Origin of the sequence: Burkholderia pyrrocinia, from assembly GCF_001028665.1 — a bacterium.
GTDB classification, from domain to species: Bacteria; Pseudomonadota; Gammaproteobacteria; order Burkholderiales; family Burkholderiaceae; genus Burkholderia; species Burkholderia pyrrocinia.
This window is the reverse complement of record NZ_CP011503.1, coordinates 1,356,901-1,809,319: the sequence shown is the minus strand read 5'-3', so window position 1 is coordinate 1,809,319 and position 452,419 is coordinate 1,356,901. Positions and strand designations below refer to the sequence as shown.

Sequence of the window (452,419 nt, the reverse complement as noted above, 5' to 3'; positions counted from 1 at the left end):
CGCGACGAACAGGTCGCCCGGGCCGACCGTGCGGCTGTCCGTCGACACGCGGTCGAAGGTGACGGCCGCATCGCCGTGAACGGTTGCACCGGGAATCAGGCGGGCGGCTTCACCGAGACTGAGCATCGTCATTCGCCGCCTCCCTTGCCGTGCGTCGCGCGCGCTGCCAGCGCGAGCCGCGCGTGATCCTGGTCGGAGAACGTACGCTTCTTGCCCATGATTTCCTGCGTTGCTTCGTGGCCCTTGCCGGCCAGCACGACGACATCTTCGCGTGCGGCGCCGCGCACGGCCTGCAGGATCGCGCTCGCGCGATCCTCGATCCGGCGTGCGCGATCGGGCGCGATCATGCCCGCGACGATCTGGTCGATGATGCGCTGCGGATCTTCGCTGCGCGGGTTGTCGCTCGTGACGACGATCTCGTCGGCGAGCCGCTCCGCGATCGCGCCCATCAGCGGCCGCTTCGTCGCATCGCGATCGCCGCCGCAGCCGAACATGCAGACGAGCCGGCCACCACGCGCCGCGGCGATCGGGCGCAGCGCGTCGAGCGTCTTCTCGAGCGCGTCGGGCGTGTGCGCGTAGTCGATCACGACGAGCGGTTCGTCGTTCTGCAGCCGGCCGCCGAGCCGCTGCATCCGGCCGTTGACGGACTCGAGCCGTTCGATCTCGGCAAGCGCCGCGTCGAACGGCACGTCGGCCGCGAGCAGCGAGCCGAGCACGGCGAGCAGGTTGCTGACGTTGAACGTGCCGAGCGTGCCGACTTCGACGTCCGCGTCGCCCCACGACGAATGCAGCCGGAATGCCGTGCCGGTCGCGGTGGCGCGCACGTCGAGCGCGACCAGTTCGCGATCGGCGTCGGGCGTCTGCGCGTCGCCGATCCCGTACGCGATCGTGCGTACGCGGCCGGCCAGTTTTTCGAGCAGGCGCTGGCCGGCTGCGTCGTCGCGGTTGACGACCGCCGCGCGCAGGCCGCGCCATGCGAACAGCTTCGCCTTCGCGGTCTCGTACGCGTCGAACGTGCCGTGATAGTCGAGGTGATCCTGCGTGAGATTCGTAAATACCGCGATGTCGAACGCGGTACCGTTCACGCGCCCCTGATGCAGCGCGTGCGACGACACCTCCATCGCCACGGCCTTCGCACCCGCGTCGCGCAACTGCGCCAGGCTGCGCTGCAGTTGCGGCGCGTCGGGTGTCGTGAAGCCCGTCGGCACGAGCTGGCCCGGCATCCCGCTGCCGAGCGTGCCGATCACGGCGCACGGCTGGTGCAGCGCCGTCAGCGCGGCGGCAATCCATTGCGTGCACGAGGTCTTGCCGTTCGTACCCGTTACACCCACCGCGAGCAGGCTGTCGCTCGGATCGCCGTACCAGCCGCTGGCGATCTCGCCGGCGAGCTGGTCGAGCGCCGGCACCGCGAGCGCGACGGGCACGGCCGGCGCGGCGGCCAGCCCTTCCGGCTGATACAGCACGGCGGCCGCACCACGTGCGACGGCGTCGACAATGAAGGCGCGGTTGTCTGCCCCGTCGACCGCATACGCGACAAACACGTCGCCAGCCTTGAGGCTGCGCGTGTCGGCATGCAGTTGCGCGGCGGGGGCCACATGCTGACGCAGCCACGCAAGCGCGGCTGCGATCTGCTGATGCGCCGGATGGGAACTGCGGGCGGCGCTCATCGAACAACTCCTGGTGAATTACGCGTCGTGCTGGACACGATCATATGCTTCGCACCGCCACCCGCGGCCAGCTTTTGCGGCCCCGGTGCGGCAGGTGCTGCCGGCGAATCGTCAGACACGACGAGCTGCTTGATCGGCATGTTCGGCGGCACGTTCAGCGCACGCATCGTGTCGCCGGCGATCGCCGAGAATACGGGGCCGGACACCTGGCCGCCGAAGTGGCTGCCGGCGGTCGGCTCGTCGACCGACACCGCGACGACGATACGCGGATTCGGCATCGGCGCCATGCCGACGAACGATGCGCGGTACTTGCGCGTATAACCATGGCCTTCATGCTTGTACGCGGTACCGCTCTTGCCGCCGACGCGATAGCCCGGCACGGCCGCATCCGGCGACGTGCCGCCCGGCGCGACCACCGTCTCGAGCATCGCGCGCACTTCGCGCGCGGTGGTCGGGTTGAACACCTGCGTGCCCACGACCTGCTGGTTGGGGTCGGTCTTGAAAATGGTCACGGGCATCAGCTCGCCGTCGTGCGCGATCGCCGTGTACGCCCGAGCGAGCTGGAACAGCGACACCGACAGGCCGTAGCCGTACGACATCGTCGCCTGCTCGATGCGCCGCCAGCTCTTCCACGGCCGCAGGCGGCCGGCCACCGCGCCCGGGAAGCCGACCTTCGGCGCCTGACCGAGGCCGATGCCGGTATACATATTCCACATTTCCTCGGGCCGCATCGTCATCGCGATCTTCGTCGCGCCGATGTTGCTCGACTTCTGGATCACGCCGCCGACCGTCAGCGTGCCGAAACCCGCGTCGTCGGTAATTGGTGCGCCGTCGAGCACGAAATGCCCGTTGCCCGTCTCGACGAGCGTGTTCGGCGTCACGCGATGCAGGTCGAGCGCGAGCGACACCGTGAACGGCTTCATGATCGAACCCGGTTCGAACACGTCGGTCATGATCCGGTTGCGCAACTGCTCGCCCGTCATGCGCGAGCGGTCGTTCGGGTTGTAAGTCGGGTAGTTGACGAGCGCGAGCACCTCGCCGGTGCGCACGTCGACGACCATCGCCGCGCCGGCCTTCGCCTTGAATTTCTCGACGGCGGCCTTCAGGTTCGCGTACGCGATGTACTGGATCTTGCTGTCGATCGACAGGTCGACGTCGGTCCCGTTGTGCGGCGGGATCTGCTCGGCGACGTCCTCGACGATGTGCCCCATCCGGTCCTTGATCACGCGGCGCACGCCCGACGTGCCGGACAGCATCTTCTGGTCGCCGAGCTCGACGCCCTCCTGCCCTTCGTCCTCGACGTTCGTGAAGCCGATCAGGTGCGCGGTGATCTCGCCTTCCGGATAGAAGCGCTTGTATTCGTTGCGCTGGTAGATGCCCGGAATGTCGAGCGCGGCGACCTTGTCCGCGATGTCGATCGGCACCTGGCGCTTTACGTAGACGAAACCCTTGTCTTGCGAAAGCTTCACGCGCAGTTCCTTCGGCGTCATGCCGAGGAGCTTGCCGAGCTGGTTGACCTTGTCGGCGTCGAGATCGTCCGGCACCGCGTCGGGAATCGCCCAGATCGCGCGTACGGGGAGGCTCGTCGCGAGCACGAGCCCGTTACGGTCGAGGATCTTGCCGCGCGTCGCGGGCAGCTCGAGCGTGCGCTGGTAGCGGCTTTCGCCCTGCTTCTGGTAGAACGCGTTGCCGGGCCCCTGGATCCAGAACGCCCGTGCGGCCAGCGCGACGAACGCCATGAACAGCATGAACACGACGAGCTTCGAGCGCCACATCGGCAGATGCACGCCCAGCACGGGGCTCGACGTGAATTTCACGTTCTGGCGCTTTTGCGACGGCTTCATCGCGCGGCCCCCTTGCCCTTGCCGGCCGTGTCGGCCGAAGCAGGGATCGGCGCGTCGATCGCCTTCGCGGCGCCCGGCGGCAGCGTCAGGTATTGCGTGCGGCCGGTCGTGATCGGCTGCATCTTCAGCGAGTCGTTCGCGAGCTGCTCGATGCGCGACGTCTTCGACAGCGCGCTCTGCTGATATTGAAGCTGCGCGTAGTCCTGCTGGAGCTGACGCTCCTGCGACTGCGCGCGCTGCAACTGGATGAAGATCTGCCGCTGCTGGTTCGTCGAGTTGACGACCGACAGCGCGCAGCCCATCACGATGATCAGCAGGAAGATATTGAAGCGGCTCATGGCGTGACGCGCTCCGCAATGCGCATCACGGCGGACCGGGCGCGCGGATTCGCGGCGACCTCCGCTTCACTCGGAAACTGGCGGCTGATGATCTTGAGCGGCGGGCTCGGGAGGTCGACGGCACGGATCGGCAGGCGACGATCGACCGCGGGCGCACTGGCGTGTGCCTGCATGAATCGCTTGACGATCCGGTCCTCGAGTGAATGAAAGCTGATGACCACCAGCCGCCCCCCTTGCTCCAGCAACGACAGTGCCGCGTCTAGTACGACTTGCAGGTCCGCAAGCTCTTGATTGACGTGAATCCGTATAGCCTGAAAGGTGCGGGTTGCCGGATCCTTGCCCTTCTCACGGGTTTTGACGACGTGACCCACGATTTGGGCAAGCTCGCCCGTGGTGTCGAGAGGCCCAAGACGGTCGGACTCTGCCCGGCGAGCAACAAGCGCCTTTGCAATCTGAAAAGCAAACCGTTCTTCCCCATAATCTCGTATCACCTCCGTCAATTCCTGCACCGAAGCCCGCGCGAGCCATTCGGCCGCCGACTCGCCACGCGTCGGATCCATTCGCATGTCCAGCGGACCATCGGCGCGGAAGCTGAAGCCGCGCGCCGGATCGTCCACCTGCGGCGAGGACACGCCCAGATCCAGCAACACACCCGACACCTTCTCGACGCCGCGCGCCGCAAGCGCGTCGCGCATCGATGCAAAGCTGTCATGCACGATCGAGAAGCGCGCATCCTCGATGCCCTGCGCCGTCTCGATCGCCCTCGGATCCTTGTCGAACGCGATCAGCCGCCCGGTCGGCGCCAGCCGCTCAAGCACCGCGCGGCTGTGACCGCCGCGCCCGAACGTGCCGTCGACATAAACGCCATCCGGCCGCGTCACGAGCGACTCGACCGCTTCATCCAACAACACTGTCCGATGCTGCAATTCGTTTCCCATCGCGGGCGTCTCCGTCACCGCAATCAGAACGTGAAATTCTTCAGCGCGTCGGGCATGCCCTGCGCCATCGCTGCCTGCTCCTTCGCGTTGTAGGTCTGCGAATCCCACAGCTCGAAGTGACTACCCATTCCCAACAACATGACTTCCTTTTCCAGTCCGGCTGCCATGCGCAGCTCGGGCGATACAAGAATCCGGCCCGCGCTGTCGAGATCGACGTCCATCGCATTGCCGAGAAAAATTCGCCGCCACCAGTGCGCGTCCATCGGCAGCGCGGCGATCTTGGCGCGGAACACTTCCCATTCAGGGCGCGGAAACAGCAACAGGCAGCCGTCCGGGTGCTTGGTCACAGTCACCCGTCCTTCTGCCTGTCCTTGCAGCGCTTCGCGATAGCGAGCCGGCACCGACATCCGCCCTTTCGCATCGAGCGTCAGCGCCGACGCCCCTTGGAACACTTTCCGCTCTCCCGTTCAGGGCACCGAAGTACCCGACCAATGCTGAGAATTTAGCCGGAATAGCCCGCCAAATCACACAAAAATACACTTTCTCACACTGTCTCCCACTTTAGAGGAAGGGTGTGGCACGGTCAAGGGAGCGGCCCGCTTTTTTGACGAATTTTGTTAGTTAGAACAAGGACTTACGCGCACATGCTCATGCGGCCCCTCATTCCAAAAACCGTTATAAATGAATGAGCTAGTGCAACATGTGAAGGTGATACATGAGAAAGACGAGCCAGACGGGTGTGCGGACGGGGCTTTCGGGGGCGGGAAAACGTGGAATAAACGGGCGGTATCGGGGGCGGTGAACCGGGGCGGCGTCACGCGTCGCCCCGGCGCAAATCTCACAGATAGTACGCAGTGCTCGTCATGACTTTCGACGCGGCGCGCATCAGCATCCGCGCGGGCAGCGGCAGTTCGATCCCGCCTGCGTCGGTCGCGGCCTTGCCGTGCTTCACTTCGTCGATACGCATCTGGTCGACGATCGCGCGCGACGCGGTGTCGGCCGCCGGCAGCTCCGACATATGGCCTTCCAGGTGATTTTCGACCTGCCGCTCCGTCTCGGCCATGAAACCGAGGCTGACCTTGTCGCCGAGCGTGCCGGCCGCCACGCCGATCGCAAGCGCGCCGGCATACCACAGCGGGTTCAGCAGGCTCGGGCGCGAATCGAGTTCTTTCAGGCGGTGCGCGGTCCACGCGAGGTGGTCCTCCTCCTCACGCGCGGCCTCCTCGAACATCGCCTTCGCCGACGCCGTGCGCGCGGTGAGTTTCTGCGCCTGGTAGAGCGCCTGCGCGCAGACTTCGCCGACGTGGTTCACGCGCATCAGCCCGGCGGCATGCGTCCGCTCCGCGGGCGTCAGCTCGACGTCCGGCGCGTCGGCCGGCGCGGGCACCGGCCGGCTCATCCGGCTGATGCCGGTCAGCGATCGCAGGCCGCGATCGAATTCGTTGATCAGTTCATCCAACACCATCCTGTTCTCCTGGCTGCATGTGCCGCCGCGAGCGGCACGGGCACGAGTCCGCTGCGTAACCGACTTGATTATTCAGCGGAAATTGCGGTTAACCCGTGATTTTAACCATTGTTGCATAAAGGAAACATGGCGACCTTGAGCTGCGGCATTTCGCTTTGTGGCAAAAAACGGTTTTGCTACATTACGTGCGACTTCTTGTGAAGTTGATGGGGCCCGTCAACAGAACATAACTATCCGCCCCGCCAAAAAAATTCAGTGATTCTTGGAGATCCGTTAATGAAAAAGTCGCTTCTCGCGCTCGTCGCGCTGGGCGCGTTTGCTGGCGCTGCCCATGCGCAAAGCAGCGTGACGCTTTACGGCATCATCGATGAAGGCCTGCTCTTCAACAACAACGCGGGCGGCAAGCACCTGTACAGCATGGCAAGCGGCGTGATGCAAGGCAGCCGCTTCGGCCTGCGCGGCACCGAAGACCTCGGTGGCGGCCTGAAGGCGATCTTCACCCTCGAAAACGGTTTCGACGTGAACAGCGGCAAGCTCGGTCAGGGCGGCCTGATGTTCGGCCGTCAGGCTTACGTCGGCCTGTCGAGCCAGTACGGTACGGTCACGCTGGGTCGTCAGTACGACTCCGTCGTCGACTTCGTCGGCCCGCTCGAGGCAGGCGACCAGTGGGGCGGCTACATCGCGGCTCACCCGGGCGACCTCGACAACTTCAACAACGCCTATCGTGTGAACAACGCGGTCAAGTTCACGAGCCAGTCGTTTGGCGGCTTCACGTTCGGCGGCTTGTACAGCTTCGGCGGCCAGGCAGGCCAGTTCTCGAAGAACCAGGTCTGGTCGCTCGGCGCAGGCTACAACAACGGCCCGTTGGTCTTGGGTGTCGGCTACTTGAACGCACGTACGCCGGGCAACTTCGGCGGCATGTTCAACAACGGCTCGACGGCTGCGACGACGGCAGTGTCGTCGCCGGTCTACGGCGCATACGCGAACAACGCGAACACGTACCAGGTCATCGGCGCGGGCGGCGCTTACACGTTCGGCGCAGCGACCATCGGCGCAACGTACTCGAACACGAAGTTCAAGGGCTTCTCGGTCGGTCCGTTCGTGAACCAGACCGCGACGTTCAACAACGGCGAAATCAACTTCAAGTATCAGCTGACCCCGGCGCTGATTCTCGGCGCAGCGTACGACTACACGCAAGGCAGCAAGATCGACGGCAACTCGGCAGCCAAGTACCACCAGGGCTCGCTGGGCGTCGACTACTTCCTGTCGAAGCGCACCGACGTCTACGTGATCGGCGTGTACCAGCACGCATCGGGCAACGCGCTCGACGCGAACGGCAACGTCGTTCAGGCAAAGGCAGCGATCAACGGTCTCGCAGGGTCGAGCACCAGCAACCAGGTCGCAGCACGCGTCGGCATCCGTCACAAGTTCTAATCAGCTTGCCTGACAAGCCGCAGCATATTGAAGGCGCCTTCGGGCGCCTTTTTCTTTTGCGGTGCGGCGGCAAAGCGGGAGTGCGGCGGATCGACTGGTCGCGCATCATGCGTCGCCGGGGCTCCGCGTCCGTCCGCTGCGTAGAAACTCCCGATCCGCCCGCGAAACCACCTCTTCCAACCCACACTCGCTCTGCAAACAAAAAAGCCCGACACAAGCCGGGCTCTTCCGTTCAACCGCGCCGCTACGCGCGTCCGTCGCGCAACTCGCGCCGCAGGATCTTGCCGACGTTCGTTTTCGGCAGCTCGGTGCGGAACTCGACCAGTTTCGGCCGCTTGTAACCGGTGAGCCGCTCCTTGCAGTAGGCAAGGATGTCCTTGTCGGTGAGCGCCGGGTCCTTCTTGACGATGAACAGCTTCACGGCTTCGCCGGAATGCTCGTCCGGCACGCCGACCGCCGCCACCTCGAACACGCCCGGATGCGACGCCACCACGTCCTCGACTTCGTTCGGATACACGTTGAAGCCGGACACGAGAATCATGTCCTTCTTCCGGTCGACGATCTTCACGTAACCGCGCGCATCCATCACGCCGACGTCGCCCGTCTTGAAGAAGCCGTCCGGGAACATGACCTTCTCGGTCTCGTCCGGCCGGTTCCAGTAGCCGGCCATCACCTGCGGCCCGCGGATGCAGATCTCGCCGGGCTCGCCGAGCGCAACGTCATTGCCGGCGTCGTCGCGAATCGCCACTTCGGTCGACGGCAGCGGCAGGCCGATCGTCCCGCTGTACTCGGTCGCCGTCACCGGGTTGCAGGTCGCCACCGGCGACGTCTCGGACAGCCCGTATCCTTCGATGATCGCCGTATGGGTCTTCTCATACCAGCGCTTCGCGACGCCCTCCTGGATCGCCATGCCGCCGCCGTTGGCGATCACGAGCTTGGACAGGTCGAGCTGATCGAATTCGGGATGGTTCAGCAGTGCGTTGTACAGCGTATTGACGGCCGGAATCGTCGAGATCTGATAGCCCTTCAGCTCCTTGATCATGCCGGCGATGTCGCGCGGGTTCGGGATCAGGATGCCCATGCCCCCCGTGCGCATCGTCAGGAAACCGCAGACGGTCAGCGCGAACACGTGATACAGCGGCAGCGCGACAACCGTCACGAACTGTTTCACCTCCGGGAACTTCTCATGAGCCGGATGATGCCAGGCGCCGGCCTGCAGCACGTTCGACACGATATTCCGGTGCAGCAGCGTCGCGCCCTTCGCGACGCCGGTCGTGCCCCCCGTGTATTGCAGGAACGCGACGTCGTCGGGGCCGATCTTCTGCGGCTTGAACGCCTGCCGCGCACCTTCCGACAGCGCGGCCTTGAAGCGCGTAAACGATGGCAACTGCCACGCAGGCACCATCTTCTTCACGTTGCGCACGACGTAATTGACGAGCCATCCCTTGATGCCCAGCAAGTCGCCCATCGATGCGACGACGACATGCTTGACGGCCGTATTGGCGATGACGGCTTGCAGCGTCGATGCGAAATTCTCGAGGATGACGATCGCCTCGGCGCCGCTGTCCTTCAACTGATGTTCGAGCTCGCGCGGCGTGTAGAGCGGATTGACGTTGACGACGGTATAGCCGGCGCGCAGTACCGCGGCAATCGTCACCGGGTACTGCAGCACGTTCGGCATCATGATTGCGACGCGCGCACCGCGCACGAGACCACGGGATTGCAGCCACGCGCCGAACTGACGCGACAGCTTGTCGAGTTCGCCGTACGTGATGCCCTTGCCCATGCAGACGAACGCCGTACGGTCGCGATACTGCCGGAAGCTTTCGTCGAGGAGGTCCGGGACAGATGGATAAGGAGACGCGTCAATTTCGGCTGGAACGCCGGGTGGGTACGATTTCAGCCAAATTTTTTCCATACTGCGCGTCTCCTCACAGATTTTCGAATGGTCGTGCTAAAACGCATCGTAACGGCTCGCCCGCCCCGATACAACAGGGTTAGATGTCCACTTCGAACTTCCGCGTAAATTTGTCTGATCATACGGGGGTATTCGATCAAATTCGCTCAACTTCCACAAGGCAATCGTAAAACGTCGCCGAATTGCCGAGATCGGTCAACGCCTGGCTCGTCACCTCGTTTGCGTTCCGGCCGTCCGGCGACAGCTTCTTCCACCAGATCGACAGCCCGACAACGAGCCCTGCACGTGCGCGATCGGTAACTCTCGCGAGCGCCTGCATGGATCCGCGGTCGTTGAAGATACGTACGACATCCCCCTCCGCGATGCCGCGCGCCTCGGCGTCGGACGGGTGCATGTCGAGGTGCGGCTCGCCCTCCGTGGTGCGCAGGCTATCGACGTTCACGAACGTGCTGTTCAGGAAGTGGCGCGCCGGCGGCGAAATCATCGCGAGCGGATAACGTGCGGCAAGTTCGGGCGCGGACTCTGCCGATTCGAATGGCGGCAGGTAATCGGGAACGGGATCCATGCCCATCTGCTCGAGCCGCGGGCTATAGAACTCGCACTTGCCCGACGGCGTACGGAAACCGCCATTCGCGAACGGCGCGTCCGGCAGCTTGAGCTTCAGCCAGCCTTCCCGCTTCAACGTCTCCCAGTCGCTGTCGAGCGTTGGATCGTCCCATCGGAGCGCCGCGCGCGCGACCTCTTCGTCGCTATGATAAAGCGCGGGCTCGTCGAGCCCCATGCTGTGCGCGATGCCGCGAAAAATCTCCGTGTTCGGCCGTGCGTCTCCGACCGGCGGAATCGACGGCAGGTTCGCCATCACGTAGGTGTGGCCGTACGATTTGTGGACGTCCAGATGCTCCAACTGCGTGGTCGCCGGCAGCACGATATCGGCAAAATCAACGGTATCTGTCTTGAAATGCTCGAGAACGACCGTGAACAGGTCGTCGCGCGAAAACCCCGCGGCGACCTTCGAAGAATCCGGCGCGACTGCCACCGGATTCGAGTTGTACACGATCACCGCTTCGACCTTCGGCCCGAACGTTGCATCGCCAGCGTGCAACAGCGCATCGCCGATCGCGTTCATGTTGATGATGCGCGGCAGTTTGTGCGGCCAACCCGGCATCAAATCCGGGCGCAGCAGCGCTGCCTGGTTGACCGGCGCGGATTCCGACGACGATAGCAACAGCCCGCCAGCCCGATCCCGCCAGGCCCCCGTCAGCGCAGGCAGGCTCGCAATCGCGCGCACGGCGTTGCCGCCGCCGCGTACGCGCTGCATGCCGTAGTTGAGGCGAATCGACGCCTTGCGGGTGGTGCCGTAGCGACGCGCAAGGTCGATCAGTTCCGACGCGTCGATATCGCAGATCTGCGCAACGCGTTCCGGCGGGTAGGACATCGCCCGCGCCTTGAGCGCATCGAAGCCGAGCGTATGGCTGGCGATGTAGTCGTGATCGAGCAGGTCTTCGGTAATCAGCACGTGCATCATGCCCAGCGCAAATGCGCCGTCGGTACCTGGCTTCAACGCAATGTGCTGATGACATTTCTCCGCTGTCAGCGAGCGATACGGGTCGATCGCGACAAGACGCGCGCCGCGGCGCTTCGCTTCCTGCGCACGCGTCCAGAAGTGCAGGCTCGACGCGATCGGGTTCGCGCCCCAGATCAGAATCAGTTCACTTTCCTCGAAATGCTCGAGGTGCATGCCGAGCCTGCCGCCATACGTGTAATCCAGCCCCGCTGCACCGGCTGCCGCGCAGATCGTGCGGTCGAGCTGCGACGCGCCGATCTTGTGAAAGAACCGCTGGGCGATGCCCTCGCCCTGCACGAGCCCCATCGTCCCCGCGTAGCTGTACGGCACGATCGCTTCCGGCGCGCGCGCAGCGATTTCGCCGAGGCGACGGCCGATCTCGTCGAACGCTTCGCTCCAGCTAATCGGCACGAAGCGCCCTTCCCCCTTCGCGCCGACACGCTTGAGTGGAACCGTCAGGCGATCGGGATGATGAACCCGGTCGGCATACCGGCTGACCTTCGTGCACAACACACCCTGCGTCGGCGGGTGGTCGGGATCGCCCGTGACCTTGATCGCCTTGCCGTTCTCGACGGTCACACGCATGGCGCACGTGTCCGGACAATCGTGTGGGCAAACGGCCCGGACTACCTGTGTGGCAGCGTTCATCGTTTTGAATGCAGAGATGGGGATTCGCAAATTTTACGTGGACGCGCGGAATAAAGCGTTCCTTTCGTACGGATCTTGGGTTATTTGACCGGAGAGCGATGCGGGAGCGTGGGAGTTCGCTTTAGCGGCGATGCGCGTCTCTTGCAGAGGGAGAACTGTGCCGCCAACCCAGTACTCGTCGTGGACGATGGGAAATTGAACACGACAGACCGCGCCCGCGATGCATGAAGCGGAGGGAATTGCGACCATGACCGACGATGTAATCAATTAGTCGATGAATCGCTAAAGATAGCGACTATTGAGGAAATGCAGCACTGCAATTGGGCGTTTGGGGAGGGTGACTTGGACACCATCGGCACCCCAACTCCGAGCGCGTTGCCCGTTGCCCGGCCGGCCTGCATTTTGTCCGCGCCAATGCAAAAACCCCCGCCTTTCGGGCGGGGGTTCTTGGCTTAGGGAGCCTGACGATTACCTACTTTCACACGGGAATCCGCACTATCATCGGCGTAGAGTCGTTTCACGGTCCTGTTCGGGATGGGAAGGGGTGGGACCGACTCGCTATGGTCATCAGGCAAAGAGGGATGTCGCGCTGCTTCGCAACGCGACCAATCGGGAAGAAGCAGTAATTTTGAGTTGTGTGTATCACACACGAGAATCCAACTAGTCCTGGCTCACATCACTGGAGCCGAAACAGACTTGTTATAGGATCAAGCCTTACGGGCAATTAGTATCAGTTAGCTGAACGCATTACTGCGCTTACACACCTGACCTATCAACGTCCTGGTCTCGAACGACCCTTCAAGGGGATCTAGTCCCCAGGGATATCTCATCTTAAGGCGAGTTTCCCGCTTAGATGCTTTCAGCGGTTATCTCTTCCGAACATAGCTACCCGGCGATGCCACTGGCGTGACAACCGGTACACCAGAGGTTCGTCCACTCCGGTCCTCTCGTACTAGGAGCAGCCCCCTTCAAATATCCAACGCCCACGGCAGATAGGGACCAAACTGTCTCACGACGTTTTAAACCCAGCTCACGTACCTCTTTAAATGGCGAACAGCCATACCCTTGGGACCGGCTACAGCCCCAGGATGAGATGAGCCGACATCGAGGTGCCAAACACCGCCGTCGATATGAACTCTTGGGCGGTATCAGCCTGTTATCCCCAGAGTACCTTTTATCCGTTGAGCGATGGCCCTTCCATACAGAACCACCGGATCACTATGACCTGCTTTCGCACCTGCTCGACTTGTCGGTCTCGCAGTTAAGCACGCTTATGCCATTGCACTATCAGCACGATTTCCGACCGTACCTAGCGTACCTTCGTACTCCTCCGTTACGCTTTGGGAGGAGACCGCCCCAGTCAAACTGCCTACCATGCACTGTCCCCGACCCGGATCACGGGCCAAGGTTAGAACCTCAAACAAACCAGGGTGGTATTTCAAGGACGGCTCCACCGAAACTAGCGTTCCGGTTTCATAGCCTCCCACCTATCCTACACAGATCGGTTCAAAGTCCAATGCAAAGCTACAGTAAAGGTTCATGGGGTCTTTCCGTCTAGCCGCGGGTAGATTGCATCATCACAAACACTTCAACTTCGCTGAGTCTCGGGAGGAGACAGTGTGGCCATCGTTACGCCATTCGTGCAGGTCGGAACTTACCCGACAAGGAATTTCGCTACCTTAGGACCGTTATAGTTACGGCCGCCGTTTACCGGGACTTCAATCAAGAGCTTGCACCCCATCATTTAATCTTCCGGCACCGGGCAGGCGTCACACCCTATACGTCCACTTTCGTGTTTGCAGAGTGCTGTGTTTTTATTAAACAGTCGCAGCCACCAGTTTATTGCAACCCCTTCACCCTTTGCGCGCAGGCGCATCAAGCTACAAGGGCGTACCTTATCCCGAAGTTACGGTACCAATTTGCCGAGTTCCTTCTCCCGAGTTCTCTCAAGCGCCTTAGAATACTCATCTCGCCCACCTGTGTCGGTTTGCGGTACGGTCATCGTTAGACTGAAGCTTAGAGGCTTTTCTTGGAACCACTTCCAATTGCTTCGCTCCCTAAGGAGCTCGCGCCACACCCTTGAATTCCGCGCCCGGATTTGCCTAAGCGCCTTCTCCAATGCAGCGACCGGGACTTCCAACACCCGGACAACCTTCCGCGATCCGTCCCCCCATCGCATCTAACAATGGTGCAGGAATATTGACCTGCTTCCCATCAGCTACGCATTTCTGCCTCGCCTTAGGGGCCGACTCACCCTACGCCGATGAACGTTGCGTAGGAAACCTTGGGCTTACGGCGAGGGGGCCTTTCACCCCCTTTATCGCTACTCATGTCAGCATTCGCACTTCCGATACCTCCAGCACGCTTTTCAACGCACCTTCGCAGGCTTACGGAACGCTCTCCTACCATGCGTGCAAAGCACGCATCCGCAGCTTCGGTATATAGCTTAGCCCCGTTACATCTTCCGCGCAGGACGACTCGATCAGTGAGCTATTACGCTTTCTTTAAAGGGTGGCTGCTTCTAAGCCAACCTCCTGACTGTTTTAGCCTTCCCACTTCGTTTCCCACTTAGCTATATTTGGGGACCTTAGCTGGCGGTCTGGGTTGTTTCCCTCTTGACACCGGACGTTAGCACCCGATGTCTGTCTCCCGTGATTGCACTCTTCGGTATTCGGAGTTTGCTATGGCGGGGTAATCTGCAATAGACCCCCCAACCATGACAGTGCTCTACCCCCGAAGGTGAGACACGAGGCACTACCTAAATAGTTTTCGGAGAGAACCAGCTATTTCCAAGTTTGTTTAGCCTTTCACCCCTATCCACAGCTCATCCCCTAACTTTTCAACGTTAGTGGGTTCGGACCTCCAGTACGTGTTACCGCACCTTCATCCTGGCCATGGATAGATCACTTGGTTTCGGGTCTACGCCCAGCAACTGAACGCCCTATTCGGACTCGCTTTCGCTACGCCTGCCCTATACGGTTAAGCTTGCTACTGAACGTAAGTCGCTGACCCATTATACAAAAGGTACGCCGTCACCCCTTACGAGGCTCCGACTGTTTGTATGCATGCGGTTTCAGGATCTATTTCACTCCCCTCCCGGGGTTCTTTTCGCCTTTCCCTCACGGTACTGGTTCACTATCGGTCGATCACGAGTATTTAGCCTTGGAGGATGGTCCCCCCATCTTCAGACAGGATTTCACGTGTCCCGCCCTACTTGTCGCACACCTAGTTCTTTCATACTGTTTTCGCCTACAGGGCTATCACCTGCTATGGCCGCACTTTCCAGAGCGTTCGGCTAACAATACAAATAAAGAGTGCAAGGCTCATCCCATTTCGCTCGCCACTACTTTGGGAATCTCGGTTGATTTCTTTTCCTGCGGTTACTTAGATGTTTCAGTTCACCGCGTTCGCTTCACTAGACCTATGTATTCAGTCTAGGATGACCCAAAAGGGCCGGGTTTCCCCATTCGGACATCTACGGATCAAAGCTCGTTTGCCAGCTCCCCGTAGCTTTTCGCAGGCTACCGCGTCCTTCATCGCCTGTGATCGCCAAGGCATCCACCACATGCACTTGTTCGCTTGACCCTATAACGAGTCTGTCTCGTCGACAGTCGCTACAGGTTGAGTTCTCGCGTTGTGCCGTATTCCAATTGAGTCAAACTTAGAGTTCGAATCATCTTGAGATACATCGATACAATCACAACCCGGATAGTTTTCACGTCCATCTCAAGACGCTTCCGCTATCCAAATTACTTACTTCTTCCAGATTGTTAAAGAACGACAGCCGATACATACTACGTATCACTCTGACTGGCTCAATCGCCAATGGCAAATGCTCGTCTCACACGTCACTTTCGTGCGATCCAAACGCTTCCCATTGAAGATTGGTGGAGGCAGACGGGATCGAACCGACGACCCCCTGCTTGCAAAGCAGGTGCTCTCCCAGCTGAGCTATGCCCCCATGAGTACAGATATCCTCAGGTACTACCGCCAGACAAGACATTGGTGGGTCTGGTTGGATTCGAACCAACGACCCCCGCCTTATCAAGACGGTGCTCTAACCGACTGAGCTACAGACCCCTGAGTCTGTCTTTAATTTACAGCCGATAAGCGTGAGCGCTCAATTTTGCGAGAAGCTCTGGAAAGGAGGTGATCCAGCCGCACCTTCCGATACGGCTACCTTGTTACGACTTCACCCCAGTCATGAATCCTACCGTGGTGACCGTCCTCCTTGCGGTTAGACTAGCCACTTCTGGTAAAACCCACTCCCATGGTGTGACGGGCGGTGTGTACAAGACCCGGGAACGTATTCACCGCGGCATGCTGATCCGCGATTACTAGCGATTCCAGCTTCATGCACTCGAGTTGCAGAGTGCAATCCGGACTACGATCGGTTTTCTGGGATTAGCTCCCCCTCGCGGGTTGGCAACCCTCTGTTCCGACCATTGTATGACGTGTGAAGCCCTACCCATAAGGGCCATGAGGACTTGACGTCATCCCCACCTTCCTCCGGTTTGTCACCGGCAGTCTCCTTAGAGTGCTCTTGCGTAGCAACTAAGGACAAGGGTTGCGCTCGTTGCGGGACTTAACCCAACATCTCACGACACGAGCTGACGACAGCCATGCAGCACCTGTGTATCGGTTCTCTTTCGAGCACTCCCACCTCTCAGCAGGATTCCGACCATGTCAAGGGTAGGTAAGGTTTTTCGCGTTGCATCGAATTAATCCACATCATCCACCGCTTGTGCGGGTCCCCGTCAATTCCTTTGAGTTTTAATCTTGCGACCGTACTCCCCAGGCGGTCAACTTCACGCGTTAGCTACGTTACTAAGGAAATGAATCCCCAACAACTAGTTGACATCGTTTAGGGCGTGGACTACCAGGGTATCTAATCCTGTTTGCTCCCCACGCTTTCGTGCATGAGCGTCAGTATTGGCCCAGGGGGCTGCCTTCGCCATCGGTATTCCTCCACATCTCTACGCATTTCACTGCTACACGTGGAATTCTACCCCCCTCTGCCATACTCTAGCCTGCCAGTCACCAATGCAGTTCCCAGGTTGAGCCCGGGGATTTCACATCGGTCTTAGCAAACCGCCTGCGCACGCTTTACGCCCAGTAATTCCGATTAACGCTCGCACCCTACGTATTACCGCGGCTGCTGGCACGTAGTTAGCCGGTGCTTATTCTTCCGGTACCGTCATCCCCCGGCTATATTAGAACCAAGGATTTCTTTCCGGACAAAAGTGCTTTACAACCCGAAGGCCTTCTTCACACACGCGGCATTGCTGGATCAGGCTTTCGCCCATTGTCCAAAATTCCCCACTGCTGCCTCCCGTAGGAGTCTGGGCCGTGTCTCAGTCCCAGTGTGGCTGGTCGTCCTCTCAGACCAGCTACTGATCGTCGCCTTGGTAGGCCTTTACCCCACCAACTAGCTAATCAGCCATCGGCCAACCCTATAGCGCGAGGCCCGAAGGTCCCCCGCTTTCATCCGTAGATCGTATGCGGTATTAATCCGGCTTTCGCCGGGCTATCCCCCACTACAGGACATGTTCCGATGTATTACTCACCCGTTCGCCACTCGCCACCAGGTGCAAGCACCCGTGCTGCCGTTCGACTTGCATGTGTAAGGCATGCCGCCAGCGTTCAATCTGAGCCAGGATCAAACTCTTCAGTTTAAACCTGTTACTGTTTTCGGTTCTTTCGAACCGGTCGCTCACTCAAAGCTGACAGGAATATGAATTGCTTCATAAACCTGACTTACTTTAGTGTGAGACTCTTGATACTTTCGCTATCTGATCCGAGGATCAGCTCGCCTCCATCAAGCGCCCACACTTATCGGCTGTTAATTTTTAAAGAGCATTTCTGCGAGAAACATCGTGTTTCTCAGCAGCGCTGCGTTTTCAGCAGCAGAGAAGCGAGATTATGAACCGTGTTTCGCAGATCGTCAACAACTTTTTAACTGCTTCGTTGCGACTGCGGGGTTCATCTTCCTTCGCCAGCCGTGCGCCCAACCTGCTGCACACCACCGACTTCGCTTCCCCTCTCCCGCGCCGCGTTTCCGTTAGCGCGAAAGAGGCGTGATTCTAAGCACCCGCCTCCATCTCCGCAAGCCCCTTTGTGAAATTATTTTGAAAAGCCTCCGTGCGCTGGCGCGCACGGAGGCTTGGGGCCCGGCGACCGTGCCGACAATCGGTGCAAACCAGGCGCCAAACACCGGCCGCGGCGCAGCCCAATCAGCGGTTCTTGAACTCAGGCTTCCGTTTCTCGACGAATGCCGCCATCCCTTCCTTCTGGTCCTCAGTCGCAAACAGCGAATGGAACAGCCGGCGCTCGAAGTGGACACCTTCCGCCAGCGTCGTCTCATATGCGCGGTTCACCGACTCCTTGACCATCATGACCGCCGGCAGCGAGAACTCGGCGATCGTCGCCGCAGCGGCAATCGCCTCGTCGAGCAGCTTGTCGGCCGGCAACACGCGCGACACCAGCCCGGCGCGCTCCGCTTCCGCGGCGTCCATGAAGCGCGCGGTCAGGCACATGTCCATCGCCTTCGCCTTCGACACCGCGCGCGGCAGGCGCTGCGTGCCGCCCGCACCCGGCATGACGCCCAGCTTGATCTCCGGCTGGCCGAACTTCGCCGTGTCCGCCGCGAAGATGATGTCGCACATCATCGCGAGCTCGCAGCCGCCGCCCAGCGCAAAACCCGAAACCGCAGCAATGATCGGCTTGCGGATCTGGCGGACCGTCTCCCAGTTGCGCGTGATGTAGTCGCCCCGGTAAACATCCATATAGGAATAGGTCGCCATCATGCCGATGTCCGCGCCGGCCGCGAACGCCTTCTCGCTCCCCGTCACGACGATCGCGCCGATGTCGTCGTCCGCGTCGAACGCCTTCAGTGCGTCGCCCAACTCATCCATCAGCGCATCGTTCAGCGCATTCAGCGCCTTCGGACGGTTCAGCGTAACCAGCCCGACACGCCCCCGGGTCTCCACCAGGATGTTCTCGTAAGCCATCTATTTCTCCTCGATCAATGAAATGAGAAACGCCTCGCACATGCGAATAGTTTGATGCTAACATTCTCCGACCAACCGGTCGGTTAATTAATCGATCCAACCCCTCTCAACGTCCACCAGGCTGCCGCCATGACCCATGCACTGTTCACGAAGCACGAAGACACGCTGAAGCACGCACTCGCCGCCATCGAGAGCCGCGGGTACTGGAGCCCGTTCGCCGAATTGCCGAGTCCCAAAGTGTACGGGGAAAGCGCAAGCGCAGACGGCGAAGCCGCGTTCAAGTCGCACCTCGACAAGACGTTCGCGCTCGACCAGCCGGCGTCCGGCGACACGGTCGGCGCGGAGCGGTCGCCGTACGGCATCGCACTGGGCATCCGGTATCCGAAGTCGACGCCCGACACGCTGATCGCCGCCGCAGCCGCCGCGCAACGCACGTGGCGCGAAGCCGGCCCGAGCGCCTGGATCGGCGTCAGCCTCGAAATCCTCACGCGCCTGAATCGCGCGAGCTTCGAGATCGCCTACAGCGTGATGCACACCACGGGGCAGGCATTCATGATGGCGTTCCAGGCCGGCGGCCCGCACGCACAGGATCGTGCGCTCGAGGCTGTCGCCTATGCATGGGACGAACTGCGCCGCATCCCGGCCGATGCGCACTGGGAAAAGCCGCAAGGCAAGAACCCGCCGCTCGCGATGCACAAGCGCTACACGATCGTCCCGCGCGGCACGGGGCTCGTGCTCGGCTGCTGCACGTTCCCGACCTGGAACGGCTACCCGGGCCTGTTCGCCGATCTGGCAACCGGTAACACCGCGATCGTCAAACCGCATCCGGGCGCGATCCTGCCGCTCGCGATCACGGTCCGGATCGCCCGCGACGTGCTGCGCGAAGCCGGGTTCGATCCGAACGTCGTCACGCTCCTCGCGACCGAGCCCAACGACGGCGCCCTCGTTCAGGATCTCGCGCTGCGCCCCGAAATCAAGCTGATCGACTTCACGGGCAGCACTCAGAACGGTACGTGGCTCGAACGCCATGCCCACCAGGCACAGGTCTACACCGAGAAGGCCGGCGTCAACCAGATCGTGATCGACTCGACCGACGACCTGAAAGCCGCAGCCAAGAACATCGCGTTCTCGCTGGCGCTGTACTCCGGTCAGATGTGCACCGCGCCGCAGAACATCTACGTGCCGCGCGACGGCATCCGAACGGCGGACGGCCATGCGAGCTTCGATGAAGTCGCGCAAGCCATCGCAGTGGCCGTGCAAAAACTCACTGGCGACCCGGCACGCTCGGTCGAACTGATCGGCGCAATCCAGAACGATGGCGTGACTGCGCGCATCGACGACGCTCGCCAGCTTGGCCGCGTACTCGCCGACAGCCTGACCCTGCAGCACCCCGCGTTCCCAGATGCCCGCGTGCGCACGCCGCTCGTGCTGCAACTCGACGTGGCCGATCGTGAGAAATTCACGCGGGAGTGGTTCGGCCCGATCTCGTTCGTGATCGCAACCGACTCGACCGCGCAGTCGCTCGATCTCGCCGGTGAAATCGCGGCGGAACATGGTGCGCTGACCCTCTCCGTCTACAGCACCGACGACGCGATCGTCGACGCCGCACACGATGCAGCGGTGCGCGGCGGTGTCGCGCTGTCGATCAACCTGACGGGCGGCGTGTTCGTCAACCAGTCGGCCGCGTTCTCCGATTTCCACGGTACGGGGGCGAACCCGGCAGCCAACGCGGCGCTGGCCGACCCGGCGTTCGTCGCCAACCGGTTCCGTGTGGTGCAAAGCCGCGTCCATGTTGCCCCGAAGGCGGTACCTGCGGAAGCTGGCCAAACGGCATAACCCGAATGGCCGACGTGCAAACGCCGCCACGTTCTCTACCATGAACGAATCCGCCACCCGGCGGGTTCGTTGCTCATCGATACGCCCATGACAGACGCCTACATCTGCGACGCGATTCGCACCCCCATCGGCCGCTACGGCGGCGCCCTGAAGGATGTCCGTGCCGACGATCTCGGCGCAGTGCCGCTCAAGGCGCTCGTCGAGCGCAACCGCAACGTCGACTGGACGGCGATCGACGACGTGATCTACGGCTGCGCGAACCAGGCCGGCGAAGACAACCGCAACGTCGCGCGCATGTCGGCGCTGCTCGCGGGCCTTCCGACCGCCGTGCCGGGCACGACGCTGAACCGGCTGTGCGGCTCCGGGATGGACGCGGTCGGCACGGCCGCGCGCGCGATCAAGTCGGGCGAAGCGCGCCTGATGGTCGCGGGCGGCGTCGAGACCATGACGCGCGCGCCGTTCGTGATGGGCAAGGCCGCGAGCGCGTTCGCACGCCAGGCCGACATCTTCGACACGACGATCGGCTGGCGCTTCGTCAATCCGCTGATGAAACAGCTTCACGGCGTCGATTCGATGCCGGAGACGGCCGAGAACGTCGCGGTCGACTACAACATCAGCCGCGCCGACCAGGACCTGTTCGCGCTGCGCAGCCAGCAGAAAGCCGCGCGCGCGCAGCAGGACGGCACGCTCGCCGAGGAAATCGTGTCGGTCACGATTCCGCAGAAGAAGGGCGATCCGGTCGTGGTATCGCGCGACGAACATCCGCGCGAGACGTCGCTCGAAGCGCTCGCGAAGCTGAAGGGCGTCGTGCGCCCGGATGGTTCGGTGACGGCCGGCAACGCATCGGGCGTCAACGATGGCGCGTGCGCGCTGCTGCTCGCCAATGCGCAGGCAGCCGACCAGTACGGCCTGCGCCGCCGTGCGCGCGTCGTCGGCATGGCGACGGCCGGCGTCGAGCCGCGCGTAATGGGCATCGGCCCCGCGCCGGCCACACAGAAACTGCTGCGCCAGCTCGGCATGACGATCGACCAGTTCGACGTGATCGAACTGAACGAGGCGTTTGCGGCGCAGGGTCTCGCGGTGCTGCGCATGCTCGGCGTCGCCGACGACGATCCGCGCGTGAACCCGAACGGCGGTGCGATCGCACTCGGCCACCCGCTCGGCGCATCGGGTGCCCGGCTCGTGACCACGGCGCTCCATCAACTCGAGCGTACGGGCGGCCGCTTTGCGCTCTGTACGATGTGCATCGGCGTCGGCCAGGGCATCGCACTCGCGATCGAACGCGTGTAACCGACGCACCGCGCGCCTATAACGAAGTCAGGAAGGAGACTCTGCATGTCCTATCAGGCGATTCAGCTGGATATCGATCAGGCCGCGCGTGTGGCCACGATCACCCTCAACCGCCCCGACAAGCTGAACAGCTTCACGCGGGCGATGCATCGCGAACTGCAGTCGGCACTCGATGAAGTCGAGGCGGCCGGCGCACGCGCGCTGATTCTGACGGGTGCGGGGCGCGGCTTCTGCGCGGGCCAGGACCTGGCCGACCTCGACTTCACGCCGGGCGCGTCCACCGACCTCGGCACACTGATCGACGAGCATTTCAACCCGCTGATCCGCCGCCTGCAGCGTCTGCCGATCCCGGTGATCGCCGCCGTCAACGGCACGGCGGCCGGCGCCGGAGCGAATCTCGCGCTCGCATGCGACCTCGTGCTCGCCGCCCGTTCGAGCAGTTTCATCCAGGCCTTCGTCAAGATCGGGCTCGTGCCCGATTCGGGCGGCACGTGGTTCCTGCCGCAACGCGTCGGCATGGCACGCGCGCTGGGGCTCGCACTGACCGGCGACAAGCTCGGCGCCGAACAGGCTGAACAATGGGGCCTGATCTGGCGTGCGGTCGACGACGACACACTCACCGCGTCAGCCCGCCAGCTCGCGACCCAGCTCGCACAGCAGCCGACGCTCGCGATCGCGTCGATCAAGCAATCGATGCGCGACAGCGTCACGAACACGCTCGACCAGCAGCTCGACCTGGAGCGCGACCTGCAGCGCAAGCTGGGCCAGTCGCACGACTATGCGGAAGGTGTGCAGGCATTCATCGAGAAGCGCGCACCGTGCTTCGAGGGGCGTTGACATGACGAACGCCAGCGCCACGCTCGATCCCGATTCGCTCGCTCGCGCCACCGCGCGGGCCATGTACGACGCCGACGCATGCAGCCGCGCGTTCGGCATGGAGATCGCGGAAGTACGCGCGGGCTACGCACGCCTGCAGATGCGCGTACGGCCCGAATTCCTGAACGGGCATCAGACCTGCCATGGCGGGATCATCTTCACGCTCGCCGATTCGACGTTCGCGTTCGCGTGCAACTCGTACAACCTGAATACGGTCGCCGCCGGCTGCTCGATCGAGTTCCTGCGCCCCGTGCATGGCGACGACGTGCTGACGGCCGAGGCGATCGAACAGGCGCGCGCCGGCCGCCAGGGCATCTACGACATCCGCGTCACGAACCAGACCGGCGAAACGGTCGCGATGTTTCGCGGCAAATCCGCCCAGATCAAGGGCACGGTCATCCCGGAAGACCGCTGACGTCGACGGCTCGCACATAACAAACACTGGAGACTTGCATGACTACCCCGCTACCGCTCGAGCCGATCGAGACCGCCTCACGCGACGAGCTGACCGCGCTGCAGCTCGAACGCCTCAAGTGGTCGCTCCGGCATACGTATGAGCACTCCCCCGTCTATCGTCGCAAGTTCGACGAAGCGGGCGTGCATCCCGACGACCTGAAGACGCTCGCGGACCTGTCGCGCTTCCCGTTCACGACCAAGGGTGACCTGCGCGACAGTTATCCGTTCGGGATGTTCGCGGTGCCGCAGGACCAGATCTCGCGCATCCACGCGTCATCGGGCACGACCGGCAAGCCGACGGTCGTCGGCTATACGGCAGGCGACATCGACACGTGGGCGAATCTCGTCGCGCGCTCGATTCGCGCCGCCGGTGCGCGCCGCGGCGACAAGGTGCACATCAGCTACGGCTACGGCTTGTTCACGGGCGGGCTCGGTGCACACTACGGCGCCGAACGCGCAGGACTGACCGTGATCCCGTTCGGCGGCGGCCAGACGGAGAAGCAGGTACAACTGATCCAGGATTTCCGGCCGGACATCATCATGGTCACGCCGAGCTACATGCTGTCGATTGCCGACGAAATCGAGCGCCAGGGCCTCGATCCCGCGCAGAGCTCGCTGCGCATCGGCATCTTCGGCGCGGAGCCGTGGACCAACGACATGCGCGTCGCGATCGAGCAGCGGATGGGCATCGACGCAGTCGACATCTACGGGCTGTCCGAAGTGATGGGCCCCGGCGTCGCGTCCGAATGCGTCGAGACCAAGGACGGCCCGACCATCTGGGAAGATCACTTCTATCCGGAAATCATCGATCCTGAAACCGGCGAAGTGCTTCCGGACGGCGAGCTCGGCGAACTCGTGTTCACGTCGCTGACGAAGGAGGCGCTGCCGATCGTCCGCTACCGGACACGCGACCTCACGCGCCTGTTGCCCGGCACCGCTCGCACGATGCGCCGGATGGAAAAGATCACCGGCCGCTCGGACGACATGATGATCGTGCGCGGCGTCAACGTGTTCCCGACGCAAATCGAGGAGCAGTTGCTCAAGCAGCGCGTGCTCGCACCGCACTATCAGATCGTGCTGACGAAGGAAGGCCCGCTCGACGTGCTGACGCTCAACGTCGAGCCCTGCCCCGACACCGCGCCGGACACGGCGGCGATCCACGCGGCGAAACAGGCGCTCGCGCACGACATCAAGTCGCTGATCGGCGTGACCGCCGTGATCAACGTGCTGCCCGTGAACGGGATCGAGCGCTCGGTCGGCAAGGCGCGCCGCGTCGTCGACAAGCGCAAGGGCTGACGGCTGACGCTACGCGCCGGCCGCGCGGAGCGGCAATCCCGTTGCGCAAAAAGACAAACAGCCCGATCGGCCAACACCGATCGGGCTGTGTTCTTCTGCCACGTCGTTCAACGCGACCGGCGCATTACACGAACCGAAACCACACGGGTGCACCGCGATCAGACCGACGCACCCCGGGCGCACCATCGCGCCCACGAATGCCGCGCCTCATGCGTGAGCGCCCCCCCGGCAGCCCACGCCGCCTCACGTCACGAATTCGGGAACAGCAGCCACATCCGGCCGACCTGTTTCATCCGGCCGGCCTGATCGCCTGCGTCGTCGCCGAGCCCCCAGAAATAGTCGGCCCGCACGCCGCCCTTGATCGCGGAGCCCGTATCCTGCGCGAATACGAGCCGGTTCATTGGCGTATTCGTCAGCGGACGCGTTGTCTGCAGGAACACGGGCGTGCCGAGCGGGATCGACGACGGATCGACCGCGATCGAACGCTCCGGCGTCAGCGGCACGCCAAGCGCGCCGATCGGACCGTCCGCGCCGCCGTGCGGTGCATCTTCCTTGGTCGGCATGTCGCGGAAGAACACGAACCGCGGATTCGTGTCGAGCAACGCGTCAACGCGGTTCGGGTTCGCCTTCGCCCACGCCTTGATGCCCTGCATCGTCGCCTGCGCGGGCGTCAGCTCGCCGCGGTCGAGCAGCCACTTGCCGATCGAGCGGTACGGCTGGTTGTTGGTGCCGCCGAAGCCGACCCGCATCACCGAACCGTCGTCGAGCAACACGCGCCCCGAGCCCTGCACCTGCAGGAAGAACGCCTCGATCGGATCGTCGACCCACACGAGTTCGTTGCCGCTCAGGAGACCCGCGCGCTCGAGTTGCGCGCGTGCCGGCAGTGCGGCGCCTGCGCGATAACCGGCCGGCCAGCGATAGAGCGCGTACTGATACGGGCCGCGGCGCACGCGCGAGCCATGCAGCAGCGGCTCGTAATAGCCGGTCACGAGCCCGTCGAGCGTACCGTCGGTGTTCGCAAACTGGAACGGCGTGAAATACGTTTCGAAGAAGGTGCGTGCGCTGCTGACGTCGAGCTCGTCGAGCCGGTCGGCGGCTGCGCAAGCGCGCTGCCAGGCCGGCTGGCGCGCGAGCCGCACGCAGTTCTGCCGCAACGCGGCCGTCGCGCCGAGCAACGAATCGTCCTGCCAGCCCGGCACCTGCTGCCACGCAACCGGCGTGAGCCGCTTCGCGGCAACCTGCCCCGGCACGATCGCCGCGCCGGTCGGCGGCTTGAGCGTTGACGTTCGCGTCGGCGCGCCGCCGCACGCGGCAAGCAGCGCCGCGGCTGCGGCCGCCGCAACCCAGCCGACCAACCGGGGCCCAAACCACATACAATGTTCGTTCTTGATGGAAACCGCCATGTCAGATTTTCTCGACCAATATCCGATGCTCATCTTCGCGCTCGAAGCCTTCGTAGCGCTTGCCCTGCTGATCTTCATCGTCGTGTGGACGTCGTCGGGCAGAAAGAAGCACGCCCGCAACAACGATCGCCAGCCGCGCTGACGCGCTTCGCACGCTCAATGCAGCGTGCGCGGCATGTGCAGTGCAAACTCCTCGACCGGCGCCTCGAAACGCTCGCCGTCCTCCGCCACGCAGAAGTACGCGCCACGCATCGTACCGACCGGCGTCGCGATCACGGCCCAGCTCGTGTATTCGAACTGCTCGCCCGGCTGCAGCAGCGGCTGGTGCCCGACGACGCCGAGCCCCTTCACTTCCTGCACGTGGCTCTCGCTGTCCGTGATGATCCAGTGACGCGCGATCAACTGCGCCGCGACCTGTCCCGTGTTGCGGATCGTCAGCGTGTACGCGAATGCGTATTGACGGCGATCGGGGTCGGATTGTTCCGGCAAGTAGCTGGTTTTCACCGAAACGGTGAACTGATACTGACTCATGGTGTTTCCACTGGAGGGTGACTGTCCGTGCCGGCGTGGGCGACGGGGCCGCGGACGCGCCGCTTTGGTTCGGCATTCTGCTTGATGCGGATTCGGGCCGCAACCGCGCGGCCCGCCGCCGCGCGCCGGCCGCCGGGCGGTAGAATGTCGGTTTTGCGCCGCAACGTCCCCCGCTCCCCTGCCATGACCCAATTCCGCATCGCTCCCAGCATCCTGTCGGCCGATTTCGCACGGCTCGGCGAAGAAGTCCGTAACGTGGTCGCCGCCGGCGCCGACTGGATTCACTTCGACGTGATGGACAACCATTATGTGCCGAACCTGACGATCGGCCCGCTCGTGTGCGAAGCGATCCGCCCGCACGTGCAGGTGCCGATCGACGTGCACCTGATGGTGCGCCCGGTCGACCGGATCGTGCCCGATTTTGCGAAGGCCGGTGCGAACCTGATCAGCTTCCACCCGGAAGGCTCGGATCACATCGACCGCACGCTGTCGCTGATCCGCGACCACGGCTGCAAGGCCGGCCTCGTATTCAACCCGGCCACGCCGCTGAACTACCTCGACCACGTGATGGACCGCCTCGACTTCGTGCTGCTGATGTCGGTCAACCCCGGCTTCGGCGGCCAGTCGTTCATTCCGGAAACGCTGAACAAGCTGCGCGAAGCACGCGCGCGCATCGACACATACACCGAGCGCACGGGCCGCGAGATCCTGCTCGAGGTCGACGGCGGCGTGAAAACCGACAACATCGCGGAAATCGCCGCGGCCGGTGCCGACACCTTCGTCGCGGGTTCGGCGATCTTCGGCAAGCCCGACTACCGGAAGGTGATCGACGAGATGCGCGCCGCGCTCGCCACCGTCGAGCGGAGCTGACGCCGTGGCCGAATCGTCGCTCGCCGGCCATGCGCCGGCCGGGGCCGCAACGGACGCCGCCCCGATCCGCTTCGCCGCGCCGCGCATCGACGCGGCGCTGATCGATCTTGACGGCACGATGGTCGACACGGCCGACGATTTCACGGCCGGCCTGAACGGGATGCTCGCGCAGCTCGATGTGCCGGCCACGTCGCGCGACGAGGTGATCGGCTACGTCGGCAAAGGCTCCGAACACCTGATCCAGAGCGTGCTGAAGCCGCGCTTCTCGGCCGCCGAGGCGCACGCGCGCTTCGACGACGCACTGGCGATCTACCAGACTGAATACGCGAAGATCAACGGCCGCCATACGCGCCTCTATCCGGACGTGGCCGCCGGTCTCGACGCGCTGCGCGCGGCCGGCATCCGGCTCGCATGCGTGACGAACAAGCCGCACCGCTTTGCGGTCGAGCTGCTCGAGCAATACGGGCTGGCCGATCGCTTCGGCATCGTGCTCGGCGGCGACAGCGTCGCGCGCAAGAAACCCGACCCGCTGCCGATGCTGACGGCTTGCGACGCGCTCGGTGTCGCGCCGGACGCAGCGGTCGCGATCGGCGACTCGGAAAACGACGCACTGGCGGGCCGCGCGGCCGGGATGGCGACGCTGACGGTGCCGTACGGCTACAACCACGGCAAAGCTATACAAACGATAAATTCGGATGGTATAGTCGATTCGTTGCTGGTCGCAGCCCGCGCGATCACCGCGCACAACGCCGGCCGGCCAACCCTCTGATTATTTCTTCCATCCGCATGTTTCTGAATAAAAAACGGAGTCTGAGCAGCATCGACCGGGGAGCCTGGCCCTGGCGTCGCTGGTCGCGCTAACCTCTTCGATGAGGTACGCTGAAGCACGTCTTCAGCGCCGTTTTTTATCTCGCTGCGCATCCGCGCGCCGATCGTCGCACCACCTCGAGTTCCACCGCGTCCGAACGCTTGCGTTCAGGATCGGCCGCAGGCTCGCGACGTTCACGCCCGGAGTGCCGGCCGGCAACAGGCACTTCTCGATCGACCGCCCTTTCGCCGACGGCAACCCGCGCAGCGTCAAGTGATCCCTGGCGCACGCCGCCGCTCGTCCCGAACAGGACCGGAACATGACCGAACTCGAATTCCAATCGCTCGCGAACGAAGGCTACAACCGTATCCCGCTGATCGCGGAAGCCCTCGCCGATCTCGAAACGCCGCTGTCCCTCTACCTGAAGCTGGCCCAGCCCGAACGTGCGGGCGCCAACTCGTTCCTGCTCGAATCGGTGGTCGGCGGCGAACGCTTCGGCCGCTACTCGTTCATCGGCCTGCCCGCCCGCACGCTCGTGCGCACCCGCAACGGCGTGTCGGAAGTCGTGCGCGACGGCCAGGTCGTCGAGACGCATGACGGCGACCCGTTCCAGTTCATCGAATCGTTCCAGGCGCGCTTCAAGGTGGCGCAGCGCCCGGGCCTGCCGCGCTTCTGCGGCGGCCTCGCCGGCTATTTCGGCTACGACGCGGTGCGCTATATCGAGAAGAAGCTCGCGAACACCGCGCCGCGCGACGATCTCGGCCTGCCCGACATCCAGTTGCTGCTGACCGAGGAAGTCGCGGTGATCGACAACCTCGCCGGCAAGCTGTACCTGATCATCTACGCGGACCCGGGCCAGCCGGAAGCCTACGCGAAGGCGAAACACCGCCTGCGCGAACTGAAGCAGCGCCTGCGCACGACCGTGCAGCCGCCCGTCACGTCGGCGAGCGTGCGCACCGAGACGTTCCGCGAGTTCAAGAAGGAAGACTATCTGGCCGCCGTGCGCCAGGCGAAGGAATACATCGCGGCCGGCGAACTGATGCAGATCCAGGTCGGCCAGCGGCTGACGAAGCCGTACCGCGACAATCCGCTGTCGCTGTATCGCGCGCTGCGTTCACTGAATCCGTCGCCGTACATGTACTACTACAACTTCGGCGATTTCCACGTGGTCGGCGCGTCGCCTGAAATCCTCGTACGCCAGGAAAAGCGAGGCGAGGACCAGATCGTCACGATTCGCCCGCTCGCCGGCACGCGCCCGCGCGGCAACACGCCCGAGCGCGACGCGGAACTCGCGACCGAGCTGCTCAACGATCCGAAGGAGATCGCCGAGCACGTGATGCTGATCGACCTCGCGCGCAACGACGTCGGCCGCATCGCCGAAATCGGCTCGGTGCAGGTGACCGACAAGATGGTCATCGAGAAGTACTCGCACGTGCAGCACATCGTCAGCTCGGTCGAAGGCAAGCTGAAGCCCGGCATGACGAACTACGACGTGCTGCGCGCGACGTTCCCGGCCGGCACGCTGTCCGGCGCGCCGAAGGTGCGCGCGATGGAGCTGATCGACGAGCTCGAGCCGATCAAGCGCGGGCTGTACGGCGGTGCGGTGGGCTACCTGTCGTTCTCGGGCGAGATGGATCTCGCGATCGCGATCCGCACGGGCCTGATCCACAACGGCAACTTGTATGTGCAAGCGGCGGCCGGCGTCGTCGCGGATTCGGTGCCCGAATCCGAATGGCAAGAGACCGAAAACAAGGCGCGCGCGGTGCTGCGTGCGGCCGAACAGGTCCAGGACGGCCTCGATAGCGACTTCTGACCGGAGACTGACCATGCTGCTCATGATCGACAACTACGACTCGTTCACCTACAACCTGGTCCAGTACTTCGGCGAACTGGGCGAGGACGTGCACACGTACCGCAACGACGAAATCACGCTCGACGACATCGCGCGCCTGAATCCCGCCGCGATCTGCCTGTCGCCGGGCCCGAGCAACCCGCAGCACGCAGGCATCACGCTCGACGTGCTGCGCGAATTTTCGGGCAAGAAGCCGATCCTCGGCGTCTGCCTCGGCCACCAGGCGATCGGCGAAGCATTCGGCGGCCGCGTCGTGCGCGCGAAGACCATCATGCACGGCAAGGTGAGCCGGATCGAAACGGACTGCCGCGGCGTGTTCGCCGACTTGCCGAAGCATTTCGACGTCACGCGCTACCACTCGCTCGCGATCGAGCGCGAATCGCTGCCCGACTGCCTCGAGGTGTCCGCCTGGACCGACGACGGCGAAATCATGGGCGTACGCCACAAGACGCTGCCGATCGAAGGCGTGCAGTTCCACCCGGAATCGATCCTGTCCGAGCACGGCCATGCGCTGCTCGAAAATTTCCTGAAGCAGGCGCACGCCGCAGCCGCGCAAGCCGCCTGACTGGAGCCTCACGATGACGATTACCCCGCAGGAAGCGCTGCAGCGCACGATCGAGCACCGCGAGATCTTCCACGACGAGATGCTGCACCTGATGCGGCTCATCATGCGCGGCGACATGTCGCCCGTGATGGCCGCCGCGATCATCACCGGGCTGCGCGTGAAGAAGGAGACGATCGGCGAGATCGCCGCCGCCGCGACCGTGATGCGCGAATTCGCGAACCACGTCGACGTGCAGGACAACTCGAACTTCGTCGACATCGTCGGCACCGGCGGCGACGGCTCGCACACGTTCAACATCTCGACCGCGTCGATGTTCGTCACGGCAGCGGCCGGCGCGAAAGTCGCGAAACACGGCAACCGCGGCGTGTCGAGCAAGTCCGGCAGCGCCGACGTGCTCGAGGCGCTCGGCGTGAACATCGACCTGCAGTCGGACCAGGTTGCCGCGTCGATCGCCGAAACGGGCATGGGCTTCATGTTCGCGCCGAACCATCACCCGGCGATGAAGAACATCGCGGCCGTGCGCCGCGAGCTCGGCGTGCGCACGATCTTCAACATCCTCGGCCCGCTGACCAATCCGGCCGGCGCGCCGAACCAGTTGATGGGCGTGTTCCACCCCGACCTCGTCGGCATCCAGGTGCGCGTGATGCAGCGCCTCGGCGCGCAGCACGTGCTCGTCGTGTACGGCAAGGACGGGATGGACGAGGTCTCGCTCGGCGCCGCGACGCTCGTCGGCGAATTGCGCGACGGCAAGGTGCACGAATACGAGATCCATCCGGAGGACTTCGGCCTGCAGATGGTGTCGAACCGCACGCTGAAGGTGGAAAATGCCGAAGAATCGCGCACGATGCTGCTCGGCGCGCTGGACAACCAGCCGGGCGTCGCCCGCGAGATCGTCACGCTGAACGCGGGCACCGCGCTTTATGCGGCGAACGTCGCCGAATCGATCGCGGACGGCATCCAGCTCGCCCGCGAAGCGATCGCGAGCGGCAAGGCCCGCGCGAAAGTCGACGAACTCGTGCGCTTCACGCAGCAGTTCAAGCGCTGACTCCCCTTACGACTCAAGCAGGAATCCACATGAGCGACATTCTCGACCGAATCATCGCCGTCAAGCGCGAAGAAGTCGCGGCGGCCATCCGCAGCACGCCGCTCGAGGCACTGAAGCTGGACGCATCCGCGCGCGACCTGCGCGACTTCGTCGGTGCGCTGCGTGCGAAGCATGCGGCCGGCGACGCCGCGGTGATCGCCGAAATCAAGAAGGCAAGCCCGTCGAAGGGCGTGCTGCGCGAGCATTTCGTACCGGCCGACATCGCGCGCTCGTATGCAGCGCACGGCGCCGCGTGCCTGTCGGTGCTGACCGACGAACAGTTCTTCCAGGGCAGCGTCCGCTACCTCGAAGAGGCACGTGCGGCCTGCACGCTGCCGGTGCTGCGCAAGGACTTCATCGTCGACGCGTACCAGATCCTCGAAGCACGCGCGATGGGCGCCGACGCGATCCTGCTGATCGCCGCCGCGCTCGATACGCCGCTGATGCAGGATCTCGAAGCGTATGCGCACTCGCTCGGACTCGCCGTGTTGGTCGAAGTGCACGACCGCAACGAGATGGAACAGGCGTTGACGCTCAAGACGCCGCTGCTCGGCATCAACAACCGCAACCTGCGCACGTTCGAGACGTCGATCCAGACCTCGCTCGACATGCTCGACATGATTCCGCAGGACCGGATCGTCGTGACCGAATCGGGCATCCTGTCGCGTACCGACGTCGACACGATGCGCGCGGCGAACGTGAACACGTTCCTCGTCGGCGAAGCGTTCATGCGCGCCGAGCAGCCGGGCGAGGAACTCGCGCGGATGTTCTTCTGATGGCGATCGAAAAGGAAATCAAGCTCGCGCTGCCGGCCGGCCAGGCCGAGGCCGCGCGGCGCTTCTTCGAGACGCTGACCGGCGAACCCGGCCACGACATCACGCTCGCGAACGTCTATTACGACACGCCCGATCTCGCGCTGGCGCGCTCGAAGAGCGCGGTGCGCGTGCGCCGTGCGCCGCAAGGCTGGCTGCAGACGTTCAAGACGGTCGGCAGCGCGGAAGGCGGCCTGCATCGCCGCCACGAATGGGAACTGCCTGTCGCCGGCGACGCGCTCGAGATCGATGCGCTCGTCGCGGCCTGCGACGTGCCGGAAGCCGCCGCCGCACTGAATGACGCGGCGGGCGCGCTGCACGCGCTGTTCCGCACGGATTTTTCGCGTACGCTGTGGCGCATCGCAATCGGCGGCGCAACCGTCGAAGCCGCGGTGGACCTCGGCGAGATCGTCGTCCAGGCGGAACACGAAACGCGCCGCGAACCGATCAGCGAAATCGAACTCGAACTGATCGACGGCCCGGAAGCGGCGCTCGCGACGCTCGCCGCCGAACTGCAGCAGGCGCTGCCGGGCCTCGCTCCCGAAAACATCAGCAAGGCGCAACGCGGCTACCGGCTGCGCGCGCAATAAACACGCATCACGCATGGCAACCCGCAAGACTCCCCGCGCGCCGCAACAGGCGTCGCTGTTCGATGATCCCGCGCCGGAAACGGCACCGGCCGATCTTCCGTCCCCGGCTTCCGCGTCGCCCGCGGCCGGGCGCAAGCCCACAAGGAAAGCCGCTGCGCCGGCCCCGGCCTCTACGGCTCCTCAGCCCGTTGCCGCCGACGTCCCGCACCTCGCCGCGCAATTCGACGCGCTGCCGGCCGTCTGGCGCGACGTGCTGAAACCCTTTACCGACAGTGACGCGTACGCGCCGCTGTGCCGCTTCGTCGATGACGAGCGTGCGGCCGGCAAGTCGGTCTACCCGACCGACGTGTTCCGCGCGCTGCGCCTCACGAGCCCGGACGACGTAAAGGTCGTGATCCTCGGCCAGGACCCGTACCACGGCGACGATCGCGGCACGCCGCAGGCGCACGGTCTCGCGTTCTCGGTGCCGCCGGCCGTCCGCACGCCGCCGTCGCTGCGCAACATCTTCAAGGAAATCGCCGCGAACTTCGGTCACGACACGCCGCGCCACGGCTGCCTCGACACGTGGGCGCGCCAGGGCGTGCTGCTGCTCAACACCGTGCTGACGGTCGAGCGCGGCGCGGCCGCGAGCCACGCGAAGCGCGGCTGGGAGCAATGCACGGACACGCTGATCCGCGAACTCGCCGGCCGCCATCGCGGGCTCGTCTTCATGCTGTGGGGTGCGCACGCGCAGGCGAAGCGCGCACTGTTCGACGCGAGCGCGCATTGCGTGCTCGAGGCGCCGCATCCGTCGCCGCTGTCCGCGCACCGCGGCTTCCTCGGCTGCCGCCATTTCGCGCTCGCGAACGACTATCTGGTCGAAGCAGGCCGCGAACCGATCGACTGGCGCCTGCCGGAAGTGGCCGAGACGCTCGCGTAACGGCCGTGCCGGTTCTTTCACCGGCAGGAATGCAAAAACGCCGCGCCCTTTCCGGGACGCGGCGTTTTTTTCGGACGATGCAGCGGGTGCGTCGCACCCGCATCGACCTTACGCGGCAGCGATCGCTTCGCGTGCGCTGGCGAGCGCGGCGCTCTGCGCATCCGGCCCGAGGTTCAGGCCTTCCGCGAAGATGAAGCTCACGTCGGTCATGCCGACGAAGCCGAGGAACGTACGCAGGTACGGCGTCTGGCTGTCGTTCGGCGTACCGGCGTACTTGCCGCCGCGGGCCGTCACGACGTGGACCTTCTTGCCCTTGATCAGGCCTTCCGGACCGTTCTCGGTGTAGCGGAACGTGACGCCTGCACGTGCGATCCAGTCGAAGTACGTCTTCAGTTGCGACGAGATGCCGAAGTTGTACATCGGCGCGCCGATCACGATGATGTCGGCGGCTTGCAGTTCGGCGATCAGCGCATCGCTCTTCGCGACGATCGCATTCTGTTCCGCGGTGCGGTTCTCGGCCGGCGTGAAGAACGCGCCGAGCACCGATTCGTCGAGGTGCGGCAGCGCATCGGCGAGCAGATCGCGAACCACGACCTCTGCGCCGGGGTTCGATTGTTGCAGCTTTGCCGTCAGTTCGTTGGCCAGCAGCGTGGATTGCGCACCTTGCGAACGCGCAGCGGAATTGATTTGCAGAATGGTCGTCATGTCAGGCTCCGGTTGGGCTGCGCTTCGGTAGCGCGAGTGACGCCATTGTGCGTGGCCGCATTGGCCGGAAAAAGCGGGTTCAGGGCGACGGATTGTTGCAGCAGTAGAACAATTACGACTCGCGCCCCGATTCCCGCTACCGTGCACTCAGCCCTTCAGCCAGGCTTCCCGGGCCTTCGATGCCGCGGCCGGCTTCGCTGCCGCCGTCAGCCGGTAGCGCGTGACTTCCGGGCCGTCGAGCTTCAGTTTCGCGGTGCGCAGCTCGTCGCGGCGGAACGCGTGAACCTCGACCTTGTCGCCCGGCCGGTAGCGTGCGAGCAGCGCGTCAAGGTTGGTGCCGGTGACGCGCAACCCGTCGACCGCGATCAGCGTATCGCCGGCCGACAGCCCTGCGCGATGCGCTGCGCCGCCTTCATAGACAGCCGCGAACGTGCAGTCCGCGCCGCCGCGCAGGCGCGCGCCGATCGTCGGCTTCGCGGCCGCGCCGTTCGCGACATCGGGCGCGAGCGTCACGCCGAACGGCGCGAGCAGCTCGCCGAGCGGCAGGTCGCGCGTGCCGTGCACGGCGTCGGCGAACAGGCGGCCGAGCGCGACGCCCGTCGCCTCTTCGATCAGCGCCTCGACTTCGTTTTCCTCGACGCCCGCCTGCTTGCCGCGATAGAAATCGCGACCGTAGCGTTGCCACAACAGGCGCATCACGTCATCGAGCGACTTGCGATTGCGCGTCTGCGCGCGGATCGCGAGATCGAACGCGAGCGCGACGAGCGAACCCTTCGTGTAGTAGCTGACGATCGCGTTGGTCGCGTTCTCGTCCTGACGGTAGTACTTGATCCACGCATCGAACGAGCTTTCCGCGACGCTCTGCTTGAGCCGGCCCGTGCCGCGCAGCACGCCGCCGACCGTGCGGCCGAGCGCCGCGAAATATTCGTCCTGCGACATCAGCCCGCTGCGCACCAGCATCAGGTCGTCGTAATACGACGTGAAGCCTTCGAACAGCCACAGCAGCGACGTGTAGTTCTCGCGCGTCAGGTCGTACGGTACGAACGCCGCCGGCTTGATGCGCTTCACGTTCCACGTGTGGAAGTACTCGTGACTGCAGAGGCCGAGATACGTGCGATAGCCTTCCGACGTCTCGGGCCGCCCCTTCACCGGCAGGTCGGTGCGGTTGCAGATCAGCGCGGTCGATGCGCGATGCTCGAGGCCGCCGTAGCCGTCGCTGACCGCGAGCGTCATGAACACGTAGCGGTCCATCGGCGCCTTCTTCGATTTCGGCTCGAACAGCGCGATCTGCGCTTCGCACACGCGTTTCAGGTCGGTCTTCAGCCGCTCCAGGTCGAGCTGCGTCACGCGCCCCGCGATCACGATGTCGTGCGGCACGCCGTGCGCGTCGAATGTCGCGAGCGCGAATTCGCCGATCGTCACCGGATGGTCGGAAAGCTCGTCGTAGTTCGCTGCACCATACGCGCCGAAGCCGTAGCGCTTCGTGCCGCGCGCCTCGGGCAGCGCGGTGCCGACGCGCCACGCGCGGAATGCCGCGCCGGCCGGCTTCGCGATGTCGACCTCGCACGGCGCATCCTCGCGACCGGCGACGCTCAGGAACACGGCCGTCGCGTTGAAGAAGCCGCCCGATTCGTCGAGATACGCGGAGCGCACCGACAGGTCCCACGCATACACGTCGTAGCGCAGCGTCAGTGCGCCGGTCACGGGCGCGGCCTGCCACGTGTGCTTGTCGGTCTTCGCGATCCGCACCTTGCGGCCCGCGTCGTTGAACGCGCCGAGCGTCACGATGTTGCGCGCGAACTCGCGCACGAGGTAGCTGCCCGGAATCCACACCGGCAGCGAGAAGCGCTGGCCTTCGGGATCGGGATCGGCGACCGTCACCGACACTTCGAACAGGTGCGCGGCGAGATCTTTCGGGACAATCGAATAGCGGATCGGCTGGGTCATCGTGGCAATCGGTCGGGGCGGCGAAAACGAAGAGAGGCGCCGGCAGATCATGCGGGCGCCCCTCGCTGGCCGGGCCTGCGGCCCGGCGTGTCGGTCGGTTACTTGCTCGAGGCGAGCGCCTGGTTGAGCTGGTCGGCCGATACCGCGCCCGGCAGGCGGCGGCCGTCCGGCAGGAAGATCGTCGGCGTGCCCGTGACGTTCATCCCGCGGCCAAGCGCGAGGTTCTTGTCGAGCGCGGTGGTATCGCAGGTACCGGCGCCGGACGGCGCACGGTGGTCGAGCATCCAGCCCTCCCACGTCTTCGCGCGGTCGGTCGCGCACCAGATCGCCTTCGACTTCACGGTCGAATCCGGCGACAGCACCGGGTACAGGAACGTGTAGACGGTGACGTTGTCGACCGACTGCAGCGTCGTCTCGAGCTTCTTGCAATACGGGCAGTTCGGATCGGAGAACACCGCGATCTTGCGTGCGCCGTTGCCCTTGACGACCTTGATCGCATTCGCGAACGGCAGGCTCGCGAAGTCGATCTTGTTGACTTCGGACAGGCGTGCGTCGGTCAGGTTCTTGTGCGTCTTGGTGTCGACGAGATCGCCGAGCAGCACGTAGTCGCCGGCCGCGTCGCTATAGATGATCTGCGAGCCGAGGTTGACTTCGTAAAGGCCCGCGACCGGCGATTTCGACACGCTCTTGATCGGCGCGTCGCTGCCGAGACGGGCCTGCAGCGTGGCTTTCAGCTTGTCGGTGGTCTGGTCGGCCTGCGCGGTGCAGCCCAGCGTCGCCATCGTGACGGCCAGCGCCAGCGACGCGATCCGGATCGTTTTTTTCATCGAAATCTTCCTTCAGCTCAATCGGTATGCACGGCACAGTGTACGCCGTAACGGAACCGAGTCCGACCGGCGAAGCGGCCGAAGGTTCGATCAGCCGAGCGCGGCCGACACGAGCCAGCGCTTCACAAGCGGCTGCGCCCCGACGAAGGCCATGCCCGCATTGCGCACGGCCTTCGCGAGCGAGCCCGGCACCGCGAACAGCCGCTGCAGCCCGTCGGTCGCGACCATCAGCGCACGGATGTCCTCGCGGCGCGAACGCTCGTAGCGGCGCAGCAGCACCGTATCGCCGAGGTTGCGGAAACTTTCCTTGCCCGCGATCGCGTCGGCGAGCGCCGCGACGTCGCGCAGCCCGAGGTTCATCCCCTGCCCCGCGAGCGGGTGGATCAGGTGCGCGGCATCGCCGACGAGCGCGACGCGCGGCGCGATCAGCTTGTCGACCGTCTGCAGCGCCAGCGGGAAGCCGGCGGCCGGCGTCACGCATTCGAGCGTGCCGACCTGGCCGTGCGACACGCGCTCGACCTCGGCCGCAAGCTGCGCCGGATCGAGTGCGAGCAGTTTGTCCGCATGCGCGGTGTGCGCGGACCACACGAGCGACACGTGGCCGTCCGGCAGCGGCAGCAGCGCGACGATCTCGCCTTCGTGGAACCATTGCCAGGCCGTCTCGCGGTGCGGCAGCGACGCCTTGAAGTTCGCGACGACGCCCGTCTGCCGGTAGTCGCGCCGTTCGACCCTGGCCCCCATTTGGGAGCGTACCCATGAATGCGCGCCGTCTGCGCCGACGACGAGGTCCGCTTCCAGCACCTGCCCCGACGACAGCGTGAGCACGGCCGCATCGTCGCGCACGTCGAAGCCCTGCGCGCGCGCATCGAACCACGTCAGGTTCGGCTGGAACCGCAGCGCGGCGTCGAGCGAGGTTTCGACCAGCGACGATTCGGCGATCCACGCAAGCTGCGGCACGGAGGCCTGGTACGCGGAGAAATGCAGTTCGGCATGCGCATCGCCGTACACGCGCATGTCGTAGACGGGCGCGAGCCGGCTGTGGTCGAGCGCCTGCCAGACCCGCAGCCGCTCGAGCAAGGCCTGCGAGCTGGACGACAGCGCGTAGACGCGTGTGTCGAACGCGAGATCGGCGGGGCGCGGCGTGGCCGGCTGGGCGAGCAAGGCAGTCTTGTAGCCGGACTGGGTCAGCGCGAGCGCGGCCGTCTTGCCGACGAGCCCGCCGCCGACCACGGCGACGTCGAAGGAGTGGTGGGCAGTCATGGCGGGCATTATAGCCGCGGGGCCAAACCCTTACGCGGCCGGACTTTGCGGGAAATCAGCAGAATCGCAGGCCGATGCGGCCGCGCGGCGGCCCGCCGCATCGGCCGTTCGGCGCAACCCCGGAATCCGGGGCGTCGGCACGGTACAATAGCGCCTTTGACCGTCGGCCTGCCGCGCCCCAGGCGCCGGCCGCCCTTTTTTCCCGCGCCGCCGTGCCCTGTCCGGCCGCGCCGCCTTACCCGTCCGAAGGATTCCATGAGTCTCAAATGCGGCATCGTCGGCTTGCCCAACGTCGGCAAGTCCACCCTGTTCAATGCGCTGACCAAGGCCGGCATCGCCGCCGAGAACTACCCGTTCTGCACGATCGAGCCGAACGTCGGCATCGTCGAAGTGCCCGATACGCGCCTGAAGGGGCTCTCCGAGATCGTCAAGCCCGAGCGCGTCGTGCCGGCCGTCGTCGAATTCGTCGACATCGCGGGCCTCGTCGCGGGCGCAAGCAAGGGTGAAGGCCTCGGCAACCAGTTCCTCGCGAACATCCGCGAAACCGATGCGATCACGCACGTCGTGCGCTGCTTCGAGGACGAGAACGTCATTCACGTGGCCGGCAAGGTCAGCCCGATCGACGACATCGAGGTGATCAACACCGAACTCGCGCTCGCCGATCTCAGCACCGTCGAGAAGGCGCTCACGCGGTATTCGAAGGCCTCGAAGTCGGGCAACGACAAAGAAGCGGCCAAGCTCGTCGCGGTGCTCGACAAGGTGCGCGCGCAGCTCGACCAGGGCAAGGCCGTGCGCGGCCTCGCGCTGTCGGACGACGAAGAGGCGCTGCTCAAGCCGTTCTGCCTGATCACCGCGAAGCCTGCGATGTACGTCGCCAACGTGAAGGACGACGGCTTCGAGAACAATCCGCACCTCGATGCGGTGCGCAAGTACGCTGAAAGCGAGAATGCGCCGGTGGTCGCCGTGTGCGCGGCAATCGAGGCGGAAATCGCCGATCTCGACGACGCGGACAAGGAAGCGTTCCTCGCCGACATGGGCATGGCAGAGCCGGGCCTCGACCGCGTGATCCGCGCGGGCTTCAAGCTGCTCGGCCTGCAGACCTACTTCACCGCGGGCGTGAAGGAAGTGCGCGCGTGGACGATCCATATCGGCGACACGGCGCCGCAGGCGGCCGGCGTGATCCACACCGACTTCGAGCGCGGCTTCATCCGCGCGCAGACGATCGCGTTCGACGACTTCATCGCGTACAAGGGTGAACAGGGCGCGAAGGAAGCCGGCAAGATGCGCGCGGAAGGGAAGGAATATGTCGTGCACGACGGGGATGTGATGAACTTCCTGTTCAACGTCTGACACCTGCATCGGCACGATGCCGTGCGATTCGCATGGCATCGCGCAGCACGTGCTCCGGCACGGCAAACAAATGGCCCGACCGGCAAGCGCCGATCGGGCCATTTTTCATCGCGGAATTTCCCCGCCAGCCGACGGCGAACGCTTGCGCCCGCCGCCGCTTCGCCGCTGCCTCACATCGCCGACACCCGCCGCCCCGCGTTCGCCTGCGCATCGCGACCGCGTTTGTTCAGCCACGACGCGAGCAGCACGATCAACGCCAGCACGGCCGTCGCACCGACTTCCATCCGGTGATCCTCGCTGACGAACATCACGGTCAGCGTGCCGCAGATGAACAGGATCACCGCCCACGTGAGCCACGGGAACATCCACATCCGCAGCGTCAGGTCGGCGCCGCTCGATTCGAGCGTCTTGCGCATCCGCAGCTGCGAGATCGCGATCACGAGATACACGAGCAGCGCGATTGCGCCCGACGTCGCGAGCAGGAAGCCGAACACCTGCTCCGGCATCAGGTAGTTCGCGATCACGGTCACGAAGCCGAATGCGGTCGACGCGAGCACTGCCGCACGCGGCGTGCCGGTCGAATCGGTGCGGTGCAGGAACGCAGGCGCGTCCTTGCGCTTCGACAGCGAGAACAGCATCCGCGACGCCGTGTACAGCGCCGAATTCAGGCAGCTCGCGACCGATACGAGCACGATCACGTCGATGATCGCTTTCGCGTTCGGGATGCCGATCAGCTCCATCGCGCGCTGATACGAGCCGTGCTTCGGGAGCAGCGGGTCGTTCCACGGCACGATGGCCGCGACGACGAGGATCGAGCCGAGATAGAACAGCGTGATGCGCCAGATCACCGAGTTCGTCGCACGCACGATCTGGCGTTGCGGGTTGTCCGATTCGGCGGCCGCGATCGTCACGATCTCGGTGCCGAGGAACGAGAACATCGTCGTCAGCATCGCCGCCAGCACCGCACCGGCGCCGTTCGGCATGAAACCTTGATGCGCGAACAGGTTCGACACGCCCGATACCGCCGGCGCGGGGATGATCCCGACGATCGCCGCACCGCCGATGCACAGGAACACGACGATCGCGACAACCTTGATCAGCGCGAACCAGAATTCGAATTCGCCGTAGTTTTTGACGGAAAAGAGGTTGGTGACGGTGAGCAGCAGCGTGATGCCGAGCGCGAAGATCCAGGTCGCGATGCCCGGGAACCAGGCATTGAGGATGGTCGCGGCGGCCGTTGCCTCGATCGGGATCACGAGCACCCAGAACCACCAGTACAGCCAGCCGATCGAGAAGCCGGCCCAGTGGCCGATCGCGCGATCGGCATAGGTCGAGAACGAGCCGCTGTCCGGATGCGCGACGGCCATCTCGCCGAGCATGCGCATCACCAGGACGACCAGCACGCCCGCGATCGCATACGCGAGTATCGACGCCGGGCCAGCTTCCGCGATCGCGTGGCCGGAGCCGACGAACAAGCCCGCGCCGATCACGCCGGCAATCGACATCATCGTCACGTGACGCTGCTTCAGGCCCGTGCCGAGGCCTGTGTTGCTTCCACTCATCTGTCTCTCTCCAAAAAACGGTTCCGATACGACCGGGTGTCGCGTGAAGGCGGCGCGGGGAGTTGTCGTTCTTGAATCCGGCTGCGACCGTGCATGCATCGCACACGGGCATGAGGCCGGATGGGGCCGTTCGGGTCGGTGCGCCGCGCAGTCTGCGAAGCTGCGGGTGCGATGCGGCGCGCAGGGCGCCGGCGCATCGCGTACGCCCTTTCCATCGGCTTTCGTCAGCCGCCTTCGAAGCGAAGGAGTGTAAGCATCAAACGGTTCTTCACTAAGAACCAATTGAAGAATTTCGATGGAACCACTTGTTGCATCGACGCGAACCGATGCAACGCTTGGTCCGGTCGGCGCCGGCTCGCGCGCCGTCAGGGCGCTTGCGTCGAAGGCAATCCGGCCGCGTGGCGCGCCGGACGCTCAGTTCCCGCCGCGCGCCGCTTCATCCCGCCATTTGGCAGGCACGATCGCGTGCCATTCTCGCAGAAGCAGGTTTTTCACGGCGTCGGGATGCGCAGCCGACAGGCGTACCAGCACGATCGGCCAGCCCACGTAGTGATCGGTCACGTAATACACGTCGGGCTCCGACTCGATCAGCCACGCGCGTTCGTCGGGGCCGACGCCCTTCACGACGAGCGTGTCGCCGTCCTCGCGCAGCCGCGCGAGCATCTTGCCCTTCACCTTGAGTGCGGGCGTGCCGTACGACGTACCTTCCTCGACGCCGCGCCACGCCAGCGCGATCTGCCGGACTTCGTCGAATGTCACGATGCCTCCCCGACCGCTGGTCGATGGTTGTGGTCCGGCCACCCTATCGGAAATCGCGCGGCACGCCCAGCGGCACGTGCCTATCCGCCGGCCGCACGTGCGGCCACCGGCGCGCGTCCGGTGGTCGCGACGATGGCGAATGCGATCGCGTTCGCGACGGCGCTCGCGAGGATCGGCACGAGATAGCCGCCTCCCGCGTCGTAGATGAAGCCGGCGGCGGCCGGCCCGATCAGCGTGCCGAACGCGACGCTCGTGTACAGGATGCCGATGATCGCGCTCACGTTGCGGCCGCCGAAGTAGTCCATCACGACTGCCGGCAGCACGGCGACCCAGCCGCCGTAGAACACGCCGAACACGAGTGCGAACGCGGCAAGCGTCGCGACGGTGCCGGCGCCCGCCCACGCGACGAGCGCAACGGCCATGCCCGCGAACATCGCGAGCAGCGATGCGCGGCGGCCGAAGCGGTCGGCAAGGCCGCCGAGGAAAAAGCGGCCGGCCGTGCTGCCGACGCCGATCGCACCGAGCAGCAGCACGGCCGTCGACGGCGCGACACCATGATCGAGCGCGTACGGCACGAGGTGAACGAACGGGACGAACACGCCGAACGAGCACACGAGACATGCGGCGTAGAGGCTCGCGAACGGCCGCGACGTCACGGCCTCGCGCACTGTCGCACCAGCGTGCACGGCCGCGGCAGCCGCGCCGGCTACGGAAGCGCCGGCATTCCGGCCGCCGTCGCCGGCGGCATCGCCGTCCGGCAGCAACCTGCGCCCGCGTGGATCGTTCTCGATCAGCAGCGACATGCCTGCCCCCAGGACCACCGCGATCACTGCCAGCGTGAAATACGCGCCGCGCCAGCCGACATGCGCGATCAGCGCGGACGCGAGCGGCGGCATCACGAGCGTGCCGACGCCGATCCCCGCGACCGCGAGCCCCGACGCGAAACCGCGCCGCCGCACGAACCAGCGCTGCACCGCGCCGACCGCCGGCACGTACGCACAGCCGACGCCGAGACCGACGCCAAGCCCGTACGCGACATAAACCTGCACCAGCGTATGCGCGGCGCCGGCGGCCGCGAGCCCGGCGCCCGTCAGCAGCATGCCGGCGACGGCGAGCCGCCGCGAACCGAAGCGATCCGCAAGCGGCCCGCTGACGATGCCGAAGCCGAAATACAGGAAGCCGGCGAGCGAGAACACGAGCGAGATCTGCCCGCGCGATGCGGCGAAATCGCGCTGCAGCGACTCGACGAACGCGCTGAACGTATACGCGCTGCCGAACCCGACGAACGTGACGGCGAACGCGGCCGCGACCACGTACCAGCCGTAGAAGAGGCGCGATGCGCCCGGGCGGTTCATGACGATGCTCCTCTCAGGTCCCACCGAACGCCGCGCGGCATCCGGATTGCCTCATGGATATAGTTGAACTATGTTGATCGCATCGGCCACCGCAAGGCAGCCCTGAAGAACGTGATCCGATGCGACAACGGTACTCGCGCGTACGCGTCGCCTCAAACGATATTTCGTCGGCCTTTCGCTTTAGAAAAACTAATGAATCGTTCCCGCCTGCCGCCGCTCAACGCGCTGCGTGCATTCGAAGCGGCCGCCCGCCACCTGTCGGTGAAATCGGCGGCCGAGGAGCTGTCGGTCACGCCCGGCGCGGTGAGCCAGATGATCCGCGCGCTCGAGACGCATCTCGGCGTGCAACTGTTCGAGCGCGTCAACCGCGGCATCCTGCTGACGGCCGCCGGTCGCGACTACCTGCCGCCGGTGCGCAACGCGTTCCGGCAGATCGCCGATGCGTCGCAGCGTGTGTCGGGCGCCGCCGACAGCGGCGTGCTGACGGTGAGCGTCACGCCGTTCTTCGCATCCGCGTGGCTCGTACCGCGCCTCGCGCAGTTCCGGCACGCGTGCCCGGACGTCGACCTGCAGATCGTCACGAGCCATGCACTCGCGGATTTCGCGCGCGATGGCGTGGACGTCGCGATCCGTCACGGCCTCGGTCGCTACATCGGGCTGTGCAGCGAGCGCCTGCTGACGGTGGAGATCGTCGCGCTCGCGTCGCCCGAACTCGTCGCGCGGCTCGGCATGCCGGCGACCCCGGCCGATCTCGTCGGCTGGCCGCACCTGCACGACGCCGAACGAAAGGGCTGGCACATCTGGTTCGGCGCGCAGCGAATCGACGATTTCGGCCCGCCGCGCGGCCCCGCATTCGACGACGCGGGCCTGTTGATGCAGGCGATCGTCGCCGGCCAGGGCGCCGGGCTGCTGCCGGCCGCAATGGTGCGCAGCGAGCTCGAAAGCGGCCGGCTCGTGCAGCTCGCCGACCTCGCGTGGCTCGACGATTTCGCGTACTACCTCGTCTATCCGCCGCATCACGCGGAACGGCCGAAGGTCGCCGCGTTCCGCCGGTGGATTCTCGACGCCGCGCAGGCCGACGGCGCGGCATCGATGTCCGGCGCGGCGTAACGCCGCTTCACCGCGAGGCGCCAGCGCCGCCCGCTGGCCGATCGGCTAACATGCGGCGCGGGCCACCGGCCCGACATCGATAACAACAGACCGAGAGAGACCATGCCTGCCCTGCTCCGCCGCGCGACGCGCGTTGCGACACTGTCGATCGCGCTCTTCGTCGCCTGCGCCGACCTGCCTCCTTCCGCATATGCGTACCGCGCGCCGCCCGGTTACGGCAACGAAGCCGATCTCGACCGTCACGACACGTATCGCAACCGCGACGGCGAAACCGTGCATGCGCCCGCGCGTTCGAAATCGGGCCGCGTGCCCGACGGCGCAAGCGCGCGCTGCCGCGACGGCACGTACAGCTTCAGCCGCCACCGGCGCGGCACGTGCTCGGGGCACGGTGGCGTGGCCGCGTGGCTGTGACCGCCGCGCGCCCGAATGCCTGCGTCGTGCCAGCGACGCCCGGCGGCGAAGTACAATAGCCGCTCGCGCCGCCGACACACGGCGACGCCGCCGCGCCTCGCGCGGCACGCTCCGTACCGAATCACCCGACGCCGCCATGCCAGCGCGCTGCGCGGCCGTCTCAACTTCTGACTTTCACACCCAAATGGCCCAATACGTTTTCACGATGAACCGGGTCGGCAAGATCGTGCCGCCCAAGCGCCAGATCCTGAAGGACATCTCGCTGTCGTTCTTTCCCGGTGCGAAGATCGGCGTGCTCGGCCTGAACGGCTCGGGCAAGTCGACGCTGATCCGCATCATGGCGGGCGTCGACAAGGACATCGAAGGCGAAGCGACGCCGATGCCGAACCTGAACATCGGCTACCTGCCGCAGGAACCGCAGCTCGACCCGACGAAGACCGTGCGCGAAGCCGTCGAGGAAGGGCTCGGCGACCTGTTCCAGGCCAACAAGAAGCTTGAAGAAATCTACGCGGCGTATGCCGAGCCGGACGCCGACTTCGACGCGCTCGCGGCCGAACAGGCGAAGTACGAGGCGATCCTCGCATCGAGCGACGGCGGCAGCCCCGAGCAACAGCTCGAAGTGGCCGCCGACGCGCTGCGCCTGCCGGCGTGGGACGCGAAGGTCGAGCACCTGTCGGGCGGCGAAAAGCGCCGCGTCGCACTGTGCAAGCTGCTGCTCGAAAAGCCCGACATGCTGCTGCTCGACGAACCCACCAACCACCTCGACGCCGAATCGGTCGACTGGCTCGAGCAGTTCCTGGTGCGCTTCCCGGGCACCGTCGTCGCCGTCACGCACGATCGCTACTTCCTCGACAACGCAGCCGAGTGGATTCTCGAACTCGACCGCGGCCACGGCATTCCGTGGAAGGGTAACTACAGCAGCTGGCTCGACCAGAAGGAAGAGCGCCTGAAGCAGGAAGAAGCGTCGGAATCGGCGCGCCAGAAGGCGATCAAGAAGGAACTGGAGTGGGTGCGCCAGAACCCGAAGGGCCGGCAGGCGAAGTCGAAGGCGCGTATCGCGCGCTTCGAGGAGCTGAACAGCCAGGAATACCAGAAGCGCAACGAGACGCAGGAAATCTTCATTCCGGTCGGCGACCGCCTCGGCAATGAAGTGATCGAGTTCAAGAACGTCAGCAAGGCGTTCGGCGACCGCCTGCTGATCGACAACCTGAACCTGAAGATCCCGGCCGGCGCGATCGTCGGCATCATCGGCCCGAACGGCGCCGGCAAGTCGACGCTGTTCCGGATGCTGACGGGCAAGGAGCAGCCGGATTCGGGCGAGGTCGTGATGGGCCCGACGGTGAAGCTCGCGTACGTCGACCAGAGTCGCGATGCGCTCGACGGCACGAAGACTGTGTTCGAGGAAATCTCGGGCGGCGCCGACGTGCTGACGGTCGGCAAGTACGAGACGCCGTCGCGCGCGTACATCGGCCGCTTCAACTTCAAGGGCGGCGACCAGCAGAAGATCGTCGGCAACCTGTCCGGCGGTGAACGCGGCCGCCTGCATCTCGCGAAGACGCTGATCTCGGGCGGCAACGTGCTGCTGCTCGACGAACCGTCGAACGACCTCGACGTCGAAACGCTGCGTGCGCTGGAAGACGCGCTGCTCGAATTCGCGGGCTCGGTGATGGTGATCTCGCACGATCGCTGGTTCCTCGACCGGATCGCGACGCACATCCTCGCGTTCGAAGGCGATTCGCAGGTCACGTTCTTCGACGGCAACTACCAGGAGTACGAAGCCGACAAGCGTGCGCGCCTCGGCGAGGAAGCCGCGAAGCCGCACCGACTGCGCTACAAGCCGATCAGCCGCTGACCGGCGCGGCCCGGGCGCCCGGCACTGCGGCAACGCGGGGGCCGGATGCCGAAGGTGGCCGCATCCGGATCGGCACAAAGACAAAGCGGGCCCGTGGCCCGCTTTTTTTTATCTGCTGAACGCTCGCCCGCTGCTTGTTATGCGAGCGCGCCCAGCTCGCGCAGCCGCGCCTCGGTCGCCGCCGCGCTCGTGTGATGAATGCCGTGCCAGCCGAGCGCCGTCGCGGCCGCCGCGTTGTTCGCGTTGTCGTCGATGAACACGAGCTCGTGCGGCGCAATACCCGGCAGGTGCGGTTCGATCCGCTCATGCATCTCGCGGTAGATCGCCGGATCGGGTTTCACGAGCTTCACGCGACCCGACACGACGATGTCCTTGAACCGCCGCAGCACCGGGAAGTTGTCCCACGCATACGGAAACGTCTGCGCGGACCAGTTCGTCAGCCCGAACAGCGGCATCCCCTGCGCGTCGAGCCGGTCGACGAGCGCGGCGCCTTCGTCCAGCACGCCGCCGATCATCTCGTGCCAGCGTGCATAGAACGCACGGATCAGCGCCTCGTGCTCCGGAAACTTCGCGACGAGCTCGGCCGTGCCTTCCTCGATCGTCTGCCCGCCGTCCTGGCGAATCACCCAGTCCATCGCGCAGACATGCGTGAGGAACCAGCGACGCTCGGCGTCGTCGGGAATCAGTTGCCGGTAAAGGTAGTCGGGGCTCCAGTCGATCAGCACGCCGCCGAAATCGAACACCACGGCCTTGATCGTCATGCGAACTCCGTCGCAAGCACGTCGGCGAGCGGACGCGGCGTGACCGCGTTGCCCGACAGCGAATTGTTTGTCCAGATGAAGTGGTGATGCGCGACGATCTGCGCGGCCGACAGGTGCGCGCGCTCGTTCGTCGTATGCAGGTCGGACACGACGGTCGTCCGGTAGCCGAGCAGCGCCGCACGGCGTGCGGCCGAATCGACGCAGAACTCGGTCGCATAGCCGCAGATCAGCACCGAACGGATACCGTGGCGGTCGAGCTGAGCCGCGAGCGGCGTGTCGTGGAACGAGTCGCTCACCTGCTTGCGCACGCGCCAGTCGTCGCTTTCGACGACCAGCCCCGCATGCAGCTCCCAGCCCGCCGTGCCGGGCACGATATCGTCGTCCGCATCGCCGTCGTGCTGCACGAAGCACACGGGCGCGTTCGCCGCGCGCGCGGCCGCCGTCAACCGGTTGATGCCCGACACGACGTCGTCGAGCCGGTACGCGGGCTGCGCCCGCTCCACCAGCCCGCGCTGCATGTCGACCACGATCACTGCGGTGTCCGCCATTTGTTGCCCTCGCTGTTGTGGTTCGGCCGTCGTCCGGCCGTTATCGCACGTCGCATCAGATCGGCTGCGTGCGCGCGTCGAGCCACGCCTTCGCGTCGCCGCTCAGATGCCGGCCGACGCGCTCGCGCACCGTCGCGTGATACGTGTTCAGCCACGCGCGCTCTTCGTCATGCAGCATCGCGATCAGCACGCAGCGCGTGTCGATCGGGCACAGCGTCAGCGTCTCGAACGCAAGGAAATCGCCGAACTCGGTCTTCCCGGCCGCACGGTTCACGACCAGGTTCTCGATCCGGATGCCCCACTGGCCGGGCCGGTACACGCCCGGCTCGATCGACGTGATCATCCCCTCTTCCATCGCCGTGTACGGCTCGGCCGGCGCGTAGTGCGAAATGACCTGCGGGCCTTCGTGCACGTTCAGGAAGTAGCCGACGCCATGCCCCGTGCCGTGGCCGTAGTCGAGCCCGGCCGCCCACATCGGCGCACGCGCGATCGCGTCGAGCATCGGCGAGCGGATGCCGCGCGGGAAGCGTGCGCGCGACAGCGCCATCATCGATTTCAGCACGATCGTGAAATCGCGCCGCTGCAGGTCGCTGACAGTGCCGACCGGCACGACGCGCGTGACGTCGGTCGTGCCCGTCACGTACTGGCCGCCCGAATCGATCAGCAGCAGGCCGTTGCCGGCGATCGTCGCGTGCGACTCGGGCGTCGCGTGGTAATGCGGCATCGCGCCGTTCGCGTTGAAGCCGGCGATCGTCGCGAAGCTCGGCGACACATAGCCGGGGCGCCGCGCGCGTGCGGCCGTGAGTTTCTCCTCGATCGTCAGCTCGGTGATCGTCTCGCGGTTCACCACCTGCTCGAACCATGTGAAGAATTCCGCGAGCGCGGCGCCGTCGTGCTCCATCGTCACGCGCACGTGCTCGATCTCGGCGGACGTCTTGCGCGACTTCGCGAACGTCGACGGATTCACGGCCTCGACGAGCTTCACGCCGGCCGGCACGGCCTCGAGCGTGCCGAATGTCACGCGGCGCGGGTCGACCAGCAGCGTCGCGCCGTCGGGCAACGCAGCGAGCGATGCGCGTGCGGCATCGTATGCACGGACGTCGACGCCGTCCTGCGCGAGCGACGCGGCCAGCGCCGGCGACACCTTGCCGTCGGCGACGAACAGCGTCGCGCGATCGGCGCCGATCATTGCGTGCGCAACGAACACGGGATTGAAGCTGACGTCGGCGCCGCGCAGGTTGAACAGCCAGGCGAGGTCGTCGAGCGTCGACACGAAATGCCACTGCGCGCCCTGCGCGAGCATCGCGCGGCGCACTTCGGCCAGCTTGCTCGCGCGCGTCGTGTCGGCCTGCGGCGCCGCGTGCTCGAACACCGCGTCGCCGGGCAGCCCCGGCCGCTCGGGCCAGATCGCGTCGAGCAGGTCGAGATCGGTGCGCAGCGCGATGCCGCGCGCGCTCAGCGCGGCCGTCAGCCCGCGTGCAGCCGCGACACCGAGCACGGCGCCGTCGACGCCGACCGTCGTGCCCGCCGCCACGTTCTGCGCGAGCCAGTCGACGTGCGGCGCGCTCTGCTGCCCGCCCGTCATCTTCATCAACTGCACGCCCGTGCCGGCCAGTTCGGCATCGGCCTGCACCCAGTAGCGGCTGTCGACCCACAGCCCCGCGAAATCCGCGGTCACGACCAGCGTGCCGACCGAGCCCGTGAAGCCGGACAGCCAGCGGCGGGCCTGCCAGCGCTCGGGCAGGTATTCGGACAGATGGGGATCGGCGGACGGCACGAGATAGGCGGCCAGGTCCTCGCGGGCCATGGCGCCGCGCAGCAGCGCGAGGCGGGCCGGCACCGACGAGACTTCGGGAAGACGGGCATTCATGATTTCACCTGAGAGCATTCAGCGACGGGCCGACAGCGCGACCGTCACGGCTACGGCAAGGAACGCGACGCCGGTGCAGACCGGCCATTCGAGCGTCTCGCCATCGTAAAACAGTCCAGAGAGATTGCCGACCATGCGGGCGGCAGCCGCGCCCACGATGCCGACGAGCACCGCGATCCACCAGGCCGGCCGGCCCGTGCGCCGCATCGGGTGCAGCCATCGGCCGAACAGCCCGACGGCCGCTCCCAGGACAAGGATTCCAAACCAGTTCATTCGACGCCTTCTATAAATTCGGATTCGTCCAATAGGCGTGAACGTTGCCAGCGGCTAGCATCGATTCATCCATCGAACCCGAGACCAGCCGGGCGCCGCGAACATTCGAGTGTAGGGGCCGACTCGACGTTATGGCAAGCGCGCACCGGCTGCCGTATTGAAGAAACTCTCATGCGAATCGCTCTGATCGATCCGGAGGCGCGTCATGCCGCACTCCTGAACCGCCTGCTCTTTGCGGGCGGTCATGTGTGCCACGCGTTTTCGTCCAGCACGGCGTTCTTCGAATGGCTCGCCACCGACACCTGCGACATGCTGATCACCGGCAACTGGGCCGGCGACCAGCCTGCCGAGGAAGTCATTCCGCGCGCGCAGGCGATCCTGCCCGGGCTGCCGGCCATCGCCGTGATGCAGCTGCCGCGCGAAAGCGAAATCGTATCGTGCCTGCACGCAGGCGCCGACGATTGCCTCGTGCGCCCCGTGAGCGGGCCCGAGCTGCTCGCGCGCGTCAACGCGCTGAGCCGGCGCGCCGGCGTGCGCCGACCACCGACCCGCTCGCGCGAAATGTATGGAGAATATGCATTCGACGCGACGCACTGCCTTGTGCGCTTCGGCAACGCAATCGTTTCACTCACGCCCAAGGAGTTCCGCTTCGCGCAGTTGCTGTTCGCGAACCTGTCGCGGCCCGTGTCGCGTGCCCATATCCTCGAAACGGTGTGGGCGCGCCGCCGCGACATGAAGTCGCGCACGCTCGACACGCACGCATCCCGGCTGCGCAGCAAGTTGCAGTTGCTTCCGGAGCGTGGTTACCGCCTGTTGCCGCTCTACGGCTACGGCTATCAGCTCGACCGCGTACCGATCGAGCCCCCAAATTCCCGGCCCCGGCACGCTGATGCTCGGTACACGGCGAGTGAGGAAATCGCTGAAACGCTATAATATGGGGCTAAACGATAGCCCTCGATATGCAACTCCTCACGATCGGAATCAATCACCACACTGCGCCTGTCGCCTTGCGCGAACGCGTGGCGTTTCCGCTCGAGCAAATCAAGCCGGCTCTCGTCACGTTCAAGAACGTGCTTCTCGGGCCCCAGGCGCCCAATACGCCCGAAGCAGCGATCCTCTCCACCTGCAACCGCACCGAACTGTATTGCGCGACCGATGATCGCGCGGCACGTGAAGGCGCGGTCCGCTGGCTGTCGGAGTATCACCGGATTCCGGTCGACGAGCTCGCGCCGCACGTGTATGCGCTGCCGCAGTCGGAAGCGGTCCGTCACGCATTCCGCGTGGCATCCGGCCTCGATTCGATGGTGCTCGGCGAAACGCAGATTCTGGGCCAGATGAAGGACGCCGTGCGCACCGCGACGGAAGCCGGCGCGCTCGGTACCTATCTGAACCAGTTGTTCCAGCGCACGTTCGCGGTGGCGAAGGAAGTGCGCGGCACGACCGAGATCGGCACGCAGTCGGTGTCGATGGCTGCCGCCGCCGTTCGCCTCGCGCAGCGGATCTTCGAAAAGGTGTCCGACCAGCGCGTGCTGTTCATCGGCGCCGGCGAGATGATCGAACTGTGCGCGACGCACTTCGCCGCGCAAGGCCCGCGCGAACTCGTGGTCGCGAACCGCACGGCCGAACGCGGCCAGCGGCTCGCCGAACGCTTCAACGGCCGCGCGATGCCGCTCGCGGATTTGCCGGCCCGCATGCAGGAATTCGACATCATCGTGTCGTGCACGGCGTCGACGCTGCCGATCATCGGCCTCGGCGCAGTCGAGCGTGCGGTGAAGGCGCGCCGCCACCGGCCGATCTTCATGGTCGACCTCGCGGTGCCGCGCGATATCGAGCCGGAAGTCGGCAAGCTGAAGGACGTGTTCCTCTACACCGTCGACGATCTCGGCGCGATCGTGCGCGAAGGCAACGCATCGCGCCAGGCCGCGGTCGCGCAGGCGGAGGCGATCATCGAGACGCGCGTGCAGAATTTCATGCAGTGGCTCGACACGCGCAGCGTCGTGCCGGTGATCCGTCACATGCATACGCAGGCCGACGCGCTGCGCCGTGCCGAAGTCGACAAGGCGCAGAAGCTGCTCGCGCGCGGCGACGATCCGGCCGCCGTGCTCGAAGCGCTGTCGCAAGCGCTGACCAACAAGCTGATCCACGGCCCGACGAGCGCGCTCAACCGCGTGAACGGCGCCGATCGCGATTCGCTGATCGACCTGATGCGCGGCTTCTACCAGCACGCGCCGCGCTCGAACGACCAGTCCGGCCACTAGCGCCGGCCGCGAGCCCTGCCGCCAGCCGCGCGGCCTATCCTTTCCGAATACCCTTGCCCGGGAGCGCCGCTCCACACCATGAAGACGAGCATGCAACGCAAGCTCGACCAGCTGTCCACACGGCTGGCCGAACTGAACGACCTGCTGAGCCGCGAAAACGTCACGGCCGATCTCGACCAGTACCGCAAGCTGACGCGCGAACATGCGGAACTCGGCCCGGTCGTCGAGCAGTACGCGCTGTGGCGCCAGTCGCGCAGCGATGAAATCGCCGCGCAGGAGCTGCTTGCCGATCCGTCGATGCGCGATTTCGCCGAGGACGAGATCCGCAGCGCGCGCGAAGGCATGGCCCGCCTCGAGGTCGAGCTGCAGAAGATGCTGCTGCCCAAGGATCCGAACGACGACCGCAACATCTTCCTCGAAATCCGCGCGGGCGCGGGCGGCGACGAATCGGCGCTGTTCGCGGGCGACCTGCTGCGGATGTACCTGCGCTTCGCGGAACGCCAACGCTGGCAGGTCGAGATGATGTCGGAGAGCGCGTCGGATCTCGGCGGCTACAAGGAAGTGATCGTGCGGATCGCGGGCCAGGGCGCATATTCGCGCCTGAAGTTCGAATCGGGCGGCCATCGCGTGCAGCGCGTGCCGGCGACCGAGACGCAGGGGCGCATCCATACGTCCGCGTGCACGGTCGCGGTGATGCCGGAAGCCGATGAGATCGGCGAGGTCGAAATCAATCCGGCCGACCTGCGGATCGACACGTTCCGCGCATCCGGCGCGGGCGGCCAGCACATCAACAAGACCGATTCGGCGGTGCGGGTTACGCACATCCCGACCGGGATCGTCGTCGAGTGCCAGGACGACCGTTCGCAGCACAAGAACAAGGATCGCGCGCTGAAGGTGCTCGCCGCGCGCATCAAGGACAAGCAGTATCACGAGCAGCACGCGAAGGAAGCCGCGACGCGCAAGAGCCTGATCGGCTCCGGCGACCGCTCGGAACGGATCCGCACGTACAACTTCCCGCAAGGCCGGATGACCGACCACCGGATCAACCTGACGCTGTACCGGCTCGAGGCGATCATGGACGGTGATCTCGACGAACTGATCGGCGTGCTCGTCACCGAGCACCAGGCCGAACTGCTCGCGTCGCTCGGCGACGCCGACTGAGGCCGCGATGCCCGACACCACCGCCGACGATCTGCTGCGCACGTCGCCGCTCGACGCAGTCGATGCGCGCGTGCTGCTCGCGCACGCGCTCGGCTGGACCCGCACGCAACTGATCACGCGCGGCGACGCGCCGCTCGACGCTGCCGCGGTCGAACGCTATCGCGCGCTCGAAGCGCGCCGCGTGGCCGGCGAACCGGTCGCGCAGCTCGTCGGGATGCGCGAATTCTTCGGCCGGCCGTTCGACGTGACGCCCGACGTGCTGATCCCGCGCCCCGAAACCGAACTGCTCGTCGAAGCCGCACTCGATGCGATCGACGGGCTGCCGTATCCGGCCGTGCTCGATCTCGGCACCGGCAGCGGCGCGATCGCCGTGTCGATTGCGGCCGAGCGTCCCGATGCGCGCGTGTGGGCGCTCGATCGTTCGCCGGCCGCGCTCGCGGTCGCGCAACGCAACGCGGACAAGCTGCTCGACGCGCACCGCCCCGGCGGCCCGCTGCACTGGCTGCAGAGCGACTGGTACGCGGCGCTCGATCCGGCGCTCGCATTCGACACGATCGTCAGCAACCCGCCGTACATCGCGCAGCACGATCCGCACCTCGCGCAGGGCGACCTGCGTTTCGAGCCGCGCGGCGCACTCACCGACGACGCCGACGGCCTCAGCGCGATCCGCATGATCGTCGCGGGCGCCGGCGCCCACCTGAAACCGGGCGGCACGCTCTGGATCGAGCACGGCTACGACCAGGCCGAAGCCGTCCGTGCGATGCTGTCGTCGCACGGCTTCGCCGCGGTCGAATCGCTCGCCGATCTGGCTGCGATCGAACGCACGACCGGCGGCCGCCTGCCGGGCTGATGCCCGGCCCGACCGGTTGAAATCCGCTATCATTTCGATCTAACGCCCCGCAAACGCAAGGTCAGTCATGGACACCCAACAACGTATCAAGCAAATCGTCGACGAAAACCAGGTCGTGCTCTTCATGAAGGGCAACGCGCAATTCCCGATGTGCGGCTTCTCGGGCCGCGCCGTGCAGGTGCTGAAGGCCTGCGGCGTCGACCAGTTCAAGACGGTCAACGTGCTGGAGGACGACGAAATCCGCCAGGGCATCAAGGAATTCTCGAACTGGCCGACCATCCCGCAGCTCTACTTCAAGGGCGAATTCATCGGCGGCTCGGACATCATGATGGAGATGTACCAGTCGGGCGAGCTGCAGCAACTGTTCGCCGCCGCTTAACACGCCCGACCCGCTCCCCCTTTCGATGGCATCTCCCAGCGCGCCGCCACGCCGGCTGATCGTCGCGATCACCGGCGCCACCGGCGCGATCTACGGCGTGCGGCTGCTCGACCTGCTGCGCGCCGCCGGCGGCGTCGAAACGCATCTGCTGATTTCGAACGCCGGCTGGCTCAACATCCAGCATGAACTGAAGCTGCCGAAGGCCGATGTCGAAAGCCGGGCGGACGTCGTGCACTCGGTGCGCGACGTCGGCGCGACGATCGCGTCGGGCTCGTTCGCGACCGACGGGATGGTGATCGCGCCATGCTCGATGAAGACGCTCGCGAGCATCGCGCACGGGCTGTCCGACAACCTGATCACGCGCGCGGCCGACGTCACGCTGAAGGAACGCCGCCGTCTCGTGCTGATGGTGCGCGAAACGCCGTTCAACCTCGCGCATCTGCGCAACATGACCGCCGTCACCGAAATGGGCGGCATCGTCTTTCCGCCGTTGCCCGCGTTCTACGCGATGCCGAAGACGATCGAGGAACTCGTCGACCAGACCGTCACGCGCGTGCTCGACCTGTTCGCGCTCAGCGCGCCGCTGACGACGCCGTGGGCCGGCATCCGGCACGCGCAGTAAGCCGACCACCGCAACTCCGTTCTTCGCGCATCTTCGCCGATTCCGCCGGCAATTCATTCGATTTCACGCGCACTGACACCCACCCGCGCCAGCACGCATTGCATCGCGCCGATTATCAACAAACAAGCGTCAATCAAATTCCTGAACGCGGATTTATCAATGCTCGGTGCGCACCTATAGTCACAGGCAAACCCTTTTGCAGGCCACCACCATGAACCGCTTGCCTTCGCTGTACCTGTCCCACGGCGCCCCGACGCTGCCGATCGACCCGACGCTGCCGTCCGGTGCGTTCACGCACCTCGGCGCCGAATTGCCGCGCCCGCGCGCGGTGCTGATGCTGTCCGCGCACTGGGGCACGCAACAACCGGTCGCGAGCATCGCCGCACACCCGGAAACGATCCACGACTTCTACGGCTTTCCGCGCGCGCTGTATGAGATCCGCTATCCGGCACCCGGCGCACCCGACGTCGCCGAGCGCGCGGCCGCGCTGCTGAACGCGGCCGGCATCGCGACCGCGACGACCGAGCATGGCCTCGACCACGGCGCATGGGTGCCGATGCTGCTGATGTTCCCGGAGGCCGACGTGCCCGTCGCGCAGTTGTCGATCCAGCCGCGCGCGGATGCGGCCCACCACTTCGCGCTCGGCCGCGCGCTGCGGCCGCTGCGCGACGAAGGCGTGATGGTGATCGGCTCGGGCCAGATCACGCACAACCTGCGTGCCGCCGATTTCGGCGCGGCGCCCGAGGATGCGGACCCGCGCGTCGCGGAATTCACCGACTGGTTCGAGGCAAAGCTCGCCGCGCGCGACGTCGACGCGCTGCTCGACTACCGCCGGCAGGCGCCACATGCGGCGCTGATGCACCCGACCGACGAGCATCTGCTGCCGGTGTTCACGGCGCTCGGCGCGGCGGACGACGACTACCAGCTCGGCATCCAGTCGCTCGGCACCTACCAGCGCGTGCTCGCGATGACGAACTACGTGTTCGCGAGCGCGGCCGCCTGAATTCCGCGAGACAACCGGCGACAACAAACAAAAAGCCCGCCCGAGCATGGCTCGGGCGGGCTTTTTTTCGCTGCTTCCTGCCGCCGCCGAATCCGGCGGCAGGTCACGCGTCAGGCACCGACCCCTTCGAGGATCTCGTCGTGCGACTCGCGCTCGTCGAGATACTGGGTCCGGTAACCGGTATTCACGCCCCAGAAGTAGAACACGAGCGAAATCGCGGCAACGATCAGCATGTCCCAGCCATACGGCAGGTAGCCGTGACCGCCGAATTCCTTGCTGCCGATCAGCGACAGCACGGCCATCGTCGGCAGGTACGCGACCAGCCACCATGCGGCTTTCAGGTCGGCACCCCAGCCGGTCCAGCCCGACTTCGCCTGGAAGAAGAAGTACACCGGCAACGCGACGACCATCAGCAGGATGATTTCGCCCGTCAGCGGCCACTTCGCCCAGTACAGGATCAGCGATGCGCAGACGAACGCGAACGGTGCGATCAGTTTCATCAGCGGAATCGACAGCGGACGCTCGATGTCGGTCGCCGCGCGGCGCAGCGCCATCAGGCTGATCGGGCCGGTCAGGTACGAGATCACCGTCGCAACCGAGATCACTGCCGCGAGCGAGCTCCAGCCGCGGAAGAAGAACAGGAAGATGAACGACACGAGCAGGTTGAACCACATCGCCTGGCGCGGCACACCGTAGATCGGGTGCACGTTGCCGAACATCTTCGGCATCGTGTTGTTGCGCTCCATCGCGTAGATCATGCGGGTGGTCGTCGCCATGTAGGTCGTGCCGGTGCCGCTCGGGCTGATGAACGCGTCGACGTACAGCAGGATCGCGAGCCAGTTCAGGTTCAGCGCGATCGCGAGTTCCGCGAACGGCGACGAGAAGTTGAAGTGCGACCAGCCCTTCGCGACGTCGGCCGGATTCACCGAGCCGATGTAGGCCATCTGCAGCAGCACATAGATCACGAGCGCGAGCAGGATCGACGTGATCACCGCGAACGGCACGCTGCGCGACGGATTGCGCGCTTCTCCCGCGAGGTTCACCGGGCTCTGGAAGCCGTTGAACGCGAACACGATACCGCTCGTCGCAACCGCGGTCAGCACCGCCGACCAGCCGTACGGCGCAAAGCTTGCATTGGATGCGGTGCCGAGGTTCTCCGGATGGTAGCTCGTCAGCATCAGGCCGAGAATCGTGAGGCCGGGGATCAGGAACTTGAAGATCGTGATCGCGGTGTTCGCACGCGCGAAGGCCTTCACACCCCAGTAGTTCAGCATGAAATAGATGACGACCAGCACGGCCGACAGCAGCAGCCCGGGTGTCGTCAACTCGCCGTTCACGAACAGCGCGTGCGCCCACGGATACGGCCACGTGCTCATGTACTGGATCGACGCTTCAGCCTCGATCGGGATCACGGAAACGATCGCGATCCAGTTGGCCCATGCGCTGATGAAGCCCACCAGCGAACCGTGCGAGTAGCGCGCGTAGCGCACCATGCCGCCCGACTCGGGGAACATCGCGCCGAGTTCGGCATACGTCAGTGCAATCGCGAGAATCACGACCGCGCCGATGATCCATGCGCAAATCGCCGCCGGACCGGCGATCTTCGCGGCCTTCCAGGCACCGAACAGCCAGCCCGAGCCGATAATCGAACCCAGCCCCGTCAGCATCAATGCAAACGGGCCGATGTTCCGTTGAATAGAACTCTTCACATCCTCTCCTGTGTCTCAAAAAGCATGGTCGGCCCGCGGTCCGGGATCGGCTCGGACAGCACCGCGCACGCATTCTTGGGGGGGACGAGTTATCCGATCGGGGCAACCCGTCCGCGCGGCGCGTAGTTTAACGGTTGCACCTCAAACGTGCCGCCAAAATCGTTCAGCCCCTACAAAAAATTCGCATCGCCTGCAAGCTTTGTAAACCTGATCTACGCAATAACCCTGAGACCATGGAAATACGGTTGACCACGCGGGTGATTAGCCGTATAAAGGACTTCGCAGGATTTCAAGTGGCGAGTGAATTGGTTCTTTCGTAGTTCGCCCATCAACGGTACTCCGGTTGGTCCTATTACCCCTTCCTTGATTTTCCGCACCCCATGGGCCTCGGCCCCGTTTTATCTTTTTAGGAACAAGTAACATGGCAACCGGTACCGTCAAGTGGTTCAATGACGCAAAGGGCTTCGGCTTCATCACCCCGGAAGGCGGCGGCGACGATCTGTTCGCGCACTTCTCGGAAATCCGCGTCGAAGGCTTCAAGACGCTGCAAGAAAACCAGAAGGTTGAATTCGAAGTGAAGACGGGCCCGAAGGGTCTGCAAGCTGCGAACATCCGTCCGGTCTAAGCTTGGCGCGATAATTCGTGAAAAAAAGCCCCGCTTCGGCGGGGCTTTTTGTTTTTCTGCGCCAAGTCCGGCATGGCGGCCATGCAGCCGCCCGCGGTTCAGCCAAAGAGGCGCTGCGCGTGAATGCCGAGCCCCGTCGCGACACTCGCGAGGCGGTCGCCGAACACCGGCTGCGCATCCGGGAACGCGCCCGCGAGCGCGCCCGACAGGAACGCGAGCCCCGTCGAGCCGCCGGTGAAATACAGCGCGCCGACGTCGCGCGGCGCGACGCCCGCGAGCCGCACCGTCTCGCGCGCGGCGTCGACGATGCGCGCGGTGTCGTCGCGACTCGCATCGACGAGACGATCGGAATCGAACGCGATCAGCAGGTCCTCCTCCACGTCGTTCAGGTCGATCATCGTCTCCCCGCCCGCCGCGACGCCGATCTTCGCTTCTTCCGCGCGCGCCATCAGCGCATGCCCGAGCCGCTGCTCGACCACGCTCGTGAGCCGGTCGTACTGCCGCACATCCTGGTACAGGTGCTTCATCAGCTTCAACTCGCCGAGCCGCTTCGGCGTGTAGACCGTGTTGATCAGGTGCCAGGTCGCGAGATCGAAGTAGATCTTGTTCGGCAGTTCGCGCCCTTCGGGGTCGAGCGAGCGGTAGCCGAACGCGGGCAGGATCGCCGCCAGCTCGACACGCCGGTCGTAGTCGGTGCCCGCGACGTGCACGCCGTGGTGGGCCAGCACGTCGTCCTTGCGCTCGAGCCGCGCCATCCGCTCGGGCCCGACGCGCACCAGCGAGAAGTCGGACGTACCGCCGCCGATGTCGGCGACGAGCACGAGGCGCTCGGCCTGCTGGCGCGATTCGTAGTCGAACGCGGCGGCGATCGGTTCGTACTGGAAGTGAACGTCCTCGAAGCCGACCGACCGCGCGGCCGCCTCGAGCTGGTCCTGCGCGAGGCGGTCGGCGCGCGGATCGTCGTCGACGAAGAACACGGGCCGGCCGAGCACCGCGCGGCCGATCGGCGCGCCCGCGCGCGCTTCGGCCTTGCGCTTCAGGTGCGTCAGGAAGCGCGCGATGATTTCGGTGTACGCGATCGCACTGCCGTCGCCGAGATCGGTCGTCGTTTCCGCGAGCGGCGAGCCGAGGATGCTTTTCATCGAACGCATCAGCCGGCCGTCGAAACCGTCGATATAGGAGGCCAGCGCCGCGCGGCCGTACTCGACCGTCTCCTCGTCGTTGTTGAAGAAGATCGCGGTGGGCAGCGTCAGGTGGTCGCCCTCGACGGGCGCGAGGCGCATGCCGTCGCCGTCGGGCAGCGCCACGGCGGAATTGGACGTGCCGAAATCGATCGCGCAGTAAGTCATGGGAAGTTGCCGCAGCGGGGCCGGCGCGAAAACGGAAAGGACGGGCTTTTTAACATGAAGCCCGCGGGATCACAACCGGGGCCGGCCACCAGTGCCGCGGGACGGGCGTCGGCGGCGACGGCGCGCGGCCTGGCGCGCCGGGGAGACGCGCGGACGGGATGCGCGACGCATGCCGCCCGCTTCGCAGGTCAGGCTGCCGCGTCGAAGCTCTTCTTCCACGCGCCCGCATACACGACCTCGCCGATCGCATGGCGCGTACGCGGCGCCTTCTCGCGATCGCGCAGCACCGGATCGAGCTTGTCGACGTTGCCGTAGTGGCCGAGCGAGATGATCGACAGGATCGCGACGTCGGCCGGAATCGCGAACGCATCGCGGAACGCCTTCGCGTCGAAACCGCTCATCTGGTGCGCGGCGAGGCCCAGCGCATGCGCCTGCAGCACCAGCGACATCGCAGCTGCGCCCGCGTCGTACAGCGCGGTCGGCGCCGGTTCGCCCTTCGGCGTGAGCGTGTGCGAGGTGACCGCGATCAGCACGGGCGCCGGCGCATTCCAGCCCTGGTTGAACGGCACCAGCGTCGCGAACGCGCGCTTGAATGCGTCTTCGTCCTGCGTGCGATCGAATACGACGAAGCGCCACGGCTGCGCGTTGTATGCGGACGGCGCCCAGCGCGCGGCTTCGAGCACCGCGTGCAGATCGCCGGCGCTGACGGACTCGTCCGAATACGCACGCGGGCTCCAGCGGCCTGCGATCAGATCGTGAATCGAAACAGTGGTGGGAGCAGGTTTGACGGACATGCGGTTCCTCGCTGACATCGATGAAGGGGCGCGAACGCCCGGCGAACCGCAAGCATACCCGCTTGGGCGGTTGCGCGCCCGATCCTGCCGCGCTATGCAAATCATCGATCCTGCATAGGCCGGCCGCATGCGGTGCGGCCGGCCGAGCCAATGCCGTCAGGCCGCCTGCGCCGTTGCGTGCGACGGGCCGCGGTTGATCCGCAACACGATCAGCGCGCCGATGATACACAGTCCGCCCGAGATCATCGACGCGATCGTGTAGGTGCCGAGGCTCGCGCGCAGCAGCCCCGCGCCGAGCGCCGCGAACGCCGCGCCGAGCTGGTGGCCGGCGACGATCCAGCCGAACACGACCGGCGCCGCAGCCTTGCCGAACACGTCGGTCGCGAGGCGCACGGTCGGCGGCACGGTCGCGATCCAGTCGAGCCCGTAGAACATCGCGAACAGCGGCAGCCCGAAGAAATCGATCCCGAACGCATGCGGCAGGTAGATCAGCGACAGCCCGCGCAGCCCGTAGTACCAGAACAGCAGCACGCGGTTGTCGTAACGGTCGGACAGCCAGCCCGACAGCGTCGTGCCGAACAGGTCGAACACGCCCATCGCCGCGAGCAGCGACGCACCCTGCACTTCGGTCATTCCGTAGTCGCTGCACATCGCGATCAGGTGCGTGCCGACATAACCGTTGGTGCTCGCACCGCAGATGAAGAAGCTGAAGAACAGCAGCCAGAAATCGCGCGAACGGCTCGCCATCAGCAGCGTGCGGAACGCGACCGCGAGCGGGTTCTCCTTCGTCGCTTCGGGCGCGGGCGGCGCATCGGCCGGCTCGCCGTACGGGCGCAACTGCACGTCGGCCGGCCGTTCGGGCAGCAGGAACGCGACGAGCGGAATCACGATCGCCGCGGCCACCGCGACGACCAGCACGACCGGCCGCCAGCCATGGCGCTGCGCGATCGCCGCGAGCATCGGCAGGAACACGAGCTGGCCGGTGGCCGTGCTCGCGGTCAGGATGCCCATGATCAGCCCGCGCCGCGCATGGAACCAGCGCGTGACGAAGGTCGCGGACAGCGTCAGCGCGACGACACCCGTCGAGCAGCCGACCATCAGGCCCCAGATCACCACCATCTGCCAGCTCTGCGTCATCATCGACGACAGCGCGACGCCCGCGCTCATCGTCACGAGTGCGGTAAGAATCGTCGGGCGCAGCCCGAAGCGCTGCATCGCGGCGGCCGCGAACGGCCCCGTCAACCCGTACAACGCGATGTTCACCGAAATCGCCAGCGAAATCGCCGCGCGGCTCCAGCCGAGTTCGCGTTCGAGCGGCACCATCAGCACGCTCGGCGTCGCGCGTGTGCCGGCTGCCGCCAGCAGGATCAGGAATACCACCGCCGCCGCGAGCCATCCGTAGTGGAAGCGCCCGCCGATTCGTGTCACTGCCCAGTTCATCTTCATGCTCTCCAGTTGGCGGCTCCGGCGCCATCGCACCTGCTCCGCCCCACCCAGCCAGGCCACCTCCGCCGCACGCTGCATCGGCTGACCCGGGCCGACGCTTGGCATTTGTCTGTCGATCCGGCCAGCATTGTTACCGACCGGTCACAAGTGTGTTGCGATCGTAGTTACCAGTCGGTAACATGTCAAGCAATTCCATCACGCAGTCGAGGGTCATCATGTCCGGCATCGAAGCCGCCAAACCGCTGGCGCGTCGCACGCGCCGGCCGATCGACGGGGCCACCGCGCACGAGCACCTGCTGCGCGCCGCCGAGGAGCTGTTTTACAAGGAAGGCGTTCGCACGGTCGGCGTCGAGGCGGTCGTCGAGCGCGCGGGCGTCAACAAGATGAGCCTGTATCGCCAGTTCTCGTCGAAGGACGAGCTGATCCTCGCATACCTGGAGCGGATGGACGCGTGCTTCTTCGAGCGCCTCGACACGAGCGTCGCCAAGCATCCGGGCCAGCCGAAGGCGCAATTGATCCAGTATTTCGTCGATCTTGCCGAGCGCGCAACGCAGAAGGACTATCGCGGCTGCCCGTTCGTCAACGTCGCCGCGGAATTCCCGGATGCGTCGCACCCGGCGCGCGAGCGCGTCGCGCAGAACAAGGAACAGTTGATGAAGCGGCTCGTCGCGCTGTGCGAAGGCGCCGGCGCGCGGCAGCCGCAGGCGCTCGCCGATGCGCTCGCGCTGGTGATCGAAGGCATCTACGCGGCGAGCCAGACCTACCGGCATGGCGAAACGCCGATCGGCACCGCACCCGCGCTCGTCATGCAGTTGATCGAAGCCGCATGCGCATGACGGGCGGCGCACGCCCGAGCCCGGCGTGCCCGCTACAATGCGGCCCTCTCCGCCCTACCGCCCGACTGGTTTGACGATGATCGACACCCGCCCCGAATCGCATGACGATATCCTCGCCGCCACGCGGCACTGGCTCGCGCGCGCGGTGATCGGGCTCAATCTGTGCCCGTTCGCGAAAAGCGTCTATGTGAAGGAACAGGTGCGCTACGCGATCAGCGAAGCGACGACGCTGGAAGACGCGCTCGCCGAGCTCGAAACCGAGCTGCGCGCGCTCGACGCGGCGGATCCGCAGCAGGTCGACACGACGCTCGTGATCTTCCCGCATGCGTTCGCCGATTTCGTCGACTACAACGATGCGCTGTTCTTCGCCGACCGGCTCGTGCGGCAGCTGCGGCTGGACGGCGTGCTGCAGATCGCGAGCTTCCATCCGCAATACCGGTTCGAAGGCAGCGAACCCGACGACATCGAGAACTACACGAACCGCGCGCCGTATCCGATCCTGCACCTGCTGCGCGAAGACAGCATCGCGCGCGCGGTCGACGCGTTCCCGGACGCGTCCGCGATCTACGAAAAGAACCAGGAAACGCTGCGCCGCCTCGGCCACGACGGCTGGCGCGAATGGATGCGCCGGCCGGGCGACGACGTCTGATGCACCACGCGGGCGCGCCGGCCGCTACGCGGTTCGGCCCGCCCGCGCGTCAGCCTTCGGCCGGCTCGACGGCCTCGCCGCCCGCCGCCGCGGCCTCCGGCACGAAGAAGCGCTCGTTGAGTTCGGCGAGCCCGAACATGCCGAGGATCTCGCTCAGCCGCTCGCCGGGCCGCCGGCGCGGCAGGTTCTTGTACTGCGCGATGATCAGCTCGTTCTTCATCGAATGCTCCCAGCCGACCAGCTCGGTCACGCTGACCTGATAGCCGTGCGCTTCGAGCTGCAGGCAGCGCAGCACGTTGGTGATCTGGCTGCCGAATTCGCGCGTATGCAGCGGATGCCGCCACACCTCGGTCAGCGCGTTCGCAAGCGACTTGCCCTTGTTCCTGCGCAGCACGCCCGCGACTTCCGCCTGGCAGCACGGCACCAGCACGATGTGCTGCGCGCGCTTCGCGAGCGCGAAGCGGATCGCGTCGTCGGTCGCCGTGTCGCACGCGTGCAGCGCGGTGACGACGTCGACCGTTTCGGGCAGCTGCGGCGACGTGATCGAATCGGCAACCGACAGGTTCAGGAACGACATGCCGCCGAACCCGAGCCGCGCGGCCAGCTCGGCCGAGCGCGTGACGAGCTCCTCGCGCGTCTCGATCCCGTACACGTGCGACGCGAACGCCGGCGTGCCGTGCCCCGGCTGCTGCTTGAAGAACAGGTCGTACAGGATGAAGCCGAGATACGACTTGCCGGCGCCGTGATCGACGAGCGTCACGCTGCCCTGGTCGGCCTGCACGCCGGCAAGCAACGGCTCGATGAACTGGAACAGGTGATAGACCTGCTTCAGCTTGCGGCGGCTGTCCTGGTTCAGCTTTCCGTCGCGGGTGAGGATGTGCAGTTCCTTCAGCAGCTCGACGGACTGCTCCGGGCGGATTTCGTGGGTCTTGTTGGACATCGTGATGCGGCGCCGGGCCACGGTCGGTCGACCACGGCCCGGCGACGGGAATTCGTGAGGAATGGCGACAGTTTACCGAAAATGCGCGGTCAGGCTCGTGCGCCGAGCCGCCACAGCGACGTGACCTCGGCGCGGCGCGCCGCATGCAGCGGATCGTCGGCGTCGGTCGACTTCGGGTGCGCGGGGCGGATGTCGTCGCGGCCGAGCACGACGAGGCCCGCCTCGTCGATCCATTGCAGCAGCGTGTCGCGCGGCCGCAGGCCGAGGTGCTCGGCGAAATCGGACAGGATCAGCCAGCCCTCGCCGCCCGGCTCGAGATGCGCGGCAAGCCCGGCGAGGAAACCGCGCAGCATGCGGCTGTCGGGATCGTAGACCGCGTATTCGATCGGCGCGCTCGGCCGGGCCGGCACCCACGGCGGGTTGCAGACCACGAGCGGCGCACGGCCGGCCGGAAACAGGTCGGCCTCGACGATGTCGACGCGATCCGCATGACCGAGCCGCGCGACGTTCTCGCGCGCACAGGCAAGTGCACGCGGATCCTGGTCGGTCGCGACGACGCGCTCGACGCCGCGCGATGCGAGCACGGCCGCGAGCACGCCGGTGCCCGTGCCGATATCGAATGCAAGCGAAGTCGCGGGCAGCGGCGCGCGCGCGACGAGTTCGACGTATTCGCCGCGCACCGGCGAGAACACGCCGTAATAAGGATGGATCGGCGCGCCGCCGAGCGCCGGAATCGGCACGCCCTTCTTGCGCCATTCATGCGCGCCGACGAGGCCGAGCAGTTCGCGCAGCGATACGACCGACGGTGCGCCGCCCGGCCCGTACGCCTCCTCGCATGCGGCGCGCACGTCGGGCGCGCGGCGCAGCGGGATCGTGTAGTCGGCGTCGAGCGGGATCAGCAGCATCCCGAGCGTGCGGGCGCGCTGCGACTGCGCGAGACGATGCAGGTTGAACGCGTCGACGCCGGCCGCGGCCTTTGCCTTCTTCGGCTTGCGCTCGACGCGGCGCGCCATCGCCTGCACGAGCTGGCGCGCATTCTGGAAGTCGCCCTGCCAGACGAGCGCGGTGCCCTCGCATGCAAGGCGGTAGGCGGCGTCGGCAGTGACGCGGTCGTCGGCGGGCACCGCGCGCTTCGGCGGCTGCACACCGGCTTCGGAACGCCAGCGCACGGCATGATCGGCGCCGTCGGCGTCGGTCCAGTGGAAAACGGGGAAATCGGTCACGCGAACTCGGTTACGGTTGGCTTCAACGGGCGGCGGCATCGCGCCGCGCGGCTCACACCATACCGCGCTTTGCCCGCGCGGCAAAGCGCGGGCGGCGGCACGCACCGCCGCCCGGGACGCGCGCGCGTCAGGTCTCGTCGTGGAGCGCCGCGTCGGGCGCGTTCTGCTTCACCGACGCGATGCCGTTCTCGCGGCCCGCTTCGGCCTTGTACAGCTCGCTCGTGCCGATGATCTCGTGATTACCGGCCTTCAGGTTGAACATGAACTGGCCGTTGCTCGCGGTCTTGCGCTCGTAGCGCGCGTCGTCCAGCGCATTCTTGCGCACCGACGCGACGCCGTTCTCCGCCGACGCCTTGGTCTTGTAGAGCTCGCTGCGCAGGATGATCTCGCCGTTGCCGGCCTTCAGGTGGAACAGGAACTGACCGTCGCTCGCTTTCTTGATGACGAATTTCGCTGCCATTGGGATCCCCCTCGGGTGAAAGTTCGTCCGGCCCTCCGGACCCGGCCAGTTTAAGCGCGATCCCGCCAGGAAAATGCAAGGCAAGCGCAATTCAATCGTCAGAAATCGTCAGGGCCGGCGTGCGCCGCCTGGTCAGGCATGACGCCGGCATCCGCGCGGCGCGCGGGCTATCCGCCCCATCCCGGCATCGCGGGCAGGCGCAGCGTCCCCGCGTCGTTGAAATGCACGGTGCCGAGCACGCCGCCGGCGAGCCGGCCGCGCAGCGCATACGGCAGCTCGCCGTTCGCGGCCGCGCCGGGCAGGTTCCACGCCTGCCGCGCGGCGGCGAATGCGGACACCGACACCGGCACGTCGAGCACGGCCTCGCCGAAACGCGGCACGGTGCCCGAGCGATCGCTGACGCCGCTCGCGAACGGCGTGCCGTTCAGGTCGAGCGCGACCGAGATGCCGTCGTACTCGATCGGCGCATCGTTCGGGTTCTGCACGCGCAGCTTCAGGCTGAAACGCATCTCTAGCCCCTGCCCGACGAGCGGGTCGAGCCCGGCAACCGACACGCGCACGGGGTCGCGCGTCAGCCCCGCGCAACCGCCGAGCAGGAACACGGCGGCGAACAGCAGCAGCACGGCGCGCAGCGGCGCGATACGGAACAGGGCTCGTGGCATGGGAAGGCCTCCTCGCGGCAATCGGTGAGCGGGTCGTCGATGCATTGTACCGAGCATGCCGCGACTCACCGGATTTCGTAGTTTTCGCAGCCGCGCCAGATCGTTAATAGATTAAAACTACGAAGGCATCAGCTAAACGGACAGCGCATTAATGACTTCCAGCATTCAATGAAGCGCGAAAAAATCAATAGGCGCACTTTCTAAATTTTTCGTTTCCTTTACCTAAAACCATCAAGTATATTTACGCATCCTTCGAGCTAGCCGACAAACCTTGAAGCCGCATGACGGCGCATTTACGGAACGGCGACACGCCTTCCTTCCGTCCTGCGGACTGGCCCGGCCAGCCCCGTAGGTCGTCGGTTCAAAGGGAAAGCGCGCCCGTGCAGGGCGTGCGGCCCCGTGTCGTGCGCGCGAAATCAATTCAGTACAACACGCGCCCGTCCATTTTGAACCGGCAAGTTAACCGACATCCGGAAATCCAGAGGGGGCAGTAAACCATGATTACCTTCACGTAGTCGGCCGCCGTCTTTTCGAATAATCCGTCATTAGCATTTTCATCGCCGTTGATTAACGGCGAGGGGATTGCTTTTGCCGGCGTTTTCGCAGCACTGAACGATTCTTTCCACAATCGAGGTTTCAGTCATGTCGATCAACATTCGCAAGATGCGTTATCTGCCGCTCGTCGCCGCACTCGCGCTCGCCGGGTGCGGCGGCGACGACGGCGGCGTGGGCTCGGCTTCCGCGCTCAGCTCCGCCGGCGCGCCGCACTCGGGCTCGTCGCCTGCCGTCACCGCGCCGCCGAGCGCATCCAATGTCGACAAGAGCGTATCGCCTGTCGAGCTGCCGGACACCGTCGTACCCGTGAACTACCGGCTGTGGTTCCGCCCGAACGAAGCGCTGAACGCGTTCGACGGCCGCGCCGACGTCGAGATCAAGGTGCTGAAGCCGGTCAACAACATCGTGATCGCCGGCCACCGGATCAAGTTCACGAACGGCCGCATCACGCTGCAGCCGGGCAACATCCAGCTGATCGCGACGCCGCAGGACAAGGGCGACTTCTACCAGCTGCGCCCCGTGAGCGGCTCGATCTCGCCGGGCAACTATTCGCTGCACATGGAGTGGTCGGGCATCATCAACTTCAAGTCTTATGACGATCCCGTCAAGAAGACGGGCGGCAGTTGCGGCGACGATCCGTATCCGGGTTGCTCGGCCGCGGAAGGCATCTTCCGCGTCGACCTGAAGAGCACCGACGGCACGACGAGCGGCGCGATCCTCACCCAGGGCGAAACCAACCTGGCGCGTCAATGGTTCCCCGGCTGGGACGAGCCGGCGTTCCGCCCGACCTATGAAGTGACGGCCGAAGTGCCGCAGAGCTGGCGCGTCGTGTCGAACGCGGCCGAGAAGCCGTCGACCAGCATCGGCGGCGGCTACAAGCTCGTGCAGTTCGAGAAGACCCCGCCGATGCCGTCGTACCTGCTGTTCTTCGGCGGCGGCCTGTTCGACACCTACGAGGACGACTTCACGAGCCCGCTGCCGGGCGGCAAGGGCGGCCTGCACCTGCGCGTGTTCACGCCGCCGGGCATGAGAGACTGGGCGAAGCCGGCGATGGACCGCACCAAGCAGGCGCTCGACTTCTACTACCGCTACACGGGCATCGCGCTGCCGCTCACGAAATTCGACACGGTGGCCGCGAACGACGCGTTCAAGGAGCAGAAGGACCTGAACTTCGGCGGGATGGAGAACTGGGGGTCGATCCTCGAGTTCGCCGACGACATCCTGCCGCAGCCGGGCCAGCCGATGTCGCACTACGGCAACGAGGTGCTGACGCACGAAGTCGCGCACCAGTGGTTCGGCGATCTCGTCACGACCGACTGGTGGGACAACGTGTGGCTCAACGAGTCGTTCGCGACGTTCTTCGAGACGAAGACGACGATCCAGTTCTTCCCCAACGAGTTCAGCTGGCTCGACCAGGTGAAGAACAAGTACCGCGTGATCAATCGTGATATCGGCCCGAACGCGTTCCCGGTCGCGCCGAACTTCAACGGCTGGGCGTCGAACGACTTCGTGCTGAGCGCCAGCGCGTTCACGTACGACAAGGGCGGCCACGTGCTGAAGACGCTCGAGAACTATCTCGGCGAACAGACGCTGCGCAAGGGTCTGCAGCAGTACCTGGTCGACTACTCGTTCGGCAACGGCACGCCGAAGCGCCTGTGGGATGCGCTGTCGAAGGAGAGCGGCCAGTCGATCGGCGCGATCGGCGACAGCTACGTGCGCCAGACCGGCGTGCCGCTGATCTCGCTCGACACGCAGTGCGACCTGACGAAGAACCAGACGATCGTCACGCTGAAGCAGCAGCCGTTCCCGAACAAGAACGCGTATCCGGGCCTGCAGTGGACGGTGCCGATCACGCTCGCGTACGGCCAGGGTCTCGCGCAACGCACGACGCTCGCGCTGAAGGATACGCAGACGCAAACGCGGATCGACGGTTGCACGGGCGTGGTCGCGGACCCGAGCGGGCTGGACTACTACGTCGTGAACTACAGCGACGCGGCCTGGAGCGGGTTGCTCACGCAGGTCAACGGCTCGTCCGATCCGGTGCTGCTGTCGAACCTGAAGAGCGAGGCCGCGCTGCTCGTCGCGAACAACCTCGCGCCGGCTTCGCGCTCGACGTCGATCGGTTCGGTCGCTTCGCCGGCCGCGATGAAGCTGCGCCAGACGCCGACCTTCGACGGCATCGCGCCGACGACGAAGGAACGCCCGGCACTGCAATACCAGGGCATCTTCAAGCCGCGCAAGGTAGTGACGCAGTAACGGTGCAAGCTCGGCCGGTGCCGCGCAGCCTGCGGCGCCGGCCGGCGTACCGGTCTTCCCGACCTTTGACGGGCCTCGCGAGCGAGGCCTTTTTTATTTCCGCACGGCCCCGCGGCGCCCCTTCGCCGTCACACCCACGCGGCATCCCACGCCGGCTGCGCGAACCATGTCGCGAGGAACGCGACGAGCCGTGACGCACGCGCGCTGCCGCGAGCCTGCTGGCGCAACACGTGGATCGTCGCCTGCTCGGGCGCCGCCGCGACGCCCAGCCGGCGCGCGGCCGCCGAGAAGCTCTGCTGGTCGACCACGTCGACGACCAGCGCCAGTTGCGGGGAAAGGAAATCGTCCATTCAGGGGTCTCGGGTTTTGCTATGCGCGGATCCCAAAACAATCATCCGCCTTTGCACATTTCCGCGTCCATTCGGCCCGACTAGACTGCATTCATCCTTTCCACCCGTTGCACGCGCCGGCCTCCGGGCAGCGCGGCAACCATCCGACCCGGAGATCATCATGCGCAGCATCCGCTTCGACGCGCCCGCCGCCGACATCGAGTCGCTCGACGCGCGCGTCAGGGAAATCGACCCACCCGTGCCGGCCGACGGCCAGATGCTGATCGAGGTACGCGCGGCCGGCGTCAACCCGAGCGACGTGAAGGCCGCGCTCGGCCGCATGCCGCACGCAGTGTGGCCGCGCACGCCCGGGCGCGACTGGGCCGGCATCGTGCGCAGCGGCCCTGCCGAATGGATCGGCGCGCCCGTATGGGGATCGGGCGGCGATCTCGGCGTAGGGCGCGACGGCTCGCACGCGGAATGGCTCGTGCTCGACGCGGCACTGGTGCGCCGCAAGCCGGCCGTGCTGACGCTCGACGAAGCGGCCGGCGTCGGTGTGCCGTTCGTCACCGCGTACGAGGGCTTGCGCCGGGCCGGCATGCCGACGGCCGACGACGTCGTGCTGGTGTTCGGCGCGAACGGCAAGGTCGGCCAGGCCGCGATCCAGCTCGCGACCGCGCGCGGCGCGACCGTGATCGGCGTCGAGCGCGGCCCCGGCGGCTATCGCGGCCACGCATCGGGGGACGTGCACATGATCGACGCGTCGCGCTGGCCCGTCGCCGACGCCGTGCACGCGGCGACCGGCGGCCACGGCGCGGACATCGTCTACAACACGGTCGGCAGCCCGTATTTCGAAGCCGCGAACGCATCGATGGCGATCGGGGCGCGGCAGATCTTCATCTCGACGATCGACCGCAGCGTGCCGTTCGACATCTTCGCGTTCTATCGCGGCCAGCATACGTACGTGGGTGTCGACTCGATCCAGCTCGGCGGCGCCGCGGTCGCGCAGATCCTCGATACGCTCGCGCCCGGCTTCGGTAATGGCACGCTGCGCCCGTTTCCGATCGGCGACGACTACGTATACCCGCTCGAACGCGCGCACGACGCATATCGCGCGGTGCTGGCCGGTGCGCGCGAGCGCGTCATCCTCAAGCCCTGACGCCGGACCGCACGGGAGAACGCCATGATGGAATACGTGACTTCGCTCGCGGCGGGCCTCGGCGTCGGCGTGCTGCACGCGCTGCTGCACGTGCGCTCGCCGGCCCCGCCGCTCGTCGCACTCGTCGGCCTGCTCCGGATGGTGATCGGCGAACGCGCGATCGCGCTGCTGCGTTGATGCAGCACCCGCGCTAGCGATCGTCGCGACGGCGGAACGCCCACCATGCGGCGAGCGCCGTGAAGCCCGCGACGAGCAGCACCATCAGCCAGAAGCCATGCTTGTTCTCCGAGAACGGCACGCCGCCGACGTTCATCCCGAAGAAGCCGGCGACGATGTTGATCGGCAGCGCGATGACGGTCACGAGCGTCAGCGTGAACAGTGTCCGGTTGTTCTGCTCGTCGAGACGCGACCCGATCTCTTCCTGCAACAGCTTGATCCGCTCGTTGAGCCCGGACAGATCGCCAAGCACCAGCGAGAACTCTTCGGTCGATTCACGCAGCTCCTGCACGTCTTCCACGTGCAGCCACGCGGGCGGCTTCGCGAGCAGCCGGAAGATCGACCCGGGCTCGGGCGCGAGCATGCGTTGCAGGCGCGTCAGCGTGCGGCGCATCGCGCCGAGCTCGATGCGGCTCGACGTGAGCCGCTGCGACAGGAAGCGATCCTCGATGCGATCGACGTCGACGCTCGTGCGCCGCATGATCTGGATCAGCAGGTCGGCCTGGTCGCGCAGCAGGTGCACGAGCAGTTCCGCGGGCGACCGGAACCGCTCGCCGTCGCGCACGCACGCGCGCAGCGTGTCGACCGAGCGCAGCGGCTTGAGCCGCGCGGTGACCATGATGCGCTGCTCGACGTGGACGAACAGCGTCGCGATCTCCGATGGCGTCAGCTCGAGGTTGAACATCACGTCGTTGACGATCGCGCGCAGCGCGCCGTCTTCCTGCTCGATGCGCGTCGAGCGCGAACCTTCGTGGAGAAATTCGAAGAAGCTGTCGGGCAGCTCGAGATGCGTGCGCATCCAGCGCTCGCTCGCGCCGTGCGCGAGATTGAAGTGCAGCCAGACGAAATCGTCCGACGCGGCCGCATCGCGCGCGCGGCACGTGCGCAGCCACGCGGCGGCTGCGTCGGCGTCGAGCGTCGCGCCGGATCCGCCCGGAACGAAGCGGAAGCCGCACACCATGCCGGACGTATCGGCGCCGTAAGTCTGTACGATCAGGTCCATCGTGTCGAAAGTCGTGCGGCGCGCGGCGCGCCGCGCAAAGCGGGTCGCGGGCCCGCGCCGGGAAAGGAAAGGAGACGTATGCCCGACGGGCGTGACGCACGCGTGACAGCGTCACACGGCATGATACCGGCGGCTTCCGTGCCCCCAAAGCAACGCGCCGCCCAACGGGCGGCGCAGATACGGCATCGCGGCATGCGCGGGACGCGTTACTGCCGCGTCTCCGACTGTGCGGCGTTCGGGCACGCCGGGTCCTTGCCCCAGTGGCCGTCGCAGACGCGCCAGCGGCACAACTGATCCTCGAAGAAGCCGCGCTCCGAACACTCCTTCACGCGCGCCCCAAGCGAGCCGGTCGTCGCGGCCGCCTTGGTCGGCACGGCCTGCGCCTTCTGCGCGGCGAGCTTCTTGTCGGCCGGCTTCGTGCGCGCGACGAGCGCCGCGAGCAGATCGGCATCCGGATCGTCCTTCCCGGCCGCCTTCGCATTCGCGGTACGCGTCGACGCCGCGTCACGGCGCTTCTTCGCCTGCGCGAGCTCGGCTTCCTGTTCCTTGCGATGCTTGCGGGCTTCGGCCTTCGTCTCGGCCTTCGTGTCGGCCTTGCCGTGTGCCGCGACCTTCGCGTTCTTCGCGGCGTCGGCTTTCGCGGTTTTGGTCGTCGCTGCCGCGGCGGCCGTGGCGGCCGCGGCTGCACCGGCCGTCGCCGCGCCCGATGCGTCGTCGGCGCCATTGGCGAGCGCGCGCGACAGGCGGCTGCCGTCCGCGCCGGACGCGGACGATGCGGATGCAACGGTCTGGGAAGCCGAATCGTCGTTGACGATCGTCGCCGGTTGCGCGGCGGATGCGCCATTCTGCGCGACCTGCACGGTGGCCCCGCTGGCCGGTGCGGCCTTGGCCGGCGCAGCCGCTGCGGGCGCGGCCGCAGCCGTGACGGCGGCGGCCTGCTCGCCCGAAGGCTGCTGCATGCGCCACGCGCCCCAGCCGCCGACGGCAACCACCAATGCCACGACGGCCGCGATCGGTGCCTTCAGCGAACGGCGCGCCGGTTCGGCGGGCGGCGTGACACGCCCTTCCAGATTCGCGAGAATGCGAGACTGCTGAGCTCCTCCGTTGCCTTCCGGTTTAGTATCGGACAGCAGGCTGGGTGGAGTTTTCGAATTTGAATTTTCCGGCGCACTCATTCAGCGTCTCATTGAATCCTGGTTTAATTCACCGCGATAATATAGCCCGGCCTCTCAAAGCAGCCTGATTCTAAGAGCAAGCATTGCAAAACACAATCAATTCCAATTTCCGGGGATTTCGTTGATTGCCGTCGCACTCGTCGCCTATTTCGCCCTTGCCGTCGCGGTTGCGGCACTGTTGCTTTTACCGGGTATCCGCGCGGCCGTTTTCGAATCCGTCGCCCAGTTTCACGGCCGTCTTACGCGCCGTGCGAACGATCGCGCCGCGCGTACGCGGAGTCAGATTGTTAAATCGGCAAGCGCTACGCGCGGTGCATTAAACGATGTGCAAAATTTACTGGTTCGGCGGCGCTTGATGATTATGGTATCGGCAGGTATTCTTGCGACGCCGCCATTGGTCGCCATCGCGTTACGCGGCCGGCAATTGTTCCAGTACGACGACACGACGCGCGTGCCCGACGAGAAGATCGCCGCGCTGCTGCAGGGCGAACAGCTCGTGCCGCCGCCGCCGCTGCCGCCGGAAGTCTTCGCCACCAAGGAAGTCGAACAGGTGCGCCCGGCGCTGAAGGATGCGAGCCGCGACTGGAACATGCTGGACCCGGATTTCCGTACGCGTTTGCTGCTGGTCTACAAGATCATGCACGAACAATACGGTTATGAAATGGCGCTGCTGGAAGGTTACCGGAGCCCGGAACGGCAAAACCGGCTGGCACAGATGGGCAGCAACGTGACCAATGCGGCGGCCTTCCAGAGTTATCACCAATTCGGGCTGGCGGCCGACAACGCATTCCTGCGCGACGGCAAGCTGGTCATTTCCGAGAAAGATCCGTGGGCGATGCGCGGCTACCAGTTGTACGGCCAGGTCGCCGAGCAGGTCGGCCTGACCTGGGGGGGCCGATGGAAAATGATGGATCTCGGTCACGTGGAATACCATAAACCCGGTTTTAAACTGGGACGCGGCAGCTAGCCAGGGCTGCCGGACAGGAAATAATGAGGGCGGCATGGGGCTTTTTAATATCCCGGCAGGAAACGATACGGGCGACGCAAAAAATCGGGCATTCCGGTGCGCGATTTTTTCCGGTCGCCGCTTCCGTTTTAAATCTCACAGCGTCCTTTCATTAATGCGCGCGCCTTCTCCGATGCCGCGGGCGCATTGATGCCAGCCCCCTTCATCCCGTTTGACAGCATGGCGACACATCGCGGCGCCACCCTTGCCGCTCGGCGCGCCTGCGTCGCCTCACCGAATCGCACCGGAACCTGAACGTCCTATGCAACGCATCCTCAACGTGCTGACTCATCCGCGTACGCTCTCGATCGTCGGGATCGTCGCGCTAGCGGCCATCCTCTTCATCGTCGCCGACATGCTGCAGCTCCCGCTGCTGTGGGCGGCGATCGCCTTTGCGGCGATCCTCGCGCTGTGGCTCGTCGTCGCGCTGTGGCGCCGCTGGCGCGTGAAGCGCGCGAACCAGCAGCTCGGCCAGGTGCTCGAAGAGCAGGCGGAAACCGGCAAGATCGCGGCACCCGCCGCCGCCGCGCTCGCGCCCGACGCGAAGACGGCCGACCTCGACGTGCTGCGCACGCGCCTGTCGGACGCGGTGAAGACGATCAAGACGTCGAAGATCGGCCAGGTCTCGGGCGGCTCCGCGCTGTACGAACTGCCGTGGTACATCGTGATCGGCAACCCGGCCGCGGGCAAGAGCAGCGCGGTGCTCAATTCCGGGCTGCAGTTCCCGTTCGCGGACAAGAACAGCGCCGTCATCCACGGCATCGGCGGTACGCGCAACTGCGACTGGTTCTTCACGACCGAAGGGATCCTGCTCGACACGGCCGGCCGCTATTCGGTGCACGAGGAAGACCGCAGCGAGTGGCTCGGCTTCCTCGGCCTGCTCAAGCGCTATCGCCCGAAGGCACCGATCAACGGCATCATCGTCACCGCCAGCATCGCCGAACTCACCGGCAACCGCCCCGAATTTGCGATCAACCTCGCGAAAAACCTCCGCCAGCGCGTTCAGGAGCTGACGGAAAAGCTCGAGGTGTTCGCGCCGGTCTACGTGATGTTCACGAAGGCCGACCTGATCACCGGCTTCACCGAATTCTTCAGCAGCAGCGACAAGCACGAGTACGACCGCGTGTGGGGCGCCACCCTGCCCTACGAGCCCGACGACAAGCGCGACGTGGTCGCGCAGTTCGACACGCACTTCGAGGAACTCTACGAAGGGCTGAAGGAGATCAGCGTCGCGCAGCTGTCGCTGTCGCGCGGCAACCAGCTTTCGCCGGGCCAGTTGAGCTTCCCGCTCGAATTCTCGACGATCAAGCCGTCGCTGCGCGCGTTCCTCGCGACGCTGTTCGAGAACAACCCGTTCCAGTACAAGCCGATCTTCCGCGGCTTCTACTTCACCAGCGCGCTGCAGGAAGGCGAAACCAGCAGCACGGCCGCGCAGCGCATCGCGCACCGCTTCGGCCTCGACGCGAGCGCGCTGCCGAAGCCGCACAGCGCGTTCTCGAAGAACGGCTTCTTCCTGCGCGACCTGTTCTCGAAGGTGATCTTCGCGGACCGCCAGACGGTGCGCCAGTTCGCCAGCCCGACCAAGACGCGGCTGCGCTACGCGACCTTCTTCGGCTTCGTCGCGGCGCTCGCGATCGCGCTCGGCGGCTGGACCTGGTCGACGATCGGCAACCAGCAGCTCGTCTCGAACGTGCAGGCCGACCTCGACAACGTCACGCGCCTGCAGCAGGGCCGCAACGACCTGCAGTCGCGCCTGCAGGCGATGGACATCCTGGAAGACCGGATCGAGCAGCTCGAGCAGTTCCGCCGCGACAAGCCGCTGTCGGTGTCGCTCGGCCTGTACCAGGGCGACCGTCTCGAACAGCACCTGCTGACCGAGTACTACAACGGCGTGCGCCAGATCCTGCTGGCCCCCGTGTCGCAGAACCTCGCGTCGTTCATGAAGGACGTGAACGCGCACCCCGAACAGCTCGTGCCGATGACCCGCCCGCCCGAATCGGGTGCCGTTCAGGGCGGCGCGATGCCGGTCTCGACGAACGCGGCGGGCGCCGCGCCGCTGGCCGGCGCCGCACTGGCCGCGTCCGGTACCGCGCCGGCCGCCGCGCCGCAACAGCCGGCCGCACCGCAGGGCGGCCTCTACAGCGACGCGTCGCCGACCAACGTGCAGGACGCGTACAACGCGCTCAAGACGTACCTGATGCTGTCCGACAAGCGCCACGTCGAGCAGGCGCACCTGACCGACCAGCTCGCCCGCTTCTGGCGCGGCTGGCTCGAGACGAATCGCGGCAACATGCCGCGTGACGAGATGATCAAGAGCGCGGAGCGCATGATCTCGTTCTACCTCGCCCGCGTGAACGACAACGACTGGCCGATGATCGACGCGAACCTCGCGCTCGTCGACCAGACCCGCGAGAACCTGCGCCGCGTCGTGCGCGGGATGCCGGCCCGCCAGCGCGTCTACGAGGAAATCAAGGCGCGCGCGTCGACCCGCTTCGCGCCGATGACCATCGCGCGCATCGTCGGCGACGGCAACCAGGGGCTGGTGGCCGGCAGCTACGCGATTCCGGGCACGTTCACGCGCGAAGCGTGGTTCGACTACGTGCAGCCGGCGATCCGCGACGCGGCGACCAAGGAACTGCAGGCGAAGGACTGGGTGCTGAATACGTCGACGCAGGACGACCTGACGCTCGAGGGCAGCCCCGAGCAGATCCAGAAGACGCTGGTCGGCATGTACAAGACCGAGTACGCGCAGCACTGGCAGAAGTTCATGCAGGGCATCGCGGTGCAGGGCTTCAGCAGCTTCGGCCAGGCCGTCGACGGGATGAACCGCCTCGGCGACCCGCAGGATTCGCCGATCCGCAAGATCCTCGAGACGGCGTACGACCAGACGTCGTGGGACAACCCGTCGCTCGCGAACGTCGCGATCAAGAAGGCGCAGACGGGCGTCGTGAACTGGGTCAAGCAACTGTTCTCGCGCTCGCAGGCCGGCCAGGTGGCGGCCGCCAACATCGACATCAACGGCAATCCGGCCGAGGTGCCGATGGGTCCGATCGGCCAGGAGTTCATCGGGCTCGCGCGGATCGTCGCGACGCATGACGGCACGTCGATGCTCAAGGGCTACATGGAATCGCTGTCGAAGGTCCGGACCCGCTTCAACGTGATCAAGAACCAGGGCGACCCGGGCCCCGGCGCGCGCCAGCTGATGCAGCAGACGCTCGACGGCAACGGTTCGGAACTCGCCGATTCGCTGAAGCTCGTCGACGAGCAGATGCTGACGGGCCTCACCGATTCGCAACGCAAGTCGCTGCGGCCGCTGCTCGTGCGGCCGCTGATGCAGGCGTTCGCGGTCGTGATCCAGCCGGCCAGCACCGAAGTCAACAAGGTGTGGAACGCGCAGGTCTACCAGCCGTTCCAGAGCTCGCTCGCGACGAAGTACCCGTTCGCGGCCAACGCGAAGGTCGAGGCCGGCGCCGGCGAGATCGCGCAGGTGTTCGGTCCGGACGGCTCGATCGCGAAGTTCGTCGGCACGACGCTCGGGCCGCTCGCGGTGCGCCGCGGCGACACGCTCGCCGCCCGCACGTGGGGCGACATGGGCATCGGGCTCACGCCGGACTTCACGAACGGCTTCGCGCGCTGGGTCGCACCGCTCGCGGGCGGCGCGGCAGGCAGCGCGGCCGCGGCGTCCGAGCCGCAGACCGTGTTCCAGATCCTGCCGCAGCCGAGCACGGGCACGACGGAATACACGATCGCGATCGACGGCCAGCAACTGCGCTACCGCAACACGCCGCCGCAGTGGACCAACTTCGTGTGGCCGAACCCGCAGGGCTCGGCGGGCGCGACGCTGTCCGCGACGACCTTCGACGGCCGCACGGTGCAGCTCGTCAACGAGCCGGGCCGCTACGGTCTCGAGAAGCTGATCAACTCGGCGCAGCGCAAGCGCCGTCCGGACGGCACCTTCGACCTGACGTGGGCGCAGGGCAGCGTGAACGTGTCGGTGACGATGCGCATCATCAGCACGTCGCAACCGTCGGGCGGTGGCGGCGACCAGCCGCAGCAGCAGAGCCTGCGCGGCCTGCAACTGCCGTCGTCGGTCGCCGACGCGAGCGCGGCTGCCGCGCAGAACGCGACCCAGTCCGGCCCGGGCACGCCGGGCGCAGCGCCGGCCGTCGCGGCCGCCAACGCAACGAATGCACAGGGGGCGCAATGACGCAAACCGTACAGGCGCAAATCGCCTACTTCGGCAAGATTCCGTCGCGCGGCGACTTCGTGAAGAGCCAGCACAATCCGCAGTTGCTGCAGACGCTCGATCGCTGGATCGCGCAGGCGCTCGAACTGCTTGCGGAAGATCCGCGCTGGAAGCTCGTCTACGAGGATGCGAAGCCGATGCATTTCGCGTTCCTCGGCTCGCGCAGCAAGCTCGCGATCGCGGGCCACATGGTCGCGAGCCACGACGTGTCGATGCGCCGCTTCCCGTTCCTCGGCGCAACCGCGCTCGAGGTCGACCGGCCGCTCGCGTTCCTCGCGCGCAGCCCGCTGGCGTTCGCGCGGCTGTGGTCGCGCGTCGCCACGCAGATCCCGCCGCTGCTCGGCAAGGACGAGCCGCCCGGCGCGCTGCAGGCGCTCGGCGACACGCAGGTGCCGATCGACGTCGGCGGCCCGGGCACGTCGCATGACGGCACCTTCAACGATTTCGTCGAACACCAGTCGCTGTACGGCCTGCAGCAGATGCTGCTCGAGAGCGGCCACCCCGTGCGGCTGCGCGGCGCGATGCTCGCGCTCGGCTCGCTGCTCCGGCCGGTGATGCAGAGCGGCTCGTCGCACATCGAGCGCGGCCTGACGCTGCCGCTGCCGGTCGATCCGTTCTACCGCAGCCTCGTCGCCGCGTTCTGGCTCGAACTGATCGCGCCGTTCGTCGCGCAGGCCGACTTCGAGCTCGCGATCTTCATCGGCTCGATCGCCGAGCGCGAACGGCTCATCATCGGCTTCAACGGCGCGTCGGCGAAGACGCTGCTGAGCGTTGTCGATCCGCAAACCTATGCCGCCCACAACATCGACATCGACGATCCCGAGTGGATCGACGCCCATGCGCAAAACGATCACCAGATCAGCAAGCTCGTCAGCTACCTCGACCAACCGCAACTCTCGCTGCGCGTCGCCATCGACGCGTTCCGCGAAGCGTTCATCGGAGGCTGACGGGATGCATCGCTCGATTCACGCCTGGCGCCCGCGCTGCTCGCCCGCTCTCGCCGCCCTCCTCGCCGCCGGCCTCGTTGCCAGCGGTGCAGCCTTCGCGCAGAACACGGGCGCGACCGTCACGCCGGTCGGCAACGGCACGGTCGCGACGACCGCGCTGCCGTCGTCGAACCCGAACCCCGGCGCCGCGCCGGCGACCGCGTCCGGCACGGTGATGCACGGCACGGCCGGCACGATCACGCCGCCGCCCGCGAACGCGGCGCCCGGCCAGGTGGTCGCCGGCGGCAAGGTGCCCGACGAGGCGACCAAGGCCGCCGTGCTGCAGAAGCTGCGCGATACCTACGGCGCGGCGAACGTCGTCGACCAGATCGAGGTCGGCGACGTCGCGACGCCGCCGAACTGGAGCGCGAACGTGCAGAAGCTGCTCGGCGCGCAGCTCAAGCAGATCAGCAAGGGGCAGTTGAAGATCAACGGCACGCAGATCGAGATGAAGGGCGAGGTGCACAACGAGGCGCAACGCCAGCAGCTCGCGAGCGACATGGCGAACACGCTGAACCCGACCTACACGATCAAGAACGGGCTGCGCGTGTCGGCGTCCGAGCAGGGTGTGCTCGACCAGACGCTCGCGAACCGGACGATCGAGTTCGAGACCGGCAGCGCGACGCTGACGCCGCAGGGCAAGCTGATCCTCGACCAGATGGCGGCCGCGCTCTCGAAGATGCAGAACCGCACGGTCGACATCATCGGCCACACCGACAACTCGGGGAACCGGACCTCGAACATCGCGCTGAGCCAGGCGCGCGCGGATGCGGTGAAGGGTTACCTGATCACGAAGAGCATCCCGCCGCAGCAGATGACGACGACGGGCGTCGGGCCGGATCAGCCGATCGCGCCGAACGATACGGCGGACGGGCGGGCAAGGAATCGAAGGATCGAGTTCCGGGTGGGACAGTAACGGAGGATCGGCCGGCCGCGCCTTTGCGGAGCGGCACGGCACTCGACGGGCGGCCGCAGCGATGCGCCGCCCGTTTTGCGTTTTACGACTGCTCGTCCGGCCGCACGCCCAGCAGCTCGCGAATATGCGACAGCGAGCCGTCGTCCTTCACGACGCTCTCGAGCCACTTGTGCAGCGGCATGTCGGCCCATTCGGCCGCCTTGTCGGCGAGGTACGCGACCGGGCTGTGCGGCTCGGTCTGGCGGAAATAACGCGCGACCGCACGCAACTGGTCGACGGCCTGCGCGCGGTTCTGGATGCCGGCGATCATCTGCGTCACCGGAGGACGCGGAGCGGTCTGCGACTGCACGTGGGTCTCCTCGGTCTGGATCGAATTGCCGAAGCTCGGCTCGATGCGCTCGGGCTGCGCCTGCGGCGCCGCTTGCGTGTGCGGCGCACTGCCCGTATAGCCCTGCTCGCGCGCAAAGCGCTCCGCGAGCCGGTACACGGTCTCGAACGCGTCGCGCGCCTGCCGGAAGCTCGGCGCCGAATCGCCCGCACGCTCGACGAGCCGCTCCTCGAACGCGTCGAGCGCGAATTCGAAGGCCTTCAGGTTCGCCAGCAGCGCCGTGTAGAACGCGATCGACGTCACGCGCCGCGACGCATCGATCTGGTCGATCGACGGCTTGCCGCGCGCGATGTCGTCCGCGTGTTCGGGGGCGCGCTTGATCGACTGCGCGACGTGCTGCGCCACTTCCCAGTCGAGCGTGCTGAACGCGTTCGACGCGCCGTCGGTCAACGGCACCGCGCGCAGCAGCTCGGCCGTGCGGCCGGCCAGCCACGCGACGTTGCCGAGCCGGTACTCGGTGTCGTCGCCTTCGGGCAGCGGGTGCACGCTGTCCCAGAACTCGCGGCACAGGCCCTCGAGCAGCGCGTAGCCTTCGGTGAGGCCGGTGATGCCGTCCTCGAGCGCGAGCGCCTCGGTCAGCCACACGGCGAGCCGCAGGTCCTTCGTGCGCGCGCGCAGCAGCTCGCCCGCATGGTCGACGACGAAGCCCCAGTCGGCCTCCTTGATCTCGGTCACCCATTCGCCCTGGTCGAGCGTCGGATCGTCGTAGCGCCGCGCGTCCTGGATCGCGTCGAATTCGTTCGAAAACAGCAGGTCGTCGCCGCTGGGCGACGCGTCGCTGATCGGCGTCAGCAGCTCGGGGAGATTGATCGGCATGGTTCAGTGAATCCGTTGATGCATCAGATGTCGCGCGCGGGGCTTATTCGACGGTGTACGCGAATTCGCCGGCCTCGTCCGCGCGCACCGCGATGCGCGCGATGGCCGCGCCGTCGGCGATCCGGCCGAGCACGTGGCCCGCGATCTCCGGCAGCAGCGTGCCGTTCAGGATATGGTCGACGTTGCGGGCGCCCGAATCGACCTCGGTGCAGCGCGCCAGCACCGCCTCGACGAGCGACTCGTCCCATTCGAACGCGGCCTTGTGGTTCGCCTCGATCCGGCGGCGGATCCGCTCGAGCTTCAGCTCGATGATCTCGGCCAGCACGTCGTCGGAAATCGGATAGTACGGGACGACCTTCATCCGGCCGAGGAACGCGGGCTTGAACGTCTTGTACAACTGCGGGCGCAGCGTCTCGGCGAGCGCGTCCGGATCGGGCAGCTCCTCGGCCGGCTTGTTCAGGCACGCCGCCATCACCGCGGTCGAGCCGACGTTCGACGTCAGGATGATCAGCGTGTTGCGGAAGTCGATCTCGCGCCCTTCCGCGTCGTCCATCGTGCCCTTGTCGAACACCTGGAAGAACATCTCGAGCACGTCCGGGTGCGCCTTCTCGACCTCGTCGAGCAGCACGACGGAATACGGGTTGCGGCGCACGGCCTCGGTCAGCACGCCGCCTTCGCCATAACCGACATAGCCGGGCGGCGAGCCCTTCAGGCCCGACACGCTGTGCGCTTCCTGGTACTCGCTCATGTTGATCGTGACCATCTTGCGCTCGCCGCCGTACAGGATGTCGGCCAGCGCGAGCGCCGTCTCGGTCTTGCCGACGCCCGACGGCCCGACGAACATGAACACGCCGCGCGGCTTGTTCGGATCCTCGAGATTCGCGGTCGCGGTGCGCACGCGCTGCGCGATCGCGTCGAGCGCGTGGTCCTGGCCGATCACGCGCGCGGTCAGCAGCGGCTGCAGGTTCAGCACGGTGTCGATCTCGTCCTTCACCATCCGGCCAAGCGGAATGCCCGTCCACGCGGCGACGATCTCGGCGACGACGTGGCCGTCGACCTGCAGCGGCACCATCGGCTCGCCGCCCTGCAGCGCGTGCAGCGCCGCGACGCGTTCGCCGAGCTTGTCGCGCGTCGCCTGCACGTCGACCGGCTGGCCGTCTTCGGACGGGCCGCGCGCGTTGTCGAGCGTGTCGCGCAATTCGGTGATCTCGGCGACGATCGCGCGCTCGGTTTCGTAGCGTGCTTCGTCCTTCGCGAGTTGCTCCAGCGCCGTGTCGCGCGCGCCGCGCAGCTCGCCGAGCCGCTCGTCGTGCGACGCGCCGCCCGCTGCCTCGCGCTCCAGCGATGCGATTTCCGCGTCGATCCGCTCGATGCGCTTCTTCGTGTCGTCGATCGCGGCCGGCGTCGCGCTGTGCGCGAGCGCGACCTTCGCGCACGCGGTGTCGAGCACGCTGATCGCCTTGTCGGGAAGCTGGCGGCCGCTGATGTAGCGGTGCGACAGGCGCACGGCCTCGGTGATCGCATCGTCGAGGATCCGCACGTTGAAGTGCGTCTCCATCAGGCCCGACATCCCGCGCAGCATCGCGGCCGCGAGCGGCTCGCTCGGCTCCTCGACCTTCACGACCTGGAAGCGCCGCGCGAGCGCCGCGTCCTTCTCGAAGTACTTCTTGTATTCGCTCCACGTCGTCGCGGCGATCGTGCGCAGCTCGCCGCGCGCAAGCGCCGGCTTCAGCAGGTTCGCCGCATCGTTCTGGCCGGCCTGGCCGCCGGCGCCGATGATCGTGTGCGCCTCGTCGATGAACAGGATGATCGGATGCGCGCTCTTCTTCACCTCGTCGATCACGCTCTTCAGCCGGTTCTCGAACTCGCCCTTCACGCTCGCGCCGGCCTGCAGCAGCCCCATGTCGAGCACGTGCAGCGCGACGCCACGCAGCGGCGGCGGCACGTCGTCGGCCGCGATCCGCAGCGCGAGCCCTTCGACGACGGCGGTTTTGCCGACGCCGGCCTCGCCGGTCATGATCGGGTTGTTCTGGCGGCGGCGCATCAGGATGTCGATCGCCTGGCGGATCTCGGCTTCGCGGCCGATCACCGGATCGATCTTGCCGTCGCGCGCGCGCTGCGTGAGGTTGGTCGTGTACGTGTCGAGCGCGGGCGTCTTCGACGGGCCGGCCGCGGGCGCGGCACCGTCGGCGGCCGGCGCCACGCCGCCGTCGTCGGTATCGGCCTGGCGCGGCTCGGCTTCGCTCGACCCGGCCACGATCTCGTCGAACTTGTGCTTCAGGTCCGTCACATTCACTTCCGCGAACTGCGACGACATCCGCTGCGCGAACTGCGCGAGATCCGGCGCGGTCAGCAGCGCGAGCAGCAGGTGCCCCGAACGGATGCGGCCGAGCTGCGAATCGAGCGATGCGATCAGCCACGCCTGTTCGAACAGCGCGATCAGGTGCACCGAAAACACCGGCGTACGCGTGTTGCCGGTTCTCAGGCGCGTCAACTCGCGCTCCAGATCGGCGCGCAGCGCATGCGGATCGACGCGGCTCGCGCGCAGCGCGAGCGGCAGGTCGCCCGCCGGCTCCTCGAGCAGCGCGAGGAACAGGTGCTCCAGATCGACCTCGTAGTGGCCGCGCGCCAGGCACGCGCTCGCCGCGCGCTCGGCCGCGTGCCGGCACAGCGGGTTCAGTTTCGTGATCAGGGTCTTCAGAGGCGTGCTCATGGCGTCGATCTCAGGTTCGATTGCGTGTTGTTGTCGTTCGGAATCAGTGAATCACGTGCAGTTCGTAGCGGGCGTCCGAACGGTCGTCGATCGCGTCGCGCGTGCAGAGGAACGCGTCCCAGCCGAGCCGCGAGCCCGCGCCGAGCACGCTCGCGCCGACCTCGGTGCGCTTCAGCACCAGCTTCACCTCGTATTCGAGCGTGACACCGGCGAGCAGCGTCAGCATCCGTTCGAGCGCGACCGCGTGCGCGCCGCCGGGCAGGAACGCCTCATAGTCGCGCTTGGACAGCGGGCCGACGACGATCCGCGCGCGCATGTCGCGCTGCCATACGCGCTCGCCGACCAGCGCCGTCGCGCCGAGCACCGCGTTGACTTCGCCGAGCACGCTCAACTGGTCGGGCGGCACGTCGTACCACTTGCCGACGAACTGGTCGATCTTCACCGGCACGCGGAAGTAATCGGACAGCGTGCGCTGCAGGTACGCGGCCGACATCGGCCGGTGCCGCGCGGCCAGCGCGTAGCCGGCAACGGCTTCGTCGAGCACGCCGCCCGCGCCGGCCGCGAGGCTGTCGCGCACCTCGTCGCTCGGCACGCCCGCGATCGCGAGCAGCAGCGGCAGGTAGCGCTCGTCGCGATCGAGCTCGTAATGGAACGGCAGCCGGTATTTCTTCCACGCCGCATAGAACAGCGCGGTCGCGCGGTTCGAGAACACGTCGAAGAACGCGCGTGCCGCGTGGTCGCGCTTCAGGTGCTCGCGCGCGACGATCTGCTCGGTGTAGTGCAGCGGCAGCGCGCCCTGCCCGCCCAGCAGCCCGAAGAACGCGGGCGTCAGCTCGACGTGGCCGAGTTCGCCGGCCGCGAGCGCGGCGCCGCGCTGTTCGCCCGAGTCGAGCAGCGTACCGTCGTCGTCAAACGAGCGCGCGCCCTCGATCTCGCTCGGCGGAAAACCGAGCGACAGCGTGTTGCGGAATTCGATGCGCTGCGCGACGACGTCGCCCTGCCGCCATGCGCCGGGCGCATCCGACGCCTGCCGCGCGAACAGCCCTTCGAGCACGCGCACCGCCTGGAAGAACTCGAAGCGGTGCGGCTCGTCGAGCAGCGCGTCGACTACGCCAGGATCGATTCGCCGGTCCGGGGCTTGCATCGGATGATCTCCTCGCCGGTGCGCTTCGACACGACGACTAGTTGAACGAAACTGTTGAGGTGGACGTAAAGCCCGAAGAAGCTGTCGAGCACACGCACGAACGACGCGAGGCTCGCGCCGACGAAGTGCTCCTCGTCGATCGTCAGGCGGATCTCGATGCCGCGCACGAAGGTCGCGAACGGCTTGCCGGGCAGCCACTGCACGGCGCCGCGCTGCTCGACGCCGGCCAGGCCGTCGATCTGGCGCATCGACACCGCGGTGCGCCGCAGGTCGTACAGCGTCAGCATTTCCTTCAGCGGTGCGAGGCCGTGCGCGACCAGCGACACGTGATTGAGCGCGAGGTGCGACACGAGCCGCCAGTGCGCGGCGCGGCCGCGCTCGAAGCGCACGCTCTGCGTCGGGCGGCGCAGCATCGAGATGCCGCTGGTCTGCGCGCCGCCTTCCTGGAACAGGTCGCCGCCCTCGAGGCCGAACGCGAGCATCGCCGGCAGGTCGCGGTTCGTGCAGGAGAGGTCGAGGCTCAGCGTGTCGGTTTGCGGCGACGTCGGCTCGAAATCGATGTCGACGATCGAGATCTCGGTTTCGTAGCCGGGGCTCTTCTGCGCGACCCAGTCGTTGCGGCGCGCGAACCAGTAGTGACCGATCCGCGCCGATTCGCCGTGATGCAGCGAGTAGAACGGCCGGAACTCGATCACCGATTCCTCATGCGCCTGCTGCCTGACGAGCTTCACCGAATCGATCGAGTACACCTCGTACGCGAACGCGCGGCGCGCCTCGGCGATCACCGGGTACGACACCGCGCGGTGCGTGATGCGGATCGGTTCGCCGTGCTGGCGGAACAGGTTGACGATCGGCGTGCAGAACAGCCGGAAATGGCTCGCCGTCAGCAGTTCGAGCAGCCGCGCGACGTGCGAATCGTTGCGCACGTCCTGCAACACGAGATGCAGCGTCGCGCGCTGGCAGCGCCCCGACGCACGCGCGATCGCCGCGAGGTCGAAATCGACGAAATCGAACTTGTCGGGGAACGCGAAGTATTCGGTGAGCAGGCGATACGCGGGATGCGATTTCGCCGGGTAGTCGATCAGCGCGTCGTCTTCGCCGAAGCCGGCCTGCTCGATCGGCAGCTTGCGCAGCGCAGTCCAGCGGCCGTTGCGTTCGGGCTCGACATACGCGCCGAGCACGTTGACGAACAGGCAGTCGGTCAGCGCGGCGACGAACGACTGCTCGCCGTGCAGGTGCGCGCGCAGCGTCGGCACCTTCAGCGCGCCGAGATCGAGCTGCGCGGCGAGCGATTCGAACGTGATCGAGATCACGCCCGTCGCGTTGGACGGCAGCACCGTCGCGCTCGGCGCGAGCGCGACCGGCGTGTAGCGCGCTTCCGAGATGCGGATCGGCGCGAGCGTCACGTCGTACGCGGTGCGGAACCGGCACTGCACGCCGCGGATCGGGCGGCTCTTCAGCTCGGTGCCGCGGTCGATCACGACCGGTTCGGTCTGCTGGCCGGGCGACGCCGGCGTGAACTGCGCGATCGAGCACGACGGGAACGGCCGCAGGTAGTGCGGATACAGCACTTCCAGCAGCGCTTCGGTGAATTCGGGGTAGTCGTCGTCGAGCTTCTTGTTGATGCGCGCGCCGAGCAGCGCGAACGACTCGATCATCCGCTCGACGTGCGGATCCTCGCAATGCTCGCCGGACAGCGCGAGCCGCGCCGCGATTTTCGGATAGCGTTCGGCGAAATCTCGCGAATAGCGCCGCAAAAACGATAATTCGCGCTCGTAATACGGCAGCAATTCTTCCATCGACGACCCCGAACCTCAATATTTCCTGCCGGACCTGATCCACCACCGGGCGGTCCGGCCCGCTCGGCAGCTTGATTTACTGCATTCTCGCGGCGCGTGCGCGCGTGACCGAATACTGCAGCGTCGACGGCTGCAGCATCGCGTCGAAACTCACCGGCTCCTCGGCCGGGTGCACGACGAGCAGCGCCTGGATCGCGAAGTAGAGCGCGTTGGTCGCCTGCTCGTTCAGCTCGAACGTCACCTGAACCTGCTGCAGGCGCGGCTCATGGCGCGCGATGGCCTGCTGGATCGACTTGCAGATGAACGCGCGGTCGTAGTGACTCGCGAGGCTCAGCCCCGCGAAATCGTTCAGTCCGTAGGTCAGCACCGATTTCTGGCATTCCGGCAGCGCGGCCAGCTCGTTCTCGGTGTGCGCGATACGGGTGTTGAGGATCGCCTCGACGTCGCGGGCGACCGTGCTCTTGAGCTCGTCCAGCGACAATTGCCGCATCGCTGCCGAGGCCGGCAGGTGCGGTTCGTCGTCGAACAGCTTGTCGAGAAAACTGGGTTCGAATCGTTTCATCGGCCGGCGAAAACTGCGAAAACGGCAACGGGACGCCGTGCGCCCCGTTGCCGCAACCGACCTTAGACCGCGTAGGTCTTGTCGTTCTTCGTCAGACTCCAGGCGCCCTGCGTGTTGCCGCCCTGGTTGCCGCCGATCTTCTGCTGGGTTTGCTTCCACTGCACGGCCGCGTACTTCAGCGAGAACGTCTCGAGCGGCAGACCTTCTTCGCGAACGCTCGGGGCGATGCTCGAGATGATCACGTACTTGAGCTTGACTTCCAGATACTGCACGCGCTTGCCTTCACCGTCTGCGCGCGAGAAATGGACCGTCACCTCGTCGAACGTGGTGCCGCCCGAAGCGTGCTGGTACAGCAGCGGGCTCGACGAATCGATTTCCTTCGTGAAAATCATGTCGCCGTGCTCGCAACGCGTCATCGTGTGACCGCCAGCGGTCGATGCGGTTGCCGAACGCGGCTGAACGATCGAGTGATCCCACGATTTCAGTTCGATCCAGCCCTGATGGTCTTTGTCCGCGGATTCGCCCTTCACCGCCGGACTACCAAACTGCAAGTGCATATGTAACATGGCCCTTCGACTCCCCAAAGAGGTGGTTTTAACGTCCTACCCAGGCGGCCCGCCCGGGCGATTTACTCGCTTATGAATTTGCCGGTTTGGGCAGATCAGCGACAAGTCGCAGAGAAATCGAGAGTTCGTCGAGCTGAAAGTGCGGGCGCAGGAACGCGACCGAACGATACGAGCCCGGCTTGCCCGGAATCTCCGACACTTGTATGGATGCCTCGCGCAGCGGGAATTGCGCTTTCTGTTCCTGCGAGGCGTTATCGTCGAGCAGGACGTACTGCGAAATCCACCGGTTGAGGAAAGTCTCCACGTTCTGCGCCGATGCGAAGCTGCCGATCTTGTCCCGCATCATCGCCTTCAGGTAGTGCGCGACGCGCGATACCGAGAAGATGTACTGAAGCTGGGCGGACAGGACGGCGTTCGCATTCGCGCTGTCGGTGCTGTATTTCTTCGGCTTCTGCACCGACTGCGCAGCGAAGAACGCGGCGTAATCTGAATTCTTGCAATGGACGAGCGGGATGAAGCCGAGGTCGCTCAGCTCCTTCTCGCGGCGATCGGTGATCGCGATCTCGGTCGGGCACTTCAGCGCGACTTCGCCGTCGTCGGTCTTGAACGTGTGGGTCGGCAGGTCCTCGACGAGGCCGCCGCCTTCGACGCCGCGAATCGCCGCGCACCAGCCGAAGTCGTCGAACGCGGCCGTCAGGCGTGCAGCGAATGCCCACGCGGCGTTGCACCACAGGTACTTGTCGTGATCGGTGCCGTCGACGTCCTCGACGAAATTGAAGTTCTCCGCGGTCTGGCCGTCCTTCGGATTGAACGGCAGGCGGCCGAGGAAGCGCGGCAGCGTCAGGCCGACGTAGCGCGAATCTTCGGCGTCGCGGAACGACTTCCACTTCGCGTATTCGACGGTATCGAACACCTTGCCGAGATCGCGCGGCTTGCCGAGGTCCGAGAACGACTCGAGGCCGAGCAGCTCCGGCGACGCCGACGCGACGAACGGCGCATGCGCAGCCGCCGCGACGTGCGACATCTGCTCGATGAAGTACATGTCTTCCGGCTGGCGCGAGATCTCGTAGTCGCCGATCAGCGCACCGAACGGCGAGCCGCCGAACGTGCCGAACTCTTCTTCGTAGACCTTCTTGAACAGCGCGCTCTGGTCGAACTCGCTCGCGCCCTTGAAATCGCGCACGAGGTCGCGCTTCGGTGCGTGCAGCGCCTTGATCTTGATCGTCTGGCCCGTATTGCTTTCCTTGACCAGGTAATCCATCCCGCGCCACGTGCTTTCGAGGCGCTGGAATTCCGGCGCGTGCATCACCGCGGAAAGCTGCGTCGAGATCAGGCGGTCGAGTTCCGCGACGCGCGCGTCGATCGTCGCCGACAGGTTGTCCGACACGATCACCGTGCCGTCGAGCACCTGGTGCACGAGTTCGCCGATCAGGTCCTTCGCACGCGCATGCTCGGAATCGGATTTCGCGACCTTGCTCTTCTCGACGATGTCGTCGAGCAGCGAGGTCCCGGCGGCGTATTCCGCGCCGCTGGCTTGGGCCGCAGCCGTTTGCTGGTTCATCTCAACACTCCGTCGTCATTCGCCGTCTTTGTCGCCGCCGGTGCCCTTCGCGAGCTCCTGCAGCTGCTGCGTGTTCTTCAGCACCTCGGACAACAGATCCTCGAGCTTGTCGTTGCCGGCGAGCTTGTTGCGCAGGTCGGCGAGCTTCGAGCGTGCCTCGAGCAGGCGGCGCAGCGGCTCGACCTGTTCGACGACTTCGTCCGGGCTGAAATCCGACAGCGAGCGGAACTTCAGGTCGACCGCGAACTTGCCGCCTTCCGGGCTCAGGCGGTTTTCCACCTGGAACGCGGCACGCGGCTCGATCGCCTTCATCACGTCGTCGAAGTTGTCGCGGTCGATATTGACGAACTTGCGGTCGCGCAGCTTCGGCTGCTCGATTTCGGACTGGCCCGCCAGATCGCCGACAACCCCGACGACGAACGGCAGTTCCTTCACCTCGATCGCGTCGCCCTTCTCGACCTCGTAGGTCAGTTGGACGCGCGGCGGCCGTATTTTCTGCAAGCTTTTCTGAATGCTTTCTTTCTTGGCCATCGACGGCTCCCAGGTTAGTTGTGGTTTTCGCGTCAGTTGCGCAGTGCGCCGAACGGATCGCCGCCGCTCTTTTGCGGTGTGGCGGGCGGCGTCGGCGTGGTGGCCGCGGTGGCCGCGGCGGTGGCGGCCTCGGCTGCCGGTGCGGCGCCCCCCTTCGGACGATGGACGATCCGGCGCGGCGGGCGCGGCTTCACGGACTTCGTTTCAGGCGGGAACAGCGCCGATTCGCCCAGCGTGTCGCGCAACTGCTTCGCGAGCGCCTGCGCATCGGACTTCGCGTCGCCTGCCAGCGACGAATCCTGGCGCAGCTCGCCGAGCGACTGCGTCGCGATCCGCAGGCCGGCGACGGCCAGCACGCTCTTTGCCTGACGGTCGGTTGCATCGCGCTGCAGTGCTTCCTGCGCGGCGACGATCGCCTGCCCGTAGTGGTTCTGTGCGAACTGGATTTGCGCGATGCGCGACCACGGTTCCTCGCGCGTCGGGTCCGACTTCGCGAGCTGCTGGTACAGGCCGAGCGCCTTGTCCTGGTCACCCGCCTTCGCAACCGCGTCCGCATCGGCCAGCGACTTGTTGAACACCTCGGCAGTCGGCGGCGCGGGAGGCTGGCTCGCACAGCCGGCGATCACGCCGCAAGCCACCACTACCCCAGACAGTTTTGCGAAGAGACGGTCTTTCATCGTTATATCCACCGGCGCGTGAGTTTTAAAATCGTTGAGAATCTGGTTCTTTTGCTTTGCAAGAAGCGCGCGGGTATAGTACCGATCAATTTTTCATAATTCAATCGTCGTGTGAAGAGTAATTCCTTTTAAAACCGGGCGCTACCCCCTCGAATGGCCTCTCGCGGCAGGCTCGCGGCGGTTTTTCTTGCGGCTGGAATGCGCAAGTTTTACTGGTTGCGCGACGCGCCGCCCGGGCGGCGGAAAAAATTTCCGGGCGCTTGCCGCGACGCAGGCGTGCTTAATAGTTGAACGGTGCAATGTCGGGCATACGCGTCGAACGCGGAAATACCCGGCAGTTTTGACAGGGATAAAGGCGGCACGCCGGAAACACGATGAGATCGTCCATGATTCGCTATGCGCTGCTGCTGGTTGCCTGCGCGCTCCTGGCCGGATGCGCGGCCGCCCCGCTGCTCGGCTCGGCCGCAAGCGCCGTGATGTCGGCCGCCGGCATCGGCAAGCCCGAAGTGCCCGATGCGCAGAAGCCGCCGCGCAATATCGGGCTCACGCTCGCTGCCGCGCCGAACCTGAATGCCGCGACCGACCACAAGCCGCTCGCGCTTGTCGTGCGGCTCTACGCGCTGAAGGATCCGACGTCGTTCCAGCAGGCGCCGTTCGACGCGTTCACCGATCCGACCAAGGAAAAGGCCGCGCTCGGCGCCGACCTGCTGAATGTGCGCGAAATCACGCTGATTCCGGGCCAGCGCTATACGGCGACCGAGAAAGTCTCGCGCGAAGCGCAGGCATTCGGCATCGTCGCGCTGTTCCGCGATCCCGCACTACAACGATGGAAACTGACGTTCGATCCGGTGAAGTCGGAGAAATCCGGCATAATCATCGGCCTGCATAATTGCGCGATGACGGTCACCGATGGCACCGTCATTGCACCGCAACAGGGTGCGCCTTCGCAACCGCTGAATATGCTTTCTTCGGTCTCCTGCGGTTAAACATGACGCACGAATGTCAATTAACAAGAGTTAACAATTGGCGAGTTAATTCGGGCTCGAACAAATCGATTACATCGCAACGCCACATTAACCGGATTTGACATGAGTTATTCGGCCAAGGTGCTGTGGGGGGAAGGGCTGTTCCTCCGGCCTCAACACTTTCAACGACAGGACGCGTACCACGAGGCGCGCCTGTTCGAATCCATCCAGGCGATCCAGCCGTACAACTGGGGCGTGCGCTCCGTGCGCATCGACCGCGACGCACTCGGCAGCAACGTGCTGCGGGTTGCCGAACTCGCGCTCGTGTTCCCGGACGGCGCGCTGTATGCCGCGCCGCAGGCCGACGACCTGCCGCCGCCGATCGCGCTGGACACGCTGCCTGACGGCATCAGTGAATTCGTGTTCTATCTCGCGCTGCACCCGCTGCGCGAGAACGGCACCAACTACAGCGACGAGCCGGCCGCCGGCTTCATGACGCGCTTCGTCAGCGAGCAGACGAGCGTCGCCGACAACTTCACCGACGCGGCCGAAGCCGACATCACGTTCCTGAAGACGCAGGTCAAGCTGATCGCGCACAGCGAACCGCGCGACCAGTTGCTGTCGGTGCCGCTCGTGCGCGTGCGCCGCACCGCGACGTCCGGTTTCGAGATCGACGACAGCTTCGTGCCGCCGTGCCTCGCGATCGACGCGTCGCCGATCCTGCACCAGCGGCTGCGCCAGCTGGTCGACGCGCTGCAGGCCAAGGTGAATGCGCTGTACGGCTTCCACCGCGAGCCGTCGAAGAACATCATCGAATTCCGCTCGGGCGACATCGCGTCGTTCTGGCTGCTGCATACCGCGAACGCCGCGTTCGCGACGCTCGCGCACCTGCACCAGCACGCGGCGCTGCATCCGGAGCGGCTGTTCCAGGAGCTGCTGCGCCTCGCGGGCCAGCTGATGACGTTCTCGAAGGGCTATACGCTCGCCGACCTGCCCGTGTACCGCCACGACGATCCGGGCCCGAGTTTTGCGCGTCTCGACCTGATGCTGCGCGAGCTGCTCGATACCGTGATCTCGACGCGCTACTTCGCGATCACGCTCGACGAGGTGCGTCCGTCGTTCCACCTCGGCCGCCTCGATTCGGGCAAGATCGACGACAAGACCGAGTTCTACCTGGCGGTGTCCGCGGACATGCCGAGCGTCGAGCTCGTCGATGCGGTGCCGGCCCGCTTCAAGGTCGGCGCGCCCGACGACGTCGACAAGCTCGTGCTGTCGGCGATGCCCGGCGTGCGGCTGTCGTACACGCCGCAGGTGCCGCCCGCGATTCCGGTCCGGCCCGGCGCGTGCTACTTCTCGCTCGATTCGCGCGGCGCGCTGTACGAGCGCATGCTGCAGGCCCAGTCCGCGATGATCTACGCGCCGACTGGCATCAATGACCTGAAATTCGAACTGATCGCGGTCACATCATGAGCTACGCGCCTTCCCTGTTCGGCGACAACGCGCCGGCACCCATGCATACCCCGGCGTCGACGGACTCCGCGTTCCAGGCCCGTTCGCTGCTCGACCTGCTGTACGACGGCTTCTTCATGCTGTTCCTGCTCAAGAACGGCCGCGAGCCGGACAGCGCGAGCGAGTTCAGCACGCGGATCCAGGAATTCCTGTCGGATTTCGAGCGCGGCGCGAAGAAGCTGAATATCGCGGCCGAGGATGTGTACAGCGCGAAGTTCGCGTTCTGTGCGGCCATCGACGAGATGGTGCTGTCGTCGCAGTTCAAGATCCGCACGGACTGGGAGCGCCGGCCGCTGCAGCTCGTGCTGTTCGGCGAGCAGCTCGCGGGCGAGAAGTTCTTCCAGTATCTCGAGGAATGTCGTGCGCAAGGTGCGGCGCGGCTGCAGTCGCTCGAGGTGTTTCATATGTGCCTGCTGCTCGGGTTCCAGGGGAAGTATCTGCTCGAAGGGCCGGAGAAGCTGGCTTATCTGACGGCGCGACTGGGCGATGAGATCGCGCATATGAAGGGCAAGCGGGCGCCGTTCGCGCCGCATTGGCCGTTGCCGGATCAGATTGCGCACCGGTTGAAGCGCGAGGTGCCGGTTTGGGCGATCGGGACCGTGTTCACGCTGGTGGCGCTGCTCGGGTTCCTCGGGCTCAACACGTATCTGAAGGACAAGACACTGCAGGCGCTCGCACCTTATTCGCAGGTGATCAAGGTGGGCCCGGAGTCGGCCAATTTGACGATTTCGTTGCCCTAAGCAGCGCGGGTTGCTCGATATGGAAAAGGACCGCCAGGCGGTCCTTTTTCGTTGTGGATCGTCACTTTCGGTCGTGCGGGTTCGCTGCGCGCTCACGGCGCTCCCTCATCGGCGGGCCAATCCATCCAGACGTCTTCGTAGCCCGCATCGTCGATGATGAAACGCGCGCCGGGCGGCAACCCCAGATACGGTTGCACCGACGGCAGGTAGGTCGACAGATGCGCGGCATGCAGCGGCTGATAGAAATCTGCTGCGCCGGAATACTCGCCGCAATGGAAAAACCAGCCGATGTTGTCGCCTTCGGACAGGGCGGTGCGCGTGCCGTAGACCGGCATCCGGCCAAGCGTCGACATGGCCACGGCGACCATGTCTTCCGGTTCGACGGCGGGCAGGCCGTACCGCGCGCAAACGGCGTCCTGACGCGTACGTAGCGCCGCCTGATCGTCCGTCGTGTTCATTTCATGCACGTCCTGTTGCGTGGCCTGCGTGTCGTCAGAACAGAATGAAGGCGTCGTTTTCGATGTAGAACACGAACGCGTCGAACAACTGGGCCATGCTCGGCTCGTCGATCTGGTCGTGCGCGTTGATCACGATGTCCTCGATCGTCGCGCTGTCCAGCGTGACCTGCCAGCCGGATTGCCGGGCGATGTCGGGCACCGCGATCTCTTCGTCGCCTCCGGTGTCGTCGGAGAATACGCCCTCCGTATCGAGCGTCCAGGGCATCGGCGGCAGGTAGAGCCATCCGGAGAAATCGCCGGGGCGTTCGAGAATTTGTTGCAGCGACACTTCGGTTGTGGAGTCGGTCGACATGGGTATTGCTGTGGTATCCGGGATGATTACGTTGCATCGGCCGCGAGATCCTCGCGGCAGGCCGTGATTATGCCAATTCCGCATCCGCCCGCTTCCCGGTGCGCGTCAATCGATGCGCAGCCTCGTCGATGTTCCCGCGAAGATCGCCGTCAGCCCCTGCTTCACATGGTCGAGCCTGTCGGTCGCGCGAACCACGATCGTAACCAGCCCCAACCCTTGCGCCCACGCCGCGTCCGGCGCCAGTTCGATATTCAGCATCTCGCCGCGCAGCGACACGGATTCGACGCCGCCATAGCCGGCGACACCGTTCTCGCAGACTTCCATGTAATACGTGTCGAGGCCGAGTGCCTCATCCTGCTCGTCGTCTTCCGTTCCACGCTGAAGGATGACGTAATGCGTCGGCGGATCGCGATCGGCGAGGCCGACGACGTGAACGCCGTCCTCGAACGTGTAGGTCGCGACGTCGGCGAAGAACCTGAAATCCATGTCGATCTGCTCCTGGCCCGACGGCTTCGATGCCCCGAACCGGCGGCTTTCGTCAGATTATTCCGCATACGCCGTCACGTCACCGGGCTCCGATGAAATCGATCGCAATCAGGGCCAATTCGACTTTCGGCGCGGCTCGGTTGCGAGTAGTGTCTACGTGTCCGTATTGCGGCCCGCCGGGCCCGGCCGGCGCGCGGCCCTCACGACAACACCATATTGAACACTGGAGATCTGCGATGAAACGTTCGAAGTTCCTGCTGTCGGGCCTGCTGCTCGCGTCGGCCCTCGGCTTCACGGCCGTCGCCGCGCACGCGGACGACCTGTTCGATTCCGTGAAAAAAGCCGGCGTGCTGCGCGTCGGCCTCGAAGGCACGTATCCGCCGTTCAACTCGCGCGGCACGTCGGGCCAGCTCGAGGGTTTCGACGTCGACGTCGCGAACGCGGTCGCCGGCAAGCTCGGCGTGAAGACGCAGTTCATCCCGACCGAATGGAGCGGCATCATCGCGGGCCTGCAGGCCGGCAAGTTCGACGTGATCGTCAACCAGGTCACGATCACGCCGCAGCGCAAGGAAGTGCTCGACTTCAGCCAGCCGTACACGTACTCGGCCGCGCAGCTGATCCAGCGCAAGGACGACGCGCGCAACTTCAAGTCGCTCGACGACTTCAAGGGCAAGAAGCTCGGCGTGACGCTCGGCACCAACTACGACCAGATGGCGCGCACCGTGCCGGGCATCGAGGTGCAGACCTATCCGGGCGCGCCGGAGAAGCTGCGCGACCTCGCCGCGGGCCGGATCGAGGCGACGCTCGACGATCGCCTGATGCTGCCGTACATGATCAAGACGTCGAACCTGCCGCTGCGCGCGGGCGCGGTGCTGAACGGCGGCAAGCAGGAAATGGCGATCCCGTTCCGCAAGGGCAACCCGAAGTTCGAGAAGGCGATCAACGACGCACTGGAATCGCTGCAAAAGGACGGCACGCTGAAGAAGATCTCGATGCACTGGTTCGGCAGCGACGTGACGGTGCCGGTCGCGCAGTAAGCGGCCCGGCGTTTCAACGCGTCACGCCCTTCGTCTCGATGAAGGCGTGACGCTTCCTCTCAGGCCGCTTCGTCGAAGCGCGCCAGCAGCATCTGGCCGATCGGCGTCAGCGCCGGGCGCGCCGCCACCGCGTTCATGCGCACCTGCGTATCGACGACCAGCCGCTTTTCGACCAGCACGGCGAAGGCCGGATTCGATTGATCGACGCTGTCGGGCGTACGCGCAATGCGCAGCAGCATCGAGAATTCATGCGGACTCAACATGGTCCCTGTCTCCTGATCGTCCGCGATCCGGCGTCGATCCTGTTTTCGAATGAAATGGTGGAATGCATGAACGGTGCGCGGCCGGGAGCGAGATCCCGGTTGCCCGCCTGCGACGCGGGCACGTCGTCGGAAGCAGGTTGCGCACGTCCCGGTTCCGGCGATGCCGCCGCGACGGGAACGTGCAACCTTATGGGCGCATCGTGACGCGACCGTGACAGCAAAACAGGGGCGCAACGACGCACGTCACACGCGCGTTCGGCTCGATGCCGATCCGGTTGCCGATGACGAACGGTATCGCGTTCGTGGCCGACAGCTGCGCGCTTTCCCGCTTACCCGCCTTCCGTTTCGCGCCCGTCAGCGCGGATCGACCGAATACGGGATGCCGCTACGCGCCGATTCGCCCGCATGGCGCATGCAGCGCACGACCACGTTCCCCGCACGCCCGAGCGGCATCCCGACGAGTACGCCCCACACCGCGAACGACAGCATCACGAAGCCGCGCGCTGCCGCCCACGGCTCGCGTGCGGCAACCGCGTAATGCATGCATGTTTCGGCGACGAAGGTCAGCATCAGCGTGACGAGCAGGCTCGCATCGCCGGGCAGGCGCACGCGCAAGCCCGACGGCGTCGCACGGTACGCGAGCCGCCAGCGGCCCGCATGCAGCCAGCCCAGCGCGGCGCCGGCCAGGACAGTGGTCAGTGCGATCGCATTCGCGTCGACGCCGGCGCGCGGAAAGAGACCGTTCAGGCTGACGATGCCGAGCATCCCGAACGCGACGGGCGAGATCAGCGGCCGTGCCGCCGGCACCTCGCGCGGGAAACAGCGTTTGATGCCGATGTAGAGCAGCACGCAGAACATCACGTACACGTATGGCTTCAGGTGAAAGAGCGCGGACATGGTCGGAGTCGCCTGATCGGAGTGGACACGGCGACACCGTACTGCCCGGTCCCTTCCGGCGGCACGACTTGCGACGGGAGGCCGGAATTCGCGGACGAATTGCGTGCCGTGGCGACGGTCGTTCGGCTGGTCGGGAAGATTGGCGCGCCATCGAACGATGGCAGCCGGCACCGTCCGAAAGAACCCGCTTCACCGCCTGGTCGACGCTTAGTGTGCGGCGCGAAACCGGCATCGCCCGGTGTCCTTCCGCCACCCGTTCCACTACACTCGTGACCGAAGGCGGCCAACCGTCGGCAGCCGATGCGCTTCGTCGAGGCCGCGCGCCGCTCGTCGCAACCCGCGCGCTGCCGGCACGTCCGGCGGTAAGGTCAGGCCATATACGCATCGCGCCCCCCATTCACCCGACACCATGCGAGCCACGCCCGACACTTCGCCGATTCCGCAGCCGCCCGCCGGAAGCGCGCCGCGATGGCTGCGCGATCCGATGGCGCTGCTCGGGTTTGCATGCTTCAACTCGGTCGTCGGTCTGGGCTTCTGGGTCATCCATTTCCACGAACCCGTCGTCTCCTACCTCGTCGTCGCCAACGCAGTCGGCTTCTGCGCGCTGCTGTTGAGTGCTGCCGCCAACCGGCTGCTGCCGCGCGTATCGGGGCTCGCGCTGAAGGCCGTCGTGATCGCGCCGGTCAGCGTCTTTGCCGGATTCGAGATTGCGGCGGCGATCGTCGGCGGGACGGTGCCGCATGTGTTCGGTTCGGCACGCATCGTCACGTGGGACAACTACGGGCCGTCGCTTCTGGTCTCGGCCGTCCTGTTCGTGTGCGTGTCGCTGTTCCTGCAGTCCATGCGCATGCGTGCCACGCTCGAAACCGAACGCCGCGAAGCCGCCGAAGCGCGCCAAGCCGAGACCGCAGCACACCTTGCGCTGCTGCAGGCGCAGATCGAGCCGCACTTCCTGTTCAATACGCTCGCGAACGTGCAAAGCCTGATCGAGCGCGATCCGGCGCGCGCATCGACGATGCTCGACAGCCTGAACCGCTACCTGCGTGCGAGCCTCCGACGCACGCGCAATGCGACGTCGACGCTAGGCGAGGAACTCGAACTCGTCGAGGCATTGCTGAAGATCGCGTCGATCCGGCTCGGCGAGCGGCTGTCGTATGCGATCGACGTCCCGGCGGATCTGCACACGTTGCCGTTCTCGCCGCTACTGCTGCAACCGCTCGTCGAGAATGCGCTGCTGCACGGGATCGAGCCGTCGATCGACGGCGGCGTGATCGCCATTCGCGGAAGGATGCGACGCGACATGCTCGAATTGAACGTGATCGACACGGGCGTCGGCCTCGGCAAAGGCGACACGCGCCTGCATGGCGGCGTCGGGCTCGCCAACGTCGCCGCGCGCATCAGGACGCTGCACGGCGAGCGCGGCCGCGTCGCTGTCGAGACGAATGCCGGCGCCGCGCATGGCGTCACCGCCACGCTGCTGATTCCGATCGACTGACATGCCGACCGCCCTCATCGCCGATGACGAACCGAACCTGTCCGCATCGCTCGCACAGCGGCTGCGGCAACTCTGGCCCGAACTGGAGATCGTCGCGATGCCGCGCAACGGCGTCGAAACGCTGGCCGCTCTGAACGCGTCGCCGCGCCCGGACATCGCGTTTCTCGACATCCGGATGCCCGGCATCGACGGGTTGAAGCTGGCTGCGCTGGCACCCGACGTGCATGTCGTGTTCGTCACGGCCTACGACGAATATGCGGTCGACGCGTTCGATCGCGCGGCGGTCGACTATCTGCTGAAACCGGTGACGGACGAACGGCTGTTGCGCTGTATCGCGAAGCTTCAGCGCGGCGGGCCGGCCGTCGCACATGCCGACGCGCTCGCGCAGGCGGCGCAATCGCGCGACACGGCGCCGATCCGCTGGCTGACCGTGGGCGTGAAGGACGCGACGCGGCTCGTATCGGTCGACGACGTGCTGTATTTCCAGGCATCGGACAAGTACACGGAAGTCGTCACGGCCGGCGAACGGCTCGTGATTCGCACGCCGCTGAAGGAGTTGATGCAGCGGCTCGATCCGGAGCGGTTCGCGCAGGTGCATCGCGGCGTGATCGTCGCGTACGCGGCGATCGATCGCGTCGAGCGCGACCTGCTGGGACGGTTGCGGATTCGCGTGCGCGGGCAGCGGGAGATGCTGCCGGTCAGTCGTGCGTATGCGGGGCTGTTCAGGCAGATGTGATGCTATCTGCCTCTATGCGCAGGACTGTCGCAACTTGCCGCCGCCATGCCGCTTACCCGACAGAAGCCTCAGGGCGTCAATCCGTGCAGCGGCGCGCAGTTCAGTTGCAGGAGTCGAGTCCGAGCACGCCCGTTCGCAACATCACGCGCCCCTTGTCCTTGATGAACGACAGACTGTATGCCCGGATACGCTGCCCGGCGACGCACTGGGCATGACTCAGATCGGTCGAGTAATTGAATTCGGAAACGCACTGCCCGACAGGGAACGTCGACGAAGTACGCACGGCATCCGGACTGTGATCGTGTCCGGGATAGTAGAGGTATGCCGAGTCGTGCGCGGTCTTGAACGATCCGAACACGTCCGGATGCTGGGCAAGGAATGCGGCGACGGCACGCGCCCGCGCAGGACCGTTCGCAGTCGCTGCAAGCGACTGCGAAAGCTCTGTGATATTGGTACCCAGCGAAAACTTCGGCGCTGCGTAGGCGGCGAAACCGTCCGGCGACGGGAAAGTCACCCAGAAGTCGCGGTCCATCTGCTTGACCTCGGCCTGCGTCAGGCAGTCTCGCGCCAGCGGTCGGGAAAATGCGACGGTACTGCCGCCGGCCAGCACCGAAACCAGGACGGTGATGCACCACGTCTTAACGATCTGCATTTTTCTTTTTCTGAGCAAAGGTAATGTGAAACTCGTTGTTGAGGTCTTTCGGCGTGCTCTTTTCGAGCTCGATGCCCTTGGCCAGACGATCCTGCGCAAACTTCAGGTAACTGGCAGGCACGAAGAACCCCTTCAGTTCTGAGGCCTTCTGCATGCCGAAGTTGATCGCATCGCTCTGGTTTCCGCCAAGCAGGATCGGTGCGCCCGTGCTCGTCTGCGCATAGACGAAAGCCGCATGTCCGCCCTTCGGATGCTTGTAGATGGCAACGGCGCCGAACACGGGTTTGTCGATCTTCACGAAGTTCTTGCTGTGCCGGAACGATTGCGAATCCGCGGGTGCGGACGTCATCGGATACCCGGCCTGATGCAGGCACCAGTTTGCAAACGACGCGCACCATGGATTGCTGTTGCCGACCAGCGTCTTGAGATTGACGCCGACTTCCTCATGATAGTTGATCGTCTGCGTAATCACGTCCTCTTTCTGCCCGTGCCATAACTTGGCCTGTTCGATTGCATGCGCCATCCACGGCGCCTCGCCTGAATCCGTGTTCAGCGTCGCAATCGGATGCCCTTGCCCTTGCTTGCTGCGATCGAGCGTGGCGTCGGGCTTCCCCGGCTTGTTTGCAGTCGCGGGCGCTGACGCCACGGCACCCGCATCCGAACCCGTAACAGGTGCCGCAGCGCGGGCCGGCTCCGCGTGCGCAGCACCTGCCCCCGTGCTCGCTGCAGCGGGCACGCCCGCCTTCGGATGATTCGTCGTGCCAGCCGGTGCCGCCGCGCCCGGAGCCGGTTTCGCGATCTGGCTCAGGTCGACCTTCTGTCCGGCGCCGTCGCCGGCCGGTTTGCCCGTGCCGCCGTTGCTGCCGTCCGTGTTCGCCGGCGCGGCGTCCGGCTTCGAATGGCCTGGCGAACGCGGTGCGTGCTCGCCCCCCGGCTTCGTCATGTTGATATACAGATAATCGCCGGCGAAGATTCGCGTCGAATGCAGATGATTGTCCTTTTGCAACTGCTCGACGCTCACCTTGAATTTTGCGGCGATCTTGCCAAGCGTGTCGTGGGACACGATCTTGTAACGAAAGCCCGCAGGCTTGTCGTGACGGACGGGATCCTTCGCAAAGTGCGCGCCGGTCGGGGCCGAAACCGCAAGCAGATCGTGGAAGAACACATAGGCCGACGATTTCGCCTGCGTCACGATCGTGCCGATTTCCTTCAGCCCTTCGGATCGCTCGATGAACAGCTTGAACTGCTCACCTGCCGCTTCGAACGGCAACAGCGGAAGCTGCCCCGTCCGGTCGGTCTTCGCCGACAGGGTCTTGCCCTTGCTCTGCACGACGACCTTCTGGTCGGGAATCGGCTTTGCGCCATCCGAGAGCGTCACCGTTGCCGTACGGATCCACTGCTCGTGCCGTGACTTGATAAACGCGTGTACCCTTCGTACCGCTCCATCGTCTTCATCATCGAATCGAGCTCGGCATCGCTCATCGAATCGATCCTGCGCGTGCGGTCGAACCCGGTCCCGTCGCAGATGAACGCGATGTACTTCTCCGTATTATTCTCTTTCGGTGGCGCATAGACATACATCGCATCGGAGATCGACATCGGATTGTATTTCCGACGCAGCATCGCCTTCTTTTCATTCAGGCCGGTCTCGTAGTCGGGAAAGATCAAGAACTCGCCGCTCTTGGAGTCTCCGATACCGATGTGCGTCTTGATAATCCCGCCGTTCGGGTGCTTCTTGTGATCGCTCGGCGGGCGGATGTTGCCAGGGTTGTTGAATCGCCATGCGATCGCCCCGCCGCTGCGCAGCAGAATATCCCCGTTGTCGGCAACGTACTGGACGGTCAGCGTCGCCTTGTCATGTGTCGCGCAGCGACTAGATTTCGCGAACGAAACTTCCCGCATGATGAGCGGCAAGCCAACGGAATACTTGCCTGAAGTCACCTATGACTTGAGGCAGGAACCGCCCACCCCGATCATGTCAGACGACGATTCGCTGATACCTCACGACAACCTGCTGGACTGGATTCGCGATAAATGGCCGGGAAGGATGGGTGGCTATCGCAGGGACAAACGGGCAGGCGGCCCCGGCGTTCGCCGCCCCGACGTTGTGATCGTGAATGATCCGTCTCAACCGCCCGTACAATCGAATATCAAGAAGGTGGTTGAGATGAAATTCGATGACACGTTCGGGTCGGGTCAGAAAGATGCGTACATTCGTATTGCTGGCAGCAGAAGCAAATATGCTCCGCTGGATCGAGCCTCCTGTGGATGTTCCGACAAACAATCTGAGACGCAATCGGCGCGATCAACCCAGAGCCATACTGCAACTGATGACGTGTTCGGGAACGATGCAGGAAGCCATAGCAGCATGGGGCCATCAGGTCTGCCAGTTCCTCCGCCAGGCCCCGGAAACCCCGGCGTTGCTTTCCCTTTCTAAAGATCATGACGCGTGACGAACTGGTAGCGTGGGCCAACGATCCACGACGACAAGACACTCTCCCGTTCGGGTTATACGAGCCTGCGCATCAAAAGGCGATCGTAGGTGCTGCGCTGGTCGTGCGCGGCGCGCTGTACTTCAAGGGCGGCTACACGAAGGCCGTTCGGGAGGCGCTTGTGCGCTGCTACGATCGTTACGTAACGGCAATCGCAGACTACGAACTGGCGCTTGCCAAGGCAGCAGGGCTCGAACCACCCAATGTAGGGCCGATGCGCTGGTTCTACGAAGAAGGCAAGAGCCCGGCGGCATTCGACAAGGCTCGCGGCTTCGCGCGACTGGCAACAGAATTGCAGAGCAGCGAAATGCTTGTGTCCGTGACGACGAGTGCAGACCACAAGCTCGCAACGGGTTTTTACGAGTTCTCAGTGTTCTGCCTTGAAGACTGGCAAGCCGAAATGGGAACCCGCGGCCTCGATGTAATGGTGTTCACCGTTCCGCGACGTTTCCTGCAAATTTGCCCCGGTGCATTTGAGGCGATGTTTGCCGAGTTCGCCGCAACGGTTCCAACCATTTGGGGACACGGCGGGTTCGGTGTGAATCTTCCCCCGCTCAACACTGAGGCGAATGAAGCGAGCGAGTATTTTTGGTGTCGGCGGTACGGGCCGGGTATCGACGTCGGAGAGCCCGCGAGCACGTCCATTCGCGACCTAACGGGCAAGATCAAGACAGTTGACTGGTTGACCGCGCTCGATGCTGATCTCGTTCGCAGCGTCGGCGGGGCCGACAGCTTGATGCTTCCCCCTGATTGGTTCCGCAAAACACCGCTTGGCGACGGCGGCCTCGTCATTCAGGCGGGCACGGAGCCGGTTGCAGGCGTTCCGGTGGGAAAGGGGATCCCCCCTCGTCCGCCTGCCGCGTATGTGCTGCTGAATCATGCGCTGCGCCTGATCGTGGCGGAATCGTCCGATATCCTGCAAGGCGGAACAGTAGATAGCACCGCGCCATTGCTCAATACTCGCGTGGCAACAGAGGCATGGTTGCAGCGCTTCAACGTGCCCGATGACGAACTCAACGGCTACTGGGTCGAGTTGCACAAGACATCGAAACTGCGTAGCGGGATGGCGTGAAGCGACGGCCCGTGAGCGGCTTGTGATCGATCATACGCAACACCGGGCCGCCGACTCGCACGCCGGCCCCGCTCGGAATCAAAAACTCTTGAGGTAATCTCGATAGCGATTCAGCAACGTGCCGATTTCCGTCAGCTCGGGACGCGGACGATTGCCGACCTTATGTGCAACGTAGTCGATCGTAGGCAGGTTAATGGATCGCTGACGTTGATTGAAAACGCAGAGGGAGTATTGGAAACGCGAAGGGGCTACGCAAACATCGCGTAACCCCTTGCTGGATATGGTGCCGGCTGCAGGACTCGAACCCGCCACCTGATGATTACAAATCAACTGCTCTACCAGATGAGCTAAGCCGGCGTAAGCGCGAGATTCTACCTCATTTCACGATCTTGAGGCGAGGTCTGCTGCCACCTTTCGAGCCGTCGCCATCGCCGTCGGTTTTCGGCGGTTCGTCGGCGCCTTCGGAGGGCTCCTCGTTCGCACCGCTGTCTGCCACCGACGTCAGCGTAGCCGGCGACTCGTCACGCTGCACATCATCCGCCTGCGCAGCTTCATCGTCGAACGTGCCCGAATCCTCGCCTTCGCCCGCGACCGCATCGACCTGGAACGCCATCCCCTGCCCGTTCTCGCGCGCATAGATCGCGAGTACGTTGGCAACCGGAATCTCGATCTTGTGCGCCTTCCCGGAGAACCGGGCAGTGAACTCGATCCACTCGTTGCCCATCTGCAACTGGCTCGTCGCCTCGAAGCTGATGTTGAGCACGATCTCGCCGTCACGCACGAACTGACGCGGCACGCGCGTCGAGTTGTCGACCCTCACCGCGATATGCGGCGTGTAACCGTTATCGGTGCACCACTCGTACAACGCGCGCAGCAGATAAGGCTTCGTTGAAATCTCTTGCATCACAATCCTCGAACCCGGAGCGGGCGCGCGGCACGCCGCGCCGCCCTCTCCGTCTTGCCTTCATTGCATCATCAACGACGCATGACCTTTTCGGACGGCGTCAGTGCTTCGATATAGGCCGGACGGCTGAAGATCCGCTCCGCGTACTTCATCAGCGGCGCAGCATTCTTCGACAGCTCGATGCCGTAATGATCCAGACGCCACAGCAGCGGCGCGATCGCGACGTCGAGCATCGAGAACTCCTCGCCGAGCATGTACTTGTTCTTCACGAAGATCGGCGCGAGCTGCGTCAGGCGATCGCGGATCGCGAGGCGTGCCTTCTCGTGATTCTTCTCCGCTGCCTTGCCCTTCTCGTTCTCGAGCGTGCTGACGTGAACGAACAGTTCCTTCTCGAAGTTGAGCAGGAACAGGCGCGCGCGTGCGCGTTGCACGGGGTCGGCCGGCATCAGTTGCGGATGCGGGAAGCGCTCGTCGATGTACTCGTTGATGATGTTCGATTCGTACAGGATCAGGTCGCGCTCGACCAGGATCGGCACCTGACCGTACGGGTTCATCACCGAAATGTCTTCCGGCTTGTTGAACAGGTCGACGTCACGGATTTCGAAGTCCATGCCCTTCTCGAACAGCACCAGCCGGCAACGCTGGGAGAACGGGCAAGTTGTGCCGGAATACAGAACCATCATATTTGCGTTTCCTCAAAAAAGCCGAGGGCCGGCACGCGGCGAAACCCCTTTCACGGGTTCCGCGTTGCGCCGGCCCCACGCCGGTCAGGCGTGTTTACTTGATATCTTTCCAGTACGCGGCATTGAGCCGCCAGGCCAGGAAAGTCAGGACACCGAGAAAGACCAGCACCCACACGCCGAGGCGCTTGCGGGTATGTTGTGCCGGCTCGGACATCCATGTCATATAGGCCACCAGATCGGCAACCGCAGCGTCATAGTCCGGCGACGACAGCGTCCCCGGCGTAACCTGCTGGAAGCCGACGAGCGTGTGGACCTTCTCGCCCGTCTCCTCGTCCGTCTTGTCTTCGAATTTGGCAATGCGCTGCCCCTGCAGTTGCCACAATACATGGGGCATGCCGACGTTCTCGAACACCGCGTTGTTCCAGCCGGACGGCCGCGTATCGTCGCGGTAGAAACCCCGCAGATACGTATACAGCCAGTCGCGGCCGCGCGCGCGCTCCTCGACCGACAGGTCGGGCGGCGAGGTGCCGAGCCAGTTCTGCGCGTCTTCGGGCCGCATCGCGACGGACATCGTGCTCCCGACCTTGTCGGTCGTGAACAGGAGATTCGTTTCGATCTCCTTCGGGGATATGCCCAGATCCGTCAGACGGTTGTAGCGCATCAGGTTCGCGCTGTGGCAGTTCAGGCAATAGTTTACAAACAATTGCGCGCCGTGCTGAAGCGAAACGAGATTTTCCGTGTTATCGGGCGCCCGGTCGAGCGGAAAATTACCTTCCGCCCGCACGCCCGGCGCCACCAGCAGCGCACACGCGGTCGCCCCGATCAGTGCGAGTGTCGAAAGCAGTTTCTTCATGTCGTTCTCTCCTCGCTCACATTAATGGGGCTTGAAGCGCACCCGCTCCGGCGGCTGCTTGAACGTGCCAAGCTGCGTCCAGACGGGCATGCCGAGGAAGAACGCGAAGTAGATCAGCGCACAGCCCTGCGCGATCAGCGTCGCAACCGGCGATGGCGGCCGCGTGCCGAGGAACGCGAGGGTCAGGAACGCGGCGACGAAGATCCCGAGGAACACCTTGTGGAACAGCGGCCGATAGCGGATCGACTTCACCGGGCTGCGGTCGAGCCACGGGAGGAAGAACAGCGTGATCACCGCCGAGCCCATCACGACGACGCCCCAGAACTTCGACTCCGTCAGATACATGAACACGACGATCGCCGCGGCCAGCACCGGCAGCCCGGCCTTCCACTTGCCGCGCGCGCGGATCAGCGCGAACACGCCGAGCGCCGCGATCACGATCATCAGCACGATCTTGAACGGGTCGGTGGTCGCGCGCAGCATCGCGTAGAACGCGGTGAAGTACCAGACCGGCGCGATCTCGGGCGGTGTCTGCAGCGGGTTCGCCGGGACGAAGTTGTTCGCCTCGAGGAAGTAGCCGCCCATTTCCGGCGCGAAGAACACGATCATCGCGAAGACCATCAGGAACACGCACACGCCGAGGAAATCGTGCACCGAGTAGTACGGATGGAACGGGATGCCGTCGAGCGGAATGCCGTTCTCGTCCTTCTTCGCCTTGATCTCGATGCCGTCCGGGTTATTTGACCCCACTTCGTGCAGCGCGACGAGGTGAGCGATCACGAGGCCGACCAGCACGAGCGGAATCGCGATCACGTGGAACGCGAAGAAACGGTTCAACGTGACGTCGGACACGACGTAGTCGCCGCGAATCCACAGCGACAGGTCCGGGCCGACGAACGGGATCGCCGAGAACAGGTTCACGATTACCTGCGCGCCCCAGAACGACATCTGGCCCCACGGCAGCAGGTAGCCGAAGAACGCCTCGGCCATCAGGCACAGGAAGATCGCGCAGCCGAAGATCCACACGAGCTCGCGCGGCTTGCGGTACGACCCGTACAGCAGCCCGCGGAACATGTGCAGGTAGACGACCACGAAGAACATCGATGCACCGGTCGAGTGCAGGTAGCGGATCAGCCAGCCCCACGGCACCTCGCGCATGATGTACTCGACCGACGCGAACGCGAGCGTCGAGTCGGGCTTGTAGTTCATCGTCAGGAAGATGCCCGTGACGATCTGGTTGACGAGCACGAGCAGCGCGAGGGAGCCGAAGAAGTACCAGAAATTGAAGTTCTTCGGCGCGTAGTACTCGGAAACGTGCTTCTTCCAGGTGGACGTGAGCGGGAAGCGCTGGTCGATCCAGCCGGTGAGACCTGTCGTGGAGACTTCTTTGTTGTCGGCAGCCATCACGCTTCTCCTTTCTCGTCCTTGCCGATCACGAGGGTCGTCGCCGACGTGAACATGTAGGGCGGGATGTCGAGATTCTGAGGCGCCGGTTTGTTCTTGAACACACGGCCGGCGAGGTCGTAGGTCGAACCGTGGCACGGGCACAGGAAACCGCCCGGCCAGTCGTCCGGCAGGTTCGGCTGCGGACCCGGCGTGAAGCGTTGGCTAGGCGTGCAGCCGAGGTGCGTACACACGGCCATCACGACGAGAATGTTCTTGCGATCGGTCCGCGAGCGATATTCGTTGGCGCAATACGCGGGCAACGGCATCGAATACGGGGTCTTCGAGGTCGGATCGGCCACCTCCTTGTCGGCCTTGACCACGTCGGCCAGCATCGATTCGGTGCGATTCAGGATCCAGACGGGTTTGCCGCGCCACGGCACGGTGACCATCTCGCCGGGTTTCAGGCCGCTGATGTCGACCTCGACCGGTGCACCGGCCGCTTTCGCTTTCGCGGACGGCGCAAGCGACGCCGCGAAAGGTATGACAGTGGCTACGCCTCCCACGCCACCTGCTACGGATGTCGCAATCAGCCAGGTACGGCGGCCGCTGTCGACGCGTTTCTCTTCCTTGTCTCGCATCACACGCCCCACTTCTGAGTTGGATTTTCCGTCACGACTTTCCATTCCGCCGCTAGTTTGCTCGAATGGAGTCGCCATTTACAAGGCCCGGAGATGAAAATCCCTTCGAAGTGATTGATAGTTAAGGGTTATCCCCCACTATCGGAGCGATTAAATCATTTCTCTTTTAAGCGTTCACTACATTGAGGAATTTCGATGCGCTGCCGCAAATCCGGCGTTCAGACCGGATTATGGATATCGATAAAAAGGTGTTCGAGATCGAATTCCTCGGACAAGTGGGCGCCAAGTGCCTGGATTCCGTAACGTTCGGTCGCATGGTGCCCTGCCGCAACGAACGCGACACCGCTTTCGGCGGCCGTGTGCGTCACGTATTCGGACACCTCGCCCGTCAGGAACACGTCCGCGCCGGCGTCGATCGCCGCGTCGAAATAGCTCTGCGCGGCGCCCGTGCACCACGCGATGCGGCGCAGCTGCATGTCCGGATCGCCGAGCACGAGCGGCGTGCGGCCGAGCGTGCGCCCGACCTTCGCGACGAAGTGTTCGAGCGTGACAGGCATCGGCAGCGTCGCCATCCAGCCGAGGTCGCCGTCGCCGAAACGCTGCTCGCCGATCAGCCCGAGCTTCTCGCCGAGCTGCGCGTTGTTGCCGAATTCGGGATGCGCGTCGAGCGGCAGGTGGAACGCGAACAGGTTCAGGTCGTTCGCGAGCAGCAGCTTCAGGCGCTGGTACTTGCGGCCGGTGATCTGCGGGGCCTCGTTGCGCCAGAAATAGCCGTGATGGACGAGCACGGCATCTGCCCCCCATTCGAGCGCCGCTTCGAGGAACGCGAGCGACGCCGTCACGCCGGTGGCGATCTTCTCGATCTTGCGGCGCCCCTCGACCTGCAGGCCGTTCGGGCAATAGTCCTTGAAGCGCGCGGTTTCAAGGGTATTGTTCAAGTACAATTCGAGTTCGATCCGATCCATATAAACCTCTAATCCATTCAGATGCTTAGACGCTTCTGGCTGTTCTTCGCGCAGGCGGTTACCGTGCTGCTCGCGCTGATGTTCATTGTCGTGACGCTCAAGCCGCAATGGCTGCAACGGCAAGGACAGCTCGGCAAGCAGCTCGCCACGCCGATCGTTGCGCTGCGGGAAGTCGCGCCTGGCATCGGCGGCGCGCCGGCGACCACGTCGTACGCCGAAGCCGCGCAGAAGGCAATGCCGGCCGTCGTCAACGTATTCTCCAGCAAGGACGGCTCGCTGCCGCCCGACCCGCGTGCGAAAGATCCGCTGTTCCGCTACTTCTTCGGCGACCGCAACGCCCGCAAGCAGCAGGACGAGCCGGCAGCCAACCTTGGCTCGGGCGTTATCGTGAGCCCTGAAGGTTACATTCTAACGAACCAGCACGTCGTGGACGGCGCCGACCAGATCGAGGTCGCGCTCGCCGACGGGCGCACGGCCACCGCGAAGGTGATCGGCAGCGATCCCGAGACCGACCTCGCCGTGCTGAAGATCAACATGACGAACCTGCCGACGATCACGCTCGGCCGCTCCGACCAGTCGCGGGTCGGCGACGTCGTGCTCGCGATCGGCAACCCGTTCGGCGTCGGCCAGACGGTCACGATGGGGATCATCAGCGCGCTCGGCCGCAACCACCTCGGCATCAACACGTTCGAGAACTTCATCCAGACCGACGCGCCGATCAACCCCGGCAACTCGGGCGGCGCGCTGGTCGACGTGAACGGCAACCTGCTCGGCATCAACACGGCGATCTACTCGCGCTCGGGCGGCTCGCTCGGCATCGGCTTCGCGATTCCGGTATCGACCGCGCGCACCGTGCTCGAAAGCATCATCACGACGGGCTCGGTCACGCGCGGCTGGATCGGCGTCGAGCCGCAGGACGTCACGCCGGAAATCGCCGAGTCGTTCGGGCTCCAGCAGAAATCCGGCGCGATCGTCGCGGGCGTGCTGCAGGGCGGCCCGGCCGACAAGGCCGGCATCAAGCCGGGCGACATCCTGGTCACCGTCAACGGCGAGGACATCACCGATACGACGAAGCTGCTGAACGTCGTCGCGCAGATCAAGCCGGGCACGCCGACCAAGGTGCACGTCGTGCGCAAGGGCAAGGAGTTCGACGTGAACGTCGTGATCGGCAAGCGCCCGCCGCCGCCGAAGCAGACGCTCGACGAACAGGACAGCGATACCGAATGACGTTCGGAGGGCGGCGCGCCGACGCGTGCCGGTCACGGAAACGAAAAAGGGCAGCCGGTGGCTGCCCTTTTGCTTTGCGTCGAAATTCGTTGTTGCCGGTAACGTGGCCTCGGCCCGCTTTCCGGCTCCCAACGCCACCGGGCCGCATCAGGCGGCCGGAAGAAGGCGGCCCGGCGCACCGTCGTCACCTCGCGGCTTCGCCGTTCCCCGCCTCGCCCTCTTCGGCCGGCTTCTTCGGTACGACGAACCGCGCGGCCAGGATCCCGGCCTCGTACAGCACGATCAGCGGCAGCGCGAGCATCAGTTGCGAGAACACGTCCGGCGGCGTGACGACCGCCGCGACGACGAACGCGCCGACGATCACGTACGGCCGGATCTCCTTCAGCTTCTTCACCGTCAGCACGCCCATCCGGACGAGCAGCACGACGACGATCGGCACCTCGAACGTGACCCCGAACGCGATGAACATCCCGAGCACGAAGCTCAGGTAGTTGTCGATGTCGGTCGTCATCTCGGCGCCGAGCGGCGCGTTGTAGTGCGCCATCACGCGGAAGATCGTCGGGAACACGAGGAAATACGCGAACGCCATCCCGCACAGGAACAGGAAGTAGCTGCTGCCGACGAGCGGCACGACGAGCTTCTTCTCGTGCTGGTACAGCCCCGGCGCGACGAACGCCCAGATCTGGTACAGCACGATCGGCAGCGCGATCACGAGCGCGACGAGCATCGTGACCTTCATCGGCACGAAGAACGAGCCCGTGACGTCCGTGACGATCATCTTGCCGTCCTTCGGCAGGTTCTCCATCAGCGGCCGCGCGAGCAGCTTGAAGATGTCCGGCGCCCAGTAGACGAGCCCGAGGAACACGACGATCACGGCCAGCCCCGCGCGAATGATGCGATCGCGGAGCTCGACGAGATGGGAAATGAAGGTTTCTTCCGGGGCGTCGCCCGGGTTCTGCTGGGGGTCGCTCACACCGGCCCTCGGTAGGATAAACGAGCGAGCATGCGCTCGACTCAGAAGAAGCGCGTCGGCCGGCGCAGGCTGGCCGGCTGGTGGCGCGCGACACGCGCGGCGCCCGACTGCACATGCGTGCGGCGGGTGGTCGCGCGCTTGTACCAGACAGGCGTCGCCGCCTGCTTGACACGCCAGTTGCGGCGCTTCGGCGCGAGTGCGGCCGTACTGCCGCGCCACGACGGCGCCGCGGGCGTGTCGGAACCGTACGACCCGGTGTCGCCGGAAGCCCCGTCAATACCACCGACCGCGGAATGCCACGTGTCGTTCAGTTCCTTCTCGTGCTCGCGCAGGTTGTCGTGAATGGTCGTCTCGACATTGCGCGCGGCCGACTCGAAATCGGTCTTCATCGTCCGCAGCGCGTCGAGTTCGATTTCGCGCGAGACCTCGGCCTTCACGTCGTTGATGTACCGCTGCGCGCGGCCGAACAATGCGCCTGCCGTACGCGCGACGCGCGGCAGGCGCTCGGGGCCGAGCACCACGAGCGCGACGACGCCGATCAGCGCCATCTTCGTAAGACCGAGATCCAGCATCGCGAATGCCTGTCAGCGTGCCGGCGTTACGCCTTGTTCGAATCGGAACGCGTCGTTTCCTTCGCGTTGACGTCGACCGAGCCCGAGCGCGGCAGTTGCTGCGCGTCCGCCGGCGTTTCGCCTTCCTTCATGCCGTCCTTGAAACCCTTCACCGCGCTGCCGAGATCGTTGCCGATGTTGCGCAGCTTCTTCGTACCGAAAACCAGCGCGACGATCAGCAGCACGATCAGCCAGTGCCAAATGCTCAATCCACCCATGATGAAACCTCTCCTCAACCACGCCGCTATGCGGCGCAAATCGCCGGCGACGCGCCGGCTTCGACTATCGATGCGGGGAAACGCCCCGCGCCGTCAACCCATCCGCTGCCAGGGGCGCGGGCCGGCCAGGATATGCGCGTGCAGGTGGTAAACCTCCTGCCCGCCGCCGGGGCCCGTATTGATCACCGTGCGAAAACCGGTTCCGCCGCCCGTATACGCGACGCCGAGCTGATCGGCGAGGCGCGCGACGAGCAGCATCAGCCGGCCGAGCATCGGCGCATCGCCGTCGCTCGCCGCCGACAGCGTCGGCAGGTGCTGGCGCGGAATCACGAGCACGTGCGTCTCGGCCGCCGGGCGGATGTCGCGGAACGCGACGAATTCGTCGTCCTCGTGCACCTTCGTGCTCGGGATCTCGCCTGCGGCGATCTTGCAGAACAGGCAATTCGGATCGTGACTCATGTTGCTCCTGCAGACGCCCGTGCGCGGCCGGTCAGAACCACGCCTGCGGATCGAGCGTCTTGTTGTCGTTCAGGTACAGCCAACCCTTGATGATACGGTACAGCGTCCAGATCCATGTGACAAACATCACTGCAAATCCGATCACCACGAACGCCAGCGCGAACCCGATCACATACGCGATCAGCGCGCGCCAGAACGTGCGGATCTGCCACTCGAAGTGATCGGCGTACGGCGTGCCGGCCACATCGCCGCGCTTCACGTAGTTGATGATGATCGCGATGATGCCCGTGACACCGCCCGTCAGCCAATGAAACGCGTAGAGGCCATAGAGCACGTGAGTCAGCGTGCGCAGCCCGTTCAGGCGTTCGGCGTCCGCTGCCCCCGGCACCGACGGCGGCGGAAACTGGCTTGGCGTATCGGTCATGATGCTACCCCCGTTAGATGACAATTCTTACAGCTTACCGCAGTCGCCACCGCGGCGGGCCGAGCGTGTCACCCGCCGTTTTCCTCGCGCTCGCGGCGCTTGCGCAGCGCCTTCTCCTCGATGCCCGACAGTCCTTCGCGACGCTCGAGCTCGGCGATCACGTCGGCCGGGCTCAGGTCGAAGTGCGACAGCATCACGAGGCAGTGGAACCACAGGTCGGCCACCTCGCCGACGAGCGCGGTCGGCGCGCCGCCCTGGCGCACGTCCTTCGCGGCCAGCACGACTTCCGTCGCCTCTTCGCCGATTTTCTTCAGCACCGCGTCGTCGCCCTTGTGGAACAGGCGCGATACGTACGATTGATCGGGATCGCCGCCCTTGCGGCTATCGATCACGGCCGCGAGGCGCAGCAGCGTGTCTTCGGTCGATTGCGTCATTTGTAGATGTGTTCGGGATCTTTCAGCACCGGTTCGACCGCGACCCAGTCGCCGTCGTCGACGGTGCCCTCGAATTTCTGGAAGAAGCACGAATGCCGGCCGGTGTGGCACGCGATGCCCGACACCTGCTCGACCTTCAGCAGCACGACGTCCTCGTCGCAGTCGAGCCGCACCTCGTGCACGTGCTGCACGTGGCCCGACTCCTCGCCCTTGAACCACAGCCGCTTGCGCGAGCGCGAATAGTAGACCGCGCGCTGCGTCTCGATCGTCTTCGCCAGCGCCTCGCGGTTCATCCACGCGAACATCAGCACGTCGTTCGTCGATGCTTCCTGCGCGATCACCGGCACGAGGCCGTTGTCGTCCCAGCGGACCTTGTCGAGCCACGCGGGCAGGGATTTCGTTTCCGTATTCATCACAGCCTCACCGGAATGCCCTGGTCGGCCATGAAGCGCTTCGCCTCGCCGACCGTGTGCTCGCCGTAGTGGAAGATGCTCGCGGCCAGCACAGCGTCGGCGCGGCCGTCCTTGATGCCGTCCGCGAGGTGCTGCAGCGAGCCGACGCCGCCCGACGCGATCACCGGCACCGGCACCGCGTCCGATACGCCGCGCGTGAGCGCGAGGTCGAAACCCGACTTCGTGCCGTCGCGGTCCATGCTCGTGAGCAGGATCTCGCCCGCGCCGAGCTCGGCCATCTTGCGCGCCCATTCGATCGCGTCGAGGCCCGTGCCCTTGCGGCCGCCGTGCGTGAACACTTCCCAGCGCGGCGTCTCGCCGTCGGCCGACACGCGCTTCGCGTCGATCGCGACGACGATGCACTGCGAGCCGTACTTGTCGGCCGCGTCGCGCACGAGCTGCGGGTTCGCTACCGCCGACGAATTCATGCTGACCTTGTCCGCGCCCGCGTTCAGCAGGCGCCGCACGTCCTCGACGGCGCGCACGCCGCCGCCGACGGTCAGCGGAATGAACACCTGCGACGCGACCGCTTCGATGATCGGCAGGATCAGGTCGCGCTGGTCCGACGTCGCGGTGATGTCGAGGAACGTCAGTTCGTCGGCGCCCTGGTCGTCGTAGCGGCGGGCGATTTCGACGGGGTCGCCCGCGTCGCGCAGCTCGACGAAATTGACGCCCTTGACGACACGCCCGGCGGTCACGTCCAGGCAGGGGATGATGCGTTTAGCTAGAGCCATGATGTTGCGCCAAATGCCGCGATGGGACGGCCGGTTGCGGAAGCCTCGCGCGAGGCCTCCGGTCGGGGCCGCCCTGCGGGCAGCCCCGGCGAACGTGACAACCGCGCTTACGCGTTGTCGAGTTCGCCGTTCAGTTCGTCCGCGCGCTTTTGCGCGGCCGCGAAATCGAGATCGCCGGAGTAGATCGCACGGCCGCAGATCACGCCTTCGACGCCGTGCTCTTCCACTTCGCACAGATTCTCGATGTCCGTGAGGTTCGACAGGCCGCCGCTCGCGATCACCGGAATGCCGACCGCCTGCGCAAGCTTCACGGTTGCCTCGATGTTGATGCCCTGCAGCATCCCGTCGCGGCCGATATCCGTGTAGACGATCGATTCGACGCCGTAGTCCTCGAACTTCTGCGCGAGATCGATCACCTCGTGGCCCGTCAGCTTGCTCCAGCCGTCGGTCGCGACCTTGCCGTCCTTCGCGTCCAGCCCGACGATGATGCTGCCGGCGAACGCGGTGCACGCGTCCTGCAGGAAGCCCGGGTCCTTCACGGCCGCCGTGCCGATGATCACGTAGGACAGGCCCGCGTCGAGGTACTTCTCGATCGTCTCGAGGCTGCGGATGCCGCCGCCGAGCTGTACGGGGATTTCATCGCCGACTTCGTCGAGGATCGCTTCGATCGCCTCGAGATTCTTCGGCTTGCCGGCGAATGCGCCGTTCAGGTCGACCAGATGCAGCCGCCGGGCGCCGAGATCGACCCACTTGCGGGCCATCGCCGCCGGGTCCTCGGAGAAAATCGTGGCCTGGTCCATATCGCCCTGTTTGAGGCGCACACACTGACCGTCTTTGAGGTCGATGGCCGGAATCAGCAACATAGCAATCGGGTATCGTCGTGGAAGAAGAAAAGAATCCGGCGCGTACCGGCCAATCCGGTACCGCGCCGTCTCGCTAGTTTAGTACAACTCTTTCGGCGCTTTGGCGCGCGAGCCCCGTAAGACGGGCCTCTCCGGCCCGCCGACTGTGGCACGCACGCGACGTTCACGGTTTCCAGTGTACGAAGTTGCGATACAGACGCAACCCGACCTCCGCGCTTTTCTCGGGGTGGAATTGGGTCGCGAAGAGATTATCCCGCGCGACCGCGGACGTAAACGGCGCGCCGTAGGCCGTTTCGCCGACCGTATGGGCCGGGTTGTCCGGCGTCACGTAATAGCTGTGCACGAAGTAGAAATATGCGTCGTCGGGCACGCCGTCCCACAGCGGGTGCGGCTGCGACTGGCGCACGCGGTTCCAGCCCATCTGCGGCACCTTGAAGCGCGAGCCGTCGTCCTGCAGCCGGCCGTCGAGCTCGAAACGCACGACCTTGCCGGGCAACAGGCCGAGGCCCTTCGTGTCGCCTTCCGCGCTCCAGTCGAACAGCATCTGCTCGCCGACGCACACGCCGAGCAGCGGCTTCGTGCGCGACGCCTCGATCACGGCCTCCTGCAGGCCCGATTCGCCGAGGCAGCGCATGCAGTCGGGCATCGCGCCCTGGCCGGGCAGCACGACGCGGTCGGCCGCGCGAATCGCGGCCGGCGTGTCGACGATCGCCACGTCGGCGGCCGGTTCGGCCTTCTTGAGCGCCTGCGCGACCGAGCGCAGGTTGCCCATCCCATAATCCACAATCGCAATCGAAGTTTTCATCTCAGTGCAGGCAGTAGCGCCCTCAGTCCATTGACGATGAATTCCACCGCCAGCGCCGACAGCATCAGACCCATCAGCCGCGTGGCGATGTTGATGCCCGTGCGGCCGATCCAGTTCGCGATCGGCTCGGCGAGCCGCATCGCGACGAAACACAGCAAGGCCAGGACCGCGCCGATCGCGACCAGCCCGACCCGGTCATACCAGTGACGCGAGTTGGCCGCATAGATGATCACCGTGCTGATCGAGCCGGGGCCCGTGAGCAGCGGAATCGCCAGCGGCACGACCGCGATGTTGTCCTTCAGCTCCGCCTCGTGGCGCTCCTCCGGCGTCGATCGCGTGTTGCCGATCTGCGCGTTCAGCATGTTGATCGCCATCAGCAGCATGATGATCCCGCCGCCCACTTCGAGCGAGCCGACCGAAATGCCGAAGAAGTCGATGATCTGCTGCCCGAGCAGCGTCGTCACCGTCATCACGCAGAACACCGACACCGACGCGATCCGGATCGTGCGGCGCCGCTCGATGTCCGTCTGCTGCGCCGTCAGGCTCAGGAAGAACGGCACCGCGCCGATCGGGTTGATCAGCGCAAGCAGCGAAATGAACGATTTGAGCAGATCCATCGCAAGCCGGCGCCGCGCACCGAAGCCGTGAGGTTGTCCTTAGCGTCCGTCCGTTCGGAAGTTCAGAGGCTGCCTTTCGTCGACGGGATCTGCCCCGCCGCACGCTCGTCCAGCTCCACCGCCGCGCGCAGCGCACGGCCGAAGGCCTTGAACACCGTCTCGAGCTGATGGTGCGCGTTGATCCCGCGCAGGTTGTCGATGTGCAGCGTGACGCCCGCGTGGTTCACGAAACCGCGGAAGAACTCGATCGACAGGTCGACGTCGAACGTGCCGATCCGCGCCCGCGTGAACGGCACGTGGAATTCGAGGCCCGGCCGGCCCGAGAAATCGATCACGACGCGCGACAGCGCCTCGTCGAGCGGCACATACGAATGGCCGTAGCGGCGGATGCCCTTGCGGTCGCCGATCGCCTTCGCGACGGCCTGCCCGAGCGTGATGCCGACATCCTCGACCGTGTGGTGGTCGTCGATATGCGTGTCGCCATGCGCTTCGACCTCGAGATCGACCAGACCGTGTCGCGCGATCTGGTCGAGCATATGGTCGAGAAACGGCACGCCGGTGGCCAGCTTCTGCCGGCCGGTGCCGTCGAGATCGAGCTTCACACGGATCTGCGTTTCGCTGGTATTGCGAACGACTTCCGCCACACGCATGGCAATTCCTTGATTGAGTCTGATGTAAATGGGGATTGATCGTCGCGCGCCGCCGCGCCCTGGGCTCAACCGGGCAGCGCGAGTTTCAAAGCGGCCAGCAGGCGGGCGTTTTCGTCGGGAGAACCGACGGTCAGCCGCACGCATTCGGCCAGTAACGGATGCATTTTACTCACGTTTTTGACCAGCACCCGCTCGGTGAGCAGCGCGTCGAACACGGCAGCCGCATCCGGCACGCGCACCAGCAGGAAATTGCCGGCGCTCGGGAACACCGTCGCGCCCGGCAGCGCGGCCACGGCCCGCGCGAGGCGTGTGCGTTCCGCGCGCAGTTCGGCCGCCTGCGCATCGAGCACGTCGAGGTGGTCGAGCAGGAAATCGGCGGTCGCCTGGGTCAGCACGTTGATGTTGTACGGCGGGCGCACCTTGTCGAATTCGGTCAGCCACGCGTGCCGCCCGACGAGATAGCCGAGGCGGATGCCCGCGAGGCCGAGCTTCGACACCGTGCGCATCACGACGACGTTGTCGAACTCGGCGGCGCGCGGCAGCCACGAGCGCTCCGCGAACGGCTGGTACGCCTCGTCGATCACGATCAGGCTGTGCCGCGCGGCCGCGATGATCCGCTCGACGTCGGCATCGTCGTACAGCGTGCCGGTCGGGTTGTTCGGGTACGCGAGATAGACGATCGCCGGCCGGTGCTCGGCGATCGCCGCGAGCATCGCGTCGACGTCGAGCGTCAGGTCGGCCTTCAGCGGCACGCCGACGAATTCGAGCTGCGCAAGCTTCGCGGACAATTCATACATCACGAAGCCCGGCACCGGCGCGAGCACCTTCGCGCCCGGCTGCGCGCACGCGACCGAGATCATGCTGATGATTTCGTCCGACCCGTTGCCGAGCAGCACGTCGCAGGCGGCCGGCACGCCCATCGCGTGGCGCAGCTTGTCGAGCAGCGCGGCCGGGCGCGGCGCCGGGTAGCGGTTCAGCGCAACCTGCGCGAGACGCTCGCCGAGCGCCGCGGCGAGCGGTTCGGGCAGCGGATACGGGTTCTCCATCGCGTCGAGCTTCACGAACCCGCTCGCGTCCGGCACCGGGTAGCTCGTCATCGCGAGCACGTCGCGGCGGATGATGTCTTGTGGCGTCGTCATGGTCTCAAGCCGGCGTGCGTCGCGCCGGCATCAAATTGGTCGGCAAGGCGGCGGCTGCCGCCCTGCGCTGCGTCTCCCCGGCCGGCGCCGGCGCCGCAGCGCCCGCCCCCGCGCGGAACGCGCGGGTTACCCCTTCATCCGGAACTCGGCGCTCTTCGCGTGCGCCTGCAGCCCCTCGCCGTACGCGAGCTCGGACGCGATCTCGCCGAGCGTCTGCGCGCCTTCGGCGCTGACTTCGATCAGGCTCGAGCGCTTGATGAAGTCGTACACGCCGAGCGGCGACGAAAAACGCGCGGTGCGCGACGTCGGCAGCACGTGGTTCGGGCCCGCGCAGTAGTCGCCGAGGCTCTCGCTCGTGTAGCGGCCGAGGAAGATCGCGCCCGCGTGGCGGATCTGCTGGCCCCATTGCTGCGGCTCCAGCGCCGAGATTTCCAGGTGCTCGGGCGCGATGTCGTTCGCGATCCGGCATGCTTCGGCCATGTCGCGCACCTTGATCAGCGCGCCGCGGCCTTCGAGCGACGCGCGGATCACGTCCTGGCGCGACATCGACGGCAGCAGCTCGTTGATGGCCTTCTCGACGCGCTCGAGGAACGCGGCGTCCGGGCACAGCAGGATCGACTGCGCGAGTTCGTCGTGCTCGGCCTGCGAGAACAGGTCCATCGCGACCCAGTTCGGATCGGTCGTGCCGTCGCACAGTACGAGGATTTCCGACGGCCCGGCGATCATGTCGATGCCGACCGTGCCGAACACGCGGCGCTTCGCCGACGCGACGTACGCATTGCCGGGCCCGCAGATCTTGTCGACGGGCGGCACCGTTGCCGTGCCGTACGCGAGCGCAGCGACCGCCTGCGCGCCGCCGATCGTGAACACGCGATCGACGCCGCCGAGCAGCGCCGCGGCGAGCACGAGGTCGTTCTTCACGCCGTCCGGTGTCGGCACGACCATCACGATCTCGCCGACACCCGCGACGCGCGCGGGAATCGCGTTCATCAGCACCGACGACGGATACGCGGCCTTGCCGCCCGGCACGTACAGGCCGACGCGGTCGATCGGCGTGACCTTCTGGCCGAGCACCGTGCCGTCGCTTTCCGTGTACTGCCAGCTATGCGTGCCGCACTCGATCTTCTGCTTCTCGTGGTACGCGCGCACGCGCGCCGCGGCCGCTTCCAGCGCCGCGCGCGCCTTCGGCGCGAGGCCGTCGAGCGCCGTCTGCAGCGCGTCCTGCGGCAGTTCCAGCGCGGCGACGCTGTCCGCGTTCAGCCGGTCGAAACGGTTCGTGTACTCGAGCACCGCGGCGTCGCCGCGCGACTTCACGTCGGCGAGGATCTGCGCGACCGATTGCTCGATCGCCGCGTCTTCGCTCGCTTCGAATGCGAGCACCGCACGCAGCGTGGCGTCGAAGCCTTCGCTCGTCGAATCGAGTTTGCGGATGGTGATGGCCATGGGAGTTCCGTTACGGTGATGCGCTCAACCGCCATTCTGCGACGCTCGTTCGAACGCGTCGAGGATCGGCTTGAGCGCCGCGCGCTTCAACTTCAGCGCAGCCTGGTTCACGACGAGGCGCGACGAGATCGCCATGATCTCCTCGACCTCGACCAGATTGTTCGCCTTCAGCGTGCCGCCCGAGCTGACGAGGTCGACGATCGCGTCGGCCAGGCCGACCAGCGGCGCAAGTTCCATCGAGCCGTACAGCTTGATCAGGTCGACGTGCACGCCCTTCGCCGCGAAGTGCTCGCGCGCCGTTTCGACGTACTTCGTCGCGACCCGCAGGCGCGCGCCCTGGCGCACCGCGTTCGCGTAGTCGAAGCCGGCCGGCACGGCCACCGACATCCGGCAGCGCGCAATGTTCAGGTCGATCGGCTGGTACAGGCCCGAGCCGCCGTGCTCGACCAGCACGTCCTTGCCGGCCACGCCGAAGTCGGCCGCGCCGTATTCGACATAGGTCGGCACGTCGCTCGCGCGCACGATGATCACGCGCAGGTTCGGGTCGGTCGTCGGCAGGATCAGCTTGCGCGACGTTTCCGGATCCTCGGCCACCTGGATGCCGGCCGCGGCGAGCAGCGGCAGGGTTTCCTCGAAAATCCGGCCCTTCGACAGGGCGAGGGTCAGCGGCACGCTCATGCTTGGCTCCCGGAGAGGCGGCGCACGTTCGCGCCGACGGCGGTCAGTTTGGCTTCCATGCGGTCGTAACCGCGGTCCAGGTGGTAGATGCGATCGACGAGCGTTTCGCCGTCGGCACGCAGCCCGGCGATCACGAGGCTCGCCGACGCACGCAGGTCGGTCGCCATCACGTTCGCGCCCGACAGTTTCTCGACGCCCGTCACGAGCGCCGTGTTGCCGTCGATCGTGATGTTCGCGCCGAGCCGGTTCAGCTCCTGCACGTGCATGAAGCGGTTTTCGAAAATCGTTTCGACGACCTGCGCGGTGCCCGTCGCGACCGTATTGAGGGCCATGAACTGCGCCTGCATGTCGGTCGGGAACGCCGGGTATTCCGACGTGCGGATCGTCACCGCCGACGGCCGGCGGTCCATCTTCACGCGCAGCCAGCTGTCGCCTTCCTCGATCGACACGCCGGCTTCGCGCAGCTTGTCGATCACCGCGTCGAGGATGTGCGGGCGTACGCCCGTCAGCATCACGTCGCCGCCCGCCGCCGCGACCGCGCACAGGAACGTGCCGGCCTCGATGCGGTCGGGGATCACCGAATGGCGCGCGCCGTGCAGCCGCTCGACACCCTGGATCACGAGGCGATCGGTGCCGATGCCGTCGATTTTCGCGCCCATCTCGACCAGCAAGTGCGCGAGATCGCTCACCTCGGGTTCGCGGGCCGCGTTCTCGATCACCGTCTCGCCGTCCGCGAGCGTCGCGGCCATCAGCAGGTTTTCCGTCCCCGTCACCGTGATCATGTCGGTCACGATGCGCGCGCCCTTCAGGCGCTTCGCGCGCGCTTCGATGAAGCCGTGCTCAATGCTGATCTCGGCGCCCATCGCCTGCAGGCCCTTGATGTGCTGGTCGACCGGGCGCGCGCCGATCGCGCAGCCGCCCGGCAGCGACACCTTCGCCTCGCCGAAGCGCGCGAGCAGCGGCCCGAGCACGAGGATCGACGCGCGCATCGTCTTCACGAGCTCGTACGGCGCCACGAGGTTGTCGACGCGCGACGCGTCGAGCTGCACGCGGCAGCCGTCGGTCTCGCTCTTTACGCCCATCTGGTTCAGCACCTTCAGCGTGGTGCGCACGTCCTTGAGGTTCGGCACGTTGTCGAGCTCGACCGGATCGGCGGTGAGCAACCCCGCGCACAGGATCGGCAACGCGGCGTTCTTCGCGCCCGACACGACGATCTCGCCGGACAGGCGGCGGCCGCCTTCGATCGCGAGCTTGTCCATCCCATGTCCCTGCAATTCCCCGTTGGCGGCCGGGTGTGCCGTGGCGACGCTCTGGACGGCGTCGCGCTCGTTGACGGTGACTTGCACTCAGTGATTTCCGGTTATGCGTTCTGCCATTCGGCGGGCGTCAGCGTCTTCATGCTGAGCGCGTGAATTTCCTGTTTCATGCGATCGCCGAGCGCCGCATAGACGAGCTGGTGCCGCTGGATCGGCCGCTTGCCCTCGAAGGCCGCCGACACGATCGTCGCGAAGAAATGCTGGCCGTCGCCTTCGACTTCCAGATGCGTGCAGGCGAGACCGCCGGCGATGTATTGCTTGACCTGTTCGGGAGTCGGCAACATGGTGTAAGGCTCCTGTCGGCATGCGCCGCCCCGGGGCGGCCGCTGCCTGTCGATATCAATGACGCAGTTTGTAGCCGGTCGCGAGCAGCCGCATCGCGACCATCGCGAGCAGCACGAAGAAACCGGCGACGATCGCGAGGCTCGCGAACGGGTTGATGTCGGACGCGCCGAAGAACCCGAAACGGAAGCCGTCGATCATGTAGAAAAACGGATTGAGACGCGAGATCTCGCGCCACACGGGCGGCAGCGAGTGCGTCGAATAGAACACGCCGGACAGGAACGTCAGCGGCATGATCAGGAAGTTCTGGAACGCGGCGAGCTGGTCGAATTTCTCGGCCCAGATCCCGGCGATCAGGCCGAGCGTGCCGAGGATCGCCGAGCCGAGCAGCGCGAACGCAATGATGAAGAGCGGCGCCGCGAAGTGCATCGGGATAAACCAGATCGTCACGACGAACACGCCCGCGCCGACCGCGAGCCCGCGCACGACGGACGCAAGCACGTATGCGCCGAAGATGTCGCGGTACGACAGCGGCGGCAGCAGCATGAACACCAGGTTGCCGGTGATCTTCGACTGGATCAGCGACGACGAGCTGTTCGCGAACGCGTTCTGCAGCACGCTCATCATCACGAGGCCCGGCACGAGAAAGCTCACGTACTCGACGCCCGGATACACCTCGACGCGGCCCGACAGCGCGTGGCCGAAGATCGTCAGATACAGCAGCGCCGTCACGATCGGCGCGCATACCGTCTGGAACGACACCTTCCAGAAGCGCAGCAGTTCCTTGTAGAACAGCGTTCGAAAACCGCTTCCCGGCACTCGCCGGGCCGCCCCAAGAGTGCCGGGCGCCCCCTCGGGGGGCAGCGAACGCAGAGAGCGTGGGGGTTCTTGTTTCATGCCAGACCCTCGATCACCTCGGCCCCGTTCATCACCTGGACGAACACATCCTCGAGGTCGGCCTTGCGGACCTCGATCTCGTCGAACGTGCAGCCCGCCGCGCGGCACTGCGCGAGGATGCGTTCGACATCGTCATAGCTCGTGAGGCGCAGCAGGTGCTCGCCCGGCGCGCGCGCGGCCGGGTCGGTTTCCAGCCCGCGCAGTTCGGCCGGCAGCGCGCCGGTCGCCAGGCGCAGGTAGAGCTGCAGCCCCGCGAAGCGGCGCAGCAGCGCGTCGGTGCGGTCGAGCGCGACCACTTCGCCACGGCGCAGCATCGCGATGCGGTCGCACAGCGACTCGGCTTCCTCGAGGTAATGGGTGGTCAGCACGATCGTGTGGCCCTCGCGGTTCAGGCGCGAGATGAATTTCCACAGCGTCTGGCGCAATTCGACGTCGACGCCGGCGGTCGGCTCGTCGAGCACGATCACCGGCGGCCGGTGCACGAGCGCCTGCGCGACCAGCACGCGGCGCTTCATCCCGCCCGACAGCGCGCGCATGTTCGCGTCGGCCTTCTCGGTAAGGTCGAGATTGGCCATCACTTCATCGATCCAGTCGTCGTTGCGGCGCAGCCCGAAATAGCCGGACTGGATCCGCAGCGTCTCGCGAACGGTGAAGAACGGGTCGAACACGAGTTCCTGCGGCACGACACCGAGTGCGCGGCGCGCACCACGGAAGTCCTTGACCACGTCGTGGCCGCGCACCGAGATACTGCCTTCGTCGGCCCGGGCCAACCCGGCGAGGATACTGATGAGCGTGGTCTTGCCTGCGCCGTTGGGGCCGAGCAGACCGAAAAACTCGCCTTCCTCGACCGACAGGCTGACGCCCTTGAGCGCCTGAAGCGACTTGTAGCGCTTCTTGACGTGACGGATTTCTATGGCTGACATGACTGTGCGCGACGCAACGGCCGCGACGCCTATTCTGTGCTTGCTGCGAAAGAAAATGGGGGCCGGACGCCGATTGGCTGCCCCGCAAAACGCTTGATTATAGGGCAAACCGGCTGGTGGAGCCGGCGCAGAAAGCGCACGGCCTGAAGCTCGCGCGCGCCGGCTGGCGCGGCGGGCTCCGGTCGGACAGGGTCAATGTCGCCCGGTGCCGTCGATGAGCGCGTCGACGCCATAGGCGCGCGCGAGGCTGGCGAGCTTCGGGGGGAGATTGAGGATGTCGAGGGTCGCGCCGCGCGATTTGGCGGCACGTTGCCATGCGAGCAGCACGGCGAGCGCGGACGAGTCGAACTGCGTCAGCGCCGCGCAATCGACGGCGGTCGCACCCGCGTCGACGCGCGCAAGACCGTCCGCGAGCGCGGACTTCGCGCTCGCGACGGTCAGCGAGGAGCCGGCTTCGAAGCCGCTCACGACGCTTGCTTGCCGGCGGCAAGTTGCTGGTTGCGCTGCGTCAGGAACTGGATCAGGCCGTCCACGCCGCTTTGCTGGATCTTCTCGTTGAACTGCTGCTGGTACGTCTGGATCAGCCACGCGCCGAGCACGTTCAGGTCATACACCTTCCAGCCGCTCGCCGACTTGTACAGGCGGTAATCGATCTGGACCGGCTGGCCGTTGTTCATCGCGACCGTCTTGACCACGACATCGGTATCGGCCGGATCCGCGCGGAACGGCGGGTACTGGATCTGCTGGTCCGGCTTCAGTTGCGCGAGCGCACCCGAATACGTGCGGATCAGCAGCAGCTTGAACTGCTCCTGAATCTGCTGCTGCTGCTCGGCCGTCGCCGTGCGCCAGTTGCGGCCCATCGCGAGCTGCGTGGTGCGGCGGAAATCGGTGTACGGCAGGATGTCCTTGTTGACGATCGTAATGATGCGGTTGGTGTCGCCCTGCTTGATCGTCTGCGCCTTGACTTCGTCGAGCACCTGCTGCGTCGCCGTCTTGATCAGCGCCTGCGGGTTCGACTGGTCGACTTGCGCGTGAGCTGCGCTGCCGAACGAGAACAGCGCCGCGAAAACGGGGATCAGGAACAGTTTTTTCATCATAGTGGCCTGCATGAATGAGTCGATGCGAAGGTTGGAGACGGTAGCTTACGCGCAAGTTCGCGTGCGCTACCGACTGAATCGTTTCCGGCTGTAACGAATGTAAATCCGTCAGTGCAGCCGGATGCTCGGGAAGCGGAACCCGCCCGGCGACGGCGGCGCCACCTGCATCGGCGGCACGTTCGTTTCGCTGGCCGGGTTCGGCGAAACGGCCGTGCCCGACGCCGGCGCAGCCACTGCCGCGCCCGATGCGCCCGCCGGTGCTGCCGCGCCCGCTGCCGCCGGTGCCGCGCCGTCGTCCGGCAGGTCGTACTTCGGCAGCGCATCGTTGCTCGCCGTCGAGCCTGCCTCGCCGCGCGCGTTGTCGATCAGCATCTGGCGGCGCTGCAGGTACGCGTTGCGCACGAACGAATACTTGTCGAGCGCCGCGGCATCCAGCACGTCGCCCGCGCCGAGCAGGTTCGAGCGCGTGTTGACGAGATTCACGCCGAACAGGCCCCAGCTCAGGCCGTCCGGCTTCACATAGGTCAGCGGGTTGCCGACGTAGTCGACACCGAGGCCGGCCGTGTCGCGCACCGTGCTCGGGCCGAGCAGCGGCAGCACGAGATACGGGCCCGACGGCACGCCGTAGCGGCCCATCGTGACCCCGAAGTCGGCCGTGTGTTTCGGCAGCTTCGCGATCGTCGCGACGTCGAACAGGCCGCCGACGCCGAACACCGTGTTGATCACGACGCGCATGATGTCGCCGACGCCGTCCGCGATCCGCAACTGCACGAGGTTGTTCGCCGCGACGTAGACGTCGCCGATGTTCGAGAAGAAGTTCGTCACGCTGTCGCGCACCGGCTGCGGCACGACCTTCTGGTAACCCTGCGCGACCGGTTTCAGCGCGTACGTGTCGACCGTGTCGTTGAACTTGTACATCGTCCGGTTGAAGCCTTCGAGCGGATCGCCCTTGGTCGGCGTCTGCACGGTCGCGCAGCCGCTCAACGCGGCGACTGCCGCCACCGCGAGCGCGGCGTGCCTGATGCGGATCGTCTGCATGGTCATTCCCCTCTTGTATTCTCTCGTGTGGTTATTGGGCAGCCGAACCGGACGCGGTGGACACGGCGGACGCCGGCACCGCCACCGGTGCGGGCGCGGCCGACGCGCCGGATGCCGGCTTCGCGCCGCCCGCATCGGCGGCCTTGCTGTACAGGAACTGGCCGATCAGGTTCTCGAGCACGATCGCCGACTGCGTCATCGTGATCGTGTCGCCTGCCTTCAGCATTTCGGTGTCGCCGCCCGGATCGAGGCCGATATATTGCTCGCCCAGCAGGCCCGACGTCAGGATCTTCGCCGACGAATCCTTCGGAAACTGATACTGGCCGTCGACATCGATCGTCACGAGCGCCTGGTAGGTGTTCGTGTCGAAGCCGATCGACTTCACGCGGCCGACCACGACGCCGGCGCTCTTCACGGCCGCGCGCGGCTTCAGCCCGCCGATATTGTCGAATTTCATCCTCACCGCATAGGTCGGCTGAAACGACAGCGAGCTCATGTTGCCGACCTTCAGCGCCAGGAACAGCACCGCAAGGAAGCCCACCACCACGAACAGGCCGACCCAGAAGTCGAGAGCAGTCTTTTTCATCGTCATCCCAAAATATGGCTTGGCTGAGGCTTAGCTGAACATCAGCGCAGTCAGCAGGAAATCGAGGCCGAGTACGGCGAGCGACGCGAACACGACCGTCTTGGTGGTCGCGCGCGACACGCCCTCGGGCGTGGGCTTCGCTTCATACCCCTGAAACAGCGCAATGAAGGTCACGGCGAACCCGAACACGATGCTCTTCAGCACGCCGTTGCCGACGTCGGCCCAGACCTGGACCCCGCCCTGCATCTGCGACCAGAACGCGCCCGGATCGACGCCGATCAGTATGACGCCGACGATATAGCCGCCGAGCACGCCGACCGCGCTGAAGATCGCGGCCAGCAGCGGCATCGCGATGATGCCGGCCCACATGCGCGGCGCGATCACCGTCTTGATCGGGTCGACCGCCATCATCTCGAGCGCGGTGAGCTGCTCGCCGGCCTTCATCAGGCCGATCTCGGCCGTGAGCGACGTGCCCGCACGTCCCGCGAACAGCAGCGCGGTGACAACAGGCCCAAGTTCGCGCACGAGCGACAACGCGACCAGCAGGCCGAGCGCCTGCTCGGACCCGTAGCGGTTCAGCGTGTAATACCCCTGCAGGCCGAGCACGAAACCGACGAACAGCCCCGACACGGCAATGATCACGAACGAATAGTTGCCGAGGAAGTGGATCTGCTTCGTGACAAGCCGCGGCCGGCGCAGCAGCGGGAAGAATTCCAGCACGAGGCGCACGAACAGGCGCGTGCCGTAGCCCGTGCGCTCGAGGCCGCCGATGACGTAACGTCCGATCGCGCTGATCATGCGCGCCCTCCGCCGAGCCCGAAATCCGCTGCGAGCGGCGGGCTCGTGTAATGAAATTTGAACGGGCCGTCCGGCGCGCCGTCGATGAACTGCCGCACGCTCGGGTCGGTCGACGCGCGCAGCTCGTCGGGCGTGCCCTGCGCGAGCACGCCGCCGTTGGCCAGAAAGTACACGTAGTCGGCGATCGCGAACGATTCCGGCACGTCGTGCGTGACGAGAATCGACGTCGCGCCAAGCGCCTGGTTCAGCGTGCGGATCAGGTTCGCGGTAATGCCGAGCGAGATCGGATCGAGGCCCGCGAACGGCTCGTCGTACATGATGAGCTGCGGATCGAGCGCGATCGCGCGCGCCAGCGCGATGCGGCGTGCCATCCCGCCCGACACCTCGGACGGCATCAGGTCGCGCGCGCCGCGCAGGCCGACCGCGTTGAGCTTCATCAGCACGAGGTCGCGGATCAGGTCTTCGGGCAGGTCGGTGTGCTCGCGCAGCGCGAACGCAACGTTCTCGAACACCGACATGTCGGTGAACAACGCGCCGAACTGGAACAGCATGCCCATCTTGCGGCGCAGCGCATACAGGCCGTCGCGCGTTTGCGCGCCGACATCGGCGCCGTCGAACAGCACCTGGCCGCGGCGCGCACGCACGAGGCCGCCGATCAGGCGCAGCACGGTCGTCTTGCCGCAACCCGAGCCGCCCATGACCGCGACGACCTGCCCGCGCCCGAAGCGCAGGTTCAGGTTGGACAGGACGAGGCGGTCGCCGTAGCCAAAGTCGACGTCGCGAAGTTCCAGCAGGGTCTCGGTAGGAGTGGGGCTCACGGAGCTGGCAGTCCTTTTACGCAGAACGCCGAATTATAGGGCCTGCATTGGAATGATGTCGTGACGCCGTTCCGGGCCCTGCGGTCAATGATTGTCAAATTGTCCGGGAAAACATTGCTGCAGCGCAATAAGCGCAGTCCGATAGTCGGCTGCGCCTGTGACAGCACTGACCACCGCGACGCTGCCGACGCCCGTCGCCAGCACGTCCGGCAGCGTGTCGAGCCCCACCCCGCCGATCGCGACGAGCGGCGCCCGCGCGCCCGCAAAGCGCGCGTAGCGGGCAATCCGTGCAAGGCCCTGCGGCGGTGCGGCGACGGCCTTGGTCGCGGTCGCGTACACGGGGCCGAGCGCGAGATAGCTCGGGCGCTCGTGCAGCGCCCGCAACATTTCGTAATAACCATGGCTCGACAGTCCGAGCCGCAGGCCCGCGCGCGCGATCGCGGCCAGATCGGCCGTTCCGAGATCCTCCTGGCCCAGATGAACGCCGTACGCGCCTTCATCTGCAGCGATCTGCCAGTGATCGTTGATGAACACGCGTACATCGGGATAACGGCGCCCGGCCGCGACCGCACGGGCGATGTCCCGGCGCAACGCGTCCGGCGTCGCGCCTTTCACGCGCAATTGCACGGTCCGCACGCCGCAATCGAGCACGCGTTCGACCCATTCGGCATCCGGCACGACCGGATAAAGGCCGAGTTGCGCGGGGCATGGCGCGAACGCGGGCTCGGGCGCGGCCGGCAGCCCGGCGACGCGCGGGAACCGTGCGGCGTCGACCGGCCACGCGTCCGCCGCGCGCGTTTCGTCGCCGTCACGCCACGCCAGCGCGAGCACCAGCGCGTCGACCGGCGCGAAACCGCAATCGAGAAATGCGGCAAGCGCCGCGATCCAGTCGTCCGCGAGCGGATGCGCGGCGTCGAGCGCGTAGCGCGCACCCGCCGCGTGCAGCACCGCGCCCTGCTCGTCGAATTCGATCGCGACCGCATCCGGCGACGCCGGCCGCGATGCGGCCGACGCGCGCGCCTGCGCGGTGCGGTCGCCGGTCGACACGATCAGCACGTCGCCGACGGCCGGCGCGTCGGGCGCCACCATGCAGAGCCGCCACGGCGTCGCAGCGCCCGGCCAGTCGCCGAGCCGTGCGCGGATCCGTTCGGCCGCTTCGGCCAGTTCGTCGGCCGGCGGCCAGAATGTATCGGCGAAGCGCGCGCTCATGCGCCGCCCCCGTCCTGGTGCCAGAACGGCATCCCGACGACCGGCGTGCTCGCGTGCGCGGTCTCGCGCGCGTCCATCGGCCCGGCGAGATACGCGGCGCGGCCGGCCTCGACGCCCTGCGCAAAGGCGCGCGCCATGATCTCGGGGTGCGTGGCCTGCGACACGGCCGTGTTCAGCAGCACGCCGTCGAAGCCCCACTCCATCACCTGGCACGCGTGCGACGGCACGCCGAGCCCCGCGTCGACGATCAGCGGCACGTCGGGCAGCCGCTCGCGCAGTACGCGCAAGCCGTACGGGTTCACGACGCCCTTGCCCGTGCCGATCGGCGCGCCCCACGGCATCAGCGCCTCGCAGCCGACGTCGAGCAGGCGCCGGCCGATCACGAGATCCTCGGTGCAGTACGGCAGCACCTTGAAACCGTCCTTCACCAGTTGCGCGGCGGCCTCGATCAGCCCGACCGGGTCGGGCTGCAGCGTGTAGTCGTCGCCGATCAGCTCGAGCTTGATCCAGTCGGTGCCGAACACCTCGCGCGCCATGTGCGCGGTCGTCACGGCCTCGGCGACGGTCTGGCAGCCGGCCGTGTTCGGCAGCAGCGGCACCGCGTGGCGCTTGAGCAGGTCGAAGAAGCCGGCTTCGGCCGTGCCGCCCGTCATCTGGCGGCGCAGCGCGACCGTCACCATCCCCGGCCGCGACGCGGCGATCGAATCGGACAGCGACTGCAGCGACGGATAGCGCGACGTGCCGAGCAGCACGCGGCTCGCGAAGGTTTCGCCATACAGCGTCAGCGCGTCGGCGGATGTGAGGGACGTCATGTCGTTTTCCTGGAAGTGCGGGGACGAACCGGCGGCGCTCAGCCGCCCGCGACGGGGTGCACGACGTCGAGCTTGTCGCCCGCCGCGAGCGCGCGCGCCGCATGCTGCGTGCGCGCGACGAAGTTGCCGTTCAGCGCGACCGCGTACGGCGGACGCGCGCCGTACGCGGCGAGCGCGTCGGCCACCGTCGCGCCGTCGGGCAGCGTCAGGGTCTGTTGGTTGATCTGGATATCCATGAGGCTTGGTCGGATTCGGTCGGCGGCGCGCGTCAGGCCGGCTGGCGCGCGTCGTTGCGGTGATGAAGGAGCGTCGGCCAGCGCGCGGCGTCGCGCCACGCGGCGAACGCGTCGGCATCGCCGAACGCGCCGCCGAGCGCGGCTTCGGCGAGCGCGACCGCCGCGTGCGCGACTTCCGGCGCGATCATGAAGCCGTGCCGGTACAGGCCGTTGACGGCGAGCGTCGACGCGCCGTCCCAGATCACCGCCGGGCGATGATCGGGCAGCGTCGGCCGGCACTGCGCATTGAGTTCGAGGATGCGCGCCTCGCCGAACGCCGGATGCACGGAGAACGCCGCGCTCAGCAGTTCGAGCGCGGAGCGCACGCTGACGGGCGACATGTCCTCGCCCTCCACCTCGGTCGCGCCGATCACGTAAAGATCGTCCTGCTTCGGCGCGATGTACAGCGGATAGCGCGGATGCAGCAGCCGCACGGGCCGCGTGAGCCCGATGCCGGGCGCATGCACGCGCGCGACTTCGCCGCGGATGCCGCGCAGCGTGGGCAGCGCGGATTTCGCGCCGAGCCCTCGGCAATCGATCGTGAAATGGGCGTCGGGCAGGTTCGCATCGTCGATCGCGACGTGCCAGTGCAGGTCGACGCTGCGTTCGGCGAGGCCCGCCGCGAGCGCGCGCAGCGCCTGGCGGTTGTCGAGCTGGCCTTCGCGCGGCAGCAGCAGCCCGCGCGCGAAGCGGCCCGCGAGCGCGGGCTCGGCCGCATCGACCTGCGCGCCGGCGAGCGTGACGAAACCGCCGTCGAACAGGTCGGCCGGCGCGTTCGCGCGCACCCGCCGCTCGAACAGCGGCGCCTCCGCACGGTCCGCGTGATGCCAGACGACGAGCGTGCCGTGATGCTGGAAGAACACGGGTTCGGGCAGTTCGGCGAGCCATTGCGGCCAGCGCGCGAGCGACGCGGCGCCGAGCTCGGTGATCAGCAGCTCCGCGCTCGCCGCTTCCGCGAGCGGCGCGAGCATCGCGGCCGCCACCCACGCAGCCGACTGCTCGCCGTCCGGGCCGCCGCGCTCATAGAGTGCGACGCGATGCCCGTCGCCCGCGAGCCGCCATGCGATCAGGCGGCCGACGAGGCCGCCGCCGAGCACCGCGAAATCCGGCCGTGAATCCTGAACGTTCATCGCGCACCCTCCTCGCGAACCGCGCGGGCGCGCACGACGAACGTCGACGCGCACCCGCCGTCCCGTGCGAACGCACGCGACCTCGGGCCGGGGGCCATGCAAAAGACTGAAGATTGTGCGGTCATCATTCCTTCCGTAACGCGCAATGCGCGTACCCAAAAGGACGAAACCGGCAGCAAAGGCCGGCCGGGCGGGACTCGGGCGCTGACCATGTGGGATGGCAGCCAGCGCGGCCCGGCGGGATCAGAAACTTCCCTCGCCGGTATTACCCGGATCGGGTGCGAAGGGTCTTTCTCAGCCTCGCCGCGCCGCCTGGAACATCTGCCGGCCACGCACGAAGCACCCCTGTTTCGTCGTCGGCCATTAGACCATAAAAGCGGAAAGCGCCGCAAACTGTCCCCCTTGCGGCAAATTCGCCGTCGCGCTGCGCCGCTCTGGCACAATGCCCGCAGGCCGGCCGCACGAGCGGCCGGTTGCCGCGTCACCGCCGGCCCTTAAGTGCCGTTTAAGACGCGCGGGCGACCATCCGGACACCCGCCGTCAGTCGGCGCCGCGCCCCGGCATGCCGTATCGCGGCGCGCGCCCGGTTTCGCCCGGCCCGCGCGCCGGCTACTCATCAGGAAGCACATGACCCAATCGATCGATCCCGTCCGCTCCGCCGCCTCCGACGCGCCGCAGGACGAGCGCCCGGTATCCGCATGGAGCCTCATCAAGCCCTACTGGGTATCGTCCGAATGGAAATTCGCGTGGGGCCTGCTGGTCACGATCATCGCGATCAACCTCTGCGTGGTCTGGATCAACGTCCGGCTGAACAAGTGGAACGCCGAGTTCTACAACGCGCTGCAGTCGAAGGACGTCCACGACTTCCCGAACCTGCTGATGCAGTTCTCCGCGCTCGCGTTCGGCTTCATCATCCTCGCCGTGTACGGCCGCTACCTGCGGCAGATGCTCGGCTTCCGCTGGCGCCAGTGGCTGACCGACCGTTTTCTCGGCCAGTGGCTCGGCGATCGCGCGTTCTACCGGATCGAACGTGACCGCCTCGCGGACAACCCCGACCAGCGGATCACCGACGACCTCCAGTCGTTCGCGACCACGACGCTCGCGCTGTCGCTCGACCTGCTGTCGACGGTCGTCACGCTCGTGTCGTTCATCACGATCCTGTGGTCGCTCGCCGGTGCGCTGACGTTCACGCTCGGCGCCACGCCGATCTCGATTCCCGGCTACATGGTGTGGGCGGCCGCCCTGTACGCGGTGATCGGCTCGCTGATCATCCAGAAGGTCGGCCATCCGCTCGTGTCGATCAACTACCAGCAGCAGCGCGTCGAGGCCGACTTCCGCTTCGGGCTGATCCGCGTGCGCGAGAACGCCGAGCAGATCGCGTTCTACGACGGCGAGAAAACCGAGACCGGCAACGCGCAAACCCTCTTCATGCGCATCCGCGACAACTGGTGGCGCGTGATGAAGTACACGAAGCGGCTCACGTTCGTGCTGAGCTTCTACGGGCAGATCGCGATCATCTTCCCGCTCGTCGTCGCCGCGCCGCGCTATTTCGCGGGCGCGTTCTCGTTCGGCGTGCTGATGCAGATCTCGTCCGCGTTCGGCACCGTCAGCGATTCGTTCTCGTGGTTCATCAACAGCTACTCGACCCTCGTCGAATGGCGCGCCACCGTCAACCGTCTGCGCGAGTTCAAGCGCGTGATGGGCACGTCGCACCTGAAGGAAAGCCTGTCGCCCGCGACCGAGCACGGCGGCATCAACCTGCACTACGTCGATGCGGCGAAGCTGTCGACGTCGTCGCTCAAGCTCGCGCTGCCGAACGGCAATGCGCTCGCGAACATCGGCAACGTCACGATCGAGCCGGGTTCGCGCTGGCTCGTGATCGGCAAGTCGGGTTCCGGCAAGAGCACGTTCATGCGTGCGCTCGCGGGGCTGTGGCCGTTCGGCGACGGCGCGATCGACGCGCCGGTCGGCGCGCGGATGATGTTCGTGCCGCAGACGAGCTATTTGCCGATCGGCACGCTGAAGGCCGCGCTCACCTATCCGGCGACGCCCGACACGTTCAGCGACGACGCGTGCCGCGACGCGCTGCGCGCATGCCGCCTCGAGGATTACGTCGAGCGCCTCGGCGAAACCGCGCACTGGACGCGCGTGCTGTCGCCGGGCGAGCAGCAGCGTCTGGCCGGCGCACGCGTGCTGCTGCACAAGCCCGACTTCCTGTTCCTCGACGAAGCCACCAGCGCGCTCGACACCGACAACGAGGCACGCCTCTACCACCTGTTCGCCGAACGGCTGCCGAAGGCCGCGATCGTCAGCATCGCGCACCGCGAGTCGCTGGCCGCGTTCCACGTCGGCACGATCAACGTCGAGCGCGTATACGACAGCGACAAGGTCGCCGCGTGAACGCACGCGCCGCGCACATCGTGCGGATCGCGCTGATCACCGGCGCAGGCTCGGGGATCGGCGCGGCGCTCGCGCGGCGGCTCGCGGCGCCCGGCATCGCGCTGGCGCTGCACGCGCGCGGCGCGGACGACGCGGCGCGGGCCCGGCTCGCCGACGTCGAGCACGCCTGCGCGGCGGCCGGCGCGGAGTGCATCACGCTCACCGGCGATCTCGCCGAGCCGGGCGTCGCCGCCGCGCTCGTCGATGCAACCGCCACGCGCTTCGGCGGGCTCGACCAGCTCGTCGCGAATGCCGGCTTCGCCGCGCGGCAGGCCTTTTCCGACCTTTCCGCGGATGCGCTCGCGTCCGCCTTCGCGGCGATGCCCGGCGCGTTCTCCGCACTCGCGGGCCGCGCGCGACCACTGCTCGAAGCGTCGGCCGCGCCGCGGATCGTCGCGGTCAGTTCGTTCGTCGCGCATCGTTACCGCGCCGACGCGCCGTTCGCGGCCACCGCCGCCGCGAAAGCCGCGCTCGAATCGTTGATGCGCACCGCGGCCGCCGAATTCGCCGCGCGCGGCATCACCGTCAACGCGGTCGCGCCCGGCTTCACGCGCAAGGATCACGGGCCGAGCGCCGGCAACGCCGCCGCATGGGCGCAGGCCGAACAGGCGACACCGCTCGGCCGGATCGCCGAACCCGACGACGTCGCCGCATTGATCGCCTTCCTGCTGTCGGACGCGGCGCGGCAGATCACCGGCCAGGTCATCCATGTCGACGGCGGCCTGACGCTCTGACGCGGCATCGCCCGCTCCTTCCCGCGTACCCGTTTTCCCGCACGAACCTGCATCGGCCTTTTTGGCCGGCCGCGTCGCGACCGTAAAATAACCGCCACGCGGCAGCGCGATACGAGACAACAGGGGGCGGCACGCATGCAGGCATTCCAGTGGTTCAACGAATTGTCGTCGCGCGAGCGCAAGACGCTCTACGCCGGATTCGGCGGCTACGCGGTCGATGCGTTCGACTTCATGATCTACTCGTTCCTGATCCCGACGCTGATCGCCACGTGGGGGATGACGAAGAGCGAGGCCGGGATGATCGCGACGAGTTCGCTGATCTCGTCGGCAGTCGGCGGCTGGGTCGCCGGCATCCTCGCCGACCGCTACGGCCGCGTGCGCGTGCTGCAGTGGACGATCGCGACGTTCGCGCTGTTCACGTGCCTGTCCGGTTTCACGCATTCGTTCTGGCAGTTGCTCGCGACGCGCACGCTGCAGGGCTTCGGTTTCGGCGGCGAATGGTCGGTCGTGACGATCATGATGGCCGAGACGATCCGCTCGCCCGAGCATCGCGCGAAGGCCGTCGGCACCGTGCAAAGCAGCTGGTCGTTCGGCTGGGCCGCGGCCGCGATCCTGTACTGGGCGTTCTTCGCGCTGCTGCCCGAGCAGGTCGCGTGGCGCGCGTGCTTCTGGATCGGCATCGTGCCCGCGCTGTGGATCCTGTACATCCGCCGCAACGTCAGCGATCCCGACATCTACACGGCCACGCGCCGCGCGCGCGACGACGGCCGCATATCGGGCCACTTCCTCGAGATCTTCTCGCCGCCGCACCTGCGCGCGACGCTGTTCGGCAGCGCGCTGTGCACCGGGATGCTCGGCGGCTACTACGCGATCACGACGTGGCTGCCCACCTACCTGAAAACCGTCCGCCACCTGTCCGTGTTCAACACGAGCGGTTATCTCGTCGTGCTGATCGTCGGCTCGTTCGTCGGCTACGTGGTCGGTGCGATCCTGTCCGACCGGCTCGGCCGCCGCGCGTCGTTCATCCTGTTCGCGATCGGCTCGTTCTCGCTCGGCATGGCATACACGATGCTGCCGATCACCGATACCGCGATGCTGCTGCTCGGCTTCCCGCTCGGCATCGTCGTGCAGGGGATCTTCGCGGGCGTCGGCGCGTATCTGTCGGAGCTGTATCCGGGCGCGATCCGCGGCTCGGGCCAGGGCTTCTGCTACAACCTCGGCCGCGGGATCGGATCGTTCTTCCCGATACTCGTCGGCTCGCTGTCGCAGTCGATGTCGCTCGTGAAGGCGATCGGCCTCGTCGCGGGCGGCGGCTACCTGCTCGTGATCGTCGCCGCGCTCGTGCTGCCGGAAACGCGCGGCAAGTCGCTCGTCGACGATCCGGCCGTCGCGTCGTGAGCGCCCTCTTCGTTCCGGACACCGCATGCACGTGATCGTTCTCGGCGCCGGCGTGATCGGCGTCACCACCGCGTGGCACCTGCGCGAAGCAGGCTGCGACGTCACCGTGATCGAACGCGAGGCCGATGTCGCGCAGGCGACGAGCCTCGGCAACGCGGGCGTGATCGCGCCCGGCTACGTGACGCCGTGGGCCGCGCCGGGGATGCCCGGCAAGATCCTCAAGTACCTGTTCAAGCCCGCATCGCCGCTGATCTTCCGGCCGACGCTCGACGCCGCGCAGTGGCGCTGGATCGCGCGCTGGCTGCGCGAATGCGAGTTCGAGCGGTTCCGCGTGAACAAGCAGCGGATGCAGCGCATCGCGTATTACAGCCGCGCGTGCCTGCATGCGTTTCGCGACCGTTATCCGTTCGACTACGGCGCGAGCCGCGGCTACCTGCAACTGTTGCGCGGCACATTCGACGTCGAGATGGTGCAGCCCGCGCTGAAGGTGCTGCGCGACGCCGGCATCGCGTTTCGCGAACTCGATGCGGCCGGCTGCACGGCGATCGAGCCGGGCCTGCGCTGGGCACGGCAGGCGCCCGTCGGCGGCATCTACCTGCCCGACGACGAAGCCGGCGACTGCGCACGCTTCACGCGCGAACTGCGTGCACTGTGCGAAGCGAACGGCGTGACGTTCCGTTTTCGCACCGCGATCCGCGCGCTCGACGTCGCGGGCGGCAAGGTACGCGGCGTGCGGGTCGAATCGGTCGAAGAAGGCGCCGCCGCACGAAGCGACGCACCGCTCGCCGCCGACGCGATCGTCGTCGCGCTCGGCGTCGACAGCGCCGGCCTGCTGCGGCCGCACGGCATCGACGTGCCGCTGTATCCGGTGAAAGGCTACTCGGCGACGCTCGCGGTCGTCGACGATGAAAAGGCGCCGCGCGCCGCGCTGATGGACGAATCGCTGAAGACGGCGATCACGCGCTTCGGCCCGTCGCTGCGCGTCGCGGGCACCGCGGAGCTCGGCAACCGGCACGCGGCGCTGCGGCAGCAGGCGCTCGATACACTGATGAAGGTGCTCGACGACTGGTTCCCGCACGCGGCCGATCGCGCATCGGCACGCTTCTGGATCGGCCGCCGGCCAATGACGCCCGATGGGCCGCCGCTGCTCGGCGCGAGCGGGATCGACGGGCTCTGGCTCAACGTCGGCCACGGCTCGACCGGCTGGGCAATGTCGATGGGTTCGGGAAAGGTGGTCGCCGATCTCGTTACCGGACGCGAGCCGGAGATCGACCTGTCGGGCCTGACGCTCGCACGCTACGGCCGGTAGGCTCGGCGCCGCCGGGCAACACCGTCGACGGGATGCGCTGGCGCGATACGCGCAGCGCGCGGCCATCGCCATGCATCGCGAGCGCCGCTCACCGCGCCGCCCGGCCTTCCGTCCATGCGATCGGCGCCGATACGATCGGTCGGTGCGACACGCCCTCGTGCGACAGCCGGCTTTCGAACAGCGTCAGCGCCTCGATGCGCAGCACGACCGGCCGCCCGGGCGCGCCGCCGTGCGCGGGCTGTCCGACCGCGTCGCGCGGCAGCCGCGCGAGCGTCACGTGCGGCCGGAACGGCCGCCGGTCGATCGGCACGCCGAGTCCGCGCAGCAGCGTTGCCAGCCCGGCATTCAGCGCGACGCAGGCGGGATCTGCCTCGAGTTCCGCGACGATCAGCCTCGCGCGCGGCAGGCTCGGCCACCACGCGATCCGCTCGACCGGCAGCAACGGCAGCGCATGCGCGGCTGCGAGCGCGGGCAGGTGCGCGGCCAGCGCGTCGCAACGCTCCCGTTCGATCGCCCCGATGAACGCGAGCGTCATGTGCAGGTGCGCGGGCTGCGTGCGCCGCGCACCGCGGGTGACCGGCAACGCGTGCAGCGCGTCGCGCGAAGCCGCATCGGGCACCAGCGCGACGAAGGCACGGAGCCGGTCGCCGTTCATGATCCGCTCACCGCGGCACGCGGCGCGCTCGCCGTGTCGGCCGAAGCGGGACGCTGCGGCAGCGGGCCGTGCTCGCCCCACACGTCGGCCGGCAGCACGCGCGCGAGTTCCGGAATCGTGTTGCGCGTGAACACCGGATCGGCGATGCCTGCCGCGCGCTGGCGGCGATAGTCGGCCCATGCGGCGTGCGCATACTTGCCGAGCGCGAGGATCGCGATCAGGTTGATGATCGCCATCAGCCCCATGCTCGTATCGGCCATCGCCCACACGAGCGGCAGTTGCCCGACGCTGCCGAACATCACCATCCCGAGCACCGCGACGCGGAACAGCGGCAGCACGCCGCGCCGCTTCGTGATGAATTCGACGTTGCCTTCCGCATATGCGTAGTTGCCGATCACCGACGAGAACGCGAGGAAGAAGATCGCGACGGCCATGTAGATACCGCCCCAGTCGCCGACATGGCTCGAGATCGCGCGCTGCGTGAGCGCCGCGCCTTCCATGCCGGTGCCGAGTTCGTACTGGCCCGACAGCAGGATCACGAACGCGGTCGCGCTGCAGATCACGATCGTGTCGACGAACACGCCGAGCATCTGGATCAGCCCCTGCGTGACGGGATGCCGCGTGCTCGCGGTCGCGGCCGCGTTCGGCGCGCTGCCCATCCCGGCCTCGTTCGAGAACAGTCCGCGCTTCACGCCGATCGCGATCGCCTGGCTGACCGCATAGCCCGTCAGGCCGCCCGCCGCCTGCTCGAGGCCGAACGCGCTCTTCACGATCAGTGCGATCACGCCCGGCACCAATGCGATGTGCGTCGCGACTGCGTAGACCGCGAGCGCGAGATAGCCGATCGCCATCAGCGGCACGATCACCTGCGCGACCGTCGCGATGCGGCGGATGCCGCCGAAGATGATCGGCGCGCTCAGCAGCACGAGACCGAGGCCGACCGTCTCGCGGCTCCAGCCGAACGACGTATGGAACGCGTCGGCGATCGCGTTGGCCTGCACCGCGTTGAACACGAAGCCGAACGCGAGGATCAGCGACAGCGAAAACAGCACGCCGAAGGCGCGCGAACGCAGGCCCGTCTGGATGTAGTACGCGGGGCCGCCGCGATAGCTGCCGTCCGGGTGCGAGACCTTGAAGATCTGTGCGAGTGTCGCCTCGACGAACGCCGACGACATCCCGACGAGCGCCGTCATCCACATCCAGAAGATCGCGCCCGGCCCGCCGACCGTCAGCGCGACCGCGACGCCCGCAATGTTGCCGGTGCCGACACGGCTCGCGAGCCCGGTCGCGAACGCCTGGAACGACGAGATGCTGCCCGGCTCGCCCTTGCTGCCGACCAGTTTCATGCTGAGGAACAGCGCCTTCAACTGGATCATCCGGAACCGCAACGTGAACCACGCACCGGCGCCGAGCAGCAGCGCAATCAGCACGTAGTTCCACAACACGCCGTTGACGGTGTCGATCAGCCCATGCAGGAGTGCTTCCATCCAGAGTCCTTGTAAATAGGGTCGGTCACATGCAGCCACCGCAAATGCGGCCCGAGGGGCGACATGATATGACAGTTTTCAACGATTATTACAAAACGAAAGGAAACGAAATGACGGAAAATCACTGGCGAATGTGATCAGATTAGGCGACGCTTCGTGCAAATGGCGAGAGCCAGCGCAGCGACGCGGCCGGATCGACGGCGTCGCGGAACGCGCAGTACCGGCTGGCTGAAGGGCATCGGCGCGCGCCAGCCACAAAAAAAACCGGGCGCCCTTTCGGACGCCCGGCTCTCACCGAAACCCGCTCGCGCTATTCAGCTCAGCGCGGCAGTTCCGTATGCCCCATCAGGTACGCATCGACCGAGCGTGCGCACTGGCGGCCTTCGCGGATCGCCCACACCACCAGCGACTGGCCACGGCGCATGTCGCCCGCCGCAAACACCTTGTCGACCGACGTGTAGTACGAACGATCGCCTTCGGTCGCCGCGCGCGCATTACCGCGCGCATCCTTCGCGACGCCGAACGCGTCGAGCACGGGCGCTGCCGGCTGCGTGAAGCCCATCGCGAGCAGCACGAGATCGGCCTTCATCTCGAATTCGGAGCCCGGCACTTCCTGCATCTTGCCGTCCTTCCACTCGACGCGCACCGCGATCAGCTTCTCGACCTTGCCGTTCTTGCCTTCGAGACGCTTCGTCGCGACCGCCCAGTCGCGCTCGCAACCTTCCTCATGCGACGACGACGTGCGCAGCTTGATCGGCCAGTACGGCCACACGAGCGGCTTGTGTTCCTCTTCCGGCGGCTGCGGCAGCAGCTCGAACTGCGTGACCTGCTTCGCGCCGTGACGGTTCGACGTGCCGACGCAGTCCGAACCCGTATCGCCGCCGCCGATCACGATCACGTGCTTGCCCTTCGCGAGCAACTGGTCGACGAGCTTGTCGCCCGCGTTCACGCGGTTCTGCTGCGGCAGGAAGTCCATCGCGAAATGGACGCCCGCGAGCTCGCGGCCCGGCACCGGCAAATCGCGCGGCGTTTCCGAGCCACCGGCGATCACGACCGCGTCGAATTCTTCCTTCAGCGTGTCCGGCGAGATGATTTCCTTCGCGAGGCTGCCGATCGACTCGGGCAGCGGATCCTTGCCGATGAACACGCTGGTGCGGAACGTCACGCCCTCCGCTTCCATCTGGCGCATGCGGCGGTCGATCAGCCACTTCTCGAGCTTGAAGTCGGGGATCCCGTAACGCAGCAGGCCGCCGACCCGGTCGTTCTTCTCGAACACCGTCACGTCGTGGCCCGCGCGCGCGAGCTGCTGCGCGGCGGCGAGGCCCGCGGGGCCCGAACCGACGACCGCGACCTTCTTGCCCGTCTTGTGCTCGGCCGGCAGCGGCTTCACCCAGCCCTCCGCCCAGGCCTTGTCGATGATCGCGTGCTCGATCGACTTGATGCCGACCGGGTCGTCGTTGATCCCGAGCGTGCACGCGGCCTCGCACGGCGCCGGGCAGATGCGGCCCGTGAATTCCGGGAAGTTGTTGGTCGAGTGCAGGACTTCGATCGCCTGCTGCCAGTCCTGGCGGTAAACGAGATCGTTGAAGTCCGGGATGATGTTGTTGACCGGGCAGCCGTTGTTGCAGAACGGGATGCCGCAATCCATGCAGCGCGCGCCCTGGACCTTCGCGTCCGCGTCGGTCAGCGCCGCGACGAATTCCTTGTAGTGCTTCACGCGCGTGAGCGGTGCTTCGTACGCCTCGTGGCGGCGTTCGAACTCCAGAAAACCGGTTGCCTTGCCCATAAGGTGCTCTTCTGTTCCGTGTATCGGGTGGGGGAGCCGCGCGCGGCAATCATGCGCGCGCGGCATTCGCTATGTCGTTCGTCGCTCAGGCGGCCAGCACTTCCTTCGCCGCCTTCTTCGCACCGATCTCGCCCAGCGCGCGCTTGTATTCGTGCGGGAACACCTTCACGAACTGGCGGCGCGCCGCGTCCCAGTTTTCCAGCAGCGACTTCGCGCGCGGCGAACCCGTGAACTGGAAATGACGCTCAATGAGCCCCTTGAGCAGCGCTTCGTCCGTCGTGTTCGCGTGCCAGAGTGCGCGATCGACCGTGCGCTCCTGCTCGGCCTGCTGCAGCACCGGCTCGAGCGCGACCATCGACTTGTTGCACTTCGCCGCGAACGTGCCTTCCGGATCGTAGATGTACGCGAGGCCGCCCGACATGCCGGCCGCGAAGTTGCGCCCCGTCTCGCCGAGCACGACGACCGTGCCGCCCGTCATGTATTCGCAGCCGTGGTCGCCCGTGCCTTCGACGACCGCCGTCGCGCCCGAGTTGCGCACGCAGAAGCGCTCGCCCGCGACGCCGCGGAAGAACGATTCGCCTTCGATCGCGCCGTACATCACCGTGTTGCCGCAGATGATGTTTTCCTCGGACTTGCCGCGGAAGTCGTTGGTCGGTCGGATGATGATCCGGCCGCCCGACAGGCCCTTGCCGACGTAGTCGTTGCCGTCGCCGACGAGGTCGAGCGTCACGCCCTTCGCGAGGAACGCGCCGAAGCTCTGGCCGGCCGTGCCCTTCAGCTGGATGTGCACCGCGTCGTCCGCCAGGCCGTCATGGCCGTGCTTCTTCGCGATCACGCCCGACAGCATCGCGCCGACCGTACGGTTCACGTTGCGCACCGGCTGGATGAACGACACATGCTCGCCGTTCTCGATCGCGGCCTTCGCCTTCTCGATCAGCACGTGGTCGAGCGCGCGCTCGAGGCCGTGATCCTGCACGTCGACGTGGCGCGGCGCGACGTCCTCGCACTCTTCCGGCTGGTAGAACACACGCGAGAAGTCGAGGCCCTTCGCCTTCCAGTGCTCGATGCCCTTGCGCGTATCGAGCAGGTCGGCGCGGCCGATCAGGTCGTCGAACTTCGCGACGCCGAGCTGCGCCATGATCTCGCGCACTTCCTCGGCGACGAAGAAGAAGTAGTTCACGACGTGCTCGGGCTGGCCCTGGAACTTCGCACGCAGCACCGGATCCTGCGTCGCGACGCCGACCGGGCACGTGTTCAGGTGGCACTTGCGCATCATGATGCAGCCTTCGACGACGAGCGGCGCCGTTGCGAAGCCGAATTCGTCCGCGCCGAGCAGCGCGCCGATCACGACGTCGCGGCCCGTCTTCATCTGGCCGTCGGCCTGCACGCGGATACGGCCGCGCAGGCGGTTCAGCACCAGCGTCTGCTGCGTTTCGGCAAGGCCGAGTTCCCACGGCGTGCCTGCGTGCTTGACCGACGACAGCGGCGATGCGCCCGTGCCGCCGTCATGGCCGGCGATCACGACGTGATCGGCCTTCGCCTTCGCGACACCGGCCGCGACCGTGCCGACGCCCACTTCCGACACCAGCTTCACCGAGATGCTCGAGCTCGGGTTCACGTTCTTCAGGTCGTGGATCAGCTGCGCCAGATCCTCGATCGAGTAGATGTCGTGGTGCGGCGGCGGCGAGATCAGGCCGACGCCCGGCACCGAATAACGCAGCTTGCCGATGTACTCGGACACCTTGTGGCCCGGCAACTGGCCGCCTTCGCCCGGCTTCGCACCCTGCGCCATCTTGATCTGGATCTGGTCGGCCGAAGCGAGGTACTCGGCGGTGACGCCGAAGCGGCCCGACGCGACCTGCTTGATCTTCGAGCGCAGCGAATCGCCGTCCTTCAGCGCAATGTCGCTGACGATTTCGTCGCCGATCACCGACTTCAGCGTCTCGCCGGCCTTGATCGGAATGCCGCGCAGCTCGTTGCGATAGCGCTTTTCGTCCTCGCCGCCTTCGCCGGTGTTCGACTTGCCGCCGATCCGGTTCATCGCGATCGCGAGCGTCGCGTGCGCTTCGGTGCTGATCGAACCGAGCGACATCGCGCCCGTCGCGAAGCGCTTGACGATGTCCTTCGCCGATTCGACGTCGTCGATCGGGATCGCCTTGGTCGGCTCGACCTTGAACTCGAACAGGCCGCGGAACGTCATGTGACGCTTGGTCTGGTCGTTGATCAGGTGCGCGTATTCCTTGTACGTCTGGTACGAGTTGCTGCGCGTCGCGTGCTGCAGCTTCGCGATCGAATCCGGCGTCCACATGTGGTCTTCGCCGCGCACGCGGTACGCGTACTCGCCGCCCGCGTCGAGCATGTCGCGCAGGACCGGGCTGTCGCCGAACGCGTCGCGGTGCAGGCGGATCGCCTCTTCCGCGACTTCGAACAGGCCGATGCCGCCGACCTTCGACGCCGTGCCCTTGAAGTACTTCTCGACGAGGTCGCTCGACAGGCCGAGCGCTTCGAAGATCTGCGCACCCGTGTACGACATGTACGTCGAGATGCCCATCTTCGACATCACCTTCTGCAGGCCCTTGCCGACCGCCTTCGTGAAGTTGTAGACGGCCTTCTCCGGCGACAGGTCGCCCGGCAGGCCTTCGGCCATCTTCGCGAGCGTTTCCATCGCGAGGTACGGGTGCACGGCTTCCGCGCCGTAGCCCGCGAGCAGCGCGAAGTGGTGCGTTTCACGCGCGGAGCCCGTCTCGACGACGAGGCCTGTGCTCGTGCGCAGCCCTTGCTGGACGAGGTGCGTGTGGATCGCCGACGTGGCGAGCAGCGCCGGAATCGCGACGTGCTCGGCATCCGTCTTGCGGTCCGACACGATCAGCATGTTGTAGCCCGACTTCACCGCGTCGACGGCTTCCGCGCACAGCGACGCGAGGCGCGCCTCGATGCCTTCCTTGCCCCACGCGACCGGGTAGCAGATGTTCAGTTCGTACGCGCTGAACTTGCCGCCCGTGTACTGGTCGATCGCGCGGATCTTCGCGATGTCCTTGAAGTCGAGCACCGGCTGCGACACTTCGAGACGCATCGGCGGGTTGATGTTGTTCGTGTCGAGCAGGTTCGGCTTCGGGCCGATGAACGACACGAGCGACATGACCATGTTCTCGCGGATCGGGTCGATCGGCGGGTTCGTGACCTGCGCGAACAGCTGCTTGAAGTAGTGATAGAGCGTCTTGTTCTTGTTCGACATCACCGCGAGCGGCGAGTCGTTGCCCATCGAACCGACGGCCTCTTCGCCCTGCTGCGCCATCGGCGCCATCAGGAACTTCAGGTCTTCCTGCGTATAGCCGAACGCCTGCTGGCGGTCGAGCAGCGCGGCGCCCTGCGTGCGGCCGGCCGCGACGTCCTCGGCCTTCGGCTCGATCTCGTCGAGCTTGATGCGCACCGCGTCGATCCAGCTCTTGTACGGCTTCGCGTTCGCGAGGTTGTCCTTCAGTTCCTTGTCGTCGATGATGCGGCCGTGTTCCATGTCGATCAGGAACATCTTGCCCGGCTGCAGGCGCCACTTCTTGACGATCTTCGATTCGGGAATCGGCAGCGTGCCGGCTTCCGACGCCATGATGACGAGGTCGTCGTCCGTGACGATGTAGCGCGCCGGGCGCAGGCCGTTACGGTCGAGCGTCGCGCCGATCTGGCGGCCGTCGGTGAACGCGATTGCCGCGGGGCCGTCCCACGGCTCCATCATCGCGGCGTGGTATTCGTAGAACGCGCGGCGGTTCTCGTCCATCAGCGTGTGCTGCTCCCACGCTTCCGGGATCATCATCATCACCGCGTGCACGAGCGGGTAGCCGGCCATCACCAGCAGCTCGAGACAGTTGTCGAACGATGCGGTGTCCGACTGGCCCGGGTAGATCAGCGGCCACAGCTTCGGCAGGTCGTCGGCGAGCACGTGCGACGCGATCGCGCCGGTACGCGCGTTCAGCCAGTTCACGTTGCCCTTCACGGTGTTGATCTCGCCGTTGTGCGCGATCATCCGGTACGGGTGAGCCAGTTCCCACGCCGGGAACGTGTTGGTCGAGAAGCGCTGGTGCACGAGCGCGAGCGCCGACACGACGCGCGCGTCCTGCAGGTCGCGGTAATACACGCCGACCTGGCCCGCGAGCAGCAGCCCCTTGTAGACGACCGTGCGCGCCGACATCGACGGCACGAAGTATTCCTTGCCGTGCTTGAGCTTCAGCGCCTGGATGCGGTGGCTCGCCGTCTTGCGGATCACGTACAGCTTCCGCTCGAGCGCGTCCGTCACCATGATGTCCTTGCCGCGGCCGATGAAGATCTGGCGGATCAGCGGCTCGCTCGCCTTCACGGTCGGCGAAATCGGCATCGCATGATCGACCGGCACGTCGCGCCAGCCGAGCACGACCTGGCCTTCGGCCTTCACCGTGCGTTCGAGCTCCTGCTCGCACGCGAGACGCGATGCGTTTTCCTTCGGCAGAAAGATCATCCCGACCCCGTATTCGCCGGCGGGCGGCAGCATCACGCCCTGCTTCGACATTTCCTCGCGATAGAACGCGTCCGGAATCTGGATCAGGATGCCCGCGCCGTCGCCCATCAGCGGATCGGCACCGACTGCGCCGCGGTGATCGAGGTTCTCGAGGATCTTCAGACCCTGCTGGATGATCTCGTGGCTCTTCTTGCCCTTGATGTGAGCGACGAAGCCGACGCCGCAGGCGTCGTGTTCGTTTTGCGGGTCGTACAGACCTTGTGCGGCGGGCACCGCGGTGAGCGGCTGCTGGTGGTCGTTCATGGGGACACCGTCGTAAAGGGGGCCTGGAGGGCCGTTGAACCGTTTTTTGTTGCCGTCGATCCCGCTCCCGACGGGAGACGGCACGGCCGACAGTGGGCGGGCATGCTTCGCCCGGGCCACCGGAATTCGGAATATACGCGACGAATCAAAGGAATAGCAACAAAAACCGCTTGATAGAACCCCAATTAAATGAATGCTTCGATCTGGTGCCGTTTTATTGGGGCCGCATCGTTTTGGTGCAAAAAGAAGCGGCGCCCGCAGCGCCGCCTCTCGGCTGCCGTTCCCGCGTTATTGCTGGATCGGCGGCGTGTTCTCGCGCACCTTTCTGGGGCGTCCGCGCGGCAGCGGCGATACGCGCCGGTTCGCGGTACGCGCCGCCCACTCGCGGTAGTTCTCGCCGCCGAGCACCCAGCCCTTGAGCGTCGCCTGCTGCAACTGGTCGGCCTGCCGCTCGTCGAGCGGCTGCTCGCACAGCTCCTTGTACGCACGCTGGCGGTCGAACGGCGTGTTGCCGAGCGCCCAGTAGAGCGGATGGTCGGTGATCAGGCTGTCGACGGTGAGCCCGACGTGATGCCGGTAGCTCGACCAGCGATAGGCTTCGGGCGTCGCGACGAGCTGCGCGCGCACCGGGCTCATCTCGACCACGCGGCTCGCGAGCAGGAAATAGCGCTCGCCTTCGATCACGGTCGCGCGGTAGCGGCCTTCCCACAGGGTGCCGCGCCGCGAATAGCGCCGGTTGAAATGCGCGACGTAGCGACGGCCGACTGCCTGCATCGCCTTCGGCAGGCTCGCCTCGTCGCTCGGGGTCACGAGGAGTTGCACCTGGCGCGGCAGCAGCACATAGGCATGCACCGACAGGTGGTGATCGCGCGCGGCGGCCTTCAGGCAGTCGATGAAGAGTTCGTAGTCCTGGTCGTCGACGAACGCGGGTTGCTGATCCAGGCCGCGCAGTATCACGTGCTGCGGCTGGTCGGGAACGTAGAGTCGTGCTAACCGTGCCATGCTGAATGTCCGTTTGAACGCGTTAGGAAATACCCGGAGGTCCGAAAGTGCGCACCTGCGTAGAATGCCCGTCCTGTCGGTGCGCGGATACGTACGGTCGTACTAATCCTAGGGTGAAAACTCTAACTTACGAGCTTGTTTGGTTTTAAACGCAGTCGTCATAATGAGCACGCCTTTGATCGGAGGAGACACAATGAAACGAAAACTGGCCATTACGGGGGCCGCAGCGCTCGCATTCACGTTCGCGGGCGGTACGGCACATGCACAATCCGCAGGTGATTTCTACGTCAGCACCGGCTGGCTGCACCTGTCGCCGCAAGACAGCAGCGATCCGCTGTTCCTGTATCGCGTCGGCGGCACGCCCATCAACCAATCGATTCCCAACACGGGCGCCGGCATCAACGACGCCGATACGCTCGGGCTCGCCGCTGGCTACTTCGTCACCGACCACATCTCCACCGAGCTCGTGATGGGGATACCGCCGAAGTTCGACATTACCGGCAAGGGTCAGTTCGAAAAGTTCGGCGTACTCGGCCGTGCGTACCAGTGGAGCCCCGCCGTATTGCTTCGCTACCACTTCAACGACGCCAACGCGAAGTTCCGTCCGTATGTCGGCGTCGGCGCGACGTATGTCTGGTTCACCGGCGCAAAGATCACGAACGGCACGTTCGAGAACGGCGTGCTCGGCGGTCCGACCAGCGCGACGACCAGCAACCAGTGGGCGCCCGTGTTCAACGCCGGCTTCACGTACAACTTCACGAAACACTGGTTCGCAGGCCTGTCGCTCTCGTACATCCCGGTCAGCGTGACCGCGACCTTCACGACGGCCCGCCGGACGCCGGTCGGCACCCTGACCGAAACGTCGAAAGCGAAGATCTCGCTCAATCCGATCGTCACGTACCTGAACGTCGGTTACCGCTTCTAAGCGTAGTCGAATATTTGGGGAATGGTTAATCCTGCTGCAATTTGTAGCGGAATTTTCGTGACGTAACGTCTCCACGATGCAAAACGCCCCGGCGAAATCCCGCCGGGGCGTCGTTTTTTTGTCTCAGGGTCTTCCCTTGCCCGCCATCGCGCGGGACCGGGCGCTACGCGATGTCGTCCAGCGCATCGGGGCCAATGAGGTCGATGCGGTCCGTGCAGACCGCGTCGACACCCCAGCGCGCGAGTTCGCGCGCCCGTTCGAGGTCGTTCACCGTGTACGCCAGAATGCGCAGCCCGGCCGCCTTGATCGCCCGCACGAGCGGCTCGTCGAGCCGTTTGTGGTCTGCATGCAACGATACGCAGCCGAGCGCGCCGACGACCTGCGCATGCCAGTCGTCCGGCACGGCCTCGTAGAGCATCCCGCGCGGCAGCGCCAGCACGGTCTCGCGCGCCTGTTGCAGCGCATCGAACGAGAACGACGACAGCAGCGGCGGGACCGCGGCATCGCGCCAGTACGCGGCCGCGTCGGCCGCCACGCGCTGCCCCGTCTCGCGCTCGCGCCCCGGGCACGGCTTGATCTCGACATTCGCGGCCAGGCCGTGGGCGATGCAGCGCGCCGCCGCCGCCTCGAGCGTCGGCATCCGCTCGCCCGCGAAGCGCGCGTCGAGCCAGGCACCCGCGTCGAGCGCGGCCAGCGCCGCATAACGCATGTCCGCCGCCGCCCCCTGGCCGTTCGACGTCCGGTCGACCGTGTCGTCGTGCAGCAGGAACGTCACGTCGTCGGCCGACAGCTTCGCGTCGAACTCGACCATCCGGTGACCGCGTCGTGCGCCCTCGTCGAGCGCGGCGAGCGTGTTCTCCGGCGCGAGCGTGCCGCCGCCGCGATGGGCGACGACGCGCGGGTAGGGCCAGTCGGTACGGGAAATCATCGTCGGTCTCTCTGCAAGGTCGGCCGGTTCAGCCGGCACGCTTGCCGGTCTCGGGGTCGAAGAAATGCAGCCGGTGCGCGGGCAGCGCGGCCGCCAGCGCCGTGCCGCGCGCGGGACGGTCCGCGTGCGGCAGGCGCACTGCGACATCGTGATTGCCCCAGCGGCCGTGCGCGAGATTGTCTGCGCCGAGCAGCTCGCACGAGTCGACGGGCAGCGTCGCCTGCGCGACGCCCGGCTGCGGCGTCATGTGCTCGGGACGCACGCCGAGCACCCAGTCGCGCCCGGTGGCGATCTCTGCGCCGATACCGGGCGCGCCGGCGACCGGCAGCGCGGGGCCGCCGCCCGCGACGGTGAAAGTCGCGCCGTCGTCCGACAGCCGGCCGTGCATCAGGTTCATCGCGGGCGAGCCGATGAAGCCCGCGACGAACACCGTCGCCGGCTTCTCGTACACGTCGACCGGCGCGCCGATCTGCTCCGCGTAGCCGCGATTCATCACGATCACGCGCTGCGCGAGCGTCATCGCCTCGATCTGGTCGTGCGTCACGTAGACGCTCGTCGTCGCGAGCCGCGCATGCAGCCGCTGGATCTCGAGCCGCATCTGCACGCGCAGCTTCGCGTCGAGGTTCGACAACGGTTCGTCGAACAGGAACACCGACGGCTCGCGCACGATCGCGCGCCCCATCGCGACGCGCTGCCGCTGGCCGCCCGACAGTTCGCGCGGCCGCCGCGCGAGCAGCAGCTCGAGCTCGAGGATTTTCGCGGCCGCAGCCACTCGCGAGTCGATCGTCGCACGCTCGATCCCGCGGATCTTCAACCCGTAGCCCATGTTCTGCGCGACCGTCATGTGCGGGTACAGCGCATAGTTCTGGAACACCATCGCGATGTCGCGATCCTTCGGCTCCAGCGTGTTGACGACGCGCTCGCCGATCGCGATCTCGCCGTCCGTCACGCTCTCGAGCCCCGCGATCATCCGCAGCAACGTCGACTTGCCGCAGCCCGACGGGCCGACCAGCACGATGAATTCGCCGTCCGCGATCTCCACGTCGATACCATGCAGCACGTGCTGCTTGCCGTCATAGGATTTCCTGACGCCCTTCAAGCTCAGCGCAGCCATACTTGGTCTTTCTCCCGGTTGCCGTCAGTCATTTATTTCTCGGAATCGACGAGGCCGCGCACGAACCAGCGCTGCATCGCCAGCACGACGACGAGCGGCGGAATCATCGCCATCAACGTCGCCGCCATCACGTATTGCCATTCGGTCGCGGCGTCGCCGCTCGCGATCATCGTCTTGATGCCCACCACCGCCGTCGACAACGACGCCTCCGTCGTGATCAGGATCGGCCACAGATACTGGTTCCAGCCGTAGATGAACGTGATCACGAACAGCGACGCGATGCTCGTCTTCGACAGCGGCAGCACGACGTCCCAGAAGAAGCGCAGCGCCCCCGCACCGTCGATGCGCGCGGCGTCCATCAGCTCGTCGGGCAGCGTCATGAAGAACTGGCGGAACAGGAACGTCGCGGTCGCCGACGCGATCAGCGGCAGCGTGAGCCCCGCATACGTGTTCGTCAGGTGCAGCGTCGACACGACCTGCACGGTCGGGAAGATCCGCACCTCGACCGGCAGCATCAGCGTGACGAAGATCAGCCAGAACGCCGTGTTGCGGAACGGGAAGCGGAAGTAGACGATCGCGTACGCGGACAGGATCGACATCGCGATCTTGCCGACCGCGATGCCGAGCGCCATCACGAAGCTGTTCACGAGCAGGCGGCCGAACGGCGCCGTCGTGCCGCCGCTGCCGTGCCCCCAGATGTACGCGATGTTCTCGAACAGGTGCGTGCTCGGCACGAGCGACAGCGGCACCGTGAACACTTCCTGCGCGTTCATCGTCGCCGCGCAGAACGCGACGTAGACGGGGAACACGATCAGCACGACGCCCGCGATCAGCACCGCGTGGCAGAACAGGTCGAAGCCCTTGCGATTTTCGATCATGCGTATTGCACCCTGCGTTCGACGAAGCGGAACTGGATCACCGTGAGCCCGACGACAATGATCATCAGCACGACCGACTGCGCGCCCGAGCTGCCGATATCGAGCCCCTGGAAGCCCTCCGCGAAGATCTTGTAGATCAGCGTCTTCGTGCTCTGCGCCGGGCCGCCCCCGGTGGCCGCATCGATCACCGGGAACGTGTCGAAGAACGCGTAGACGAGGTTCACGACCAGCAGGAAGAAGCTCGTCGGCGACAGCAGCGGCAGCACGATGTTGAAGAAGCGCCGTACCGGCCCTGCGCCGTCGATCGCCGCCGCCTCGATCAGCGAGCGCGGGATCGCCTGCAGGCCCGCGTAGAAGAACAGGAAGTTGTAGCTCACCTGCTTCCACACCGACGCGAGCACGACGAGAAACATCGCCTGCCCGCCATTCAGCGCGTGGTTCCACACGATGCCGCCCTTCGCGAGCGCATACGTGATCAGGCCGATGCTCGGGTTGAACAGGAACGCCCACAGCACGGCCGCGATCGTCGGTGCGACCGCGTACGGCCAGATCAGCAGCGTGCGGTACGCGCGCGCGCCGCGGGTCACGCGGTCGGCGCACGCGGCGAGCAGCAGCGACACGACGAGCCCGCTCACCGTGACGAGCGAGCTGAACACGAGCGTCGTGCGGAACGAATCGAGATACAGCGGATCGGCGAACAGGTGCGTGAAGTTCGCGAAGCCGACGAATTCGCTCGACGTGCCGAACGCGTCCTGCATCTGCGTCGACTGCCACAGCGCGACGCCGGCCGGCCACAGGAAGAACACGGCGGTGATCGCGAGCTGCGGCGCGATCAGCAGGTACGGCACCAGGCTCGTACCGAAGCGGGAACGGGATTGCATCGCGGATATCCGGTCAGGCGAAACGGAAAGGAAACCGCGCCGCCGGACCGCGCGCGCATGCGCGGCGCGGCCGGCGGCACGAAGCGATGCGTGCTCAGCCGCCCGACTTCTCGAAGCGGCGCAGCAACTCGTCGCCGCGCGAGGCCGCCGAGTCGAGCGCGTCCTTCGGCGACTTCTTCTGCGCCCACACCTGTTCGAACTCTTCGTCGACGATCGTGCGGATCTGCGGCATGTTGCCGAGGCGCAGCCCCTTCGTGTAAGGCAGCGGCGGCTTGTTCAGCATCTGCTTGATCGCGGTTTCGGCGCTCGGGTTCTTCGCGTAGAAGCCCTGCTCGCGCGTGAGGTCGTACGCGGCGGTCGTCACCGGCAGGTAGCCCGTGTCCTGGTGCCACTTCGCGGCGACGGGCGGCGATGCCAGGTACGCGAGGAATTTCGCGACGCCCTTGTAGGTCGCCGGATCCTTGCCGGCCAGCACCCACAGGCTCGCGCCGCCGATGATCGCGTTCTGCGGCGCGCCCTTCACGTTCGCGTCGTACGGCATCATGCCCGTGCCGTAGCTGAACTTCGCGAACTTCTGCACGTTCGCGAGCGCGCCCGACGACGTCGTCATGATCCCGCAGTCGCCGCTGTAGAACTTCGCCGACGCTTCATCCTTGCGGCCCGCGTACGTGAACGTGCCGTCCTTCGCCATCTGCTGCAGGAACGAGACGTGCGCGATCTGCTGCGGCTTGTTGAAATCGAGCACGGCGTCGGCGCCGTCGAAGCCGTTATTGCGACTCGCGAACGGCAGCCCGTGCCATGCGCTGTAGTTTTCGAGCTGGATCCAGCCCTGCCAGCCGGTCGTGAAGCCGCACGCCATCCCCGACTTGCGCAGCTTCTCGGCATCGGCCTTCACGTCGGCCCACGTCTTCGGCGGCTGGTTCGGGTCGAGCCCGGCCTTCTTGAACGCGTCCTTGTTGTAGTACAGCACCGGCGTCGAGCTGTTGAACGGCATCGACACGAGATGGCCCGTCTTCGCGTCGCTGTAGTAGCTCGAGATGGTCGGCACGAACGCCTTTTCGTCGAGCGGCACGCCGGCCTGCTTGAACACGTCGTAGACCGGCACGACGGCCTTCTTCGCCTGCATCATCGTGGCCGTGCCGACTTCATAGACCTGGAGGATCGCCGGCGCGTTGCCGCTACGATAGGCGGCGATGCCGGCCGCGAGCGCCTGGTCGTAAGTGCCCTTGAAGACCGGCACGATCTTGTAGTCGCTCTGCGACGCGTTGAACTGCTCGGCAATCGCGTTGACCCGCTCGCCGAGCGCGGCCTCCATCGCATGCCAGAACTGGATCTCCGTCGCAGCCAACGCCGCGTGCTGCACACCGAACATCAGCGCGCCGCCCAGCGCGATCGAACGAACCATGGTCCCCGCAGGCTTCTTCTTCATCGACCTCTCTCCTATGAAAACGTTACCAACAGCGTATGCAACATTCCCGTCGCCATTGAACCGGCGAAGTCTAGTGATCGTTTGTGACAGTCAGTTGTCGTTGATGACGAACAGGCGCTGATATTCCTTCAGCGCGAAGCGGTCGGTCATTCCGGCGATGTAGTGCGCGACGAGACGCGGCTGCTGCGCTGCGTCGTCCGACTGGTACGGCGGCGGCAGCAGGCGCGGATCGTCGATGAACGCGTCGAACAGCCCCGTGACGACGCGCTGCGCCTTGCTCGCCATGCGCATCACCTTGTAGTGGCGATACAGGTTCTTGAAGAGGAAACGCTTGAGGGCGGCCGCCTGCGCGGCGACCGTCGCGCTGTGCGACACGAGCGGCGGCGCGGCACGCACGTCGTCGAGCGACGCGGGCGCGACGCGCGCGAGATTGCGCGTCGTCTCGTCGATCAGGTCGACGATCAGCGTGTTGATGATGCGGCGCACCGTCTCGTGCACGAGGCGGCGGCCTTCGAGGTGCGGGAATTCGGCGAGCGCCGCCTCGTAGTGGCGCTGCCACAGCTCGACTTCCGCGAGCTGCTCGATCGTGATCAGACCGGAACGCAGGCCGTCGTCGACGTCGTGGTTGTTGTAGGCAATTTCGTCCGCGATGTTCGCGAGCTGCGCTTCGAGCGACGGCTGGCGGCCCTGCAGGAAGCGCTCGCCGAGCGCGCCGAGCTTGCGCGCATTCTCGCGCGAGCAATGCTTCAGAATGCCTTCGCGCGTCTCGAAGCACAGGTTCAGCCCGTTGAACGCGCCGTAGTGCTCCTCCAGCTCGTCAACGACCGCGAGGCTCTGCAGGTTGTGCTCGAAGCCGCCGTGGTCACGCATGCACGCATTCAGCGCGTCCTGGCCGGCATGGCCGAACGGCGTATGGCCGAGATCGTGCGCGAGCGAGATCGCCTCGACGAGATCCTCGTTCAGGCGCAGGTTGCGCGCGACCGAGCGCGCGATCTGCGCGACTTCGAGGCTGTGCGTGAGGCGCGTGCGGAACAGGTCGCCTTCGTGATTGACGAAGACCTGCGTCTTGTATTCGAGCCGGCGAAACGCGGTCGAATGGACGATGCGATCGCGGTCGCGCTGGAATTCGGTGCGCGCCGCCGGCGGCGTTTCCGGATGGCGGCGGCCGCGCGACTGCAACGCGTGCGCGGCATACGGAGCAAGATGGGCTTCCAGCGCCGCCAGCGTCGGCGGCTCGGCCAACGGCGCAACGGATGCGCGGCCGGCTTCGGGCAGTGTGCTGCTGGATGTCTCGCTCACGTCTCCTCCATGTCAGGGGCGCCGGGGCATCCGGACCGCCGTTACCGGGTCGTCTGCGCCAGTGTAGCGAACACGGCTTCGTCCGGCGCCTGCGTGATCAGCGTATCGCCGAATCGCTTCAGCAGGATGAACTTGATCGCGCCGGCTTCAGCCTTCTTGTCGACGCGCATCAAATCCATGTAGCGCGCGTCGCCGAGCGCGGGCCCGCGGGTCGGCAGATGCGCGGCCGCGATCACCGCGTCGAGGCGCTGCCGCGACGCTTCGTCGAGCAGGCCGAGCCGCACCGACAGGTCGCCCGCCATCACCATCCCGCAGCCGACCGCCTCGCCGTGCAGCCACTCGCCGTAGCCGAGCCCGGCCTCGATTGCATGACCGAACGTGTGACCGAAGTTCAGGATCGCGCGCAGGCCGCCTTCGCGTTCGTCGGCCGCGACCACGCTCGCCTTGATCTCGCACGAGCGCTTCACGGCGTGCGCGAGCGCTGCCGGCTCGCGACGGTTCAGTGCGTCGACGTTCGCCTCGATCCAGTCGAAGAATTCCGCATCGGCGATCGCGCCGGTCTTGATGACCTCGGCGACGCCGGCCGCCAGTTCGCGCTCGGGCAGCGTCGTCAGCGCGCCGATGTCTGCAATCACGGCCTGCGGCTGGTAGAACGCGCCGATCATGTTCTTGCCGAGCGGGTGGTTGATGCCCGTCTTGCCGCCGACCGACGAATCGACCTGCGACAGCAGCGTCGTCGGCACCTGGATGAACGGCACGCCGCGCATGTAGCACGCGGCGGCAAAGCCCGTCATGTCGCCGACCACGCCGCCGCCGAGCGCGACGAGCGTCGTCTTGCGGTCCGCGCGCTCGGTCAGCAGGCCGTCGAAGATCAGGTTCAGCGTTTCCCAGTTCTTGTACGCCTCGCCGTCCGGCAGCACGACCGTCGACACATGCTTGCCGAGCGGCGCGAGCGCCGCGCGCAGCGTGTCGCCGTAAAGCGGATCGACCGTCGTGTTCGTGACGATCGTGACGGACGAACCCTTGATGTGAGGCGCGAACAGCTCGGCGCGGCCGATCAGGCCGGCGCCAATGTGAATCGGATAGGCGCGGTCGCCCAGATCGACGTTGACAGTAATCATGCTTGTAGCGGCTTGGCGATGACGCCCGCCAGTTCGAGTTGCATCAGCACCATGTTGACGAGGCCGTTGACCGACGGGCGGCCGGTCTCGATGACGAAATCCGCGCATTCGCGGTACAGCGGGTCGCGCACTTCGTAGAGCGCTTCGAGGCGCCCCTTCGGATCTTCGGTCTGCAGCAGCGGGCGGTTCTTGTCCTTGCGCGTGCGCAGCCACAGATCGTGCGGATTGGCACGCAGATAAACGACGATGCCATTGCTTTTCAGGCAATCGCGATTTTCCGGGCGCAGCACCGCGCCGCCGCCCGTCGCGAGCACGATGTTCTCGCGCTGCGTCAGATCGGCGATCACCTGCGTTTCGCGATCGCGAAACCCGGCCTCGCCCTCCAGCTCGAAGATCACCGGAATGCGCGCGCCCGTGCGGGCCTCGATTTCGTGGTCGGAGTCGAAGAACGTCCTGTCGAGACGACGCGCGACCGCACGGCCCACGGTGGTCTTACCCGCTCCCATAAGGCCGACGAAAAATACGTTTGCATGTGGGTCCCGCGCTTGCAACGGCTTCCTCTGCTTCAATCTTGCTGGTGTGTGGCGCAGCTTACTGGCAAAGCGGCTGCCTTGTCGAGCCTGCGCCGGCGGCTTCCGGCCCCGTTTTCACGGGATCCGCGTCGCCCGCGCCTCGCGCATCGCAACGCGCATCGACGACGGTCGGCGTGATGAAGACGACCAGTTCGTTACGCTGGTCGCGCTGCGCGCGGTGCCGGAAAAGCGCGCCCAGAAACGGTATTTTGCCCAAGAGCGGCACGCGCGTCACATCGTTCCGGCGCAGTTGCTCGTAGATCCCGCCGATCGCGACCGTCCCGCCATCCTCGACCTCGACGCGCGTCTGCACGTGCTTCGTATGGATCGCCGGCCCGGCCGCCGTCGGCTCGCCGACGCTGTCCTTCGTCACGTCCAGGTCGAGCACCACGCGCCCGTCGGGCGTGATCTGCGGCTCGACCTCGAGCTTGAGCGTCGCGCGGCGGAACTGCACGCCGCTCACGCCGTTGCCGACCTTCGCCTGGTACGGCAGCTCCGAACCCTGTTCGACGATGGCCTTGACGCGATCGGCGGTCACCACGCGCGGACGCGAAACGATCTGACCCCGCCCCTGCGCCTCGAGCGCGCTCAGTTCGACGTCGAGTACGCGGCTGAGCGGCGCGGCGAACAGCGTGAAGCCGGCGGTTGCTGCCTCGAAGCCGCCGAGCGGCCGCGCGGCAAGGTCGAGCGCGTTGCGCGCGTCCGTCGTGAACGTGGTGCCGTCGCCCGACGGCGGGCGCCCCTGTGCACGCAGCGCGACGCGTGCGCCGAGATTGCGCGAGAAACCCTGTTCGCCCTCGACGATGCGCGCCTCGATCCGGACCTGCCGTGACGGCCGGTCGATCGCGTCGATCAGGCCCGCGATCTGCGCGATGCGCGGTTCGAGATCGGTGACGAACAGCAGGTTCGTGCGCGGATCGGCCGCCGCGGCGCCGCGCTTCGACAGCAGGCGCTGGCCGGTCGCGCCGGCCAGCAGCCGTTGCACGTCCTGCGCGCGCGGGTAGTGCAGCGCGAACGTACGGCTCGCGAGCGGCTCCAGATCCGCGGCCCGCGCGTGCATCTCGAAGCGCTCGCGTTCGCGCGCGGCCTGCTCTGCCGCCGGCGTGACCCATATCACGTTGCCGCGCCGCGACATCACGAGCCCGTGCGTATCGAGCAACGTGTCGAATGCATCGCGCCAGCGGACATTGTTCAGACGTAACGTGACGGTGCCGCGCACCTGCTCGCCGACGACGATATTGAGTCCCGTGAACCGCGCGAACGCGTCGAACGCGGCCGCGAGACCGACGCCCTGCAGATTCAGCGAGATCCGCCGTGCGTCGTCGGCACCGCCCGGTTGCCGGGACGCGCCGTCGCTCATCCGGGCCGGCGGCGCCAACGGGATCGGCGGCCCCTCCAGCCGGGGAGCCGGAGCGGCGGTTTCCGCCTGACGCGCCGCGTGAACCGCCGGATCGAACGGCTGCGGGCCGACCTCCGCCGACACGGCGTCATCCACACCATCGGCCCGGCCTCCGGGCAACGGCAGACCCGGCACCTGCGCATCCATCGACGTTGCCGGCCAGACGGCCGGCAGCGGCGGCAACGACGCACTCGCGCTGGCCGCCGTCAATCCAGCCCAGACGATGACGAGTGCCCAACGCCCGTACTTGGTCATGGCCGACCTCCGTCGTCAAGGACAAGCCGGTGCGCCCCGTCCGCCGTCGCGAGCGTCACGGCCGCGGGCTCGACACGCACCACGCGTGCGGCGCCGAGCGCCTCGCCGGGCGCCATGGCGATGAACGTGCCATCGCCGCCGTCGAACAGCGCGAGACCAGCACGCGCGTCGCGAATCGTGCCGGCCAGGCGCGCCGCCTGTCCTTCCGCTACAGACGGGCCAGCCGCGCGGAACAGATCATCGGCGAGCGCCGCTGCCGGAACCGGCACCGTGCCGCCAGCGACCGGTGCAGCCGGCAACCCCGGAAACACGTCAACGGACAGTTCCACGCGCGCTGCCTGCGATCCCCGCTCGACGCGCAGCGCCGACGGCACCGCCAGTACCGGGTAGCCCGCCAGTCCGCCGACCATGTGCAACAACGCGCGAAAGTCGCCGTCAGCGACGATCCGCACCGTGCGCCGGCCGTTCGGCGCCGCACCGTCAGCGTGCTGCGGTTCGATCGATACGCCACGCAGCCCGCTCGACGCCGCGAGATCGGCCAGTTCCAGCTTCAGTGCGGCCCATTCGGGCGCAGGCAACACGCGGCCATCGTGCGCGGGTGCCGGACGTGCGTCGCGCCGTTGCCCCGCGGCTGCAAGCACGCGCTGCGCGTCGGCCTCACGCACCTGTGCCGCTGCCAGCAACGTGCGACTGTGCGCAAGCCCGCTCCAGTCGGCGGCATTCGCCAGATGAATGCCGCCCGCCAGCACGGCCGCGAACGCCAGCACGCAGCCGGCGGCATGTACGGCCTCGGGCGACACGCGCCGCATGCCGCCCAGCCACGCTTCGCCACGCGGCGCAGGTCGATGCACGATCGCCGTCACGCGTCACCTCCCGACGCTTTCCGCGATGGCATCGCATCGTGCCAGCGCAGTTGGACCGAGAACCGAAACGGCGTCCCCGCCGAGGCGACCGGTGCCTCCGAAGCAGGCTTCAACGCGTCGATATCGATTCGCCAGTCGCGCTGCTCGCGTGCCATCCCGGCGAGCCATCGCGCGGCCGCCCGGTAGCTCGCGGCGTGCGCGTCGAGCACGGCGCCGGTCGGCGTCGTGCGCAGCATGTCGAGCCGGACCGTGTCGCCGCGCACCAGCGCCAGTGTCGCCAGCAGCGCGGCGACACGCCGGTAAGGCGCGGCAAGCTCGGCTACCCGCGCGCCGCGCTGAGTGGCGGCGGCGGCTGCACCGGCAGCGCGCGTCGCGGCGCTCACCTGCGGCTGCAACTGTCGCAGCCGCGCCTCCACGCTTGTGCGCTCGGCGTCCGCACGCCACCGCAACCACGTGGCAGCGCCCGTCCACAGGCCGACGCCGAGGACGCCGAGCAGGATTGCCGCCCCGCACTGCGCGGCCCGGCGGCGTCGCAACGCCTGCGCCAGCCGCTCGCGGTACGGCAGCAGGTTGAAGCCGTCGAGCCACGCACGATCGACCGGAGCAGGCCCGGACACGCTTGCCGGCATGCGACCGCCCATCATTCCCACACCCCGCGCAACGCCAGCCCGAGCGCGACGGCGAATGCCGGGCCGCCCGGCATGCCGGCGGGCGGGGACGGCTGCCCGTCCCAACCCGTGCAGTCGAACGGCACCGCAACCGCGCCGAGCACGTCGCCGATATCGGCGACGGACGTTCCGAAGCGGGCGATGCACCGCTCGTCCCCGGCCACGAGTACGCAACGCACGGCCCCGAGCGCGCGCTGGCGCAATGCATCGGAGAACGCCTCCGGCACCGCGCCTGACAGCGCGAGTACCTGCGCGGCCAATGCACCGTCGACACGCCACGCTCGCACGCCCGACTCGCTGAACCAGAGCGCGGCATAGGGACCGTGCGCGTCGAGCTCGAACTGCGCCGCATAACGCAACGCGCGCAGCGCGGCCGCCGACTCGCCGTCGACCACCGTCAGGTCGACACCGGCCTGGGCGGCTACGTCGATCCGCCGTTCGAGCAGCGCCAGCGGGGTCACCGCGACCTCGATCTCGCCAGACTGCGCGCCGCCCTCCTGCCGCCAGTCGAACGCGAGGCTGTCCGGCGCCAGCCCCGAAATACGCTCGGCCGCCTGCCGCGCCGCATCCTCGACGTCGTCACGCCCGGCGAGGTCGAGCGTCGCGGTGCGTATCTCGTCGTCGCTCAGCGCCATCACGCCGCACGCCTCGCACCGCACACCGGCCGCCGACAGCCGCGACACGGCCGCCGACAGCGAGCGCGCGACCGCCGCCCAGCGCGCGTCTTCCGGCCCGCCCGCCAACCCGACCGGCTCCCGCTCGAGCCCCTCGACGCGCACATCGGCAGCACGGGCGCGCCGGCTCAGCACGACCACCCTCACCTCGTCCGCCCCGACGTCGATTCCCGTCGCCCCGTGCCTGCCCTGCGCAAACCGCGCCATCCATCGTCCCGCCATCCCGGCCTCCCGCGATCGTCGCGGCCCACGCCGCGTTTCCGAGACCCGATTCTGCAAAGCGGCGCGTTCGGCCGACAGTCGGCCGAACGGCCAGCATCGGCTCGGAACGGCCGCGCGCGGGCTATGCTGAAGACACGGCAACCCGCGGCTTTCCGGCGGGCAGCCCCCGCGTCAGGACCGGTCTTACCGGGCAGCTATAATCGCGAGACTGTTTTCCGGTATGCCTATGCAATCCACGACTCCTACGTCCCCGCCTCCCGCCCCGGAGCCGAAAAAGCGGCCCTGGTGGCAAAAAGTCCTGCTCGGCTTCGCCGCGATGTGCGTGGCCCTCGTCGTGGCCGGCGGCCTCGTGCTCGGCTACGCGCTCGTCGTCGCCTGGCCGAACATGCCGTCGCTCGACGCGCTGACCGACTATCGCCCGAAGGTGCCGCTGCGCATCTATACGTCCGATCACGTGCTGATCGGCGAATTCGGCGAGGAGCGCCGCGACGTCGTCCATTTCAAGGACGTGCCCGACTCGCTGAAGAAGGCGATTCTCGCGATCGAGGACGCACGCTTCTACGATCACGGCGGCGTCGACCTCACCGGCATCGTCCGCGCCGGCTTCGTCGCGCTGACGAACGGCCATGCATCGCAGGGCGCGAGCACGATCACGATGCAGGTCGCGCGCAACTTCTTCCTGTCGAGCGAGAAGACCTACACGCGCAAGATCTACGAGATGCTGCTCGCGTACCGGATCGAGCGCGCGCTGACGAAGGATCAGATTCTCGAGGTCTACATGAATCAGATCTATCTCGGCCAGCGTGCATACGGCTTCGCGAGCGCCGCGCGGGTCTATTTCGGCAAGGACCTGAAGGACATCACGCTCGCGGAAGCGGCGATGCTTGCGGGGCTGCCGAAGGCGCCGTCCGCGTATAACCCGGTCGTGAATCCGAAGCGCGCGAAGGTGCGCCAGGAATACATCCTGCAGCGGATGCTCGAGCTGAACTTCATCACGCGCGGGCAGTACGACGAGGCCGTCGCGCAACCGCTCGTCGTCAAGGGCCCGGGCCGCGATTTCAGCGTGCACGCCGAGTACGTCGCGGAAATGGTCAGACAGATGATGTACGCGCAGTACCGCGAGGAAACCTACACGCGCGGCTTCAACGTCGTCACGACGATCGATTCCGCGGACCAGCAGGTCGCGTACACCGCGCTGCGCAAGGGCATCATGGATTACGAGCGCCGGCACGGGTATCGAGGGCCGGAAGGCTTCATCGAGCTGCCGGCCGGTGCGGATGACCGCGAACAGGCGATCGACGACGCGCTGCTCGAGCACCCCGACAACGGCGAGCTGATTGCCGCGGTCGTCACGGCCGCGAGCCCGCGCCAGATCACGATTGCATTCATCGACGGCGGCACTGCGACGGTCGAAGGCGACAACCTGCGGTTTGCGTCGGGCGCGCTGTCGACCAACGCACAGCCGAACCGCCGCATCCGCCCCGGTGCGATCGTCCGCGTCGTGAAGAACGACACCGGCAAATGGTCGATCACGCAGTTACCGCAGGTCGAAGGCGCGTTCCTGTCGATCATCCCGCAGGACGGCGCGATCCGCTCGCTCGTCGGCGGCTTCGACTACAACAAGAACAAGTTCAACCACGTCACGCAGGCGTGGCGGCAGCCGGGTTCGTCGTTCAAGCCGTTCATCTACTCGGCGTCGCTCGACAAGGGCCTCGGGCCGGCAACCGTGATCAACGACGGCCCGCTGTATTTCAGCGCCGCCGAAACGGGCGGCCAGCCGTGGGAGCCGAAGAACTACGGCGGCGGCTTCGAAGGCCCGATGTCGATGCGCACCGCGCTGCAGCGCTCGCGCAACCTCGTGTCGATCCGGATCCTGAACAACATCGGCACGAAGTACGCGCAGCAGTACATCACGCGCTTCGGCTTCGACGCCGAGCGCCATCCGGCCTACCTGCCGATGGCGCTCGGTGCGGGCCAGGTCACGCCGCTGCAGATGGCCGGCGCGTACTCGGTCTTCGCGAACGGCGGCTACCGCGTCAATCCGTACCTGATCGCTGAAGTCACCGATCCGAACGGCGCGATCGTCGCGCGCGCGCAGCCGCTCGTCGCCGAGCAGAACGCGCCGCGTGCGATCGACGCGCGCAACGCATACGTGATGAACAGCCTGCTGCAGAGCGTCGCGCAGCGCGGCACGGGCGCCCGGACCAACATCCTGAAGCGCACCGACCTCGCGGGCAAGACCGGCACGACGAACGATTCGCACGACGCGTGGTTCGCCGGCTACCAGCACACGCTCGCCGCGATCGCGTGGATCGGCTACGACAATCCGCGCAGCCTCGGCGATCGCGAAACCGGTGGCGGCCTGTCGCTGCCCGTCTGGATCGACTACATGGGCGCCGCGCTGAAGGGCGTGCCGGAGTTCAAGCCGACGGTGCCGGACGGCGTCGAGTCTCTCGGCAGCGAACTGTACTTCACCGAGTTCACGCCGGGTCACGGCTTCGTGTCGACGGTCGGCGTGCCGCAGGCACCGGCCGCGCAGAACGTCGACGAGGCGGTGCCCCATGTCGACGAGCAGGAAAAGCAGGACATCATGAACCTGTTCCGCGGCCACTGACACGCGGCCCCGGACATGAAAAAAGCGCCCCGCGGGGCGCTTTTCTTTTGGTTCGACGTTCGGGGCCCGGCGCCCCGGCCGTCACGCGCTGAACGTGATCGGCAGGCCGGCCTGCTGCGTCGCGTATTCGGTGAGTGCCGCGTAGAACTCGGTGCCGGTGCGCGTATCGCGCCATTCGCCGTCGACGAAACGGTAGTGGAATCCGCCCGCCTTCGCGGCGATCCACACTTCCTTCATCGGCGGCTGCAGGTTGACGATGATCTTCGAGCCGTTCTCGAACGTCAGCGTCAGGACGCTGCCGTTGCGCTCCAGATCGATGTCGTGGTCACCGTCGTTGGCGGTGTCGACGGTACGCTCGACGGCCGTCAGCACGGCCTCGGCACGGGTCAGGTATTCGGTATCGGACATGCTAAACTCTATCGGTTCAATTGTTCAGGGACGATCATGCGAGTCGTTTTCCGGATGAGCGCGATTGTAGCGGCTTTGGCGATTCTTGCCGGCTGCGGTCAAAGCGGCGCGCTCTATCTGCCCACCGTGCCTCCGCTGCCCAAGCCGATCCAGCAACAGGACACGCCGCCGTCGGACGTGAAGCCGACCGATGAAAACGCGTCATCCGACAGTGTGCCCGATTCGTCCGGCACGCCGCTCACGCTGTCGCCCGAGCTGTCGAGCGACGCATCGAAAATGCCCGCACCGGCGTCGGGCCCGGCCGTCGCGCAGTAACGACGCGCCGCCACCCGCGCGGCTCGCGAAACGAGGCGATGACTTCCCGGTCATCGCCTTTTGTCTTTTCAGGCCCGGCCATTACGCGCGCACGCGCCGCCATCCCCATGCGACCAGCCGCCAGCCGAGCAGCGCGGCGACGATCGCCGCGTAAAGCTTCGGCTGCGCGAGATTGTGCTTGCCGGCCCTCATCCACCAGAAGTGCAGCACGCCGAACAGCGCGATCGCGTAGATCGTGCTGTGCAGCGTCGCCCAGTGGCGGCCGAGCCGGCGCACCATCGCGCGCGGCGACGTCGCGGCGAGCGGGATCAGCAGCACGAACGCGGCAAAGCCGACCGTGATGAACGGGCGCTTGCCGACGTCCTTCAGGATCGCGACGACGTCGAACCACTTGTCGAACCACAGGTAGGTCGTGAAGTGCAGCGTCGCGTAAAAGAACGCGAACAGCCCGATCATCCGGCGAAAGCGCAGCAGCTGCGCGAAGCCCGTCATGCGCCGGAGCGGCGTGACGGCAAGCGTGATGCATAGCAGCACGAGCGTCCACAGGCCGGTCGAACGCGTGATGAATTCGATCGGGTTCGCGCCGAGCCGATCGGTCAGCCCGAACAGCACGAGACGCGCAAGCGGATAGAGGCCGGCCGCAAAAACCAGCACCTTGGCCGGCACGAGCCAGCGCGGCGCGCCGGTACGGACAGCACCGGTGCGGGTCGCGCGTGCGGTCGACCCGGCGCCGTCTGCGCGCGCGGGCGTGAGCGTCGAAGGAGGCATATCGTTTCTCACCGTCGCGCTCAGAAGTTCTTTTTCAGGTCCATGCCCTGGTACATCGACGCGACCAGATCGCCGTAGCCGTTGAACATCAGCGTCTTGCGCTTCGGCGTGAAGAAGCCGTCCTCGCCGATGCGCCGCTCGGTCGCCTGGCTCCAGCGCGGATGATCGACGTTCGGGTTCACGTTCGAATAAAAGCCGTATTCGTTCGATGCGTACGTGTTCCAGCTCGTCTTCGGCTGCTTGTCGACGAAGCGGATCTTCACGAGCGACTTCGCGCTCTTGAAGCCGTACTTCCACGGCACGACGATGCGCACCGGCGCGCCGTTCTGGTTCGGCAGCACCTGCCCGTAGACGCCCATCGCCAGCAGCGTCAGCGGATTCATCGCCTCGTCCATCCGCAACCCTTCCGAGTATGGCCAGTCGAGCACGGGCGTCGAGAGGCCCGGCATCTGCGACGGATCGGCCAGCGTGATGAACTGCACGTATTTTGCGTTGCCAGTCGGCTGCACGCGCTTGATCAGCTCGGACAGCGGCACGCCGATCCACGGGATCACCATCGACCACCCTTCGACGCAGCGCAGCCGGTACACGCGCTCCTCGAGCGGTGCGAGCTTCAGCAGTTCGTCGAGATCGAACACCTTCGGGTGCTGCACCTCACCCTCGACGCTCACGCGCCACGGGCGCGGCCGCAGCGTGCCGGCGTTCTGCGCCGGGTCGCTCTTGTCGGTGCCGAATTCGTAGAAGTTGTTGTAGGACGTGATGTCCTTGAACGGCGTCACCTTGTCGGCCGCGACGAACTTCGGGTTCGTTCTCGCCGCGAGCTTCGCCGCCCGCGCATCGGGCGACGCATATGCGGCAAATGCCGCGCCGCTGCCGCCGAGCAGCCCGCCCGCCGCCGCGAGGCCGGCCGCCTGCAAGACGCGCCGCCGGTTCTCGAACACCGCGCGCGGCGTGATCTCGCTGTGCGCGATATCACCGCCGGTCAGTACGTTCCGCAAAGGGCGTTTGATCCACATCGTGCTGGTCCTCCTGCATGCGCCGCGCGCACGCTTCATGAGCGTTCGACCCGACCCGCCATGCGCCGTTCGACGCCCGGATCGCCCGCCCGTTACAAAAGAAAACCGCCGGGCACGCAGTGCGCCGGCGGTCTTATAGTCGGACGAGCGGCCGAAATCTTACAGCTTGCCGTAGCTGTGCAGCCCGGACAGGAACATGTTGACGCCGAGGAACGCGAACGTCGTCACGAGCAGGCCCGTGAGTGCCCACCAGGCCGCAACCGCGCCGCGCAGGCCCTTCATCAGCCGCATGTGCAGCCACGCCGCGTAGTTCAGCCACACGATCAGCGCCCAGGTTTCCTTCGGATCCCAGCTCCAGTAGCCGCCCCATGCCTCGGCCGCCCACAGCGCGCCGAGGATCGTCGCGATCGTGAAGAACGCGAAACCGACCGCGATCGACTTGTACATCACGTCGTCGAGCACCTCCAGCGTCGGCAGGCGATCGGCGAGCACGCCGCGCTCCTTCATCAGGTACGCGAGCGACACCATCGCCGACAGCGCGAAGCTGCCGTAGCCGATGAAGTTCGCCGGCACGTGGATCTTCATCCACCAGCTCTGCAGCGCAGGCACGAGCGGCTGGATCTGCTGCGCATCGCGCGCGACCGAGTACCACATCAGGAAGCCGACCGCCGCGCTGATGACCAGCAGAACGAACGCGCCGAGCGAGCGCGTGCCGTAATGGCCCTCGTAATACAGATAGAGCAGCGCGGTGATCAGGCTGAACAGGACGAACACCTCGTAGAGGTTCGATACGGGGATATGCCCGACGTCGGCGCCGATCAGGTAGGACTCGTACCAGCGCACCATCAGCCCCGTGAAGCCCATCAGCACGGCGACCCACGTGAGCTTCTGGCCGATCGCGGCGCCGGTTTCCGAGCGCGCGAGCAAGCCGATCCAGTAGAAGACCGTCGCGAGCACGAACAGCGCGCTCATCCACAGGATCGCCGACTGGCTCGACAGGAAGTACTTGAGGAAGAACGCCGCATCGGCGCGCGCGAGATCGCCCTGGTAGATCTGGATCGACAGCAGCGACAGCACGGCGATCGACGCCATCATCAGCCGCGCCGGCTTCCAGCGCCAGCCGAGCGCGATGAGCGCCGGCACGGTGCCGATCATCACCGCCTTGTCGTAGTAATCCATGTGCGCGTTGTAGTGCACGAGCGCGTAGCCCGCGCCCACCACGAGCGCCAGTGCGAACAGCCAGTCGATCAGCGACAGGCGCGCGAGGAACGGACGATCGTCGAACAGCGGCGCCGAAACCGGGGCCTGGGCCGACGCCCGGGGGGAAGAGGAAACTTGCGTGAGATCCATGATGTTACCGGGTGGAATTCTCGGAATCGGAACCGCCGCCGGCAGGCGGGCGGACCGTCGATGCCGCACCGGCGGGCGCGGCGTCGCGAGGTGCGGCGCGCAAGGCGGCGCCGGCCGCGTCGCGCGTCTGCACGAATTCTTTCTCGAAATCGAAGGTCTTGCGGGCCGTGGACATCGCCATCACCACGTCGACACCCGAACCGGCATCCTTGAGCCAGAACCAGAGGCGCCGTTCGCGCACGTAGAACATCGAGAAGATGCCGGCGACCAGCAGCAGGCTGCCAAGATACACCAGATTCTTGCCAGGTGCGCGCGTCAACTGAAATACCGAAGCTTGCACCTGCTTGAATGAGTCAAGCTGCAGATAGACGGGCGATCCATACAGAAAGCTGTCGGATAGCGCATTGATCGCGTTCTGCACGAAGCGGATCGTGTCGGTGCCCTGCTGGGCGGCCGGCTGGCCGGCGCGCTCGCGCGAGATCTGCCAGACCTCCCACATCGAGCCCTCGAGCATCCGCAGCAGCAGGCTCGCAGCCTTCTCCTGCTCGGCCTTCGGCACCGAGCGGTCGATGAACGTCGCCACGGCCTGGAAGCCGCCGATCGGTTGGCCGTCCGCGCCGCGGCCGCCACTGTCGTCGCTCGCAGCAAACAGGGTCAGCACCTTGGATGCGCTGTCCTGCAGGCGGGCGCGCAGCGATGCGTCGGCGCCCGGCAGCGAACGCTGCGCGAAGCGCGCAGCGGCTTCGGTGCGCACGGCCGGATCCTCGAGCGCGGCGCGCAGGTGCATCCATTCGCCGATCGAATCCTGGCTGTCGGCCGGAATCCGCATGTAGCGGAACGGATCGTTCGGGCTCGCGCGCACGCCGGCGAGGAACACGCGCTCGCCGTTCATGTCGACGGGCAGCATGTAGTTGTTGAATTCGCGCGCCTGGCCGTCCTTGCCGCGGATCTTGTACTGCACGGACGGGCCGATGTTGTGGAGCTGCATCGGCTTCGACGTCTTCGCGCCGGAGCCGAGCCGTTCGTCGAACGCTTCTTTGAGCGACGCCGTCTTCGCGACGCCGCGCACGTCCAGCTTGCCGTTCGCGTCGGCCATGTTCTCGACGTTGATCGCGCGGAAATCGGCGAACTCGATCGTGTCGCCGTCGGCGCCCGGCATCTGCAGCGGCGCCGAACTGCCGATCGTGCCCTGCACGGCGAAGGCCTTCGCGTTGCCGCCCGTCATCGGGTAAGCCGTCATCTGCATCTGCGAGCCGCCGTCCTGGAAGCTCGACTGGTAGATCGACACGCCCTTGTACGTGAACGGCTTGTTGACCTCGACGCGCGCCGGGATCTTCTGGCCGGTCTCGCGATCGATCACGACGATATCGCTCGCGAACAGCTTCGGCATGCCCGTCGTGTAGTAGTCGACGATGAACTTGTTGAGCTGGATCGAGAACGGCAGGTCCTGGATCAGCGAGCCGCTCGGCTGGTTCAGGATCGCGGTCGACACGAACTGGCCCTCGGGCACCCACGCATAGCCGCGGAAGGTCGGGTTCGACGCGGACAGGCGATGGTCGGGCGAGATCTCGCTGATCGTCGCGCTCGTGTTGACCGGGCTCTTGCCGAACATCCACATCTGGAATTTGATCGGCAGGTTGCTGTCGAGCAGGCCGCCGATACAGATCACGACGATCGCGAGGTGGGCGGAGATGTAACCCCACTTGGTCATCGCACCGCGCTTCGCGGAGATCAGCGTCGCGCCGTCGGTTTCACGCACGACGTGCTTGTAGCCGGCCTTGGTGACGAACGTGGCGAGCGTCGCCGCAACGGTCGCGCGCGTGCCGGAAGCCGAGTATTCGGCCTTGTGGTGGAACGCGCGCAGGCTGCCTTCGCGGACCTTGTCCTTCCAGCTCTTCGCATCGGCGAGCATCTTCGGCGCGTTGCGGATCACGCACAGCGAGACCGACACGACGAGGAAGATCAGGATCAGCATGAACCACCACGCGCTGTACACGTTGTACAGGCCGAGCGAGCGGAAGATGTCCGCCCAGAACGGCCCGAACTGGTTCACGTAGTTCGGATACGGATCGTCCTGGGTCAGGACCGTGCCGATGATGCTCGCGATCGACAGCACCACCAGCAGCGCAATCGCGAAGCGCATCGAGCTCAGCAGCTCGACCGCGCGCTTCGGCGCACCCTGACCCGACTTCGACTGCAACCCCGACGTGGTAACGCTCATTCAAACTCCGACTAAGGGGAAACAGCCCCCACGCTCACTATGTTCGCTGCCCCCCAAGGGGGCGGTCAGCACTCTTGGGGCGGCCCGGCGAGTGCTGACAAAAAAGGGCGAGGCAACCGCAATGGCGCGGCGCCCCACCCTTTTCTTGTTCTGACTCCGGCCGCCCTTCGGGCGCCCGGTCATTCCATTCGCGACTGGCCGCTCAACGCAGGCCCGCGATGTAATCCGCGACGGCCTTGATCTCGTTGTCCGACAGGCGCGTCGCGATCTGCTGCATCGCCTCGTTGTTGCTGCGCGCGCCGGCACCCTGCTGGAACGCGGTCAACTGCGCGACCGTGTAATCGGCCCACTGCCCCGACAGACGCGGGTACTGGACCGGGATCCCCTGGCCTGTCGGCCCGTGGCAGCTCGCGCAGGCGGGCACGCCCTTCTCCGCGATGCCGCCGCGATAGATCTTCTGGCCGATCGGCACGGTCGCCGCATCGCGTGCGGTACCGAGCTTCGTCGTCTGCGACCCGTAGTACGCGGCGACGTTGCGCATGTCGTCCGCGCTCAGCGCGCTCGCGAATCCGACCATCACCGCGTTGGTACGCACCGGCCCCTTCGCGCCCGGCTGCGTCTTGAAGTCGTTCAACTGCTTGACCAGATATTCGGGATGCTGGCCGGCAAGCTTCGGGAAACTGCCCGACGCGCTATTGCCGTCGGCACCGTGACACGACGCGCAGACTTGCCCGGCAATCGCCTTGCCGCGGTCGAGATCCGGCTTTGCCGCATCCGCCGCGTTTGCCTCCGCTACGAAACCTACGAACCCTGCTGCAACCTGAAGCACCATCAGAGACTTGCACAGTCGATTCATTCGCACACCCTGTTTCGTCTTGTGGGAATTTGAGGTTCTGCAAAAAACGACGGCGACCAGTCTACCGCAGAAGCCACATAAAAGCGCGAGGCAGGCGCCCGGTGGCCTTCGGTAAAACCGTCGTATTGTACAATATCGTGTTGAAAGCTCCCGCGCCTATCGGGGCTACCCCGCCTCCACCAAGCGGCTCGCGCCGCCCGTCCTTCCGGTTCCCATGGCCTTTCTGCTCCATCAAGCCCGCTTCTACACGACCGTCAACCATCTGCGCGACCTGCCGCCGACGGTACAGCCGGAAATCGCGTTCGCGGGCCGCTCGAATGCCGGCAAGTCGACGGCGATCAACGTGCTGTGCAACCAGAAGCGGCTGGCCTTCGCATCGAAGACGCCCGGCCGCACGCAGCATATCAACTACTTCTCCGTCGGCCCGGCCGCCGAGCCCGTCGCGAACCTCGTCGACCTGCCCGGCTACGGCTACGCGGAAGTGCCGGGCGCCGCGAAGGCGCACTGGGAAATGCTGCTGTCGTCCTACCTCGCGACCCGCTCGCAGCTCTGCGGCCTGATCCTGATGATGGATTCGCGCCGCCCGCTGACCGACCTCGATCGCCGCATGATCGAGTGGTTCACGCCGACCGGCAAGCCGATCCACACGCTGCTGACGAAGTGCGACAAATTGACGCGGCAGGAAAGCATCAACGCGCTGCGGACCACGCAAAAGGGGCTGGATGCGTATCGCGACCAGGGCGTCCAGGGCAAGCTGACGGTCCAGTTGTTCTCCGCGCTGAAGCGCACGGGGCTCGACGACGCGCATGAGCTGATCGAGAGCTGGTTGCGACCGTCCGTCGCCGACGAAAAAAGCGAGCCTGTAGCACAATGATCGGGCAACGCGCGGCCGGGATCGGCGGCGCGCACCTGACGGCGCCTGCGGATTCGGCCGGCTCATAAAAAAACCCGCCGTTTAACGGCGGGTCAAACAGCCTAATCGAAAAACGACAGGCACCCGCTCAGGGAGGAGAAGCGGGGAGCTGCACGCGACGCGTGCCGCTCGATCGCTATCATATACCAACGCTCCCGAAAATGACCTAAGGGTTCCGTAAGGTCCTTACTACCCTGATTTCTGCCCAATCGCCATGAGCTTCCATCCGCTTCATCGTCCGCGCCGGATGCGCCGCGACGACTTCTCCCGGCGCCTGATGCGCGAAAACCGCCTGACCACCGACGATCTGATCTATCCGGTGTTCGTCGTCGAAGGCACCAACGAACGGCAGCCGGTGCCGTCGATGCCCGGCGTCGAGCGCGTGTCCGTCGATCTGCTGATGCATGTCGCCGAGCAATGCGTCGAACTCGGCGTGCCCGTGCTGTCGCTGTTCCCGGCCATCGAACCGTCGCTGAAAACGCCTGACGGCCGCGAGGCAGCCAATCCGGAAGGCCTGATCCCGCGGGCGGTGCGCGAGCTGAAGAAGCGCTTCCCCGAACTCGGCGTGCTGACCGACGTCGCACTCGATCCGTACACGAGCCATGGCCAGGACGGCGTGCTCGACGAGAACGGCTACGTGATCAACGACGACACGATCGAGATCCTGGTCGATCAGGCACGCGCCCAAGCCGAAGCCGGTGTCGACATCGTCGCGCCGTCGGACATGATGGACGGGCGCATCGGCGCAGTCCGCGAGATGCTGGAAAGCGACGGCCACATCCATACGCGCATCATGGCCTACTCAGCGAAGTTCGCGTCGGCGTTCTACGGCCCGTTCCGCGACGCGGTCGGCTCGGCGTCCAATCTGGGCAAGGGCAACAAGATGACCTACCAGATGGATCCGGCGAACAGCGATGAAGCGCTGCGCGAAGTGCGCCTCGACATCGACGAAGGCGCCGACATGGTGATGGTCAAGCCCGGCATGCCGTACCTCGACATCGTGCGCCGCGTGAAAGACGAGTTCCGCTTCCCGACCTACGTGTACCAGGTGAGCGGCGAATACGCGATGCTGAAGGCCGCCGCGATGAACGGCTGGCTCGACCACGACAAGGTCGTGCTCGAATCGCTGCTCGCGTTCAAACGTGCGGGCGCCGACGGCGTGCTCACGTACTTCGCACTCGATGCCGCGCGTCTGCTGAAAGCGCAACGCTGATCGCGCGCCGGCGGGCGAAAAGAAAAACGGCGGGACACCTCGGTGTTCCGCCGTTTTTTGTTTGCCGCCGATCGAGGCCGCGTATCGACGTCGAGTCGTCAGTTCATGCCGCGCGAGCGCTCCGGTACGCCACCGGCACGCACGCGGCAGACACCGTCATACCGTCGGGACAGCGGCCCGATCGAGGCTGCGCAGGAACGTCTCGGCCGACTGATAACCGACCACGCGCCCGATTTCGTTGCCGCTTCGATCGAAGAAGATGATGCCCGGCGGCCCGAACAGGTTGAAGCGCTTGAGCAGCGCCTGGTCGTCCGGGTTGTTCGCGGTGACGTCCGCGCGCACGAGGTGAAGCTGCGCGAGCCGCGCCTGCACGCGCGGGTCGGTAAACGTCAGATGCTCCATCTCCTTGCAGCTCACGCACCAGTCCGCATAGAAGTCGAGCATCACGGGCTGGCCCGACGTCTTCAGCAGCGTGTCGAGTTCCGCACTGGAGCGCACCGATGCGAACGCGGGCCCGTCCTGCGCGGCAGCCGTGCCGGCCGCCGCCGCGGCACCGCCCGACGCAACCGTGCGCGCCGCTAGCACGGCCAGCGGCTTGACGGGATCGTTCGATCCCGCAGCCAGGCCGACGAGCAGCGTTGCCGCCCAGATTGCGAGCGCGGCGCCCACACCGCGGCCCAGGCGGCGCCAGATCGACGCGGCGCCAGCGTTCGGCGTGAACAACCCGAGCGCCGCGGCCGCGATGAGCAGCCACAACGCGGCGAGCACCATCTTCAGACCGCCCGCGAGCACCGGCCACACGATCCATAGCGCGGCCGCGAGCAGCACGATGCCGAAGAACACCTTCACGCCATCCATCCATGCGCCCGCACGCGGCAGCACCGTTCCGGCGCCGACGCCGACGACGAGCAGCGGCACGCCGAGCCCCAGCCCCATCGCGAACAGCGCCGCACCGCCGAGCAGCGCATTGCCGGTATGTGCGATGAAGGCGAGCACCGCGAACAGCGGCGCCGTCATGCATGCGCCGACGACCAGCGCCGACAATGCGCCCATCGCCGCGACCGCGATGAAGTGGCCGCCCTGGCGCGCGCTCGATTGCTCGGCCGCGCCGTTCTGCCAGCGCTCGGGAAGCGCAATGTCCTTGCCCGAAATCAGCGATACGGCGAATGCGGTAAGCAGCACGCCGAACGCACCGAGCACCCATGGGTTCTGCAGCCACGCGCCGAGACTCTGGCCGACCAGCGCCGCGACGATGCCGAGCACCGTATAGACCAGCGCCATGCCGACCACGTAGGTCAGCGACAGCGCGAAGCCGCGTGCATGCGTCGCGCGCGTGCCCTGGCCAATGATGATCGCGGACACGATCGGAATCATCGGATACGAACAGGGCAGGAGGCTCAGCACGACGCCCGCGACGAAGTACAACGCGACGATCGTGAAGAACCCGTGCCCTTCGAGCAGCGACTGCGCGAAATCGGCGCTCGTGACCTTGTCGAACCAACTGCCCTCGGCAGCCGCTTGGCCGGACGACGATCCGGCAGCGCCGAGCGCGGCGCCGCCGACTTTCACGACGTGCTCCGCCGGCGGATAGCAGATCCCTTCGTCCGCGCACCCCTGCGACGTCACTGCGAGCTCGAACGGCCCCGACGCCTGCTTGACCGGCACGTGCACCACGACTTCATCACGATAGGTCTCGACGTTCTTCTGGAACGTCTGGTCGAACTTCACGTGGCCGGCCGGCAATTGCGGCTCGCCGAGCGTCGCCTGCCCGCTCTTCACCGCGAACGCGAACCGCTCGCGATACAGGTAATAGCCATTGGCGACCTTGAAGCGGACGTCCACCTGCCCCGGCGATTCGCTCGCGCTGAACTTGAACGCAACCGACGGATCGAGGAAATCGTCGGCCGCGCGCGCGACGGACAGGCCGCCCAGCACGAGCACGAACGACAACAAGACTGCAAGAAACCGCAGCGCGCGCACGCGCACGGGAAGCGCCATACCGTTAAACATGAAATAGACGTTGAGTTTCGCTGGTCACCCACTGACCGTACGCGGCCGACGCCGTCGCCTGCCACGAGACGATTTCGGGCGTCTCGTAAGGATGATGCGCGAGAATAAATCGCTCCAGTTCGAGCGCCCGCATGGGGCTCGTCTTGAACAGCAACTGGATCTCGTCGGCCGTTTCGACCTTGCCCTGCCAGTGATAGCGCGACCTGATCGTACCGAGCTCCGACACGCACGCGGCAAGCCGCGCGTCGAGCACGCCGTCGGCGAGCGCGGTGGCCGTCGCCGCATCGGGCACCGTCGTCAGCATCAGCACCACGATCATCTGCGCCTCCTGGCTGGTCTACCGGCTCCTGCCGACGTGCATTTTGCCCCCCAGGGCCCGCGCCGGATTGCTAATATCGTAACGCAGCCCGCGCAACGCTGCCCGCGCCCGCCTGCGACAATCGATCGCAGCCGGCATCTCAAAAACAAAAAGGGCCAAGCTATCGCTCGGCCCCTTTCAGATACTGCTGCGTACCGGAAGCTTATTCAGCTTCTTGCACGTTTTCCGTTTCGTCGACTTCCGGACGGTCGAGCAGCTCGACCAGTGCCATCGGCGCGTTGTCGCCAACGCGGAAGCCGAACTTCAGCACGCGCAGGTAGCCGCCCGGACGGTTCGCGAAACGCGGACCGAGCACGTCGAACAGCTTCGCCACCGAGTCACGATCGCGCAGGCGGTTGAACGCCAGGCGACGGTTTGCCAGCGACGGCTTCTTGCCGAGCGTGATCAGCGGCTCGACGACTTTACGGAGTTCCTTCGCCTTCGGCAGCGTCGTCTTGATGACTTCGTGCTCGATCAGCGAGTTGGACATGTTACGGAGCATAGCCAGACGGTGGCTGCTCGTGCGGTTCAGTTTCCGCAGACCATGACGATGGCGCATTTCAGTTTCCTTGATTCAAAGTTTTGATCCAGCTCTTCTATCGCACCTCGAAGGGTGCACGGGCCGGTAGCGAAAAAAGCAAGATGCGGATTTTAAAGGAAAATCCGCATCTTTGCCAACTGCAGCAACAACCGGGCTTACTTGTCGAGACCAGCCGGCGGCCAGTTCTCGAGCTTCATGCCCAGCGTGAGACCGCGCGAAGCGAGCACTTCCTTGATCTCGTTGAGCGACTTGCGACCGAGGTTCGGCGTCTTCAGCAGCTCGTTTTCCGTGCGCTGAATCAGGTCGCCGATGTAGTAGATGTTCTCGGCCTTCAGGCAGTTCGCCGAACGAACCGTCAGCTCGAGATCGTCCACCGGACGCAGCAGGATCGGATCGATCTGCGGCGCACGCGACGGTGCCTCGGCAGCCGTTTCCGTGCCTTCCAGCGCCGCGAACACGGACAACTGGTCGACCAGGATGCGGGCCGATTGACGGATCGCTTCTTCCGGCGTGATCACACCGCTCGTCTCGATGTTCATCACGAGCTTGTCGAGGTCGGTACGCTGCTCGACACGTGCGCTTTCGACCGCGTAGCTCACGCGGCGAACCGGCGAGAACGATGCGTCGAGGACGATGCGGCCGATGATCTTGGCCGTGTCTTCGCCGTAGCGACGGACGTTACCGGGCACGTAGCCGCGACCCTTCTCGATCTTGATCTGAACGTCGAGCTTGCCGCCCTTCGACAGGTGCGCGATCACGTGATTCGGGTTGATGACTTCGCAATCGTGAGCCAGCTCGATATCACCGGCCGTGACGACGCCTTCGCCTTCCTTACGCAGCGTAACCGTCACTTCGTCACGGTTATGCAGCTTGAACACCACACCCTTCAGGTTCAGCAGCAGGTTGACGACGTCTTCCTGCACGCCATCAAGCGTCGAGTACTCGTGCACCACGCCCGCGATCGTGACTTCGGTCGGCGCGTAGCCAACCATCGACGACAGCAGCACGCGGCGAAGCGCATTGCCCAAGGTATGGCCGTAACCGCGCTCGAACGGTTCCATGACCACCCGCGCGTGGTTCTCGCCCAGCGATTCCACGGCGATGATCTTGGGTTTCAGCAAACTGGTTTGCATGGGTTTTCCTTTTCAATACCCTCGGCTCGTTACACCGATAAGGCTGACCGGTAACAACCAGAAAATAAACAGCCGAGGCCCCTCCTTGCGTAACGCAATCGGGGTACCTCGGCCGTCAATCGGATTAACGCGAATACAATTCGACGATCAGGCTTTCGTTGATGTCGCCTGCGATCTCAACGCGTTCCGGCATTTGCTTGAACGTGCCTTCGAACTTCTTCGCATCGACTGCAACCCAGCTCGGCATGCCGCCTTGCTCGGCCAGCGACAGCGCTTCGACGATACGCGCCTGCTTCTTCGCCTTTTCGCGGATCGCAACGACGTCACCCGCCTTCACTTGCTGCGACGGGACGTTCGCGACGACGCCGTTCACCGTGATCGACTTGTGGCTCACGAGCTGACGCGCTTCAGCGCGGGTCGAGCCGAAGCCCATGCGATACACGACGTTGTCGAGGCGCGACTCGAGCAGTTGCAGCAGGTTTTCACCGGTGTTGCCCTTGCGGCGATCGGCTTCGGCGAAGTAGCGGCGGAACTGACGCTCCAGCACGCCGTAGATACGCTTGACCTTCTGCTTTTCGCGCAGCTGCGTACCGTAGTCGGACGTACGTGCGCCCGAGGTACGACCGTGCTGACCCGGCTTGCTGTCGAGCTTGCACTTGTCAGCAAGCGAGCGGCGCGCGCTCTTCAGGAACAGGTCGGTGCCTTCACGGCGGGACAGCTTGGCTTTGGGGCCGATATAACGTGCCACTTTGCATTCCTTTATCAATCAGTCACGCGGATCGAAATCCGCGCTAGTCCGCTCCCTTTGGGGCGAACGGTGGGCTTAGTCAATCAAAAAAGCAACGCCCGTCGACGCTACGCGGCGACAGGCAATGCGCCAGCACGAACGTGCCAGCACATTCTTAGATACGACGACGCTTCGGCGGGCGGCAGCCGTTGTGCGGAATCGGGGTGACGTCCGAAATCGCGGTGATCTTGATGCCGAGGCCGTGCAGTGCGCGCACTGCCGACTCACGACCCGGGCCCGGGCCCTTGATCCGCACTTCCAGATTCTTCACGCCGTATTCCATCGCGACGCGGCCAGCCGACTCGGCTGCGACCTGGGCAGCGAACGGCGTCGATTTGCGCGAGCCCTTGAAGCCCTGGCCGCCCGACGTCGCCCATGCCAGTGCGTTGCCTTGGCGATCGGTGATCGTGATGATCGTGTTGTTGAACGACGCGTGGACGTGAACCACACCTTCAGCGACGTTCTTCTTAACCTTCTTGCGAACGCGTTGCGCCGCGGTGTTCGAAGCCTTAGCCATTACGTTTTCCTGTAACTGTCAGTTCCGCTTACTTCTTCAGCGCTTGCGCTGCACGACGCGGACCCTTGCGGGTACGTGCGTTCGTACGCGTACGCTGACCGCGCATCGGCAGGCCCTTGCGATGACGGACGCCACGGTAGCAACCGAGGTCCATCAGGCGCTTGATGTTCATCGTCACTTCACGGCGCAGATCGCCTTCGACGACAAACTTGCCCACTTCTTCACGCAGCTTTTCGAGATCTGCGTCGGTCAGGTCCTTGACCTTCTTCGAGAATTCCACGCCAGCTGCCGCGCAGATGCTGCGCGAGCGCGTGCGGCCGACACCGAAGATTGCCGTCAGGCCAATCTCGGTATGCTGGTGATTCGGGATGTTAACCCCTGCGATACGAGCCATTGTTTTTCCTCAAACAAAAAGCGCAAACAAACGCGCGGTCAGCCTTGGCGCTGCTTGTGGCGCGGATCCGAGCTGCAGATCACGCGAACGACGCCCTTGCGCTTGATGATCTTGCAATTGCGGCAAATGCGCTTAACCGATGCCATCACTTTCATGATAATACCCTTTTTTCAAATCACTTCGCCCGGAACACGATCCGCGCACGAGACAGATCGTAAGGCGTCAATTCAACCGTCACCTTGTCGCCGGGCAGAATGCGGATGTAGTGCATCCGCATCTTTCCGGAAATATGCCCCAACACGACATGGCCGTTTTCCAGCTTCACACGGAAGGTCGCATTCGGGAGGTTTTCGATCACCTCACCTTGCATCTGGATTACATCGTCTTTGGCCATAGTCCTTATTAACGCATTGGGATGTTGCCGCCCTTGAAGTTAGCCTTCTTGAGCAGCGACTCATACTGTTGCGACATAACGTACGACTGCACCTGCGCCATAAAGTCCATCGTGACGACGACAATGATCAGCAGCGACGTTCCACCAAAATAAAACGGCACGTTCCAGCGCAGCACCAGGAATTCCGGCAGCAGACACACGAAGACGATGTAGATCGCACCGGCCAGCGTCAGACGCGTGAGGATGCGGTCGATATATCGTGCGGTCTGATCGCCCGGACGGATGCCCGGAACAAACGCGCCGCTCTTCTTCAGGTTATCCGCGGTTTCCCTGCTGTTGAACACCAGTGCGGTGTAGAAGAAGCAGAAAAACACGATTGCCAGCGTGTACAGCAGCACATAGACCGGCTGGCCCGGCTTCAGCGCTTCCGCAACGTTATGCAACGTATTGGAAATCCAGCTTCCCGTCGGCTGACCGGTACTGAACCAGCCGAGAATCGTTGCCGGGAACAGGATGATCGACGATGCGAAGATCGGCGGAATCACGCCCGACATGTTCAACTTCAGCGGCAAGTGCGACGACTGCCCGCCGTAGATCTTGTTGCCGACCTGGCGCTTCGCGTAGTTCACGAGGATCTTGCGCTGACCGCGTTCGATGAACACGACCAGGTAAGTCACCGCGGCAATCAGAACGACGATGATGATCGCCGAAATGATGCTCATCGAACCCGTACGCACCAGCTCGAACAGCCCACCGACGGCATTCGGGAACCCTGCTGCGATCCCGCCGAAGATGATGATCGAGATACCGTTGCCCAGACCACGCTCGGTAATCTGCTCGCCGAGCCACATCAGGAACATCGTGCCGGTAACCAGCGTCACGACCGTCGTCAGACGGAACAGCATGCCGGGATCGGTGACGAGGCCCGGCTGGTTTTCCAGCGCAGCCGCGATACCGAACGCCTGGAAGGTCGCGAGCACCACGGTGAAATACCGCGTGTACTGCGTGATCTTCCGTTGCCCAGCCTGCCCTTCCTTCTTCAGCGCCTCGAGTTGCGGCGATACGATCGCCAGCAACTGCATGATGATCGACGCCGAAATGTACGGCATGATCCCCAGCGCAAAGATCGTGAAGCGGGAAAGTGCGCCACCCGAGAACATGTTGAACATGCCCAGGATGCCACCCGCCTGGCTCTGGAACAGCTTAGCCAGTTGATCCGGATCGATGCCCGGCACGGGAATGTGCGCGCCGATGCGATAGACGATCAGCGCCAGGAGCAGGAACATCGCTCGCCGACGCAGATCGCCGAATTTCGCCGTGCTTCGACCGGGTTTTGCAAGACTCGGGCTGTTAGCCAAGTACCTTCTCCGATGAATGCAAGTGACGACGCGCTACGCGTGTCACTCGGCGAACGAACCGCCAGCCGCTTCGATCGCAGCGCGCGCACCCTTGGTGGCACCGAGACCCTTCACGACGATCTTGCGCTTCAGTTCGCCCGTCGCGATGATCTTTGCGCTCTTCGTCAGCTCGCCGACCAGGCCGGCTTGCTTCAGTGCGAGCAGATCGATCTCGTCGACCGGCAGCTTCTCGAGGTCGCCCAGACGCACTTCACCGACGAATTCCTTCGTCAGCGACGTGAAGCCGCGCTTCGGCAGACGACGTTGCAGCGGCATCTGACCGCCTTCGAAACCGACTTTGTGGAAGCCGCCCGAACGCGATTTCTGACCCTTGTGACCACGGCCAGCCGTCTTGCCGAGGCCCGAACCGATGCCACGGCCGACGCGACGCTTGGCGTGCTTGGCACCAGCTGCCGGCTTCAGGTTATTCAATTCCATATCAACTCCTTGATCCGTAGGGCCGCTTACGCGATGACCTTAACGAGGTACGAGACCTTGTTGATCATGCCGCGGACCGCCGGCGTGTCCTGCAGCTCGCTGACCGAGTTGAGTCGGCGCAGGCCCAGGCCACGCACGGTCGCGCGGTGCGATTCGCGGGTCCCGATCAGGCTCTTAACGAGCTGAACCTTGACAGTTTTTTCAGACATGGTGACCACCCGGGCTTAGCCCAAAATTTCTTCGACGGACTTGCCGCGCTTCGCCGCGATGTCTGCCGGGGTGGACTGCTTGCGCAGGCCGTCCAGCGTGGCGCGAACGAGGTTGTACGGGTTCGTCGAACCGTGGCTCTTCGCCACAACGTTCTGAACGCCCATCACGTCGAACACTGCGCGCATCGGGCCGCCGGCGATCACGCCCGTACCTGCCTTCGCCGGAGCGAGGAGGACGGCCGAGGCGCCGTGCTTGCCGTGCACTTCGTGCTGCAGCGTGCCGTTCTTGAGCGGCACCTTGAACATGTTGCGGCGAGCTTGTTCCATTGCCTTCTGGACAGCGACCGGCACTTCCTTCGCCTTGCCCTTGCCCATACCGATGCGGCCATCACCGTCGCCAACCACGGTCAGTGCGGCGAAGCCGAGAATACGGCCACCCTTCACGACCTTGGTCACGCGATTGACCGAAATCATCTTTTCACGAAGGCCGTCGTCGCGCTCGTCAGCCTGAACTTTCGCTTGCATCTTTGCCATGACGAATTCCTTCCTTAGAACTTGAGCCCAGCTTCGCGAGCTGCCTCAGCCAGCGCTTTCACGCGGCCGTGGTAGCGGAAGCCCGAGCGGTCGAAGGCGACGGATTCGATGCCGGCGGCCTTTGCCTTCTCGGCAATACGCTTGCCGATCAGCGTCGCGGCGTTAACGTTGCCGCCCTTGCCCGACTTGTCGGCGAGCTCGGCGCGCACTTCTGCCTCGAGCGTCGACGCGCTGGCGAGCACCTTGGTGCCGCAGGGCGAGAACACTTGAGCGTAGATGTGCGTGTTCGTGCGATGCACGGCGAGACGCGCGACCTGCAGCTCAGCGATCTTGATACGCGTCTGGCGAGCGCGGCGCAGGCGAGATTGAGTCTTATCCATGATTGCGCACCCTTACTTCTTCTTCGTTTCTTTGAGGATCACAACCTCGTCGGAATAGCGCACGCCCTTGCCCTTGTAGGGCTCCGGCGGACGGTAACCGCGGACTTCCGCAGCCACTTGACCGACTTGTTGCTTGTTGATCCCCTTGATCACGATTTCGGTTTGCGTCGGGGTTTCAGCCTTGATGCCTTCCGGCATCTGGTGCACCACCGGGTGCGAGAAACCCAGCGACAGGTTCAGCTTGTCGCCTTGCGCTTGTGCACGGTAACCGACGCCAACCAGCGTCAGCTTGCGCTCGAAACCCTTGGTCACGCCGTGCACGGCATTCGCGATGATCGCGCGCATCGTGCCCGACAGTGCATTTGCTTCGCGGCTTTCGTCGACCGGCGACAGATTCAGCGTGCCGTCGTTGTTCGCCACGTTCACGAGCGGATTGATCGCTTGCGTGATGGTGCCCAGCGGGCCCTTGACGGTGATTGCACCGTCGGCCAGCTTGACTTCCGCGCCTTGCAGCGCGATCGGGCTCTTACCTACTCGAGACATGTTTCTCTCTCCTCGGCTTTAAGCGACGTAGCAGATGACTTCGCCGCCGACGCCGGTAGCGCGCGCCTTGCGGTCGGTCATCACGCCCTTCGGCGTCGACACGATTGCCACGCCGAGGCCATTCATGACCTGCGGAATGTCGTTACGGCCGCGGTAGACGCGCAGGCCAGGCTTCGACACGCGCTCGAGGCGTTCGATGACCGGACGGCCAGCGTAGTACTTCAGCGCGATGTTCAGTTCTGCCTTCGCGCCTTCAGCCTTCACCGCGAAATCGTCGATATAACCTTCGTCCTTCAGGACTTGCGCGATTGCAACCTTGACCTTCGACGAGGGCATCGCGACCGATACCTTCTCGACCATCTGCGCGTTGCGGATGCGAGTCAGCATATCGGCGATAGGATCACTCATGCTCATTTACGTTTCTCCTATTACCAGCTCGCCTTGGTCAGGCCAGGAATCTCGCCACGGAATGCGATTTCACGAATCTTGTTACGCGCGAGGCCGAATTTACGGAACGTGCCACGCGGACGGCCCGTGATCGCGCAGCGATTACGCTGGCGGGTCGGGTTTGCGTTGCGGGGCAGTTGCTGCAGCTCCAGGCGTGCTTCGTAGCGCTCTTCTTCCGACTTGCTTTGGTCTTCGACGATCGCCTTCAGCGCTTCGCGCTTTGCTGCGAACTTCGCGACCAGGCGGGCGCGCTTCTTTTCACGTTCGATCAGTGCCAGTTTAGCCACGGTAACCTCAGTTTCTGAACGGGAACTTGAAGCTGGCGAGCAGAGCCTTTGCTTCGTCGTCGGTCTTCGCAGTCGTCGTGATGCTGATGTTCAGCCCACGCAGTGCGTCGATCTTGTCGTAATCGATTTCGGGGAAAATGATCTGCTCTTTCACACCGATGTTGTAGTTGCCACGGCCATCGAAAGCACGACCCGACACGCCGCGGAAGTCGCGCACGCGGGGCAGCGCGACGGTCACGAAACGGTCGAGGAATTCGTACATCGCCTGGCCGCGCAGCGTCACCATCGCGCCGATCGGATAACCCTGGCGGATCTTGAAGCCTGCGATTGCCTTGCGTGCCTTCGTCACGACCGGCTTCTGACCAGCGATCTTCGTGAGGTCGCCAACGGCGTTCTCGATGATCTTCTTGTCAGCGATCGCTTCGCCAAGACCCATGTTCAGCGTGATCTTGGTGATGCGCGGCACTTCCATGACCGACTTGTAACCGAACTTCTCGATCAGGCCGGGCACAACCTTTTCTTTGTAAAACTCTTGAAAACGAGCCATTTTTTACTCCGCTGCGTCAGGCGCTCAGTACGGCACCGGTCGTCTTCAGGAAGCGAACCTTCTTGCCTTCCTCGACCTTGATGCCAACACGCGACGCCTTGCCATTCGCGTCGACCAGTGCGACGTTCGAAATATGCAGGGGCATCGTCTTCGCTTCCACGCCGCCCGTCGTACCCTTCATCGGGTTCGGCTTCACATGCTTCTTGACGAGGTTGATACCTTCAACCGTCACATGCTCAGCACCGACAGCCAGCACGACGCCGCGCTTGCCCTTGTCCTTGCCGGTAACGACGATAACCTCGTCACCCTTGCGAATCTTGTTCATCGCGACTCCTTACAGCACTTCCGGCGCCAGCGAAACGATCTTCATGAATCGTTCGCTACGCAGCTCACGCGTCACCGGCCCGAAGATACGGGTGCCGATCGGCTCGAGCTTGTTATTCAAAAGCACAGCGGCGTTGCCGTCGAACTTGATCAGCGAGCCGTCTTGACGGCGCACGCCCTTGGCGGTGCGGACCACCACGGCGTTGTAAATTTCGCCTTTCTTCACGCGCCCGCGCGGCGTTGCCTCTTTGACGCTCACCTTGATGATGTCGCCAATGCCGGCATAACGACGCTTCGAGCCGCCGAGCACCTTGATGCACAGGACTTCACGTGCACCCGTGTTGTCGGCTACTTCGAGCCGAGATTCGGTCTGGATCATGGTTTGTCTTTCCCAACTTAATCCGGATGCACCACCATGATGCATTCGGTCAGTCTTGGTCCCGTCAGCCAATCGGCTGCTTGGGTTGGAACAGCAGCGACGGCAAACGAAACCCGCCATCGCAATTCGGTGAATCTTTCGGACAGGCTGGCGCCAGTCCGCTTCCCCCACCAACTTCGCCCGCGACGGGGCTCCCATAAAGAGGGAAGACCAGGATTATAACAAATAACCCTGGTCACGCAAGCAAAAACTTTGCGATTTCAAGCACTTCGTGGAGAAGTGCTTGTTACTGCCTACTGCACGGCCCGCTTAGATGACGCGAGCTGCTTCGACGAGGCGCGACACCGCCCAGGCCTTCGTCTTCGAAACAGGACGAGTTTCCTGGATTTCGACGAGATCGCCTTCGTTGCAGGTGTTCGCTTCATCATGCGCGTGGTACTTCTTCGAGCGCACGACATACTTGCCGTAGATCGGGTGCTTGACGCGGTGCTCGATCAGCACGGTGACGGTCTTGTCCATCTTGTTGCTGACGACCCGACCGACCAGCGTCCGCTTCAGCGAGGTTTTCACGCTATCGTTCATTTCTGGTTCGCCTTCTGAGTCATGACGGTCCGCACACGTGCGATGTCGCGACGAACCTTCTTCAGCTGGCTCGTGTTCGTGAGCTGCTGGGTCGCGAGTTGCATGCGCAGGCCGAATTGCGCCTTCAGCAGGTCCGCCAGCTCCTTGTTGAGCGCGGCCTGGTCTTTCTGGAGAAGTTCGGAAGCCTTCATGTTTTCTCCTTAGGCGCCGAGCTGGCGCACGATGAATGCCGTCTTCAGCGGCAGCTTGGCTGCAGCCAGACGGAACGCTTCGCGTGCCAGTTCTTCGGTTACGCCGTCCATTTCATAGAGCATCTTGCCCGGCTGAATCTCGGCGACGTAGTACTCCGGGTTACCCTTACCGTTACCCATACGTACTTCGGCCGGCTTCTGCGAAATCGGCTTGTCCGGGAAGATCCGGATCCAGATGCGGCCGCCACGCTTGATGTGACGCGTCATTGCACGACGCGCCGCTTCAATTTGACGTGCGGTCAGACGACCGCGACCGATCGCCTTCAGGCCGAATTCACCGAACGACACTGCGTTGCCGCGCGTCGCCTTGCCGGTGTTACGACCCTTCTGCTCTTTACGATACTTCCTGCGTTTCGGTTGCAGCATCGTTATTCTCCAGTCTTGCCGTCTTCGGGCTTGCCGGCGCCACGGCGCGGTGCGCCACGGCGAGCACCCGGAGCGCCGCCTTCGCCGTCACGGCGCGGACGACGGTCGCCCGGACGCGCATTGCGACGCGGACGCTTGTCTTCGGCTACTTCTTCCACCACCGGTGCGTCATTGCGGCCGAGCGTGTCGCCCTTGTACACCCACACCTTGACGCCGATGATCCCGTAGGTCGTCTTCGCTTCCGAAGTCGCGTAGTCGATGTCGGCACGCAGCGTGTGAAGCGGAACGCGACCTTCGCGATACCACTCCGTACGTGCGATTTCGATACCGTTCAGACGGCCTGCGCTCATGATCTTGATGCCCTGGGCACCCAGACGCATCGCGTTCTGCATCGCACGCTTCATCGCGCGGCGGAACATGATCCGGCGCTCGAGCTGTTGCGTGATCGAGTCAGCGATCAGTTGAGCATCGGTTTCCGGCTTGCGGATCTCTTCGATGTTGACGTGAACCGGCACGCCCATGCGGCGTTGCAGTTCCGTCTTCAGCTGTTCGATATCCTCGCCCTTCTTGCCGATGACCACACCCGGACGCGAGCTGTAAATCGTGATGCGCGCGTTCTTCGCCGGACGCTCGATGACAACCCGACCGACCGAAGCGTTCTTCAGCTTCTTCTTCAGGTACTCACGAACACCGATGTCTTCCTGAAGCATCGCCGCGAAATTGTTGTTGTTCGCGTACCAACGCGAAGCCCAATTGCGGCTGACAGCCAGGCGGAAGCCAGTCGGATGAATTTTCTGTCCCATCGTATGGCTCCTTAATTCCCGACCGTCACAGTGATGTGACAGGATTGCTTCTCGATGCGGTTACCGCGGCCCTTGGCGCGCGCGGTGAAACGCTTGAGCGATGCAGCCTTATCGACGTAGATGCTCTTGATCTTGAGCTCGTCGATATCGGCGCCTTCGTTGTGCTCCGCATTCGCGATTGCCGACAGCACAACCTTCTTCACGATGCCAGCCGCCTTCTTCGGCGAGAACGTCAGAACGTTCAGCGCCTTGTCGACCGGCAAACCGCGGATCTGGTCAGCCACAAGGCGCGTTTTTTGCGCCGAGATGCGGGCACCGCGATGAATTGCTTTCACTTCCATCTTGATTGCCCCTTATTTCTTGGCCTTCTTGTCGGCTGCGTGACCCTTGAACGTACGGGTCAGTGCGAACTCGCCAAGCTTGTGGCCGACCATGTTTTCCGAGATGTACACCGGAACGTGTTGACGGCCGTTGTGAACAGCGATCGTCAGGCCGATGAAATCCGGCAGAATCGTCGAGCGACGCGACCAGGTCTTGATCGGCTTTTTGTCGCGCGAAGCTGCAGCCGCCTCAACTTTCTTCAGCAAATGGGCGTCGCAGAACGGACCTTTTTTAACAGAACGTGCCATTGCCTACTCCTTAACGCTTGTGACGGCGCTGGACGATCATCGTCGTCGTGCGCTTGTTGCTGCGGGTGCGATAACCCTTAGCCGGCGTACCCCACGGGCTCACCGGGTCGCGACCTGCAGCCGTCTTGCCCTCACCACCACCGTGCGGGTGATCAACCGGGTTCATCGCAACGCCACGCACCGTCGGGCGGATACCGCGCCAGCGGTTCGCGCCAGCCTTGCCGATCTGGCGCAGGCTATGCTCTTCGTTGCCGACTTCACCGATCGTTGCACGGCACTCGATGTGCACGCGACGGATTTCGCCCGAACGCAGACGAACCTGCGCGTAGACGCCTTCACGTGCCAGCAGCATGGCCGACGTGCCAGCCGAACGCGCCATTTGCGCGCCCTTGCCCGGCAGCATCTCGATGCAGTGGATCGTCGTACCGACCGGAATGTTGCGGATCGGCAGCGTGTTGCCTGCACGGATCGGCGCTTCCGAACCCGACATCAGCTGTTGGCCGACGGTCAGGCCCTTCGGGGCGATGATGTAGCGACGCTCGCCGTCTGCGTAGAGCACCAGCGCGATGTTCGCGCTACGGTTCGGGTCGTACTCGAGACGCTCGACCTTTGCCGGGATGCCATCCTTCGTGCGACGGAAATCGACGATACGATAGTGCTGCTTGTGACCACCGCCCTTATGGCGCGTGGTGATGCGGCCGTTGTTGTTACGGCCGGCGGTCGAGCTCTGCGAGTCGAGCAGTGCCGCGAACGGCTTGCCCTGGTGCAGATTCTTGTTGACCACCTTGACCATCGCGCGGCGACCCGGCGAAGTCGGCTTAACTTTAACGATTGCCATGATTACTTGGCCTCCGCTTCAAAGTTGATTTCCTGGCCGGGCTTCAGGCAAACGTACGCCTTCTTCACGTCCTTGCGGCGGCCCATCGAACGGCCAAAGCGCTTCTGCTTGCCCTTCTGAACCAGCACGTTGACGGAGTCAACCTCAACCTTGAACAGCAGCTCGACAGCCGCCTTCACTTCCTGCTTCGTGGCATCCGGCGCGACTTCGAACACGACTTGCTCGTTCTTGTCGGCAACCAGCGTCGCCTTTTCCGAGATCACCGGTGCGAGCAGGACCTGCATCAAACGATGATCGTTCTTGCGAATCTCGCTCATGACAGCAACTCCTCGATCTGGGCGACCGCAGCCTTCGTGACCAGGACTTTCTTGAAGTAGATCAGCGACAGCGGGTCAGCGTAGCGCGGCTCGACAATTGCCACGTGCGGCAGGTTGCGCGAAGCCAGGTACAGGTTTTCGTCGACCGTGTCGGTAATGATCAGCACGGAGTCGAGACCCATGGTCTTGAATTTTTCGGCCAGCAGCTTGGTCTTCGGCGCTTCGAGGATGATGTCCTCGACAACCGACAGACGGCCTTCACGGGCCAGCTGCGAGAAGATCGAGCAGAGACCTGCGCGATGCATCTTCTTGTTGACCTTGTGCGAGAAGTTTTCTTCCGGCGAGTTCGGGAAGATACGACCACCGCCACGCCACAGCGGGCTCGACGACATACCGGCACGAGCACGGCCCGTACCCTTCTGGCGCCACGGCTTCTTGGTCGTGTGCTTGACCTGCTCGCGGTCCTTCTGCGCGCGGTTACCCTGGCGAGCATTCGCCTGGTAAGCGACGACGACCTGGTGGATCAGCGCTTCGTTGTAGTCACGACCGAACACGACGTCCGATGCGTTGACCACTGCACCTTCCTGACCATTTTCGTTCAGGAGCTTGAGTTCCATTATTTCGCCCCCTTGGTCTTGACGGCCGGCGTGACAAAAACCTTGCCACCCTTCGCGCCCGGAATCGCACCCTTGACGAGCAGCAGCTTGCGCTCTGCATCGATACGAGCGATTTCGAGGTTCTGCACCGTCACCGTCACATCACCCATGTGACCCGTCATGCGTTTACCCGGGAACACGCGACCCGGATCCTGCGCCATACCGATCGAGCCCGGCACGTTGTGCGAGCGCGAGTTACCGTGCGTGGCACGGCCGGAGGAGAAGTTGTAACGCTTGATCGTACCGGCGTAGCCCTTACCGATCGACACGCCTTGCACGTCGACCTTCTGGCCCACTTCGAAAAGATCTGCACCGACCACGGCGCCATTCGACAGCTCGGCTGCCTTGGCCGCGTCAATGCGGAATTCCTTGAGGATTTCACCGGCTTCGACACCGGCTTTGGCGAGATGACCTGCCAGCGGCTTCGTCACGCGCGATGCGCGGCGGGAGCCGAATGCAACCTGCACGGCCGTGTAGCCGTCGGTTTCAACAGTCTTGATCTGCGTCACGCGGTTGTCCGACACGTCCAGCACGGTGACGGGAATCGAATCCCCTTCAGCCGTGAAGATACGGGTCATGCCAACCTTGCGACCTACGAGTCCAAGGCTCATCATTTTCTCCATTCCCGACTGCGATTGGTCGGGGCTGATTTACAAAATGCCGGGCACGCAAGGCCCAACTTTTTTACGCGAATACGCGAAAAGCCAAGCAGTATAGCCCGATTCTTCGTTTTCCGCAAGCAATCAAAGACTTAGCGCCGCCCGACAAGCCGGTCGGCGCTGGAAGCCTTACTGCAGCTTGATTTCCACGTCGACGCCAGCCGGCAGATCGAGCTTCATCAGCGCGTCAACCGTCTTGTCGGTCGGATCGACGATGTCCATCAGGCGCTGGTGGGTGCGGATTTCGAGCTGATCGCGCGACGTCTTGTTGACGTGCGGCGAACGCAGGATGTCAAAACGCTGAATGCGCGTCGGCAGCGGCACCGGGCCACGGACGATTGCGCCAGTCCGCTTCGCGGTATCGACGATCTCGGCAGCCGATTGATCGATCAGACGATAGTCGAAAGCCTTCAGGCGAATGCGGATTTTCTGTTGCTGCATGACGATTCCTTGAAAAGAGCGAGGCGATGTTGCATCGCCGGACACTAAAAGAACGTGAAACATGACGCCTGCGGAGAGCGAGACATCAGGTTCCGGACAGTACTTCCACTGCTAAGCCCGCGATTCTACACGAAATTGTGGAGCGGTGGTGCGGGTTTCTCGACCCATGCAACGGAGCACCGGAAAAACAAAACCGGGTGCCAGCGCAGGCTGGACACCCGGTTTCGACGGTACAACTGCATACCGCGGAATCGCGGACCCCGTCGGGATCCGCGGATCGTCGATATTACTCGATGATCTTGGCGACGACGCCGGCGCCGACGGTACGGCCACCTTCGCGGATTGCGAAGCGCAGACCTTCTTCCATCGCGATCGGAGCGATCAGCTTCACCGTGATCGACACGTTGTCGCCCGGCATCACCATTTCCTTGTCCTTCGGCAGCTCGATCGAGCCCGTCACGTCCGTCGTACGGAAGTAGAACTGCGGACGGTAGTTGTTGAAGAACGGCGTGTGACGGCCGCCTTCGTCCTTGCTCAGCACGTACACTTCAGCCGTGAAGTGCGTGTGCGGCGTGATCGAACCCGGCTTCGCCAGAACCTGGCCACGCTCCACGTCTTCACGCTTCGTGCCGCGCAGCAGGATACCAACGTTGTCGCCTGCCTGACCTTGGTCCAGCAGCTTGCGGAACATTTCAACGCCGGTGCAGGTCGTCTTCACCGTCGGCTTGATACCGACGATTTCGATTTCTTCGCCGACCTTCACGATGCCGCGCTCGACACGACCCGTCACCACCGTACCACGGCCCGAGATCGAGAACACGTCTTCCACCGGCATCAGGAACGCGCCGTCAACTGCACGCTCCGGCGTCGGGATGTACGTGTCCAGCGCGTCGGCCAGGTTCATGATCGCCACTTCGCCCAGCTCGCCCGTGTCGCCTTCCAGCGCCAGCTTCGCCGAACCCTTCACGATCGGCGTGTCGTCGCCCGGGAAGTCGTACTTCGACAGGAGTTCGCGAACTTCCATCTCGACCAGCTCGAGCAGTTCAGCGTCGTCCACCATGTCGCACTTGTTCAGGAACACGATGATGTACGGAACGCCAACCTGACGCGCCAGCAGGATGTGCTCACGCGTTTGCGGCATCGGGCCGTCTGCTGCCGAGCAAACCAGGATCGCGCCGTCCATCTGTGCCGCGCCCGTGATCATGTTCTTCACGTAGTCAGCGTGGCCCGGGCAGTCGACGTGTGCGTAGTGGCGGTTAGCCGTTTCGTACTCGACGTGTGCCGTGTTGATCGTGATGCCGCGCGCCTTTTCTTCCGGTGCCGCGTCGATCTGGTCGTATGCCTTCGCTTCGCCGCCGAACTTCTTCGTCAGAACCGTCGTGATCGCTGCCGTCAGCGTCGTCTTGCCGTGGTCAACGTGACCAATCGTACCAACGTTCACGTGCGGCTTGGTCCGCTCGAATTTACCTTTTGCCATGATTCTCTTCTTTCAAAAATAATCGATTGTGATAGCGAATTACTTCGACTTCGCGCTGATGATCGCTTCTGCAACGTTCTTCGGAGCTTCAGCGTAGTGCTTGAACTCCATCGTGTACGTTGCGCGACCCTGCGTCAGCGAACGCAGCGACGTGGAATAGCCGAACATTTCCGACAGCGGCACTTCGGCGCGCACGATCTTGCCGCCGCCCACCATGTCGTCCATGCCCTGGATAATGCCGCGACGACCCGACAGGTCGCCCATCACGTTACCCATGAAGTCTTCCGGCGTTTCCACTTCCACGGCCATCATCGGTTCGAGCAGAACCGGATCAGCGCGGCGCATCGCTTCCTTGAACGCCATCGAACCAGCCATGCGGAACGCATTTTCGTTCGAGTCGACGTCGTGGTACGAACCGAACGTCAGCGTGACCTTCACGTCGACGACCGGGAAGCCTGCCAGCACGCCGCTCTTCAGCGTTTCCTGGATACCCTTGTCAACCGACGGAATGTATTCGCGCGGGATCACGCCGCCCTTGATCGCGTCGATGAACTCGTAGCCCTTGCCCAGTTCGCTGCGCTCGAGCGTAATGACCGCATGGCCATACTGACCACGGCCGCCCGACTGCTTGACGAACTTGCCTTCGACGTCCGCGGCCGACTTGCGAATGGTTTCGCGGTACGCCACCTGCGGCTTGCCGACGGTCGCTTCCACGCCGAATTCACGCTTCATCCGGTCGACGAGAATTTCGAGGTGGAGCTCGCCCATGCCCGAAATGATCGTTTGACCCGATTCTTCATCGGTCTGCACGCGGAACGACGGATCTTCCTGAGCGAGACGGTTGAGCGCCAGGCCCATCTTTTCCTGGTCAGCCTTCGTCTTCGGCTCGACTGCCTGCGAAATCACCGGCTCCGGGAAAATCATGCGCTCGAGCACGATCGGATGTGCCGGATCGCACAGCGTGTCGCCCGTGGTCGCTTCCTTCAGGCCGACCGCAGCTGCGATGTCGCCTGCGCGAACTTCCTTGATTTCTTCGCGCTGGTTCGCGTGCATCTGCAGAATACGGCCGAGACGTTCCTTCTTGTCCTTGGTCGCATTGAGCAGCGTGTCGCCCGAATTCACGACGCCCGAGTAGACGCGGAAGAAGATCAGCTGGCCAACGAACGGGTCGGTCATGATCTTGAACGCGAGTGCTGCGAACTTCTCGTCGTCGGCAGCACGGCGCTCAGTCTTCTCGCCGTTTTCGAGCTCGCCCGTAACCGGCGGAATATCGACCGGCGACGGCAGGAAATCGATCACGGCGTCGAGCATACGCTGCACGCCCTTGTTCTTGAACGCGGTACCGCACAGCATCGGCTGGATTTCGCACGCGATCGTACGGTCACGCAGACCCTTCACGATTTCGGCTTCGGACAGCTCGCCCGCTTCCAGGTACTTGTTCATCAGGTCTTCGTTCGACTCTGCAGCCGCCTCGACCATCTTTTCGCGCCATTCGTTGCACGTGTCGGCGAGTTCCGCCGGGATGTCCACGTAGTCGAACTTGGTGCCTTGCGACGCCTCGTCCCAAATGATCGCCTTCATCTTGATCAGGTCGACGACGCCCTTGAAGCCTTCTTCCGCACCGATCGGCACCACGACCGGAACCGGGTTTGCCTTCAGGCGCAGACGGAGCTGGTCATAGACCTTGAAGAAGTTCGCGCCGGTACGGTCCATCTTGTTGACGAACGCGAGGCGCGGCACCTTGTACTTGTTCGCCTGGCGCCACACCGTTTCCGACTGCGGCTGCACGCCGCCCACTGCGCAGTACACCATGCACGCGCCGTCGAGCACGCGCATCGAACGTTCCACTTCGATCGTGAAGTCGACGTGGCCCGGGGTGTCGATGATGTTGATGCGGTGTTCCGGATAGTTGCCGCCCATGCCCTTCCAGAAGGCCGTGGTAGCAGCGGACGTGATCGTGATGCCACGCTCCTGTTCCTGCTCCATCCAGTCCATCGTGGCTGCGCCGTCGTGGACTTCACCGATCTTGTGGTTCACACCGGTGTAAAACAGAATGCGCTCGGTCGTCGTCGTCTTGCCGGCGTCGATGTGAGCGCTAATACCGATATTGCGGTAGCGCTCGATAGGAGTCTTGCGAGCCACTTTGATCCTCTACTGGGATGACGCGACGCAGCCTTGCTGCATCGCGCTTCAACACAAACGGGCGAGGCGCCTGAAAAGCGCACCCGCCCGGAATTTATTTCCGCTAACAGCCCAGCCAGGCGCTTAGAAACGGAAATGCGAGAACGCGCGGTTGGCTTCTGCCATGCGGTGAACTTCGTCGCGCTTCTTCATCGCGCCGCCACGGCCTTCGGCCGCTTCGGAGAGCTCACCTGCCAGGCGCAGAGCCATCGACTTCTCGCTGCGCTTCTTCGCAGCCTCACGCAGCCAGCGCATCGCCAATGCCATACGACGCGACGGGCGCACTTCGACCGGAACTTGATAGTTGGCACCACCAACGCGACGGCTCTTCACTTCGACCACCGGCTTCACGTTGTTGAGCGCAACCGTGAACACTTCCAGCGGGTCCTTGCCACCCTTGGTCTGGATCTGTTCGAATGCGCCATAAACGATGCGTTCAGCGACCGACTTCTTGCCGGACAGCATCAGCATGTTCATGAACTTGGCTACATCAACGTTGCCGAACTTCGGATCCGGCAACACTTCCCGCTTGGGGACTTCGCGACGACGCGGCATGATTCTTCCTTTACTTGTTCAGTTGGAACTGGATCCAGCCCCGCGGCCACCAACAAACCCGATCACATCTTCACGACTAACCAGCTTGGCCGGGTGACCACTTACTCGACAGCACCGGCAATCCGGCACTCCCGCCTTGACCGCCCAGAGGCGATCCCTGATCAAAAACTGCTTACTTGGCAGCCTTTGCACGCTTCGCGCCGTACTTCGAGCGCGCTTGCTTACGGTCCTTGACGCCCTGGGTATCCAGCGAGCCGCGAACCATGTGGTAACGCACACCCGGCAAGTCCTTCACACGGCCGCCGCGGATCAGCACAACCGAGTGTTCCTGCAGGTTGTGGCCTTCACCGCCGATGTACGAAATCACTTCGAAGCCGTTCGTCAGACGAACCTTGGCGACCTTACGGAGTGCCGAGTTCGGCTTCTTCGGCGTCGTCGTGTACACACGGGTGCACACGCCGCGACGCTGGGGGCAGTCCTGCAGGGCCGGGCTCTTGCTCTTCGTCGTTTCCGACTGACGGCCTTTGCGAACCAGTTGGTTGATGGTTGGCATTGTTTATTCCTGAAATTGAACAAAATCTGCACACCGATTTCGGGCAAAGCGAGAATCGGCGCACAGTTGACTTCCGAACCGGCGAAACGGACGCGAACCTTCGTACGCGACTCGGCCCACCGAATACCGGAACCCAACATAATATTCCGGAAATGCCAACTAAGTCAACGGCTTGCGTGATTTGCCGGCGGGCCGCGTGGTTTACAGGAAGGGTCTGAACACCTGTGTCAGGCCGATTCGACGACGTCGATGATCTCGTCGCCGAAACGCTCGAGCTTGCGCACGCCCATGCCGGGGATATGGCGCAGGTCGTCGATCGACTCCGGTGCGTTGCGCGCGATTTCCGCGAGCGTCGCGTCGTGGAAGATCACGTAGGCAGGCACGCCGTCCGTCTTCGCGGTTTCCGCGCGCCACGCGCGCAGCGCATCCCACCGTGCGCGCTCACGCGTGCCCATGCCGGCCGTCGGATCGACGCGCGTGCCGCTGCGGCTCGACGACTGGCGCGTGCGCTGCGGCTTCACGTAGCGGCGCAGCGTGACCTTCTCCTCGTTCTTCAGCACGGGCTTCGCGGCCTCGGTCAGCATGAGCGCGCCGAAGCCGCCATGGTCGACCGCCAGGTAGCCGTACGCGACGAGCTGTCGGAAAATCGCGCGCCACTCGGGTTCCGACAGCGACGCGCCGATCCCGAACGTCGTGAGCTGGTCGTGGCCGCGTTGCAACACTTTCTCGGTACGCCCGCCGCGCAGGATCTCGATCAGGTGGCTCGAACCGAAATTGAAGCCGCTCGCACGCTGCGCGCGGAACACGCACGACAGCGCCATCTGCGCCTCGCGCGTCGCGTCCCACGAATCGGGTGGCTCGAGGCATGTGTCGCAGTTGCCGCACGGCTGGCTCGCCTCGCCGAAGTAGTTCAGCAGCCGCACGCGGCGGCACGAGATCGTTTCGCACAGCCCGAGCAGCGCGTCGAGCTTCGACGTCTGCACGCGCTTGTGCGCGTCGTCCGCGTCGGACTCGTCGATCATCTTGCGCTGCTGGACGACATCGCCGAGGCCGTACGCCATCCACGCATTCGCGGGCATCCCGTCACGGCCCGCGCGGCCCGTTTCCTGGTAATAGCCTTCGACGCTCTTCGGCAGGTCCAGGTGCGCGACGAAGCGCACGTCGGGCTTGTCGATGCCCATGCCGAACGCGATCGTCGCGCACATCACGATGCCTTCCTCGCGCTGGAACATTTCCTGGTGCTTCTGCCGCACCTCGAACTCCATCCCCGCGTGATACGGCAGCGCGCGCACGCCCTGCGCCTTCAGCCACTCGGCCGTCTCCTCGACCTTGCGGCGCGACAGGCAATAGACGACGCCTGCGTCGGTCGTGCCGTCGGCATTCGTGTGTTCGGCGCGGATGAAGTCGAGCAGTTGCGAACGCGCGTTGTCCTTTTCGACGATCCGGTAGCGGATGTTCGGGCGATCGAAGCTCGATATGAACACACGCGCGTCGTCGAGCGCGAGACGATGGATGATCTCGTCGCGCGTGATCGCGTCGGCCGTGGCGGTCAGCGCGATGCGCGGCACCGACGGGAATCGCTCGTGCAGCACCGACAGCTGGATGTATTCCGGGCGGAAATCGTGCCCCCATTGCGACACGCAATGCGCTTCGTCGATCGCGAACAGGCCGATCTTCGCGCGTTCGAGCAACTCGAGGAAACGCCCCGTCATCAGCCGTTCGGGCGCGACGTACAGCAGGTCGATCTCGCCTTCGCGCAGCGCGCGCTCGGTCGCCGCGGCCTCGGCGCCCGACAGCGTCGAATTCAGGTAGGCCGCGCGCACGCCGACTTCGCGCAGCGCGGCGACCTGGTCCTGCATCAGCGCGATCAGCGGCGACACGACGATGCCGGCGCCCTGCCCGGTCTCGCGGCGCAGCAGCGCCGGGATCTGGTAGCACAGCGACTTGCCGCCACCGGTCGGCATCAGCACGAGACAATCGCCGCCGCCGGCGACGTGGTCGACGATCTCGCCCTGCTGGCCGCGAAATGCGGAATAACCAAAGACTTCGTCGAGGATTTCGAGGGCGCGGGACATGAATGATGAGAACGAGGACGGCAGGACGATGACCGCAAGTTTAACAACCCGCTCGCGCGACGCGTGGCGAATCGTGCAATGTTGGCCAATCGGACAGGGTTCGTTCGCGTGCATGACGGGCCTGCCGCGGCCGCGCCGCAAGCGATCGCGGTGCACGGCGATGTGGCACGCCGCTCGCAAACAGCCGGGGCCGGCGATGCGCAGGCGCGTCATGCGCGTGAACGACGGATAAAAAAAACCGCCCGGCAAAACCGGGCGGTTTCGATGACAGCGAGGCGAGGCGGCTCGCGCCGCCCGCGCTTACTCGGCTGCCGGGTGCTGTTGCGGCTCTTCGGCTGCCGGCGCGCTCGGCGTGCCGAAGTCGAACGCTTCTTCCGCTGCGATCTGGTCGAAACGCTCGCGATCCGACGATTCCTTCGCCTTGCGTGCCTTGTGGAACGCGAGACCCGTACCGGCCGGAATCAGACGGCCGACGATCACGTTTTCCTTCAGACCGCGCAGATCGTCGCGCTTGCCCATGATCGCCGCTTCGGTCAGCACGCGGGTCGTTTCCTGGAACGATGCCGCGGAGATGAACGAGTCGGTCGACAGCGATGCCTTCGTGATACCGAGCAGCACGTTGTCGTACGAAGCCGGACGCTTGTCCTCGGCGATCATGCGATCGTTCTCGTCCAGCATGTCGGAACGTTCGACCTGCTCGCCCGGGATGAAGCGCGTATCGCCGTTGTCGGTGATCTGCACACGACGCAGCATCTGGCGAACGATCACCTCGATGTGCTTGTCGTTGATCTTCACGCCCTGCAGACGATACACGTCCTGCACTTCGTCGACGATGTAGCGCGACAGCGCCTCGATACCCTGCAGACGCAGGATGTCGTGCGGATCGGCCGGACCGTCCACGATCATTTCGCCCTTGTTGACGACCTGAGCATCGTGGACCAGCACCTGCTTTTCCTTCGCGATCAGGAACTCGTGCTGGTTGCCCTCGAGATCCGTGATGACGAGACGCTGCTTGCCCTTCGTGTCCTTACCGAACGACGTCGTACCGGTGACTTCCGCGAGAATGCCGGCATCCTTCGGCGAACGCGCTTCGAACAGTTCCGCCACCCGCGGCAGACCGCCGGTAATGTCACGCGTCTTCTGCGCTTCGGTCGGGATACGTGCGAGCACTTCACCGACCTGCACCTGCTGGCCATCCTTCACGGTAATCAGTGCGCCGACCTGGAAGCCGATCTGCACTGCGTGTTCCGTGCCCGGAATCTTCACTTCTTCGCCGTTTGCGTCGAGCAGCTTCACCTGCGGACGCACGCTCTTCGAAGCCTGCGAACCGCGACGCTTCACGTCGATCACGACCAGCGTCGACAGGCCGGTCACATCGTCGATCTGCTTCGCGACCGTCACGCCTTCCTCGACGTTCTCGAACTTCACCGTACCACCGTACTCGGTGATGATCGGACGCGTCAGCGGATCCCACGTGGCGAGCTGCGTGCCTGCCTTGATGGTCGCACCGTCGAGCTGCAGCAGCGTCGCGCCGTACGGCACTTTGTGACGCTCGCGCTCGCGACCGAAGTCGTCGGTGATCATCGCTTCGCCCGAACGGGAAATGACGATCTGCTCGCCCTTCGCGTTCGTGACGTAGCGCATCGTGGCCGTGAAGCGCACGATACCGTTGCTCTTCGCTTCGACCGACGAAGCCACTGCCGCACGCGATGCCGCACCACCGATGTGGAACGTACGCATCGTCAGCTGCGTGCCCGGTTCACCGATCGACTGTGCCGCGATCACGCCGACTGCTTCGCCGACGTTCACGAGCGAGCCGCGGCCGAGGTCACGGCCGTAGCAGGCCGCGCACAGGCCGTAACGCGTTTCGCAGGTCAGCGGCGTGCGCACGCGCACTTCGTCGATGCCGAGGCGTTCGATTTCCTCGACCGCCGTTTCGTCGAGCAGCGTGCCCGATTCGTACAGCGTTTCCTGCGTTTCCGGGTTCACGACGTCCGCGACCGCGACGCGGCCGAGGATACGGTCACGCAGCGCTTCGACGACTTCACCGCCTTCGACCAGCGCCTTCATCGCGACGCCGTTCGACGTGCCGCAATCGTCTTCCACCACGACCAGATCCTGCGTGACGTCGACGAGACGACGCGTCAGGTAACCCGAGTTCGCGGTCTTCAGTGCCGTATCAGCCAGACCCTTACGTGCACCGTGGGTCGAGATGAAGTACTGCAACACGTTCAGGCCTTCGCGGAAGTTCGCGGTAATCGGCGTCTCGATAATCGAGCCGTCCGGCTTCGCCATCAGGCCACGCATACCGGCCAGCTGACGAATCTGCACCGCCGAACCCCGGGCGCCCGAGTCGGCCATCATGTAGATCGAGTTGAACGACTCCTGGCGCGTCTCGTTGCCGTCGCGGTCCGTCACCGGCTCCGTCGACAGCTGCTCCATCATCGCCTTGCCGACCGCTTCCGACGTTGCCGACCAGATGTCGACCACGTTGTTGTAGCGTTCCTGCGCGGTGACGAGACCCGACATGTACTGGCGGTCGTATTCCTTCACCTTCTTCGCGGCGTCGCCGACGATCGTTTCCTTCTGCGGCGGCACGAGCATGTCGTCCACGCAGATCGAAATGCCGGCGCGCGTCGCGAGACGGAAACCCGACTGCATCAGCTGGTCGGCGAACACCACCGTCGCGCGCAGACCGCACTTGCGGAACGCCGTGTTGATCAGGCGCGAGATTTCCTTCTTCTTCAGCGGCTTGTTCAGCACCGAGAACGGCAGGCCGTGCGGCAGGATCTCCGACAGGATCGCGCGACCGACGGTCGTCGCGTACAGCGAGATCTTCGGCACGAATGCCGGTGCGCCTTCCGACTTGTCTTCGTTGTGGACCATTTCGGTGATCCGCACGTTGACGCGCGATGCCAGCTCGACTTCCTTGTTCTCGTACGCGCGGATCACTTCCGACACGCCGGTGAACGACAGGCCTTCGCCCTTGCCGTTGATCGCTTCGCGGGTCGCGTAGTACAGACCCAGCACGATATCCTGCGACGGCACGATCGACGGATCGCCGTTGGCCGGGAACAGCACGTTGTTCGACGCCAGCATCAGCGTGCGCGCTTCCATCTGCGCTTCGAGCGACAGCGGCACGTGAACGGCCATCTGGTCACCGTCGAAGTCGGCGTTGAACGCCGCGCAGACGAGCGGGTGCAGCTGGATCGCCTTGCCTTCGATCAGCACGGGCTCGAACGCCTGGATACCGAGACGGTGCAGCGTCGGCGCACGGTTCAGCATCACCGGGTGCTCGCGGATCACCTCTTCGAGGATGTCCCACACCACAGGCGTCTGGTTCTCGACTTCCTTCTTCGCAGCCTTGATGGTCGTCGCGACGCCCATCACTTCCAGCTTGTTGAAGATGAACGGCTTGAACAGCTCGAGCGCCATCAGCTTCGGCAGACCGCACTGGTGCAGCTTCAGCGTCGGGCCGACCACGATGACCGAACGGCCCGAGTAGTCGACGCGCTTGCCCAGCAGGTTCTGACGGAAACGACCGCCCTTGCCCTTGATCATGTCGGCGAGCGACTTCAGCGGACGCTTGTTCGCGCCCGTCATCGCCTTGCCGCGACGACCGTTGTCGAGCAGCGAGTCGACGGCTTCCTGCAGCATCCGCTTTTCGTTGCGGACGATGATTTCAGGCGCCTTCAGCTCGAGCAGACGCTTCAACCGGTTGTTACGGTTGATCACGCGGCGATACAGGTCGTTCAGGTCCGACGTCGCGAAACGGCCGCCGTCCAGCGGCACGAGCGGACGCAGTTCCGGCGGCAGCACCGGCAGCACTTCGAGGATCATCCACTCGGGCTTGATGCCCGAGCGCTGGAATGCCTCGAGGACCTTCAGGCGCTTCGCGTACTTCTTGATCTTCGCTTCCGAGCCGGTGTTCTTCAGCTCGGTGCGCAGCGTCTCGACCTGCTCGTCGATGTTGATCGCGCGCAGCAGCTCACGCACGCCTTCCGCGCCCATCTCGGCACGGAATTCGTCGCCGTATTCCTCGACCTTGTTGTAGTAATCCTCTTCGGTCATGATCTGCCGCGCCTTCAGCGGCGTCATGCCCGGTTCGATCACCACGTACGCTTCGAAGTACAGCACGCGTTCGATGTCGCGCAGCGTCATGTCGAGCACCATGCCCAGACGCGACGGCAGCGACTTCAGGAACCAGATGTGCGCGACCGGCGAGGCCAGCTCGATGTGGCCCATGCGCTCGCGACGCACCTTCGCCAGCGTCACTTCGACGCCGCACTTCTCGCAGATCACGCCGCGGTGCTTCAGACGCTTGTACTTGCCGCACAGGCACTCGTAGTCCTTGATCGGCCCGAAGATCTTCGCGCAGAAGAGACCATCGCGTTCCGGCTTGAACGTACGGTAGTTGATGGTCTCCGGCTTCTTCACTTCGCCGAACGACCACGAACGGATCTTGTCAGGCGAAGCCAGACCGATCTTGATCGCGTCGAAAACTTCTTCCTGTTGGACTTGCTTGAATAGATCGAGCAGAGCTTTCATTGCTTTCTCTCCGTAGTCCGATTAATTGCGGTCGAGATCGATATCGATACCGAGCGAGCGGATTTCCTTCACGAGCACGTTGAAGGATTCCGGCATGCCTGCATCGATCACGTGATCACCCTTGACCAGGTTTTCGTACACCTTGGTCCGGCCGGTCACGTCATCCGACTTCACCGTCAGCATTTCCTGCAGCACGTAGGACGCGCCGTACGCTTCGAGTGCCCACACTTCCATTTCACCGAAACGCTGGCCACCGAACTGCGCCTTACCACCCAGCGGCTGCTGCGTGACGAGCGAGTACGGGCCCGTCGAACGCGCGTGCATCTTGTCGTCGACCAAGTGGTGCAGCTTCAGGTAGTGCATGTAGCCAAGCGTCACGCGACGTTCGAACATTTCACCCGTGCGGCCGTCGTACAGACGGACCTGGTTCTTCGACGGGTTCATGCCGAGCTGTTCAGCGATGTCGTCCGGGAACGCGAGGTTGAGCATCTTGCCCATTTCTTCCTCGGTCGCACCGTCGAACACCGGCGTTGCGAACGGCACGCCTTCGCGCAGGTTCTTCGCGAGTTCGAGGATCTCGTCGTCGGTGAAGCTTTCCAGATCTTCCTGGCGGCCCGAGTCGTTGTAGATCTTCGTCAGGAACACGCGCATTTCCTCGATCTTCGCCTGACGCTGCAGCATTTCGCCGATACGCCAGCCGAGGCCCTTCGCGGCCCAGCCGAGGTGCACTTCGAGAACCTGACCCACGTTCATCCGCGACGGCACGCCGAGCGGGTTCAGCACGACGTCTGCCGGACGGCCGTCGGCCATGTACGGCATGTCTTCGATCGGGACGATCTTCGACACGACACCCTTGTTACCGTGGCGGCCTGCCATCTTGTCGCCAGGCTGCAGGCGGCGCTTCACCGCGAGGTACACCTTGACCATCTTCAGCACGCCCGGCGGCAGTTCGTCGCCTTGCGTGAGCTTCTTGCGCTTCTCTTCGAACGCGAGGTCGAACTGGTGACGCTTTTCTTCGATCGAGTTCTTGATCGCTTCGAGCTGCGCCGCTGCTTCGTCGTCCGCGAGGCGGATGTCGAACCAGTGGTAATGGTCGAGGTCTTCCAGGTATGCCTGGTCGATCTTCGTGCCCTTCGCGAGCTTCTTCGGACCGCCGTTCGCGACCTTGCCCACGAGCATGCGCGCGAGACGCTGGAACGCGTCGCCTTCCACGATGCGCAGCTGGTCGTTCAGGTCGAGACGGTAGCGCTTCAGTTCGTCGTCGATGATCTGTTGCGCACGCTTGTCGCGCTGGATGCCTTCACGCGTGAACACCTGGACGTCGATCACGGTACCGCTCATGCCCGACGGCACGCGCAGCGACGTGTCCTTCACGTCCGAGGCCTTCTCGCCGAAGATCGCGCGCAGCAGCTTCTCTTCCGGCGTCAGCTGGGTCTCGCCCTTCGGCGTGACCTTGCCGACCAGCACGTCGCCCGCTTCGACTTCCGCACCGATGTACACGATGCCCGATTCGTCGAGACGGCCGAGCTGGACTTCCGCCAGGTTCGAGATGTCGCGCGTGATTTCTTCCGGCCCGAGCTTCGTGTCGCGTGCAACGACGTTCAGCTCTTCGATGTGGATCGACGTGTAGCGATCGTCGGCCACGACCTTCTCCGAGATCAGGATCGAATCCTCGAAGTTGTAGCCGTTCCACGGCATGAACGCGATCAGCATGTTCTGGCCGAGCGCGAGCTCGCCCAGGTCGGTCGAGGCGCCGTCGGCCAGCACGTCGCCGCGCGAGACCTTGTCGCCCATCTTCACGATCGGACGCTGGTTGATGTTCGTGTTCTGGTTCGAACGCGTGTACTTGATCAGGTTGTAGATGTCGACACCGACTTCACCTGCGACCGCTTCGTCGTCGTTCACGCGAATCACGATACGGCCTGCGTCGACATAGTCGACGACGCCACCGCGGAACGCCTGAACCGTCGTACCCGAGTCGACCGCGCAGGTGCGCTCGATGCCCGTACCGACGACCGGCTTTTCCGGACGCAGACACGGCACGGCCTGACGCTGCATGTTCGAGCCCATCAGCGCACGGTTCGCATCGTCGTGCTCGAGGAACGGGATCAGCGAGGCTGCAACCGACACGATCTGCGACGGCGCGACGTCCATGTACTGGATACGGTCCGGGGTGACCATCATCGTTTCGCCGGCTTCACGCGACGACACGAGTTCGTCGATCAGCGTACCGTTCTCGTCGATCGCGGCGTTCGCCTGCGCGATCATGTAGCGGCCTTCTTCGATCGCCGACAGGTAGTCGATCTGGTCGGTCACCTTGCTGTCCACGACCTTGCGGTACGGCGTCTCGAGGAAGCCGTACTCGTTCAGGTGCGCGTACAGTGCGAGCGAATTGATCAGGCCGATGTTCGGACCTTCCGGCGTTTCGATCGGGCACACGCGGCCATAGTGGGTCGGGTGCACGTCGCGGACTTCGAAGCCTGCGCGCTCGCGCGTCAGACCGCCCGGGCCCAGTGCGGAAACACGGCGCTTGTGCGTGATTTCCGACAGCGGGTTGGTCTGGTCCATGAACTGCGACAGCTGCGACGAACCGAAGAACTCGCGGATCGCCGACGAAATCGGCTTCGAGTTGATCAGGTCGTGCGGCATCAGGTTTTCGCTTTCGGCCTGGCCGAGGCGTTCCTTGACCGCGCGCTCGACACGCACGAGACCGGCGCGGAACTGGTTCTCCGCCAGTTCGCCGACGCAACGCACGCGACGGTTGCCGAGGTGGTCGATGTCGTCCACTTCGCCCTTGCCGTTGCGCAGCTCGACGAGGATCTTGATCGTCGCGAGGATGTCGTCGTCCTGCAGCGTCATCGGGCCGGTGATCTCGTCACGGCTGACGCGGCGGTTGAACTTCATGCGGCCGACCTTCGACAGGTCGTACGCTTCTTCGCTGTAGAACAGGCGGTTGAACAGTGCCTCGACCGCTTCTTCGGTCGGCGGCTCGCCCGGACGCATCATGCGGTAGATCGCGATGCGCGCGGCCGTCTTGTCGGTCGTTTCGTCGACACGCAGCGTCGACGAGATGTACGGGCCCTGGTCCAGATCGTTCGTGTAGAGCGTCTGGATGTCCTTGATGCCCGCTTCGCGCAGCTTCTCGAGCACGCTTTCCGTGACTTCGTCGTTCGCGCTCGCGATCACTTCGCCGGTGTCGCCGTCGACGACGTTCTTCGCCAGCACGCGGCCGAGCAGATAGTCTTCCGGCACCGAGATGAACTTGGTCTTCGCGGCTTCGAGGTCGCGAATGTGCTTCGCGTTGATCCGCTTGTCCTTCTGGACGATGACCTTGCCATCACGATCCGTGATGTCGAAACGCGCGACTTCGCCACGCAGGCGCTCGGGCACGAACTCGAGTTGCGCGCCTTCGTCCATCAGCGTGAAGTTGTCGAACACGAAGAAGTTCGCGAGGATCTGTTCCGGCGTCAGGCCGATGGCCTTCAGCAGGATCGTGACCGGCATCTTGCGGCGACGGTCGACGCGGAAGTACAGGATGTCCTTCGGATCGAATTCGAAGTCGAGCCACGAGCCGCGGTACGGAATGATCCGTGCCGAGAACAGCAGCTTGCCCGAGCTGTGCGTCTTGCCCTTGTCGTGTTCGAAGAACACGCCCGGCGAACGGTGCAGCTGCGAGACGATGACACGCTCGGTGCCGTTGATGACGAACGAGCCCGTCGGCGTCATGAGCGGAATTTCGCCCATGTACACTTCCTGCTCCTTCACTTCCTTGACGACCGGCTTGTTCGGCGATTCCTTGTCGAGGATGACGAGGCGGACCTTCGCGCGCAGCGCGGAGCAGTACGTCAGGCCGCGCTGCTGGCATTCCTTGATGTTGAATGCCGGCGCGGACAGCGCATAGCTCACGAACTCGAGGCGCGCGAAGCCGTTGTGCGAAACAATGGGAAATACCGATGTGAACGCAGCCTGCAAACCTTCAGGCTTGCGTTGCGTCGCGAGCACATCGGCTTGCAGAAACGTGCTGAATGATTCAAGCTGGGTAGCCAGCAAGAAAGGAACTTGGTGAACGATGGGGCGCTTCGCGAAACTCTTGCGAATGCGCTTCTTCTCGGTGAAGGAATATTGCATACGATCTCCGAATCACGGCGGGTGCTATCGAGGCGGAATACCTGGACGTTTCAAACCCGAGTGTTCACCGACTGAGACCCGATGGCCGTCCAACGGCTTGAACGAGCCGAGAAGCTTGGTGGTTGGCCGCTACCAACCGCTGGCTGACGGCAGCGGATGCCTGTGTTGCCCGCTACCCGACCAAACTTGCCTTCTGCAGTCGCTTCAGAAGACAAAGAGAAACGCCAATCGTGACCAATGACAACGATTAGGCGGTTTTCTTTGGCTTCTGGGGCCAATTATTCGGGCTCCCGAATGAGTGCCAGAATAACGTCCCCACAAAGCACAAAAAGGCCGGCGGTGAAAATACCGCCAGCCTTCGCACAGCGCGCCGAAACTTACTTGATTTCGGCCTTCGCGCCTGCGTCTTCCAGCTTCTTCTTGGCTTCTTCAGCAGCAGCCTTGGCGACGCCTTCCTTGACAGCCTTCGGTGCGCCGTCAACCAGGTCCTTCGCTTCCTTCAGGCCCAGGCCCGTCAGTTCGCGAACGGCCTTGATGACCGAAACCTTGTTCGCGCCTGCTTCAGCCAGAACGACCGTGAATTCGGTCTGTTCTTCGGCAGCAGCAGCAGCGCCGCCGCCTGCCGGGCCAGCGACTGCCACTGCAGCTGCCGACACGCCAAACTTCTCTTCGAACGCCTTGACCAGTTCGTTCAGTTCCAGAACGGTCATCCCTTCGACTGCTGCCAGGATGTCTTCTTTTGCGATTGCCATTTGAAATACTCCTAAATTGAATTCGGATACAGCCAGCGATCAATGACGCTGATGCACGTTCGATTACGCAGCTTCTGCTTGCTTCTTCTCGGCCAGCGCGGCCAGAGCGCGCGCGAAGCCCGAAACAGGCGATTGCATAACGAACAGCAGCTTCGAGAGCAGTTCTTCGCGGCTCGGGATGCTTGCCAGCGCTTGCACGCCGGCCTTGTCCATCACCTTGCCATCGAACGAACCAGCCTTGATGACCAACTTGTCATTGCTCTTGCTGAAGTCGTTGACGACCTTAGCAGCAGCAATTGCATCTTCCGAGATGCCGTAGATCAACGGGCCAGTCATCTGCTCTGCCAGCGGAGCAAACGGCGTACCTTCAACAGCGCGACGCGCCAGCGTGTTCTTCAACACGCGCAGGTAAACCTGTTGCTCACGCGCTTGCGCGCGCAGCTTGGTCAGATCGCCAACCGCAATTCCACGATACTCAGCCAGCACAACGGTCTGGGCCTTCGCGACTTGCGCGGAAACCTCAGCTACGACGGCTTGCTTGTCTTCTCTATTAAGCGGCACGGTTAGCCTCCAGAAACGATACGTTCGGCACGAAACCTCACGTACCTCGTTCAACAACGGCGTCCGACCTCGTTAGGAGTATTTCCACCTCACACCGCGAATCGCTTCACGGCCTGCGGCTTCACCACTGCAAAACTTTTTCGGGTTCGCCATCTGCGTTGGCTTGAATTAAGGGATCGCCTGACTGCTGCGCCCCACCAACGGTCTTTGATAACCGGTTGCCCGCCTTGCTGCACGAACAACCGCCCAAAGCCCATGAAGGCCGCTTCGCGAACGATGCGGCCCGAATACTTGCTTACTGTGCTGCCAGCGTAGCCTGGTCGACACGCACGCCGACGCCCATCGTGCTCGACAGTGCGATCTTGCGCAGGTACACGCCCTTGCTCGTTGCCGGCTTTGCCTTCTGCAGCGCTTCGATCAGCGCCGACAGGTTCGAACGCAGCGCGGTCGGCTCGAACGATGCACGGCCGATGGTCGCGTGGATGATACCGGCCTTGTCGACACGGAATTGCACCTGACCAGCCTTCGCGTTCTTGACGGCGGTTGCGACGTCCGGCGTGACCGTACCGACCTTCGGGTTCGGCATCAAGCCGCGCGGGCCGAGGATCTGACCGAGCGTACCGACGATACGCATCGTGTCCGGCGAAGCGATCACGATGTCGAAGTCCATCTGGCCAGCCTTGATCTGCTCAGCCAGGTCTTCCATACCGACGATTTCCGCGCCTGCTGCACGAGCCTGCTCGGCCTTTTCACCTTGCGCGAACACTGCAACGCGAACCGACTTGCCCGTACCGGCCGGCAGAACGACCGAACCACGAACGACCTGGTCCGACTTCTTTGCATCGATGCCGAGCTGGACTGCGACGTCGATCGATTCGTCGAACTTCGCGCTCGCGCATTCCTTCACGAGGCTCAGTGCGTCTTCGATCGCGTACAGCTTCTGACGATCAACCTTGGCGGCAAATGCCTGACGGCGCTTGGAGATCTTAGCCATTTACACGCCCTCCACAGTGATGCCCATCGAGCGTGCGCTACCAGCGATGGTGCGAACGGCTGCGTCCAGATCAGCTGCCGTAAGGTCCGGCATCTTGGTCTTCGCGATTTCTTCAGCTTGAGCGCGCGTGATCGAACCGACCTTGTCGGTATGCGGCTTGCTCGAGCCCTTGTCCACCTTCGCCGCCTTCTTGATCAGGACGGTCGCCGGCGGCGTCTTCATCACGAACGTGAAGCTCTTGTCAGCGAATGCCGTGATGACCACCGGCACCGGCAGACCCGGTTCCATGCCTTGAGTCTGCGCGTTGAACGCCTTGCAGAACTCCATGATGTTCAGGCCGCGCTGGCCCAGTGCCGGACCGACCGGCGGCGACGGGTTGGCTTTACCTGCAGGGATCTGCAGCTTGATAAAGCCGACAATCTTCTTTGCCATTTGTAAACCTCGTTGGAACGCCAGGCGGCGTTCGGTGAGTGATAACGCGCGTTCGCCGCTGGCTACTGACGCTCCTCAACGGCCATGACGCGGGCCGTAAGCGCGAAGGTGGGCAGCCGAGGCTGCCCACCGAATCGGGATCAAACTTTTTCGACCTGGCCGAACTCGAGTTCGACCGGGGTTGATCGGCCAAAGATGGTGACCGACACACGCACGCGCGATTTTTCGTAGTTGACTTCTTCGACGGTGCCGTTGAAGTCCGTGAACGGGCCTTCCTTGACACGAACCATCTCGCCAACTTCGAACAGGGTCTTCGGGCGCGGCTTTTCGACGCCTTCCTGCATCTGCGACATGATCTTCTCGACTTCCTTCGGGGAAATCGGGGTCGGGCGGTTACGCGCACCGCCGACGAAACCGGTGACCTTCGCGGTGTTCTTCACGAGGTGCCACGTTTCGTCCGTCATTTCCATTTCCACCAGCACGTAGCCGGGGAAGAAACGACGCTCGGTCACAGCCTTGTGGCCGCCTTTGACTTCGACCACTTCTTCGGTCGGAACCAGGATCTGACCGAATTTGTCCTGCATGCCAGCACGTTCAATGCGCTCCTGAAGCGCACGTTGCACGCTCTTCTCCATACCGGAGTAGGCGTGCACGACGTACCAACGTTTTCCGCTCGGGGATGCCGGAGTATCGCTCATATCATTTCCAACCCAGAATCGCCGAGAAAATTACCCACTCGATCGATTTGTCACTCAACCAGAGGAAAATCGCCATCACGAGCACGAAACCGAACACGACGAGTGTTGTTTGCGTTGCTTCCTTGCGGGTGGGCCAAACGACCTTCCGGACTTCCTTGTACGAATCCTTGGCAAAGGCGATGAGGCTCTTGCCAGGTGCGGACATCAGCCCGACGGCCACGCCGGCGATGATACCTACCGCCAACGCGGCACCGCGGACATACCACTGCTGATTGGCCAGCCAGAAGAAGCCCACGAATCCGGCCAACACCAGCAATACGCCCAGGGCCAGCATCAGCTTATCGCCGGAGGTATTTACAGTTTCGACGGATGGATTCGCCATAACACCTTAAAACAAATGCCACGTAGAACACGTGGCTATTTTTTGGCAGGGGCAGAGGGAATCGAACCCCCAACCTTCGGTTTTGGAGACCGACGCTCTGCCAGTTGAGCTATACCCCTAAACCATGCTGGGGCCGGCTGTTGCCAGCCCCAAAACTTGTCGATCAACGAATAACTGGCTTACTCGATGATCTTGGCGACGACGCCGGCGCCGACGGTACGGCCACCTTCGCGGATTGCGAAGCGCAGACCTTCTTCCATCGCGATCGGAGCGATCAGCTTCACCGTGATCGACACGTTGTCGCCCGGCATCACCATTTCCTTGTCCTTCGGCAGCTCGATCGAGCCCGTCACGTCCGTCGTACGGAAGTAGAACTGCGGACGGTAGTTGTTGAAGAACGGCGTGTGACGGCCGCCTTCGTCCTTGCTCAGCACGTACACTTCAGCCGTGAAGTGCGTGTGCGGCGTGATCGAACCCGGCTTCGCCAGAACCTGGCCACGCTCCACGTCTTCACGCTTCGTGCCGCGCAGCAGGATACCAACGTTGTCGCCTGCCTGACCTTGGTCCAGCAGCTTGCGGAACATTTCAACGCCGGTGCAGGTCGTCTTCACCGTCGGCTTGATACCGACGATTTCGATTTCTTCGCCGACCTTCACGATGCCGCGCTCGACACGACCCGTCACCACCGTACCACGGCCCGAGATCGAGAACACGTCTTCCACCGGCATCAGGAACGCGCCGTCAACTGCACGCTCCGGCGTCGGGATGTACGTGTCCAGCGCGTCGGCCAGGTTCATGATCGCCACTTCGCCCAGCTCGCCCGTGTCGCCTTCCAGCGCCAGCTTCGCCGAACCCTTCACGATCGGCGTGTCGTCGCCCGGGAAGTCGTACTTCGACAGGAGTTCGCGAACTTCCATCTCGACCAGCTCGAGCAGTTCAGCGTCGTCCACCATGTCGCACTTGTTCAGGAACACGATGATGTACGGAACGCCAACCTGACGCGCCAGCAGGATGTGCTCACGCGTTTGCGGCATCGGGCCGTCTGCTGCCGAGCAAACCAGGATCGCGCCGTCCATCTGTGCCGCGCCCGTGATCATGTTCTTCACGTAGTCAGCGTGGCCCGGGCAGTCGACGTGTGCGTAGTGGCGGTTAGCCGTTTCGTACTCGACGTGTGCCGTGTTGATCGTGATGCCGCGCGCCTTTTCTTCCGGTGCCGCGTCGATCTGGTCGTATGCCTTCGCTTCGCCGCCGAACTTCTTCGTCAGAACCGTCGTGATCGCTGCCGTCAGCGTCGTCTTGCCGTGGTCAACGTGACCAATCGTACCAACGTTCACGTGCGGCTTGGTCCGCTCAAATTTACCCTTGGCCATTTTCGACTCCCAAAAGGAATTTCACAGGTTGCGCCGCGCGCAAACAGACACTGACTTGTACTGCTGGTGCCCATGGGCAGGATCGAACTGCCGACCTCTCCCTTACCAAGGGAGTGCTCTACCACTGAGCCACATGGGCGCTTTTACGCTTCAACTTCACGGTCTGGAGCGGGTGAAGGGAATCGAACCCTCGTCGTAAGCTTGGAAGGCTTCTGCTCTACCATTGAGCTACACCCGCACGGGCTACTAACGATTCCCTACCGCTCTTTCAGCTGATGTTCTTGGTGGAGGAGGTTGGATTCGAACCAACGTAGGCGTAAGCCAACAGATTTACAGTCTGCCCCCTTTAGCCACTCGGGCACCCCTCCGTAGAGAACTGACGATTATGGGGGTGCATCGCACTCCTGTCAAGCACATCCGGAAGATTATTTTCACTCTCTTCCCGACCCTTGCCCTACCACCGATCCTCCGCCCTTGCCCGGCTAAGGCAAGCACGAGATATTGCCGATCGGCGCCGCATCTTCGTCAGACTCCGCCTTCAGCGCCGATCTGCATCTGCGCTAAAAACGAAAGACCGCCATGATACGACCTCTCGCGCACAATGCCAAGCGGGTAGACGCAAAATTTCCGCAAATTTCGTGCCGGGCAGCTTCGACGATCCCACGCCTGGTGTTCGCGGCGGCTTTCAGCCTCGTTATCGACAGGAAACAGGGTCTTCGTATCCGGCACTGCGAGTTGCCTGGTCGCGACCAGTGGGCGGTAAACACGGCAGGGATTTCACGCGTTTCCCGGCAGTCGCATCTGAAACCTGGCTCGCGCTTCCAGCAAGGAATCGCGGTTCTTCCCCTCCCCGGCTTAGCCGACTTCGTCGGAAGGCGCGATACCGTCCCGAGTCGCGTGCCCGCTCCCGAGACAAATCCTCGTGCGCCTGCTCGCTCTTGTGATGGTCTTCATGGTCCTGACCGCACATGCCGCCGGCCCGGCAGATGGCTGGTGTTGCTCGAGCACGATCGCGAGGATCCGCCAATAGGCATTGGCCGGCGGCCACGCTCCCGGGCGTCCGAAGGAGGTCGCCGCACTTGCTGCCTATGAGCGGCTGAAACTTGTCGTCGACGCCGGCCGCCTTGGCGCGACAAACGTAGCGGCGCCGCAGGCGCGCCCCATGAGCAAGAATGCAATCGCGTACGCGTGGCTGCTCAACGATGCCGGTGTACCGCGTCGCCGCAGGCGCCAGCAATGACAGGCCACAAGATGTGTCCGGCAGCCCAGCCCGCCTCGACATGCTGCAGCTGCTACCTAGCGACGTTATGCGTCCACGCACCGGATTGCCTCGCAACTTCGGCGATGCAGTCACGGCGAACGTTCAGCAATGCGGCGCCCCGCCGTGCAAACCGGCCAAGATCGGCATCTGCTCATGCCTATCGCAGCGATTCCACGGGGTACACACGGCATCCCGCCTGTCCGTACGATGCCCGTCTCGTTCAACGGAACGCGGATGCCTGCGTTGGCTGCGACGCAGGAGCTTTCGCCGCGCCTCATGCATCCGAGGACACCGGATAGCTGACCTGCGACGCGCAGTCGCCGACGGCCGCCACTCGCTGCCCCGCGATGTTCGTGCTGTTTCAGGATCAAGGCTGGAACACGATCCGGCGGTTTCCACCGGCGAGCACTCTGCGCTCGGCGATTCGACAACCGCATGCACGATGCGGTCGACCGCATCGACGCCGGCGGTACGCACTTCGCGTTGACGGGTGAAGGTCGGGACCGCTTCGGCGGCGCTGCCTCGCTACCTATTCGCCCGCCGAGGAGATCAACGTGTTGCGAGACTGTCGGCCTTTGCCGATCAAGAGCAACAGAGTGCGGATTTCTGAGGGCAGCCGCCTCACGAGCTCACACGTGCCACTGCGATGGCGTCGCTACCCGACTTCTTGCCGCCGGCCACGCAGCTTCTTTCGCGCCCAATAAGTCAATTTTCGAGAAGAAGCAGCGATTTTGATCGTGAAATGACGCTCGATAGCGACACGACGCTGAACTTGATGCTGCACAGCCGCGCAACTTCACTGGCACCGGTTGTTCAAGACTTTCCGCAAGAACACCCCTGAAAATCGGTCATGCGGCAGTTATTGACTCACGCGAACGACGCGGTCCGATCAGTGATCGCTGGATGATTCTTCATGTTGGCTGTCGGTGCGATAGATATGGTGACAGGGGACACATGGGGCACCCTGAAACTGCTGGATGATCATTGCGATTTTGGCCGAGGATGCATTCAATATACCCGCGATTACGATGAGATGACTGATCGTTCGAAGGTAAGACGGCGCTACGCCGGACCGCCCCCCGGCGATGGGCGGATCCGCGAAGGAGGTTACAGCGAAGAATATGCCGGCTGTTTGATCGACCAGATTGCCGGTCTTATCGCCGTCGCGGCGAGAGTAGATGGACCGATGCTGGTCACAGCATCTCGAGCCGCCATCGTGTGGGCCGACCTGATGATTGGCCTGAACGTGTCCTGTCCGATCGTGTGGGCGGACTGCAATGCTCGGATCAACGCCTTCGGCGCCCCGGCTCCGAGCGCACAGCCCGTTGCCCGGCCGGCCTGCATTTTGTCCGCGCCAATGCAAAAACCCCCGCCTGTTCGGGCGGGGGTTCTTGGCTTAGGGAGCCTGACGATTACCTACTTTCACACGGGAATCCGCACTATCATCGGCGTAGAGTCGTTTCACGGTCCTGTTCGGGATGGGAAGGGGTGGGACCGACTCGCTATGGTCATCAGGCAAAGAGGGTTGTCACGTTGCTTCGCAACGCGACCAATCGGGAAGAAGCAGTAATTTTGAGTTGTGTGTATCACACACGAGAATCCAACTAGTCCTGGCTCACATCACTGGAGCCGAAACAGACTTGTTATAGGATCAAGCCTTACGGGCAATTAGTATCAGTTAGCTGAACGCATTACTGCGCTTACACACCTGACCTATCAACGTCCTGGTCTCGAACGACCCTTCAAGGGGATCTAGTCCCCAGGGATATCTCATCTTAAGGCGAGTTTCCCGCTTAGATGCTTTCAGCGGTTATCTCTTCCGAACATAGCTACCCGGCGATGCCACTGGCGTGACAACCGGTACACCAGAGGTTCGTCCACTCCGGTCCTCTCGTACTAGGAGCAGCCCCCTTCAAATATCCAACGCCCACGGCAGATAGGGACCAAACTGTCTCACGACGTTTTAAACCCAGCTCACGTACCTCTTTAAATGGCGAACAGCCATACCCTTGGGACCGGCTACAGCCCCAGGATGAGATGAGCCGACATCGAGGTGCCAAACACCGCCGTCGATATGAACTCTTGGGCGGTATCAGCCTGTTATCCCCAGAGTACCTTTTATCCGTTGAGCGATGGCCCTTCCATACAGAACCACCGGATCACTATGACCTGCTTTCGCACCTGCTCGACTTGTCGGTCTCGCAGTTAAGCACGCTTATGCCATTGCACTATCAGCACGATTTCCGACCGTACCTAGCGTACCTTCGTACTCCTCCGTTACGCTTTGGGAGGAGACCGCCCCAGTCAAACTGCCTACCATGCACTGTCCCCGACCCGGATCACGGGCCAAGGTTAGAACCTCAAACAAACCAGGGTGGTATTTCAAGGACGGCTCCACCGAAACTAGCGTTCCGGTTTCATAGCCTCCCACCTATCCTACACAGATCGGTTCAAAGTCCAATGCAAAGCTACAGTAAAGGTTCATGGGGTCTTTCCGTCTAGCCGCGGGTAGATTGCATCATCACAAACACTTCAACTTCGCTGAGTCTCGGGAGGAGACAGTGTGGCCATCGTTACGCCATTCGTGCAGGTCGGAACTTACCCGACAAGGAATTTCGCTACCTTAGGACCGTTATAGTTACGGCCGCCGTTTACCGGGACTTCAATCAAGAGCTTGCACCCCATCATTTAATCTTCCGGCACCGGGCAGGCGTCACACCCTATACGTCCACTTTCGTGTTTGCAGAGTGCTGTGTTTTTATTAAACAGTCGCAGCCACCAGTTTATTGCAACCCCTTCACCCTTTGCGCGCAGGCGCATCAAGCTACAAGGGCGTACCTTATCCCGAAGTTACGGTACCAATTTGCCGAGTTCCTTCTCCCGAGTTCTCTCAAGCGCCTTAGAATACTCATCTCGCCCACCTGTGTCGGTTTGCGGTACGGTCATCGTTAGACTGAAGCTTAGAGGCTTTTCTTGGAACCACTTCCAATTGCTTCGCTCCCTAAGGAGCTCGCGCCACACCCTTGAATTCCGCGCCCGGATTTGCCTAAGCGCCTTCTCCAATGCAGCGACCGGGACTTCCAACACCCGGACAACCTTCCGCGATCCGTCCCCCCATCGCATCTAACAATGGTGCAGGAATATTGACCTGCTTCCCATCAGCTACGCATTTCTGCCTCGCCTTAGGGGCCGACTCACCCTACGCCGATGAACGTTGCGTAGGAAACCTTGGGCTTACGGCGAGGGGGCCTTTCACCCCCTTTATCGCTACTCATGTCAGCATTCGCACTTCCGATACCTCCAGCACGCTTTTCAACGCACCTTCGCAGGCTTACGGAACGCTCTCCTACCATGCGTGCAAAGCACGCATCCGCAGCTTCGGTATATAGCTTAGCCCCGTTACATCTTCCGCGCAGGACGACTCGATCAGTGAGCTATTACGCTTTCTTTAAAGGGTGGCTGCTTCTAAGCCAACCTCCTGACTGTTTTAGCCTTCCCACTTCGTTTCCCACTTAGCTATATTTGGGGACCTTAGCTGGCGGTCTGGGTTGTTTCCCTCTTGACACCGGACGTTAGCACCCGATGTCTGTCTCCCGTGATTGCACTCTTCGGTATTCGGAGTTTGCTATGGCGGGGTAATCTGCAATAGACCCCCCAACCATGACAGTGCTCTACCCCCGAAGGTGAGACACGAGGCACTACCTAAATAGTTTTCGGAGAGAACCAGCTATTTCCAAGTTTGTTTAGCCTTTCACCCCTATCCACAGCTCATCCCCTAACTTTTCAACGTTAGTGGGTTCGGACCTCCAGTACGTGTTACCGCACCTTCATCCTGGCCATGGATAGATCACTTGGTTTCGGGTCTACGCCCAGCAACTGAACGCCCTATTCGGACTCGCTTTCGCTACGCCTGCCCTATACGGTTAAGCTTGCTACTGAACGTAAGTCGCTGACCCATTATACAAAAGGTACGCCGTCACCCCTTACGAGGCTCCGACTGTTTGTATGCATGCGGTTTCAGGATCTATTTCACTCCCCTCCCGGGGTTCTTTTCGCCTTTCCCTCACGGTACTGGTTCACTATCGGTCGATCACGAGTATTTAGCCTTGGAGGATGGTCCCCCCATCTTCAGACAGGATTTCACGTGTCCCGCCCTACTTGTCGCACACCTAGTTCTTTCATACTGTTTTCGCCTACAGGGCTATCACCTGCTATGGCCGCACTTTCCAGAGCGTTCGGCTAACAATACAAATAAAGAGTGCAAGGCTCATCCCATTTCGCTCGCCACTACTTTGGGAATCTCGGTTGATTTCTTTTCCTGCGGTTACTTAGATGTTTCAGTTCACCGCGTTCGCTTCACTAGACCTATGTATTCAGTCTAGGATGACCCAAAAGGGCCGGGTTTCCCCATTCGGACATCTACGGATCAAAGCTCGTTTGCCAGCTCCCCGTAGCTTTTCGCAGGCTACCGCGTCCTTCATCGCCTGTGATCGCCAAGGCATCCACCACATGCACTTGTTCGCTTGACCCTATAACGAGTCTGTCTCATCGACAGTCGCTACAGGTTGAGTTCTCGCGTTGTGCCGTATTCCAAAATTGAGTCAAACATAGAGTTCGAATCATCTTGAGATACATCGATACAATCACAACCCGGATAGTTTTCACGTCCATCTCAAGACGCTTCCGCTATCCAAATTACTTACTTCTTCCAGATTGTTAAAGAACGACAGCCGATACATACTACGTATCACTCTGACTGGCTCAATCGCCAATGGCAAATGCTCGTCTCACACGTCACTTTCGTGCGATCCAAACGCTTCCCATTGAAGATTGGTGGAGGCAGACGGGATCGAACCGACGACCCCCTGCTTGCAAAGCAGGTGCTCTCCCAGCTGAGCTATGCCCCCATGAGTACAGATATCCTCAGGTACTACCGCCAGACAAGACATTGGTGGGTCTGGTTGGATTCGAACCAACGACCCCCGCCTTATCAAGACGGTGCTCTAACCGACTGAGCTACAGACCCCTGAGTCTGTCTTTAATTTACAGCCGATAAGCGTGAGCGCTCAATTTTGCGAGAAGCTCTGGAAAGGAGGTGATCCAGCCGCACCTTCCGATACGGCTACCTTGTTACGACTTCACCCCAGTCATGAATCCTACCGTGGTGACCGTCCTCCTTGCGGTTAGACTAGCCACTTCTGGTAAAACCCACTCCCATGGTGTGACGGGCGGTGTGTACAAGACCCGGGAACGTATTCACCGCGGCATGCTGATCCGCGATTACTAGCGATTCCAGCTTCATGCACTCGAGTTGCAGAGTGCAATCCGGACTACGATCGGTTTTCTGGGATTAGCTCCCCCTCGCGGGTTGGCAACCCTCTGTTCCGACCATTGTATGACGTGTGAAGCCCTACCCATAAGGGCCATGAGGACTTGACGTCATCCCCACCTTCCTCCGGTTTGTCACCGGCAGTCTCCTTAGAGTGCTCTTGCGTAGCAACTAAGGACAAGGGTTGCGCTCGTTGCGGGACTTAACCCAACATCTCACGACACGAGCTGACGACAGCCATGCAGCACCTGTGTATCGGTTCTCTTTCGAGCACTCCCACCTCTCAGCAGGATTCCGACCATGTCAAGGGTAGGTAAGGTTTTTCGCGTTGCATCGAATTAATCCACATCATCCACCGCTTGTGCGGGTCCCCGTCAATTCCTTTGAGTTTTAATCTTGCGACCGTACTCCCCAGGCGGTCAACTTCACGCGTTAGCTACGTTACTAAGGAAATGAATCCCCAACAACTAGTTGACATCGTTTAGGGCGTGGACTACCAGGGTATCTAATCCTGTTTGCTCCCCACGCTTTCGTGCATGAGCGTCAGTATTGGCCCAGGGGGCTGCCTTCGCCATCGGTATTCCTCCACATCTCTACGCATTTCACTGCTACACGTGGAATTCTACCCCCCTCTGCCATACTCTAGCCTGCCAGTCACCAATGCAGTTCCCAGGTTGAGCCCGGGGATTTCACATCGGTCTTAGCAAACCGCCTGCGCACGCTTTACGCCCAGTAATTCCGATTAACGCTCGCACCCTACGTATTACCGCGGCTGCTGGCACGTAGTTAGCCGGTGCTTATTCTTCCGGTACCGTCATCCCCCGGCTATATTAGAACCAAGGATTTCTTTCCGGACAAAAGTGCTTTACAACCCGAAGGCCTTCTTCACACACGCGGCATTGCTGGATCAGGCTTTCGCCCATTGTCCAAAATTCCCCACTGCTGCCTCCCGTAGGAGTCTGGGCCGTGTCTCAGTCCCAGTGTGGCTGGTCGTCCTCTCAGACCAGCTACTGATCGTCGCCTTGGTAGGCCTTTACCCCACCAACTAGCTAATCAGCCATCGGCCAACCCTATAGCGCGAGGCCCGAAGGTCCCCCGCTTTCATCCGTAGATCGTATGCGGTATTAATCCGGCTTTCGCCGGGCTATCCCCCACTACAGGACATGTTCCGATGTATTACTCACCCGTTCGCCACTCGCCACCAGGTGCAAGCACCCGTGCTGCCGTTCGACTTGCATGTGTAAGGCATGCCGCCAGCGTTCAATCTGAGCCAGGATCAAACTCTTCAGTTTAAACCTGTTACTGTTTTCGGTTCGGTTAAGAACCGGTCGCTCACTCAAAGCTGACAGGTATATGAATTGCTTCATAAACCTGACTTACTTTAGTGTGAGACTCTTGATACTTTTGCTATCTGATCCGAGGATCAGCTCGCTTCCATCAAGCGCCCACACTTATCGGCTGTTAATTTTTAAAGAGCATTTCTGCGAGGAACATCGTGTTTCTCAGCAGCGCTGCGTTTTCAGCAGCAGAGAAGCGAGATTATGAACCGTGTTTCGCAGATCGTCAACAACTTTTTAAACTGCTTCGTTGCGACTGCGAGGTTCATCTTCCTTCGCCAGCCGTGCGCCCAACCTGCTGCACACCACCGACTTCGCTTCCCCTCTCCCGCGCCGCGTTTCCGTTAGCGCGAAAGAGGCGTGATTCTAAGCACCCGCCTCCATCTCCGCAAGCCCTTTGTGAAATTATTTTGAAAAGCCTCCGTGCGCTGGCGCGCACGGAGGCTTGGGGCCCGACGGGCCGGGCGCCACCGTTGACCTCCAGGCCGCCGGCAACGCTTCACCCTCTATATATAGTAGGAGCGAGCGCGTCACTTGCCGCCCACGGCAGCCTGCAACTGTTCGACCGGCACTGCGTCGGCCATCGCCGTGTAACCGGCGTCGCTCGGATGAATGCCGTCGCCGCTGTCATATCGGCGCTGCAGCACGCTCGGGCGCGCCGGATCGCGCAGCACCGCATCGAAGTCGACCACGCCGTCGAACCCGCCGCCGCTCCGGATCCACCGGTTCACCTCGAGCCGGATCGCCTCGCGTCCGGCCGGCAGCCCGGCCGGTGTAAGCGTCGCACCGAAGACCTTCACGCCCTGGCGGTGTGCCGCCTCGATCAGCCGGCGATAGCCGTCGATCAGCGACGCGGCCGTGACCTGCGTATGCGGATGGTCGCAATCGAGCCCCGCGCGCGGCGGCATCGCCGCGAAGTTGATGTCGTTGATCCCGATCAGCACGACCGCGGCCTTCACGCCCGCGCGCGACAGCGCATCGTGCTCGAACCGCGACGCCAGCGACGTGCCGTAGCACGCGGAATCGCTGAGCAGCCGGTTCCCGCTGATGCCCAGATTCACGACACCGATCGAATCGGCGCCCGACACCGTCAGCCGACGCGCCAACGCGTCCGGCCAGCGGCGGTTCCGGTTCACGCTCGAACGCAGTCCGTCGGTGATCGAATCGCCGATCGCGGCTACGCTGGCACGCGCGGAACCGGCCTCGACGGCCAGCTCGGTCACCCATGCATATTGGGTAAAACGGGTGCGGAACGTAGCGGCGCCGGGATCGTTCACGTGATCGCCCGGCGCAGAGACATAGTTGAACTGGTTCGACACGCGGTGCCAGACCGTCATCCGTTGATTCGGTCCCATCTGCAGACTGATTGCATACGGCTGCCCCGCCGTCACGTCGATCGCAGCCGGATCGCTTTCGAGTTCCTGGCCCGGTGCGAGCGTGACTGCCGCCTTGCCGCCGAACCGGACCGGCACGGCCGCGCCGCCGGCGAGCGCAGCGCCGTCGCCGGCGCGCGCGAGGCTCGCAGCCTCGACGACCAGCGGTGCGTGACCGTATGCATTGCTCACGCGAATCCGTGCTGCCCGCCCCGACACCGTCGGGTAGACGATCTGGCGCACGGCCCGCCCGGCGATATCGGGTGCGCGATAGAGCGGCGGCGGCGCGGCAAGGTCGGGAATCGGCTGCAGCGCGGTCGCCCACGCGGCGACCCATCCTGCCGGCGCGGCCGAAGCCGCGAGCGGCGACACGAAAACGGCCGCGCCCAGCACGGCCGCGACGAAACTGCTTCGGAATGACATCGGCAAAATCCTCATCGGAAAGCGGGCATTGTGCCGCAGAAGACGCGGGGCTCCCGCACCGGACTGCGCTTGTGCCGCCTGATCGCGCCCCGACGCCCCTCGTTTACCCGAGTCTCACCGCAATTCCACAAGAAATTTATTAACCGACCGGTCGGTTGGTTTATACTTCGCACACATTCAACCGGACGAGAACCTCGCCATGTACACGCAATCCCTCGACATCCCCGGCAACGTCGCGCCACTCGACGCCGCAGCCGAGTCGCCCGAGCAGGCGCGGTTCGATGCAGTGATGGCCGCGGACGGGAAGATCGAACCGCAAGACTGGATGCCCGACGCCTATCGCAAGACGCTGGTTCGCCAGATCTCGCAGCACGCGCATTCGGAAGTCGTCGGCATGCTGCCGGAAGGCAACTGGATCTCGCGCGCGCCGAGCCTGAAGCGCAAGGCGATCCTGCTCGCGAAGGTCCAGGACGAAGCCGGCCACGGCCTCTATCTTTATAGCGCGGCCGAAACGCTCGGCGTATCGCGCGATTCGCTGATCGACGCGCTGCACGCAGGCAAGGCGAAATACTCGAGCATCTTCAACTACCCGACGCCGACCTGGGCCGACGTCGGCGTGATCGGCTGGCTCGTCGACGGCGCCGCGATCATGAACCAGATCCCGCTGTGCCGCTGCACGTACGGCCCGTACGCACGCGCGATGATCCGCGTGTGCAAGGAAGAGTCGTTCCACCAGCGCCAGGGTTTCGACGCGCTGCTGTCGATGATGAAGGGCAGCGACGCGCAGCGCGCGATGGTCCAGCAGGCCGTGAACCGCTGGTGGTGGCCGGTGCTGATGATGTTCGGCCCGAGCGACGCCGACTCGGTCCACAGCAGCCAGTCTGCGAAATGGGGCATCAAGCGGATCTCGAACGACGACCTGCGGCAAAAGTTCGTCGATGCGACGGTCGACCAGGCGAAGGTGCTCGGCGTGACGCTGCCCGATCCCGACCTGAAGTGGAACGACGCGCGCGGCCACCATGACTACGGCACGATCGACTGGGACGAATTCTGGCGCGTGGTCAACGGCGACGGCCCATGCAACAAGGAACGCCTCGCGACCCGCGTGAAAGCGCACGAGGACGGCGCATGGGTGCGCGAAGCCGCGCTCGCGCACGAAGCGAAGCGCCGCGCCCGCGCCGAACAGCACGCCGCCTGAGCGGCAACCATCGAATTCAGGAATCAGGGAATCAGGAGAAAGTGATGAACAAGGAATGGCCGATCTGGGAAGTGTTCGTGCGCAGCAAGCAGGGCCTCGACCACAAGCATTGCGGCAGCCTGCACGCCGCCGACGCGACGATGGCGCTGCGCATGGCGCGCGACGTCTACACGCGCCGCCAGGAAGGCGTGAGCATCTGGGTGGTGCCGTCGTCGGCGATCACCGCATCGGATCCGAACGAGAAGGCCGAACTGTTCGAGCCGGCGGGCGACAAGATCTACCGTCACCCGACGTTCTACACGCTGCCCGACGAAGTCAACCACATGTAACGCCCGCGCCATGACGATCACGCCCGAACACCTCTCCTACGTGCTGCGCCTCGCGGACAACGCGCTGATCCTCGGTCAGCGCAACGCCGAATGGTGCGGCCACGGCCCGATCCTCGAGGAAGACATCGCGCTCACCAACATGAGCCTCGACCTCGTCGGCCAGGCGCGCATGCTGTATACGCATGCGGCCGAACTCGAGCGCCAGCTCACCGGCGCGACGAAGACGGAGGACGACTACGCGTACTTCCGGTCCGAGCGCGAGTTCGCGAACTTCACGCTCGCCGAGCTGCCGCACTACGGCCCGGTCTCCGGCACCGCGCACGCCGACAAGGACTACGCGGTGACGATCGTGCGCAACTTCCTCTACGCGGCGCTGATGCTGCACGTGTGGACCGCGCTGGAAACGTCGACCGACACGCAGCTCGCCGCGATCGCCGCGAAATCCGTGAAGGAAACCCGCTATCACGTGCAGCACGCACGCGAGTGGCTCGTTCGCCTCGGCGACGGCACCGACGAATCGCACCGTCGCGCGCAGGATGCGCTCGACTACCTGACCCCGTACACGCGCGAATTCTTCGCGGCCGATTCAATCGACGACGCGATCGCCGCACCGGGCATCGGCCCGGCACCTGCCACGCTCGAAGCCGCATGGCGCGCGGACGTCGACGATGCGCTCGCCGAGGCGACGCTCACGCTGCCGGCGCCCGTGATGCATGTGACGACCGGCAAGCAGGGCGAGCACTCGGAGCACATGGGTTATCTGCTCGCAGAAATGCAGAGCCTCGCGCGCCAGCACCCCGGCGCGACCTGGTAACCGGCCAACGCCACGGAGCCCAACGATGTCCGTCCAGACCGCCGCCCCCGCCGACGCCGCGCCCGCCGCGCGTCACGACGATCCGCTGCTCGCCCGCGCATGGGACGTGCTGGAAGCCGTGCCCGATCCGGAGATCCCGGTCGTGTCGATCCGCGAGCTCGGCATCCTGCGCGACGTCCGCCGCGCGGACGACGGCCTGCTCGAAGTCGTGATCACGCCGACCTACTCGGGCTGCCCGGCCATGTCGCAGATCGCGGAGGACGTCGCTGCCGCCCTGCAGGCGGCCGACCTCCCGCCGCACCGGATCGAAACGGTGCTCGCGCCCGCATGGACGACCGACTGGATCACGCAGGAAGCGCGCGACAAGCTGCGCGCGTACGGCATCGCGCCGCCGGTCGGCCAGTGCGGCAGCGCCGCGCCGCGGGAAAACGTCGTGCGTTTCGTGCCGCGGCCCGTCGCGGCGCCCGCGTGCCCGCGCTGCGGCTCCGCCCGCACCGAGCGTCTCGCGCAATTCGCGTCCACGGCCTGCAAGGCGCTGTATCGCTGCGTCGACTGCCGCGAACCCTTCGACTACTTCAAACCTTATTGAGATGAAACAGCCCCCACGCTCTCTTCGTTCGCTGCCCCCCGAGGGGGCGGACGCCCCCCTTGGGGCGGCCCGACGGGGGTCGTCGTCGACCCCGCAATTTCATCCGCTGCGTATCCGCGACGTGCGGCCCGAGACCGCCGACGCCGTTACCGTCTCCTTCGACGTGCCGCCGGAGCTGCGCGACGCGTACCGCTTCACGCAGGGCCAGTTCGTCACGCTGAAGACCCACATCGACGGCGAGGAAACGCGCCGCTCGTATTCGATCTGCGTCGGTACGACGGACTACGACCGCGACGGCGAACTGCGCATCGGCATCAAGCGCGTGCGCGGCGGCCGCTTCTCGAACTTCGCATTCGATACGCTGAAGCCGGGCCACACGATCGACGTGATGACGCCGGACGGCCGCTTCTTCACGCACCTGAATGCCGACCATGGCAAGCAGTACATCGCGTTTTCCGGCGGCTCGGGCATCACACCCGTGCTCGCGATCGTGAAGACGACCCTCGAACTCGAGCCGCGCAGCACGTTCACGCTGATCTACGGCAACCGCAGCGTCGACGCGATCATGTTCGCGGAGGAGCTCGAGGACCTGAAGAACCGCTACATGAACCGCTTCGTCCTCTATCACGTGCTGTCGGACGACCAGCAGGACGTCGAGCTGTTCAACGGCGTGCTCGACCAGGCGAAATGCGCGGAATTCCTCGCTACGCTGATGCCGGCCGACGCGATCGACGAGGCGTTCATCTGCGGCCCCGCGCCGATGATGGACGCGGCCGAAGCGGCGCTGAAGGAAGCTGGCGTGCCGCAGGCGAAGGTGCATGTCGAGCGCTTCGGCACGCCGCTGCCGCAGGCTGGCGCACCGGTCGTCGAGATCACCGACCAGACGCCGGCCGCCGACCTGGAAATCGTGCTCGACGGCAAGAAGCGCAAGCTGCGCCTGCCGTACGAAGGCGTGAGCCTGCTCGATGTCGGCCTGCGTGCGGGCCTCGCGCTGCCTTACGCGTGCAAGGGCGGCGTGTGCTGCACGTGCCGCGCGAAGGTGATCGAAGGCGAAGTGCGGATGGAGAAGAACTACACGCTCGAGGAGCACGAAGTGAAGGACGGTTTCGTGCTGACGTGCCAGTGCCACCCGGTCAGCGACAAGGTCGTCGTGAGCTACGACGAACGTTGAGCGGCATCGCGTCGCGGCGCCGGACGGTTTCTCGCCGTCACACATCTCGCTTACACTAGGGGCCGCCGGCCGGCTGGACATCGCAACGTCCGCCCGGCCGGCGGTTTTCTTTTGTTGACGACAGGCCGATGAGTACCATTCATGTGATTCAGGGCGGCACCGCCGCCGCGTCGCTGTGCGAGGCACTCGCGCAAGCCGGACGCGACGAGCGCGTCGTCGGATTGCTCGACGATCTCGGCGTCGGGCCGCTCAAGGGCGCCGACGAGACGCCCGACACGCGTGCCGCCTTCTGGCAGCGCGTGCTCGGCGACCAGATTCCCGACTGGAACGCGGAAATCGAAGACGAATTCGCGCGCCTCGACCAGCTCGCGATGGAGTCGGGCCAGGTGGTCGTCTGGCATGCGCCGAGCGTCGGCGACAAGCTGCTGCTGCGCCGCGTCGCCTATCACCTGCGCAATGTCCCGCAGCGCCTGAACGAGGTGCGGCTGTCGGCCGCCGATCTCGACTCGGCGCAGCGCGCGTCGCTGTCGCGCACCGACCAGGCGTGCTCGACCGGGATGTTCTCGCCCGCGGAACTCGCGCGGAAACGGCCGGTGGCCGCGCCGATCTCGGTGCTGCGCATCGGCCGCCTCGCGCTCGAGTGGCAGGAGGCGAAGCACCTGAACGCCGAACTTCGCTATTGGGTCAGCAACACGATCAAGAGCGGCTACTACGCCGATCTCGACGCGCTGATCGTCGCGCGCGCGGAAACCGACTGGCTGCCCGCGCGGCGCCTCGTCGGCGGCATCATGGCCGACGCCGACCGCGGCGGCCTGTTCGTCAGCGACTCGATCGCCTGGTGGCGCTGCCGCGAACTCGCGGCAGCCGGCAGGCTCGAGCTGCAGGACGACGCGCCTGACGCCCTCTCCTCCACGCAGGTGCGCGCGGCCCGCGCGGCCACCACGCACCGCTAATCTTCCGCATTCGACCATGGCCCGTACCCGAGCGCCCGACCACGAATCCCAGCGCGAGCAGATCCTCGATCTCGCCGCCGAGAAATTCGCGCAGACGAGCTACCCGAGCACGTCGATGTCCGATCTCGCAACCGCGAGCGGCACGTCGAAGGCACGCCTCTATCACTATTACGAGAGCAAGGAAGCGATCCTGTTCGACCTGCTCGACCGCTACACGAAGCGGCTGATGCTGATCATCGCCGAGGTGGAAGGGGCGAGCCAGCGGCGCGGCCTCACCGAGCGCGACGCGTTCGCCGAGCTCGTGCGCGCGTTCCTCGCCGAATACGAGACGTCGCACAGCCGTCATGTCGCACTGCTCAACGACGTGAAGTATCTCGAGGACGCGCAGCGCGAGATCGTGCTCGACCGCCAGCGCGATATCGTCGCCGCGTTCACGCGGCAGCTCGCGCGTGCGTACCCGGACCGCATCTCGAAGGAAAACCAGACATCCGTGACGATGATGGTGTTCGGGATGATCAACTGGACGTTCACGTGGCTGAAGCCGGGCGGCCGTCTCGGCTACCGCGACTTCGCCGAGCAGGTGATCGACCTGATCGAACGCGGACTGTCGACGGCGCCCTGATTGCCGCACAGCAGCAAGCGTTGCACGACGGGCACACTGCGACCGCCCGCCGCGCATTTCATATGATGAATTTTAAATTCGTTAAAAATCAAATAGCTACAAGATTAACTAAGCGGATTTAGAATTCATCCTCCAGCATAAATAAGGTTAAATACGGGTTTTCCCCAATCCGAGGGCCGACGGTCGGGTAAAATGCTGTTGCGTTGCACAACCCGCTGTACGGTCACACATTGAGGAACCCACGATGAACACGCAATTGAACGGCCCTGCCGATGTCGTCGGCACCGCCGGTAGTGCGCCGGTTCTCGTCAGGGAACTGGCTTCCAAAGACCGTGAGCAGATGCTCACCCACTTTCTCTCGCTCGACGAAGAGGACCGCCTGCTGCGCTTCGGCCAGATGGTGCCCGACCACGTGATCGAGAACTATGTCCGCACGATCGACTTCGGTCGCGACACCGTGTTCGGCGTGTTCGACCACGAACTCGAACTGATCGGCGTCGGCCACCTGGCCTACCTGCCGGCCGAGGGCGACAAGCGCACGGCCGAATTCGGCGTGTCGGTGCTCGAAAGCGCACGCGGCCGCGGCGTCGGCTCGAAGCTGTTCGAGCGCGCGGCGATCCGCAGCCGCAACACGCACGTGACGATGCTGTACATGCACTGCCTGTCGCGTAACGCGACGATGATGCACATCGCGAAGAAGTCCGGGATGCGGATCGAGTACGCGTACGGCGAAGCCGATGCGTACCTGTCGCTGCCGCCGGCCGACCACTCGACGATCATCGCCGAGATGCTGCAGGAACAGGCGGCGGTGTTCGACTACGCGCTCAAGCGCCAGGCGCACCGTACGTCGAAGTTCATCGAATCGCTGATGCCCGCCGCGCTGACGGCGTAATATCGGCCGACCGGGCCGCGCCTGCCGCGCGCCCGGCCCCCTTTTCCCCTCTCCCCGCCGCGGGGTGCACAGCTAGCGCACCGAACGAATCGGCAACGCCGTCGTCTCCTTGAAGCATTCGAGCGAAAAGCTCGTCTTCACGTCGATGACCGACGGGTGATGCAGCAAATGCTCCTGCACGAAGCGGGAGAAATGCGCCATGTCCTCGACCTGCACGCGCAGCAGGTAATCCATGTCTCCCGTCATCGCGTGGCACGCGACCACTTCCGGCCACGTCTGCACGGCCGCGCGAAACAGCTCTGCATGGGTCGCGCCCGCGCGCGCCGACGTCTCGTCGACCCGGACCGGCGCCAGGCCGCCGCGCTTCTCGAGCCGCACGCTCACGTAAGCGAGCAGGTCGAGCCCGAGCTTCTGCGGATCCAGCAGCGCGACATAGCCGGTGATCACGCCAATCTCCTCGAGCCGCCGGATCCGCCGCAGACACGGGCTCGGCGACAGGTTCACGCGCTCGGCGATCTCCTGGTTCGACAGGCGCCCGTTCTCCTGAAGAATCGCGAGAATCCGCCGGTCGATGGCATCCAATTCGACTTGCGCCATCTTCTGCCCTCCAATGATTATTTAGAGACTGGAAATTGCGTCATCGTAGGCATGGACGATTAAGTTCGCAAGTTTCCGCTCGCGACCGCCCGCTACACTCTGTCGCATGTACCGATTCGTTGCGCACGCCGACGCGTGCGCCGCCTTCGACATCGAACCAGGCCGGGCACGCGCACGTCGCCCCGGCCGATCGCCCCGCACAGGAGACACGACATGCAGATCCCCAACTGGGACAACCCCGTCGGCACCGACGGCTTCGAATTCATCGAATACACGGCACCGGACCCGAAAGCGCTCGGACAACTGTTCGAACGGATGGGTTTCACCGCGATCGCGCGCCATCGCCACAAGGACGTGACGGTCTACCGCCAGGGCGACATCAACTTCATCATCAACGCCGAACCCGATTCGTTCGCGCAACGCTTCGCGCGCCTGCACGGCCCGTCGATCTGCGCGATCGCGTTTCGCGTAGAGGACGCCGCGAAGGCGTACAAGCACGCGCTCGAACTCGGCGCATGGGGCTTCGACAACAAGACGGGCCCGATGGAGCTGAACATCCCGGCGATCAAGGGCATCGGCGATTCGCTGATCTACTTCGTCGACCGCTGGCGCGGCAAGAACGGCGCGCAGCCGGGCTCGATCGGCGACATCAGCATCTACGACGTCGACTTCGAGCCGATCGCCGGCGCGAACCCGAACCCGGTCGGCCACGGCCTCACCTACATCGACCACCTGACGCACAACGTGCATCGCGGCCGCATGCAGGAGTGGGCTGAGTTCTACGAACGCCTGTTCAACTTCCGCGAAGTGCGCTACTTCGACATCGAAGGCAAGGTAACGGGCGTGAAGTCGAAGGCGATGACGTCGCCGTGCGGCAAGATCCGCATCCCGATCAACGAGGAAGGCTCGGACACGGCCGGCCAGATCCAGGAATACCTCGACGCGTACCACGGCGAAGGGATCCAGCACATCGCGCTCGGCACGAACGACATCTACGGCGCGGTCGACGGGCTGCGCGGCAAGGAAGTGAAGCTGCTCGACACGATCGACACGTATTACGAGCTGGTCGACCGCCGCGTGCCGGACCACGGCGAATCGCTGGACGAACTGAAGAAGCGCAAGATCCTGATCGACGGCGCGCGCGACGACCTGCTGCTGCAGATCTTCACCGAGAACCAGATCGGGCCGATCTTCTTCGAGATCATCCAGCGCAAGGGCAACCAGGGCTTCGGCGAAGGCAACTTCAAGGCGCTGTTCGAATCGATCGAGCTCGACCAGATCCGCCGCGGCGTCGTGCAGGACAAGGCCTGACGCGTCCGGCGCGCCGGCCCGGGGCAACCCGGGCCGGCTGCATAAAGAAAAAGGGCGGGAATCCTCGGATTCCCGCCCTTTTCGCATTTAGCGGCGCGGCCAGCAGGCCGCGCGACCGGATCAACGCGCGTTCGCCTTCGACTTGACGACGCGCTCGGCCGCCGGCTGCGCGACGGCATCCTGGGCCGGCACGATCTGGCGCATCTGCGCGCCGGCTGCCGCCAGTACGCTCGCGCCTTGCGCGCGCACCGGGCCGGTCATCGCGAAAAACGCGGCGGACACGATCAGGAAACTCTGGATATGACGTGTGTTCATTGCACCTCCTGTAAGACTGCCGGCGCCTCCCCGATTGCGTCGAAACGAACCAACGCGGCCGGGCACCTCCGGCAGGCCGACAAGATTAACGGCATTTGCCCGCAAATGGCGCCGGCTTTACATGCATTTACATGATGTAACGCATCATCGCGCCCTTTTTCCCCTGGTGCGCCGCCACATTTTGGCCGACGGGCGGCGGGTTTGCCCCAGTGCTACCATCGCTTAAAACCGGCCAATATGCCGGCCACTGCCGACGCGTTCACAAGACGCCGGAGCAGTCGAGTTTTGGTGATCCCAAACTGGGTGGAGGAGACTGTTAATGAATGCCCCGCTAGACGCAGACCAACGCGCGTCGCTAGAAGCCGCGCTGAAGTCCGTCACGCTTGATGACAAATACACACTGGAACGCGGTCGCGCGTACATGAGCGGCATCCAGGCCCTCGTGCGCCTGCCGATGCTCCAGCAGGAACGCGACCGCGCCGCCGGTCTCAATACGGCCGGCTTCATCTCCGGCTATCGCGGCTCGCCGCTCGGCGGCCTCGATCTGTCGCTATGGAAAGCCAAGCAGTACCTGGCGGCCCACCAGATCGTCTTCCAGCCCGGCATCAACGAAGATCTGGCCGCCACCGCCGTGTGGGGCTCGCAGCAGGTGAACCTGTACCCCGGCGCGAAGCACGACGGCGTGTTCGGCATGTGGTACGGCAAGGGCCCGGGCGTCGACCGTACCGGCGACGTCTTCAAGCACGCGAACTCGGCCGGCTCGTCGCAGCACGGCGGCGTGCTGGTGCTCGCCGGCGACGACCACGCGGCGAAATCGTCGACGCTCGCGCACCAGTCCGAACACATCTTCAAGGCCTGCGGGCTGCCCGTGCTGTTCCCGTCCAACGTGCAGGAATATCTCGATTTCGGCCTGCACGGCTGGGCGATGAGCCGTTATTCGGGCCTGTGGGTCGCGCTCAAGTGCGTGACGGACGTCGTCGAATCGTCGGCGTCGGTCGACATCGACCCGCATCGCACCGAGATCGTGCTGCCGACCGACTTCATCATGCCGGACGGCGGCCTGAACATCCGCTGGCCCGACCCGCCGCTCGTGCAGGAAGCGCGGCTGCTCGACTACAAGTGGTACGCGGCGCTCGCGTATGTGCGCGCGAACAAGCTCGACCGGATCGAGATCGACTCGCCGAGCGCGCGCTTCGGGATCATGACCGGCGGCAAGGCCTACCTCGACGTGCGCCAGGCGCTGACCGACCTCGGCCTCGACGACGAAACCTGCGCGCGGATCGGCATCCGGCTCTACAAGGTCGGCTGCGTGTGGCCGCTCGAAGCGCAGGGCGCGCAGGCATTCGCGCGCGGCCTCGACGAAATCCTCGTCGTCGAGGAAAAGCGCCAGATCCTCGAATACGCGATCAAGGAAGAGCTGTACAACTGGCCCGACGGGCAACGGCCGCGCGTGTTCGGCAAGTTCGACGAGAAGGACGGCGCCGGCGGCGAATGGTCGGTGCCGATGGGCAACTGGCTGCTGCCCGCGCACTACGAGCTGTCGCCCGCGATCATCGCGAAGGCGATCGCGACGCGCCTCGAGAAGTTCGAGCTGCCGTCCGACGTGCGCGCGCGCATCGCCGCGCGGCTCGCGGTGATCAACGCGAAGGAAATGGCGCTCGCGAAGCCGCACGTGCAGACCGAGCGCAAGCCGTGGTTCTGCTCGGGCTGCCCGCACAACACGTCGACCAACGTGCCGGAAGGCTCGCGCGCGATCGCCGGCATCGGCTGCCACTACATGACCGTGTGGATGGACCGCAGCACGAGCACCTTCAGCCAGATGGGCGGCGAAGGCGTGCCGTGGATCGGCCAGGCGCCGTTCACGGACGAGAAGCACGTGTTCGCGAACCTCGGCGACGGCACCTATTTCCACTCGGGCCTGCTGGCGGTGCGCGCGGCGATCTCGTCGAAGGCGAACATCACCTACAAGATCCTCTACAACGACGCGGTCGCGATGACGGGCGGCCAGCCGGTCGACGGCGTGCTGACGGTACCGCAGATCACGCACCAGCTCGCATCCGAAGGCGCGAAGAAGATCGTGATCGTCACCGACGAGCCGGAGAAGTACGACAGCCAGAAGGCGCTGCTCGCGCCGGGCGTGACGATCCATCACCGCGACCGGCTCGATGACATTCAGCGCGAGCTGCGCGAGATCGCCGGCACGACGATCCTGATCTACGACCAGACCTGCGCGACCGAGAAGCGCCGCCGCCGCAAGCGCGGCACCTATCCGGACCCGGCCAAGCGCGTCGTGATCAACGAAGCGGTGTGCGAAGGCTGCGGCGACTGCTCGGTGCAGTCGAACTGCCTGTCGGTCGAGCCGCTGGAAACCGAATTCGGCACGAAGCGCCAGATCAACCAGTCGAGCTGCAACAAGGACTTCTCGTGCGTGAAGGGCTTCTGCCCGAGCTTCGTCACGGTCGAGGGCGGCCAGTTGAAGAAGCCGAAGGCGGTTTCGGTCGACGGCGCCGCACTGCCGCCGATCCCGGAACCGACGCTGCCGGACATCGACCGCGCGTACGGCGTGCTCGTCACGGGCGTCGGCGGCACGGGCGTCGTCACGATCGGCGCGCTGCTCGGGATGGCCGCGCACCTCGAGAACAAGGGCGTGACCGTGCTCGACGTCACGGGCCTCGCGCAGAAAGGCGGCGCCGTGATGAGCCACGTGCAGATCTCGCACGCGCCGACCGATATCCACGCGACGCGGATCGCGATGGGTGAAGCCGACCTCGTGATCGGCTGCGACGCGATCGTCACGGCCGGCGACGAGTGCACGTCGCGGATGCGGCACGACACGACGCGCGTGGTCGTCAACAGCGCGCAGACGCCGACCGCCGAGTTCATCAAGAACCCGAACTGGGCGTTCCCCGGCGTGTCCGCGGAGAATGACATCCGCGCGGCAGCAGGTGAAGCCGTCGATTTCATCGACGCGAACCGTTTCGCGGTCGCGCTGCTCGGCGACGCGATCTATACGAACCCGTTCGTGCTCGGCTACGCGTGGCAGAAGGGCTGGCTGCCGCTCACGCTCGCGTCGCTCGAACGCGCGATCGAGCTGAACGCCGTGTCGGTCGAGAAGAACCGCGCGGCCTTCGACTGGGGCCGGCGCGCCGCGTACGACCTGGCCAGCGTGAAGCACGCCGCGGCCGGCGATGCTCGCCCCGCGCAAGGCGCCACGGTAATCGCGCTGCACACGAAGAAGGCGGTCGACGCGCTGATCGCGAAGCGCGTGGAATTCCTCACCGCGTACCAGAACGCCGCGTACGCATCGCGCTATGCGGCGTTCGTCGACAAGGTGCGCGCGGCCGAGCGCGCGCTGGCGGACGGCGACACGGTGCAGGAGCAACTGACCGAAGCGGTCGCGCGCAACCTGTTCAAGCTGATGGCGTACAAGGACGAATACGAGGTCGCGCGGCTGCAGTCCGATCCCGCGTTCCTCGCACGCCTGTCCGCGCAGTTCGAAGGCGACTGGAAGCTGAAATTCCACCTCGCGCCGCCGCTGTTCGCGAAGACGGACGCGCACGGCCATCTCGTGAAGAAGGCGTACGGCCCGTGGATGATGTCGGCGTTCCGGTGGCTCGCGAAGGCGAAGTTCCTGCGCGGCACGGGGCTCGACCCGTTCGGCCGTACCGAGGAGCGCCGCACCGAGCGTGCGCTGATCGGCGAGTACGAAGCGCTGATCGACGAGGTGACGGCCAAGCTGAACGCGGCCAACCGCCCGCTCGCACTCGAGCTCGCGGCGCTGCCGGACGGCATTCGCGGCTACGGCCACGTGAAGGAGAACAACCTGCGCGCGGTACGCCAGAAGTGGGACACGCTGCTCGCGAAGTGGCGTTCGCCGACGGGCGGCCAGTCGCACCAGCAGGTCGCGTAACGGCGCGCGGCGGGCGTTCGCGGTTCGGACGCCCGCCCGCGCCGGCAGCGGTTCACGATAAAAAAAAGCCACGGAACGCAGGTTCCGTGGCGTTTTTCATTGCGCCGCGCCTGAAGCGCGGCACACGCGGGCGAGAACTTACTTCGTGTTCACGTTCGCGGCGGCAACGGCCGTCATGTTGATGATCCGGCGCACGGTCGCGGCCGGCGTCAGGATGTGGACCGGCTGCGCGGCGCCGAGCAGGAACGGGCCGACCGTCACGCCTTCGCCGCCGACCATCTTCAGCAGGTTGTACGCGATGTTCGCGGCTTCGACGTTCGGCATGATCAGCAGGTTCGCTTCGCCGGACAGCGTCGTGCCCGGGAATGCCTGCTTGCGAATCACTTCCGACAGCGCCGCATCGCCGTGCATTTCGCCGTCGACTTCCAGGTTCGGCGCACGTTCGGCGATCAGCTTGCGAGCCTCTGCCATCCGGCGCGACGACGCCGACGGCGCGCTGCCGAAGTTCGAGTTCGACAGCAGCGCGGCCTTCGGCGCGATGCCGAAACGCTCGATCTCGGCCGCGGCCTGGATCGTCATGTCGGCGAGCTGTTCGGCGCTCGGCAGCTCGTTCACGTACGTGTCGCACAGGAACAGGTTGCGGCCCGGCAGCATCAGCAGGTTCATCGCCGCGAAGTGCTCCGCGCCCTTCGCACGGCCCAGCACCTGCTCGATGAACTTCAGGTGGCTGTGGAACGTGTCGATCATCCCGCAGATCATCCCGTCCGCGTCGCCCAGGTGCACGAGCATCGCGCCGATCAGCGTGTTGAACTTGCGCATCGCGGCCTTCGCGACTTCCGGCGTCACGCCGTCGCGCGCGGCGATGTCGTGGTACGCCTGCCAGTAGCGGTGGTAACGCGTGTCGTCTTCCGGATTGACGATTTCGAAGTCGACGCCGGCTTTCAGCTTCGAGCCGATCTTCGCGAGGCGCATCTCGACGACCGACGGACGGCCGACGATGATCGGCTGCGCGATCTTTTCCTGCAGCACGAACTGCGCGGCGCGCAGCACGCGCTCGTCCTCGCCCTCGGCGAACACGATGCGGGCCTGCTTCTTCTTCGCGGTCGCGAACACCGGGCGCATCACCATGCCGGTGCGGTAGACGGTCGCACCGAGCTGCTCGCGGTACGCGTCCATGTCCTGGATCGGACGCGTCGCGACGCCCGAATCCATCGCGGCCTGTGCGACGGCCGGCGCGATCTTGATGATCAGGCGCGGGTCGAACGGCTTCGGGATCAGGTAGTCGGGCCCGAATTCGAGCGAGTGGCCTTCATACGCCTTCGCGACTTCCTCGCTCTGGTCGGTTTCCTGGGCCAGCTCGGCGATCGCGCGCACGCACGCGAGCTTCATTTCTTCCGTGATCGTCGTCGCGCCGACGTCGAGCGCGCCGCGGAAGATGAACGGGAAGCACAGCACGTTGTTGACCTGGTTCGGGTAGTCCGAACGGCCGGTCGCGACGATCGCGTCCGGGCGCACGGCCTTCGCGTCTTCCGGGCGGATCTCCGGCTCCGGGTTCGCGAGCGCCAGGATCAGCGGCCGGTCGCCCATCGTCTTGACCATGTCCTGCTTCAGCACGCCCGCGCTCGAGCAGCCGAGGAACACGTCCGCGCCGACGATCGCGTCGGCGAGCGTGCGCGCGTCGGTGGTCGCCGCATAACGCTGCTTCGACGGATCGAGATTGCCGCGCCCTTCGTAGATCACGCCCTTCGAATCGGCGACGAGGATGTTCGACTTCGTCAGGCCGAGGTTCACCAGCAGGTCCAGACACGCGATGGCCGCGGCGCCGGCGCCCGAGCACACGAGCTTCACTTCGGACAGCTTCTTGCCGACGACCTTCAGGCCGTTCAGGATCGCGGCCGACGCGATGATCGCGGTGCCGTGCTGGTCATCGTGGAAAACGGGGATCTTCATGCGCTCGCGCAGCTTCTGCTCGATGTAGAAGCATTCCGGCGCCTTGATGTCCTCGAGGTTGATGCCGCCGAGCGTCGGCTCGAGCATCGCGATCGCCTCGACGAGCTTGTCGGGGTCGGACTCCGACAGTTCGATGTCGAACACGTCGATGCCCGCGAATTTCTTGAAGAGGCAGCCCTTGCCTTCCATCACCGGCTTCGCGGCAAGCGGGCCGATGTTGCCGAGGCCGAGCACGGCCGTGCCGTTCGTGATGACGCCGACGAGGTTGCCGCGCGACGTGTACTTCTGCGCGTCGAGCGGATCGGCGTGGATCGCCTCGCACGCCGCGGCGACGCCCGGCGAATACGCGAGCGACAGATCGAGCTGGTTCGACAGCGGCTTGGTCGGGGTGACCGAAATCTTGCCGGGTTTCGGGTTCAGGTGATAAGCGAGAGCGGCCTGCTTCAGTTGTTCGTCCATGATTGACCTGCGAGAGACATGCGAAATTTTGACGGTTCAGTACACAGCACCTTCGGCCGCGTCTGCTTGAATCGAGGGGATGGTCGACTGAGAGACGGCACGCGACGCGCCGGGTCGGCGCGCCATCGAACCTTGGCGGGTGGCAAGAGGAAAGTACAAAGTACTGAACGATTTCTAAGGGTCGCCTAGTGTACACCCCGCGCATGACGCGCGTTGGTGCAGCGCCGCATCCCCGGCATCGGGGTGCAAGCGGTCGGTCCCCGTTTGTTTCGCCGGTGGTGAGCCGCACCGCGAACCTGCGCGAATTCCGCCGAAAAGCGGCCTGAATCGGGTAAAATAGCGGGCTACGCGCGCAGCGATGCGATTGGCCCTCCGATCGCGCCCCGGCCCCCTGGGCAGGTTCCCCTTGCTGCGCCACCGGGCCCGCGCCCGATCCTCGCTCAACACCCAAGGAATGCCCATGACAGGCTACGATCGTCAGTCGATCTCGGATACGACCGCCAAAATCCTGCTCGAAGTGCAGGCGGTGCACTTCAACGCCGAAAAACCGTTCATCTTCACGTCCGGCTGGGCAAGCCCCGTCTATATCGACTGCCGCAAGCTGATCTCGTATCCGCGCGTGCGCCGTGCGCTGATGGAAATGGCGGAAACGACGATCACGCGCGACATCGGCTTCGAGCAGATCGACGCGGTGGCGGGCGGCGAGACGGCCGGCATCCCGTTCGCGGCGTGGATCGCGGACCGGATGATGGTGCCGATGCAGTACGTGCGCAAGAAGCCGAAGGGTTTCGGCCGCAACGCGCAGATCGAGGGCCATCTGGAAGAAGGCTCGCGCGTGCTGCTGGTGGAAGACCTGACGACCGACAGCCGCAGCAAGATCAACTTCGTCAACGCGCTGCGCACCGCGGGCGCGACGGTGAACCACTGCTTCGTGCTGTTCCACTACGACATCTTCAAGGAAAGCATGTCGGTCCTGAAGGACATCGACGTCGACCTGCACGCGCTGGCGACGTGGTGGGACGTGCTGCGCGTCGCGAAGGCATCGGGCTACTTCGAGACGAAGACGCTCGACGAAGTCGAGAAGTTCCTGCACGCGCCGGCCGAGTGGTCGGCTGCGCACGGCGGCGCGACGGGCGCCCAGGAGTGACGCCGCGCCGGCACGCATGCCGGCGCCCTGGCTAAAAAAGCCGCCTGCTTCATCGCAGGCGGCTTTTTTTCGTCCATCGACTCGCGCAACAACCGGTCGCGACCTCGGGTCGCGGTGTGCATCGCTCATCGAACCCTAATGCTAGACTTGATCCATCGCCGCCATCAGCGACGCAGGCAACGCACAACGCCAACAACGCCGGGAGCATCGTTCCGGCCCACGTGACGGGAGAAGCGCCATATGCGTGTGGATCGCCGGATCACTCCGCCTGCGCCATCGGGTCGCCCGTCTCCGTTCCTCGCCCTCCTCCTTTGTTGCGCCGTCTTCGCTGCGCTGCCCGTGCATGCGGAAGCCCCGTTCACCGTGTCGAGCGACGACCTGACGCCCGGCGGGCGCGTCCGCGCCGCGAACGTGTTCGACCGCGGCGACTGCAAGGGTGCGAACCGTTCGCCGCAGCTCACCTGGCACAACCCGCCGCCCGGCACGCGCGGCTACGCGGTCACGATCTTCGATCCCGACGCGCCCGGGCACGGCTGGTGGCACTGGGCCGTGGCGGGCATCCCGGCCACGGTCACGAGCCTGCCCGCCGACGCGAGCGCATCCGGCTTCCTGCGACGCATCGGCGCGAGCGAGGCGCGCAACGATTTCGGGATCGACGGCTACGGCGGCCCGTGCCCGCCGCCCGGCAAGCCGCACCGCTACGTGATCACCGTCTACGCGCTGAAGGGCAGCGACCTGCGCGTCGCGCAGGGCCGCCCCGCGCCGATGTTCGAGCACGAGATCGGCACGCTCGCGATCGGTACCGCGCAATTCACGGTCAACTACGGGCAGTGACGACAGTAGCGGGCACCACGCGCCGCCGCGCCGCGATTGCCGGCCGCCGCGAAGTTCAGTGCGCCGCACGCACACGTTTTCCCGTCATTTCGGCTTGCTAGACTCGACGTCACCGGTCGCGGCACACACGTCGCGCATCGGTCGCGCCGCCCGCCAGCGACGCGCGACGCGGCAGGCCGCTGCGGCCGCCGTTCCCGCCCCTTTCCGGAGAACGCTTCATGTCGAACATCGTCATCGTCTATCACAGCGGCTACGGTCACACGCAGAAACTGGCCGAGGCCGTTCACGCGGGCGCGCAGGACGCCGGCGCAACCGTACGCCTGATCGCCGTCGGCGACCTCGACGACGCGGGCTGGGCCGCCCTCGACGCGGCCGACGCGATCGTCTTCGGCGCGCCGACCTACATGGGCGGCCCGTCGGCGCAGTTCAAGCAGTTTGCCGACGCGACGTCGAAAGCGTGGTTCACGCAGAAATGGAAGGACAAGATCGCCGCGGGCTTCACGAACTCCGCGACGATGAACGGCGACAAGTTCTCGACGATTCAATATTTCGTCACGCTGTCGATGCAACATGGGATGGTGTGGGTCGGCACGAGCCTGATGCCGGCCAACTCGAAGGCGGCCACGCGCAACGACATCAACTACCTCGGCGGCTCCACGGGCCTGCTCGCGCAGTCGCCGGCGGATTCGACGCCCGACGAAGGCCCGCTGCCGGGCGACCTCGAGACCGGGAAGGCATTTGGCCGGCGCGTCGCCGAAGCGACCGCACGCTGGGTTGCCGGCAGCCGCTGAGCCCGCACCGCCGCCCGCGCCGGCGGGCGTCAAAGGGACACAAGACGGCCCGCCGGCCGTCTTTTTTTCGCCCCGCGCGGTACAGGCCCGCCGGATGACGTCTTAAAATGGCGGTTTCCGGGCGCGGGCCCCCGTTTCATTCAGTGAGAGCGAAATGAGCACCAAAGTTTTTGTCGACGGCCAGGAAGGCACGACCGGCCTCAAGATCTTCGAATACCTGTCGGCACGCAACGACATCGAGATCCTGCGTATCGATGAAGCGAAGCGCAAGGACGTCGACGAGCGCCGCCGCCTGATCAACGCGTCGGACGTCACGTTCCTGTGCCTGCCGGACGTCGCATCGCGCGAATCGGCGTCGCTCGTCGAGAACCCGAACACGACGCTGATCGACGCGAGCACCGCGTTCCGCACGAGCGCCGACTGGGCCTACGGCCTGCCCGAACTGACCCGCGCGCAGCGCGAAAAGATTCGCACGTCGAAGCGTATCGCGGTGCCGGGCTGCCACGCGTCGGCCTTCGTGCTCGCGATGCGTCCGCTCGTCGATGCGGGCATCGTCGCGCCGACGTTCGCCGCGCACAGCTACTCGATCACCGGCTACAGCGGCGGCGGCAAGTCGATGATCGCCGACTACGAGAACGCGGCGCCGGGCGGCAAGCTCGCGAGCCCGCGCCCGTACGCGCTCGGCCTCACGCACAAGCACCTGCCGGAAATGGCCGCGCACACGGGCCTCGCGAACCCGCCGATCTTCACGCCGATCGTCGGCCCGTTCCTGAAGGGTCTCGCGGTGACGACCTACTTCACGCCCGAACAGCTCGCGAAGCGCGCGACGCCGCAGGACGTGCAGCGCGTGTTCGCCGAGTACTACGCGGACGAAGCGTTCGTGCGCGTCGCGCCGTTCAACGCGGACGCGAACCTCGACGGCGGCTTCTTCGACGTGCAGGCGAACAACGACACGAACCGCGTCGACCTGTTCGTGTTCGGCAACGAAGAGCGCTTCGTCACGGTCGCGCGCCTCGACAACCTCGGCAAGGGCGCGTCGGGCGCCGCGATCCAGTGCATGAACCTCAGCATCGGCGCAGCCGAGGATGCGGGCCTCGCGCGCTGATCATCCTCTCCTGCGATGCAAAGCCGGCCGCTGGCCGGCTTTTTATTTACCCATATCAGGCAATAAATAAAATCCTGTTCGCGCATTTACAAATATTTACAAGCTTTCAATTGCGCGATTACCAGTGAATTAACTCCCCGCCTCTTTCTCCAGTCAATCCCGAATAGGGATAAACCGGATACCGTTGCTTTAAACGCTGCCGTTATACGCGGGAAGGCCCTTCGACAGCCTGCCGGGCGTGGCACATCCCCCACTCCGGAAGCTTTCGGCAGCCCCTCGCCCGTTTTAATTCTTACCGAATTCCATGTCGGACAAGGATTCAAAACACGACGCCCGTTTCAATCGCCTTTTTTAGACGGGTTCATCAATTGACAGCAAAAATCCAGGCAGCGACATTAGCTCGCACAATTAAACGATTGGAGACAGCGGCATGTCGCACGCCTTATCGAAGGGGGTGGCAACGGCCTTTGCCATTGCCCCTTTCCTGGTTGCATGTGGTGGGGGGGATTCCGGCGGCGCGCCCGCGCCGATCAACGCGCCCCAATGTTCCGGATCGAGCTGCGGCACGCAAGGGCCGCCGCCGTCACAACCCGTCAACGGTTCACTGTGTCCGGCCAACGCCGACATCGTGAAGAGCACGTATCTCGGCGGTGCAGGTAGCGGCGAGATCGTCAGCGTCAACATCGACGCGGTCGCGATGACGTACACGCTCAAGTGGCTCGAATCGCCGATTCCGCTGAAGACGGGCACCGTCACGCCCAGCCGCGTCGGCACGACGATCGCCGGCAAGGTCATCCACCCGCCGACCGGCACGCTGCCGACCGCCGAGCAGACGCGCTGCGCGTTCGTCCTCACGCCGGGCACGGGCCCCGCGCCGGACGGCTCGACCTATTCGACGGCCGCCGACTTCAACCAGGCGAACCCGCCGATGCTGCTCGTCGGCATGGGCGTCGCGGGCGGCGGCATCCCCGGCGCGACGATCCAGTACGACGGGCTGACGATCATCCCGGGCATCGTGCAGAACGTCGGCCAGGTGCCGAACCGCCACTTCGATTTCTATCCGTTCCTCGGTTTCGCGAACACGACGACCGACCTGTCGAAGCTGCCGGGCACGTACAACGCGCTGATCTACCACCTCGTGCCGTCGGGCAACTACGCGACGAAGGGATCGAACTCGAGCGAGACGTTCGACGCGAACGGCGCATGCACGTCGACCGGTTCGGGCGGCTGCCAGACGACCGGCGACCCGTGGAAAACCAGCGCGAACGGCGGCTACTTCGACAGCACGAAGGCACCGCAGACGCTGCCGCAGACGCAACTGCCGATCGTCGGCGCGACCGGCAAGTCGGCGACCGCGCACATGGTGATCGGCCAGCTCAACGGCGCGACGGTGCCGGTGATCGTGCGCACGGGCAACGTGAAGCTCGGTACGCCGCCGTTGCACACCGACGCGCAGGTCGACGACGAATCGGGCATCGCGGTGCTCGGCGCGGCGACGGCGATCACGTCGGGCGCAATCGACGGTGGCTACGCGGGCGCGGACTCGAACTTCAAGTACACGGCTGCGCTGATCCGCGGCAGCAACGCGTCGTTCATCAACCCGACCACGCAGGCCGAGGAAGACGGCTTCACGCTCGACTACGGCCAGGCGACGCCGGGTCTGCTGAACGCGACGACGACGCCGCCGAGCGGCGCGACCTACCCGTCCACTTCGGGCGTGGTGATCGCGACGGGCGGGCTGTACGCGGCACTCGTGCAGGGCACGGTGAACGGCGGCGTCACGGCGACGTCGGCGAACTCGACGACTTCGTCGACACCGTACTTCGGCGTGGGCGCGCAGATCAGCAAGTAGCGATCGGGAACGCGGCGGCGGCACGCCCGCCGCCGCGCGACGGACGAAGCGCATGGCACAGCGCACGCAGCACGAGCACAAGTAACAGAAGCGGCCGACAGGGAGCTGGCCGCCGCACAAGACAAATCTGGAGGAGCAACATGAAGCGCAACCTCATTCTGGCGGCGGCCCTTGCCGCCCCCCTTCTTTCCGCATGCGGCGGCGGCAGCGACAACCCGCCCCCGCTCGTCGAAGACCGGCTCTGCCCTGCGTCGCTCGACTACAGCACCGTGTTTACGGGCGGCGCGGGCAGCGGCGAACTCGCCAAGGTCCAGCTCGACACGACCAAGATGACCTGGCAGGTTACGTACGTCGAATCGGCCGTTCCGCAAACGACCGGCACCGTCGTGCCGACCCGCGCGGGCACCGTCGACAGCGGCACGCTCACGCAGGAAACTTTGCTGCCGACCAACAAGCTGAACCAGTGCGCGTTCCGCCTGAACGGCGCGAGCCTCGACGCGACGCGCCCGGCGCGGATCTTCGTCGGCTTCGGCGTCGCCGGCGGCACGATTCCAGGCAAGGAAATCCAGTTCGGCGGCGTGCTCGGCCAGGCCGCGGTGCCCGACACGAAATTCCCGTACTACCCGTTCATCGGCTTCTCGTCGATCGAGACCAACATCGCGAACGTCGCGGGCACCTACAGCCATGTCGGCTTCGGCGAAGTGCCGTCGCAGAACTTCGCGCCCGCGTCGATCGACGCGAAGGTGACGATCAACGCGGACGGCTCGTGGACCAAGTGTGACACGACCGGCCAGTTCGCCGGCGGCGCGTGCACGCAGCAGGGCACGAACTTCGTGCAGTCCGCGGACGGCAGCGGCGCGTTCCAGTCCAACAACTACCAGAGCCAGTTGAAGCCGACGCTGTCGGCAACGCCGCAGGGCAAGGGCTTCATGATCGTCGGCAAGCTGCGCAACCAGCTCGTGCCGATCCTCGTGCGCACCGGCGTCGCGAACCCGAACCCGACGCCCAACAGCAACGGCGTGCCGGGGCTCACCGCCGACGACGAATCGAGCATCTCGATCCTCGCGCCGCAGACGGCGATCGCGACCGGCTCGCAGAACGGCGAGTACATCGGCGTCGACAGCGAGTTCAACTACCGGACCACCGCGCTGATCAACACCCAGGCGACGCTGCTCGATCCGTTCCAGCCGTCCCAGGCGTCGCTCACGCGAGTGCTCGACCTCGACTACACGCAGAAGGTGCCGGGCACGGTCACGACGATCCACACGGGTTCGGGCAGCACATCGCCGACCGGCAAGTTCATCTTCTCGGGTGGCGTGTTCGGTTTCCTCGATAACGCGGGATCGACGCCGTATTTCACGATCGGCGCGTTCGTCCAGTAAGCGGAGGGGAAAGCCGTGATGAAGAAAACCCTTCTCTGCGCGGCGGCCGGCGCCGCCGCGCTGGCGCCGCTCGCGGCGCACGCGCAGAGCGCCGGCAGCAACGTCGTCACGCTGGGCTGGTTCCACGTGATGCCGCAGCAGAGCAGCACGCCGATGACGACCAACGTCGCGCCGACGCCGATCAACACACCGCTGCGGCTGCCGCCGTCGTTCACGTCGCCGGGCACCGGGTTGCGCACGAGCGGCGCCGACACCGTCGGCCTGACGATCAGCCACTTCCTGACCGACCATATCGCGGTCACGTCGGTGGCCGGCGTGCCGCCGGTGTTCAAGGTGTCGGGCCAGGGCACGATCAAGCCGCCCGGCCCGGCCGGCGCGCTCGGCACGCAGAACATCGGGCTGGCGTCGGTCAACCCGATCGTGAAGAGCGTGCGGCAGTGGAGCCCGGCGGTGCTGCTGCAGTACTACTTCGGGCAGGCAACCGCGAAGTTCCGGCCGTTCCTCGGCCTCGGCGTGTCGTACAACTGGTTCAGCGACCTGCAGCTCAACACGAACTTCATCAAGCAGACGCAGGACAACCTGGGCGCGATTCTCGCGGCGGGCGCGGGCAAGCCGGGTACGACATCGGTGGAGGCGAAGGCGTCGTCGTCATGGCAGCCGGTGTTCAACGCGGGCCTGCAGTACAACATGACGGAGCATTTCGGGCTGGTCGCGTCGGTGACGTACATCCCGCTGAAGACGACGTCGACGGTGACGATCAAGGCGGCCGACGGTTCGGTGCTCGCCGAGTCGAAATCGGACCTGAAGGCCGACCCGATCATCAGCTACGTCGGGATGTCATACAAATTCTGAGCCCGGCGACGGACGACGAATGGAAAGCCGCGGCAAAATCGCAGGCAAAAAAAAGCCCGCCTAAGAGGCGGGCTGAATCCATATCAGAGGAGACATGGAGGAGACAGGTACAACTATAGCGAATCGGTTTCCGCAATGCAACATTTCCGTAGAGAAAATAAGGATTTTCCCTCGAATGCTGCCTCTAGTTCGCGTCCACTGCATCTGACCCCCTCCCGTTCTCCCGGTCGAGCACCTCGGCCAGCGCGTCGCGCAGCAGCGCGACGGGCCGCACCAGCCGGCCCGGCAGCGCGCCGTGCACGATCCACACGTTGATCCGCGTCTCCAGCCCCGCCGTTTCCACCACCCTCAGCGCATCGCGATGCGCGCTGCGCGCCAGCGCGTTCGGCGGAGCGATTCCGATGCCGGCGCCGCGCGCGACGAGCGACAGTTGCAGCTCCGAGCCGAACGCCTCGACCGCGACGTCGAACGGCAGTCCGGCCGCACCGAGCGCGCGGCTCAGTGCCGAGCGCATCCCGCAGCCGTCCTGGCTCAGCACCCACGGAAAACCCGACAGCATATCGAGCGACAGCGGACCGTCCGGCAGCGGGAAGTCGCGCGCGGCGACAAGGACCGTCGGCTGCGTGGCGAGCAGCGTCGCGGTGAACGCGTCGGACAGCACCGCGCTCGCCGGCACCATCACGGCCGCGACGTCGAGCGCGCCGCGCTCGATGCCCTGCATCAACGCCGGCGACCAGCCGGCCGTCACGCGCAGCGTCAGGCGCGGGAACGCGTCGCGCAGCCGGTCGATCGGCCGCTCGAGCGCCAGTTCGGACAGGAACGGCGGGACGCCGATGCGCAGCTCGCCCGACGGCTCGCTGTCCGGCGCGCCCGCCGCCATCAGCTCGTCGACCGCGCCCAGCACGTTGCGCGCGAGCGCATAGACGTCGCGCCCGGCGGCGGTCGGCTTCAGCGGCTTGCTTTGCCGTTCGAGCAGCGGCATGCCGAGCAGCGTTTCGAGGTTCTGCACGCGCCGCGTCAGGCCCGGCTGCGTCAGATGGAGCTTTGCGGCCGCGGCGACCATCGACCCGCTGTCGACCACCGCGACGAACGCCAGGAGATCACGCGTATTCAAAACAAACTCGCATAATCATGTTAGAAATATTTCAATTGTCGCATAAACATCAGCCACCTACGATGGGAGTTCCTTCGACCCATTCCCAGGCTTCCGATGAACTGCCCTGCCGAGTCCTGTCCCGCCGCCATTCGCACGCCCGGCGGCGCGCCGCCCGCGCTGAGCGCGGGCATGACGCTGTTCTTCGCCGCGACGGTCGGCGTGATCGTGATGGACCTGTTCGCCGCGCAACCGCTGACGGGCCCGATCAGCGCCGACCTGCACCTGCCGCCGGGCCTCGCCGGCCTCGTCGCGATGCTGCCGCAGCTGGGCTACGCGGCCGGGCTCGTGCTGCTCGTGCCGCTGGTCGACCTGCTCGAAAACCGCCGCCTGATCGTCGCGACGCTCATTGCGTGCGCGGCCGCGCTCGCGCTGCCCGCGTTCACGCAGTCGGGTACCGTGTTCCTGCTGGCAACGCTCGCGGCCGGCGCCGCGTCGAGCGTGATCCAGATGCTCGTGCCGATGGCCGCGTCGATGGCGCCCGCAGCGCAGCGCGGCCGCGCGGTCGGCAACGTGATGAGCGGGCTGATGCTCGGCATCCTGCTGTCGCGGCCGCTCGCGAGCCTGATCGCGGGCTCGGCCGGCTGGCGCGCGTTCTATGCGCTGGCCGCGCTCGCAAACGCGGCGATCGCCGTCGTGCTCGCGCTGCGCCTGCCGTCGCGCACGCCGTCGATCACGGCCGGCTATCGCGCGCTGCTCGCGTCGATGGGGCGCCTGCTCGCCGACGAACCGGTGCTGCGCCGGCATGCGTTGTCGGCCGCGCTCGCGATGGCCGCGTTCAGCGCGTTCTGGACCGCCGTCGGGCTGCGGCTCGCGCAGCCGCCGTTCGGCCTCGACCTGCGCGGGATCGCGCTGTTCGCGTTCGCTGGCGCCAGCGGCGCGATCGTCACGCCGCTCGCGGGCCGCGCCGGCGATCGCGGCCACGGCCCCGCCGCGCAGCGGTTCGCGCACGTCACGATGCTCGCGGCGCTCGTCGTGCTCGGGATCGCGGGCGCCGGCTGGTTCGGCTTCGACGCGCATGCGCATCGCGGCCTCGCGCTGGCGCTGCTCGCCGGCGGCGCGGCGCTGCTCGATGCGGGCGTCATCGTCGACCAGACGATCGGCCGCCGCGAGATCAACCTGCTGAATCCGGCCGCGCGCGGGCGCCTGAACGGGCTGTTCGTCGGGTTGTTCTTCGTCGGCGGCGCGCTCGGCGCGGCGCTCGCGGGCAGCGCGTGGGCCTGGCGCGGATGGAGCGCGGTGTGCGGCGTCGGGTTTGCGTTCGCCGGCGCGGCCGCCCTGTTCGGGCTCTCGGCCGGACGCCGGACCGGCGCGGCGGCACTGACCCGACCGCGCGCGTAGGCGGACGTGAAGCGGACGCGAAAAGACGAACGCCCCGCCCTCTTGCGAGGGACGGGGCGTTCGGCGTGCCTGAGCGTGCCTGAGTCAGCCGGAAATCAGTGACGGACCAGCGCCATCATCGCACCGAAGCCGACGAACAGCCCGCCCGTCAGCCGGTTGAAGATCTTCGCGACGCTCTGGCTCTTCAGCGTCGCGCCAATGCGCGTGCCGAACGACGCGTAGACGAGGTACCAGCTCACCTCGATCACCGCAAACGTGACGACGAGGATGCCGAATTGCGGCAGCGTCGGCTCGGCTGCGTTGATGAACTGCGGCAGCAGCGCGGCCGCGAACAGGATCGCCTTCGGGTTGCTGCCCGCGACCAGGAAGCCGTTGCGGAACAGCGTCCAGCGCGATGCCGACGCAGCCTGGCGCGACACGGTTTCGACGTCGGCGGCCGGCGCGTCGTCGTCCACGCGCGCGCGCCACGCCTTCACGCCGAGATAGACCAGGTAGGCCGCGCCCGCGAAGCGCAGCGTGTTGAACATCGCCGGCCATGCCTCGAGAACCGCGCCGAGGCCCGCCGCCGACACCGACAGCATCAGCACCAGCGCGGTGAGGCAGCCGGCCATCGTCGACGACGAGCGCCGCAGCCCGTGCCGCGCGCCGTGCGTCATCACGAGCAGCATGTTCGGGCCCGGAATCGCCGACACGACGAACACCGTCGCCACGAAAAGCCACCACGTATGCAAGTTCATGCCTGCCTCTGCGTGAAAGAAAGAAGAAAGACGAAACGGCGATTATGCCGGGCGCACCACGCTTCTGTCGCGCCCGGGATCAGCGGCCCGCGCGGCGCAGCGCGACTTCGCCGAGCACCGCGAAATCCTGTTCGCCGCCGCCGTGCGCGAGCGCGTCGAGCAGGTTGTCGCGCACGACGCTCGCCACCGGCAGCGGCACCGACGTGGCATCGCCGGCCTCCAGCGCAAGCCGGACGTCCTTCAGCCCGAGGCGTGCCTTGAAGCGCGCGGGCTCGTAACGCCGCTCGGCGATCATCGAACCGTAGCCTTCGTAGACGGGCCCCGGAAACACGCTGTTCGTGATCACGTCGAGGAAGTCGCGCATCGCGACGCCATGCGCGCCGAGCAGCGCGGACGCCTCGCCGAGCGTCTCGATCGCCGACGCGAGCGTGAAGTTCGCGGCGATCTTCGCGATGTTCGCGTGCTGCGGCAGCGAACCGAACCGCCAGGTCTTCTGGCCGATCGCGTCGAACAGCGGCTGCACGCGGTCGATCGCCTCGGCCGGGCCGCCCGCCATGATCGTCAGGCGCGCGGCGGCCGCGACGTCGGGCCGCCCCATCACCGGCGCGGCGACGTAGTCGATGCCGCGCGACGCGTGCGCGTGCGCGAGCGATTCGGCGAGCGCGACCGACACCGTCGCCATGTTCACGTGGATCAGGCCGCGCGGCGCCTGCGCGAGCAACGCATCGTCGAACACGGCGCGCGCGGCCGCGTCGTCGCCGAGCATCGAGAACACCGCGTCGCCGCGAAACGCGTCGGCCGGCGTGTCGACGATCTGCGCGCCGAATGCCGCGAGCGGCTCGGCACGCTCGCGCGACCGGTTCCAGACCCGCACCGTGTGGCCCGCCTTCAGCAGGTTCGTCGCAACCGCCTGCCCCATTTCGCCCAGCCCGATAAACCCGAGATCCATTGCCCGCTCCTTCGTTCGGTGAAGCCGCGAGTTAAACACAGATGCCGGCCGCCTGCAGCGCCGGCCGGGCGCGGTGCGATACTGCACGAATGGCGACCGCGACCTTCCGCTTCCACGGCGAACTGAACGCCTTTCTCCCGCGCGCGCAGCGCGACCGCGCGTTCGGGCACCCGTGCGCGCGCGATGCGACGGTGAAGCATGCGATCGAGGCGCTCGGCGTCCCGCATACCGAAATCGGCCGGCTCCGCGTGAACGACGCGCCGGCCGCGCTCGACCGCCCGCTCGGCGACGGCGACCGGGTCGAAGCCTTTCCGGAGCGCGCGCAGCCGGCCGCGAACGGCGCAACCGCACCGCACCCGGAGCAATGGCGCTTCGTCGCCGACGCGCATCTCGGCGGCCTCGCGCAACTGCTGCGCCTCGCGGGCTTCGACACCTGCTACGACAACCACTACCGTGACGACGAACTCGCGGCGCTCGCGGGCCGCGAGGGCCGGATCGTGCTGACCCGCGACCGCGAGCTGCTCAAGCGGCGCGCGGTCGCGCGGGGCTGCTACCTGCACGCGCTGCAGCCGGCCGACCAGTTGCGCGAGCTGTTCGAGCGGCTCGATCTCGCGCCGCACATGCGGCCGTTCCGGCTGTGCCTGCGCTGCAATGCGCCGCTGCATCCGCTCGACGCGGCCGCTGCCGCGCCGCGCGTGCCGGACGGTGTCCGGCAGCGGCACCGGCGCTTCGCCGCGTGCGACGTATGCCGGCGCGTGTTCTGGGAAGGCTCGCACTGGCGGCGCATGCGTTCGGTCGTCGACGCGATGCGCGCGCCGGCGCCTCTGTCGGGCCCCGGCGACGCCTGAAAAAACAAAACCCCGCATGCCGGAGCATGCGGGGTTTTTCGACGGACGGCCGGCAATGCCGGCCGCGGGCGAAGCGCTTAGTTTGCCGCGCCCTTGTCGTTCGTGCCAGCAGCCGAAGCAGCTGCGGCCTTTGCCTTGCCCTTGGCCGAACCGTGTTGCTTCAGCTGGTGCTTCGGCTTGCTGTGATCCTTCTTCATCGGTGCCGAAGCGGGAGCCATCGCGTCGCCTGCCGGCGCCGATGCCGCCTCCTGTGCGAATGCCGAAACCGATGCGAGTGCGAATGCTGCGGTCATGATCGAAGCGAGCGTCTTCTTCATTGTTCTTCCTTTAGCGGAGAAAAAGTCAAACGTACCGGTAGAGATGCGAGGCATTCGCATCGGAACGCCAGTCGCGCCGGGGTTTCCGGTCGCCGCCGGACGGCCGGCTTGCGCCGTTTCGCCGCGACAAAGACTGACGTACTGGCTCCATAACGCGCCGCCTTCGCGGCAAGTTGACACGCGGCTTGCGCCTCTCGGGTTTTCCCCGAGGACGCCGTTTTCCCATCGCCCGGCACGCGTATCCGGCATCGCGCGACCCGCCCGCCAGCGGCCGCGGCGGCTCCGCAGACCGGCTCTCGCGCCCTTCCCCGCGACGCTATACTGGGCGTCCATCCGTCCCTTTCCCCGGAAACCGGATCGCGGCCGGTCGCCAGACCGCCGCCGTCGCGAGGCGCTCAAATTGCCCGATCACAATCTGGACAAACTGAAAATCGACCGGCGTCCGATCGCACCGGCGCCACGCCGGCGCCGGTGGGTCCGTTATGCGGTCGCCGCCGCGATCGCCGTCGTCGCGATCGTCGCCGGGGTCGCACTCACCGACCGGCCGACGGTCGAAACCACGTCCGTCACGTCCGCCTACCCGTACCAGAACGACACGCAACTCAATGCGACCGGCTACGTCGTGCCGCAGCGCAAGGCCGCGGTCGCGTCGAAGGGCCAGGGGCGCGTCGAATGGCTCGGCGTGCTCGAGGGCACGCGCGTGAGGAAGGATGAAATCATCGCGCGCCTCGAAAGCCGCGACGTCGAGGCGTCGCGGGCACAGGCGCTCGCGCAGGCGAAGGTCGCCCGCGCGAACCTCGGCGTGCAGCAGGCCGAGCTGAAGGACGCCGAAATCGCGTTCCGCCGCACCGCGGCGCTCGCGCCGAGGGGCGCCGTGCCGGCCGCGCAGCTCGACATCGATACGGCCCGCGTGAACAAGGCGCGCGCGTCGCTCAGCAGCGGCGAGGCCGCGATCGCGTCCGCCGACGCCAATGCGCAGGCCGCGCAGGTCGCGGTCGACCAGACGGTGATCCGCGCGCCGTTCGACGGCATCGTGCTCGCCAAGCATGCGAACGTCGGCGACAACATCACGCCGTTCTCGTCCGCGTCGGACAGCAAGGGCGCGGTCGTGACGATCGCCGACATGGACACGCTCGAGGTCGAGGCCGACGTCGCCGAATCGAACATCGCGAAGATCCGCGCCGAGCAGCCGTGCGAGATCCAGCTCGACGCACTGCCCGACATGCGCTTCGCGGGCCGCGTGTCGCGCATCGTGCCGACCGTCGACCGCTCGAAGGCGACCGTGCTCGTGAAGGTGCGTTTCGTCGACCGCGACGACCGCGTGCTGCCCGACATGAGCGCGAAGATCGCGTTCCTGTCGAAGCCCGTGTCCGCGCAGGACCGGCAGCCGGTGACGGCCGTACAGGCGAGCGCGGTCGTCGAGCGCGACGGCCGGCCGGTCGTGTTCGTCGTGAAGGACGACACCGTGCGCGCGGCGGCCGTGACGACGGGCATGCGGATCGGCGAACTCGTCGCGATCCGCGGCGTGAAGCCCGGCGACACGGTCGTGCTCGCGCCGGGCGCGAAGCTGAAGGACGGTGCGCAAGTGACCGTCGCGAAGAAGTAGCGCCAGCGTGAACGACGCGCCGCCACCCCTCGTCGAGATCAGCCACGTCGCGAAGTCGTACCGGCGCGGCAACCAGATCGTGCCCGTGCTGACCGACATCACGCTCGATATCGGCGAAGGCGACTTCGTCGCGCTGATGGGGCCGTCGGGCTCCGGCAAGAGCACGCTGCTGAACCTGGTGGCCGGCATCGACCGGCCCGACAGCGGCGAGCTGCGCGTGGGCGGCCTCGACATCTCGCAGCTCGCGGAGGCGCAACTGGCCGAATGGCGCGCGGCGAACGTCGGCTTCATCTTCCAGTTCTACAACCTGATGCCGGTGCTCACCGCGTACGAGAACGTCGAGCTGCCGCTGATGCTCACGCACCTGTCGCGCCGCGAGCGGCGCGAGCGTGTCGAGCTGGTGCTCGACATGGTGAACCTCAGTGACCGGACCAGCCATTACCCGTCCGAGCTGTCGGGCGGCCAGCAGCAGCGCGTCGCGATCGCGCGCGCGCTGATCACCGATCCCGTGCTGATCGTCGCCGACGAACCGACCGGCGACCTCGACCGCGCGTCGGCCACCGACGTGCTCGCGATGCTGCAGCGGATGAACGCCGAGCTCGGCAAGACGATCATCATGGTGACCCACGACGCGCACGCGGCCGGCGCCGCGCAGTCGCTCGTGCATCTGGAAAAAGGGGAGCTGATCGATGGGCACGCCGGCTGACCGGCTGCGGGAGCGCGCGCGATGTACGTGCTGAAGCTGATCGCGCGCAACGCGCTGCGGCACCGGCTGCGCACGCTTCTGACCGTGCTCGGGCTCACGATCGCGGTGCTGGCGTTCGGGCTGCTGCATACCGTCGTCGACGCGTGGTACGCGGGCGCGGCCGCCGCGTCCAGCGGGCGGCTCGTCACGCGCAACGCGATCTCGCTCGTGTTTCCGCTGCCCGTCAGCTACGAGAACCGGATACGCGGCGTCGACGGCGTGACGGCCGTGGTCCGCTCGAACTGGTTCGGCGGCATCTATCGCGACCCGAAGAACTTCTTCGCGAGCTTCGCGGTGTCGGAGAACTATCTCGACCTGTATCCGGAATTCGTCCTGCCCGCGCAGCAGCGCGCCGACTATAACCGCGACCGCCGCGGCTGCCTGGTCGGACGCCAGCTCGCGACGCAGTTCGGTTTCAAGATTGGCGACGTGATCCCGCTCAAGGGCACGATCTATCCCGGCACGTGGGACTTCGTCGTGCGCGGGATCCTCGACGGCCGCGACGATTCGACGATCACGCGCCAGCTGGTGTTCCACTGGGACTACCTGAACGAGACGGTGCGGCAGCGCACGCCGAAGCAGGCCGACCAGGTCGGCGTATTCGTGCTCGGCGTCGCGAACCTCGACGACGGCGCGACGATCGCGCGCGACGTCGACGCCGTGTTCAAGAACTCGCTCGCCGAGACGCTGACCGAAACCGAGCAGGCCTTCCAGCTCGGTTTCGTCGCGATGTCGAACCAGATCATCGCGGCGATCCGACTGGTGTCGTACGTGGTGATCCTGATCATCATGGCCGTGATGGCCAACGCGATGGCGATGAGCGCCCGCGAACGCACGTCCGAATACGCGACGCTGAAGGCGCTCGGCTTCGGCCCCGGCTTCCTCGCGCTGATCGTGTTCGGCGAATCGGTCGTGATCGCGGTGGCCGGCGGCGGGCTCGGAATCTTCGCGACACCGCCCGCGGCGAGCCTGTTCAAGCAGGCGGCCGGCGGCATCTTCCCGGTGTTCAGGGTGTCGGCCGAGACGGTCGCGCTGCAGGCCGCGTGCTCGGTCGCGGTCGGCGTCGCGGCCGCGATCGTGCCGGCATGGCAGGCGGCGCGCGTGCGCGTCGTCGAAGGCCTGCGGGCGATCGGGTAGGCACGCGCATGACGATCCCGCTCACCTACATCGCGCGCAACCTGTGGACCAGGCGGCTCACTACCGCGCTCACCGCGGGCGGGATGGCGCTCGTGATCTTCGTGTTCGCGACGGTGCAGATGCTCGACGCGGGGCTCACGCAGACGCTCGTGTCGACCGGCGAACCCGACAACGCCGTGGTGATCCGCAAGGGTGCCGAAACCGAGATCCAGAGTTCGATCGACCACCAGCAGGCCAACGCGCTCGAGATGCACCCGGCCGTCGCGCTCGGCCCGGACGGACGGCCGCTCGTGTCGAAGGAAGCCGTCGTGCTGATCTCGCTCGTGAAGACGTCGAGCGGCAAGCCGTCGAACGTCGTGATCCGCGGCGTGTCGCCGTCCGGCCTCGCGCTGCGCCCGCACGTGAAGCGGGTGGCCGGCCGCATGTTCGTGCCCGGCTCGTCGGAGATCATCGTCGGCAGCGCGATCGCGAAAGGCTTCAGCGGCACGCAGCTCGGCGACAGCCTGCATTTCGCGCAGCGCGACTGGACCATCGTCGGCATCTTCGACGCGGGCGGCAGCGGCTTCGATTCGGAGATCTGGGGCGACGTCGACCAGCTGATGCAGTCGTTCCGGCGCACGAGCTACTCGTCGATGGTGCTGCGTATCCCGAGCGCCGACGGCTTCGCGCGCTTCAAGGCCGACATCGACGTCGACCCGCGGCTGACCGACGAGGCGAAGCGCGAGCAGACCTTCTATGGCGACCAGTCGAAGGCGCTGTCGAAATTCATCAACATCCTCGGCATCACGCTGTCGACGATCTTCTCGATCGCCGCGATGATCGGCGCAATGATCACGATGTATGCGTCGGTCGCGAACCGCGTCGCCGAGATCGGCACGCTGCGCGCGCTCGGCTTCAAGCGCATGAACGTGCTCGCCGCGTTCCTGCTGGAAGCGCTGCTGCTCGGCTTCGTCGGCGGCGTCGCGGGGCTCGCGTGCGCGTCGCTGATGCAGTTCGCGTCGTTCTCGACGACCAACTTCCAGACCTTCGCGGACCTGTCGTTCCGTTTCGTGCTGACGCCCGCGATCGTCGTGAAGACGCTGCTGTTCTCGCTCGTGATGGGGCTCGTCGGCGGATTCCTGCCGGCCATGCGCGCCGCGCGGCTGAAGATCGTCGACGCGCTGCGCGCGCAGTGACGCGCACGGCCGCTCAGCGCACGCGCGGCACCCACGCGCCGTGGAACCCGGCCGGCACGCGGCGCGGCAGGTGCACGGTCGCAACCGGCCCCGCGTCGATCGCGCGCGCATCGAGGATCACGACGTCGCTCGTATCCGTCGCCGCGCGGTAGACCACCACCAGCAGCCAGCCGTCGTCCTCGTCGACGCCACCCGGCCGCGGCACGAACACCGGCTCGCCGTTCTGGTCGCCGGCCGGCACCGCGTAGCGCGTCGTCGTGCCGCGCGCGTGGTCGAAACGCATCACGCCGCGCATTTCCGCGGGGTTCGGCTGCTCGGCCGCATACACATAGCGGTAGCGGCGCCCCGTGCGGCTTTCGTTGATGCGCGGCAGCTCGATGCCGCCGTCGGCGAGCGGCCCTTCGTCGATCAGCCCGTGCGCCGTATCGATCACGTAGCGCCACAGCTCGCCGACCGGGTTGTCGGCAAAGCGGCCCGTGCACGCGTCGAGCCGCAGGAACCACGGATAGCGCACCACATCGAGCACGATGCACGATTCGTCGCAGTCGTACGCGTTCACGACGTGCTGGATGAAGCACGGCTCGATGCCGAACCAGCGGACCTCGCCGCCGTGGCGCGCGATCACGCCGATGCGCGCGGGTCGGTCGTCGTGCCAGCGCAGCGGCATCCGGTGGCCCAGCTTCAGCATCGAGAAGTCGTAGCCGACGTTCAGGTCGAGCAGCAGGCTGCGGGTTTCCGTGATCGCGAGGTCGTGCATCATCGACGGCGCGGGCAAGTCGACGGCGATGTCGACGCGCTGCACGCCCTGCGCATCGACAACGCCATAGCGCAGCCACGGCGCGCGCCAGTCCGCGCGAAACGCGATCAACTCGCCCGTTTCCGGATCGACCTTCGGATGCGCGGTCATCCCGCCGTCGAAGCCCGCATGCCGCTCCGACACGCCGAGCGAATCGAGCGCGGCGGTGATCGCGAACGGCGCGCCGCCCTCCGCCAGCGCGAGCAATTCGCCAGCGCGCTGCAGCACGTTCACGTTCGGATTGGTGTCGGGCAACTGCGGCGCCAGCGCGGGCGCATGGACGGCGGCCCAGCGGCGCGTGCGCGTCCAGCGGTTCCGGTAGCCGGCCGCGCGGCCGCCTTCGAACGCGATCGCGTGCAGCATCGCGGCTTCCGGCCACCACGACAGCACGTCGTTCCCTTCGAAGCGGCCGCCCGGCGGATTCGGGCCGTTGCGCAACAGCGTGCCGTCGAGTTCGCGCGGGATGGCGCCGGTCACGCGCAGGTCGACGACGTCGACTTCGTCGGCGACCGGCGCGATCGCGCCGCGGTTCAGGTCGAATGCGGTCATCGCGTCGGGCGTTCCGTCAGCAGTCTTCGATGGACGGCGGCAGGTCGCCGCGCGCCAGCGCGAGCGCATGGTCGCGCACGTCGTCCGGCCAGCCGGCGATCAGCTCGGCCAGCCGCGCCGGGTCGTTCGCATACAGCGCCCGCGCGGCCTCCTCGAAACCGGGCAGGTCGCCCGCCATCGCCGACATGAAGTGGTACGCGCGCGCCTGCGCGTCGCGGCGCCGGTCGGCCGCCGCATGCGTGCGCCGCGCGTCCTCGACGAGCTTGCGCAGCGCGACGGACGCGCCGCCCGGCTGCGCGCCGAGCCATTCCCAGTGACGCGGCAGCAGCGTGACCTCGCGCGATACGACGCCGAGCTTCGGCCGGCCGCGGCCGCGCTGTTCGCCCGCGCCGGCCGGCTCGCCGGCGGCACCGGGCGCGTCGCCCGGCGGCGGCGCATAACGCGCGCGGATATCGTCCGCGGTGCCGCGCAGGTCGAGGTCGATCGAGCGGCCCGTCGCGTCGTCGAAGATCAGGATCGTGCCGGACATTGCATCGCCGGCTTGCATGGCCGCGAGCGCAACCGTCGCGAGCGGACCCGACGCGAGCCGCCGGTGGCCGTCGAAGGCCGTGTACGAAGGAAGAAGCGTGGAGGTTGTCATCGTGGTCGCCCGCGGGCAGGAATCGGAATGGCGTTATTTTTATCCGGGTATAAATGGATGTCAATATCATCCGGGTAAAAATATCGCCAGCACTCCGCCCTTTGGGCGACCGCATTGCGCGATCAGATCGTCCGGGCCGGAATCGCCAGGCCACGCGCGCTGGCGAGCACATCGTCGAGCGAGACATGCCCTTCGAACGCCGACGACGCCGGCAGCGGCAGGTTTTCCTCGACTGCGTGCGCGAAGCGCACGCCTGCGTCGTCGGCGAGCCGCGCACGCAGCGCGGCGATGCGCGGGAACGCATCGCGCTCGAACACCGCGTGATAGTCGGCCCAGCGGGCGAGCCCGGCGAAGTACGCGTCGGCCAGCGTGCGCTGCGCGCCCAGCAGCCACGGGCCCTCGCCTCGCGCGAGCAGCGCCTCGAGCTGCCGGTGCGCCTTCAGCACCTTGCCGCGGCCGTATGCCTGCAAGGCCGCTTTCTCGGCGCCTTCGCTGCCGTGTTCGACCACATGCCAGAGCGCGCCGAACGCGCTGAAGAACGTCGTGTTCAACCAGGCCAGCATCCGGTTCAGCCGGTCGAAATCCGCGCTGCCCTGGCGGAACGCGAGGCCGCTGTCGAGCGCCTGCGCGCCGACGTGGCCGAGGATCGCGAGGCTTTCGGTCAGCACGTCGCCGTTCGCGGTCACGAACGCCGGCGTCTCGGCGACGGGGTTCAGCGCGAGGAACGCGTCGCTCGTCACGAGGCCCGGCATCGTGATGCGCGACAGCCGGTACGGATGGCCGGCCCATTCGAGCGCGACGATCGAGCCGAACGAGCAGCCGGCGGGAATGCCGTAGAGAAGGATCGGGGACATCGGGGTATTCCGCGGAAGTTGAACGAATGGTCATGCTCCCATGGCGAACGATCACGCAATAGCCGCTAGAATCGAAACCTGTCGTTTCTTCATGTGGACGCTGACAGTGAATCTGAACGATCTCTATCTGTTCGTGCAGGCGGTCGACGCGGGCAGCATGTCGGCGGCCGCGCGCCGGCTCGACCTGCCGAAATCGACGGTGAGCAAGCGCGTTGCCGAGCTCGAGCGCACGCTCGGCGCGCGGCTCGTGCATCGCACGTCGCGCAGCTTCCGGCTGACGCCGGTGGGCGCCGAGTTCTTCGAGCATGCGCGCGCGGCCGTGATCGAGGCCGAAACCGCGCGCGACGCGGTGCTGCGGCAGGCCGCCGAACCGGCCGGCATCGTGCGGATCACGAGTTCGGTGCCGGTTGCGCAGCACATCCTCGCGCCATGCCTGCCGGCGCTGGCCATCGCGCACCCGAAGCTGCTGCTGCAGATTCATGCGAGCGACCGCCTCGTCGACATCGCGCAGGAAGGTTTCGACATCGCGGTGCGCAGCCATTTCGCCCCGCTCCCCGATTCCGCGCTCGTGCAACGGCCGCTCGCGACGTCGCCGATCATCGTCGTTGCGTCGCCGGGCTATCTCGCGCGTACCGGCACACCGGACGAACCGGCCGACCTCGCGCGGCACGACGGGCTCCACCCGGGCCAGCAGCCGTGGCGGCTGCAGCGCGGCGGCGACACCGTCGACGTGGCGCCGCGCATCCGCCTGCAGGCCGACGAGTCGACGCTGCTGCTGCAGGCTGCGATGGCCGGTCTCGGCATGGCCTGCCTGCCCGACTGGATCGCAGGCGATGCACTCGCGTCCGGCGCGCTCGCGCGGGTGCTGCCCGGCTGGCGGGCCGGCACCGTCACGACGACGCTGCTGATGCCGCACCGGCGCGGCCAGTTGCCCGGCGTGCGCGCCGCCGTCGAATTTCTCGCGCGGCACGTGGCGCGCCATCATGGCGACGGGGTGGACGACGTGCGCGCCCGAGCGATCGAATGACTCGATCGATTCAAATGCTGAATCGATCGAGTCAGCAATTGGCATGAAAGCGCAGCTTTCGACATGACAGAATGGCCCGGACGCCCTGCCTGCATCGGCGTCCGGCGCCCGGCCTCCGGCCGGCGGCGCCTGCACGAATAACGCGCGCACCCGACGCGCCTGCCGCACGACGGCACCTTCCGCCCTTCGGAGGAGACAGTCATGAATCCGCTTCAAGCGCTGCCGGCGTCCGCGTCGGCAACGGCCCGGCGCACGCGCGTGCGCTGGCTCGTGCTGGCCGTCCTGTTCGCGGTCACGACGATCAACTACGCGGATCGCGCGGCGATCGCGATCGCCGGCCCGAGCCTCGCCCGCGCACTGCACCTGAGCCACGTGCAGATCGGCTTCATCTTCTCCGCGTTCGGCTGGTCGTACGTGATCGCACAACTGCCGGGCGGCTGGCTGCTCGACCGCTACGGGTCACGCATCGTCTATGCGTTCAGCATCTTCTTCTGGTCGCTGTTCACGCTGCTGCAGGGCACGATCGGCTTCTTCGGCGGCGCGGCCGCGTTCGCGCTGCTGTTCGGGCTGCGCTTCCTGGTCGGCGCGGCCGAGGCGCCGTCGTTTCCGGCCAACAGCCGGATCGTGTCCGCATGGTTCCCGGCCGCCGAACGCGGCACCGCGTCGGCGATCTTCAACGCCGCGCAGTACGCGGCGACCGTCGTGTTCGCGCCGCTGATGGGCTGGCTCGTGCACGCGTTCGGCTGGCAGTCGGTGTTCGCGGTGATGGGCGTGCTCGGCTTCGCGTTCGTCGCGGTGTGGAACCGCACGATGTACGACCCGAAGGACCACCCGAACATCAACCGCGCGGAACTCGACTACCTCGCCGAAGGCGGCGCGCTCGTCAACATCGACCAGGCGACAGGCGCGCACGGCGGCGGCCCGTCGATGCGTCACGTGAAGGCGCTGCTGAAGAGCCGGATGCTGATCGGCGTGTACGTCGCGCAGTACTGCATCAACGCGCTCACCTATTTCTTCATCACGTGGTTTCCGGTCTATCTCGTGCAGGCGCGCGGGATGTCGATCCTCAACGCGGGGCTCGTCGCGTCGATCCCGGCCGTGTGCGGGTTCCTCGGCGGGATTCTCGGCGGCGTCGTGTCCGACGCGCTGCTCAAGCAGGGCCGGTCGCTGTCGGTCGCGCGCAAGGTGCCGATCGTGTTCGGCATGCTGCTGTCGATGTCGATGATCGTCTGCAACTACACCGATTCGCACGTGCTCGTCGTGCTGTTCATGGCGCTGTCGTTCTTCGGCAAGGGGCTCGGCGCGCTCGGCTGGGCCGTCAACGCGGACACCGCGCCGCGCCAGATCGCGGGGCTGAGCGGCGCGCTGCTCAACACGTGCGGCAACCTGTCGAGCATCACGACGCCGATCGCGATCGGCTATATCGTCGACCGCAGCGGCTCGTTCAACGGCGCGCTCGTCTATGTCGTCGCGCACGCACTCGTCGCCGTGATCTGCTACCTGTTCGTCGTCGGCGAGATCCGCCGCGTCGAGCTTCATTGAACGGCGCGGGCCGCGCCGGCGCGTCCGGCGGCCCGCGCGCCACCGGAACCAGGAGCGAACCGATGTCCGAACCCCGCCGTGCCGGCACGCCGCGCGTCACGCGCATGCAGGTGATTCCCGTCGCCGGCCGCGACAGCATGCTGCTCAATCTGTGCGGCGCGCACGCGCCCTACTTCACGCGCAACCTCGTGATCCTCGACGACAGCAGCGGGCACACCGGCGTCGGCGAAGTGCCGGGCGGCGAAGGAATCCGCCACGCGCTCGAGCGCATGACGGATCTCGTGGTCGGCCAGTCGATCGGACGCTACCAGGCGACGCTCAACGCAGTGCGCGCGGCGCTGTCCGGCGCGGACGCGGGTGCGGGCCGCACGATCCGGCACGAGGTGACGTCGGCCGGCGAAGCGGCCGTGCTGCGCCAGCCGCACGAGATCAACCTGCGGCTCGACAACGTGATCACCGCGATCGAGGCCGCGCTGCTCGACCTGCTCGGCCAGCATCTCGACGTGCCGGTCGCGGCGCTGCTCGGCGAAGGCCAGCAGCGCGACGCGGTGCCGATGCTCGCGTACCTGTTCTACATCGGCGACCGGCGCCGCACCGATCTGCCGTATCGCGACGAGACGCACGCATCGGATCCGTGGTTCCGGCTGCGCAACGAAGCGGCGCTCACGCCGGCCGCGATCGCACGGCAGGCCGAAGCCGCGGTCGAACGCTACGGCTTCGCCGACTTCAAGCTGAAGGGCGGCGTGATGGCCGGCGCCGACGAGATGGAAGCGATCGGGGCGATCAAGGCGCGTTTCCCGGACTCGCGCACGACGCTCGACCCGAACGGCGCGTGGTCGCTCGACGAAGCCGTCGCGCTGTGCCGCGGCCAGGGCCATCTGCTCGCGTACGCGGAGGATCCGTGCGGGCCGGAGGGCGGTTATTCGGGCCGCGAGGTGATGGCCGAATTCCGCCGCGCGACGGGCATCCCGACCGCGACCAACATGATCGCGACCGACTGGCGGCAGATGGATCACGCGGTGCGGCTGCAGGCGGTCGACATCCCGCTCGCCGACCCGCATTTCTGGACGATGCAGGGCTCGGTGCGGCTCGCGCAGCTGTGCCGCGACTGGGGGCTCACGTGGGGCTCGCACTCGAACAACCATTTCGACGTGTCGCTCGCGATGTTCACGCATGCGGCGGCGGCCGCGCCCGGCACGATCACCGCGATCGACACGCACTGGATCTGGCAGGAAGGCGACGCGCGGCTCACGCGCGAGCCGCTCGCGATCGTCGGCGGCAAGGTGGCCGTGCCGGAACGGCCGGGGCTCGGGATCGAGCTCGACATGGCGCAGGTCGAAGCCGCGCATTCGCTGTACAACGAGGTGGGCGGCACCGCGCGCGACGATGCGGTGGCGATGCGCTATCTCGTGCCGGGGTGGACGTACGATCCGAAGCGGCCGAGTTTCGGGCGGGGGTGACGGGAGGGTGGGCGGCGGGCGGTGGTTGCCAAACACCGGAAACGGACGCATCCTGCCGGCTGCCTGGACCTGTGCGCGCGGCGTGCGGTTCGGCGCCCCCGTTCACCCCAAAAACATTCGCCATGACGTCTCCCGATCCGACGCCACGACAGGTCATCCTCTTCGTTCTGTATTCGGTGCTGTGCCTGCCCGCGAGCATGACCGTCGCCGGTTATGTCGCGCCGCGGTTGACGAGCAACGTTTCGAGCTTCGAAGGCGGCGCGGGGTATGCAACGTTCTGATGGGTGATCCTGCTGACCTGCGCGTTCTATGCGCTGTCGCTCGTGGTCTTCGCGCTGCTGCGCAAGAGAACGGCGATTCTCGCGGTCATCACGGTGGCATTCGCCGCGTTGTCGGTGCCGGCGTTCAGGTTTATCCACGGGCTGGCGACCTAGTCGCGGCCGGTCGTCCCGCCGCCCGCGGTTGCCGGGAAGCCAGAAACAAAAAGGGCCCGGTCTTACGACCGAGCCCTTCGAATTCCGTTGGTGGAGCGGAGGAGGATCGAACTCCCGACCTTCGCATTGCGAACGCGACGCTCTCCCAGCTGAGCTACCGCCCCAACAGTCAAGCATCATACACACGCATTTCCGCGCTTGGCAATAGGGGGTTCATCACCCCTGACGCGTCACTTTGACGGCGCGCCGGCCAGCACCCATTCGACCACCGAACGGACGTCGGCGTCGCTCATCCGCGGGTGCGCAGGCATCGGAATTGCACCCCAGACGCCGGAGCCGCCTTCCTTCACCTTCTTCTGCAGCTTCGCCACGGCCTGCGGATCGGACTTGTAGCGGGCGGCGATATCCTTGAACGACGGGCCGACGAGCTTGCGGTCGACCGCGTGACAGCCCATGCATGCGTTGCCGCGCGCCACCTTCAGGCCTTCGCCGACGTCCGCGTGCGCGGCGCCCAGCGTGCCGGCCACGAGCGCCGCGGCCGTGGCGCCCTGCGCCACCCACCGTTTCATCCGCTTCATCTGCACGCTCTTCATTGCGACGGCGCCTTCGGGTTGCCCGGGTGCACGTTCGACGAATTCGAGATCGGCGCGGGCGGCTGCAGCGGCGTGGACTGCACCGATGCGTCGGGCACCGCACCGACCGTCGCGGTGTCCGCCGGCGCGGCGGCAGCCTGCGTGCCGGACGCGCCGCTCGCGGGCGACGCAGCCTGCAGCGCCTGCGCGTCCTGCGGCTTGACGTACTGGAACACCTTCACGACCTTCTCGACGCCCGGCACCTGGCTCGCGGCTTCCGCGCCGCGATTGCCTTCGTCGACCGTCACGAGGCCCATCAGGTAAAGGTTGCCGCGCTCGCTGACAACCTTGTAGTAGTTCGCCGAAATGCCCTTCGTCGCGATCAGTTCGGACTTCACGCGCCCTTCGAGGTACGAGTCGTTCGCGCGCGACGACAACGACGCCGCCGGCTCGACCGACAACTCGTTGACGATGCCGTTGACGTTGTTGATGCCGCGCACGATTTCCTCGGCACGCTGCTTCGACGCGTCGTTCGGCACTTCGCCCGTCAGCAGCACCCGGCGGTTGAACACCGTCACATTCACGTGCGACTGGTCGGGCAGCCCGTTGTTGATCTGCGAAAGCGCCTTGACCTGGATCTCGCGATCTTCCGTCTGCGCGCCGAGCGTACGGCGATCGGTCGCGATCAGCGCGCCGCCGCCGGCCGCTGCACCCACGACCCCGAGCACGCAACCCTGCAGCGACACGGCGAGGCCCGCGGTCAGCGCGGCGAGCAGCGTGGTTCTGACGAGCGTCTGTTTGACGCGGCTTTGATTCATCGACGGCTCTCCTTCGTTCAATCCTCACCCAGCAGCATCGCGTCGATGCCGTCGCACAGGCAGTGGATAGTCAGCAGATGGACTTCGTGGATGCGCGCCGCGCGAACGGCGGGCACGCTGATCGGAATATCGGTGTCGGACAGTGCGGCCGCGACCGTGTGGCCGCTGCCGCCCGTCAGCGCGACGACGGTCATCTCGCGCTCGTGCGCTTCGTCGATCGCCGCCAGCACGCGCGGCGACGCGCCGGTCGGGTCGAGCACCAGCAGGATGTCGCCGGTCTGGCCGAGCACGCGCACCTGTTGCGCGAACAGTTGCTCGGCGGCCGCGCCCGCGAGGCCGGCCTGCGATGCATCGGTGGCCAGCGCGATCGCGGGCAGGCCCGGACGCTCGCGCTCGAAGCCGCCGACGAGCGACACCGCGAGATAGTGCGCGGCGGCGGCCGACGGGCCGTCGCCGCACGCGACGATCTTGTTGCCGTTCGCCAGCGCGGCGAACATCGCGTCGACCGCGGCTGCGATCGGCAACGACAGCGCGTCGGCCGCTTCGGCGTGAAGCGCGGCGCTGTCGCGAAATTGTTGCTGAATACGTTCGACTGACATCGATTCCTGGTGAACTGGGCGCGTGGCACGCATCGCGCGACATCGTGGGTGCGGCGAGTTTACCGTACTCCGGCACCCTCTCCGGGGCTTCGGCAAGAACTCTTTACATCTCGTCACAGCTCGCGGCTATGCATCGTCGGTACGAAATGCGTCGCGCAGCCACGCGAGCCGCCCGGCCTCGAACGCGACGACGTCGAAACGGCACGCGGCACCTGCACCGTGCCGCGCCCAGAACTGGAGCGCCGCCGCGACCAGGCGCCGCCGCTTGCGCCAGCCGACACTCGCGGCCGCGCCGCCATGACGGACGCTGCGCCGCGCACGAACTTCGACGAACACGAGCATGCCGTCGGGCTCGCGCATCACGAGATCGAGCTCGCCGCGCCGCATCGTCACGTTCGCGGCGACGAACGCGAGGCCGCGGCGTTCGAGAAACTGCCGCGCGCGCTGCTCGAATGCCGCGCCGACCGGTTTGGATCGCGCCGCATCGGAAAAGTTGTCGCCCGCGCGCGGCAAACCGCGCCCGCCATCCGGCCGCGCCGCCGCGTGGCACAATGCCGTCCTTGTTCCGCCTGCGGCGCGATTGCGCGCATTGCCTGCCATGACTGCCCTCCTCGAACTCGCGCATACGCAGCACTACCCGAACGCGGCGCTCTACGTGGTCGCCACGCCGATCGGCAACACCGCCGACATCACGCTGCGCGCGCTGCACGTGCTCGGCCTCGCCGACCGCATCGCGGCCGAAGACACCCGCAACACGGGCCAGCTGCTCGCCCGCTACGGGATCTCGAAGCCGCTCGTCGCCGTGCACGAGCACAACGAACGCGAAGCCGCGCAGCGCGTGATCGAACTGCTGCGCGGCGGCGAACGCGTGGCCTACGTATCGGACGCCGGCACGCCCGGCATCTCGGACCCCGGCGCGCGGCTCGTCGACGCAGTGCGCGCCGCCGGCTTCGCGGTGATCCCGCTGCCGGGCGCGAGCGCGGCCGTGACCGCGCTGAGCGTGGCCGGCGACTGGGCCGGCGCGTTCACGTTCGCGGGCTTCCTGCCGCCGAAGGCCAAACAGCGCGCAACCGCGCTGCAGGCGCTGGTGTCGCACCCGTATGCGCTGGTGTTCTACGAAGCGCCGCACCGGATCGCCGAAACCGTCGCCGCGCTCGCCGACGCATTCGGCCCCGCGCGCCGGCTGCTGATCGCGCGCGAACTCACCAAGCTACACGAGCAACTGTTCCAGGGCACCCTGGCCGAAGGACAGACCTGGCTCGCCGGCGATGCGAACCGGCTGCGCGGCGAGTTCGTGCTGGTCGTCGAAGGCGCGCCGGCGACGAGCGGCGAAGCCGACGACACCGCGCACGACGCGCTGCTCAGGCTGCTGCTGGAAGAAGTACCGGTGAAGAGCGCGGCCAAGCTCGCGGCCGCGCTGACGGGCGCGTCGCGCAATGCGCTGTATGCGCGTGCGCTGGTGCTGAAGGAAGGCTGACGCGCGGCGGCGCCGCGCGGAAACGACAAAGGGCTGCCGGAAGGCAGCCCTTTGTGCATGAGCGGACGGATTCGCCGCGTTACTTCGTCGAGATCGACGCGAGCATTTCGTCGCGTGCCTCGCGCGCTTCCTGCGGCGACAGCCCTTCGATCTTCACGCGGCCCGTGCCGGCGTGCACGAGGCCGATCACCTTGGCGGCCGCATACGACAGGTCGAGCACGCGGCCGCGCTTGAACGGCCCGCGATCGTTGACCTTCACGACGACCCACTTGCCGGTCGACGCGTTCGTCACCTTGATGTACGACGACAGCGGCAGCGTGCGGTGCGCGGCGGTGAGCGCGTTCATGTTGAAACGCTCGCCGTTCGCGGTGCGGCGACCGTGGAAATCCCGCCCGTACCAGGAGGCGCGCCCCGTCTGGCGGAAGTCGGACACATCCTTGCCGTCGATCGGCTCGGCATCCGCCAGCGACGACCTCTTCGCGTCCTTGCCGTCGGCAGCCGGCATCGACGCCAGTGCGGAATCGAAATTCAGTTGCTGCTTGTCGTTGTCCGCCTTCGCGGCAGCGGCCGTCTTGTCGACCGCGTTCTTCTGGTTCGCGCTGCCGGTGGTCTGGCTGGGTGGCACCGCGCAGCCCGTCAACGCAAAAAATAATGCAATGGTCCCGAATCGACTCGGAAATCGTACGTTCATCGACGTGTCGCCTTCTGGTTCGGGCCGCTCCTTCAAGACGCTGCTTCACAGCGCACATACGCGGCCCGGACGGCAAATGCGTGCACGCCCCGCTCGAATGCGAGCAGGCGGCTAGCATGGGCGCGGCTTTCGTCTATGCCGCAACCGTCCTGATTAGCTTTCACGTCTGGCGCAACCTGTCCCCAACAGCCTGACCAGACCCCACATGCCGCCATCGAACATGGCTTCACGTTCGCGCGCGTCGATACGACCAACGCACAGGAACGGCGGCACAGGCCTCATCCGGCGGCGCGGCAGCAGGGCCGCAGGCGGGCGCGCAGCACCCGGCCGGACAAGACGTGAGCACCGAATGCTCGGTGCTGGATACACCGCCGGACTCCCCGGCGGCTGATGCTTGACGGTGATTCCGACGCCTCTTTTAACGGGGTCGAAACACCAGCGAATTGCGCGAAATTCGCGCTCAATGGGGCGCATTATACATAAATCAAAACGTCGTCTCGAAAAGCGGCCCGGCCGGACCATTGATTCTCTCTATGGCGGTAACAATCGACATGCTCGGCGATTGCCCGCAGACGCGCGTCGCGCGGTGCGCCACGCGGGCGGCAGGCAGCGCGCGCGACCGGTACAATCGCTCCTTTTAGCCGTCGGTGTCTCCATGAAAGTCACGCTCATTCCGGTCACGCCGTTCCAGCAGAACTGCTCGCTGCTCGTCTGCGAGAAGACGGGCCGCGCCGCCGTCGTCGATCCGGGCGGCGATCTCGACCGGATCGAACAGGAAGTCGCGCGGCAGAACGTGCAGGTCGAGAAGGTGCTGCTCACGCACGGGCACATCGATCACTGCGCGGGCGCGAAGACGCTCGCGACGCACTACGGCGTGCCGATCGAGGGGCCGCAGGAAGAGGAGCGCTTCTGGATCGAGAAGCTGCCGATGCAGAGCGAGCGCTTCGGCTTTCCGGCCGCCGAAACCTTCGAGCCCGACCACTGGCTGAACGACGGCGACACTGTCCGGTTCGGCGACGAGACGCTCGAGGTCTATCACTGCCCGGGCCATACGCCGGGCCACGTCGTGTTCTTCAGCCGCGCACATCGCGTCGCGATCGTCGGCGACGTGCTGTTCGCGGGCTCGATCGGCCGTACCGATTTCCCGCGCGGCAATCATGAAGACCTCGTCCGTTCGATCAAGGAAAAGCTGTGGCCGCTCGGCGACGACGTCGCGTTCGTGCCGGGCCACGGCCCCGTGTCGACGTTCGGCGACGAGCGCCGCACGAACCCGTTCGTGTCCGACAAGGCATTCGGATGAACCAGACCGCCATCCAGGAAATCTACGTCAGCACCGACGTCGAGGCCGACGGCCCGATTCCGGGCCCGCATTCGATGCTGAGCTTCGCATCGGCCGCCTATACCGAGGACAAGCAGCTGATCGCGACGTTCTCGGCGAACCTCGAGACGCTGCCCGGCGCGCAGGCGCATCCGGTGCAGGAAGCGTGGTGGAAGACGGAGCCCGAAGCATGGGCCGCGTGCCGGCGCGACCTGCAGGCGCCCGACGCGGCGCTGGTCGCGTACGTCGACTGGGTCGAGGCGCTGCCCGGCAAGCCCGTGTTCGTCGCGATGCCGGCCGGTTTCGACTTCACGTTCATGTTCTGGTACATGATGCGCTTCGCGGGACGCTGCCCGTTCTCGTGGTCGGCGCTCGACATCAAGACGCTCGCGTTCGCGATGACGGGGCTGCCGTACCGCAAGGCGATCAAGCCGCGCTTTCCGAAGCACTGGTTCGACGATCACCCGCACACGCACGTCGCGCTCGACGACGCGATCGAGCAAGGCGCGCTGTTCTGCAACATGCTCGCCGACCTGCGCCGGCAGCAGGCCGCGCTCGCGGGCCTCGCCGTGTCGGACACTGATCGGTCGGAAAACGCGGGGGCGGGACAAAATCCCACGGATCCGCGAACAAATTAGCGAATCTCGCTCAACAGCGCCGCGCCAGATTGCCTTTCCTTTCCCGGCCCTCTAACATTCAGCATGTTGTAGCTGCCGCATGGAGGCGCAGGTGACGCTCGATTCCTTTTCGCAAAAAATCCTTCGCCTGTTGCAGCTCGACGCGCGCCGTTCCGTACAGGAAATCTCCGACCAGGTCGGCCTGTCGAGCACGCCGTGCTGGCGCCGCATCAAGGACATGGAACAGTCGGGCGTGATCCAGCGCTACACGGCGCTGCTCGATCGCGAGAAACTCGGCCTGCACGTCTGCGCGCTCGCGCACGTGCACCTGACCCGCCACAACGAAGGCGGCGTCGAGCAGTTCGAGCGCGAGATCGCGACCTGCCCGGAAGTCACCGAGTGCTACAGCACGACCGGCGAAGCTGACTACATCCTCAAGATCGTCGCGCCCGACATCAAGGCCTACGACGTGTTCCTGCACGAACGCATCTTCAAGATCCCGGCCGTGTCGCAGGTGCGCACGAGCGTCGTGCTGCGCGAAATCAAGTTCGACACGCAACTGCCGCTGTAATGCGCAAGCCGGCACGGCCGGCCCGCGTTCGCGGGCGTCGCGTCACGCCGGCCCGGGCATCGCGCGCGTAAAGCCGATCCGGCGCGCGCCGAACTCGCGCTTGAGCGCGTCGGCGTCGAGCCGGCCGGCCAGCGCCGCATCGGTGTCGCCCGGATCGCTCGCGAGCGTCACGTCGATCTCGAGCCCCGTACTCAGGTAATGCAGGTTGATCGCCGCCGCGCGCAGCCCGCGCTGCGCGAGCGCGGCCTCGAGCCGTGCCGCGATCTCGCCGCGCGGCGGCAGCGCGAGCGCCGGACGGCGCGCCGCGTCGTTCTCGGGGTCGACGTGGATCAGCGCATCGAGCACGCGCGAGTCGGTCAGCACGCGTGCGCGCGCGGTCTCGGCGATGTAGTGCCCTTCGGAGACGGATATCTTCGGGTCGACGAGGATGTGCGCGTCGACGAGCGCGGCATCGCCCATCTTGCGCGTGCGCAGGTCGTGCACGTCGCGCACGCCGGGCGTCGCCGCGAGCAGCGCGCGGATTTCGGCCGTGTCGGTCGTGTCGAGCGCACGGTCGGACAGGTCCTGCAGCGCGTCATAGCCGAACGTCCAGCCCATCCGCGCGACCATGAAGCCGACGATCGCCGCCGCGATCGGGTCGAGCAGCCGCACGCCGGCCAGGCTGCCCACGATGCCGATCGCGACGACAAGCGACGACGCGGCGTCCGAACGCGCATGCCATGCATTCGCGACGAGCATCGCCGAGCGCACGCGCCGCGCTTCGCGCAGCATGTAGCGAAACAGCGCTTCTTTCGACACGAGCACAGTCAGCGCGACGATCAGTGCGGAAAAATGGACGGCCGGGATGTTTTCGAGATTAACGAGCCGGTCGCCGGCGCGCCAGAGCATGCCGATTCCGACCGCAATCAGGATCGCGCCGAGAAACAGCGACGCGACCGTCTCGTAGCGGCTGTGTCCGTAATTGTGGTCGGCATCCGGCGATGCGCCGCTATGCCGATTCGCAACCAGCACGACGAAATCCGAGATCAAATCCGAAATCGAATGCACACCGTCGGCAATCAACGCCTGCGAATGCGCAATCGCGCCGACGACTATCTGAAATGTCGCAAGCACGACATTCAGAACAATACTGACGAGCGTGCTCTTGCGCGCAACAGCGTGCTTATCTGCGCTTTGCGCGTCGCCAGAAAACGTGGACATGAAATATGAGATATCGGTGTGCGATACGCAATTCTAGCAAAGGCGCCCCGCGAACCCCGCCAATACCCACAAATTTCTTATTTAAATCAATCGCTTATACGAACGTGTCGCATTTTCATTCACGCGGCATTATTACATTTTCATGACATTGTTCGCGTGCCGACCGGCGTCCGGAAACAAAAAAGCCGCGCTCCTGAACGGACACGCGGCTCTTTTGAGCAGACGATTTAAACAAACGTTTAAATCGCAAACTGTTCGCGGTTCTTGCCGGCGATCCAGCGCGGCGGCTTGCCACGGCCCGACCACGTCGCGCCCGTTTCCGGATCGCGGTATTTCGCGGCCACGCCTGCGCGCGGACGGCCAACCTTACCTGCCTTCGCGCGGCTGAGACCGAGTTCGGCGAGCGAAAAGCCATAGTCGGCAATTTTCTGCTTCACGTCATTCAGCACTTCAGCGTATTCACGCGACTTCGCTTCCTCGATTTGCTTCTCCAGCTTCTCCCGCTGGGCCAGCAGGTCCTTGTAAGAAGACATAGTTTCCCTTTCTATCTGACCAATGGCGCCGGTCTTCTGCCAGCTCACCATTCATGAAATATATGTGCCTCGGATTTTCGAAGGCAGAGATTAGCACAAAAAAGATTTGATAGAAGCGAGATTCACGAAAATCCCGAGACCAATTGTAATTCGCACATGTCATTTTGACCGGCCGCGGCCTTTTCTCAAATTTTTACGTTCCTACACAGAGATTAGGACATAAGCGATTGCCTATTAAGGCTATCAATATACGCAATTACCCTGCATACGAAAAATCGAAGCTTTCATCGGACGACAGGTTTGCGAAAATCGGATGACGCAGCTTGCCTAATGGACAAACCGAGTTGCCCGCGACGTCACGTCACATCCCGCGCGCATGCGATCAGCCGGTCGCGCAGCGCGCCGGCATCGGCCGGCGGCGCGTCGAACGGCGTGCGCACGCGGCGGCCGTCGCACCGCCAGTCGGCGCCGTGGCGATCGACGCCGAGCAAGTCGAGCCCGTCGCGGCGCGCATCGCCGGTATCGTATGCGTCCCACAGCGCCTGTTCCTCGTCGAACCCGAGCGGCGGCAGCGCAGCGAGATGCGTGCCGTCGACCCAGCCCATAATCCCGAAGCCGCCGATATAGCGCAGCCGCTCGGTATCGAGCGCCCAGAAGGTGAAATCGCCGAGCGCGAGATAGCGCGCGGCGTCCGGCTCGTAGCGCAGGTATCGTGCGGTGACGTGCGGATCGTCGCCGAGCGGCACGAATCGGCCGAGCAGCGTCGCGCGTTCGGCGTTCAGCACGTCGCCGTCGGGCGCGTCGACGACGAGAAAACCCGCGCGCGGATCGGCGGCAAGATTACGCGTGTGTTCGGCGAGGCCGCTCACGAAAATCACGGGACGATGGCTTGCATCGGGTGCAAACGGGACGACCGTCGGATACGGGAATCCCTGCGGATCGCGCGCATGGGTGGCAAGCGTGCCGAGCGCGCAGCGGTGCAGCAGATGCAGGGCGAAGGCGGGATCGATGTTCAAGAGGACTCCTGCGGTCGAGGGGCGGCGCTTCGGGCACGCCGCATGTGCTTCGATGTTACCCGCGGGCGCTGCGCGCCGCGTATCGGCCGAACGGCCGATGCGGCGCGAGGCGCCGGACGGACGGCGCGCTGCCGCGACGTGACCTGATCGCCTGATCGCCTGATCGCCTGATCGCCTGATCGCCTGATCGCCTGATCGCCTGATCGCCTGATCGCCTGATCGCCTGATCGCCAAATCGCCAAATCGCCAAATCGCCCGATCATCCTCCCCACGGGCAACACCCGGCAGGATCGTAAGCGGTTCGATAGAATCGGACGATTCCGACGGACGCCGCGTGCGTCCGCGCATTTCTAGACGAGCCTTCCGTGTCCGAATCCACCTCCCCCGAATCGTCGTCCCCGTTCGCCGCGCCGCCCGACGCGCATCGCGTGCTGTCGCTCCCGGCCCGCCAGCGTGCGCGCACCGCGTCGATGGCGCTGTTCTTCGTCGCCGGCATGATGTACGCGTCGTGGGGCGTGCACGTGCCGACCGTGCGCGACAAGTTCGCGCTGAGCCCCGGGCTGCTGTCGATCGCGCTGTTCGCGGTCGCCGGCGGCTCGATCGCCGCGATGCTGACCATCGCGCGCTGGATCGCGCGCGTCGGCTCGCGCACCGCGTGCCTCGCGGGCGGGCTCGTGATGTCCGCGTGCGCGGCGCTGATCCTCGTCGTGCCCGACTACTGGATGCTGCTCGGCGTACTCGCGCTGTTCGGCTTCTCGATGGCGACGCTCGACGTCGCGATGAACGCCGAGGCCAGCGCAGTCGAGATCGCGATCGGCAAGCCGATCATGTCGTCGCTGCACGGGATGTTCAGCATCGGCGGGATGTCGGGCGCGGCGGCCGGCGGCGCGCTGCTGTCGGCCGGCATGGCACCGGCCGCGCATCTGGCGCTCGCGGCGGCAGTGAGCGCCACGGTGCTCGTGGTTGCGAGCCCGGCCGTGCTGCCGCATGTGCCGCACCACGAACACGCGCACGGCGGCGGCAACCGCTGGCGCTCGCCCGCGCTGTGGATGCTCGGCGGCATCGCGCTCGTCGCGCTGATCGCCGAAGGCGCGATGTACGACTGGGCGACGGTCTACATGCGCGACGTCGTCGCGGCGAGCCCCGCGCTCGCGAGCGCCGCGTACGCGGCGTTCTCGGGCGGGATGGCCATCGCGCGCTTCGCGGGCGACGCCGTGCGCGCCCGCTTCGGCGCGCCGCAGCTGGTGTTCGCGAGCGCGTCGCTCGCGTGCGCGGGGATGATCGGCGCGCTGCTGCTGCCCTATCCGGCCGCCGTGTTGACCGGCTTCACGCTGATGGGCCTCGGCCTCGCGAACATGATGCCCGTGCTGTTCGCGGCCGCCGCGCGCGTGAAGGGCATCCACGCGGCCGAAGGGCTCGCGCATGTGGCCGGGCTCGCGTATTTCGGACTGCTGTTCGGTCCGGTCGTGATCGGCGCGGTCGCGCAGGCCGCGAACCTGACGATCGGCCTGTCGGTCGTCGCGCTGTGCGCGGCGCTCGTCGCGGCCGTCGCGCCGAAGGTGCTCGCGCACCTGAAGATCTGACCGCATGGCGCCCGTCACCCTAAAAGAAAGCGCGCATGCGTTGCCGCATGCGCGCTTTCGCCCCTTCTGTTGACCGCCTGTTGCGTTACATCTTCACTTCGTCGAGCAGCGTCTTCTTGCCGCTCTTGTAGTTGTACAGCGAGATCACGCCGTGCTGCAGGTCGCCCTTCGAGTCGAAGGTCGTCGTGCCGATCACGCCCGTGTAGTTCGTCGCCGGCATCGCCGCGAGAATCTTCGCCGGGTCCGTCGAGTTCGAGCGCTTCATCGCGTCGACGACGATGTACACGGCGTCATACGTGAACGGTGCGTAGATCTGGATCGGCTGGCCGAAGCGCTTCTCGAACTTCGCCTTGAACGTGCTGCCGCCCGGCATCTTCTCGAGCGAAGCGCCCGCTTCCGAGCACACGACGTTGTCGGTCGCGTCGCCGGCCAGGTCGGCCAGCTTTTCCGTGCACACGCCGTCGCCCGCGAGGATCTTCGCGCGCACGCCAAGCTGCTTCGCCTGCTTAGCGAACGGGCCGCCCGTCGCGTCCATGCCGCCGTACATGATCGCGTCCGGATTCTCACCCTTGATCTTGGTCAGAATCGCGCGGAAGTCGACCGCCTTGTCGTTCGTCGCGTCGTGCGACATCACCTTCAGGCCGAGCGCCTTCGCCTTCTTCTCGAACTCGTTCGCAAGACCCTGGCCGTATGCGGTCGAATCGTCGACCACCGCCACGCTCTTGATGCCCTTCGAGTGCGCGTAGTTCGCGAGTGCCGGGCCCTGCTGCGCATCGGTCGCCACCACGCGGTACGTGGTCTTGAAGCCTTGCTGCGTGTAGGCCGGGTTGGTCGCCGACGGCGAGATCTGCACGATGCCCGCATCGCTGTAGATCTTCGAGGCCGGGATCGACGTGCCCGAGTTCAGGTGGCCGATGACGGCGACGACCTTGTCGTCGACGAGCTTCTGCGCAACCTGCGTAGCCTGCCGCGGGTCGGCCGCGTCATCCTGCGGGTCGAGTTGCAGCGTGACCTTCTGGCCGCCGACCGTGAGACCCTTGGCGTTGATCTCCTCGACGGCGAGACGCGCACCGTTTTCGTTGTCCTTGCCCAGGTGTGCAATGCCGCCCGTCAAGGGCGCGACGTGGCCGATCTTGACGACTTGATCGGCGGCCGCGTTGCTTGCAGCTGCAACGCACAGCATCGCCGCAGCGGTGATCGGCAACAGCTTCTGCATTTTGATATTCATGTAAGTCTCCAGTTTCGGTCCCAATAAACGCCATCGCCCGGTGCCCCGCTGCCATCCCTGTGTTTGCAATCACTGGACGATTCGCCGGATGCATCGTTCATGCACTTGGCCTCAAGCACGTGAAAACAGCCGCTTTTAGCAGCCACCCGCCCGTACTTGCGCGCAAGTGTAGGTGATCAAATTAATTTGTGGGACTTTTTTGGGGTAGTGGTAACACTACTGATATGCGCACTGTGGAATGATGACTCGAATATCGCCACAAGCCCCGCCGGATAAGGGTTTCCGCTAATTTCCGGCAGCTTGCCGAAAGGTCGTTTCAAAAGATTCCCGGGGCATTTCGATTCGGTATTTTGTGCCCGTGATCATTGAATGAAACGCGCGTGACAACCCGCGCGTTTCGTCGTTTCGTCGTTCGATACGAACGATTCAGGCGGCCGACGCGCGCCATTCTGCGTCGAGCGCAGCGACGAGCTGCGACGTCGTCAGCGCATCGCCGCGCCGCCGCGCGAGCGGCGCGCCCTGGCCGGCCCACAGCGACAGGTAATCGCCGTCGTTCGCGCGCGCGGCGGCCTGGCGCAGCGGCTGCGTCAGCGCGTTCTGCACCGGGTACGGCGCGACGTCGGCCACGCGTTCGCCGAGCCGCGCCATCAGCGTGTTCCGCAGCCCGCGCGCATGGCGGCCGGTGATCGCGCGCGTGACCTGCGTCGACGTGTCCGCGCAAGCCAGAAGGCGTGCCTTCCAGTCCGCCGCGATCGCGCTTTCCGCGCAGGTCAGGAACGCGGTGCCGAGCTGTGCGCCCTGCGCGCCGAGCGCGAGCGCGGCCGCGATCCCGCGGCCGTCCATGATGCCGCCCGCGGCGAGCACCGGCAGCGCCGTCGCGTCGACGAGCTGCGGCACGAGTGCGAACGTGCCGATCAGCGCATCGTCGGCGGAACCGATGAACGTACCGCGATGGCCGCCCGCCTCGGCGCCCTGCGCGGACAGCGCGTCGGCGCCGGCCGCCTGCCACGCGAGCCCTTCGGCGACGTGCGTCGCGGTGCCGATCACATAGGTGCCGGCAGCTTTCAGGCGCGCGACGTCGGCCGCGTCGAGCACACCGAACGTGAAGCTCGCGACCGGCACGCGCAACGACACGAGCGCATCGAGCTGCGCGCGGAAGTCGGGCGCATAACGCGCGGGTGCGGTGCCCGGCGGCAGCCCGAGCGTCGCGTTCAGCGGGTCGATCGCCGCGAGTGCGCGCGCGACGGTCGCCGCATCGGGCGCGGCGTCCGGCAGCACGAACAGGTTGACCGCGAACGGGCGATCGGTCGCCGCGCGGATCGCCGCGACTTCGGTCGCGAGGCGCTCGGGCTCGAACGCGCCGGCGCCGAGGCTGCCGAGCGCGCCGGCGTTCGATGCGGCGGCGACCATCGCGGCCGTGGTCGCGCCGACCATCGGCGCCTGCACGAGCGGCAGGCGCAGGCCGAAGCGTTCGGAAAAGGGCGTGGAATACAGATGGGCAGGCATGACGAATCCTTCGATGACGATGCGCGAAAGCGCTTTGTAAAAGCCGGCACATCGACTCTATCGAAGCGGCTCGCCGCCGAAAAATGAATAATCGAGATCGAAACGATCGCTGCGCGAGAAGCGGGCGCGTGCGCTGCAGTACCGGACGATTGGTGGCACACTAGGCCGCCCTCTTCCACCCTCGGGGCGCGCGCGGCGCCCCCCGTTCGCCAGGAGTTCAAAACGTGACTGCCCAATGGATCGACATCCCGACCGGTAACGACAGCTTCGGCGGCTATCTCGCGCTGCCCAAGCGCGGCAAGGGCCCTGCCGTCATCATCATCCAGGAGATCTTCGGCGTGAACTCGCACATCCGCGCGGTCGCCGACCAGTACGCGTCCGACGGCTACGTCGCGCTCGCGCCGGACGTGTTCTGGCGCACGCAGCCGCGCGTCGAACTGACCTACGAAGGCGCGGATCGCGACAAGGGCATCGAGCTGATGAAAAAGACCGACGTGGGTCTCGCGGTCGCGGATATCGGCGCAGCGGCCGACGCATTGCGCGCACGCCCCGAAGTGGCCGGCAAGATCGCCGCGATCGGCTACTGCTTCGGCGGCCAGCTCGCGTACCGCGCGGCCGCGACCGGCAAGCTCGACGCGGCGGTCGCCTATTACGGCGGCGGCATCCAGAACGCGCTCGATCTGGCCGGCAAGGTCACGCAGCCGATCCTGTTCCACTACGCGGAAAACGACCACGGGATCCCGCTCTCGGCCGTCGATCAAGTGAAGGCCGCGTTCGCCGGCCACGGCCACGCCTCCTTCCACGTGTATCCGGGCGCCGAGCACGGCTTCAACTGCACGGACCGCGCGTCTTACAACCAGCGCGCGTCGGCGCTCGCGCACGGCCGCACGCTGACGTTCCTCGCCGAGCACCTGTAACAACGCCCGGCCGCGGGCCCATCACGCCGGGCCCGCGTTATGCTCCCTTCATCGCCACGAGTCACAACGGGGGTGACAGCGATGCACTCGGACTATCTCGCGCATGACGCGATCGGCCTCGCCGCGCTCGTGCGCAACCGCAAGGCAAGCCCGCGCGAATTGCTCGACGCGGCGATCGGCCAGGCCGAAGCGGTCAATGGCGCGATCAACGCGATCGTGCTGCAGGACTACGAAGCCGCGCGCCAGCGTGCGGCCTCCACACCCGAACCCGGCGCCGGCGCGCCGTTCGCGGGCGTTCCGTATCTCGTCAAGGATCTCGGCGCGGCGGTCGCCGGGCTGCCGCTGTCGATGGGCAGCCGGCACTACCGGTACTACGTGCCCGCCGACGATTCGCCGGTGATCGCGCGCAGCCGCGCGGCCGGCCTCAACGTGTTCGGCAAGACCAACACGTCGGAGATCGGCCAGATGCCGTACACGGAACCCGAACTGTTCGGCGCGTGCCGCAACCCGTGGAATCTCGACCACACGCCCGGCGGCTCGAGCGGCGGCGCGGCGGCGGCCGTCGCGGCCGGCATCGTGCCGCTCGCGCATGCGTCCGACGGCGGCGGCTCGATCCGCATCCCGGCGTCGTGCTGCGGGCTGTTCGGCCTGAAGCCGAGCCGCAATCCGATGCTCGTCGACCAGCCGTCGAACGGCGAGCTCGTCGTCCAGCATGCGGTGTCGCGCAGCGTGCGCGACAGCGCGCTGCTGCTCGACGTGACGACCGGCCAGACGCTGCCGCACGGCGCGCCCGGCACGTTCCTCGGCGAACTCGATACGCCGCCCGGCCCGCTGCGGATCGGCCTCGTCGTCGATCCGATGCTCGCGCCGGCGCTCGCCGACGACACGCGCGCGGCGCTCGACGACGCGGCCGCGCTGCTCGAATCGCTCGGCCACCATGTCGAGCCGGCGACGCTGCACGTCGACTACGCGCGCGCGGCTGAAACCTTCCTCACGCTGTGGGCAACGATCGCCGAGGAGATGGTGCTCGGCGCGCGCGCGTTGACCGGCCGCGCGCCGCGGCGCGGCGAATTCGAAGCGGCGACGTGGGCGATGGCCGTGGTCGGCCGGCGCCTCGCGCGCACGCGCCTGCCGGACGTGCTCGAGTGGCAGCGCCAGCTCACCGTGCAGGTTGCCGGCCTCGTGTCGCGCTACGACGCCATTCTGTGCGCGTCGCTCGCGGCGCCGCCGGTGAAGATCGGCGAACTGCAGCCCACATCATTCGAATCGGTGCAGATGAAGCTGCTCGCCGCGCTGCCGGTGAAGCCGCTGCTGAAGGAAATGCTCGCGAAGTCGTCGGAGAAGGCGTTCGCGTGGGCCGGCTGCACCGAGCTGTTCAACCTGACCGGCCAGCCGGCGATGTCGGTACCGCTCTACTGGAATGCGCGCGGGCTGCCGATCGGCGTGCAGTTCGTCGCGCGCCACACCGACGACGCGCTGCTGCTCAGGCTCGCGCGGCAGCTCGAACAGGCGCGGCCGTGGTTCGACCGCCGCCCGCCGCTAATGCAGGCGCAGCGCTGACGCGCGGCCTCTTCTCGAGGCAAACATCGAAAAAAAGCCCCGCCGGCAAAACCGGCGGGGCTTGTGCGCATGCAAAACGCGCGGTGGCGCTTACATGGCGAGCCGTTCGCAGATCGTCCGCGTCGCGGTCGCTGCATTCAGCGTGTAGAAATGCAGCCCCGGCACGCCCGCGTCGACCAGGCGCCGGCACAGATCGGTGACGACGTCCGCACCGAACGCGCGGATCGCGTCGCGATCGTCGCCGAAGCTCTCGAGCCGGCGCGCGATCCAGCGCGGCACTTCGGCGCCGCACATCTCGGAGAAGCGCATCAGCTGCGAGAAGTTCGTGATCGGCATGATGCCCGGCACGATCGGCACGTCCACGCCCAGCTTGCGCGCATCGTCGACGAAGCGGAAATACGCGTCGGCGTTGAAGAAGTACTGCGTGATCGCGGAATTCGCGCCGGCTTTCACCTTGCGCGCGAAATTCTCGAGATCGGCCTTCGGCGAACGCGATTGCGGGTGGTACTCCGGATAACCGGCGACCTCGATGTGGAACCAGTCGCCATGCTCGGCGCGGATGAAGCTGACGAGCTCGGACGCATAACGCAGCTCGCCGACCGCGCCCATCCCCGACGGCAGGTCGCCGCGCAGCGCGACGATATGCCGGATGCCGTGCGAGCGGTACTGGTCGAGGATCGCGCGCAGGCTGTCGCGCGACGAACCGATGCACGACAGGTGCGGCGCGGCCTCGAGGCCGTCCTTCTGCATGTCGAGCACGGTATCGAGCGTGCCCTGCTGCGTCGAGCCGCCTGCGCCGAACGTCACGGAGACGAATTTCGGCTTCAGCGGCAGCAGCTGCGCACGCGTCGCGCGCAGCTTTTCGACGCCGTCCGCCGTCTTCGGCGGAAAGAATTCAAACGAAAGTTCGATCGGTTTCATGATTCGGTAGGTTAAGCCCTGCCCCTTTAAGCCCCGCCCTCAGCCGATGTCGCGCTGGCCGAAGATCAGCGCGGACAGCAGCCACGACACGATGCTGTACAGGATCGAACCGAAGAACGCGGACCAGAACCCCGACACCTCGAAGCCCTTCAGCAGCGACGACGCGAACCAGAAGCACAGCGCGTTCACGACGAGGATGAACACCCCGAGCGTGACGATCGTGACGGGCAGCGTCAGCAGGATCAGCACCGGGCGGATCACCGTGTTGATCAGGCCGAGCACGACCGCGACGATCAGCGCGGTGCCGAAGCTCTTGATGTGGATCGACGGCACGAGGTACGTGATGATCAGCAGCGCGAGCGCATTGATGACCCAGGTGAGGATGACGCTCATGAAGTGCTCCGGTTCTGTTGTCGATCTTCGGTACGGTCAGCGGCCGCCGCCCCGCGTGCGCCGCCTCGTCGGCGACGCGGCGCGCTCGGGAAGGCGGCGGCGCATCAGTAGCGGTAGTGGTTCGGCTTGAACGGGCCGTCCTTCTGCACGCCGATGTACGAAGCCTGCTCGTCCGACAGCACGGACAGGTTCGCGCCGATGCGCGCGAGGTGCAGGCGCGCAACCTTTTCATCGAGATGCTTCGGCAGCACGTACACCTTGTTCTCGTACTCGGCGCCGCGCACGAACAGCTCGATCTGCGCGAGCGTCTGGTTCGCGAACGAGTTCGACATCACGAACGACGGGTGGCCGGTCGCGCAGCCGAGGTTCACGAGGCGGCCTTCCGCCAGCAGGATCACGCGCTTGCCGTCCGGGAAGATGATGTGGTCGACCTGCGGCTTGATGTTTTCCCACTGGTACTGGCGGGTCGACGCGACGTCGATTTCCGAGTCGAAGTGGCCGATGTTGCAGACGATCGCGTTGTGGCGCATCGCCTTCATGTGATCGTGGCCGATCACGTGGAAGTTGCCGGTGGCCGTCACGAAGATGTCGGCCTTGTCGGCCGCGTATTCCATCGTCACGACGCGGTAGCCTTCCATCGCCGCCTGCAGCGCGCAGATCGGATCGATTTCGGTCACCCACACGGTCGCGCCAAGGCCGCGCAGCGACTGCGCGCAGCCCTTGCCCACGTCGCCGTAGCCGGCGACGACCGCGACCTTGCCCGCGATCATCACGTCGGTCGCGCGCTTGATGCCGTCGACGAGCGATTCACGGCAGCCGTACAGGTTGTCGAACTTCGACTTCGTGACCGAATCGTTCACGTTGAACGCCGGGAACGGCAGGCGGCCGTCCTTTTCCATCTGGTACAGGCGGTGCACGCCGGTCGTGGTTTCTTCGGTCACGCCCTTGATGTGCGCGAGGCGCTTCGAGTACCAGGTCGCGTCGATGTCGAGGTGCTTCGCGATCGACTTGTACAGCGCGACTTCTTCCTCGTTGGTCGGCTTCGCGATCACCGAACGGTCCTGCTCGGCCTTCGAACCGAGGATCAGCAGCAGCGTTGCGTCGCCGCCGTCGTCCAGGATCATGTTCGCGAATTCGCCGTTCGGCCATTCGAAGATGCGGTGCGAGAATTCCCAGTATTCGTCGAGGGATTCGCCCTTGAACGCGAACACCGGCGTGCCGGCTTCGACGATCGCGGCCGCTGCGTGGTCCTGCGTCGAGAAGATGTTGCACGAGGCCCAGCGGACGTCCGCGCCGAGCGCCTTCAGCGTCTCGATCAGCACGCCGGTCTGGATCGTCATGTGCAGCGAACCGGCGATGCGCGCGCCCTTCAGCGGCTGCTGCGCCTTGTATTCGTCGCGGATCTGCACGAGGCCCGGCATTTCGGTCTCGGCGATGTTCAGTTCCTTGCGGCCCCAGCCGGCCAGCGCCATGTCGGCGACGACGTAATCCTTGGAAGCTTGCGAATCGATAATGGCGTTCATCACGCCCTCCTTTCTAAAAAGTTTCTAGATTGGTGACGTGAGCGCCGTTCAGGAAGCGGGGCCGGCGCGAATGTGCCGCACGGCTGCTTGGTGAAGCCTTCCGAGCCTGGCGGACGCAGGATGGTCCGTCGCAACGCTCCTCGGAAAACGGGAGGGATTGTAGCAAATCGGCGCGCGAAATGCGCAAGCGGACGAAGCGCGCGGCGTCGGCGCGCGTTGTCGTCGAGAAAGGGTCAGGACTCCGCGCCGACCCACGCCTGTTCGCGCAGCCGCGCGCGCAGCCGCGCGACGGCCTGGCTGTGCAGCTGGCACACGCGCGATTCGCTCACTTCGAGCACCGCGCCGATCTCGCGCAGATTCAGACCCCGTTCGTAGTACAGCGACATCAGCAGCTTCTCGCGCTCCGGCAGCCGCTCGATCGCCTCGACGAGCGCCTCGCGCAGGTGCTCGTCGAGCAGCGACGACAGCGGATCGGCGTGATCGACGCGATAGCGGTCGAGAAACGGCTCGTCGTCGGCCGCGCGGTCGAAATCCTCGTAGTAGATGAGCTGGCTGCCGTGCAGGTCCTGCAGCATCCCCTGGTATTCGTCGAGCGGCATGTTCAGGTGCTGCGCGATCTCGGTCTCGCTCGCCGAGCGGCCGAGATGCTGCTCGACCTGATGCACCGCGTGCTCGACCTCGCGCGACGTCTTGCGCAGGCTGCGCGGCAGCCAGTCGTTGCTGCGCAGTTCGTCGAGCATCGCGCCGCGGATGCGCTGCGTCGCGTAGGTCTCGAACTGCGCGCCCTGGTCTTCCTTGTAGCGGCCGGCCGCGTCCATCAGGCCGATCATGCCGGCCTGGATCAGGTCGTCGAGGTCGACGCTCGCCGGCATCTTCGCGACGAGCTGCAGCCCGAGGCGACGCACGAGCGGCGCATATTGCGCGAGCACGTCGGACTGGGACATCTTTCCTTGAGCGTTGTACATCATGGCTCTCTCCTTCCGGTAGCGCTCACGCGGCGTGTGCCGCGCCCGCCTCATACGACGGCTTGCCGCCCGCATGGACGGCGCGGCCCGCACCCGAACGCGGGCGCATCGGCCAGTACAGCAGGTCGGCGGCAATCTGCCGGTAGTCGCGCGCGGCCGACGACGACGGGAACGCGTCGACCACCACATGCGTCAGCTCGCGCGCGTGCTCGACGAGCGGGTCGGCACTCACGCAGCCCGCGTCGGCGATCGACACCGTCAGGTAGCGGCTCGCGACGCCCGCGAGGTTGTCGAAGGCCGTCTTCGCGTCCGCATGGCTGCCGACGTGATTGGTCAGCACGCGGAACTGCGCGAACGCATGCGCGAAATGCAGCCGCTTCATGCACGCGTACGCCTCGGTGATCGCCTGCGCGGCCACCCGCGTGACGACCAGCACGTCGTGCGCTTCGCGCGCGAGCGCCGAGAACGAACCGTCGGCGCCGAGCTGCGCGTCGACGAGGACGATGTCGGCCGGGCCGTCGATGAAGTCGCTCAATTGCGCGTCGCTGTAGCCGGCGCGCGCGAGCCGCGCGGCCGCGCACAGGCCGAAGCCGGCGGTCACCCGCGTGCGTTCGCCGTCGCGCAGCCACGCGCCCGCGAGCGTCGCGCTGGCCGAATGCACGTCGGCGCGCTCGTCGACGACGAGCACATCCTTGCCGAGCGACGCGAGCGCCGCCGCCAGGTTCACGATGGTGGACGTGCAACCGACACCCGCCGGCCCGCCCGTCACCGCGACGATGCGCGACGCGCGCCCGGCCAGCAGGCGCCTCAGCCCTTCGGCCTGGTCGATGATCTGTTTATCCAAATCGCACCTCGTGCAGCTCGGCGGTGGAACGTGCGGTCAGGGCGGAAAGCAGCGTCGGCATGTCTTCGTCTTGCGGCACGAAGGGCGAGCCGTCGCGCGGTACGCAAAACGCGCTCTTCAGCAGGAATTTGGTCGATGCGACATACAGGTTCTCCGGCACCTTCTGGCCGGTCGACACGTAGTGGATCGGCAGCTTGTAGCGGATCACCGTGTCGAGCACGCCGCCGAGGTGGGTCGCCTCGTCGAGCTTCGTGAGGATGCAGCCGGCAAGATCCGGATGCTCGCCCGCGCTGCGGTACGCCTGCACGACCTCGTTGAGCGTGTCGCCGTGGCTCGTCGCGTTGAGCAGCAGCAGGCGCTGCACCGGCGCGTTCGCACCGTGCAGCATCGCGATCTGGTCGGACACCGCGCGGTCGCGCTGGCTCATGCCGATCGTGTCGATCAGCACGATGTGCTTGTTGCGCAGCTCGGACAGCGCGAGCGCGAGATCGCCCGCATCCTTCACCGCGTGCACCGGCACGCCGAGGATCTTGCCGAAGATGCGCAGTTGCTCGTGGCCGCCGATCCGGTAGCTGTCGGTGGTCAGCAGCGCGACCTTGCTCGCGCCGAAGCGCATCACGCAGCGCGCGGCCAGCTTCGCGGTGGTGGTCGTCTTGCCGACGCCCGTCGGCCCCATCAGCGCGAACACGCCGCCGCGCTCCATCAGCGCGTCCTCGCTGTCGAGCACCGGCAGGTTCGCCGCAAGCACCGACTGCGCCCATTCGGCGGCCTGTTCGAAGGTCTGCGTGCCGTCGCCGGACGGCAGGTTGTCGACCAGCATCCGCACGAGCTGCGCGGACAGGCCGGCCGCGAACAGGTGCTTCGTCAGCGCGCCATGCACCGCGCTGCGACGCTGGCGGTCGTGCCACATCAGGCTGTCGAACTGCTCTTCCATCATGCCGCGCAGTTCGCCGAGTTCCTGCATCACCGTATCGTTGACGATCCGCTCGATGCGCGACTTCACCGCATCAGCCACCGCGGCGGCCGAGTCGGCGGACAGGCGCGTGCGCTCGGCGGCTTTCGCTGCGTTCGCGGCGTTCGTGTCGGGCGTGCGCGGCGCGGCTGCCGGCATCCGGCGTTCGGCATCGCGCACGATGTCGCGTGCCCAGTCGGGCGACGGCGCGCTCGCGGCGCCCTGCGGTGCGGGCGCGCCGGCTTGCGGTGCGGCAGGCGTCGCCTGCGCACGCGCGATCAGCGCGTCGCGCTGCTGCGTCAGGCGCTTCGCGTGCTCGACGAGCCACGGCGCGGGTTCGGAAGTGGGGGCCGGCCATCCTGAGGCCGGCGAACCGGCAACGGGCGTACCGGCGGCCGGTGCGGCGATCGACGGCGAACCCGCAGCCGGGGCATCCGCATCGATCGTCGAAGGTTGCGCCGCCGTGTCGTCCGCTTCGGCGCTTGCACCGAACACGGACGAGAACACGTCCGGCAGCCCGCCTTCGCCCGCCGCATACGGATTGACGCTCGGGCGCGCGAACGCGGCGCCCGGCCGCGACACGATGCCCGGCACCGCAGCGGCCGGCACGGATTCCGGCATGCGCGGCGCGGCGATCCGCGGCCGTGCGGCGGCCGGCGGCGTCACCGCGGCGAGGTCCGAATCGGCGAGTGCGACGATTTCGACGCTGCCGTCATCGAGCGTGCGGTTCGACAGCACGACCGCGTCGGCACCCAGCGCCTCGCGCACGAGACGAAGCGCGTCGCGGCTCGTTGCGCCGGTGAATTTGCGAATGTTCAAGCGGAACCCCCGATGACGTTAACGACTTTGATCGTGCGTGTGTCCGGCACTTCGGCATACGACAGCACTTTCAATTGCGGCAGGCTGCGGCGCAGGAAACGCGCGAGCATCGCGCGCAGCGCGTGCTGCACCAGCAGCACGGGCGGCAGCCCGAGATTCTGTTGACGCAGCATCGCTTGCTGCGTGCCGGTCAGAAGGTTGTGCGCGAGGCCGGGTTCGAGGCCCGGGTTCGCGCCGGTGGCGAGCGCCTGCGACAGCACGCGCTCGAGATTCGAGTCGAGTCCCATCACCTGCATCTCGCCCGCGCCCGGATACCACTGCTGCGTGATCGCGCGGCCAAGCGAGAGCCGCACCGCGGCGGTGATCTCGAACGCGTCGCCGCGGCCCGCATGTTCGGACACGGCCTCGAGGATCGTGCGCATGTCGCGGATCGGCACGCCTTCCTCGAGCAGGTTCTGCAGCACCTTCTGCAGCGTCGTCAGCGAGATCGTCTTCGGCACGAGGTCCTCGACGAGCGACGGCGCGTCCTTGCCGGTGCGCTCGACGAGCGCCTGCACTTCCTGGCGGCCGAGCAGCTCGGCCGCATGCTGGACGACGAGATGGTTCAGGTGCGTCGCGACGACCGTGCTCGCGTCGACCACCGTGTAGCCGTACACCTGCGCCTGTTCGCGCAGCGCGATGTCGATCCACACGGCCGGCAGCCCGAACGCGGGATCCTGCGTGACGGCGCCCGGCAGCGCGGCCGTCACCTGGCCGGGGTTGATCGCGAGCCACTGGCCCGGGAACACTTCGCCGACGCCGATCTCGACGCCCTTCAGCGCGATCCGGTACGCGTTCGGCCGCAGTTCGAGGTTGTCGCGGATATGGATCACCGGCGGCAGGAAGCCGATTTCCTGCGCGAATTTCTTGCGGATGCTCTTGATGCGCTTGAGCAGCTCGCCGTCGCTGTTCTTGTCGACGAGCGGGATCAGCCGGTAGCCGACTTCGAGGCCGAGCGGGTCGATCAGCTGCACGTCGTCCCAGGTCGCTTCGTGGCTGTCGGACGGCAGCACGGCGGGTGGCGCGATGTCGGTCACGTCGCCGGCCGCCTTGCGGGCCGCCGCGCGCTTCGTCTGCGTGCGGGCCAGCCAGATCGCGCCGCCGCCGAGCGCGAGGAACGCGAAGTGCGGCATCCCCGGGATCAGCCCCATGATCACGATGATCACGCCGGTGATCGTCAGCACGCGCGGGTTCGTGAACAGCTGGCCGGTGATCTGCGTGCCGATGTCCTCGTCGGTCGCGACGCGCGACACGATCACGCCGGCCGCGGTCGAGATCACGAGCGACGGGATCTGCGCGACGAGGCCGTCGCCGATCGTCAGCAGCGTGTAGTTCGTGCCGGCCGCCGCGAAGCTCATGTCGTGCTGGACCATCCCGACGATCAGCCCGCCGATCACGTTGATCGCCATGATGATCAGGCCGGCGATCGCGTCGCCGCGCACGAACTTCGACGCGCCGTCCATCGACCCGTAGAACTCGGCTTCCTGCGACACGGCCAGGCGGCGCTTGCGCGCCTGTTCCTCGTTGATGAGGCCGGCGTTCAGGTCGGCGTCGATCGCCATCTGCTTGCCGGGCATCGCGTCGAGCGTGAAGCGCGCGGACACTTCGGCGATCCGCCCCGCGCCCTTCGTGATCACCATGAAGTTGATGATCATCAGGATCACGAACACGACGATGCCGACCGCGAAGTTGCCGCCGACGAGGAAGTGGCCGAACGCCTCGATCACCTGGCCGGCCGCGTCGGGGCCCGTGTGGCCCTCGAGCAGCACGACGCGCGTCGACGCGACGTTCAGCGACAGGCGCAACAGCGTCGAGAACAGCAGCACGCTCGGGAACGCCGCGAAGTCGAGCGGCTTCATCGTGTACATGCTGACGAGCAGCACCATCACCGACAGCGCGATGTTGAACGTGAACAGCAGATCCAGCAGCAGCGGCGGCAGCGGCAGGATCATCATCCCCAGGATCATGCAGATGAGGACGGGGCCCGCGAGCGCGCGCAGGTTGGCGGCCGCGAACGGGTTCGTGCGCTTCGAGAGCAGGCCGGTCGGGGTGCTCATGCGGAGGCTCCGTGATTGCCCTGGCTACCGAGCGTGTCTTCGGCCTCTTCACGCTCGTCGTCGGCGGACACCGACGTGCCCTTGTCGAGTTCGGCCGGCACGTCGAGATCGACCGGCACCGCGGGGAACGCGCCGCCTTCCGAACGGAAGCGCTTGAGCTGGTAGACCCACGCGAGCACTTCGGCGACGGCCGAGTACAGCGAACCGGGAATCTCGCGTTCGAGTTCGACGTTGTGATACAGCGCACGCGCGAGCGGCGGCGCCTCGAGCAGCGGCACGTTGTGCTCGGCCGCGAGTTCGCGGATGCGCATGGCGACGAGGTTCACGCCCTTCGCGACGACCTTCGGCGCGCCCATCTCGCCGTCCGTGTATTGCAGCGCGACGGCGAAGTGCGTCGGGTTCGTGACGACCACGTCGGCCTTCGGCACGGCCGCCATCATCCGGCGGCGCGCGATCGCGCGCTGCTGCTGGCGGATCCGCCCCTTCACGTGCGGATCGCCTTCGTTCTCGCGATGCTCGCGCTTCACTTCTTCCTTCGTCATGCGCAACTTCTTGTTGTACTGCCAGATTTGGTAAGGCACATCGAGCGCGGCGACCACCAGCATCCCGGCGACCGTCGTGCCGCAGCACACGGCGACGAGATGCAGCGCGTCGGGGAGCGCCGTGCCGAGCGGCTGCGTCGCGAGGCCGAGCAGCTCGTCCTTGCTGCGCCAGATCGCGATGCCGCCGATGCCGCCGACGACCAGCGTCTTCGCGAGCGACATGCCGAGCTGGATCGGCCCCTGGATCGAGAAGATCCGGCCGAGGCCCGAGATCGGGTTCAGGCGGTCGAACTTCAGTTCGAAGGTCTTCTGCGAGATCAGCCAGCCGCCGAGCGCCATCGGCGCGAGCAACGCCGCGACGCCGGTGAGCGCGAGGATCGGCAGCAGCGCGGCGAAGCCTTCGAGGCTCGCGCTGCCGGCCGCCGACAGCATCCGGTTCGTGTCGAACGCGGTCGCGCGGTCGAACGTGAACGCGCCGCGCAGCATCGCCTGCAGATGCGCTCCCGACGGGCCCGCGAGCAGCCACGCGCCGTAGAACCCGGCCGCGAGCAGCGCGAACGAAGCCAGTTCGCGCGAACGCGCGACCTGCCCCTCCTCGCGCGCCTTCTCGCGGCGCCTGGGAGTGGCGGCTTCGGTCTTGTCGAGATCGCTCTCGTCTGCCACGGGGCCTCCAGTCGGGTACGGCGGAATGCCGCTTTCCAGTGACACCGATTATTCATGGAGGCGTCAAACGCCGATCGGTCGAGCAAAGCCGGGAAAGGGGGGTATTTCGGGGAATCGGGCGAGCCGGCGCAAACGGGGCTGGAAGGGGGACGGAGCGGTGCGCGACGTGGTGCGATGCGGCGAATAAAAGCGGCGTTCGACGCAACGGTGAAGCGCGGTTCCCGGGCGGGACGGTGACGGCTGAAGCGGGGAACGGTGAAGCGGAGGAGCGGAGGAGCGGAAAAAACGGGGAAGTCAGGCCCCGACGCGATGGCGTCGCGCGTCGGGGCAGGCGGCGCTCAGACCGCCGGGATCGGATCCGCGCCGAAGCGGTTCGGGCCTGCGGTGCCGCGCGAGCACATCCACACGAGCAGCAGGATCGCGCCGACGATCGGAACGAGCGCGAGCAGCAGGAACCAGCCCGAGCGGCCCGTATCGTGCAGGCGGCGCACGCTGACCGCGATGCCCGGAATGATCAGCGCCAGCGAAACCAGGAAGATCACGCCCAGCAGCAGCAGCGTGACCAGGCCCGCATCGCGGCCGACCGCGCCGATCACCTGGGAGGCGACCGAAAGAACGCAACTCAGCAGCGCGAAATACCAGTATTCGGCACGACGCGCACGACCGTCGAATTTCGCGTATTGATTGAGTACGGAACGAACAGCCTCGGAAAAATTCATCTTTATTACCCTCCTGTTTTATATTGGCGACCCCGGAAACAACGCAGGCATTATAGGTTTTAGTTTCGACAGGCTCCATCTCTTTTCACATGCCGGGCAATGCACGCGCCCGTCGCACTGGCGCTGGAACGGCTGTCATAGCGTGCTGCGGCGCCACAGGCTTGCATGCCACGTCATTTTAATAATCTTGAAGACCTGACAGAAACCACAGCCTCGGATAATCCAGCATTTGATTACAACCAAATGAATCCGAACTCGATCGATAATCGCTCCGGTCGCGCGGCATTCGATTTACCGGCCGGCCGGCATGACGCGGGCGCGCCCGTCCCACCGGCCGACGCGGCACGCATCGAAAGCACCGCGTACGGGCCCGGCCACCGCTTCCTCGACCCTACGACGGCGGTACGCGCCGGCCGGCCTCCGGCCTGGGCCCTAACCGGCCGCCGCCCGCTGCAGCGCGCCGAGATCCAGCTTCTTCATCGTCATCACCTGCGCCATCACGCGCTCGGCGCGCGCCGGATCGCCCGTCATCAGCTCGGACATCTGCACGGGCACGACCTGCCACGACACGCCGAAGCGGTCGCGCAGCCAGCCGCACTGCTGCGCACGCTCGTCGCCGCCTTCGGACAGGCGCGCCCAGTAGCGGTCGATCTCGTCCTGGTCGCGGCAATTGACGACGAACGACACGGCCGGCGTCATCTGGAACACGGGGCCGCCGTTCAGCGCGACGAACGCCTGCCCGTCGAGCTCGAACGCGACCGTCATCACCGCGCCCTCGGCCTGCCCGGATGCGTGCGCGCCGGCCTTGCCGTAGCGCGCGACGTGCACGATGCGCGCGTTGTCGAACACCGACACGTAGAAACCGGCGGCCGCCTCGGCGTCGTGGTCGAACCACAGGAACGGCGTGATGCGTTGTATGCGCGGGCTCATGGCGCGGTCTCCTCGATGTCGTGCCGGCACCGGTGCCGGTCTTACATCGTAGGCGCTGCGCGCGCGCCCGGCGGCGCTCCGGTCCGTAGTGCGCGCACGGCGTCCGGATAAAAAAAGGGGGCGATCGCTCGCCCCCTCTTTGCTGCCCGCGGTCGTGCCGCGTCAGAACGCGACGAAAGGCGCCGCGCCGCCGCTCGAGCGCTTGTCCATCCCGAAGTAGATCGCCTTGCCGTAGAAGTGCGGCATGCCGATGTCGAGCCATCCGGACGAACCGAACGGGCCCGCGATGTCGTTGAACGCGAATGTCGACGCGTTCGAGAACAGCGAATCCGCGTTCGCGACGGGCATCGACACGGTGCCGCTCGCGCTGTTCTGGCCAGTCAGCGTCGCCGTATAGGTGGTCGTCGACGACGGGCAGTAGAACTGCGTGTTCCTCGAACAGACCGTCTGCGCCGAATCGTTGAAGAAATACGCGTTCGATCCGGTATCGAAGAAAGCCGTCACCGTGCTGCCGAGGAACGACGCGCTGACATCGCCCGTCGTGGTCGATGTCATGACGGTCGACGCACCGAGCGCGTTGTTGCTCTGCGTGCCGATCCCGAATGTCAGCGTCCCCGTCGCGCTGGCCTGCCCGCTGCTCGAGATGTTCGGCATCTGCACGATCACGCCGTTGTTGTCGGTCGCGAAACGATGAACCGGGTTGGCCACCTGCTGCGCGACAGGCACGAGCGCGACCGCGCAGCTCGCATTGCCGTTCGGGCATGCGTAGTAGTTGTTGCTCGACGACGTCGACGTCGCGCAGGTCGTACCGCAGTCGACCGGCGCCGGCCCGATGCCGAGGATGCCGTTCGCACCGAGCGCGCTCGCCGAGTTGGCCGATGCGCCGCCGTTCGTGCACGAGCTCGGCACGCCCGTCGTGCCAAGGTCGCCGATGATCTGCACGGGCAGCGAGCTCGCCTGTTCGGTGCCGATCGACAGGTCGACGGTGCGCACCGAGCCCCACGTATAGCTCGACACGAACTTGCCGCACTCGGCGACCGGCGCGCCGCCGCTCGTCACTTGCGGCAGGCTGCCGAGCACGCCCGACACCGCGCTGCCGACCAGCCGCAGCCCGTAGGACGCGGTATCGACGAGCACGTTGCTGACCACCTGGCAGGTCGACGTGCCCGGCGCGCAGACCTTCACGTTGACGGTCGGGATGTTGATCACGTTCGCGGCGCCGGTGCCGACCGTGATGACGGCCGTGTTCGCGGTATTGCCGTCCGACACGGTCGAACCGTTGCCGTTGCCGCCGCCGTTGTTGCCGGAGCTGCCGCCGCCGCCGTCGCCGCCGCCGCATGCCGTCACGAGCACGGCCGTCGCGGCCGCGAGGCCCAGCACGCCGAGCCAGCGCTTGAATGTACGAGGAATTCTCAAGATCGCTCTCCCGCTGTCACTGGATGTCGTTGCCGGCGAGGCCGGCAGGCAGCGCCGCCGGCAGCCACGCCTGGCCCGAGAAGGCGCCCATGTGGCCGCCCGTCCGGATCACGAGGCCGCTCGTCGCGACGGACACGGGCGCGCGCCAGCCGCGCGCCGCATGCGCCGCCTGGACGCCGGCGGTGTACTGCGGGAAATAGCTGCCGAGCAGCGACGCGAGATCCGGCATCGTCGGCCCGCGCCATGCGAGGCCGAACACGCTGCCGGCGGCCGACGTGTATTCGTGGATGACGGTGCCCGATCCGAGCGTGATCTCGCGGACGGTATAGGCGGCCGTGCTCGTCTGCACGCCGTCGGCCGAACGCATCGCGCGCTGCATCGCGCGCACGGTTGCGGCCTGATCGTCCGCCGGCGGCGACATCGGCGCGCCGCCGAGTTCCGCGTGTGCGTGGACGGTCCACAGCACCCCCATTGCAGCCGCCGCGTGCGCGACGGCCCAGCCCAAGCGTTCCAGCTTCACGTTCCCTCCCAAGGGACTGGCTTCGTTGCCGGAGGCGCAGCCATCGTGCCCGCGCCGCCAGTCAACATATGAAATTCGTATGAATGACGCTCTGTTGCTGCTGACGCGTAGTATGCCTGCTGAGTGTGTCCAGGTGTCAATTCGACACAGCCCGTATAGGGTCGCGCGTGCGGGGCGAGCGGGGGGAAACGTGGCGGGAACGGCGCGACGCATGCATCGGGCGGCCCCGCGAAACGGGGCGCGCCGATGCACTGCGGAAGGATCAGAAACCCAGGCTCGCGAGCAGGTCGTCGACCTGCCCCTGGTCCTGGACCACGTCGGATTTGCCTTCCGGCGCGATCTGCGGGCCGTTCAGCAGCGACTCGGGGCTGCCGGTCGCGCTCATCTGCTCGGCCGCGAGCGCGGCTGCGGTGGCCGCGAACTGCTCGCGCCGCTCGGGCGCGATGTTCTCGACGAGCACGGTGAGGAGCTGCTGCTCGATCAGGTAGACCATGTCCATGATCTTCTTGATCACCTGCCCGGTCAGGTCCTGGAAATCCTGCGCGAGCATGATCTCGAGCAATTGCGCGCTGGTCGCCGACGTCGACTCGGGCAGCGCGCGCAGGAACGCGCGCGTATCGTCCATCAGCTCGCGCACTTCCGCGTGCTCGATCGGCGCCGCGTACCACTGCGCCCAGCGCGCGTCGAGCGCCTCGGCCTCGTTCTGGATACGCTCCTGCACGGGCTTCGCGACCTCGATCGCATTCAGCACGCGCACGGCGGCCTGCTCGGTCATCGTCGCGACGTAGCGCAGCCGGTCGCGCGCATCGGGCACGGCTTCGGCCGCGCGCTCGACATGCTTGTCGAGCCCGAGCTCGCGCATCGAATCGCGCAGCGCGCGCGTGACCTGGCCAATGCGCGCGAGAATGCGGTCGCTCGCGAAATCGGCGCCTTCTGGGTGGCTGTCGGCGCTGAACCCCGCGCCGGCGAGCGCCGCATGGATCGGCTCGTTCACGTCAGCTCCCGGTCTTCGCCATCTTGTCGATGATCTTGTTCAGCTTCTCGTCGAGCGTCGCGGCCGTGAACGGTTTCACGACGTAGCCGCTCGCGCCCGCCTGCGCGGCCGCGATGATGTTCTCCTTCTTCGACTCGGCCGTGACCATCAGCACCGGCAGGTGCGTGAGCGTCGCGTCCGCGCGGATTTCCTTCAGCATCGCGAGGCCGTCGAGGTTCGGCATGTTCCAGTCCGAGATGACGAATTCGAAGCCGCCGCCGCGCAGCCGCGCGAGACCGGCCGCGCCGTCCTCGGCCTCGTCGACGTTCGTGTAGCCCAGTTCCTTGAGCAGGTTGCGGACGATCCGGCGCATCGTCGGGAAATCGTCCACCACCAGGATTTTCATGCTCTTGTCCATCGTCGTTCCTTTCCAGATTCGTTTCCGTCGGGACGCGTATCGTGGCACGCGCCCCGTGACATTCCATTCAAACGCGCTGCACGCGGTCGCCCATCGTCGCCAGTCGCGCCATCACGCGGCGGCTCATCTCGGCGAGCGGCGCGATCTCGTCGGCGCCGCCGAGCGCGATCGCCTCGCGCGGCATCCCGAACACGATGCAGCTCGCCTCATCCTGCGCGAAAGTGTGCGCGCCCGCGCGTTTCATTTCCAGCAGGCCGGCCGCGCCGTCGCGGCCCATCCCGGTGAGGATCACGCCGATCGCATTCTTGCCCGCATGCGTCGCCGCCGAGCGGAACAGCACGTCGACCGACGGGCGGTGACGGTTCACCGGCGGCTCGTCCGACAGTTGCGCAATATAGTTCGCGCCGCTTCTCGCGAGCAACAGGTGCGCATGGCCCGGCGCGATGTACGCATGACCCGGCAGCACGCGCTCGCCGTGCTCCGCTTCCTTCACCGCGATCCGGCACAGGCCGTTCAGCCGCTGCGCAAACGACTTCGTGAAGCCGGGCGGCATGTGCTGCGCGATCAGCACGGCCGGCGCATCCGGCGGCAGCGGCGTCAGCACCTCGCGGATCGCCTCGGTGCCGCCCGTCGACGCGCCGATGATGATCAGCTTCTCGGTACTGACGAGCGGGTTGTTGATCATCGGCGCGGCCGCGGGGCTATCCGCCGCGCGCGCGGCGGCCTGCGGCTGCGGCGCCTGGCGCACGCGCGCGCGCGACGCCGCGCGGATCTTGTCGGCGAGCTTCTCCGCGTAGTCGAGCATCCCGTCGCGAATCCCGACGCGCGGCTTCGTGACGAAATCCACCGCGCCCAGTTCGAGCGCGCGCAGCGTGATCTCCGAGCCGCGCTCGGTCAGCGACGACACCATCACGACCGGCATCGGCCGCAGGCGCATCAGCTTCTCGAGGAAGTCGAGCCCGTCCATGCGCGGCATTTCGACGTCGAGCGTAAGCACGTCGGGGTTGTGCTGCTTGATGAGATCGCGCGCGACGAGCGGATCGGGCGCGGTCGCGCACACCGTCATGTCGGGCTGGCTGTTGATGATCTCCGTCATCAGGCTGCGGATCAGCGCCGAATCGTCGACGCACAATACTTTGATCTTCTGCACTGCGGTCATGCCTCCTGCTTTTTCGATAGGTTCGTCGCGTACGGGCCCCCGGCATACGAGCTCCCGGCGGACGGGTTCGCTGCCCGCACGCCGCCTGCACTGCCCGCGCTGCCGGTGCCGCTCGCGCTCGCGCCGCGCGCGCCGAACAGCTCGATGCGCGGGCGCGCCGGCTGCGGCGCGGCCGGCCGTTTCGCCGCGAACAGCTCGACATGCGGGCGCGGCCGCGCGGCGCCGGCGCGATCGGCCTCGCGCGCGAGCGCGGCTTCGCGCTCGGTGACGCCCGGCACCTGCAGCCGCAGCTTCTTCACCATCGCGCGCCCCGTGTGCGGCATGAATGCGACCTTGCGCGGATGGACATCCTGCAAGTCTTCCGCCGTGATGCGGATGCGTTCGAGCGCGAGGTAGCGGCGCACGAAATCCGCGTTGCGATCGCCGATGTTGATGGTCGTCATCCCGGCCAGCACGGCCGCGCCGCCGAACACCTTCGCCTCGAGGCGCTCGCGGCGCCCGCCGGCCTTGATCAGCTCGTTGATCAGCACTTCCATCGCGTACGCGCCGTAGCGCATCGATTCCGACGCGGCCGCGCCCGGATCGGCGCCGTCGTCGGGCAGCATGAAGTGGTTCATCCCGCCGATGCCCGCGTACGGGTCGTGCAGGCACGCAGCGACGCACGAGCCGAGCACGGTCATCAGCACCATGTCCTCGGACGTCGTGTAGAACTCGTTCGGCAACAGCTTCACGCCGGGACGGCCGAAGTGGTTGTCGAAATAGCGATTGGTCGCGATCGGCAGCGCGCTCATCCGCGATCTCCATAGGCGGGCGCGGCTTCCGCGGCCCGTGCACGCACGGGCGACGGCATGGCCGCCGCCGCGGGCGCCTGCGCGCCGTGCGGCCGCGCACCCTGTGCGGCGTCGCGTGTCAGTTCGTACACCGTCTGCCCGCGCAGCCGGAACGCCTGCGTGACATACGTGAAGTTTTCCGAATGGCCGGCGAACAGCAGCCCGCCCGGCTTCACGAGCGGCGCGAAGCGCGACAGCACCTGCCCCTGCGTCGGCTTGTCGAAATAGATCATCACGTTGCGGCAGAAGATCGCGTCGAACGGCTTCGCGATCCCGTAGTCGGCATCGGTCAGGTTCAACTGCTCGAAGCGGATCATTGCGCGCAGCTCGGGGCGCACCTTCACGCGGCCGGCCTGCGGGCCCGTGCCCTTCAGGAAAAAGCGCTTCAGCCGCTCGGGCGACAGGTGCTTGACCTGGTCGTACGTGTAGATGCCGGCTTCCGCCTTCGCGAGCACCTGCGTGTCGAGATCGGTCGCGAGGATCGACGCGCCGCGCGCCGCCGATTCGCCGAGCGCCTCGATCAGCGTGATCGCGATCGAGTACGGCTCCTCGCCGGTCGACGCCGCCGAGCACCACACCGACACGGGCGCCGGCCGCCCCTTCACGAACTCGGACAGGATCGGGAAGTGGTGCGACTCGCGAAAGAACGCGGCCAGGTTGGTGGTCAGCGCGTTGGTGAACGCTTCCCACTCGAGCGGATCGTCTTCCTGCTCGAGCAGGTCGAGGTAGTCGCGGAACGTGTCGAGGCCGCGCGCGCGCAGCCGCCGCGCGAGACGGCTGTACGCCATGTCGCGCTTGTGCTCGGACAGCGAGATCCCCGCGCGTTGGTGGATCAGCGCGCGGATGCGTGCGAAATCCGCGCCCGTGAACGCGAAGTCGCGCCCCGGCTCGCCCGCGCGGGGCGAGGCATCCGGTGCATCGGGTCGAAACGGCGCGCGCGCGTTCGGCATGGCTTAGAAGGTCTCCCAGTCGTCGTCGGACGTGCCGGCCGCGGCCAGCGCCGGCTTCTCGCCGTTCAGCGCGGGGCGCACGAGCGCGGGCTTCGCGGCCGGCTTGTCCGCCGCGGCGGCGGCCGACTTCGCGAGACGCGGCCCGTAGCCGCCGGCAGCGCCGCCGCGGGATGCGGGTGCGTCCTTCGGCGTGCGCGCACCCGAGTCCGCTGCGCGCTTCGGCTGGCTCGCGCCCGCCGCAGCCGACGTGGCCGCATGCGACGCCGCCGCGCCGCGCCGTGCCGGTTGTGCGGCAGCCTGCGGCGCCGGCAGCGCGGCGACCGGCGCAGCGTCGTGACGCGGTTCCGACGGCAGTGCCGGCACGGCCGCCGCTTCATGCGCGCCCGGCCGCGCGACCCCGCGCGCCGGCGCGAGCACGATGCCGCCCGCGACGCGCCAGCTCGACACGATCGTCTTCATCTGGCGCGTCTGCTCCTCGAGCGACGCGGCCGCGGCCGCTGCCTGCTCGACGAGCGCCGCGTTCTGCTGCGTGACCGAATCCATCTGGCCGACCGCGCGGTTGACCTGCTCGATGCCGGTCGACTGCTCTTCCGACGCGGCGCTGATCTCGCCCATGATGTCGGTCACGCGGCGCACGGCCTGCACGATCTCGTCCATCGTCGAGCCCGCGCGCGCGACGAGCGCCGACCCGCTGTCGACCTTCTCGGCCGAATCGCCGATCAGCTGCTTGATTTCCTTCGCGGCGCTCGCGCTGCGCTGCGCGAGCGAGCGCACCTCGCCCGCGACCACCGCGAAGCCGCGCCCTTGCTCGCCCGCACGCGCGGCTTCGACCGCCGCGTTCAGCGCGAGGATGTTGGTCTGGAACGCGATGCCTTCGATCGTGCCGATGATGTCGACGACCTTGCCCGAGCTCGCCGCGATGTCCTGCATCGTCGACACGACCTGGCCGACGACCTCGCCGCCCTGCGTCGCGATGTCCGACGCGTTCACCGCGAGCTGGCTCGCCTGCCGCGCGTTCTCCGCGTTCTGCCGCACGGTGCCCGTCAGCTGCTCCATGCTCGACGCGGTTTCCTGCAGCGACGCCGCCTGCTCCTCGGTGCGCTGCGACAGGTCGATGTTGCCGGTCGCGATCTCGCGCGCGCCGACGTCGATCGACTCGGTGCCGCGATGCACGGCCTGCACCATCGTCGTGACGGCGTCCTGCATCCGCTTGATGCCGCCGAACAGGCGGCCCATCTCGTTCGTGCTGGACACGTTCACCGGCTGCGTGAGATCGCCGCCGGCGATCCGCTCGAAGTGCGCGATCGCGTCCTCGAGCGGCTTCACGATCAGCCCGCGCATCGCGAAGCGGATCGCGATCACGACCACGAACGCGATCGCAATGCCGGCCGCGATCAGCGCGACCATCAGCGAGATCTGCGACTGCGTCGCGGCCTGGCGCTCTTCCGCGCGCTTCTGCAGCGACGCGATCACGGCCGCCGACGTCTGGTCGAACGCGACGAACAGCGGGCTGATCTTCGCGTCGGCAATCGCGTGGTACGCCGCCATGTCGCCCGCGCGCGCCGCGGCAAATTCGGGCTCGACGCCTTCCTTCATGATCGTCGTGTAGCGGGCGGTGAGCTCGTCGAGGAGCGCCTGCTCGACACCGAGCTTCGGCAGCGACTGGAACGCCTGCCAGTTCTGGTTCGACTTCGCATACAGCTCCTGCGCCCGGTCGAGCACCTTCGCCGCCTCGGCCGCATTGCCGGCTTCGGTCAGCGTACGGAAGCGGTCGAGCGCAACGCGCGAGCGCAGCAGGTGCGCGGCCGTGTCGTCCAGCGTATGGATCGCCGGCAGGTCGACGTGCGCGATCTCGTCGAGCGAGCGGCTCGCGTGATTGAGCGCGTAGAGGCCGAGCCCGCCGACCGCGGCGGCCAGGCACACGAGGATGAGTCCGACCGCCGTCAGCGTCGTGCGGATCGACCAGTTATGCAACATTGCAGATTCTCCCGAAATTCCTGCGCGCGCGGCGCGCTTACCCGCCGAGTGTTTCGATCAGCGCCATTTCACGGCTCGACATCAGCTTCTCGATGTCCATCAGGATCAGCATCCGGCCGTCGACCGTGCCGAGGCCCGTCAGGTACTCGGTCGTCAGCGTCGCGCCGAATTCCGGCGCCGGCATGATCTGGTCGGTCTGCAGCGTCAGCACGTCCGACACGCCGTCGACCACCATCCCGACCACGCGATGCGCGACGTTCAGGATGATCACGACGGTCTGGTGGTCGTACTCGACGCGGCCGAGATGGAACTTGATCCGCATGTCGACGATCGGCACGATGATCCCGCGCAGGTTGATCACGCCCTTGATGAAGTCCGGCGCGTTCGCGATGCGCGTGACGCTGTCGTAACCGCGGATCTCCTGCACCTTCAGGATGTCGATCCCGTATTCCTCGTCGCCGAGCGTGAACACGAGGAATTCCTGGCCCGTCGCGTCGCCTTGCGCCGCGTCGCGGCGGCCGGTTGTCGCATTGGCCGCGTTCGCCGCGGCCGGATGAATCATTTGGACTTCAGCAGACACGTTTGCCCCCAATCGGTTGATGGCGAGAGTCAGAACATCGCGAGCTCGGCGCCGGCTCGGGCGCCGTGCATCGCACGGGTTTCTCGGTTCAGTGCCGCGACGTCGACGATCAGCGCGACGCTGCCGTCGCCGAGGATGGTCGCCGCCGAGATGCCATGCACCTTGCGGTAGTTGGTTTCGAGGTTCTTCACGACCACCTGCTGCTGGCCGACCAGCTCGTCGATCAGCATCGCGAAGCGGCGTCCCTCGGTTTCCATGATCGTGACGATCCCCTGCGTCGGGTCGGTGCGCGCGTCCTCGACCGAGAACACTTCGTGCAGCGCGACCAGCGGCAGGTATTCGCCGCGCACGCGCACCACGCGCTCGCCGTTGCCGACCGTGTAGATGTCGTCGTTCGACGGCTGCAGCGACTCCATCACGAAGTTCAGCGGCAGGATGAAGATCTCGCTGCCGACCTTCACCGACATCCCGTCGAGGATCGCGAGCGTCAGCGGCAGCACGATCCGCGTGGTCGTGCCGCGGCCGGCCTGCGACGTGATCTCGACGTGACCGCCCATCGACTGGATGTTGCGCTTCACGACGTCCATCCCGACGCCGCGGCCCGATACGTCGGTCACCGTCTCGGCGGTCGAGAAGCCCGGCGCGAAGATCAGCTGCCAGACTTCGTCGTCGCTGATGTTGTCGGACACCGGCATGCCCTGCTTCGCGGCCTTCGCGAGGATCCGCTCGCGGTTCAGGCCCGCGCCGTCGTCGCTGACCTCGATCACGATGTTGCCGCCGTGATGCGCGGCCGACAGCACGAGCTGGCCGACCGCGTCCTTGCCGGCGGCGACGCGCTTGTCGACGGTTTCGATCCCGTGGTCGAGGCTGTTGCGCACGAGGTGCGTGAGCGGGTCGATGATCCGCTCGATCAGGCTCTTGTCGAGCTCGGTCGCCTGGCCGAACGTGACGAGCTCGACCTGCTTGCCGAGCTTGCCGGCGAGGTCGCGCACGAGCCGCGGGAAGCGGCTGAACACGTAGTCCATCGGCATCATGCGGATCGACATCACGGCTTCCTGCAGGTCGCGCGCATTGCGCTCGAGCTGCGCCATCCCGTTGAACAGGCGGTCGTGCAGTGCCGGATCGAACGCGGTCGCCGTCTCGGCGAGCATCGCCTGCGTGATCACGAGCTCGCCGACGAGGTTGATCAGCTGGTCGACCTTCTCGACGCCGACGCGAATCGAGCTGCCTTCGGCGCCCGATGCGGCCGCGGCGGCCGGGCGCGCACGCTTGTCGTCGTGATGCGCGACCGCCGGTGCCGCGTGTTCGGCTTGCGGCTGCTGGGGTTGCGGCGGCTGTGTGGCTGCGGCAGCGGCCGGCTCGACGGTTGCGGGAGCCGGTACCGGTGCGGCCGGTTGCGGCGCGGCGGCCTGCGGCGTGAATACCTCGACGCGAGCGGGTTGCGCGGCGGCGGCCGGTTCGGCAGCCGGTGCAGCGGCGTCCTGCGCGGCAGCCGGCGCGGCCGGCGCCGTGCCGTGCGCGACGCGGATCTGGCTTTCGTCGATCACGAAGCAGCACACGGCGACGATGTCGTCGGACGGCACGTCCGATTCGAGCCACAGCGTCAGGTCGGCGCCCGTTTCCTCGCGGCCGACGATCCGGCCGAGGTTGCCGAGTTCTTCGCTGAGCAGCTCCCGGTCCTTCGCGTCGACGCCCGCGAGCGTGATCTTCAGGTGCGGGCCGCCAACGCCTGCGTCGGCCGCCGGATGCGCGGCCGCGACGGCCTGCTCGACCACATGATCGGGCGCGCGATCGCCGCCGGCGGCGGGCTCCGCGGCCGGTGCGACGACAACTGCGGCCGGCACGGCGGCAGCGGCGACCGGCGCGGCAGGCGCCGGTGCGGCCGCAGCGGCCGCCGGTGCGCCCGTGCCGCTCTCGGCCTTCAGCCGTTCGAGCTTCGCGCAGATCGTCGCGGCGGCTGCCGCGTCCGGTTCGGCGCTCGCGCGGTAGTCGACGAGCTGGTCGGACAGCACGTCCTTGGTCTCGAGGAACGCGTCGACCATGTCCTTGGTCAGCGTCAGCTCATGGTTGCGCGCGCGGTCGAGCAGCGATTCGAGGATGTGCGTCGTATCGGTCAGCGCGGAAAAGCCGAACGTCGCCGCGCCGCCCTTGATCGAATGCGCGGCGCGGAAGATCGCGGCCAGGTCTTCGGGGTCGGGCGAGTCGACGTCGAGGTTCAGCAGAAGCTGCTCCATCTGCGCGAGCAGCTCGTCCGCTTCGTCGAAAAAGGTCTGGTAGAACTGCGTGATGTCGAGAGTCATGCCCGGTCACCGGTTGGATTCGTCGCGTTCATGTCAGGAGGCAGCCGGCTCGGACAGCGTCGCGACCAGGTCGACCAGCACGACCGGGTCGATCGGCTTCTCGATCCAGCCGGTCGCGCCCGCGTCGCGCGCGGCGTCCTTGAAGGCATCGCTGCCTTCGGTCGTCAGCACGAGGATCGGCGTGTCCGCATACGCGGTCAGCTTGCGCAGCGCGGCGATCACCTCGAGCCCGCTCTTGCGCGGCATGTTCTGGTCGGTCAGCACCAGGTCGTACGGCGCGGTCGCGGCCATGTCGAAGCCGGCTTCGCCGTCCGGCGCCACCGTCACGTCGTAGCCGGCCTGCGCAAGCGTTGCCTGCAGCAGCGCACGCATGGTCGCGGAGTCGTCGATGGCGAGAATGGTTCGGATCATGTCTGTCTCGGAATCGTGGAAACGTCAGGGTTTCGGCGCCACGGCGGCGGCGCTCGCAACCACCGGACGCGCGGCCGGCGACGGGCCGGCGAGCTGCTGCGCGAGCAGCTTCGAGCCCGCCGCGTCGGCCGACAGCGTCGTGGTCGTCGCGTCGTCGCGCATCAGCGCTTCTTCGGATTTGCGGTTCAGCACGATCACGCTGATCCGGCGGTTTTCCGGATCGAGCGGGTCGGCCTTGTTCAGGTTCTGCGTCGACGCGAGGCCGAGCACGCGCAGCACTTTCGCCTCGTCCATGCCGCCGGCGATCAGCTCGCGGCGCGACGCGTTCGCGCGGTCGGCCGACAACTCCCAGTTGCTGTAGCCGCCCTCGCCGCCCGCGTACGCCACCGCGTCGGTGTGGCCCTGGACGATGATCCGGTTCGGCACGTCGTTCAGCGTCTTGCCGATCTCGCGCAGGATGTCGCGCATGTACGGCTCGACGTGGTCGCTCGACATCGCGAACATCGGCCGCTTCTGCGTATCGACGATCTCGATGCGCAGCCCCATCAGCGTCGAGTCGATGCGGATCTGCTGCTTGAACTGGCGCAGCGTCGGGTTGGCCTCGATCGCGGCCATCAGCTTGATCTGCAGGTCGTGCAGGCGCGCCTGCTCGCGCCGCTCGACCGCGCCCTGCGCCTGCGCTTGCGCCTGCTCGTCGACCGGCTTCGCGACGCGCTCGGCGAGCGACGTCGTGCCGTCCGTGCGGCGCAGCGTGCCGGCGTCGGCGCTCGACAGGTCGCGGCCGCCGCCGTTGATGATGCTGGAGTCCTGCGAGCTGCGGTCGCCGCTGCCGAACAGCGCGGCCTTCAGCGGCGTGTTGAAGTATTCGGCGATCCCCTTCAGCTGCACCGGCGTGACCGAGCTCAGCAGCCACATCAGCAGGAAGAACGCCATCATCGCGGTCATGAAGTCCGCATACGCGAGCTTCCATGCGCCGCCGTGGTGGCCCTTCTTCGCCGGGGCCACCCGCTTGACGACGATCGCGCGATCCTTGCTCTTGCTCATCGGTCGCTCCGCGTCACTTTGCCTTCACGCGGCGCACGTGCTCTTCGAGCTCGGAAAACGACGGCCGCTCGGTCGAGAACAGCACCTTGCGGCCGAACTCGACCGCAATCGCCGGCGCATAGCCGTTCAGCGTCGCGAGGATCGTCACCTTGATGCACTGGAACATCTTGGTCGACTCGGCGACGCGCTGCTCCGCGAGGCTCGCGAGCGGCCCGATCAGCCCGTACGACAACAGGATCCCGAGGAACGTGCCGACCAGCGCCTGCGCGATCATCGCGCCGAGCACCGCGGGCGGCTTGTCGGCGGACGCCATCGTGTGCACGACGCCCATCACGGCCGCGACGATGCCGAACGCCGGCATCGCGTCGCCGACGCGCATCAGCGCGTGCGCGGGGCCTTCGCCTTCCGCGTGGTGCGTCTCGATCTCCTCGTCCATCAGGCTCTCGATCTCGAACGCGTTCATGTTGCCGCCCACCATCAGGCGCAGGTAGTCGGTCAGGAATTCGACGATGTGGTGATCGGCGAGGATCTTCGGGTATTGCGTGAAGATCGGGCTCTTTTCCGGATCGTCGATGTCGGCCTCGAGCGTCAGCGTGCCTTCCTTGCGCGCCTTCGCGAGCAGCACGTACAGGAGCGCCATCAGCTCCATATAGACGTCCTTCGTGTATTTCGAGCCCTTGAAGAGCGTCGGCAGCACGCGCAGCGTGGCCTTGATGGTCTTGCCGCCGTTGCCGAGGATGAATGCGCCGACGCCGGCGCCCACGATCATCAGGATCTCGACGGGCTGGATCAATGCGCCCAGATGCCCGCCTGCCAGCGCATAACCGCCGAAGACGGACAACAGCGTCACGAGTGTTCCCACGATAATCAGCACTGCCTGTCCCTCATGAAAGACCGGCGGGAAGATCGCCGTTAAACAGGTTTACGGCAGTCGGCAGGAAAACTTTCGTGGCCGCCCGGCGGCGGCCCGACGGTGTTTACCAGCAAGCGGCAGACGATTCGCGCGGCCCGCGGCAGCCGCTCGCGGCCCGCCCGGCCCTGCCCGGCCCGGCGCTCAGGCCGCGGCGCCGGCCAGTTCGGCGCGCGCGGCGGCGGCCTTGCGGGTCTTGCCCGCACGTGACGGCGGCTGGCACAGGCCGCAGACGAAACCTTGATGCGGATCATGCGCATGCGCGACGAAGTGGCCGCCGCAGCGCGTGCACGGGGTCATCTGCAGCATCCCCGAATCGAAGAAGCGCACGAGCGTCCACGCGCGCGTGAGGCTCAGCGCGGCTTCGTCGCCGGACAGGTTCACGTGCTCCTGATAGAGCCGGTACGCCTTCACGATCGACTGGATCGGCTCGCAGCGGCCGTGGTCCTGCATGAACCGGTAGATGTTGTAGAACAGCGACGAGTGGATGTTCGGCTGCCACGTCATGAACCAGTCGGTCGAGAACGGCAGCATCCCCTTCGGCGGCGACACGCCCTTCAGTTCCTTGTACAGCTTGATCAGACGGTCCCGCGACAGGCTCGTCTCCGCCTCCAGCAACTGCAGCCGGGCGCCCAGTTCGATCAGTTCGATGGCGAGGGTGATTTCCTTCACCTCGATCACGACGCTTTTGCTTGCCATGGTGAAAACCGTCCGCTTGACGTGGTTCGGATGGATGGCCAATACGCTGCCGGCCGGCGCGGCACGCCGGGACAAACGCAAGGCGGGATGGATCAGCGGACGCCTTCGACCTGTTGCCCGGCCATCAGGATGGCCGAGTGGGCGTGCGCGACGACATCGCTACGGCCCTTGTCGGCGAGCGACGACAGCAGCGCGTGATCGTCAAAGCGGAAGCGGCACAGCATCTGGTTCGACGCGGCGAGCTTCACGGTCTGGGCGAGCGTGAGGTTCGCGAGCAGGTCGGCCAGTTCCTGGGAAATTCCCATGCGGAACATACCCATCGCCTTGTCTTCCCGCAGCAGGCGCTGCGCGAGGAGGAGGTACGACAGGTTGACCTCTTTGATCTCACTGAGCATTTCGCTGGTAGCGCTCATGATTCCCCCGTTAAAGAGCTTTGCTTTGGCCATTCGTGTTATGACAACGTTTGCTCGATCAGGGCGCGCTTGGCGCTCAGTCGGCACGTTTATAGTCTTACAGGGCGAATTTTGGCCAAACGGCATTTATGTCGGTATCAGCGAAGTGGCGTATGCCATGCAGGATTTGTCTGTAAACCGTGTAGGAATTTTTCCGACAAGGCGAATTGAAAGGGAGCGATCGGGAAAACGGGTGACAGCGCGGATTCGGCTGGGATGAGCCCGGTAGCGGCCTTGATACGGCGAAAAAGGCGGCCGGCAAGGCTGCCGGCATTCGGGTCGGTAAAAATTATAGTGGTTTTTCACGATGGCGCAACAATAGTTGCGTCTATCTCGATTTATGTCTCCGCACCCTTTTTCTCGGGGTTTTCGCGTATTTCATCGTGTAACAAGCCTTAAGTGTTTGAAAAAACACTCGAACCCCTCAGGGCGATATCGATAATGGACTCCAATGGGCGGCGGCGCGAGCCGTGCCGGCCCGCCCCGCAGCTCGCCGTCCGGCGCCCCGCGCACCCCGCCCAGGGCCCGGCCACGTACCGCCACCAGCATGCGTCGGCGAGTTCCGCAACCTTGTACCTGATCCTTATCGGCGCCAAAGCGGCCCCGCGGATCGACACAGGAGATCACCCATGCGAATTGCCCAGATCGCGCCGCTTTACGAAGCCGTCCCGCCGAAACTCTACGGCGGTACCGAGCGTGTCGTGTCCTACCTCACTGAAGCGCTCGTCGAACTCGGGCACGATGTGACGCTGTTCGCCAGCGGCGACTCCGTCACGTCGGCTCGCCTCGAGGCGGCCTGGCCGCGCGCACTGCGGCTCGACCCGTCGATCCGCGATTCGATGGCGCCCCACATGCGGCTCCTCGAGCAGGTCGCCCGCGTCGCGCACGAATTCGACGTGCTGCACTTCCACCTCGACTACCTGCCGTTCCCGCTGATGTCGCGCCTCGACACGCCTTACGTGACGACGCTGCACGGCCGCCTCGACCTGCCGGAGCTGCAGCCCGTGTTCGACGCGTTCCCGGACGCGCCGGTCGTGTCGATCTCGAACAACCAGCGCAAGCCGCTGCCGCAAGCCGCGTGGGCCGGCACCGTGTACCACGGGCTGCCCGACACGCTGCTCACGCCGCAGCCGGGCGTGAAGCCCGAATACCTCGCGTTCCTCGGCCGGATCTGTCCCGAGAAGCGCGTCGACACGGCGATCCGGATCGCCGCGCAAAGCGGGCTGCCGCTGAAGATCGCCGCGAAGGTCGACAAGGCCGACGCCGACTACTTCAAGGAAGTGATCGAGCCGCTGCTCGGCCAGGCGCACGTCGAATTCATCGGCGAGATCAACGAAGCGCAGAAGCCCGCGTTCCTGTCCGGCGCGAAGGCGCTGCTGTTCCCGATCGACTGGCCGGAGCCGTTCGGCCTCGTGATGATCGAGGCGATGGCGTGCGGCACGCCGGTCGTCGCGTTCAACCGCGGCTCGGTGCCGGAAGTGATCGAGGACGGCGTGACCGGCTTCATCGTCGAGGACGTGCAGGGCGCGGTCGGCGCGCTGCACCGGATCGACAGCCTGTCGCGCACCGCGATCCGCGAACGCTTCGATACGCGTTTCAGCTCGAAGGCGATGGCGCAGCGTTATGTCGAAACCTACGAATCGCTTTGCGCGACGACCCGGCAACCGGTATTGCGCCGGGTCGCGGGCGCCTGACGCGGAAATCCGCGCCGAAATATTCGGTAAAATCCGCGCCGAAATCGGCGCGCAAACCGCAAAGCAAAAGAGCCGCATCGACGATGCGGCTCTTTCTATTTGGCTTTCAGTCATTCGATCAGGAAACGATCGCGGTTTTTCCCGACGATCCAATTCGGCGGTTTGCCGCGCCCGCTCCAGGTCGCGCCGGACTTCGGATCGCGGTATTTCGGGGGCAGCGGCGCCTTCTTCGGCGGGCGGCCGCGCCGCGCTCGCTCCGCGAAGCCCAAATCCTGGGCCGTCAGGCCGTATTCGGCAATCATTCGCTGGACGTCGGCAATCACCGCCGCCACTTCCTGGCGACGCACGTCGTCCGCCTGGGCCTGCAGATCGGCGATCTGCGCCTTGAGTTTCGCGTATTGAGACATTTTTCGACTCCCCTTTTCGATGATGCGGCCCCGGCGAATCCGGCCGGGACACAAACATCCGTTACGTCATCCGCACTGCCGCCCTGCCCTTCGAAATAAATGCTGTCATCTTTAACCGATTCGGCTATATCGAGAATGCGGACTTATTCTAATAAAAGGCATTCGTCAGCCATTCAAATTTAACAATCGTTGACCCTCCCGAACCCGATTCATTTCCTATAATCCAGACCAATTCCTGGCGACGGAATAAATCCGTTGCGTCGTCCGGTCGTTTTCAACGCACTTGTACAAGGTCCTTACATGAAGCTTTCCCAGCGTCTCGCTGCAGAGGTATTCGGCACGTTCTGGCTGGTGCTCGGCGGGTGCGGAAGCGCCGTGCTGGCCGCCGCCTTTCCGGGCCTCGGCATCGGCTTTGCCGGTGTCGCACTCGCCTTTGGCCTGACCGTGCTGACGATGGCATTCGCGATCGGCCACATTTCGGGTTGCCACCTGAATCCGGCGGTGAGCGTCGGCCTGACGGTCGCCGGCCGTTTTCCGGCACGCGATCTCGCGCCGTACATCGTCGCGCAGGTTGTCGGCGCAACGCTCGGCGCGTTCGTGCTGTACCTGATCGCTACCGGCAAGCCGGGCTTCGACGTCGTCGGCAGCGGCTTTGCGACGAACGGCTTCGGCGAGCGCTCGCCCGGCCACTACTCGCTGGCCGCGGCGTTCATCTGCGAAGTCGTGATGACGGGCTTCTTCCTGTTCGTGATCCTCGGCGCGACCGACAAGCGCGCGCCGGCCGGCTTCGCGCCGATCGCGATCGGCCTGTGCCTGACGCTGATTCACCTGATCTCGATTCCGGTCACCAACACGTCGGTGAACCCGGCGCGCTCGACCGGCCCGGCGCTGTTCGTCGGCGGCGACGCGATCGGCCAGCTCTGGCTGTTCTGGGTCGCACCGATCATCGGCGCGGTATTGGCCGGGATCATCTACCCGCTGGTCGCGGGGCGTGACGGCGCCGTCGACCTGCTGCCGGCATCGGCTCGCACAAGCGAATAAAACACTACGGGGTCGCGCGAGCAGAACAGCGAGCCTCACGCTGTCGAAGAACACCGAGGCAGGTAATTTCGACGGGCGCCATTGGCGCCCGTTTTTCATTGCCGCCCGGAAAGCGCGCTCGGGCGGGGCGCTCAGGAAGCGGCGACGTTGCCCTCGAGCGAGAACAGCGTGCGCAGGTGGCGGGCGACGCCCGCGTCGAAGTTGTTGCCGATCCGCGGGATGTGCGGCAGCCGTGCGACCAGGTCGGGGTTCGCGTTGTTCATCATGAACGCGTGACCGGCGGTTTCGAGCAGGTCGATGTCGTTCATGTTGTCGCCGAACGCGATGCAGTGACCGGTATCGACGCCCAGCCGGGCGAGCACCGTGCGCAGCGCGCGGCCCTTCGACACGTTCGCGGTCATCACTTCGAGACAGTCGGGCAGCGAGTACGTGACGTACAGCGCATCGCCGAACCGCACCCGCATCTGCTCGGCGACGACCGCCAGATCGGCCGGCTCGCCGATATACAGCACCTTCGCGATATCCGCGCCGTCGTGCGCGGGCATGTCGATCACGTCGTACCGGAAGCCCGAATCCTGGTGGAATTCGAGCAGGTGCGGCGCATCGCGGTCGATCAGCCAGCCCTGGTCGGTAAACAGGTTGACGATCACGCGGCCGTGCGCGCCGACGACGTCCGGCTGCACGAGGCCGCGGACGATCGCGGGATCGATGTCCTGCGCGTGGATCGTCGTGTCGTCCGGTGCATGCACGCGTGCCCCGTTCGACGTGATCAGGTACGGCCGGATGCCGAGCACGTCGCGAATGCCCGCGACATCCGCGTAATGGCGCCCCGTGGCGATCACGAACTGCAGGCCGTCGCGCTCGAGCCGGCGGACGGTGTCGATCGTGTACGGGTCGAGCTGGTGGTCGCTGTTCAGCAGGGTACCGTCGAGATCGGTGGCGATGACTTTGTACATGGGACGGAAGAATGGCGCTCAGGGCTCTGCGGAACGGCCATTCTAACGTCGTGCCCGGCTGCGCGCCGGACGGTTCCCGGTCAAGCGCCGCCTTCGGTGCTGCTGCGGCGCGCCTTCATCCCGCTTCAGACACGTTCAGCCACGTTCACGCACCTTCCGCCGCCCGCAGCGCCTGCAGCGCGAGCCGCAACGCGCCGTGCGCGGAATCGTCGAGCGGCGCGCGCAGCCGCGCGGCGTGACGCGCCGGCACGGCCGGCGCCAGCGCGTCGGCGAGCCCGCCGCATAGTGCGACCGGCAGCGCCCGCTGCGGATCGAGCGCATCGATCATCTTGCCGATCTCTTCGCCGGCCTGCGCGATCAGCGCGCCCGCGACCGGGTGCGAGCGGTGCGCGAACACGACCGGCGCGAGCCGCGCGTAGATCGTCTGGTTTGCATCGCACGACCACTGGACGAGCGCGTCGCGATTCTGCGCGCCCGTTTCCGCGAGCAGCGCGTCTGCGAACGCATCGCGCGGCACGCGGCCGTCGAGCGCCTGTTGCGCATACGCGAGCGCACGCACGCCGAGCCACGCGCCGCTTGCCTCGTCGCCGGACGGAAAGCCGAAACCGCCCGCGATCCGGCACGCGCCGCCCGCATCGAGCGCCGCCGCGATACTGCCCGTGCCGAGCGCGACGATGAGCCCCGGCGCGCCGCCGTGCGCGCCGACGACCGTCGTATACGCGTCGCTCTCGATCGCGAGCGCGCCGAGCGGCGCCCGCGCGCGGAATGCGGCGAGCCACGCCGCATTGTTGACACCCGCGAGCCCGCAGCCGAGCGCGCATTGCGACCACTCGAACGCGAAACCGGCCTGCGTGAACGCGTCCGCGCAGGCCGCGCCGATCGACGCCCACGCGCGCTCGATGCCGAGACCGAGCCCCGACGGGCCGCCGCGCCCCTGCGCGAGCTCCCGCCCGTGCCGGTCGGCCAGCACCGCACGCGTGCCCGTGCCGCCGCCGTCGATGCCGATCGCAAAAAGTAATGCCGCCATGCCTTCATCCCGCTGATTCGAACAGGCGCCAAGCTTAACCGGATCGGCGCCGCGCGCCCATCTGCCGTTCGGCCGGCTATCCCGCGAAAAGGGCTTCCGCTATGCTGGCGCGATCGAATCGACACTGAAAACGAGGCAGACGATGTCGCAGCGGTGCAACTGGGTGAAGACGGAAGCGGACGCTCACTATCACGATACCGAGTGGGGCGTGCCGTCGCACGACGATCGCCACCTGTTCGAAATGCTGATCCTGGAAGGCGCGCAGGCCGGGCTGTCGTGGTCGACGATCCTGAACAAGCGCGCCGGCTATCGCGAAGCGTTCGCCGATTTCGACGTCGACGCCGTCGCGCGCTTCACGCCGAAGCGCATCGAGAAACTGCTGGAGAACCCCGGCATCGTGCGCAACCGCGCGAAGGTCGAATCGGCGGTGACCAACGCGCGTGCCGTGCAGCGCATCCGCGACGAGCACGGGTCGCTCGCCGCGTTCCTGTGGTCGTTCGTCGGCAACACGCCGGTTCAGAACGCATGGGAGTCGTATCGCGACGCGCCCGCGTCCACCGAGCAGTCCGACGCGCTCAGCAAGGCACTGAAGGCGTACGGCTGCAAGTTCGTCGGCTCGACGATCTGCTATGCGCTGATGCAGGCGACCGGCATGGTCAACGATCACGAGGTCGGCTGCCCGTGCCACGCGCAATGTGCGGCGCTCGGCGGCAAGCAGCCGGCACGCCGGCGCAAGGCCGGCTGACGGGCACCAGCCATCGCCCGGAGCCTGCAACGGCTCCGCCCCGCCCGCTCACCGCGCCGCGCCGCGCGTGGCGACGCAGGCACGACCGACCGCCCCCCGCTACCGTCCCCGCCGCCACGGCATCAGGCCTTTCCCGGCCCCAAAAGCAAAACGGCGGAGCGGCCTCTTTCGAGGCACACTCCGCCGTTTCGCGGCGAACCGTAGCGGCGAGCCGTAAGACGCTCTTAGTGGAGCTTCTTCGGCAGCATCTGGCTGCGCAGGCGCTTGTGCAGGCGCTTGACGGCTGCTGCCTTCTTGCGCTTGCGGACTGCGGTCGGCTTTTCGTAAGACTGGCGCTCGCGCAGCTCAGCGATCAGGCCATTTTTTTCGATAGCGCGACGAAAGCGGCGAATCGCCACTTCGAACGGCTCGTTTTCTTTCAGAAGAATCGTCGTCATGTCGTTCCTAAATTGCTTAAACGGTCAAAAACGTAGCGGCCAAGCGCCACGCACCGGCCAACCGAGCGTCCCCACAACAGGCGAAACGAGCGGAAATACGGCCTCGGAGGCCGGAAAAGAGAGGCGGAAAGCACCGCGAGTACGCTTCACAACCGCGTGCAGCGCCGCGTTTGACTGCCAGCAGACATGCCGAAAACGGCAAAGGCGTGACAGAAATCTCAATTCAGCCCGCCATCATAGCAGGGAATCACAGACAAAACCATCCTTTTGTCGATTCCGTATGCACAGCCTTGCAACTCCGTCGACGGGCCGGCCTCTGCTCCCGTTAGTCGAGCGTCTGGCCGGGCCCGTCCGAAATGACAAAGAAGGATAAAAAATCGGGCCGAATCTCAACTCGGCCCTCAAGTTTTGTTTTGGTACGCCGAAATCCTGCTCTGAGGCGGCCAGCAATGAACGAGTGCTTCCGCCGACGCCAAAAACGGCTTCCCAGGGCTTTCGGCTTAAACAGGAGATTTTTCCATGCTCGGAATCAATAGCAACATCAACTCGCTGGTTGCTCAGCAGAACCTCAACGGCTCGCAAAACGCACTGTCGCAAGCCATCACGCGTCTGTCGTCGGGCAAGCGCATCAACAGCGCAGCGGACGATGCAGCCGGCCTCGCGATTTCGACGCGGATGCAAACGCAGATCAACGGCCTGAACCAGGGCGTGTCGAACGCGAACGACGGCGTGTCGATGATTCAAACGGCATCGAGCGCACTGTCGTCGCTGACGAACAGCCTGCAACGTATCCGCACGCTGGCCGTCCAGGCGTCGACGGGCACGATGTCCACGACCGACCAGGCAGCACTGCAACAGGAAGTCGCGCAGCAGATCCAGGAAGTGAACCGTATCGCGTCGCAAACGACGTACAACGGCACGAACATCCTGAACGGCAACGCGGGCATCGTGTCGTTCCAGGTTGGCGCGAACGTCGGCCAGACGATCTCGCTGGACCTGAGCCAAAGCATGTCGGCCGCGAAGATCGGCGGCGGCCTGGTGCAGACGGGTCAGACGGTCGGCACGGTGACGGGCCTGAGCCTCGACACCGCCGGCAAGTACACGTCGTCGGGCGCAGCGATTACCGCGATCAACGTGATGTCGGACGGTCAAGGTGGCTACACGTTCACCGACCAGAACGGCGGTGCCATCGCGCAAACCGTTGCCCAGTCTGTGTTCGGCGCAAGCGCAACGACCGGCACGGGCACGGCAGTCGGCGCTCTGTCGATCCAAACGAGCGCAACCAGCTCGAGCATGTCGGCAGCGTCGCTCACCGCGATCACGAACGCCGTTGCGCAGATCAACGCCGTCAACAAGCCGGCAACCGTGTCGGGCCTCGACATCAGCACGGTCAGCGGTGCAAACGTCGCGATGGTATCGATCGACAACGCGCTGCAAACGGTGAACAACGTTCAGGCACAACTGGGCGCGGCACAAAACCGCTTCACGGCAATCGCCACGTCGCAGCAGGCAGAATCGACCGACCTGTCGTCGGCACAGTCGCAAATCACCGACGCGAACTTCGCGCAGGAAACCGCGAACATGTCGAAGAACCAGGTGCTGCAGCAAGCAGGCATCTCGGTGCTCGCACAGGCGAACTCGCTGCCGCAGCAGGTCCTGAAGCTCCTGCAGTAATCGCGTAGCAACCGACGGCCGGGCCCCGCGTAACGCGCGGCCTGGCCGCAAGCGCTTGGCATGCGGGGCTTTGCCCCGCAGCCAGGTCTTCACCCAGCATTTCACGGATCATCCGCCGCACGGAGCAATACGATGTCGACGATCAATTCCGCCACCAACGCGGCCAACAGCCAGTTGCAGCAAGCCGCGCAATCGATCATCAGCGGTTCGACCGGCAACTCGTCGATGGACGTCAACTCGCTCGTGACGGCGCTCGTCAATGCCAAGACCGCCGGTCAGGCCGCCGCGCTCAGCGCGCAGCAGAGCAGCGACAACACCCAGATTTCCGCGTATGGCGCCCTTTCGGCGGCGCTGAGCGCACTGCAGGCCGGCCTCGCGACGCTGTCGAACGGCTCGCTGCAGAACACCTTCACCGCGACCGCGAGCGGCACCGGCCTCACCGCGACCGCGGGCGTGGGCGCCGTCGCCGGCAGCTATTCGGTCGGCGTCACGCAGATCGCGACGTCGCAGTCGCTGTCGTCGGCCGCGTTCGGTTCGTCCACGGCGCTCGGCACCGGCACGATGACGCTGTCGCTCGGCAGCCAGTCGTTCACGGTCAACGTGAACGGCACGAACAACACGCTGTCCGGCATCGCCGCCGCGATCAACAACACGACCGGCAACCCGGGCATCGTCGCATCGGTCGTCAACGGCAGCGACGGCGCGCACCTCGTGCTCAGCTCGACGCCGACCGGCGCGGCGAACACGATCAGCGTCGCGCTCAGCAACGTGTCCGGCGACAACGGCCTGTCCAGCCTCGGCGTCACGTCGACGGCCAGCACGACGGGCGGCCAGTCGACCTTTACGTCCGCGAACGGCAGCGCCGCGTGGAAGCAAAGCACGGCCGCGCAGGACGCCGCGTTCACGATCAACGGCATCGCCGGAACGAGCGCGAGCAACACCGTGAAGAGCGCGATCACCGGCGTCACGCTGAACCTGACCACGGCCGCCGTCAACGCGAGCCAGACTCAGACGCTGACGGTCGCCACCGACACGAAAACCCAGGCCGCCGCGGTCAACAACTTCGTGACGCTCTACAACACGCTCGTCACGACGATGGGCTCGCTGTCGAGCTTCACGTCCGGCGCGTCTTCGCAAGGACCGCTGCTTGGCGACTCGACGCTGAACACGATCAAGAACTCGCTCGCGTCGATCGTCGCGAGCGGCGTGAACAACAACGGCTCGACGATCAACCTCGCGTCGATCGGCGTCACGCTGCAGGCGGACGGCACGCTGAAGACCGACAGCGCGACGCTCAACACCGCGCTGCAGACCAACCCGTCGGGCGTTGCGTCGCTGTTCAACTCGACGAACGGAATCGGCGAGCAGCTGACGACGAACATCACGAATTACACGAAGACGAACGGGCTGATCGCCGCGCGCACGACGGCGCTCAGCAACGACCTGAAGAGCGTCACGACGCAGCAGACGAACCTGTCGAATTACGCGGCACAGCTGACCAGCCAGTACCAGGGGCAGTTCACCGCGCTCAACAAGCTGATGGCGACGATGAACAGCAACTCGCAGTACCTGACGCAGCTGTTCGGCGGCGCGAACAGCGCCGGCGCGATGTCGAACAACAAGGGCTGACCGCCACCCGGACAGGAGAGCCACGATGGCACAGACCGAACTGATCGCGCAGCTCGACGCGCTCACCGACGCAATCGAACATGCGGCCGCGATGGCCGACTGGATCGAGGCGACACGCCTCGTCGACGCGCGCGAGCCGCTCGTCGCGTTGCTCGCGGCCGACCAGCCGCCGGCCGGCATCGCCGCGATCCGCCGCATGCAGTCGAGCAACGACCGCATCTTCGCCGACGCGCAACGTGCGCAGCAGGAATTGACCGACGAATACCAGGCGGCGATGGGCCGTGTGCAGGCCGTCGGCCAGTACCAGAGCGTCGCGAGCCGCTGACGCACCCCAAGCGCCGCGCCAAACCGCGCGCGCCAACCCGACAACAAGAACTACGCGCTGATGTGAGGGCGTGCTCGTTCGCCTCCGCCCGCCTCGCGCGGGCGTTTTTTTGCGCGCCGCCGGCTGCGCCGCCCGGTGCCGCGACCGCCCGTTCAATCACCCAAACTGACCAGGCTTTTACCGTCATCTCGCGGCATCGGCGCCGCGGCACGCTACCCATAATGGTATCGACCGACTTTCCGTAGATCCCATCATGCTCTCGTTCGAACTGTCCTCCTCCGCCACGCTTACGCCCGAACAGCAGCTTGCGCAGGACATCGCGCTCGTCCTGGACAACGCGCTCGAGCGCCAGCGCGCCAGTGCTTTCGACGACGCCCGGGCGCTGTACGAGGCCATCCTCGACGCAGTGCCCACGCACGGGGACGCGCACTACAACCTCGCGGTCCTGCTGGTCGATACGGGCCGCCCGGCCGACGCGATACCGCATTTCGAAGCCGCCATCGGCTCGAATCCGGCCAACGGCTACTACTGGGTCAGCTACATCCACGCACTGCATCGCAGCGGACAAACGGCCGCTGCATGGATCGCCGTCGAGATCGCGCAACAACGCGGCGTGCACGGCCCCGCACTGGACGGCCTGATCGCGCAGTTGGCATCGCCCGACATCGTGCTCACGACTGCAGCGGTCGCCGTCGCCACAAGCGGCATCGACGCGGCGATCGTCCTTGAAACCGCGGCCGGCCCGGCCGGGCGGAACGACGCCGGCAAGCCTGTCCGCCGCCCCAGCCAGACGCTGCTGCAAAAGCACGCGGCGCTGTTCGACAAGAACAAGCACGCGGAAGCCACCGCGCTTGCGCGGAAACTGGTCGCCGACTACCCGGAAGACGGCGCATGCTGGCGCGCGCTGTCCGCATCGCATCACCGGGAAGGTCGCTTCGCGGAGCTGATCGAGGCCGGCCTGCGCACGGTCGCCTTGCTGCCGAACGAAGTGCTCGTGCGCATCCTGCTCGCGGATACGTTGCGAGCGATGAACCGTCTCGCGGAAGCCGACGAACAGTGTCAGCGCCTGTTCGAGCTCCAGCCGGATCACCCTGAGGCGATGCGGGTCCGCGCTCTCGTGCTGTTCGCGATGCGCCGCACGGACGAAGCGATCGCGGCCTGCCGGCGCGCAGTCGACCTCGCACCCGGCGCGGCCGCCCCGATGAGCACGCTCGGCTTCGTGCTGCTCGAACTGGGCGCCACGCAGGAGGCGGTAGGCTGGCTGAAGCGCTCGATCGAAATCAACCCGACCGACAGCGTCACCCACAGCAGCATGCTGTTCTGTATCGCGCACAGCAGCGAATTCGATCCGCAGGCGCTCGTTGCGGAACACCGCAAGTTCGGCGAACGCTACGACAACCACAAACGCAAGCGCGCGGCCGTGTTCTCGAACCCGCGCGACCCGGCGCGCAAGCTGCAGGTCGGCTTCGTGTCGGGCGACCTGTTCAGCCACGCGGTTTCCTCCTACGCGGTGCCCGTGATCGAGCAGCTCGCGGCCGATCCCGGCATTGCGATGCACTTCTATCACAATCACTTCGAGGAAGATCACACATCCGAGCGCTTCAAGGCCCACGCCACGACCTGGCGCAACGTCGCCGGCATGAGCGACCAGGCCTTCCTCGAACGCGTGCGCAACGACCGCATCGACATCGTGATCGACCTGTCGGGCCATACCGGCCGCAACCGGCTCGTCGCGCTGGCGCAACGCGCGGCGCCGGTGCAGGCGTCCTGGATCGGCTATCCGGCCACGACCGGCCTCGGCAAGATGGACTACTACCTGACGGACCGCTTCGTCGCGCCGCACGGCGCATTCGACGACCAGTTCGTCGAGCAGATCGTGCGGCTGCCAGCGATCGCGCCGTTCATGCCGCCGCCGAACTGCCCGCCCGTCAACGTGCTGCCGGCGCTGCACAACGGCTATACGACCTATGCCAGCTTCAACCGCCTGAACAAGCTGAGCCAGCACGTGATCGAGGTCTGGGCGCGCGTGCTGCATGCGGACCCGACTGCGCGCATGGCGCTCGGCGCGGTCGGCAACGACCGCGACCAGGACGCGCTGACCGCATGGTTCGCCGCCGCGGGCATTGATGTCGGCCGCCTGACGTTCCACCGCCGTTCGAACATTCCGGTCTACATGCAGCAGCACCACGGCGTCGATCTCTGCCTCGACACGTTCCCGTACACCGGCTCGACGACCACGCTGAACGGGCTGTGGATGGGCGTGCCGACCGTGACGCTCCCCGGCGCGACGATGGCCGGGCGCGGCAGCGCGGGCTGGCTGCAGCACGTCGGGCTCGACGAATACATCGCGACGGACGAAGACGATTTCGTCGCGAAAGCGCTGGCGCTCGGCCGCGACACCGCCGCGCTGCAGACGCTGCGCGCAGGCCTGCGCGCGCGCTGCTTGCAATCCGCCGCGTTCCGGCCGGCCATCGTCGCGGCCGGGCTGTCGTCGGCGCTGCGCACGATGTGGACCCGCTGGTGCGCGGGCGAACCCGTCACCGCATTCGACACGCCGCTGTTCGACGACACGGCCACCGCACAGGCCGCGGCCGAGGCCTGAACGCCACGCGCTATCGAAAAAGAGAGACCGCCATGACCGCCAGCCTGCCCGCGTCGTCCGTCGCGCAACTGCCGCACGAACGCATCTATGTCACGCAGCCGCACCTGCCGCCGCTCGAAGAATTCCTGCCGTACCTCGAGAAGATCTGGGAAACCCGCACGCTGACCAACGGCGGCCCGTTCCATCAGCAGTTCGAGCGCGCGCTGTGCGAGTACCTCGGCGTGCCGTACCTGTCGCTGTTCGCGAACGGCACGCTCGCGCTCGTCACCGCGCTGCAGGCGCTGCGCATCACCGGCGAGGTGATCACGACGCCATACTCGTTCGTCGCGACCGCGCATTCACTGCTGTGGAACGGCATCAAGCCGGTATTCGTCGACGTCACGCCCGGCACGCTCAATCTCGACCCCGCGCGCATCGAAGCGGCGATCACGCCGCAGACCACCGCGATCATGCCCGTGCACTGCTACGGCAATCCGTGCGACGTCGACGCGATCCAGAAGATCGCCGACAACTACAACCTGCGCGTGATCTACGACGCGGCACATGCATTCGGCGTGCGAAACGCCGCCGGCAGCGTGCTCACCCACGGTGACCTGTCGGTGTTGAGCTTCCACGCGACGAAGGTGTTCAACACGTTCGAAGGCGGCGCGATCATCTGCCCCGACGCGAAGACGAAGCAACGCATCGATCACCTGAAGAACTTCGGTTTCGTCGACGAAGTCACGGTCGTCGCGCCCGGCATCAACGGCAAGATGAGCGAGATCAACGCCGCGTTCGGGATGCTCCAGCTGCAGCACATCGACGGCGCGCTCGCACGCCGCCGCGAGATCGACGCGCTGTACCGCGCGCTGCTGAGCGACGTGCGCGGCATCCGCTGCGTGCCGCTCGGCGGCCAGACCGTCGCGAACCACGCGTACTTCGCGATCCTCGTCGACGAAGACTATCCGCTCGACCGCGATGCGCTTTACCACAAGCTGCGCGAATACGACGTGTACGCGCGCCGCTACTTCCATCCACTGATTTCGGAATTCCCGATGTATCGCGGGCTGCCGTCCGCGAACCGCGACAACCTGCCTGTCGCGTCGGAAGCCGCGCACAAGGTGCTGTGCCTGCCTATCTACCCGGCGCTCACCGACGCGATGGTCCGCCGCATCGTCGAGCTGATCGCTTACTGAAGCGCGACGCTCACAGATAGCGCTCGCCGGCCGCGCGGTCGCGGATCCGGCGCGCCGGATTGCCGTACGCGACCGAGTACGGCGCGACGTCGCGCAGCACGACCGCACCCGCGCCGACGACGCTGTACTCGCCGACCGCGATCCGGTGCCGCAGCATCGCGCCGAGGCCGACCGCCGCGCCGTGGCCGATCCGGCAGTTGCCGCCCGTGACGACGCCCGGGGCGAGGCTCGAAAAACCCTCCATCACGCCGTCGTGATCGAGCGACGCATTCGTGTTGACGATGCACCCTTCCCCGATCGTGCAGCACGGATTGATCACCGCGCCGGCCATCACGACCGAGCCCGCGCCGATCGTTGACGCCTTGCCGATGCGCGCGGCCGGATGCACCGCCGACACGCATGGCAGGCCGGGCGCGATGGCCGCGAGACCGGCCGTCACGGTCTCGCGCGCGTGGTTGTCGCCGATGGCCACCAGCAGCCCGGTGATCCCGTGCGTGCCGATCAGCTGCCGCAGGTCGTGCTCGGCGCCCAGCACCGCATAGCCGAGCGTTTCCTCGCCGCGAGGCCGGAACGAGTCGATCAGCCCGGCGATCCGGTACCGGCCGGCCTGTTCGACGATGTCGATCACGACCTTGGCGTGACCAGATGAGCCGACGATGACGATGTTTTCCACGAGGGCCTCGATTGATCTGACAAGCAGGTAAGGCATGGCCGCGTTCCGCGCAGTATGCCGCGTCGTCGCGCCCATTCGGCACGCGCCATTTTACGTCAGCACGGTAGGCGCCATTTCGTCCGCCTTCGCGCAACGGGCTGCAAAATACGCGGCAAACGCCTCGCGCAAGCGCTCGGCCACCTGGATCCAGTTGTCGTCGCGTCCTCTCCGGAACAGCCTCACCGTGCCCGGATACCATGGCGAATCGTCGCGCTCGTGCATCCAGCGCCAGTCGACGTCCTGATTCGGCAGCAGCACCCAGCAAGGCTTGCCGATCGACGCGGCCAGATGCGCAATCGACGTGTCGACGCACGCCACGAGATCGAGCTGCGCAACGATCGCGGCCGTATCCGCGAAATCGTCGATCTCCGAACCGAGATGCAGCAACGGCAGCCCGCCCGGCGGATCGCGCGCCTCGTCCTCGCCCTGCCCCTTTTGCAAACTCACGAAATTCACGCCCGGCACGCTCCACAGCGGCGTCAGCAACGCCAGCGACGGCAGCGAGCGGTGCGCGTCGTTGTGATGCTTCGGGTTGCCTTTCCACACGAGCCCGACGCGCGGGCCGGCCGGCAGCGCATCTAGGCGCGCGCGCCAGCGCGCGACGCGCTCGGAATCGGGCGAGAGCTGCACCGGCGGCGGGATCGTATCGAGCGTCGTGCCCGCGTGCATCGGCGCGCTCAGCAGGCTCGTCCAGTAGTCGAACTCCTGCGCACGCGCCGTGGCCGTCTCGTGGTCGAGCACTTCGTCGACGCCGTCGACTGTCTCGATCAGCCGATGCAGCGCGGGCTGGCACGCACACACGACGCGCAACGCATGCCGCGCGCGAAATTCCGCGAAATAGCGGCTGAACTGCAGCATGTCGCCGAGGCCGTCCTCCTGCCAAACGAGCAGCGTTTTGCCGGCAAGCGGCTCGTCTTGCCACTGCGCGCACCGCAGCACCTCGCGCGTCCGGCAATGCACGAAAGTCGACTGCTCATAGCGCGATTCGTAGCGACGCCAGCCTTCCTCGAACCGGCCGAGGCCGAGCAGCAGCGTCGCCAGCCCGAAACGTGCATCGCCGTAATCGGCACGCAGTTCGAGTGCGCGGCGGTACGCGCGTTCGGCGTCGTCGTGGCGGCCGGCATGCGCGAACGTCGTGCCGAGGTTGTAGTGCGCTTCGGCCATCTGCGGCGCGAGCGCAAGCGCGTCGGCGAACGCGGCCGTCGCTTCGTCGTGGCGGCCCTGCGCGCGCAGGACGCAGCCGAGATTGTTGTGTGGCTGCGGCAGGCCGGGGTGGCAGCGGATCGCGTCGCGATAGGCCGCTTCCGCTTCGGGCAGGCGATCGAGATTCTGCAGCGCGACGCCGAGGTTGTAATGCGCCTCCGGGTGATCCGGGCAGAACGCGATAGCCTGCCGGCTGGCCGCTTCCGCTTCCGGCAGCCGCTGCATGTCGACGAGGATCGCGCCGAGATTCGCGTGCGCGAGCGCGTGGTTGGCGCGCACGGCAATCGCGAGCCGATAGGCGAGTTCCGCCTCGGCCGGCCGGCCGAGAACGCGCAGCACGTTGCCGAGATCGGTCAAGACGTCGGCGGACTGCGGCTCGATCAGCAGTGCCTGCCCGAACGCCTGTTCGGCTTCATCGAGCCGGCCGAGCGCTTCGAGCACCTTGCCGAACCGGTGATGGTGCAACGCCCGCAACGGCGTCACGGACGCGAGTTGCCGGCGGAGGATCGCCTCGGCGTCGGGCAGGCGGCCCTGCGACACGAGCAGCGCGCCAAGGCCGTCGTATGGCGGATCGAATGCCGGCATCGCATCGATCGCGCGCCACCACCAGGCCTCCGCGTCGGCCAGCCGGTTCAGGCCGAGCGCGCAGACGGCCGCGACGTGCAGCGCCGCAACGACCGGCACCGGTGCGTCGAGCAGCGGCGCGACGAGCGACAGCGCGTCGGCGAACCGTCCGTTCTGGCACAGGGTAGCGGCTTGTTGAACAGGCGCGGAATCGTCGGGGGCAGGCGTCGTCATGGAAAGCTGGGCAAGGCGGAGGTTCGTCACGTCCGGCCGGCACGGCGACGGTGCTGCATGCGCGGGCGCGCGATGCGCTCGGGTCGTCGTTTCGGTGCGGACAGCTTCGAATGACAGGCTACCGAAGCGGACGTGGCCGCGATGCGGCGATCTGAGTCCATTCCGCGCGGCTGTTCGGCGGATGGGGCATGCCGTACGAGATCGGCCGGCGCGTGGCGCCGCCCTGATCGGTCGGCAATGCGCGGCCGGCAGCCCGTCGGTGAATACGCGCGGCGCGGCTGGCCGCGCCGCGCGAACGATCAGACGGGCGTCGGTGCGGCGGCCGGGCTGCCGGACTCGCTCGTTGCGCGATCCTTCGCCTCTTTAAGCGCCGCGAGCGTATCGAGCGCGAGCCCTTCATCGGCCGCGAGATCGACAAGAAATGCGTCGTTGTTCTGCTTGATCCAGTCGAGCGGCATATCCCACCACGCGAGCTGCAGCAGTTGTTCGCGCACTTTCTCCGTGAAGCGGAAGCGAACCAGACGGGCCGGCGAGCCCGCATAGATCCCGTAAGCCTCGGTGCGGAAATTGGGCGGAACGACGGCCCGCGCGCCGATCACGCATCCGCTCTCGATCTGGCTGCCGCCAAGGAACAGCGCTTCATCGCCGATCCAGACATCGTTGTGGATCACGGTGTCCGCGTATTGCGGCATCGGCGCATTGACGAGGCCGTTACCGTAGATGCTGAACATGCTCGTGGAAATGGTGCGCATCTCGTGCTGACCGTTCAGCAGGAATCGCAGCCGCATTCCGCCGGCCACGTTCTTGCCGATCACGAGTTTCTGATGGCCCTGGTCGTACTTCACGATCGAGCCCACACCGAGCCCCGAGCAACGGCCGATATGGAAGGTGCCGACCTGCGCCTCTTCGTCGAGCCAGTCGCGGAAAAAATTGTTGGGAATGGACGAAACGGCGCCATCCCGGTAGCCCAGCACGATGAAATGCTTCGCCCACGGATGGTCGGGCAGCACGCCAATACAGTCGTCGGAGGTCGTAACGTTCATTCGCGGTAGCAAGTGTGCCGGCGCTGCGGCTCGATGCCGAGGCCGCCTGGCAGGAACGGGGAAACGATGCGGCACATCGGCCGCGATCATGGACGATGCAGTATAGGAAGCGCGCGGCAACGATCGACAACGAATAAGAACGGCGTTCTGACTTCTGTTCCGCCGATAGGGCCGGTGTGATCCCGAGTCCGCGCCTGGATACGCGAGGCGTCGAAGCGGACTTGCCTTCAGCGCGCGACGGCAGGCGCCCGCTTTTCCATCACGGCGCCCCGGCGTCGGCTTCCGCGGAATCGTCGCGTCGCCCCCCCGGCCACCCCGTTCCGCCGGCAGGGCTCAGCCGAACCGACGGCGTGTCATCGCTGTGCCGCCTGCGACGCGCTGCCCGTCATCAGTGGCCGGCGCTGCACGGCTCGTGTTCAGCTGCTCGACGAGCACCCGCCGCAACTGCTCGAGCTGCATGAACTGGAACTGCACGAACTCGACGAACTGCAGCTCGACGACGAGCAGCTGCTGTCGCTCGAGCCGGATGAGCCGCCGCCCGTTTTCGCCGCCAGCGGCCCCAAAGGCGGCGGTGCCAGCACCGTGTCGGAGTACGCCGCCCATGCGGTGCCAGCCAGTGCGCCTGCGCCGAACAGCGCGGCCGTCCACAGCAGGCGCTCCGACTCGTCGTACCAGCCGTTGCCCGCCCGCACGGTATTCGGCGCATTCCCGGCCCGGTACCCGATCCCTGCCTGCGCGTCGTGCGAGATCCTGCGCGCGACGAGCGCGGCCTGTGCGGCAGCCGTCATGCCGCCGCGCCCGAAGCCCGTCAGCCGCCGCGCGAGGATCCGGTACGCGATGACAAAGACCGCCATGCAGATACCGAGCAGCAGCACGGGCCGCCCGCGGCTCAAGCCAACTGCGAGCTTTGCCGCCCCCGTGCCGAGCACGAGCAGCGTGATCCCCCGCGCAGCCAGGCGCGACGCGTGCATCTCGCCGGGTGCCCAGAGCCAGCCCTGTGCGCGCATCCCGTCGGCCAGCTCCTGCGCATACCGCGCGAGCCGCTGACGAAACGCGCTGAAGCGCACTTCGCCGTCCGGCTGTTCGTTCAGCCATGAACAAGGGTCGTCGTACGGGCCCGCGCGCTCCAGGTCGCCGATCTTCACATACGCGCCGTGCTTCGGGACGGTTCGCAACTCGACCGCGCCCGCATGCGCGAGCGACATCGTCACGACCTGCGCAAGCCGCGCTTCGCCGCCGGTGAGAAAGGCGGCTTCGTCGGCCGTCAGGCCGTCGGACGTCTTGCGCGTGCGCTTGCCCCAACGCCGCCACCGGTACTCGATCCATTGCAGGCCCGCGATCAGCAACAGCGCGGCGACGCACGCCGGCACGTAGAACGCGAGAAACTGCGGCCCCGTGAAGTTCAGCACGTTGAAGTCCTGCGCCGACGCGCAGGTCGCGGCGACGCTCGCGGCGGCCGCCGGCCACACGAGTTTCGGCAGCCGGTTGCGCCAGGTCCTGCCGGCCGGCTGGGTAGCCGGCGAATCCGGTTCGACCGGCTCGTCCGCGGCCGGCAGGGCCGGCTCCGGCGATCCGGACGCGGCGTGGAGGCCGGCGGGCCGCGGCCAGATCGACTCCGGCGGCTCGCAACCGAACAGCCGTCGATAGCTGTCGAGCGTGTCGCGATAGCGCTGCGCGTACACGGCGGCCTCGTCCGGCGCGCCCGTGCCGGGCATGTGATGCAGCCGAGCGCGCAGCACGCCGGCGCAGAAGACGTCCCAGTATTCGAGCGTGTATTGCAGGTGGAAATGCCAGGCGGCATCGACCGCGACCGACGGCGTGACCGGGTGCCCGACCGCCTGCGCGAGAAACGCGAAGCGCTTGTATTCGTCGATCACGGCCAGCGCGTGCTCGTGCGACCAGCCTTCGGCGTCGGCGAGGCGCCGGCTGTACGGCAGCGGCGCGTTCGGGTCGTCGGGGGAATACGCGTGCAGGCGTGCGAGCAAGGCTTGCTGCGCATCGGTCAGCGTGCGGGCATCGACTGCGGTCGAGGAAGACGGGATGGCAGCCATCGGGAGTCGGCGCGATGCGCGGACGGCCGCCGCGATCGACGCTTGGAGTTGTCGTTGCGGGCGATTCTCGCATAACGGTGCGGCGGTGAGACGCCGGTCCGCCGGTCCTGCCAGGAGCCGGGCGATGCGATTGGCTCGGAAGGGGGGCGCTAGGCAAGCACAGACTCAGCCGATTGAAGATCACGACATCGAAAAGCGCCGACGGCCGCCAGCTGGCTGCGATTTCACTGCGGGAAGGGAAGCGGTAGTACGGAGAAACCGACGAGAGCCTGAACAGGCATGTTTTGGCGCGCCCGGCTGGGATCGAACCAGCAACCCCTGCCTTCGGAGGGCAGTACTCTATCCATTGAGCTACGGGCGCGTGTGACAGTGAAACGACCCCAATATACAGGCCGCCCACAATTGGCAAGACGGCAAGGATACCCGGTTTCCCATGACGCGTCCACCTTGCCTGCCGAATCGCCGCCGGGCCGCGCTGCGTGCGGGTAAACACGCGCCATCGTGCCGCTCGCCGTGATGTAAACGTTCCGTCTATAATCGTCCGGGCTTCATTGAACTGCCATTTTGCCGTTGCACCGCGCTCACAATTCCTATTCACGGAGACGAGGCAAGCATGAGCGAAGCACCCCACGAATCTCCCGTCAAAACCCCCGGGCAGTTGGTTGCCGTCATCATCGCGTCGTTCGCGATCCCGATCGTCCTGATCATCCTGTTCGCCACCTATGCGAACCATGCGTTCCGTTCCGGCGCCGGCACGGACGCGCTGTCCGACGAGCAGGTCGCCGCACGTATCAAGCCGCTCGCGCAGGTCGACGTGAAGGACGCCAACGCGCCCCGCACGTACAAGACCGGCGAGGCAGTCTACAAGGCCGTCTGCGTGACCTGCCACGGCACGGGCGCCGCCGGCGCGCCGAAGTTCGGCAACAAGGACGACTGGGCGCCGCGCATCTCGCAAGGCTTCGACACGCTGCTCAAGACGGCCCTCGCTGGCAAGGGCGCGATGCCGCCGCGCGGCGGCACGAGCCCCGACGACGTCAGCGACTATGAAATCGCCCGTGCGATCGTCTATATGGCGAACAACGACGGCGCGAACTTCCCCGAACCGGCCGCGCCGGCCGCCAACGCGGCGCAGCCCGCCAGCGGCGCGACAGGCGCGGCAGGCGCGTCGGGCGCGGCCGACGCCGCGAGCGCGCAGATCGCCGCGGCGCAGGCCGCGATGGCCGCGATCCCGAAGGCCGGCGAACAGCCCGCGGCCGCTCCGGCCAGCGCCGATGCGGCAACCGCCGGCAAGGCGCTGTACACGTCGACCTGCCAGGCCTGCCACGCGGCCGGCGTGCTCGGCGCGCCGAAGTTCGGCAGCAAGGAAGACTGGGCGCCGCGCCTGAAGGAATCGATGGATACGGTCTACAACTACGCGCTGCACGGCAAGGGTGCGATGCCACCGAAGGGCGGATCGACCGCGTCGGACGCCGACGTGAAGGCAGCCGTCGACTACATGGTCAACGCGTCGAAGTAACGCCGGCCCACCAGTAAAAAACCCCCGCGAAGCACACGCATCGCGGGGGGTTTTGTTTTGCCGGGCCGCCGGATCGCCGTGCGCCCGACGGCGCCGCCGCCTCACATCACTTCTGCAGCAACGCCTTCAGGCTCGCGAGCCGATCCTTCGGCGACATCGGCGCTTCTTCCGGCGTGGGCGGCGGCGCTTCGTCGAGGCCCATCTCGGGAATGAAGCGCGACGGCTCGCACACGACCGTCTCGCGCGCCCGCTTGCGCTTCTTGCACCAGTTCAGGTGCAGGCTGCGCTGCGCGCGCGTGATCGCGACGTACATCAGCCGGCGCTCTTCCTCGATCCGCTCGCTGTCGATCGGGCCGTCGTCCTCGCTGCCGCCGCGGTGCGGCATGATGCCCTCCTCGACGCCGACCAGGAACACGTGCGGATACTCGAGCCCCTTCGACGCATGGACGGTCGACAGCCGCACGGCATCCGGATCCTCGTCCTTGCCCTCGAGCATCGACATCAGCGCGACGGTCTGGATCAGGCCGAGCAGGTTCTTGCCGGTATCGGCGAGCCCGTCGGCGTTGTGGAAGCCTTCGGCCTCGCCGTCGACGGCCTCCGTCTCGGGCTTGGTGCCCTTGCGCTTCAGCCATTCGAGGAATTCGAGCACGTTCTGCCACTTCGACTGCGCCTGGCGCTCGTCGAACGCGTCGTACAGGTACGCCTCGTAGTGGATCGCCTCCATCATGTCGTCGAGCACGACGGTCGCGGGCTCCTTGTCCGCGCGCTCGGTCAGGCGCTGGATGAAATCGCAGAACATCCGCAGCGGCTCGACCTGGCGCGCCGACAGCCGCGCCTCGATGCCGCCCATGTACACCGCTTCGAACAGCGACACCTTCGCCTGGCCCGCGAACGAGCCGAGCGCCTCGAGCGTCGTGTTGCCGATCCCGCGGCGCGGCGTCGTGACCGCGCGGATGAACGCGGGATCGTCGTCGGCGTTCGCGATCAGCCGCAGGTACGCGCACAGGTCCTTGATCTCGGCCTTGTCGAAGAACGACTGGCCGCCGGACAGCACGTACGGGATCCGCTCGCGCCGCAGCACCTGCTCGAAGATGCGCGCCTGGAAGTTGCCGCGATACAGGATCGCGTAGTCGCGGAACTGCGCGCGCCGCTCGAACTTGTGCGCGGACAGCCGGAACACGACCGATTCGGCCTCGTGCTCCTCGTCGTTGCACGGCGTGACGGTGATCGAATCGCCCATCCCGTGCTCGGACCACAGCTTCTTCTCGAACAGCTTCGGGTTGTTTGCGATCACGTTGTTCGCGGCGGTCAGGATCCGCACCGTCGACCGGTAGTTCTGCTCGAGCTTGACCAGGTGCAGCTTCGGGAAATCCTTGCCGAGCTGCGCGAGGTTCTCGAGCGTCGCGCCGCGCCAGCCGTAGATCGCCTGGTCGTCGTCGCCGACCGCCGTGAACGCGGCGCGCGGGCCCGCGAGCAGCTTCAGCAGTTCGTACTGGCACGCGTTGGTGTCCTGGTACTCGTCGATCAGCAGGTAGCGCAGCTTGTTCTGCCAGCGGTCGCGCACCTGCTCGTTCTTCGCGAACAGCTCGGCGGGCAGGCGGATCAGGTCGTCGAAGTCGACCGCCTGGTACGCGTGCAGCGTCGCGACGTAGTTGCGGTAGACCAGCGCGGCCTGGTGCTCGTCCTCGTTGGCCGCGATCGCCATCGCCTCGTCGGGCATGATCAGGCCGTTCTTCCACAGCGAGATGATGCTCTGGATCTTGCGGATCAGCCCCTTGTCGGTCGTGCCGAGCTGCTCCTGGATCATCCCGAAGCAGTCGTCCGAATCCATGATCGAGAACTGCGGCTTCAGGCCGACGTGCTCGGCCTCCTGGCGCAGGATCTGCACGCCGAGCGAGTGGAACGTGCAGACGGTGAGCTGGTTGACGGGCACCTTGCGGCCTTCCTTGCCGGGCGTGGTGAGCGTCTTGCCCTCGAGCAGCTTCCCCACGCGCTCGCGCATCTCGGCGGCCGCCTTGTTCGTGAACGTGACGGCGGCGATGTGGCGCGGCTCGAAGCCTTTCGCTTCGATCAGGTGCGCGATCTTCTGCGTGATCACGCGGGTCTTGCCGCTGCCCGCGCCGGCGAGCACGAGACAGGGACCGTCGAGGTAGCGCACCGCTTCGTTCTGGGCGGGATTGAGGCCTGCGGACATGATGGCGGATGGTGTTGCGGTTGACGGCGGGACGCCGGGAGGATGCCGTGCGCGGCAGGCTGGCGAAGCAGGCGGACACGCGGGCAGGACGCGCATGTTAACACGTCGGCGGCGCGTATTTCGGGAGCGCCGCCGGGCGGGGCCGCGCGGGCCGATCGGCCGACCGCGCCCTGTCCGTCCGGCCAATCCGGCCCCGTTCGCGCATCGATCGGCCACAATATGCACACACCGGCGCCGCCCCGCGCCGGGCCCTGAACCGCCACCGGATCGACATCATGGGATACCCGTTCGCCACCGCCGCCCTCGGCCCGCTGCTGTTCGCGCAGGGGCGCTACGTGCGTCGCGTCACGCCGCGGCTGCCCGAGGCGGCCGGCCCGCGCGCCGGCGTGGCCGGCGACGGCCCGCCGCTGCGCGTGCTGGTGGTCGGCGATTCGGCCGCCGCGGGTGTCGGCGTCGCGACGCAGCGCGACGCGCTGTCCGGGCAACTGGCGCGCGTGCTGGCGGCCACGCACCGCGTGAACTGGAAGCTGCTCGCGCACACCGGCCTGACCACGCAGGATCTCGTCGACTGGCTCGCCGCCGAGCCGGCCGAACCGTTCGACGTGGCCGTCACGTCGCTCGGCGTCAACGACGTGACGGGCGGCGTGCCGCCGGCCCGCTGGCGGTCGCAGCAGGCCGAACTCGTCCGGCTGCTCGCCGCGCGCTTCCGGGTCGGGCACGTGATCCTGTCGGCGGTGCCGCCGATGGAACGCTTTCCGGCGCTGCCGCAGCCGCTCGCGTGGTATCTCGGGCGACGCGCGAAGCGGCTCAACACGGCGCTCGCCGGCTGGGCCGCCACGCAGCCGCATTGCACGTTCCTGCGGGTTGCGCTGCCGCTCGAGCGCCACCTGATGGCCGCCGACGGCTTCCACCCCGGCGCAGCCGCGTGCGCCGTGTGGGCCGCACAGGTCGCTGCTGCCGTGCGGCAGTGGGCGGCCGCGTGATGCTGCGCGGCGCCCGTGCGCTTGCCGCGTGCGGCAGAACGGGCCGGGCGGCCGAGCACGCGGGGCGCAACCCGGCGCCGCGCAAATGCCGGCTTCCTTTGCGCATGCGCCGCGCCTCTCCGCGCATTTCGCCCAACGCGCCAGTACAAGCGGCGGCGTCATGCCAAAATAGCCGGTCGTCTTCGCGCCGTCTCGGCGCGCCATCGTTTAATTTCCTTCGCAGCCAGGAATTGCCATGTCGTCATTGCTCAGGATTGGTTTGATGGGTTTCGGTTTCGCCGGTGCGACGTTCCACGCGCCCGTGATCGCCACGAGCGGCCGCACGGAAGTCACCGCGATCGCGACGGGCCAGCCCGATCGCGCGCAGGCCGCGTATCCGGGCGCGCGTGTCGTCCCCGACCTCGACACGCTGCTCGGCCTCGACGACATCGAGTGCGTGGTGATCGCCACGCCGAACGACACGCACTTCACGCTCGCGCGCCAGGTGCTCGAAGCCGGCCGTCACGTGGTCGTCGACAAGCCGGTCACGCTCACGGCCGACGAAGCGCTCGCGCTCGCGCGGCTCGCGAACGCGCGCAGCCGGCTGTTCGCGCCGTTCCACAACCGCCGCTGGGACGGCGATTTCCTCACCGTGCGCCGTGTCGTCGAATCGGGCGAGCTCGGCCGGCTGACCTGCTTCGCGTCGCACTTCGACCGCTTCCGGCCGACGCCGCGCACGCGCTGGCGCGAGGAGCCCGCACGCGGCGGCGGCCTGCTGCTCGACCTCGGCCCGCACCTGATCGACCAGGCGCTCGCGCTGTTCGGTGTGCCGGAAACGGTGAGCGCGACCGTCAAGACGCGCCGCGACAACGGCACGGCGCCCGATTTCGTGCACCTGCTGCTCGGCTATCCGGACAAGGACGTCGCGCTGCATGCGAGCGCGCTGTCGGCGATCGAGCCCGCGCGCTTCACGCTGCACGGCACGCGCGGCAGCTACCAGAAGTTCGGGCTCGACACGCAGGAAGACCAGCTCAAGGCCGGCCTCACCGCGGACGACGTCGAGTTCGGCGGCGGCAACCCGCCCGGCCTGTTGCGCGTGCTCGACGGCGAACTCGAAGTCGAGCGCCCGGTGCCGACGCTCGACGGCCAGTACGCGGAGTTCTACCGCGCGCTCGCCGCGTCGATCCGCGACGGCGCACCGTTCCCGGTCACCGCGCAGGACGCCGTCGACGTGATGACGATCATCGAGCTCGCCGCTCAAAGCGAGCACGACGGCCGCCGGGTGCCGTTCGTGCGCCGCACGGTCTGACACCGCGCACCGGCCGGTTGCGGCCGGCCGGCGCGCGTACGCTTGGATCAGCCCGAACATTCGGTTACAAATGCCGAGGGAACGAAAGTCAGCGGTACACCTGTCTGATGCGTTTCTCAAAAAAGTCGATCCGACACCAATCCGTCAGGAGAATGTTGATGCAACGGTTGATTCGCGCAGCAGTGTGCTGCGTGCTGGTTTCCTCGCTCGCGGCCTGTATCGTGCAGCCGCAGCAGCCGGTCCGTCAGGCGCCCCCGCCGCGGCCGAATCCGCAGGTCGTCGCGAACGAGCGGACGCAACAGATCCAGGGCCGGATCGACAACCTGCACCGCCGCATCGATGCGCGCGTGAACGGCGGCTACTATCCACCGCCGTACGGCGCGCAGCTTCACCACCGCCTCGACGTGATCCGCCAGGAAGCGAACGACATGTCGGCGCAGCACAGCGGCGGCCTGTCCGGCGACGAGCAGCGCGTGCTGAACCAGGAACTCGACACGGCCGCGCGCGCGATCGGCGAGTAACGCACCGGCGCCCGCCGGAGCGGAAAAAGCGGCGGCACCGGCTGCCGCCGCTTGTCGCGAAGCGACATTCTTTTGCTCAAATTGACAAGGCCCACCCGCTCGCGTACAGTCGCCCGCACGCGTCGGGAGAGCGTGTGACCGCGTTGCTGAAACGCCGGTCGCGCCGCCGAAGGGGCACACCCGCAAACTCTCAGGCAAAAGGACCGACCGCGTCGGGGAATCCCGTCCGCGCATTGCGCGGGCCGCACTCCCCGCACTCTGGAGAGCGGCAGTAGCCCGCTGCGCACATGCTGCGCGGGCAAGCTGCCCACCGAAGGGGCGCGCACTCGCCGGGCTTTGCCCGCAGTGCAATCTCTCAGGTATCGAGGACAGAGGGGCATGTATCGGATCGCTCGCAGCCCGTCGGCCGCGGCGGTCGGCACATGGCCGTTCTGATCCGCGCGCAAGCGCCTTGCCTGAGGCCTCGATGACTGCACTGAATCACACCCCGCTCAACGCCGCGCACCGCGCGCTCAATGCCCGCATGGTCGATTTCGGCGGCTGGGACATGCCCGTCAACTACGGCTCGCAGATCGAAGAACATGAAGCCGTGCGCACCGACGCCGGCATGTTCGACGTATCGCACATGTGCGTCGTCGATTTCACCGGCAGCCGCGTGCGCGCGTTCTTCGAGCACGCGATCGCGAACAACGTCGGCAAGCTCAAGACGCCCGGCAAGGCGCTCTACTCGTGCCTGCTCAATCCGCAGGGCGGCGTCATCGACGACCTGATCGTCTATTACTTCACCGAAGAATTCTTCCGCGTCGTCGTCAACGCCGGCACCGCCGAGAAAGACATCGCGTGGTTCAACCAGCTCAACGAACAGGGCGGCTACGGCGTCACGATCGCGCCGCGCCGCGATTTCGCGATCGTCGCCGTACAGGGCCCGAACGCACGCGAAAAGGCCTGGACGACGGTGCCCGCCGCGCGCGCCGCGACGAGCGAGCTGAAGCCGTTCAACGCCGCGCAGGTCGCCGGCACGCCGTTCGGCGATCTCACCGTCGCGCGCACCGGCTATACCGGTGAAGACGGCTTCGAGGTGATCGTCCCGGCCGTGCATGTCGAAGCGCTGTGGAACGCACTGCAGCAAAACGGCGTGCGCCCGTGCGGGCTCGGCGCGCGCGACACGCTGCGCCTCGAGGCCGGCATGAACCTGTACGGCCAGGACATGGACGACACCGTCTCGCCGCTCGACGCAGGCCTCGCGTGGACGGTCGACCTCACCGCGCCGCGCGACTTCGTCGGCCGCGCCGCGCTCGAGCGCGACGGCACGCGCGCCGCGTTCGTCGGCCTGATCCTGCAAAAGGAAAACGGCAAGGCGGGCGGCGTGCTGCGCGCGCACCAGAAGGTCGTCACGCCGCACGGCGAAGGCGAGATCACGAGCGGCACGTTCTCGCCGTCGATGCAGGAATCGATCGCGTTCGCGCGCGTGCCGGCGGCCGTCCAGGTCGGCGACACGGTCCAGGTGCAAATTCGCGACAAGAATCTTCCCGCGCGCGTGGTAAAACTGCCGTTCGTGCGCAACGGCAAGGTCCTCGCTGCGTAACGGCCGGGGGGCCTGCCTCCCGGGAAGCCGGGAGATGGCGCCCGGCGCAAACCAGATCCGGCGCGCCCCGGCGGCGCGCCAGCAGAACGAATCACACCCTTTTATCCAGGAGCATCCGATGAGCAACGTCCCGGCCGATCTGAAATACACCGACGAACACGAGTGGATCCGCACCGAGGCAGACGGCACGCTGACGGTCGGCATCACCGATCACGCGCAAAGCACGCTCGGCGACATCGTCTTCCTCGAGCTGCCGGCAGTCGGCAAGCAGGTGAAGGAAGGCGACGCCGTCGGCGTCGTCGAATCGGTGAAGGCTGCATCCGACATCTACTCGCCGGTGTCCGGCGAGGTCGTCGCCGTCAATACGGAAGCCGCCGACGCACCGGAAGAAGTGAACAGCGACGCGTACGGCGTGTGGCTCTTCAAGATCAAGCTCGCGGCCGGCGCATCGACCGACAAGCTGATCGACGCTGCCGCCTACACCAAGCTGATCGACTAATTTCCTTACCCGAACCGCGCGGGGCCGGCGAGCCGCCCCGTCCCGCGCGGGACCAGAGTCACGCCATGAAGCTCGAACACCCGGACCGCCTGATGAACCGCACGCCCCTCTCGCTCGCCGCGCTCGAAACGCACGACGCGTTCGCCGAACGCCATATCGGCCCCGACGCCGCCAGCCAGCAGGCCATGCTCGACACGCTCGGCTTCGCGTCGCGCGCCGCCCTGATGGACGCCGTGATCCCGGCCTCGATCCGCCGCGCCGAAACGCTGCCGCTCGGCCCGTTCGCGCAGCCGAAGAGCGAGGCCGAAGCCCTCGCCGCGCTGCGGGTTCTCGCGGACAAGAACCAGGTGTTCCGCTCGTATATCGGCCAGGGTTACCACGACACGCACACGCCGGCGGTGATCCTGCGCAACGTGCTCGAAAACCCGGCGTGGTACACGGCGTACACGCCGTACCAGCCCGAAATTTCCCAAGGCCGCCTCGAGGCGCTCCTGAACTTCCAGCAGATGGTGGCCGACCTCACGGGCCTCGCGATCTCGAACGCGTCGCTGCTCGATGAAGCGACCGCGGCGGCCGAAGCGATGACGCTGCTGCAGCGCACCGGCAAGCCGGCGTCGAACGTGTTCTACGTCGCCGACGACGTGCTGCCGCAGACGCTCGAAGTGATCCGCACGCGCGCGCTGCCGATCGGCATCGAGGTCAAGACGGGCCCGGCCGCCGACGCGGCACAATCGAACGCGTTCGGCGTGCTGCTGCAATACCCGGGCGTGAACGGCGACGTGCGCGACTACCGCGCACTCACGGAAGCGATCCACGCGGCCGGCGGCCACGTGGTCGTCGCAGCCGACCTGCTTGCACTCACCGTGCTGACGCCGCCCGGCGAATGGGGCGCGGACGTCGCGATCGGCAACACGCAGCGCTTCGGCGTGCCGATGGGCTTCGGCGGCCCGCACGCCGCGTATCTCGCGGTGCGCGACGAATTCAAGCGCCAGATGCCGGGCCGCCTCGTCGGCGTGACGGTCGACGCGCAGGGCAAGCCCGCGCTGCGCCTCGCGCTGCAAACCCGCGAACAGCACATCCGCCGCGAAAAGGCGACGTCGAACGTGTGTACCGCGCAGGCGCTGCTCGCGATCATGGCCAGCATGTACGCGGTCTACCACGGCCCGCACGGGCTGAAGACGATCGCGCTGCGCGTGAACCGCATCGCGGCGCTGCTCGCCGCCGGCGTGAAGCAGCTCGGCTTCGCGACCGTCAACGACACGTTCTTCGACACGCTGACGATCGACACCGGCGCGCGCACCGCGCAGGTTCACGAATTCGCGAAGGGCAAGCGCATCAACCTGCGCCGCGTGAGCGACACGCAAGTCGGCGTGTCGGTCGACGAAACGACGACGCGCGACGACCTCGCCGATCTCCTCGCCGTGTTCGCGCAGGCCGCAGGCGGCACCGCGCCGGCCGTCGACGCGCTGGACGCGGGCCTCGCCGGCGTCGCCGCGCTGCCGGCCGGCCTCGAGCGCACGAGCGCGTACCTGACGCACCACGTGTTCAACCGCCACCATTCCGAAACCGAAATGCTGCGCTACCTGCGCAGCCTGTCGGACAAGGATCTCGCGCTCGACCGCTCGATGATCCCGCTCGGCTCGTGCACGATGAAGCTGAACGCGACGTCGGAAATGCTGCCCGTCACGTGGCCCGAATTCGGCCAGATCCACCCGTTCGCGCCGGCCGACCAGACCGTCGGCTACCGCGAGATGATCGACCAGCTCGAGCAGATGCTCGTCGCGGCCACCGGCTACGCGGCCGTGTCGCTGCAGCCGAACGCGGGCTCGCAGGGCGAGTACGCGGGCCTGCTGATCATCCACGCGTATCACGCATCGCGCGGCGAGAGCCACCGCGACATCTGCCTGATCCCGGCGTCCGCGCACGGCACGAACCCGGCATCCGCGCACATGGCCGGCATGAAGGTCGTGGTCGTCGCGTGCGACGCGCAGGGCAACGTCGACATCGCCGACCTGAAGGCCAAGGCCGACGAGCATTCGAAGGACCTCGCGGCGATCATGATCACGTATCCGTCGACGCACGGCGTGTTCGAGCAGAACGTCCGCGAAATCTGCGAGATCGTCCATGCGCACGGCGGCCAGGTGTACGTCGACGGCGCGAACATGAACGCGATGGTCGGCCTGACCGCGCCGGGCCAGTTCGGCGGCGACGTGTCGCACCTGAACCTGCACAAGACCTTCTGCATCCCGCACGGCGGCGGCGGCCCGGGCGTCGGCCCGGTCGCAGTCGGCGCGCACCTCGCGAAGTTCCTGCCGAACCAGCGTTCGACCGGCTACTCGCGCGACGAAAGCGGCATCGGTGCGGTGTCGGCCGCCCCGTACGGCTCGGCGTCGATCCTGCCGATCTCGTGGATGTACATCGCGATGATGGGCGCGAAGAACCTGACCGCCGCGACGGAAACCGCGATCCTCAACGCGAACTACATCGCGAAGCGCCTCGCGCCGCACTACCCGGTGCTGTACTCGGGCCCGGGCGGGCTGGTCGCGCACGAATGCATTCTCGACCTGCGTCCGATCAAGGATTCGAGCGGCATCAGCGTCGACGACGTCGCGAAGCGCCTGATGGACTACGGCTTCCACGCGCCGACGATGAGCTTCCCGGTGCCGGGCACGCTGATGGTCGAGCCGACCGAATCGGAATCGCAGGAAGAACTCGACCGCTTCATCGCCGCGATGATCGCGATCCGCGAGGAAATCCGCGCGGTCGAGGAAGGCCGCGCCGACCGCGAGGACAACCCGCTGCGTCACGCACCGCACACGGCGGCCGTCGTCACCGCGAACGAATGGCCGCACGCGTACTCGCGCGAGCAGGCTGCGTACCCGGTCGCATCGCTCGGCACGAACAAGTACTGGCCGCCGGTCGGCCGCGCGGACAACGCCTACGGCGACCGCAACCTGTTCTGCTCGTGCGTGCCGATGTCGGAATACGCATAACGCACGCCAGGCCCGGAGCCGTCCGATGGCAGTCGCACCGCACGCAACTCCGTGTTGCGTGCGGTTTTTGCATGCGCCGCCCGAACCGGTGCGCGTTCGTCCGCCAATCCGGCTAACATCACACGCGATCCAGCCAATGAAGGAGTTCCGCATGGTGCGTCCGATGTTTCCGGGCCCTGGTGCAATGCAGAGTCGGCCGCGCACGCGCCGGTTCGTGCCGATGCTCGTCGCGTCGCTGTCGTTTGCCGCCGCCGGCCTCGGCGCGGCCGGCAGCGCGCGCGCGGCGATGAATTTCTGCGCGGCGCCGGCACTGCAGGCGAGCGAGACGACCCAGGCCGAGCCGGGCGTGCAGGCGCTGATCCGCAGCGTCGACGCGCGCATCGGCGAGCAGCCGAAGGCGATGGCGCGCGTGCACACCGAGGGCACGCTGCCGCACGAAGGCATCTACGACCAGAGTGCCGCCGCGCTGAAGGACATGGACCTGATGCGCGACGCGGCGCTCGCGTGGCGCGTGACGAACGCGCCGCGCTACCTGCAGCTCGTCGACCGCTTCCTTTCCGCGTGGGTCGCGACCTACCAGCCGAGCTTCAACCCGATCGACGAGACGCGCTTCGAAAGCCTGATCGTCGCGTACGACATGACCGCGAGCGCGCTGCCGGTGAAGACCCGCAACGCGACGGCGGCGTTCATCGCGAAGCTCGGCGCCGGTTATGTCGCGCAGATCGACGCGCAGAAGCGCCCGCTCGCCGGCACCTGGCGCAACAACTGGCAGAGCCACCGGATCAAGCTGATCGCGCTGTCCGCGTTCACGCTCGGCGACCGCAGGATGATGAACGCCGCGCAGCGGCTGTTCGTCGAGCATCTTGCCGACAATATCGGCCCGGACGGCAAGACGTGGGACTTCGAGGAGCGCGATGCGCTGCACTATGCGGTGTACGACCTTCAACCGCTGGTGACGGCCGCGCTCGCCGCGCGCCGCTTCAACCGCAACTGGCTGCGCGAACGGGGCGCGAACGGCGCGACGCTCGCGGCCGCGCTCGACTGGCTCGTGCCGTACGCGCTCGGCGAGAAAACCCACGAGGAATTCGTGAATTCGCCGGTGCCGTTCGACGCGAAGCGCCGCGAGGCCGGCCTGCCGGGCTACACGGGGCAGTGGGACCCGAAAAACGCCACGGAACTCTTTCATCTGGCCGCGCGGCTCGACGGGCGCTATGCCCGCGTCGCGCAGCAGCTTTCCCCAACGCCGCCCGCATGGCTCGCCGCGTGCCTGCCATTGCAGGCGCGCTAGCACTACTCTTAAAGCAAGGCAGGTATCGAAATGGCAGTCAGCGTGTTTGACCTCTTCAAGATCGGCATCGGTCCGTCCAGTTCGCATACGGTCGGACCGATGCGCGCGGCGCTGATGTTCGTGCAGGGCCTCGAGCGCGACGGGCAGCTCGACGCGACCGCGAGCGTGAAGGTCGAGCTGTACGGCTCGCTCGGTGCCACCGGCAAGGGCCACGGCACCGACCGCGGCGTGATGCTCGGCCTGCTCGGCGACGCGCCCGACACCGTCGATCCCGAAACCATCGACGCGCGGCTGGAAGACGTCCGCAAGTCGAAGCAGCTCGCGCTGCTCGGCACGCATCCGGTGCCGTTCGTGCTGAAGGAGAACATCGCGTTCTACCGCCAGGCGCTGCCCGAGCATCCGAACGGGATGAAGCTGCGCGCATCCGACGCGAACGGCGCGGTGCTGGTCGAGCGCACGTACCTGTCGGTCGGCGGCGGCTTCGTCGTGACGGCCGGTGCACCGAACACGAAGGTGCTGAGCGCGGCCGAGCAGATGACGCACCCGTTCCGCACCGGCGCGGAGCTGCTCGCGCTGACCGAATCGACCGGCAAGTCGATCGCGCAGCTGATGTGGGAAAACGAGCGCGCGTGGCACACCGAGGAAGAGACGCGCGACGGGCTGCTGAAGATCTGGGCCGTGATGCAGTCGTGCGTGTCGCGCGGCTGCGGGATCGGCAACCCCGAGGCCGACGGCAACCTGCCCGGCCCGTTCCAGGTCAAGCGCCGCGCGCCGCAGCTGTACCGCACGCTGACGGGAAGCCCGGAGCGCGCGCTGCAGGACCCGCTGTCGATGATCGACTGGATCAACCTGTACGCGATCGCGGTCAACGAGGAAAACGCGGCCGGCGGCCGGGTCGTCACCGCGCCGACCAACGGCGCGGCCGGCATCATCCCGGCCGTGCTGCACTACTACACGCGCTTCACGCCCGGCGCGAACGAACAGGGCGTGATCGACTTCCTGCTGACGGCCGCCGCGATCGGCATTCTTTACAAGCTCAACGCGTCGATCTCGGGCGCGGAAGTCGGCTGCCAGGGCGAAGTGGGCGTCGCCTGCTCGATGGCGGCCGGCGCGCTCGCGGCCGTGCTCGGCGGCACGCCGCACCAGGTCGAGAACGCGGCCGAGATCGGGATGGAGCACAACCTCGGCCTCACCTGCGACCCGGTCGGCGGGATGGTGCAGATCCCGTGCATCGAGCGCAACGCGATGGCGTCGGTGAAGGCCGTCAACGCGGCGCGCATGGCGCTGCGCGGCGACGGCTCGCACTACGTGTCGCTCGACTCCGTGATCAAGACGATGCGCGAGACGGGCGCCGACATGAAGACGAAGTACAAGGAAACGTCGCGCGGCGGGCTGGCGGTGAATATCGTCGAGTGCTGAACGCCCCCGGGCCCATCGCTTCGCGCCAGGCCCCCGAGGGGCTTATTCCCCAAAGGGCCTCACTTCGAGGCGGAGAACCTGGAGCGACCCCGCTTTTTCTTGAGAGCGCCATGCATCACGGCCACTGCCGCCGCGCATGCAATACGCGGAGAATCTCCACGATGTTGTCGGCCGTCCGGATGCGATACACGAGCACGTAGTTCGGCGCGACCACCAGCTCGCGCGTGCCCGCCACGCGCCCTTGCCGATACAGCTCGGCGCGCGCGGGCAATGCCGCAGCCCGCTCCTCCAGCCGCTCGTCCAGCTCGAGCGCGGCCAGCGGGTCGTCCCGGCCGATGTAGTCCATGATCGCGGCGCGGTCCTCGCACGCCTTCGGATGCCAATGCAGCGCGAGGGTCAAGCAGCATTACCCCGCTTGCCCGCGATCCGTTGGCGCAGCGCGGCACGGCGCGACGCGAACTCCGCGCTGACCTCGGCATCGGGAATCGACGGGCGCGGATCGTCCAGCGCCTGCTGCACCTGCTCGCGAAACCAGCGGTCGTGGACAGCCGCTTCATGGGCCGCTTTCAGCGCGGCCGCACGATCGGGCCGGGTCGCCCGGCCGGCTGCATCCGGGTCGAAATCCGACGCGTCCACATCGAACCGGCTGATGCCGATATCGCGCAGAAACCCGACCAGCGTTTCAAAACGGCGGAACACGCGCACGTCGCCGCGCTTGGCCGACAGGAGCCGTTCGCTTGCGCCGCAACGGGCCGAAACGGCCCAGCCGTTGCCGCAGCCGATCACACGCGCGGCGCGCACGGCGCCGGCCTCGACGAGCTGGACGAGCGTCTTTTGATCGATCGTTTCGGTTGCCATGATGGATCCTCGATCCCGTGAGTCATTCCCGGAAATTTTACTATTGAACGGCCTCCCGATTTATTGTTATTCGGGAAACACGACATCGATGATCGAGACCCGTATTCACCTCGACATCCGCAGCCCTCAATTCTCCCTGTCGAGCGATCACGCACAAGCTGCCCTTTCGGCCAACCGCAACCGGTCAACGCGGGCGACGCGCCGTCCGAATCCCTCCGTGTTCCGACACTTTTCACCGGCCGGCGTACCGGCGCCCCACCGACAGGCGTAAGCTGTACGTCCCGCTACCCAGGGAGACGGCAGCCCATGTCGCATTCCAAGGATCTCGAGCCGCGCGCCACCACCGGTGCGCGACTGCTCGTCGATGCGTTGCTCGCCAATCACGTCGAACGCGTGTTCTGCGTGCCGGGCGAGAGTTTCCTCGCCGTACTCGATGCGCTGGCGGACGACACCGCGCGCATCCAGACGGTCGTCTGCCGTCACGAGGCGGCCGCCGCGAACATGGCCGAGGCCGTCGGCAAGCTGACCGGCCGCCCCGGCATCGCGTTCGTCACGCGCGGGCCCGGCGCGACGCATGCGTCGATCGGCGTGCACACCGCGTTCCAGGATTCGACGCCGATGATCCTGTTCGTCGGCCAGTGCGCGCGCGAGCACCTCGACCGCGAAGCCTTCCAGGAAATCGACTACCGCCGGATGTTCGGCCAGATGGCGAAATGGGTCGCACAGATCGACGATCCGCGCCGCATCCCCGAATACCTGAGCCACGCGTTCCACGTCGCGATGTCGGGCCGGCCCGGCCCGGTCGTGCTCGCGCTGCCGGAAGACGTGCTGTCCGAAGCGTGCGCGCCGCAGCCCGTCGTGCCGGCCGCGAAACGCGTCGCCGCCGCGCCGTCGGCCGCGCAGATCGACGAGCTGCGCGAGCGGCTCGCGCGCGCGGAACGGCCGTTCGCGATCATCGGCGGCAGCGGCTGGACGCCCGGCGCGTGCGCGAACCTGCGCACCTTCGTCGAGCGCTGGCAACTTCCGGTCGCGTGTGCGTTCCGCTACCAGGACACGATCGACAACGCGCACCCGAACTACGCGGGCGACGTCGGGCTCGGGATCAATCCCGCGCTTGCGAAGCGCATCCGCGACGCCGACCTGCTGCTCGTGATCGGGCCGCGCCTCGGCGAAGCGACGACCGGCGGCTACACGCTGCTCGACATCCCGAAGACGCGCCAGACGCTGATCCACGTGCACCAGGGCGCGGACGAGCTTGGCCGCGTGTATGCGGCCGACCTGCCGATCGTGTCGGGGATGCCCGAGATCGCCGCGCCGCTCGCCGCGCTCGAACCGCCCGAGCGCCCCGCGTGGGCCGGCGCGGCCGCCGATGCGCATCGTGCGTACCTCGCATGGCACGCGCCGCTGCCGATGCCCGGCGACGTCCAGCTCGGCGACGTGATGGTGCAGTTGCGCGAGCGCCTGCCGCACGACGCGATCCTGACCAACGGCGCCGGCAACTATGCGATCTGGCTGCATCGCCACTTCGCGTACCGGCACTACCGCTCGCAGCTCGCGCCGACGAGCGGCGCGATGGGCTACGGGATCCCGGCCGCGCTCGCCGCGAAATCGCTGTACCCGTCGCGAACCGTCGTCGCGCTCGCGGGCGACGGCTGCTTCATGATGGCCGGCAACGAGCTTGCCACCGCGATGCAGTACGGGCTGAACATCGTCGCGATCGTCGTCAACAACGGGCATTTCGGCACGATCCGCATGCATCAGGAGCGCAACTACCCGGGCCGCGTGCACGGCACGGGGCTCACGAATCCCGATTTCGCCGCGTATGCGCGCGCGTTCGGCGCGCATGGCGAGACGGTCGAGCGCACCGCCGATTTCGCGCCCGCGCTCGAGCGCGCGTTGACCTGCGGGTTGCCCGCGCTGATCGAGATCCGCATCCCGCAGGACGCCAGCACGCCGGCCGCGACGCTCGAACAGATCCGCGAGCAGGGCCGCCGCGCGCGCGGCGGATGACGGTGGAAATGCGCACCGCGCCGCCCGTCGCCGCGCTGTCGCACGACGACGCGCTCGCGCTCCCCGGCACGCTGCTCGCGCCCGACGGCACGCTCGTCGCGCCGTACGACATCGAACACGGCGATGCCCGCGCCGTCGGCCACGTGCCGGCCGCGGCCGCGCTCGGCCTGCTGCACGCCGCGCACCAGCCGTTCCGGCTCGACTACGACGGTGTGCGGCATGTGCATGTGATCAACGGGATGGGCGTCACGCTCGGCGATTCGGTGATCGGGCTGACCGCGCTCGCCGCGCTGCGCGCAGCGCACGCGGGCCTGCGCTTCACGGTGTACCGGCCGGCCCGCGCGCCGCGCTATGTCGATGCGCTGTATGCGCTCGCGGCCGATATCGTCGCGCCGTCGCGCGCGCTGCCGTGCGCCGTCGACGCGCTGCCCGCGGACGCGCCGTGCATCGACGTCGGCAATCACCTGTACTGGCCCGCATTCGCACGGTTGCCGATGATCGATTTCTTCCTCGACGCGCTCGGTGTCGATCCGGCCGCCGTGCCGGCCGCCGCGAAGCGCAACCGCTGGCTCGCGCGGCTGCCGCTGCCCGCGCTGCCGGCCGCATGGCAGCGGCCGTACGTGCTGTTCTGTCCGAGCGCGAGCACCGCGGTGCGCAGCGTGCCGCCCGCGCTGCGCGCGGCGTTCGTGGAGCGGCTCGCGCAACGCTACGGGCTGCCGGTGGCCGGGTTCGGGCCCGTCGCACATCCGGCCTACACCGACGTGAGCGGCAACGCGACCGACACCGCGCGCTTCATCGCTTGGGTCAAGGGTGCAAGGCTGCTGTTCGCGCCGGACACGGCCGCGCTGCATCTCGCCGATGGTTTCGACGTGCCGACGCTCGCGTGTTTCACGACGATCGGGCCGGCGCTGCGCGTGCGCGACTATCCGCATTGCGTGGCGGTCGAACTCGACGTGCCGGCCGAATTGCGCGGGCTGCATCGCAGCGAGCGGCCGGACGATCTCGCGGCGATCGAAGCCGCGTATCGCGCGTTCGACTGGGATGCGCTCGCGTGGCCGGCGCCGCGCGAAGCGGCCGCGTCAACCGGATAAGAAAACAGGACGCGGCAGCCAGCCGGAAGGCCGGCGCCGCCGCCGTCACCCCGCCGCGACCATCACCGCGCGGTCGCGCAGCGTCTCCGACGGCCGCTTGCCGAACAGCCGCCGGTAATCGGTCGCGAACTGGCTGAGATGCCAGAAGCCCCACGCCTCCGCGACGTCCTGCACCGAGCCGGCCGCGCGGCCGCACAGGTCGCGCCGCGCGCCGTTCAGCCGCAGCGTGCGCAGATAGGTCGCGGGCGCCATCCCGAGCACATCCTGGAAGCAGTACTGCAGCGTGCGCCGGCTCACGTGCAACTGCTCGCACAGCTCGGGCACGCCGACCGGGCGCGTGCGGTGCGCGAGCACGTAGTCGCGCGCCTGTTCGACGATCCAGCGGCGTGTCGACGGCGCACGGCCGGCGCCGTCGTCGCCCGGTTGCGCGCATGCATCGAACAGTGCGGCCAGCACCTCGGCCTGCAGGTCGTCGCGCTGCGCATCGGGCAGCGGGCCGGTCACGGCCACCGCGCCATCGAGCCGGCGGCCGAGCAGCGCGCACAGGCGCGCGAGCCGCGCATCGCCGACCTGCATCACGCACTGCGTGAACAGCCGCTCGTCGAGCGCGCAGCGTTCGACCTCCTCCGCATAGCGGCGCAGCACATCACCGCGCACGACGACGCCGTAGATCGAGAACTGCGCGGGCGTCAGCAATTCGAATTCGACATTGCCGGGCCGGAACGCAAGCGCGCCGGGCCCGATGCGGCATGCGTCGACACGCGCCGTGCTGTCGCACACGAGCGGAATGCCGAACCAGTACGCATCGCCGCGCACCTCGCATGCCTGGCGCAGCAGGTGGCTCGTCGATTCGCGAAACAGCTTCATCGTGTCGAGCGGCAGCTCGGTCAGCGTGCCGACGAAGCGGCCGGCCGCGAGCTGGTCGTAGGTCTGCCGCCAGCCGATCAGGTTGCGCGCCTGCTCGTCCGCGTCGTGCGCGACGCTGACGACGGCCTGCCCGGCCGGTGCGTCGTCGCCTTGCGCGTTGCGACGCGTGTCTTCGGCCGTCGGTTCTTCGATACTCGCCACGTGTTGGTCCATCGTGTTCTCCCTCACCTGCCCGGAACCGCGCCTGTCACGCAATTCCCGTGCCGAACCGCGCGGCCCGGCGAACAACCCGTCATTTCACACTGCCCGGCCGGTGCGCGCGATGCGGGCGCACCCGAAGACGGCGTGCCGCGCACGCCGCCGGTGCGATCCGCGCTGCGACCGCGCATATCCACCGCCGCCGGCTACCCGACTACCCGCTACCCGCGCTACCCGGCCGGCTTCAGCCGCACGACCCGCGTGCCGCAGTTGCCAAAGGCCTGCGCAACCGCCAGCTCGACGATCGCACTGCCTGCCGGCCAGGGCGCCGCATCCGTTTCGGGCAATTCGGCACGCAGCGTCGCGCGGCCGTTGATCCGGTAGCGGATGCCGCGCACGAAATCGACGAACAGCAACCCGACACCGCTGCCGTCGCACGCTGCCGCGTCGATCCGGCTGCCGTCGCCGCGGGCGGGCAACGCAAACCGCAGCGTCTTCGTGTCGACCACGCGGACGACGGGCAGCAGGTCGCCGTTCGCGTCGCGCAGGCTCTGCACGATGTCGCACGTCACGGATGCGCGTCCGCCGCATGCGGCGCCGACGAACATGAACGGCTGCGATTCGACGAACTGCCGCACGCCGATGCTCACGCGCGTCGTGACGACGTCGCTCATCCGCTCGGCTTCGTCGGCCACGCCGAAGCGGTGCTGCGCGTCGAGTTCGCCCGCGTGGAATACGGGGTGGCGCGGAAAGGATCGGGGCGGTTCTGCCATGCCGGTTCTCGTTACACGCTTCGGCGCACCGTGCCGCCGCGAACGCGCGGCTGCCGGTATCGTTTCCGGCGCTGGCCGCGACGATGCGCGGCCAGCGCCGGGGGTCGGATATCGAAGTCGAACATGGCGAAGCGCCGGGTGACCGGATGGCCGGTAGTCCGCGCATCGCAACCGCGTGTGCGCCGCTCGACGGCCGGGAAATCGTCACCCGGCCGTCGAACGTTCAACGCAGCCCGCGCATCGCGCGTGTCACCGCCGAACACCGGCAACCGTACGGCCGGCACTGCTCTGCCGACCGGCCGGCCCCGGCGCTTCGCCACTGCGTTGACGACCAGGTCAGAAGAACCCGAGCGCCTCGGCCTGGTAGCTGACCAGCAGGCACTTCGTCTGCTGATAGTTCGACAGCGCCATCTTGTGCGTCTCGCGGCCGATCCCCGACTGCTTGTAGCCGCCGAACGCCGCGTGCGCGGGGTACAGGTGGTAGCAGTTGGTCCACACGCGGCCGGCCTCGACCTCGCGGCCCATCCGGTACGCACGCGTGCCGTTGCGCGTCCACACGCCCGCGCCGAGCCCGTAGAACGTGTCGTTCGCGAGTTCGATCGCTTCCTGCTCGTCCTTGAACGTCATCACCGATGCGACCGGCCCGAAGATCTCTTCCTGGAACACGCGCATCTTGTTGTTGCCGAGCAGCATCGTCGGCTTCACGTAGTAGCCCGTGTCGAGGCCGGCGGCCGGCGCCGTGCGTTCGCCGCCCGTCAGGCATTGCGCGCCTTCGCCGCGGCCGATGTCGATGTACGACAGGATCTTGTCGAGCTGCTGCTGCGACGCCTGCGCGCCGATCATCGTCTGCATGTCGAGCGGGTGGCCGGACTTGATGCGCTCGACGCGAGCGACGGCCTTCTCGATGAAGCGCTCGTAGATCGATTCCTGGATCAGGATGCGCGACGGGCACGTGCACACTTCGCCCTGGTTCAGCGCGAACATCGCGAGCCCTTCGAGCGCCTTGTCGAGGAACGCGTCGTCCTGGTCGAGCACGTCGGCGAAGAAGATGTTCGGGCTCTTGCCGCCCAGTTCGACCGTCGACGGGATCAGGCTCTCGGCCGCCGCGCGCAGGATGTGCTTGCCGACCGGCGTCGAGCCCGTGAACGCGATCTTCGCGATCCGCTTGCTGGTCGCGAGCGCCTCGCCCGCTTCCTTGCCGAAGCCGTTCACGATGTTGATCGTGCCGGCCGGGAACAGGTCGCCGATCAGTTCCATCAGCACGAGCACCGACGCAGGCGTCTGCTCGGCCGGCTTCATCACGACGCAGCAGCCGGCCGCGAGCGCCGGCGCGAGCTTCCACGCGGCCATCAGCAGCGGGAAGTTCCACGGGATGATCTGGCCGACGACGCCGAGCGGCTCGTGGAAGTGGTACGCGACGGTGTTGTCGTCGATTTCGGAGATGCCGCCTTCCTGCGCGCGGATGCAGCCCGCGAAGTAGCGGAAGTGGTCGATCGCGAGCGGCAGGTCGGCCGCCATCGTCTCGCGCAGCGGCTTGCCGTTGTCGATCGTCTCGGCCACGGCCAGCAGCTTCAGGTTCTTTTCCATCCGGTCGGCGGCGGCGAGCAGCAGGTTCGCGCGCTCGGCCACGGACGTCTTGCCCCACTTGCGGCGCGCGGCATGCGCGGCATCGAGCGCCAGCTCGATATCGTCGGCGCCCGAGCGCGGGATGCGGCAGAACGGCTGGCCGTTGATCGGCGACACGTTCTCGAAATACTCGCCCTTCACCGGCGCCACCCACTTGCCGCCGATGTAGTTGTCGTACTGCTGACGGTACGGGTATTCGACGTCGAGGCCCAGTTGCTTCAGGTCAAACGGGTTCATACATGTCTCCTGTTCATCGTGCTTGTGTCAGTACAGCGCCGGTTGGATCGCGCTGCACCCGTTTACGCAACATGCGTGCCAAACGGACGGGAGCGGAACGAAAGCACGACGACCACGGCCGGCCCGCGTGCGCGCGGTGCCGTGTTCACGCATGCAGCACGGCGGGTGTGCCGATTCGGAACACCGCGATGGCGCAGCGACGTGGCCGGTGTTCGGATTTTCCACAGTGGCTGTGCCGGACGGCACCGGTACGTGGGCCGCGACGCGTGGCATGTCGCTTGCGTGCGAATCGCGCATCCACACGCAGCGGCGTTCGCGTCGACCGACACCATGAGCGACTCCGGCCCCCTGACCGACGATGCAATCGCGTCCATCCGCGAGCAGGCGTTCCTGATCGTCGCGACCGCCGAGGCGGCGGGCAACAGCGACTGCTCGTACCGCGGCCGCCAGCCGCGCGCCGACGGTTCGTTCGAGCCGCTCGTCGACGTCCCCGACTGCCGCACGCTCGTGCTGCCCGACTTCGCGGGCAACAACCTGTTCAACACGATCGGCAACCTGCTCGTGAATCCGGCCATCGCGCTGCTGTTCGTCGATTTCATGCGCCAGACGACCTGGCTCGTGCAGGGCCGCGCGACGATCGACGAGGATGCGGGAAGCCGCGCGCATCTGTGGCCCGATGCGCGGCGCTATGTGGTGATCGAGGTGGAGCACGCGCAGGTGCGCGCGGATGCGGCGCTGCCGCCGCTCGTGCTGGCGTGACGTGACGCGTTTGGCGGATCGTCGGCGCGCGAAGGTGGTGATGCAGCGCTGCACGGGAGCTCCGGCTGCCATCGCCAAAGCGCCCATGCGCAACGACGCGACGCTCAACGCCCGTGCGTCTCCGCGCAGACCGGTTCGATCCGGCTGCGCGTGGGCACGTCGGCTGGCGCATGCCCGTCCGCGTCGTCGCCCGCTTCAACCGCCGGCCGCCCACCGAGAAACGCGAACACCACCACCGCGCACAGCACCGTGACGACGGCCAGCCCGGTCAGCAACCGATCAAACGCGTGCGTATAACTCGCGAGCAGCGCCGCATGACCGACGCCCGGCAACGCAGCAGCCGCGCCCGCCAGATCGCCGGTCGCGAGCCGCGCGGCCGCACGCAGCGTCGCGTCGGGCGTGCCGGCGACACCAGCCGCCTGCCGCAGCCCGGTCTGCGCGAGCGCGGCCAGCACCGCGCCGACGATCGCGAGCGCGATCCCCTCGCCGGCCACGCGCGTCGTGCTGAAGATCCCCGTCGCCATCCCCGCGCGCTCCTTCGGCACGACGCTCACCGACAGCCCGTCCATCAGCCCCCACGGCATCCCTGCGCCGACGCCGATCGCGAGCATCGGCGCGATCGCCGCCGGCCCCGCACCGCCGCGCAACGCGACGCCCAGCCACACGAGACCGCCCGCCGCGACCACCAGCCCGAGCGCCGAGATCACGCCGGCCGACAGCCAGCGCGTGAGCGTCGCCGCGACGAACGGCACGACGAGCATCGGCGCGGAGATCGCGAGCATCAGCCAGCCGGCGTCGATCTCGCTGAAGCCGTCGATGCCGATGAAGCGCAGCGGCAGCACGACGAGCAGCACGATGTAGCAGCAGCAGGTCGACACCGGCAGCACCTGCACGCCGACGAAGCGCGCGATGCGGAACAGCGACAGGTCGAGCATCGGCCGCGCGACGCGCGTCTCGATCATCACGAACGCGCATGCGCCGAGCGCCGCACCGGCCAGCAGCACGATCACGAGCGTGCTCGTCCAGCCGCGCGCGGGCGCCTCGATCACGCCGAACGTGAACAGCGTCAGCGCGGCGGTAAACGCGGCCGTGCCGGGCCAGTCGAGCCCGGTCGCGTGCGGGTCGCGCGACTCGCGCATGCGCGGCAGCCCGAACCCGAGCGACAGCACGCCGGCCACCGCGCTCGTGACGAAGATCGCGCGCCAGCCGTAATGCCCGATCAGGGCGCCGGCCAGCACGGGCCCGAACGCGAGCCCGATGCCGAAGGTCGTGCCGAGCAGGCTGAACGCGCGCGTGCGCGCCGCGCCGTCGAATTCCTGCGCGAGCGCGGCCGTACCGCCCGCGAGCGCCGCGGCTGCCGCGAGCCCTTGCGCGCCGCGCAGCAGGTCGACCGCGAGCATCGACGGTGCGAACGCAAGCGCAACCGACATCAGCGTGAAACCGCCGACGCCGATCGCGAACAGCCGCTTGCGGCCGAACTGGTCGGCCAGCGCGCCGGCCGCCATCAGGCAGCTGCCGAACGCGAGCATGAACGCGTTGGTGATCCAGTTCATCGCGACCGTGCCGCCGTGCAAGTCGCGGCCGATCGCCGGCGTCGCGACCGCGCCGCCCGAAAACGACAGCGGCAGCGCGACGGCGGCCATGCAGACGGCGGCCAGCACCCACGCGCGCCGCCGCGCCGAAACCGCCGATACGGCTGAAAACGGGTGATCCATCATCGCTCCTCGAAACGCCGGCGCGGATGCGCCGCCAGAGCGACAGAAGATAAATCCGATTCAATCCGCGAAAAACCACGCGAAGTTCCAGATATAACGGACTAGAATTCCGCAATTCACTCGGCCGCGCCCGTCGGCGCATGCACTTCGATTCGATGGAAAACCTGACCGGCATCGTCGCCTTCGTCCGCACCGCCGACGCGCTGAGCTTCGTCGCGGCCGGCCGCGCGCTCGGCATCTCGGCGTCGGCGGTCGGCAAGACGATCGCAAAGCTCGAGCAGTCGCTTGGCGTGCGCCTGTTCAACCGCACGACGCGGCGCGTCACGCTCACTGAAGAGGGGCGGCACTTCTACGAACGCTGCCAGCGGATCCTCGAGGATTTCCGCGATGCCGAAGCGACCGTGACGGCATCGGCGCAGCGCCCGCGCGGCAAGCTGCGCGTGAGCCTGCCGGTGATCGGCTACCGCTTCCTGCTGCCCGTGCTGCCCGAGTTCCGGCAGCGCTATCCGGATGTCGAGCTCGATCTCGATTTCAACGACCGGATGGTCGACGTCGTCGAAGGCGGCTTCGATGCGGTGATCCGCAGCGGCCCGCTGTCGGATTCGAGCCTGATGTCGCGGCGGCTCGGCCCGTTCGCGTTCGTGCTGTGCGCAACGCCCGCGTATCTCGCGCAGGCCGGCACGCCGCGCACGCCGCGCGATCTCGAAGCGCACGAATGCGTGCGCTACTGCTTCCCGACCACCGGCAAGCTGCAGGACTGGGCGCTCGCGGCCGACGACGGCACGCCGCTGAAGCTGCGCACCGCGATGACCTGCAACAACATGGAAGCGCTGCGCGGCACCGTGCTCGCGGGGCTCGGCATCGGCTACATGCCCGATTTCCTCGCGCGCGACGCGCTCGAACACGGCGCGCTCGTCACCGTGCTCGACGACTTCCGGATCGCGCCGGGGCAGTTCTCGATCGTGTGGCCGTCGAGCCGGCAGTTGTCGCCGAAGCTGCGCGTGTTCGTCGATTTCCTGTGCGAGCGGCTGTTCAGGTAGCCGCCCCACGCGCAGTCGCGCACCGCGCTGTCACGCCGCGCCGATCCGCTCCGCTTCCGCCGGCGGCAGCAGCGCGTCGCTGTCGTCCTTCAGCCCGACGCCCGTCAGCTGGAGCCTGCGCGCATGCGTCATCAGGTAATGCAGCTTGTGCGCGGCGGCCGCGTGCGGCAGCCCTTCGGGCCGCACGTTCGAGATGCAGTTGCGCAGCGCATCGTGGCAGCCGACCTTCGGCGCCCACGTCAGGTACACGCCGAGGCTGTCCGGCGAGCTGAGCCCCGGCCGTTCGCCGATCAGCATCGCAACCACCTTCGCGCGCAGCAGCTCGCCGATCTCGTCGCCGAGCGCAACGCGCGCCTGCTTCGCGACCACCACCGGGCCGATCCGCCAGCCGTCCGCGTCGAGCCTTGGGCGCACCGCCTGCAGCAGCGGCAGCGCCTGCTTCGCGGCCGCGAACGCCGACAGCCCGTCGCCGACCACGAACACGACGTCGGGCGCCTCGTCGAGCGCCGCGCCGTAACCGGCCAGCAGCCCGCGGCTGTCGTCCGACAGCTTGCGGCCGAGATCGGGCCGGCGCAGGTAGTGGTCGCGGTCCGGCGCAGCGCTCTGCACGCCGAGCGTCGGCAGCAGGCCGGCCGCCTCGATCTCGCGCCGCAGCGCGTCCGCATCGAGCGGCTGGTGCACGGCATCGCGCGCCTGCGCGTGCGACAGGTTGAAGGCCAGCAGCGGCGCGGTCGGCAGGCTGTTACCCGCGCGGCCGAGCGCGATCCGCGCGTTCGTGAACGACTTCAGCTGACCCCACGGATTCTTTTCGACGGCATCGCTCATGCTGACAACCCCATCCAGTCGTTCGCGCCGGCCAGAAGCGGCACGCGGGCCGACGCGGCGCGCAGCGCGCCGTGCGAATCGGCGATCTCCATCGTCTCCAGCCACTCCTCGAACTCCGGCGCGCGGCGCAGGCCGAGCACCTCGCGCACATAGAGCTGATCATGGAACGACGTGCTCTGGTAGTTCAGCATCACGTCGTCCGCGCCCGGAATCCCCATGATGAAGTTGATGCCGGCCGCGCCGAGCAGCGTCAGCAAGGTATCCATGTCGTCCTGGTCGGCTTCCGCGTGGTTCGTGTAGCAGATGTCGCAGCCCATCGGCACGCCGAGCAGCTTCCCGCAGAAGTGATCCTCGAGCCCCGCGCGGATGATCTGCTTGCCGTCGTACAGGTATTCGGGCCCGATGAAACCGACCACCGTGTTCACGAGGAACGGCTCGAACTTGCGCGCAACGGCATACGCGCGCACTTCGCAGGTTTGCTGGTCGACGCCGTGATGCGCATTCGCCGACAACGCGCTGCCCTGGCCCGTCTCGAAGTACATGAGATTGTTGCCGACGGTGCCGCGCTTCAGCGACAACGCGGCCTCATGCGCCTCGCCGAGCAGCGCGAGCGAGATTCCGAAGCTCGCGTTCGCCTTCTCGGTGCCCGCGATCGACTGGAACACGAGATCGACCGGCGCGCCCTTCTCGATCGCCGCGATCGTGTTGGTCACGTGCGTGAGCACGCACGACTGCGTCGGCACGCCGTAGCGTTCGCGGAACCCGTCGATCATCGCGAGCAGCTTCATGATCGCCGCGAGGCTGTCGGTCGCCGGGTTGATGCCGATCATCGCGTCGCCGCAACCGTACATCAGCCCGTCGAGCATCGACGCGGCGATCCCCTTCACGTCGTCGGTCGGGTGGTTCGGCTGCAGCCGCACCGACATCCGGCCGGCCAGCCCGACCGTGTTGCGAAAGCGCGTGACCACGCGGCGCTTCCTTGCCGCCGCGATCAGGTCCTGGTTGCGCATCAGCTTCGACACGGCCGCGACCATCTCCGGCGTGAGGCCCGGCGCGATCCGTTCGAGCGCCGCGCCGCCGGCCGCGGGCGACAGCAGCCAGTTGCGGAAATCGCCGACGGTGAGATGCGAGATTTCCGCGAACGCGGCTGCGTCGTGATCGTCGACGATCAGGCGCGTGACCTCGTCGTCTTCATACGGGATCACCGCTTCGTTCAGGAACGCCTTCAGCGGCACGCCCGCGAGCGCGATCTTCGCGGCGACGCGCTCCTCCTCGCTCGCCGCCGCGACGCCGGCGAGCTGGTCGCCGGAACGCAGCGGGCTCGCCTTCGCGAGCAGCGTCTTCAGGTCCGCGAAGCGGTACGTGCGCGGACCGATCGTCTCCGTATAGGACATCGTGCGAGTCTCCTTGCCAAAAGCCGACGGCGCGCCCGTTCGACGGGGCGCGCCGGATGCCGTCAGGAACGGCCGTTCACGTTCGCCATGCTCATTCCTCCAGCAGCGCGTCGCCCGGCGCACTCTCGCGCTGCGAACGGGTCGCGAGGAAGTACGCGTAGCCCACCGCGAGGAAACCGAGGAACACCAGCGCGACCAGCCCGTTGAAGTACACCATCGTACCGAGACAGATGACCGCCGCAAGGATCGCGAATGCCGGGAAGATCGGGTACAGCGGTGCGCGGAACGGCCGCGCCATGTTCGGCTGCGAGCGGCGCAGCTTGAACAGCGACGCCATGCTCACGATATACATCACGATCGCACCGAACACCGACATCGTCACGATGTTCGCGGTCAGCGTCTGCCCGCCGAACTGGATCAGCTCGTCGCTGTAGATCGCCGCGATGCCGACCACGCCGCCCGCGAGAATCGCGCGATGCGGGGTCTTGAAGCGCGGATGCACCTTCCCGAGCCACTCCGGCAGGTAGCCTTCGCGAGCCAGCGCGAAGATCTGGCGCGAATAGCCGAGGATGATCCCGTGGAACGACGCGACGAGCCCGAACAGCCCCAGCCACACGAGCATGTGCATCCAGCCGCTGTTCGCGCCGACGATGTACTTCATCGCCTGCGGCAACGGGTCGTTGATGTTCGCGAGCTTGGTCCAGTCGCCCGCGCCGCCGGCGAACACCATCACGCCGATCGCGAGTGCAACGAGGGTCAGGATCCCGGCCACGTAGGCGATCGGAATCGAGCGCTTCGGGTTCTTCGCTTCCTCGGCGGCCATCGCGACGCCTTCGATCGCGAGGAAGAACCAGATCGCGAACGGGATCGCCGCGAACATCCCGTGGAATGCGCCGACGCTGAAATGATCGGCGCCCGACCAGCCGCCCTTCATGAAGTTGCTCCACGCGAAGCCCGGCGACACGACGCCCATGAACACCAGCAGCTCGAAGATCGCGAGCAGCGTGACGACGAGCTCGAACGTCGCGGCGATCTGCACGCCGACGATGTTCAGCGCCATGAACACGAGATACGCGCCCATCGCCGCGTGCTTCGGTTCGAGCCCCGGGAACTGCACGTGCAGGTACGCGCCGATCGCGAGCGCGATCGCGGGCGGCGCGAACACGAACTCGACGAGCGTCGCCGCACCGGCAAGATAACCGCCGGTCGGGCCGAATGCGCGGCGTGCATACGCGAACGGGCCGCCCGCGTGCGGGATCGACGTCGTCAGTTCGGTGAAGCTGAAAATGAAGGTCGTGTACATCGCCGCGACGAACAGCGCGGTGACGACGAAGCCCAGCGTACCGGCACTCGCCCAGCCGTAGCTCCAGCCGAAGTATTCGCCGGAAATCACGAGGCCGACCGCGATGCCCCACAGTTGCCAGGTCCCGAGCGTCTGCTGCAGCGCGGGCTGGCCGGACGACTTGGCGCCGGCGGCGGGCCGGCCATTCGACTCTGCTTTCATCGGACTCTCTCCTCAAATGCGCCGGGCCTGCCGGCCTGCGCGACTGAGAATCGATGCTAGAGAGTCATTAAACGACGTGTTATCGAAATTCGGCAAAGATCGCGGCTGACATTTCGCTGACGGAAACGCCAACCGCGGTCGTCGCGCGTGCCGTCCGGCCGCACGACGCGGCCGGGTCCCCCACGCTTACTGGCCGCCGCTGCGCTGGTTGAACCAGCGGTCGAGCAGCTTGCCGGCCGCTTCGCGGCCGCCGAGGCCGAACGACAGCGCGACGGCCACCGCGATCGCGCCGAGCACGAGGCCGAACGCGAGCTGAACGATCTCGTTCGCGATGCCCATCGCGCGCAACCCCATCGCGAACACGAGGCCGAGGATCGCGAATTGCGCGATGCGCGCGAACAGCACGCTGTGCTCGCGGTCGGCCTGCTCGATCACGCGGCGCGCGAGGCCCGCGAGCCACACGCCGATCACGAGGATCACGCCGCCCATCAGCACATGGCCGCCGAATTCGATGAACAGCGTGACAACGTCGCGCACCTGCGAGAAGCCGAGCCGGTTCGCGGCTTCGACCGACGCGAACAGCATCGCGAAGAACACGATCAGCCGCGCGACCAGCACCGACGGCTGCAGGATCCCCGAGAACACGCGTTCGACGCCGAGCACGGCCGGCAGCCCGTCGGCCCCGGCGGCTTCCAGCAGCTTCTGCGCGAGCGACGCGACGAAGCGCGCGAAGTAGAACGTGACGAGCACGATCACGATCGCCGCGACGATGTCCGGCACCGCGCCGAGGAACTGGTTCAGCATGTTGGTCGCCGGGCCCGAGATCGCGTCGATCTTCAGCGCGTCGAGCGCGGAGATCAGCGTCGGCACGAACACGAACACGTAGACGATCGTGCCGACCAGGCTCGACACGCGCACCGGCGTCGGGCTGTCGAGACGCTGCGTGAGGCGGTCGGCGCCGGCGGCGACGAGCAGGTTCGTCACGAGGCCGCGCAGCACGCGCGCGACGACCCAGCCGACGAAGCCGATCACCGCGGCCGCGAACAGGTTCGGCACGATCGCGAGCAGCTTGTCGACCATCCCCTGCACCGGCGACAGCAGGCCCGACAGCGCGAACGACGCGAGGATCGCCGGCAGGAACATCAGGATCACGAGCCAGAACAGCACGTCGCCGAGATAGCCGCTCATCGGCTGCATGCCCGCGCCTTCGGACAGCTTGTCGTCGATCTTGCTGGCCTTCAGCGCACGGTTCGCGAGGCTGCGCAGCAGCGACGCGATGAGCCACGCGATCAGCGTCAGCGCCGCGCCGCCGATCAGGTTCGGCAGGTAGTTGACGATGTGCGTGACGAGCAGCGAGAACGGATTGGAGACCGCGTACAGGTTGAGCACGTTGAAGATGCCCACCGCGGTGACGAGCAGCACGAGCCAGAACAGGCCGCCGGCGATGATCCGCTCGACATACGCGCCCTGGCCGGTGCTTTCGTTGATCCGCTGGTCGACCTTCAGCGCGTTGAGCAGGCGCAGTGCGCCGGCCCGCACCACCACCGCGATCAGCCAGCCGATCACCAGGATGCCGATCGCGCCGGCGATCTTTGGCAGATATCCGCCTAGCGTGGTCTGCAGCGACGTGATGAAGCTGGAAGCATCCATTTCTTGTTCTCCCGAAAAGCGTGGCGTTGCGATTGAACATCGACGAACTACCTGCGTACTCCGAAAAACATGTGTTGCCGCTCGAGCAACTTACCCGAGAAAAATGACGCCTTCACCCGATTTCACCGTCTTTAACTTTAGTTGTTGATCGCAGGGGGGCAAGACCCCATTTCGGCAAAATAAAAAGGGTCCGATTTATCGGCCGCTACGCATTTCCGCAAGATTTATCCATCCGGGCCGTGCTACCGTGGCGTCGGTTCTTGCCCGGACACGTCGATGACAGTCGAAACGAAAACCGACAAACCCGCGTGGATCCGCTATGCGGCCAGTGTGGCGCGCGTTCACGAGTACATCCGCGCGCACCTCGACGGCCCGCTCGACCTGAACCGGCTCGCCGAAGTCGCGTGCCTGTCGCCGTATCACTGGCAGCGCGTCTACCGGGCGCTGTACGGCGAGTCGATCGTGCTGACGGTGCGACGGATGCGGATCGTGCGTGCGTCCGAGGATCTCGTTTGCACGGCGCGGCCGATCGACGAGATAGCGCGGCGCGCGGGCTACGGGTCGACGCACGCGTTCGCCCGGGCGTTTCGCGACACATACGGCGTACCGCCCGCGCAGCACCGGCTTACGGGCGTTCACCGGCCCATCTATCCGCTACAGAGAGGAGAGGAAGACATGTTCAAGCATGAAGTCGAGATCCGGCGCCTGCCGGAACTGCGCGGCTACGCGGTGGCGCACACCGGCGCGTACATGAAGGTCGGCGACGCGTTCGCGCGGATCGGCGCGTGGGTCGGGCAACACGGGCTGATCGGCCCGGGCGCGAAGATGATCGGCATTTTCTACGACGATCCGGACACGACGCCGGAAGCGCAGTTGCGCGCGAAGGCCTGCTTCACGCCGGCCGACGGTGCGCCGGACGTCGAGCCCGTGCCGCCCGTCGAGCGCGTGACGGTAGCGGGCGGCGAATACGCGGTGCTGCTGCATACGGGGCCGTATGCGGACCTGACGACGGCCTACCAGTGGCTCTACGGCGACTGGCTGCGTCACTCGGGCCGCGAAGCCGCCGACGCGCCGCCGTTCGAGCTGTACCTCAACACGCCGATGGATGCGGCGCCGGCCGACCTGCGCACCGAGATTTACCTGCCGCTGCGCTGATCGAAGGGCCGGTGCGCCGGCCCTGAAACGAAGCGCGCCCGCCGGCGTTCACCCGCCGCCGGCCCGGATGGCAGGCACGCTCAGGCGGCCTGCGTCCCGCACCCTGGGCAGAAACGCGCGTCGGCAGCCAGCGCCGCGTGGCAGCGGCTGCAAGCCTTGCCGCGCTGCGCCGCACCGCACTGCGCACAGAAACGCGCATCCGCCGCGTTGAGCGCGCCGCAGCCCGCGCACGCAAGCTGGCTCAGCGGTACGTTGCCGCCCTGCCCACCGTTACCGTCGGCCGGCGCCTGCCAGCCCCAGCCGTAACGATCGCGGCCGCGCGCGTCGTGGCCGCCGTGTCCGTCCCGGCGCTGCCCGCCGTGATGCCCGCTGCCGCTACCGCCGCTTCCGCTGTTGCCGTGCCCGCTGCCATGGCCACCGCCGTGGCCGCCCAGGATCCGTTTCAGAAAGCTCATCGCACGCTCCTCAACGCGTGGCCTGCGCGCCGCCGAACGCCCCGGAGGACGACAGCAGCCGCAAGCCGTTGGCGACGACGATCAGGCTCGCGCCCGCGTCCGCGAATACCGCCATCCACATCGTGCCGAGCCCCGCGACCGTGAGGCCGAGGAACACGATCTTCACGCCGAGCGCGAAGCCGATGTTCTGCACCAGCACGCGGTGCGTCGCGCGCGACAGCCGCACGAACGCGGGAATCTTGCGCAGGTCGTCGTCCATCAGCGCGACGTCGGCCGTCTCGATCGCCGTGTCGGTACCCATCGCGCCCATCGCGAAACCGATGTCGGCGCGCGCGAGCGCCGGCGCATCGTTGATCCCGTCGCCGACCATCCCGACCGCGCCCGCGCCGCCGGCCGACAGTTCCTCGACCGCCGCGAGCTTGTCTTCGGGCAACTGGTTGCCGCGCGCGTCGTCGATGCCGGCCTGCTGCGCGATCGCCTGCGCGGTGTGCGGGTTGTCGCCCGTCAGCATCGCGGTGCGGATGCCGAGCGCATGCAGCTCGGCGATCGCGTCGCGGCTCGTGTCCTTGATCGTGTCGGCCACCGCGAAGATGCCGAGCACGCGCGCGTCGTCGACCAGCACCACGACGCTCTTGCCCTGCCGCTCCAGCGCGTCGAGCTTCGTTTCGAGGGCCGGCGAGCAGCGTTCGAGCTCCTCGACGAGCCGGTGGTTGCCGAGCCAGTAGCGCGCGCCGTCGATCGTGCCGCGCACGCCGCGCCCGACCAGCGCTTCGAAGTCCTGCACATCGGCGAACGCGGCCGTTCCGGCGTCGCGCGCCGCGGCCGCGATCGCCTGCGACACCGGGTGATCCGAGCGCGCGGCGAGGCTCGCGCCGAGGTGCCGGATACGCCCGGCATCGACGTCGGTCGCATGCGCGTCGAAGTCGGTCTGCACCGGCTTGCCGTGCGTGATCGTGCCGGTCTTGTCGAGCGCGAGCCACGCGAGCTTGCGCCCTTCTTCCAGATAGACGCCGCCCTTCACGAGAATCCCGCGCCGCGCCGCGGCTGCGAGCCCCGACACGATCGTCACCGGCGTCGAGATCACCAGTGCGCACGGGCACGCGATCACGAGCAGCACCAGCGCGCGATAGATCCAGTCGTGCCACGCGCCGCCCATCACGAGCGGCGGCACCACCGCGACCAGCAGCGCGACCGCGAACACGATCGGCGTGTAGACGCGCGCGAACTGGTCGACGAAGCGCTGCGTCGGCGCCTTCGCGCCCTGCGCCTCCTCGACCGCGTGGATGATCCGCGCGAGCGTCGAGTTGGCCGCGACGGCCGTCACGCGGTATTCGAACGAACCCGCTTCGTTGATCGTGCCCGCGTACACGGCGTCGCCGGCCGTCTTTTCGACAGGCAGGCTCTCGCCGGTGATCGGCGCCTGGTTGACCGTCGAGCGGCCCGCGACGACTTCGCCGTCCAGCCCGATCCGCTCGCCCGGCTTCACGCGCACGACCGCGCCAAGCGCGACCTGCGCGGCCTCGATCGTGCGCCACGAACCGTCGGCATCCTGCACGGTCGCGGTGTCCGGCGCGAGCTGCATCAGGCCCTGGATCGCATTGCGCGCACGGTCGAGCGACTTCGCCTCGATCAGCTCGGCGATCGTGAACAGCACCATCACCATCGCGGCTTCCGGCCACTGGCCGATCGCCATCGCACCCGTCACCGCGATGCTCATCAGTGCGTTGATGTTCAGGTTGCCGTTGCGAATCGCGATCCAGCCCTTCTTGTACGTGGTGAGCCCGCACGCGAGCACCGCGACGAGCGCGAGCGCCGCCGACAGCCACACGGGCAGGCCGGCCCAGGTCGCCCCCTCGGACGCGATCGCGGCGACGCCCGCCAGCGCCAGCGGCCACCACGGCTTCGCGGGCGCGTCGGCGACGCGCGCCGCCGGTGCGCCGGCCGCTGCAGCCTCGGGCGTCATCCCGAGCGTGCGGATCGCGCTTTCGATCGCCGGCTGGGCGCCCGGCACGTGCTCGACGGTCAGCATCCGCTGCATCAGGTTGAATTCGAGCGCCGACACTTCGTTCATCCCGCCGAGCTTCTTGCGGATCAGCGTTTCCTCGGTCGGACAGTCCATCTGCATGATCCGGAACGCGGAGCGCACGTGGCCCGATGCGGTCGCCTGCGCGACCGGCAGCGGCGCGAGCGTCAGCGCGGCAGGCGCGCAGCAGTCGCCGGCCGCGTGGTCGTGGTCGTGGTCGTGGTCGTGGTCGTGGTCGCGACCCGTATCGCCGTGCGCCGCCTCGTCGTGCGAACACCCGGCTCCGTGCCGATGCGCGTCGCCGTGTGCATGGTCGTGATCGTGCCCCTCACCGCCGTCGTGACCGTGATCATGGTCGTGGCCGCGCGATGCGGCGTCGCCGTGCGCGTGCTCGCCGGCCGCCGGCGCCGCATCGGCAACGGTCGCCGCGTGCGTGTCGCGCGCGTCGGCGCAGCACGTATCGGGGCCGCCGGCATGACGGTGTCGTGGGTCGTGGGTACGCTGGGCGTCGGTCATGACAACCTCCTTTGTGGCTTGACGGTGTAGAGTTAACACCCTGAAGCCACTACAAGGTCAACCCTTACACGGGAGAAAGGCATGAAGATTGGCGAACTGGCCAAAGCGGCCCGCTGCACCCCCGAGACGATCCGTTTCTACGAGAAAGAGGGGCTGATGCCGGACGCGGAGCGCACCGACTCGAACTACCGCAACTACACCGACGTGCACGTCGAACGGTTGCGCTTCATCCGCAACTGCCGCGCGCTCGACATGGCGCACGACGAGATCCGCGCGCTGCTGCAGCTCACCGACACGCCGGCCGACCGCTGCGATTCGATCAATTCGCTGCTCGACGATCACATCGGACACGTCGACGCGCGCCTCGCGGAACTCACGCATCTGCGCGACCAGCTCACCGAATTGCGCCGCCAGTGCGTCGGCGAGCATTCGGTCGAGGATTGCGGAATCGTGCACGGTCTCGCGACGATGGAAACCGTCGCGCCGGCCGCGAAGCGCTCGCACCTCGGCTGAAACCCTTGTGAAATAAGATAGTCTGGTTGAGAATAGTTATGTTCTTACTAGATATGTCATAACTATTCATGTCACCGAGCCGCCCGTCCCCGCTCGCACTGGCCGTCCTCGCGACGCTCACCGAAACACCGATGCATCCGTACGGGATGCTGCAGCAACTGAAGGCCCGCGGGTACGACGAAGTCGTCAACGTGCGGCAGCGCACGAGCCTCTACCAGACGATCGACCGGCTGCTGCGCGACGGGCTGATCGCCGTGCACGACACCGAGCGCGACGGCGCGTTTCCGGAGCGCACGCTGTATGCGCTGACCGAGGCCGGGCACACGGCGGGCCAGGCGTGGCTGCATACACTGCTCGCGGAGCCCGCGCGTGAATTTCCGGTGTTCGGCGCCGGCCTCGCGTTCCTGCCGCTGCTCGACGCGGAAGACGCGCGGCACCAGCTCGAACTCCGGATTGCCCGGCTCGACGCCGAACGCGAGCGCCTGGAAGCGCTGCGCAACGCCGCGCAGGCCGACCAGGTGCCGCGCCTGTTCCTGCTGCAAAACGAACACGCGCTCGTGCTGCTCAATGCGGAGCTCGACTGGGCGCGCAGCGTCGTCGAACACCTGAAGATCGGCGCGCTGCGCTGGGTGGACGGCTGACCAGCAACGAAGGTCGATTCCCGCAAGCAACGGGAATCGCCCAGGTCAAAGTACCTTGCCGGGATTCAGGATGCCGCGCGGGTCCAGCGCGGCCTTCAGGCGTCGCATCAGCCCGATTTCAGCGTCGCTGCGCGTGTGCGCGAGATAGGGACGCTTGAGCGCGCCGATCCCGTGCTCGGCCGACACCGAGCCGCCCATGTCCCGCACCACCGCGTACACGCCGTGATCGAGCGCGTCGGCGTCCGCGTCGGTCATCCCGGCCAGCGACACGCCGATATGCACGTTGCCGTCGCCGACATGGCCGAAGAACAGGCACGTAAGCTCCGGCCAGCGCGAGCGCAGCGCCGCCTCGCAGCGCTCGGCGAACGCGCCGAGCTCGCCCGTCGGCAAACTCACGTCGAAGTTGACGAGCTGCGGCAGCGCATCGATCGCGAGGCCTTCGCGCAGCGTCCACAGGTCGCGTGCCTGCCGCTCCGACGTCGCGAGCACCGCGTCGTCCACGAGCCCTGCTTCGATCCCCGCCGCGAGGCCGGTTTCCAGCGCTTGATGCGCATCGCCGCCCGGCGCGCTCGTCGCGCACTCGATCAGCACCGCGAAGCCGCCGTCGCCCGCGAACGGCGCGGTAACGCCCGGCGTATGGCGCGCGACGTAGTCGTAGAACGCCGGCCACATCGCCTCGAAGCTGACGACCTCGGGCAGCGTGCGCACGCGGTTCCACAATCCGACCACCGCGTCGTAGTCGCGCACGCGACAGAGCGCGGTGGCCGGCGCGGCAAGCAACGGGTGCAGCCGCAGCACGGCGCGCGTGACGACGCCGAGCGTCCCCTCGCTGCCGATGAACAACTGCTTCAGGTCGTAACCCGCGTTGTTCTTCAGCATCCGGTTCATCGACGACACGACCGTGCCGTCCGCGAGCACGGCCTCGAGCCCGAGCACCTGCTCGCGCATCATCCCGTAGCGGATCGCGCGCGTACCGCCCGCATTGGTCGCGAGCATGCCGCCGATCTGGCACGAGCCGCGCGCGCCGAGATCGACGCCGAACGTGAAGCCCGCCGCTTCCGCGGCTTCCTGCACCGTCTGCAGCGGCGTCCCGGCGCGCACGGTCATCGTGCCGGCCGCCGCGTCGAGCGCTTCGATGCCCGCAAAGCGTTCCATCGACAGCACGACCTCGCCGCCAAGCGCGACCGCGCCGCGTGCGAGCCCCGTCAGCCCGCCTTGCGGCACGACCGGCTGGCCGAGCCGCGCACACAGCGCAAGCGTGCGCGACACGTCGTCGACGCTGCGCGGGCGCACCAGCGCACGCGGCCGCACGCCGGCCGGCTCGTTGTACGCGGTGAAATAACGCGGATCGATATCGGCCGCGCGCGTGACGAGCGCGTCGCCCAGTTCGGCGACGAGCACGGTATCGAGCGCATCGCCCGACAGCGGCACGCCGTCCTGTTCGCCGCCCGTGGCGGCCGGGTTCGGGTTCGGCATCGCGCGCGGCCCCGCTTACTTCGTCGAGATGTCGATATCGCCGAAATACTTCAGGCCGAGCGTCTTCACCGTGCCGTCCGCCTTCAGCTTGTCGATCGCCGCGTCGAGCTTCGCCTTCAGCGCGTCGTCGCCCTTGCGCAGGCCGAATGCGATGCCGCTGCCGAGGATCCGGTCGTCGTGCACCGGCTGGCCGACGAACGAGAAGCCCTTGCCGTCCGGGCGCGACAGGAAGCCGCGCTGGCCGGACGGTGCGAGCACGAGCGTCGCGTCGAGGCGGCCCGCCACGAGGTCCGCATACGCCTGGTTCTGGTCCTGGTACGCGACGACCGCAACGCCGGCCGGTTCCCAGTGCGCCTTCGCGAAGGTTTCCTGGATCGACGCCTGCAGTACGCCGACGCGCTTGCCCTTCAGCGATTCGGGCGTCGGCAGCAGGCCGCTGCCGCTGCGCGCGATCAGCTGGGTCGGCACGCGATAGATGATCGTCGTGAAGTCGATCGCCTGGCGCCGCTGCTCGGTCGCGTTCATCGCCGAGTTGATCGCGTCGAACTTGCGGCCCTTCAGCGCGGGAATCAGGCCGTCGAACGACGTCTCGACCCATTTGCACGACAGCTTCGCCGTCTGGCAGACGGCATTGCCGACGTCGATGTCGAAGCCCTGCAGGTCGCCGTTCGGCGCTTTCGACTCGAACGGCGGGTATTGCGCCTCGAGGCCGAAGCGCAGCGTCTGCGCGTCGGCGAGCGCCGTGCCGGAGCCGATTGCGCACGCGAGTGCGAATGCGAGTTTCAGGGTTGCCGTGTGCTTCATCGTGATCTCCTGGGTCTGGTCGATGCGACGTCCTCGTCGCCGGTTTCCGTACGGTTACAGCGAACGCAGCCGCCGCGCGCCTTCGACCAGCGTCGCGTCGTCCTTCGAAAAACTGAGCCGGATCACGCCGGCGTCGGTGCCGTCGGTATAGAACGCCGACAGCGGAATCGTCGCGACGCGCGCGTCGCGGATCAGGCGCAGCACGAAATCGCTGTCGCTTTCGTCCGAGAAGTGCCGGAAGCGCGCGAGCATGAAGAACGACCCTTCGCTCGGCAACAGCTCGAAACGCGAATCGGCCAGCTCGCGCGCGAGCAGGTCGCGCTTGGCCTGGTAGAACGCCGACAGGCCGAGATAGCTCTCCGGCCGCGCGAGGATCTCCGCGAACGCGACCTGCATCGGCGTGTCGGCCGCGAACACCATGAACTGGTGCACCTTGCGGATCTCGTCCATCAGCTCGGCCGGCGCCAGGCAATGACCGACCCGCCAGCCGGTCACGTGGAACGACTTGCCGAACGACGACACGATCACGCTGCGCTCGGCCAGCTCGCGGTGGCGCGCCACGCTCTGGTGCTGCGCGCCGTCGAACACGACGTGCTCGTAGACCTCGTCGGACAGGATCACGATGCCGGTGTCGCGCGTGAGCTGCGCGAGCCGCTCGAGATCGTCGGCGGAGAACACGGTCGCGGTCGGGTTGTGCGGCGTGTTCACGATGATCATCCGCGTGCGCGGCGTGATCGCCGCAGCCACCTCGTCCCAGTCCACGCGGAAATGCTCGGGCGACAGCTTGATCGCGACCGGCGTCGCGCCCTGCAACCGCACGATCGGCGCATAGCTGTCGAACGACGGCTCGAAATAGATCACCTCGTCGCCCGGATGCACGAGCGCGCTGATCGCCGCGTACAGCCCTTCGCTCGCGCTCGCGATCACCGTGATCTCGGTCGCCGGGTCGTAGCGCGCGCCGTACAGCGCCTCGGTCTTCTCGGCGAGCCGCTCGCGCAGCGCCATCACGCCGGCCATCGGCGAGTACTGGTTGTGCCCGTCGCGCATCGCGCGCGCGACGCCTTCGACGAGCGCCGGATCGGGCGCGAAATTCGGCGCGCCCTGCGACAGGTTCAACGCATCGTGTTGCGCGGCCAGCTGGCCGATCACCGTGAAGATCGTCGTGCCGACGTCGGGCAGTTTCGAACGGGGCGCGGTGGCGCTTCGCATGACTCCTCCTTCTGATGTCCTTCGGGCTGGCCCGCGCGACGCGCGCGGCCTGCATCTGCCGCATGATTTAGCCCCAGCCAATATCGGCGGACAATCGAAAGTTCGTCATGGCGGCCATGCATTTTTCTCATGGCTCAGGGTATGAAGCAAGCAGCGGCAAGGCTGGCCTGCTGGCCCGATATGCGAATCAGGCATTACCCGTAGGGGATGCTACGCGCCCGCCGCCGCCAGATACGCGAGCAGCACGGCCCGCAGTTCGCCGCGCAACGCGGCGAAGTCGAGCGCGGGCCCGAGCGTCAGCAATGCCTGCGAGAGGCCGCCGTAGCAGACCGTGTGCGCCATCCGCGCGAGCCCGTCGAGCCGCGCGGCCGGCGGCGGATCGGCCGCGTGCGCGAGTGCATCGCGCCACAGCGCGACATACGCGTCGTAATGCCGGCGGTATGCGGCGAGCGGCGACACCTGCCGCTCCAGTGCGAAAAGCGCGCCCCACAGCGCCGCGTCGGCGCCGATCGCGTCGACCTGCAGGTCGACGAGCGCCACGGCGAGTTCGGCCCGCGGCGCGCCGCGCAGCCGCTCTGCCGCGTCGCGCAGCCGGTCGGCCATCGCCAGTACATAGCGGTGGATGCAGAGCGCCGCGAGGCTCTGCTTGTCGCCGAAATACTCGTAGAAGGTGCCGACGCTCACGCCCGCGACGGCCGCGATCTCGCGGATCGTCGCCTTCGCGTAGCCGCGTTCGAGCAAAAGCTGAACGAACGCCTGCTGCAGCGCGTCGGAGCTCGCCTGCGCGCGCGACTGGCGCGGCCGGCGGCGCAACGCGGGCACGGGTTGCGCCGCCGGCGGGCCGGGCGGCGCCGGAACCTGAACATGTCGCGGCGGCATATTTGCTACTCTGGAATTCAGCAGGGAATGCGTTTACCGGGAGCCGGAACCTGCGCCGAAGCGCCACCCGTGTTGCATGACGCCGGCCGCCCGCGAAGCATGAGACCGGAGACAATCTCGATGACCGAATCGACTCACGCCGTCACGAACCAGTTCGACGAACTGGTCGACTATAACCTCTTCGCGACGGATATCGCGCTGCGCGACGCGCTCGCCCGAGCGGGCGCCGACTGGGCCGTGCCGCAGCTCGACGCGTACGGCGCGCGGCTCGGCAGCGCCGACACCGCGCAACTCGCCGACGAAGCGAACCAGCACACGCCCGAACTGAACACGTTCGACCGGCGCGGCCGGCGCATCGACCGCGTCGACTTCCACCCGGCGTGGCACACGCTGCTCGGCCAGTACCGTCACGAAGGCTTCGTGTCGCTCGCGTTCCGCGACACACGCCGCGGCCGCTGGGCCGCGACCGCGGCCGGCTTCTACCTGCACGGCCAGATCGAGGCCGGCACGCTGTGCCCGGCGACGATGACGCAGGCCGCGATTCCCGTGTTGCAGAAGGAGCCCGCGCTGTGGAACCTGCTGCGCGACAAGCTCTACAGCGACGACTACGATCCGCGCGACGTGCCGGTCGCCGACAAGCGCTCGATCTGGTTCGGCATGGGGATGACCGAGAAACAGGGCGGCTCCGACGTGCGCGCGAACACGACGCTCGCGACCGCCGTCGGCGCGGGCGGCCGCGGCGGCGAATACCTGCTGCGCGGCCACAAGTGGTTCTTCTCCGCGCCGATGTGCGACGCGCACCTCGTCGTCGCGCGCACCGAAGCCGGCGGCCCGTCGTGCTTCTACGTGCCGCGCTGGCGGCCGGACGGCACGAAGAACGCGGTCGAGATCCAGCGGCTGAAGAACAAGGTCGGCAACCGCAGCAACTCGAGCAGCGAAATCGAGCTCAACGATGCGTGGGGGATCATGCTCGGCGACGAAGGCCGCGGCATTCCGACCATCATCGAGATGGCCACCACCACGCGGCTGAACTGCGTGCTCGGCAGCGCGGCGATGCTGCGCCAGGGCGTCGTGCAGGCGATCGCGTACACGCGCCAGCGTCACGCGTTCGGCCGGGCGCTCGCCGAGCAGCCGCTGATGCGCACCGTGCTCGCCGATCTCGCGCTCGAAAGCGAGGCGGCGCTGTCGCTCGCGATGCGGCTCGCCGACGCGTTCGAGCGCGACGACTCGCCGCGCGAACGCGCATGGAAGCGGATCGTCACGCCCGCCGCGAAATTCTGGGTCTGCAAGCGCGCGGTCGAGCTGACCGGCGAGGTGATGGAAGTGTTCGGCGGCAACGGCTACGTCGACGACGGCCCGATCGCGCGCCTGTTCCGCGAGGCGCCCGTCAACTCGATCTGGGAAGGCTCCGGCAACGTGATGTGTCTCGACGTGCTGCGCGCGGTGTCGCGCGAGCCCGACGCGGCCGCCGCGCTGTTCGACGAACTGGCCGACCTCGGCGCGGGCGAACCGCGCATCCGCGCGGCGCTCGACGCGCTGCGCGCGATGCTCGCCGCTCCGGCCGACACGCTCGAAGCATCGGGCCGCGTGTTCGCGCAGCGGCTCGCGCTCGTCGCGCAGGCGTGCCTGCTGCGCCGCGATGCGCCGGCGGCCGTCGCCGACGCGTTCGTCGCGACGCGGCTCGCCGCGCCCGACTGGGGCCGTATCGCGGGCGGCTTCGATCCGCATGCGCTCGACGTCGCCGCGCTGCTGCAGCGCGCGTACCCGGCCTGACGCCGGCCCGTTCACCTGATTCGCGTTCGTTCGTCCGCCCGGAGCCTCGATGAACCTCGTCGCCGCCCTCGACCGCGCCGCCCGTGCGACGCCCGACAAGCCGTTCCTCGTCAGCGAATCCGCGACGATCACGTATGCGGCCGCGCGCGAGCGTTCGCACCGCGCGGCGGCCGTGCTGAGCGCGCTCGGCGTCGCGGCCGGCGACCGCGTCGCCGCGATGTGCTTCAACACGCCGGCCTTCGTCGACCTGATGTTCGGCGCATGGCGCCTCGGCGCGGCGTTCGTGCCGATCAACCACAAGCTGCAGGCGCCGGAAGTCGACTACGTGCTCGAACACAGCGGCAGCACCGTATTGCTGTTCGACGTGGCCCTCGCACCGGTGGTCGAACGCATCGTGCATCCGGCGCGGCGGCTCGTGACCGAAGGCGAACTCGACGGTGTGCCGAACTTCGACACGATGTGCGCGACGAGGGATGGCCTCGCCGGCATCGAGCCGGCCGACGGCGACATCGCGCAGATCCTCTACACGTCCGGCACGACCGGCCGCCCGAAGGGCTGCGTGCACAGTCATCGCACCGTGACGCTCGCCGCGATGCAGGCGGCGCTCGCGATCGGCATCGGCCGCAACGAGCGCACGCTGATGGCGATGCCGATCTGGCATTCGTCGCCGCTGAACAACTGGTTCGGCGGCACGCTGGTCGCGGGCGGCACCGTCGTGCTGCTGCGCGAATACCACCCACAGCGCTTCCTGCAGACCGTCGAGCGCGAGCGCGTGACGCTGTATTTCGGCGCGCCGGTGTCGTATACGCTGCCGCTCGACACGGTCGACGGCTTCGCGGCGTTCGACCTGTCGAGCGTGCGCGCGTGGCTGTACGGCGGCGGCCCGATCGGCGCCGCGCAGGCCGAACGGCTTGCGCACGCGTATCGCAGCCGCGCATTTTTCCAGGTGTACGGGATGACCGAAACCGGACCGGCCGGTACGACGCTGTATCCGGACGAGCAGATCGCGAAGGCCGGCTCGATCGGCCGCCACGGCGGCCCGGGTGTCGACCTGCGGGTCGTGCGGATGGACGGCGTCGACGCGCAGCCGGGCGAGACCGGCGAGATCTGGCTGAAGACCGACAGCATGATGCTCGGCTATCTCGACGACGCGGCCGCGACGCGCGCCGCGTTCGCGCCGGGCGGCTGGTATCGCACCGGCGACCTCGCGCGGATCGATCAGGATGGCTATCTGTTCATCGTCGACCGGCTGAAGGACATGATCGTCACCGGCGGCGAGAACGTCTATTCGAAGGAGGTAGAGGACGTGCTCGGCGCGCACCCGGACATCGCCGAGGCGGCCGTGGTCGGCGCCGCGCATCCGGACTGGGGCGAGACGGTCGTCGCACACGTCGTGCTGCGGGCGAACGCGGCGCCCGATGCGGATGCGCTGCGCACGTTCTGCGGCGAGCGGCTCGCGGCGTACAAGGTCCCGCGCGAATTCACGTTCGTGCAGGCGCTGCCGCGCACGCCGACCGGCAAGCTGCAGAAATTCCTGCTGCGCGTGCGCGGGGACTGAATATCCGCGATTGAGCCAGCGCATTCGCGCACGCGCGGTCAATGCAAAAGGCAGAACGGAACAAGTAATAGAAGTTACCAGCTCTAAATCATATTCGTCCGATTGATCGACGTTTCTTATCTGGAATAGCGTCTCAAGGCAGTCATTCCATCTATTGAGACAGGGACGCCGGATGAAAAACGAACGCGAAGCACCGACCCATTTTTTTGCCACCGTTGGCGCACTTACGGAACGCGGTGGACGCGTCACCACCGCAACCAGCGGCCTGACCCTGGCTGGATTGGAAGTCGCCTGCGTGGGCGACGTAGTGACCTATGACGACGGCAGCGAGGCCGCGATTATCGACGGCGCGGGAAACAACCATAGCGGCGGCAAGCCGTTCGCGTTGGTCGGCAGCCGGTTGAGCAACGGTGACCGCATTACCGAAACGCTGCGCACGTCATGGGGCATTCATGTGCGGGATGGGCAAAGCGTTGCGGGCCTGTTCGATCCGACCTATGTGCCGCCGCCCGCGCCGCCCGCCTACAGATTGGCGGTATGTGGCGCGACAACAGCGCGAGGGGGTGCATTGCGCGAGCCGTCCGGCACATGGGAGGTCGCGCCGCACTTGGGCAAGGCTGCCACGGTGGGCGACCTGATCCACTATCCGGACGGTTCAACCGCGCGCGTTGTGAGCGGTCTTGGATTGGCCGACAGACCCGACTTCGCACCGCTCGCATTCGTTGGCAGCGAACTCGATAACGGCGACACGATCACCGATAGTCCCGAGCGACAAGGCATAGCGTCGTCCGTCGTATTTAGCGTCATCACCCGCTCGGCCATGCCCCGCTGAGGTAGCGCCGATGATCCGCTACTTTCTTGCCAAAGGCGACCGCGCCGGGGAAGCGGTGATTGTCGAAGGCCTCGACACCGTGACCTGTTCCAATCCACCGCCGAGGGTTCATATCGCCACGCTCGATATGAAGACCTACTGTTCGGCCTGCAAGCGTGAAGGGTACATCGCACCGCAAGGGCCGCGCTGGCCAGGTACGGGCCCGAACGGCAAACAGTGGGCATTGAGCGGGGATATCAATGTCTGCGGATGCAACCCACCGCCGATCTTCTACGCTGAGCGCAGCATGCGGATGACTTTTACTGCGGGAGAGGTTGCGACGCTGAGTGGGCGCCAACCGGATGCAATCAAGCGGTCATTTGTTCGATCGGCTGTCGTACACGACGAGCAATTCACCTTGCTCGATGACTCCCGTCGCCCGCTCGTGAACATTCGCTACCGAATCGTTACCGACACCGGGCAAATTTTCACTGGCACCACGGACACGGCCGGGCAAACACATCGAATCGCCACCGACGCCTCGGCAACGCTGAAAATCTATACGATGGAACATTGAAACAATGAAAGATTTTGATGTGAATAACGGCGGAGAATGGTTCCTCGTTCACTCAGGTGCAGTCACCAATACCAATCCTGGCTCGATGGTGGAAGTAACGATCAATACCGAAAAAATATGTCACAACATGACAAACAAGGAATTCCGGGAAATGGTATTGAGTAAACGCGATCAAGCCGCTTCTCTCGTCGACAAAAGAATCGATGATTTGCAGCGCTGGTCCAGCGCTGATAAGGCACGCGTCTTACAGTGGTTCGGCAGAACTGACGAAGGCACCCGCATGACGCTATTAACAGGCCTGACTGCAATCGCCCAAGTACTGAAGGCACTCACGGGATACAATTTCACGCGATGGGATAGCGCGCGATTCAAACATATTGGATGCGTTCCAAATCCAAATAAATCGGGAATCGCAGCATCAGTGTGTTCTCCGGATACCGCAACTCATACGATCGCAATACATCCCGATTTTTGTACAATGCGGGACTTCTCGTGGGAAAAAGATTCCATAGTTTCCACTCTGATTCATGAGGTGAGTCATTTTGACGACACAATGGGAACCCGGGATCACAGATATTTCATGGAGGAGTGTTTGACGTTCGGAGCCGAAAACCCGAATCAAGCAATCAACAATGCCGACAGTATCGCAGGATACGTCATTTACAATGCTTAAATTTATTCTTTGCCTAATCCCCCTCATCTCCAACCCGGTATTCGCATGCATCGCCAGCGAGAATTTCGACATCTACTTTTCGAGAGATAGTTCGCACATATCGAATGCTGAGATCGTCCGCATTGCAAAATGGACAGCCGACCAAAAGCTCAATTACGCAAATCACCTAGCCAAAGAGACAACACTGATCAGCGGCCATGCCGAGGAAAGTGAATCGGAAGCACTGGCCCTTGCGCAATCAAGATTGCAAACCGCGTATGCGCTGTTGGAGCAACTCGGTTTTTTACGCGGGACCATCAAGAAGAGTGCCCGCGTCTATTCGCATGGCGACGTGGACAATGGGCGGCGTGTGGAAATATCCTTCCTGCCCGATTGCCCTAACAAGTGCTGCGACGGCAAGTAACGTCACACTGCCGCCGATCACGGCGATGCGGTATCGACGTACGCATGCGGCGCCCTTGATGCGCCCCTGCCTGCAAGATCCCTATACCCTGTCGGCCGTGTCCCATCAAAGAAAAAGCCACCGGACCCGACGGGCCCGGTGGCTTTTTCGCATGAGACGCGGGACGACGCCTTGCAACACCGCCCGCGCCTCACCTCACATCAACCTGCTTACTTCCCGCCGATGCTCTTCAGCGGCTTCCACTCGCCCTTCTCGACCTTGTACATCGTGATGCCGCCATTCTTCAGGTCGCCCTTCGCGTCGTACGCGACGTGCGTCGACGTGACGCCGGCCATGTCGGTCTTCGCGAGCACCGGCAGGTACTTCGCCGGATCGGTCGAATCGGCCTTCTGCATCGCTTTCAGCATCGCCATCGCGCCGTCGTACGCGTACGGCGAGTACGTCTGCACGTCTTCACCGAAGCGCTTCTTGTACTTGTCGGCGTAGGTCTTGCCGCCCGGCATTTCTTCCAGCGGGAGGCCGGCCAGCGAAGCGATCGTGCCGTCGGCCGCGTTGCCCGCGATCTTCAGGAACGTCGGCGTCTTCACCATTTCGCCGCTCATCAGCGGTGCGTTGAAGCCCAGCGCCTTCATCTGCTTGACCATCGGCGCTGCCTGCGAATCCGCGCCGCCGTAGTAGACGAGGTCCGGCTTCGCCGCCTTCAGCTTGGTCAGAATCGCCTTGAAGTCGACAGCCTTGTCGTTCGTGAATTCGCGGTCGACGATCGTCGCGCCGCCGGCCTTCGCGGCCTTCTCGAACTGGTCGGCGAGACCCTGGCCGTAGGCCGTGCGGTCGTCGACGATCGCGATCTTCTTTATGCCGAGATCCTTCGACGCGAACGTGCCGGCCACCGAGCCCTGCTGCGTGTCGGACGTCATCATGCGGAAGGTCGTCTTGTAGCCTTGCTGCGTGTATTCCGGCGCCGTCGCCATCGCGATTTCCGGAATGCCCGCGTTCGCGTAGATGCGCGAAGCGGGAATCGTCGTGCCCGAGTTGAAGTGGCCGAGCATGCCCTTGATGCCGTCGTCGACCAGCTTCTGCGCGACCGTCGTGCCCGTGCGCGGGTCAGCCTGGTCGTCCTGCGTGCTCAGCACGAACTTCACCGGCTTGCCGCCGATCTTCGGGTTCGTCGCGTTGAAGTCTTCCAGCGCGAGCACGATCCCGTTCTGCATATCCTTGCCGTAGTGCGCCTGCGCGCCCGTCATCGGCCCTGCGTAACCGATCTTCACGTCATCCGCATGGGCCGTCCCCGCCAGCGACATGACCGCGACGAACGTCGCGCCTGCCACCTTTTTCATCGTGTGTTGCATAGCATCTCCTTGGTACCAGGGTAAATGGAGCGGCTTCGGGATCGCCTTGCCGCTTCCTTTGTTTGATCCGAACGGCAAGGATGGTCAGCCGATCGTCATCAAATTCGCATTGCCGCCCGCCGCGGCCGTATTCACGCTGACCGAGCGCTCGGTCAGCAGCCGCTCCAGCGCGTAGTCTTCCGCGTCGCCGTTCTCGAACGCGCCCACCGACACGCCCTGCACCGACACGATCGGGCCCGGCCGCTGCGCGACGTCCTTCACGAGCGTCTGCAGTTCGTCGCTGTCGCCTTCGAACAGCACCGCGTCGAACGCCGCATCGGCCTGCTTGCGCACGGCCGCGTGCGGCTTCAGCGACGCCGGCAGCGCAGCGACGAGCGCCTCGCCGGCCGCGCCGGCGAACAACGCGCGGTTGCCGGTGGCGAGCACCGCCGCGAACTGCGCGCGCGCGCCGCCCGGCGTCGCCGCGACACACAGCACCGTGCCGCGCGGGCCGAGTGTATACGTGTTTCGCTCGCCCGTCGGGCCGGTCAGCACCGCGGTCGCGCCGGCCGGCACCTGCGCGAGATAACCGTCGCAACGTGCGGCCAGCGCCGGTTCGCGCTGCTCGATCAGCCAGTCGCGCAGCGTCGTGAGCGCCGCCGCCGGGTTGCCGCGCGCATCGCCTTCGACCGCGCCGTCCGCCATCAGCGTTTGCGCGAGCGAGCGCGGCAGGCCCGACGGACGCGTCGCGAGCAGGCGCTGCAGGTACAGCGCGCCGCCGGCCTTCGGGCCCGTGCCCGACAGCCCTTCGCCGCCGAACGGCTGCACGCCGACCACCGCGCCGATCACGTTGCGGTTCACGTAGATGTTGCCGACGTGCGCGTTCGAGATCACGTGCGCGATCGTCTCGTCGATCCGCGTGTGGATGCCGAGCGTCAGGCCGTAACCCGTCGCACGGATCTGTTCGAGCAGCTTGTCGAGCTGGCTGCGGCGATAGCGCACGACGTGCAGCACGGGGCCGAATACTTCACGCTTCAGCTCGTCGATGCTGCCGATCTCGATCAGCGTCGGCGGCACGAACGTGCCGTGCGCGCATGCATCCGGCGCCGGCAGCTGCGTGACCGCATGGCCCTTGTCCTTCATCGCCGCGACGTGCGTGTCGATCGTCTGCTTCGCTTCGCCGTCGATCACCGGGCCGACGTCCGTCGACAGCCGGTCGGGGTTGCCGAGCGCGAGTTCGTGCATCGCGCCCTTGAGCATCGTCAGCGTGCGGTCCGCGACATCGTCCTGCAGACACAGAACGCGCAGCGCCGAACACCGTTGACCGGCCGAGTCGAACGACGACTGCATCACGTCCGCGACGACCTGCTCCGCGAGCGCCGACGAATCGACGATCATCGCGTTCTGGCCGCCCGTTTCCGCGATCAGCGGGATCGGCTTGCCGTCCGGGTCGAGGCGTGCGGCGAGCGTCTTGTTGATCAGGCGCGCGACTTCGGTCGAGCCCGTGAACATCACCGCGCGCGTGCGCGGATCGGCGACCAGCGCCGCGCCGACGGTCTCGCCGTCGCCCGGCAGCAGCTGCACCGCGCCGGCCGGCACGCCGGCCTCGCGCAGCAGGCGCACGGCTTGCGCGGCGATCAGCGGCGTCTGTTCCGCCGGCTTCGCGAGCACCGTGTTGCCGGCTGCGAGCGCCGCCGCCACCTGGCCCATGAAGATCGCGAGCGGGAAGTTCCACGGGCTGATGCAGACCACGGGGCCGAGCGGACGGTGCGTGTCGTTCGAGAATTCGTCGCGGATCTGCGCAGCGTAGTAGCGCAGGAAGTCGACCGCTTCGCGGATCTCGGCGATCGCGTTCGGCAGCGACTTGCCGGCTTCGCGCACGATCAGGCCCATCAGCGTGTGCATCTGCGCTTCGAGCAGGTCGGCGGCGCGCACCAGGCAATCGGCGCGCGCGTCGACCGGCGTTGCCTGCCAGATCGGCGCGGCGGCCACCGCGTGCGCGAGCGCCGCGCTCACGTGTTCGGCCGTCGCTTCGCTGACCGTGCCGACCGTGTCGCGCTGGTCGGCCGGGTTGCGCACGTCGCGGGCCGGTGCGTCGGCGAGCGCGTCGTCGGCGAGCATCGGCGCCGCGCGCCACGGGAAATGCGCGCTCGCGAGCAGCGCGGACGACAGCGACGCGAGACGGTGTTCGTTCGACAGGTCGAGGCCCATCGAGTTGGGACGCTCGTCGCCGTACAGGTTGCGCGGCAGCGGGATCTTCGCGTGCGGCGCGCCGAGCGGCACGACCTTCATCGCTTCGTCGACCGGATCGGCGACCAGCTCCTTCACCGACACGGTTTTATCAGCGATGCGGTTCACGAACGACGTGTTCGCGCCATTTTCCAGCAGGCGGCGCACCAGGTATGCGAGCAGCGTCTCGTGCGTGCCGACCGGTGCATACACGCGGCACGGGCGGTTCAGCTTGTCGCGGCCCGTGACTTCCTCGTACAGCGGCTCGCCCATCCCGTGCAGGCACTGGAATTCGTACTGGCCCGGGTAGTAGTTCTGGCCCGCGAGCTGGTAGATCGCGGCCAGCGTGTATGCGTTGTGCGTCGCGAACTGCGGGTAGACGGCGTCCGGTGCCGCGAGCAGCTTCTTCGCGCACGCGAGGTACGACACGTCGGTGTAGATCTTGCGCGTATAGACCGGATAGCCTTCGAGGCCGTCGACCTGCGCACGCTTGATCTCGCTATCCCAGTACGCGCCCTTCACGAGGCGGATCATCAGGCGGTGACGGCTGCGGCGCGCGAGATCGATCAGGTAGTCGATCACGAACGGGCAGCGCTTCTGGTAGCCCTGCACGACGAAACCGATGCCGTTCCAGCCCGCGAGATCCGGATCGAAGCACAGCGCCTCGAGCAGGTCGAGCGACAGTTCGAGGCGGTCGGCTTCTTCCGCGTCGATGTTCAGGCCGATGTCGTAGCGGCGCGCGAGCAGCGCGAGCGAGCGCACGCGCGGCAGCAGCTCGCTCATCGTGCGGTCCTGCTGCGAGCGCGAATAGCGCGCGTGCAGCGCCGACAGCTTGATCGAGATGCCCGGGCCTTCGTAGATGCCGCGGCCGCCGGCCGCCTTGCCGATCGCGTGGATCGCCTGTTCGTACGACGCGTAGTAGCGCTGCGCGTCCTCTTCGGTCGTCGCCGCTTCGCCGAGCATGTCGTACGAGTAGCGGAAACCGCGCGCTTCGTATTTGCGGCTGTTGGCCAGCGCTTCGGAGATCGTCTCGCCGGTGACGAACTGCTCGCCCATCAGGCGCATCGCCATGTCGACGCCCTTGCGGATCAGCGGCTCGCCGCCGCGGCCGATCAGGCGCGTGAGCGCCGACGACAGACCCGCTTCGCTGTTGGTCGTCACGAGCTTGCCGGTGATCATCAGCCCCCAGGTCGCCGCGTTCACGAACAGCGACGGCGCGTGGCCGACGTGCGAGCGCCAGTCGCCCTTGCTGATCTTGTCGCGGATCAGCGCATCGCGCGTCGCGCGATCGGGAATGCGCAGCAGCGCTTCGGCGAGGCACATCAGCGCGACGCCTTCCTGGCTCGACAGCGAGAACTCGTGGATCAGCCCTTCGACGCCGCCGCCCGAGCTCTTCTCGCGCAGCGCCTCGACGAGCTTCGTCGCGAGCGCCTGCGCGTCCGCCTGCAGGTTCGCGGGCAGGCGCGCCTGGCCGACCAGGAACGGCACGCATTCCGGCTCGGGGCGGCGGTACGCGGCCGTGATCGCCGCGCGCAGCACCGACTGCGGCTGCACGTTCTGCGCGAACTCGAGGAACGGATGCGGCGAGTTGTCGTCGTCGCCGTCCGCGGCCTGACCGTCGGCGAGCTCCGTGACACCGCTGTGGCCCGACAGCTCGGGCGGCAGCTGGCCGTGCTCGATCCGCTCGAGATACGCGAAGATCGCCTGCTTGATCAGCCAGTGAGGAGTGCGCTCGAGACGCGCGGCTGCGTCCTTGAGGCGCGAGCGGAGAAGGTCGTCGACTTTGACGCCGAGAGTCGTGCTTGCCATGGTGGGTTCGTGCGCCGGTGCGAGCCCGGCAATGTGGTGTGAGAGGATGCGCGAAATCCTACGGCACGCAATAAAAAGGTGCAACCAAATTGAGAGATGGGTTGCACCCTTTGGTTAGTCAATATAATCAGCCACTTAGAAGGTTGCAACCTAGGGGTTGCCCGTGGTCCGGGGATCGGTGTTTTCCCTGATCGTGCCGTTTCGACATGCGCGTGCAACCTCCGCCGCGCCCGGCAGCGGACGGAAACGGGTTGCACTGGGTGTGGCGGCGAGCGTGCCGCCGGGGTATGAGCGCGCGACGAGAGACAGTTCGGAGGTGCCCGGCGCCCCGGGCTTCAACGCAACAGCGCGCCGCGCGACGGTTGCGCGGGCGCCGCTCAGATATCCAGCGGATCGACCTCGACGCTCCACCGCAGCACGCCCTTCAGCGCGCGCAGCTCCGGCTGCCATGCGCGCAGCGCATGCTGCAGCGCCGCCCGCGACGCGCTTTCGAGCAGCAACTGCGCGCGGTGGACGTTCGCGACCTTGACGATCGTCATCGGCACCGCGTCGTACACGGTCACGCGATCGGCGCCCGGCAGCCCCGGCAACGCGGCCGCGGCCTGCAGCAGGAACGCGAGCGCCGCGTCGAGCGTGCGCCCTTCGGCGCGCAGCAGCGCCTGGTAGACGAACGGCGGCAGGTGCGCGTCGCGGCGCTCGCCGAGCGTCGAATTCGCGAACCCGACGTAATCCTGCCGCCCGAGCGCGTGGTAAAGCGCATGACGCGGGTAGCGCGTCTGCACCATCACCTCGCCCGGCAGCCCGGCGCGGCCTGCACGGCCGCTCACCTGCATCAGCTGCGCGAACAGCCGCTCGCTCGCGCGGAAGTCGTGCGAGAACAGCGCGGTGTCGGCATTGAGCACGCCGACGAGCGACACGCGCTGGAAGTCGTGCCCCTTCGCGATCATCTGCGTGCCGACGAGGATGTCGACCTCGCCCGCGTGCACGTCGGAAAAGAGCGCCTGCGCGCTGCCCTTGCGGCGCGTGCTGTCCGCGTCGATCCTCAGCACGCGCGCACCCGGCACGGCCTCGGCGAGCGCCTCCTCGATGCGCTGCGTGCCGCGCCCGAGCGGCGCGATGTCGACGTTCCCGCACTCGGGGCACGACCGCGGAATGCGCACTTCCCAGCCGCAGTGATGGCAGCGCAGCGCATGCTCGGGCTTGTGCAGCACGACATACGCGCTGCAGCGCGGGCAGCCCGCGACCCAGCCGCACGCGTCGCACGCAAGCTGCGGCGCGTAGCCGCGCCGGTTCAGGAACACGAGGCTTTGCTCGCTGCGTTCGAGCCGCGCCTTCAGCGCCGCGACGAGCGGCCCCGACAGCCCGCCCATCGACGCGCGCCCGCGCCGCCGCTCCTCCTCGAGATCGATCAGCCGCACGGTCGGCAGCGTCGCGTCGGCCACCGCACGGCGCGACAGCGTGAGCCGCGTGTAGCGGCCCTGCTCGGCCTGCCACCAGCTTTCGAGCGACGGCGTAGCCGAGCCGAGCACGACCGTGATGCCGAGCTGCTTCGCGCGCCACACGGCGAGATCGCGCGCCGAATAGCGCAGCCCTTCCTGCTGCTTGTACGCGGGCTCGTGCTCCTCGTCGACGACGACCAGCGCGAGCGTCGGCATCGATGCGAGCACCGCGAGGCGCGTACCGAGCACGATCCGCGCGCGGCCGGTGTGCGCGGCGAGCCAGTTGCGCGCGCGCTCGCCCTCGGCGAGCCCGCTGTGCAGCGTGACGATCGCGTCGTCGGCGAGCGCGCCCGCGAAGCGCGCGCGAAACGCGGCCTCGAACTGCGGCGTCAGGTTGATTTCGGGGACGAGCACGAGCGCCTGCGCGTCCGGCCGCACGTCGAGCAGCGACGCGAGCGCGTGCAGATAGACCTCGGTCTTGCCGCTGCCCGTCACGCCGTGCAGCAGGAACGGCGCGAAGCCCTGCGCGGCGCGGATCGCGTCGAGCGCCTCGGCCTGCTGGTCGGTCAGTGCCGGCGGCACAGCTCGTCCACCGGTTGTCGACAGGTTATCCACAGCTTTGGGCACAGGCGCGTCGGCCCAGCCGATCTCCTCGACGTCGACCCAGCCGCGCGCGGCCCAGTCGTCGAGCGTCGCGGCCGCCTTCGGATGCAGCGCGCGCGCGTCGGGCAGACCCAACGAGCCGGTGTCGACGAGCGCCTGCGCGAGCCGCCGCAGCGCGGCACCGCGTGCGGGCAACGCATCGGGCAGTGCCGCGCGGCCGGCTTCCGTCGGCCGGTAGCGCACCTCGGGCGCCAGCAGCCGCCCCCAGCGTCCGGCGTCGCGCAGTGCTTGCGGCAGCGCCGGCAGCGCGACCTCGCCGCGCCCGCGCTGATAGTAGTCGGCCGCGAACGACACGAGCGCGAGCCAGTCCGCCGACAGCGGCGGCAGGTCGGTACAGATCGCGTCGATCGCGCGCAGCCGGGACGGCGGCACGTCGGTGTGAGTCGTCACTTCGCAGACGAGCCCGACGGCCTGCCGCTTGCCGAACGGCACCTGCACGAGCGTGCCGGGCACCGGGGCCGGTTGCGCATCGCAGCGGTAGTCGAACAGGGTCGCGAGCGGATGGTCGAGCGCGACGCGCAGGTAGGTCCCGTCCATCACGGCGCTCCGGCCGCGGTACGCGCCGCATGGACGGCTTGCATCCGCGCCCGCATCGCGGCAGCGAACTTAAAGTAAAACTTCAGATTCGGCGCTAAGTTTTGGATTCGCATTAGGAATCGCCGTATACCCTGCCCAGCCTGTGGATAACTTTGTTGAGAACTCGCCGCTCAATGGCCGCAACGCGCGCGGGGCCGTGCTTTCCGCTGTTTTCCGCCGCTTGTATCGGTGCCCCGCGGAGCCTTATTCCATAAGGCTGCTATTCAAATTACGAAACCATAGCGAGACAATTTGACCGATACGGGGCTCTACCGCGCTGCAACGTGGAAAATGTGTATAAGTCAAGTCTTGACAAGCAACGAATCGGCAACCCGTGGGCGGTTGCGCCCTGTTTAGTGCCGGCAGCGAAACGCTGTCACCCCGCAGTGCAGCATGACAGCGCTTGCGTTCAGCCGGCGGCTCCGCTACGGATTGCGCGGCTGTGGTTATGCACCTCGTCGACGAGTTCGGCGACGTGATCGGGCGACGTGAATTGCGAGATGCCGTGCCCGAGGTTGAACACGTGGCCCGGGTGGTTGCCGTAGCTGTCGAGCACCGCGCGCGCCTGTTCGCGCACCGCGGCCGGCGGCGCAAACAGGATCGTCGGGTCGAGGTTGCCCTGCAGCGCGACGCGCCCCGCGACGCGCTCGCGCGCGGCGCCGAGGTTGACCGTCCAGTCGAGCCCGACCGCATCGACGCCGATCGATGCGATCTCCTCGAGCCACAGCCCGCCGCCCTTCGTGAACGTAATCACCGGCACGCGCTCGCCGTCGTGTTCTCGCTTGAGCTGCGCGACCACGCGACGGATGTAGTCGAGCGAAAAGCGCTGGTATGCGCCGTCCGCGAGCGCGCCGCCCCACGTATCGAAAATCATCACGGCCTGCGCGCCCGCTTCGATCTGCGCGTTCAGGTACGCGGCCACCGCCTGCGCGTTCACGTCGAGGATCCGGTGCATCAGGTCGGGGCGCGAATACGCCATCGACTTCACCGTGCGGAAATCGTCCGATCCGCCGCCTTCGACCATGTAGCACGCGAGCGTCCACGGGCTGCCCGAGAAGCCGATCAGCGGCACGCGCTGGCGGCCCTGGCCATCGGTGAGCGCGCGGCGGATCTCGCGCACGGCGCCGGTCACGTAGCCGAGCGTGGCGTCGATGTCCGGCACCGCGAGCTTCGCAACGTCGGCCTCGGTGCGCACCGGATGCGCGAACTTCGGGCCTTCGCCGACCTGGAAGTCGAGGCCGAGCCCCATCGCGTCCGGAATCGTCAGGATGTCCGAGAACAGGATCGCGGCGTCGAGCGGGAAGCGCTCGAGCGGCTGCAGCGTCACTTCGGTCGCGTAGTCGGGATTCTTCGCGAGACCGAGGAAGCTGCCGGCGCGCGCGCGCGTCGCGTTGTATTCGGGCAGGTAGCGGCCGGCCTGGCGCATCAGCCAGATCGGCGTGTAGTCGGTCGGCTCGCGCAGAAGCGCACGCAGGAAGGTGTCGTTGAGCAGGTTATGGGCCACGGTAGGAGCGACGATGCGAGGGCAAAGCGGCATTTTACCGGACAGCCGGCGCCACGCCGCGCATGCCGACGCGATGGCGGCCATATGACGCGCGCGATGGCTCCGTTATGATCGGACGCTCATATCGAACCAAACGAAGGAGGAGACCGATGAAGACATTCGCCACGCTCGCCGCGGCCGCATTGCTCTGCTGCGCCGCCGCGCACGCGCAGACCGCCGTAGGCACCGCCGCAAGCGCCCCGGGCGCCGGCTCGCGACTCGACGACGTGCTCGCGCGCGGCGCGCTGCGCGTGTGCACGACGGGCGACTACAAGCCGTATTCGTACTACCGCGCGGACGGCCGCTTCGAAGGCATCGACATCGACATGGCCGAATCGCTCGCGAAGTCGCTTGGCGTGAAGACCGACTACGTGAAGACGAGCTGGTCGAACCTGACCGGCGATTTCGTCGCGAAATGCGACATCGCGGTGGGCGGCGTATCGACGACGCTCGAGCGCCAGAAGCGCGTGTTCTTCACGCAGCCGTACGTCGTCGACGGCAAGGCGCCGATCGTGCGCTGCGCGGACGCCGACAAATACCAGACCGTCGCGCAGATCGACCGCCCCGAAACCCGCGTGATCGTGAACCCGGGCGGCACCAACGAACGTTTCGCGAAGCAGTACTTCACGCACGCGAACCTGAGCGTCTATCCGGACAACGTGACGATCTTCAAGCAGATCCTCGCGGGCAAGGCGGACGTGATGGTGACGGATGCGTCCGAGACGCTGCTGCAGCAAAAGCTGAATCCGGGGCTGTGCTCGGTGCATCCGGACAAGCCGTTCCAGTTCGGCGAGAAGGCGTACATGGTGCCGCGCGGCGATGTCGCGTTCCAGCAGTACGTCGACCAGTGGCTGCATCTCGCGCTGTCGACCGGCGAATACCAGGCGATTTCGGACAAGTGGCTGAAGTAAGCGGGTCCGTTTGCGGCGGCCGATAACGGGCATCGACCCCGTGTCCGCTGCCCGCCGACATCGCCGCGCGACGGCGGCCGACCTGCCGCCGTTACATATCGGCGCCGCACGCTGGCACCCGCTGCCGGCGCGAAATCCCCCGAATCGGCCGAACGGCCGACTTCCGCACATTCCGATCACGTTTCAAAATCTTTCCGACGAATGAATCGTCATGCGCGGTATCTGCCGCGCGGCGCACTTTCTCGCGTGTAATTCGGCAATTCATCGCGCCCGATACGCATGAAAAACGCGTCGTGCGCATGCGATGAAAACGCTGCGGAAAATATGGGTAAAAATGACCTTTTTCAGGACCCCGAAAACAGCAAAAAATCCCGGAAAGCCTTATCCGGCGGGCGTTACAACCTGAAACACTTTGTTACCGCGACGGGTCATTAATTCGCCCACAATGGCCTCAACGGTTTCAACACGGATGCGGTCTCGTGTGCCAAGTGTGAGCGGACGCGAAGCTCTGCGAGCCAGTCGGTCACGTACCGAAGCCCTTCCCAGGGGCATCCCTGTTGGAGTCGTTTCCGGCCCCCCGCCGGATCCGGTTTCATCTTTGGTCTCCTCGCGCTAACCCCGTAGCGTGTGGTTTTTAGCGGGCTAATAAGCCCGCTTTTTTTCGTCCATCGAAAGCGCAACGGCCCGCAGGCCGCCGCGTTTTTCCCGCCGCCGCGTCATGCGGTCTTCTGCACGTCGAGCTTCAGTTCCTCGATCATCCGGTCGCGCATCACGAACTTCTGCACCTTGCCCGTCACCGTCATCGGCAGCTCGTCGACGAAGCGGATATAGCGCGGAATCTTGTAGTGCGCGATCTGCCCGTTGCAGAACGCGCGCACGTCATCCTCGGTCATCTGCTCGTCCGCGCGCAGCACGATCCACGCGCACAGCTCCTCGCCGTATTTCGCATCGGGCACGCCGAACACCTGCGCGCTCTGGATCTTCGGATGCCGGAACAGGAATTCCTCGATCTCGCGCGGATAGACGTTCTCGCCGCCGCGAATCACCATGTCCTTCAGGCGCCCGACGATGTTGCAGTAGCCGTCCGCATCGAGCGTCGCGAGGTCGCCCGTATGCATCCAGCCGTCGACCAGCACCTCGCGCGTCTTCGTGTCGTCGTCCCAGTAGCCGAGCATCACCGAATAGCCCTTCGTGCACAGCTCGCCCGTCGCGCCGACCGGCACGATGGCGCCGTCCGGGTCGACGATCTTCACTTCGAGATGCGGCTGGATGCGCCCGACCGTCGTCGTGCGCTTCTCGAGCGGATCGTCGGTCGAGCTCTGGAACGACACCGGGCTCGTCTCCGTCATCCCGTATGCGATCGTGATCTCCGACAGGTGCATCTGCGACACGACGCGCTTCATCGTCTCGATCGGGCATGGCGAACCGGCCATGATCCCCGTGCGCAGCGTCGACAGGTCGAATGTCGGGAACTCCGGATGATCGAGCTCCGCGATGAACATCGTCGGCACGCCGTGCAGCGCGGTGCAGCGTTCGTCGGCGACGGCCGCGAGCGTCGCGACCGGGTCGAATGCTTCACCCGGAAACACCATCGCCGCGCCCTTCGATACGCACGCGAGTACCGCGAGCACCATCCCGAAGCAGTGATACAGCGGCACCGGGATGCAAAGCGAATCCTGCTCGGTGAAGCGCATCGCCATCGCGATCGAGCGCGCGTTGTTGACGACGTTGCGGTGCGTGAGCGTCGCGCCCTTCGGGCTGCCCGTCGTGCCGCTCGTGAACTGGATGTTGATCGCGTCGGTGGCGTTGAGCGTCGCGCCGATCGCATCGAGCAGCGCGGGGTCGACGGCCTGGCGGCCGCGCGTCATCACGTCCGCGAAGCGGAACATGCCGGCCGGCGCAACGTCGCCCATCGACACGACCGTGCGCAGGCTCGGCACACGGGCCGCATGCAGGTCGCCCGGCGTCGCGGTCGCGAGCTCCGGCGCGATGGTCTGCAGCATCTCGACATAGGCCGACGACTTGAAGCGCTCGGCCGCGATCACGGCCTTGCAGCCGACCTTGTTCAGCGCGTATTCGAGTTCCGACAGCCGGTAGGCCGGATTGATGTTGACGAGCACCGCGCCGATCCGCGCGGTCGCGAACTGCGTGAGCAGCCATTCGCTGCGGTTCGGCGACCAGATGCCGACGCAGTCGCCCTTCACGATCCCGAGTGCGGCGAGGCCGGCCGCGAGCACGTCGACCTCGTTCGCGAATTCGCGCCAGGTCCAGCGCACCTGCTGCTCGCGGAACACGACCGCCGGACGGTCGGGAAAACGGCCGGCGGTATCGCGCAGGAACCGGCCGATCGTCGCTTCGGATAGCGGCACGTCGGTCGCGCCGCGCACGTACGACAGTCCGTTTTCGGGCGCGATCAGCGCCCCCACGCCAAGGTCTGCTGCCATGAATGTCTCCGTCTTTTTGTCTGATCGGCCCGCGCGCGCTTGCCGCGCCCGCCTCCGTCGCCGCACTCGCGACGGGCGGCCTCACTGCGGATGATGACGCGCTCCGCTGACGACACTCTGACATCAATTCACGGCGGACGGATGAAATAGCACGACCGGACGAAACACTGCGGCACGCAAAGTACAGACGAAAAAAAGCAGCCCGAAGGCTGCTTTCTTTCGCGGGATACGCGGTGCGGCTCAGTGCCGGCTGCGGATCTTCGCCAGACGCTGGATCGCCTCGAGCTGCGCCATCGCGGTCGCGAGCTCGGACTGCGCCTTCGCGAGGTCGAGGTCCGACTTCGCGTTCTGCAGCGTTTCCTCGGCGCGCTTGCGCGCTTCCTCGGCTTTCGCCGCGTCGAGGTCCTTGCCGCGGATCGCGGTATCGGCGAGCACCGTCACGGCGCCCGGCTGCACTTCGAGAATGCCGCCTGCGACGAACACGAATTCGTCGTTGCCGCCCTCGACTTCGATGCGCACCGCACCCGGACGAATCCGCGTGATCAGCGGCGTGTGGCCCGGCAGAATACCCAGTTCACCCGTTTCGCCCGGCAGCGCGACGAATTTCGCCTCGCCCGAGAAGATCTGCTCTTCCGCGCTGACGACGTCTACTTTGATGGTTGCCATATCGACTCCTGTCGATCGGAATTGGCGCTTTGGCGCTGACTCCGATCCATGCACGGCGGGTTGAGCGTGTTGCTACGGCGCGGCCGGCCGGACCACAAGTCACGACTGACTTACGGTCCGGCCGGCACGCGCCGGCATGCTACTCACTCAAGCCCTTACTGGATCTTCTTGGCCTTTTCGAAGGCTTCGTCGATCGTGCCGACCATGTAGAACGCCTGTTCCGGCAGGTGGTCGCACTCGCCGTCGACGATCATCTTGAAGCCGCGGATCGTTTCCTTCAGCGGCACGTACTTGCCCGGCGAGCCCGTGAACACTTCAGCAACGTGGAACGGCTGCGACAGGAAACGCTGGATCTTACGTGCGCGCGCGACCGACAGCTTGTCTTCCGGCGACAGTTCGTCCATGCCCAGAATCGCGATGATGTCGCGCAGTTCCTTATAGCGCTGCAGCGTCTGCTGAACGCGACGGGTGATCGAGTAGTGCTCTTCACCGATCACGTTCGGGTCGATCTGGCGCGACGTCGAGTCGAGCGGGTCGACCGCCGGGTAGATACCCAGCGAAGCGATGTCACGCGACAGAACGACGGTTGCGTCCAAGTGGCCGAAGGTCGTAGCCGGCGACGGGTCGGTCAAGTCGTCCGCAGGGACGTACACGGCCTGGACCGACGTAATCGAACCCTTCTTGGTCGACGTGATGCGCTCTTGCAGCTTGCCCATTTCTTCAGCCAGCGTCGGCTGATAGCCCACTGCCGACGGCATACGGCCGAGCAGTGCCGACACTTCGGTACCGGCCAGCGTGAAACGGTAGATGTTGTCGACGAAGAACAGCACGTCGAGGCCTTCGTCACGGAAGTGCTCGGCCATCGTCAGGCCGGTCAGCGCGACGCGCAGACGGTTGCCCGGCGGCTCGTTCATCTGGCCGTACACCAGCGCGACCTTGTCGAGAACGTTCGAGTCCTTCATTTCGTGGTAGAAGTCGTTCCCTTCACGGGTACGCTCGCCCACGCCCGCGAACACGGAGTAACCGCCGTGTTCCTTCGCGATGTTGTTGATGAGCTCCATCATGTTGACGGTCTTGCCCACGCCAGCACCGCCGAACAGGCCAACCTTGCCGCCCTTTGCGAACGGGCAGATCAGGTCGATGACCTTGATACCCGTTTCGAGCAGTTCGGTCGACGGCGACAGTTCGTCGAACGCCGGGGCCTTCTGGTGGATCGAACGCGTCGTTTCGCTCACGATCGGGCCAGCCTCGTCGATCGGACGGCCGAGCACGTCCATGATCCGGCCGAGGGTCGGCTTGCCGACCGGCACCGAGATCGGATTTGCCGTGTTCTTCACGGTCAGACCGCGGCGCAGGCCGTCGGATGCACCCAGACAAATGGTACGGACCACGCCGTCGCCCAGCTGCTGCTGGACTTCGAGCGTCAGTTCCGAGCCATCGAGAATGAGCGCGTCGTAGATCTTCGGCATGCTGTCGCGCGGGAATTCCACGTCGATAACGGCGCCGATGCACTGTACGATCTTGCCTTCTACCAAAGCAGCAGTACTCATCGCTTTTCCTTTAAATACCTGATTCTTTACTCGCGCAAAGGCGCAGTTGTCGTCCGGGCGCGCGCTTAAACAGCGGCTGCGCCGCCGACGATCTCCGACAGTTCTTTCGTAATCGCGGCCTGACGGCTCTTGTTGTACACGAGCTGCAGTTCGCTGATCACCGTCTTCGCGTTGTCGGACGCGGCCTTCATCGCGACCATCCGCGCCGATTGCTCGGACGCCATGTTCTCGGCGACGGCCTGGTACACCAGCGCCTCGACGTAACGCACGAGCAGTTCGTCGACGACTGCCTGCGCGTCCGGCTCGTAGATGTAGTCCCACGACGTGGCCGGCGTACCGTCATCGGCTTCGAAGTGTTCCGACGACAGCGGCAGCAGTTGCTCGATCACGGCTTCCTGCTTCATCGTGTTGACGAAGCGCGTGTAAGCGATATAAACCGCCGACAGCTTGCCTTCCGAGTACAGGTCGAGCTGCGTCTTCACCGCGCCGATCAGCTTGTCCAGATGCGGGGTGTCGCCGAGGTGCACGACCTGCGACAGCACCTTCGCGCCGAAGCGGTTCAGGAAACCGAGGCCCTTGCTGCCGATCGCCGTGGCTTCGACCTTCTGGCCCTTCTCTTCCAGCTCCTTGAACTTCTGCACCGTCGCACGCAGCACGTTGGTGTTCAGCCCGCCGCACAGACCCTTGTCCGTCGTGACGAGGATGATGCCGGCCGTGTTCGCGCCGTCGTTCGCCACCATGAACGGGTGGCGGTACTCCGGGTTCGCGCGGCTCATGTGCGCGGCGATGGCACGGACCTTGTCCGCATACGGACGAGCGGCGCGCATGCGTTCCTGCGCGCGGCGCATCTTCGATGCGGCCACCATCTCCATCGCCTTCGTGATCTTGCGCGTGTTCTGCACGCTCTTGATCTTGCCGCGAATTTCCTTCATTCCAGCCATAGCTTGCTCCTTGACCGAAGCGGCGCGGGCGCATCAGCACCCGCGCGGCCTCAGTGTGTCACTCGCGGATCAATAGGCACCGGACTTCTTGAAGGATTCGATCGCCGAGCGCAGTGCGCCTTCGTCGTCCTTCGAGAGATCCTTGGTGTCTTCGATGCGCTTGATGAGGTCAGCGTTGCTGGTCTTCAGGCTTTCGCGCAGGCCCTTCTCGAACGGCAGCACTTGCTTCACGTCGAGGTCGTCGAGGTAGCCGTTGTTCGCGGCGTACAGCGACACGGCCAGTTCCCACACCTGCAGCGGCTGGTACTGCGGCTGCTTCAGCAGTTCCGTCACGCGGCGGCCGCGCTCGAGCTGCTTGCGGGTCGCTTCGTCGAGGTCCGATGCGAACTGCGCGAATGCGGCCAGTTCACGGTACTGCGCGAGGTCGGTACGGATACCGCCCGACAGCTTCTTCACGACCTTCGTCTGAGCGGCGCCACCGACTCGCGACACCGACACGCCGGCGTTGATTGCCGGGCGGATGCCTGCGTTGAACAGGTCGGTTTCCAGGAAGATCTGGCCGTCGGTAATCGAGATCACGTTCGTCGGAACGAATGCCGTCACGTCGCCAGCCTGCGTTTCGATGACCGGCAGTGCCGTCAGCGAACCGCTCTTGCCCTTCACTTCGCCGTTCGTGAACTTCTCGACGTACTCTTCCGACACGCGAGCCGCACGCTCCAGCAGACGCGAGTGCAGATAGAACACGTCGCCCGGGTACGCTTCACGGCCCGGCGGGCGGCGCAGCAGCAGCGAGATCTGACGGTATGCCCAAGCCTGCTTGGTCAAGTCGTCATAAATGATCAGCGCGTCCTGGCCGCGGTCGCGGAAGTATTCGCCCATCGTGCAGCCGGCGTACGGTGCCAGGTACTGCATCGCGGCGGAATCCGATGCCGTCGCGGCGACGACGATCGTGTATTCCATCGCGCCCGTTTCTTCGAGCTTGCGAACCACGTTCATGATCGACGAAGCCTTCTGGCCGATCGCGACGTAGATACAGATCAGGTCCTTGCCCTTCTGGTTGATGATCGCGTCGAGCGCCACCGCGGTCTTGCCGCACTGACGGTCGCCGATGATCAGCTCACGCTGGCCACGGCCGATCGGCACCATCGCGTCGATCGACTTGATGCCCGTCTGCACCGGCTGCGACACCGACTTACGCCAGATCACGCCCGGGGCGATCTTTTCGATCGCGTCGGTCAGCTTCGCGTTGACCGGGCCCTTGCCGTCGATCGGGTTGCCGAGCGCATCGACCACGCGGCCGACGAGTTCCGGGCCAACCGGGACTTCGAGAATGCGGCCCGTCGTCTTGACGACGTCGCCTTCCGAGATGTGTTCGTATTCGCCGAGAATCACCGCGCCGACCGAGTCGCGCTCGAGGTTCAGCGCGAGACCGAACGTGTTGCCCGGAAACTCGAGCATTTCGCCCTGCATCACGTCCGACAGGCCGTGGATACGCACGATACCGTCGGTCACGGAGATCACGGTGCCCTGGTTGCGAACGTCTGCGCTCGCTTCAAGGCCCTGGATCCGGCTCTTGATCAGCTCGCTGATCTCAGAGGGATTGAGTTGCATTATTCGCTCCTGATAGTCAATTCTGTTGCGTGCCGGCGTGGCGCTCAGGCGGTCAAGGCAGCCTGCATCGATGCGAGGCGCGCGCGAACCGAGGTGTCGAGCACTTCGTCGCCGACCGTCACGCGCACGCCGCCGATCAGCGACGAATCGACTTCGACCGTCGGTTTCAGCTTGCGCTTGAACTTGCGCTCGAGGCCCGAGACGAGACTCTCGAGATCCGCGCCGTTCAGCGGGAACGCGCTCACGATCTCGGCGTCGGCTGCACCTTCACGTTCGTTCTTGAGCGCCTCGAACTGCTCGGCAATTTCCGGCAGCAGCGCGATGCGGTGATTGTCGACCAGCATCTGCACGAAGTTCTTCGCTTCGGCGCCGGCCGCGACGGGCGACTTCACCGCAGCAAGCAGCAACTCGGCTACTTGCGTGCGCGTCACCTTCGGGCTCGACGCGACCGACAGCACTTCCGGCAGACGCGCAACCTGGGCCAGCTCTTGCACGAGCGTGGACCAGGCGGCGATGTCACCGCCCTCGGCCACGCGGAACAGCGCTTCTGCGTAAGGGCGGGCGATGGTTGCAAGTTCGGCCATGATCAGAGCTCGGCTTTCAGTTGATTCAGCAGTTGGGCGTGGGCCGTTTGATCGACTTCGCGCTTCAGGATCTGCTCGGCGCCCTTCACGGCCAGCGTAGCGACTTCGCCACGCAGCGCTTCGCGCGCCTTCACGATTTGCTGTTCTGCTTCCGCCTTCGCCTGGGCGACGATGCGGGCGGCTTCAGCCTGGGCGTTGGCCTTGATTTCCTCGGCGACCGCCTGTGCACGCTTTTCAGCGTCGGCGATGCGCTGCTGGCCGTCGTTGCGGGCCTGCGCGAGTTCCTGGTCCACGCGCTTGTGCGCTGCGTCGAGTTCCGCCTTGCCCTTTTCCGCGGCGGCGAGGCCGTCGGCGATCTTCTTCGAACGTTCGTCGAGGGCGTTGATCAACGGCGGCCACACGAACTTCATCGTGAACCACGCGAGGACCAGGAACACGACCATTTGCGCAAACAGAGTTGCGTTGAGATTCACGGTGTTTCCTTATCTGCTATTCCGGAAAAATGAAACGGTAAGGCGCTCATCGAGTTGCATTCGATCAGCGCCCCAAGTCTCCGTTCCGCCCTGCGCCGGCTTGCGCCGGACGCAAATTTCCGAGGAACCTTAGCCTGCGAGCTTCGACAGGAGCGGGTTCGCGAACGCGAACAGCATTGCGACACCAACGCCGATCAGGAATGCAGCGTCGATCAGACCAGCCAGCAGGAACATCTTCGTTTGCAGCGGGTTGATGAGTTCCGGCTGACGTGCGCAGGCTTCGATGTACTTGCCACCCATCAGCGCGATACCGATACAGGCGCCGATTGCACCCAGGCCGATGATGATGCCGATACCGATGGCGGTCAGACCCTGGATGTTGGCGATGTAAGCTTGCATGATCACTCCTTTGTGAAAAGACTTGGAACTGAGATTTAAAAAACTAAAACGAAGACTCTTTCTTGCACGCCGCGCTTAGTGCGTGTCGTGCGCCTGGCCGAGATACACCAGCGTCAGCATCATGAAAATGAATGCCTGCAACAGAACAATCAGGATGTGGAAGATTGCCCAGACGCTACCCGCGATCACGTGACCAACGAAGCCGAGGAACGTTGCATCGCCACCGAAGCTCCACATGCTGCCGAGCAGGGCGATCAACAGGAACAACAGCTCACCCGCGTACATGTTGCCGAACAGCCGCATACCGAGGGAGACGGTTTTCGCGAGATATTCGACGATGTTGAGCGCGAGGTTCGGGATCCACAGCAGCGGGTGGGCGCCAAACGGGGCCGACAGCAGCTCATGCACAAAGCCGCCCGCGCCCTTGATCTTGATGCTGTAGTAGATCATCAGGACGAACACGCCGAGCGCGATGCCGAGCGTGCCGTTCAGGTCGGCCGTCGGGACGATGCGATGGTGGGAAATCACGTCCGACAGACCGAGCAGGCCGATCACGCGGCCCGGCAGGTCGACCGGGAGGAAGTCGAGGGAGTTCATCAGCGCGACCCACACGAACACCGTGAGGGCGAGCGGAGCGATGAAGGTGCGATTGCCGTGGACGATGGCCTTCGACTGGTCTTCGACCATTTCGACGAGCATCTCGATTGCGCACTGGAAACGGCCCGGCACGCCCGACGTCGCCTTGCGGGCGGCCAGACGCAGCAGGAGGACCGTGACGACGCCGCATACGATCGACCAGAACAGCGTGTCGAGATTCCAGACGTGGATGTCGAAAATCGACGTCTGATGCGAGGTGGAGAAATTCTGCAAGTGGTGCGCAATGTACTCGGACGGATCCGGACCGCGCGTGCCTTCGCTAGCTGCCATATCGTTAATGCCACCCAAATTGTCGAAAATCGTTTTGCCTGTTCCGCAACACGCTATTGCGGGAACGGGCCGGTGCGGTTCGTTGTCGAAACCGCACGCTGCTTGTTGCTTACCGCCAGGCCAGCGCGATCCAGTACGTCTTCAGCACGACGAGGTACGTGACCAGGAACGGCACCCAGTGCACGCCGGACCAGCCGAACGCCACTGCTGCGAACATCCCGACCGTCAGGCCGAGCTTCAGGGCTTCGCCCATCACCCAGCTCATCACGGTGGCCGAACCACCTGCCTTCAGTCGTGCCACGAACAACGCACTTGGCACCCAGCCGATCGCTCCGCCCAGAAACGCGGATTGCGCAGCGGCGCCCGGCGACTTCGAAAACAGCCACCACGCCAGCGTTGCAACCAGGGACAAGACCACTTGCGCGATCACCACCTTGGAAGGGGTCACGCGCGAGGGCTTGCTCACGTCCGGACCGAACAGCCTCTCGGCGTCTGCCCGTGTGAGCGGAACGATGTTGTTATCTTGCTGCTCGGCATCCCAGTCATCGTCGGATTCGCGCCGCTCGCCGGCCGCCGAAGCGGTGCGTTGCGTGCGCTGATCGTCGTGCCTGTCGTCCGGCGCCTGACCCGCCATCGCAATCTTCCGCAAAATCCTTGAACCGGCCCCAAGCTTTCTGAAAGCTTTCAGGGGTGCCTAGCTAACAAATCCGGGCGATTGTAAGCGATAGTTGCAAGTGATTCAAGGCTTTAGACGCGACAAAAACCTGCGCAAAACGACGCCTCATCATGTGAAAAACACGCGATTCGACGACGTACGATGACAGTTGTAAGGTCGAATTTTTGCACCGGTATTTCTTGCTCGAAAAATGTCCGGCGACGGTGGATGTCATGGAAGCGATGCCCGACGCGGGCTCGAACGAAGCAGCACGATTGCCGCCGAAAATTCGCTGTGATGCAGGCGCCCGGAACGACTCGGCGCGACACCCCGGGACAAGCAAAATACTGCGACCGGTCAGCCGCACCCGATGCACGAAATTCGATCGGATGCTGGCGCGTCGAATCATCCAATCAGTTGTCGCGCCACCACAGGCGATCGATTGTGAATCGCCGCACTTATCAACAGCCTCGCAACCATCGCGAACGCTGTGCACCCTCCCCGCCGCTCGAGCCGCACACCTGTGCCGCATGCACCCGTATCGCTCAACCGTGCACGAGCAGCCATGCGCCGAATACCGCGCTCAGGAGCGCAAACGGAATCGAGACCAGGTGGAACGGCAGCCACATGCGCGGCTCCTTCGCGAGACGCACCGCGATCAGGTTCGCGAGCGAACCGATCGCGAAACCGAAGCCGCCGACCGATACGCCGAACGCGAGCGCGCGCCAGTCGTGCGTGAATTCCGACAGCAGGATCGCGGCCGGCACGTTGCTGATCCCCTGCGACAGTACGGCGCCGGCCGCAAATACGCGCAGCGGCGAATCGAGATGCGCACGCGCGATCGCGTCGTGCACGATGGGCAGCGCAGCCGCGCTGCGCAATACGACGAACATCAGCACGAAGATCAGCAGCAGCAGCCAATCAATCTTCAGGACTGCATCACGTTTTACGACGAACAGCACGATCGCGACAGCAACCAGACCCGGCAGCGGATGGTGCGCATCGGCGAGCAGCACGAATGCCGCGAACAGCACCGCTGCAATCAGCGCGTGCATGCGCTGCACCGGAAGTGCGACGACGTCGCCGGACAGGTCCAGCGGTTTCGCGCGAAACGCGCACGCGGTCAGCGCGAGCAGCAGCACCATCAGCGCGATCGCGAGCGGCCCGAGCGTGACCACGAAGCGGCCGAACGACACGCCGCTCAATTGCCACAGGAAAAGATTCTGGGGATTGCCGAGCGGTGTTGCGACAGACCCCGCGTTGACGGCCAGCGCGACGACGATCACGAGCCGCCGGAACGGCAGCGGCGTCAGCGCGCGCAGCGACACCATCAACGGCACGACGACGAACAGCGCGACGTCGTTGGTCAGCCACATCGACAGCACCGCCGCGAACACGACGAGCAGCATCGCGAGCCCGCGTTCGGAATGCACGTGATGCACGATGCGGTGCGCGAGCCACATCAGGCAGCCGGACAACTCGAGCGCCTTGGTCAGCATCAGCAGGCCCGCGAGCGTCGCGACCGTCTGCCAGTCGACGCGACCGGCCAGTACGGAAAATGGTTGCGGACGCACCCATTCCAGCACGATCAGGCCAAGCGCAAGCACCGACAGTACGGGTTCCTGCGCAAGCCATCCGAGCCACCGGCGCGGCGCCGGTGCGCCCGTCTTCTCCATCGTCAGCCCGTTACTCTTCAGTCGCTACGTTGCCGCGCAGCCGCACGAGAATGCCCTCGAGTGCATCGAGGTTGCCGAAGTCGATCATCACCTGCCCTCGCCCGCGGCGGCCGAGCTTGATCTTCACCGTCGACGCGAGCAGGTCAGACAACTCCTCCTCGAGACGGCGCGTGTCGCGCCCGCCGTCGTCCTTCGCGCGCGCCTTCACCGCCGGCGCTTCCTTCGTCGTGTGCGCGACGAGCTTCTCGGTCTCGCGCACCGACATGCGCTTGTTGACGACCTGATGGGCGAGCGTGATCTGCGTTGCCGCGTCGACGGCGAGCAGCGCGCGCGCGTGCCCCATGTCGAGATCGCCGGCCAGCAGCATCGTCTGCACCGGCGATGCCAGGTTCAGCAGCCGCAGCAGGTTCGACACCGCGCTGCGCGAACGGCCGACCGATTCGGCCGCCTGTTCGTGTGTGAAACCGAACTCGTCGAGCAGGCGCTGGATGCCGTGCGCCTCTTCAAGCGGGTTCAGATCCTCGCGCTGGATGTTCTCGATCAGCGCCATCGCGGCGGCAGCCTGATCGGACACGTCCTTCACGAGCACCGGCACTTCGTCGAGACCGGCCAGGCGCGCCGCGCGGAAACGCCGCTCGCCCGCGATGATCTCGTATTTGTCTGATGAAATGGGCCGTACCAGGATCGGCTGCATCACGCCCTGCGCGCGGATGCTTGCCGCGAGCTCCTGCAGGCTGCCTTCGTCCATCCGCGTCCGCGGCTGGTACTTGCCGGCTTGCAGCTTGCCGAGCGCGAGCGTGTTCGGTGCGCCTTCGATCTTCACCGCTTCGGTGATATCGGCGCTGCCGCCGAGCAGCGCTTCGAGGCCACGTCCCAAGCCCTTCTTCTTTGGTACCGCGTTCATGTCTTTCTTCCTCGCTTCGCTCATGTCCGGATCACGACACCTCGAACGCGCGGACGCGTTCGATCATCTCGGCACCGAACTGGAGATACGCCTGCGCACCGCGCGAGCTGCGGTCGAACACGACGCCCGGCAGCCCGTAACTCGGCGCTTCCGCCAGGCGCACGTTACGCGGAATCACCACGTCGAACACCTTGTCGCCGAAGTGCGCTTTCAGTTGATCGGAAACCTGCTGCTGCAGCGTGATGCGCGGATCGAACATCACGCGCAGCAAGCCGATGATCTTCAGGTCGCGGTTCATGTTCGCGTGAACCTGCTTGATCGTGTTGACGAGGTCCGACAACCCCTCCAGCGCGAAGTACTCGCACTGCATCGGGATCACGACGCCGTGCGCCGCGCACAGCCCGTTCAGCGTCAGCAGCGACAGCGTCGGCGGGCAATCGATCAGCACGAAGTCGTAATCGTCGGCCACGTGCTCGAGCGCGGCCTTCAGCCGGCGCTCGCGGTTGTCGATGCTGATCAGCTCGATCTCGGCACCAGACAGCTCGCGGTTCGCGGGCAGCACGTCGTAGGTGACGCCTTCCGGACGCACGCGCGCATCGGTCACCGACACGCCGTCGACCAGTACCTCGTACACGGTCGATTCGCACGCGGCCTTGTCGATCCCGCTGCCCATCGTCGCGTTGCCCTGCGGGTCGAGATCGATCAACAGGACTCGTTGCTCCTGCACTGCAAGGCTTGCGGCGAGATTGACCGATGTCGTCGTCTTGCCGACGCCCCCCTTCTGGTTCGCAACGCAGAAGATCTTTGCCATCGTTGGTGTGTTCCCTTTACCTTCAAACAAACGGCGCGCTACTGCGCGCCTTCAATTCGCCGCGTCGACGACCACTTCGATCAGATGCCGTTCGGCATCGAGCATCGGCACCGTCAGCCGCATCGTCTGCTTCACGCGACTGCCTTCCGGCAATCGCGCAATCTCGTCGTCCGGATGTACACCCTTCATTGCCCAGATCGATCCGCCCGGTGCGACCAGATGTCGAGCAAGTTTAACGAAGTCGGACAGATCAGCGAAGGCGCGGGATACGATCATGTCGAATTTTTCCGGCACTTCGACACCCGGCTGCAGCGATTCGACCCGCCCGGTGACCACCGACAGGTTCGCGAGCTTCAGCTCCGCGCGCATCTGCGTCTGGAATGCAGACTTCTTCTGCACGATATCGTTCAGCGTGACCTGCCAGGCCGGCTCGACGATCGCCAGCACGATACCGGGCAAACCGCCGCCCGAGCCGACGTCGAGCACGCGGGCCGACGCACGGCCGCGCAGATGCGGAACGATGGAAAGCGAATCGAGGATGTGCTGAATCAGCATCTGCTTCGGGTCACGGATCGCGGTCAGGTTGTAGACCGCGTTCCACTTGCCGAGCAGCGCGACATAGTCGAGCAACTGGTTGCGTTGTGCATCCGTCAGCGTGAGGTCGAGCGCCGTCGTGCCGTCGACGAGCATCTCTTCCAGTACGTCCCGATTAACCGCCGGCGCGCGACGCGCCGTCATTGTTGCGTCGGGACGGCGCCGTCCCCCTGCTCCGTTGCCTCTGCGGCAGTGCCATTACGACGGCCCAGGCCGCGGCGCTTCAGGTGCACCATCAGCAGCGAGATCGCCGCCGGCGTGACGCCCGAAATGCGCGACGCCTGCCCGATCGTTTCCGGCCGGAACTCGTTGAGCTTCTGGCTCACCTCGAACGACAGGCCGCGAACTTCGCGGTAATCGATACCGTCCGGCAGACGCGTGTTCTCGTTCGCGTCGTTGCGCTCGATCTCGGATGCCTGGCGCTCGATATAACCCTGATACTTGATGCCGATCTCGACCTGCTCCTTGATCTGCTCGAGCAGCACCGGATCGTCCGCCAGCGGCTCGGCCGGGCCGCATTCGCCGCCCTTCAGGCCGCACACGCCGTCATAGCCGATGCCCGGACGGCGCAGCAGATCGGCGAGGCTGTATTCGTGATCGATCGCCTTGCCGAGCAGCGCGGTCGCCTCTTCCGGCGGCAGCGTCTTCGGCGTGACCCACGTCGACTTCAGGCGTTCGGTTTCACGTGAAACAGCGTCGCGCTTCCGGCTGAATGCGTCCCAGCGCACGTCGTCGACGAGGCCCAGTTCGCGGCCGATCTCGGTCAGGCGCATGTCGGCGTTGTCTTCACGCAGGCTCAGCCGATATTCGGCGCGGCTCGTGAACATCCGGTACGGCTCGGCCACACCGCGCGTCACGAGATCGTCGACCAGCACGCCAAGGTATGCCTGGTCGCGGCGCGGGCACCATGCGTCTTTCTCCTGCACGTAGCGGCCAGCATTGAGGCCGGCCAGCAGGCCTTGCGCGGCCGCTTCTTCATAGCCGGTCGTGCCGTTGATCTGGCCCGCAAAGAACAGCCCGTTGATTGCCTTCGTCTCGAGCGACGCCTTCAGCGCGCGCGGGTCGAAGTAGTCGTACTCGATCGCGTAGCCGGGGCGCAGGATATGCGCGTTCTCGAGGCCGCGCATCGAATGCACGAGCTCGAGCTGGACGTCGAACGGCAGGCTCGTCGAGATTCCGTTCGGGTAGAACTCGTTGGTCGTCAGCCCTTCCGGCTCGAGGAAGATCTGGTGCGATTCCTTCGATGCGAACCGGTGGATCTTGTCCTCGATCGACGGGCAATAACGCGGCCCGACGCCTTCGATCACGCCTGTATACATAGGCGAACGGTCGAGGCCGCCGCGAATGATGTCGTGCGTGCGCTCGTTCGTATGCGTGACCCAGCACGGCAACTGCTGCGGATGCTGCTCCGCACGGCCCAGGAACGAGAACACGGGGATCGGATCGAGGTCGCCCGGCTGCTCGTCCAGCTTCGAGAAGTCGATCGTACGGCCGTCGATACGCGGCGGCGTACCGGTCTTCAGGCGGCCCTGCGGCAGCTTCAGCTCCTTCAGGCGCGACGACAGCGACACGGCCGCCGGATCGCCCGCGCGACCGCCCGTGTAGTTGTTCAGGCCGACGTGGATCTTGCCGTCGAGGAACGTACCCGCGGTCAGCACGACTGCGCGGGCGCGGAAGCGGATGCCGATCTGCGTGACGGCGCCCACCACGCGATCGCCTTCGACCATCAGGTCGTCGACGGCCTGCTGGAACAGCCACAGGTTCGGCTGGTTCTCGAGCCGGTGGCGGATCGCGGCCTTGTACAGGATGCGATCGGCCTGCGCACGCGTCGCACGCACGGCCGGCCCCTTCGACGAATTGAGGATCCGGAACTGAATACCGCTCTCGTCCGTCGCGGCGGCCATTGCGCCGCCCAGCGCGTCGACTTCCTTGACCAGATGGCCCTTGCCAATGCCGCCGATCGACGGATTGCAGCTCATCTGCCCGAGCGTTTCGATGTTGTGGGTCAGCAGCAGCGTCTTCGCGCCCATTCGGGCGGACGCCAGCGCGGCTTCCGTGCCGGCGTGGCCGCCACCGACGACGATGACGTCAAATTCTGTGGGAAAAAGCATGGTGGATTCCGTACGCAGGGCTGCGCACGAACCTATCAGAGAAATGTATGGGCCGAATTATAGCGGGTTCGCTTTTCACCCGAAGGCCGTCCGAATGGTAGGGTCCGTTCATTTCGTCGTTTTTTCGGCTGCGGATGGATGAATCCGTGGCGTCGAGCCTGCTCCAGCAATGCTCTCGGCCGGATCGCCGCACATCGTTGTGTCTGTGCAAAAAATCGATCGCCAGGAAAGTGGCCTGCTGGGGTCAGACCGGCATCGATTCCTGTGGCCGGCACGACAACCCGGGCGCCACACCCTGTGCCCCCTCCCCCTCACAGACTTCGCTTCTGTTGGTCCGGCACTTATCCCTCGAGATTCAACACACCGTCAGCCTGTGCAGAGATCCATGCGCCTGGAAACCGATCGGTGGAGCACGCCACTATCAACTGCTGAGCGAGACGAATGATCATCACCCGCGCTGTGGGCAGCTTATCCGCCGCCGCCACACAGAACTTCCGACTATTCCCCAGACACTTATCCCCTGACCGCGAACCATCGGGCCATCGCGACATTGCTCCAACCCCACAAACAAAAACGGCGTGTTTCACGTGAAACACGCCGTCCGTTTCCCGCCAACCGCCCCGACTATCAAGCCGTCTTCTTCACCAACCCGAGGTATGTTTCGATCACACGCGGATTCTGCGCGAGCTCGGCCGCCGGTCCTTCCAGCGCAAACTCACCCGTCTCCAGCACATAGCCGTAGTCGGAGATCTGCAACGCGGCCCGGGCGTTCTGCTCGATCAGCAGCGTCGCAACGCCGGTTCCGCGCAACGCGCTGATGATATGAAAGATCTCCTTCACGATCAGCGGCGCAAGCCCAAGGCTCGGCTCGTCGAGCATCAGCAGGTCGGGCTTGCCCATCAGCGCGCGGCCGACCGCGAGCATCTGCCGCTCGCCGCCCGACAGCGTGCCGGCCGCCTGCTTGCGGCGCTCCTTCAGCCGCGGAAACAGCGCGAACACGTGGTCGAGCTGGTCGAGGAAGTTCGATTCACCTGCCTGCTTGCGCCGATACGCGCCCAGCACGAGGTTGTCCTCGACCGTCATCGTGCTGAACAGCTCGCGCTTTTCCGGTACGAGGCACATCCCGCGCGCGACACGCTGCTCGACCGGCAGCGCGCCGACGTCGTTGCCGCGATACACGATCGCGCCCGACGCATGCCCGGTCACCGGCAGCGCGCCCATGATCGCGTTCAGCAGCGTCGATTTGCCTGCCCCGTTCGGGCCGATCACGCTGACAATCTGCCCCGCACCGACCTTGATTGCCGCGCCGTGCAGCGCCTCCACCTTCCCGTACCGGACCGCCAGCCCGCGCACTTCGAGAATCGGCATCGTCGTGTCCGTCATCACTCCACCCCGCCCAGATACGCTTCGAGGACGGCCGGATCCTGCTGCACATCCTCCGGCAGCCCTTCCGCGATCCGCGTGCCGAATTCCATCACCACCAGCCGGTCGGTGAGGTTCATCACGAAGTCCATGTCATGTTCCACGAGCAACACGCTCATGCCTTCCGCCCTCAACCGCCGCAGCAGGTCGGCGAGTTGCTGCTTCTCCTGGTAACGCAGCCCGGCGGCCGGCTCGTCGAGCAGCAGCAGCGTCGGGTCGCAGCACAGTGCACGCGCGATTTCGAGAATCCGCTGCTGGCCGAGCGCGAGGCTGCCCGCTTCGTCGCACATGTGCTTTTCGAGCCCGACGCGACGGATCTGCCGTGCGGCTTCGGCCAGCAACTGCGCTTCCTCGTGTGCATTGAGCCGCGCGATGCTACGCCAGACACCGGTATGGCCGCGCAGATGCGCGCCGATCGCGACGTTCTCGAGCACCGTCATCGCCGGCAGCATCTTGACGTGCTGGAACGTGCGGCCGATGCCGCGACGGACGATCTGACGCGACGTGAGCCCGTCGATGCGCTCGCCGCGGAACGTGATCGTGCCACCCGTCGGCTTCAGCACGCCCGTCACCAGGTTGAACGTGGTCGACTTGCCGGCACCGTTCGGACCGATCAGCCCGATGATCTGCCCCGCTTTCACGTCGAAGCTGACATCGTTGACGGCCACGAGCCCGCCGAACTGCTTGCGTGCGTTGTCGACCACGAGCAGCGGCTCGCCGGCCGCGGGCTTCGCGCGCTGCGGCAGCGGGTCCGCATGCTCGGGCACATGCGCGCGCGGCCCGCGCGGGAACAGCCTCGCGACGAACGGCCACACGCCCTGGCGCGCATACTGCAGCAGCAGCACCATCAGCACGCCGAACACGATGATCTCGAAGTTGCCTTCCGAGCCGAGCAGCTTCGGCAGCAGCGTCTGCAGGTAGTCCTGCAGCACGGTGAGGATCGCTGCGCCGAGCACCGCGCCCCACACGTGCGACACGCCACCCACCACCGCCATGAACAGGAATTCGATCCCGTGATTCAGGCCGAACGGGGTCGGGTTCACTGCGCGCTGCAGGTGCGCGTACAGGAAGCCCGACACGGCCGCGAGCACGGCCGCGTAGACGAAGATCACGACGCGCATCCACGCGGTGTTCACGCCCATCGCCTCGGCCATCACGCCGCCGCCGCGCAGCGCGCGGATCGCGCGGCCCGGCCGGCTGTTCAGCAGGTTCTGCACCGACACGATCGCGGCCAGTACGACGGCCCAGATCAGGAAATACAGGCTGCGGCCGCTGTCGAGTGCGATGCCGAACAGGTTCAGCGCCGGAATCCCGTTGATCCCGTCGTACTTGCCGAGCAGTTCGAGGTTGCCGAACAGGTAGAACAGCGCGAGGCCCCACGCGATCGTGCCGAGCGGCAGGAAGTGCCCGGACAGCCGCATCGTGACCACGCCGAGCACGAGCGCGACGAGCGCCGTCAGCACGACGCCGACGATCAGCGCGAGCCACGGCGACACGCCGTACCGCGTCGTCAGGAACGCGGTCGCATACGCGCCGATGCCGACGAATGCGGCCTGCCCGAAGCTCGTCATCCCGCCGACGCCCGTCAGCAGCACGAGCCCGATCGCGACGATCGCATAGAGGCCGATGTAGTTCAGCAGCGTGATCCAGTACTCCGGCACCTGCAGCGCGCCGGGCAGAACCGGCAGCGCGAACAGCACCACGAGAAACACCCAGAAGGTCTTGTTGCGTACCATCGTCTTCATCGCGTCACTCCTCTTCCTCTTCCGCGTGCGGCGTCACGAAGCTCCGCCACAGCAGCACCGGAATGATCAGCGTGAACACGATCACCTCCTTGTATGCGCTCGCCCAGAACGACGAATACGATTCGAGCACGCCGACGAGCAGCGAGCCGGCGGCCGCGAGCGGATAGCTGATGAGCCCGCCGATGATCGCGCCGACAAAGCCCTTCAGCCCGATCAGGAAGCCCGAGTCGTAGTAGATCGTCGTCAGCGGGCCGACGAGGATCCCCGACAGCACGCCGAGGCCCGCCGCGAACGTGAACGCGAGCCGCCCTGCTTCGGTCGTGCCGATACCGACGAGCTGCGCGCCGAGCCGGTTCACCGACGTCGCGCGCAGCGCCTTGCCGGCGATCGTGCGGCCGAAGTACACGTACAGCGCGCCGATCAGCACGAGCGCGGTAACGACGACCAAGATGCTCTGCACCGACACCGTCATGCTGCCGATCGACAGCGACGCATCCGAGAATCCGGTGGTGCGCGAGCCCTCCGCGCCGAACATCACGAGCCCGAGGCCGACCATCGCGAAATGGACGGCGACCGACACGATCAGCAGCAGCAGCGTCGTGCCTTCGGCGATCGGCTGATACACGAGCCGGTAGACGAACGGCCCCATCGGCACGACGATCGCGAGCGTCAGCGCGATCTGCGCAAGCATCGGCATCGGCTGCGCGGCAAAACTGCGCGTGATCGCGAACACCGCGAGCGGCAGCAGGATGTAGCGGCTGCCGAGCGTCGCGAGCGTGCGGCCGAGCTGATGGCGGCGTTCGCGATGCCGGATCAGGCCGCCGACTTCGAGCAGGAAGCACGCGACGCCCATCACAAACAGCAGCCAGCAGGTGGCGGGGAATTTCTGCGCCTGCAACGCGGCAAGCGTCAGCGCACCGTAGGCGACGAATTCGCCCTGGGGAATGAAGATCACCCGCGTGACGGAAAACACCAGCACGAGCGCCAGCGACAGCAATGCATAAATGGCGCCGGTCGTGATGCCGTCTTGCGCGAGGATCGCCGCAATCGAGAGATCCATACGTGTCTTGTATCGAGAATGCTGCGGAGAAACGGCGACGGGAACGGCCGGGGCACACGGACGACAAGGCGCGTCGGGCGCCACGCGGCGGGCCCCGGTGGTTCCATGCGACACGGGCGCGGCCCGTCAGGCCCGGCGCCCTGCCGACGGCGGGCACGGCGCCGTTCGCGCCGCGCCCGCCGGTTTCACGTGATGCTTACTCGGCCTGCAACTTCCACTTGCCGTCGACGATCTGCACCATCACGCGCGCACGCGTATCGAAGCCGTTGTGATCGGACGACGTCATGTTGATCACGCCGTGCGACACGGGCAGGTCCTTCACGCTTTCGAGCGACGCGCGCAGCGCTTCGCGGAACGCCTCGGTGCCCGGCTGGCCCTTCTTCAGCGCGTCCGGAATCGCACGCTGCAGCAGCAGCCCCGCATCCCACGCATGGCCGCCGAACGTCGCCAGCGAACCGGCGCCGTAGGCCTTCTCGTACGCGGCCTTGTAGCCGAGCGCCGCCTTCTTCACCGGGTTCGAATCCGGGAGCTGGTCGGTCACGAGCACCGGGCCGGCCGGCAGGATCTCGCCTTCGCAATCCTTGCCGCACACGCGCAGGAAGTCGTTGTTCGCGACGCCGTGCGTCTGGTACACCTTGCCCTTGTAGCCGCGCTCCTTCAGCGTCTTGGCCGGCAGCGCCGCCGGCGTGCCGGAGCCCGCGATCAGCACCGCGTCGGGATTCGAGCCCAACAGCTTGAGCACCTGCCCCATCACCGACGCGTCGGTGCGGTTGAAGCGCTCGTTTGACACGAGCTTCAGGCCGTTCTTCTCGGCCGCCGCGCTGAACGTCTTGTACCAGCTGTCGCCGTACGCATCGGCGAAGCCGATGAAGCCGACCGTCTTCACGCCGTGCTTCGCCATGTAGCCGGCGATCGCGTCGGCCATCAGCTGGTCGTTCTGCGGCACCTTGAACATCCACGCGCGCTTCGCGTCCATCGGCGCGATGATCTGCGCGCTCGCCGCGAGCGAAATCGTCGGCGTCTTGCCCTGCGACACGGGGTCGAGCATCGCGAGCGAGTTCGGCGTGACGGACGAGCCGATGATCGCGTCGACGTGGTCTTCGTCGATCAGCTTGCGCACGTTCTGCACCGCGCGGCTCGTGTCGGATGCATCGTCGAGCACGATGTACTGCACGCTCTTGCCCGCAATTTCCTTCGGCAGCAATGCGATCGTGTTCTTTTCCGGAATCCCGAGCGACGCAGCCGGCCCGGTGGCCGACAGCGTCACGCCGATCTTCACCTGCGCCGACGCCGTGGCCGCCGCGCACACGAGGCCCGCGGCAAGCACGGCCTCCATCCATCGATTCATCTTCATTTACGTTGTCTCCAAACGCTGCTCGAAAAATCCGCGGGTCGCTCGGGCGGCTCCCGTTTCCCAAACAAGTTAATAATTTAACTATCTCGCCTTGCCGCGCCTACGCTCGTTTTCCCGTGAAACGCCGCCACCGCGGCAGGATCCTGACGACGCAGTGCATGCGCATCGCGGCCGACACATTGGTTCGACCGCCACGATGCGCAGCACCAATGTCGTCAGGATGAAGAAGGCGAAGAAATGCAGGATCGTGCGGGCGATCGATGCGTGCGCAACGATCGCCGGAAGGCACGCCGGCCTGGCTCGGCCCGGCCACGCGCGTTGGCGGCGAAAGATCGGAAAAGCGGCGGTTCATGCGGAGACGGGTGCGAGCGCAACGACCGGCGAAGGCGCGATGCCGGCAACCCGTGCCGCAACGCGCGTACCGGCCGCAGGAAGGCTCGGGAAGGCCGGGAAGTACCGATGCGCACCCAATGACGAACGAGCGGCGCCAGCCGCCCTTCCTGCCCCGATCCATCGTCCTGCGCTGCTCATCCAACCGTACTCCCTCTTCTGCATTCTGCTTGTAGGAGAACTGCCGACCGATTTTCCCGACCGTGCGGTCGGCGAAAGCCAAGTGTAACGGACGCATTTCGCGCACGCCAACCGGGTAAGCCCGGACAGCCCGCGCATGGCGACGCGCCGTCTGCGACCGGATTGCGGGAAAGGGAAAAACGGGGGACGCGGCGAAGCGCGGAAGAAGCGCGGTGCGAATGCAAGCGCGGAATACGGCAATTGCGCAGGCCGATGCACCATCGGTGGAAATCCGTGCACGCAAATGAAAAAGCGCTGTTGGATTCCGTCCAACAGCGCTTTGGGGTCCGGGCACTTTGTGCCTCGATTGTCTCCTCGTTCTCCACCTGCAAATTCGTTTCGCGGTGCATCAGAACTGGAACGAATCTTAAAGAGGCTTAAGCACCACGGCAACTTAGCATTTACCCCTATGGTGCATCGCCGCACGAAAATGGGGCACCAGTCTGCCGCGCGGCACCGACTTGAGCCTGCTGCGACGCCCTTCCGCAGCGCGCCGGATGGTGCTTCGCATCAACGTGCCGCGACGCGCGCGACATGCGCTCAGGACGCCCTGAGCGGCTTGATCCGCGCGACCATCTCGCCGACGATGCCGCGCCGGAACGCGAGCACGCACGCGATGAAGATCAGCCCGGTGACGATCGTCGCCGATTCGCCGAGCGAATGGAACCACGCGACGCCCGTCGTCGACGCGAGCCATTCGCCGATGTCGCCGAGCCGGTCTTCCAGCGCGACGATCAGCGCCGCGCCCAGCAGCGGCCCGAACAGCGTGCCCATCCCGCCGACGAGCGTCATCAGCACGACGAGGCCCGACATCGTCCAGTGCGCATCGGAGAGCGTCTCGAAGCCGAGCACGAGCACCTTCAGCGAGCCGGCGAGCCCCGCGAGCCCGGCCGACAGGATGAACGCGAGCAGCTTGAAGCGATCCGTGTCGTAGCCGAGCGAGATCGCGCGCGCCTCGTTCTCCTTGAGCGCGACGAGCACCTGGCCGAACGGCGAATGGACGACCCGCACGATGAACCCGCACGCGGCGACGACCACCGCCAGCACGACGTAGTACAGCGCGACGTCGTTCGACAGGTCGAGCAGCCCGAACAGGTGGCCGCGCGGCACGCCCTGCAGGCCGTCCTCGCCGTGCGTGAACGGCGCCTGCAGGTAGATGAAGTAGACCATCTGCGCGAACGCGAGCGTGATCATCGCGAAGTAGATGCCCTGCCGGCGGATCGCGAACAGCCCGACGACGAGCCCGAGCAGCGTCGCGGCGACGGTGCCGACGAGCACGCCGAGCTCCGGCGTGAACCCGAGCGTCTGTATCGAATAACCGGTCGCGTAGCCGGCAGTCGCGAGGAACATCGCATGGCCGAACGACAGCAGCCCCGTATAGCCGATCAGCAGGTTGAACGCGGCCGCGAACAGCGCGAACGTGAGCACCTTCATCACGAACACCGGATACGCGCCGATGAACGGCGCGGCGAGCAGTGCGGCGAGCAGCACGCCGTAGAGCACTTTTCTCTGCATCATTTTTCCTTGCCGAAGAGGCCCGCCGGGCGGAACAGCAGCACGATCGCCATGATCACGAACACGACGGTGGCCGACGCTTCGGGGTAGAACACGCGCGTGAAGCCCTCGATCACGCCGAGCATCAGGCCCGTGACGATCGAGCCGAGGATCGAGCCCATCCCGCCGATCACGACCACCGCGAACACGGTGATGATCATCGGCTGGCCCATCAGTGGCGACACCTGGATCACCGGCGCGGCCAGCACGCCCGCGAACGCGGCGAGCGCGACGCCGAAGCCGTAGGTGAGCGTGATCATCATCGGCACGTTCACGCCGAACGCCTCGACGAGCTTCGGGTTCTCGGTGCCCGCGCGCAGGTACGCGCCCAGGCGCGTCTTCTCGATCACGAACCACGTCGCGAGGCACACCGCGAGCGACGCGACGACGACCCACGCACGGTAGTTCGGCAGGAACATGAAGCCGAGGTTGGTCGCGCCGGAAAGCTGCGACGGCACGTCGTACGGCTGGCCGGACGATCCGTAGATCGACCGGAACACGCCTTCGACGACCAGCGTGAGGCCGAACGTGAGCAGCAGCCCGTACAGGTGATCGAGCTTGTACAGCCAGCGCAGCATCGAGCGCTCGATCGCGATCCCGAACGCGCCGACGACCAGCGGCGCCAGCACGAGCATCGCCCAGTACGGCAGCCCGAAGTACGACATGCCCATCCACGCGAGCATCGCGCCCAGCATGAACAGCGCGCCGTGCGCGAAGTTGATCACGTTGAGCAGCCCGAAGATCACCGCGAGCCCGAGGCTCAGGATCGCGTAGAACGAGCCGTTGACGAGCCCGAGCAGCAACTGGCTCAGCATCGCCGGCAACGGAATGCCAAAGATTTCCATCGACTTAGCCGTCAGTATGAGTTTCGTTGCGTGTGCAACCTTACCGCGTTGCGCACGCGGGCGGCGCAGCGGGCACATCGCTGCAGCCGCCACCGTGCGGCGCGCCCGCGCGCGCCGCTACGCCGCGCTTACTTCCACAGCGCGCAGCGCGTCTCCTGCTTGGTCCCGAACGCCTGTTCGCCCGGAATCGTCGCGAGCACCTTGTAGTAGTCCCACGGCTCCTTCGATTCCGACGGCTTCTTCACTTCCATCAGGTACATGTCGTGGATCATGCTGCCGTCCGTGCGGATGTAGCCCTTCGCGTAGAAGTCGTTGATCTTCGCCTTCTTCAGCTCGGCCATCACCTTGTCGGAATCGGTCGTGCCGGCAGCCTGGACGGCCTTCAGGTAGGTCGTCACCGACGAGTAGTCGGCCGCCTGCAGGCTCGACGGCATCTTCTTCATCTTGCCGAAGTAGCGCTGCGCCCACTGGCGCGCTGCCGCGTCGCGGTTCCAGTACCAGCTGTCGGTCAGCACGAGGCCCTGGGTCGTCTCGAGGCCGAGGCTGTGCACGTCGTTGATGAACATCAGCAGCCCGGCGAGCTTCATCGTCTTCGTGATGCCGAATTCCTTCGCGGCCTTGATCGAGTTGATCGTGTCGCCGCCCGCGTTCGCGAGGCCGAGGATCTGCGCCTTCGACGATTGCGCCTGCAGCAGGAACGACGAGAAATCCGACGCGGACAGCGGATGCCGCACCGCACCCAGCACCTGTCCGCCGCTCGCCTTCACGACGTCCGACGTATTCTTCTCGAGCGCCTTGCCGAACGCGTAGTCGGCGGTCAGGAAGAACCACGTCTTGCCGCCCTGCTTGACCACCGCCGAGCCGGTGCCTTTCGCGAGCGCCATCGTGTCGTACGCATAGTGCACTGTGTACGGCGTGCACTCCTCGTTCGTCAGCGTGTCCGCGCCCGCACCGATGTTGATGTAGACCTTCTTCTTCTCCGCGGCGAGCTTGGCCATCGCCAGCGCCGTCCCCGAATTCGTGCCGCCGACGAGCAGGTCGAGCCCGCCGCGGTCGATCCATTCGCGCGCCTTCGACGCGGCAATGTCCGCCTTGTTCTGGTGATCCGCGTACACGACCTCGATCGGCTTGCCGAGCACCTTGCCGCCGAAGTCGGCGACCGCCATGCGGATCGCCTCGAGGCCGCCCTGCCCGTCGATGTCCGCGTAAAGCCCCGACATGTCGGTGACGAAGCCGATCTTCACGGTATCCGCGGCATGCGCGGCGCCGGCAGTGAACGCGGCGGTCGCGAGCGCGAGACAGGCGTGTGCGAGGGTCTTCATTTTCATTGACGTCTCCTGTTGTTCTGATGCGTTGTGGTTGTTCGAGGCCGCCACGGCTAGCGGCAAAGGAAACGGGGCGGCGTCACACCCCGAGCAGGTCGTGCAGGGTCGGCATCTTGCTTTCCAGTTCGGCCGCGCGGAAATGCTCGACGATGCGGCCGTGCTCCATCACGTAGAAGCGGTCGGCAAGCGGCGCGGCAAAGCGGAAATTCTGTTCGACCATCACGATCGTGTAGCCGCGCGCCTTCAGCGCGACGATCATCCGCGCGAGCGTCTGCACGATCACCGGTGCGAGGCCTTCGGAAATCTCGTCGAGCAGCAGCAGGTTCGCGCCGGTGCGCAGGATCCGTGCGACCGCGAGCATCTGCTGCTCGCCGCCGGACAGCCGCGTGCCCTGGCTCTGCCGGCGCGACGCGAGATTCGGGAACATCGCGTAGATCTCGTCGAGCGACATTGCGTGCTCGCGCGGCCCGATCGGCGGCGGCAGCATCAGGTTCTCCTCGCACGACAGGCTCGAGAAGATCCCGCGTTCCTCAGGGCAGTAGCCGATGCCGAAATGCGCGATGCGGTGCGTCGCGAGGCCGATCGTCTCGTTGCCCGCGACCTTGATCGACCCGTTGCGGCGGCCCGTGAGGCCCATGATCGCGCGCAGCGTCGTCGTGCGGCCCGCGCCGTTGCGGCCGAGCAGCGTGACGACCTCGCCGCGATGCACCGTCAGGTCGACGCCGTGCAATATGTGGGATTCCCCGTACCAGGCCTCCAGGCCCGTGATCTCCAGCGCGGGCGTGCCGCTCTCGACGCCGCTCAATTCGCGTTCCTCCCGTTCGCTGTGCTTCATGCGTGCGCCCCCGCGAGCGCTGCATCGGCACTGCCCATGTAGGCCTCGATGACGAGCGGATTCTTCGACACTTCCGCATACGAGCCTTCGGCCAGCACCTCGCCGCGTTGCAGGACGGTGATCGTGTCGGAGATGCCCGCGATCACGTTCATGTTGTGTTCGACCATCAGGATCGTGCGGCCGCTCGCGACCTTCTTGATCAGCGCGGTCACGCGATCGACGTCCTCGTGGCCCATCCCCTGCGTGGGCTCGTCGAGCAGCATCAGTTCGGGTTCCATCGCGAGCGTCGTCGCGATCTCGAGCGCGCGCTTGCGGCCGTATGCCAGCTCGACGGTCGGCACGTGCGCGAAATCGGTGAGGCCGACCTGCGTGAGGAGATCCATCGCGCGGTCGTCGAGCCGCCTCAGCGTGCGTTCGCTGCGCCAGAAATGGAATTCAGTGCCGAGCGCACGCTGCAGGCCGATGCGCACGTTCTGCAGCGCGGTCAGGTGCGGGAACACGGCCGAGATCTGGAACGAACGGATGATGCCGCGCCGTGCCACCTGCGCGGGCCGCTCGTCGGTGATGTCGATCCCGTTGAAGACGATCTGGCCGGCCGTCGGTGTCAGGAACTTGGTGAGGAGGTTGAAGCAGGTGGTCTTGCCCGCGCCGTTCGGCCCGATCAGCGCATGAATCGCGCCGCGACGCACACGCAGGTTGACGCCGTTCACGGCGGTGAAACCCCTGAATTCCTTCGTCAGTCCGCGTGTTTCCAGAATCGTGTCGCCGAGAATCATGTTCCCTTCCGTACGAAGTCAGGCGAAGCACCGGGATGCGTGGTGCAAGCGACCGCGAACAGGTCAGCGGATCAGCCGGCTGCCCCCGGGCGCCGTGGTACGCCTCGAGGGTGGTCTCCCGCGCCGACGCGTATGCACATTGCGCAACATTGTCGCGCCGTTGGTGCAGTGCAATCATCGGGATTTGCACTTATAGGGCTGGCCGCCATGCCGAATGCGGTTTGCACGGTTTTTCACCACGCTTTTTTGACACGTGCATCATCGACAGTTGACTGCCTGCATGGCCCGGCATACACGCAACGAAAAAAGCCTCGCCAATGCACGGCTTGCATCGATCCTGCCGTTCGAACCGCGGCAACCAATATGGTCGTTACAACGGCAGCTTGTTTCGCATATCGAATCAGCGGGCGCGAGTATGACCGCCCGCTGTCGCGCGCGTCAGCGTTCCGTCACGCGGCCGTCACCGTGGCCTCCGTTCGCACCGGCGTCGCGTCGCGCGCCGCGCGGCGATCGGCACGGATCATGTCGCTCGCGCGCTCGGCAATCATCAGCGTCGGCGAATTGGTGTTGCCCGACGTAATGAACGGCATCACCGATGCATCGACGATCCGCAATCCGGCGATGCCGCGCACGCGCAGCCGGCTGTCGACCACCGCACGCTCGTCATCGGCACGCCCCATCCGGCAGGTGCCGACCGGATGGAAGATCGTCGTGCCGACGGCGCCGGCCGCGTCGATCAGTTCGGCCTCGGTCCGATACTGCACGCCCGGCAGGATTTCCTCGGGACGATAGCGCGCAAGCGCCGGCGCGGACGCGATCCGGCGCGTGAGGCGCAGCGCGTTCGCGGCGACATGGCGATCGTGGTCGGTCGACAGATAGTTCGGCGCGATCGCGGGCACGATGGCCGGATCGGCGCTCGTGACGTGCACGCTGCCGCGCGACGTCGGCCGCAGATGGCAGACCGATGCCGTGAACGCGTTGAAGCTGTGCAGCGGCTCGCCGAAGCGTTCGAGCGACAGCGGCTGCACGTGGTATTCGAGATCGGGGCGCGTGAGCGCAGGATCGTCTGGATCGGATTTCGCGAATGCGCCGAGCTGCGACGGCGCCATCGACATCGGCCCGCGCTGCAGCAACGCGTATTCCGCGCCGATCATCAGCTTGCCCCACCAGTGCGCGGACAGCGTGTTGAGCGTGCGCACGCCTTCGACGCGAAACGCCATCCGCAATTGCAGGTGATCCTGCAGGTTTTCGCCGACGCCCGGCAGATCCTGCACGACGTCGATGCCGAGCGCCTGCAGCCGCCGGCCGTCGCCGATACCCGACAGTTCGAGCAATTGCGGGGAATTCACGGCGCCGGACGTCAGCAGCACTTCCGCACGTGCCCGCGCGACGTAATCGGTGCCGCCGCCGTGATACTCGACGCCGACCGCGCGCCGCCCTTCGAAGACCACGCGCTGCGCCTGCGCGCCGGTGATCACGGTCAGGTTCGGGCGCGCCATCGCGGGCCGCAGGAACGCCTTCGACGTATTCCAGCGCACGCCACGCTTCTGGTTCACCTCGAAATAACCGACCCCGGAATTGTCGCCGCGGTTGAAATCGTCGGTCGCCGGGATGCCCGTCTGCTGCGCGGCCTGCGCGAACGATTCGAGGATCTCCCAGCGCAGCCGTTGCTTCTCGACGCGCCAGTAGCCGCCCGCACCGTGCGCGTCGCTCTCGCCCGCATGGTGATCCTCGCTGCGCTTGAAGATCGGCAGCACGCTGTCCCACGACCAGCCGGCGTCGCCGGTTTCCTGCGCCCAGCCGTCGTAATCCTCGCGCTGGCCGCGCATGTAGATCATCCCGTTGATCGACGAGCAGCCGCCGAGCACGCGGCCGCGCGGATATGCCAGCGCGCGGCCGTTGAGCGCCGCTTCCGGCTGCGTCTTGTACAGCCAGTCGGTGCGCGGGTTGCCGATGCAATACAGATAGCCGACCGGGATATGGATCCAGTGATAGTCGTCCTTGCCGCCCGCTTCGAGCAGCAGTACGCGGATGTCGGGATCCTCGGTCAGGCGGTTCGCGAGCACGCAGCCCGCGGTGCCTGCGCCCACGATTACGTAATCAAATTCGCCTTCGAGCGTGCGTTGTGTATTCACGGCTTGTCTCCTGTCGGCCCGAGTTAGCGCTTTAGCGCTTACTCGGGCCCCATGGCGTGGTTGGATGGAGTTAGCGCTTCAGCACTTACTCCATCCCCACGGCGGTCGGCCAGCGTTAGCGCTTCAGCGCTTACTCCATCCCCACGGCGGTCGGCCCGAGTTAGTGCTTTAGCGCTTACTCAGGCCCCATGGCGTGGTTGGATGGAGTAAGCACTTTCGCTGACCCCATGCAATCTCGTTGTTGTATCCCGCGCGCTGCGATGCCGCGCGTCATTTCAAGCATAGTGCCTCGCGGGCCGCGCTTGCGGCACCGCCCGCCTGCCCTGCCGTACTCCCGGCCCGGTGCCGGCCGAAACCCGCCGGGCGACGCGACCGATGAAGCGTACTCCGGCTGCCGGCCGCCGATCCAATGAGTTATGCTGAACTGCGTTATAAGCAGCGCTCATATCACGACGATGGATCTCACCCTGCTCCGCGCGTTCGCGACGGTCGCGCGCGAAGGCAACCTGACGCGCGCCGCCGCGCAACTGCACCTGACGCAACCGGCCGTCAGCCTGCAGATCAAGCATCTGCAGGAAACGCTCGGCGTCGCGCTGTTCACGCGCACGTCGCGCGGGCTCGCGCTCACGCGCGACGGCCAGACGCTGCTGCCGCATGCGGAACGCGCGCTCGCCGCGGCCGCCGACGTGCAGCGCGCCGCTGCTGCGTTGCGGCACGAGGTGCGCGGCCGGCTGCGGATCGGCACGATCCTCGATCCTGGCTTCCTGCGGCTCGGCGGCTTCCTGCGCGCGCTGGTCGAAACCCATCCGCAGATCGAGACGGCGCTGCGGCACGGGATGTCGGGCTGGGTGATCGAACAGGTGCGCGCGCAGGCGCTCGACGTCGGCTACTACATCGGCCGGCCCGGCGAGGACGATCCGCTCGACGGCGCGCTGTTCCACACCGTCACGCTCACCCATTTCCAGTACCGCGTGCTCGCGCCGGCCGGCTGGAAGGAGCGCGTGCAGCGCGCGCACGACTGGCGCGCACTCGCCGCGCTGCCGTGGATCTGGACGCCGCCGGCGTCCGCGCATCACCGGCTGCTGTCGCGGCGCTTCGCGCAAGCCGGTGCGCAGCCCGTGAAGGTTGCCGAGGTCGACCAGGAGCAATCGATGCTCGACCTCGTCAAATCGGGCATCGGGTTGACGCTCGCGCGCGACTCGACCGCGCTGGCCGAAGCGCACGCGCATGCGCTGACGATCGTCGAGCGCGTGACGGTGCCGACCGAACTGACGTTCGTGGCGCTCGCCGAACGGCGCGACGAACCGGCGATCGCGGCCGCGCTGCGGCTGATCGAAGCCCAGTGGGCGATATGAGCGGTGCTGATGACAGCGCTGCCGCCACGCGCCACGCGCCACACGCCGGGCGCCGGCGTCGCGCTCGACACGCGGCATCTCGCCACGCCTCCCGCCCGCCCGCCCGCCGTCACGCCACCATCCCCGCCTTTTTGCTAGATTGTGCGTTCGCACACCGCGAGACCCCTCTTGAAGGAGACCCGCATGGCCCGCAACATCGAGATCAAAGCCCGCGCTCGCGAATTCGACCAGCTGCGCGAACGCGCGGCGACGCTCGCGACCGAAGCGCCGCTGTTCTACCGCCAGCAGGATTTCTTCTATGACGTGCCGCGCGGCCGGCTGAAGCTGCGCCGCTTCGAGGACGGCACGCCGGCCGAACTGATCTTCTACCAGCGCGACGACCGCGACGGCCCGAAGGCGTCGTACTACACGCGCAGCCCCGTGACGAATCCCGACGCGATGCATGCGCTGCTCGCGACCGCGCTGACCACACGCGGGATCGTGACGAAGGAACGGCACGTGTACCTCGCCGGCCGCACGCGCATCCACCTCGACCGCGTCGACGGCCTGGGCGATTTCATCGAACTGGAAGTCGTGCTCGGCCCCGACGACGACGAAGCCGGCGGCGAAGCCGAAGCGCACGACGTGTTCACGAAGCTCGGCGTATCGCAGGACGATCTGGTCGCGGTCGCGTACGTCGACCTGCTGAACGCCGACACGCAGCACGAAGCCGTCTGATCCAGCCCCGCCGCCGCGGCCGTTGCGGCACGCGTCGCCTGGGGCCTGTTCCCGCGAATAGCGGGCGGGCTTGCGCTGGCGCTGCCCGCCGCGTCAGGCAGCGCCGGGCGCCAGGTGCGCGAGCGGCAGCGCGCCGTTGCGCTTGAAGGTCGTCAGCACGATGTTCGAGCGCACGCTGTCGACGCCCGGCACGCGCATCAGCTTCTTCATCACGAACTGCGACAGCGCGTTCAGGTCGGGCGCGACGATCCGCAGCAGGTAGTCGGCATCGCCCACCACCGCATGGCATTCGAGCACTTCGGGCAGCACGTCGATCTGCTGCTGGAACTGCTCGATGATCGAATCGCCGTGGTGCTTGAGCTTCAGGCTCGTGAACGCGGTGACGCCGAGGCCGAGCTTTTCGGGCCGCAGCATCACGCGATAGCCTTCGATCACGCCGGCCGCCTCGAGCCGCTGCAGCCGCCGGCCGATCTGCGACGGCGACAGCGGCACCTCCTCGCCGAGCTGCTGATGGGTCGCGCGACCGAAGCGCTGCAGCACGTCCAGCAGCGCGAGATCGAAGTGATCGAGTTCCAGCATGAGAATTCTCCGCATTGATTCGTGATTTGATGCGAGATTATCGCATCAACAAGCAAATCAACGCCAACTTTGCGCCCATTACGCGCGCAGGCCGCTCTACACTTGCATGGTTCCCAACCACAGCGTGCAGAGCCTGATCATGTCCACCGTCGTCACCGCGAAACTGCAGGAGCAGTTCGACGCGGGCCTCGAAACCCGCGCAGATTTCACCATCGACCAGCCGCTCGAACGCTATGGCCAGGTCGACCATGCGGTGTGGAAGCAGCTCTATGCGCGCCAGTCGGTGCTGCTGCGCGGGCGCGCCTGCGACGCGTTCGTCGCGGGGCTCGGCAAGATCGACCTGCCGGCCGACCGCGTGCCGTCGTTCGCCGACGTGAACCGCCAGTTGAAGCCCGCGACGGGCTGGGAGATCGTCGCGGTGCCGGGCCTCGTGCCCGACCGCGTGTTCTTCGAGCATCTCGCGAACCGGCGTTTTCCGGTCACCTGGTGGATGCGCCGCCCCGACCAGCTCGACTACCTGCAGGAACCCGACTGCTTCCACGACCTGTTCGGCCATGTGCCGCTGCTGATCGACCCGGTGTTCGCCGACTACATGCAGGCATACGGCCGCACCGCGCTCGCGGTCGCCGACGACGAAGCGGCGCTGGCGCGGCTCGCACGGCTCTACTGGTATACAGTCGAATTCGGGCTGATCCGCGACCCGCTCGGCACGAACGGGCTGTCGATCTACGGCGCCGGGATCGTGTCGAGCAAGGGCGAAAGCCTGTACAGCCTCGAAAGCGCGGCGCCGAACCGGCTCGGCTTCGATCTCGAACGCGTGATGCGCACGAAGTACCGGATCGACACGTTCCAGAAGACCTACTTCGTGATCGACGATTTCTCGCAGTTGTTCGCGCTCGCCGACGTCGACGGCCGCGCGCTGGCCGACCGGCTTGCGGCGCTGCCCGAATTCGCGGCCGGCGCGGTGCTCGATAGCGATCGCGTGCTGCATCGCGGCACGGGTGAAGGCTGGCCCGCCGACGCCGACGCGTGACGCGCCAGCGCGCGCCGGATGGCGGATGCCCGTCGCCGGATGCCCGTCCCCGGATGCCCGTCGCACAACTATGAAACAATGACCGGTGCCGGCTTCGCCGCGCGGCGCAGCCGCGCGCGGGCGCCGTTACCGAACGAGAGGTGCAAGATGATCCACAAGCTCACATCAGAAGAACGCAAGACCCGGCTCGAAGGCCTGCCGCTCTGGACGGCCATGCCGGGCCGCGACGCGATCCAGCGCAGCCTGCGCTTCGCCGATTTCAACGAAGCGTTCGGTTTCATGACGCGCGTCGCGATCAAGGCGCAGGAAATGAACCACCATCCGGAATGGTTCAACGTGTACAACCGCGTCGACGTCACGCTGTCGACCCACGACGCCGACGGTCTGACCGAACGCGACATCGAACTCGCGCTGTTCATCGATCGCGCCGGCGCGCACGCGAAACCCGCCGCCTGAAGCCTTCCTCTACCGCCGCGCATCGTTCGGTGCGCGGCGCGTCAACTTTTCATTTCGATGAACGTTTTCTAGGATGTAGTCAGCGAAAGCCTTCAGCTTTCCAAGCCATCCTTAAGGCGCACGTAAGTCTCGTATGCTTTCCGTGCCTTGGGGTCCAAACCTTCCAGTTGCAGCGCGCTTCCGCGCTGTACAATCAGCAGCGCATACGGCTTGGAGAGCGCGCTGGCCTCTTCGCAGAGTTTGAGTTCGTCGCCGCTCGACGGCGAGCGGGCGCGCCAGAAATTGATCGCGGCTTCAAGGTCGTTGATCGAAATATCGGACATGATTGGATTTAATCGTTCGCTGGCCGCCATGCTTGATGTCACGCGATGCGGCGCCCCTGTGGAAACGGCTTCGTGCTGTCCGCGTGCCTGAACCGCCAACCCATTGTACTTGAGCGAACTTCATGCGACTCCTTCTGATCGAAGACGACCGCCCCATCGCACGCGGAATCCAGAGCAGCCTCGAGCAGGCTGGCTTCACCGTCGACATGGTGCATGACGGCATTTTTGCCGAACAGGCGCTGGCACAAAACCGCCACGAACTCGTGATCCTCGACCTCGGCCTGCCGGGCATCGACGGGATGACGCTGCTCACGCGCTTCCGCCAGACCAACCGCCACACGCCCGTCATCGTGCTGACCGCACGCGACGAGCTGAACGACCGGATCCAGGGCCTGAATTCGGGCGCCGACGACTACATGCTCAAGCCGTTCGAGCCGGCCGAGCTCGAAGCGCGCATCCGCGCGGTGATGCGCCGCAGCGGCCCGCACAGCGACATGCCGCGTCCGGAAGTGTCGCTCGGCGGCGTCCGCCTGTCGGGCGTCGACCGCCGCATATTCAACGACGACAAGCCGCTCGAACTGTCGCCGCGCGAGTTCGCGGTGCTCGAGATGCTGCTGCTGCGTCACGGCCGCGTCGTCAGCAAGGCCCAGTTGCAGGACCACCTCACGCACTTCGGCGGCGATCTCGGCGATACCGCGATCGAAGTTTATGTGCACCGCGTGCGCAAGAAACTCGAGCAGTGCCGTGTCGAAATCGTTACGGTGCGCGGTTTCGGCTACCTGCTGCAGGAAATCCGCCAGACGGCGAGCGTCTGAGCGGCCGCGCGCCGCCCGGCCGCGTGCCGCCGGCGCATGCGCCCTGCTCCGCGTCGCCGCCCGGCGCACGACCGCGCCGCTCCCCGTGAGCGGCGCTTATCCATTTGCCCGTCGAAATGTCTCCTGATCCGGCTGTGACCACCAGCCTGCGCCGCTCGCTGCTCCGGCGCCTCGCCGCACCGCTGTCGATGCTCGCGCTGATGAGCGGCCTGATCGCCTACTGGCTCGCGTGGCAATACACGCAGCACGTGATCGACCGCTCGCTCGCCGATCTCGCGACCGCCATCTCGAAACAGATCCAGATCGCCGGGCCCGACGCGCCGTTCACGGTGCCGCCGCTCGCGCAGGCGATGTTCTCCGATCCCGCCGAAGCGCTGATCTACCGGATCAGCGACGGCGAACAGGAGCTCGCCGGCGATCCGAAGCTGCCGCTGCGGGGTATCAACGTGCGCCGCATGCATCACGCATACGTGTTCGAGGCCGAGTACGACAACCGCGCGGTGCGCGTCGCACAGGTGCGCGTCGACGACGTCGAAGGCGGCAAGCCGATGGTCGTCGAGGTCGCGCAGCCGGTGCGGCACCGCTACCGGATCGCGGCCGAATTCCTCGTCGCGATCATGATGCCGCTGCTGCTGCTGCTCCTCGCGGGCTGGGGTATCGTGTGGCGTGTCGTGAACCAGCAACTCGGCCCGCTCACGCATCTCGCCGATTCGCTGAACCGGCAGACCCACACGTCGCTGGAACCGGTCGACGAAACCGAGGTACCGCTGGAGATCCGGCCGCTGACGAGTGCGATGAACGCGCTGCTCGGCCGCCTGAAGACCGCACTCGACGCGCAACGCAAGTTCATCGCCGATGCCGCGCACCAGTTGCGCACGCCGCTCACGGCCGTGAAGCTGCATGCGGAGCAGGCCGCCGTCGCGCGCGACCCGCACCAGACCTTCGCCGCGGTGCGCGAGCTGCGCGCGGCCGCCGACCGCGCGGTGCGACTATCGAACCAGTTGCTGTCGCTCGCGCGTGCGGAGCCGGGCGAACAGGCCGCGCGGTTCGTCGACGTCGACCTCGGAGCAATGGCGTTCGAGACGGGTGCCGAATGGGTGCCGCGCGCGCTCGCGTCGCATGTCGACCTCGGCTTCCAGCGCAGCGACGACCCCGGCGACGACGAGAAGCTGATCGTGCGCGGCAACCCCGTGCTGCTGCGCGAGGTGATCGCGAACCTGCTCGACAATGCGCTGAAATACGTGCCGCTCGCGCGGCCGGACGGCGCGCGGATCACCGTGAACGTCGCGCGCAGCGCGCTCGAAGACGGCCTGCCGGCCGCCGAGATCGTCGTCGAGGACAACGGCCCGGGCGTGCCCGCGAACCAGCAGGCCGACCTGTTCAAGCGCTTCTTCCGCGGCGATGCGCAAAGCGGCAACGGTGTCGAAACGGGCGCCGGGCTCGGCCTCGCGATCGTGCACGACATCATCGCGATGCATGGCGGTACCGTGTCGTACGAGGATGCGCCGGAAGGCGGTTCGCGCTTCGTGGTGCGGGTGCCGCTCGCCCAGCGCACGGAGAAGCCGGTCAGCGAAACGCCTGCCGCCGCGTCGGCGCATTGAGCGATTCCCCTGGCGATCCACGTCGGGCGACCGTTGACCGGGCCGCCTGACGGACAAGGAAACGGGAAGGACTGCCGCACAACGCGGCAGCCGCCTGCAGAAGCGGCTGCGGCTGCGCACGATGCGCCGCCGCCTGCGTCACTTCCTGTTTTTCTTGTCCTTCGCCCCGGACTCGGACTTGCCGTCCTTCTTGTCCTTCTTCTTTTTCTTCTTCTCGCCGTCGTCCGACGTCGCGAGCAGCGTGCCGCGGCACGAAGCCGCGCCGCAATGGCACGCGTATTCGCGCTTGAGCTTCTTCGTCAGCTTCGCGTCGATCACGAGGCCGTAGTCGTAGAACAGCTCCTCTTCCGGCCCGATGTCGCGCAGCGCGTGGATGTACACGCGGCCTTTGACTTCCTCGGCTTCGCAGTTCGGCGCGCACGAATGGTTGATCCAGCGCGCGCTGTTGCCGTCGATCTTGCCGTCGATCACGCCGCCTTCGTCCAGTGCGAAGTAGAACGTATGGTTCGGCTCGCTCGGATCGTGCGGATGGCGACGCAGCGCTTCCTTCCACGAAATTCGCTCGCCCTTGTATTCCACTACGCGTTCGCCGGCCTTGATCGGCTCCACCGCGAACACGCCCTTGCCGTGTACTCCCGAGCGGCGCACCGCGATCCTGCGTGAACTCATCGAACGAATCCTTGTGAAGACGAATTGAATGGAAGACGGCCGCGATCGCGGCCCGGCGCGCGCCAAACGAAAACGCGGCACCGGTTGGTGCCGCGTCGGGACATGCGGCGAATCACCCGCATCCTACACGTTCGATATTGCTTCGTTCAACATCGCGCGCAATATTGCGCGCTTGGCGCTCAACGCTGGCCGAATGCGATGTCGCCGAACAACGCCTTGTGCTCGCGCGGCTGCGAGCGCCAGTACTGCGGCGGCGCCGTCACCTGCGCGCCGAGCTCGGCCGCCGCGTGCCACGGCCAGCGCGGGTCGTACAGCATCGCGCGCGCCATCGCGACGAAATCGGCATCGCCGGCCTCGATGAGCCGGTTCGCATGCGCGGGATCGTCGATCAGGCCGACCGCCATCGTCGGCATGCCGACCGCGCGCTTCACGGCCTGCGCGAACGGCACCTGGTAACCCGGCGACAGCGGAATCTTCTGCAGCGGCGACACGCCGCCGGACGACACGTCGATCCAGTCGCAGCCGCGGCGCTTCAGTTCGTGTGCGAATGCGATCGTGTCGTCGAGCTCCCAGCCGCCTTCGACCCAATCGGTCGCGGACACGCGCACGCCGACCGGCCGGTCTTCCGGAAACGCCGCGCGCACGATCTCGAAGATCTCGAGCGGAAAACGCATCCGGTTCTCGCGCGAGCCGCCGTATTCGTCGGTGCGCCGGTTCGCGAGCGGCGACAGGAACTGGTGCAGCAGGTAGCCGTGCGCCGCGTGCACTTCGATCGCGTCGATGCCGAGCCGCGCGGCACGCTTCGCAGCGGCCGCGAACGCCTCGCGGATCCGGTTCAGGCCCGCGGCATCGAGCGCGAGCGGCGGCGTCTCCCCTTCCTTGTGCGGCACGGCCGACGGCCCATGCGGCAGCCAGCCGCCGTCGGCGACGGACACGAGCTGGCCGCCGTTCCACGGCACCTCGCTCGACGCCTTGCGCCCCGCATGCGACAACTGCATCGCGACGCGGATCGGCGCATGCTTGCGGATCGCAGCCAGCACGGGCTTCAGCGCAGCTTCGGTCACGTCGTCCCAGAGGCCGAGGTCGCCATGCGTGATGCGCCCGTCGGGTTCCACGGCGGTCGCCTCGATGCAGAGCAGGCCCGCGCCCGACAGCGCGAGATGGCCGAGGTGGATCATGTGCCAGTCGGTCGCTTCGCCGCGTTCGGCCGAGTACTGGCACATCGGGGAGATCACGATCCGGTTCGGAAGGGTCACGCCGCGCAGCGTGAACGGGGAAAACAGCGCAGTCATGGAAGCCGCTCGCCTGGAAAGGGAAAGAGCGGACGAGCGTAGCACGCAGGCTTGAAGCGCGCAGATGACGCGATCGGCAGTAAGGAGATGGTCAGGTGCGACCGGCAGCAGGTTGCCGGCGCGGCGGGAAACGCGTCGCATGCAGCGATGCGCCGGCCTGCAACGGATGCCGGCCGGGCCAAGGATTCGCGGCGAGCGACGCCGCCCGCGGCGTCAGAGCCCGACGCCGTCGAGCCACTCCGCGAACATGCGCCGTGCGGCCGCTTCGAGCGCGGGGCCGTGCTGCGCGGTATCGTCGCGCAACTGGCGCGCGTCGACGCCGGGCGTCGACGCGATTTCGCCGGCGTTCCCGATCAGCCACGGTTCGAAGCGATCGGTGCGGATTTCCGGATGGCATTGCAGCGCCAGCACGTGCTGCCCCCACGCGAATGCCTGGTGGCGGCACGCCGGCGTCGACGCGAGATGGATCGCGCCGCCCGGCAGGTCGAACGTGTCGCCGTGCCAGTGCAGCATCGACGTCGCCGCGCCATCGAGATGACGCAACGCCGACGCGCGGCCGGCATCGGTGAGCGTCAGCGGCGCCCAGCCGAGTTCGTGCTGCGCAGCCGGATAGACGCGCGCGCCGAGCGCACGGGCGATGAACTGCGCGCCGAGGCAGATGCCGAGGATCGGCAGCCCCGCGTCGATGCGCTGGCGCACGAGCGCCGCAAGCGGCGCGATCGTCGGATACTGCGCATCGTCATACACGCTGAGCGGCCCGCCGAGCACGACGAACAGCGACGGCTGGAGCACATCCAGCACCTCGAACCGCGACGACCCGACGTCTACATAGCGCACCCGTCGGCCCCGTTCGCCGAGCACCTGCTCGAAGCTCCCGAGATCCTCGAAATGCACGTGGCGGATCGCCACGACTTCAGCGTTCATCATCGGCCTCCCGGTCGATCGACGGACGTCAGCCTGCGAAAATCTTCCAGGTCTTCTTCTGCGTCGCCGCGTCTGCCTCTTCCTGCACCGAGCAGTCGAGACGCAGGTCGCTGTCGGACATCGAGATGTCGAGCGCCGCGCAGTAATGCACGGTCTTCTTCGACAGCTTGCCCGGCTGGAAGTGGGTGCACGTCACGCACATGCGCTGCGGCGGCGTCGCACCGGCGACCTGCAGCTCGCGCAGCGTCTTCAGCAGCGCGCGATACAGTGCGCCCTGCTCGTCCGCGCCGAGCTTGCCGACCGCTTTCGTCAGGAATTCAGGCCATTGCAGCGCCTTCTTCGCGGCCGTACGGCCACGCGCCGACAGGCGCACGGCCAGTGCACGGCCGTCGTCCAGCGCACGGCGCTTCTCGACGAGCCCCTTCGTCTCGAGCGTGCTGACCGCATCGCTCGTGGTCGCCGCGGTGAGCTGCGTCTCGCGCGCGATCTCGCCGAGCCGCATCGGGCCCTTGCGCTGCAGCAGCAGCACGAGGATCTCGCCCTGCGTCGGCGTGAGGCCCGCGCCTTCCGCCCAATCCCATGCCTGGCTTCGCATGGCCGTACTCAACCGCAGCAGGCTGTGGGTGACACGTCCCGAAGCCTGGTTCCCGTAAACGCCTTCGCTCATAGTCTTTTCGCTTTGCCGCCGCCCGGATTGCCGAGCAGCCGTAGTGTGGAGATCGAATGTCCATCTCAAAACAGACGCGCTCTTGCGAGTGCATCAGCACGGCCGTCGCGAGGCACACGCGGCGGTCGCATTCGCGGCGACCGGTGAGACACGCGTCGTTCCGGTGTCCGCAAAGCCGACATTCTAAGCGAGAGCGGAAAATCGCACAGCTAAGTTATCCCCTGCATTCTGTGGAAAATCGCTGGATAACTGAAATTTTTCGTTGTGCCTGTTAAGCCGCCCGCCCGCGGAACGGGGCGCGCCGGCATTTTCCGGTTCGGATCGGCCATCGGGTGAACGGCAATGGTCCACCGGGTTATCCCACCCGCAGACCGTTGACTTTGCAGCTGAATATCGGGTTATCCACAGATTTTAAGGACGCCTGGCAACGATTTCGGCCCGAAACGGCGCCCACCGTCGTTCAGCGAATCGCGACGCGGTCGAGCCTGTTATCTGCAAAACATTTTTTCATTCACGCCAACGTAAGCACTGCTGCCTGACCGTCTCGTTGAGCGATTTTTCCTGTTTGAAAACGGTTCTCAACCACGATGCGTCGTTCACGCGCGCCTTGGCAAGCGCGCCGATCTCGTCGAGCGCCGCGCGCGAACCGAGCGCGGCCGCATGCGGCGCGATCTTGTCGAGCGTGTCGAGGATGTCCTCGGCGATCGTGCGGCGCTCACCCGTCTGAGGATTCACGCAGGTACCCTCGAGCCCGAAGCGGCACGCTTCGAAACGGTTGAACGTGTAGACGAGGTAGTCGTCCTCCGACAGCTTCAGCGGCCGGTCGGTCAGCAGGTAGCGCGCGAGCGTCTGGATGTAGCAGGCGATCGCCGCCGCGCGGTCGACCGACAGCGGCGTATCCATCACGCGCACCTCGATCGTCCCGTAGCCGGGCTTCGGACGGATGTCCCAGTAGAAGTCCTTCATCGAGTTGACCACACCCGTGTTCACCATCTTCATGAAGTACTCCTCGAAGCTGTCCCAGGTCAGCACGAACGGCGCGCGGCCCGACAGCGGGAACGCGAACACCGAATTCAGGCGTGCCGAATGGAAGCCCGTATCGACGTTCTGCACGAACGGAGACGATGCGGACAGCGCGATGAAGTGCGGAATGAAGCGCGACAACGAGTGCAGCAGGAACAGCGCGCTGTCGGGATCGGGACAGCCGATATGCACGTGCTGGCCGAACACGGTGAACTGTTTGGCCAGATAACCGTACAGCTCGGAGATGTACTGGAAGCGCGGCGCATCGTAGATCTGCCGGTCGCTCCATTGCTGGAACGCGTGCGTGCCGCCGCCGGCAAGTCCGACGTTGAGCTGGTCGGCCGCCTTCACGAGCACGTCGCGGATCGCATGCAGCTCGCCGACCGCCTGCTCGTGCGTATGGCAGATGCCGGTCGACAGCTCGATCATGCTCTCGGTGATTTCCGGTGTGATGTTGCCCGGAAAGGTCTCGCCCTGGATCAGGCGCATCAGGTCGGATGCAGCCTTGGTCAGGTCGTAGTTGTGCGTGTTGACGACCTGGATCTCCAGTTCGACGCCGAACGTGAACGGTTCGGAATTGACGAAGGTTTCGAGTGCCATGGCAGGTTCCGGAATCAGTTGCTGTCGCTGCGTTCGCCGACCGCCGACAGGCAGCGGTAGACGACGAACGGGCTGACGAGCTGCAGGATCACGATCGTGCACATCACGATCGCACGCAGGTGCGGGTCGAAATTCGGATAGAGCTGGTAGGTATCGTCGACGAGCAGGTACGACAGCGCGGACATCGGCGTCAGCGCGATGCCGAGCGCGACGCCCTGCTTCATCCCGATGCCGCTCGGCTTCGCGAACGCGACGACGCCGGCCAGCTTCGCGACGAGCCGCGTGACGATCAGCACGATCGCGAGCAGCCCGCCGAGCGCGATGTCGCCCCACGTGAACGACGTGAGCGTCAGCACGAACAGCACCACCGTCAGCAGCCAGCCGGCCGTGCCGAAGTGCTCGGGCCACAGCTGCGGACGCGCTTCGAGATTCTTCACGATGATGCCGGCGAGCAGCAGCGTGAGCAGCGTCGACAGCTTCAGCGCCTGTGCGACGGCAATCGCAAGCATCACGAGCCCGAACAGCGCGACGAACGAATGCTCGTCGCGCATCGTCGACGTCATGTGACGGAACAGGAAATTGCACGAACGCGCGACGAGATACGCGACGATGAACGACCCGGCGATCAGGTAGAGCGGCTGCAGGATCGTTGCGAAAACGTTGCCGTACGCTTCCTGGTGGAGCCAGCTCGTCACGAGCTTGGTCAGCACGATCGCATACACGCTGTTGAGCGCGGTCAGCGTGATGAGGCGCTGCGATACCTGCCCTTCCGCGCGCAGTTCGGTCTTGAGCTGGATCACCATCGACGGCGACGTCGCGATCGCGATCGCCGACAGCACGAGCGCGACCATTCCCGACACGCCGAGCGCGAGCATCACGAACAGCACGAGCACGAACGTCAGCGTGGCCTCCGCGAGGCTCGACGCGATGAGCCACGGATTGCGCCGGATCCAGCGCAGGTCGAGGCGGCTGCCGAGCTCGAACAGCAGCAGGCCGAGCGCGACGTCGATCAGCAGCCGCGACGTTTCGTCGGTGCTTGCGTCGATCACGCCGAATCCGAACGAACCGGCGACGAGACCGATCACCGCATAGCCGGTGATGCGCGGCAGGCGCCATGCGCGATAGCACAGTTCGCCACACAGGCCGGCCGCGAACAGCGCGAGCCCGGCCCAGAACACGGCATCCGGCGCGAGCGGCCAGTTGGGCAGGAATGAGAACGCCGACTTCATCGTGGTGACTTCTCCTTTGGAAGCAACCGCCAGCGACGCGGGGTCAAGCGTCAGAAATGGATGCGCGCCGGCTGGGTATCGCCCCGAATGTGATTGTTGTGGTCGACGACGGCGGGACATGGGGTCCGCCTGCTCCGCCATCCGGCGGAAAGTCGCACAGGTTGCCGATCTGGATTGTCGGCCTGGTGTGTGAACGGACTGCGCAGTCTCGAAGATTCAGATTCGAAATCGTGCCGACCGTTCCATTGAAGCACGTCCGGCGCCTGGCCGAACGAACGCGAAGGAAACCGATTGTGCCACAGCTTTTTCGGTCTGGAACCCATTGAATTCGACTCGCGGCGCTGTGCGGCACCCCAGGTCTTTGGTTTCAAAGGTTTACTTGTATATATACGTAGTAGAAGTTAACAAAGGACCCACAGTTCTGTGGATAACTTCGGTTTACGCTGACAGATCAAAGGGTTGGAGAAACCATAACCCGTTGCACAGGCTGTTCGTGCACAGAAGTTTGAGATGAGCAACTTTGGGCTGTCTCACAGCTGTGCCGAGTTGCCCAGTTTACGTCCACTGTGATTACACACGAAGTGCGCGCGGATTCCGCGCGGTTATCCACAGCATCGCGTGGATAACCTTGCGCGGGGAAATCGGGAAACTGTGAGCGATTCGTGCCGCCGGTCAGCCGGCTGAGCCGACGCGGCGCGCGCGCAGTGCGCGGATCAGGAAGCGTGCGGGATCGACGGCTTCGGCGAGTTCGCGCTCGAGCGGCCACGGCTCGCCTTCGAGTTGCGATGCGATCAGTTCGGCGCCGAGCGCGGCCCACACGAGGCCGCGCGAGCCAAAGCCGAATGCGCCGTAGAGGCCGGGCGTGCGCGGCAGGTCGCGCGCCTTTGCACCGCTCAGCGCGCGTGCGTTTGCGACGGCCTGCGCTTCGTCTGCGAGCGGGCCGATCAGCGGCAGACGATCGCCGACGACCCAGCGGAATGCAACGCGGCCGCGCAGCGTGGCGGGGTCCGGCGCGTCGCCGATCAGGCCCGGCAACAGGTGCCGCACGCGGTCGAGGTTTTCGACGTGGCCGGCCGCGCGCATCGCGGGATCGACGTCGTCGGGTTCGAACGTCGCACCGATCAGCAGCGTGCCGTCGTCGAGCGGCACCGCGTAACCGTCGCCGATCGCCGGGCACGGCAGCGGCGCCGTACTGCCCGGCGGCAGCAGCGTGAGCTGGCCGCGCACCGGTTGCAGCACGACATGCTGCAGGCCCGCGAGTCGCACGGCGTCGCCCGCGTTCGCAAGCACGACGACGGGCGCGTCAGCCAGCGTGCCGCCTGCCGCATCGAGCGCATGCCATGCGTCGCCCCGCCGCTCGAGCCGCGCGACGCCGGTCGACGCGAGCAAGCGCACGCGTTCACCGGCCGCCGCGCATTGCGCCGCGCACAGCCCGGCCGGCCAGACGGCGCCGCCGTGCGGAAACAGCAGGCCGCCATGCGCGACCGGCAGTTTCAGATGCGCGCGCGCGGCCTCGGTATCGAGCAGTGACACATAGTCGGACGGCGCGCCGAACGCATCGAATGCGTCGCGCATCCGCGCGAAGTCGTCGGCCGATTCGGCGAGATGGATCATCCCGTGCGTGCTGCGCGCGAACGCATGACCCGCGCGTTCGAGTGCGCGCCAGCGCGCGATCGCGTGCAGGAAGCCGCCGCGCGTGAGCCGGCTTGCGACGTTGTCGTCGCGTGTCATCAATGGATGGAATACTCCGGCCGGATTGCCCGACGCTTCGCTTGCGATCCGTTCGTGCCGCTCGATCAGCGTGACGTCCCAGCCGCGCGCGGCCAGGCGCTCGACGACCGCGCAGCCGGCCAGGCCCGCGCCGATCACGATCGCACGGCGCGCCGTAACGGTCAGTGCGCGCGGCGGCTCGTGCCGGCGCGCGCGCCAGCGCGGCGCATATTCGCCGACGAGCCAATCGTCGACTTCGCGATACGTGAAACCCGATTCGCCGAGTGCGTGTTTCACGGCAGCGGAATTCGCATGCGTCGCAAACGTTGCGCGTTCGCCGGCGATCTTCGCGAGCGTACGAACCACGTCGGTCGAGCGGAGATCCGCGTCGTTCGATGACGTGAAGCTATCGAGATAGAACGCATCGGCGCGCGCGACGAGCTTCGTCAACATGTCGATTGCGTCGCCGAACGCGAGCGTGAGCACCACACGCCCTTCGTCGAATTCGAGCCGGTGCAGGCCCGGCACGAGCATCGGCCACGCGTCGACCAGTGCATCCACGTCGGCCGATATGGTTGTGTTAGCAACTATATGCAAGATCGCACGGCGCAGGTCGTCGCGCGAGAACGGACGCGGCTCGACTGCGACGAAATGCAGCCGTTCGCAGCGCGCGGGATCGTCGCGCCACGCGGCCCATGTTGCGAGGAAGCGGCTGCCCGTGTCGAATCCGGTCGCGACGATCGTGAACGTGCGGCGGCCCTGCCAGCGCGCCGGCAGTCCGTTACCGGAGACGAACGCGCGATGCGCGTGCGCAAGCGCGCCTGATGCGTCGCGATGGAGGTCGCCGTACTCGGGCGAAACGAGCGTGCCGTCGTCGCGAAGCGCGAGCGTGGCGGGAACAAGTCGGTCGGGCATGCGAAACAAAAAACGTGGCAGCCAAGCCTGGCAAGGGATTGCGCGGGGCCGTCCGAGCGGCCGTTGGAAAAAGCCAACGGGGCGGCGCACGGGCGGACCGCGCTGCGTATCCTGTCCGGTTGGCGCTGGTCAAAAAACGGGCAATCGATGATTCATTCGGCGAAATACCGATGAAAATCTTTGAAACCCTTGTCGTTATTGGGTTTGCGCTGCGCTATCATAGCAACGCCGTACCGCGGGGTGGCCGCCGGCAAGCCGGTGGGCGCGTCGCGCGGGCCAGGATTCGGCGCTGTGCCGTCGGAGTCTGACTCTCGACGGCACGGTTCGCGCACGTATAATCGGCGCGTTCGCGCTGTTCGTGTCAACCTAACCTGATAAAGGAACCTTAATGAACAAACAGGAACTGATCGACGCCGTCGCCGCCCAAACGGGCGCCAGCAAGGCTCAAACCGGCGAAACGCTGGACACGCTGCTCGAAGTCATCAAGAAGGCCGTGTCGAAGGGTGATGCGGTTCAGCTGATCGGCTTCGGCAGCTTCGGTTCGGGCAAGCGCGCAGCACGTACGGGCCGCAACCCGAAGACCGGCGAAACCATCAAGATCCCGGCAGCCAAGACGGTCAAGTTCACGGCTGGCAAGGCGTTCAAGGACGCCGTCAACAAGCGTTAAACCAGCGCCTGTTCCAGGAAAAACCCGCCTCTCGGCGGGTTTTTTGTTGGGCGCGCGCGGCATTTTCGCCACAGTCCGCGCCGCTCTTGCAAGATTTAACGGTTGTTCTTACAAGCCGTTACCGAGCCGTCAGGCATGCACGATTTGCGTGTCGCCGTGATCGTCATCGTCGTGCGAATCGACATCCCACCCCGGGAACGGATCGTCGAACGCGCTCCATCCCGCCGCGCCGACGGCGAATTCCGCATCGGTCAGCAGGCACGCGTCGAGTTTCTCGCGCCATGCATCGGCGTCGAGCGCGATGCCGATCAGCACGAGTTCCTGCCGGCGATCGCCGACCGTGCGGTCGTCGAGATCGCCGTGCCATTCGGCGCGGATCTCAGCGAGCAGCTCGTCGTCGTCCGGCCATTCCGCGCGATCCTGCGCGGCCCACCAGAGACCTGCCGGACCATGCCGGCATACGCCGCCTGCCTGCGACAGCGAGCCCGCGATGTCGTTCCGCGTCGCGAGCCAGAAGAAGCCCTTGCTGCGCAGCACGCCCTGCCACTCCTGGTGCAGCAGCGCCCAGAGTCGTGCCGGATGGAACGGCCGGCGCGCGCGGTAAACAAAATTGCCGATCCCGAATTCGTCGGCTTCGCCGTGCACGTGCGCATGATGTTCATCATGGCAGTCGGGGTCGTCGCAATGCGTGTGATCGTGATCGAGCGACGCGAGCCAGCCCGGCGCATTCGCGGCCTCGTCGAAATCGAAGCGGCCCGTGTTCAGCACTTCGTCGAGCGGCACGTCGCCGAATGTCGACACGACCTGGTGCGCGCGCGGATTGAGCCGCGCGAGGATGTGCTGCAGGCGCGCGAGTTCGTCGGCGCCGACGAGGTCGGCCTTGTTGATCACCAGCACGTCGCAGAATTCGATCTGCTCGATCAGCAGCTCGACGAGCGTCCGGTCGTCTTCTTCCGACGCGGCGATGCCGCGCGTCGCGAGTGCGTCGTCGGAACCGTAGTCGCGCAGGAAGTTGTACGCGTCGACCACGGTGACGAGCGTGTCGAGCCGTGCGATTTTCGACAGCGACTCGCCGTCATCGTCGACGAACGTGAAGGTTTCGGCGATCGGCATCGGCTCTGCGATACCGGTCGATTCGATCATGATCGCGTCGAAGCGGCCTTCGGACGCGAGGTTGCGGATCTCGACGAGCAGGTCGTCGCGCAGCGTGCAGCAGATGCAGCCGTTCGACATTTCGACGAGGCGTTCCTCGATGTGCGACAGCGCCTGCGCGTCGCGCACGAGCGACGCGTCGATGTTGACCGCCGCGAGATCGTTGACGATCACGGCGACTTTCAGGCCCGCGCGGTTCGCGAGGATGTGATTGAGCAGCGTGGTCTTGCCGGCGCCGAGGAAGCCGGACAGCACGGTGACGGGCAACGGCTGGTTCATTGCGGTACACACCAACGGAAAAGATGAAAAAGCGGCCGCGGCGCCCTTCCGGGGCGCGATCGGCCCGCGGACGGGCGAACCTGCGGCGTGAGCCCGCATTGTGCATCAAACGCGCGCCGGCCGGCCGGCGCCGCGTCAGGCGGTGATGCGACGCGGCGTCATGGCGCGGGCGGCAGCAGCTTCCACTGCGTCAGGATGCCGGCGATCTGCCGCGCGTACTTGTCGCGCAGCGACGGCGTTTCGGAATGATAGGCGCCGACGGCCTGCCACGTGTTGCCGTAGCGGTTCATCTTCTGTTTGAGATGCCACGCGGCGATATAGACGTTCTTGCACGGTTCCATCAGCGTGCCGCGGTCGATCCCGTAGCGCGACAGCGTCGTCAGGTGGATCGAATTGATCTGCATCAGGCCGTAGTCGATCGAGCCGTTCGTGTTCTTGTTCAGCGCGCCGGGCCGGTTGCGCGATTCCTGCCACGCGATCGCGCGCAGGATCAGCGGATTGACCTGCTGGTATTTCGCGGCCTCGTCGAAACAATCCGCGCGTGCGTTTGCGCTGGCGAACCACGCGCCTGCGGCGATCAACGCGATCGAAGCGAACCGTCTGTTCATGGTGCGAAAACGAAAAGGAATGGCGCAATGGTCGGGAAAACCCGTGCCTGTTATTCGTGCGACGAGAAACGTGTCGCCCGTATCATACCGACAGCCCGTCAGGTTGCGACATGCGGAAATACGACAGCCGGGTTATACCGCATTTCCGTGTCGGTTCATCGCGAAACGGGGGCGATGGCCGGCATGCCGATATAGCACCGAATCTTACATATTGCATACGACTCGCCGGATACATGTCGTATGTGAGACAGTCCTCGGATCAATGTGATATTTCGGACATGAAAAACTGCTAATGTCGCCCCTTTCGGACTTGGATCCCAGCACTACCGCCGGAAGTGGCCTGAGCCGGCATCGACCCATTCATCCATGACAAGAAATCGCTTCGTTATGCGGCGCGTCGCCACGACCCTGATCGTCGCCGGCATCATCGTCTCGCAGGCCGCCTACGCTCAGGTCACGCTCAACTTCGTGAATGCGGATATCGACCAGGTCGCGAAAGCGATCGGCGCCGCAACCGGCAAGACCATCATCGTCGACCCCCGTGTGAAGGGGCAGCTCAACCTCGTTGCCGAACGTCCGGTGCCGGAAGACCAGGCGCTGAAGACGCTGCAGTCGGCGCTGCGCATGCAGGGCTTCGCGCTCGTGCAGGATCACGGCGTGCTGAAGGTCGTGCCCGAGGCCGACGCGAAGCTGCAGGGTGTGCCGACCTATGTCGGCAATGCGCCGCAGGCGCGCGGCGACCAGGTGATCACGCAGGTGTTCGAGCTGCACAACGAATCGGCGAACAACCTGCTGCCTGTGCTGCGGCCGCTGATCTCGCCGAACAACACGGTGACGGCCTACCCGGCGAACAACACGATCGTCGTGACCGACTACGCGGACAACGTGCGCCGCATCGCGCAGATCATCGCGGGCGTCGACAGCGCCGCGGGCGCGCAGGTACAGGTCATTCCGCTGCGCAACGCGAACGCGATCGACCTCGCCGCGCAACTGCAGAAAATGCTCGACCCGGGCGCGATCGGCAACAGCGACGCAACGCTGAAAGTGTCGGTCACGGCCGACCCGCGCACCAACTCGCTGATGCTGCGCGCGTCGAGCGCATCGCGCCTCGCGGCCGCGAAGCGCCTCGTGCAGCAGCTCGACGCGCCGAGCGCGGTGCCCGGCAACATGCACGTCGTGCCGCTGCGCAACGCCGATGCGGTGAAGCTCGCGAAGACGCTGCGCGGGATGCTCGGCAAGAGCGGTAGCGACAGCGGCTCGTCGGCGTCGTCCAACGATGCGAACAGCTTCAACCAGAGCGGCGGCTCGTCGTCGAGCGGCAACTTCTCGACCGGCACGTCCGGCACCCCGCCGCTGCCTTCGGGCGGCCTCGGCGGTTCGTCGTCGTCCTCGTCGGGGTACGGCGGTTCGTCGGGCAGCGGCGGCGGTCTCGGCAGCGGCGGCCTGCTCGGCGGCGACAAGGACAAGGGCGACGACAACCAGCCGGGCGGCATGATCCAGGCCGATTCGGCGACCAACTCGCTGATCATCACCGCGTCGGATCCGGTCTACCGGAACCTGCGATCGGTGATCGACCAGCTCGACGCGCGGCGCGCGCAGGTCTATATCGAGGCGCTGATCGTCGAGCTGAACTCGAACACGTCCGGCAACCTCGGCATCCAGTGGCAGATCGCCCAAGGCCAGTTTCTCGGCGGCACGAACTTCAGCGCCCCCGGTACGCCCAGCGGCAACATCCTCGGGGTGTCGGGCGCGGTTGCCGCGGGTGGTACGGCGGGGCTCGGCGCGCTGGGGCAGACGCTCCTGCCGGGCCTGAACGTCGGCTGGCTGCACAACATGTTCGGCGTGCAGGGCCTCGGCGCGCTGCTGAATTATTTCGCGGGCGTGAGCGACGCGAACGTGCTGTCGACGCCGAACCTCATCACGCTCGACAACGAAGAGGCGAAGATCGTCGTCGGCCAGAACGTGCCGATTCCAACGGGGTCGTATTCGAACCTGACGAGCGGCAACACGAACAACGCATTCAATACCTACGATCGCCGCGATGTCGGCCTCACGCTGCACGTGAAGCCGCAGATCACCGACGGCGGCATCCTGAAGCTGCAGCTCTACACCGAGGATTCGGCGGTCGTCACCAGCACGTTGACCGCCACGACCGGCCCGACCTTCACCAAGCGCTCGATCCAGTCGACGATCCTGGCGGACAACGGCGAAATCATCGTGCTCGGCGGCCTGATGCAGGACAACTACAACGTGTCGAACAGCAAGGTGCCGCTGCTGGGCGACATCCCGTGGATCGGCCAGCTGTTCCGCTCGGAATCGAAGAACCGACAGAAGACCAACCTGATGGTGTTCCTGCGCCCGGTGATCATCACCGACCGGCAGACCGCGCAGGCGGTGTCGGCGAACCGCTACGACTATATCCAGGGCGTCACGGGCTCGTATAAGTCTGACAACAACGTCATGCGTGACAAGGACGATCCGACCGTTCCGCCGATGCCGCTCGGCCCGAGCGAAGGCGGCTCGGCACTGAACCTGTTCGACCTGACGAAGATTCGCCGCCAGCAGCAGGGCCCGCAGCCGGCGCAGCAGGCGCAACCGGCCGTCCAGCCGCAAGCCGTGCCGCAGCAGCAGATGCAGCAACAGCCGCTGACGGCGCCGCCGGGAGCCTCGCAGTGAGCGACGTGCTCGCCTCTTCCGCCCACGACGGCGCGCCGGGCGAACGCCAGCCGCCGTCGCCGCTCGCCGCGCGGCTGCTGCCGTACGGCTTCGCGAAGAGCGGCCAGGTGCTGATCGCGCACCAGCTCGACGACACGCTCGAGGTGTGGATCAGCGAACGCACGAGCGACGCCGCGCTCGCGGAGATCGCGCGCAACTTCGGCTCGATTTCCGTGCACCGCGTGCCGGCCGACGAGCTCGCGCAGGCGATCAACCACGCGTACGCGCGCCAGGACGGCAGCGCCGCGCAGGTGGTCGGTGAGGTCGAAGGCGAAGTCGACCTGTCGCGGCTGATGCAGGACATCCCCGAAGTCGAGGATCTGCTCGAGTCGGAAGACGACGCGCCGATCATCCGGATGATCAACGCGCTGCTCACGCAAGCGGCGCGCGAACAGGCGTCGGACATTCACATCGAGCCGTTCGAGAATTCGTCCGTCGTGCGGTTTCGCGTCGACGGCACGCTGCGCGACGTCGTGCGCCCGAAGAAGGCGCTGCACGGCGCACTGATCTCGCGGATCAAGATCATGGCGCAGCTCGACATTGCGGAGAAACGCCTGCCGCAGGACGGCCGCATCACGCTGCGCGTCGGCGGCCGGCCGGTCGACGTGCGCGTGTCGACGCTGCCGACCGGGCACGGCGAGCGCGCGGTGCTGCGTCTGCTCGAAAAGGATGCGAAGCGCCTGAACCTCGAAGCGCTCGGGATGGGCCGCGACACGCTCGTCCAGTTCGACAAGCTGATCGCGCGACCGCACGGCATCGTGCTCGTCACGGGCCCGACGGGCTCGGGCAAGACGACGACGCTGTATGCGTCGATGTCGCGGCTCGAAACCGCGACGACCAACATCATGACCGTCGAGGACCCGATCGAGTATGACCTCGGCGGCATCGGCCAGACGCAGGTGAACGAGCGGATCGGGATGACCTTTGCCCGTGCGCTGCGCTCGATCCTGCGCCAGGATCCGGACGTGATCATGATCGGCGAAATCCGCGACCTCGAAACCGCGCAGATCGCGGTGCAGGCGTCGCTGACGGGCCACCTCGTGCTCGCGACGCTGCACACGAACGATGCGGCCTCGGCCGTCACGCGCCTGACCGACATGGGCGTGGAGCCGTACCTGCTCGCGTCGTCGCTGCTCGGCGTGCTCGCGCAGCGCCTGGTGCGGCAGCTCTGCCCCGTCTGCAAGGAAGAGCGGCATGAGGACGGCCGTACCGTGTGGCATCCGGTCGGCTGCGACAAGTGCGGGCATTCGGGGTACGCGGGCCGGCGCGGCGTATACGAACTGCTGCTGGTCGACGACTCGATCCGCTCGCTGATCCATCGCAACGCCGCCGATGCCGAGATTCTGGCCACCGGCCGCGCGGAAGGGATGCGCACGCTGCGCGACGACGCCGAGCGCTGGCTGGCGGCCGGCGCGACGTCGCTCGAGGAAGTGCTGCGCGTGACGGGAGGCGCATAGCGCGATGCCGGCATTCCGTTTCGAAGCGATCGATGCGGCGGGACATGCGCAGAAAGGCGTCATCGATGCCGACAGCGCGCGTGCCGCGCGCGGCCAGTTGCGCACGCAGGGGCTCACGCCGCTCGTGGTCGAGCCGGCCGCCAGCGCGACGCGCGGCGCACGTACGCAGCGGCTCGCGTTCGGCCGCAAGCTGTCGCAGCGCGAACAGGCGATCCTCACGCGCCAGCTCGCGAGCCTGCTGATCGCGGGGCTGCCGCTCGACGAGGCGCTCGGCGTGCTGACCGAGCAGGCCGAACGCGACTACATCCGCGAACTGATGGCCGCGATCCGCGCTGAAGTGCTCGGCGGCCATTCGCTCGCGAATGCGCTGGGCCAGCATCCGCGCGATTTTCCGGAAATCTACCGCGCGCTCGTCGCGGCGGGCGAGCACACGGGCAAGCTCGGCATCGTGCTGTCGCGCCTGGCCGACTACATCGAGCAGAGCAACGCGCTGAAGCAGAAGATCCTGCTGGCCTTCACGTATCCGGGGATCGTCACGCTGATCGCGTTCGGCATCGTCACGTTCCTGCTGAGCTACGTGGTGCCGCAGGTCGTCAACGTGTTTGCGAGTACGAAACAGCAGTTGCCGATCCTCACGGTCGTGATGATGGCGCTGTCGGAATTCGTGCGGCACTGGTGGTGGGCGATCCTGATCGCGGTCGCGCTGATCGTGTGGTTCGTGAAGGCGACGCTGTCGCGCGACGGGCCGCGGCTCGCGTTCGACCGCTGGGTGCTGACCGCGCCGCTCGCGGGCAAGCTCGTGCGCGGCTACAACACGGTGCGCTTCGCGAGCACGCTCGGCATTCTCACCGCGGCCGGCGTGCCGATCCTGCGCGCGTTGCAGGCGGCCGGCGAGACGCTGTCGAACCGCGCGATGCGCGCGAACATCGACGACGCGATCGTGCGCGTGCGCGAAGGCTCCGCGCTGTCGCGCGCGCTGAACAACGTGAAGACGTTTCCGCCGGTGCTCGTGCACCTGATCCGTTCCGGCGAAGCGACGGGCGACGTGACGACGATGCTGGATCGCGCGGCCGAAGGCGAAGCGCGCGAGCTCGAACGCCGCACGATGTTCCTGACGAGCCTGCTCGAGCCGCTGCTGATCCTGGCGATGGGCGGCATCGTGCTCGTGATCGTGCTGGCCGTGATGCTGCCGATCATCGAGCTGAACAACATGGTGCAGTGACGGCCCGACGAGTGGGTGAGGCCGTCGCCGTTCAGCGCATGTAGATCGCGGGGGACGGCGTGTTCGCCGGGAGCTGGATTTCGGCGCGGGCGCCGTTGCGGTCGACGACGATCGAGCGGGAGCGGACTTCGGCGAGCTTCGCGCCGGGCGTGACGTCCGCGCCGAGCGACACGGCGCGCGGCGGTTCTCCGCCGATGCCGACGATCGCGGCGGCGCCGTGATCGAGCGCGAGGATGCCGAACAGGTGGATGTCCTGCACGGGATTCTTGTCGAGCTGACCGCCGAAGAGCGCCGCGGCGTCCTCGGTGCGGATCGGCAGCCGCGCGGCGGCGGCGGGCAGCGGCGCTTCGCGGGCCGACAGCGTGACGACCCAGTAGGTGGCCGTCGCGCACAAACCCGCGAAGAGGGCTAGGGAAAGGATCCGGATCGAGAGCGCGTTCATGCGCGCTATTGTACGGATGTATATGAAATTTGCGTTGGGTGAAAGCCCTCGGCGATGCGCGCCTTACAATGCGTGCTCCGCGCCCGCGGGTCCGGAAGGTTGCCGTCAGGTCATCGTCCGGTGTGCCGGGTGCGTCACTCAATCGACGACATTTTTTGGAAAGAGGTAGTCAGTCATGCAAACGTGGATCACTCGCCGCAACGCGGCCGTGCGTCGTCAGCGCGGTTTCACGCTGATCGAAATCATGGTGGTGGTCGCGATCCTCGGGATCCTGGCGGCGCTGATCGTGCCGAAGATCATGAGCCGCCCGGACGAGGCGCGCCGCATCGCCGCGAAGCAGGACATCGGCACGATCATGCAGGCGCTCAAGCTGTACCGTCTCGACAACGGTCGTTATCCGAGCCAGGAGCAGGGCCTGAACGCGCTGATCCAGAAGCCGTCCACCGATCCGATCCCGAACAACTGGAAGGACGGCGGTTACCTCGAGCGCCTGCCGAACGATCCGTGGGGTAACGGGTACAAGTACCTGAACCCGGGCGTGCACGGCGAGATCGACGTATTCAGCTACGGTGCCGACGGCAAGGAAGGCGGCGAGAGCAACGACTCCGACATCGGTTCGTGGCAATAAGCCGGCGCTGATCGTCCCGACGCTTCGTTCCCGCTCTTCATGCTCGCCATTCGCACGACTTCCCGCTGCGGCTGCGATTGCCGTGTGCATCGCGGCGCGGCGCCGTCCGTATCGGCGCGCGCCGATGGCGGGCCGATGAAGCATGGCGTGCGACGCGCGCGCGGCTTCACGCTGCTCGAAATGCTGGTCGTGCTCGTGATCGCAGGGCTGCTCGTGTCGCTCGCGTCGCTGTCGCTGACGCGCAATCCGCGCACCGACCTGCGCGAGGAAGCGCAGCGCATTGCGCTGCTGTTCGAGACGGCCGGCGATGAAGCACAGGTGCGCGCGCGCCCGATCGCGTGGCAGCCGACCGCGCACGGCTTCCGTTTCGACGTGAGCTCGCCCGACGGCTGGCGCACGCTGCGCGACGACCTGCTGCGCCCGCGCGACTGGGACGGCGGCGTCACGGGCGCCGACATCGACTACCCGGGTTCCGACACGCGCGCGAACCGCGTCGTGTTCGGCACCGAGAGCATCGACACGCCGGTGCGCGTGACGCTGCATTCGGCCGTCGGCAGCGCGACGATCGTCGGCACCGGCAACGGCCGCTACGAGGTGCAATGACGATGCGTCGTCGCCTGCCCCTCCCCGTTTCTTCGTCGCACCCCACTCCCCCGACGGGACTTCCTGCGGGGCGTGGCGGTTCCTGCGCAAACCGGGCTGCGTCCGGTTTCCCCGCGGCACGCCCCCCAAGGGGACTTCCTGCGGGGCGCGGCTTCACGATGATCGAGGTGCTGGTCGCACTCGCGATCATCGCGGTCGCGCTCGCCGCGTCGATCCGCGCGGTCGGCACGATGGCGACCAATGCATCCGACCTCCATCACCGGCTGCTCGCCGGCTGGAGCGCCGACAACGCGCTTGCGCAGTTGCGCCTCACGCATGCGTGGCCGCAGATCGGCGACCAGAGTTTCGACTGTTCGCAAGGCAACGTGCAACTCGTTTGTACGCAGAGCGTGAGCGCCACGCCGAACCCCGTGTTCCGGCGCGTCCGGGTTTCGGTGAGCATGCCCGGGCACTCCGGCGTGCTTGCGCAGATGGTGACGGTGGTCGCGAATGAAACCAGCCGTCCGCTCTGACGCGCCGATGCGACGCCCGCACGCGCGCCCCGCCCGGGGCTTCACGCTGATCGAGCTGATGATCGCGATCGCGATCCTCGCGGTGGTCGCCATCCTCGCGTGGCGCGGGCTCGACCAGATCATGCGCGGCCGCGACAAGGTCGCGTCTGCGATGGAAGACGAGCGTGTCTTCGCGCAGATGTTCGACCAGATGCGCATCGACGCGCGGCTTGCCGCGACCGACGACGAGGCCGGCCAGCCGGCGATCGGCGTCGCCGGCAATACGCTGCAGATCGTTCGCGAATTCGACGTGCCGGGCGCCGCGCCGCGGTTGCAGGTGGTCCGCTACCGGATCGCCGGCGGGCGCGTCGTGCGCTATGCATCGGCGCCGATCGACGATGCGAACCGGCTGCAACGCGTGCTGAAGGACAGCAGCGTCGAAGGCTGGAGCTGGGTCGCGCTGATGGGCGGCGTCGGCGCGATCGACGCGAAGCTGTACGTGCCGCGCGTGGGCTGGACCACCAACCTGCAGACGGCCGACGAAGCGCTCGCGCAGAACAACGATGCGCTCAAGGTGCCGCAGCTCGGCAACGCGCCGCCGCAGCGCGCGGTGACGGGGCTGCAGGTCAGCATCGGCGCGACGTCGCTGCGCGTGCCGGTCACGCGCGTGTTCCTCGTCGGGGAATGACGATGCGCACGCGCCCTCACCGTCCGCTTTCCCCGCACCACGCTGCCGCGCGCGCGCATGCACGCGGCCGCCAGCGCGGTGCCGCGATCATCACCGCACTGCTCGTCGTTGCGCTGTCGGCGATCCTCGTCTCGGGGATGCTGTGGCGCCAGCAGGTGCAGATCCGCCGCATCGAAAACCAGCGCGTGATCGCGCAGGCGCAGTGGGTCGCGCGCGGCGCGCTCGACTGGACGCGGATGATCCTGCGCTCCGAAGGCGACACGGCGCCCGGCATCACCTATCTCGGCGGAATCTGGGGCGTGCCGATCGCAAAGACGAAGCTGTCGGACTTCCTCGGCCGGATCGGCGCGCCCAACGACAACGGTGGCGAAGACACCTATATCTCCGGCTCGATCGAGGACGCGCAGGCGAAGTTCAACCTGCGCAACCTCGTGGCGTCGCCGGCGCCCGGCGTGCTGCAGCTGAACGTCACGCAACTGCAGGCGTTCCAGCGCCTGCTGACGACGCTCGGCTACGACGGCGCGTTCGCGAAGCGAATCGCGCTGCAGGTGCGCGCGGGCCTCATGCATTCGGCGACGCGCTTCCAGATGCCGACGCTGCCGGGCGGCGGCGGCACGGCGCCGGCCACCGCGCCGGTGACCACCGACCAGCAGGGCGGCAGCGGCTTCACCGACGATCCCGGCATGTCCGGCGGCGACCGCGGGCCCGCGCCGCTGATGATGACGGGCGTCGACAGCCTGCTCGACGTCGACGGCGTGACGCCCGAGATGGTCGCGCGGCTGCGCCCGTTCGTCACCGTGCTGCCGACCACGACGCCGGTGAACATGAACACCGCGCCGGCCGAGGTGATCGCGGCGCTGATGCCGGGGATGAGCGTGTCGTCCGCGCAGGCGCTCGTGTCGCGCCGCGAAACCGTGTTTTTCCGCAACGTCGGCGACGTGCAGCTCGCGCTGCGCGGCGCCGGTGTGCCGAACGTGACGCCCGACTCGAGCCTCGTCGACGTCAATTCGAGCTATTTCATCGTGCGCGGCCGGATCCAGCACGAGCGCGCGGAGGTCGATCGCACGTCGCTCGTGTATCGTGATCCGACCACGCATTCGACGCGGGTCGTGCGTATCCGCGACCAGCTATAACGACGCCATTCGGGAGAGGAGCTCTTGTGAGCACGTTGATTGTTTCTTTGCCGCCGCGCGAGCCTGCCGTGCCGTTGCAGGAATGGCAGTGGCCCGAGCTGCCGTTCACGCTCGTCGACAAGGCCGGCCAGGTGCAGCGCGCGGGCCGCGCCGCGCTCGCGCTGCTGCCGCGCGCGAATGCGACGGTGCTGATCGTCGCCGCGCGCGACGTGCTGCTGCTGGCCGCGAAGGTGCCGCCGCTCAAGGGGCCGAAGCTGCGCCAGGCGCTGCCCAACATCGTCGAGGATCAGTTGATCCAGGATCCGCTCGGCTGTCATATCGCGCTCGATCCGGACGCGCTGCCCGACGGGCGCCGCGTGCTGGCCGTCGTCGATCGCGCATGGTTCCGCGCGATCTGCGACGCGTTCGCGGCGGCCGGCCACCGGCACCTGAGCGCGGTGCCCGCGACCCGCTGCCTGCCGGCGCCGCGTGCGTCGGCCGAAACGGCATCGGCCGCGCCGGCGGACAGTGAAGCGGCCAACGCCGCTGATGCCGCGCTTGTCGCGGACGCCGTCGAGCCGCCCGCCCGCCCGGCGACGGTCGCCGCGGTGCTCGGGCTCGCGACGGCGGTCGAACCGGCGCTCGTCGAAGCCGGCGCGCTGCCCGCCGCGGCCGGTGCGCCGCGTCTCGAACTCGCGGTCGCACGCGGCGCGCTCGGCGAAGGCTTCGCGGCGCCCGCGTCGCGCGCAGCCGGTACGCTGGCCGCGCTCGCGGGCGGCGGTGACGTCGAACTGTACGAACTCGGCGAGCCGGGCGCGGAGCCGCGGCTCGCGTCGGTCAGCCGCACCGACGGCCCGCTGCTGCCGGGCGCCGCGCCGCTGTCGTTCGACACGTTCGCGCGGCGCGCGCTGACCGAGCGTTTCGATCTGTGCCAGTTCGAATTCGAGTCGCAGCCGTGGCGCTTCGATCTCGCGACGGTGAAGCGCCTGCGCGTGCCGCTCGCACTCGCGGCGGCGACGCTCGGCGTCGCGGTGATCGGGATGAACCTGCACTGGTGGAAGCTGTCGCGCGAACGCGATGCGTTGTCCGCGCAGATCACCGAAACGCTGCTGTCCGCATTCCCGAAGACGACGACGGTGCTCGATCCGCCCGCGCAGATGCAGCGCCAGCTCGACCAGTTGCGCCTGGCGGCCGGCGAGCTGTCGCCGAACGATTTCCTCGCGCTGTCGAGCGGGCTGACGCGCTCGATGGGCGCGCTGCCGCTGAACGGCATCGCGTCGCTCGACTATCACGACCGGCGGCTCGACGTCGGCTTCAAGCCGGAGGTCAAGGTCGATCCCGATTTCACGCAGCGCCTCGCGCGCAACGGACTGTCCGGCGAAGTCGACAGCAACACGGGCAAATGGACCATCCGGAGCCGCTCATGAAGACGGAACAACTGAACCAGACGCTGACCCAGTTCTGGGGTGAGCGCTCGCAGCGCGAGAAGATGCTGCTCGGCTGGGGCGGCACCGTGCTGGCAGTCGCGATCGCGTATTCGGTGCTGTGGTCGCCCGCGCAGGAAGGCCGCGCACGGATCCAGCGCGCGCTGCCGACGATGCGCCGCGAACTCGCGCAGATGACCGCGCAGGCGAACGAGGCGAAGTCGCTGACGGCCGCCGCGCAGGGCGTCGCGCCGACCGGGCTCGCGCTGAAGGACGCGCTGATCGCGTCGCTGTCCGATCACGGGCTGCAGGGCGCGCAGGTGCAGATCGTCGGCAATGGCGTGCAGGTCCAGATGAAGAACGTGTCGTTCCCGGCGTGGACGCAGTGGCTCGACGACGCGCGCCGGCAGTTCAAGGTGCAGGTCGGCGAGGCGCACGCAACCGCATTGAAGGAAGATGGCCAGGTCGACCTGACGGCCGTGATGCAACCGTCGACGCAGAAATGACGCAGTGGATGACGCAAGTGGCGGTCGGCCGATGAGGCCGTGGACGAAGCGGCTCGCCACCGTATTGCCGTGGGTACTGGCGGGCGGACTGGCGACGGCGGTGACGCTCGTCGCGCTCGCGCCGGCCGCGTGGGTCGCGCCGCAGTTCGCGCGCGCGACGGGCGGGCACGTGAATCTCGTCGATCCGGACGGGTCGCTGTGGCATGGCTCGGGCACGCTGATGCTCGCGCCGGGCGCCGACCAGAGCGCGGCGACGCTGCTGCCGGGGCGGGTCGAATGGACCACGCACTTCTGGCCGCTGCTGACCGGGCGCGTGCAGATGCGCATGCGCCAGACCGAGGCGATGCCCGATGCCGTCACGCTCGATGCGACGTGGCGCGGCGCGGTGCTGTCGGCCGGCACGATGGCCGTGCCCGCGTCGCTGCTCGCGGGGCTCGGCACGCCGTTCAACACGCTGGACCTGCAGGGCGACGTGCGGGTCGGCTGGACCGACTGGCGCCTGTTCGGCAACAACGCGTTCGGCCAGTTGACGGTGACGATCGATTCGATGAGTTCGCGCGTATCGCGCGTGAAGCCGCTCGGTTCGTACCGCGCGGTGCTGCAGGCGAAGGGGGCGGGTGCCGATCTCGACCTGTCGACGACGCAGGGTCCGCTGTTCCTCGACGGGCACGGCAACTTCGGCGCCGGCCAGGGATCGTTCCGCGGGAGCGCACATGCGGCGCCCGAGCAGCAGGCGAACCTCGCGGGGCTGCTGAACCTGCTCGGCCACCCGATCGGGAACAACGAGGTGTCGCTGATCTTCGGCGACGCGCAGCGCTGACGCGCGCGTCGCCCTCTTCTCTTCTTACTTCTGCGCGAGCGGCGCGACGGCCGACGGTGCAGTTGCCGCGGGCGCGGGCGCGGCCGCACCGGACGCCGGCACGGGCGCCGGCGCAGCCATGTCGCCCGTCTCGCGCGCCATGTCCGACGCATCCCAGCCGCCGCCGAGCGCCTTCACGAGCCCGACCGACGACACCATCCGCTGCCCGGCGATCGTCGTGAGCTTCTGCTGCGCGGTGAACGCGGTGGTCTGCGCGGTCAGCACGTTCAGGTACGCGACCGTGCCGGCCTTGTACTGGTTCGTGACGATCGCGAGCGCGTGCTCGGCGCTGTCGACGGCCTGCCGCTGCACGTCGATTTCCTGCGCGAGGATGCGCTGCGACGCGAGGTTGTCCTCGACATCCTGGAACGCGGTGAGCACCGCGAGGCGATACGCGGCGACGTCCTGGTCGTAGGTTGCGCGCGCGGCGTCGGTCTGCGCGGCGCGCAGCCCCGCGTCGAACAGCGTGGCCGCAAGCTGCGGGCCGACCGTCCAGAAACGCGCCGGCAGCGTGAACAGCTGCGACCACACCGAACTCTGGAAACCGCCGGTGGCCGACAGCGTGAGCGTCGGGAAGAACGCGGAAATCGCGACGCCGATCTGCTCGTTCGCGGATGCCGCGCGGCGCTCGGCGGCCGCGATGTCGGGCCGGCGCTCGAGCAGCGCGGACGGCACGTCGACCGGCGTGATCGGCGGCTCGGCCGCGAGCGGGTTCGGCGGCAGCGAGAAGGTCGACGCCGGTTCGCCGATCAGCGTCGCGATCGCGTGCTCGAACTGCGCGCGCGCGACGCCGTTGTCGATCGACGCCGCCTGCGCGCTCTGCAGTTGCGTCTGCGCCTGGATCACGTCCGCGCGCGCGGCGACGCCCTGCGCGTACTGGTTCTGCGTGAGTTTCAGCGACTGCGCGTACGACTTCACGGTGTCGTCGAGCAGCTTCTGCAGCGCATCGGACGTGCGCAACTGGAAATAGGTTTGCGCGAGCAGCGCCTGCTGCGACAGCCGCGCGTTCGCGAGATCGGCCGCGGCGGCCGCTTCGCCGGCGCGCTGCGCGCTGACGGTGCGGCTCACCTTGCCCCACAGGTCGGGCTCCCAGCTCGCGTCGAGGCCGATGCTGTAGCTGTTGCCGATCGATCCGGACGAGCCGCTGCCGAAACTCGACGAAGAGCTCGACGTGCGCGGCGTACGGGCGCGCGAGCCTGACGCGGTCAGTCCGACGGTCGGGAAATACGCGGCGCGCGCCTCGGTAACGAGCGCGCGCGCCTGCCGGTACGCGGCCGCCGATTGCGCGATGGTCTGGTTCGACGCATTGAGCTTGCCGATCAACGCGTCGAGCTGCGGATCGTTGTAGACCGCCCACCACGGGCCGCGGTCGGCACGGTCGGCGGGCTGCGCGACCTTCCAGCCGGCCGGCGCTTCCTTGAAGGCGGCGGGGATCGACGTGTCGGGCCGGTGATAGTCGGGCCCGACGGCGCAGCCGGCGAGCAGCACGGCCGTCGCAACGGCGACGGCGGCGCTCAGCGGGCGAAGGGCGCGCGGGAGGGGGGCGTACGGCATCGTGGTTTTCCTGTCTGGGCGCGACGGCCGGCGAGCGGCGTCGCGTGATGCGGTCGTTGTGCCGCTGGCGGACAAATGGTAACTGACGGTGGAGAAGCTGCGCAGCCCTAAGGGTACGGTGCGCGGTGGCCGGAATGTGTTACCGGCGCGAGCGGCCGGTTTACCGGCCATTACGGATCGCTTGCGGCGAGACAGGCGCGCGACGGCGGCCGCGGGAGACGCGGCCGGCGATCAGTCCGGACAGTCGGGAGGACGGGAGCGGCGCGGCGTCAGTGGCAGCGCACGGGCACCGGGACGGGTTCGGCGGCGGGCCGCCATGACGACGGCTCCGTCGCGGCCGGCTGGCTCGCGCGGCGTGCGCCGCCCTTCGCGTTGCGCTGCCGGCAATAATCGAACCAGGCGAACCCGAGCGCCGCGAGCGAGCCGCCCGGCACGACCAGCATCGTCACGTACAGCGCGATCTTCCAGCCGCGGTGCGGCCCGGAAAACACATGATGAGCGGTATCGGTCAGGTTGCGGCGCAGCGCGCCGGCGGCATTTTTCAGGAACAGCATCGCGAACATCCTCGGGTGCCCGGCAGTGCGGGCGAATCGGTCAGAACATCGTCTCCGGCAGTGCAACATGCACGTCGTAACTGGTTGCCTCAAATAATATTGACTAAGCAATCATTTTTCAAGATACTGGGCGCGTTTTAACCTGAAACGCACTATTGCTGCGTGCGCAATCGTATGACCGGCGGCCTCTACGATCCCGAGAACATCGCGCTGGAAACGAGCCTCGGCTATTACCTGTCGAAGGCGAAGCAGGCGCTCGTCGAGCGGATGGACCGCGCGCTCGAGCCGCTCGACCTCACCGCGCAGCAGATCGGCGTGATCCTGCTGCTGTCGCGAGGTTATGCGCGCACGCCGTTCGAGCTGTCCCGCAAGATGTCGTACGACAGCGGTTCGATGACACGCATGCTCGACCGGCTCGAACGCAAGGGGCTGGTCGCGCGCTCGCGCAGCGAGCAGGACCGCCGGATGATCGAGCTGACGCTGACCGAACGCGGCGCCGACGCGGCCCGCGCGCTGCCGTCGCTGATCGCGACCGCGCTCAACGCGCAGCTCGACGGTTTCTCGGCCGACGAACTCGCGACGCTCACCGGCCTGCTGCAGCGCTTCATCGCCAACGGGCCCGGCACGGCCGGTTGCCCGAAGCCCGACGAGCCCGACTGCTGATGTGCGCGGAGGCCTCATGTCTAGGTTAAGCAGTCGCTTATTTCTCTGTCTGGGCAGAAGATGACCGTGCACGCGCTCCGTTTCTTTCCTGATCCGTTCCACCCGGCCGGGCCGCGCTGCGTCGCGTACCCGTGCGTTGTGCCGGCGCGTCGCGCGCGCCGCGTCTAGGAGATTCCGATGTCCGCCACCACGGCATCCGCCGCCTCCCCCGCCGCCGAACCCGCGCCGCTGACCGGCGGCGCGCTCGCGCTGCTCACCGTCGGGCTCGCGCTCGGCACCTTCATGGAAGTGCTCGACACGTCGATCGCGAACGTCGCGGTGCCGACCATCTCGGGCAGCCTCGGCGTCGCGACGAGCGAAGGCACGTGGGTGATTTCGTCGTACTCGGTCGCGTCCGCGATCGCGGTGCCGCTGACCGGCTGGCTCGCGCGGCGGGTCGGCGAGGTGCGGCTGTTCACGCTGTCGGTGCTCGCGTTCACGATCGCGTCGGCGCTGTGCGGCTTCGCGACCAACTTCGAGACGCTGATCGCGTTCCGGCTGTTGCAGGGCCTCGTGTCGGGGCCGATGGTGCCGCTGTCGCAGACGATCCTGATGCGTAGCTACCCGCCCGCGAAGCGCGGGCTCGCGCTCGGGTTATGGGCGATGACGGTGATCGTCGCGCCGATCTTCGGCCCGCTGCTGGGCGGCTGGATCAGCGACAACTACACGTGGCCGTGGATCTTCTACATCAACCTGCCGATCGGCATCTTTTCGGCGGTCTGCGCGTACTTCCTGCTGCGCGGCCGCGAGACGAAGACGACGAAGCAGCGGATCGACGCGGTCGGCCTCGCACTGCTCGTGATCGGCGTGTCGTGCCTGCAGATGATGCTCGACCTCGGCAAGGACCGCGACTGGTTCAACTCGTCGTTCATCGTCGCGCTCGCGTTGATCGCGGTCGTGTCGCTCGCGTTCATGCTCGTGTGGGAGGCGACCGAGAAGGAGCCCGTCGTTGACCTTTCGCTGTTCAAGGATCGCAATTTCGCGCTCGGGGCGCTGATCATCTCGTTCGGCTTCATGGCGTTCTTCGGCTCGGTCGTGATCTTCCCGCTTTGGCTGCAGACGGTGATGGGCTACACGGCCGGCAAGGCCGGCCTCGCGACCGCGCCGGTCGGGCTGCTCGCGCTCGTGCTGTCGCCGCTGATCGGCCGCAACATGCACCGGCTCGACCTGCGGATGGTCGCGAGCTTCGCATTCATCGTGTTCGCGGGCGTGTCGCTGTGGAACGCGACGTTTACGCTCGACGTGCCGTTCAACCACGTGATCCTGCCGCGGCTCGTGCAGGGGATCGGCGTCGCGTGCTTCTTCGTGCCGATGACGACCATCACGCTGTCGAGCATCTCCGACGAGCGGCTCGCGAGCGCATCCGGGCTGTCGAACTTCCTGCGCACGCTGTCGGGCGCGATCGGCACCGCGGCCAGCTCGACGTTCTGGGAAAACGACGCGATCTACCACCATGCGCGGCTCTCGGAATCGGTCAGCGTCTACGCGCAGAACACGACCGACTACCAGGGCGCGCTCGCGCAGCTCGGCATCGTCGGGCAGACGGCCAATGCGCAGCTCAACCAGCTCGTCACGCAGCAGGGCTTCATGATGGCGACCAACGACTTCTTCCACCTGTCGGCGGTGATGTTCATCGCGCTCGCGGCGCTCGTGTGGATCACGAAGCCGAGGAAGGGCGCGGGGCCGGCGATGGGGCATTGATGGCAGGGGTAGCGTCGCGAATGGCGTAATCTGCCCGGTATCGCCCGGTTGGCCGGGCTAACAGGGGCGTTTGAGCCTGGCTCATCCTGGAAATGCGATGCAAACCTACGACATACGTGACGCGAAGACGAATCTGGAGCAACTGATTGACGCAGCCGTCCATACCGGCGAACCCTTCGTGATCACGAAAGGCGGCAAGTCACTCGCCAAGGTCGTGCCTGTCGATACGCACGAATCCGCTCTGCTGACCCGAATCGGCTTCATGAAGGGGCGGATGCGTATCCCTGACGATTTCGACGCGATGGGCGACGCTACAGTCAGGCAGTTATTCAACGGCGACGCATGATGTTGCGGCTCGGCACAGACCCGGCCTGCTGATTCGGGTGCCGTCAGGCACGTCTGACCACGTGCCGCGTTCGGCCGTCACTCCCTCGCCCGCAACCCGCCGAACGCGAGATCGTCGACGGGCGCGACCGGCAGCGTCGCCCGTGCCACTTCCAGCCACGCGCGCGCCGCGTGCGACAGATAGCCCTTCTTCAGCCAGCCCAGCGCGATCGCCCACGTGATCTCCGGCTCGACGATCGGCCGGCACGTGAACTGCCCCACGTCGAGCCGTCGACAATAAGGCTCCGGCAGCAGCGCGATACCGACCCCCGCATGCACGAGCGCAGCCATGAAATCCCAATGGCCGCTGCGGCTCACGATCGACGGCGTGAAGCCCACCTTCCGGCACGCATCGAGCACCGCGTCGTGCAGCGCGAGGCTTTCCGCATAGAACACGAACGACTCGCGCGCGAGATCCGCGAGCGGCACGGCTGCATGATCCTCCCAGCGCGACTCGCGCGGCGCGACCAGCCACAGCGGCGCGCGCACCATCGGCAGCACGTCGAACGTGGCGGGATCGACCGGCTCCAGCAGCCCGCCCAGCTCCAGCTCGCCCGACATCAGCGCCGCCTCGATCATCCGCGCGCCCTGCTCGAACAGCTTCAGCTCGATGTTCGGATAACGCTGCTTGTACGCGGCGATGATCGGCGTGAACAGCGAGCCGCCGAGCGGCGGGACCCCGATCGTCAGCTCGCCGCGCCCGAGCGTGCCGAGATCGTTCAGCTCCGACTGCAGCTGCGCCTGCGCGGCAAGCACGTCCTGGCCGCGCTGGAACACGATCCGCCCCGCGTCGGTCAGCACCATCTGCCGGCCGTCGCGCAGCAGCAGCGGCGAACCGATCTCGTCCTCGAGCGCCTTCACCATCTTGCTGATGGTCGGCTGGGTCACGAACAGCTTGTCGGCCGCCGCGGTGAAGCTCTGCTGGCGGACCACCTCGACGAAGTACCGCAGCGCGCGCAATTCCATCGAAAACTCCCCACATTGGTGCAACGATTGCAAACCGAATTCCGAATTGGAATGTAAAGGATAGAGACAAGTCATTTTATTTATGGTTAGGGGAAACCCTATACTCACATCATCAACGGAATATCTGTATGGAGCCTGCCATGACCAAGCCGACCGCTACTGCCGCCGCCCGCCCCGCCGCTTCGGGCAGCATGACGCGCACGGGCCGGATCGCGCTGCAAGCCGCCGCGCTCGGCGTGCTGTGGCTGGCGGTCGACTGGGCCGTGCGGGCGGTCGGGTTGCCGATTCCGTCCGGCGTGATCGGCCTCGCGGTGCTCCTCGTGCTGCTGTTCTCGGGCCGCGTCGCGCCCGCGTGGGTGAAGGACGGCGCGAACTGGCTGCTGTCCGACATGCTGCTGTTCTTCGTGCCGGCCGCCGTCGCGGCCGTCCAGTACGGCGGGCTGTTTCGCGAGGACGGCTGGCGCATCGCGCTGGTGATGCTCGCGGGCACCGCGTTCGTGATGGTCGCGGTGGCCGTCGCGGTCGACCTCGCCGCGAAGCTCGAACGCCGGCTCGCCGCTCAGCGCGTGTTCGCCGAACGCCGCCGTGCGCGCCTGAGCGCCGTGACCGCCCACTGAGCCGGAGCCGCGCATGCCTGCCCTGCTGTCGAACCTGTCCGCCGACCGGGTGAATACCGCGATCTCGTTCGGCTGCTTCGTGCTGACGGTCGTGCTGTATTTCGTGTCGAAGCGGCTCTACGCGTACAGGAAGACGCTGCTGTTCTCGCCGCTCGTGTTCGTACCGGGCGTGCTGGTGCTGCTCGTCCTGCTGACCGGCATCCCGTATTCGGTCTACTTCCGCGACACGCGCTGGCTGATGTGGCTGCTCGGCCCGGCGACGATCGCGTTCGCGGTGCCGATCTATGAATATCGCGACCTGATCCGCCGGCACTGGCTGTCGTTGTCGGTCGGCGTCGCGGTCGGGATCGGCGCGGGCGTGTGCGGGTCGCTGCTGCTCGCGAAGCTGCTGCACCTGTCGCCCGAGCTGCAGCGCTCGCTGATGACGCGCTCGGTGTCGACGCCGTTCGCGCTCGCCGTGTCGGACAAGATCCACGCGCCGAAGGACCTCACGGCCCTGTTCGTGATCGCGACCGGCATCTGCGGGATGCTGCTCGGCGAGATCGTGCTCGCGCTCGTGCCGATGCGCACGCGGCTCGCACGCGGTGCGCTGTTCGGCGCGGCTGCCCACGGCGTGGGCACCGCGAAGGCGCGCGAGATCGGCAGCGAGGAAGGTGTCGTGTCGAGCCTGACGATGATGATCGCCGGCGTCGCGATGGTGCTGATCGCGCCGCTGCTGACGCTGCTGCCGATCTGACGGCCCGCGCCGGGCATGCCGGGCCGCCCCGGCCGCGCCCGGAATGACCGCCCTCCGCCTCTGCCCCCACCCTGCAGCGAGCCGACGCCCGGCCGACAATCGGCTGAGATAGCCGCAAATCCCCCCTCTTTTCCGCCCATCGGGCTCGGCCCGGATGCCGAACAATGCATGCTACGAGACATCACGCACGCATTCACATGGCCTCCACGACCGCAAACCCGACCGCCGACAAGCCGGCTTCGTCCGGCAAGTTCAAGCGCATCGCGCTCATCGCCGTCATCGCGCTGGGCGCGGCCGCCGCCGCTGCCGGCGGCATGTACGTGTTCCTGAGCAAGGAAGGCGTCGGCCATGCGAGCGCGCCCGCCGAGCCGGCGCCGCTTGCCGCGCCGGTGTTCTTCCCGCTCGACCCGCTCACCGTGAACCTGCAGTCGGACGACGGCGCGCAGCATTACCTGCGCGTCGGCCTGTCGCTGAAGCTCACCGACCCGAAGGCGCAGGAGCAACTGACCGCGCGGATGCCGGAGATCCGCAGCCGGATCCTGCTCGCGCTGTCGAACAAGCATCCCGAGGATCTCGCGACGCCGGACGGCAAACGTTCGCTCTCGAAGGAACTGCGGGAACTGATCGAGCAGCCGACGCAGCCGGGCAACCAGCGCGCGAAGGTCGACGACGTGTTGTTTACCGAATTCGTCGTCCAGTAACGCGGCCGCGAAAGGAGCGCGCATGGGCCACCAGGAGTTCATGTCCCAGGAGGAGGTCGATGCCCTCCTCAAGGGCGTCACGGGCGAAACCGATTCAGTCGACGAGCAGCGCGACACATCGGGCGTCCGCCCCTACAACATCGCGACGCAGGAGCGGATCGTCCGCGGCCGGATGCCCGGCCTCGAGATCATCAACGACCGCTTTGCGCGCCTGCTGCGGATCGGCATCTTCAACTTCATGCGGCGCACGGCGGAAATCTCCGTGAGCCAGGTGAAGGTGCAGAAGTACAGCGAATTCACCCGCAACCTGCCGATCCCGACGAACCTGAACCTCGTGCACGTGAAGCCGCTGCGCGGCACGTCGCTGTTCGTGTTCGACCCGAACCTCGTGTTCTTCGTCGTCGACAACCTGTTCGGCGGCGACGGGCGCTTTCACACACGCGTCGAAGGCCGCGATTTCACGGCCACCGAGCAGCGGATCATCGGCAAGCTGCTGAACCTCGTGTTCGAGCACTACACGACCGCATGGAAGAGCGTGCGGCCGCTGCAGTTCGAATTCGTGCGCTCGGAGATGCACACGCAGTTCGCGAACGTCGCGACGCCGAACGAGATCGTGATCGTCACGCAGTTCTCGATCGAGTTCGGGCCGACGGGCGGCACGCTGCACATCTGCATGCCGTACTCGATGGTCGAGCCGATCCGCGACGTGCTCGCGTCGCCGATCCAGGGCGAGGCGCTCGAAGTCGACCGCCGCTGGGTGCGCGTGCTGTCGCAGCAGGTGCAGTCCGCCGAGGTCGAGCTGAGCGCGAATCTCGCCGAGATCCCGTCGACGTTCGAGAAGATCCTGAACCTGCGCGCGGGCGACGTGCTGCCGCTCGAGATCGCCGACACGATCACCGCGAAGGTCGATGGCGTGCCGGTGATGGAGTGCGGCTACGGAATTTTCAATGGTCAATATGCGTTGCGCGTGCAGAAGATGATCAGCGCGGGCGATACGATGAAGGAAGGTGGATATGAGTGAGCTGAACCAGACGCCCGAGGACGACGTGCAGGCGATGGCCGATGCGGCCCTCGCGGCATCGGCCGCCGACGCGCAGGCGGCACCGGCCGCGGCGGAAGAAGATCCTGGCATGGACGACTGGGCCGCCGCGCTCGCCGAGCAGAACCATCAGCCGGTGCCGCCGGGCGCGACCGGCGCCGGCGTGTTCCAGCCGCTGTCGAAGGCTGCGGCGAGCTCGACGCACAACGACATCGAGATGATCCTCGACATCCCGGTGAAGATGACCGTGGAGCTCGGCCGCACGAAGATCGCGATCCGCAACCTGCTGCAGCTCGCGCAGGGCTCGGTGGTCGAGCTGGACGGCATGGCCGGCGAGCCGATGGACGTGCTCGTGAACGGCTGCCTGATCGCGCAGGGCGAGGTCGTGGTCGTCAACGACAAGTTCGGCATCCGCCTGACCGACATCATCACGCCGGCAGAACGCATCCGGAAGCTGAACCGGTGAGCGTCGTGCAGCCCGGCCGCCGCGTGTGCAGCGCTGTCGCGGCGGTGCTTGCCGTCGCGGCAACGTTCGCCTGCGCACCGGCCGGCGCCGCCGACATGAACGCGGTGAACCACGCCGGTTCGATCGCGTCGAGCGTGATGGTCGGCTCGGCCGCGCCGTCGCTCGGCATCGGCGCGGTGCTGCAGACGCTTGTCGGGCTCGGGGTCGTGATCGGTCTCGTGTTCGCGTGCGCGTGGCTCGCGCGCCGCTTCGGCTTCCAGCCGGCGCGGCGCGGCGGCCCGCTGAAGGTCGTGTCGAGCGTCGGGCTCGGTGCGAAGGAAAGCGCGACGATCGTCGAGATCGGCGACACCTGGCTCGTGCTCGGCGTCGCGCCGGGCAATGTGCGGCTGCTGCATACGCTGCCGGCCGGCCCGGCGGCGGCCACCGCCACCGCGACATCGGGTTCGGCCGACGCGCCTGCCGGCGCCGCCCCGTCCGAAGTCGGCCTGCCCGGCACGTTCGGCTCGCGGTTTCGCGACGCGCTCGCGGGCGAAGCCGCGAAGCGGCTCGGTCGCGGCAAGGACCGCTGACATGGCGCCGCGCCCTCTTTCCGTTCCCGCATTCAGATGAAACACGAATTCCTGCGTCGCGCGGCGCGCTTCGCGCCCGTGTTGATCCTTTGCCTCGCCCCCGCGCTCGCGTGCGCGCAGGCGAACGGCCTGCCCGCGTTCAACGCGAGCCCGGGCCCGCACGGCGGCACCACCTATTCGCTGAGCGTGCAGACGATGCTGCTGCTCACGATGCTGTCGTTCCTGCCGGCGATGGTGCTGATGATGACGAGCTTCACGCGCATCATCATCGTGCTGTCGCTGCTGCGCCAGGCGCTCGGCACCGCGACGACGCCGCCGAACCAGGTGCTCGTCGGCCTCGCGATGTTCCTTACCTTCTTCGTGATGTCGCCGGTGCTCGACCGGGCGTACAACGACGGCTACAAGCCGTTCTCCGACGGCACGATGCCGATGGAGCAGGCCGTGCAGCGCGGCATCGCGCCGTTCAAGACCTTCATGCTGAAGCAGACCCGCGAGACCGATCTCGCGCTGTTCGCGAAGATCTCGAAGGCCGCGCCGATGCAGGGCCCCGAGGACGTGCCGCTGTCGCTGCTCGTGCCCGCGTTCGTCACGAGCGAGCTGAAGACGGGTTTCCAGATCGGCTTCACGGTCTTCATCCCGTTCCTGATCATCGACATGGTCGTCGCGAGCGTGCTGATGTCGATGGGGATGATGATGGTGTCGCCGTCCACCGTGTCGCTGCCGTTCAAGCTGATGCTGTTCGTGCTGGTCGACGGCTGGCAGCTGCTGATCGGCTCGCTCGCGCAGAGCTTCACGTAAGCAGCGGAGGAATCGCGCGATGACGCCCGAACAAGTGATGACCCTCGCGCACCACGCGATGATGGTCGGCCTGCTGCTCGCCGCCCCGCTGCTGCTGGTCGCGCTCGCGGTCGGCCTGGTCGTGAGCCTGTTCCAGGCCGCGACTCAGATCAACGAGGCGACGCTGTCGTTCATCCCGAAGCTGCTCGCGGTCGCCGCGACGCTCGTGATCGCCGGCCCGTGGATGCTGACGACGAT

General features: G+C 66.2%; 418 protein-coding genes, 11 tRNA genes, 6 rRNA genes and 4 riboswitches (2 of these 439 running past the window's edge). Of the genes, 149 read left to right on the top strand and 286 right to left on the bottom strand.

Annotation, left to right across the window (positions count from 1 at the left end; genetic code table 11):
• The 7 genes from ABD05_RS08370 to coq7 form a co-directional block, all read right to left on the bottom strand.
• Window positions 1-132 carry the start of a UDP-N-acetylmuramoyl-tripeptide--D-alanyl-D-alanine ligase gene (locus ABD05_RS08370; RefSeq protein ID WP_047899714.1) on the bottom strand. The gene continues 1,275 nt to the left of window position 1, outside the view, so the window shows 132 of its 1,407 coding nt (coding positions 1-132); it begins with the start codon at window positions 130-132; the stop codon falls past the left edge of the window.
• Window positions 129-1,667, bottom strand: coding sequence for a UDP-N-acetylmuramoyl-L-alanyl-D-glutamate--2,6-diaminopimelate ligase (locus tag ABD05_RS08365; protein ID WP_047899713.1), 1,539 nt, complete (start codon window positions 1,665-1,667; stop codon window positions 129-131). Before ABD05_RS08365 ends, ABD05_RS08370 begins: the two co-directional genes overlap by 4 nt.
• Window positions 1,664-3,511: a peptidoglycan D,D-transpeptidase FtsI family protein gene (locus ABD05_RS08360; protein WP_047899712.1), complete on the bottom strand. Its 1,848-nt coding sequence runs from the start codon at window positions 3,509-3,511 to the stop codon at window positions 1,664-1,666. The genes ABD05_RS08365 and ABD05_RS08360 overlap by 4 nt, the downstream gene beginning before the upstream one ends.
• A complete protein-coding gene (ftsL, locus tag ABD05_RS08355) occupies window positions 3,508-3,849 on the bottom strand; it encodes a cell division protein FtsL (RefSeq protein WP_047899711.1) in 342 nt (113 codons plus the stop codon). The genes ABD05_RS08360 and ftsL overlap by 4 nt, the downstream gene beginning before the upstream one ends.
• Window positions 3,846-4,787, bottom strand: coding sequence for a 16S rRNA (cytosine(1402)-N(4))-methyltransferase RsmH (rsmH, locus tag ABD05_RS08350; RefSeq protein WP_047901126.1), 942 nt, complete (start codon window positions 4,785-4,787; stop codon window positions 3,846-3,848). Before rsmH ends, ftsL begins: the two co-directional genes overlap by 4 nt.
• Before the next feature lie 23 nt (window positions 4,788-4,810).
• A complete protein-coding gene (mraZ, locus tag ABD05_RS08345) occupies window positions 4,811-5,239 on the bottom strand; it encodes a division/cell wall cluster transcriptional repressor MraZ (protein WP_006487094.1) in 429 nt (142 codons plus the stop codon).
• A 386-nt stretch (window positions 5,240-5,625) separates the two neighbouring features.
• Complete coding sequence (gene coq7 / locus ABD05_RS08340) at window positions 5,626-6,252, bottom strand: 2-polyprenyl-3-methyl-6-methoxy-1,4-benzoquinone monooxygenase (RefSeq protein ID WP_047899710.1); 627 nt, start codon at window positions 6,250-6,252, stop codon at window positions 5,626-5,628.
• A gap of 276 nt (window positions 6,253-6,528) precedes the next feature.
• Here coq7 and ABD05_RS08335 point away from each other — a divergent pair, with 276 nt between their 5' ends.
• Window positions 6,529-7,686, top strand: a complete 1,158-nt coding sequence (locus ABD05_RS08335; protein WP_047899709.1) for a porin — start codon at window positions 6,529-6,531, stop codon at window positions 7,684-7,686.
• Window positions 7,687-7,930: 244 nt separating this feature from the next.
• Here the strand turns inward: ABD05_RS08335 and ABD05_RS08330 are convergent, their stop codons facing one another.
• From ABD05_RS08330 to ABD05_RS08295, 8 genes are all read right to left on the bottom strand, one after another.
• On the bottom strand, window positions 7,931-9,604 hold the full coding sequence (locus ABD05_RS08330) for a long-chain fatty acid--CoA ligase (protein ID WP_047899708.1): 1,674 nt from the start codon (window positions 9,602-9,604) through the stop codon (window positions 7,931-7,933).
• Window positions 9,605-9,740: 136 nt separating this feature from the next.
• Complete coding sequence (locus ABD05_RS08325) at window positions 9,741-11,816, bottom strand: molybdopterin-containing oxidoreductase family protein (protein ID WP_047899707.1); 2,076 nt, start codon at window positions 11,814-11,816, stop codon at window positions 9,741-9,743.
• Between the two features lie 459 nt (window positions 11,817-12,275).
• Window positions 12,276-12,388, bottom strand: a 5S ribosomal RNA gene (gene rrf, locus ABD05_RS08320).
• A 131-nt stretch (window positions 12,389-12,519) separates the two neighbouring features.
• Window positions 12,520-15,401 (bottom strand): 23S ribosomal RNA (locus tag ABD05_RS08315).
• A 300-nt stretch (window positions 15,402-15,701) separates the two neighbouring features.
• Window positions 15,702-15,777: transfer RNA gene (locus ABD05_RS08310), tRNA-Ala, on the bottom strand.
• Window positions 15,778-15,819: 42 nt separating this feature from the next.
• Window positions 15,820-15,896: transfer RNA gene (locus tag ABD05_RS08305), tRNA-Ile, on the bottom strand.
• Between the two features lie 62 nt (window positions 15,897-15,958).
• Window positions 15,959-17,491 (bottom strand): 16S ribosomal RNA (locus ABD05_RS08300).
• Together the 16S, 23S and 5S rRNA genes with 2 tRNA genes alongside form the textbook arrangement of a ribosomal RNA operon.
• Before the next feature lie 558 nt (window positions 17,492-18,049).
• Window positions 18,050-18,826, bottom strand: a complete 777-nt coding sequence (locus tag ABD05_RS08295; RefSeq protein WP_047899706.1) for an enoyl-CoA hydratase — start codon at window positions 18,824-18,826, stop codon at window positions 18,050-18,052.
• A gap of 129 nt (window positions 18,827-18,955) precedes the next feature.
• On the opposite strand from ABD05_RS08295, the gene paaN reads away from it, so the two are divergent.
• The 5 genes from paaN to paaK all read left to right on the top strand — a co-directional run bounded on the left by paaN (window position 18,956) and on the right by paaK (window position 24,580).
• On the top strand, window positions 18,956-20,662 hold the full coding sequence (gene paaN, locus ABD05_RS08290) for a phenylacetic acid degradation protein PaaN (protein WP_047899705.1): 1,707 nt from the start codon (window positions 18,956-18,958) through the stop codon (window positions 20,660-20,662).
• Window positions 20,663-20,749: 87 nt separating this feature from the next.
• Window positions 20,750-21,952 carry a 3-oxoadipyl-CoA thiolase gene (gene pcaF / locus ABD05_RS08285; protein ID WP_047899704.1) on the top strand — a complete coding sequence of 401 codons (1,203 nt, stop codon included), beginning with the start codon at window positions 20,750-20,752 and terminating at the stop codon, window positions 21,950-21,952.
• A gap of 45 nt (window positions 21,953-21,997) precedes the next feature.
• Window positions 21,998-22,789: a 2-(1,2-epoxy-1,2-dihydrophenyl)acetyl-CoA isomerase PaaG gene (gene paaG / locus ABD05_RS08280; RefSeq protein WP_047899703.1), complete on the top strand. Its 792-nt coding sequence runs from the start codon at window positions 21,998-22,000 to the stop codon at window positions 22,787-22,789.
• A gap of 1 nt (window position 22,790) precedes the next feature.
• Window positions 22,791-23,243 carry a hydroxyphenylacetyl-CoA thioesterase PaaI gene (gene paaI / locus ABD05_RS08275; protein WP_047899702.1) on the top strand — a complete coding sequence of 151 codons (453 nt, stop codon included), beginning with the start codon at window positions 22,791-22,793 and terminating at the stop codon, window positions 23,241-23,243.
• 38 nt (window positions 23,244-23,281) lie between these two features.
• Entirely contained in the window at window positions 23,282-24,580 is a 1,299-nt protein-coding gene (paaK, locus tag ABD05_RS08270; RefSeq protein ID WP_047899701.1) for a phenylacetate--CoA ligase PaaK, read from the top strand.
• 248 nt (window positions 24,581-24,828) lie between these two features.
• Here the strand turns inward: paaK and mltA are convergent, their stop codons facing one another.
• On the bottom strand, window positions 24,829-26,061 hold the full coding sequence (gene mltA / locus ABD05_RS08265; RefSeq protein WP_047901125.1) for a murein transglycosylase A: 1,233 nt from the start codon (window positions 26,059-26,061) through the stop codon (window positions 24,829-24,831).
• Window positions 26,062-26,139: 78 nt separating this feature from the next.
• The gene (apaG, locus tag ABD05_RS08260) at window positions 26,140-26,514 is read right to left on the bottom strand and encodes a Co2+/Mg2+ efflux protein ApaG (RefSeq protein ID WP_047899700.1); all 375 of its coding nucleotides are present in this window, start codon (window positions 26,512-26,514) and stop codon (window positions 26,140-26,142) included.
• A gap of 183 nt (window positions 26,515-26,697) precedes the next feature.
• On the opposite strand from apaG, the gene rpe reads away from it, so the two are divergent.
• The 8 genes from rpe (at window position 26,698) to ABD05_RS08220 (ending at window position 34,014) form a co-directional block, all read left to right on the top strand.
• Window positions 26,698-27,384 carry a ribulose-phosphate 3-epimerase gene (gene rpe / locus ABD05_RS08255; RefSeq protein ID WP_047899699.1) on the top strand — a complete coding sequence of 229 codons (687 nt, stop codon included), beginning with the start codon at window positions 26,698-26,700 and terminating at the stop codon, window positions 27,382-27,384.
• A 4-nt stretch (window positions 27,385-27,388) separates the two neighbouring features.
• Window positions 27,389-28,153, top strand: a complete 765-nt coding sequence (locus tag ABD05_RS08250) for a phosphoglycolate phosphatase (RefSeq protein ID WP_047899698.1) — start codon at window positions 27,389-27,391, stop codon at window positions 28,151-28,153.
• Between the two features lie 358 nt (window positions 28,154-28,511).
• A complete protein-coding gene (trpE, locus tag ABD05_RS08245; protein WP_047899697.1) occupies window positions 28,512-30,005 on the top strand; it encodes an anthranilate synthase component I in 1,494 nt (497 codons plus the stop codon).
• Between the two features lie 13 nt (window positions 30,006-30,018).
• Window positions 30,019-30,609, top strand: coding sequence for an aminodeoxychorismate/anthranilate synthase component II (locus ABD05_RS08240; RefSeq protein ID WP_047899696.1), 591 nt, complete (start codon window positions 30,019-30,021; stop codon window positions 30,607-30,609).
• Window positions 30,610-30,622: 13 nt separating this feature from the next.
• Window positions 30,623-31,654 (top strand): anthranilate phosphoribosyltransferase, encoded by a 1,032-nt coding sequence (trpD, locus tag ABD05_RS08235; RefSeq protein ID WP_047899695.1) that lies wholly within the window; start codon window positions 30,623-30,625, stop codon window positions 31,652-31,654.
• A gap of 29 nt (window positions 31,655-31,683) precedes the next feature.
• Entirely contained in the window at window positions 31,684-32,469 is a 786-nt protein-coding gene (trpC, locus tag ABD05_RS08230) for an indole-3-glycerol phosphate synthase TrpC (protein ID WP_047899694.1), read from the top strand.
• A complete protein-coding gene (locus tag ABD05_RS08225; RefSeq protein WP_047899693.1) occupies window positions 32,469-33,095 on the top strand; it encodes a CYTH domain-containing protein in 627 nt (208 codons plus the stop codon). The genes trpC and ABD05_RS08225 overlap by 1 nt, the downstream gene beginning before the upstream one ends.
• Before the next feature lie 13 nt (window positions 33,096-33,108).
• Window positions 33,109-34,014, top strand: a complete 906-nt coding sequence (locus ABD05_RS08220; RefSeq protein ID WP_047899692.1) for a uracil-DNA glycosylase — start codon at window positions 33,109-33,111, stop codon at window positions 34,012-34,014.
• Window positions 34,015-34,122: 108 nt separating this feature from the next.
• Here ABD05_RS08220 and ABD05_RS08215 read toward each other — a convergent pair whose 3' ends face one another.
• The 4 genes from ABD05_RS08215 to ABD05_RS08200 form a co-directional block, all read right to left on the bottom strand.
• Entirely contained in the window at window positions 34,123-34,719 is a 597-nt protein-coding gene (locus ABD05_RS08215; protein ID WP_047899691.1) for an FMN-dependent NADH-azoreductase, read from the bottom strand.
• A gap of 147 nt (window positions 34,720-34,866) precedes the next feature.
• Window positions 34,867-36,666 carry a M61 family metallopeptidase gene (locus ABD05_RS08210; protein ID WP_047899690.1) on the bottom strand — a complete coding sequence of 600 codons (1,800 nt, stop codon included), beginning with the start codon at window positions 36,664-36,666 and terminating at the stop codon, window positions 34,867-34,869.
• Window positions 36,667-36,764: 98 nt separating this feature from the next.
• The gene (locus tag ABD05_RS08205; protein ID WP_047899689.1) at window positions 36,765-37,493 is read right to left on the bottom strand and encodes a DsbC family protein; all 729 of its coding nucleotides are present in this window, start codon (window positions 37,491-37,493) and stop codon (window positions 36,765-36,767) included.
• Between the two features lie 90 nt (window positions 37,494-37,583).
• Window positions 37,584-38,762 carry a UbiH/UbiF family hydroxylase gene (locus ABD05_RS08200; RefSeq protein WP_047899688.1) on the bottom strand — a complete coding sequence of 393 codons (1,179 nt, stop codon included), beginning with the start codon at window positions 38,760-38,762 and terminating at the stop codon, window positions 37,584-37,586.
• A gap of 246 nt (window positions 38,763-39,008) precedes the next feature.
• Here ABD05_RS08200 and ychF point away from each other — a divergent pair, with 246 nt between their 5' ends.
• Complete coding sequence (ychF, locus tag ABD05_RS08195; RefSeq protein WP_047899687.1) at window positions 39,009-40,103, top strand: redox-regulated ATPase YchF; 1,095 nt, start codon at window positions 39,009-39,011, stop codon at window positions 40,101-40,103.
• A 170-nt stretch (window positions 40,104-40,273) separates the two neighbouring features.
• Here ychF and gabP read toward each other — a convergent pair whose 3' ends face one another.
• The 3 genes from gabP to ABD05_RS08180 all read right to left on the bottom strand — a co-directional run bounded on the left by gabP (window position 40,274) and on the right by ABD05_RS08180 (window position 43,779).
• Window positions 40,274-41,665, bottom strand: coding sequence for a GABA permease (gene gabP / locus ABD05_RS08190; RefSeq protein ID WP_047899686.1), 1,392 nt, complete (start codon window positions 41,663-41,665; stop codon window positions 40,274-40,276).
• A 414-nt stretch (window positions 41,666-42,079) separates the two neighbouring features.
• Entirely contained in the window at window positions 42,080-42,424 is a 345-nt protein-coding gene (locus ABD05_RS08185; RefSeq protein ID WP_047899685.1) for an MmcQ/YjbR family DNA-binding protein, read from the bottom strand.
• A gap of 80 nt (window positions 42,425-42,504) precedes the next feature.
• Window positions 42,505-43,779, bottom strand: a complete 1,275-nt coding sequence (locus ABD05_RS08180; RefSeq protein WP_047899684.1) for an MFS transporter — start codon at window positions 43,777-43,779, stop codon at window positions 42,505-42,507.
• 192 nt (window positions 43,780-43,971) lie between these two features.
• On the opposite strand from ABD05_RS08180, the gene gcvA reads away from it, so the two are divergent.
• The 3 genes from gcvA (at window position 43,972) to ettA (ending at window position 47,152) form a co-directional block, all read left to right on the top strand.
• Window positions 43,972-44,889, top strand: a complete 918-nt coding sequence (gene gcvA / locus ABD05_RS08175) for a transcriptional regulator GcvA (RefSeq protein ID WP_047899683.1) — start codon at window positions 43,972-43,974, stop codon at window positions 44,887-44,889.
• A gap of 102 nt (window positions 44,890-44,991) precedes the next feature.
• Complete coding sequence (locus tag ABD05_RS08170; RefSeq protein ID WP_047899682.1) at window positions 44,992-45,300, top strand: DUF3761 domain-containing protein; 309 nt, start codon at window positions 44,992-44,994, stop codon at window positions 45,298-45,300.
• 184 nt (window positions 45,301-45,484) lie between these two features.
• Complete coding sequence (ettA, locus tag ABD05_RS08165) at window positions 45,485-47,152, top strand: energy-dependent translational throttle protein EttA (RefSeq protein ID WP_047899681.1); 1,668 nt, start codon at window positions 45,485-45,487, stop codon at window positions 47,150-47,152.
• 137 nt (window positions 47,153-47,289) lie between these two features.
• Here ettA and ABD05_RS08160 read toward each other — a convergent pair whose 3' ends face one another.
• Genes ABD05_RS08160 through ABD05_RS08145 form a run of 4 tightly spaced genes read right to left on the bottom strand, consistent with a single transcriptional unit; the run spans window position 47,290 to window position 50,604 of the window.
• Window positions 47,290-47,913, bottom strand: coding sequence for an HAD family hydrolase (locus tag ABD05_RS08160; RefSeq protein ID WP_047899680.1), 624 nt, complete (start codon window positions 47,911-47,913; stop codon window positions 47,290-47,292).
• Window positions 47,910-48,461 (bottom strand): cysteine hydrolase family protein, encoded by a 552-nt coding sequence (locus tag ABD05_RS08155; RefSeq protein WP_047899679.1) that lies wholly within the window; start codon window positions 48,459-48,461, stop codon window positions 47,910-47,912. Before ABD05_RS08155 ends, ABD05_RS08160 begins: the two co-directional genes overlap by 4 nt.
• A gap of 55 nt (window positions 48,462-48,516) precedes the next feature.
• A complete protein-coding gene (locus ABD05_RS08150; RefSeq protein ID WP_047899678.1) occupies window positions 48,517-50,331 on the bottom strand; it encodes an aminopeptidase P family protein in 1,815 nt (604 codons plus the stop codon).
• An 18-nt stretch (window positions 50,332-50,349) separates the two neighbouring features.
• Window positions 50,350-50,604 (bottom strand): DUF1129 domain-containing protein, encoded by a 255-nt coding sequence (locus tag ABD05_RS08145; RefSeq protein WP_006477062.1) that lies wholly within the window; start codon window positions 50,602-50,604, stop codon window positions 50,350-50,352.
• Between the two features lie 171 nt (window positions 50,605-50,775).
• On the opposite strand from ABD05_RS08145, the gene ABD05_RS08140 reads away from it, so the two are divergent.
• The 7 genes from ABD05_RS08140 to ABD05_RS08110 all read left to right on the top strand — a co-directional run bounded on the left by ABD05_RS08140 (window position 50,776) and on the right by ABD05_RS08110 (window position 56,877).
• Entirely contained in the window at window positions 50,776-51,537 is a 762-nt protein-coding gene (locus ABD05_RS08140) for a response regulator transcription factor (protein WP_047899677.1), read from the top strand.
• A gap of 26 nt (window positions 51,538-51,563) precedes the next feature.
• A complete protein-coding gene (gene hemA / locus ABD05_RS08135) occupies window positions 51,564-52,862 on the top strand; it encodes a glutamyl-tRNA reductase (RefSeq protein ID WP_047899676.1) in 1,299 nt (432 codons plus the stop codon).
• A gap of 78 nt (window positions 52,863-52,940) precedes the next feature.
• Window positions 52,941-54,023 carry a peptide chain release factor 1 gene (gene prfA, locus ABD05_RS08130; RefSeq protein ID WP_047899675.1) on the top strand — a complete coding sequence of 361 codons (1,083 nt, stop codon included), beginning with the start codon at window positions 52,941-52,943 and terminating at the stop codon, window positions 54,021-54,023.
• 7 nt (window positions 54,024-54,030) lie between these two features.
• Entirely contained in the window at window positions 54,031-54,873 is an 843-nt protein-coding gene (gene prmC, locus ABD05_RS08125; RefSeq protein ID WP_047899674.1) for a peptide chain release factor N(5)-glutamine methyltransferase, read from the top strand.
• 67 nt (window positions 54,874-54,940) lie between these two features.
• On the top strand, window positions 54,941-55,252 hold the full coding sequence (gene grxD / locus ABD05_RS08120; protein WP_047899673.1) for a Grx4 family monothiol glutaredoxin: 312 nt from the start codon (window positions 54,941-54,943) through the stop codon (window positions 55,250-55,252).
• A gap of 25 nt (window positions 55,253-55,277) precedes the next feature.
• A complete protein-coding gene (locus tag ABD05_RS08115) occupies window positions 55,278-55,874 on the top strand; it encodes a UbiX family flavin prenyltransferase (RefSeq protein ID WP_047899672.1) in 597 nt (198 codons plus the stop codon).
• A 211-nt stretch (window positions 55,875-56,085) separates the two neighbouring features.
• Window positions 56,086-56,877 (top strand): DODA-type extradiol aromatic ring-opening family dioxygenase, encoded by a 792-nt coding sequence (locus ABD05_RS08110; RefSeq protein WP_047899671.1) that lies wholly within the window; start codon window positions 56,086-56,088, stop codon window positions 56,875-56,877.
• Window positions 56,878-56,987: 110 nt separating this feature from the next.
• Here ABD05_RS08110 and ABD05_RS08105 read toward each other — a convergent pair whose 3' ends face one another.
• Window positions 56,988-58,586 carry an APC family permease gene (locus ABD05_RS08105; protein ID WP_047899670.1) on the bottom strand — a complete coding sequence of 533 codons (1,599 nt, stop codon included), beginning with the start codon at window positions 58,584-58,586 and terminating at the stop codon, window positions 56,988-56,990.
• Between the two features lie 421 nt (window positions 58,587-59,007).
• On the opposite strand from ABD05_RS08105, the gene ABD05_RS08100 reads away from it, so the two are divergent.
• Complete coding sequence (locus ABD05_RS08100; RefSeq protein ID WP_006477070.1) at window positions 59,008-59,211, top strand: cold-shock protein; 204 nt, start codon at window positions 59,008-59,010, stop codon at window positions 59,209-59,211.
• A gap of 98 nt (window positions 59,212-59,309) precedes the next feature.
• Here ABD05_RS08100 and ABD05_RS08095 read toward each other — a convergent pair whose 3' ends face one another.
• From ABD05_RS08095 to ABD05_RS08085, 3 genes are all read right to left on the bottom strand, one after another.
• Window positions 59,310-60,560: an Hsp70 family protein gene (locus ABD05_RS08095; RefSeq protein WP_047899669.1), complete on the bottom strand. Its 1,251-nt coding sequence runs from the start codon at window positions 60,558-60,560 to the stop codon at window positions 59,310-59,312.
• 188 nt (window positions 60,561-60,748) lie between these two features.
• Entirely contained in the window at window positions 60,749-61,354 is a 606-nt protein-coding gene (locus ABD05_RS08090) for a nitroreductase family protein (RefSeq protein ID WP_047899668.1), read from the bottom strand.
• Between the two features lie 156 nt (window positions 61,355-61,510).
• On the bottom strand, window positions 61,511-62,794 hold the full coding sequence (locus ABD05_RS08085) for an MFS transporter (protein WP_047901124.1): 1,284 nt from the start codon (window positions 62,792-62,794) through the stop codon (window positions 61,511-61,513).
• 221 nt (window positions 62,795-63,015) lie between these two features.
• On the opposite strand from ABD05_RS08085, the gene ABD05_RS08080 reads away from it, so the two are divergent.
• Together ABD05_RS08080 and ABD05_RS08075 are read left to right on the top strand one after the other, a co-directional pair.
• On the top strand, window positions 63,016-63,636 hold the full coding sequence (locus ABD05_RS08080; RefSeq protein ID WP_047899667.1) for a TetR/AcrR family transcriptional regulator: 621 nt from the start codon (window positions 63,016-63,018) through the stop codon (window positions 63,634-63,636).
• 76 nt (window positions 63,637-63,712) lie between these two features.
• Window positions 63,713-64,285, top strand: a complete 573-nt coding sequence (locus ABD05_RS08075) for a DUF1415 domain-containing protein (protein WP_047899666.1) — start codon at window positions 63,713-63,715, stop codon at window positions 64,283-64,285.
• Between the two features lie 49 nt (window positions 64,286-64,334).
• Here ABD05_RS08075 and ABD05_RS08070 read toward each other — a convergent pair whose 3' ends face one another.
• The 4 genes from ABD05_RS08070 to ABD05_RS08055 form a co-directional block, all read right to left on the bottom strand.
• The gene (locus tag ABD05_RS08070) at window positions 64,335-65,225 is read right to left on the bottom strand and encodes a class I SAM-dependent methyltransferase (protein WP_047899665.1); all 891 of its coding nucleotides are present in this window, start codon (window positions 65,223-65,225) and stop codon (window positions 64,335-64,337) included.
• A gap of 89 nt (window positions 65,226-65,314) precedes the next feature.
• Window positions 65,315-66,448 carry a methyltransferase gene (locus tag ABD05_RS08065; RefSeq protein WP_047899664.1) on the bottom strand — a complete coding sequence of 378 codons (1,134 nt, stop codon included), beginning with the start codon at window positions 66,446-66,448 and terminating at the stop codon, window positions 65,315-65,317.
• A 127-nt stretch (window positions 66,449-66,575) separates the two neighbouring features.
• Window positions 66,576-66,908, bottom strand: coding sequence for a YegP family protein (locus tag ABD05_RS08060; protein WP_047899663.1), 333 nt, complete (start codon window positions 66,906-66,908; stop codon window positions 66,576-66,578).
• 167 nt (window positions 66,909-67,075) lie between these two features.
• Window positions 67,076-67,570 (bottom strand): LEA/WHy family protein, encoded by a 495-nt coding sequence (locus tag ABD05_RS08055; protein WP_034183694.1) that lies wholly within the window; start codon window positions 67,568-67,570, stop codon window positions 67,076-67,078.
• A 642-nt stretch (window positions 67,571-68,212) separates the two neighbouring features.
• Between ABD05_RS08055 and ABD05_RS08050 the strand changes: the two genes are divergently transcribed.
• On the top strand, window positions 68,213-70,381 hold the full coding sequence (locus ABD05_RS08050; RefSeq protein WP_047899662.1) for a M1 family metallopeptidase: 2,169 nt from the start codon (window positions 68,213-68,215) through the stop codon (window positions 70,379-70,381).
• A 128-nt stretch (window positions 70,382-70,509) separates the two neighbouring features.
• Here the strand turns inward: ABD05_RS08050 and ABD05_RS38875 are convergent, their stop codons facing one another.
• Window positions 70,510-70,731, bottom strand: a complete 222-nt coding sequence (locus tag ABD05_RS38875; RefSeq protein ID WP_047899661.1) for a hypothetical protein — start codon at window positions 70,729-70,731, stop codon at window positions 70,510-70,512.
• Window positions 70,732-70,891: 160 nt separating this feature from the next.
• Between ABD05_RS38875 and ABD05_RS08040 the strand changes: the two genes are divergently transcribed.
• Together ABD05_RS08040 and ABD05_RS35870 are read left to right on the top strand one after the other, a co-directional pair.
• Window positions 70,892-71,869, top strand: a complete 978-nt coding sequence (locus ABD05_RS08040) for a quinone oxidoreductase family protein (RefSeq protein WP_047899660.1) — start codon at window positions 70,892-70,894, stop codon at window positions 71,867-71,869.
• A gap of 24 nt (window positions 71,870-71,893) precedes the next feature.
• Window positions 71,894-72,046, top strand: coding sequence for a DUF1427 family protein (locus ABD05_RS35870; RefSeq protein WP_082146068.1), 153 nt, complete (start codon window positions 71,894-71,896; stop codon window positions 72,044-72,046).
• Between the two features lie 13 nt (window positions 72,047-72,059).
• On the opposite strand, the gene ABD05_RS08035 is transcribed toward ABD05_RS35870, so the two are convergent.
• Window positions 72,060-73,088, bottom strand: a complete 1,029-nt coding sequence (locus tag ABD05_RS08035) for a transporter (RefSeq protein WP_047899659.1) — start codon at window positions 73,086-73,088, stop codon at window positions 72,060-72,062.
• A 206-nt stretch (window positions 73,089-73,294) separates the two neighbouring features.
• Complete coding sequence (locus tag ABD05_RS08030) at window positions 73,295-74,263, bottom strand: hypothetical protein (RefSeq protein ID WP_047899658.1); 969 nt, start codon at window positions 74,261-74,263, stop codon at window positions 73,295-73,297.
• Window positions 74,264-74,384: 121 nt separating this feature from the next.
• Here ABD05_RS08030 and ABD05_RS08025 point away from each other — a divergent pair, with 121 nt between their 5' ends.
• From ABD05_RS08025 to ABD05_RS08010, 4 genes are all read left to right on the top strand, one after another.
• Window positions 74,385-75,230, top strand: coding sequence for a M15 family metallopeptidase (locus ABD05_RS08025; RefSeq protein ID WP_047899657.1), 846 nt, complete (start codon window positions 74,385-74,387; stop codon window positions 75,228-75,230).
• 301 nt (window positions 75,231-75,531) lie between these two features.
• On the top strand, window positions 75,532-79,476 hold the full coding sequence (gene tssM, locus ABD05_RS08020; protein ID WP_047899656.1) for a type VI secretion system membrane subunit TssM: 3,945 nt from the start codon (window positions 75,532-75,534) through the stop codon (window positions 79,474-79,476).
• On the top strand, window positions 79,473-80,462 hold the full coding sequence (tagF, locus tag ABD05_RS08015) for a type VI secretion system-associated protein TagF (protein ID WP_047899655.1): 990 nt from the start codon (window positions 79,473-79,475) through the stop codon (window positions 80,460-80,462). The genes tssM and tagF overlap by 4 nt, the downstream gene beginning before the upstream one ends.
• Before the next feature lie 4 nt (window positions 80,463-80,466).
• A complete protein-coding gene (locus tag ABD05_RS08010; protein ID WP_047899654.1) occupies window positions 80,467-81,417 on the top strand; it encodes an OmpA family protein in 951 nt (316 codons plus the stop codon).
• An 82-nt stretch (window positions 81,418-81,499) separates the two neighbouring features.
• Here ABD05_RS08010 and tssA read toward each other — a convergent pair whose 3' ends face one another.
• From tssA to ABD05_RS07965, 9 genes are all read right to left on the bottom strand, one after another.
• Entirely contained in the window at window positions 81,500-82,621 is a 1,122-nt protein-coding gene (gene tssA, locus ABD05_RS08005) for a type VI secretion system protein TssA (protein WP_047899653.1), read from the bottom strand.
• Window positions 82,622-82,664: 43 nt separating this feature from the next.
• A complete protein-coding gene (gene tssH / locus ABD05_RS08000; protein ID WP_047899652.1) occupies window positions 82,665-85,334 on the bottom strand; it encodes a type VI secretion system ATPase TssH in 2,670 nt (889 codons plus the stop codon).
• Window positions 85,335-85,377: 43 nt separating this feature from the next.
• Window positions 85,378-86,478, bottom strand: coding sequence for a type VI secretion system baseplate subunit TssG (gene tssG / locus ABD05_RS07995; RefSeq protein ID WP_047899651.1), 1,101 nt, complete (start codon window positions 86,476-86,478; stop codon window positions 85,378-85,380).
• Window positions 86,442-88,277, bottom strand: a complete 1,836-nt coding sequence (gene tssF / locus ABD05_RS07990; RefSeq protein WP_047899650.1) for a type VI secretion system baseplate subunit TssF — start codon at window positions 88,275-88,277, stop codon at window positions 86,442-86,444. Before tssF ends, tssG begins: the two co-directional genes overlap by 37 nt.
• Window positions 88,278-88,353: 76 nt before the next feature.
• Complete coding sequence (gene tssE, locus ABD05_RS07985; protein WP_047899649.1) at window positions 88,354-88,839, bottom strand: type VI secretion system baseplate subunit TssE; 486 nt, start codon at window positions 88,837-88,839, stop codon at window positions 88,354-88,356.
• Between the two features lie 62 nt (window positions 88,840-88,901).
• The gene (locus tag ABD05_RS07980; RefSeq protein ID WP_006477093.1) at window positions 88,902-89,405 is read right to left on the bottom strand and encodes an Hcp family type VI secretion system effector; all 504 of its coding nucleotides are present in this window, start codon (window positions 89,403-89,405) and stop codon (window positions 88,902-88,904) included.
• A gap of 70 nt (window positions 89,406-89,475) precedes the next feature.
• On the bottom strand, window positions 89,476-90,966 hold the full coding sequence (gene tssC, locus ABD05_RS07975) for a type VI secretion system contractile sheath large subunit (RefSeq protein ID WP_047899648.1): 1,491 nt from the start codon (window positions 90,964-90,966) through the stop codon (window positions 89,476-89,478).
• 15 nt (window positions 90,967-90,981) lie between these two features.
• Window positions 90,982-91,497, bottom strand: coding sequence for a type VI secretion system contractile sheath small subunit (gene tssB / locus ABD05_RS07970; protein ID WP_006484395.1), 516 nt, complete (start codon window positions 91,495-91,497; stop codon window positions 90,982-90,984).
• Between the two features lie 32 nt (window positions 91,498-91,529).
• Window positions 91,530-92,174 carry a tetratricopeptide repeat protein gene (locus ABD05_RS07965; protein WP_047899647.1) on the bottom strand — a complete coding sequence of 215 codons (645 nt, stop codon included), beginning with the start codon at window positions 92,172-92,174 and terminating at the stop codon, window positions 91,530-91,532.
• A gap of 374 nt (window positions 92,175-92,548) precedes the next feature.
• On the opposite strand from ABD05_RS07965, the gene tssJ reads away from it, so the two are divergent.
• The 3 genes from tssJ (at window position 92,549) to icmH (ending at window position 95,388) form a co-directional block, all read left to right on the top strand.
• The gene (gene tssJ, locus ABD05_RS07960) at window positions 92,549-93,160 is read left to right on the top strand and encodes a type VI secretion system lipoprotein TssJ (protein WP_047899646.1); all 612 of its coding nucleotides are present in this window, start codon (window positions 92,549-92,551) and stop codon (window positions 93,158-93,160) included.
• Window positions 93,161-93,262: 102 nt separating this feature from the next.
• Entirely contained in the window at window positions 93,263-94,609 is a 1,347-nt protein-coding gene (gene tssK, locus ABD05_RS07955; protein ID WP_047899645.1) for a type VI secretion system baseplate subunit TssK, read from the top strand.
• The gene (gene icmH / locus ABD05_RS07950; protein ID WP_047899644.1) at window positions 94,606-95,388 is read left to right on the top strand and encodes a type IVB secretion system protein IcmH/DotU; all 783 of its coding nucleotides are present in this window, start codon (window positions 94,606-94,608) and stop codon (window positions 95,386-95,388) included. Before tssK ends, icmH begins: the two co-directional genes overlap by 4 nt.
• 92 nt (window positions 95,389-95,480) lie before the next feature.
• On the opposite strand, the gene ABD05_RS07945 is transcribed toward icmH, so the two are convergent.
• The 3 genes from ABD05_RS07945 to ABD05_RS35285 form a co-directional block, all read right to left on the bottom strand.
• Complete coding sequence (locus ABD05_RS07945; protein WP_047899643.1) at window positions 95,481-95,846, bottom strand: immunity protein Imm33 domain-containing protein; 366 nt, start codon at window positions 95,844-95,846, stop codon at window positions 95,481-95,483.
• Between the two features lie 34 nt (window positions 95,847-95,880).
• Window positions 95,881-96,198, bottom strand: a complete 318-nt coding sequence (locus ABD05_RS07940) for a DUF7716 domain-containing protein (RefSeq protein ID WP_047899642.1) — start codon at window positions 96,196-96,198, stop codon at window positions 95,881-95,883.
• Window positions 96,199-96,303: 105 nt separating this feature from the next.
• A complete protein-coding gene (locus ABD05_RS35285; protein WP_053059930.1) occupies window positions 96,304-96,684 on the bottom strand; it encodes an Imm10 family immunity protein in 381 nt (126 codons plus the stop codon).
• 236 nt (window positions 96,685-96,920) lie between these two features.
• Here ABD05_RS35285 and ABD05_RS07930 point away from each other — a divergent pair, with 236 nt between their 5' ends.
• Window positions 96,921-97,721: a transporter substrate-binding domain-containing protein gene (locus ABD05_RS07930; protein WP_047899641.1), complete on the top strand. Its 801-nt coding sequence runs from the start codon at window positions 96,921-96,923 to the stop codon at window positions 97,719-97,721.
• A gap of 59 nt (window positions 97,722-97,780) precedes the next feature.
• On the opposite strand, the gene ABD05_RS07925 is transcribed toward ABD05_RS07930, so the two are convergent.
• Complete coding sequence (locus tag ABD05_RS07925) at window positions 97,781-97,984, bottom strand: hypothetical protein (RefSeq protein WP_047899640.1); 204 nt, start codon at window positions 97,982-97,984, stop codon at window positions 97,781-97,783.
• 354 nt (window positions 97,985-98,338) lie between these two features.
• Window positions 98,339-98,881: a hypothetical protein gene (locus tag ABD05_RS07920; RefSeq protein ID WP_047899639.1), complete on the bottom strand. Its 543-nt coding sequence runs from the start codon at window positions 98,879-98,881 to the stop codon at window positions 98,339-98,341.
• 472 nt (window positions 98,882-99,353) lie between these two features.
• Between ABD05_RS07920 and ABD05_RS07915 the strand changes: the two genes are divergently transcribed.
• A complete protein-coding gene (locus ABD05_RS07915) occupies window positions 99,354-100,376 on the top strand; it encodes a sensor histidine kinase (protein ID WP_420796361.1) in 1,023 nt (340 codons plus the stop codon).
• 1 nt (window position 100,377) lies between these two features.
• Complete coding sequence (locus ABD05_RS07910) at window positions 100,378-101,112, top strand: LytR/AlgR family response regulator transcription factor (RefSeq protein WP_047899638.1); 735 nt, start codon at window positions 100,378-100,380, stop codon at window positions 101,110-101,112.
• 100 nt (window positions 101,113-101,212) lie between these two features.
• Here ABD05_RS07910 and ABD05_RS07905 read toward each other — a convergent pair whose 3' ends face one another.
• The 3 genes from ABD05_RS07905 to ABD05_RS38865 all read right to left on the bottom strand — a co-directional run bounded on the left by ABD05_RS07905 (window position 101,213) and on the right by ABD05_RS38865 (window position 103,666).
• The gene (locus ABD05_RS07905; protein WP_053059929.1) at window positions 101,213-101,764 is read right to left on the bottom strand and encodes a hypothetical protein; all 552 of its coding nucleotides are present in this window, start codon (window positions 101,762-101,764) and stop codon (window positions 101,213-101,215) included.
• A complete protein-coding gene (locus ABD05_RS38870) occupies window positions 101,751-102,956 on the bottom strand; it encodes a TIGR02594 family protein (protein ID WP_238594105.1) in 1,206 nt (401 codons plus the stop codon). Before ABD05_RS38870 ends, ABD05_RS07905 begins: the two co-directional genes overlap by 14 nt.
• Before the next feature lie 182 nt (window positions 102,957-103,138).
• A complete protein-coding gene (locus tag ABD05_RS38865; protein ID WP_238594104.1) occupies window positions 103,139-103,666 on the bottom strand; it encodes a hypothetical protein in 528 nt (175 codons plus the stop codon).
• Here ABD05_RS38865 and ABD05_RS35865 point away from each other — a divergent pair.
• Complete coding sequence (locus ABD05_RS35865; protein WP_082146066.1) at window positions 103,665-104,201, top strand: VRR-NUC domain-containing protein; 537 nt, start codon at window positions 103,665-103,667, stop codon at window positions 104,199-104,201. The genes ABD05_RS38865 and ABD05_RS35865 overlap by 2 nt on opposite strands.
• A gap of 5 nt (window positions 104,202-104,206) precedes the next feature.
• Entirely contained in the window at window positions 104,207-105,328 is a 1,122-nt protein-coding gene (locus tag ABD05_RS07895) for a DUF3396 domain-containing protein (protein WP_047899637.1), read from the top strand.
• 281 nt (window positions 105,329-105,609) lie between these two features.
• On the opposite strand, the gene ABD05_RS07890 is transcribed toward ABD05_RS07895, so the two are convergent.
• From ABD05_RS07890 to ABD05_RS07860, 7 genes are all read right to left on the bottom strand, one after another.
• Window positions 105,610-105,685, bottom strand: a tRNA-Thr gene (locus ABD05_RS07890).
• Window positions 105,686-105,704: 19 nt separating this feature from the next.
• Entirely contained in the window at window positions 105,705-106,232 is a 528-nt protein-coding gene (locus ABD05_RS07885; protein ID WP_047899636.1) for a ClpXP protease specificity-enhancing factor, read from the bottom strand.
• A gap of 71 nt (window positions 106,233-106,303) precedes the next feature.
• A complete protein-coding gene (locus ABD05_RS07880) occupies window positions 106,304-106,915 on the bottom strand; it encodes a glutathione S-transferase N-terminal domain-containing protein (protein WP_006400565.1) in 612 nt (203 codons plus the stop codon).
• 94 nt (window positions 106,916-107,009) lie between these two features.
• Window positions 107,010-107,768: a cytochrome c1 gene (locus tag ABD05_RS07875; RefSeq protein ID WP_047899635.1), complete on the bottom strand. Its 759-nt coding sequence runs from the start codon at window positions 107,766-107,768 to the stop codon at window positions 107,010-107,012.
• A 21-nt stretch (window positions 107,769-107,789) separates the two neighbouring features.
• Window positions 107,790-109,172 (bottom strand): cytochrome b, encoded by a 1,383-nt coding sequence (locus ABD05_RS07870; protein ID WP_047899634.1) that lies wholly within the window; start codon window positions 109,170-109,172, stop codon window positions 107,790-107,792.
• Window positions 109,172-109,792, bottom strand: coding sequence for a ubiquinol-cytochrome c reductase iron-sulfur subunit (gene petA / locus ABD05_RS07865; protein ID WP_047899633.1), 621 nt, complete (start codon window positions 109,790-109,792; stop codon window positions 109,172-109,174). Before petA ends, ABD05_RS07870 begins: the two co-directional genes overlap by 1 nt.
• Before the next feature lie 218 nt (window positions 109,793-110,010).
• Window positions 110,011-110,757: a Nif3-like dinuclear metal center hexameric protein gene (locus tag ABD05_RS07860; RefSeq protein ID WP_047899632.1), complete on the bottom strand. Its 747-nt coding sequence runs from the start codon at window positions 110,755-110,757 to the stop codon at window positions 110,011-110,013.
• A gap of 21 nt (window positions 110,758-110,778) precedes the next feature.
• On the opposite strand from ABD05_RS07860, the gene ABD05_RS07855 reads away from it, so the two are divergent.
• Entirely contained in the window at window positions 110,779-111,984 is a 1,206-nt protein-coding gene (locus ABD05_RS07855; RefSeq protein WP_047899631.1) for a Do family serine endopeptidase, read from the top strand.
• A 184-nt stretch (window positions 111,985-112,168) separates the two neighbouring features.
• Here the strand turns inward: ABD05_RS07855 and tatC are convergent, their stop codons facing one another.
• The 29 genes from tatC to ABD05_RS07710 form a co-directional block, all read right to left on the bottom strand.
• Window positions 112,169-112,957, bottom strand: a complete 789-nt coding sequence (gene tatC / locus ABD05_RS07850; protein WP_047899630.1) for a twin-arginine translocase subunit TatC — start codon at window positions 112,955-112,957, stop codon at window positions 112,169-112,171.
• A gap of 41 nt (window positions 112,958-112,998) precedes the next feature.
• A complete protein-coding gene (gene tatB / locus ABD05_RS07845) occupies window positions 112,999-113,529 on the bottom strand; it encodes a Sec-independent protein translocase protein TatB (protein ID WP_047899629.1) in 531 nt (176 codons plus the stop codon).
• Between the two features lie 26 nt (window positions 113,530-113,555).
• Complete coding sequence (tatA, locus tag ABD05_RS07840) at window positions 113,556-113,786, bottom strand: Sec-independent protein translocase subunit TatA (protein ID WP_034183658.1); 231 nt, start codon at window positions 113,784-113,786, stop codon at window positions 113,556-113,558.
• 93 nt (window positions 113,787-113,879) lie between these two features.
• Window positions 113,880-114,245 (bottom strand): histidine triad nucleotide-binding protein, encoded by a 366-nt coding sequence (locus ABD05_RS07835; protein ID WP_047899628.1) that lies wholly within the window; start codon window positions 114,243-114,245, stop codon window positions 113,880-113,882.
• Between the two features lie 31 nt (window positions 114,246-114,276).
• On the bottom strand, window positions 114,277-114,669 hold the full coding sequence (locus ABD05_RS07830) for a DUF4870 family protein (protein WP_047899627.1): 393 nt from the start codon (window positions 114,667-114,669) through the stop codon (window positions 114,277-114,279).
• 68 nt (window positions 114,670-114,737) lie between these two features.
• Window positions 114,738-115,103 carry a phosphoribosyl-ATP diphosphatase gene (locus ABD05_RS07825; protein WP_006485344.1) on the bottom strand — a complete coding sequence of 122 codons (366 nt, stop codon included), beginning with the start codon at window positions 115,101-115,103 and terminating at the stop codon, window positions 114,738-114,740.
• A complete protein-coding gene (gene hisI / locus ABD05_RS07820) occupies window positions 115,100-115,516 on the bottom strand; it encodes a phosphoribosyl-AMP cyclohydrolase (RefSeq protein WP_047899626.1) in 417 nt (138 codons plus the stop codon). The genes ABD05_RS07825 and hisI overlap by 4 nt, the downstream gene beginning before the upstream one ends.
• Window positions 115,516-116,289 carry an imidazole glycerol phosphate synthase subunit HisF gene (gene hisF, locus ABD05_RS07815; protein ID WP_047899625.1) on the bottom strand — a complete coding sequence of 258 codons (774 nt, stop codon included), beginning with the start codon at window positions 116,287-116,289 and terminating at the stop codon, window positions 115,516-115,518. Before hisF ends, hisI begins: the two co-directional genes overlap by 1 nt.
• 107 nt (window positions 116,290-116,396) lie before the next feature.
• Window positions 116,397-117,152 carry a 1-(5-phosphoribosyl)-5-[(5-phosphoribosylamino)methylideneamino]imidazole-4-carboxamide isomerase gene (hisA, locus tag ABD05_RS07810; protein ID WP_043191766.1) on the bottom strand — a complete coding sequence of 252 codons (756 nt, stop codon included), beginning with the start codon at window positions 117,150-117,152 and terminating at the stop codon, window positions 116,397-116,399.
• A gap of 163 nt (window positions 117,153-117,315) precedes the next feature.
• The gene (hisH, locus tag ABD05_RS07805; RefSeq protein ID WP_014898304.1) at window positions 117,316-117,957 is read right to left on the bottom strand and encodes an imidazole glycerol phosphate synthase subunit HisH; all 642 of its coding nucleotides are present in this window, start codon (window positions 117,955-117,957) and stop codon (window positions 117,316-117,318) included.
• Window positions 117,954-118,574: a YchE family NAAT transporter gene (locus ABD05_RS07800; protein WP_047899624.1), complete on the bottom strand. Its 621-nt coding sequence runs from the start codon at window positions 118,572-118,574 to the stop codon at window positions 117,954-117,956. Before ABD05_RS07800 ends, hisH begins: the two co-directional genes overlap by 4 nt.
• A gap of 62 nt (window positions 118,575-118,636) precedes the next feature.
• Window positions 118,637-119,224, bottom strand: coding sequence for an imidazoleglycerol-phosphate dehydratase HisB (gene hisB / locus ABD05_RS07795; protein ID WP_011546606.1), 588 nt, complete (start codon window positions 119,222-119,224; stop codon window positions 118,637-118,639).
• 65 nt (window positions 119,225-119,289) lie between these two features.
• The gene (gene hisC, locus ABD05_RS07790; RefSeq protein WP_047899623.1) at window positions 119,290-120,363 is read right to left on the bottom strand and encodes a histidinol-phosphate transaminase; all 1,074 of its coding nucleotides are present in this window, start codon (window positions 120,361-120,363) and stop codon (window positions 119,290-119,292) included.
• Window positions 120,364-120,489: 126 nt separating this feature from the next.
• On the bottom strand, window positions 120,490-121,806 hold the full coding sequence (gene hisD, locus ABD05_RS07785) for a histidinol dehydrogenase (RefSeq protein WP_047899622.1): 1,317 nt from the start codon (window positions 121,804-121,806) through the stop codon (window positions 120,490-120,492).
• 24 nt (window positions 121,807-121,830) lie between these two features.
• The gene (gene hisG, locus ABD05_RS07780) at window positions 121,831-122,484 is read right to left on the bottom strand and encodes an ATP phosphoribosyltransferase (RefSeq protein ID WP_047899621.1); all 654 of its coding nucleotides are present in this window, start codon (window positions 122,482-122,484) and stop codon (window positions 121,831-121,833) included.
• Window positions 122,481-123,830, bottom strand: a complete 1,350-nt coding sequence (gene murA, locus ABD05_RS07775; RefSeq protein WP_047899620.1) for a UDP-N-acetylglucosamine 1-carboxyvinyltransferase — start codon at window positions 123,828-123,830, stop codon at window positions 122,481-122,483. Before murA ends, hisG begins: the two co-directional genes overlap by 4 nt.
• Window positions 123,831-123,844: 14 nt before the next feature.
• Window positions 123,845-124,084: a BolA family protein gene (locus ABD05_RS07770; RefSeq protein ID WP_006477131.1), complete on the bottom strand. Its 240-nt coding sequence runs from the start codon at window positions 124,082-124,084 to the stop codon at window positions 123,845-123,847.
• A gap of 55 nt (window positions 124,085-124,139) precedes the next feature.
• Window positions 124,140-124,979: an ABC transporter permease gene (locus ABD05_RS07765; RefSeq protein ID WP_235212542.1), complete on the bottom strand. Its 840-nt coding sequence runs from the start codon at window positions 124,977-124,979 to the stop codon at window positions 124,140-124,142.
• The gene (locus ABD05_RS07760; protein WP_034189820.1) at window positions 124,976-125,902 is read right to left on the bottom strand and encodes an ABC transporter ATP-binding protein; all 927 of its coding nucleotides are present in this window, start codon (window positions 125,900-125,902) and stop codon (window positions 124,976-124,978) included. The genes ABD05_RS07765 and ABD05_RS07760 overlap by 4 nt, the downstream gene beginning before the upstream one ends.
• Before the next feature lie 192 nt (window positions 125,903-126,094).
• The gene (locus ABD05_RS07755; RefSeq protein WP_047899619.1) at window positions 126,095-126,370 is read right to left on the bottom strand and encodes an STAS domain-containing protein; all 276 of its coding nucleotides are present in this window, start codon (window positions 126,368-126,370) and stop codon (window positions 126,095-126,097) included.
• Window positions 126,367-126,996 carry an MlaC/ttg2D family ABC transporter substrate-binding protein gene (locus ABD05_RS07750; RefSeq protein WP_047901120.1) on the bottom strand — a complete coding sequence of 210 codons (630 nt, stop codon included), beginning with the start codon at window positions 126,994-126,996 and terminating at the stop codon, window positions 126,367-126,369. Before ABD05_RS07750 ends, ABD05_RS07755 begins: the two co-directional genes overlap by 4 nt.
• A gap of 111 nt (window positions 126,997-127,107) precedes the next feature.
• Window positions 127,108-128,037: an MlaA family lipoprotein gene (locus ABD05_RS07745; RefSeq protein ID WP_047901119.1), complete on the bottom strand. Its 930-nt coding sequence runs from the start codon at window positions 128,035-128,037 to the stop codon at window positions 127,108-127,110.
• A gap of 31 nt (window positions 128,038-128,068) precedes the next feature.
• Complete coding sequence (gene mlaD / locus ABD05_RS07740) at window positions 128,069-128,629, bottom strand: outer membrane lipid asymmetry maintenance protein MlaD (protein ID WP_047899618.1); 561 nt, start codon at window positions 128,627-128,629, stop codon at window positions 128,069-128,071.
• Between the two features lie 24 nt (window positions 128,630-128,653).
• Window positions 128,654-129,421 (bottom strand): lipid asymmetry maintenance ABC transporter permease subunit MlaE, encoded by a 768-nt coding sequence (gene mlaE, locus ABD05_RS07735; RefSeq protein ID WP_047899617.1) that lies wholly within the window; start codon window positions 129,419-129,421, stop codon window positions 128,654-128,656.
• A complete protein-coding gene (locus tag ABD05_RS07730) occupies window positions 129,418-130,239 on the bottom strand; it encodes an ABC transporter ATP-binding protein (RefSeq protein ID WP_006477138.1) in 822 nt (273 codons plus the stop codon). Before ABD05_RS07730 ends, mlaE begins: the two co-directional genes overlap by 4 nt.
• Window positions 130,240-130,323: 84 nt before the next feature.
• Window positions 130,324-131,448 (bottom strand): thiamine phosphate synthase, encoded by a 1,125-nt coding sequence (gene thiE / locus ABD05_RS35415; RefSeq protein WP_047899616.1) that lies wholly within the window; start codon window positions 131,446-131,448, stop codon window positions 130,324-130,326.
• Window positions 131,445-132,260, bottom strand: a complete 816-nt coding sequence (locus tag ABD05_RS07720) for a thiazole synthase (RefSeq protein ID WP_034183640.1) — start codon at window positions 132,258-132,260, stop codon at window positions 131,445-131,447. The genes thiE and ABD05_RS07720 overlap by 4 nt, the downstream gene beginning before the upstream one ends.
• Before the next feature lie 38 nt (window positions 132,261-132,298).
• Window positions 132,299-132,496 carry a sulfur carrier protein ThiS gene (gene thiS / locus ABD05_RS07715; RefSeq protein ID WP_027783340.1) on the bottom strand — a complete coding sequence of 66 codons (198 nt, stop codon included), beginning with the start codon at window positions 132,494-132,496 and terminating at the stop codon, window positions 132,299-132,301.
• 32 nt (window positions 132,497-132,528) lie between these two features.
• On the bottom strand, window positions 132,529-133,665 hold the full coding sequence (locus tag ABD05_RS07710) for an FAD-dependent oxidoreductase (protein WP_047899615.1): 1,137 nt from the start codon (window positions 133,663-133,665) through the stop codon (window positions 132,529-132,531).
• Window positions 133,666-133,899: 234 nt separating this feature from the next.
• Window positions 133,900-134,022, bottom strand: a riboswitch (TPP riboswitch).
• 270 nt (window positions 134,023-134,292) lie between these two features.
• Between ABD05_RS07710 and ABD05_RS07705 the strand changes: the two genes are divergently transcribed.
• The 4 genes from ABD05_RS07705 to ABD05_RS07690 all read left to right on the top strand — a co-directional run bounded on the left by ABD05_RS07705 (window position 134,293) and on the right by ABD05_RS07690 (window position 139,545).
• Window positions 134,293-136,065 (top strand): ABC transporter ATP-binding protein/permease, encoded by a 1,773-nt coding sequence (locus tag ABD05_RS07705; RefSeq protein WP_047899614.1) that lies wholly within the window; start codon window positions 134,293-134,295, stop codon window positions 136,063-136,065.
• Window positions 136,062-136,838, top strand: coding sequence for an SDR family NAD(P)-dependent oxidoreductase (locus ABD05_RS07700; protein WP_047899613.1), 777 nt, complete (start codon window positions 136,062-136,064; stop codon window positions 136,836-136,838). Before ABD05_RS07705 ends, ABD05_RS07700 begins: the two co-directional genes overlap by 4 nt.
• Before the next feature lie 135 nt (window positions 136,839-136,973).
• Window positions 136,974-138,236: an MFS transporter gene (locus tag ABD05_RS07695; RefSeq protein WP_047899612.1), complete on the top strand. Its 1,263-nt coding sequence runs from the start codon at window positions 136,974-136,976 to the stop codon at window positions 138,234-138,236.
• Between the two features lie 25 nt (window positions 138,237-138,261).
• Window positions 138,262-139,545 carry a D-amino acid dehydrogenase gene (locus ABD05_RS07690; RefSeq protein WP_047899611.1) on the top strand — a complete coding sequence of 428 codons (1,284 nt, stop codon included), beginning with the start codon at window positions 138,262-138,264 and terminating at the stop codon, window positions 139,543-139,545.
• An 88-nt stretch (window positions 139,546-139,633) separates the two neighbouring features.
• Here ABD05_RS07690 and thpR read toward each other — a convergent pair whose 3' ends face one another.
• From thpR to ABD05_RS07665, 5 genes are all read right to left on the bottom strand, one after another.
• The gene (gene thpR / locus ABD05_RS07685) at window positions 139,634-140,200 is read right to left on the bottom strand and encodes an RNA 2',3'-cyclic phosphodiesterase (RefSeq protein ID WP_047899610.1); all 567 of its coding nucleotides are present in this window, start codon (window positions 140,198-140,200) and stop codon (window positions 139,634-139,636) included.
• Complete coding sequence (locus tag ABD05_RS07680; RefSeq protein WP_047899609.1) at window positions 140,197-141,687, bottom strand: alanine/glycine:cation symporter family protein; 1,491 nt, start codon at window positions 141,685-141,687, stop codon at window positions 140,197-140,199. The genes thpR and ABD05_RS07680 overlap by 4 nt, the downstream gene beginning before the upstream one ends.
• Window positions 141,688-142,006: 319 nt before the next feature.
• The gene (locus tag ABD05_RS07675; protein ID WP_047899608.1) at window positions 142,007-143,473 is read right to left on the bottom strand and encodes a glutamate synthase subunit beta; all 1,467 of its coding nucleotides are present in this window, start codon (window positions 143,471-143,473) and stop codon (window positions 142,007-142,009) included.
• Window positions 143,474-143,558: 85 nt separating this feature from the next.
• Entirely contained in the window at window positions 143,559-148,262 is a 4,704-nt protein-coding gene (locus tag ABD05_RS07670) for a glutamate synthase-related protein (RefSeq protein ID WP_047899607.1), read from the bottom strand.
• A gap of 288 nt (window positions 148,263-148,550) precedes the next feature.
• On the bottom strand, window positions 148,551-149,264 hold the full coding sequence (locus ABD05_RS07665) for a transposase (protein WP_006477151.1): 714 nt from the start codon (window positions 149,262-149,264) through the stop codon (window positions 148,551-148,553).
• A 193-nt stretch (window positions 149,265-149,457) separates the two neighbouring features.
• Here ABD05_RS07665 and ABD05_RS07660 point away from each other — a divergent pair, with 193 nt between their 5' ends.
• A complete protein-coding gene (locus ABD05_RS07660) occupies window positions 149,458-150,189 on the top strand; it encodes an OmpW/AlkL family protein (protein ID WP_047899606.1) in 732 nt (243 codons plus the stop codon).
• 163 nt (window positions 150,190-150,352) lie between these two features.
• On the opposite strand, the gene ugpQ is transcribed toward ABD05_RS07660, so the two are convergent.
• The 12 genes from ugpQ to ABD05_RS07600 all read right to left on the bottom strand — a co-directional run bounded on the left by ugpQ (window position 150,353) and on the right by ABD05_RS07600 (window position 162,492).
• Window positions 150,353-151,117, bottom strand: a complete 765-nt coding sequence (gene ugpQ, locus ABD05_RS07655) for a glycerophosphodiester phosphodiesterase (protein ID WP_047901118.1) — start codon at window positions 151,115-151,117, stop codon at window positions 150,353-150,355.
• 28 nt (window positions 151,118-151,145) lie between these two features.
• The gene (locus ABD05_RS07650) at window positions 151,146-152,231 is read right to left on the bottom strand and encodes a sn-glycerol-3-phosphate import ATP-binding protein UgpC (protein ID WP_047899605.1); all 1,086 of its coding nucleotides are present in this window, start codon (window positions 152,229-152,231) and stop codon (window positions 151,146-151,148) included.
• Window positions 152,232-152,263: 32 nt separating this feature from the next.
• Entirely contained in the window at window positions 152,264-153,109 is an 846-nt protein-coding gene (ugpE, locus tag ABD05_RS07645) for a sn-glycerol-3-phosphate ABC transporter permease UgpE (RefSeq protein ID WP_047899604.1), read from the bottom strand.
• Complete coding sequence (ugpA, locus tag ABD05_RS07640; RefSeq protein ID WP_047899603.1) at window positions 153,106-153,990, bottom strand: sn-glycerol-3-phosphate ABC transporter permease UgpA; 885 nt, start codon at window positions 153,988-153,990, stop codon at window positions 153,106-153,108. The genes ugpE and ugpA overlap by 4 nt, the downstream gene beginning before the upstream one ends.
• A gap of 94 nt (window positions 153,991-154,084) precedes the next feature.
• The gene (gene ugpB, locus ABD05_RS07635; protein ID WP_047899602.1) at window positions 154,085-155,419 is read right to left on the bottom strand and encodes a sn-glycerol-3-phosphate ABC transporter substrate-binding protein UgpB; all 1,335 of its coding nucleotides are present in this window, start codon (window positions 155,417-155,419) and stop codon (window positions 154,085-154,087) included.
• A 90-nt stretch (window positions 155,420-155,509) separates the two neighbouring features.
• Window positions 155,510-156,718 carry a deoxyguanosinetriphosphate triphosphohydrolase gene (locus ABD05_RS07630; protein WP_047899601.1) on the bottom strand — a complete coding sequence of 403 codons (1,209 nt, stop codon included), beginning with the start codon at window positions 156,716-156,718 and terminating at the stop codon, window positions 155,510-155,512.
• 41 nt (window positions 156,719-156,759) lie between these two features.
• Window positions 156,760-157,839, bottom strand: a complete 1,080-nt coding sequence (gene aroB, locus ABD05_RS07625) for a 3-dehydroquinate synthase (protein WP_047899600.1) — start codon at window positions 157,837-157,839, stop codon at window positions 156,760-156,762.
• A complete protein-coding gene (gene aroK, locus ABD05_RS07620) occupies window positions 157,836-158,390 on the bottom strand; it encodes a shikimate kinase AroK (protein WP_027788566.1) in 555 nt (184 codons plus the stop codon). Before aroK ends, aroB begins: the two co-directional genes overlap by 4 nt.
• Before the next feature lie 40 nt (window positions 158,391-158,430).
• Complete coding sequence (locus ABD05_RS07615; protein ID WP_047899599.1) at window positions 158,431-160,065, bottom strand: type IV pilus secretin PilQ; 1,635 nt, start codon at window positions 160,063-160,065, stop codon at window positions 158,431-158,433.
• On the bottom strand, window positions 160,062-160,928 hold the full coding sequence (locus ABD05_RS07610; protein ID WP_047899598.1) for a hypothetical protein: 867 nt from the start codon (window positions 160,926-160,928) through the stop codon (window positions 160,062-160,064). The genes ABD05_RS07615 and ABD05_RS07610 overlap by 4 nt, the downstream gene beginning before the upstream one ends.
• On the bottom strand, window positions 160,925-161,557 hold the full coding sequence (locus ABD05_RS07605; RefSeq protein WP_148669065.1) for a fimbrial protein: 633 nt from the start codon (window positions 161,555-161,557) through the stop codon (window positions 160,925-160,927). The genes ABD05_RS07610 and ABD05_RS07605 overlap by 4 nt, the downstream gene beginning before the upstream one ends.
• Window positions 161,558-161,568: 11 nt before the next feature.
• Window positions 161,569-162,492, bottom strand: a complete 924-nt coding sequence (locus ABD05_RS07600; protein ID WP_047899596.1) for a type IV pilus biogenesis protein PilM — start codon at window positions 162,490-162,492, stop codon at window positions 161,569-161,571.
• 226 nt (window positions 162,493-162,718) lie between these two features.
• Between ABD05_RS07600 and ABD05_RS07595 the strand changes: the two genes are divergently transcribed.
• Window positions 162,719-165,106, top strand: a complete 2,388-nt coding sequence (locus ABD05_RS07595; RefSeq protein WP_148669064.1) for a penicillin-binding protein 1A — start codon at window positions 162,719-162,721, stop codon at window positions 165,104-165,106.
• A gap of 81 nt (window positions 165,107-165,187) precedes the next feature.
• Here ABD05_RS07595 and cyaY read toward each other — a convergent pair whose 3' ends face one another.
• Complete coding sequence (cyaY, locus tag ABD05_RS07590; RefSeq protein WP_047899594.1) at window positions 165,188-165,514, bottom strand: iron donor protein CyaY; 327 nt, start codon at window positions 165,512-165,514, stop codon at window positions 165,188-165,190.
• 36 nt (window positions 165,515-165,550) lie between these two features.
• On the opposite strand from cyaY, the gene lptM reads away from it, so the two are divergent.
• Entirely contained in the window at window positions 165,551-165,829 is a 279-nt protein-coding gene (gene lptM, locus ABD05_RS07585) for an LPS translocon maturation chaperone LptM (protein ID WP_047899593.1), read from the top strand.
• A gap of 81 nt (window positions 165,830-165,910) precedes the next feature.
• Here lptM and msrQ read toward each other — a convergent pair whose 3' ends face one another.
• The 5 genes from msrQ to ABD05_RS07560 form a co-directional block, all read right to left on the bottom strand.
• Window positions 165,911-166,597 (bottom strand): protein-methionine-sulfoxide reductase heme-binding subunit MsrQ, encoded by a 687-nt coding sequence (gene msrQ / locus ABD05_RS07580; RefSeq protein WP_047899592.1) that lies wholly within the window; start codon window positions 166,595-166,597, stop codon window positions 165,911-165,913.
• A gap of 20 nt (window positions 166,598-166,617) precedes the next feature.
• On the bottom strand, window positions 166,618-167,613 hold the full coding sequence (msrP, locus tag ABD05_RS07575; RefSeq protein ID WP_047901117.1) for a protein-methionine-sulfoxide reductase catalytic subunit MsrP: 996 nt from the start codon (window positions 167,611-167,613) through the stop codon (window positions 166,618-166,620).
• 159 nt (window positions 167,614-167,772) lie between these two features.
• Window positions 167,773-168,963 (bottom strand): c-type cytochrome biogenesis protein CcsB, encoded by a 1,191-nt coding sequence (ccsB, locus tag ABD05_RS07570; protein ID WP_047899591.1) that lies wholly within the window; start codon window positions 168,961-168,963, stop codon window positions 167,773-167,775.
• A 4-nt stretch (window positions 168,964-168,967) separates the two neighbouring features.
• Entirely contained in the window at window positions 168,968-171,184 is a 2,217-nt protein-coding gene (locus tag ABD05_RS07565; protein ID WP_047899590.1) for a cytochrome c biogenesis protein ResB, read from the bottom strand.
• A gap of 202 nt (window positions 171,185-171,386) precedes the next feature.
• Window positions 171,387-172,040 (bottom strand): c-type cytochrome, encoded by a 654-nt coding sequence (locus ABD05_RS07560; protein ID WP_047899589.1) that lies wholly within the window; start codon window positions 172,038-172,040, stop codon window positions 171,387-171,389.
• A gap of 214 nt (window positions 172,041-172,254) precedes the next feature.
• On the opposite strand from ABD05_RS07560, the gene yihA reads away from it, so the two are divergent.
• Window positions 172,255-172,914 (top strand): ribosome biogenesis GTP-binding protein YihA/YsxC, encoded by a 660-nt coding sequence (yihA, locus tag ABD05_RS07555; protein WP_047899588.1) that lies wholly within the window; start codon window positions 172,255-172,257, stop codon window positions 172,912-172,914.
• A 253-nt stretch (window positions 172,915-173,167) separates the two neighbouring features.
• Window positions 173,168-174,166: a porphobilinogen synthase gene (hemB, locus tag ABD05_RS07550; protein WP_034209736.1), complete on the top strand. Its 999-nt coding sequence runs from the start codon at window positions 173,168-173,170 to the stop codon at window positions 174,164-174,166.
• Between the two features lie 156 nt (window positions 174,167-174,322).
• Here the strand turns inward: hemB and dsbD are convergent, their stop codons facing one another.
• The 55 genes from dsbD to ABD05_RS07270 all read right to left on the bottom strand — a co-directional run bounded on the left by dsbD (window position 174,323) and on the right by ABD05_RS07270 (window position 221,756).
• Window positions 174,323-176,176, bottom strand: a complete 1,854-nt coding sequence (gene dsbD / locus ABD05_RS07545; RefSeq protein WP_047899587.1) for a protein-disulfide reductase DsbD — start codon at window positions 176,174-176,176, stop codon at window positions 174,323-174,325.
• The gene (gene cutA, locus ABD05_RS07540) at window positions 176,169-176,495 is read right to left on the bottom strand and encodes a divalent-cation tolerance protein CutA (RefSeq protein WP_047899586.1); all 327 of its coding nucleotides are present in this window, start codon (window positions 176,493-176,495) and stop codon (window positions 176,169-176,171) included. The genes dsbD and cutA overlap by 8 nt, the downstream gene beginning before the upstream one ends.
• A gap of 202 nt (window positions 176,496-176,697) precedes the next feature.
• A complete protein-coding gene (rplQ, locus tag ABD05_RS07535) occupies window positions 176,698-177,093 on the bottom strand; it encodes a 50S ribosomal protein L17 (RefSeq protein ID WP_006477175.1) in 396 nt (131 codons plus the stop codon).
• Window positions 177,094-177,230: 137 nt separating this feature from the next.
• Window positions 177,231-178,208: a DNA-directed RNA polymerase subunit alpha gene (locus ABD05_RS07530; RefSeq protein ID WP_006477176.1), complete on the bottom strand. Its 978-nt coding sequence runs from the start codon at window positions 178,206-178,208 to the stop codon at window positions 177,231-177,233.
• A 124-nt stretch (window positions 178,209-178,332) separates the two neighbouring features.
• On the bottom strand, window positions 178,333-178,956 hold the full coding sequence (rpsD, locus tag ABD05_RS07525) for a 30S ribosomal protein S4 (protein WP_047899585.1): 624 nt from the start codon (window positions 178,954-178,956) through the stop codon (window positions 178,333-178,335).
• Window positions 178,957-179,110: 154 nt separating this feature from the next.
• Entirely contained in the window at window positions 179,111-179,512 is a 402-nt protein-coding gene (gene rpsK, locus ABD05_RS07520; protein ID WP_004197937.1) for a 30S ribosomal protein S11, read from the bottom strand.
• 28 nt (window positions 179,513-179,540) lie between these two features.
• The gene (gene rpsM / locus ABD05_RS07515) at window positions 179,541-179,906 is read right to left on the bottom strand and encodes a 30S ribosomal protein S13 (protein ID WP_047899584.1); all 366 of its coding nucleotides are present in this window, start codon (window positions 179,904-179,906) and stop codon (window positions 179,541-179,543) included.
• 38 nt (window positions 179,907-179,944) lie between these two features.
• Window positions 179,945-180,061 (bottom strand): 50S ribosomal protein L36, encoded by a 117-nt coding sequence (rpmJ, locus tag ABD05_RS07510; RefSeq protein ID WP_004199844.1) that lies wholly within the window; start codon window positions 180,059-180,061, stop codon window positions 179,945-179,947.
• Window positions 180,062-180,081: 20 nt separating this feature from the next.
• A complete protein-coding gene (infA, locus tag ABD05_RS07505; protein ID WP_004521905.1) occupies window positions 180,082-180,300 on the bottom strand; it encodes a translation initiation factor IF-1 in 219 nt (72 codons plus the stop codon).
• An 8-nt stretch (window positions 180,301-180,308) separates the two neighbouring features.
• A complete protein-coding gene (gene secY / locus ABD05_RS07500; RefSeq protein WP_006482915.1) occupies window positions 180,309-181,658 on the bottom strand; it encodes a preprotein translocase subunit SecY in 1,350 nt (449 codons plus the stop codon).
• Between the two features lie 42 nt (window positions 181,659-181,700).
• On the bottom strand, window positions 181,701-182,135 hold the full coding sequence (gene rplO, locus ABD05_RS07495) for a 50S ribosomal protein L15 (RefSeq protein WP_006482880.1): 435 nt from the start codon (window positions 182,133-182,135) through the stop codon (window positions 181,701-181,703).
• A 26-nt stretch (window positions 182,136-182,161) separates the two neighbouring features.
• Entirely contained in the window at window positions 182,162-182,344 is a 183-nt protein-coding gene (rpmD, locus tag ABD05_RS07490) for a 50S ribosomal protein L30 (RefSeq protein ID WP_006400644.1), read from the bottom strand.
• Window positions 182,345-182,359: 15 nt separating this feature from the next.
• The gene (gene rpsE, locus ABD05_RS07485; RefSeq protein ID WP_006482895.1) at window positions 182,360-182,878 is read right to left on the bottom strand and encodes a 30S ribosomal protein S5; all 519 of its coding nucleotides are present in this window, start codon (window positions 182,876-182,878) and stop codon (window positions 182,360-182,362) included.
• A gap of 14 nt (window positions 182,879-182,892) precedes the next feature.
• The gene (rplR, locus tag ABD05_RS07480; RefSeq protein ID WP_006477183.1) at window positions 182,893-183,258 is read right to left on the bottom strand and encodes a 50S ribosomal protein L18; all 366 of its coding nucleotides are present in this window, start codon (window positions 183,256-183,258) and stop codon (window positions 182,893-182,895) included.
• 12 nt (window positions 183,259-183,270) lie between these two features.
• On the bottom strand, window positions 183,271-183,801 hold the full coding sequence (rplF, locus tag ABD05_RS07475) for a 50S ribosomal protein L6 (protein WP_047899583.1): 531 nt from the start codon (window positions 183,799-183,801) through the stop codon (window positions 183,271-183,273).
• 18 nt (window positions 183,802-183,819) lie between these two features.
• Window positions 183,820-184,215 carry a 30S ribosomal protein S8 gene (rpsH, locus tag ABD05_RS07470; protein ID WP_034183605.1) on the bottom strand — a complete coding sequence of 132 codons (396 nt, stop codon included), beginning with the start codon at window positions 184,213-184,215 and terminating at the stop codon, window positions 183,820-183,822.
• A 14-nt stretch (window positions 184,216-184,229) separates the two neighbouring features.
• The gene (rpsN, locus tag ABD05_RS07465; protein ID WP_006482884.1) at window positions 184,230-184,535 is read right to left on the bottom strand and encodes a 30S ribosomal protein S14; all 306 of its coding nucleotides are present in this window, start codon (window positions 184,533-184,535) and stop codon (window positions 184,230-184,232) included.
• A gap of 7 nt (window positions 184,536-184,542) precedes the next feature.
• A complete protein-coding gene (rplE, locus tag ABD05_RS07460) occupies window positions 184,543-185,082 on the bottom strand; it encodes a 50S ribosomal protein L5 (RefSeq protein WP_006477186.1) in 540 nt (179 codons plus the stop codon).
• A gap of 16 nt (window positions 185,083-185,098) precedes the next feature.
• Window positions 185,099-185,407 (bottom strand): 50S ribosomal protein L24, encoded by a 309-nt coding sequence (gene rplX, locus ABD05_RS07455; protein ID WP_006477187.1) that lies wholly within the window; start codon window positions 185,405-185,407, stop codon window positions 185,099-185,101.
• 9 nt (window positions 185,408-185,416) lie between these two features.
• Entirely contained in the window at window positions 185,417-185,785 is a 369-nt protein-coding gene (rplN, locus tag ABD05_RS07450) for a 50S ribosomal protein L14 (protein WP_006482918.1), read from the bottom strand.
• A 309-nt stretch (window positions 185,786-186,094) separates the two neighbouring features.
• A complete protein-coding gene (rpsQ, locus tag ABD05_RS07445; protein WP_047899582.1) occupies window positions 186,095-186,367 on the bottom strand; it encodes a 30S ribosomal protein S17 in 273 nt (90 codons plus the stop codon).
• Complete coding sequence (gene rpmC, locus ABD05_RS07440; RefSeq protein ID WP_006400652.1) at window positions 186,364-186,558, bottom strand: 50S ribosomal protein L29; 195 nt, start codon at window positions 186,556-186,558, stop codon at window positions 186,364-186,366. The genes rpsQ and rpmC overlap by 4 nt, the downstream gene beginning before the upstream one ends.
• Before the next feature lie 9 nt (window positions 186,559-186,567).
• Window positions 186,568-186,984, bottom strand: coding sequence for a 50S ribosomal protein L16 (rplP, locus tag ABD05_RS07435; RefSeq protein WP_006482873.1), 417 nt, complete (start codon window positions 186,982-186,984; stop codon window positions 186,568-186,570).
• Window positions 186,985-186,986: 2 nt separating this feature from the next.
• Window positions 186,987-187,787, bottom strand: coding sequence for a 30S ribosomal protein S3 (rpsC, locus tag ABD05_RS07430; protein WP_006482899.1), 801 nt, complete (start codon window positions 187,785-187,787; stop codon window positions 186,987-186,989).
• 11 nt (window positions 187,788-187,798) lie between these two features.
• Window positions 187,799-188,128, bottom strand: a complete 330-nt coding sequence (gene rplV / locus ABD05_RS07425; RefSeq protein ID WP_004199272.1) for a 50S ribosomal protein L22 — start codon at window positions 188,126-188,128, stop codon at window positions 187,799-187,801.
• 12 nt (window positions 188,129-188,140) lie between these two features.
• Window positions 188,141-188,416 (bottom strand): 30S ribosomal protein S19, encoded by a 276-nt coding sequence (rpsS, locus tag ABD05_RS07420; protein WP_004199273.1) that lies wholly within the window; start codon window positions 188,414-188,416, stop codon window positions 188,141-188,143.
• A gap of 10 nt (window positions 188,417-188,426) precedes the next feature.
• A complete protein-coding gene (gene rplB / locus ABD05_RS07415; RefSeq protein ID WP_006482900.1) occupies window positions 188,427-189,254 on the bottom strand; it encodes a 50S ribosomal protein L2 in 828 nt (275 codons plus the stop codon).
• 2 nt (window positions 189,255-189,256) lie between these two features.
• Window positions 189,257-189,571 (bottom strand): 50S ribosomal protein L23, encoded by a 315-nt coding sequence (rplW, locus tag ABD05_RS07410; RefSeq protein WP_004199275.1) that lies wholly within the window; start codon window positions 189,569-189,571, stop codon window positions 189,257-189,259.
• On the bottom strand, window positions 189,568-190,188 hold the full coding sequence (rplD, locus tag ABD05_RS07405; RefSeq protein WP_011350675.1) for a 50S ribosomal protein L4: 621 nt from the start codon (window positions 190,186-190,188) through the stop codon (window positions 189,568-189,570). Before rplD ends, rplW begins: the two co-directional genes overlap by 4 nt.
• Window positions 190,188-190,838 (bottom strand): 50S ribosomal protein L3, encoded by a 651-nt coding sequence (gene rplC / locus ABD05_RS07400; protein ID WP_006482922.1) that lies wholly within the window; start codon window positions 190,836-190,838, stop codon window positions 190,188-190,190. Before rplC ends, rplD begins: the two co-directional genes overlap by 1 nt.
• Before the next feature lie 177 nt (window positions 190,839-191,015).
• Window positions 191,016-191,327 (bottom strand): 30S ribosomal protein S10, encoded by a 312-nt coding sequence (gene rpsJ / locus ABD05_RS07395; RefSeq protein ID WP_004199280.1) that lies wholly within the window; start codon window positions 191,325-191,327, stop codon window positions 191,016-191,018.
• 286 nt (window positions 191,328-191,613) lie between these two features.
• Entirely contained in the window at window positions 191,614-192,804 is a 1,191-nt protein-coding gene (tuf, locus tag ABD05_RS07390) for an elongation factor Tu (protein ID WP_017333531.1), read from the bottom strand.
• Window positions 192,805-192,843: 39 nt separating this feature from the next.
• Complete coding sequence (fusA, locus tag ABD05_RS07385; protein WP_047899581.1) at window positions 192,844-194,946, bottom strand: elongation factor G; 2,103 nt, start codon at window positions 194,944-194,946, stop codon at window positions 192,844-192,846.
• 123 nt (window positions 194,947-195,069) lie between these two features.
• A complete protein-coding gene (rpsG, locus tag ABD05_RS07380; RefSeq protein ID WP_006477195.1) occupies window positions 195,070-195,540 on the bottom strand; it encodes a 30S ribosomal protein S7 in 471 nt (156 codons plus the stop codon).
• Window positions 195,541-195,712: 172 nt separating this feature from the next.
• Window positions 195,713-196,093 (bottom strand): 30S ribosomal protein S12, encoded by a 381-nt coding sequence (rpsL, locus tag ABD05_RS07375; protein ID WP_006400662.1) that lies wholly within the window; start codon window positions 196,091-196,093, stop codon window positions 195,713-195,715.
• A gap of 227 nt (window positions 196,094-196,320) precedes the next feature.
• Window positions 196,321-198,168, bottom strand: coding sequence for a DNA helicase RecQ (recQ, locus tag ABD05_RS07370; protein ID WP_047901116.1), 1,848 nt, complete (start codon window positions 198,166-198,168; stop codon window positions 196,321-196,323).
• A gap of 300 nt (window positions 198,169-198,468) precedes the next feature.
• Window positions 198,469-202,716 carry a DNA-directed RNA polymerase subunit beta' gene (gene rpoC / locus ABD05_RS07365; protein WP_047899580.1) on the bottom strand — a complete coding sequence of 1,416 codons (4,248 nt, stop codon included), beginning with the start codon at window positions 202,714-202,716 and terminating at the stop codon, window positions 198,469-198,471.
• Window positions 202,717-202,737: 21 nt separating this feature from the next.
• On the bottom strand, window positions 202,738-206,844 hold the full coding sequence (gene rpoB, locus ABD05_RS07360; RefSeq protein WP_047899579.1) for a DNA-directed RNA polymerase subunit beta: 4,107 nt from the start codon (window positions 206,842-206,844) through the stop codon (window positions 202,738-202,740).
• Between the two features lie 377 nt (window positions 206,845-207,221).
• Window positions 207,222-207,596 (bottom strand): 50S ribosomal protein L7/L12, encoded by a 375-nt coding sequence (gene rplL, locus ABD05_RS07355; RefSeq protein WP_047899578.1) that lies wholly within the window; start codon window positions 207,594-207,596, stop codon window positions 207,222-207,224.
• Window positions 207,597-207,659: 63 nt separating this feature from the next.
• Complete coding sequence (gene rplJ / locus ABD05_RS07350) at window positions 207,660-208,157, bottom strand: 50S ribosomal protein L10 (protein WP_027788582.1); 498 nt, start codon at window positions 208,155-208,157, stop codon at window positions 207,660-207,662.
• A gap of 295 nt (window positions 208,158-208,452) precedes the next feature.
• Window positions 208,453-209,151 carry a 50S ribosomal protein L1 gene (rplA, locus tag ABD05_RS07345; RefSeq protein ID WP_006482906.1) on the bottom strand — a complete coding sequence of 233 codons (699 nt, stop codon included), beginning with the start codon at window positions 209,149-209,151 and terminating at the stop codon, window positions 208,453-208,455.
• Entirely contained in the window at window positions 209,152-209,583 is a 432-nt protein-coding gene (rplK, locus tag ABD05_RS07340; protein ID WP_006753591.1) for a 50S ribosomal protein L11, read from the bottom strand.
• A gap of 140 nt (window positions 209,584-209,723) precedes the next feature.
• Complete coding sequence (gene nusG, locus ABD05_RS07335) at window positions 209,724-210,281, bottom strand: transcription termination/antitermination protein NusG (RefSeq protein WP_006400672.1); 558 nt, start codon at window positions 210,279-210,281, stop codon at window positions 209,724-209,726.
• 1 nt (window position 210,282) lies between these two features.
• Window positions 210,283-210,663 (bottom strand): preprotein translocase subunit SecE, encoded by a 381-nt coding sequence (gene secE, locus ABD05_RS07330; protein WP_006482892.1) that lies wholly within the window; start codon window positions 210,661-210,663, stop codon window positions 210,283-210,285.
• A gap of 43 nt (window positions 210,664-210,706) precedes the next feature.
• Window positions 210,707-210,782, bottom strand: a tRNA-Trp gene (locus ABD05_RS07325).
• A gap of 60 nt (window positions 210,783-210,842) precedes the next feature.
• A complete protein-coding gene (tuf, locus tag ABD05_RS07320) occupies window positions 210,843-212,033 on the bottom strand; it encodes an elongation factor Tu (protein WP_017333531.1) in 1,191 nt (396 codons plus the stop codon).
• Window positions 212,034-212,097: 64 nt separating this feature from the next.
• A tRNA-Thr gene (locus ABD05_RS07315) sits at window positions 212,098-212,172 on the bottom strand.
• Window positions 212,173-212,197: 25 nt separating this feature from the next.
• Window positions 212,198-212,271 (bottom strand) — tRNA-Gly (locus ABD05_RS07310).
• Between the two features lie 44 nt (window positions 212,272-212,315).
• Window positions 212,316-212,401, bottom strand: a tRNA-Tyr gene (locus ABD05_RS07305).
• 2,296 nt (window positions 212,402-214,697) lie between these two features.
• A 5S ribosomal RNA gene (rrf, locus tag ABD05_RS07300) occupies window positions 214,698-214,810 on the bottom strand.
• A 131-nt stretch (window positions 214,811-214,941) separates the two neighbouring features.
• A 23S ribosomal RNA gene (locus tag ABD05_RS07295) occupies window positions 214,942-217,823 on the bottom strand.
• 302 nt (window positions 217,824-218,125) lie between these two features.
• Window positions 218,126-218,201 (bottom strand) — tRNA-Ala (locus ABD05_RS07285).
• Between the two features lie 42 nt (window positions 218,202-218,243).
• Window positions 218,244-218,320, bottom strand: a tRNA-Ile gene (locus ABD05_RS07280).
• A gap of 62 nt (window positions 218,321-218,382) precedes the next feature.
• A 16S ribosomal RNA gene (locus ABD05_RS07275) occupies window positions 218,383-219,915 on the bottom strand.
• 575 nt (window positions 219,916-220,490) lie between these two features.
• Entirely contained in the window at window positions 220,491-221,756 is a 1,266-nt protein-coding gene (locus ABD05_RS07270; RefSeq protein WP_047899577.1) for an SGNH/GDSL hydrolase family protein, read from the bottom strand.
• A 199-nt stretch (window positions 221,757-221,955) separates the two neighbouring features.
• Between ABD05_RS07270 and paaA the strand changes: the two genes are divergently transcribed.
• From paaA to ABD05_RS07230, 8 genes are all read left to right on the top strand, one after another.
• A complete protein-coding gene (paaA, locus tag ABD05_RS07265) occupies window positions 221,956-222,954 on the top strand; it encodes a 1,2-phenylacetyl-CoA epoxidase subunit PaaA (protein ID WP_047899576.1) in 999 nt (332 codons plus the stop codon).
• A gap of 44 nt (window positions 222,955-222,998) precedes the next feature.
• On the top strand, window positions 222,999-223,283 hold the full coding sequence (paaB, locus tag ABD05_RS07260; RefSeq protein ID WP_034188015.1) for a 1,2-phenylacetyl-CoA epoxidase subunit PaaB: 285 nt from the start codon (window positions 222,999-223,001) through the stop codon (window positions 223,281-223,283).
• Between the two features lie 10 nt (window positions 223,284-223,293).
• The gene (gene paaC / locus ABD05_RS07255; RefSeq protein ID WP_047899575.1) at window positions 223,294-224,097 is read left to right on the top strand and encodes a 1,2-phenylacetyl-CoA epoxidase subunit PaaC; all 804 of its coding nucleotides are present in this window, start codon (window positions 223,294-223,296) and stop codon (window positions 224,095-224,097) included.
• A gap of 25 nt (window positions 224,098-224,122) precedes the next feature.
• On the top strand, window positions 224,123-224,686 hold the full coding sequence (gene paaD / locus ABD05_RS07250) for a 1,2-phenylacetyl-CoA epoxidase subunit PaaD (RefSeq protein ID WP_047899574.1): 564 nt from the start codon (window positions 224,123-224,125) through the stop codon (window positions 224,684-224,686).
• A 31-nt stretch (window positions 224,687-224,717) separates the two neighbouring features.
• Window positions 224,718-225,857, top strand: coding sequence for a 1,2-phenylacetyl-CoA epoxidase subunit PaaE (gene paaE / locus ABD05_RS07245; protein WP_047901115.1), 1,140 nt, complete (start codon window positions 224,718-224,720; stop codon window positions 225,855-225,857).
• A gap of 128 nt (window positions 225,858-225,985) precedes the next feature.
• Window positions 225,986-226,810 (top strand): DUF1835 domain-containing protein, encoded by an 825-nt coding sequence (locus ABD05_RS07240; RefSeq protein ID WP_047899573.1) that lies wholly within the window; start codon window positions 225,986-225,988, stop codon window positions 226,808-226,810.
• Between the two features lie 16 nt (window positions 226,811-226,826).
• Window positions 226,827-227,432, top strand: coding sequence for a TetR/AcrR family transcriptional regulator (locus ABD05_RS07235; RefSeq protein ID WP_047899572.1), 606 nt, complete (start codon window positions 226,827-226,829; stop codon window positions 227,430-227,432).
• A 244-nt stretch (window positions 227,433-227,676) separates the two neighbouring features.
• Window positions 227,677-228,324, top strand: a complete 648-nt coding sequence (locus tag ABD05_RS07230) for a GNAT family N-acetyltransferase (protein WP_047899571.1) — start codon at window positions 227,677-227,679, stop codon at window positions 228,322-228,324.
• A 72-nt stretch (window positions 228,325-228,396) separates the two neighbouring features.
• Here ABD05_RS07230 and ABD05_RS07225 read toward each other — a convergent pair whose 3' ends face one another.
• Window positions 228,397-228,921: an Lrp/AsnC family transcriptional regulator gene (locus ABD05_RS07225; RefSeq protein ID WP_047899570.1), complete on the bottom strand. Its 525-nt coding sequence runs from the start codon at window positions 228,919-228,921 to the stop codon at window positions 228,397-228,399.
• 213 nt (window positions 228,922-229,134) lie between these two features.
• Between ABD05_RS07225 and hppD the strand changes: the two genes are divergently transcribed.
• Entirely contained in the window at window positions 229,135-230,232 is a 1,098-nt protein-coding gene (gene hppD / locus ABD05_RS07220) for a 4-hydroxyphenylpyruvate dioxygenase (RefSeq protein ID WP_047899569.1), read from the top strand.
• A 120-nt stretch (window positions 230,233-230,352) separates the two neighbouring features.
• On the opposite strand, the gene ABD05_RS07215 is transcribed toward hppD, so the two are convergent.
• The gene (locus ABD05_RS07215; protein ID WP_047899568.1) at window positions 230,353-230,547 is read right to left on the bottom strand and encodes a hypothetical protein; all 195 of its coding nucleotides are present in this window, start codon (window positions 230,545-230,547) and stop codon (window positions 230,353-230,355) included.
• A 319-nt stretch (window positions 230,548-230,866) separates the two neighbouring features.
• On the opposite strand from ABD05_RS07215, the gene ABD05_RS07210 reads away from it, so the two are divergent.
• Window positions 230,867-234,457, top strand: coding sequence for an indolepyruvate ferredoxin oxidoreductase family protein (locus ABD05_RS07210; protein ID WP_047899567.1), 3,591 nt, complete (start codon window positions 230,867-230,869; stop codon window positions 234,455-234,457).
• Between the two features lie 138 nt (window positions 234,458-234,595).
• Here the strand turns inward: ABD05_RS07210 and ABD05_RS07205 are convergent, their stop codons facing one another.
• Window positions 234,596-236,866 (bottom strand): NADP-dependent malic enzyme, encoded by a 2,271-nt coding sequence (locus ABD05_RS07205; RefSeq protein WP_047899566.1) that lies wholly within the window; start codon window positions 236,864-236,866, stop codon window positions 234,596-234,598.
• Between the two features lie 460 nt (window positions 236,867-237,326).
• On the opposite strand from ABD05_RS07205, the gene ABD05_RS07200 reads away from it, so the two are divergent.
• From ABD05_RS07200 to ABD05_RS07170, 7 genes are all read left to right on the top strand, one after another.
• Window positions 237,327-238,013 carry an orotate phosphoribosyltransferase gene (locus ABD05_RS07200; RefSeq protein WP_047899565.1) on the top strand — a complete coding sequence of 229 codons (687 nt, stop codon included), beginning with the start codon at window positions 237,327-237,329 and terminating at the stop codon, window positions 238,011-238,013.
• Between the two features lie 240 nt (window positions 238,014-238,253).
• The gene (locus tag ABD05_RS07195; protein ID WP_047899564.1) at window positions 238,254-238,847 is read left to right on the top strand and encodes a YbhB/YbcL family Raf kinase inhibitor-like protein; all 594 of its coding nucleotides are present in this window, start codon (window positions 238,254-238,256) and stop codon (window positions 238,845-238,847) included.
• A 218-nt stretch (window positions 238,848-239,065) separates the two neighbouring features.
• Complete coding sequence (locus ABD05_RS07190) at window positions 239,066-239,638, top strand: flavodoxin family protein (protein ID WP_047899563.1); 573 nt, start codon at window positions 239,066-239,068, stop codon at window positions 239,636-239,638.
• Window positions 239,639-239,792: 154 nt separating this feature from the next.
• The gene (gene argC, locus ABD05_RS07185) at window positions 239,793-240,743 is read left to right on the top strand and encodes an N-acetyl-gamma-glutamyl-phosphate reductase (RefSeq protein ID WP_047899562.1); all 951 of its coding nucleotides are present in this window, start codon (window positions 239,793-239,795) and stop codon (window positions 240,741-240,743) included.
• Window positions 240,744-241,173: 430 nt separating this feature from the next.
• A complete protein-coding gene (locus tag ABD05_RS07180) occupies window positions 241,174-242,595 on the top strand; it encodes a DUF2957 domain-containing protein (protein ID WP_047899561.1) in 1,422 nt (473 codons plus the stop codon).
• A gap of 140 nt (window positions 242,596-242,735) precedes the next feature.
• Window positions 242,736-243,977 carry a DUF2957 domain-containing protein gene (locus ABD05_RS07175; RefSeq protein WP_047899560.1) on the top strand — a complete coding sequence of 414 codons (1,242 nt, stop codon included), beginning with the start codon at window positions 242,736-242,738 and terminating at the stop codon, window positions 243,975-243,977.
• An 18-nt stretch (window positions 243,978-243,995) separates the two neighbouring features.
• Window positions 243,996-244,829, top strand: coding sequence for an OmpW/AlkL family protein (locus ABD05_RS07170; RefSeq protein WP_047899559.1), 834 nt, complete (start codon window positions 243,996-243,998; stop codon window positions 244,827-244,829).
• 184 nt (window positions 244,830-245,013) lie between these two features.
• Here ABD05_RS07170 and ABD05_RS07165 read toward each other — a convergent pair whose 3' ends face one another.
• Window positions 245,014-245,943, bottom strand: coding sequence for a LysR family transcriptional regulator (locus tag ABD05_RS07165; RefSeq protein WP_047899558.1), 930 nt, complete (start codon window positions 245,941-245,943; stop codon window positions 245,014-245,016).
• Window positions 245,944-246,039: 96 nt separating this feature from the next.
• Between ABD05_RS07165 and ABD05_RS07160 the strand changes: the two genes are divergently transcribed.
• Window positions 246,040-247,323 carry an MFS transporter gene (locus ABD05_RS07160; RefSeq protein WP_047899557.1) on the top strand — a complete coding sequence of 428 codons (1,284 nt, stop codon included), beginning with the start codon at window positions 246,040-246,042 and terminating at the stop codon, window positions 247,321-247,323.
• A 95-nt stretch (window positions 247,324-247,418) separates the two neighbouring features.
• On the opposite strand, the gene ABD05_RS07155 is transcribed toward ABD05_RS07160, so the two are convergent.
• Both ABD05_RS07155 and ABD05_RS07150 read right to left on the bottom strand, forming a co-directional pair.
• Window positions 247,419-248,060, bottom strand: a complete 642-nt coding sequence (locus ABD05_RS07155; protein WP_047899556.1) for a LysE family translocator — start codon at window positions 248,058-248,060, stop codon at window positions 247,419-247,421.
• A 79-nt stretch (window positions 248,061-248,139) separates the two neighbouring features.
• Window positions 248,140-249,009 (bottom strand): NAD(P)-dependent oxidoreductase, encoded by an 870-nt coding sequence (locus tag ABD05_RS07150; protein WP_047899555.1) that lies wholly within the window; start codon window positions 249,007-249,009, stop codon window positions 248,140-248,142.
• Between the two features lie 89 nt (window positions 249,010-249,098).
• Here ABD05_RS07150 and ABD05_RS07145 point away from each other — a divergent pair, with 89 nt between their 5' ends.
• Window positions 249,099-249,857: a Mut7-C RNAse domain-containing protein gene (locus ABD05_RS07145; RefSeq protein ID WP_047899554.1), complete on the top strand. Its 759-nt coding sequence runs from the start codon at window positions 249,099-249,101 to the stop codon at window positions 249,855-249,857.
• Between the two features lie 77 nt (window positions 249,858-249,934).
• On the opposite strand, the gene ABD05_RS07140 is transcribed toward ABD05_RS07145, so the two are convergent.
• Entirely contained in the window at window positions 249,935-250,174 is a 240-nt protein-coding gene (locus ABD05_RS07140; protein ID WP_047899553.1) for a hypothetical protein, read from the bottom strand.
• 400 nt (window positions 250,175-250,574) lie between these two features.
• On the opposite strand from ABD05_RS07140, the gene ABD05_RS07135 reads away from it, so the two are divergent.
• Genes ABD05_RS07135 through ABD05_RS07120 form a run of 4 tightly spaced genes read left to right on the top strand, consistent with a single transcriptional unit; the run spans window position 250,575 to window position 254,837 of the window.
• Window positions 250,575-251,780: an efflux RND transporter periplasmic adaptor subunit gene (locus tag ABD05_RS07135; RefSeq protein ID WP_047899552.1), complete on the top strand. Its 1,206-nt coding sequence runs from the start codon at window positions 250,575-250,577 to the stop codon at window positions 251,778-251,780.
• 7 nt (window positions 251,781-251,787) lie between these two features.
• The gene (locus tag ABD05_RS07130) at window positions 251,788-252,486 is read left to right on the top strand and encodes an ABC transporter ATP-binding protein (protein WP_047899551.1); all 699 of its coding nucleotides are present in this window, start codon (window positions 251,788-251,790) and stop codon (window positions 252,484-252,486) included.
• Window positions 252,487-252,507: 21 nt separating this feature from the next.
• Window positions 252,508-253,662 carry an ABC transporter permease gene (locus ABD05_RS07125; protein ID WP_047899550.1) on the top strand — a complete coding sequence of 385 codons (1,155 nt, stop codon included), beginning with the start codon at window positions 252,508-252,510 and terminating at the stop codon, window positions 253,660-253,662.
• A gap of 8 nt (window positions 253,663-253,670) precedes the next feature.
• Window positions 253,671-254,837, top strand: coding sequence for an ABC transporter permease (locus ABD05_RS07120; RefSeq protein WP_047899549.1), 1,167 nt, complete (start codon window positions 253,671-253,673; stop codon window positions 254,835-254,837).
• A 13-nt stretch (window positions 254,838-254,850) separates the two neighbouring features.
• Here ABD05_RS07120 and ABD05_RS07115 read toward each other — a convergent pair whose 3' ends face one another.
• From ABD05_RS07115 to ABD05_RS07105, 3 genes are all read right to left on the bottom strand, one after another.
• Complete coding sequence (locus ABD05_RS07115; protein ID WP_047899548.1) at window positions 254,851-256,182, bottom strand: carotenoid oxygenase family protein; 1,332 nt, start codon at window positions 256,180-256,182, stop codon at window positions 254,851-254,853.
• Between the two features lie 16 nt (window positions 256,183-256,198).
• Window positions 256,199-256,822 carry a DUF2239 family protein gene (locus ABD05_RS07110; protein WP_047899547.1) on the bottom strand — a complete coding sequence of 208 codons (624 nt, stop codon included), beginning with the start codon at window positions 256,820-256,822 and terminating at the stop codon, window positions 256,199-256,201.
• Window positions 256,823-256,944: 122 nt separating this feature from the next.
• Window positions 256,945-257,676, bottom strand: coding sequence for a glutathione S-transferase family protein (locus ABD05_RS07105; RefSeq protein WP_047899546.1), 732 nt, complete (start codon window positions 257,674-257,676; stop codon window positions 256,945-256,947).
• 40 nt (window positions 257,677-257,716) lie between these two features.
• Between ABD05_RS07105 and ABD05_RS07100 the strand changes: the two genes are divergently transcribed.
• The 5 genes from ABD05_RS07100 (at window position 257,717) to ABD05_RS38855 (ending at window position 262,139) form a co-directional block, all read left to right on the top strand.
• The gene (locus tag ABD05_RS07100; RefSeq protein ID WP_047899545.1) at window positions 257,717-258,703 is read left to right on the top strand and encodes a LysR family transcriptional regulator; all 987 of its coding nucleotides are present in this window, start codon (window positions 257,717-257,719) and stop codon (window positions 258,701-258,703) included.
• A gap of 201 nt (window positions 258,704-258,904) precedes the next feature.
• On the top strand, window positions 258,905-260,245 hold the full coding sequence (locus tag ABD05_RS07095) for an MFS transporter (protein ID WP_047899544.1): 1,341 nt from the start codon (window positions 258,905-258,907) through the stop codon (window positions 260,243-260,245).
• 62 nt (window positions 260,246-260,307) lie between these two features.
• A complete protein-coding gene (locus ABD05_RS07090; RefSeq protein WP_047901114.1) occupies window positions 260,308-261,705 on the top strand; it encodes an enolase C-terminal domain-like protein in 1,398 nt (465 codons plus the stop codon).
• A 122-nt stretch (window positions 261,706-261,827) separates the two neighbouring features.
• The gene (locus tag ABD05_RS38860; RefSeq protein ID WP_238594102.1) at window positions 261,828-261,986 is read left to right on the top strand and encodes a hypothetical protein; all 159 of its coding nucleotides are present in this window, start codon (window positions 261,828-261,830) and stop codon (window positions 261,984-261,986) included.
• Window positions 261,987-261,989: 3 nt separating this feature from the next.
• On the top strand, window positions 261,990-262,139 hold the full coding sequence (locus ABD05_RS38855) for a hypothetical protein (protein ID WP_238594101.1): 150 nt from the start codon (window positions 261,990-261,992) through the stop codon (window positions 262,137-262,139).
• Between the two features lie 88 nt (window positions 262,140-262,227).
• Here the strand turns inward: ABD05_RS38855 and ABD05_RS07080 are convergent.
• The 5 genes from ABD05_RS07080 to ABD05_RS07060 form a co-directional block, all read right to left on the bottom strand.
• A tRNA-Ala gene (locus ABD05_RS07080) sits at window positions 262,228-262,303 on the bottom strand.
• Window positions 262,304-262,369: 66 nt separating this feature from the next.
• Window positions 262,370-262,732, bottom strand: a complete 363-nt coding sequence (locus ABD05_RS07075; protein WP_047899543.1) for a c-type cytochrome — start codon at window positions 262,730-262,732, stop codon at window positions 262,370-262,372.
• Window positions 262,729-263,529, bottom strand: coding sequence for a BON domain-containing protein (locus tag ABD05_RS07070; protein WP_047901113.1), 801 nt, complete (start codon window positions 263,527-263,529; stop codon window positions 262,729-262,731). Before ABD05_RS07070 ends, ABD05_RS07075 begins: the two co-directional genes overlap by 4 nt.
• A 17-nt stretch (window positions 263,530-263,546) precedes the next feature.
• A complete protein-coding gene (locus tag ABD05_RS07065; RefSeq protein ID WP_047899542.1) occupies window positions 263,547-264,128 on the bottom strand; it encodes an SIS domain-containing protein in 582 nt (193 codons plus the stop codon).
• A gap of 126 nt (window positions 264,129-264,254) precedes the next feature.
• Window positions 264,255-264,680: a YraN family protein gene (locus ABD05_RS07060; RefSeq protein WP_175804835.1), complete on the bottom strand. Its 426-nt coding sequence runs from the start codon at window positions 264,678-264,680 to the stop codon at window positions 264,255-264,257.
• Window positions 264,681-264,726: 46 nt separating this feature from the next.
• Between ABD05_RS07060 and rsmI the strand changes: the two genes are divergently transcribed.
• A complete protein-coding gene (gene rsmI / locus ABD05_RS07055) occupies window positions 264,727-265,605 on the top strand; it encodes a 16S rRNA (cytidine(1402)-2'-O)-methyltransferase (protein ID WP_047899540.1) in 879 nt (292 codons plus the stop codon).
• A gap of 79 nt (window positions 265,606-265,684) precedes the next feature.
• Here rsmI and ABD05_RS07050 read toward each other — a convergent pair whose 3' ends face one another.
• On the bottom strand, window positions 265,685-266,296 hold the full coding sequence (locus ABD05_RS07050) for a septal ring lytic transglycosylase RlpA family protein (protein WP_047901112.1): 612 nt from the start codon (window positions 266,294-266,296) through the stop codon (window positions 265,685-265,687).
• Window positions 266,297-266,951: 655 nt separating this feature from the next.
• On the opposite strand from ABD05_RS07050, the gene ABD05_RS07045 reads away from it, so the two are divergent.
• From ABD05_RS07045 to ABD05_RS07035, 3 genes are all read left to right on the top strand, one after another.
• A complete protein-coding gene (locus ABD05_RS07045) occupies window positions 266,952-267,596 on the top strand; it encodes an MBL fold metallo-hydrolase (protein ID WP_047899539.1) in 645 nt (214 codons plus the stop codon).
• On the top strand, window positions 267,593-268,252 hold the full coding sequence (locus tag ABD05_RS07040; RefSeq protein ID WP_047899538.1) for a 3'-5' exonuclease family protein: 660 nt from the start codon (window positions 267,593-267,595) through the stop codon (window positions 268,250-268,252). The genes ABD05_RS07045 and ABD05_RS07040 overlap by 4 nt, the downstream gene beginning before the upstream one ends.
• Window positions 268,253-268,331: 79 nt before the next feature.
• On the top strand, window positions 268,332-268,802 hold the full coding sequence (locus ABD05_RS07035) for an Lrp/AsnC family transcriptional regulator (RefSeq protein ID WP_006477376.1): 471 nt from the start codon (window positions 268,332-268,334) through the stop codon (window positions 268,800-268,802).
• A gap of 42 nt (window positions 268,803-268,844) precedes the next feature.
• On the opposite strand, the gene ABD05_RS07030 is transcribed toward ABD05_RS07035, so the two are convergent.
• The 3 genes from ABD05_RS07030 to ABD05_RS07020 form a co-directional block, all read right to left on the bottom strand.
• Window positions 268,845-270,002 (bottom strand): cation diffusion facilitator family transporter, encoded by a 1,158-nt coding sequence (locus tag ABD05_RS07030; RefSeq protein WP_047899537.1) that lies wholly within the window; start codon window positions 270,000-270,002, stop codon window positions 268,845-268,847.
• Between the two features lie 239 nt (window positions 270,003-270,241).
• Window positions 270,242-270,535 carry an H-NS histone family protein gene (locus ABD05_RS07025; protein ID WP_006491875.1) on the bottom strand — a complete coding sequence of 98 codons (294 nt, stop codon included), beginning with the start codon at window positions 270,533-270,535 and terminating at the stop codon, window positions 270,242-270,244.
• A 356-nt stretch (window positions 270,536-270,891) separates the two neighbouring features.
• Window positions 270,892-271,551 carry a HugZ family pyridoxamine 5'-phosphate oxidase gene (locus tag ABD05_RS07020; protein ID WP_047899536.1) on the bottom strand — a complete coding sequence of 220 codons (660 nt, stop codon included), beginning with the start codon at window positions 271,549-271,551 and terminating at the stop codon, window positions 270,892-270,894.
• A gap of 365 nt (window positions 271,552-271,916) precedes the next feature.
• On the opposite strand from ABD05_RS07020, the gene ABD05_RS07015 reads away from it, so the two are divergent.
• Window positions 271,917-273,134, top strand: coding sequence for an MFS transporter (locus ABD05_RS07015; RefSeq protein ID WP_047899535.1), 1,218 nt, complete (start codon window positions 271,917-271,919; stop codon window positions 273,132-273,134).
• 85 nt (window positions 273,135-273,219) lie between these two features.
• Here the strand turns inward: ABD05_RS07015 and ABD05_RS07010 are convergent, their stop codons facing one another.
• Both ABD05_RS07010 and ABD05_RS07005 read right to left on the bottom strand, forming a co-directional pair.
• Entirely contained in the window at window positions 273,220-274,362 is a 1,143-nt protein-coding gene (locus tag ABD05_RS07010) for a branched-chain amino acid ABC transporter substrate-binding protein (RefSeq protein ID WP_047899534.1), read from the bottom strand.
• Window positions 274,363-274,788: 426 nt separating this feature from the next.
• A complete protein-coding gene (locus tag ABD05_RS07005) occupies window positions 274,789-275,868 on the bottom strand; it encodes an NAD(P)H-dependent flavin oxidoreductase (protein WP_047899533.1) in 1,080 nt (359 codons plus the stop codon).
• A gap of 224 nt (window positions 275,869-276,092) precedes the next feature.
• Between ABD05_RS07005 and ABD05_RS07000 the strand changes: the two genes are divergently transcribed.
• Together ABD05_RS07000 and ABD05_RS06995 are read left to right on the top strand one after the other, a co-directional pair.
• On the top strand, window positions 276,093-276,785 hold the full coding sequence (locus tag ABD05_RS07000; protein WP_047899532.1) for a dienelactone hydrolase family protein: 693 nt from the start codon (window positions 276,093-276,095) through the stop codon (window positions 276,783-276,785).
• An 81-nt stretch (window positions 276,786-276,866) separates the two neighbouring features.
• Window positions 276,867-278,345 (top strand): amidase, encoded by a 1,479-nt coding sequence (locus ABD05_RS06995; protein ID WP_047899531.1) that lies wholly within the window; start codon window positions 276,867-276,869, stop codon window positions 278,343-278,345.
• A 90-nt stretch (window positions 278,346-278,435) separates the two neighbouring features.
• On the opposite strand, the gene metF is transcribed toward ABD05_RS06995, so the two are convergent.
• The 25 genes from metF to flhD form a co-directional block, all read right to left on the bottom strand.
• Window positions 278,436-279,266: a methylenetetrahydrofolate reductase [NAD(P)H] gene (metF, locus tag ABD05_RS06990; RefSeq protein ID WP_047899530.1), complete on the bottom strand. Its 831-nt coding sequence runs from the start codon at window positions 279,264-279,266 to the stop codon at window positions 278,436-278,438.
• Window positions 279,267-279,305: 39 nt separating this feature from the next.
• On the bottom strand, window positions 279,306-279,659 hold the full coding sequence (locus tag ABD05_RS06985) for a phage holin family protein (RefSeq protein ID WP_011882923.1): 354 nt from the start codon (window positions 279,657-279,659) through the stop codon (window positions 279,306-279,308).
• Window positions 279,660-279,763: 104 nt separating this feature from the next.
• Window positions 279,764-281,182, bottom strand: a complete 1,419-nt coding sequence (gene ahcY / locus ABD05_RS06980) for an adenosylhomocysteinase (protein WP_047899529.1) — start codon at window positions 281,180-281,182, stop codon at window positions 279,764-279,766.
• Window positions 281,183-281,214: 32 nt separating this feature from the next.
• A riboswitch (S-adenosyl-L-homocysteine riboswitch) is annotated at window positions 281,215-281,330 on the bottom strand.
• An 85-nt stretch (window positions 281,331-281,415) separates the two neighbouring features.
• Window positions 281,416-282,150 carry an RNA polymerase sigma factor FliA gene (locus ABD05_RS06975; RefSeq protein WP_047899528.1) on the bottom strand — a complete coding sequence of 245 codons (735 nt, stop codon included), beginning with the start codon at window positions 282,148-282,150 and terminating at the stop codon, window positions 281,416-281,418.
• 22 nt (window positions 282,151-282,172) lie between these two features.
• Window positions 282,173-282,991 carry a P-loop NTPase family protein gene (locus ABD05_RS06970; RefSeq protein WP_047899527.1) on the bottom strand — a complete coding sequence of 273 codons (819 nt, stop codon included), beginning with the start codon at window positions 282,989-282,991 and terminating at the stop codon, window positions 282,173-282,175.
• Window positions 282,984-284,762, bottom strand: coding sequence for a flagellar biosynthesis GTPase FlhF (gene flhF, locus ABD05_RS06965; protein WP_047899526.1), 1,779 nt, complete (start codon window positions 284,760-284,762; stop codon window positions 282,984-282,986). The genes ABD05_RS06970 and flhF overlap by 8 nt, the downstream gene beginning before the upstream one ends.
• Window positions 284,759-286,858: a flagellar biosynthesis protein FlhA gene (flhA, locus tag ABD05_RS06960; protein ID WP_047899525.1), complete on the bottom strand. Its 2,100-nt coding sequence runs from the start codon at window positions 286,856-286,858 to the stop codon at window positions 284,759-284,761. The genes flhF and flhA overlap by 4 nt, the downstream gene beginning before the upstream one ends.
• Window positions 286,855-288,063: a flagellar biosynthesis protein FlhB gene (gene flhB / locus ABD05_RS06955; RefSeq protein ID WP_047899524.1), complete on the bottom strand. Its 1,209-nt coding sequence runs from the start codon at window positions 288,061-288,063 to the stop codon at window positions 286,855-286,857. The genes flhA and flhB overlap by 4 nt, the downstream gene beginning before the upstream one ends.
• Window positions 288,064-288,401: 338 nt before the next feature.
• Window positions 288,402-288,782, bottom strand: coding sequence for a DUF805 domain-containing protein (locus ABD05_RS06950; RefSeq protein WP_047899523.1), 381 nt, complete (start codon window positions 288,780-288,782; stop codon window positions 288,402-288,404).
• 432 nt (window positions 288,783-289,214) lie between these two features.
• On the bottom strand, window positions 289,215-289,712 hold the full coding sequence (locus ABD05_RS06945) for a VOC family protein (protein ID WP_047899522.1): 498 nt from the start codon (window positions 289,710-289,712) through the stop codon (window positions 289,215-289,217).
• Between the two features lie 162 nt (window positions 289,713-289,874).
• Entirely contained in the window at window positions 289,875-291,128 is a 1,254-nt protein-coding gene (locus tag ABD05_RS06940) for a DUF3443 domain-containing protein (RefSeq protein WP_047899521.1), read from the bottom strand.
• 16 nt (window positions 291,129-291,144) lie between these two features.
• Window positions 291,145-291,648: a DUF2844 domain-containing protein gene (locus ABD05_RS06935; RefSeq protein ID WP_047899520.1), complete on the bottom strand. Its 504-nt coding sequence runs from the start codon at window positions 291,646-291,648 to the stop codon at window positions 291,145-291,147.
• A 262-nt stretch (window positions 291,649-291,910) separates the two neighbouring features.
• Window positions 291,911-292,642, bottom strand: coding sequence for a protein phosphatase CheZ (gene cheZ / locus ABD05_RS06930; RefSeq protein WP_047899519.1), 732 nt, complete (start codon window positions 292,640-292,642; stop codon window positions 291,911-291,913).
• A gap of 1 nt (window position 292,643) precedes the next feature.
• A complete protein-coding gene (gene cheY / locus ABD05_RS06925) occupies window positions 292,644-293,039 on the bottom strand; it encodes a chemotaxis response regulator CheY (RefSeq protein WP_034183905.1) in 396 nt (131 codons plus the stop codon).
• Window positions 293,040-293,106: 67 nt separating this feature from the next.
• Complete coding sequence (locus tag ABD05_RS06920; RefSeq protein ID WP_047899518.1) at window positions 293,107-294,198, bottom strand: protein-glutamate methylesterase/protein-glutamine glutaminase; 1,092 nt, start codon at window positions 294,196-294,198, stop codon at window positions 293,107-293,109.
• Window positions 294,195-294,989 carry a chemoreceptor glutamine deamidase CheD gene (cheD, locus tag ABD05_RS06915; protein ID WP_047899517.1) on the bottom strand — a complete coding sequence of 265 codons (795 nt, stop codon included), beginning with the start codon at window positions 294,987-294,989 and terminating at the stop codon, window positions 294,195-294,197. Before cheD ends, ABD05_RS06920 begins: the two co-directional genes overlap by 4 nt.
• On the bottom strand, window positions 294,986-295,978 hold the full coding sequence (locus ABD05_RS06910) for a CheR family methyltransferase (RefSeq protein WP_047899516.1): 993 nt from the start codon (window positions 295,976-295,978) through the stop codon (window positions 294,986-294,988). The genes cheD and ABD05_RS06910 overlap by 4 nt, the downstream gene beginning before the upstream one ends.
• A gap of 3 nt (window positions 295,979-295,981) precedes the next feature.
• Window positions 295,982-297,955 (bottom strand): methyl-accepting chemotaxis protein, encoded by a 1,974-nt coding sequence (locus tag ABD05_RS06905; RefSeq protein ID WP_047899515.1) that lies wholly within the window; start codon window positions 297,953-297,955, stop codon window positions 295,982-295,984.
• A 37-nt stretch (window positions 297,956-297,992) separates the two neighbouring features.
• Entirely contained in the window at window positions 297,993-298,517 is a 525-nt protein-coding gene (gene cheW / locus ABD05_RS06900; RefSeq protein WP_034183900.1) for a chemotaxis protein CheW, read from the bottom strand.
• A 47-nt stretch (window positions 298,518-298,564) separates the two neighbouring features.
• Window positions 298,565-300,835 carry a chemotaxis protein CheA gene (gene cheA, locus ABD05_RS06895; protein ID WP_047899514.1) on the bottom strand — a complete coding sequence of 757 codons (2,271 nt, stop codon included), beginning with the start codon at window positions 300,833-300,835 and terminating at the stop codon, window positions 298,565-298,567.
• A 33-nt stretch (window positions 300,836-300,868) separates the two neighbouring features.
• On the bottom strand, window positions 300,869-301,246 hold the full coding sequence (locus tag ABD05_RS06890; RefSeq protein ID WP_047899513.1) for a response regulator: 378 nt from the start codon (window positions 301,244-301,246) through the stop codon (window positions 300,869-300,871).
• Between the two features lie 24 nt (window positions 301,247-301,270).
• Window positions 301,271-302,290: a flagellar motor protein MotB gene (gene motB, locus ABD05_RS06885; protein WP_047899512.1), complete on the bottom strand. Its 1,020-nt coding sequence runs from the start codon at window positions 302,288-302,290 to the stop codon at window positions 301,271-301,273.
• 13 nt (window positions 302,291-302,303) lie between these two features.
• Complete coding sequence (gene motA / locus ABD05_RS06880; RefSeq protein WP_011350592.1) at window positions 302,304-303,164, bottom strand: flagellar motor stator protein MotA; 861 nt, start codon at window positions 303,162-303,164, stop codon at window positions 302,304-302,306.
• A gap of 180 nt (window positions 303,165-303,344) precedes the next feature.
• Window positions 303,345-303,899, bottom strand: a complete 555-nt coding sequence (flhC, locus tag ABD05_RS06875) for a flagellar transcriptional regulator FlhC (RefSeq protein ID WP_047899511.1) — start codon at window positions 303,897-303,899, stop codon at window positions 303,345-303,347.
• Window positions 303,900-303,991: 92 nt separating this feature from the next.
• The gene (gene flhD, locus ABD05_RS06870) at window positions 303,992-304,312 is read right to left on the bottom strand and encodes a flagellar transcriptional regulator FlhD (protein ID WP_039346834.1); all 321 of its coding nucleotides are present in this window, start codon (window positions 304,310-304,312) and stop codon (window positions 303,992-303,994) included.
• 668 nt (window positions 304,313-304,980) lie between these two features.
• On the opposite strand from flhD, the gene ABD05_RS06865 reads away from it, so the two are divergent.
• Entirely contained in the window at window positions 304,981-306,045 is a 1,065-nt protein-coding gene (locus ABD05_RS06865) for a glycosyltransferase family 4 protein (RefSeq protein WP_047899510.1), read from the top strand.
• 110 nt (window positions 306,046-306,155) lie between these two features.
• On the opposite strand, the gene ABD05_RS06860 is transcribed toward ABD05_RS06865, so the two are convergent.
• On the bottom strand, window positions 306,156-306,452 hold the full coding sequence (locus tag ABD05_RS06860) for an H-NS histone family protein (protein ID WP_006489320.1): 297 nt from the start codon (window positions 306,450-306,452) through the stop codon (window positions 306,156-306,158).
• 300 nt (window positions 306,453-306,752) lie between these two features.
• Between ABD05_RS06860 and aqpZ the strand changes: the two genes are divergently transcribed.
• On the top strand, window positions 306,753-307,493 hold the full coding sequence (gene aqpZ / locus ABD05_RS06855) for an aquaporin Z (protein WP_047899509.1): 741 nt from the start codon (window positions 306,753-306,755) through the stop codon (window positions 307,491-307,493).
• Between the two features lie 131 nt (window positions 307,494-307,624).
• Here aqpZ and ABD05_RS06850 read toward each other — a convergent pair whose 3' ends face one another.
• Together ABD05_RS06850 and ABD05_RS06845 are read right to left on the bottom strand one after the other, a co-directional pair.
• Window positions 307,625-308,449: a Cof-type HAD-IIB family hydrolase gene (locus ABD05_RS06850; protein WP_047899508.1), complete on the bottom strand. Its 825-nt coding sequence runs from the start codon at window positions 308,447-308,449 to the stop codon at window positions 307,625-307,627.
• Between the two features lie 145 nt (window positions 308,450-308,594).
• Window positions 308,595-309,476, bottom strand: a complete 882-nt coding sequence (locus ABD05_RS06845; RefSeq protein ID WP_047899507.1) for a glucosamine kinase nucleotide-binding domain-containing protein — start codon at window positions 309,474-309,476, stop codon at window positions 308,595-308,597.
• Window positions 309,477-309,618: 142 nt separating this feature from the next.
• On the opposite strand from ABD05_RS06845, the gene ABD05_RS06840 reads away from it, so the two are divergent.
• Window positions 309,619-310,221 carry a DNA-3-methyladenine glycosylase I gene (locus ABD05_RS06840; RefSeq protein ID WP_047899506.1) on the top strand — a complete coding sequence of 201 codons (603 nt, stop codon included), beginning with the start codon at window positions 309,619-309,621 and terminating at the stop codon, window positions 310,219-310,221.
• 224 nt (window positions 310,222-310,445) lie between these two features.
• Here the strand turns inward: ABD05_RS06840 and rpsU are convergent, their stop codons facing one another.
• Window positions 310,446-310,658, bottom strand: a complete 213-nt coding sequence (rpsU, locus tag ABD05_RS06835; protein ID WP_006401410.1) for a 30S ribosomal protein S21 — start codon at window positions 310,656-310,658, stop codon at window positions 310,446-310,448.
• A gap of 519 nt (window positions 310,659-311,177) precedes the next feature.
• Between rpsU and ABD05_RS06830 the strand changes: the two genes are divergently transcribed.
• The 5 genes from ABD05_RS06830 (at window position 311,178) to ABD05_RS06810 (ending at window position 318,063) form a co-directional block, all read left to right on the top strand.
• Window positions 311,178-312,332 carry a flagellin gene (locus tag ABD05_RS06830; RefSeq protein WP_047899505.1) on the top strand — a complete coding sequence of 385 codons (1,155 nt, stop codon included), beginning with the start codon at window positions 311,178-311,180 and terminating at the stop codon, window positions 312,330-312,332.
• A gap of 132 nt (window positions 312,333-312,464) precedes the next feature.
• Entirely contained in the window at window positions 312,465-313,961 is a 1,497-nt protein-coding gene (gene fliD / locus ABD05_RS06825; protein ID WP_047899504.1) for a flagellar filament capping protein FliD, read from the top strand.
• 25 nt (window positions 313,962-313,986) lie between these two features.
• A complete protein-coding gene (fliT, locus tag ABD05_RS06820) occupies window positions 313,987-314,286 on the top strand; it encodes a flagellar protein FliT (RefSeq protein ID WP_047899503.1) in 300 nt (99 codons plus the stop codon).
• A gap of 253 nt (window positions 314,287-314,539) precedes the next feature.
• Window positions 314,540-316,888, top strand: coding sequence for a tetratricopeptide repeat protein (locus ABD05_RS06815; RefSeq protein ID WP_047899502.1), 2,349 nt, complete (start codon window positions 314,540-314,542; stop codon window positions 316,886-316,888).
• A gap of 32 nt (window positions 316,889-316,920) precedes the next feature.
• On the top strand, window positions 316,921-318,063 hold the full coding sequence (locus ABD05_RS06810; RefSeq protein ID WP_047899501.1) for a DegT/DnrJ/EryC1/StrS family aminotransferase: 1,143 nt from the start codon (window positions 316,921-316,923) through the stop codon (window positions 318,061-318,063).
• A 10-nt stretch (window positions 318,064-318,073) separates the two neighbouring features.
• Here ABD05_RS06810 and ABD05_RS06805 read toward each other — a convergent pair whose 3' ends face one another.
• The 5 genes from ABD05_RS06805 to ABD05_RS06785 form a co-directional block, all read right to left on the bottom strand.
• A complete protein-coding gene (locus tag ABD05_RS06805) occupies window positions 318,074-318,736 on the bottom strand; it encodes an acetyltransferase (protein ID WP_047899500.1) in 663 nt (220 codons plus the stop codon).
• 90 nt (window positions 318,737-318,826) lie between these two features.
• A complete protein-coding gene (locus ABD05_RS06800) occupies window positions 318,827-320,776 on the bottom strand; it encodes a tetratricopeptide repeat protein (RefSeq protein WP_047899499.1) in 1,950 nt (649 codons plus the stop codon).
• Between the two features lie 299 nt (window positions 320,777-321,075).
• Window positions 321,076-321,819, bottom strand: a complete 744-nt coding sequence (locus ABD05_RS06795) for an LbetaH domain-containing protein (RefSeq protein ID WP_047899498.1) — start codon at window positions 321,817-321,819, stop codon at window positions 321,076-321,078.
• 416 nt (window positions 321,820-322,235) lie between these two features.
• Entirely contained in the window at window positions 322,236-323,870 is a 1,635-nt protein-coding gene (locus tag ABD05_RS06790) for a TIGR04222 domain-containing membrane protein (RefSeq protein ID WP_047899497.1), read from the bottom strand.
• Window positions 323,871-324,155: 285 nt separating this feature from the next.
• Window positions 324,156-324,231: transfer RNA gene (locus ABD05_RS06785), tRNA-Arg, on the bottom strand.
• Between the two features lie 252 nt (window positions 324,232-324,483).
• Here ABD05_RS06785 and ABD05_RS06780 point away from each other — a divergent pair.
• The gene (locus tag ABD05_RS06780) at window positions 324,484-325,386 is read left to right on the top strand and encodes a c-type cytochrome (protein WP_047899496.1); all 903 of its coding nucleotides are present in this window, start codon (window positions 324,484-324,486) and stop codon (window positions 325,384-325,386) included.
• Between the two features lie 106 nt (window positions 325,387-325,492).
• Here ABD05_RS06780 and ABD05_RS06775 read toward each other — a convergent pair whose 3' ends face one another.
• On the bottom strand, window positions 325,493-327,580 hold the full coding sequence (locus tag ABD05_RS06775) for a UvrD-helicase domain-containing protein (protein WP_047899495.1): 2,088 nt from the start codon (window positions 327,578-327,580) through the stop codon (window positions 325,493-325,495).
• Between the two features lie 275 nt (window positions 327,581-327,855).
• On the opposite strand from ABD05_RS06775, the gene ABD05_RS06770 reads away from it, so the two are divergent.
• The 8 genes from ABD05_RS06770 to ABD05_RS06735 all read left to right on the top strand — a co-directional run bounded on the left by ABD05_RS06770 (window position 327,856) and on the right by ABD05_RS06735 (window position 338,156).
• Window positions 327,856-328,563 carry an SGNH/GDSL hydrolase family protein gene (locus tag ABD05_RS06770; RefSeq protein ID WP_047899494.1) on the top strand — a complete coding sequence of 236 codons (708 nt, stop codon included), beginning with the start codon at window positions 327,856-327,858 and terminating at the stop codon, window positions 328,561-328,563.
• 235 nt (window positions 328,564-328,798) lie between these two features.
• Window positions 328,799-329,851 (top strand): oxidoreductase, encoded by a 1,053-nt coding sequence (locus ABD05_RS06765; RefSeq protein ID WP_047899493.1) that lies wholly within the window; start codon window positions 328,799-328,801, stop codon window positions 329,849-329,851.
• A gap of 158 nt (window positions 329,852-330,009) precedes the next feature.
• The gene (locus ABD05_RS06760; protein ID WP_047901111.1) at window positions 330,010-330,372 is read left to right on the top strand and encodes a hypothetical protein; all 363 of its coding nucleotides are present in this window, start codon (window positions 330,010-330,012) and stop codon (window positions 330,370-330,372) included.
• Window positions 330,373-330,485: 113 nt separating this feature from the next.
• A riboswitch (glycine riboswitch) is annotated at window positions 330,486-330,588 on the top strand.
• 32 nt (window positions 330,589-330,620) lie between these two features.
• Window positions 330,621-330,754, top strand: a riboswitch (glycine riboswitch).
• A gap of 84 nt (window positions 330,755-330,838) precedes the next feature.
• The gene (gene gcvT, locus ABD05_RS06755; protein WP_047899492.1) at window positions 330,839-331,957 is read left to right on the top strand and encodes a glycine cleavage system aminomethyltransferase GcvT; all 1,119 of its coding nucleotides are present in this window, start codon (window positions 330,839-330,841) and stop codon (window positions 331,955-331,957) included.
• A gap of 118 nt (window positions 331,958-332,075) precedes the next feature.
• Window positions 332,076-332,456: a glycine cleavage system protein GcvH gene (gcvH, locus tag ABD05_RS06750; RefSeq protein ID WP_047899491.1), complete on the top strand. Its 381-nt coding sequence runs from the start codon at window positions 332,076-332,078 to the stop codon at window positions 332,454-332,456.
• A 65-nt stretch (window positions 332,457-332,521) separates the two neighbouring features.
• Entirely contained in the window at window positions 332,522-335,449 is a 2,928-nt protein-coding gene (gcvP, locus tag ABD05_RS06745) for an aminomethyl-transferring glycine dehydrogenase (RefSeq protein ID WP_047899490.1), read from the top strand.
• Between the two features lie 151 nt (window positions 335,450-335,600).
• Window positions 335,601-336,737, top strand: coding sequence for an alginate lyase family protein (locus tag ABD05_RS06740; RefSeq protein ID WP_047901110.1), 1,137 nt, complete (start codon window positions 335,601-335,603; stop codon window positions 336,735-336,737).
• Between the two features lie 30 nt (window positions 336,738-336,767).
• Complete coding sequence (locus ABD05_RS06735) at window positions 336,768-338,156, top strand: L-serine ammonia-lyase (protein ID WP_047899489.1); 1,389 nt, start codon at window positions 336,768-336,770, stop codon at window positions 338,154-338,156.
• A 115-nt stretch (window positions 338,157-338,271) separates the two neighbouring features.
• Here the strand turns inward: ABD05_RS06735 and ABD05_RS06730 are convergent, their stop codons facing one another.
• The gene (locus ABD05_RS06730; protein WP_047899488.1) at window positions 338,272-338,556 is read right to left on the bottom strand and encodes a type II toxin-antitoxin system RelE/ParE family toxin; all 285 of its coding nucleotides are present in this window, start codon (window positions 338,554-338,556) and stop codon (window positions 338,272-338,274) included.
• Window positions 338,553-339,014 (bottom strand): antitoxin PaaA2 family protein, encoded by a 462-nt coding sequence (locus ABD05_RS06725; RefSeq protein ID WP_047899487.1) that lies wholly within the window; start codon window positions 339,012-339,014, stop codon window positions 338,553-338,555. The genes ABD05_RS06730 and ABD05_RS06725 overlap by 4 nt, the downstream gene beginning before the upstream one ends.
• A gap of 306 nt (window positions 339,015-339,320) precedes the next feature.
• Between ABD05_RS06725 and ABD05_RS06720 the strand changes: the two genes are divergently transcribed.
• On the top strand, window positions 339,321-341,024 hold the full coding sequence (locus ABD05_RS06720; protein WP_047899486.1) for a thiamine pyrophosphate-binding protein: 1,704 nt from the start codon (window positions 339,321-339,323) through the stop codon (window positions 341,022-341,024).
• The gene (locus ABD05_RS06715; RefSeq protein ID WP_047899485.1) at window positions 341,021-342,115 is read left to right on the top strand and encodes a glycosyltransferase family protein; all 1,095 of its coding nucleotides are present in this window, start codon (window positions 341,021-341,023) and stop codon (window positions 342,113-342,115) included. Before ABD05_RS06720 ends, ABD05_RS06715 begins: the two co-directional genes overlap by 4 nt.
• Window positions 342,116-342,160: 45 nt before the next feature.
• Here the strand turns inward: ABD05_RS06715 and ABD05_RS06710 are convergent, their stop codons facing one another.
• The 3 genes from ABD05_RS06710 to exaC form a co-directional block, all read right to left on the bottom strand.
• Window positions 342,161-343,195, bottom strand: coding sequence for a helix-turn-helix domain-containing protein (locus ABD05_RS06710; RefSeq protein ID WP_047899484.1), 1,035 nt, complete (start codon window positions 343,193-343,195; stop codon window positions 342,161-342,163).
• Between the two features lie 215 nt (window positions 343,196-343,410).
• Window positions 343,411-343,953 (bottom strand): hypothetical protein, encoded by a 543-nt coding sequence (locus ABD05_RS06705; RefSeq protein WP_047899483.1) that lies wholly within the window; start codon window positions 343,951-343,953, stop codon window positions 343,411-343,413.
• 336 nt (window positions 343,954-344,289) lie between these two features.
• Window positions 344,290-345,816, bottom strand: coding sequence for an acetaldehyde dehydrogenase ExaC (gene exaC, locus ABD05_RS06700; RefSeq protein ID WP_047899482.1), 1,527 nt, complete (start codon window positions 345,814-345,816; stop codon window positions 344,290-344,292).
• Between the two features lie 330 nt (window positions 345,817-346,146).
• On the opposite strand from exaC, the gene ABD05_RS06695 reads away from it, so the two are divergent.
• On the top strand, window positions 346,147-346,575 hold the full coding sequence (locus tag ABD05_RS06695) for a pyridoxamine 5'-phosphate oxidase family protein (protein WP_238594100.1): 429 nt from the start codon (window positions 346,147-346,149) through the stop codon (window positions 346,573-346,575).
• Window positions 346,576-346,679: 104 nt separating this feature from the next.
• On the opposite strand, the gene ABD05_RS06690 is transcribed toward ABD05_RS06695, so the two are convergent.
• Window positions 346,680-348,290, bottom strand: a complete 1,611-nt coding sequence (locus tag ABD05_RS06690) for an MFS transporter (RefSeq protein WP_047899481.1) — start codon at window positions 348,288-348,290, stop codon at window positions 346,680-346,682.
• A 155-nt stretch (window positions 348,291-348,445) separates the two neighbouring features.
• Here ABD05_RS06690 and ABD05_RS06685 point away from each other — a divergent pair, with 155 nt between their 5' ends.
• Window positions 348,446-349,330, top strand: coding sequence for a LysR family transcriptional regulator (locus tag ABD05_RS06685; protein WP_047901108.1), 885 nt, complete (start codon window positions 348,446-348,448; stop codon window positions 349,328-349,330).
• A 30-nt stretch (window positions 349,331-349,360) separates the two neighbouring features.
• Here the strand turns inward: ABD05_RS06685 and eutC are convergent, their stop codons facing one another.
• From eutC to ABD05_RS06665, 4 genes are all read right to left on the bottom strand, one after another.
• Window positions 349,361-350,155 carry an ethanolamine ammonia-lyase subunit EutC gene (gene eutC, locus ABD05_RS06680; protein WP_047899480.1) on the bottom strand — a complete coding sequence of 265 codons (795 nt, stop codon included), beginning with the start codon at window positions 350,153-350,155 and terminating at the stop codon, window positions 349,361-349,363.
• Window positions 350,152-351,549, bottom strand: a complete 1,398-nt coding sequence (locus tag ABD05_RS06675; RefSeq protein WP_047899479.1) for an ethanolamine ammonia-lyase subunit EutB — start codon at window positions 351,547-351,549, stop codon at window positions 350,152-350,154. Before ABD05_RS06675 ends, eutC begins: the two co-directional genes overlap by 4 nt.
• Before the next feature lie 91 nt (window positions 351,550-351,640).
• Window positions 351,641-353,053 (bottom strand): ethanolamine permease, encoded by a 1,413-nt coding sequence (gene eat, locus ABD05_RS06670; protein ID WP_047899478.1) that lies wholly within the window; start codon window positions 353,051-353,053, stop codon window positions 351,641-351,643.
• Between the two features lie 186 nt (window positions 353,054-353,239).
• Window positions 353,240-354,703 carry a mechanosensitive ion channel gene (locus ABD05_RS06665; RefSeq protein WP_047899477.1) on the bottom strand — a complete coding sequence of 488 codons (1,464 nt, stop codon included), beginning with the start codon at window positions 354,701-354,703 and terminating at the stop codon, window positions 353,240-353,242.
• 276 nt (window positions 354,704-354,979) lie between these two features.
• On the opposite strand from ABD05_RS06665, the gene ABD05_RS06660 reads away from it, so the two are divergent.
• The gene (locus tag ABD05_RS06660) at window positions 354,980-355,858 is read left to right on the top strand and encodes an AraC family transcriptional regulator (protein ID WP_047899476.1); all 879 of its coding nucleotides are present in this window, start codon (window positions 354,980-354,982) and stop codon (window positions 355,856-355,858) included.
• 80 nt (window positions 355,859-355,938) lie between these two features.
• Here ABD05_RS06660 and ABD05_RS06655 read toward each other — a convergent pair whose 3' ends face one another.
• A complete protein-coding gene (locus ABD05_RS06655; protein WP_047899475.1) occupies window positions 355,939-356,313 on the bottom strand; it encodes a zinc ribbon domain-containing protein in 375 nt (124 codons plus the stop codon).
• Between the two features lie 10 nt (window positions 356,314-356,323).
• Window positions 356,324-358,852 (bottom strand): heavy metal translocating P-type ATPase, encoded by a 2,529-nt coding sequence (locus ABD05_RS06650; protein ID WP_047899474.1) that lies wholly within the window; start codon window positions 358,850-358,852, stop codon window positions 356,324-356,326.
• An 81-nt stretch (window positions 358,853-358,933) separates the two neighbouring features.
• Between ABD05_RS06650 and cadR the strand changes: the two genes are divergently transcribed.
• Together cadR and ABD05_RS06640 are read left to right on the top strand one after the other, a co-directional pair.
• Window positions 358,934-359,365 carry a Cd(II)/Pb(II)-responsive transcriptional regulator gene (gene cadR, locus ABD05_RS06645; RefSeq protein WP_011546785.1) on the top strand — a complete coding sequence of 144 codons (432 nt, stop codon included), beginning with the start codon at window positions 358,934-358,936 and terminating at the stop codon, window positions 359,363-359,365.
• Between the two features lie 68 nt (window positions 359,366-359,433).
• Window positions 359,434-360,006 (top strand): PadR family transcriptional regulator, encoded by a 573-nt coding sequence (locus ABD05_RS06640; RefSeq protein WP_047899473.1) that lies wholly within the window; start codon window positions 359,434-359,436, stop codon window positions 360,004-360,006.
• Between the two features lie 45 nt (window positions 360,007-360,051).
• On the opposite strand, the gene ABD05_RS06635 is transcribed toward ABD05_RS06640, so the two are convergent.
• From ABD05_RS06635 to ABD05_RS06620, 4 genes are all read right to left on the bottom strand, one after another.
• The gene (locus tag ABD05_RS06635) at window positions 360,052-361,482 is read right to left on the bottom strand and encodes an FAD-binding oxidoreductase (protein WP_047899472.1); all 1,431 of its coding nucleotides are present in this window, start codon (window positions 361,480-361,482) and stop codon (window positions 360,052-360,054) included.
• 15 nt (window positions 361,483-361,497) lie between these two features.
• Entirely contained in the window at window positions 361,498-362,286 is a 789-nt protein-coding gene (locus ABD05_RS06630) for an ABC transporter substrate-binding protein (protein ID WP_047899471.1), read from the bottom strand.
• Between the two features lie 54 nt (window positions 362,287-362,340).
• A complete protein-coding gene (locus tag ABD05_RS06625; protein ID WP_047899470.1) occupies window positions 362,341-363,495 on the bottom strand; it encodes a pyridoxal phosphate-dependent aminotransferase in 1,155 nt (384 codons plus the stop codon).
• A gap of 210 nt (window positions 363,496-363,705) precedes the next feature.
• On the bottom strand, window positions 363,706-364,374 hold the full coding sequence (locus ABD05_RS06620; protein ID WP_047899469.1) for a TetR/AcrR family transcriptional regulator: 669 nt from the start codon (window positions 364,372-364,374) through the stop codon (window positions 363,706-363,708).
• A gap of 120 nt (window positions 364,375-364,494) precedes the next feature.
• Here ABD05_RS06620 and ABD05_RS06615 point away from each other — a divergent pair, with 120 nt between their 5' ends.
• From ABD05_RS06615 to ABD05_RS06595, 6 genes are all read left to right on the top strand, one after another.
• Complete coding sequence (locus ABD05_RS06615; protein ID WP_047899468.1) at window positions 364,495-366,147, top strand: acyl-CoA dehydrogenase family protein; 1,653 nt, start codon at window positions 364,495-364,497, stop codon at window positions 366,145-366,147.
• A gap of 49 nt (window positions 366,148-366,196) precedes the next feature.
• Entirely contained in the window at window positions 366,197-367,705 is a 1,509-nt protein-coding gene (locus ABD05_RS06610) for a class I adenylate-forming enzyme family protein (RefSeq protein ID WP_047899467.1), read from the top strand.
• A gap of 172 nt (window positions 367,706-367,877) precedes the next feature.
• The gene (locus ABD05_RS06605; RefSeq protein WP_047899466.1) at window positions 367,878-368,537 is read left to right on the top strand and encodes a PAAR domain-containing protein; all 660 of its coding nucleotides are present in this window, start codon (window positions 367,878-367,880) and stop codon (window positions 368,535-368,537) included.
• A 10-nt stretch (window positions 368,538-368,547) separates the two neighbouring features.
• Complete coding sequence (locus ABD05_RS06600) at window positions 368,548-369,093, top strand: PAAR domain-containing protein (RefSeq protein ID WP_047899465.1); 546 nt, start codon at window positions 368,548-368,550, stop codon at window positions 369,091-369,093.
• Window positions 369,094-369,097: 4 nt separating this feature from the next.
• Window positions 369,098-369,766, top strand: coding sequence for a M35 family metalloendopeptidase (locus tag ABD05_RS35845; RefSeq protein ID WP_238594099.1), 669 nt, complete (start codon window positions 369,098-369,100; stop codon window positions 369,764-369,766).
• Window positions 369,759-370,169: a hypothetical protein gene (locus tag ABD05_RS06595; RefSeq protein WP_047899464.1), complete on the top strand. Its 411-nt coding sequence runs from the start codon at window positions 369,759-369,761 to the stop codon at window positions 370,167-370,169. Before ABD05_RS35845 ends, ABD05_RS06595 begins: the two co-directional genes overlap by 8 nt.
• A 209-nt stretch (window positions 370,170-370,378) precedes the next feature.
• Here ABD05_RS06595 and ABD05_RS06590 read toward each other — a convergent pair whose 3' ends face one another.
• The 4 genes from ABD05_RS06590 to hemE all read right to left on the bottom strand — a co-directional run bounded on the left by ABD05_RS06590 (window position 370,379) and on the right by hemE (window position 379,717).
• Window positions 370,379-371,518: a branched-chain amino acid ABC transporter substrate-binding protein gene (locus ABD05_RS06590; protein WP_047899463.1), complete on the bottom strand. Its 1,140-nt coding sequence runs from the start codon at window positions 371,516-371,518 to the stop codon at window positions 370,379-370,381.
• Window positions 371,519-371,602: 84 nt separating this feature from the next.
• Complete coding sequence (gene putA, locus ABD05_RS06585; RefSeq protein WP_047899462.1) at window positions 371,603-375,535, bottom strand: trifunctional transcriptional regulator/proline dehydrogenase/L-glutamate gamma-semialdehyde dehydrogenase; 3,933 nt, start codon at window positions 375,533-375,535, stop codon at window positions 371,603-371,605.
• A 377-nt stretch (window positions 375,536-375,912) separates the two neighbouring features.
• Window positions 375,913-378,174, bottom strand: coding sequence for a primosomal protein N' (locus ABD05_RS06580; RefSeq protein WP_047899461.1), 2,262 nt, complete (start codon window positions 378,172-378,174; stop codon window positions 375,913-375,915).
• A gap of 448 nt (window positions 378,175-378,622) precedes the next feature.
• Window positions 378,623-379,717, bottom strand: coding sequence for a uroporphyrinogen decarboxylase (hemE, locus tag ABD05_RS06575; protein ID WP_279613297.1), 1,095 nt, complete (start codon window positions 379,715-379,717; stop codon window positions 378,623-378,625).
• A gap of 149 nt (window positions 379,718-379,866) precedes the next feature.
• Here hemE and ABD05_RS06570 point away from each other — a divergent pair, with 149 nt between their 5' ends.
• Window positions 379,867-380,667: a transporter substrate-binding domain-containing protein gene (locus ABD05_RS06570; protein ID WP_047899460.1), complete on the top strand. Its 801-nt coding sequence runs from the start codon at window positions 379,867-379,869 to the stop codon at window positions 380,665-380,667.
• Between the two features lie 716 nt (window positions 380,668-381,383).
• On the opposite strand, the gene ABD05_RS06565 is transcribed toward ABD05_RS06570, so the two are convergent.
• The 19 genes from ABD05_RS06565 to ABD05_RS06475 all read right to left on the bottom strand — a co-directional run bounded on the left by ABD05_RS06565 (window position 381,384) and on the right by ABD05_RS06475 (window position 402,594).
• Window positions 381,384-383,111 (bottom strand): AMP-binding protein, encoded by a 1,728-nt coding sequence (locus tag ABD05_RS06565; RefSeq protein ID WP_047899459.1) that lies wholly within the window; start codon window positions 383,109-383,111, stop codon window positions 381,384-381,386.
• A 240-nt stretch (window positions 383,112-383,351) separates the two neighbouring features.
• Window positions 383,352-383,777 carry a F0F1 ATP synthase subunit epsilon gene (locus ABD05_RS06560; protein WP_006477288.1) on the bottom strand — a complete coding sequence of 142 codons (426 nt, stop codon included), beginning with the start codon at window positions 383,775-383,777 and terminating at the stop codon, window positions 383,352-383,354.
• 155 nt (window positions 383,778-383,932) lie between these two features.
• Entirely contained in the window at window positions 383,933-385,327 is a 1,395-nt protein-coding gene (gene atpD, locus ABD05_RS06555) for a F0F1 ATP synthase subunit beta (protein ID WP_047899458.1), read from the bottom strand.
• Window positions 385,328-385,392: 65 nt separating this feature from the next.
• On the bottom strand, window positions 385,393-386,268 hold the full coding sequence (gene atpG, locus ABD05_RS06550; protein WP_047899457.1) for a F0F1 ATP synthase subunit gamma: 876 nt from the start codon (window positions 386,266-386,268) through the stop codon (window positions 385,393-385,395).
• A 69-nt stretch (window positions 386,269-386,337) separates the two neighbouring features.
• Complete coding sequence (gene atpA, locus ABD05_RS06545) at window positions 386,338-387,879, bottom strand: F0F1 ATP synthase subunit alpha (RefSeq protein ID WP_034183836.1); 1,542 nt, start codon at window positions 387,877-387,879, stop codon at window positions 386,338-386,340.
• A gap of 44 nt (window positions 387,880-387,923) precedes the next feature.
• A complete protein-coding gene (locus ABD05_RS06540) occupies window positions 387,924-388,463 on the bottom strand; it encodes a F0F1 ATP synthase subunit delta (protein ID WP_014895498.1) in 540 nt (179 codons plus the stop codon).
• Between the two features lie 2 nt (window positions 388,464-388,465).
• A complete protein-coding gene (locus ABD05_RS06535; protein ID WP_021160443.1) occupies window positions 388,466-388,936 on the bottom strand; it encodes a F0F1 ATP synthase subunit B in 471 nt (156 codons plus the stop codon).
• Window positions 388,937-389,065: 129 nt separating this feature from the next.
• On the bottom strand, window positions 389,066-389,335 hold the full coding sequence (atpE, locus tag ABD05_RS06530; protein ID WP_006482730.1) for a F0F1 ATP synthase subunit C: 270 nt from the start codon (window positions 389,333-389,335) through the stop codon (window positions 389,066-389,068).
• Between the two features lie 75 nt (window positions 389,336-389,410).
• Complete coding sequence (gene atpB / locus ABD05_RS06525; protein WP_047899456.1) at window positions 389,411-390,262, bottom strand: F0F1 ATP synthase subunit A; 852 nt, start codon at window positions 390,260-390,262, stop codon at window positions 389,411-389,413.
• A 109-nt stretch (window positions 390,263-390,371) separates the two neighbouring features.
• Window positions 390,372-390,896 (bottom strand): ATP synthase subunit I, encoded by a 525-nt coding sequence (locus tag ABD05_RS06520; RefSeq protein ID WP_047899455.1) that lies wholly within the window; start codon window positions 390,894-390,896, stop codon window positions 390,372-390,374.
• A gap of 566 nt (window positions 390,897-391,462) precedes the next feature.
• Complete coding sequence (locus ABD05_RS06515; protein WP_047899454.1) at window positions 391,463-392,593, bottom strand: SLC13 family permease; 1,131 nt, start codon at window positions 392,591-392,593, stop codon at window positions 391,463-391,465.
• A 10-nt stretch (window positions 392,594-392,603) separates the two neighbouring features.
• Complete coding sequence (locus ABD05_RS06510) at window positions 392,604-393,497, bottom strand: ParB/RepB/Spo0J family partition protein (RefSeq protein ID WP_047901106.1); 894 nt, start codon at window positions 393,495-393,497, stop codon at window positions 392,604-392,606.
• Between the two features lie 31 nt (window positions 393,498-393,528).
• Window positions 393,529-394,308: a ParA family protein gene (locus tag ABD05_RS06505; RefSeq protein ID WP_047899453.1), complete on the bottom strand. Its 780-nt coding sequence runs from the start codon at window positions 394,306-394,308 to the stop codon at window positions 393,529-393,531.
• A 51-nt stretch (window positions 394,309-394,359) separates the two neighbouring features.
• Window positions 394,360-395,046 carry a 16S rRNA (guanine(527)-N(7))-methyltransferase RsmG gene (rsmG, locus tag ABD05_RS06500; protein ID WP_047899452.1) on the bottom strand — a complete coding sequence of 229 codons (687 nt, stop codon included), beginning with the start codon at window positions 395,044-395,046 and terminating at the stop codon, window positions 394,360-394,362.
• Window positions 395,043-397,013, bottom strand: coding sequence for a tRNA uridine-5-carboxymethylaminomethyl(34) synthesis enzyme MnmG (gene mnmG / locus ABD05_RS06495; RefSeq protein ID WP_047899451.1), 1,971 nt, complete (start codon window positions 397,011-397,013; stop codon window positions 395,043-395,045). The genes rsmG and mnmG overlap by 4 nt, the downstream gene beginning before the upstream one ends.
• 627 nt (window positions 397,014-397,640) lie before the next feature.
• On the bottom strand, window positions 397,641-398,396 hold the full coding sequence (locus tag ABD05_RS06490; protein ID WP_047899450.1) for an ABC transporter ATP-binding protein: 756 nt from the start codon (window positions 398,394-398,396) through the stop codon (window positions 397,641-397,643).
• Window positions 398,396-400,180, bottom strand: a complete 1,785-nt coding sequence (locus tag ABD05_RS06485; protein WP_047899449.1) for a branched-chain amino acid ABC transporter ATP-binding protein/permease — start codon at window positions 400,178-400,180, stop codon at window positions 398,396-398,398. The genes ABD05_RS06490 and ABD05_RS06485 overlap by 1 nt, the downstream gene beginning before the upstream one ends.
• Before the next feature lie 4 nt (window positions 400,181-400,184).
• Window positions 400,185-401,240 (bottom strand): branched-chain amino acid ABC transporter permease, encoded by a 1,056-nt coding sequence (locus tag ABD05_RS06480; protein WP_047899448.1) that lies wholly within the window; start codon window positions 401,238-401,240, stop codon window positions 400,185-400,187.
• 196 nt (window positions 401,241-401,436) lie between these two features.
• Window positions 401,437-402,594, bottom strand: coding sequence for an ABC transporter substrate-binding protein (locus tag ABD05_RS06475; RefSeq protein WP_047899447.1), 1,158 nt, complete (start codon window positions 402,592-402,594; stop codon window positions 401,437-401,439).
• A gap of 196 nt (window positions 402,595-402,790) precedes the next feature.
• On the opposite strand from ABD05_RS06475, the gene ABD05_RS35830 reads away from it, so the two are divergent.
• Complete coding sequence (locus ABD05_RS35830) at window positions 402,791-403,213, top strand: hypothetical protein (protein ID WP_082146060.1); 423 nt, start codon at window positions 402,791-402,793, stop codon at window positions 403,211-403,213.
• A 491-nt stretch (window positions 403,214-403,704) separates the two neighbouring features.
• Here ABD05_RS35830 and ABD05_RS06470 read toward each other — a convergent pair whose 3' ends face one another.
• From ABD05_RS06470 to ABD05_RS06445, 6 genes are all read right to left on the bottom strand, one after another.
• Window positions 403,705-404,679, bottom strand: coding sequence for a branched-chain amino acid ABC transporter permease (locus tag ABD05_RS06470; protein WP_047901105.1), 975 nt, complete (start codon window positions 404,677-404,679; stop codon window positions 403,705-403,707).
• Window positions 404,679-405,563: a branched-chain amino acid ABC transporter permease gene (locus tag ABD05_RS06465; RefSeq protein ID WP_047899446.1), complete on the bottom strand. Its 885-nt coding sequence runs from the start codon at window positions 405,561-405,563 to the stop codon at window positions 404,679-404,681. The genes ABD05_RS06470 and ABD05_RS06465 overlap by 1 nt, the downstream gene beginning before the upstream one ends.
• Before the next feature lie 128 nt (window positions 405,564-405,691).
• Complete coding sequence (locus ABD05_RS06460; protein ID WP_047899445.1) at window positions 405,692-406,891, bottom strand: ABC transporter substrate-binding protein; 1,200 nt, start codon at window positions 406,889-406,891, stop codon at window positions 405,692-405,694.
• Window positions 406,892-406,967: 76 nt separating this feature from the next.
• The gene (locus tag ABD05_RS06455) at window positions 406,968-407,723 is read right to left on the bottom strand and encodes an ABC transporter ATP-binding protein (RefSeq protein WP_047899444.1); all 756 of its coding nucleotides are present in this window, start codon (window positions 407,721-407,723) and stop codon (window positions 406,968-406,970) included.
• Window positions 407,720-408,499, bottom strand: coding sequence for an ABC transporter ATP-binding protein (locus ABD05_RS06450; RefSeq protein WP_040142748.1), 780 nt, complete (start codon window positions 408,497-408,499; stop codon window positions 407,720-407,722). The genes ABD05_RS06455 and ABD05_RS06450 overlap by 4 nt, the downstream gene beginning before the upstream one ends.
• Before the next feature lie 449 nt (window positions 408,500-408,948).
• Window positions 408,949-410,634, bottom strand: coding sequence for a GMC family oxidoreductase (locus ABD05_RS06445; protein ID WP_047899443.1), 1,686 nt, complete (start codon window positions 410,632-410,634; stop codon window positions 408,949-408,951).
• 455 nt (window positions 410,635-411,089) lie between these two features.
• On the opposite strand from ABD05_RS06445, the gene ABD05_RS06440 reads away from it, so the two are divergent.
• Both ABD05_RS06440 and ABD05_RS06435 read left to right on the top strand, forming a co-directional pair.
• Window positions 411,090-411,989, top strand: coding sequence for a LysR family transcriptional regulator (locus tag ABD05_RS06440; protein WP_047899442.1), 900 nt, complete (start codon window positions 411,090-411,092; stop codon window positions 411,987-411,989).
• A gap of 183 nt (window positions 411,990-412,172) precedes the next feature.
• A complete protein-coding gene (locus ABD05_RS06435) occupies window positions 412,173-412,706 on the top strand; it encodes a class IV adenylate cyclase (RefSeq protein WP_047899441.1) in 534 nt (177 codons plus the stop codon).
• Window positions 412,707-412,799: 93 nt separating this feature from the next.
• Here the strand turns inward: ABD05_RS06435 and ABD05_RS06430 are convergent, their stop codons facing one another.
• Window positions 412,800-413,285, bottom strand: a complete 486-nt coding sequence (locus ABD05_RS06430; protein ID WP_006408082.1) for an Lrp/AsnC family transcriptional regulator — start codon at window positions 413,283-413,285, stop codon at window positions 412,800-412,802.
• Window positions 413,286-413,391: 106 nt separating this feature from the next.
• Between ABD05_RS06430 and phhA the strand changes: the two genes are divergently transcribed.
• Together phhA and ABD05_RS06420 are read left to right on the top strand one after the other, a co-directional pair.
• The gene (gene phhA, locus ABD05_RS06425; RefSeq protein WP_082146059.1) at window positions 413,392-414,318 is read left to right on the top strand and encodes a phenylalanine 4-monooxygenase; all 927 of its coding nucleotides are present in this window, start codon (window positions 413,392-413,394) and stop codon (window positions 414,316-414,318) included.
• Between the two features lie 147 nt (window positions 414,319-414,465).
• A complete protein-coding gene (locus ABD05_RS06420; RefSeq protein WP_047901103.1) occupies window positions 414,466-414,774 on the top strand; it encodes a 4a-hydroxytetrahydrobiopterin dehydratase in 309 nt (102 codons plus the stop codon).
• A 92-nt stretch (window positions 414,775-414,866) separates the two neighbouring features.
• Here the strand turns inward: ABD05_RS06420 and ABD05_RS06415 are convergent, their stop codons facing one another.
• Window positions 414,867-415,097 carry a DUF3717 domain-containing protein gene (locus ABD05_RS06415; protein ID WP_047899440.1) on the bottom strand — a complete coding sequence of 77 codons (231 nt, stop codon included), beginning with the start codon at window positions 415,095-415,097 and terminating at the stop codon, window positions 414,867-414,869.
• 122 nt (window positions 415,098-415,219) lie between these two features.
• Between ABD05_RS06415 and ABD05_RS06410 the strand changes: the two genes are divergently transcribed.
• Both ABD05_RS06410 and ABD05_RS06405 read left to right on the top strand, forming a co-directional pair.
• Window positions 415,220-415,912: a response regulator gene (locus ABD05_RS06410; protein WP_006401494.1), complete on the top strand. Its 693-nt coding sequence runs from the start codon at window positions 415,220-415,222 to the stop codon at window positions 415,910-415,912.
• Window positions 415,913-416,028: 116 nt separating this feature from the next.
• Window positions 416,029-417,513 (top strand): sensor histidine kinase, encoded by a 1,485-nt coding sequence (locus tag ABD05_RS06405; protein WP_047899439.1) that lies wholly within the window; start codon window positions 416,029-416,031, stop codon window positions 417,511-417,513.
• A gap of 138 nt (window positions 417,514-417,651) precedes the next feature.
• Here the strand turns inward: ABD05_RS06405 and ABD05_RS06400 are convergent, their stop codons facing one another.
• The 7 genes from ABD05_RS06400 to mnmC all read right to left on the bottom strand — a co-directional run bounded on the left by ABD05_RS06400 (window position 417,652) and on the right by mnmC (window position 426,542).
• Window positions 417,652-418,182: an SET domain-containing protein gene (locus ABD05_RS06400; RefSeq protein ID WP_047899438.1), complete on the bottom strand. Its 531-nt coding sequence runs from the start codon at window positions 418,180-418,182 to the stop codon at window positions 417,652-417,654.
• Between the two features lie 179 nt (window positions 418,183-418,361).
• Window positions 418,362-419,474 (bottom strand): NADH:flavin oxidoreductase/NADH oxidase, encoded by a 1,113-nt coding sequence (locus ABD05_RS06395; protein ID WP_047899437.1) that lies wholly within the window; start codon window positions 419,472-419,474, stop codon window positions 418,362-418,364.
• Window positions 419,475-419,687: 213 nt separating this feature from the next.
• Window positions 419,688-420,398 carry a glutamine amidotransferase gene (locus tag ABD05_RS06390; protein ID WP_047901102.1) on the bottom strand — a complete coding sequence of 237 codons (711 nt, stop codon included), beginning with the start codon at window positions 420,396-420,398 and terminating at the stop codon, window positions 419,688-419,690.
• Window positions 420,399-420,426: 28 nt separating this feature from the next.
• Entirely contained in the window at window positions 420,427-421,065 is a 639-nt protein-coding gene (locus tag ABD05_RS06385; RefSeq protein ID WP_047899436.1) for a MarR family winged helix-turn-helix transcriptional regulator, read from the bottom strand.
• A gap of 507 nt (window positions 421,066-421,572) precedes the next feature.
• A complete protein-coding gene (locus ABD05_RS06380) occupies window positions 421,573-422,688 on the bottom strand; it encodes a YbdK family carboxylate-amine ligase (RefSeq protein ID WP_047899435.1) in 1,116 nt (371 codons plus the stop codon).
• A 14-nt stretch (window positions 422,689-422,702) separates the two neighbouring features.
• Window positions 422,703-423,917 (bottom strand): cation:proton antiporter, encoded by a 1,215-nt coding sequence (locus tag ABD05_RS06375; RefSeq protein ID WP_047899434.1) that lies wholly within the window; start codon window positions 423,915-423,917, stop codon window positions 422,703-422,705.
• Window positions 423,918-424,589: 672 nt separating this feature from the next.
• Entirely contained in the window at window positions 424,590-426,542 is a 1,953-nt protein-coding gene (gene mnmC / locus ABD05_RS06370; RefSeq protein ID WP_047899433.1) for a bifunctional tRNA (5-methylaminomethyl-2-thiouridine)(34)-methyltransferase MnmC2/FAD-dependent 5-carboxymethylaminomethyl-2-thiouridine(34) oxidoreductase MnmC1, read from the bottom strand.
• A 388-nt stretch (window positions 426,543-426,930) separates the two neighbouring features.
• On the opposite strand from mnmC, the gene ABD05_RS06365 reads away from it, so the two are divergent.
• Entirely contained in the window at window positions 426,931-427,209 is a 279-nt protein-coding gene (locus ABD05_RS06365) for an HU family DNA-binding protein (protein WP_006401505.1), read from the top strand.
• Window positions 427,210-427,338: 129 nt separating this feature from the next.
• On the opposite strand, the gene ABD05_RS06360 is transcribed toward ABD05_RS06365, so the two are convergent.
• On the bottom strand, window positions 427,339-428,640 hold the full coding sequence (locus ABD05_RS06360; RefSeq protein ID WP_047899432.1) for a GTP-binding protein: 1,302 nt from the start codon (window positions 428,638-428,640) through the stop codon (window positions 427,339-427,341).
• A gap of 158 nt (window positions 428,641-428,798) precedes the next feature.
• Window positions 428,799-429,248 carry a lytic transglycosylase domain-containing protein gene (locus ABD05_RS06355; protein WP_047899431.1) on the bottom strand — a complete coding sequence of 150 codons (450 nt, stop codon included), beginning with the start codon at window positions 429,246-429,248 and terminating at the stop codon, window positions 428,799-428,801.
• 366 nt (window positions 429,249-429,614) lie between these two features.
• Here ABD05_RS06355 and gspD point away from each other — a divergent pair, with 366 nt between their 5' ends.
• Genes gspD through gspF form a run of 3 tightly spaced genes read left to right on the top strand, consistent with a single transcriptional unit; the run spans window position 429,615 to window position 434,642 of the window.
• Window positions 429,615-431,924: a type II secretion system secretin GspD gene (gene gspD / locus ABD05_RS06350; protein WP_047899430.1), complete on the top strand. Its 2,310-nt coding sequence runs from the start codon at window positions 429,615-429,617 to the stop codon at window positions 431,922-431,924.
• Window positions 431,921-433,420, top strand: a complete 1,500-nt coding sequence (gene gspE / locus ABD05_RS06345; protein ID WP_047899429.1) for a type II secretion system ATPase GspE — start codon at window positions 431,921-431,923, stop codon at window positions 433,418-433,420. The genes gspD and gspE overlap by 4 nt, the downstream gene beginning before the upstream one ends.
• A gap of 4 nt (window positions 433,421-433,424) precedes the next feature.
• Window positions 433,425-434,642: a type II secretion system inner membrane protein GspF gene (gspF, locus tag ABD05_RS06340; RefSeq protein ID WP_034183807.1), complete on the top strand. Its 1,218-nt coding sequence runs from the start codon at window positions 433,425-433,427 to the stop codon at window positions 434,640-434,642.
• Window positions 434,643-434,673: 31 nt separating this feature from the next.
• Here gspF and ABD05_RS06335 read toward each other — a convergent pair whose 3' ends face one another.
• Window positions 434,674-435,084 carry a general secretion pathway protein GspC gene (locus ABD05_RS06335; RefSeq protein ID WP_047899428.1) on the bottom strand — a complete coding sequence of 137 codons (411 nt, stop codon included), beginning with the start codon at window positions 435,082-435,084 and terminating at the stop codon, window positions 434,674-434,676.
• A 175-nt stretch (window positions 435,085-435,259) separates the two neighbouring features.
• Between ABD05_RS06335 and gspG the strand changes: the two genes are divergently transcribed.
• The 8 genes from gspG to ABD05_RS06295 all read left to right on the top strand — a co-directional run bounded on the left by gspG (window position 435,260) and on the right by ABD05_RS06295 (window position 441,356).
• Entirely contained in the window at window positions 435,260-435,712 is a 453-nt protein-coding gene (gene gspG / locus ABD05_RS06330) for a type II secretion system major pseudopilin GspG (protein WP_006759194.1), read from the top strand.
• Window positions 435,713-435,751: 39 nt separating this feature from the next.
• Window positions 435,752-436,315, top strand: coding sequence for a GspH/FimT family pseudopilin (locus ABD05_RS06325; protein WP_047899427.1), 564 nt, complete (start codon window positions 435,752-435,754; stop codon window positions 436,313-436,315).
• A 158-nt stretch (window positions 436,316-436,473) separates the two neighbouring features.
• Window positions 436,474-436,827 (top strand): type II secretion system minor pseudopilin GspI, encoded by a 354-nt coding sequence (gene gspI / locus ABD05_RS06320; protein WP_047899426.1) that lies wholly within the window; start codon window positions 436,474-436,476, stop codon window positions 436,825-436,827.
• Between the two features lie 7 nt (window positions 436,828-436,834).
• Window positions 436,835-437,494, top strand: coding sequence for a PulJ/GspJ family protein (locus tag ABD05_RS06315; RefSeq protein WP_047899425.1), 660 nt, complete (start codon window positions 436,835-436,837; stop codon window positions 437,492-437,494).
• Window positions 437,495-437,496: 2 nt separating this feature from the next.
• Entirely contained in the window at window positions 437,497-438,627 is a 1,131-nt protein-coding gene (gene gspK / locus ABD05_RS06310) for a type II secretion system minor pseudopilin GspK (protein WP_047901101.1), read from the top strand.
• A gap of 26 nt (window positions 438,628-438,653) precedes the next feature.
• Window positions 438,654-440,033, top strand: a complete 1,380-nt coding sequence (gene gspL, locus ABD05_RS06305) for a type II secretion system protein GspL (RefSeq protein ID WP_047899424.1) — start codon at window positions 438,654-438,656, stop codon at window positions 440,031-440,033.
• On the top strand, window positions 440,030-440,536 hold the full coding sequence (gene gspM / locus ABD05_RS06300; protein WP_047901100.1) for a type II secretion system protein GspM: 507 nt from the start codon (window positions 440,030-440,032) through the stop codon (window positions 440,534-440,536). Before gspL ends, gspM begins: the two co-directional genes overlap by 4 nt.
• A 31-nt stretch (window positions 440,537-440,567) precedes the next feature.
• Window positions 440,568-441,356: a type II secretion system protein N gene (locus ABD05_RS06295; RefSeq protein WP_047899423.1), complete on the top strand. Its 789-nt coding sequence runs from the start codon at window positions 440,568-440,570 to the stop codon at window positions 441,354-441,356.
• A gap of 24 nt (window positions 441,357-441,380) precedes the next feature.
• Here the strand turns inward: ABD05_RS06295 and ABD05_RS06290 are convergent, their stop codons facing one another.
• Window positions 441,381-442,949 (bottom strand): efflux transporter outer membrane subunit, encoded by a 1,569-nt coding sequence (locus tag ABD05_RS06290; RefSeq protein WP_047899422.1) that lies wholly within the window; start codon window positions 442,947-442,949, stop codon window positions 441,381-441,383.
• A 269-nt stretch (window positions 442,950-443,218) separates the two neighbouring features.
• Entirely contained in the window at window positions 443,219-443,503 is a 285-nt protein-coding gene (locus ABD05_RS06285) for a multidrug ABC transporter ATPase (RefSeq protein WP_082146124.1), read from the bottom strand.
• 174 nt (window positions 443,504-443,677) lie between these two features.
• On the opposite strand from ABD05_RS06285, the gene ABD05_RS06280 reads away from it, so the two are divergent.
• From ABD05_RS06280 to ABD05_RS06270, 3 genes are all read left to right on the top strand, one after another.
• Complete coding sequence (locus tag ABD05_RS06280; RefSeq protein WP_047899420.1) at window positions 443,678-444,166, top strand: MarR family winged helix-turn-helix transcriptional regulator; 489 nt, start codon at window positions 443,678-443,680, stop codon at window positions 444,164-444,166.
• A 177-nt stretch (window positions 444,167-444,343) separates the two neighbouring features.
• The gene (locus ABD05_RS06275; protein WP_047899419.1) at window positions 444,344-445,906 is read left to right on the top strand and encodes a DHA2 family efflux MFS transporter permease subunit; all 1,563 of its coding nucleotides are present in this window, start codon (window positions 444,344-444,346) and stop codon (window positions 445,904-445,906) included.
• A gap of 97 nt (window positions 445,907-446,003) precedes the next feature.
• On the top strand, window positions 446,004-446,252 hold the full coding sequence (locus tag ABD05_RS06270; protein ID WP_047899418.1) for a type II toxin-antitoxin system Phd/YefM family antitoxin: 249 nt from the start codon (window positions 446,004-446,006) through the stop codon (window positions 446,250-446,252).
• Between the two features lie 77 nt (window positions 446,253-446,329).
• Here the strand turns inward: ABD05_RS06270 and ABD05_RS06265 are convergent, their stop codons facing one another.
• Entirely contained in the window at window positions 446,330-447,256 is a 927-nt protein-coding gene (locus tag ABD05_RS06265; RefSeq protein ID WP_047899417.1) for a LysR family transcriptional regulator, read from the bottom strand.
• A 140-nt stretch (window positions 447,257-447,396) separates the two neighbouring features.
• Between ABD05_RS06265 and ABD05_RS06260 the strand changes: the two genes are divergently transcribed.
• From ABD05_RS06260 to fliQ, 8 genes are all read left to right on the top strand, one after another.
• A complete protein-coding gene (locus ABD05_RS06260; RefSeq protein ID WP_047899416.1) occupies window positions 447,397-447,873 on the top strand; it encodes a CidA/LrgA family protein in 477 nt (158 codons plus the stop codon).
• A gap of 13 nt (window positions 447,874-447,886) precedes the next feature.
• Window positions 447,887-448,609: an LrgB family protein gene (locus ABD05_RS06255; RefSeq protein WP_047899415.1), complete on the top strand. Its 723-nt coding sequence runs from the start codon at window positions 447,887-447,889 to the stop codon at window positions 448,607-448,609.
• A 164-nt stretch (window positions 448,610-448,773) separates the two neighbouring features.
• A complete protein-coding gene (fliL, locus tag ABD05_RS06250) occupies window positions 448,774-449,310 on the top strand; it encodes a flagellar basal body-associated protein FliL (RefSeq protein ID WP_047899414.1) in 537 nt (178 codons plus the stop codon).
• Between the two features lie 22 nt (window positions 449,311-449,332).
• On the top strand, window positions 449,333-450,331 hold the full coding sequence (gene fliM / locus ABD05_RS06245; RefSeq protein WP_047899413.1) for a flagellar motor switch protein FliM: 999 nt from the start codon (window positions 449,333-449,335) through the stop codon (window positions 450,329-450,331).
• Window positions 450,324-450,815 (top strand): flagellar motor switch protein FliN, encoded by a 492-nt coding sequence (fliN, locus tag ABD05_RS06240; protein WP_047899412.1) that lies wholly within the window; start codon window positions 450,324-450,326, stop codon window positions 450,813-450,815. Before fliM ends, fliN begins: the two co-directional genes overlap by 8 nt.
• Entirely contained in the window at window positions 450,812-451,384 is a 573-nt protein-coding gene (gene fliO / locus ABD05_RS06235; protein ID WP_047899411.1) for a flagellar biosynthetic protein FliO, read from the top strand. The genes fliN and fliO overlap by 4 nt, the downstream gene beginning before the upstream one ends.
• Before the next feature lie 36 nt (window positions 451,385-451,420).
• A complete protein-coding gene (fliP, locus tag ABD05_RS06230) occupies window positions 451,421-452,182 on the top strand; it encodes a flagellar type III secretion system pore protein FliP (RefSeq protein WP_047899410.1) in 762 nt (253 codons plus the stop codon).
• A 19-nt stretch (window positions 452,183-452,201) separates the two neighbouring features.
• Window positions 452,202-452,419, top strand: the 5' portion of a protein-coding gene (fliQ, locus tag ABD05_RS06225; RefSeq protein WP_047899409.1) for a flagellar biosynthesis protein FliQ. The gene runs 55 nt beyond the window's last position; 218 of the gene's 273 nt are visible here — the first part of the coding sequence; the start codon lies at window positions 452,202-452,204; its stop codon lies beyond the right edge, outside the window.

What these genes read in the sequence shown, in the direction of transcription:
- ABD05_RS06260 (WP_047899416.1), top strand. Translation starts at nt 447,397, where the DNA reads ATGACCAAGCCGACCGCTACTGCCGCCGCCCGCCCCGCCGCTTCGGGC.
- cheW (WP_034183900.1), bottom strand. Translation starts at nt 298,517, where the DNA reads ATGATTCATCCGGCCGCGGCGAACGCGGCCAATGCGACAACCGGCCGC.
- ABD05_RS06735 (WP_047899489.1), top strand. Translation starts at nt 336,768, where the DNA reads ATGGCAGTCAGCGTGTTTGACCTCTTCAAGATCGGCATCGGTCCGTCC.
- ABD05_RS07100 (WP_047899545.1), top strand. Translation starts at nt 257,717, where the DNA reads ATGGCGAACGATCACGCAATAGCCGCTAGAATCGAAACCTGTCGTTTC.
- rpsS (WP_004199273.1), bottom strand. Translation starts at nt 188,416, where the DNA reads ATGGCACGTTCTGTTAAAAAAGGTCCGTTCTGCGACGCCCATTTGCTG.
- hisF (WP_047899625.1), bottom strand. Translation starts at nt 116,289, where the DNA reads ATGGCTCTAGCTAAACGCATCATCCCCTGCCTGGACGTGACCGCCGGG.
- putA (WP_047899462.1), bottom strand. Translation starts at nt 375,535, where the DNA reads ATGGCAAGCACGACTCTCGGCGTCAAAGTCGACGACCTTCTCCGCTCG.
- tagF (WP_047899655.1), top strand. Translation starts at nt 79,473, where the DNA reads ATGACGCAAACCGTACAGGCGCAAATCGCCTACTTCGGCAAGATTCCG.
- ABD05_RS06720 (WP_047899486.1), top strand. Translation starts at nt 339,321, where the DNA reads ATGTCGCATTCCAAGGATCTCGAGCCGCGCGCCACCACCGGTGCGCGA.
- rpe (WP_047899699.1), top strand. Translation starts at nt 26,698, where the DNA reads ATGACCCAATTCCGCATCGCTCCCAGCATCCTGTCGGCCGATTTCGCA.
- ABD05_RS06290 (WP_047899422.1), bottom strand. Translation starts at nt 442,949, where the DNA reads ATGCCGTACGCCCCCCTCCCGCGCGCCCTTCGCCCGCTGAGCGCCGCC.
- ABD05_RS07225 (WP_047899570.1), bottom strand. Translation starts at nt 228,921, where the DNA reads ATGGCGCAAGTCGAATTGGATGCCATCGACCGGCGGATTCTCGCGATT.
- rplE (WP_006477186.1), bottom strand. Translation starts at nt 185,082, where the DNA reads ATGGCTCGTTTTCAAGAGTTTTACAAAGAAAAGGTTGTGCCCGGCCTG.
- ABD05_RS07860 (WP_047899632.1), bottom strand. Translation starts at nt 110,757, where the DNA reads ATGGATCGGATCGAACTCGAATTGTACTTGAACAATACCCTTGAAACC.
- ABD05_RS07895 (WP_047899637.1), top strand. Translation starts at nt 104,207, where the DNA reads ATGACGCGTGACGAACTGGTAGCGTGGGCCAACGATCCACGACGACAA.
- ABD05_RS06630 (WP_047899471.1), bottom strand. Translation starts at nt 362,286, where the DNA reads ATGAAGCACACGGCAACCCTGAAACTCGCATTCGCACTCGCGTGCGCA.
- ABD05_RS08295 (WP_047899706.1), bottom strand. Translation starts at nt 18,826, where the DNA reads ATGGCTTACGAGAACATCCTGGTGGAGACCCGGGGGCGTGTCGGGCTG.
- ABD05_RS06380 (WP_047899435.1), bottom strand. Translation starts at nt 422,688, where the DNA reads ATGGCACTCGAAACCTTCGTCAATTCCGAACCGTTCACGTTCGGCGTC.
- rpsC (WP_006482899.1), bottom strand. Translation starts at nt 187,787, where the DNA reads ATGGGACAGAAAATTCATCCGACTGGCTTCCGCCTGGCTGTCAGCCGC.
- argC (WP_047899562.1), top strand. Translation starts at nt 239,793, where the DNA reads ATGAGCACCAAAGTTTTTGTCGACGGCCAGGAAGGCACGACCGGCCTC.
- ABD05_RS07875 (WP_047899635.1), bottom strand. Translation starts at nt 107,768, where the DNA reads ATGAAGAAACTGCTTTCGACACTCGCACTGATCGGGGCGACCGCGTGT.
- ABD05_RS07075 (WP_047899543.1), bottom strand. Translation starts at nt 262,732, where the DNA reads ATGAAGAGCGTGCAGATGAAGCGGATGAAACGGTGGGTGGCGCAGGGC.
- ugpA (WP_047899603.1), bottom strand. Translation starts at nt 153,990, where the DNA reads ATGCAATCCCGTTCCCGCTTCGGTACGAGCCTGGTGCCGTACCTGCTG.
- ABD05_RS07595 (WP_148669064.1), top strand. Translation starts at nt 162,719, where the DNA reads ATGCAATCCACGACTCCTACGTCCCCGCCTCCCGCCCCGGAGCCGAAA.
- rpmD (WP_006400644.1), bottom strand. Translation starts at nt 182,344, where the DNA reads ATGTCTGAAAAAACTGTCAAGGTTCAGCTCGTTAAGAGCCTGATCGGG.
- ABD05_RS06275 (WP_047899419.1), top strand. Translation starts at nt 444,344, where the DNA reads ATGTCCGCCACCACGGCATCCGCCGCCTCCCCCGCCGCCGAACCCGCG.
- ABD05_RS06650 (WP_047899474.1), bottom strand. Translation starts at nt 358,852, where the DNA reads ATGACCGACGCCCAGCGTACCCACGACCCACGACACCGTCATGCCGGC.
- rpsG (WP_006477195.1), bottom strand. Translation starts at nt 195,540, where the DNA reads ATGCCGCGTCGTCGCGAAGTCCCCAAGCGGGAAGTGTTGCCGGATCCG.
- ABD05_RS07750 (WP_047901120.1), bottom strand. Translation starts at nt 126,996, where the DNA reads ATGAAAAAACTGTTCCTGATCCCCGTTTTCGCGGCGCTGTTCTCGTTC.
- ABD05_RS07095 (WP_047899544.1), top strand. Translation starts at nt 258,905, where the DNA reads ATGAATCCGCTTCAAGCGCTGCCGGCGTCCGCGTCGGCAACGGCCCGG.
- icmH (WP_047899644.1), top strand. Translation starts at nt 94,606, where the DNA reads ATGAGCTACGCGCCTTCCCTGTTCGGCGACAACGCGCCGGCACCCATG.
- hemB (WP_034209736.1), top strand. Translation starts at nt 173,168, where the DNA reads ATGAGCTTCCATCCGCTTCATCGTCCGCGCCGGATGCGCCGCGACGAC.
- ABD05_RS07025 (WP_006491875.1), bottom strand. Translation starts at nt 270,535, where the DNA reads ATGTCTTCTTACAAGGACCTGCTGGCCCAGCGGGAGAAGCTGGAGAAG.
- gspG (WP_006759194.1), top strand. Translation starts at nt 435,260, where the DNA reads ATGCAAACGTGGATCACTCGCCGCAACGCGGCCGTGCGTCGTCAGCGC.
- ABD05_RS07690 (WP_047899611.1), top strand. Translation starts at nt 138,262, where the DNA reads ATGCACGTGATCGTTCTCGGCGCCGGCGTGATCGGCGTCACCACCGCG.
- ABD05_RS07030 (WP_047899537.1), bottom strand. Translation starts at nt 270,002, where the DNA reads ATGTCCACGTTTTCTGGCGACGCGCAAAGCGCAGATAAGCACGCTGTT.
- ABD05_RS07710 (WP_047899615.1), bottom strand. Translation starts at nt 133,665, where the DNA reads ATGAACGTTCAGGATTCACGGCCGGATTTCGCGGTGCTCGGCGGCGGC.
- ABD05_RS07145 (WP_047899554.1), top strand. Translation starts at nt 249,099, where the DNA reads ATGGCGACCGCGACCTTCCGCTTCCACGGCGAACTGAACGCCTTTCTC.
- hppD (WP_047899569.1), top strand. Translation starts at nt 229,135, where the DNA reads ATGCAGATCCCCAACTGGGACAACCCCGTCGGCACCGACGGCTTCGAA.
- ABD05_RS06565 (WP_047899459.1), bottom strand. Translation starts at nt 383,111, where the DNA reads ATGGCAGCAGACCTTGGCGTGGGGGCGCTGATCGCGCCCGAAAACGGA.
- ABD05_RS06985 (WP_011882923.1), bottom strand. Translation starts at nt 279,659, where the DNA reads ATGAGCGTCATCCTCACCTGGGTCATCAATGCGCTCGCGCTGCTGATC.
- cyaY (WP_047899594.1), bottom strand. Translation starts at nt 165,514, where the DNA reads ATGTCCGATACCGAATACCTGACCCGTGCCGAGGCCGTGCTGACGGCC.
- ABD05_RS06420 (WP_047901103.1), top strand. Translation starts at nt 414,466, where the DNA reads ATGATCCACAAGCTCACATCAGAAGAACGCAAGACCCGGCTCGAAGGC.
- ABD05_RS08335 (WP_047899709.1), top strand. Translation starts at nt 6,529, where the DNA reads ATGAAAAAGTCGCTTCTCGCGCTCGTCGCGCTGGGCGCGTTTGCTGGC.
- ABD05_RS08205 (WP_047899689.1), bottom strand. Translation starts at nt 37,493, where the DNA reads ATGAAAAAAACGATCCGGATCGCGTCGCTGGCGCTGGCCGTCACGATG.
- ABD05_RS06515 (WP_047899454.1), bottom strand. Translation starts at nt 392,593, where the DNA reads ATGGAGAAGACGGGCGCACCGGCGCCGCGCCGGTGGCTCGGATGGCTT.
- ABD05_RS08160 (WP_047899680.1), bottom strand. Translation starts at nt 47,913, where the DNA reads ATGACGATCAAGGCCGTGGTGTTCGATTTCGGCGGCGTGCTGATCGAC.
- coq7 (WP_047899710.1), bottom strand. Translation starts at nt 6,252, where the DNA reads ATGGTGTTGGATGAACTGATCAACGAATTCGATCGCGGCCTGCGATCG.
- ABD05_RS07720 (WP_034183640.1), bottom strand. Translation starts at nt 132,260, where the DNA reads ATGACGTCCCTCACATCCGCCGACGCGCTGACGCTGTATGGCGAAACC.
- motB (WP_047899512.1), bottom strand. Translation starts at nt 302,290, where the DNA reads ATGAGCAAGAGCAAGGATCGCGCGATCGTCGTCAAGCGGGTGGCCCCG.
- ABD05_RS06945 (WP_047899522.1), bottom strand. Translation starts at nt 289,712, where the DNA reads ATGAGCCCGCGCATACAACGCATCACGCCGTTCCTGTGGTTCGACCAC.
- ABD05_RS07930 (WP_047899641.1), top strand. Translation starts at nt 96,921, where the DNA reads ATGAAACGTTCGAAGTTCCTGCTGTCGGGCCTGCTGCTCGCGTCGGCC.
- ABD05_RS06660 (WP_047899476.1), top strand. Translation starts at nt 354,980, where the DNA reads ATGACAGTCGAAACGAAAACCGACAAACCCGCGTGGATCCGCTATGCG.
- ABD05_RS08150 (WP_047899678.1), bottom strand. Translation starts at nt 50,331, where the DNA reads ATGAATGCCCGTCTTCCCGAAGTCTCGTCGGTGCCGGCCCGCCTCGCG.
- prfA (WP_047899675.1), top strand. Translation starts at nt 52,941, where the DNA reads ATGAAGACGAGCATGCAACGCAAGCTCGACCAGCTGTCCACACGGCTG.
- ABD05_RS06675 (WP_047899479.1), bottom strand. Translation starts at nt 351,549, where the DNA reads ATGTCCTATACGGAGACGATCGGTCCGCGCACGTACCGCTTCGCGGAC.
- secE (WP_006482892.1), bottom strand. Translation starts at nt 210,663, where the DNA reads ATGGCGAATCCATCCGTCGAAACTGTAAATACCTCCGGCGATAAGCTG.
- ABD05_RS07870 (WP_047899634.1), bottom strand. Translation starts at nt 109,172, where the DNA reads ATGGCTGCCGACAACAAAGAAGTCTCCACGACAGGTCTCACCGGCTGG.
- ABD05_RS06335 (WP_047899428.1), bottom strand. Translation starts at nt 435,084, where the DNA reads ATGAACGCGCTCTCGATCCGGATCCTTTCCCTAGCCCTCTTCGCGGGT.
- ABD05_RS06665 (WP_047899477.1), bottom strand. Translation starts at nt 354,703, where the DNA reads ATGGATGCTTCCAGCTTCATCACGTCGCTGCAGACCACGCTAGGCGGA.
- ABD05_RS06285 (WP_082146124.1), bottom strand. Translation starts at nt 443,503, where the DNA reads ATGCTGTTCCTGAAAAATGCCGCCGGCGCGCTGCGCCGCAACCTGACC.
- hisD (WP_047899622.1), bottom strand. Translation starts at nt 121,806, where the DNA reads ATGGCCATCACCATCCGCAAACTCGATTCGACGAGCGAAGGCTTCGAC.
- ABD05_RS06590 (WP_047899463.1), bottom strand. Translation starts at nt 371,518, where the DNA reads ATGCAACACACGATGAAAAAGGTGGCAGGCGCGACGTTCGTCGCGGTC.
- ABD05_RS08325 (WP_047899707.1), bottom strand. Translation starts at nt 11,816, where the DNA reads ATGAACGCTGCCACACAGGTAGTCCGGGCCGTTTGCCCACACGATTGT.
- gspM (WP_047901100.1), top strand. Translation starts at nt 440,030, where the DNA reads ATGAAGACGGAACAACTGAACCAGACGCTGACCCAGTTCTGGGGTGAG.
- atpE (WP_006482730.1), bottom strand. Translation starts at nt 389,335, where the DNA reads ATGCAAGCTTACATCGCCAACATCCAGGGTCTGACCGCCATCGGTATC.
- tssE (WP_047899649.1), bottom strand. Translation starts at nt 88,839, where the DNA reads ATGAAACGATTCGAACCCAGTTTTCTCGACAAGCTGTTCGACGACGAA.
- flhA (WP_047899525.1), bottom strand. Translation starts at nt 286,858, where the DNA reads ATGAGCACCCCGACCGGCCTGCTCTCGAAGCGCACGAACCCGTTCGCG.
- ahcY (WP_047899529.1), bottom strand. Translation starts at nt 281,182, where the DNA reads ATGAACGCCATTATCGATTCGCAAGCTTCCAAGGATTACGTCGTCGCC.
- tatB (WP_047899629.1), bottom strand. Translation starts at nt 113,529, where the DNA reads ATGCTGGATCTCGGTCTTACGAAGATGGCGCTGATCGGCGTCGTCGCG.
- ABD05_RS06385 (WP_047899436.1), bottom strand. Translation starts at nt 421,065, where the DNA reads ATGAGCGAAGGCGTTTACGGGAACCAGGCTTCGGGACGTGTCACCCAC.
- rplQ (WP_006477175.1), bottom strand. Translation starts at nt 177,093, where the DNA reads ATGCGCCATCGTCATGGTCTGCGGAAACTGAACCGCACGAGCAGCCAC.
- ABD05_RS06405 (WP_047899439.1), top strand. Translation starts at nt 416,029, where the DNA reads ATGTCTCCTGATCCGGCTGTGACCACCAGCCTGCGCCGCTCGCTGCTC.
- rplN (WP_006482918.1), bottom strand. Translation starts at nt 185,785, where the DNA reads ATGATCCAGACCGAATCTCGGCTCGAAGTAGCCGACAACACGGGTGCA.
- ABD05_RS06715 (WP_047899485.1), top strand. Translation starts at nt 341,021, where the DNA reads ATGACGGTGGAAATGCGCACCGCGCCGCCCGTCGCCGCGCTGTCGCAC.
- ABD05_RS07170 (WP_047899559.1), top strand. Translation starts at nt 243,996, where the DNA reads ATGAAGAAAACCCTTCTCTGCGCGGCGGCCGGCGCCGCCGCGCTGGCG.
- paaB (WP_034188015.1), top strand. Translation starts at nt 222,999, where the DNA reads ATGAACAAGGAATGGCCGATCTGGGAAGTGTTCGTGCGCAGCAAGCAG.
- ABD05_RS07680 (WP_047899609.1), bottom strand. Translation starts at nt 141,687, where the DNA reads ATGGAAGCACTCCTGCATGGGCTGATCGACACCGTCAACGGCGTGTTG.
- mnmG (WP_047899451.1), bottom strand. Translation starts at nt 397,013, where the DNA reads ATGCTTTTTCCCACAGAATTTGACGTCATCGTCGTCGGTGGCGGCCAC.
- ABD05_RS07040 (WP_047899538.1), top strand. Translation starts at nt 267,593, where the DNA reads ATGAACCAGACCGCCATCCAGGAAATCTACGTCAGCACCGACGTCGAG.
- thiS (WP_027783340.1), bottom strand. Translation starts at nt 132,496, where the DNA reads ATGGATATCCAGATCAACCAACAGACCCTGACGCTGCCCGACGGCGCG.
- ABD05_RS06865 (WP_047899510.1), top strand. Translation starts at nt 304,981, where the DNA reads ATGCGAATTGCCCAGATCGCGCCGCTTTACGAAGCCGTCCCGCCGAAA.
- gcvT (WP_047899492.1), top strand. Translation starts at nt 330,839, where the DNA reads ATGACTGCACTGAATCACACCCCGCTCAACGCCGCGCACCGCGCGCTC.
- ABD05_RS08140 (WP_047899677.1), top strand. Translation starts at nt 50,776, where the DNA reads ATGCGAATCGCTCTGATCGATCCGGAGGCGCGTCATGCCGCACTCCTG.
- ABD05_RS06775 (WP_047899495.1), bottom strand. Translation starts at nt 327,580, where the DNA reads ATGTCCGCAGGCCTCAATCCCGCCCAGAACGAAGCGGTGCGCTACCTC.
- fliT (WP_047899503.1), top strand. Translation starts at nt 313,987, where the DNA reads ATGGCACAGACCGAACTGATCGCGCAGCTCGACGCGCTCACCGACGCA.
- ABD05_RS07615 (WP_047899599.1), bottom strand. Translation starts at nt 160,065, where the DNA reads ATGACCAAGTACGGGCGTTGGGCACTCGTCATCGTCTGGGCTGGATTG.
- ABD05_RS07270 (WP_047899577.1), bottom strand. Translation starts at nt 221,756, where the DNA reads ATGTCATTCCGAAGCAGTTTCGTCGCGGCCGTGCTGGGCGCGGCCGTT.
- ABD05_RS06465 (WP_047899446.1), bottom strand. Translation starts at nt 405,563, where the DNA reads ATGGAAATCTTTGGCATTCCGTTGCCGGCGATGCTGAGCCAGTTGCTG.
- ABD05_RS07045 (WP_047899539.1), top strand. Translation starts at nt 266,952, where the DNA reads ATGAAAGTCACGCTCATTCCGGTCACGCCGTTCCAGCAGAACTGCTCG.
- infA (WP_004521905.1), bottom strand. Translation starts at nt 180,300, where the DNA reads ATGGCCAAAGACGATGTAATCCAGATGCAAGGTGAGGTGATCGAAAAC.
- rpsL (WP_006400662.1), bottom strand. Translation starts at nt 196,093, where the DNA reads ATGCCAACCATCAACCAACTGGTTCGCAAAGGCCGTCAGTCGGAAACG.
- ABD05_RS06910 (WP_047899516.1), bottom strand. Translation starts at nt 295,978, where the DNA reads ATGCCGAACGCGCGCGCGCCGTTTCGACCCGATGCACCGGATGCCTCG.
- ABD05_RS07140 (WP_047899553.1), bottom strand. Translation starts at nt 250,174, where the DNA reads ATGAAGAAGACGCTCGCTTCGATCATGACCGCAGCATTCGCACTCGCA.
- prmC (WP_047899674.1), top strand. Translation starts at nt 54,031, where the DNA reads ATGCCCGACACCACCGCCGACGATCTGCTGCGCACGTCGCCGCTCGAC.
- ABD05_RS08040 (WP_047899660.1), top strand. Translation starts at nt 70,892, where the DNA reads ATGCGCAGCATCCGCTTCGACGCGCCCGCCGCCGACATCGAGTCGCTC.
- rpsM (WP_047899584.1), bottom strand. Translation starts at nt 179,906, where the DNA reads ATGGCTCGTATCGCAGGGGTTAACATCCCGAATCACCAGCATACCGAG.
- ABD05_RS06705 (WP_047899483.1), bottom strand. Translation starts at nt 343,953, where the DNA reads ATGGCAGAACCGCCCCGATCCTTTCCGCGCCACCCCGTATTCCACGCG.
- ABD05_RS06860 (WP_006489320.1), bottom strand. Translation starts at nt 306,452, where the DNA reads ATGTCTCAATACGCGAAACTCAAGGCGCAGATCGCCGATCTGCAGGCC.
- ABD05_RS06815 (WP_047899502.1), top strand. Translation starts at nt 314,540, where the DNA reads ATGCTCTCGTTCGAACTGTCCTCCTCCGCCACGCTTACGCCCGAACAG.
- tssA (WP_047899653.1), bottom strand. Translation starts at nt 82,621, where the DNA reads ATGCCGATCAATCTCCCCGAGCTGCTGACGCCGATCAGCGACGCGTCG.
- ABD05_RS07705 (WP_047899614.1), top strand. Translation starts at nt 134,293, where the DNA reads ATGACCCAATCGATCGATCCCGTCCGCTCCGCCGCCTCCGACGCGCCG.
- aqpZ (WP_047899509.1), top strand. Translation starts at nt 306,753, where the DNA reads ATGAAGCTTTCCCAGCGTCTCGCTGCAGAGGTATTCGGCACGTTCTGG.
- ABD05_RS06430 (WP_006408082.1), bottom strand. Translation starts at nt 413,285, where the DNA reads ATGCTGGAACTCGATCACTTCGATCTCGCGCTGCTGGACGTGCTGCAG.
- paaD (WP_047899574.1), top strand. Translation starts at nt 224,123, where the DNA reads ATGTCCGTCCAGACCGCCGCCCCCGCCGACGCCGCGCCCGCCGCGCGT.
- ABD05_RS07965 (WP_047899647.1), bottom strand. Translation starts at nt 92,174, where the DNA reads ATGAAAGACCGTCTCTTCGCAAAACTGTCTGGGGTAGTGGTGGCTTGC.
- ABD05_RS06505 (WP_047899453.1), bottom strand. Translation starts at nt 394,308, where the DNA reads ATGGCAAAGATCTTCTGCGTTGCGAACCAGAAGGGGGGCGTCGGCAAG.
- ettA (WP_047899681.1), top strand. Translation starts at nt 45,485, where the DNA reads ATGGCCCAATACGTTTTCACGATGAACCGGGTCGGCAAGATCGTGCCG.
- ABD05_RS35285 (WP_053059930.1), bottom strand. Translation starts at nt 96,684, where the DNA reads ATGGATTTCAGGTTCTTCGCCGACGTCGCGACCTACACGTTCGAGGAC.
- ABD05_RS07830 (WP_047899627.1), bottom strand. Translation starts at nt 114,669, where the DNA reads ATGACCGATACGCCAAGCCAGTTTCCGCCGCCGTCGGTGCCGGGGGCA.
- ABD05_RS06490 (WP_047899450.1), bottom strand. Translation starts at nt 398,396, where the DNA reads ATGACGGACACGACGATGCCGATTCTCGAAGTGCGCGGGCTGGCGGTC.
- trpD (WP_047899695.1), top strand. Translation starts at nt 30,623, where the DNA reads ATGACGATTACCCCGCAGGAAGCGCTGCAGCGCACGATCGAGCACCGC.
- mnmC (WP_047899433.1), bottom strand. Translation starts at nt 426,542, where the DNA reads ATGCCCGACCGACTTGTTCCCGCCACGCTCGCGCTTCGCGACGACGGC.
- ABD05_RS07905 (WP_053059929.1), bottom strand. Translation starts at nt 101,764, where the DNA reads ATGCAGATCGTTAAGACGTGGTGCATCACCGTCCTGGTTTCGGTGCTG.
- ABD05_RS07120 (WP_047899549.1), top strand. Translation starts at nt 253,671, where the DNA reads ATGACGATCCCGCTCACCTACATCGCGCGCAACCTGTGGACCAGGCGG.
- ABD05_RS06375 (WP_047899434.1), bottom strand. Translation starts at nt 423,917, where the DNA reads ATGAAGTCGGCGTTCTCATTCCTGCCCAACTGGCCGCTCGCGCCGGAT.
- ABD05_RS07925 (WP_047899640.1), bottom strand. Translation starts at nt 97,984, where the DNA reads ATGTTGAGTCCGCATGAATTCTCGATGCTGCTGCGCATTGCGCGTACG.
- rplR (WP_006477183.1), bottom strand. Translation starts at nt 183,258, where the DNA reads ATGGATAAGACTCAATCTCGCCTGCGCCGCGCTCGCCAGACGCGTATC.
- gcvA (WP_047899683.1), top strand. Translation starts at nt 43,972, where the DNA reads ATGAATCGTTCCCGCCTGCCGCCGCTCAACGCGCTGCGTGCATTCGAA.
- ABD05_RS06395 (WP_047899437.1), bottom strand. Translation starts at nt 419,474, where the DNA reads ATGACTGCGCTGTTTTCCCCGTTCACGCTGCGCGGCGTGACCCTTCCG.
- ABD05_RS07005 (WP_047899533.1), bottom strand. Translation starts at nt 275,868, where the DNA reads ATGCCTGCCCATCTGTATTCCACGCCCTTTTCCGAACGCTTCGGCCTG.
- ABD05_RS08220 (WP_047899692.1), top strand. Translation starts at nt 33,109, where the DNA reads ATGGCAACCCGCAAGACTCCCCGCGCGCCGCAACAGGCGTCGCTGTTC.
- ABD05_RS07175 (WP_047899560.1), top strand. Translation starts at nt 242,736, where the DNA reads ATGAAGCGCAACCTCATTCTGGCGGCGGCCCTTGCCGCCCCCCTTCTT.
- ABD05_RS08030 (WP_047899658.1), bottom strand. Translation starts at nt 74,263, where the DNA reads ATGAGTGCGCCGGAAAATTCAAATTCGAAAACTCCACCCAGCCTGCTG.
- ugpQ (WP_047901118.1), bottom strand. Translation starts at nt 151,117, where the DNA reads ATGATTTCCCGTACCGACTGGCCCTACCCGCGCGTCGTCGCCCATCGC.
- rpmC (WP_006400652.1), bottom strand. Translation starts at nt 186,558, where the DNA reads ATGAAGGCTTCCGAACTTCTCCAGAAAGACCAGGCCGCGCTCAACAAG.
- rpsE (WP_006482895.1), bottom strand. Translation starts at nt 182,878, where the DNA reads ATGGCAAAGATGCAAGCGAAAGTTCAGGCTGACGAGCGCGACGACGGC.
- tssC (WP_047899648.1), bottom strand. Translation starts at nt 90,966, where the DNA reads ATGAACCAGCAAACGGCTGCGGCCCAAGCCAGCGGCGCGGAATACGCC.
- ABD05_RS06685 (WP_047901108.1), top strand. Translation starts at nt 348,446, where the DNA reads ATGGAAAACCTGACCGGCATCGTCGCCTTCGTCCGCACCGCCGACGCG.
- ABD05_RS06610 (WP_047899467.1), top strand. Translation starts at nt 366,197, where the DNA reads ATGAACCTCGTCGCCGCCCTCGACCGCGCCGCCCGTGCGACGCCCGAC.
- ABD05_RS06790 (WP_047899497.1), bottom strand. Translation starts at nt 323,870, where the DNA reads ATGGCTGCCATCCCGTCTTCCTCGACCGCAGTCGATGCCCGCACGCTG.
- pcaF (WP_047899704.1), top strand. Translation starts at nt 20,750, where the DNA reads ATGACAGACGCCTACATCTGCGACGCGATTCGCACCCCCATCGGCCGC.
- ABD05_RS06605 (WP_047899466.1), top strand. Translation starts at nt 367,878, where the DNA reads ATGAAAAACGAACGCGAAGCACCGACCCATTTTTTTGCCACCGTTGGC.
- ABD05_RS07565 (WP_047899590.1), bottom strand. Translation starts at nt 171,184, where the DNA reads ATGAGCGTTACCACGTCGGGGTTGCAGTCGAAGTCGGGTCAGGGTGCG.
- hisH (WP_014898304.1), bottom strand. Translation starts at nt 117,957, where the DNA reads ATGAAAACTTCGATTGCGATTGTGGATTATGGGATGGGCAACCTGCGC.
- rsmH (WP_047901126.1), bottom strand. Translation starts at nt 4,787, where the DNA reads ATGGGAAACGAATTGCAGCATCGGACAGTGTTGTTGGATGAAGCGGTC.
- ABD05_RS07560 (WP_047899589.1), bottom strand. Translation starts at nt 172,040, where the DNA reads ATGAATCGACTGTGCAAGTCTCTGATGGTGCTTCAGGTTGCAGCAGGG.
- gcvH (WP_047899491.1), top strand. Translation starts at nt 332,076, where the DNA reads ATGAGCAACGTCCCGGCCGATCTGAAATACACCGACGAACACGAGTGG.
- flhD (WP_039346834.1), bottom strand. Translation starts at nt 304,312, where the DNA reads ATGAGCGCTACCAGCGAAATGCTCAGTGAGATCAAAGAGGTCAACCTG.
- ABD05_RS06390 (WP_047901102.1), bottom strand. Translation starts at nt 420,398, where the DNA reads ATGAACGCTGAAGTCGTGGCGATCCGCCACGTGCATTTCGAGGATCTC.
- fliL (WP_047899414.1), top strand. Translation starts at nt 448,774, where the DNA reads ATGCATGCTACGAGACATCACGCACGCATTCACATGGCCTCCACGACC.
- mlaD (WP_047899618.1), bottom strand. Translation starts at nt 128,629, where the DNA reads ATGACGATGAAAAAGACTGCTCTCGACTTCTGGGTCGGCCTGTTCGTG.
- ABD05_RS06690 (WP_047899481.1), bottom strand. Translation starts at nt 348,290, where the DNA reads ATGGATCACCCGTTTTCAGCCGTATCGGCGGTTTCGGCGCGGCGGCGC.
- ABD05_RS06440 (WP_047899442.1), top strand. Translation starts at nt 411,090, where the DNA reads ATGGATCTCACCCTGCTCCGCGCGTTCGCGACGGTCGCGCGCGAAGGC.
- ccsB (WP_047899591.1), bottom strand. Translation starts at nt 168,963, where the DNA reads ATGGATCTCACGCAAGTTTCCTCTTCCCCCCGGGCGTCGGCCCAGGCC.
- atpA (WP_034183836.1), bottom strand. Translation starts at nt 387,879, where the DNA reads ATGCAACTCAATCCCTCTGAGATCAGCGAGCTGATCAAGAGCCGGATC.
- ABD05_RS06740 (WP_047901110.1), top strand. Translation starts at nt 335,601, where the DNA reads ATGGTGCGTCCGATGTTTCCGGGCCCTGGTGCAATGCAGAGTCGGCCG.
- ABD05_RS06415 (WP_047899440.1), bottom strand. Translation starts at nt 415,097, where the DNA reads ATGTCCGATATTTCGATCAACGACCTTGAAGCCGCGATCAATTTCTGG.
- ABD05_RS07880 (WP_006400565.1), bottom strand. Translation starts at nt 106,915, where the DNA reads ATGATGGTTCTGTATTCCGGCACAACTTGCCCGTTCTCCCAGCGTTGC.
- ABD05_RS07050 (WP_047901112.1), bottom strand. Translation starts at nt 266,296, where the DNA reads ATGAACGTACGATTTCCGAGTCGATTCGGGACCATTGCATTATTTTTT.
- nusG (WP_006400672.1), bottom strand. Translation starts at nt 210,281, where the DNA reads ATGAGCGATACTCCGGCATCCCCGAGCGGAAAACGTTGGTACGTCGTG.
- ABD05_RS06795 (WP_047899498.1), bottom strand. Translation starts at nt 321,819, where the DNA reads ATGAACGTTACGACCTCCGACGACTGTATTGGCGTGCTGCCCGACCAT.
- ABD05_RS06770 (WP_047899494.1), top strand. Translation starts at nt 327,856, where the DNA reads ATGGGATACCCGTTCGCCACCGCCGCCCTCGGCCCGCTGCTGTTCGCG.
- ABD05_RS07530 (WP_006477176.1), bottom strand. Translation starts at nt 178,208, where the DNA reads ATGCAAACCAGTTTGCTGAAACCCAAGATCATCGCCGTGGAATCGCTG.
- rpoC (WP_047899580.1), bottom strand. Translation starts at nt 202,716, where the DNA reads ATGAAAGCTCTGCTCGATCTATTCAAGCAAGTCCAACAGGAAGAAGTT.
- ABD05_RS07945 (WP_047899643.1), bottom strand. Translation starts at nt 95,846, where the DNA reads ATGAACACGACGGACGATCAGGCGGCGCTACGTACGCGTCAGGACGCC.
- rplW (WP_004199275.1), bottom strand. Translation starts at nt 189,571, where the DNA reads ATGAGCGAGATTCGCAAGAACGATCATCGTTTGATGCAGGTCCTGCTC.
- ABD05_RS08225 (WP_047899693.1), top strand. Translation starts at nt 32,469, where the DNA reads ATGGCGATCGAAAAGGAAATCAAGCTCGCGCTGCCGGCCGGCCAGGCC.
- ABD05_RS06410 (WP_006401494.1), top strand. Translation starts at nt 415,220, where the DNA reads ATGCGACTCCTTCTGATCGAAGACGACCGCCCCATCGCACGCGGAATC.
- ABD05_RS38875 (WP_047899661.1), bottom strand. Translation starts at nt 70,731, where the DNA reads ATGGACGATTTCCTTTCCCCGCAACTGGCGCTGGTCGTCGACGTGGTC.
- ABD05_RS06450 (WP_040142748.1), bottom strand. Translation starts at nt 408,499, where the DNA reads ATGATTCTCGGCGACACGATTCTGGAAACACGCGGACTGACGAAGGAA.
- ABD05_RS08100 (WP_006477070.1), top strand. Translation starts at nt 59,008, where the DNA reads ATGGCAACCGGTACCGTCAAGTGGTTCAATGACGCAAAGGGCTTCGGC.
- ABD05_RS07605 (WP_148669065.1), bottom strand. Translation starts at nt 161,557, where the DNA reads ATGCCGGCAAGCGTGTCCGGGCCTGCTCCGGTCGATCGTGCGTGGCTC.
- ABD05_RS07230 (WP_047899571.1), top strand. Translation starts at nt 227,677, where the DNA reads ATGAACACGCAATTGAACGGCCCTGCCGATGTCGTCGGCACCGCCGGT.
- rplL (WP_047899578.1), bottom strand. Translation starts at nt 207,596, where the DNA reads ATGGCAATCGCAAAAGAAGACATCCTGGCAGCAGTCGAAGGGATGACC.
- gcvP (WP_047899490.1), top strand. Translation starts at nt 332,522, where the DNA reads ATGAAGCTCGAACACCCGGACCGCCTGATGAACCGCACGCCCCTCTCG.
- ABD05_RS06510 (WP_047901106.1), bottom strand. Translation starts at nt 393,497, where the DNA reads ATGAACGCGGTACCAAAGAAGAAGGGCTTGGGACGTGGCCTCGAAGCG.
- exaC (WP_047899482.1), bottom strand. Translation starts at nt 345,816, where the DNA reads ATGAACCCGTTTGACCTGAAGCAACTGGGCCTCGACGTCGAATACCCG.
- hisB (WP_011546606.1), bottom strand. Translation starts at nt 119,224, where the DNA reads ATGCGTGTGGCGGAAGTCGTTCGCAATACCAGCGAAACGCAGATCCGT.
- ABD05_RS08060 (WP_047899663.1), bottom strand. Translation starts at nt 66,908, where the DNA reads ATGGCAGCGAAATTCGTCATCAAGAAAGCGAGCGACGGTCAGTTCCTG.
- ABD05_RS08210 (WP_047899690.1), bottom strand. Translation starts at nt 36,666, where the DNA reads ATGACCCAGCCGATCCGCTATTCGATTGTCCCGAAAGATCTCGCCGCG.
- ABD05_RS07825 (WP_006485344.1), bottom strand. Translation starts at nt 115,103, where the DNA reads ATGACGCAATCGACCGAAGACACGCTGCTGCGCCTCGCGGCCGTGATC.
- tssF (WP_047899650.1), bottom strand. Translation starts at nt 88,277, where the DNA reads ATGGAAGAATTGCTGCCGTATTACGAGCGCGAATTATCGTTTTTGCGG.
- ABD05_RS08050 (WP_047899662.1), top strand. Translation starts at nt 68,213, where the DNA reads ATGTCGATCAACATTCGCAAGATGCGTTATCTGCCGCTCGTCGCCGCA.
- ugpE (WP_047899604.1), bottom strand. Translation starts at nt 153,109, where the DNA reads ATGATCGAAAATCGCAAGGGCTTCGACCTGTTCTGCCACGCGGTGCTG.
- tssK (WP_047899645.1), top strand. Translation starts at nt 93,263, where the DNA reads ATGAGTTATTCGGCCAAGGTGCTGTGGGGGGAAGGGCTGTTCCTCCGG.
- aroB (WP_047899600.1), bottom strand. Translation starts at nt 157,839, where the DNA reads ATGATTACTGTCAACGTCGATCTGGGCGACCGCGCCTATCCGATTCAC.
- tatA (WP_034183658.1), bottom strand. Translation starts at nt 113,786, where the DNA reads ATGGGTGGATTGAGCATTTGGCACTGGCTGATCGTGCTGCTGATCGTC.
- cheA (WP_047899514.1), bottom strand. Translation starts at nt 300,835, where the DNA reads ATGACTCTCGACATCACGCAGTTCTACCAGACCTTTTTCGACGAAGCG.
- ABD05_RS07125 (WP_047899550.1), top strand. Translation starts at nt 252,508, where the DNA reads ATGTACGTGCTGAAGCTGATCGCGCGCAACGCGCTGCGGCACCGGCTG.
- yihA (WP_047899588.1), top strand. Translation starts at nt 172,255, where the DNA reads ATGGCCTTTCTGCTCCATCAAGCCCGCTTCTACACGACCGTCAACCAT.
- cutA (WP_047899586.1), bottom strand. Translation starts at nt 176,495, where the DNA reads ATGATCGTGGTGCTGATGCTGACGACGGTGCCCGATGCGGCGACGGCC.
- ABD05_RS06890 (WP_047899513.1), bottom strand. Translation starts at nt 301,246, where the DNA reads ATGATCCGAACCATTCTCGCCATCGACGACTCCGCGACCATGCGTGCG.
- ABD05_RS06950 (WP_047899523.1), bottom strand. Translation starts at nt 288,782, where the DNA reads ATGAATTTTTCCGAGGCTGTTCGTTCCGTACTCAATCAATACGCGAAA.
- ABD05_RS06760 (WP_047901111.1), top strand. Translation starts at nt 330,010, where the DNA reads ATGCAACGGTTGATTCGCGCAGCAGTGTGCTGCGTGCTGGTTTCCTCG.
- paaG (WP_047899703.1), top strand. Translation starts at nt 21,998, where the DNA reads ATGTCCTATCAGGCGATTCAGCTGGATATCGATCAGGCCGCGCGTGTG.
- ABD05_RS07215 (WP_047899568.1), bottom strand. Translation starts at nt 230,547, where the DNA reads ATGAACACACGTCATATCCAGAGTTTCCTGATCGTGTCCGCCGCGTTT.
- ABD05_RS06470 (WP_047901105.1), bottom strand. Translation starts at nt 404,679, where the DNA reads ATGCAGAGAAAAGTGCTCTACGGCGTGCTGCTCGCCGCACTGCTCGCC.
- ABD05_RS07855 (WP_047899631.1), top strand. Translation starts at nt 110,779, where the DNA reads ATGCTTAGACGCTTCTGGCTGTTCTTCGCGCAGGCGGTTACCGTGCTG.
- recQ (WP_047901116.1), bottom strand. Translation starts at nt 198,168, where the DNA reads ATGTCCCGCGCCCTCGAAATCCTCGACGAAGTCTTTGGTTATTCCGCA.
- rpsH (WP_034183605.1), bottom strand. Translation starts at nt 184,215, where the DNA reads ATGAGCATGAGTGATCCTATCGCCGATATGCTGACTCGCATCCGCAAC.
- ABD05_RS08010 (WP_047899654.1), top strand. Translation starts at nt 80,467, where the DNA reads ATGCATCGCTCGATTCACGCCTGGCGCCCGCGCTGCTCGCCCGCTCTC.
- rplX (WP_006477187.1), bottom strand. Translation starts at nt 185,407, where the DNA reads ATGAACAAGATTCGCAAGGGTGACGAGGTTATCGTCGTTACCGGCAAG.
- rplD (WP_011350675.1), bottom strand. Translation starts at nt 190,188, where the DNA reads ATGGAACTCAAGCTCCTGAACGAAAATGGTCAGGAAGGTGCAGTGGTC.
- ABD05_RS06695 (WP_238594100.1), top strand. Translation starts at nt 346,147, where the DNA reads ATGAGCGACTCCGGCCCCCTGACCGACGATGCAATCGCGTCCATCCGC.
- ABD05_RS06920 (WP_047899518.1), bottom strand. Translation starts at nt 294,198, where the DNA reads ATGACCGCAGTGCAGAAGATCAAAGTATTGTGCGTCGACGATTCGGCG.
- ABD05_RS06995 (WP_047899531.1), top strand. Translation starts at nt 276,867, where the DNA reads ATGCACTCGGACTATCTCGCGCATGACGCGATCGGCCTCGCCGCGCTC.
- fliD (WP_047899504.1), top strand. Translation starts at nt 312,465, where the DNA reads ATGTCGACGATCAATTCCGCCACCAACGCGGCCAACAGCCAGTTGCAG.
- ABD05_RS06270 (WP_047899418.1), top strand. Translation starts at nt 446,004, where the DNA reads ATGCAAACCTACGACATACGTGACGCGAAGACGAATCTGGAGCAACTG.
- cadR (WP_011546785.1), top strand. Translation starts at nt 358,934, where the DNA reads ATGAAGATTGGCGAACTGGCCAAAGCGGCCCGCTGCACCCCCGAGACG.
- ABD05_RS38860 (WP_238594102.1), top strand. Translation starts at nt 261,828, where the DNA reads ATGACGTCTCCCGATCCGACGCCACGACAGGTCATCCTCTTCGTTCTG.
- ABD05_RS07910 (WP_047899638.1), top strand. Translation starts at nt 100,378, where the DNA reads ATGCCGACCGCCCTCATCGCCGATGACGAACCGAACCTGTCCGCATCG.
- ABD05_RS08115 (WP_047899672.1), top strand. Translation starts at nt 55,278, where the DNA reads ATGGCATCTCCCAGCGCGCCGCCACGCCGGCTGATCGTCGCGATCACC.
- ABD05_RS06255 (WP_047899415.1), top strand. Translation starts at nt 447,887, where the DNA reads ATGCCTGCCCTGCTGTCGAACCTGTCCGCCGACCGGGTGAATACCGCG.
- ABD05_RS07070 (WP_047901113.1), bottom strand. Translation starts at nt 263,529, where the DNA reads ATGAATCAAAGCCGCGTCAAACAGACGCTCGTCAGAACCACGCTGCTC.
- ABD05_RS06810 (WP_047899501.1), top strand. Translation starts at nt 316,921, where the DNA reads ATGACCGCCAGCCTGCCCGCGTCGTCCGTCGCGCAACTGCCGCACGAA.
- ABD05_RS06480 (WP_047899448.1), bottom strand. Translation starts at nt 401,240, where the DNA reads ATGGATCTCTCGATTGCGGCGATCCTCGCGCAAGACGGCATCACGACC.
- paaA (WP_047899576.1), top strand. Translation starts at nt 221,956, where the DNA reads ATGTACACGCAATCCCTCGACATCCCCGGCAACGTCGCGCCACTCGAC.
- ABD05_RS07035 (WP_006477376.1), top strand. Translation starts at nt 268,332, where the DNA reads ATGGAGGCGCAGGTGACGCTCGATTCCTTTTCGCAAAAAATCCTTCGC.
- tssG (WP_047899651.1), bottom strand. Translation starts at nt 86,478, where the DNA reads ATGCAAGCCCCGGACCGGCGAATCGATCCTGGCGTAGTCGACGCGCTG.
- ABD05_RS07200 (WP_047899565.1), top strand. Translation starts at nt 237,327, where the DNA reads ATGACAGGCTACGATCGTCAGTCGATCTCGGATACGACCGCCAAAATC.
- ABD05_RS07670 (WP_047899607.1), bottom strand. Translation starts at nt 148,262, where the DNA reads ATGAACGACCACCAGCAGCCGCTCACCGCGGTGCCCGCCGCACAAGGT.
- paaN (WP_047899705.1), top strand. Translation starts at nt 18,956, where the DNA reads ATGACCCATGCACTGTTCACGAAGCACGAAGACACGCTGAAGCACGCA.
- ABD05_RS06460 (WP_047899445.1), bottom strand. Translation starts at nt 406,891, where the DNA reads ATGAAAATGAAGACCCTCGCACACGCCTGTCTCGCGCTCGCGACCGCC.
- ABD05_RS35865 (WP_082146066.1), top strand. Translation starts at nt 103,665, where the DNA reads ATGATGAGCGGCAAGCCAACGGAATACTTGCCTGAAGTCACCTATGAC.
- ABD05_RS06570 (WP_047899460.1), top strand. Translation starts at nt 379,867, where the DNA reads ATGAAGACATTCGCCACGCTCGCCGCGGCCGCATTGCTCTGCTGCGCC.
- rsmG (WP_047899452.1), bottom strand. Translation starts at nt 395,046, where the DNA reads ATGACGGCGCGTCGCGCGCCGGCGGTTAATCGGGACGTACTGGAAGAG.
- rplC (WP_006482922.1), bottom strand. Translation starts at nt 190,838, where the DNA reads ATGAGCCTTGGACTCGTAGGTCGCAAGGTTGGCATGACCCGTATCTTC.
- ABD05_RS06620 (WP_047899469.1), bottom strand. Translation starts at nt 364,374, where the DNA reads ATGCCGCCGCGACATGTTCAGGTTCCGGCGCCGCCCGGCCCGCCGGCG.
- ABD05_RS07090 (WP_047901114.1), top strand. Translation starts at nt 260,308, where the DNA reads ATGTCCGAACCCCGCCGTGCCGGCACGCCGCGCGTCACGCGCATGCAG.
- atpB (WP_047899456.1), bottom strand. Translation starts at nt 390,262, where the DNA reads ATGGCAGCTAGCGAAGGCACGCGCGGTCCGGATCCGTCCGAGTACATT.
- ABD05_RS07770 (WP_006477131.1), bottom strand. Translation starts at nt 124,084, where the DNA reads ATGTTGCCGACTCCCGAACAGGTCAAGCAATACATCGCCGGCGGTCTC.
- mlaE (WP_047899617.1), bottom strand. Translation starts at nt 129,421, where the DNA reads ATGATCAGCGCGATCGGACGTTACGTCATCGGCGGCCTCGAGCGCACG.
- rplK (WP_006753591.1), bottom strand. Translation starts at nt 209,583, where the DNA reads ATGGCAAAGAAGATTGTCGGCTTTATCAAGCTGCAGATCCCTGCAGGT.
- tssB (WP_006484395.1), bottom strand. Translation starts at nt 91,497, where the DNA reads ATGGCCAAGAAAGAAAGCATTCAGAAAAGCTTGCAGAAAATACGGCCG.
- rplO (WP_006482880.1), bottom strand. Translation starts at nt 182,135, where the DNA reads ATGGAATTGAATAACCTGAAGCCGGCAGCTGGTGCCAAGCACGCCAAG.
- fliM (WP_047899413.1), top strand. Translation starts at nt 449,333, where the DNA reads ATGGGCCACCAGGAGTTCATGTCCCAGGAGGAGGTCGATGCCCTCCTC.
- ABD05_RS08110 (WP_047899671.1), top strand. Translation starts at nt 56,086, where the DNA reads ATGAACCGCTTGCCTTCGCTGTACCTGTCCCACGGCGCCCCGACGCTG.
- metF (WP_047899530.1), bottom strand. Translation starts at nt 279,266, where the DNA reads ATGAAACCGATCGAACTTTCGTTTGAATTCTTTCCGCCGAAGACGGCG.
- ABD05_RS07660 (WP_047899606.1), top strand. Translation starts at nt 149,458, where the DNA reads ATGAAACGAAAACTGGCCATTACGGGGGCCGCAGCGCTCGCATTCACG.
- ABD05_RS07160 (WP_047899557.1), top strand. Translation starts at nt 246,040, where the DNA reads ATGAACTGCCCTGCCGAGTCCTGTCCCGCCGCCATTCGCACGCCCGGC.
- ABD05_RS07980 (WP_006477093.1), bottom strand. Translation starts at nt 89,405, where the DNA reads ATGTTACATATGCACTTGCAGTTTGGTAGTCCGGCGGTGAAGGGCGAA.
- msrQ (WP_047899592.1), bottom strand. Translation starts at nt 166,597, where the DNA reads ATGCCTCCTTCGACGCTCACGCCCGCGCGCGCAGACGGCGCCGGGTCG.
- hisI (WP_047899626.1), bottom strand. Translation starts at nt 115,516, where the DNA reads ATGAATACGGAAACGAAATCCCTGCCCGCGTGGCTCGACAAGGTCCGC.
- ABD05_RS06520 (WP_047899455.1), bottom strand. Translation starts at nt 390,896, where the DNA reads ATGGCGGGTCAGGCGCCGGACGACAGGCACGACGATCAGCGCACGCAA.
- ABD05_RS07600 (WP_047899596.1), bottom strand. Translation starts at nt 162,492, where the DNA reads ATGGCGGGACGATGGATGGCGCGGTTTGCGCAGGGCAGGCACGGGGCG.
- ABD05_RS07010 (WP_047899534.1), bottom strand. Translation starts at nt 274,362, where the DNA reads ATGAATATCAAAATGCAGAAGCTGTTGCCGATCACCGCTGCGGCGATG.
- petA (WP_047899633.1), bottom strand. Translation starts at nt 109,792, where the DNA reads ATGCGAGACAAGGAAGAGAAACGCGTCGACAGCGGCCGCCGTACCTGG.
- atpD (WP_047899458.1), bottom strand. Translation starts at nt 385,327, where the DNA reads ATGAGTACTGCTGCTTTGGTAGAAGGCAAGATCGTACAGTGCATCGGC.
- ABD05_RS06355 (WP_047899431.1), bottom strand. Translation starts at nt 429,248, where the DNA reads ATGAACAGACGGTTCGCTTCGATCGCGTTGATCGCCGCAGGCGCGTGG.
- ABD05_RS07885 (WP_047899636.1), bottom strand. Translation starts at nt 106,232, where the DNA reads ATGCAAGAGATTTCAACGAAGCCTTATCTGCTGCGCGCGTTGTACGAG.
- ABD05_RS07155 (WP_047899556.1), bottom strand. Translation starts at nt 248,060, where the DNA reads ATGAACTTGCATACGTGGTGGCTTTTCGTGGCGACGGTGTTCGTCGTG.
- ABD05_RS08330 (WP_047899708.1), bottom strand. Translation starts at nt 9,604, where the DNA reads ATGGAAAAAATTTGGCTGAAATCGTACCCACCCGGCGTTCCAGCCGAA.
- ABD05_RS08200 (WP_047899688.1), bottom strand. Translation starts at nt 38,762, where the DNA reads ATGCCCGCCATGACTGCCCACCACTCCTTCGACGTCGCCGTGGTCGGC.
- ABD05_RS08090 (WP_047899668.1), bottom strand. Translation starts at nt 61,354, where the DNA reads ATGTCCGTCAAACCTGCTCCCACCACTGTTTCGATTCACGATCTGATC.
- ABD05_RS06325 (WP_047899427.1), top strand. Translation starts at nt 435,752, where the DNA reads ATGCTCGCCATTCGCACGACTTCCCGCTGCGGCTGCGATTGCCGTGTG.
- ABD05_RS06710 (WP_047899484.1), bottom strand. Translation starts at nt 343,195, where the DNA reads ATGGACCAACACGTGGCGAGTATCGAAGAACCGACGGCCGAAGACACG.
- tssH (WP_047899652.1), bottom strand. Translation starts at nt 85,334, where the DNA reads ATGAGCACGCCTCTGAAGACCCTGATCACGAAACTGAACCCGCTGTGC.
- ABD05_RS08070 (WP_047899665.1), bottom strand. Translation starts at nt 65,225, where the DNA reads ATGTCCAACAAGACCCACGAAATCCGCCCGGAGCAGTCCGTCGAGCTG.
- ABD05_RS07065 (WP_047899542.1), bottom strand. Translation starts at nt 264,128, where the DNA reads ATGTCAGTCGAACGTATTCAGCAACAATTTCGCGACAGCGCCGCGCTT.
- rpoB (WP_047899579.1), bottom strand. Translation starts at nt 206,844, where the DNA reads ATGCAATATTCCTTCACCGAGAAGAAGCGCATTCGCAAGAGTTTCGCG.
- ABD05_RS07940 (WP_047899642.1), bottom strand. Translation starts at nt 96,198, where the DNA reads ATGTCGACCGACTCCACAACCGAAGTGTCGCTGCAACAAATTCTCGAA.
- ABD05_RS06845 (WP_047899507.1), bottom strand. Translation starts at nt 309,476, where the DNA reads ATGGCGGCATTACTTTTTGCGATCGGCATCGACGGCGGCGGCACGGGC.
- ABD05_RS08170 (WP_047899682.1), top strand. Translation starts at nt 44,992, where the DNA reads ATGCCTGCCCTGCTCCGCCGCGCGACGCGCGTTGCGACACTGTCGATC.
- ABD05_RS06625 (WP_047899470.1), bottom strand. Translation starts at nt 363,495, where the DNA reads ATGCGAAGCGCCACCGCGCCCCGTTCGAAACTGCCCGACGTCGGCACG.
- apaG (WP_047899700.1), bottom strand. Translation starts at nt 26,514, where the DNA reads ATGAGTCAGTATCAGTTCACCGTTTCGGTGAAAACCAGCTACTTGCCG.
- ABD05_RS06265 (WP_047899417.1), bottom strand. Translation starts at nt 447,256, where the DNA reads ATGGAATTGCGCGCGCTGCGGTACTTCGTCGAGGTGGTCCGCCAGCAG.
- ABD05_RS06830 (WP_047899505.1), top strand. Translation starts at nt 311,178, where the DNA reads ATGCTCGGAATCAATAGCAACATCAACTCGCTGGTTGCTCAGCAGAAC.
- ABD05_RS06295 (WP_047899423.1), top strand. Translation starts at nt 440,568, where the DNA reads ATGAGGCCGTGGACGAAGCGGCTCGCCACCGTATTGCCGTGGGTACTG.
- paaI (WP_047899702.1), top strand. Translation starts at nt 22,791, where the DNA reads ATGACGAACGCCAGCGCCACGCTCGATCCCGATTCGCTCGCTCGCGCC.
- ABD05_RS08145 (WP_006477062.1), bottom strand. Translation starts at nt 50,604, where the DNA reads ATGAACTGGTTTGGAATCCTTGTCCTGGGAGCGGCCGTCGGGCTGTTC.
- ABD05_RS06475 (WP_047899447.1), bottom strand. Translation starts at nt 402,594, where the DNA reads ATGAAGATGAATCGATGGATGGAGGCCGTGCTTGCCGCGGGCCTCGTG.
- ABD05_RS07195 (WP_047899564.1), top strand. Translation starts at nt 238,254, where the DNA reads ATGCGTGTGGATCGCCGGATCACTCCGCCTGCGCCATCGGGTCGCCCG.
- ABD05_RS06560 (WP_006477288.1), bottom strand. Translation starts at nt 383,777, where the DNA reads ATGGCAACCATCAAAGTAGACGTCGTCAGCGCGGAAGAGCAGATCTTC.
- ABD05_RS07695 (WP_047899612.1), top strand. Translation starts at nt 136,974, where the DNA reads ATGCAGGCATTCCAGTGGTTCAACGAATTGTCGTCGCGCGAGCGCAAG.
- ABD05_RS07650 (WP_047899605.1), bottom strand. Translation starts at nt 152,231, where the DNA reads ATGGCTGCGCTGAGCTTGAAGGGCGTCAGGAAATCCTATGACGGCAAG.
- ABD05_RS08085 (WP_047901124.1), bottom strand. Translation starts at nt 62,794, where the DNA reads ATGAACTGGGCAGTGACACGAATCGGCGGGCGCTTCCACTACGGATGG.
- ABD05_RS06435 (WP_047899441.1), top strand. Translation starts at nt 412,173, where the DNA reads ATGGCCCGCAACATCGAGATCAAAGCCCGCGCTCGCGAATTCGACCAG.
- ABD05_RS08360 (WP_047899712.1), bottom strand. Translation starts at nt 3,511, where the DNA reads ATGAAGCCGTCGCAAAAGCGCCAGAACGTGAAATTCACGTCGAGCCCC.
- ABD05_RS07190 (WP_047899563.1), top strand. Translation starts at nt 239,066, where the DNA reads ATGTCGAACATCGTCATCGTCTATCACAGCGGCTACGGTCACACGCAG.
- hisA (WP_043191766.1), bottom strand. Translation starts at nt 117,152, where the DNA reads ATGTTGCTGATTCCGGCCATCGACCTCAAAGACGGTCAGTGTGTGCGC.
- ABD05_RS06840 (WP_047899506.1), top strand. Translation starts at nt 309,619, where the DNA reads ATGTCGCAGCGGTGCAACTGGGTGAAGACGGAAGCGGACGCTCACTAT.
- rplV (WP_004199272.1), bottom strand. Translation starts at nt 188,128, where the DNA reads ATGGAAGTGAAAGCAATTCATCGCGGTGCCCGCATCTCGGCGCAAAAA.
- ABD05_RS07665 (WP_006477151.1), bottom strand. Translation starts at nt 149,264, where the DNA reads ATGGCACGGTTAGCACGACTCTACGTTCCCGACCAGCCGCAGCACGTG.
- phhA (WP_082146059.1), top strand. Translation starts at nt 413,392, where the DNA reads ATGGTTCCCAACCACAGCGTGCAGAGCCTGATCATGTCCACCGTCGTC.
- ABD05_RS06905 (WP_047899515.1), bottom strand. Translation starts at nt 297,955, where the DNA reads ATGTTGCATAACTGGTCGATCCGCACGACGCTGACGGCGGTCGGACTC.
- ABD05_RS07800 (WP_047899624.1), bottom strand. Translation starts at nt 118,574, where the DNA reads ATGGATCTGCTCAAATCGTTCATTTCGCTGCTTGCGCTGATCAACCCG.
- ABD05_RS08155 (WP_047899679.1), bottom strand. Translation starts at nt 48,461, where the DNA reads ATGGCGGACACCGCAGTGATCGTGGTCGACATGCAGCGCGGGCTGGTG.
- paaK (WP_047899701.1), top strand. Translation starts at nt 23,282, where the DNA reads ATGACTACCCCGCTACCGCTCGAGCCGATCGAGACCGCCTCACGCGAC.
- ABD05_RS06635 (WP_047899472.1), bottom strand. Translation starts at nt 361,482, where the DNA reads ATGCCGAACCCGAACCCGGCCGCCACGGGCGGCGAACAGGACGGCGTG.
- tuf (WP_017333531.1), bottom strand. Translation starts at nt 192,804, where the DNA reads ATGGCAAAAGGTAAATTCGAGCGGACCAAGCCGCACGTGAACGTTGGT.
- trpC (WP_047899694.1), top strand. Translation starts at nt 31,684, where the DNA reads ATGAGCGACATTCTCGACCGAATCATCGCCGTCAAGCGCGAAGAAGTC.
- ABD05_RS06765 (WP_047899493.1), top strand. Translation starts at nt 328,799, where the DNA reads ATGTCGTCATTGCTCAGGATTGGTTTGATGGGTTTCGGTTTCGCCGGT.
- rsmI (WP_047899540.1), top strand. Translation starts at nt 264,727, where the DNA reads ATGACTGCCCTCCTCGAACTCGCGCATACGCAGCACTACCCGAACGCG.
- ABD05_RS06485 (WP_047899449.1), bottom strand. Translation starts at nt 400,180, where the DNA reads ATGAAGACGATGGTACGCAACAAGACCTTCTGGGTGTTTCTCGTGGTG.
- gspF (WP_034183807.1), top strand. Translation starts at nt 433,425, where the DNA reads ATGCCGGCATTCCGTTTCGAAGCGATCGATGCGGCGGGACATGCGCAG.
- ABD05_RS06655 (WP_047899475.1), bottom strand. Translation starts at nt 356,313, where the DNA reads ATGAGCTTTCTGAAACGGATCCTGGGCGGCCACGGCGGTGGCCATGGC.
- rplF (WP_047899583.1), bottom strand. Translation starts at nt 183,801, where the DNA reads ATGTCTCGAGTAGGTAAGAGCCCGATCGCGCTGCAAGGCGCGGAAGTC.
- rpmJ (WP_004199844.1), bottom strand. Translation starts at nt 180,061, where the DNA reads ATGAAAGTGATGGCATCGGTTAAGCGCATTTGCCGCAATTGCAAGATC.
- gspK (WP_047901101.1), top strand. Translation starts at nt 437,497, where the DNA reads ATGCGCACGCGCCCTCACCGTCCGCTTTCCCCGCACCACGCTGCCGCG.
- tssM (WP_047899656.1), top strand. Translation starts at nt 75,532, where the DNA reads ATGCAACGCATCCTCAACGTGCTGACTCATCCGCGTACGCTCTCGATC.
- ABD05_RS07105 (WP_047899546.1), bottom strand. Translation starts at nt 257,676, where the DNA reads ATGTCCCCGATCCTTCTCTACGGCATTCCCGCCGGCTGCTCGTTCGGC.
- eutC (WP_047899480.1), bottom strand. Translation starts at nt 350,155, where the DNA reads ATGAGCGATGCCGTCGAAAAGAATCCGTGGGGTCAGCTGAAGTCGTTC.
- fliP (WP_047899410.1), top strand. Translation starts at nt 451,421, where the DNA reads ATGAAACACGAATTCCTGCGTCGCGCGGCGCGCTTCGCGCCCGTGTTG.
- dsbD (WP_047899587.1), bottom strand. Translation starts at nt 176,176, where the DNA reads ATGTTTAACGGTATGGCGCTTCCCGTGCGCGTGCGCGCGCTGCGGTTT.
- hisC (WP_047899623.1), bottom strand. Translation starts at nt 120,363, where the DNA reads ATGACGACGCCACAAGACATCATCCGCCGCGACGTGCTCGCGATGACG.
- ABD05_RS06850 (WP_047899508.1), bottom strand. Translation starts at nt 308,449, where the DNA reads ATGTACAAAGTCATCGCCACCGATCTCGACGGTACCCTGCTGAACAGC.
- ABD05_RS06800 (WP_047899499.1), bottom strand. Translation starts at nt 320,776, where the DNA reads ATGACGACGCCTGCCCCCGACGATTCCGCGCCTGTTCAACAAGCCGCT.
- ABD05_RS35830 (WP_082146060.1), top strand. Translation starts at nt 402,791, where the DNA reads ATGCGCAGCACCAATGTCGTCAGGATGAAGAAGGCGAAGAAATGCAGG.
- ABD05_RS08055 (WP_034183694.1), bottom strand. Translation starts at nt 67,570, where the DNA reads ATGCCACGAGCCCTGTTCCGTATCGCGCCGCTGCGCGCCGTGCTGCTG.
- flhC (WP_047899511.1), bottom strand. Translation starts at nt 303,899, where the DNA reads ATGGCAAGCAAAAGCGTCGTGATCGAGGTGAAGGAAATCACCCTCGCC.
- trpE (WP_047899697.1), top strand. Translation starts at nt 28,512, where the DNA reads ATGACCGAACTCGAATTCCAATCGCTCGCGAACGAAGGCTACAACCGT.
- ABD05_RS07205 (WP_047899566.1), bottom strand. Translation starts at nt 236,866, where the DNA reads ATGGACGAACAACTGAAGCAGGCCGCTCTCGCTTATCACCTGAACCCG.
- ABD05_RS07835 (WP_047899628.1), bottom strand. Translation starts at nt 114,245, where the DNA reads ATGAGTCACGATCCGAATTGCCTGTTCTGCAAGATCGCCGCAGGCGAG.
- msrP (WP_047901117.1), bottom strand. Translation starts at nt 167,613, where the DNA reads ATGTGGATCAAACGCCCTTTGCGGAACGTACTGACCGGCGGTGATATC.
- hisG (WP_047899621.1), bottom strand. Translation starts at nt 122,484, where the DNA reads ATGAGCGTGCCGCTGACCCTCGCCCTGTCGAAGGGCCGGATTTTCGAG.
- tuf (WP_017333531.1), bottom strand. Translation starts at nt 212,033, where the DNA reads ATGGCCAAGGGTAAATTTGAGCGGACCAAGCCGCACGTGAACGTTGGT.
- cheD (WP_047899517.1), bottom strand. Translation starts at nt 294,989, where the DNA reads ATGAGCGCGCTGCCGATCGCGACCAATCGCTATTTCGACAACCACTTC.
- ABD05_RS06725 (WP_047899487.1), bottom strand. Translation starts at nt 339,014, where the DNA reads ATGGCAACCGAAACGATCGATCAAAAGACGCTCGTCCAGCTCGTCGAG.
- ABD05_RS06615 (WP_047899468.1), top strand. Translation starts at nt 364,495, where the DNA reads ATGACCGAATCGACTCACGCCGTCACGAACCAGTTCGACGAACTGGTC.
- hemA (WP_047899676.1), top strand. Translation starts at nt 51,564, where the DNA reads ATGCAACTCCTCACGATCGGAATCAATCACCACACTGCGCCTGTCGCC.
- ABD05_RS07235 (WP_047899572.1), top strand. Translation starts at nt 226,827, where the DNA reads ATGGCCCGTACCCGAGCGCCCGACCACGAATCCCAGCGCGAGCAGATC.
- ABD05_RS35870 (WP_082146068.1), top strand. Translation starts at nt 71,894, where the DNA reads ATGATGGAATACGTGACTTCGCTCGCGGCGGGCCTCGGCGTCGGCGTG.
- ABD05_RS06315 (WP_047899425.1), top strand. Translation starts at nt 436,835, where the DNA reads ATGCGACGCCCGCACGCGCGCCCCGCCCGGGGCTTCACGCTGATCGAG.
- ABD05_RS06455 (WP_047899444.1), bottom strand. Translation starts at nt 407,723, where the DNA reads ATGAAGCACAGCGAACGGGAGGAACGCGAATTGAGCGGCGTCGAGAGC.
- ABD05_RS08240 (WP_047899696.1), top strand. Translation starts at nt 30,019, where the DNA reads ATGCTGCTCATGATCGACAACTACGACTCGTTCACCTACAACCTGGTC.
- rplA (WP_006482906.1), bottom strand. Translation starts at nt 209,151, where the DNA reads ATGGCTAAGATCTCCAAGCGCCGTCAGGCATTTGCCGCCAAGGTTGAT.
- ABD05_RS08365 (WP_047899713.1), bottom strand. Translation starts at nt 1,667, where the DNA reads ATGAGCGCCGCCCGCAGTTCCCATCCGGCGCATCAGCAGATCGCAGCC.
- ABD05_RS06400 (WP_047899438.1), bottom strand. Translation starts at nt 418,182, where the DNA reads ATGAGTTCACGCAGGATCGCGGTGCGCCGCTCGGGAGTACACGGCAAG.
- rplP (WP_006482873.1), bottom strand. Translation starts at nt 186,984, where the DNA reads ATGCTGCAACCGAAACGCAGGAAGTATCGTAAAGAGCAGAAGGGTCGT.
- ABD05_RS06540 (WP_014895498.1), bottom strand. Translation starts at nt 388,463, where the DNA reads ATGGCCGAACTTGCAACCATCGCCCGCCCTTACGCAGAAGCGCTGTTC.
- ABD05_RS08075 (WP_047899666.1), top strand. Translation starts at nt 63,713, where the DNA reads ATGATCGACACCCGCCCCGAATCGCATGACGATATCCTCGCCGCCACG.
- ABD05_RS06360 (WP_047899432.1), bottom strand. Translation starts at nt 428,640, where the DNA reads ATGAACCAGCCGTTGCCCGTCACCGTGCTGTCCGGCTTCCTCGGCGCC.
- rplB (WP_006482900.1), bottom strand. Translation starts at nt 189,254, where the DNA reads ATGGCAATCGTTAAAGTTAAGCCGACTTCGCCGGGTCGCCGCGCGATG.
- ABD05_RS06280 (WP_047899420.1), top strand. Translation starts at nt 443,678, where the DNA reads ATGACCGGCGGCCTCTACGATCCCGAGAACATCGCGCTGGAAACGAGC.
- ABD05_RS07210 (WP_047899567.1), top strand. Translation starts at nt 230,867, where the DNA reads ATGAATGCCCCGCTAGACGCAGACCAACGCGCGTCGCTAGAAGCCGCG.
- cheY (WP_034183905.1), bottom strand. Translation starts at nt 293,039, where the DNA reads ATGGACAAGAGCATGAAAATCCTGGTGGTGGACGATTTCCCGACGATG.
- ABD05_RS07115 (WP_047899548.1), bottom strand. Translation starts at nt 256,182, where the DNA reads ATGACCGCATTCGACCTGAACCGCGGCGCGATCGCGCCGGTCGCCGAC.
- thpR (WP_047899610.1), bottom strand. Translation starts at nt 140,200, where the DNA reads ATGAACGGCGACCGGCTCCGTGCCTTCGTCGCGCTGGTGCCCGATGCG.
- ABD05_RS08035 (WP_047899659.1), bottom strand. Translation starts at nt 73,088, where the DNA reads ATGGACCTGATCGTACAGACTTACGGCGCCGATACGTCCGGCATGGTG.
- lptM (WP_047899593.1), top strand. Translation starts at nt 165,551, where the DNA reads ATGCGAGTCGTTTTCCGGATGAGCGCGATTGTAGCGGCTTTGGCGATT.
- ABD05_RS08215 (WP_047899691.1), bottom strand. Translation starts at nt 34,719, where the DNA reads ATGACGACCATTCTGCAAATCAATTCCGCTGCGCGTTCGCAAGGTGCG.
- eat (WP_047899478.1), bottom strand. Translation starts at nt 353,053, where the DNA reads ATGAAAGCAGAGTCGAATGGCCGGCCCGCCGCCGGCGCCAAGTCGTCC.
- ABD05_RS06600 (WP_047899465.1), top strand. Translation starts at nt 368,548, where the DNA reads ATGATCCGCTACTTTCTTGCCAAAGGCGACCGCGCCGGGGAAGCGGTG.
- ABD05_RS06595 (WP_047899464.1), top strand. Translation starts at nt 369,759, where the DNA reads ATGCTTAAATTTATTCTTTGCCTAATCCCCCTCATCTCCAACCCGGTA.
- fliN (WP_047899412.1), top strand. Translation starts at nt 450,324, where the DNA reads ATGAGTGAGCTGAACCAGACGCCCGAGGACGACGTGCAGGCGATGGCC.
- ABD05_RS07240 (WP_047899573.1), top strand. Translation starts at nt 225,986, where the DNA reads ATGAGTACCATTCATGTGATTCAGGGCGGCACCGCCGCCGCGTCGCTG.
- mltA (WP_047901125.1), bottom strand. Translation starts at nt 26,061, where the DNA reads ATGAAGATCAGCAGGGCAAGCGCTACGAAGGCTTCGAGCGCGAAGATG.
- thiE (WP_047899616.1), bottom strand. Translation starts at nt 131,448, where the DNA reads ATGAGCGCGCGCTTCGCCGATACATTCTGGCCGCCGGCCGACGAACTG.
- ABD05_RS07760 (WP_034189820.1), bottom strand. Translation starts at nt 125,902, where the DNA reads ATGTCAGCCATAGAAATCCGTCACGTCAAGAAGCGCTACAAGTCGCTT.
- ABD05_RS07150 (WP_047899555.1), bottom strand. Translation starts at nt 249,009, where the DNA reads ATGGATCTCGGGTTTATCGGGCTGGGCGAAATGGGGCAGGCGGTTGCG.
- ABD05_RS08095 (WP_047899669.1), bottom strand. Translation starts at nt 60,560, where the DNA reads ATGACTTACTGCGCGATCGATTTCGGCACGTCCAATTCCGCCGTGGCG.
- ABD05_RS06975 (WP_047899528.1), bottom strand. Translation starts at nt 282,150, where the DNA reads ATGATGTACAACGCTCAAGGAAAGATGTCCCAGTCCGACGTGCTCGCG.
- ychF (WP_047899687.1), top strand. Translation starts at nt 39,009, where the DNA reads ATGAGTCTCAAATGCGGCATCGTCGGCTTGCCCAACGTCGGCAAGTCC.
- ABD05_RS07675 (WP_047899608.1), bottom strand. Translation starts at nt 143,473, where the DNA reads ATGGGCAAGGCAACCGGTTTTCTGGAGTTCGAACGCCGCCACGAGGCG.
- gspI (WP_047899426.1), top strand. Translation starts at nt 436,474, where the DNA reads ATGATCGAGGTGCTGGTCGCACTCGCGATCATCGCGGTCGCGCTCGCC.
- ABD05_RS35845 (WP_238594099.1), top strand. Translation starts at nt 369,098, where the DNA reads ATGAAAGATTTTGATGTGAATAACGGCGGAGAATGGTTCCTCGTTCAC.
- ABD05_RS07765 (WP_235212542.1), bottom strand. Translation starts at nt 124,979, where the DNA reads ATGAAACAAGAACCCCCACGCTCTCTGCGTTCGCTGCCCCCCGAGGGG.
- ABD05_RS07920 (WP_047899639.1), bottom strand. Translation starts at nt 98,881, where the DNA reads ATGTCCGCGCTCTTTCACCTGAAGCCATACGTGTACGTGATGTTCTGC.
- rpsK (WP_004197937.1), bottom strand. Translation starts at nt 179,512, where the DNA reads ATGGCTAAGGCTTCGAACACCGCGGCGCAACGCGTTCGCAAGAAGGTT.
- ABD05_RS06780 (WP_047899496.1), top strand. Translation starts at nt 324,484, where the DNA reads ATGAGCGAAGCACCCCACGAATCTCCCGTCAAAACCCCCGGGCAGTTG.
- paaC (WP_047899575.1), top strand. Translation starts at nt 223,294, where the DNA reads ATGACGATCACGCCCGAACACCTCTCCTACGTGCTGCGCCTCGCGGAC.
- ABD05_RS08080 (WP_047899667.1), top strand. Translation starts at nt 63,016, where the DNA reads ATGTCCGGCATCGAAGCCGCCAAACCGCTGGCGCGTCGCACGCGCCGG.
- grxD (WP_047899673.1), top strand. Translation starts at nt 54,941, where the DNA reads ATGGACACCCAACAACGTATCAAGCAAATCGTCGACGAAAACCAGGTC.
- gspD (WP_047899430.1), top strand. Translation starts at nt 429,615, where the DNA reads ATGACAAGAAATCGCTTCGTTATGCGGCGCGTCGCCACGACCCTGATC.
- ABD05_RS08180 (WP_047899684.1), bottom strand. Translation starts at nt 43,779, where the DNA reads ATGAACCGCCCGGGCGCATCGCGCCTCTTCTACGGCTGGTACGTGGTC.
- rpsJ (WP_004199280.1), bottom strand. Translation starts at nt 191,327, where the DNA reads ATGCAGCAACAGAAAATCCGCATTCGCCTGAAGGCTTTCGACTATCGT.
- atpG (WP_047899457.1), bottom strand. Translation starts at nt 386,268, where the DNA reads ATGGCTGGAATGAAGGAAATTCGCGGCAAGATCAAGAGCGTGCAGAAC.
- gabP (WP_047899686.1), bottom strand. Translation starts at nt 41,665, where the DNA reads ATGAGTGGAAGCAACACAGGCCTCGGCACGGGCCTGAAGCAGCGTCAC.
- ABD05_RS07745 (WP_047901119.1), bottom strand. Translation starts at nt 128,037, where the DNA reads ATGCAGACGATCCGCATCAGGCACGCCGCGCTCGCGGTGGCGGCAGTC.
- ABD05_RS38865 (WP_238594104.1), bottom strand. Translation starts at nt 103,666, where the DNA reads ATGCGGGAAGTTTCGTTCGCGAAATCTAGTCGCTGCGCGACACATGAC.
- ABD05_RS07180 (WP_047899561.1), top strand. Translation starts at nt 241,174, where the DNA reads ATGTCGCACGCCTTATCGAAGGGGGTGGCAACGGCCTTTGCCATTGCC.
- rpsQ (WP_047899582.1), bottom strand. Translation starts at nt 186,367, where the DNA reads ATGAACGATAGCGTGAAAACCTCGCTGAAGCGGACGCTGGTCGGTCGG.
- ftsL (WP_047899711.1), bottom strand. Translation starts at nt 3,849, where the DNA reads ATGAGCCGCTTCAATATCTTCCTGCTGATCATCGTGATGGGCTGCGCG.
- rpsU (WP_006401410.1), bottom strand. Translation starts at nt 310,658, where the DNA reads ATGACGACGATTCTTCTGAAAGAAAACGAGCCGTTCGAAGTGGCGATT.
- tssJ (WP_047899646.1), top strand. Translation starts at nt 92,549, where the DNA reads ATGAGATCGTCCATGATTCGCTATGCGCTGCTGCTGGTTGCCTGCGCG.
- ABD05_RS07110 (WP_047899547.1), bottom strand. Translation starts at nt 256,822, where the DNA reads ATGACAACCTCCACGCTTCTTCCTTCGTACACGGCCTTCGACGGCCAC.
- ABD05_RS06580 (WP_047899461.1), bottom strand. Translation starts at nt 378,174, where the DNA reads ATGGACGGGACCTACCTGCGCGTCGCGCTCGACCATCCGCTCGCGACC.
- ABD05_RS06365 (WP_006401505.1), top strand. Translation starts at nt 426,931, where the DNA reads ATGAACAAACAGGAACTGATCGACGCCGTCGCCGCCCAAACGGGCGCC.
- ugpB (WP_047899602.1), bottom strand. Translation starts at nt 155,419, where the DNA reads ATGAAGAAGAAGCCTGCGGGGACCATGGTTCGTTCGATCGCGCTGGGC.
- ABD05_RS06640 (WP_047899473.1), top strand. Translation starts at nt 359,434, where the DNA reads ATGTCACCGAGCCGCCCGTCCCCGCTCGCACTGGCCGTCCTCGCGACG.